The organism is Enemella evansiae (assembly GCF_004362375.1).
GTDB lineage: Bacteria > Actinomycetota > Actinomycetes > Propionibacteriales > Propionibacteriaceae > Enemella > Enemella evansiae.
On record NZ_SNXA01000009.1, the window covers coordinates 228,622 to 687,710 of the forward strand.

Consider the following 459,089-nt stretch of genomic DNA (forward strand, 5'->3'; position numbering starts at 1 on the left):
ACCGCCGCACCGGTGACCTGGGCCGAGAACCCGACCGCGGAGGAGGACCGATGAGGATCAGCGTCGACCCCGACCGGTGCGTCGGCGGTGGCCAGTGCGTGATCACCGCCGACGACCTGTTCGACCAGGACGACGACGGCATCGTGGTGCTGTTGGACGCCGAACCGGGTGACGACCGGCTCGCCGAAGCCCGCACCGCGGCCCGACTCTGCCCCTCCGGCGCGATCGAGATCGAGGAGTGAGCGCACCGGTCCTGATCGTCGGTGCCGGGCTGGCGGGCTGGACGGTGGCCACGACGCTCCGCGAGGAGGGGTACGCCGGGGAGCTGGTCGTGCTGGGTGACGAGCCGCACCCGCCCTACGACCGGCCGCCACTCAGCAAGGGCGCGCTGCGGCGTACCACCGCACTCGACGCGCTCACCCTGCCGGGCGCGGACCGGGCGGCGGAGCTGGGGATCGACCTGCGGCTCACCCACCGGGCGATCGCCTGCGATCCGGCCACCCGCACGATCACGCTGGCCGACGGCACCGCCCTGGCCTACGGCGAGCTGGTGATCGCCACCGGGGTCCGGCCGCGTACCCTGCCCGGCGCGCTCACCGTGCGCCACCGGGACGATCTGGCGGCCCTCTGGGCGCTCCCACCGGACGCCGCCATCGCGATCGTCGGCGCCGGATTCCTGGGCAGCGAACTCGCCGCGACCCTGCGGGAGCTCGGCCATCCGGTCACCCTGGTCACCGGCTCCGGGTCACCGCTGGCCGACCACCTCGGGCCCGAGATCGCCACCGTGCTGGCCCGCTGGCACACCGCACACGGGGTCGTACTGCGGCACGGACGGGTCACCTCGGTGACCGAGCTGGCCGCCGACACCGTGCTCGCCTGCCTGGGCAGCGAACCGAACACCGAATGGCTCACCGGCAGCGGGCTGCCGCTGGCCGACGGGGTGCTCACCGATGCCGACGGGCGCGCCGGCGCCCACGAGTGGGCGGTCGGTGACGTGGCCCGCGAACCCACCGGGCGGATCGAGCACCGGATGGCGGCCAGCACCGCGGGGGTACGCCTCGGCGTACGGCTGGCGGCGCTGCTGGCGGACCGGGAACCACCCGCCCCGCTGGCCGCGGTCCCCTATCACTGGACCGATCACTATGGCGCAACCGTGCAGGCCTACGGCGAGGTGGCCGGTGACCTGGACCGGCAGGTGGTCGCCGGGTCGGTGGATGAGGACCGGGTCGCGGTGCTCTGCGGCCGCGACGGGATCGTGGTCGGTGCCGTCGGTATCGGGCTGCCCAGAGCGCTGGTCCGTGCCGCGAAGCTGATCCGGGACGATGCCGGTCACGATCCGGAGGCCTTCGCGGCCTCGCTCAGAACTGCTGCGGCGGCGGGGCCTGCTCGGCCCCGGTAGCGGGTCCGGCAGCGGGCCCGAGCTGGGCGTCGATGGCGCCCACCCGGCCCTGCTCGTCGAAGGCGACCCGCACGTTGCCCTCCGGAAAACCGATGTTCAGCGCGGCGAAACCGGGCTCCCAGCCGTAGGGCAGGTTGCGCGCCTGGGCGTAACCCTGCACGGCGCGGCGATGATCGGTGATCCAGCCGTCGGCCTGCAGCGCGGTGGTCAGGATCCGCGGGAAGGTGATCCCGGACGGCGCGGGCGGGGTGAATCCGGCGGCGTCCACCAGCATCACCACCCGGGTGGTCCCGGTGGTCATCACCTGCGCGGTCGGGATCCCGATGATCCGGCAGGACACCGCGGCCATCCGGGTCGCCCAACCGGTCAGCGCCTCCTCCCCACCCTGGTCGGCGATCGGCAGCTCACCGGTGGTCAGCTCGGGGATCCCGCGGGCGGCGCCGAAGTCGCGGACCCGGGTGCTCATCTGCGCGACCGGTGATTCGGCGAAGGCTGGATTGGCCCAGGCCCACAGCGCCGACCGCGGCGACTCCGCGATCGAGCCGAGCAGGTGCACCCGAGCCACCACCTCGTCGCGCTTGTGCAGCTTCGGCTGATAGGTGATCTGCTGCTTCGCCAGATCGACCCCGGTCTGCCCGACCCCACCACCGGTCTGCTGCTCGAGCCAGTCCAGGAACGCCTGGTGATCCTCGACGTAGACAAGGATCGAGTCGTCCATCACATCGGCGAAGGTGAGATCAGCCATGCGGTGGAGTCTAGGGGTGGGAGTCCTCTCGACACGGCCGCAGGCGGCCTACTCGAGGACCGACACGGCCGCAGGCGGCCTACTCGAGGACCGTCACGCCTCAGTCGCCGACGGCTTCCCGGCCGCGGCGGACGATCTTCGGATCCGGCGTACCGATGACCGCCTCGTTCTTGTCCGGATAGTCGAACTGGGAGAGATAGGCGCGCATCGCCTCGATCCGGGCACGTTTCTTGTCGTTGGACTTGATGGTGGTCCAGGGCGCCCAGTCGGTGTCGGTGCGCAGGAACATCTGCTCCTTCGCCTCGGTGTAGGCGTCCCACTTGTCCAGCGACTCGAGGTCCATCGGCGACAGCTTCCAGCGGCGTACCGGGTCGATCTGGCGGATCGCGAACCGGGTCCGCTGCTCGGCCTGGGTGACCGAGAACCAGAACTTCGTCAGGTGGATGCCGGAGTCGACGATCATCTTCTCCAGCGCCGGCGCCTGCTCCATGAACCGCTCGTACTCCTCATGGGTGCAGAACCCCATCACCCGCTCCACCCCGGCGCGGTTGTACCAGGAGCGGTCGAACAGCACCAGCTCCCCGAAGGTCGGGAAGTGGTTGATGTAGCGCTGGAAATACCACTGCCCGTGCTCGCGGTCGTTGGGCTTGTTCAGTGCGACGACCCGGGCGCCGCGCGGGTTGAGGTGCTGGGTGAAGCGCTTGATCGTGCCGCCCTTGCCGGCCGCATCGCGGCCCTCGAAGACGATGATGTGGCGCAGGTCGTTGTCCTCCGACCAGTACTGCACCTTGAGCAGTTCGATCTGCAGCTGATATTTCAGCTCGTCGTATTCGTCGCGTTCCATCCGCTCGGTGTACGGATAGTCCTCTTCCCAGGTCTCGACGGCGTTGCCGCCCGGGTCGATCAGGTCGGGGTCCTCGTCCTTGCCGTTCTTCACGGTGTACCCCTCGGCGCGCAGCCGATCGATGTACTCCCGCAGGTTCTGCATCATGAGGGCAGCCTAACCAGCGACGCCCAGCCGCCCGTGAGACCCTCGCCCCGTGAGCATTGAGCTGTTGGAGCTGGCGACCCGTCTCGCCACCCGGGCCGCGGATCAGGCGTACCGCTGGCGCGAGGAGGGTGTCGAGGTCGCCGACCTGAAATCGAGCCCGACCGATGTGGTGACCGCCGCGGACCGCGCCACCGAGGCGTACCTGCGCGAGGAACTGGCCCGGCTGCGGCCCGCCGACGCGTTCTTCGGTGAGGAGGCCGGTTCCTCCGGCGGCGGTTCCGGGTTGACCTGGGTGGTCGATCCGATCGACGGCACCGTCAACTATCTCTATCGGCTGCCGGCCTGGGCGGTGTCGGTGGCGGTCGTCGAGGGCGAGGTGGGCAGCGGGCGTACGCTCGCCGGTTGCGTCGCTGCCCCCGCACTGTCCGAGGTGTACGCCGCAGCGGCCGGCGAGGGCGCCACCCGCAACGGGCAGCGGCTGGAGCTGACCGCGAAGACGGAGCTGACCACCGCCCTGATCGGTACCGGTTTCGGCTACGACGCCGCCCGCCGGACCCGGCAGGCCGAACTGGTGGCCCGGCTGATCGGCCGGGTCCGCGACATCCGCCGGATCGGCGCCGCGAGCCTGGATCTGTGCGCGGTCGCCGCGGGTCGGCTGGACGGCTACTACGAGGCCGGGCTGCATGCCTGGGACCATGCCGCGGGTGCACTGGTGGTCCGCGAGGCCGGTGGGCTGGTCGGCGGCGGGCCGGTCACCGACCGGGAGAGCGAGCGGTTGCTGGTGGCCGCCAATGCGGGGTTGTACCGGCCGCTCGGCGAGGCACTCACCGCGGCGGGGCTCCGGGTCGACTGACATCCGACCCCGGCCACCAGGACCCGATTGACGGGTTTGGCCACCGGCTCCTCGGGTAGTAGTCGGCTGTGAGCAGGAATCCGGCGGCCCGCTTGTTCCTCGACGACGGCCCAGACATCGTCCTCGCCGAGGAGGACCGGCTGCGTGCCCTGGTATCGGTGCTGCCGCCCGGGGTCCGCGCCCTGCCGGGTCGGCAGCTGGCCGACCGGCTGGACCTGCTCGGCCACACCGCCGAACGGGCCCGCGCCGCGCTGGATGCCGAACTGGAGATCACCAACGAGGCCCTGGCCGGGCTGCCCGAGCAGACCGGGCGCCGGCACACCTGGGCGCTCGACCCGTTCGGGGGCCTGGGCACCACCGCGGACCAGTGGGACGCCGAGCGCTGGCTGCAGGTCTTCGGGTCGGCGCACTCGGCGCCGCTGCGGCGCCGGCTGCTGGGGATGGTTGACCAGTGCCCGCTGCTGTTGCTGCTGCGCGCCTGTCTGCTGGCCCGCCCCGACACCCGGCTGCGGTTGATCGGCGCCCCCGACCGCTCCCCCGACCCGCCGCCGGTCCGGCAGGTGATGGTCGTCGGCACCGCCCGGGACGCGCTGCTGCTGCGGACCCGGATGGCCGCCGAACACGCCCATCTCAGCGATCTGATCCGGGTGGTACCGGTGGGGTCGCAGCAGGACGAGGACGATCGTGACGGCGTACTCGCCCTGCTCGACGAACTGGGCGTCGGGTCAGCTGGCGCGCAGCTGGTCGGTGTCGACCAGGACGGCACGGAGCCGGTCGATGAGCCGCGCGAGTAGCCGCGACACCTGCACCTGGCTGACGCCGAGTTCCTGACCGATCGCGGACTGGCTGCGCTCCTCGACGAAGCGCATCCGGAACAGCGCCGCGTCGCGGTCGGTGAGCCCGGCCAGCGCGACCTGCAGCGACTCCCGGTCCAGGACCCGGGCGAAGTCGTCGCCCCCGGCGGCGATCTGCACCAGATCGTCGGGTCCGGTCTGGGCGGCGGCGTACGCCCGGCGGCTCAGCCCGGCGGCGCGGACCCGGTCCGCGGACACCGAGAGGGCCTCGGCGACCTCGTCGTCGGTGGCGTTGCGGCCGAGCCGCTGGCCCAGCGCGGTACGGGTCTGGCTGACCTCGCTCTGCAGCTCCTGGAGCGCACGCGGCGGACGGACCAGCCATTCGTGATCCCGGAAGTGCCGCTTGATCTCGCCCTTGATGGTGGGGACGGCGTACGCCACGAACCCGGCGGCCGAGCCCAGTCGGTAGCCCTGGACGGCCTTCACCAGGCCGAGTCGAGCGACCTGCAGCAGGTCGTCGGAGTCGGCGCCCCGGCCGCGGTAGCTGCGGGCGATGGATTCCGCCAGCGGCAGCCCGGCGACGATGGCCGCTTCCTGCGGGGACGGAGCGCCGCCCAGCACCTCGTCCCCCGGCTCAGCGCAGAGCAGGGTCTCGATGGTGTCGTTGAGCGGGTTGCGAAGACCGGTGCCGAATCGATGCGGTGCCATGATCATGCCCTTCACACTTGCCCACCCGTATCGGGTGTTTCCGAAGCGCAGCACCGCTGTTTGACCACGCCCTATGGCAGTAAGGGTTTCATCCTGGGGGGCCGGGCACAAGACCAGAACTCTGAGGGCTCACCCTGAGCTACCCCTGAGCACGAGTCGGTCGCCGATCGTCACCGATCCAGCACGGCGGCGGAGTGCTCCTGGGCACTCGCCAGGCCGGCGGCCACCACACGCAGCTTGACGTTCAGCTGGTTGGAGGTGGAGCGGAGCATCGCGAACGCACGCTCCTCGGTGAGCCCGTGGCGCTCCATCAGGATGCCCTTGGCCTGCCCGATCACATCGCGGGAGGAGAGGGCCTCGCGGAGCCGTTCGGCGGTGATCCGAGCCTGGGTGAGCCGGACGGCCATCCCGGCGATGGCGGCGATCAGCACCGCCTGGTCGCGATCGCGGGCCTCGAACGCGAAGGACTCGCGGGAGTAGAGGTTGAGTGCCCCGGGCGGGCTGTCAGCCTTGGCGGGGTCGGGATGGGCGCTGAGACCGGCCGCGAGGATCGCGCCGACACCGAGTTGGGCGGCGCGGGGACCGAAGACCGGCCAGTGATCGCTGACGGCCAGATCGGCCGAACCGGAGGTGGGGGCGGAGGTGGCGGCGACCTCGATGCACGGCCCCTGCTGGGTGCTGTACTGCACCCGGTCGACCGCATGCACCCAGTCGTCCGAGGCGACCATGGTGAACGGCTTCATGTCCTCGCCGAAGATGGTGATGCTGGCGCCCTCGACGCGGTCCAGCAACCGGACGGCATAGTCCACCACCCGGTTCAACACCTCGTCCAGACTGGGTTGGCCGGCGGTCAGTTCGTCGATGAGGGACCCCACCGAGGTGTCAATGGCCAGGCCAACTTCAGAATCGAGCATCGGTTCTCCCCGTCTCAACTGCAGACCGCGCACCATGCGCTGACCCCGGGTGTCGAATTTACCGCACCGGGCGTGGAAGAGCCCGCGGGCTTGTGTCGCCGGTGGACCGGTCCGGCACCCGCGGGCCCGGTGGCTCGTGTGGATTCGCCACGGAGTCCTCCCTTTCGGGGTGTGGACGCCTCAGCGGCGAGCCACCTCACAAGTCCTTTGATCATTCATCGGTAGGACCACCTCCTTTCCTGCGTGTGCTCAACGGTAGGTCGGCCACCGGCGATGGGCAAGGAGTTTTGCCATCTGGTCAGCGGTGGGCGGGGGTCCGGGGGCGCGTCGTCCGGTTCGGCCCGGTCCGCCCGGGTGGCAGACTCGCAACTGTCGGAACGAACCCCCTGGAGGTGTTGATGCGGGCGCTGGAGATCCACACCCCGAACGGCTGGCTGCGCGGCATCGCCGATGGTGAGGTCGCGCACTGGCGGGGCATCCCGTTCGCCGCGCCGCCGGTCGAGGAGTTGCGCTGGCGGGCACCGCAACCGGTGCAGCCGTGGTCCGGTTTCCGGGAGGCCGATTCGTTCGGACCGATCTGCTCGCAGCCGCGCTCCGGCGGCCTGGGCAGCGCCGCGATGCGCCGGATGCCGCAGTCGGAGGACTGCCTGACGCTCAATGTGACCGCCCCGGCCGACCCGGAATCGGACGCGCTGCCGGTGATGGTCTTCATCCACGGCGGCGCCTATGTCAACGGCGCCGGCTCCGACCCGGCCTACGACGGTTCGACGCTGGTCCGCCGGGGCCAGGTCGTCTATGTCTCGATCAACTACCGGTTGGGTGCGCTGGGCTGGATGCATTTCGACGAGTACGCGACCGCGGACCGGCCGATCGACTCCAATCTCGGCCTGCGCGACCAGCTCGCGGCGCTGGCCTGGGTGCAGCAGCAGATCGCCCTGTTCGGTGGGGATCCGGATCGGGTGACGGTGTTCGGTGAATCCGCCGGGGCCATCTCGATCACCACCATGCTGGCCAGCCCGGCGGCCCGGGGACTGTTCTCCGGCGCCATCGCCCAGAGTTCGGCTCCCCGGGTGGTGCCGCCGTTGGAACAGGCGCACCGCTGGACGCGGGAGTACCTCGGTTATCTGGTGGCGAACCCCGACGACGGGGACGAGGTGCGCGGCATGCTGGCCGAGGTGACCAGCACCGAGCTGAGCCTGGCGCTGTCCCGGTTGTCCGCGGCCGGGTTGCGCGACGAACCGGCAGCGATCCCGGTCGTGCCGGTCGTCGACGGTGAGCTGGTGCCGCGGTTGCCGGTGGCCGCGATCGCTGCCGGGGAAGGACTTCCGGTGCCGTTGGTGATCGGCACCTGTGACCGGGAGGGGACGTTGTTCTCGCACTTCTCCCCCACCCACGCGAGCCTGAAGCCGACCTGGAAGCAGATGGTCACCAAGGCGCATTCGTTCGTCGATCCGGTGGCCGATGTGGAACACGGTGACGGCGATGAGACCCCGCCGGCGACCCAGCTGCGGGAGATCTATCCGGGTTATCCGAAGCGCGGCGCGCTCGCCGACCTGGCCGGCGACGGGGCCTTCTGGTATCCGTCGGTGGAGGTGATGGCGGCGCACAGCCGGTACGCCCCGACCTTCGCCTACCGTTACGACTATGCACCCCGATTGATGAACATGATGGGCGTGAACGCCACCCACGGCGGGGAATTGCTGCCGGTGTTCGGAATCTACGACTCCGACATCGGCCGGTTCATGACCGCCCTCGGTGGCCGGGGGCATTACGAGTCGCTGTCGGCGACCATGCAGGATCAGTGGCTGTCCTTCGCGCACCGGCACCGCCCGCTGGCGGACTGGCCGGCCTATGACATCGACCACCGGCTGACGATGATCTTCGACCGGGAGTCCCGGGTCGAGTCCGATCCCCGCGCCGACCGCCGCCGCGCCTGGCAGGCCGTCACCGCCACCTCCTCCTCCCTCATCGAGTAACCCCACCCCGCTCATCGAGTAGCAATCCCGGCGCAGCGGAGCCGGGCCCCCCACGTTCATCGAGTAGCAGTCCCGGCGCAGCGGAGCGGAGCCGGGCCCCCCACGTTCATCGAGTAGCAGTCCCGGCGCAGCGAAGCGGAGCCGGGATTGCGTGTCGAGATGAACGCACACCACACCCACGCTGGCTGAGCGAGCGAGGAACGAGCGAGACGAAGCCACCCCCTCTGGCCGAGCCCGCCCGTCCCCACTCTGCGGCTCAACTCTCACTCCGCGGCTTGCATGCGGTACGCGGAGTGAGAGTTAGGCCGCGGAGTGGGACTCGGGCCGCGAAGTCGGAGCGAGCCACGATCAGCCCGGTCACCGAGCAGCCGACCCCGGCAGACGACAAGGATCATCGAGCGCACCCCACGCTCATCGAGTAGCAATCCCGGCGCAGCGGAGCGGAGCCGGGATTGCGTGTCGAGATGAACCCTTCTGCTCAGCGCAACCCGACCCGCTCGTCCAACTCCTCGGGCTCCAGAGCCGCGAGTTCATCCAACAGCGCGATCTTGAAAGTCCCCGGCCCCCGGGACCGTTCGGCGGCGTCCTCGGCCGCGATCGTCAACCAGGAAAGGGCCGCCAGCGTCGCGGGCCAGGGTTCGGCCACCGCGAGACAGGCCGCCATCAGCCCGCCGAGGGCGCACCCGGTCCCGGTGACCCGGGCCAGCCACGGGTGACCCCGGTCGAGGGTGCCGCTGCGGTGACCGTCGGTGACCAGATCCCTGGCGCCGGTGACCGCCACCACCGACCGGTGCCGTCCCGCCAGCAGCGCGGCGGCCCGTTCGGCGGCGGTCACCGGATCGGTCGCATCGGGTCCGGAGCCACCGGCACCGGACCCCGCCAGCGCGAGCACCTCCGAGGCATTGCCCTTGATGATTCCCGGTCCGAGCCGGACCAGCTCCCGGGCCAGCGGGGTGCGCACCGGGGCGAGCCCGATGGCGACCGGGTCGAGCACCCAGGGCGTACCGCGGTCGGCCGCAACCTCTGCCGTGGCGGGGATTCCGACCGCACCGTCGACGCTGAGCGTGCCCAGGTTGACCAGTAGGGCGTCGGCCACCGTGACCAGGGTCGGCGCCTCGTCGATCGTCTCGGTCATCATCGGCCGCGCCCCCGCGGCGAGCAGGGCGTCGGCGACGAAGTTCATCGTCACCGCCGCGGTGAGGCAGTGCACCAGTGGCCGCTGGCGGCGTACCTCGGCGACCACCGCACCCAACTCAGCCATCGGCGAGCTCCTGCCGGCCGACCGCGGGGCCGAGGGCGCCGCAGCCGGCGACCAGCAGCCCGCCCAGCACGAGCAGCGCGATGGGGCCGCCCTGGCGGCCGAGCAGCGATTCCAGGGCGGGCAGATAGAACGGGTAGAGGGCCGGGATCACGATGGACAGACTGTACGCGGTGCCGTAACCGGTGGAGCGGACATCGGCCGGGAAGCCCTCGCTCAGGTAGGCACCGATCGGCCCGTAGGCGGTCACCGTGATCACCTGGAGCAGGACCGCACCGGCAGCGATGGCCGCGAGCTGGCCGCCGGACAGGGTCCAGACCCAGACGAACGGCGCGACCACCGCGGCAAGGATTCCCCACAGCACAAAGAATCTCCGGCGGCCCAGGCTGGTTGACCACTGGCCGGCCAGGGCCATCACGATCGCCTGGCCGACCGCCGCGAACCCCATGATGGTGGCCGCCGTGGTGGCGCCCACTCCGGTCGCGGGACCCAGCCGGCCGGCGAGCACGATCACCGTCATCTGGGTCAGGAACCAGAGTCCGGTCATCAGCGCGAAGAGTCGCCAGAAGTCCTTGGCGTGCGGGCCGAACATCACCTGGCGCAGCCGACCCCGAGCTGCCTGCCCGGGCGTGCCGCGGCCGGTCCCGGTCACATCGTGGACCCGCCGGTAGTAGACGAGCATCGCCACCGAGCCCAGCGCCCCGGCGACGAAGGCCAGCCGCCAACCCCAGTTGGCGTACGCCTGCGGTCCGAGTCCGACCAGCAGGCCGGCGGTGGCGAAGGCGATGCTGGCCTGCGCCCACGGCGCCATCGACATGATCAACCCGGAGACCAGCCCGCGACGCCGGGGGCGGGACCACTCCATCGCCAGCGGGATCGCGGCGCTGTACTCACCGGCGATGAACACCCCGCCGAGGAAGCGCAGCGCGATGATCCCGGTCACCGCGAAGCCGCCGATCGCTTCGTGGGTGGGAATCGCGGCGATGCCGAGCGCGCAGAGTGCGGTTCCGGCGATCGCGATCCTGGTGGTCCGGGTACGCCCCAGCCGGTCCGCGATCGGGCCGAACACCAGGCTGCCGATCGGGCGGCCGAGCAGCAGCGCCATCACCACCAGCGCACCGGTGGCGGCCGCCGCCTGCGGTCCGGCGATGCGCGGCAGGGCGGGCGCCAGGGCGACCAGCGGCAGAAAGATGTGCAGCTGGTCGACGTAGTTCCCGGCGATCCCGCCCCGCAGCGCCGCCCGGCCGGCGGGCGGCAGGGCCCTGGGTGAGTCCTGCAGCGCCGCGGTCACCGGTCTGCCTGGCTGCTGGCCACCTCCGGCTCGAGGTAGACGCGTTTGCCGAGTTCGATGAACTGCCGGGACTTCTCCGCCATCCCGGTGGCGAGCTGGTCGCCGTAGGTGTCGCGGATGTCCTGGCTGATCCGCATCGAGCAGAACTTCGGCCCGCACATCGAGCAGAAGTGGGCGGTCTTGGCGGGTTCGGCCGGCAGGGTTTCGTCGTGGTAGGCCATCGCGGTCTCCGGGTCGAGCGCAAGCGCGAACTGGTCGTGCCAGCGGAACTCGAACCGGGCCTTGGACATCGCGTCGTCCCGGTCCCGCGCGCCGGGGTGACCCTTGGCGATGTCGGCGGCATGGGCGGCGATCTTGTAGGTGATCACACCGGTCTTCACATCGTCGCGGTTGGGCAGGCCGAGGTGCTCCTTCGGCGTGACGTAGCAGAGCATCGCGGTGCCGTGCTGGGCGATCACCGCGGCACCGATGGCCGAGGTGATGTGGTCATACCCGGGTGCAATGTCGGTGACCAGCGGGCCGAGGGTGTAGAACGGCGCACCGTGGCACCAGTCCTGCTGGAGGCGTACGTTCTCCGGCACCAGGTCGAGCGGCACGTGGCCCGGGCCCTCGACCATCACCTGGACGTCGTGGGCCCAGGCCCGTTCGGTGAGTTCGGCGAGGGTGCGCAGCTCGGCGAGCTGGGCCTCGTCGTTGGCGTCGGCGGTGGAGCCGGGCCGCAGGCCATCGCCGAGGGAGAAGGCGACGTCGTAGCGGGCGAAGATCTCGCAGAGTTCGTCGAAATGCTCGTAGAGGAAGGATTCCCGGTGATGCGCCAGGCACCAGCCGGCCATGATCGACCCGCCGCGGGAGACGATTCCGGTGACCCGCCGGGCGGTGAGTGGGACGTAGCGCAGCAGCACGCCGGCGTGGATCGTCATGTAGTCCACCCCCTGCTCGGCCTGTTCGATCACGGTGTCCCGGAAGACTTCCCAGCTGAGCTGGTCGGCCTCCCCGTTGACCTTCTCCAGGGCCTGATAGATCGGCACGGTGCCGATGGGCACCGGGGAGTTGCGCAGGATCCACTCGCGGGTGGTGTGGATGTCGTCACCGGTGGACAGGTCCATCACGGTGTCGGCGCCCCAGCGGGTGGCCCAGCTCAGTTTCTCGACCTCCTCGGCGATCGAGGAGGTGACCGCGGAGTTGCCGATGTTGGCGTTGATCTTGGTGAGGAAGGCTTTTCCGATGATCATCGGTTCGGACTCGGGGTGGTTGATGTTGGCCGGGATGATGGCCCGGCCGGCGGCGACCTCGCTGCGGACCAGCTCGACGTCGACGTTCTCGCGGAGCGCGATGAAGCGCATCTCCGGGGTGATCGTGCCCTGGCGGGCGTAGTGCATCTGGGTGACGGTGCGGCCTTCGGTGGCGCGCAGCGGGTCGCGCTGCTCGCCCTGCCAGGCCTGGGATGCCTCACCGCGGCGGACGGCGCTGCGACCGTCGTCGGCGAGATTGCGGGCGCGACCGGTGTACGCCTCCACGTCGCCCCGCGCGGTGATCCACTCGGCCCGGCGTGCTGGCAGGCCCCGGGTCGGGTCGCTGCCGGGACCGGCGGTGCGATAGACGTGCACATCGGGATTCGCTGTGCCGTCAGGGGAATCCGCGAGCGAGATGGCAGTGACCGGGACGTTCAGGTCGCCCTCGTCGAGGTGGTGCAGGTGGTGCTGTGGATGGACCTCAGTCATGAGATGCCTCACTTCCTTCGCCGGAATGACCCGGACAGGTTCGAACGGTCCGGGCGGCGTCAGCCCGATCTCAGCCCCTTGCCAGAGGCCCCCGCGTGGGTTTCCACCCACCCTACACACCCCCGAATCCCCACGTTCATCGAGTAGCACCGCCGGCGCAGCGAAGCGGAGCCGGCGGTGCGTGTCGAGATGAACCTCCCCTCACCACTTCGCGCCGAACCGAACCACCTACCCTTGATCCATGGACCGACCCGTCGCCCTCACCATCGCCGGCAGCGATCCCAGTGGTGGCGCCGGCATCCAGGCCGATCTGAAGACGTTCCACCAGCTGGGCGCCTACGGCACCGCGGTGATCACCGCACTGACCGCGCAGAACACCCAGGGCGTGACCGGGGTGCATGTGGTGCCGGCCGCGTTCGTCGCCGAGCAGCTGGAGACACTGCTGGCCGATGTCGGTATCGATGCGGTGAAGCTGGGGATGCTCGCGACGGCCGAGATCGCCGAGACGGTGGGCCGGTTCCTGGCCGCCGAACCGCTGGCCTCGGCGTACTCGGTGCTGGACCCGGTGATGGTCGCCACCAGCGGTGACCGGCTGGTCGATGAGGACGCCACCGACGCGATCCGCGGGCTGGTCCCGCTGGCGTCGGTGATCACGCCGAACGTCCCGGAGGCGGCCGTGCTGCTCGGCGCCGACCCGGTGACCGATGTGGCCGGAATGCGCTCCCAGGCAGAGAAACTACGGGCCGAGCTGGGCGCCCAGCGGGTACTACTCAAGGGCGGTCACCTCGGTGGCGCGGAGTCGGTCGATGTCTGGGCCGACGAAGACGGGGTACGCGAGTTCGCCGACGAGCGCGTGGACACGAAGAACACCCACGGCACCGGCTGTACGCTCTCCTCCGCCTTGGCCGCACTCCGCCCCCAGCTCTCCGACTGGCCGGGCACGGCGCGGATCACGAAGTTCTGGCTCACCAGCGCTCTGACGAACGGCGACCGGCTCGAGATCGGCCATGGTCACGGCCCGGTCGATCATTTCACCGAGTTGAACGACACCCGCGGTACGCAGCCCTAACGCCGCCAGACCAGCCGGCCACCCTGGAAGTCCTGCCAGCAACCGGAGGCGTCGCAGAACTCATCGCTGGTCGGGTAGCCGAGGCGACCGTTCTCCCAGCCCTGATCGGCCCACCACTGGCGCAGCAGACCCCGCACGAAATGGGCGCCCGAACCCGGGGACCAGTAGATGGCGCCATTCTGGAAGGACTGGAAACAACCGCCGTCCCGGAGCCCGCAATACTCACTGTGCAAGGGATAGCCGAGCCATCCGGCCTCCCAGCGTTCGGCGCCCCAGCGGTCGAAGATCGCACCGCGGGACCAGGCGGTGCCGGTCGCTGGTGACCAGTAGTAGGTGGCCCCCTGGAACCGGTTCGCACAACCGCCGTCGCGCAACCCGCAGAACTCATCGGAGGTGGGATAACCGAGGTGCCCGTCGACACCGCCCTCGCGTACCCACGACTGCTCGATCAGACCGCGCACCGTGCGGGTTCCGGTCCCGGACGACCAGTAGATGGCTCCGTTCTGGAAGCGCTGTCGACAACCGCCCGCACGCAACCCGCACTCCTTCTCGGCGGTCGGATAGCGCAGCAGACCGGTCTCCCAACCCTGTCGGGCATAGTGGTCAAGGGTGAGCCCGGTGACCGAGTGGGCACCGGAGCCACCGCTCCAGTAGACCAACCCACCTTGGAATCGACTCAGGCAACCGGAGTCGCGCAGACCACAGAACTCGTCGTCGATCGGGTAACCGAGTTGTCCACCCTCGGCACCCAGGGTGCGCCACCGGGTGGCGATCGACCCCTTCACCAGGCGGGCTCCGGTGGTCGCCGATCGATACAGCTCACCGCGTTGTCGGAGCTGGGCGCAACCACCGTCCCGGAGCCCGCATCGGGCATCCTGGGTGGGCGTACCGGCAACATCGGCGCGGGCGCTGAACTCGGTCGGTTCGCAACCGGCCATTGCACTGAGGTGGGCCGCGACGGACTCGCCCAGTCGGCGCGCCTCCTGCTGGGTGAGATGGACACCGTCGGTGCTCATGCCCGGCTTGAAGGACCCATCCCCGGCGTCCATGTGCTCGGCGGCCGAGATGACCTGCACCCCACGATTCGCCGCCCAGGAACGGATCAGGGAGTTGAAGGGCGCGATCAGGTCGGGTGCGGGGTCGGTGGGTGGAAGCAGTGAGATCAAAACGCGCTGCGCCGGTACACCCGAGGTCGCGACGATCCGGTCCAGGTCTGCTGGAACGTTGCTGAATGGCTCTCGGCGCAGCACATTGTTGGTGCCGGCCAGGATCACCAGATAGCTGCCGCTCTGCACCCGGAGGTCGGAGACCCCCGCCAGGTCGCTGGTCCGCCACCCACTGTGCGCGTACCCACCGGTCAGCTGCAGGGCGGGATCCTGGTCGGTCCAGTACGCCCAGGAGCCGGGGCCCGGGAGGGTCTGGTCGAAATAGGTGCCCGAGCCGTAGGTCGGTGAACCCATCTCGGTGAACGAGGCACCGACGGCCGCGAAATCGACGGAGCAGGCGGCCCGTGCCGTTGCCGCCGACCTCGGCGTCACCGTCACGGTGGGTGTTGCCGTCCCAGGGGTGGTACGCGTGGGTGTGGCAGTCCGCGTGGGTGTCGCGGTCGCCGTCCGGGGCGCGGTAGCAGTCCGGGACGCGGTAGCAGTCCGGGACGCGGTAGCAGTCCGGGACGCGGTAGCAGTCCGGGTCGGGGTGGGCGACGGTGTCACCGCGTGCGCCGGTTGCACTCCCAGCCAGGCGGCGATCAGCAATCCGACCATTACGACGCGCCAGACCATGGCGTACCTGCTCTCCAGGGGTGGAAACCGAGGGCGTCCCCTCCCCCGGCGCTCACATCATGACCCTGCTCGGCTGACCCTGCCAAGACTGCTGCCGAAACCGACCGCCCGGTTAGGCGGCGCGGGGTATTGCCCGGTACGTCAATGGACTCAGCCAACAGGTCTCGGTGACGGCGCCGCGCAGGACGTAGATACCCATCGGCTCCCTGCTGAAGTGAAAGACCCGGTGCATCTCGAACCGATCGCTCTCATGCTCGCTGAACCTCACCTCATTGCGGGTGACACACATCGGCCATGCTGCACCTCGACGAGTGGTTTTGACCTCGATAAAGCGCTCGCGCTCATCGAGGTCGAAGGAGCGAATGTCATAGCCTGCGCCATCCCCCCGTTCTACCGAGACATGTTCGACAACCTCGGCAAGATCCGGCCTGCCTGCATCCCGCAAGTGCTGCCGTTCTCTGTTTAGTACCGCAAGCTCTCCGGCAAGGCCGAGTGCCCGGTTCTCAGCCTCGAGCCGTGGAAAATCGATGGGCATCGGTTCGAACTGAAACTGGGTCACTTCTGGCAGTTCGGGAGCCTCAGGCGGCGCTACTTCATGCCAGGCGAAGTCGGTCCGCGGTGCGGCCCGTCTGGTGACGTTGTCCTCCATCAGCGACAACAGGTTCGAATCGCCGGCTACCTGCGAGCGCACCTCCTCAATCAGGGCGCTCTGGATCCCTCTCGCGGGTTTGTAACCTTCGATCCAGGGAACTCCGAGCAGCTGCATGACGAATGAAATGTTCTGCATCTTCCATTCGACGGCCTTGGCACCCCGCCCCGTTAGCGCAGCGACTTCAGCATGCACCGGCGCCTTCTGGAACTCCTGCCCCACCAACTCCTGTCGCAGCATCGTCAGATATGCAGCGACGGTGATCTCGTTCTGCTCAGGGCTCCAGGGTGGCGGCACGGGCAAAATCTACCGCGTACGCATGGGGCTAGGCACTGCCTTCTCCCAACCACTTCTCCGTGGCATCCCGCCCCCGCTGGATCAGTTCGTACTGGCGCTCGGGGCTGATCGAGAAGTCGGTGGGGCGGACCGAGCCGGCGTCGACGAAGATGGTGCGGGCAATGGTGTCGGGGTCGTCGATGTGGCGGGCGTCGGCGCCGGTCATCGCGGTGTCGACGACGGCGATCCCGATGTCCAGCGCATTGTTCACCGGTTCCACCGGGCGATCGCCCTCGCGGGCCGACAGGCGTACGCCGATCGTCGGCCAGCGTGACTGGGCCCGGTCGGGCTGGTCGAAGATGGTGATCGGATAGTTCGACAGGATGCCGCCGTCCACCAGGCTCGCGGTGCCATCGGGCGTACGCAGCCGCACCGGTTGGAAGACGAACGGGATCGCCGCCGATGCGCGGACCGCCTGCGCCACCGACAACTCGTCCGGATCCAACCCGTAACTCGCCGCATCCCAGGGGAACAGCGTCATCCGCCGCCGGGACAGATCGCTGGTCACCACCACCAACCGATACTCCCGCTCCGGCGGCAGCGCCGACCCCGGATCGACCCGCCGCAGATCCCCGAAGACCCGCACACCGAGATCGCCGAGCACCCCGCCCAGCCAGTCGGCCAGGTAGTCCCCGCGGTACAACCCACCCCGGACCAGCAGCGATGCCACATCACCGACCGTGTGGAACGGCCCCAGCGCCCGCCCGAGCGGCCCGGAATCCCGCAACCGCTGGAAATCCATCGTGGCGGCCACCTCGCGTACCCGGTCCGGAGACTCCCCGGCCCGCTGCAGCGCCGCCACCAACGCGGCCGAGATCGCGCCGGCCGAGGTGCCGGCGCACCGCTCGAACCGGTACCCGCGTGCGGCCAGCACCTCGAGCACCCCGCCGAACGCGATGCCCTTGACGCCACCGCCCTCCATCACCAGATCGGCGGGTCGCGTTGCGGGGGTCTCATCGGGGGCCATCGCCATGCCCACAATCTAGCCAGCGGTAATCTCCCGCCATGAAGCTGTCGTTGCCGCTGACGCAGATCACTGCCTCGAACACCGCCTTCGTGATCCCGGACGAGGCGGTCGACGCGCTGGCCGGGGGCAGACGACCACCGGTCCGGGCGACGATCGCCGGCCAGCAACTCGCCCTGCGGATCGCGCCGATGGGCGGCCGCAATCTGCTCGGGCTGACCAAGGCCAACAAGGCCATGCTCGGTGTCGAGGCCGGCCAGACCTACCAGATCGAACTCACCCTGGACACCAGCGAGCGCACCGTCGAGGTCCCCGACGACTTGGCGGCCGCCCTGGCCGAACGGCCCGCGGCCCGCGCCGCCTGGGACCAGCTCAGCTTCACCCGCCGCAAGGAGGCCGCCGCATCCCTCACCGGGGCGAAGAAACCGGAGACCCGCAGTCGCCGCCTCACCACCCTTCTCGAGTCTCTCGACCAGTCATGACCGACCCCGAGCTCTGCTTCCTGCCCGCCACCCGGCTCGCCGCCGCCATCGCCGACGGTGAGATTTCCTCCCGGGAGGCCACCGAGGCCTTCCTGACCCAGATCGAACACGTCAATCCGCGGGTGAACGCCGTCATCACTCTGGTCGCCGAGCAGGCGCTCGACGCCGCTGCCCGCGCCGACGACCACGCCGCCAACAACGACGACCTGCCGGTGCTGCACGGCGTACCGATGCTGCACAAGGACGTCCACGACACCGCCGGCATCCGCACCACCCAGGGGTCACCGATCTTCGCCGATCACGTCCCGGCCACCGACGACCTGGTGATCGAACGACTGCACGCCGCCGGCGTGATCACCCTCGGCAAGACCAATGTGCCCGAGTTCGCCGCCGGTTCTCACACCTTCAACCCGGTCTTCGGGCGCACCGACAATCCCTATGACACAAGCAGATCCGCCGGCGGCAGCTCCGGTGGCCAGACGGTCGCCCTGGCCACCGGGATGACCCCGCTGGGTGATGGCACCGACCTCGGCGGTTCGCTGCGCAATCCCGCTGCCTTCTGCAACGTGGTGGGCCTGCGGCCCAGCCCGGGTCGGGTGCCGCAGGCCCCGGACGGCTTCGGCCAGTACACACTGACCACCAGTGGCCCGCTGGCGCGCAGTGTCGATGACGTGGCCCTGCTGCTGTCCGCGATGGCCGGCCCCGACCTGCGCGCACCCGCCTCCCTGTCCGATCCGGGCAGCCGGTTCCGCAGCGTTCCCGAGATCGATCCCAGGCAGCTCCGCGTCGCGGTCTCCGCGGATTTCGGTGGCCGGTTCGGGGTCGATCCGCAGATCGTCGGCGCGGTCCGGCAAGCGGCGGAAACCCTTGCCTCATTGGGCGTACGCGTCGACGAGACACTGCCTGACCTGCGCGATGCCGACGAGGTCTTCCGCACCCGGCGGGCCTGGCAGTTCGCCAGCAACCTCGGCCGCGTCGTGGATCGGCACCCGGATCGGGTGAAGAAGTCGGTGCACGACAACGTGGCCGCGGGGCGGACCCTCACCGTCACCGACCTGACCCGGGCGATGGTCCGCGGGGAACGCCTCTACCAGCGGATGCGGGAGTTCTTCACCGGCTACGACGCCCTGCTCGTGCCGACCACCCAGGTGCTGCCCTTCGACGCCGAGCTCGAATACCCCACCGAGATCGCCGGGAAGCCGATGGCGAACTATCTCGAATGGATGCGGTCCTGCAGCGACATCACCGCGACCGGGATGCCGGCACTCAGCCTGCCCGGTGGCTTCAGCACCGAGGGCTGGCCGATCGGTGTCCAACTCGTCGCCGGCCCGCGGGCCGACCTGCGGTTGCTCTCGGTCGCCAAGGTGCTCGAACAGGCGACCCGGTACGCCGACCGGCGGCCCGGCGTACTCGACGACCCGGCCGGCTGAGCGTCAGACCTGCGCCAGCGCGATCACCTCGGCACCGGGCAACCGGGCCAGATCGCTGCCCTGGATGGCGATCTTGGACCCGCGCACCCCGCCGCCGATCACCACCCAGCCGGCGTCGGCGACCCGCTGATCGACCAGCACCGGCCAGTCACCGGGCAGACCGATCGGGGTGATCCCGCCGTATTCCATGCCGGTCAGGCTGGTCGCGGTTTCCATGCTGGCGAAGGAGATCTTGCGGACCTCGAGGTGCTTGCGCACCGTCTTGTTCACATCGGCGCGGTCGGTGGCGAGCACCATGCAGGCGGCCATCCGAGTCGCCTCCCCACGGCGGCCCTCCACCACGACGCAGTTCGCCGACTCCGCCAGCTCCACCCCATAGGCCTCGCAGAAGGCCGCGGTATCGGCCAGCTCGGGATCCACCGGCGCCACCAGACACTCCACGCCCAACCCCTCCAGGGCCAGCGCGGTCGGCGGCGCCACCAGCTCCGGTCGGTCCAGTGCCGGCTGCCAGTCCAGATTCCCGGGTGCATCGCTCATGCCGCCCAATGTAGCCACCCGTCGAACAGGCGGTTGCGGGCATGCGAGCCGGGCGTACGATGCTGCGAGTGCCCCCGTCCTCACGTGTACGCCTCCGCGGACTGCTGGCGGACACCCGGCCGCTGAGCAACGACCACTTCCGTCGGCTCTGGATCGCCAACATCATCACCGTGATCGGCGCCCAGCTGACCGTGGTCGCGGTACCGGCGCAGATCTACCAGATCACCCAGGACTCCGCCTATGTCGGGCTGACCGGGATCTTCGGCCTGGTCCCGCTGATCGTCTTCGGCCTCTGGGGTGGTGCGCTCGCCGACGCCTTCGACCGGCGCAAGCTGCTGCTCGTCTCCACCGTCGGCCTGATCGGCACCAGCATCGGCTTCTGGGCACTGTCGGCCTTCGGCATCCAGAACGTCTGGCTGATCCTGGTCGTCTTCGCGCTGCAGCAGGCATTCTTCGGGCTCAACCAACCGGTCCGCGGGGCCGTGCTGCCGCGTCTGCTGCCCGGTGAACTGCTACCGGCGGCGAACTCGTTGAACATGACCGTGACCATGTTCGGCGCCATCGCCGGGCCGCTGATCGGTGGCATGCTGATCCCGCTGCTCGGGTACGCCTGGCTCTATCTGATCGACTCGATCACCCTGCTCGCCACCCTGGGTGCGGTGCTGAAGCTGCCCCCGCTGCCCTCCGAGCACGGCATCGGCGCCCCCGGGCTCCGCTCGGTGATCGACGGCTTCCGCTATCTGGGCACCCAACCGGTGCTGCTGATGAGCTTCCTGGTCGACATCATCGCGATGGTCTTCGGGATGCCGCGGGCGCTCTTCCCCGAGATCGCGCACACCACCTTCGGCGGCCCGGTCGGTGGCGGGTTGGCCTTCGCGCTGCTGTTCGCCGGCATCCCCGCCGGTGCGGTGCTCGGCGGGGTGCTGTCGGGCTGGGTGTCCCGGGTGGAACGCCAGGGGCTGGCGGTGCTGATCGCGATCTGCGTCTGGGGTGCGGCGATGGTCGGCTTCGGGCTGGCCACCTGGCCGGCCGGTGGGCAGGCGCTGCCGTGGCTGGTGGTCGCCTTCGCGATGCTGGTGATCGGCGGCGCGGCCGACATGTCCTCGGCGGCATTCCGGATGACCATGCTGCAGCAGGCGGCCAGCGACGCGGTACGCGGCCGCTTGCAGGGTGTGTTCACCGTCGTGGTCGCGGGCGGCCCGCGGATCGCCGACGTGCTGCACGGCGCGGTCTCCTCCCGGATCGGCCCGGTCGCCACCACTGCCGGCGGTGGCGGTCTGGTGATCCTCGGCACCCTGATCGCGGCCGTCGCGATCCCGGTGTTCGTGCGCTACCGGGTTCCGCGCGTCGGCTGAGGTGGACCCGATCCGGTACCGTCGGGGCCAGCAGGACCGCAGGCAGATGTGAGATCGGAGCGGATGATGACGGACCCGGCCAGCAGCACCGACGGATCCGAGTCGCAGCTCGACGCGGAGTATCTGCCGTCGTTGACCGTGCCGAACGCCGATCGCTATTTCCAGCAGTGGCAGCTCAACTCGCGTTCGGCGCGCAGCAACTACCCGCATCGCGAGGAGGCGTACGGCAGCCGGCCCAACGAGACGATGGACGTCTTCGAGCCGAATCGGCCGCGGGCGACCGTGCTGTTCATCCACGGCGGTTACTGGAAAGGCTTCTACAAAGAGGACTTCTCCTATCTGGCGCCCGAATTGCTGGCGAACAAGTGCCGGGTGGTGATCCCGAGCTACGACCTGGCGCCCGAGGTCACGCTGACCGAGATCGTCGACCAGGTGCGCCGCTGCGCCTCGATGGTGGCCGAGCAGTGGTCCGATCGACTGGTGGTCTCCGGGCACTCCGCCGGCGGGCAGCTCGCCGCGATGCTGCACAGCACCGACTGGGAGCAGCTTCCCGGCCTCACCGCACCGAAGATCACCGCCACCATTGGTCTTTCCGGCCTCTACGACCTGGAGCCGCTGCGCTACACCTCCCTGCAGCAGACGCTGAACATCACCGATGCCGAGGTGGCCGAGCTCTCCGCGGTACGCCGGCACCCGACCACCCCGGCGCCGTTCCTGGCCGCGGTCGGTCAGCTGGAGACCGAGGCCTTCCACGAGCAGAGCCGGGAGCTCTCCGAGTGCTGGGGCGCCCAGGTCACCGGCCCCCGCTCGATGCCCGGGCACAACCACTTCACCGTCTGCGACGAGCTCCCCCGTCTGGTCGCCGAGTTGATCAATTAGGCGGCGGCTGAGCCGACGCGAAGGCGGGTGGGTTCAATCAGCCGGCGTTCACCCGTTGCCTGGGTTGCCAGCGGACGTGGGTGGGCAGCTCACCGGTATCGCGCTCCTGGATCAGCGCGAGCCGCGGGCGTACCGCATCGGTCCGCGCGCTCGGTGGCTTCCGGCGCCCGGCCCGGTACTGGTTCGGCCACTCCGCACCCGGGCCCACATACTCCTGTTCGGCAGCCGCATGCAGGGTCCACTGCGGGTCGTAGAGATGGGTACGCCCCAGCGCGCACAGGTCGGCGCGGCCGGCCAGCAGGATCGAGTTGACGTCGTCGTAGGACGAGATCGCACCCACCGCGATCGTGCTCACCCCCGCCGGTGCGGTCACCTCGTTGCGGATCCGGTCGGCGAACGGGGTCTGGAAGGAGCGTCCGTACGCCGGCTGCTCCTGTTTGCCGATCTGCCCCGACGAGACGTCGATCCCGTCGGCGCCGTGGGCGACGAAGGCCGCCGCGATCGCCACCGCGTCATCGACCTCGTTGCCGCCGCCGATCCAGTCGACCGCCGAGATCCGCACCGTCAGCGGCTTCTCCGCCGGCCAGGCCTCACGTACCGCATCGAACACCTCGAGCGGGTAGCGCAACCGGTTCTCCAGCGAACCACCGTATTCGTCGGTCCGTTGGTTCGAGATCGGCGACAGGAACGACGACAGCAGATAGCCGTGCGCGCAGTGCAGCTCCAGCAGATCGAACCCGGCCTCGGCCGCGCGCCGGGTGGCTGCCACGAACTCCTCCCGGATCGCGTCCATCTCGGCCCGGGTGATCTCGCGGGGAACCTGGTTGTTCGGCCCGTAGGGCAGCGCGGACGGCCCGACGACCTCCCAGTTCCCCTCGGGCAGCGGGTCGTCGATGCCCTCCCACATCAGCTTCGTCGATCCCTTGCGGCCGGAGTGGCCGAGCTGGGCACCGACCTTGGCTTTGCTGTGTCCGTGGCAGAAATCGACGATCCGGCGCCACGCGTCGGTCTGCTCGTCGGTGTAGAGGCCACCACAGCCCGGGGTGATCCGGCCCTCGGGGGAGACGCAGATCATCTCGGTCATCACCAGCCCGGCACCGCCCATCGCCTTGCCGCCCAGATGCACCAGATGGAAGTCCCCCGGCACCCCGTCCACCGCCGAGTACATGTCCATCGGGGAGACGATCACCCGGTTCACCAGCTCCAACTGACCGATCCGGTGCGGCTGGAACATCGCCGGCACCACCTGGTCGGCGCCGACCTGCCGGGCGAACGCCTCGTCCACCCGCCGGGCGAACTCGGGGTCGCGCACCTTGAGGTTGTCATAGGTGATCCGCCGCGATCGGGTGAGCAGGTTGAAGCAGAACGGGATCACGTCCTGGTGGGTGTACTGGCCCAGGTCCTCGAACCATTCCAGCGATGCCTGCGCGGCCCGCTGGGTGGACTCCACCACCGGCCGGCGTTCTTCCTCGTACGCCTTCAGCGCGGTCTCGATGGTGGGGTTCTCATACAGACAGGCGGCCAGCGCCAGCGAGTCCTCCATCGCCAGCTTGGTTCCCGAGCCGATGGAGAAGTGGGCGGTGTGCGCGGCGTCACCGAGCAGTACCACATTGTCTTTGACCCAGTTCTCGTTGCGGACGGTGCGGAAGGTGATCCAGCGGGAGTTGTTGGAGAGCACCTGATGGCCCTCGAGCTCCTCGGCGAAGATCTCGGCGATCTTGGCGATCGACTCCTCGTCCGACTCTCCGGGCGCGAATTCCTTGTCCTCGTTGACATCGAAGCCGGCGCGCCGCCAGACGTCCTCATGCATCTCCAGCAGGAAGGTGGACCCCTCGTCGGAGTAGGGGTAGCCGTGGATCTGCATGACCCCCCACGGGGTCTCCTTGATGTAGAACTTGAACGCCTCGAAGACCAGGTCGGTGCCCAACCACATGTATTTGCACTTGCGCCAGTCCTCGGTGGGGCCGAAGGTCTCGGCGTACCGGGGCCGGATGCTGGAGTTCACACCGTCGCAGGCCACCACCAGATCGTGGGTCGCGCTCAACTCGTCGACATCGGGGGCCATCGTCTCGTAGTGCACGGTGACCCCCAGGTCGGCGCACCGCTGCTGCAGCATCTGCAACAGTTCCTTGCGGCTCATCGCGGCGAAGCCCTGACCGCCGACGGTGGTCAGCTCGCCCTTGTAGTGGATGTCGATGTCGGTCCAGCGCGCGAACCGATCCGCCATCATCTTCGCGATCTCGGTGTCGGCGTTGCCGATCCCGCCCAGGGTCTCGTCGGAGAACACCACGCCGAAACCGAAGGTGTCGTCGGCCCGATTCCGTTCCCAGACGGTGATCTCGTGGTCGGCGCTGAGCTGCTTCATCAGCGCTGCGAAGTAGAGGCCGCCGGGGCCGCCACCGATGATTGCGATCTTCATGGTCTCACCTCTCCTGAGGGACTGCTGCGGGTTGCGCGGTCTCGGCAGCGAGCTGCTCACGCAGCCGGAAATGCTGCAGTTTGCCGCTGGGGTTGCGCGGCAGTGCCGCGACGAAGCGGATGTCGCGCGGGTACTTGTAGGGCGCGATCTTCTGCTTCACGAAGTCCTGGATCTCCTTGCGCTTCGCGTCGTCGCCGACGATCCCGTCCCGGAGCACCACGAAGGCGCAGACCACCGAACCGCGATCGGGGTCGGGCCGCCCGACGACCGCGGTCTCGGCGACATCGGGATGCTGGTCGACGGCCATCTCGACCTCCGGCGCGCCGATGTTGTAGCCGGAGGAGATGATCATGTTGTCGGAGCGGGCCGAATACCAGAAGTAGCCGTCCTCATCCATGGTGAAGGTGTCACCGGTGAGGTTCCAGCCGTCCTGGACATAGTCCAATTGCCTGTCGTCGTTGAGATAGCGGCAGCCGATCGGGCCGCGGACCGCGAGCCGGCCGAGCGTACCGGGCGGTGCGTCGTTGCCGTCGGCGTCAACGATCTTCGCGCTGAATCCGGGGACCGGTCGCCCGGTGGCACCGGGGCGGATGTCGTCATCGGCGGCGGAGATGAAGATGTGCAGCATCTCGGTCGCACCGATGCCGTCGATCAGCCGCAGCCCCGTCCGCCGTTGCACCTCGTGCCAGACGTCCTCGGGCAGGTGCTCCCCCGCCGACACCGCCCGGCGTACGCTGGCCAGCTGGGATTCCTTGTTCTCCTTGAGAATCTGCCGGTACGCCGTGGGTGCGGTGAACAGGCAGGTGACGCCGTGCTGGGCCACCAGGTCGGCGAGCTGGGCCGGGGTGGCCTTCTCGATCAGCAACGACGCGGCGCCGACCCGGAGCGGGAAGACCACCAGGGCACCCAGACCGAAGGTGAACGCGAACGGCGCGGTGCAGGCGAACAGATCGTCCTCGGTCGGCTTGAGCACGTGCTTGGCGAAGGTGTCGGCGTTGGCGAGGATGTCGCGGTGGAAGTGCATGGTGATCTTCGGGACGCCGGTGGACCCGGAGGTCGGGCCGAGCAGGGCCACGTCGTCGCTGGCGGTCTCCACATTGGTGAACTCGCCCGACTTGGCCTCGGCCAGGCGCACCAGGTCGTCATCCCGGTCACCGCCGAAGGTGACCAACCGCAGGTCGTAGTGGGAGGCGACGACCGCCTCGCGCAGGTCGTCGACGAAGCGGTGGTCGGAGATCGCCACCACCGGCCGGGTGACCCGGATCAGCGGCTCGATCTCGTTGGCCCGCAGGGCGAACATGGTGGTCACCACCACCCCGCCGGCCTTCAGCACGCCGAGCCAGCAGGCGACGGTCCAGGGATTGTTCGGGGAGCGCAGCAGCACCCGGTTGCCGGGGACCACGCCGAAGTCCTCGGTGAGCACCTGGGCGATCTGGTTGGCGCGGTGCTGCAACTCGCCGTAGGTCCAGCGCTCCCCCTCGGGGGTGAGCAGCGCGAGCCGATCCGGTCCGTGCTCGGCGACGGCGCGATCGATGAGCTCGCCGGCGGCGTTCAACCGCGGCGGATAGTTCAACTCCGGCAGGGTGAACTCCAGGTCGGGCCACCGCTCGTCCGCGGGCAGGTTGTCCCGGGCGAAGGTGTCCACGTGGGCCGATGGGTTGAGCTCCATTGCTGTTCCTCTCCGACGATTCCGTCGCGGTCGGTCGATCAGGGTCGGCGGACCATGGCTTCCTGGGCGACGGTGGCGATCAGTTCTCCTGCCGGGGTGAAGAATCGGCCCGTGCCGAGGCCGCGCTCGTGGCCGTACCAGCCGGACTCCTGGGCGTACAGCAACCAGCCGTCGACGCGCGCCGGCCGGTGGAACCACATCGCGTGGTCCAGTGAGGCGGTGAGCGGTTTGCCCTCCCCCTCCCAGGGCCAGCCCAGGGCGCGCAGCGTGGGTTCGATGATCGTGTAGTCGCAGACGTAGGCGAGCGCCGCGGCGTGCAGTTCCGGGTCATCGGGCAGCGGCGCGAACGACTTCACCCAGACGGCCTGGTGCGGCACCTGGTCGCCCTCGATGGTGAAGTAGACCGGGCCGGGCACGTGCCGCATGTCGAAGCTGCGGCCCTCCGCCCAGTAGCGGGAGGCCTCGTCGTCACGGCCCTCGAGGTATTCGGCCGAGGACGGCAGCGACTCGGGATCGGGCATCGACTCCGGCATCGGTGGCTGGATCGGTTCGCCGAGTTCGGGGGCGGCGTGGAAGGAGGCCAGGCAGACGTAGACGACCTTGCCGTTCTGCAGCGCGCGGACCTGGCGGGTGGCGTACCCCCGCCCGTCGCGCAGCACCTCGACCTCGTAACGCACCTCCGCGCCGATGTCGACCGGGCGCATGAAGTAGGAGTGCATCGAGTGCATCGTCTTGTCCGGGCAGGAGAGCATCGCGGCGCGGGCGGCCTGGGCCACCATGTCGCCGCCGTACGCCTTCGGCCACGGGCAGTACTGGGTGCGGGCGAGCCAGGCACGATCGAACAGCTCCGGGGGGACCTCGGTCAGCTCCAGAGCGGCGAGCAGCGTGTCGGACGTCGGCATGTGATCCAGAGTATTGCGATAGAGTGACGTTCGTCAAGCATCTGTCATATGGGTGGGTGCGGTACGACAGGAGCGTGCGATGACCGTCCTCGACGAGCTCACCGGGGCCCGGCACACCATGACGCGCCGGCTGGCCTGGCACGAGACCGATGCCGCCGGACACAACCACTTCGCCGCGGCGATGCGCTGGCTCGAGGAGGGTGAGCACGCACTCTGGCGCTCCCTCGGACAGGCGGCCATGGTCGGCGCGGTCCCGCGGGTCCACGTCGAGGCCGACTATCTCGGCCGGATCTTCTTCGACGACGAACTCGAGGTGACCACCGGGGTGATCCGCGTCGGCCGCACCTCGGCGAGCTTCGGGACGGTGGTGCGCCGGGACGGCCAGGTCGTCGTCGAGACCCGCCACGTGGTGGCGTACGCCCCGGACCCGCGCGGCGGCGCGCAGCCCTGGCCCGACGACGTACGCGCCCTGCTCGAGACCCCGCCCGCCACCCCGGACGCCGGCTGAGCGAGCGAGGAACGAGCGCTCGCTCAGCCGGCGTGCTCCAGGGCCTTGTCCCGCTGCGCGGCCAACCGGGCGGCGGCGTCCGGCTGGCCGAGCAGCGACTCGGCCGCGGCGAGCAACTCGGCGAAGTGCTGTTCACCGCGCTCCCAGGTCTCCCCGTACCCCTTCAGCACCCGGGCGCAGCAGAGCACCTCGCAGGCCAGGTCGTAGTCGGTACGGGAGATGCGGACCGCCAGATCGAGCCAGGCGTCGATCTCGGCCTGTTCGTGCACGAAGCGCAGCGACCGCGGCCGGATCGGCCGGAGCCGGGCCAGGGTGGAGAGTGTGGTGAAACCGAGCACCGAGGTGGTGTTCACCACGATTCCCTTGTGGGCGAAGAAATCGACCACCTTGGCGAACGCCTCGTTCTCACGCAGGCTGGCACCGAGCCGGACGGGCAGGGTGTCGGTGATCTCCTCCAGCTGCGGATGGAGGTATTCGCGGACCGCGATCGGCTGGTCGTCGGCGGCCCGGGCCTCGTCACGGATCCCGGCGATCCGGGCCGGACGGACCTTCTGCCACGCCACCTGGATGGTGTCCTGGTAGCACATCCACAGCGCGACCCAGCGAGCCGCCTCGGTGGTCAACCGGGCCGCGCCGTCCGGGTCGGTCTCGTAACCCTCCAGCCGGGCGACCCGGTCCAGGTAGCGGTCGGCGTAGGCGGAGTCCTGATAGAGCGCCACCCGGGTGACACCGCGGAGCAGCATCAGCCGCGCCGGTTCGGGGAAGGCCCGGCCGATCCGCTCGGCCTGGGTGCGCAGCTCGTCACCGACCAACCGGGTCGGGTCGGTGGCCGCGATCCCGCGCAGTTCGACATCGCGTTCGGCCTGCTTCTCGGCCGCCGACTTCGGCCGGCTGCCGAGGGTCAGGAACACCTTCTGGGATGAGGATTCCTGCGGTTGCTCGGCGGCCCGCACCTCCGCCTCGGCCAGCTCGAAACCGGCCGCGAACGCCCGCAGCGAGGCGTCGACCCCCTTGCCGGTGTCGCGGATGGTCTGCTCGAACTGCTCGCGGGTGAACTCCAGCGCACCCGAGCCGGCCAGTGCGCCGAACAGCGAGGCGCTGATCACGCTGCGGGCCTCGGTGGCGAGGGTGTTGAAGTCGGCCGAGATGAGCCGCTTGGCAGCACGCCGGGCACCGGCCAGCAGCTCGTCGGAATCCACCCGGGCATCGGCCGGACCGGACTTCTCCGCGATCGAATAGACCCGGTTGGTGGAGGCGATCAGCGTGGTCCGGTCGGGGGTGACGAAGCCGCGCTGCACCGCCCGCCCGGCCTCCATCAGCTCGGAAGCGATCACCACGTCCACCTCACCCGGGGTGGGCATCGTGGACAGGATCGGTTCGGCGCGGGCGCGCTCATCGACCTCGGTGCGCGAAGCGCGCGGGGGGTCCAGGGGGTCGTCCCCCTGGCTTCTGATCATCGGATAGAGCTCGATGTAGTAGACGGTGGCCCCGGTGCGTTGGGCGACCCCGGCGACCGAGGTGTTCTGGGTCGTCCACCCGGCGGCGCGGGCGGTGTCGGCCACCCAGTTGGACAGCACCCCGCCGCCCTCACCGCCCATCGCCAGGATCGCGATCGTGATCGGGCGCCGACCGGCGCTCCAGCTGCTCACGCGACACCATCCTCGGCGGTCAGCAGCGGCGACTCGATCCGGGCGGCCCGATCCTCGATCCCCTTGCCCAGCAGGGAACGCCAGCGGTGGCGTACGGTGTCGAGGGCGTGGTCCAGCCGGCTCGGGTTCTGCACCACATCGGTGCGATAGAACGACGGGCACAGCGAGGCGGCGTGCGCGTTCGCTCCGCACACCCCGCAGCCGACGCAGGAGTCGGTGACCGTCGCGACCGGGTCGAGACGCATCGGATCGGGATTGTCGGTGATGGTCAGCGAGGGGCAGCCGGAGATCCGGATGCAGGCATGGTCACCGGTGCAGGTCTCGGCGTCCACCCCGAAGCGTTCCCGGACGACCCGTTTGCCGTCCCGCAACGCCTGTTGTCGTTGCGGCTTCTCCCGGCGCTGCTTGTTGAGTTGGCATTCGCTCTGCGCGACGACGACCTTGGGTCCCTTGTCGGTGGTGGTGAGCGCGTCGACGAAGACGTCGCGCAGTTCGGCGACCTTGAAGGTGTTGCTGACCGTCTTCGCCCACTTCACACCGACCCCGCGGACGGCGCGTTCGATCGAGTGCTGGGTGGAGCGGATCGGGTTCTCCGCCTTCGAGGACAGGATGTCCTGGCCACCGGTGGCGGCGGCGTACGCGTTGTCGACGACGACCAGCATCTGATCGGACCTGTTGAACACCGCATTGCCGACACCGCTGGTCAGGCCGTTGTGCCAGAAACCGCCGTCGCCCATGATCGCGACGGTCCGTCGCCCGGTGTCACTGGAGTCCAGGGCGGCCCCGCCGGCGGAGCCGAGCCCGTACCCCATCGTGGTGGCGCCGAGATGGAAGGGTGCGCCGGAGCCGAAGAGGTGACAGCCGATATCGGCGGAGACGTGGTGCTTGCCGGTCTGCTGCTCGGCCAGGGTGAGGGCGGAGAAGATCGGCCGCTCCGGGCAGCCGGTGCACAGACCCGGTGGCCGCGGCTGCACGACCTCGGCGGAAACCCTGCTGCTGAAGGGACTTTCCGGATCATCGGCGTCCCGGAGCAGGGCCGGACGGGCGGAGATCAGCTCGGGTGCGTACCGATCCAGGAACGCCGCTACACCACGGGTCACCACGGTCGGTGAGTATTCACCGGCCTTCACCAGCAGGTCCTTGCCGTGCAGTGCGGTGTCCACACCGGCGCGGCGCAGCACGGCGTTCAGGTTCTGCTCGATGTAGTCGGGTTGCCCCTCCTCGACCAGCAGCACCGCCTTCTTGTTCTCGCAGAAGCGCAGCACTTCGGAATCGATGACGGGATAGGTCACGTTCATCACATACAGCGGGACCTCGGTGTCACCGAACGCGTCGGAGCAGCCGAGCAGTTCCAAGGAGCGATTGAGGGTGTTGTAGAGCCCGCCCTGCACGATGATCCCGACCTCGGCCGCGTCCTCGGCGAAGAACTCGTTCAACCCCTTCTCGGTGATGTAGCGCACCGCCGCGGGCCAGCGCTGGTCCACCTTCTCGATCTCGTGGGCGAAGCTCATCGGCGGCAGCACGATCCGCGAGGGATCGGTCTTGGGCGCCGCTGCCGCCTCCTTGACGGTCATGATCGGGCGGCGATTGTCCTTGGCCGCAAAGGATCCGGTGAGGTGGCAGGAGCGCAGCCGCAGCTCCAGCATCACCGGGGTGTTGGACACCTCGGAGAGTTCGAAGCCGGCCTCCACCGCATCGACGATCGCGGAGATGTTCGGGCGCGGGTCGAGCAGCCACATCTGGGACTTCATCGCGAACGCATGGCTGCGTTCCTGCATGATCGACGAGCCCTCGCCGTAGTCCTCGCCGACGATGATCAGCGCGCCGCCCATCACCCCGCCGCTGGCCAGGTTGGCCAGGGCGTCCGAAGCGACATTCGTGCCGACGGTGGATTTGAAGGTGATCGCCCCGCGCAGCGGATAGTGCACCGAGGCGGCCAGCATCGCGGCCGCGGTGGCCTCGGAGGCGGAGTTCTCGAAATAGACGTCCAACTCGCCGAGGATCTCCCGGGCGTCGCCGAGGACGTCCATCAGGTGTGAGATCGGCGCACCCTGGTAACCACCGACGTAGGCGACCCCGGACTGCAGCAACGCCTTGGTCACCGCCAGGATGCCCTCACCGTGGAAGTCGTCACCGGCCCCCTTGCGCAGGTGCTCGACCTCGGTCGCGAATGATCGTTCAGCCATGACCCCTCCGGAGATATCGCGTGCCCAGGACGTACGTCATCGAAGCAATGTAACCGAGCGGGGTGGGTACCGATAGACCCGAACCAGCCCTCGAACCCCGTCATTTGCCGGCAGTACCCAATCTGGACAACGAAAGCCGAACCTCGGAGCCGCGGTGGCAGCCTCACCACCCATCGGCAAAAATGTCGCCATGAGCGAGGACGGCACCACCACCACGGCCCGGACGGCCGAGCCCGAGGCTCGAACACCCCGTCAGCTGACCCGCTATCTGTCCACCGAGGCAGGCAGCGCGGGCATCCTGCTGGCGACCACGCTGGTGGCGCTGATCTGGGCGAACTCGCCGTGGGGTGCGAGCTACGGCGGGCTGTGGCACACCGAGGGGACGGTGGCGCTCGGTCCGCTGGAACTCAAGATGAGCCTGCAGCACTGGGTCAACGACGGCCTGATGGTGCTGTTCTTCCTGGTCCTCGGCCTGGAGGTACGCCGGGAACTCTCGATGGGAGAGCTCACCGACCGGCGGCGGATCGCCGTGCCGCTGGTCGCCGCCGGCATGGGCATCCTCGTCCCGGCGCTGATCTTCCTGGCCCTCAATCCGAGCGGTGAGGCCGCCCGCGGCTGGGGTGCGGTGATCGGCACCGATACCGCGTTCATGCTGGGTGCGGTCGCGCTCGCCGGCCCGCGCTGCCCGGCCCAGTTGCGGATCTTTCTGCTCACCCTGACGGTCTTCGACGACATCGCCGCGGTGTCGGTGATCGGCATCGCGTACGCCGAGAAGATCGACTTCATCGCGGTGGCGGTGATGATCGCCTGCCTGGCCGCCTTCGTCCTGATGGGCCGGGCCGGGGTCTGGCGCACCTGGCCCTACGGGGTGACGGTCTTCGTGCTCTGGCTGGCGACCCTGCTGTCCGGCCTGCACCCTTCGGTCGCCGGAATGCTGGCCGGATTGATGATCCCCGCGCACGAACCGACCCGCAGCGATGTGGACGATGCCACCAGCCTGTTCCGGGCGTTCCGGCAGTCTCCGCTGCCGGACTCGGGTCAGCAGGCCCAGCGTGGCCTGCAGCGCGTGGTGTCGGTCAACGAGCGCTGGCAGGTCGCCCTGCACCCGTGGACCAGTTACTTCATCGTGCCGCTGTTCGCGCTGGCCAACGCCGGGGTGGCACTCGGCGGGGGCGTACTCACCGCCGCACTCACCTCGACCCTCACCTGGGGCGTGGTGCTCGGCCTGGTGATCGGCAAGTTCCTGGGCATCGGGCTCGGCACCTTCGCCGCGACGAAGTTCAAGCTGGGTGACCTGCCCGAGGGGGTCGGCTTCGGACAGGTGCTCGGCGGCGCCGCGATGTCCGGCATCGGCTTCACCATGTCCCTGTTGATCATCGGGCTCGCCTTCGACGACCCGAGGTTGCAGGCGGAGGCGACGGTCGGCGTACTGCTGGCTGCGGTGCTCGCGGCGATCGTCGGCTTCTCGACCTTCCAGATCGCGGCGCGGGTGTTCGGCCAGACCGAAGCGAGCCTGCCCTACATCCTCTCCGAGCCCGTGGACGTCGGCCGCGACCACTTCCGCGGCAATCCCGACGCCGAGCTGACCCTGGTCGAATACGGTGATTTCGAGTGCCCGTTCTGCGGGGACGCGACCGGCATGCTGGAGGACCTCACCGAGCGACTGGGTGTCCGGGGCCGCTACATCTTCCGGCACCTGCCGCTGACCGACGTGCACCCGCACGCCTTCGACGCGGCCATCGCGGCCGAGGCGGCCTCCCGCCAGGGTGCGTTCTGGCCGATGCACAACAAGCTGTTCGGCCATCAGGACCACCTGGAGCGCGAGGATCTGCTGCGCTACGCCGACGAGCTCGGCCTCGACGTGGACCGGTTCACCGCCGACCTGGACGACCCGGCGCTCGCCGACCGGGTCCGCGCGGACATGGCCAGCGCCCACGACAGCGGTGCCCGCGGTACGCCGACCTTCTTCGTCGGCGAGCGTCGACACCAGGGCCCCTACGATGCCGGCCGGTTGGAGAACGAGCTGGTCGCCCGGTTCGGCCGCCCGGAGTACCGCACCGGCGAGATCACCACCGACGACCAGCTGTGGGCCATCGACGAGTCCGACCCGGAGCGGCTCAACGAACCGTGAGAGTCAGCGCGCGGAGCCGGAGCCGATCACCGCGACGCCCTTGATCTCGATCAGGGCCTCGGGCTGCCAGAGCCGGGTGATGCCGATACCGGCCATCGCCGGGTATTCCGAGCCGGCCATCTCGCGCCAGAGCCGGCCGATCTCGCGGCCGTTGGCCAGATAGTCGTCCACGTCGGTGAGGTAGATGGTCACATCGACCAGGTCGTTCGGCTCACCGCCGGCCTCGCGCAGGGTGGTCAGCACATTGCCGAAGGCCTGCTTGAACTGCTCGACGATGCCCCCGGCGACGATGTTCATGTCGGCATCCAGGGCGGTCTGGCCGGCCAGATAGACGGTGTCACCGACCTTGGTGCCGTGCGCGAAACCCGAGGGCCTGGGCAGGCTCGCCGGGTTGACGGTTTCCTTGCTGGGCACGTTCGACACGGGTTCTCCTCACCTGGTCGGCACCCCTGTTCAGGGGTGGACGATCGTGATAATATGACTGTTGCATGACGATCGCAACACATCCGCTACATCGGGAGGTTCCATGCCCGCCATCACGCCGCACGCCGATGACCTGAATTCCCTTCCCCCGTTGGCTTCCCGCTACGTCGACGTGGAGTCGCTGCCGTGGCAGCCGACCGCCTCGGAGGGCATCACCATGAAGGTGCTGCTGTCCGAGCCGGAGACCGGCCTGCTCACCGCACTGTTCAAGTGGGAACCGGGGGCGGTGCTCTACAAGCACGAGCACGTGGAGATCGAGCAGACCTATGTGCTCGAGGGCAGCATCGTCGACGCCGAGGGCGAGGCCACGGTCGGGAACTTCACCTGGCGCCCCAAGGGCAACCAGCACAAGGCCCACTCCCCCAACGGCGCCCTGGTGCTGAGCTGCTTCCTCAAGCCGAACAAATTCCTCGAAGGCCCCTCGGCCGGCAAGGAACTGCTGCCCGAGGAGTGAGCGCGGCGCCTCAGGCCGCGTCGGGGACGAGTACGCCGCGGGCGTGCCGTTCGGCGAGCGGGGCCAGGGTGTCATTCAGCTCGGCGAACAGATCGGCGGCCGCCTGCCCGGGCCACGGCTCGGGCAGGTAGGCCAGCGGCAGCCCCGGATCCAGATAGGGCAACCGGCGCCACTGGGTGATCAGCGGCAGATAGTCGCGGAAGGCCTCCCGGGCCAGCTCGCCGCCGGCCCCGGAACGCCCGCGCCAGCGCCGCCGGACCGGTTCCCAGCGCTGCAGGAATTCCTCGTACAGCAGGGAAAGCGCGGGCAGGTCCCACCACTTCGCGACCTTGTCGGCGAGGTCGACCGGGCCGAGCGCGGCACCGGAGAAGAAGTCGACGTAGCTCGCCAGCTGCTCCCGTTCCAGCTCGGCCAGCGTGGACTCGAACAACCATCCCGGTGCGATCCACAGCCCCGGGGTCACCGAGCCGAAGCCCCGCTTGGTGAACATCGTCCGGATGCGGTGCCGCAGATGGCGTTGCGCCTCCGGCACGGTGAACGCGGCCAGCATCCACGGCTCGTCGACCCTCGCCCGGCGGGGATCGAAGATCCGTCGGTCGCCCTCGGCGAAGACCTCCTGCAGGGCTGGTACCAGGGCGTACCCGGCCTGGCCGCCCGGCCGGGTACTGGTCAGCACCCCGCGCTTCTTCAACCGGGACACCGACGAGCGCACCGCGGCGGACTCCGCGCCCAGATCCCCGAGCAGCTGGATGAGCCCGGAGACCGCGATGCTGCCCCCGTTGCTGCGGCCGTAGAGCCCGAAGATGCTGACGATCAGCTGCTGGTGGCGGGGCAGTCCCTCCAACCGGTCACCGTCCTGCTGCACGCTCATCGGCGCAGACTATCGCCCCAGCCGCCGGCGGAGCCGCTGCAGCCGCGGTGCGTCCCCGGCGAGCAACTGCTGGGCAGCCAGATGGCCCGAACCGCCGCCCAGACCGGGCCCCGGGTGGGTGCTGGCGCCGATGTGCCACAGCCCCGGAACGACCGTGCGGTGCCGGCCGGTCGCGGGCCCGGGCCGCCAGAGCAGGTTCTGGTGCAGCTCCGCCGAGCCGCTGTAGGGGTCGCCGTGCTGGGCGTTCGGGTTCCACCAGGTCAGATCGGGCGGGGCCAGCGCGTGCACCTCCCGGACGCTGTCGCGCACCCCTGGGGCGTACTCCTCGAGCTGGCGAAGCACCCGGTCCAGGAAACCCGCGCAGAGCTCGGGGGCCCAGCCACCGGTGGTGTCCAGCTCCCCGGCCGCATCACCGCTGGGGGCGTACGGGACCTCCTGGAGCTGCAGCCACAACTGCCCGCGACCGGTGGGGACCCGGGTCTCATCGAGCAGGAACTGCTGGCCGACGACCACCGTGGGCCGGCGCGGCAGCAGCCCCGCGCTCGCCTCGGCGCAGGCGATCCCGGTCGATGCCGAACCCGAGGAGAGGTGCACCAGCGGTACGCCGGCGAGTTCGCCGGCCTGCCACTGCAGCGGCCGGTCCAGCGAGAGGTGCACCTGCATGGCGCCGCGGCCGTAGCGGTAGGCCTGCGCCTCGGCACGCTGCCTCGGCGGTGCATCGGGCAGCAGCTCCTGCCAGAGCGCCTGCGGGGTCACCGAGCACAACACCGCCCGCTCCGCCCGCAGCCGCTGCCCATCGTCGGCGACCACCCCCACGGTGCGCCCGTCCTCGACGATCAACCGTTCCACCCGGTTACCGGTCAGCACCGTCACGCCACGTTCGGCGAGCAGCCTCTCGAAGGCCGCCACGAACTCCCCCGCACCCCCGGTGACCACCGGCAGTCCGGCGCCGTGCATGGTGGCGGCGAACAACGGCACCATCAACCCACCGCTGGCGGCATCCGGGTTCAGCCCACCGTGCAGCAGCCAGGGCACCCAGAGCTGGTCCACCTCACCGCCGGTGAACATGCGCGCACACCAGGCCCGGCCCGACATCGCGGTGTCCCGGGCCCAACCCTCGACCCGGGCGAGGCCGCCGCGGCGCAGCAGCCGCCAGAGCGGGCCCGCGGCGGCGGGGGAACGCAGCTCGGTGCCCAGCAGCTCACCGATCACGTCGAGATCGGCGCCGAGCCGCTCCAGTGCCTTCAGGTACGCCGACCGGTCCGCCTCGGCGGCGAAGCCGGCCGCGGTCTGCTCCGGGTCGCGGTGGGCGACGACCACCGAGTCCGGACCGACCGAGGCCGTCAACGGACCGTCGGTGTTGCGATAGCTGAGCCCGTGCCGGGCCAGGTCCGCACCCAGTTCGGCATAGGCGCCGCCGGTGTGGAAGAGCGGATGCCAGCTGGAGAAGGTGTCGTGGATGAAGCCCGGCTCGGTCAGCTCGGCGGAGGCGATGAAACCGCCGATCCGCTCGTGCTCGTCGATCAGGCAGACCCGCCAGCCGGCACCGGCCAGTTCCGCGGCGGCCACCATGCCGTTGATGCCGGCACCGACGACGATCGCGTCGTGGTCCGCAGCCCGGGTCCGCTCCTGCTGGATCTGGCCGTTCTGGGTCATTGCCTCCCCGCTCCGGCGGTCTGGCGCGTCGCTGCCGCCTGGTCACCGGGCCGGTCCGATGCACCGGCCGGTTCCAGTTTCGCACCGGCACGGCGTGCGTGGCGAGCGATCAGGCGCTGCGGGATGTCGCGGTAGTCGCTGGCTGCCGGCGGTCGCAGCCACTGCCCGACCCGGACCGCAGGGGTGACGTCGAGACCGATGTCGGAGAGGATCTCGTCCACGTTGTGCATCGAGAACGGGATGATGTTGGTGCCACGGGCGTGATGACCCTCGGTGCGTTCGGCCATCCAGCGCAACCGCTCGGTGACCAGCCGGCGCCGCTCGGCCACCGGCGGCAGCTCCAGTTCACCCATCAGGTGGGCGCCGATCCAGATCGCCGCGGCCTCGGCCGAGAGCGGGGAGAAGAACGAGGAGTTGTAACCACAGAAGGCGATTCCGGGCACCTCGTGCGGCAGGATCTGGCGGTAGAGCTCGAAGTTGCCCCGGTCGTCGGTGATCCGCTGCTGCAGTTCCCGGGACAGGAACGGCACCTCCTGGCGGAAGCCGGTGGCGCAGACGATCACCTCGGCGGGCACGGTCTCACCGGTGCTCAGGGTCGCGGCGGGCATCCCGTCGTCGACGGTCAGTGCGGTGATGGTGGCGTCCCGCACCACTCGCAGGTCACCGGATTCGACTTTCTCATAGAAACCCTCGGTGACCAGGGAGACGGTCGAGCGGGCGATCCGTTCGAAGGAGCCCTCGGGGACCAACCCGAGTCGGCGCAGCTTGAGCTGTCTGGTGGCGACCTGTTGGACGCTGCCGAGCATCGAGGTGGTGACCGGTTTTCCCCTGCCGTGCATGAATTTCTCGATCCCGCGCAGGTGCTGGTACTCGAACAGCGCCTCACCGAGCCGGGTGAGCATCAGGTGCTTGAAGTTGAGGACGCCCATCAGCATCCGGGGCATCTTCCACAGCAACTGCCGGGCGACCACGGTGGTGGTCGCCGCACCCTCCGACAGCGAGACCGCGACATCGCAGGCCGATTTGCCGTAGCCGACGACGACCAGGTCACGGCCGCGCACCTCGTCGACCGACTGCACCTCGCTGGGTGCGCAGATCCGCCCGCCCGCGGCCTCGAATTCGGTACGCCCCGGCCAGTCGGGGATGGCGGGGGTGGAGAAGATCCCGTTGGCGACCACCACGAAGTCGAAGTCCTCGCTGGTCTCTGCGCCGTCGTGGCGGGTGGTGATTCGCCAGCGGGTGTCACCGGGTTGGCGCTGGCTCGACCCGGGTTCGGATTCCTCGACCGAGACCACCTCGGTGGCGAGCCGCAGGTGCGGTCGCAGACCGAACAGGGTGGCGTACCCCTCGAGATAGGCCTGCACCTGGGCGCCGCTGGGCCATTCGGGATACGAGTCCGGCATCGGCAGGTCGGAGAGGTAGTAGGTGTCCTTGTTGTTCTGTGTGCACAGGCCGGGATAGCGGCGGGTGCGGCTCCACACGCCACCGACGTCCGGGCACTTCTCGAAGACGGTGACCTGGTGGCCGAAGTCGCGCAGGTGTTTGGCGGCGGCCAGGCCGGCGAATCCGGCTCCGATGATGGCGATCAACATGTCGTCCTCGTCTCGGTGATCATTCGCTGAGTTGCGGAATCGCGGGGACGGCCTGTTCCGGTCCCATCGCGGAATAGCCACCGTCGGCGGCCCAGTCGGCCCCGGTGACCACGGAGGCGGAATCGCTGACCAGGAAGGAAACGACGCGACCGACCTCGATCGGGTCACCGACCCGGCCGGTGAGGTGGAAGGGGGCGGCCACCCGGTCGGTCCTGGCCCGATCGCCACCGGAGAGGGTGTCCATCACCTTCGACCAGGTCCACCCGGGGCTGACCGAGTTGACCCGGATCCCGTCACCGGCCAGGTCCATCGCCATCGAGCGGGTGACCTGCACCAGCGTCGCCTTGGTGGCCGGATAGACCCAGCGGCCGGTCTGGGCGACCGAGGAGGAGATCGAGGTGAAGTTGACCACCGCGCCGTGGCCGCTGGCGGCGAGCTTCTCCCGCGCGGCGCGGACCAGCTGCACCGCCGAGACGACATTCACATCCAGTGCGCTCAACCAGTCCTGGCGGCTGGTGTCCGCACCGTCGTCGAGGTAGCTGCAGGCCAGGTTGACCACGATGTCGATCCGGTCCTGGTCGGCGACCAGATCGGCCAGCGCGGCGTCGTCGGTGATGTCGACCCGGGCGAATCCGACACCCAGTTCCTCGACCAGCGGCCGGGCCCCCTCGGCGTCGATGTCGACCACGACGACCTCGGCACCGTCGGCGTGCAGGGCGCGGACCACGCCCTGCCCGACCAGGGTCGCACCCCCGGTCACGAGTGCGGTCCGCCCGGCCAGCGGCTTCTCGGTTGCCTGCTCGGTGGCTGTCTCCATGGCATCGGAACGCTAGGTCGGCCCCGGTGCGGGTGCTATCCGAATTGCGACCGGCACACCGAATCAATGCCGGGATCATGTCGACAGTCTTCATAACGACACAGATCCCGCCTAAGGTGTGAGCCACCGCACAACGAACGTGGTCGGGTGAGGAGGGCGAGATGCGCGAAGCCGTGCTGGAACGCCGCACCCTGCACACCACCGCCGTGGAACGCGCGCGTGAGGAGATCGGTGAGGTCTTCTGCCCGCACCGGTTGCAACCCGGACCCGACGGGGTGGATGTCCGGTTCAGCGCCCATCGCAGCGGCGGGGTCGCGGTCGTCGGACTGGACTATGGGCATCGGGTGCGGATCACCCCGGGCCGGCTCGAGGACTTCTATCTGGTGATGGTGCCACTGGCCGGCCGTGCGCTGATCGACCACGGCACCGACCATTTCGTGTCCACCCCGGCCAATGCGGCGATCCTCTCGCCGACCGAGGCGGTCGACATGCACTGGGGTGAGCACAATCCGCAATTGCTGTGCTGGTTGGACCGCGAGGCGGTCGAGCAGGAGCTCGCCCTGCTCGCCGATGACGAGCCGGCCGGGCCGTTGCGATTCCAGGCCCAGCTGCCGGTCGAGGATCCGGCGGTGCGCTCCTGGCTCGGTTCGGTGCGCCGGCTCTGGCAGCAGTTGAGCGACCCGACCGCGCAGCGCCCGCGGCGCTGGGAGCGTACCGTGCTGACGACGCTGCTGCTGACCCAGCCGCACAACCATTCCGAGCTGATCCGCACCCGGAGCGGCAATGCCGCGACCGTGCATCGGGCCACGGCCTGGATGGAGGCCCGGATCGCCGAGACGATCGACCTGCCGCAGGTCGCCGCCGGTATCGGGGTCGGTGTACGCCAACTGCAGAAGGCATTCCGCGCCGAACTCGACGAGTCACCGGCCGCCTGGTTGAAGCGGCGTCGGCTGGACCTGGCCCGGCAGCGACTGGAGCTGGCCGCGCCCGGTTCGACCACGGTGACCGCGGTGGCCGGAGAGCTGGCCATCAACCACCTCGGCCGGTTCTCCACCGAGTATCGCGAGGCCTTCGGCGAGTCACCGTCGGCGACGCTGAACCGGCACGTCGTCTGACCCGATCCCAACCAACGAAGGAAAATCGATGAAGATCCTGCAGCAACTGTCCGAGGCCATCGGCAGCGGCCAGATCGAGGTGATCGACCTGACCTCACCGCTGAACGCCGAGACCCCGATCCTGCAGCTGCCGCCGGAGTTCGGTCAGACCTGGCCCTTCCAGCTGGAACTGATCAGCGACTGCGACGAACAGGGGCCGGGCTGGTACTGGAACAACTTCCGCACCGGTGAGCACACCGGCACCCACTTCGATGCGCCGAACCATTGGGTGACCGGGCGGGACAAGGAGGACATCGCCTCGGTCGCCCCGGACAAGCTGCTCCGTCCGGCGGCGGTCATCGACGTCACCGACGAGGTGGCCCAGGACGTCGACTTCATGCTGACCGTCGAACACGTCAAGGCGTGGGAGGCGGAGAACGGGCCGCTGCCCGAGGGCGGTTGGCTGATCGTGCGCACCGGTTGGGCGCCGCGCACCTATGACCAGGACGAGGCGCTCGGCAACAGCGAGACCGGTCCGCATTCACCGGGGATGACACCGGAGTGTGCACAGTGGTTGGCCGAGGAGACCCCGATCCAGGGCATCGGCGTGGAGACCGTCGGCACCGACGGCGGCATCGCGCACTCCTTCGAGCCGGCGTTCCCCTGCCACTCGTTCATGCTCGGCGCCGGGAAATACGGGATCACCCAGCTGAAGAACGTGGACAAGCTGCCGACCACCGGCGCGATGATCGTGGCCACCCCGCTGCCGATCGTCAACGGTTCCGGCTCCCCGGCCCGGGTGCTCGCCCTCGTCGAACGCGCGACCAGCTGACCTTGACCGCCGGGCCGGGGTCAGCCCTTCCGGTTCCAGAACTGGTGGATCAGGCCGGTCGGGCTCGCGACGGTCTCCAGGTCGAACCTGTCCTGCACACCACCGAGGCCGTCCCACAGCGAGGTTCCCTCGCCGAGCACGATCGGCACCGTCACCAGGTGCAGGAAGTCGACCAGGTCATCGGCCAGGAACTGCCGGATGGTGCTCGGCCCGCCACCGAGCCGGACGTCCAGCCCGTTCGCCGCATCCTGTGCCCGGGCAAGGATCTCGGCCGGTGCCCCCTCGACGAAGTGGAAGCTGGTGCCGTTGTCGAAGTGCATCGGCTCCCGCGGGTGATGGGTCAGCACGAACACCGGGGTGCCGAACGGCGGCTCCTCATCCCACCAGCCGCGCCAGCCGTCATCGGGCCAGGGCCCGCTCTGCGGTCCGAACTTGCGCCGGCCCATGATCTCGGCACCGATGCCCTGGCCCCACAGCGCGGTCAGCGCGCGGTCGAGGGTGATCGGGGCGTCCGCCTTGTCGACGCCATGGATCATCCGGCCGTCGAACCGGGAGAACAGCTGGCCGGCCTGCCCGATCGGTTCGTCACGGGTGACATGGGTGCCGGCGGCATAACCGTCGAGGGATACCTGCAGATTGTGTACGCGGGTGCGGGACATGGCACCGACGCTAGTCACCCCGGCGGCCGCAGACTTCTCCCATCTTGCGGTCCCCGACCCGGGTGGCTTCGTCTCGCTCGTTCCTCGCTCGCTCAGCCAGCGTGGGGGCCGATCAGCGTCGAGATCCGGGCGACCTCGGCGCGGATGGCGTCGCGCCCGGGGCGCAGGTATTTCCGCGGGTCGCTCAGCCGGGGGTTGTCACCGAGCACCACCCGCGCCTGCTCGGTGAGCAGCTGGTTCAGCATCGTGCCGATGTTCACCTTGCGGATGCCGTGCCGGACCGCGCTGACCAGGCCGTCGTCGGGCACCCCGGAGGATCCGTGCAGCACCAGCGGTACACCGGCACTGGCGGCCAGTCCCGCGATCAGCTCGTCGTCCAGGGCGGCGGTCCGCTCGGCCATCGCATGGGAGGACCCGACCGCGACGGCCAGCGCATCGACGCCGGTGTCGGTGACGAAGCGGGCCGCATCATCCGGATCGGTGCGCACGTTCGGGGCGTGCACGCCGTCCTTGCCACCCACCTCACCGAGCTCGGCCTCCACCCAGCAACCGGCATCGTGACAGCGTTCGACCACCCGGGCGGTGGCGGACACATTGTCGGCGTAGTCGAGCGCCGAACCGTCGAACATCACCGAGTCGACACCCAGCTCGAGCCCCTCGGCGATCAGCTCCTCGTCGTCGATGTGGTCCAGATGCACCACCACCGGCGTCGGGCTCGCCTCGACCAGCGCCTGGCAGGCGCGGACGATCGGCGCCAGCGAACCGTGGTAGCGGATGGCGTTCTGGGACAGCTGCAGCACCACCGGGATCCCGGTATCGGCCGCGGCACCGGCGATCGCCTCGGCATGTTCGAGCAGGATCACGTTGTAGGCGCCGACCGCGCCGTTCCCGATCCCCGCCAACACCTCGCTCATCGTCGTCGTCACTGCATCGTCCCTTCTGCAACGGGCAATTCGTCGATCCGGACCAGCGGCAGCCAGCGCTCCCGGGCCGCCAGGTCCAGCTCCCCGGCGACCGGGGAGAGCACCGCCGCGGCGGAGGTGGCGACCACATCGGCCAGCAGCACCGGCCAGTCCGGTACGCCGCCAGCGGTCACCTCCGCCAGGCCGAGCGCCAGGGCGGCCGCGGCCGCATCCCCTGCCCCGGTGGCGTTTCCGGCGATCTGCTCCGGCGGCCGGGCGAGCCAGGCACCCTGCGGGGTGCGCAGCAGCAGGCCCGCCGCACCGAGGGTGACCAGACAGGCCGGGGCCCCTCCGGCGAGCAGGTCCCCGGCCGCATCGGCCAGCGCCGCCGGCTCGGCACCCAGCGGTCCGCGCAGCTGCTCCAGCTCCTCCCGGTTGGGCTTGAGCACCGCACCCGAGCCGACCGCCGCACCCAACGCCTCCCCGGATGTGTCGACCACACAGGGAATCCCGGCCTCCCGGCAGCGCGCCGCGATCCGGGCCGGCAGCTCGGCCGGGACACCGGGGGCCAGGCTGCCGGACACCACCACCGCACCGACCCCCTCGGCCAGCGCGGCCGCCGCCTCTTCCAGGACCTGATCGGCGACCTCCTCCGGCGCGGTGACCCGGCTGCCCGGTTCGAGCAGGATGGTCGTCTCTCCCTGGTCGGGTACCACGGCGATGGTGCGCCGGATCCCCGCCAGCGCCGTCACGGCCCGGGCCCGCAGCCCGAGGTCGGTGAGCCCGTCGGTCAGTTCGTCGCTCCCCGGGCCACCGACCAGCACCAGCGCCTGGGCCGTCGCACCGAGCGCCTGGGCGACGGTGGCCACGTTGACGCCCTTGCCGCCGGCCCGGCCGGTCACTTCGGCGACCCGGACCGAGCCGCCGGCAACCAGTTCCGGCACCCGGTAGGTGAGGTCGAGGGCGGGATTGAGGGTGACGGTGAGCAGCTCCATCGTGTTCTCCGGGTCAGCCGCGGGCGGCGCGCGCGGCCAGTCGGGCGGCGTAGTGGGCGGCGCCCTCGTCGGGAGGGTACGCCGGCGTACGCAGGTCGTAGGCGATCGGACTGGCGGCCAGGGCCGCCGCGAATTCGTCGAAAATCCTTGTCGCGTTGAACATCCCACCGGAATAGGACACCGGCACCTGCTCGCCGGCCGGCCAGTCGAGCCGCTCGGCGATCGCATCGGCGAGCCGGGCGAGTTCCTGGGCCGCCGCCTGCAGGATCTGGGCGGCGACCGGGTCACCGGCCTCGGCCGCGGCGACGACCGTGACGCTCAGTGCGGCGATCCGGGCCCGCTCCTCGCCCCACTGGTTCAGCACCACGTCGACCACATCGAAGTCGTCGTCGATGCCCAGCTCGGCGGCGAGTCGTTCGTGCAGCGGCCCGCGCGGCAACCGGCCGTCGCTCATCCGGGTGAACGCGTTCAACCCCTGCCGCGCGACCCAGTAGCCGGATCCCTCATCGCCGAGCAGCTCACCCCAGCCACCGGCCCGGGCGTCCTGGCCGGCGTACTGGCCGTAGGAGATCGAACCGGTGCCGGAGACCACGTGGACACCGTCGGCGCCGCCCAGCGAACCCGCCCAGCCACAGACCACATCGTTGCCACAGGCGTACCGGTCATGGCCGAGCACCCGTCCCGGAATCGCTTCCAGCACGGCGATCGCGTCGCGCACCTCACCGAGCGCGGGGATGCCGACGAAGGCGTGGGCGATGTCACCGGGTTCGATCCCGGCCACCGAACAGACCTCGCCGATGCCCAGCCGCAGCGCCGGTTCCACGACGTGCATGCCGCGGGTCAGGTAATGGATGCTCTCACCGCGGAAGTGGGCGATCGGAACTCCGTCGGAGATCAGGCAGTAGGCGGTCTTGGTGCCGCCGCCGTCGACGCCGAGATAGACCTCGCCCGCGCTCGAACCCGCAGCAACCATCAGCGCGCCTCGGGCAGATCGTGGATCCGGACACCCTGCACGACCCGGTTCACTTCCCCACTGGGGAAGGGATTGTCGGGGGTCTTCCCACCGGCCAGCGAGGCGCCGAGGGCGAATGCCTGGGCGTTGATCAACGCGGCCAGCGCCCACACCGCATCCGGCTGCGCCTCGGCGCCCGGGAGCTGCCAGCGCTGCGCACCGGCGAACGCGTCGTCGGCCAGCGGCTGCGCGGACACCACGACGACCCGGTCGGCGCCCAGCCGGGCGATCAGCTCGGTGGCGATGTCCTCGTCGTAGGGACGGGTCACCGGATCCGACGACAGCTGCACCACCGCGACCGACCGGTCGGTGAGCATCGCCTTCGGCCCGTGCCGGAACCCCATCGAGGAGTCCGCCACCGCCATCAGGTCACCGGCGGTCAGCTCCAGACACTTGAGCGCGGTCTCCCGGGAGAGCCCCTTGAGCGATCCCGAACCGAGCGCGACCAACCGGTCCGGTTCCCGGCTCAGCAGCGCCTCGGCATTGGCGTACGCCCCAGCGAGCACGTCCTCGGCGGTGCGGGCGAGCCCGTCGACGTCGACCGGTACGCCGAAGGCCAGCAGGGTCGCCAGCGCCATCGAGGTGAACGAGGAGGTCATCGCGAAACCGCGGTCGTTGGTCTCCGGCGGCAGCAGCAGCACCCGGTCGTTCGGCCGGGCCCCCAGCTCGCGGGCCAGCTGACCCTCGGCATTGCAGGTCACCACCAGGTGCCGCACCTCGGGCAGCAGGGCATCGGCGAGCCGGACCGCGGCCACCGACTCCGGGCTGTCACCGCTGCGGGCGAAGGAGACCAGCACCGTCGGCCGCGGGTCGTCGCCGAACAGGGCCGGGGTGGCCACCAGATCGGTACTGTGCAGCACCTCGACCGGGCGGCCCAGCCGGCGGGCCAGTTCGGGGGCGATCACCTCGCCGGCGAAGGCCGAGGAGCCCGCACCGGTGAGGATCAGCCGGTGGGCCGGATCGGCGGCGGCCGCCAGGATCGGGCCAAGTTCCCCGGCGGTACCGGTGACGATCTCCGCCACCCGTCGCCACAGGGTGGGCTGTTGGGCGATCTCGGCTCCGGTGGCGGTGGATGCGACGGCGGTGGGATCGATTGCTGTGGATGACCTCTCGGCGGCCACTGTGCCTCCTGGACCAGGTTGGGAACGGCCACGCCGCAGCATAGCGGCGTACCTCCGCGGCTCGATCACGGACCGACACCGGCGTGGGTTTGTCAGTGGTGGGGGCCTGCGGCCACCCTAGGCACATGGTGCGGCAGGGGTTCTTCGGCGGGGTGCGTCGGCGGTTGCGTGATGCGGTCGTGCCACCGCCTCCGGCACAGCCCGCTCCGCCGGAGGAGAACGAGATCGCCGAGGAGACCCGGCAGGCGCTGCGGGTGCTCGACCTGGCGACCGATGTCTCGGATCTGTTGCTCAGCTCCGGCGCCTCGGCCAACGACGTCACCACCACCGCCCTGCGGATCACCCGGGCCTACGGGTTGCGCGGGGTGAACTGCGATGTCACCTACACCTCGATCACGCTGTCCTGGCAGCCCCGCAACCGTGAGCCGATGTCGACGCTGCGCGTGGTGCGCGCCCGGACCACCGACTTCACCCGGGTGCAGCGGGTGATGGAACTGGTCGAGCAGATCGAGGCCGGTGAGCTCACCGCTGCCGAGGCGAACGGCCAGTTCCGCCGGTTGAACCATGCCCCGCACCCCTATCGGCGGTGGGTGGTGGTGGTCTCCAACGGCGGGGTCTCGATCGGTCTGGGGTTGCTCTGGGGTGCGCAGCCGATCGTCATGCTGGTGACCTTCCTGGCCACCTGCCTGATCGACATCGCCCTGCAATTCCTGGCCCGGCGGCGGGTGCCCGCGTTCTTCCAGCAGGTGGTCGGCGCGGCGGTCGCGACCAGTGCCACGCTGCTGCTGCAGTGGGCCCAGGCGATGGGACTGCCGGGGCTGCGGGAGACCCAACCGACGCTGACGGTGACCGCCGGCATCGTGTTGCTGCTGGCCGGTATGTCGGTGGTCGGTGCCGCCCAGGACAGTCTGGACAGTTTCTATGTCACCGCCTCGGCCCGCGCCTTCGAGGTGGTGGTGCTGACCCTGGGCATCGTCACCGGGCTGCTGGTGATGCTCCGGCTCGGCACCTGGCTGGGTGTCTCGGTGCTGCTCACCCCGGCGGCCCCGCAGCTGGTCGCGGGCCCGGTGCAGCTGGTGATCGGTTCGCTGATCATCTCCGCCTCCTTCGCGGTCGCCTGCCACGCCAGCCTGCGCGCGGTCTGGGTCGCCTCGCTGCTCGGGGTGGCCACCCTGCTCGCCTATCTGGCCGCAGGCGGGCTCGGCTTCGGCGAGATCGGTTCCTGCGCGGTCGCCGCGGTGCTGTCGGCGGTGATCGCCCGGACGCTCGCGCCGCGGCTCGGCGTACCGGCACTGGCGCTGATCACCGCCGCGATCGTGCCGCTGATGCCCGGCTCGATGGTCTATCGCGGCGTCCTGCTGCTGACCAGCAACCAGGCCGCGGTGGACACCGTGACCGGGATGGTGACGCTGATGACCGCCGCGGGTGTCGGTCTGGCGCTGGCCGCCGGCTCCAGCCTCGGTACCTATCTGACCCGGCCGATGACCCGCCAGTTCTGGCGTGGTGGGAAGCGCCGGTTCCGCCGACATGGGAAGATCGCGCGGTGACGATCACCGCGGCAGCAGACGGCTCGGCCCTCGGCAATCCCGGACCGGCCGGGTGGGCCTGGTACGTCGACGACGACTGCTGGGCGGCGGGTGGTTGGCCGCACGGCACCAACAACATGGGCGAGCTGATGGCGGTGCTGGATCTGCTGCAGCAGACCGCGCACGTCACCGAGGATCTCCGGGTGCTGTGCGACAGCCAGTACGCGATCAACGTGATCTCGAAGTGGACCCCGGGTTGGAAGCGGCGCGGGTGGCGCAAGGGTGACGGCAAACCGGTGCAGAACGTCGAGCTGGTGAAGGCCCTCGATCAGGCGATGCAGGGGCGCCGGGTGGTGTTCGAGTGGGTCAAGGGGCACGCCGGGCATGAGCTGAACGAGGCCGCCGATGCGCGCGCCCGGGCGGCCGCGGTGGCGTACCAGCAGGGAAAGGAACCGGCGACCGGGCCCGGGTACGCCGGTGGCTCGTCCGCGCATCCGCAGGTGCGCCCGAACCAGACCGAGGAGATTCCGACCCTGTTCGAGCTGCCGGAGCTGGACGAGGACCTCGCCGCCGAGGAGCGGGTGGTGGAGCTGGAACGCTCGCTGCTCACCGACGCGGTCCGCGCCGACCCGAGCCGGGTGGCGGCGCTGCTGCACCCCGACTGGTGCGAGATCGGTGCCTCGGGCCGCATCTGGCGGCGGGCCGAGCTGCTCAGCTCGATCGGCCCGCTCGCCGAACCCACCGACCTCGAACTGGTCGAGGCCCAGCGCCCGGCCACCGATCAGGTGCTGCTGCTCTGGCGGGCGGTCAGCGACGCCCGGAGCACGCTGCGCAGTTCGGTGTGGGTGCGCTCCGACAACGACTGGGTGCAGCGCTTCCAGCAGGGCACCCCCGAGGCCTGAGGCCCCGGGGGGCGTACGCCTCAGCCGGGTTCGGCCTCGGTCACCGGGGTGACCGGATCGACCGCCTTGGCCGGTACCGGCGTACGGCTCGCCGCCGCCTCGGAATCCCTGACCCAGAACGAAACCAGCACGCCGAGAGCGGCCAGCACCGCACCGACCAGGAACACGTCGTGGTACGCCGCGAACGCGGCCTGGACGCGGGCCGCCTCGGTCACCGGCCCGGTCAGCGAACCGAGATGCGTGGCCAGCCGGACGGTGAGCGTGGTGGCCAGCACCGCGACCCCGACGCCGGCCGCGACCTGGCGGGTGGTGGAGAACAGTGCGGTCGCGCGTGCGGTGTCCTTGCCGGAGATGGTGGAGAACGCGGCCGCCTGCACCGGCACCATGATGAACGCACCGGCCAGACCCATCACGAACATCGCCGCGCGGATCAGCCAGAGGCTGGATTCCGGACCGACGAAGGACAACAGCACCTGGCTGAGGGTGATCGCGGCGAACCCGCCGATCATCATCCTGCGCGGGCCGACCCGTTGGAAGACGCGGTTGGTGAAGGGCAGCATCACCAGCATGCCGAAGGCCTGGAACATGGTCAGCAGACCGGATTCGGTGGCCGACAGCCCGATCGTGGTCTGCACCATCATCGGCACCACGAACAGCGCGCCCATGGTCGCACCGGCGGCGGGCAGCATGATCAGGTTGCCGATCCGGAACATCCGGTTGCGGAGCAGCTTCAGGTCGATCAGCGGCGCCTTGACCCGGCGTTCGATGATCACGAAGGCGGTGGCCAGCAGCACCCCGGTGGCGACCAGCGCGAGTGCGGGCACGTCGCTCCAGCCCTCCCGGGCGCCGCGTTCCATGCCGACGAGCAGGGTCGCCAGGCCGGCACCACCGGTGAGGAAACCGGCCACGTCGAGCCGATCGCGGGCCACCTTCTCCCCCGCCTTGAGCGCGAGGATGCTGAAGATCAGGCCGAGTACGCCGACCGGCACCTTGAGCAGGAAGACCCAGCGCCAGGAGATGTTGTCGGCGAGCCAGCCACCCAGCACCGGGCCGAGGGCGGGTGCCAGGGTGGTCGGGATGGCCAGGATGGCCGAGGCCCGGGCCCGTTCGTGCGGCGGGAACGCGCGGAACAGCATCGCGGTACCGACCGGGGTGAGCAGACCGCCACCGACGCCCTGGGTGATCCGGGCCATCAGCAACTCGGGGACCGAGTTGGCGAGCCCGGCCCACAGCGAGGCGGCGGTGTAGATGGCGAGCGCGAGCACGAAGGTGTTCTTGTCGCCGAACCGGTCGGCCACCCAGCCGGAGGCCGGGATGAACACCGCCAGGCTGATCAGATAGCTGGTGACCAGCCACTGCAGGGTGGCGGTGTCGGCACCGAAGTGCTCACCGAGGATCGGCAGGGCGGTGTTCAGCACCGTCATGTCGAGGATCTCGAGGAAGAGGCCGGTGACGAAGGCCACCGCCACCAGCCACTTGTAGGGAATCGAACCGAACATCTCAGGCGTACCTCTGCCGAACTCGGGTGGGGCGATCAGGCGGTGATCAGTTGGAGGCTGAGCACCAGGCCGGAGAACACCAGCAGCACCAGGGCGCCGGCGGAGTTCTTGACACTGTCCTTGGCGCGCAGGTGGAAGATGATCGCGCCGATCATCATCAGCACCAGGCCGATGGCGGCCAGGATGCCGAGCGGCTGCAGGAAGAGCCCGACGATGACGCCGATCGCGCCGAGCACCTCGAGGATGCCGATCGTCCGCTGCAGCCCGGGGCTCACACCGAGGCCTTCCAGGGTGCCGGTGACCGGCTGGCTGCGGCGCAGTTTGCCGACACCTGCCCCGAGGAAGCCGAGCGTCAGCAGGGCGGTGAGAATGATGGTCGTGATGGTCACGAGGGATACCTCCAGATCGGGTGGCAGGAATACCACGACGAGCCCAACAGTTCACTCAATGAAGTTATTCCTTCACTGAACCAAGTAATCTGAGATGGTGGAGAGGAAGGGGAGGCATGAACGCCAGAGCCGGTGCCACATCCCGCACGAGGGAGGACCGCGCCCGGATGGACGCCCTGGACGCCCTGCTGCGGGCCAGCATCGAGTTGCGCCGCCACATCGAGCAGGTGGCCCGCGACTTCGAGATCAGCGCCCCGCAGGCCCGGCTGCTGCTGATCCTCGAGGAGCCGATGCGGATGCAGCACGCCGCCGAGGCGACCGCCTGTGAACCCTCCCACCTCACCGCGCTCGCCGATCAGCTGCAGCGGGCCGGGTTGATCACCCGCGAACCGGACCCCGACGACCGGCGCGCCCGCCGGCTGTCGTTGACCACCCGCGGCCGCGCGGTACGGACCGCGCTCGCCCCGGCGATGCTCGACGGCGCCCCCGTGATCGGTTCGCTGGATGCCCGCGAGTGCGAGGAGCTGCGCACCCTCATCGACACCCGACTGGTTCGAGCACCAGACCCCCGCAGCGTGAAACCGCCCTCAGATGCGTGAAACCCCCACTGCAGCAGGGGTTTCATGCAGGCAAGGGGGGTTTCACCGATGGCTTCGACTCGCTCCTTCGCCGCTCGCTCAACCAACGTGGGGCCGGGTCAGATCGCGCAGGAGTCGTCGGTGCAGACGGCGCCGTCGGCATCCCCGATGACCTGGATCGGGTGTTCGGCGGCCCAGGCCTGATCGAGTGCGGAGGCGAAGGTCGCCACCGGCTGCGCACCGGAGAGGGCGTACCGATCCGCGATCAGGAAGAACGGCACTCCGCTCACCCCGATCGAGCGGGCCCGCTGCTGGTCGGCACGGACGGCGTCGGCGTAGTCGTCGCCGGCGAGCACCTCGCGCACCCGGGTCTCGTCGAGGCCGACCCGGCGGGCGACGGCGACCAGCGCGTCCGGGTCGCCGGCGCGCAGACCCTCGGCGAAGTAGCCCTGCATCAGCGCGCGCAGCAGCTCCATCCCCTTGCCGGATTCGGCGGCCAGGTGCACCAACCGGTGCGCGTCGAAGGTGTTGGTGATCTGGGCGTCACTGGTGTCGTACGCCAGGCCGGCGGCCTTGGCGCGCTCGGCGATCCCGCGCTGCATCGCCGCCACCTGGGCGGGGCTGGTGCCGAACTTCTCGGCCAGCGCCTCGACCATCGGGCGGTGTTCGCCGACCGGGGCGGTGGGGTCGAGTTCGAAGCTGCGGGCCACGATCTCGACCTGGTCGCGGTGCGCGAAGGACTCCAGCGCCAGTTCGAGGTTCTGCTCACCGAGATAGCAGAACGGGCAGGCCACATCGGACCAGACCTCGATCGTCAAGGTGTCGTTGTTCGTACGGATCGGTTCAGTCATGCCACCAAAACTATTTCACTGGACCAACTATTCCGTCGCCGACGCCAGGCCCCCAACCGTCCCGAACCAAGGTTTGGCTCATCAAACATTCAGTTGTCCGTAGACACACCCGCACCGCGCGCGAAAGCCTGTTGCGCGAAGGGGAGTAGTTCCGCTCGGGCGTCGGTCCGGGTGAGTTGCGTCGACACAATGGCGGCCGCGGATGGCTGCCCGGCGTAGCACCTCCGGTGAGGCGAGCGAGACCTTCGGCCGATGTTGTCGTGGCCGAGGACCCCCATCCGAGGCCATGGCAGCTGCTGAGAAAGGCAAGTCATGCCAGCGGCTCTCGTCCGACGCATTCTGCTCTGTCTGGTGATCGCAGCCCCCGCGATCGCCATGCGCGTGACCGGGATCGAGTTCACCCCGGTCGCCGACCTGTTCATCTTCGGAGCGGCGGTGGTGGCCGCCGCCTTCCTGCTCGCCTGGGCCGCCGAGGCGGCGCAGAAGGACATCTCCGGCACCCTGGCGATCGCCCTGCTCGCGCTGATCGCGGTGCTGCCCGAGTACGCGGTCGACCTCTACTACGCCTTCCGCGCCGGCTCCGATCCGGCGTACACGCACTTCGCCGCCGCGAACATGACCGGTTCGAACCGGCTGCTGCTCGGCTTCGGCTGGCCGCTGGTGGTGATCGTCGCCCTGGTGGTGGCGCGCCGCCGCCAGTCCGCCGACGCCGGTGGCGCGGGGCTGAACCGGTTCCTCAGACTCCCCGGCGAGGCGCGCCTCGACATCGGGTTCCTGGCCGTGCTGTCGGTGATCGCGTTCGCGATTCCGCTGCTGGGCAGCATTCCGCTGTGGTTCGGTCTCGTGCTGATCGCCATGTTCGCGCTGTATCTGTGGCGCGCCAGCCGGGTGCACGAGGACGAGGAGGAGGAGTTCGTCGGCGCCGCGGCGCTGATCGCGGGAATGCCGACGCGGCCCCGGCGGATCACCGTGGTGGCACTGTTCCTGGTCTCCGCGGCGATCATCCTCACCTCCGCCGAACCGTTCGCCGAGGCACTGGTCGCCTCCGGCACCTCGCTCGGCATCGACAGCTACTTCCTGGTGCAGTGGCTGGCACCGCTGGCCTCCGAGGCGCCGGAGTTCATCATCGCGGTGATGTTCGCCCTCCGCGGCCACGGGGCCGCGGCGATCGGCACCCTGATCGCCTCCAAGGTGAACCAGTGGAGCCTGCTGGTCGGTTCGCTGCCGGTGGCGTACTGGATCGGTGGCGGCACCACCGCGCTGCCCCTGGACGGGCGGCAGGTCGAGGAGTTCGTGCTGACCGCGACCCAGACGGTGCTGGGTGTGGCGATCATCATCGCGCTGCGGTTCCGGCTCTGGTCGGCGATCGGGCTGGCGGTGCTGTTCGCGGTGCAGTTCTTCGTCACCGATACCGGTGGCCGGTACGTGTTGAGCGCGATCCAGACGGTGTTCGCCCTCGGCTTCCTGATCGCCCATCGGCGCGACATCCTGGCGACCCTGGCCGCACCGTTCAAGAAGGCGCAGGCGGTGGCCGACGCCCCGGAACGCGAATCGGTCACCGCCGGTGCGGGGAATCGCTCCTAGAATGACCGGGATGCCTCATCCTGCGGTCACCCGGGTGGTCGAGGACTATGTCACGCTCATCTGGAAGGCCCATGAGTGGCCCGGCGGCACGCCGACCACCTCGGATCTGGCGGCCCAACTCGGCGTGACGCCCTCGACCGTTTCGGCGAACCTGAAGAAGCTCGCCCGGGATGGTTTCCTGGACTACGAGCCGTACGGTTCGATCAGCCTGACCGAGCCGGGTCGCGCGATCGCGGTCGAGATCGTACGCCGGCATCGGATCCTGGAGACCTATCTGGTCCGCGAGCTCGGGGTGCCCTGGGACCAGGTCCACGACGAGGCCGACCGGCTCGAGCACGCGGTCTCCGATCTGGTGCTGGACCGGATGGACGACGTGCTCGGCCATCCCAGCCACGACCCGCACGGTGACCCGATCCCGGACCGCGACGGCAATCTCACGGTCACCGCGGACCAGGCGCTCAGCCAGACCGCACCCGGCGATCGGGTGCGGGTGATCCGGGTCTCCGACCGGTCCCCGGAGGTGCTCCGGCACCTGGAGGGACTGCACGTCACCGTCGGGACCGGGTTGCAGGTCGAGGAGGTCAACGAGGCCGCCGACGCCATCCGGGTCACCGTCGGCGACGACGCGATCCACCTCAGCTGGTCCACCGCCAACGCCATCCGGGTCGCACCGGAGGGCTGAGGCTCATCCGGCCGCCGAGCCGGTCTTCGGCTCCGGAGCGACCGGTGCCACCGCGTCCTCCGCCGCCTCCTGCTCGTCGATGGCCTCGAGGTCGATCCTGTCCCGACCCCGCGGCGAGCCGAGGAGCAGCGCCAGCAGGCAGAGCACCAGCAGCCCGCTCCAGGCACCCGCCAGGGCACCGACGCCGCCGGCGGCGATCACCGCGGTCGCGATGGCCGGGGAGAACCCGGCACCGAGGGTGGAACCGCCCTGATAGGTGAGCGAGGCACCGGTGAACCGGACCTTTGTCGGGAACAGTTCGGAGAGGTAGCCGGCCAGCGGCCCGAAGGTCATCGACTGGAAGATCTGGGCGACCACCAGGGCGATCGCGAAGTTGCGTACCGACCCGGATTCCACCAGGACCAGCGCCGGGTAGGTGAACAGCGCCATCCCGATCATGCCGATCGCCATGATCAGTTTGCGGCCGTAGCGGTCGGACAGGGCCGCGGCGGTGAAGGTCACGATCAGCACGATGACCGCGGAGCCGGCCTTGATGTTCAGCACCTGGGTCTGGTTCGCTCCGCTCTGCACGGCCCGGGAGACCGCCCAGACGGTCATGATGCCGCCGACGGTGAACTGCGCGGAGGCCACCAGGATGCCGACGACGACCATCTTCGGGTGCTTCAGCAGCACCTCCGCGATCGGGATGCGGCGCTCCTCCACCTTCTTGGTGGCGGCGACGAAGATCGGGCTCTCCGCGACCGAGGAGCGGACCCACAGGCCGATGATCACCAGCGCCAGGCTGAGCAGGAACGGGATCCGCCACCCCCAGGCGAGGAACTGCTGCTGCGGCAGCAGCGTGAAGGCCGAGGTGACCAGCGTCGCGAGCAGTACGCCTGCGGGACCGCCGGAGCTGGCGAAGGTCGCGGCCAGACCGCGGCGCCCACCCGGCGCGTGTTCGAGCGCGAGGGTCGCCGCCCCGCCCCATTCACCACCGACAGCGATGCCCTGGACGACCCGCAGGGTGACCAGCAGGATCGGGGCCAGGGCACCGATCTGCGCCGATCCGGGCAGCAGACCGAGGGCGACGGTGGCAGCACCCATCAGCAGCATCGACAGCACCAGCATCTTCTTGCGCCCGATGCGATCGCCGAAGTGGCCGAAGATGACCCCGCCGAGCGGCCGGGCGACATATCCGGTGGCCAGTGCCATGAACGAGGCGAAGGTGCCGACCACCGGATCCATGCCGGCGAAGAAGACCTTGTTGAAGACCAGCGCCGCAGCGATGGAGAAGAGTGCGAAGTCATAGAACTCGATCGCACTGCCGAGGAAGGCCGAAGCCAGGATGCGCCGCATCTGCGGGGTGTTGAGTGTTGCCGGTGTCTGCGCCGTTGTAGACATCGGGCGTCCTTTCTGCGGTGAACGGCCCGGTCGGGCCGTCCGGTGGAATGGAACTTCAGTGCCGATCGATGGGGATGATCTGCAGGTCGTCCGGGACCAGCACGGTCCGGCCGAAGGTCGACTTGGCGGCCAGCCAGACGCTGGGATCCGCGTCGCCGGGGGCGATGTGGTGCAGAGCGAGGGCGCCGACCTCGGCACGTGCCGCGATCTCACCCGCCGCCGCGGGGGTGGTGTGGGCGTTCCGGTGGTGCCGCATGATGGCGTCGACGCCTTCGGGCCTGCGGCGGCCGTAGATGGCGGCGATCGTGTCCAGGTCGATGGCCTCGTGCAGCAGCAGATCCGCACCGCGGGCGAGCCGGACGAGGTTGTCGCTGGGCGCGGTGTCGCCGGAGACGACGACCGATCCCTCCTCGGTGTCGATCCGGTACGCGAACGCCGGTGCGATCGGGGCGTGCTTCACCAGGGTGGCGGTGATCTGCACCCGATCGTCGCTGTGCACCAGGAAGGGTTCGAAATCCGCCGGGTGCGGGTTCTCGTTCGGGTGGAACCCGGTCCCGGCCGGCAGCTCGATGTCCACGCCCCGGAAGACGTCCTTCGGGTTCGGCTTCAGCGAGTCGCGGATCCGGTCGGTGTAATCGGTGCCGAAGGCATGGATCAGCAGGTCGACCATCTCGGCGGTACCCGGTGTCGGGTGCTGCGGGTTCGGCAGCTCGGGGGCGCTGGTGGCGCCGGCCGAGATCGGCGGCAGGGCACCGCGGTCGCCGGGTCCGTAGATCGGCAGCGGGTTGTCCGGGTAGCGCTCCATCGCCGTCTGCCCGAACATCATCACCCCGGGCAGGTCGACGACATGATCGGAATGCAGATGGGTGAGCAGCACCCCGCGCAGCGATTCGAAGCCGAGGCCGGCTCGGTGCAGCTGACCGGCCGCGCCGTAACCGGCGTCGATGAGGTAGGTCGCGTCGCCGACGACGATCGCCGTCGCGATTCCGCTGCGGGGCCGCGGGCCCCAGTAGCGGGGACCGCCGGCGGTGCCGAGGGTGATCACCGAGAGCGGGTGCCGAGCTGTCACATCTGCCTCCTTGCAGGGTCAGCGTCCGTACTGCGCCGATGCGAAACATTGTGCGAAGCCGGAAAACCCTTTGAAAACCACCGAAAACAGGGCAGTTACCTATGATCAGCAGATGAATGAGCCGACCCTGCGCCAGCTGCGCTTCCTGGTGGCCGTTGCCGACCACGGGTCCTTGCAGGCCGCCGCCCGGGCCCTGCACATGTCACCGACCGGCCTCTCACTCGGTCTCGACGAACTGGAGCACGTCATCGGCGTACCCCTCACCGTGCGTCGCCGTGCCAAGGGTGCCGCGCTCACGCCGGCGGGTCGCGCGGTGGTGGCGCAGGCCCGGGAGATCCACACCGCGGTGACCGAGTTGAGCACGATCGCGAACCAGCTGCACGGCAAGCTCGTCGGCTCCGTCGGTGTCGGCTGCTTCCCTTCACTCTCTCCCACCCTGATCCCCGAACTGCTGGAGCGGTTGGAGCAGACCTACCCCGAACTGCAGGTCGAGGTGCTGGAGTCCCCGGCCGACGAACTCCAGGCGCGATTGCGGGAGGGCGATCTCGAGCTGGCCTGCATGTTCGAGAGCCAGGTCGATTCCGATCTGGAGTTCATCCGATTGATGCCGACAAAGTCTCGGGTGCAGATCTCCCCGCGCCACCGATTCGGTCGGCGCCGCGGGCTGCGCCTGGCGGAACTGGTCGAGGAGCGACTCGTCCTGCTGGACATCGGACCCCACGCCGAAGCCACCCTCGCGCTCTTCGGCGACCGCGGCCTGACGCCGCGGATCCTTGCCAGTACGGCAAATATCGAGACCGTACGCTCACTCGTGGCGCGCGGCATGGGGTACACCATCACGATGGCCCGGGTGATGCGGCACGACAGCATCGAGGGGTGGCCGCTGGTCTACATCCCGCTCACCGATCCCTTGCCGGAGAACTCGGTCGTGGTGGCCCATCGCCCCGATGTCAGCCTCACCGCGCGTGCCGAAGCCGTCTTCGCCAGTCTCCGCTCGATCGGGATCTCCACCGGTCAGATCCAGAACAACCCGAACCGGTGATCCCCTTGAACCGCGCGCCCTGCCCGCGTATATTCCATCTGGAATATCCAGCTTGGAGGACTCGTGCAGCTCAACCCGCTCGCCATCGCCGCGCTGGCGATCTTCGCCGAGCAGCCGCGGCACCCCTACGACGTGTACGCGACCATGCGGGCACGGCGTGAGGAACAGACCGTCAAGCTGAGCGCCGGCACGCTCTACCACACGATCAACCGGCTCGCCGAGGCCGGCCTGCTGGCCGAACTGGGCACCGAGAGCGCGGGCAACCGGCCGGAGCGGACCGTCTACCGGATCACCGCCGAGGGCCGGCACCGGCTCGACGAACGGATCCGCGAACTGCTGCGCGAACCGGTGCAGGAATACCCCCAGTTCCCGGTCGCGGTCGGTGAGATGCACAACCTGCCGGCCGACGAGGCGGCCATGATGCTGCAGGAGCGCACGGTCGCCCTGGACAGCCGGCTGGAGACCTTGGACCTGGTCGCCGGGCTCCTCGACGAGCGCGCCCTGCCGCGTCGCTTCTGGCTCGACCTCGACCTGATCCGGCACTCGACCGGCGCCGAACGTGACTGGTGCGCCCGCACCGCGGCGGCCATCGCGGCCGGCGAGATCGACTGGACCACCCTGCCCACCCGAACCGCTGCGAAGGACGACGCATGACCACCCAGGCCACCCAGGAGAGGGAATCCGCGCAGGCCTGGCCCGCGCTGTGGTCCCTGCTCTTCGGCTTCTTCATGATCCTGGTCGACCAGACGATCGTCTCGATCGCCACCCCGGCACTGATGCAGGGGCTGCAGGCCGATGTCGGCATGGTCGTCTGGGTGACCAGCGCCTATCTGCTGGCCTTCGCGGTGCCCCTGCTGATCACCGGCCGGCTCGGTGACCGCTTCGGCCCCAAGAACCTCTATCTGATCGGGCTGACCGTCTTCACGCTCGCCTCGGCCGCCTGCGGATTCGCCCCGAACATCGAGGTGCTGATCGTCGCCCGGGTGGTGCAGGGCCTGGGCGCGGCGATGATGACCCCGCAGACGATGGCCTTCATCACCCGGCTCTTCCCGGCGCACCGCCGCGGCGCGGCGATGGGCATCTGGGGCGCCACCGCCGGCGTCGCGACCCTGATCGGCCCGCTGCTCGGCGGCGTACTCGTCGACGGCCTGGGCTGGCGCTGGATCTTCTTCGTCAACCTGCCGGTCGGCCTGATCGGCTTCTGGATGGTGCTGCGCAACGCTCCGGCCCTGGAGAAGCATCAGCACCGCTTCGACCTGGTCGGGGTGGTGCTCAGCGCCGTCGGCATGTTCTGCCTGGTCTTCGGCATCGAGGAGGGCTCGAACTACGACTGGGGCACGATCGCCGGCCCGATCTCGGTCTGGGGGCTGATCATCACCGGTGTCGTGGTGATGGCTCTGTTCGTGCTGTGGCAGGCGAAACAGCGCGGCGAGCCGCTCGTCCCGCTCGATCTGTTCAAGGATCGCAACTTCTCCGCGGCCAACCTGGGAATCGCCTCGATGGGCGCCATGGTGACCTCGATGGTGTTCCCGATGATGCTGTACACACAGAACATCCGCGGCCTCACCCCGACGCTGGCCGCCCTGCTCACGCTGCCGATGGCGGTGGCCTCCGGGGCCTTGGCGCCGCTCGCCGGCAAGCTGATCGACCGGCACGACCCGAAGTGGTACGCCGTCGCGGGCTTCGTGCTGATGGGCGCCGGCCTGGTGATCCAGGCGCTGGTCATCCGACCGGGCTGGTCGGTGCTCTGGCTGCTGCTGCCCGCCTTCCTGATCGGTGTCGCGAATGCCGGCATCTGGGGGCCGCTGTCGGTCTCGGCCACCCGCAACCTGCCCCCGCATCGCGCGGGCGCGGGGGCCGGGGTCTACAACACCACCCGCCAGCTCGGCGCCGTCCTCGGTTCGGCCGGCATCGCGACGGCGATGCAGTCCCGGATCGCGGCGGAGATGGCCGCCGGTGGGCCGCCGGATCCGACCGCCGCCGCCAACTCCTTCACCCTGGCGATGGGGCAGGCCACCCTGCTGCCGGCCGCGATCGCGCTGATCGGGCTGATCGCGGTGCTGATGTTGGAACCGCCGCGCCCGCGCGGCACCATGGAGCGGTGACCACCGATCTGCTGGAGGCCCCCGGCGACCAGGAACGCAGGGCCGGCCTCCGGCGGATGCGGTTCGTGGCGACCTCGCTGCTCGTGTTCGCCGCGATCGTCTATCTGCTCACCCTCGGCCGGCCGGCGGAGAGCGTGCTCGGCTTCGTGAACACCGCCGCCGAGGCGGGCATGGTCGGTGCGCTCGCCGACTGGTTCGCCGTCACCGCCCTGTTCCGGCACCCGCTGGGCATCCCGATCCCGCACACGGCCCTGGTCAAGCGGCGCAAGAACGAACTCGGCCGCAGCCTGCAGCAGTTCGTCACCGCACACTTCCTCACCGCCGACGTGTTCCGCGAGCAGCTCGCCTCGGCCGAGATCGGCACCAAGGTCGCCGACTGGCTCGCCGATGACCGCAACCGGCAACGCGTGCTGACCGAGGCGACCAGCCTGGGCGAGGTGGTGCTGCGCCGCATCCCCGACGACGACATCCGTTCCCTGGTGGACGATGTGGCCCTGCCGCGGTTGCGCACCGAGGAGCTGTCCCCGATCGCCGGCGCCTTCCTGGAGGGCATCGTCGCCGACGATGCGCACCGCGGGCTGGTCGACCTGGCATTCGGCGAGATCCACTCCTGGTTGCTCCGCCATCCGGAGAAATTCACTGCTGTGGTTGGGGAACGCGCACCCAGCTGGAGCCCCGGTTGGGTCGATCGCCGGGTCGTCGACTGGGGTTACAAGCAGGCCCTGGAGTGGGTGCGCAATGTCCGCGACACCCGCGACCATCCGGCCCGGATCGCCATCGACGACATGCTCGCGACGCTGGCCGACGACCTGCAGCACGATGCCTCGGTGCGCCGCCGCGGTGAGGCGCTGAAGGAACGCCTGCTGTCCCATCCCGGGATCGGCAGCACCGCCGTCTCGTTGTGGCAGTCGGTCCGCGATTCGCTGCTGGAGGCGATGGCCGATCGGGAGTCCACACTGTGGCGGCGCGGTGACGGCTGGCTCGCCGAACTGGGGCACAACCTGGCCACCGACACGGCGTTGCGGGAACGACTCGAGGCCCGGCTCGCCGACATCACCGGCTTCCTGGTCGAGCGCTACGGTGCCGACGTCGCCCAGGTCATCTCGCACACCGTCGAACGCTGGGACGCCGACCAGGCCAGCCGGCGGATCGAGCTGTTCGTCGGCCGGGACCTGCAGTTCATCCGGATCAACGGCACCGTCGTCGGTGCGCTGGCCGGTCTGGCGATCCACACCGTCTCGGTGCTGATCGCTCCGCTGCTCTGACCGCGCGGCTCAGGCGTCGGTGTCGGGGAGCTCGGCGCCCTGCCGATCGGCCCACTCCAGCAGCGGTTCCAGACCGTAGGCCACCTCGTCGATCCCGGCGGTCAGGTCGCCCAGCTCGGCGTACCGGGCCGGGACGCTCGCCAGCGTGAAGTCCCGCGGGTCCACCTCGTCGACCTCGTCCCACCGGATCGGGGTCGAGACCGTACCGGCCGGCACCCCGCGCACGGAGTACGCCGCAGCGATCGTGTGGTCGCGGGCGTTCTGGTTGTAGTCGACGAAGACCACATCATCGGGCCGGTCCCTCCGCCACCAGGCGGTGGTCACCTCGCTCGGCGCCCGGCGTTCCACCTCGTGCGCGAACGCGAGCGCGGCCCGGCGGACGTCCTGCCAACCCCAGTCGGGACGGATCCGGACGTAGACGTGCAGACCCTTGCCGCCGGAGGTCTTCGGGTAACCGGTGATGCCGAGCTCGTCGAGCACCTCCTGCACGACATGCGCGACCCGCTGCACCCGTTCGAAGGGACAGTTCGGCATCGGGTCCAGGTCGATCCGCCACTCATCGGGCTGCTCCACGTGGCCGCGCCGGGAGTTCCAGGGATGGAATTCGACGGTGGACATCTGCACCGCCCAGATCACCTGGGCCAGCTCGGTGACGCACAGCTCGTCGGCGGTCAGTCCGTAGCGGGGGAAGAACAGCTCGACGGTGTCCACCCAGTCCGGGGCACCGGCGGGCAACCGCTTCTGGTGCACCTTCTTGCCGGCCAGCCCCTTCGGGAAGCGGTGCAGCATCGTGGGCCGCTCCCGCAGCGCCCGGACGATCCCGTCCCCCACCGACAGGTAGTAGTTGGCGACGTCCAGCTTCGTCCACCCCTGCTCGGGGAAGTAGACCCGATCGGGGCTGCTGAGGCGCACCGTGCGCGGACCCACCTCGAGCTCGACCGCCTCGGACTTCGTCGCCATGGAGGCAGCCTACGGGAGATGGGCCCGGCGGGCTTCGACTCGCTCGTTCCTCGCTCGCTCAGCCGGCGTCGGGTTCCATCATCTGCCGCAGTGGGACCGTGTCACCGTCGTCGTCCTGTTTGCCGGAATCCCTGTTCCGGTGGGAGATCCGCTCCCGGAACTTCTCCACCAGGTGGTAGAGCACCGGTACCAGCACCAGGGTGAGCAGCGTCGAGGACACCAGGCCGCCGATCACCACGATGGCCAGCGACTTGGAGATGAACACCCCGCCGCCGGTGATCCCGATCGCCATCGGCACCAACGCCATGATGGTGGCCAGTGCGGTCATGATGATCGGCCGCAGCCGCAACCGGGCGCCGTGGATCACCGCATCGTCGATGTCGGCACCCTCGTTGCGGTAGTGGTTCACCAGGTCGATCAGCACGATCGCGTTGGTGACCACGATGCCGATCAGCATCAGCAACCCGATCATCGACGGGATCCCGAGGGCGGTTCCGGTGGCCAGCAGCAGGCCGATCGCACCGGTCGCGGCGAACGGCACCGACACCAGCAGGATCAGCGGCTGCAGCAGGGAGCGGAAGGTCGCCACCATCACCATGTAGACGATCGCGATCGCCACCAGCATGGCGATTCCGAGCTGTTGGAAGGCGTCCTGCTGTTCGGTGGAGACGCCGGCGATCTGGGCCTGGGTGCCGGTGGGCAGCTGCAACCGGTCCAACCCGGCCTGCAGATCGCGGGTCGCGGTGGACAGATCGCCGGAGGTGTTCGCCGCGGTGATCGTCACCGTCCGCTCCCCATCGGCTCGCTTGATCGCCGCGGACACCGGCACCTCGACCACATCGGCGACCTCGGTGAGCCGCCGCGGTTCACCCTTGATGTTCTTGGCCAGTTCGGATTTCTGCTTCATCTCCTCGGCCTGCTGCTGCGACTCCGCGGCCTCGGTGCGCGAGTCGTTCAGCTTGGTCTGCTGTTCGTCCAGCGCATCGAGCTGGTCGTTCAGCTTGCTCGCCTGCTCCCGCAGCTGCTTGACCTGTTCGTCGCGCTGCGCGCGGGCCTGGGCCAGTGCCTGCTGCTGGGCGGCCGCCGCGGCCTGCTGCTGGGCGGCGGCCTGCTGCTGCGGGCTGAGCCCCGCGCCCGCCCCGGGTACGCCTCCGCTCCCGGCGGCACCCGCCCCGGCCCCAGCACCCGCACCGGCACCCGCACCGGCTGCGGCCGCTCCGGCACCCGCGGTCAGCGGGGCGCTCTGCAACTGGGCGATCTGGTTGTTCAGCTCGTCGCGGCTGTCGCGCAGTTCCCGGCGCTGCTTGTCCAGCTGCTCCTGCTGGTCGTCGAGCTGCTGCATCGCCTTGTCCTGCTGCTTCTGCGTCTGCGCGTCCTGCTCCGCGGTCAGCTCGTCACTGATCCGCTTGCGGGCATCGGCGGTCTGCTGCTGGGTGACCGGCAGCTGCAGCTGTTCCAACTCCTGCTTGTTCCGCAGCGGGGGCCCCGAGCGCAGCACCAGGTCCTGGCTGCGGCCGTCGATGGTGACCTGGGTGAGCGTCTGACCCTGGACCGCCTGCAGCACCGCCTGGCCGATGGTGCCCTGGTTCATCCCGTACCGACCGGCGTCACCGGGGCGTACGTTCACCTGCAGCACGCTCTGCCGTTCCGCCAGGTCGGAGCGCACGTCGGCGGTGCCCGGCTGGACCGACATCATCGCGACGACCTGATCGCTGGCCTGCTGCAGGGCGGCCTCGTCGCGACCGGTGATGGTCACCTCGAGGTTGTTGGCGCCGACCGATTCCCCCTGGCTGAGTGTGACCTTGCCCAGCTCGGGCCGGTTCTCCACCGCGGCCCGGATCCGGGCCGCCGCACCGGGGTCCTTGGGCTCCGGTTTCAGGGTGATGCTGTAGGAGGCGGTGTTGGTCTGCGCACCGCCACCGGTGAACGCCGCCGCCAGCCCGCCACCGCCCACGGTGGTCTGATAGGACTGCACGGCCGGGTCGGCGGCCAGGATGGCCTCGACCTTGCGGGCGCTCGCATCGGTCTCGGCCAGCGCGGTGCCGACCGGCAGCTCCTGGTTCAGGTTCAGCGTCGTCTGCTCGGACTCGCCGAGGAAGTCGGTCTTCAACCGGGTGGCGCCGATCATGGTGCCGGCGAACAGCACCACCGCGATCACCAGGGTGATCAGCGGCCGGCGCAGCGTCCAGCGCAGGACCGGGAGATATCCCTTCTGCAGGGGCGTTTCCCGGGTCTCGTGGGAGGCCAGCGACTGACCGTTCGCCTCCTCGGCGAGCTTCGCGGCCTGCTTCTTCGACGGCTTCATGAACCAGTAGGACAGCACCGGCACGATCGTCAGCGCGACCACCAGCGAGGCCAGCAGGGCGACCGACACGGTCACCGCGAACGGGCGGAACAGCTCACCGACCTGGCCGGAGACCAGCGCGATCGGCAGGAACACCGCGACCGTGGTGATGGTCGACGCGGTGACCGCGCCGGCCACCTCGCGTACCGCGCCGACGATCAGCCCGGTCCCCCACGGTTCGCCCAATCCCTGATGGCGCTTGATGTTCTCGATCACCACGATCGAGTCATCGACGACCCGGCCGACCGCGACGGTCAGCGCGGAGAGGGTGAGCAGGTTGAGCGTGTAGCCGCCGACGGACAGCCCGATCATCGCGATCAGCAGCGACAGCGGGATCGAGATCGCGGTGATGATCGTCGAGCGGACCGAGAGCAGGAAGACCAGGATCACCAGCACCGCCATCAGCAGGCCCAGCCCGCCCTCGGTGCTCAGGTCGTGGATCGACTGCTCCACATACGGCGCCTGGTCGAAGACCGTGGTGAAGCTGGTGTCGTCACCGAGTTCCCGGCTCAACGAGGGCAGCAGATCCTTGACCTCGTTGGAGACGGTGACGGTGTTGGCCTCGGGGGTCTTGGTGATCGACAGGCTGAGCGAGGGCCGGCCGTTGACCCGGGAGATGCTGGTCGCCTCCTTGGGGCCGACGGTGACGTCGGCGACCTGCCCCAGCGACACCGACCCGTCGGTGCCCTGCAGCTGGATGTTGCGCACATCCTCGACCGAGCCGAGGCTGCGGCCCACCTGGATCGACACATTGCGGCCGTCCTGGACCACCTGGCCACCGGGGATCGCGGCCTGGTACGCGGTGATCAGCTGGCTGAGCTGGGACATGTCGATCGAGTAGCGGTCCAGGTCGGCGGGCCGGGTGGTGATGGTGACGACCTGCTCCTGCTGGCCGGTCACCTGCACATCGCGTACGCCCGGCAGGGCGCGCAGCCGCGGCGCGGCCACGTTCTCCAACTGGTCGCCCAGCTGGAGGGGATCCTTGCTCGAGGAGACCGCCAGCAGCGCGACCGGAAGATCGTCCAGGCTGCCGACGCTGACGGTGGGCTTCACATCGACGGGCAGCTTGCCGGCGGCCCCGTCCACCGCGGTCCGGACCTTGCCCTCCATCTGGGTCAGGTCGTCGTTGTAGTCCCACTCCACCTGCACCTGGGAGGTGTTCGCCGAGGAGGTCGAGTTGACCTTGGTGACACCGCTGACCGCGCGCACCGCGTCCTCGATCGGTTTGGTGACATCACGCTCGACCGTCTGCGAGGGCGCCCCCGGATAGACCGCGACCACGGTCGCACCGGGCAGCTTGAGCGATGGGTACAACTCCTGCTTCAGCGAGGTGGTGGCGTACAGGCCGAAGCCGACGATCACCAGACTGATCAGGATCACCACGGCCCGGTTGGCCAGGCTGAGGCGGGTGGCTCGGACCACGGGGACTCCTCGGGTGCAGCTGGGACGGCCACCCGCTCACCTACCGGGCGGCCGGTAGAAGACATTAGGCCTTGCCACCACCCCCGGCCAATCCGGCGGATCCCCGAACCGACCCGGGGTCGTCTCCGCCTAGAGGCGGAGCAGCTCGTTGACCACCTGCAACAGTTCGTCCACCACTTCGTCCTCGCCGGCGTCCGGGGCGACCTCACCGGCCGAGAGCGCGACCCCGGCGGCGGCCAGGGCGCAGCGGGCGCGCAGCAGATCGGCATTGGAGGGCTCCGGCCCGGCCAGCCAGCGCTGCACCCGGTTGCCGGTCTCGACCAGCTCACCGGCCCGTTCGGCCAGGGCGTTCAGCACGCTGGGATCGGTGGCCACCAGCGACCCGATCTCGCGGTGGCGTACCAACCCCTGGAGATAGCGCCGCATCAACCGCTCCACCCCGGCCCGATCGCGGGTGAGGCCCGCCAACTGGGCCGCGACATCGCGGAACTCGACGACCACCGGATCCAGGATCGCCTCCAGCAGCGCCAGCTTCGAGGGGAAGTGGTAGTAGAGCGATGCCTTGGTGATGCCGACCTCCTCGGCGATCTCCCGCAGGCTGGTCTGCTCGAATCCCTGGCGCCGCATCAACCGGATCGCCGCGTCGATGATCGCGGCCTTGGTGTCCGAGCTCGGCGATGGCATGGGGGCATTCTGGCGAGTCCGCCCGCCGGCGCCAAACCCGGGCCGGGTCGGCGCGCCCACCGGAGGAGATGAACCACTTCTCACAAACAGGTCACGACTACGGGAACGACACGGACGACTCCGGCCGTCCATGCCTACACTGTGCTCGCCCGCCGGAGGGGATCCGGCGGACAATTTGTGGGAGGAACAGCCCAGTGACTGACCTGGTCGCCCGGACACCCTTCGCGGACACCCGCGCGAGCGATCTGCGATTCTCCGCCGGTAAGGCGCTTCGGCGCGGTCGGCGCGCCCTGCCGACCGCCCTGGCCGAATGCCCCGGACCCAGCGCCGGCGGCGCGAGCTGCACCCTGCGGATCCTCGGCGCCTCCCATCAGGTGGTGCTGGATCTCGGCGACTGCCGCTGGGTGGAGACGCTCTCCTGCGGCACCGACGGGGAGCCGGTGAACTTTCCCAACGGCAGCGTGCAGCTGATCGGCGACTGGGCGTACGCCTGCCGGATGGAGCTCGATCTGGCTCCCGATGCCGCCGCGATGGCGGCGGTGTCCGCCGGCCTGGACGAGTTGCAGCACACGGTACGCCTGGGCGTGCGCTTCGCCGGCGACCCGCACGCCCGCACCGTGATCGGCGCCTCGGTGCGCCGCGACGGTGCCACCGAGGTGCTCACCTGGGAGACCTGGCACCTCTATCCGCAGCACGGCGAGATCGTGCACACTGTGTCCACCGCACAGGTGCTGACCAACTGGGAGGGAGCGGCATGTCCGACGCACTGAAACGGCGTGGGCTGCTCGCCCTGATCGGTGGCGCGGCACTGCTGCCACTGGTCGGCTGCAGCAGCAACGCCCGCTGCCGGGAGCAGTACATCGCGCAGTACCGATCGACCCATGCCGGCGCCTCGCCCTCCGAGGCCGAGATCGCCAGCGCGTGCGCCACCTCCCGGTCGCGCTCGGGCACCAGCGGTGGCTACTACGGCACCGGCTACCGCGGCTCCCGCCGCGGCGGTAGCAGCAGCAGTTCCGGCGGCAAGTGAACGGCCGGTTCGTGGCCACCGAGATGATGGAGTGACATGCCTGAGATTGCACAGATCGGCTTCGACATCCTCGCCAGCCTCGCCTATGGCGTGGTCAGCCTGATCCTGATGGTGCTGGGTGTCTGGCTGGTCGACCTGCTCACCCCCGGCAAGCTGGTCGACCTGATCTGGCGCGAGCGCAAGGTGGCGCCGGTGATCCACGTGGCCTCGGCGATCCTCGCGGTGGCGCTGATCATCCGGCAGGCGATCCTCTCCTCGGCCGACCAGCTGGTACCCGGGCTGATCTCGACCGCCGTCTACGGCGTGATCGGGCTGATCCTGATGGCGATCGCGTTCTTCGTGATCGATGCGATCACCCCCGGCAAGCTCGGTGAACTGTTGACCTCCGAAGGCATGCACCCCGCGGTCTGGGTGACCGCGGCCTCGCAGATCTCGGTCGGCCTGATCATGGCCGCCGCCATCTCGTGACCCGGGCCGGGGACCAGCTGACCGAAACCGGGCCCCGCGCACTGCCCCGCCGGGCCGGGGCGCTGGTCTTCGGCGCCGTCTTCCTCTGCGCCAGCTGCGGCATGGTCTATGAGCTGGCGCTGATCGCGATCGGCTCCTATCTGCTCGGCAACGCCGTGGTGCAGGCCTCGATCGTGCTCTCGGTGATGGTCTTCGCGATGGGCATCGGCGCGCTGCTGTCCAAGCGGCTCGTCGGGCGCGCGGCGGCCGGGTTCGCGGTGATCGAACTGGCCCTCGGCCTGCTCGGCGGGATGAGCGTGGTGCTGCTCTACACCAGCTTCGCCTGGTTGCAGGCGTACACCTTGGCCCTGGTCATCCTGGCCCTGCTGATCGGCGGCCTGATCGGCGCGGAGATCCCGCTGCTGATGAACCTGCTGCAACAGATCCGACAGCGCCGCGCCTCCGACGAGGTCGCCGACATGTTCGCCGCGGACTATGTGGGCGGGCTGGTCGGCGGGCTGGTGTTCCCCTTCCTGCTGCTGCCCACCCTCGGGCTGTTGAAGGGCACCCTGGTCACCGGTGCGGTGAACGCGGTGGTCGGTTCGGTGGTGGTGCTCTGGCTGTTCCGCGACACCATCGCCCGCCGGGTACGCCGAATGCTCACCGCGGGACTGGCGCTGGTGCTCGCCCTGCTCGCCGCCACCTGGGTGTTCAGCGACGAGATCGAGGTGACCAGTCGCCAGCAGCTCTACAGCGCGCCGATCATCCACGCCGAACGCACGCCCTACCAGGAGATCGTGCTCACCCGCCTCGAACCGCGCGATGACACCCGCCTCTTCCTGAACGGCAACCTGCAGCTGTCCTCCACCGATGAGTACCGCTACCACGAGGCGCTGGTGCATCCGGTGATGGCGCCGGATGCGAACGGAGCCACCCCGAAGCGGGTGCTGGTGCTCGGCGGCGGGGACGGGATGGCGGTCCGGGAACTGCTCAAGTATCCGGTCGAACAGATCACCCTGGTCGACCTCGATCCGGCGATGACCCGGTTGGCACGCACCAATCCCCGGTTGCGCGAGCTGAACCGTGGCTCCCTCGACGACCCCCGGGTGCGGATCGTCAACGACGACGCCTTTTCCTATCTGCGCAGCAATGCCGGGGCCTCCGGCGCCCGGGTGCAGTTCGACGCGATCGTCCAGGATCTGCCCGATCCGAGCAACGAGGCGCTCGCGAAGCTCTATTCGGTCGAGATGTTCGGGATGGCGCGCAATGCCCTGGCCCCGCAGGGGCGGATGGTGGTGCAGTCCACCTCGCCCTACTTCGCCCGGGACGCCTATTGGTGCATCGGCGCGACCCTGCGGGAGGCCGGGTTCGCCACCAGCGGCTACCACGTCGACGTGCCCAGCTTCGGCGACTGGGGGTTCTTCCTGGTCTCCCGGCCCGGGGAGGCCGGCGCCGCTGCCGGCGGACAGGCCGATCCGCAGGCACCCGGTGGGCCGCCGGTGGCGATGTCGCCGACGCTGACCGATCTGCGGTTCCTCACCCCCGAGGTGCTGGCCGGCGCCCGGGCGTTCCCGCGGGACGCCGGTTATCGGCCGGTCAAGGTGTCGACCCTGCTGGAGCCGGCGGTGATGGAGTACCACCGCAAGGGCTGGCGTACGTATTGAGCGGAGGCGTTTGGTTCCCCGTGGGTGATGGGTATCCACACATACGGTCGGGGCGCCGCTGGGGCGTACCTCGGGGGGCGCTGTGGCGTACCTGTGAGCCCGCACCACCCGCTTTTGTCGACATATGCAAGGATCGGCGCAAACCGATCGAGGAGGAGAGATGGGACTGTTCGACCTGATCCGTGGCGGGCGTAAGAACGACGCCGCGACCACCCGCTCGGCCCTGGACGAGGCCCGGGACCCCCAGGCCGACTCCGATGGTGCGGTGAACCGGCTGATCCAGAAGATTCTCGCCACCGGGCTCGACGGCGCCGGCCCGTACGCCTCTGCGGTCAAGGTCGCCGAGAAGGCCCGTTCGTCCAGCAAGGACACCGACAAGGCGATCTCGAAGATCATCTCCCAGCACACCCGCACCGGTGCGGCCGGCGGCTTCGTCACCAGCCTGGGCGGCTTCATCACCCTGCCGGTGGCGCTGCCGGTGAACGTGTTCGAGTTCTATGTGCAGGCGACTCGGATGGTCGGCGCGATCGCCACGCTGCGCGGTTACGACGTCAGCCAGCCCGACATCCGCACCGCGGTGCTGCTGACCCTGGTGGGCCAGGATTCGCAGAAGGTGCTGAAGGACGCCGGCGTACCGGTCGGCGCGCTCGGTGGCCGGGTGACCGCCCTGGCGCTGCGCGGGCTGCCGCGCTCGGCGCTGATGGTGATCAACAAGGCGATCGGGTTCCGGGTGCTGCGTTCGGTCGGCACCAAGTCGCTGTCCCGGCTCGGCCGGATGGTGCCCGTCGCCGGCGGTGTGCTCGGTGGCGCCCTGGACGGTTGGCTGATGAAGCGGATCGGCAAGGCGGCCCAGAAGGAGTTCCCGACCCTGCGCGGCTGATTCGGGAATAGTCCCCGCGGGGGCGGGGTTGGCCGAAGCATGGATACCACGCGCATCGTGCTCGCCGCCCGCCCCCATGGGGAACCCACTCGGGACGATTTCCGCACCGAAACGGTCACCCTGCCCGACCCGCAGGCCGGCGAGGCCTTGCTGCAGACGGTCTTCCTGTCCCTGGATCCCTACATGCGTGGCCGGATGAACGACGCGAAGTCCTACGCCGCCCCGGTGGAGCTCGGCCAGACGATGGTCGGGGCCACGGTCTCCCGGGTGCTCGAGGCCCCCGGTGGCGAGTTCGCTCCCGGTGACCTGGTGCTCGGTTACGGCGGTTGGCAGACCCATTCGGTCGAGCCCGTCGCCGGGTTGCGGAAGCTCGATCCGGAGCTGGCGCCGCCGTCGACCGCACTGGGTGTGCTCGGGATGCCCGGGCTGACCGCGTACACCGGCCTGCTCACCATCGGCCAGCCCAAGCCGGGTGAGACCGTCGTCGTGGCGGCCGCGACCGGACCGGTCGGTGCGACCGTCGGCCAGATCGCGAAGCTCAAGGGTGCGCGGGTGGTCGGCATCGCCGGCGGGCCGGAGAAGGTTGCGTACCTGGAAGAACTCGGTTTCGATGCCGCGATCGACCACCGTGCCCCCGACTTCGTCGAGCAGCTGACCGCGGCCACCCCCGACGGCATCGACGTCTATTTCGAGAACGTCGGCGGTGCGGTCTGGGATGCGGTGATCCCGCGGCTGAACACCTACGCCCGGGTACCGGTGTGCGGCCAGGTGGCGACCTACAACGACACCGAGCTGCCCGACGGGCCGGACCGGGTCGGTTGGCTGATGCGCCAGATCCTGCAGCGCAGCCTGACCGTCCGCGGCTTCATCCAGACCGAGTTCGCCGACCAGACCCCGCAGTTCCTGCAGGACATGGGTGCGTGGGTACGCGACGGCGAGGTGCGCTACCGCGAGCATGTCGTCGAGGGCCTCGACAACGCCTTCGATGCCTTCCTGGGCATGCTTTCCGGCCGGAACTTCGGCAAGACCGTGGTGCAGGTCTCCGAGTTGTAGCCCAAGTAGGCGAAGGGCTCGCTCGGGCGTTGCCGGCCGTTCACCCGCGCTGCCATCCCGATTCGTCGGGTTCGTTTTGAGTTGCTCCCACACACGAGCGACTCAAGGAGCAGTAGTGACCACGAACCGCACCCGCGCCCTCTACCTGGCGGCGTCCCTGACCCTGGTCCTGGCGACCGCTGCCTGTGGGCAGTCCGCGGCCGAGCCCGCCGCCGGGCCGGACGGGAGCAAGGACACCATCGTGCTGGCCGCGGTGCCGTCGGAGCAGTCGCAGAGCCTGCAGAGCCAGTACGACAACATCATCAAGCTGCTGGAGCAGGAGACCGGCAAGAAGGTCGAGTTCCAGAACGCCACCGACTATGCCGCGGTGATCGAAGGGCAGCGGGCCGGCAAGATCGACCTGGCGGGTTACGGTCCGTTCTCCTACAAGATCGCCAAGGACGGCGGCGTACCCGTCGAGCCGATCGGCACCCCGGTCAAGACCAAGGACACTCCGCCCGGGTACTACTCGATGGGCTGGGCGCCGGGCAACTCGCCGGTGAGCTCGCTGAACGACTTCCGCGGCAAGAAGGTCTGCTTCGTCGACAAGGCCTCCACCTCCGGTTATCTCTATCCGACCGCGGGCCTGATGGCGGCCGGGATCGACCCGGAGAAGGACATCACCCCGGTGATGGCCGGTGGTCACGACGCCTCGCTGCTGGCGATCAGATCCGGTCAGTGCGATGTCGGTTTCGCCTACGACACGATGATCGACCAGGTGGTCTCCAAGGGCCAGCTGCAGCAGGGCGATGTCAAGCAGGTCTGGAAATCCGAGCAGATCGCCGGTTCGCCGCTGGCGATGAACACCCAGACCCTGGACGCCGACACCCAGGCCAAGATCCGGACCGCGATCACCACCAAGGCGAACGCGCCGGCGCTGATCGAGGCGGGCATCTGCACCCCCGAGAAGTGCGACCTGCCGGACAAGGTCAAGTACGGCTATGTCGCGATCGACGACTCGGCCTACGAGGGTGTCCGCAAGGTGTGCGAGGTGACGAAGTCCGAAGCCTGCAGCCAGGCCTGAGGTGCAACGATGACCGAAGCCACCGTCACGCTTTCCCATGTCACCAAGCGATTCAGCCCGACTGTCACCGGTCTGGACGACGTCACCGTCTCCTTCGCCGGCAATCGGGTCACGGCACTGCTGGGGCTCTCCGGCTCGGGCAAGTCGACGCTGCTGCGGCACGTCAACGGCCTGCACCGTCCCAGTAGTGGGGAGGTGACGGTGCTCGGTACCCGGGTGGACACCGCGGGCAAGGCCGAGTTGCGCCGGCTGCGGCGCCAGATCGGTTTCATCTTCCAGCATTTCAATCTGGTCGGGCCGATGTCGGTGCTGGAGAACGTCTGCACCGGCCGGCTCGGCCACCTGCGCGGGCCGCGGCTCTCCCTGTTGAGCTACCCGAAACAGGTGCGCCGGGACGCGCTGGAGCAGCTCGATCGGGTCGGGCTGGCCGACCGGGCGTACCAGCGCGCCGACACGCTGTCGGGTGGTCAGCAGCAGCGGGTGGCGATCGCGCGGGCGCTGATCCAGCGGCCGAAGATCCTGCTGGCCGATGAGCCGGTGGCCTCGCTGGATCCGGTGTCGGCGCAGCAGGTGATGGAGCTGATCGGACGGATCAGCCGGGAGGAGCAGCTCACCGTGCTCTGCAGCCTGCACCAGGTGCAGCTGGCGATGGCCTTCTCCGACCAGATCGTCGGGTTGCGGCAGGGCCAGGTGGTGCTGGATCGGGAGACCGCCGACATCGACCGCGGTGAGGCGTTCGAGATCTATTCGAGCGTGGCCGGTGAGGACGAGGATCCGGTTCCCGACTCCTCGACGACCGGGCCGAGCGCGGTCGTCGGTACGCCGGAAGCCGTCGTCGGCCGATGACGACGATCAAGATCGACCGGCCGCAATCCTCGGCCGGCTTGGAAATGCCGCGCCGTCCTGCCCCGAGCGTACGCGGTGTCGCGGCGGCGGTGATCATGCTCGGGCTGCTCGCTGCGGCGATCTGGTCGACGATCGAGCTGCGGATCAATGTGGCCTCGTTCATCGACTCCGCCGACAACGCCGGACGGTTCATCCGACGGATGGTGCCACTGGACTTTCCACCCGCCGGGGAGCTGCTCGGGCTGATCGGTCAGACCCTGTCGATCGTGCTGCTGGCGACACTGCTCGGGGTGGTGCTGTCGATTCCGGTGGCACTGCTGGCGGCGTGGAACACCACGACCGGGAACGGGGTCCGGGTGGTCAGTCGCGGGGTGATCGTGCTCGCCCGGGCGATCCCCGATCTGATCCTGGCGATCTTCTTCATGCGCGTCTTCGGTCTGGGTGCGCTGCCCGGGGTGATCGCGATGGGGCTGCATTCGGTCGGCATGATCGGCAAGTTGTACGCCGACGCGATCGAATCGCTGGACAACGGGCCGCAGGAGGCGATCCGGGCTGCCGGGGGTGGCCGGTTGCAGCAGATCACCGCGGGGATCCTGGTGCCGCTCACCCCGCAGATCATCGCCACCGCGCTGCACCGCTTCGACATCAACCTGCGCACCTCGGTGCTGCTCGGTTACGTCGGGGTGGGTGGCATCGGCCTGGCGATGGCGGATTCGCTGCGCTCGTTGAACTATCGGCGCGGGATGGCGTTGGCGTTCGCGGTGCTGGTGCTGTGCATCGCGGTGGAATTGCTGTCCGGGGCGTTGCGCACCGCGATCCTGGCGCAGACCGGCAGCAGCGGTGGCCGGACCAGCTGGAGTGACCGATTGACCCGACGCATCGCCGGCGTCGGTGATCGTGGCTCGGTTGCGGCGGCTGGGGCGAGGGAGCGGTTGAGCCCGCCCTGGGACGGAGCGCGCCAGGGGCGGTTCGGTGGCATCGCGGTGTTCGGGATGCTGATCGTCGCGGCGTTCATCGGCTCCGGGATCAGGCCCACCGATCTGGTGGCCGGGATCGGGAAAGTCATTCCCACGATGGGATTCTTCCTGCCGCCGGGTGGCTGGGACATCATCGACGACATCGCCGCCCAGATGCTGACGACGATCCAGATCGGGCTGGCGGCGACGCTGCTCGGTGCGATCCTGGCGATCCCGGTCGGGATCCTGGCGGCCCGCAATGTGGTCGGCAATCGGGTGGTGGCGACCTGCCTGCGGGTGTTCATCGTGATCGTGCGCGGCATTCCCGAGCTGATCGTGGCGATCATCTTCGTCGTCATCTCCGGACTGGGTGGGGTGGCCGGCACGATGGCCCTGGCGATCGGCGCGGTCGGCCTGCTCGGCAAACTGGTCGCGGATTCACTGGAGGAGACCGATACCGCCGTGCAGGATGCCCTGCGCGCCTCCGGAGCGACCCGGTTGCAGGTCTTCTTCGGTGCCACCCTGCGGCAGGCGCTGCCGGCCTTCGTCGCCCATCTGATGTACCTGCTGGACGTCAACATCCGCTCCGCCACCCTGCTCGGCATCGTCGGCGCCGGCGGTATCGGCTTCCTGCTGCTGAACGCGGCCCGGGTGCTCGAATTCCCCGTGGTGACAACGATCCTGCTCTTCATCCTGGCAACCGTCCTGATCGTCGAAGCGCTCGCCGTCTTCGTCCGAAAAGCCGTCCGCTGATCCATACGCGCCGGCTGAGCGACCGAGGAACGAGGAAGTCGAAGCCAAGCCCCCCACGTTCATCGAACAGGTCGCGCAGCGAGGACTCCCCACGTTCATCGAACAGGTCGCGCAGCGAGGACTCCCCACGTTCATCGAGTAGGTCGCGCAGCGACCGTGTCGAGATGAACCCGTACGCCGGTTGAGCGACCGAGGAACGAGGGAGTCGAAACCAAGCCCCCACGTTCATCGAGTAGTCGGCCATGCGCAGCGAAGCGGAGCAATGGCCGACGTGTCGAGATGAATCCAGAAACTTTCCTCAAACCCCTTGATTTATTCGAACAACCTGACTAATATTGGATGTAGCAGATGAGAGGAGGTGACCAAAGATGACCACCAACAAGCGAGCCGAAGTCTTCGCAGCGATCCGCGCCGAAAGCGACACCATCGCCCAGGCCGAAGCCCGCCGCCTCGTTGCGATCGCCGCCGCCTGCGACACCTACTCCGGATTGAACACCCACACCGACGAACTCACCGCCCGCGTGCTGCACGGTGAACAGCTCGTGTTCCCCGGCGCGGACGGTACGCCGGGGATCACCGAGTTCTTCCACCTCGAGTTGGCGATGTCACTGGGCTGTTCACCCGAGACCGCGCAGGTCTGGACCGCTGATGTGCTCAACCTCCGCCATCGGCATCCGATCCTGTGGCAGGCCACCCTGGACTGTGACATCCCCGTCTGGGCCGCCCGGGACGTCTCCCGCGCCGCCTTGCAGCTGTCCTTCACCCAGGCCCGCGAGTTCGACTCCCTCTGGTCCCTCCGGCTGGTGCCCCTCACCCCGAAACGCGCGGTCGCGACGACCGAGGCCCAGGTCGCGCTGATGCTCAACGATGACAAGGAAGCCGAACGCCAGGCCGCCAAGAAGCACCGTCGCGTGGAGTTCACCCCGAACAGGACCATCGCGGGCATCACCGACCTCTACGCCAACCTCGACGCCGGTGACGCCGCCCACCTGAACGGCACCCTGGACCGCCTCGCCGACGTCCTCAAAGCCGGCGGTGCCGACGGGTCCAGGGACGAGCTCCGTGCCGAAGCCCTCGGCCACCTCGCGCATCCCGACCGGGTCCGACAGTTGCTCCAGCCGTCGTTGCTCGACGGTGCGATCGTCACCCCGCAAGGGCATGTGGTCAACAACAACGGCGAAGTCGTCACAACGACAAGCGAGAGGTGCCGGCACGGTGCCGAACTGATCCTGCACATGACCTCCCGCGACCTCGCGAATGGTCGCGGTGGCGAAGGCGATGCGCTCGGACCGGTCACCCTGCAGCACTTGAAGGAGCTGCTGGAACGCTGCGGTGGCACCGTGAAGGTGCGGCCGGTCATCGACCTGGCCGCGCCGGTGATGGTCAACACCTACCGCCCCAGCGACGAGTTGGCGCAGCGGGTGAAGCTGCGCGACCGGTATGTGATGTTCCCCCGATCGAATCGCAGTGCGTTCGGCCGCGGGATCGACCTCGATCACACGATTCCCGCACCGGAGGGGTCCACCAGTTCGGACAACCTCGGCCCGTTGAACCGGGCCTCACATCGGGCACGAACCCACGCCGGATTCCAGGTCGAGCAACCCTCACCCGGGGTGTTCCACTGGAAAACACCGGCCGGGCAGGAAGCCTGGGTCAGCCGCCACGGGACCTGGGGGCATCCACCGCCCGATCATCTGATCAACGACCCGGCCGCGTCCCTGTCCCGAACCGAAAGGCTTCTCTGGGAGACCCTGTGCAACGGGCGAACCCAACTGGAGAAGGAACAGGCCGAAGCCGAACAAGCCGCCGATGAAGCTCGCGAACGCGAGCGACTCCGCCGCGCGCGCAAAGCACAACGCCTCCGCGACCTACGCCAGGCTGCCCGCGCACGCGCCGAGGCCGCGAAGCCGAACAAGCCTCGTCGGAAGAAGGCGGAGCAGAGCAAGGCCGCGCGGAAGATGGCCGAGCAACCGGCCTCGCCGGAACTGCAGCCTGCCCTGATCCCCAGCCAGGGAAGCGAATCCGCCGACCCCGCGCCCTTCTGAACCGGTCGGGCGCGCAGTCAACACCCACGTTGGTTGAGCGAGGAGCGCAGCGACGAGTCGAAACCATCGTCACCCTGAGGCCGTGGCTTCGACTCGCTCGTACCTCGCTCGCTCAGCCGACGTGAAGGGGCCTCGTACCTCGCTCGCTCAGCCGACGTGTTCGTGGAACCTCAGGTACCGAGTTCGTCGAGGACGCGGCGGGCGAGACCGAAGCTGAGGGTCATGCCGACACCGCTGGTCACCGAGACCACCGAGGTCCGCGGATCGAGGTGTCGGACCAACAGATCGGACTGCGGGCTGGAGGCGTACACGCCCTGCCAGCGTTGCCGGACCCGCAGCCGGTCGACGCCGAGCACCATCGCGATCTCCGCCAGCAGCCGATCGCTGATTCCCTCGTCCAGGAAGGGATCCTGGCTCACCGCGTACCGGTGCGAGTCGCCGACCAGCAGCGATCCATCGGGCCGTGGCGCGAACATCACATTCGCCACCATCTCCACCAGCCCGGGCGCCTGGCCCGTGACCTCCGCGCGGACCGCCTCGGCAGCCGGCATCGCCGCCAGCCCGCCATAACGCAGCATCGATGTCGCGGTCAGCACCGCCGCATGTGTGGACAACCCCAGTGGCGGCTCGACCAGCGCCATCTGCAGCGCACAGCGCTGCAGCTCGACCTGGTCGGCGACCTCCGGCCACAACAGGTCCACGTCGTGCCCCACGCAGACGATCACCCGCTCCGCCCGCAGCTCCCCACGCGTGGTCCGCACCATCCCGTCCGCAGCCCCCAGGCACGCGGTCCGCCAGTCGATCGGCACCCCCGTTCCGGCCAGCCAGTCCGCCAACCGGGCCACGGTGGTCCGCGGATCGACCCGCAGGTCCTGGGTCAGCGCGACCGCCCCGACCAATCCGGGCAGCTCCCGCTCCCCACCGGTCAGCAACCCCGCCGCCGCACCGGCACTCAGCAACCGGCCGCGGTCCGGCCGCGCAGCGACGAACTCCTCCAGCACCGCGAGCTGCGCGGCGCTGCGGGCCACCACCAGTCCCCCGTCGGTACGCACCGGCAACCCCGACTCCGCGGCCGTCGCCAACCAGCCCTCCCGGGAGGCCCGCACCAGCTCGTCATGCTCATCGGGCTGCGCGCTCAGACAGCAGTGCCCGAAGTTGCGGATCGAGGCACCCACCGCCCGCTCGTCCCGATCGATCACCCGCACCGACAAGCCCCGCCGCCGGGCCTCGATGGCATGGGCCAGACCGACGATGCCGGCCCCGACCACGATCAGATCAGCACTGCTCTGCACACTCACCCGGCCATCCTGCCCGGGCACCGATCCCCGACAAGGGGTGCGCGACGACTTGTAGCACCATTCACCGCCCGTTAACCCAGCTGTCGACAACTGCTGGTGGCGATCCGCCTAGCATGCGGCCCGGAGGTCCCCATGCAGCAGCACAACACCCGTCCGGCGCTGATCGCTTTCGACATCGCCGGCACCACCGTCGACGAACACGGCATCGTCTACGCCACGCTGCGCGAGGTCACCCTCGCCGCCGGCGCACGCTACGACGACGACACCTTCGCGCGCTGGACCGGCCGGGAGAAACGGGCCGCGATCGCCGGACTGCTCGGCGCCGACACCGACGAGGCCACCATCGACCGGGTGCACCGCGAGTTCACCACCGAGCTCACCCGTCGGTACGCCGAGCAGCCACCCGTACCCTGCCCCGGGATCGAGGCGGCCTTCGACGAACTCCGCGACCTCGGCGTACGCCTGGCGCTGACGACCGGTTTCGACCGGCCGACCACCGACCAGCTGCTCGGTGCGCTGGGTTGGACCGACGGCCGATTGGCTGCGGTGGTCTGCGCCACCGAGGTCGCCCAGGGACGCCCCGCCCCCGACCTGATCCAGGCGGTGATGCGGCAGCTGCAGATCACCGATCCGGACCAGGTGTGGGCGGTCGGTGACACCGCCGCCGATCTGGGTGCCGCGGCGGCCGCCGGAGTCGCCGGAGTCGGCGTACTCACCGGAGCCGGAACCCGGGAGATCCTCACCGCACAACCACATCTGGCGATCCTGGACACCGCGGCCCAGATCACCGAACTCGTCGCCGCCGCACCGGAATCGTGAGCGATCCACGCAGCCGGCAGGTGGCGGCCGAACTGGCCGAGGAGATCCGGACCCTGCCCAAGGGCACCCGGGTCCCCAGCGAACACCAGCTGATGGCCCGCTTCGGGGTGTCCCGATCCACCGCGCGCAGCGCCCTGCAGCAGCTCGAACACCCGTATCTGGTTCGCCGTTCCCAGGGCGCCGGCACCTTCGTGCACCGTCGCCTCGACTACGTGATCTCCCGCAACCGGCGCCCCTCACTGCACCACCAGCTCGACGAATCCGGTTCGCGGGCGCGCACCTTCGTGCTCTCGGTCCGCCGCGAGCAGCCACCGCCCGAGGTCCGCGAACTGCTCGGCGGCACCGGCCCACTGACCCGGCTGGAACGGCTCGCCTATCTCGACGACGAGGTCGTCACCTTCCTGCAGGAGTGGTTCGCCGACGATGTCGTGCCGCACCTCGAGGTCGGCATGAATGTGATCGACTCGGTCGAGGAACTGCTGCGTGGGTTGCGTTTCTCCCCGGTACGCAGCTGGTGCCGGGTCACCGTGGACGTGCCCCCGGACCGGGTCTGCGACCGGTTGGAACTCGATCACGGCTCGCACGCCTGGAGCGTTGACTCGTTGAACCTCGACCAGGAGACCGGGCGGCCGCTGTTCGTCAGCTGCAATTGGACCCGGATCGACCTGATCCGCTTCGTCTGCGAGTTGTGACCCGCCGGTCCTTCCTGATCGGCCGCACCAACCCAGGACCGGCTTCACGTTGTCGTAACCCGGTGTTTGCCGCCCGGCCCGGCGATCGCCACGGCCCCGCAGCAGGCTGACTGCCGTGACCGAGACCCACACCCGCGAGGAGCTGGCCGAACAGCTCAGCCTCGCCGATCCGAGCACGCTCGTCGAGATCGCCGAACTCTGCCTCGACGCACACGACCTGCAGGTGGTCCGCGGCCCCGAGGTGGGCACCGTCGCCACCCAGGTCCGCGAACCGATCGCCGGGACCCGCTTCCTGCTCGCCGACGTCCTCGCCAGCTCCGCCGAGGTCCGCCTGGCCGGCACCCCCGGTTGGGCGATGCGGATGGGCGCCGACCCCGAGGCCGCCCTCGCGCAGGCCATCTGCGACGCCGAACTGCAGCGCGACGGGGCGTACGCCGATCGGCTGCGGCGGCTCTGCGCCGACGTCGCCACCACCACCCGGATGGAGCGCGCCGCCGAATGGGAGCGATTGTGCGGCACCATCGTCGAGTTCGAGGAGATCCCGTGACCACCGCCACCCACACCGTGCTGCTGGACGAAACCGAACGACAGCAGGTTTTCCGGGCCTGCCTGGGCGCCCTGTCCCGCCCCGGCACCTGGCATCCGCTGCAGGTCACCCGGCACCCCGCCGCCCGCCTCCCGCTGCTCGCCCTCACCGATCTGATGACCCCGATCGCCGCCCTCGGCGACCGCCCCGACACCACCCGGGCCATCGAGGAGATCGCCGGGCTCACCCGCGCACCGATCGCAACCATCGGTGACGCCCGCTGGCTGCTGGCCGACCCCGACCCGGCACCCGGCCTGCTCGCCGAGCTGCGTCAGGGCACCGATCAGGAACCCCAGCTCGGCGCCATGCTGGTGCTGCCGCTGCCGGTCTCCAGCGCCACCGGCTGGGCCTATCGGTTGAGCGGCCCCGGCATCAAGGACCAGCGCCCCAGCGAACTGTCCCTCAGCCCCGGCCTGGTCCAGGCGCGGGCCGAGCTGCTCACCGACTATCCGCGCGGTTTCGACCTGCTCTGCGTCACCGAGGACCATCGCGTACTCGGCCTACCGCGGACCACTGTGATCACCGAGGAGACCCGATGACCTACGCCGGCACGAATCGCGGCGGCACCACCGCCATCCTGACCGCCGAGTCGCTGGTCCGCGAGGATGCCGAACGGCTGGCCACCGACCTCGACCCGGTCGGGGTCGCCCAGGTGCAGCGCCACTTTCCCGAGGCCCTCGATCGGTTGATGGGTGAGGCCGCGCTCTGGGACCGCGAGCTGGCCGCGATCGCCTTCCTGCAGGCCCGTGGCGACCTCCCGGAGGCGGTCCACCTGCTCCGCGCGCACCGCTCGACCCTGCCCCGGTTGGCGGTCAGCGAACCGGTCGATCCCGACGAGATCCAGCTGCTGCGGCGGATCGTGCCGGCCCATCGCAGCCCCGACGGGCCGCAACTGCTCGGCCGCACCGTCGACTACACCGCCCGGTTGCTGCGCGCCCCCGGCGCCGCCGACCCGCTGCCACCGACCGCCGACCTGCTGGACGCCGAACCGGCCGAGGACGGCACGCACCCCGACCGGCCGCCGCAGCGCTACAGCCGCTGGCTCGCCGACCGCGATCTGCTCACCGCACGCGGTGACGACGGTGACCCCGAACCGTTCGACCTGGCGCTGCAGAACATCACCCTGCCGGCGCCACGATCGGCGCTGCTCTCGGCGATGGCGATGGCCGAGACCGGCGGGCTGATCGCCCAGTGGTATCGCAACATTCTCGGACCCGACGGGTACGCCGACGAGTCGGTCACCCTCGGCGACGTGCGGCATGGGCGGCTCCCGGTGCGGGTCACCCACCCGCACACCGGCAACCCGGTGGCCATCGGGACGATCGACACCAGCGAGTGCGAGGCGATCGCCCACCTCGACGAACGCGGTGAGGACCCCTCGCGGTTCGATGTCGGCTTCGGCATGGCGCTGGGGCACAACGAACGCAAGGCGATCTCGATGTCCATCATGGACCTGGCCGCGCACCGCTACGCCGACTCCCCCGAGGGGCGGCCGCTGCAGCAGCTGATCCTGATGACCACCGATGGCCTTGCCAGCAACGGATTCCTGGAGCATCTCAAGCTCCCCCACTACGTCACCTTCCGCTCCATGGTCGACCGCGCGGTCGCGGCCGGTCAGGAGGATTCCCCACGCCAGCAGGAGTGCGACCATGACCACTGAGCTGAGACCAGGCAGCAGCATCGAGGAGCTGACCTCCCGGCTGCGGCCCACCGACGACCGGCCGACCGTGCTCGACGAACAGGGCAAGCGGGAGGTGCGCCGGGCCTGCCTGTCCGCGGTCTGCATCCCCGGTCACCAGATCCCCTTCGGCTCCCGGGAGATGCCGGTCGCCCGCGGCTGGGGCTCCGGCGGCCTCCAGGTCACCCTGGCGATCGGTTCGGCCACCGATACCGTCAAGGTGATCGACCAGGGTGATGAGGAGGGTGTCAACGCGGTCAACCTGCGCCGGCTGATCCGCGGCACCCTCGGCTGCGGTGCCACCGGTGACACCCGCGATGCCAGCATCATCCAGTCCCGGCACCGGATCCCCGAGGACCGGCTGCGCGCCGACCAGATCGTGGTGCTGCAGGTCCCGGTCTCCGAACCGTTGCGGCCCATCGAACGCAGCGTCGCCGAGTGCCGCCGGATGCACGGCGAGGCGGACTATTCGCGGATGTGGGTGGCGATGTATGAGGACCTGGTCACCGGCGGGGTCGTCAACGCCGCGGCCGGTTATCCGGTGATGGTGCACCACCGGCACCTGATGGCACCCAGCCCGATCCCGCGCTGGGACGTGCCGCGGCTCAACGACTCCGACCACCTCACCCTGCTCTCCCACGGCCGCGACAAGCGGCTCTATGCCGTGCCCCCGCACACCCACGTCGAACCACTCAGTTTCGACGACGTCCCGTTCGAGGTGGAGTACACCGAGGGCGCGGCCTGTGCGCTGTGCGGCTCGGACGACACCTACCTGGTGCAGACCCGCGGCGGTGACTGGCTGTGCTCCGATGTGGAGTGGTGCGCCCGGGTGCGCAGCGCTGACGTCGACCCCGCCGACCACCGCCGGATCGCCCCACTGGACTGGTTGCCCGACCCGCGCCGGCGAGTCCGCGCCACCGCGGAAACCCTGCGTGGCAAGGAGGATCTCGGCACCGCCGAGGTGCGCAGCCGCACCGCACCCGGTGCGGAGTGGTCACTCAAGGTCGAGGATCTGGGCAAGACCTATCCGGCTGGCCGGGGCTCGACCGCGGTGCGCGCGGTCGACTCGGTGAGCTTCGATGTCGCCCCCGGTGAGGCACTCGGCATCATCGGCGAATCCGGTTCCGGCAAGTCGACGGTGATGCGCTGCATCATCGGCGAGGAGACCACGACCGAGGGCCGGGTGCTGCTCGCCGACGTCGATGACGGGCGGACCAATGTGCTCACCCTCGACGCGCCGGAGCGCCGCGCGCTGCGCATCGGCACCCTGGCCGTGGTGCACCAGGATCCGTCCGCGGGGTTGAACCTGCGGATCAGTGCCGGTGGCAACATCGCCGACCGGTTGACCGCCGCCGGCTGGCGCTCCTATCACGACATCCGCCGGCGGGCGGCCGCGCTGCTCGACCGGGTCGAGGTGCCGCTGTCCCGGATGGACGATGTGGTCGGCCAGTTCTCCGGCGGCATGCGGCAGCGGGTGCAGATCGCCAAGGCGCTGGCCGGGGACCCGCAGGTGCTGCTGCTGGACGAACCGACCACCGGCCTGGACGCCTCGGTGGCCGCCGGGGTGCTCGACCTGCTGCGCGAACTGCTCGCCGAGCGGGAGATCGCGGTCGCGGTGGTCAGTCACGACTTCGCGGTGATCTCCGCCCTCACCGACCGGGCCCTGGTGATGCGCGAGGGCCGGGTCGTCGAGCAGGGCCTCACCGATCAGCTGTTCGCCGACCCGCACCACCCCTACACCCAGCGGCTCGTCGCGGCCGCCGGAGCCTGAGGAGAATCCCCGTGAGCGAAGCGAACTCGAGGATGCACAGTAGCGAAGCGATTCTGAGCGTCACCGATCTGGTGAAGACCTTCACCCTGCACGCCGTCGGTGGTCGGCAGGTGACCAGCCTGGCCGGGGTGTCGTTGACCGTCGGCACCGGGGAGCATGTCGCGGTGGCCGGTGCCTCCGGGGCCGGCAAGTCCAGCCTGCTGCGCTGCCTCTATCGCAGCTATCTGCCCGATTCCGGCACCGTGGTGCTGCACACCCCGAGCGGTGCCGTCGAGCTGACCGCACTGCCGGACCGTCAGCTGGCCCGGATCCGCGGCCGCGAACTGGGTTATGTGTCGCAGTTCCTGCAGGCCCCGCCGCGGGTCGGTCCACTGGAACTGGTGATCCGCGCCGCCCGTCGCCGCGGCCTGCCGCAGGCCGAGGCGTACCAGACCGCCGGTGAGGCACTGAACCGGCTCGGCATCGACAAACCCTTGTGGGACGTGGATTGCAGCGTCCTGTCCGGTGGCGAGCGGCAGCGGGTCAACCTGGCCGCCGGCACCGTCAGCCCGCCGCGGTTGCTGCTGCTCGACGAGCCGGTGTCGGCCCTCGACCCGCACAACCGGGAGAAGGCGCTGCTGCTGATCGAGGACCTGCGCGCCCAGGACGTGTCGGTGCTCGCGGTCTATCACGACATGAAGATCATCCGCCGGCTGGCGAGCCGGTTGCTGGTGGTGGAGAACGGCCGGATCGTCGCCGACGGAACCCCGGAATCGGTGCTGGCACAGCAACACAGCGCGCTCGCCGATCACCTCACCGATCCGCTGGAACACGAGTTGGAGGCCGCCCGATGAGTCAGCTGACCGATACCGCGACCCGCACCGACGGCTGGCCGATCGGCAGCGCGCCGACCGACTATGTGCTGTCCGGGGTGCGGGCGGTGCTGCCCGACCGGGTGCTGCCGAGTGCGTCGGTGGTGGTGCGCGAGGGCCGGATCGCCGAGATCACCGACCGGATGCTGCCGGGCGACCTGGACGGCCGGGGCCGGTTGCTGCTGCCCGGGTTGATCGATGTGCACTCCGATGCGCTGGAGAAGGAGCGGGCACCGCGGCCCTCGGCGGTGCTGCCCTGGGACTTCGTGCTCGGCAGCTTCGAGGACAGGCTGGCCGCCGCCGGGGTGCTGACGATGTTCCACGGCGCCGGTTTCCAGCACAAGCAGGCCCGCGGCGTGATCCGGGAACCGGAGGCGGCGCTGGCGTTGTGCCGTTCGGTGAGCGGGCACCCCGGCCACGGAGTCCGGCACCGGATCCTGCACCGGTTGGACGTGCTCAGCGAACCGGGCGCGGCCACCCTGCGGACCTGGCTGGCCGAGCGTACCGACGACGGGGTGCCGCCGCTGGTCTCCCACGAGGACCACACGCCCGGTCAGGGCCAATACGTGGACCCCGAGCACCTCGTCACCTACATCGTCGGCGCCGACGGCAAGACCCCCGAGGAGGCCCGCGCCCAGGTGGAGTCGCTGCGGCTGGAGGCGGCCGAGAAGGAACCGGTACGCCGGGCGAACCTCGCCTGGCTGGGCGAACTGGCCCGCAGCGGTGCGATCCGGCTGATGGGTCATGATCCGGACTCGCCGGAGGCGGTCGCCGAGCTCGTCGAGCTCGGTGCCGCGGTGGCCGAGTTCCCGACCACCCGGGCCGCCGCCGAGGCCGCCCGGGCGGCCGGGTTGCTGATCGTCGCGGGCGCGCCGAACGTGCTGCGCGGCGGGTCCCACAACGGCAACGTCTCCGCCGGTGAGCTGGCGCGGGCCGGGCTGCTGGATGCGCTGGCCTCGGACTATCTGCCGACCGCGCTGCTCGGCTCGGTGTCGGTGCTCGCCCCCGAGCTGGGGCTGCCCGCCGCCGTCGGGTTCGTGACCTCGGGTCCGGCCCGGGTCGCCGGGCTGCCGGACACCGGCACCCTGACCGTCGGCGAGCGCGCCGATCTGCTGCTGGTCAGCGACGATCGGGATCCGTGGCTGCGGGTGGCGGCGGCGCTGCCCGCTCCCCCGCGCGCACCGGAACGGTGATCGTGTTGCCCTCGCTGGGGCGGGGGCAGGTGGCGTGGTCGGTGAAGGCGAACCACATGTTGATGGTGCGGTTGAAGTCCAGCACGACGTGGCCGTCGGCGTCCGGTTCGGCGAACTTGAGCTGCCGCCAGGCCGGGGTCTCGGCATCGTTGGTCGGGTCGTGGAACTCGATGCTCGGCCCGGCCTTGATGGTGGTCACCACCAGTCGCTGCGGCGCACCTCCGGCGGTGAACTCGAGCTCGCCGAGGGCCGGCAGCTGCTGGCGCAGGTCGGGGCGGTGGGTGCCGACATCGGCGATCCGGCCGGGCGGATATGCGGTGAACCGGGCCGGGATCACCCACACCGGGTCGTAGTCGTAGACCGGGATGCCGCGGAAGGACTCCCGCTCCGGTGAGCTCTGGGCGCGTACCCGGATCGCCAGCCGACCGCCGCGACGCAACAGCTCGATCTCCCGGTCGCCGTGCCGCAGCCAGGGGATCCGGCCGGTCTCGGCGACCGTGACGGCGCTGCGCCCGGCCAGCGGTTCACCGTCGGCGACCAGCTGATCGCCGGGATCGGCGTCGCAGAACGCCTGCTCACCGTCGGTGGACCAGCGCCCGGGCAGCCCGGGCAGTTCGGTGGGGGTCTCCGGCAACCAGTGGAAGCTCTGCAGGGTCAACCAGCCATAGGGCCGGCGCAGTTCGTCCTCGCGGGCGCGGCGGAAGTCGAGCCAATCCTGTTTCGCCTGCTGGTTCTGCGCGGCATCCATGCCCCACAGGCTAACGCCGGTATCGGGGCCGGTTCAGCAGATCTCGGGGATGATCCAGTCCCGGACCAGGTCGGCCAGCCGCTGCTGGTTCTCCGGCCGGGTGAACTCGTGCCCCTCCCCGGGGAAGACCACCGATTCGGTACGCCGGCCGAGGGCGGCCAGCGCGGCGACGACCTGCCGCGATTCGTTGACCGGCACATTGGTGTCGGCCGAACCGTGCAGGGTGAGCAGCGGCACCTCGATCGCCGCCACCCGGTGCAGCGGCGACAGCTCGGCGAGCAGCTCGGCATCGTGGACCGGGTGACCATATTTGGAGTACGCCGCCAGCCCGATCCAGGGCTCGGTGTCGCGATAGAAGGTCTGCAGATCGCTCATCCCGCAGATCGCCACCCCGGCGCGGAACAGCCCCGGGTGGAAGGCCAGCGCCGCATTGGTCAGATAGCCGCCGTAGGAGCGGCCGGTGATCGCGATCCGCTCCGGGTCGGCGAGACCGGCGCCGACCAGGTGGCCGACCACGTCGACCACGTCGGCGATCGCCCGGTGCCGCAGCGGCCCCTCGTCGGCGTGCACGAAGGCGCGGCCGAAGCCGCCGCTGCCGCGGACGTTCGGCGCGAAGACCGCGATCCCGGCGGCGAGCAGGGTCGGGAAGACATAGCTGTACTCGGGCCGTGACTGCCCCTCCGGTCCGCCGTGGAACCAGAGCGCGACCGGTCCGGGGGCGGACCAGCCCTCGGGCGGGGCGTACCACCAGCCGTTCAGCTCCAGCCCGTCGCTGGCCGGGAACCGCCGCCACTGCGGCAGCACCGGGTCGCCGCGCGGCTCGGGCGGTTCCTCGACCGGGATCCAGGGCCCGGGATCGCGCGGGTCGATCAGGCTGACCGTACGCCGCTGCTCCGGTCCCTGCGCGGTCACCGCCAGCAATGATCCCTCGGCGGAGAGGCTGGCCTCGGAGGCGACCTCGGCGGGCAGCGTGAGCGGCGGCAGCAGCCTGTCGGTGCGCAGGTCGAACAGTTGCAGCACCGAATGACCGCCGTCGACGTTCCAGAGCAGGGTGGCGAACCGGCCGTCGGCGCTCACCGCGAACTCGTCCAGGTCGCAGCCGGCGCGTTCGGCGAGCACCTCGACGGCGAGGTCGTCGGTGCTCGGCGCGGTCGGGATGGTCAGCCGCAGCAGCCGGGAGCGGTCGGCGCCGTGGTCGCTGCGGACCAGCAACCGCAGCGGTTCCCCGGCCTCCGCGGGCAGCGCGCTGGGCCGACGATCGGTGAGCACCTGGGCCTGTTCGGTGCTCGAACCCGGGTCGCCGCCGAGCAGTTCACGTTCCCGGCCCTCGTGCAGCAGGATCAGCCCGCGATGGCTGCGCGGCCCGGTGCGGATCAGGTGGGCGCCACCCCAGGAGTCGAACAGCCGGCCCTCGCGGCGGCGGTCGACGATCTCCACCTCGCGGGTCACCGGGTCGACCAGCCGCGCCTCACCGAGATCGTCGGCACCCTCCACGGCGAGCGCGATCCGCTGGCCGTCCCAGCCGATCAGCAACGCGTTGGCGCGGGGGTCGGTGAGCCCGTCGTCGATCCGCCAGGACTGCGGATCCTCGGGGTCGGTGGTGACCACCCAGACCTGGTGCCGGTTGCTGCCGTGCGGCTCGATCTCCAGGGCCAGCCACTTGCCGTCCGGGGAGTGCCGCAGCGCGGAGACGGGGCCCTCGACCGGCAGCCGGACGAACCGGGAACCGGAGAACCGCAGCCCGCCGCGCAGCCAGCGCTGCACCGCACGCGGGTAGCCGTCGACCTCGACCAGGTGCGCGAAGGCACTGCCGTCCGGGGCGACCGAGGCGGCGAAGGTGGGCCGGCCGGTCGCGTTCGAAGTCGATTCCGTCACGTACCCGCACGATACCCACGCCGCCGAAGTCAGCCGGCCGCCCGGCGGGCCAGGTCGGCCAGCTCGGCCGAGGCGGGATCGCCGATCCGGGCGGCGACGGCCGCGCAGTCGGTGGCGACCGCTGCCGGCGTACGCCGCGACGCCCAGCCGGTGCCGCGCAGCGATTCGGCCAGTTCGGCGACCGCGATGCTCTGCTGCAACCCGGGGGACGCCTGCGCGGGGCTCTGGGCGAGCTGGAGCGCGTTGAGCTCGGCGCTGCGTTCGATCGGTGCGCGGGTGTCGGGGTGCTGATAACGGATGGTGGCGGTGGCGAGCGGGCGGACCGGTACGCCACCGGGCCGCAGCGTCACCTCATAGAGCGCGGTCACGCTGTGGCCGGCGCCGACCTCACCGCCGTCGACGCTGTCGTCGCGGAAGTCCTCGTCGGCGACGTCGCGGTTCTCATAGCCCAGCAGCCGATAGGACTCGACCTGGTCGGGATCGAAGCTGACCTGCGCCTTGGCATCGCGGGCGGTGACCACCAGGGTGCTGGCGAGCCGCTGCACGAAGATCCGCCGGGCCTCGATCTCGTCGTCGACATAGGCGTGGAAGCCGTTGCCGCGGTCGGCGAGCTGTTCCATCAGCGTGTCGTTGTAGGAGTCCAGGCCGAAGCCGACGGTGACCAGGTCGATGCGTTGCTGGGCGGCCTTCCCGATGGTCTGCAGGATCGCTTCCGGGCCGGTGTTGCCGACATTGGCGACGCCGTCGCTGAGCAGCACGACGCGATTCAGCGCCCCCTCGCGGCGCTGCGCGAGCGCCTGCTCATAACCCAGGGCGAGGCCGGCCTCGACATTGGTGGAACCCTCGGTGCGCAGGTCGTCGATGACGCCGCGGATGCGATCGGCCCGGGCGGCGCGGGTCGGGCCCAGCACGACGCGGGTGTTGTCGGAGTAGACGACGATGCCGACCGTGTCGTCGGGGCGCAGCGCGCCGACGAGCTGGTTCAGCGAAGACTTGACCAGGCCCAGCCGTTCGGGTGCCGCCATCGAACCGGAGACGTCGATGACGAAGGTCAGGTTGGCCGGTGGCCGGGTCCGCGGGTCCTGTTCGGCGGCCTGTACGCCGACCCGCAGCACCCGGGTGCGGGGGGACTCGAACGCGGGCACCCCGGTGCCGTCGATCTGCACCGCGAGCCCGTCGGCGGGGCGGCGATAACCCTGCTCGAAGGAGTTCACGAACTCCTCGGTGCGCACCTGGGACCGGTCCGGGCGGCGGTCGTTGCTCAGCTGGGCGCGGGCCCGGGTCCAGGAGCCGGTGTCCACGTCCAGGGCGAAGGTGGATCGGTTGTCGCTGCGGGGATCGACGCTGGGGTTGGAGCTTGGCGGGCCGGTCGGTGGCGCCGTCGGAGGGGGCCGGTCACCGCGATCCGGCGGCTCAACCTGTTGGGTGCGCGGCGCCCGCGCCGGCGCATCGGCCGGCCTCGCGTTCGGCGGCGCGGCCACCCCGATGCTGGGACTGGCGGTCTGTCCGCTGCAGCCGGCGAGCAGGGTGAGGGACAGTGCAGCGATGGGGGCGAGCGCGAAGCGGGCGAGCGGTGGTACGGGCATGGGATCCTCCTCGGTTCCCTGCCCAGCACGGGTTCGGGGTACGGATCAGTTCCGGTGGGATCGTCACGGTTGGATCACGAGTTCATCTCGACACGGTCGCTGCGCGACCTACTCGATGAACGTCGACAGGAAATGCCGTTGCCACGGGGTTTCGACGGCCCGGGGATGGTAGTGGGCCCGCACATGCGCGACGGCCTGGTCGCGGGTGAACCCGTCCAGCATGGCGAGCGCGGCCAGCACGGTGCCGGTGCGGCCGACCCCGCCGCCGCAACAGATCTCGACCCGCTCGCGCGCGCTGCGGGCGTACATCATGGCGATCAGCACGTGCGCGTTCCGCGGCCGCAACGGCAGACCGAAGTCGGGCCACCGGAGCCACTCGTATCGGCCGCTGAGGCGGCGTGGCCGGAATGTCAACAGGTACAGGGAGAAGTCGGCCGGCTCGGCGGGCCGGTTGCGCAGCGAACGACCGCGTACCCGGCGCCCCGAGGGAAGCTCGAGCACACCCGGCCCCAGCTCCCAGACGCTCACCCGGTCAGGCTACCCGCGCCCCCTGCACCCGGTTCGCGCGGCGACGACGCCACTCGCGGACGGCGATCAGGATGGCCACCAGCAGGCCGACGCTCGCACCGAGGATCAGCCACCACATCCACGGTTCCAGGGTGAAACCGGGAGCGGCCTGGGCGGCCCGGTCGGCGGCGGTCGGGGTGTCGGGCACCCGCTCGGCGCGGACCAGCAACCGGTGGGTGTTGATGGCATAGGGCGTGCAGGTGAACAGCGTCACGTAATCCTTGCCAGGAACGGCTTTCAGGTCTCCGATCTCGGTGGGCAGCACCACCTTGATCTGATCCACCCTGTAGGCGAGCGTCTCACCCATCACGTCGATGTAGATGAGGTCGCCCTGCTTCACCGAGGTCAGGTGGTCGAACAGGGTCGCGTTCGACATCCCGGTGTGGCTGGTCAGCACCGAGTGGGTGCCCGCGCCGCCGACCGGCAGCGAGGTGCCGTAGAGATGCCCCGCACCCTTGGCGATCACCTCATCGCTGGTGCCGTGGTAGATCGGCAGGTCGATCCCGGCCGAGGGCACCCGCACCCGGGCCATCATCTCGAATCGGGCGAGCTGGCTCTGGTAGTCGCGGTAGGCACCGGATTCCGGATTGGATGCCCGCTCCAGATAGGGATCCAGGATGGGTACGCCGGCCAGGGTCGAGTTGTAGGCCCGGGCCCGTTCCAGTTCGGCGATCCGGTCGGCATCGGAGAGTTTGTCGACCTGCTGGTTGTACTGCTGGGCGAACTGGCGCTGCTTGATGTTGTTGAACTGGGTGGCGGCCACCGGATAGAGCAGCACCATCACCCCGGCGATGACCAGTAGGATCGGGATCAGCCGATGCAACTTCCGGCGGGATTCGACGGCCCGCCGGGGACCCGAGGAGGTGCGGACCTGGGTGTCGCTCATCGGGAATTCTCCTTGTTCCGCAGGCGATGGGCCCGCCGGATGTCGGTGATCAGCCAGCCGAACAGCATCAGCGCGGCGACGGTGAGTGCGCCGCCGGAGATCCAGAGCCGGGGCCGCATCCAGTCCTGGACCGGCGGCAGGCCGAGCATCGACGCGGCGGTCCGGGTGGTGGCGGTGGCCTGCACGGTCTCGGTGTCGACCGGTGCGGGATCGGTGACCCGGACTGCGCGGACCAGCATCCGTTCCCGGTGCCCGCCCGGCGGGGTGTAACAGGTGACCAGGGTGACCAGGTCCTGACCCGGTACCCGGCCGACGGCCTCCAGCTCGGTCGGCTCGACGACCCGGATCTGGTCGACCTGATAGGTGAGGGTGGTGCCGGCGACCTCGATGGTGAACCGCTCCCCCGGTTGCAGTTCCGGCAACCGGTCGAAGAAGGTCTGGCTGCGCATGCCGCTGTGCGCGGCGAGCACCGCATGGGTGTCGGGGCCGCCGACCGGCAGCGAGGAGCCATACATGTGGCCCACCCCGGCGGCCAGCGACACCTCGTCGGCATCGTGCCGGATCGGCATGTCCACAGCGATCGCGGGGATCCGCAACCGGCCCATGGCCGGGCCGGGCAGGGTGTCGAGGTAGGTGCGGTGCGCGGTGTCCGCACCGACCGTGGCGCCCCAGGGATCGGTCAGGGCGCGGGGTGAGAGGGCGGCGTTGTACGCCCGGGCGGCGGTCAGGTCGGCGGAGAGCTGCTCGGCCGGCAGTGACCGCACCGATTCGGCGTAGGTTGTGGCGGCCTGCTGGGTGGCGCGGTCATTGGCGACCGCCTCGGCGACCGGTTGGCCGACGCTGAACGCGCCGGCCAGCAGCAGTCCGAGGACGACACAGCGGCGCAGCAGTTCCGCCAGCCGGCTGAATGCTTTCTGCATCGTTTCCTCGGATCGCTGTGTCAGTGGGGATTGTGGAGGGTGGACGGGCGGGGGCCTCGGGGCTGCCCCGCCCGCCCACGTCTGGGTCAGGCCTGCTGACGACGCTTGCGCGAGGTCATGGCGTAGTAGGCCAGGCCACCACCGATCAGCAGCAGTCCGCCGACGCTCAGCGCCGCGATGCCGTTGCCACCGGTGAGCGGCAGCTGGTTGCCCAGGTTGGCCTTCTGGTTGGCGACCCGCTGGATCGCCACGGCCGGGGTGGTGTCGGTGGCGGTGTTCGACATGATGGTCACGTAGACCGCCTCGGAGGACAGGTTGTAGCCGGCCGGGGCCTTGGTCTCGACCAGGCAGTAGCTCTGGTACTTGGTCGGGTCGGTGACCGCGGTGTTGTTGTAGAAGTCCGAGGTCTGCAGGCCGGTGAAGGTGGCCTTGCCGTCGCTGCCGACGGTGGCGGTGTTGATCGGGGTGCCGGACACATCGCCGGCGGTGCAGACGCCGTCACCGGGGGTCGGGTCGGCGAAGACCTGGAAGACCGCGCCGGCCATGGCGGCGGTGGCGTTGCTGTCGGCCGGGTCGTACTTGTTCACCTCGATGTTGCCGTACTTCGACTCCACCGGGTTGGTCGGGATGCCGGGGTTTCCGGGGTTCGCGTCGACCCACGGCTTGTTCGGGATCACGGTGGCGACGTTGGTGATCTCACCGCTGCCACCCTGCTCGTTGACGGTGCCGTCGATGGTGGTGACGACGGTCGCGGCCGGGTTGGCCGAGTTCGCGGCGGCCAGCTTGTTCAGACCGGTCGAGGTGAAGGTCACCTTGACCAGGGTGGTGCCGGAGGTGGCGACGGTGTAGTCGGTGCCCTCGGTCAGGGTGACCAGGGCCGCGGTACCGGTGTCACCGTCGGGATCGATGGCGACGGTGGTGCCGACGTAGCCGATCCGCGGATCGAGCTGGTCGTTGATCACGTAGGTGCCCATCTGCGCGCCGGACATGCCGTCGGTGATGGTCGAGGTGATCGTGTACTTGACGCCATGGTTGCCGGCGTTGTTGCCCTCGGCGGTGGTGGTGCCCTGGTCGGTCACCTCCTTGCGGGAGCTGTCGCTCTGGTTCTTCGGGTAGACGTTGACGTCGTACATCCAGCGGCTGGTGTCGTCCGGGTTGGTCATCGGCAGGGTGACGAAGAACGCCGCGGCCGGGGAGATGGTGCCCTTGTCGATGGTGCTGCCGTTGCTGGTCACGGTGCCCGAGGTGCTCAGGTTCTCGTTGACCAGGTAGAGGCCGACACCGTCGGGCTTGGTGAAGGTCGCGGTGCCGGTGGCGTCGGTGGTCACCGTCGCGGACTTCGCGATGTAGTAGGTGGTGCCGTTGACGGTGAAGGAGCCGACGGCGATCTCGGCCGGGGTCGGCACGTGGCCGTTGATGGCCGCGGCGGCGGTCCAGCCGGTGTTGGTGGTCAGGTCGATCGGCTGGGTGTGGGCGGCGTCGGTGAAGACCTGGTAGACGTCGAAGTTGACCCCGGCCAGCGGCGGCAGGGTGACGTTCTGCTGGGTGCCGTTGCTCGCGGCACCGGTGGCGGCACCGAGGTACTTGTGGATCGACAGCTGCACGGTCGCGTCCGGGTTGATCAGCGCCTTGTTGGCGGTGTTCTCCTGGCTCACGCCGCCGACGGCGTACGGGTTACCGGGATCGGCCAGGGCCATGGGGGCCGACAGGCCGAAGGTGGTCACCGCGACAGCGGAGAGGACGGCCGCTGCCAAGCGAGTCTGGTGGTTCATTGTTTTCCTTCTTGTGATGGTTAGGAGGACTTGCGGTGACCCGAAAGCCTGAGGTGGCCCAGGGGCCGGAAGTAATACGCCAGGGCAAGGCCGAGCAGGGCCATGCCGGTCAACAGGTACGGCCAGCTGCCGTTGCCGCCCGCCTTGGGCAGCGGGGCGGGTGTGACGTCGTTGACCACCACGGTCAGCGGGTCGCCCGTCTTGAGCGTGACCGTGCTGCTGGTGGGAGCCAGCAGGGTCACGCCGTTCGCGGTGAGCCGGAAGTGGATCGGCTGCGCGAGCAGCGAGAATCCGTCCGGTGCCCTGGTTTCGACGAGCCAGTACTCGCCGAGGATCAAGGAGGATGAGTCGAACAGCGCCCCATTGGCGGTGTTCGGGGTGATGCCGTTCTGGACCGCGGTGGCCCCGGGGGCGCTCGGATCGCTGGTGTACAACGAGAACTGGGCGCCGGTCAGCGGGCAGGTGGGCTGGTCGGTGTCGCAGTTCAGGCCCTGCTTGACCACACGCATCACCTGGGTGGGTGGCACGATCGGTGCGCAGGCGTCGTTGTTGTCGGCGCCATCGGAATCGGCGGCCATCGTGACCCGGTTGAAGATGCCGCCACCGGGCGTACCGGGCCCCGCGGTGTTGCAGGCCTTCGCCTGCTCCCACTGGGTCGCGGTCGGCTTGCCACTGGCGGTCACCACGACCGTGTAGACCGTCGTGGCACCGGGTGCCAGCGTGCTGGTCGCGGCCGGGATGGTGAAGCTGCCATCGGCGGCCGGGGTCACCGCGGTGCCGTTCAGGGTGATGCCGGTGCGGGTGAAGCCGGTGAAGACGGTGGCGGTATCGGTGATGGCCGGGTGGGCGTACACGACGGTGCCGGTGTTGGTGACGGTGACCCTGTAGGTGACCGTGGTCGAGAAGGTGCCGGTCGCGGCATCGTGGGCCGCGGTCTGCGTCGGGCCGGTGGTGCCGGGAGCCGAACCGTCGACGGCCTTCTGGACCGCGAACCGCGGGGGTGCGACACAGGCGGAATTGTTGCTGGTATCGGTTTCCTGGCCACTGGGCAGCGCGACCGAGTTGTACAGCCCGGTGTTCGGGGCGGTGCAGATCGCGGCCGCCGGCGCCCCCTTGGGCAGGTAGCGGACGGTCACGGTGTAGGTGTCGGTGGCACCGGCGGCCAGCGGCGTGCTGGTGATCGCACCGACGGTGAAGGTGTGGGGCGCGGCGGTGAAGGTGGTCGTCGGCCCGGTGGTGGTGCCCTTCGACCAGGTGGCCGTCTGCGGGACCAGGTTCGGGTCGAACTGCAGGGTGTCGGTGATCGGGCCGTAGCTGCCCGAGCCCTGGCCGGTGTTCTTCACCGTCACGGTGTAGGTGACGGTGTAGCCGCCGTCGGCGGCCGGACCGGTCAGCGTGCCCGGCGCCTTGGCCAGGTCGATGCTGGGCTGCAGCGCGGTGACGTGGGCGGTGTCGGTGCCGGTGACCTTGCTCGCGGTCACGTTGCCGATGCCGGTCGCGGTGCCGACATTGTCAACGCTGGCGGAGATCGCGGTCGGTGCCGACCAGTAGATCCAGGTCTCACCCGGATCCAGCAGGCCGTTGCTGTTGCTGTCACCGGACTTGTATCCACCGGGCGCGGCGATCCCGGAGATCGCACCGAGCTTGTCGTCGGTGAGCCCGATGGTCTTCAGCGGTTCGGTGTAACCGGTCGGCAGCGAGACGGCGTACACGTAGACGACCTGGTCACCCCGGTTCACCGAGAGGCTGTCGACGCCGTTGCCGGTGTCGGTGGCGCGCCGGACGGTCTTCGCGACCTGGATCGCCGGGACCGGGTTGGCGCAGGCGTTGTTGCCGTTGTCGACCTTGGTGGGGTCCTCCTCGGGCAGGCCGACCTGGTTGAACAGGCCGGTGCCGGGGGTGTTCGGGGTGCAGAGGACGAGCCTGTCGGTGCTCGTCGGATTCTGCTTGTAGACAACGGTGACCGTGTAGGTGTGGGTGGCGCCGGCGGCGATCGGCTTGCCGGCAGCGGTACCGATCGGATAGCTGCCGTCGGCGTCGGCGGACACCGTGGTCGGTGCGGTGTTGGCCGGGCCGCCGGACCAGGTCACCGTCTGGATGCTGGTGCCGGGGCTGAACTGCGGCGCATCGACCAGTTGGGTGTAGCTGCCGGCGGTGGTGCCGGAGTTGGTGACCTTGATGGAGTACGCGATGGTGTGGTTGCCGGCCGCGTCCGGTCCGGTGGCGACCGGGGTGTTCGCGGTCTTGGTGACGTCGATGATCGCATTGCTCGGGCAGGTCTCGACCGAACCGGTGTTGTTGCCGGCGACCGGATCGAGCTCGTTGCCGGTGATGGTGGCGGTGTTCGTCACGCAGGTGGTGTTGTTCGGCACCGTGGCGGTGATCGGGATGACGTAGGAGGCACCCTTGGCCAGCACCCCGGTCAGGCAGGTCACCGTCTGGCCGCTGATCGTGCAGGCGCCGGTGTAGTCCGAGCCGACCTTGAGGTTGGTGTAACCGGCCGGCACGGTGTCCTTGACCACGCCGCCGGAGCTGGTGCCCGGGCCGAGGTTGGTGATCGTCAGATTCCAGGTGATGGTGCCGCCGGGCTTCGGGCTGCTCGGGGTGGCGGTCTTGGTGACCTTGAGGTCGGCCTGCACGTCGGTGCCACAGCTCGCACCGTCATTGTTGTAGGAGCCCGGGCCGGAGATCTTGTAGACCAGCGAGAAGGTCGGGCTGCTCGAGGCAGGGTTGGTCACCTGGATCTGGTAGACCCCGGAGCCGCTGTTGTCGGAGAAGCCGAGGTTGCCGTTGCCGTAGGTCCAGGCCGCACCGTAGATGCGACCGCCGGGGATCTGACCATTCAGCGTCGACATGCTGAACCTGGTCACTGTGCCGGTGGCGAGGTCGTAACGCAGCATCGTCGGTGCCGTGGTGGCGGTCCCCGAGTTGGCCTCAAGGCCCCAGAGGTAGCCACCCATGACGGTGTAGTCGTTCACCCGGAAATCGGGGTTGCTGGTGACCACGGTGGCGGTGGGGGCACCGGTCAGGTTGATCCGGTAGATGGTGGCGGTGCCACCCGCTGCGTTGGAGACGTAGTAGACGCCATTGGCGATCACACCCGAGGTCACCCCGCCGCCGCCGAAGTCCTGGTTGAAGGTGGAGGCGGTGCTGGTGATCGGACCGAGGTCCTCGACCTGGCCGTTGGCGTCGACCCGGATCAGCCGCGCGCCGCCCAGCCAGGTGCTGTCACCGCCCTTGGCGGGCACCCCGGTCACGGCGTACAGGTAGCCGTCGGCCGGGTTGTAGGCGAGCGCGTTGTACTGCGCCTTCGGCGTGGTTGCGGTGCCGACGGTGATGAACTGCGCCCCGGTCGGATCCTGGTACTGGTTGTACAGGGTCGTCGGCTGCCCCTCGACATTGGAGGAGTTGAACGCGGTCGGGGTGGTGCAGTCGAACCGGGGGTGGTAGCTGGAGTTGTTCACCCGGACCGTCTCGGTCAGCGACGCCTGGGTGTAGGTGCGCCCGAAGAACAGCGTCAAGTAGTAGAAGCTGAAGTTCACCGTCGAGGTGGTGGTCACCGACACCGTGGTGGTGCAGGTGAAGGTCGCGGTGCCGCCGGCGCGGATGGTGGCCGAGGTCGGGCTGATCGCCGAGCAGCGGTCATCACGGATCGAGTCGTAGTAGTAGGTCCGCGAACCGCTGTTGTTCTGGACCGTATAGGTGTAGGTCACCGACCCGGGTCCGGACAGCGTGGTCGGGCTCGGGGTGTAGGTGAAGGTCAGATCGCCCTTGGTGATCTGCGATGCCTGCGCGGTGCCCACCGGGCCGGGCCCGATCCCCAGACCGACCAGGGCCAGCGCCAGCACCACGGCAGCAACGATGGCGCGCGACCAGCGGCCGGCGCCGCCAGTGCGCACTCGACGTGCACGACCGATTTCTGACACAGCTCCCCGATTCCCCGTAGATCCCCGATGTCCCCGAATGGTGCGATCCCCCGTGGATCGCGGGCATCGGGGTGTTTCACCGGCCGATGCCTGTTCGATGGTGCGGGTGATGAAACCGATCGGTCAAAAGGTTGTCGGGCCGGGTTGGCGGCACCGGATTCCACCCATGGGTGAGGCGCTGGAGAACGTGGGTGATCCCGCGCAGACGCCGGTCCGGCGGGCTTCTGGGCGCACGGTCGGGTGCTGGATGGGGCCATCGAGCGGGCCGTGGGGGGCGCGGATCACCCGCGGACTTCACCCGTCATTCCACCCATCTCACCCCTCGGTACGCCCCCGCCGACGGGTCGGCGTACCCGGGTCTCAGCCGTCGATCAGGCCGCGTACCCGGCCGACCTGGATGGCGCTGTCGCGACTGTGCACACCCAGGCGCCGATAGAGCTCCTTCGCGGTGGAGCGGACCGTCTCGACGCTGACGAACAGCTCCTTCGCGATCGCGGGCATCGTGCCGCCGTGCGCCAACGCGCGCAGCACCTCGAGCTGGCGCGGGGTGAGTTGCGCCTCCTGGCGGCCCGGGTCCGGGGTTCGCGGTGCCGCCCCCAGACCGGGCAGACCGGCGGCATCGGGGCCCAGCCGGTCGACGATCAGCGTCCGGGCCGGGTCGGGCAGCAGGGCCACCACGGCCAGGCTGTTGGCCCAGTCCTCCCGGTCAAGCAACCCACCGACCTCGCAGGCGACATCGTCCCGCGCCGCCAGGGCGGCCAGTCGGACCCCGGTGGCCGCCATCCGCCAACGCAACGAGATGACCTCGAGCTGCAGCACCTGCTCGGTCAACCGGAGCGCGCCCTGGTACTGGCCTTTCGCCACCTCGATGCTGGCCCGCACGGTCACCTCGAGCGGCCGGGGGATGCTGCCGTTGGCGAGCCGGCTCTCGGCCAACCCGACCCGGCCCGCCTGCGCGTCGAGCAGCGCGAGCACGGTCATTCCCGGCCACCATTCCCATTCCGGGCGCTGACCCCAGCTCGCCCGGCTCAGCATCGTCCGCAGCCAGTCGGCGGCGATCCCCTGGCCACTCAGCAGCGCCAGGCGCAGCGCCTCGGCCTGCAGCTGCTGCGGGGCCAGTGGGGTGTCCAGATCGACGGTGGCGGTCCCGGGATCGGCGACCAGCGCGGCCGCATTGTCGGAGCTGTAGCGCTGGGCCAGCTCGGCCAGCACCTCGTGGGTCGGTTCCCCCGGGATCGCGACCTGGCGGTACTGCTCCAACTGGGTACGCGCCTGGAGCGGCGCGCCGCCGACGGCGGCGATCAGCGCCCCGCGGACCAGCGTGCCGGGCCACAGGGTGCTGTACTGCCAGACGGCCGGACCGAGCACGAACCCCATCCGGGACGCCGTGCGGTGACATTCCTGGGCGACATCGGGGGCGCCGGTCTGCAGGGCGGCCTCACTGACCCCGAGCAGCACCCCGGCCACCAGGGCCAGGTCGTCGCGGCGGGTGGCCGCGTCCGCGTCGGCCAGTTGGTCGGCCTCGGACGCCAGCGCGGCGGTGACCTCGGTGAGCAGCTGTGCGGCGCGTTGCCGGTCCGAGGGCCAGCCGTTCGCGACCATGCCGGCGAACCAGCGCTGCAACCGACCGACCGCCGAATCGGGCTCGATCACCTCGTTGGCGAACAGGAACGCGAACTCCTGCCAGAGCTGCGGGGTGTCCTGCGGCGCGGCCGCCGGCGACAGGTCGCCACCGATGAACCGGCGTGCAGCCTCCAGGTGCCGCAGACCGCGGGGCACATGATCCGGCCAGCGCGCGGCGTACTCCTCACAGTCGAATCGGCTCAGGTGGATCAGCAGGTGCACGGTCCGCCCCAGCACCCGATCCAGCTCCCGCCAGCCCCGCAGCCCGGTCAGAATCCGCATCCGGTCCGGTCCGGTGATCCCGGGCTGGGTCTCGGCGAGGGTGAGGAAACGCCCCCTGGTCTCGGCGGCCCGCTCCGGATCGCGGGCGCGCAGCAACTGCAGCAGCGCGGCGGCCAGGCCCTCGGGCAGGAACGGTTCGACGCTCACCCCGGAGACGAAGACGCTCGCCGCGCGGGCCACCTCGACCTCCCACGCCTCGACGGCTCGCTCCTGCCAGGCGCCGGTCAGCAGCCGGATGGTCTCGCCGCTGGCCCGCGGTGCCCAGACCTGCGCCTCCAGCAGCGGATCGGCGAAGACCAGGTCGTAGATGCGTTCGGCCCAGTCCCGGCAGACCGGTTCGAGAACCTCGGGGCCGGCTCCGGGCAGTCCGGGTTCGGCCAGCAGTTGCGGTACGCCTCCGGTGAGCAGTTGCAGCCGGCGAGCGAGCACCGGGTCGCCCGCGGCGGCCGGTTGCAGCAGCGGCACCTCGGACTCCAGCACGCTGAGATCGCGATGGTCGATGACCAGGTCGAACCAGGACAGGTCCGGACCGCCCAGCTCGTCGCATTCGGCGACCGCGACCAGATGACTGGCCGGGAAATCGGGGGACAACCCATCCCAGTGGGCACCCAGGCTGAGTGCCTCGACCGGCGCCAGGGCGCCCAGGTCGACGAACATGGTGCGGCCACCGACGTTCGCGGCGCGGGCCCGGGCGGTCCCCCGCTCCGCCTCGACGATCCAGTCCTCACCGACCAGCGCGGACAGCGCCGCCCGGACGGTGGCCGCCGGCTGGTACTCCCGCGGCGCCCAGACGAAGATCCGGTCATGACCGGCCATCCGGGCGGCCAACCGCGGCGCCAGCGCCTCGGCGACCGTGCCGTGGGCATCGTCGGCGGCCTGGCCACCGCTCGCCACCACCTCGACCATTCGTTCTGTTCCCATCCGGGCACCATCTCCCCGATTCCCCGCGCGGGGTCCCCCTCTGCCTGTCTTCTCAGCTCAGGGACCGATCCGACCCCTTGGCTGACCAGAAGTCTAGAGAACCACCCCGCCTTGCTCCGGGGCGGATAGCAGATTAGGCTTTATGGAAATCTTCTTTCACGATCCGGAAATGCTCCCCTGGGGCAGATGGAGGAATCCCATGACCGACCGCGTCACGATCGGCCGCCTGTCCATCGATCCCGAATTGCACGAGTTCGTCCGCACCGAGGCGCTGCCGGGCAGCGAGGTGGACGAGGCAGCGTTCTGGGCGGGCGCCGAACGGCTGCTCGCCGAACTGGGCCCGCGCCGGGCCGAGCTACTGGCGACCCGGGACCGGTTGCAGCAGACCATCGACGCCTGGCACGGCGAGCATCCCGGTGCGATCGACCAGGCGGCCTACGAGGAGTTCCTCACCGAGATCGGTTATCTGGTGCCGGAGCCGGACGAGGTGCGGGTGACCACCCGCGATGTCGACCCGGAGATCTCCGCGGTGCCCGGGCCGCAGCTGGTGGTGCCGGTGCTGAACGCCCGGTTCGCCACCAACGCGGCCAATGCCCGCTGGGGTTCGCTCTATGACGCGCTCTACGGCACCGACGCGATCGATGAGGCCGACGGCAAGGAGAAGGGTGGCGACTACAACCCGGTCCGCGGCCGGGCCGTGGTCGCCTGGGCGCGCGACTTCCTGGACTCCATCGCCCCGCTCGCGGGTGCCAGCCATGCCGACGCGCAGGCGTACCGGATCGTCGACGGCCACCTGGAGGTGCAGACCGAGTCCGGCCCGGTGCGGCTGGCCGACCCGGCCCAGCTCGCCGGCTGGCGGGGTGCGCCGGAGGCCCCCGAAGGCATTCTGCTGGTGCACAACGGCTTGCACGCCGAGATCCAGATCGACGCCGACGACTCGATCGGCGCCGCCGACCAGGCGGGGGTCAAGGATGTGCTGCTGGAGTCGGCGGTCACCTGCATCATGGACCTGGAGGACTCGATCGCCGCGGTCGATGCCGCCGACAAGGTGCAGGCCTGGCGCAACTGGCTGCAACTGATGCAGGGCACGCTGGCCGAGGAGGTCAGCAAGGGCGGGCGCACCTTCCGTCGCGAGCTGAACCCCGATCGCGACTACTCCAGCGCCACCGGTGAGCTCACCAAGAAGGGCCGCGCGCTGCTGTTCGTCCGGCATGTCGGCCATCTGATGGATTCCGAGGCGGTGCTGCTGGACGGAGAACCCGTCTCGGAAGGATTCCTGGACGCCCTGATCGCCGGCCTGGGCAGCGTGCACGATCTGCGCGGGCCGAACGCCGGCGGCAACTCCCGGACCGGGTCGGTCTATGTGGTGAAGCCCAAGATGCACGGCCCCGAGGAGGTCCAGCTCACCGTCGACCTGTTCGCTGCGGTCGAGGAGATCCTCGGACTGGAGCCGAACACCTTCAAGGTCGGCATCATGGACGAGGAGCGCCGCACCTCGGCGAACCTGAAGGCCTGCATCGCCGCCGCCAGGGACCGGGTCGCGTTCATCAACACCGGCTTCCTGGACCGCACCGGCGATGAGATGCACACCTCGATGCAGGCCGGCCCGATGGTGCGCAAGGCCGCGATGAAGGGCACCGACTGGATCAGCGCCTACGAGGATTCCAATGTCGACGTCGGCCTGGCCTGCGGGCTCAAGGGGCACGCCCAGATCGGCAAGGGGATGTGGGCGGCGCCGGACAACATGGCGGAGATGCTGGAGCAGAAGATCGGCCATCCGAAGGCCGGCGCCACCTGTGCCTGGGTGCCGTCGCCGACCGCGGCCACCCTGCACGCCACCCACTACCACCAGGTGGATGTGCTGGCCCGCCAGGACGAGCTCGCCGCCGGCGGGCCGCGGACCGAGCGCAGCGCGCTGCTCACCGTTCCGGTCGGTGAGGCGGCCGAGTGGTCGGAGCAGGATCGCCGCGACGAGGTCGACAACAACGTCCAGGGGATCCTCGGTTACGTGGTCCGCTGGGTCGATTCGGGCGTCGGCTGTTCCAAGGTGCCCGACATCACCGGAACCAACCTGATGGAGGACCGGGCGACCTGCCGGATCAGCTCCCAGCACGTGGCGAACTGGCTGCACCACGGTGTGGTCGACAAGGAACTGGTCGAGGACAGCTTCCGCCGGATGGCGGTCAAGGTGGACGAGCAGAACTCCGGCGATCCCACGTACCAGCCGATGGCCCCGGCCTTCGACGGTGAGGCCTTCCGGGCGGCGCAGGACCTGGTGTACGCCGGGTTGGAGCAGCCTTCCGGTTACACCGAGCCGATCCTGCACCGGCGCCGGGCCGCCAAGAAGGCCGAGGACGCCGGGAGGAGCTGATGACCGAGGGCGTGCAGTCGGTATCGCGCGCATTCGGCCTGCTGGAAGCGATTGCCGATGCCGGCGGTGAACTGACGCTGACCGAGTTGGCCGAGGCCAGCGGGTTGCCGATGCCGACGATCCATCGGTTGCTGCAGACGCTGGTGGCCGGCGGTTACGTCCGTCAGCAGGCATCCCGGCGTTATGCGCTCGGTGCCCGGCTGATCCGGCTGGGCCGGCAGGCCGACCGTCAGGTCGGAGTGCTGGCCCAGCCGGAGCTGCGGCGGTTGGTGGTCGAGCTGGGTGAGACCGCGAATCTTGCCGTGCTGGAAGGGGATACCGCGGTCTATCTGGCGCAGAGCCCGTCGGCGCACTCGATGCGGATGTTCACCGAGGTGGGCCGTCGGGTCGCGGTGCACAACACCGGGGTCGGCAAGGCGATGCTCGCCGGACTCGACGATGCCGCGGTGCTCTCGCTGCTGCATCGCACCGGGATGGAACAGCGCACCCCGCGCAGCCACGCCACCCCGGAGGCGCTGCTCGCCGACCTGGCCGAGATCCGGGCACGCGGCTATGCGATCGACGACGAGGAGCAGGAGCTCGGCGTCCGCTGCTATGCGATGGCGGTCCCGGATGCGGAGCTGCCGGTGGCCCTGTCGGTCTCCGGACCGGTCAGCCGGGTGGACGAGGCCTTCGCCGCCCGCGCTATCCCCGCCCTGCGCGAGGCGACGACCCGGGTCTCCGCCGAACTCGCGGCCTCCAACGGCGGGTGATCGCTCGCTCAGTCAATGGGTGAGCAGGGACCAGACCTCGGCGCGCACCTCGGGGAGGTCGACGGGTTCACCGGCCAGGGTCTGCAGGGCCTCGACGACCGGCCAGCCGATCAGCGCGCCGTAGCGGGCGGAATAGATGGCCAGGTCGGTGATCCGGTAGGCGTCGTCGCGGTCGAAGAACAGATAGCCGAGCAGCTGGTACACATCGGCCAGGCTGAGCCGGTCGCTGCGTACCCCGGTCTTCGGGTCGCGTACGCCGAGCCGGGTCTTGATGTCGATCAGGACGCCACCGGCGATCAGATCGGCGTCGGCGGCGCAGAACTCCGATCCGGTGAAGGTGGGTCCCAGCCGGTACGGCGGCCGCAACCGGGGCAGCAACTCGCGTTCGGCCAATCCCTGCAGGGCAACGAGTTGCTCGATCGCGTCGGCACCGGCCAGACCGAGCAACTCGGGGGTCCGGAACCGATCCGCCCGCAGCAATCCGTCCAGCGCCGAACCGCGACGGAGCCCGGCCCGGTAGACCTCGGTGGTCAGCGCCAGCGCCCAGCACGCCCGGCCGAGTGCGGCCGCATCCCCGTTGACCGCGGCCCGTTGCGCGGCCTTCACCACGCCGACGATCTGCTCCAGTTCCCTGGCGTGGTTGGCGAAGCCGATCCAGCTGATCTCGGCTCGATCCTGCGGGTCGAGCAGGAACCGTAGCGCCAGATCCAGCGCCGCCCCCACCTGGCCCGGATCGGCGCTGCCGCCCGCCACCCGCAACTCCCCCGACCGCGCCCGGAAGTCGGTCTGCAGGGCGCGGACGTGCGGGAACCGGCGGTCCAGGAACTCCCGCAGCGGTGACCGCTTGTCACCGAGGGCGGCGGTCAGATTGCTGTAGCGGTAGGCCATTGCGGGCCGCTCAGTCGTCGCCGCCGGCGTCCTGCTGGGCGAACCGCTTCTCGATCGCGGCGATCAGCTTCGGCCGCAGCTCGGTCGGGCTGATCACCTCATCGACCGACCCGACCTCGACGGCCCGGTGGATCGAGTGGATGCCGTCGAACTCGGTCGCCAACTCACCGATCTTCTCCGCCCGCAGCTGCGGCCGCAGCTCGGCGAGCTCCAGCATCAGCGCACCGCGTTCGGTGTCATCGGCGGCCGCGATCCGTTGCTCCAAAGAGGTTGCGCGCTCATCCGCCGCCGCCCGCCGGTCCACCTCGGAGGAGAAGACGACCGCCGCGGCGGGCGCACCGCCGAGCACCGAGGCGTACGAGCCCTCGACCGCCAGCACCGTCAGCTCGGGGTTCAACCGCTTGCTGAACACCACGAACGCACCGCCGTGGTATCGGCTGATCACACAGAACACGATCGGGCCGTCGAAGTTCACCACCGCCCGGCCGATCTCGGCACCGTACTCCAGCTGAAGATTCCGCATCGACTCCGGCGATCCGTCGAACCCGGACAGGTTGGCCAGGATCACCAGCGGCCGGTTGCCGGAGGCGGCGTTGATCGCCCGGGCCACCTTCTTCGACGAACGCGGGAACAGGGTGCCCGCGGTCCAGGTGTCCGGGCCGTCGGTCGCCAGATATCCGTGCCGGGCAACGGGTTTCGACTCGATCCCGACCAGGCACACCGGATAGCCGCCGAGTCTGGTGTCGGCGACCACGGCGGTATCGGCATCGGCCATCTTCGCCCAGCGCTCCAGCATCGAGGCGTCCGCGTCGGCGACGGCCCGCATCACGGTGCGGATGTCGAAGGGCTTCTTGCGATCGGGGTTCCTGTCGACGGAGAAGATCTCCCCCACCGTCGCGAATTCACCCTCGTGCGGGAAGTCCGAGATGTCCCGATCCACCGGGTCACTGGTCTCGGTGCGCCGCGGCCGCTCCTCACCGGGCAGCACATAGCTGTGCTCGTAGTGGCTCATCAGGATGCCGAAGGCGGTCACCAGATCCGGCGCCCAGTACTGCGCCTGACCGTTGGGGCCCATCACCCGGTCGTATCCGCCGATGCCGTAGTTGTCCTCGGCCGAGACGCCGCCGGAGAAGTCCAACGACTGCTTGCCGGTGAGCACCATCGCCGAATCCGGGGTCATCACCAGGATTCCCTTGGTGTGCATCAACATCGTGGCTTCGGCGTTCCAATAGGGCTGGGCGCCGACGTTGATCCCGGCGACGACGACATTGATCTCACCGCCGTCCTGGGTGAACTCCACGATCCGCTTCAGCGCGGCCGCCACCCAGTCCATGTTCTCGGTGCCGGAGTCCATCGACACCCGGGCTCCCGCGGACAGCGCGAACCACTCGACCGGGACGCCGAGCTCCTCGGCCAGGTCGATCCCGGCGATCACCAGCCGGCACTCCGCCTCGGACAGCGCACCGAGGGAACGGGTCGGGTCACCGCTGAGCACCACCCGGGTGATGCCCTCCGGATAGATCTCGGTCGGGGTGGTCACCACCGCGGCGATGATGCCGGCCGGGTTGCTGCCCTCGGGCCGCTCCACCGGCACGAAGGCGCCATCGTCGTCGAAGTCGTATTCCACCACCGTGCCGCCGCGACCGGCGAGCAGGGGTTTCAGGTCATAGGGGTACGCCAGCCCGCGGCGGCGGGCCCGCATCGCCCGGGCCGCCGATTTGTCCAATGGCTGCAGGGGTTCCCGCGGTGGGGCGGTGACATCGGCGATCGTGCCGCGGCCGGGCGTGTTGTGGAACCGGATCGCGATCGGGCGCACCTTGCCGTTCGGGCCGGGGATCCGGCCCATGGTGAGCACCTCCTCGATCCCGGCGCCCTCGCTGAGCGGGGTGATCTTGGACTGCAGCGCGGTGAGGTGTTCCGGGTCGGCGTCCACGACCGGCCAGACGGTGACCCAGACGTGGTTCACATCCATCCGCGAACCCGCGCGGCCGCGGGCGGTCCGGACCCGGCGGATCGCCTCCAGCCCGTGCTCCACCGCCCGCTCGGCGTGCGGCAGGGCGACGGTGCGGCCCTCCTCGTCGCGGACCGCGGAGACCTGGCGCACCTGCGCCATCGCGATCAGTCGCCGGTCGGCGGGGTTGCTGCGCGCCACCGCCTCGTAGAGCAGCACGTCATCCGGCGCCTCCAGCCTGGTGACGTCGAACTCCGCGAGCCGCCACAGGTTCAGCCGGCGGCCCACCATCGGGTGGATGCCGTGCACCAGCTCGTCCTCGACCATGGTGAACTGCTCGGCCGCCGGGTCGGGACGCATGGTGAAGTAGTCCACCGGGCCGCCGTCGGTCGGGCAGATCGCGATGCTGACCCGGCGGGCGCGGCGGGTGAAGTCCTGCGATTCCAACCAGGACAGCAATCGCTGCCGCAGCTCGGGCACCTCGCCGACCTCACCCGGCCAGCGCAGATAGATCTCGACCACGTTCTGCTGGTCGTCGGCGAGCTGCTCGGCGACGGCCCGGGACAGCGGCGAATCGGCGACCAGTTCGGCCTCCTCGCCGATGGTGGAGATCACCCGGGTGTCACCGTGCCCGTCGGCGGTGTAGGAGGCGTAGACGACCGGTCGGCCGGCGACGTCGGTGACGGTCAGCCCGCGCAGGTCGTATTCCAGGTAGTGCCGCTGGATCAGCACCTCCAGCATCGGCTCGATGCTCGGCAGCCCATCGGCCATCCGGTCCCGCAGGAAGCCGACCAGTTGCTCCGGGATCGCTGCCAGGGCAGCGATCCGGGTGTCCCGGTCGGCGGCGTCCGGGTCGCTGAGTGCGTCCAGTTCGGCGGCGACCCCGTCGAGCACCTCGCGGCGTTCGGCGTCCACGGCCGGCTGGTCGAACCAGCGGAACCGGATCGAGCGGGCCAGGTCACCGATGATCGGCTGGCGGCGCTGGGTGGCCCGGACGGTACGCTCCAGCAGCGCGCGGGCGCGGACGGCCCGCTCGCCGGTGGGCGGGGTGTCCCCGGCCCAGCACTGCAGCAGCCCGACGATCACATCGACGTCCCAGTTCCGCTGCTGGGCAAGGAGAATCCGGAAAACCGCCTGCTCCAACTCCGGGGTGCGATCCAGTGCGGTGATGCCGTAGTGCGCCAGCACCCGCAGCAGCCGGTCGGCGAACACCTCGGGCAGTGCGCTGCGCTCCACGTCCAGGGTGCGCAGATAGTCGTGGAAGTGCTCGCGGGAGCTGTGCACCCGCAGTTCGGTCTGCAGTTCCTCACCGGCCGGGTGGTTGCGCAGCAGCTCGGCGATGTCGGCGAAGATGCCGATCAGCTCGCCCTCCTCGGCCTGCACGTCGATTCCGGCGGCGACCAGCTCGGGGCGCAGCGCGCGGTATTCGGCGATCAGCTCCTCGCGGCCGGTGACGTCGTGGCCGAGCAGCAGGGCACGCAGTTCGGCGAGCACGGCCCGGCCCCGCTCAACCGGGGTCGCCTCCCCCGCCGCCTCCGGCAGATCCAGCGGCACGGCCTCGGTCTCGGTCTGCTCCTCGTCCTCCCCCAGCGGTTCGAGCCGGGCCAGCGGCGTACCCGACTCGACCTGGGTGCCGGCGCGGACCAGCAGTTCCCGCACCCGCGAGGCCGTCGGCGCCGGCAGCACGGTCTCCATCTTCATCGACTCGAGCACCAGCACCGGGGCGCCGGCGGCGACCTCCTGGCCGACCTCGACAGGGGTGGCGACGACCAGGGCCGGGGCCGGGGAGCGCAGCACGCCGCCCTCGTCGCGGCTGATCCGGTGCGCGACGCCGTCCACCTCGACCAGGGTGGTCGGGCCCTGGCTGGCGGTGACCAGCCGATAGCGGCGGCCGTCGACGGTGATCCGGCCGTGCACCTCGTCGAGCCGGGTGAGCGCGGCCTCGACGGTGCGCGGCGGCTGGCCGGGGGCGGTGATCGTCACCCGGTGCCGGTCGGGGCCGATCTGCTGGACCGCGGTGGCGTAGGTGGTGCCGCCGAGCTTGAGTTCGATCTCCTGGCTGGTCTCGTGCCGCAGCTGCGGCCGGCCGCCGCTGGCGGTGGCCAGGAAGTGGGCGATCTCGGCGCGCTGGGCCTCCTCGGCGGCCAGCACGGCGGCGGCGACCAGCGCCACCCCGGTGTGCCGGTGCGCGGACAGCCCGCCGGCGGCGCGGACCCGGTCGATCCACCCGGTGTCGGCCCACTCCGGTTCGCCCCGGACCACCTCACCGGCGTCCAGCAGTTCGAGCAGGAAACTCTTGTTGGTGGCGCCGCCGTCGATCACCACGGTGGTCTCCTGCAGCGCCCGGCGCAACCGGGCCAGCGCCTCGGAGCGGGTGGCGCCGTGGGCGATCACCTTGGCGATCATCGAGTCGAAATCGGCGGGAATGGTGTCCCCCTCGGCGACACCGGTGTCGACGCGGATGCCCGGACCGGAGCCGAACTCCAGCCGCCGGATCCGCCCGGGCGCGGGCGCGAAGTCGCGGTCCGGGTCCTCGGCGTTCAACCGGGCCTCGACAGCGTGGCCGTGCTCGACGGGCCGCTCACCGGTCAGCGGCGTACCGCCGGCGACCTGGAGCTGCAGCCCGACCAGATCCAGCCCGGTCACCGACTCGGTGATCGGGTGCTCGACCTGCAGCCGGGTGTTCACCTCCAGGAAGGCGAACTGCTTGCTCTGCGGGTGATAGAGGAACTCGACGGTGCCCGCGCCGGCGTACCCGACGGCGATCGCCAGCCGCTCGGCGGCGGCCTTCAACTCGTCGGTCTGCTCCGCATCCAGCAGCGGCGAGGCGGATTCCTCGATCACCTTCTGGTTGCGGCGCTGCACCGAGCAGTCGCGGACGCCGACGGCCCAGGCCGTGCCCTGACCGTCGGCGATCACCTGCACCTCGACGTGCCGGGCGCCGGTGACCAGCGACTCGAGGAAGACCACCCCGCTGCCGAAGGCCCGCTCGGCCTCGTCGCGGGTGCGCTGGTAGGCGTCGGTCAGCTCGGCGGGCGAGGTGACCTTGCGGATGCCGCGGCCACCGCCGCCGGCGCTGGCCTTGAGCATCAGCGGGTAGCCGATCTCCTCGGCCGCGGCGAGCGCGTCGTCGAGGGTGTCCAGGCCGCCGCGGCTCCACGGCGCGACCGGTACGCCGACCTCCTCGGCGATCAGCTTGGAGCCGATCTTGTCGCCGAGCCGGCGCATCGCCTCGCCGCTGGGGCCGAGGAAGGTGATGCCGAGCCGGGCGCAGAGGTCGGCGAAGGCCGGGTCCTCGGCGACGAAGCCCCAGCCGACCCAGACCGCGTCGGCCTCGGTCTCGACCAGGGCGCGCTCCAGCACCGCGAGGTCCAGATAGGGCCGTGCGGAGGCCGGACCCAGGGCGTACGCCTCATCGGCCTCGCGGACGAAGGCCGAGCCGGCGTCGACGTCGGTGTGCAGGGCGATGGTGCGGACGGGCTCATTGCCTTCGCACTGCTCCCCGCTGAGACAGCGCCGCGCGTTCAGGTCGCGGACCGCGTGGATGAGGCGCATCGCCGCCTCACCGCGGTTGACGATGGCGAGCCGGGTGATCGGAGCGGTGTCGGAGGACGAAGGCACACCGCGACTCTGCCAGACCCGGGCCCGCGTACGGGGACCCCAACACCCACAGATGTCGCGCCCGAGATTAGGTGGAATCCCACAACTCGGCTCCTGGGCTGGGTGAGCCCTACGCTCATCGATATGGCAGCCGAACTCGTCGACCGCTCCGGCACCCGCTATCCGCTCACCGATCCGCGCTGGCGCGGCGCCGACGGCGGGCCGCTGGCGCTGACCCCGCTGCCGGGGATCACCGCAGACCAGGTGGATCGGAACGAGCGGTCGCTGTGGCGCTATGCGGCGGCGCTGCCGGAGCCGTTCCCGGCCGGGACGCGGGTCAGTCTGGGTGAGGGGCTGACGCCGCTGGCGCCGCTGGACTGGGACGGCGTGCCGCTGCTGGCCAAGCTGGAGTGGTGCAATCCGACCGGCAGTTTCAAGGACCGCGGGGTGTCGGTGATGGTGTCCCAGCTGCGCCGGCTGGGGGCGCGGCGGGTGCTGGAGGACAGCTCCGGCAACGGTGGTTCGTCGGTGGCGGCGTACGCGGCGGCGGCCGGGATCGCGGCGAAGATCATCGTGCCGGCGGCCACCTCGGCGGCCAAGATCCTGATGAGTCGGGCATTCGGTGCCGAGATCGAACCGGTGCCCGGTACCCGCGACGAGGTGGGGGCCGAGGCCGTTCGGCAATCGGCGGAGATTCCGTATGCATCCCACAATTGGCACCCCTACTTTCTCCAGGGTGTGAAGACCCTCGGGTACGAGCTGTGGGAGCAGCTCGGCTGGGACGCACCGGACAACGTGGTGGTGGTCGCCGGGGCCGGTAGTCAGCTGATCGGGCTGGATCTGGCCTTCACCGAGCTGCTGGCCGCCGGCGCGATTGGACACCGGCCGCGGTTGTTCGTCGGTCAGCCGGCCGACTGGGCGACGATCGTGGAGGCGGTGAACGGGGTCGAGCGGGATCCGGGGCTGGTGCGGGAGCCGACCGCCGCCGAGGGCGCGTCGATCGCGAACCCGGTCCGGTTGCCGGAGGCGGTCGAGGCGGTACGCCGCAGCGGCGGCGGGGCGTACGCGGTCGGTGAGACCGAGTTGGCCGGGGCGGTGCGGAAGATCTGTGCCCGGGGGTTGTACGCCGAGCCGACCAGTGCGGTCGCGGTCGCCGCCCTCGACCACTTCATCGGCACCGGCGACATCCGGGCCGGGGAGCGGACCGTGCTGGTGCTGTCGGGCAGCGGGCTGAAATCGGCCGAGCGGATGGCGGGGGTGTTCGGCTAACCCCGGCGGACCACGGCGGGGGTGATCCCGAATCGGGCCTTGAACACCCGGGTCAGATGAGCCTGATCGCGGAAGCCGCGGGCGGCGGCAATCGCCATGATGCTGCGGCCGGCGAGCTGCGGGTCACCCAGGTCCGCGCGGACGGCGTCCAGGCGCAGGTTGCGGATGGTCTCGGCCAGGGTCCACTCCTGATCCTGGAAGAGCCGGTGCAGGGTGCGGACCGACATGCCGTGGTGGGCGGCGAGGGCGGCCACACCGAGGTCGGGGTCGCCGAGGCGCTGCCGGATGTGGCCCAGCACGGCGGCCCGCAGCGCATCGTCGGGGGCGAGGGGTGCCTCGTGTTCGAGGGCCAGTCCGGTGAGCAGGTTGACCGTCGCCCGGCCGAGCAGCACCGCCGCGTCGGCGCGGACCGGACCGTCGACGACGGCGGTGTCGAGCAGCTGGGTGAGAACCGCGGCCGGGCCCTGCTCGGTGAACCGGTGCGCCAGCACCGCAGCCAGGGTGCGGGCTGGGAGCGCGAGCAGATCCCGGGGAACCGTCATCACGGTGCAGCTCCAGCGATCCTCGGCGCGCAGCTGGTAGGGGCGGGCGGTGTCATAGAGGACCAGCTGACCGGGGCCGATCCGGAGCTCGCCCTCCCGCTCGCGGTGCAGCACGAGTTCCCCGGAGCGGACCGCACACACCTTGACCGGGGTCGTGTCGGCGCCGCGGATCGCGCGCGCCGTGCGGCGCAACACCTGGGGCGTACCGGCCATTCGGAACGCGGCGACCTCACCGAGCGCCGCCTGCCGGACGCGGCCCGCACCGGGGCCGACCGCCAGCCCGAAAGCGCCGGCCATCTGCTCGGCCCACGGGGAGTCGACGTCGGCGGTCATCGGCCTCCTCGCCTCGTGCTGGGGCTGGCACGATTCGACCAGAACCCGGGCACCCGGGGTCAACGCTGCACCGGGTGATGCGGTCAGGCTAGCGCGGAGAGCCGAGCCCGCGTCCAGACCGGAGGTATCCCATGACCATCAGCTACCAGACCCTGTTCATCGGTGGCGAGTGGATCGCGCCGAGCAGTTCGGAGGTGATCGCGCCGATCAATCCGAGCACCGAGGAGGTCGCCGGAACGGTGCCGGCGGGGCAATCGGCCGACATCGACGCCGCGGTCGATGCCGCGCGGCGGGCCTTCGACGATCCGTTCGGCTGGTCGGCATGGGAACCGGAGCGGCGGGCGGAGCTGATGGAACGGCTCGCCGGGGAGCTCGATGCCCGCGCGGATGGGTTCGTGGAGCGGGTCAGTTCGCAGAACGGGATGCCGGTGGCGGTGGCCCGTCAGCTCGAGGTCGGCTATCCGAGTGCGGTGCTGCGCTATTACGCCGGGCTGGCCGCCAAGGGCGGGTTCGACGAGGTCCGGCCGGGCTTCTTCGGCGGCGAGATCGAGGTACGCCGCCGCCCGCTCGGGGTGGTCGCCGCGGTCGTGCCGTGGAATTTCCCGCAGGCGCTGACGATGTTCAAGTTGGCACCGGCGCTGGCGGCGGGTTGCACGCTGGTGATCAAGCCCTCCCCGGAGACGGTGCTGGACGCGTTCCTGCTGGCCGAGGCGGTGGAGGCGGCGGGGTTGCCGGCCGGGGTGGTCAACGTGGTGCCCGCCGGACGGGAGGTGGGGGCGTACCTGGTCGCCCATCCGGGGGTGGACAAGGTCGCGTTCACCGGTTCGACGGCGGCGGGCCGGGCGATCGCGGAGACCTGCGGTCGGCTGCTGCGGCCGGTCACCCTTGAGCTGGGCGGCAAGTCGGCGGCGATCGTGCTGGAGGATGCCGAGTTGGATCTGGCGCAGATCGGCGAGGGGTTGTTCACCTCGACACTGTTGAACAATGGGCAGACCTGTTTTCTCGGGACCCGGGTGCTGGCGCCGCGGAGCCGGTACGGGGAGGTGGTGGACGCGTTCAGTGCCTTTGCCACGAGCCTGCAGGTCGGGCCGGCCTCGGCGCCGGAGACCCAGATCGGGCCGATGGCGACCGCCGCGCAGCGGGATCGGGTGGAGGCCTACATCGCCAAGGGCCGCTCGGAGCACGGCCAGATCACCGCTGGCGGGAAGCGGCCGGAGTTGGATCGCGGCTTCTTCGTCGAACCGACGGTCTTCGCCGGGTTGAGCAATTCCTCGACGCTGGCCCGGGAGGAGATCTTCGGGCCAGTACTGACGGTGATCGCCTACGACGGTGTGGATGATGCGGTGCGGATCGCGAACGACTCCGACTTCGGCCTGGGCGGCACGATCTGGACCGCCGATCCCGAGCGCGGCGCGGAGGTCGCGCGCCGGGTGCGAACCGGCACGATCGGGGTGAACCGCTACCTCCCGGATCCGGCGGCGCCGTTCGGTGGGGTGAAGAACAGCGGCATCGGCCGGGAACTGGGTCCGGAGGGGCTGGCGGCGTACCAGCAGTTGCAGAGCGTGTATCTCTGAGGCTCGGCCGCGTCATTCATCCGGGCGGAGCAGGGTCAACCCCGGCGCGTCTACGAAGATGCCGTCGCCCGAGGCCAGCGGGATCTCATAGGCGATGGCCGTCGCGGCGATCCAGCAATCTCCCATATGGATCTTCTCGGCCAACTGGCGACCCTGCCTCCTGCACAGTGCCCGCAGCCGCGCCCAGGCCTCGGTCACGTCGTCATTGACCGGGGCAAGTGCAACTGCCGCGAGACTGGCATCCAGCTGAGCGAGCTTCTTCTGCCCCCAGTCCTTGACGAGTGCGCCGAACTGCACCTCTGCCTTCGTCTGCACGCTGATCGCAACCGCTCTGCCGGTGATCATTCGCCTCAGCGAGGCGTCTTCCGGTCGTGCATTACGCGGGGTCATGATCACCCGACTGAAGACATCGGTGTCGACCAGGACGAGGTCGTCACGCATGGATGCTCGCCAAGAAGTCGTCGAGTTCTTCCGGACTGAGATCTATCGGCTCAGGTTCGCGGATAGCGGCCTGCTGCACGGACTGCTCGAGATCGGGATCGACGCGCCCTAGCACTCCGGGCACGTCAGATGCCGACACGATGACCCCGACCATCCTGGGCGTGCTCTCCCGATCCACAAACCGCCCCTGAGCGGTGACTCGTGATCCCACCAGTTTGGCGGCGGCCGCTGCGTCGACCACGTCACGTAGTTCGACCGTGTTGTGGGCCACATCGCGAATCCGGAATCTGGCCGTGTGCAGGTCGACCATCTCCAGGACGCCATGGACCGTCCTTTCCGTCCCCCCTGGTTCCTCGGGTGGGGACCAGATATCTCGGTTGAGGTCGGCAGTCCGGATCTTGATCGTCGGATGCCCATCGCCCGCGATCTCAGCGTCGACCGCGTTCCTCTTCAACTCACGAACGAAGACAGACATCTGGCTGGCAACCGACTCAGACACCGTTGGCGAGCGTTCGTTCTGGGACAGATCCCGCGCGAGCTGCCAGAAATTCTGATCGGCCGTCTGACTGATCGAGTCCTCGACGTCAAGCGCGGCATCGTCGCCGATCTCAAAAGTGATTGTGGTGCTGCCGGGCTTCAACCCGAACCGGACCGAACTGAGTTGCTCGAGAACCGAATCGGTGCGGCCCAGACCCTGCCTGTCTGCTGCGGCTCTGGTGACACGATAGATGAGGTCGCGGAACGCCTCGATCAGCGCGACCCCTTCGAGAGCGCTGAGCTCACCGTCCGGGGCCGTATGCCCCTTGAGCCGCAACTGCACTTGCCGAGTCATCAGACCTCCCGGTACTTCGTAGCTCGATGACGCAATAAGACTAGAAAAGCACGCCGACAACGCGCACCAGGAGCTCATCGCGATTGGGTCACAATCAGTCGCGGCGCATCCGGTGCATCGGGCGGTGGTACCAGACCGGTCCGCAGGAGAACTCCCCCGCCTCGACCTCGAAGCCGTTGCGGCGATAGAAGGCCTCGGCGCGCGGGTTGCCGATCAGCACCCACAGATGTGCGGATTGCCGGTCCGGGAGGGCCAGGTCGAGCATGGTCTGGGCGAGGCCGGCGCCGTGGGCCTCGGGGCGCAGGTAGAGGTGGTTGAGCTGCCGGAAGTTGCCCGGTGGCAGCGCGATGCCGAGACCGAGCTCCCACTGCTGCGGGACATAGGTGACCACCCCGGTGCCGACGATCCGGTCGCCGTGCAGGGCGAGCCAGGTGCGACGCTCGGGCTGGTGGCCGGTCGCTTCGGCGCGCTGCTCGGCGGCGAAGCCGGCCTCGCGTTCGGCGGTGAGCTCGGGCACCTCGGCGAGCCGCTCGGTAGCGAACGACGGCGGCATCAGGTCGCGGTAGGTCTCGGCCACCATCTCCGCGTCCGCCCGCGCGTACGCCGCGGCGTCGGCGGGCAGGGCCCGGCGTACCACGAACTCGAAGTGGGTGTGCTCGTCCATCGAGTCCTCTCGCATCGGATCGTGAGGGGTGCCTGAGGACAATAGCGCCGGGCGGCCTCATACCGGCACCAGTTCGCGGAAACGGGCATGGCGGCGTGGCCTGCGGTCCGGGTCGTACAGTGCCGGTGGGATGATCGTCGGAATCCCTGTCATTATTCGGATCGCCCAGCGGTGTGGCTGGTCGGCGTCCCATGGTCCGTCGCGCGCGGGTTCGACCATCCGGTGATGATGCGGGCAGAGCAGGACCAGGTTGTCGAGGCGGGTGTGGCCGCCGAAATACCACGGTTTCACGTGGTGGGCCTCGCAGTCGTCGGGCGGTCGATCGCAGCCCGGAAAGACGCAACCGCGGTCGCGCGCGACCAGCGCTGCCCGGATCGGCTGCGTCACCAGCCGTTCACTACGGCCCACATCGAGCGGCATCCCGTTGCCGTTGAGGGTGATCGGGATGATCTCGGCGTCGCAGGCGAGCCGGCGTACTTCCGTCGCGGAGAGCCGCTCGCCGGAGTCGAGGTCGGTCGCGCCGAGGCCGGTACGCAGCTTCTCCAGCGACACCAGGACACTGATCCGTGGCCGGTCGCCGGCGCGTTGCGGGGCGCGACCGCTCGCCAGCGCACGACGGACCAGCACCAGCAGCGCGTCCGCGCGGGCCTGGGCGCGGGTCATCGGCACCTGCTGGTGCTTCGGCTGCTCGGCGCTGCGGGCCCAGATGGATTGGGTGTACGCCTCCAGGACGGCCTTGAGCTCCGCCCCGTCGGCGAGCGGGAGCTTGCCGGCGATGATCATCGAGCCCACGCCGTCGGGGGTGAGGGTGAGTCGTCGGTTCTGCTGGGCGAGCTTCTCCTCCGCCTCGAGGCGGCCGGCCTCGCGCTCGTCGGCGCCGTCGGGGTCGATGGTCTGCCACAGGTAAGTGGACAGTCGGCGGAGCGCCGTCGGGTCGTGACTGTCGGCGAACCCGACCATCAACCGCTCCGCCCGATCGCGCTCCGTCGCGGCCAGGTCGTCGGGCAGGTCGCTCAGTCCGTAGAGAATTCCGCGCAGTTGCTCGTCGGAGACTCGACCCTGCCGGACCGCTTCGGCGACTCGGGGAGCGCGATCGAGCTCGAGCGCCTCACGTACCAGCTCGCGGGCCCGCCGGCCGGTGTGCCGATGTTCACTGGTGAGGTACACCGCGGTTGAGCACAGGTGCTCCTGCTCGGCCGCCTGCTGGTGTTCCACCTGCGCGATGACCTTGGCCCGCAGGGCATGCGCGAGGGACACCAACGCGTCGCAGTTGTCCAACAGGGCAAGGGAATCCTTCGGGTCGAGGAGCTCAATCCGATCGGCACCGGGCAGGATCGACTCGACCATCTCAATGGTGATCGTGGTCGGCTTCGCTGCCGTGCTCGTGCTCATGAATCCAGTCAAACAGGTGCCACTGACAGTCACCCTCGCGTACCCTGCTGACGTGGCTCAACAGACCTTCGACCTCTATCAGCGCGTCAGCCAGTGGCCGGCGGGCAAGCGCATCTTCTCGGTGCTCTTCGCGTTCAAGGCGCCCTATTTCGCGACGGTGATGCCGCAGGTGCGCGAGGTGCGGGAGAACTACGCCGAGCTCACCATCCGAAACCGCTGGCGCGTACACAATCACATCGGCACGCTGCACGCGATCGCCGCCTGCAATGGGCTCGAGGCGGCGATGGGGCTGCTCGCCGAGGCGACCTGCCCGGCCGAGCTGCGCTGGCTGCCGCGCGGGCTGACCGTCAGCTACCTGCAGAAGGCGACCACCGACCTGACCTGCATCGCCGAGACCGATCCCGAGCAGTGGGCGAACACGCCCGGTGACGTCGAGGTGCGGGTCAAGGCGGTACGCACCGATGGCGTGGTCGCGGTCGAGGGCATCATCCCGGTTTACGTGTCTGCAAAGAAGAAGCGGACGGCGAGCGTCGGCTGAGCAGCCAGGTTCATCTCGACACGCTCGCTGCGCGAGCTGCTCGATGACCGTTGGATCTCACCAGTCGTGCATCGTGCCGTCGGCGAGACGGTTGAACGGCAGGTACGCCCGCTCGTAGGGGAACCGCTCGGCCGCCTCCACATCGAGTTCGACACCCAACCCGGGTTGCTCCCCCGGATGCAGCAGCCCGTCCCGCCAGCTGAACGACTGTTGGAACACCTCGTCGGTCCGCTCGCCGTGCTTCATGTACTCCTGGATGCCGAAGTTGTGGATGGCCAGCCCGAGATGCAACGCCGCCGCCATCCCCACCGGGGAGATGTCGGTGGGGCCGTGCATACCGGACTTCACCTGGTACATCGCCGCATAGTCGAGGGTCTTCTTCAGCGGGGTGATCCCGCCCATGTGGGTCACCGCGCCGCGCACGTAGTCGATCAGCTGGTCCCGGATCAGATCCTTGAAATCCCATGCCGTATTGAAAACCTCGCCGATCGCCAGCGGCGTGGTGGTGTGCTGTCGGACCAGCTTCAGCGCCTCCTGATTCTCCGCCGGCGTGCAGTCCTCCAACCAGAACAGGTCATAGGACTCCAGCGCCTTGCCGAGCTGCGCCGCCTGTAGCGGCGTCATCCGGTGGTGCCCGTCGTGCAGGAGCGGGATCTCGGGCCCGAACTCGGCACGAACCGCCTCGAAGACCGTCGGCAGGTGCCGCAGGTACGCGCGGGTGTCCCAGTCCTCCTGCTTCGGCAGCGGCCCACGCTGCGCGGGCTCGTAGTCGTAGCGTTCACCCGAGGCACCACCGGGCGCCGCCTGCGCGGCGATGCCATAGATCGCCTTCAGTCCCGGTACGCCGGTCTGCACCCGGATCGCCCGGTATCCCTGCTCCAGATGGGATCGGATGCTGTCGAACAGCTCCGGCAGATCCCGGCCGGACGCGTGTCCGTAGGCCAACAGTCCGTCCCGGCTGGCACCGCCGAGCAGCTGGTAGACCGGAAGCCCGGCCGCCTTGCCCTTGATGTCCCACAGCGCCATGTCGACCGCGGCACTCGCGGCCATCGTGACCGGCCCGCGCCGCCAGTAGGCACTGCGATAGAGGAACTGCCAGGTGTCCTCGATGCGGTGCGCGTCAACCCCGATCAGCAGCGGGATGATGTGTTCGCGCAGGTAGGCCACCACACCGAGCTCCCGCCCGTTGAGGGTGGCATCACCGAGACCGGTGAGCCCGTCGTCGGTGGTCAGCTTGAGGGTGACGAAGTTGCGGTCCGGGCTGGTGACGATGACTTCGGCGGACTCGATCTTCATGGCAGTTTTCCCTTTCGGAGTTGGGTTGGCGCGGTACTGACGCGGACCCCGTCCTCAACCATCGGCACTGACTCCACCTCTGTGTGGTCGCGTCCAGAAGCGGCTGTCAACCTATCGGATGGGTTCCGCTGCCGATGTCTGCCAGGTCGCCATCATCATCGTCATCGTCGGGCAGCGTGCTGTCGTCGAACGAGGCACCGAGCGGTTCGAAGATGTCGAGGAGGCCTTCGTCGCGTTGCGCGGCCGCCGAGTACGCATCGGCATCGAAGTCCTCGACGTGGACGTCCAGGTCGTCGGAGTCCCGGCGCACGATGAGTCCCCCTGAACCGGGGCACCCATCGACAACAGAACCCCCGGTCAGGACTGTCTGACCGGGGGTTCAAAGTGTTGTGCGCGAGAGAGGATTTGAACCTCCACGTCCCTAAGGACACTGGCACCTGAAGCCAGCGCGTCTGCCGTTCCGCCACTCGCGCTCGATGGGCATCCGTGCCCACCAGCCGTGAAACTCTAGCACGGCGACCACCGATCCACACAAATGGATTCAGCCCCCGGCAGCGACCAGTGCCAGACCGGCCCAGCAGGCGGCCAGACCGAGCAGGATCGAGCCGACCGCGTACGCCCCGAAGGCCAGCCAGGCGCGCCGCTCCAGCTGGTGCACCAGCTCCGAGGAGAAGGTCGAGAACGTGGTCAGCGCCCCGCAGAAACCGGTACCCACCAGCGCGGTCCACCAGGGCGACAGCCCGGCCCCCAGCACCAACCCGAGCAGGAACGAACCGAGCACGTTGACCAGCAGCGTCCCCCACGGAATCTGCCGACGCGGCGGCAGCCAACGACCGGCCAGATAGCGCCCCACCGCACCCACTGCGCCACCGAGGGCCACCGCCAGCGCCATCGTCGCGGTCATCACCGCGGCCCCAGCAGCCGGCGGGTGAGCACGATTCCGAACCCCGTCGCGAGCAGGCCACCCACCAGACTCACCAGCAGGTACGCCCCAGCGCGCGCGACCGCCTGCGCGGCCACGAGCCCCGCCACATCGGTCATCATCGTCGAGAAGGTCGTCCAGCCACCGAGCACCCCGACCCCCAGGAACGGGTACAGCAACCGGTGCGCCGGGCGGCGATCCACCACCACGATCAGTATGCCGAGCAGCAGCGATCCGGTCAGGTTCACGATCAGCGTCGACCAGGGCCAGCCCGGACCGGAATGCGGCAGCGCCACCGCCAGTCCCCAGCGCGCCAGGCTGCCGAGCGCGCCACCGGCCGCCACCACGGCCAGTACCGGGATCCTGGAAGAACTCATCGGGCTCAGTGTCGCACCGGTGGCTTCGACTCGCTCGTACCTCGCTCGCCCAGGCGGCGTCATAGGGTTCATCACCCGGCGAACCTCAACCCTCGGTCAAGGGCCGACATGCCCGATTGGGGTTTGCCGAATAGTATCGATCCGGCAAACCAGCCAACTGCTTTGGCCTGCCCACCGACAGACTGGGGGGCGAACGGGCCGATGAACGAGCAGTCGGCCGGTCGGCACAAGCAGCACGAGAGGGGTAACCGTGGGGTTCCTGGACCGCTTCGAGAAGGGCATCGAGGGCGCCGTCAATGGCGTCTTCGCGCGCGCCTTCAAGGGCGATGTGCAGCCGGTCGAGATCGCGGCCAGGCTGCAGAAGGAGCTCGACTCCACCGCCAAGCTGCTCTCCCGGGACAAGAAGCTGGTGCCCAACGAGTTCGTCGTCGGGCTCTCCCAGCACGACTACGACCGACTCACCCCCTACGGCAAGGCGCTCTCCGGAGAGATCATCCCCGAGCTGCGCAGCCACGCCCAGAACATGGGCTACGTCTTCAACGGCCCGATCATGCTGCACTTCGAGCTGGTGCCCGAGCTGCCCACCGGTCGCTTCACCGTCAACTCCGACGCCGTCGCCGGCGTCCAGGACAACCAGGCCGTCTCCACCACCGCCGCGCACCGCGCCCAGCTCGTCCTCGAGGTGAACGGGATGCGGCACCCGCTGGTCCCGCCGGGCATCGTGATCGGCCGCGGCGCGGACGCCGACCTGCGCGTCAACGATCCCGGCATCTCCCGCCGGCACGCCGAGATCATCGTCAGCGGCGGCGGGGTCGACCTCAGCTACCGGATCGCCGATCTGGGCTCCACCAACGGGATCACCGTCGACGGCAAGAAGGTGCGCCAGGCCACCCTGCACTCCGGATCGCGGATCGAGATCGGCAACACCCGGATGCTCGTCCACGCCCCCGCGGGACGCTGATGTCAGCGATCGCCGTCACCCTGCTCAAGGTCCTCTTCCTCGCACTGCTGTGGGTCTTCATCATGTCCGCCGCCGGGGTGATCAAGACCGACCTCTTCGGGCGTACCGTGCCCGCCTCGGAGCTGCCCCGGGACCTGGAACGCCCCCGCCGGCGCCGGGCGAAGAAGGGCGCCCCGCGCCGGTTCGCGATCGTCTCCGGTGACCAGCAGGGCATCTCCGCCGACCTGACCGACGGTGTGGTGCAGATCGGCCGCTCCGCCGACTGCCAGATCATCCTCGACGACGACTACGTCTCCACCCGGCATGCCCGGTTGCAGGCCGACAATTCCGGCGGCTGGTTCATCGAGGACCTCGGCTCCACCAACGGCACCTACGTCAACAACCAGCGGATCACCGCCCCCACCACGATCACGCTGGCCGACACGGTCCGGATCGGGCGTACCCAACTGAAGTTGGAAACCTGATCCATGCCCCCGACCCATGACGACGATCGGACCCCCGACACCGACCTCTTCCTCCGGTACGTGGCGCACTCGGAGATCGGTCTGGTCCGCAAGAACAACCAGGACTCCGGGTACGCCTCACCCCACCTGCTGGTGGTCGCCGACGGGATGGGCGGCGCCGCCGCCGGTGACCTGGCCTCCGCGGCCGCGATCCAGCTGATCCGCCGCGCCGACCGGAACGCCCGCGGTGAGGAACCGGTGCGCGGCGAGGCGATGCTGGAACTGCTGGCCGGGGCGCTCAACCAGGCCAACGACAAGATCGCCGACCTGGTCGCCGACGACCACAGCCTGGACGGCATGGGCACCACCGTCACCGGGGCGATGTTCGACGGCGCCGAGCTCGGCCTGGTGCACATCGGCGACTCCCGCGCCTATCTGCTCCGTGACGGCGAACTGACGCGGCTCACCCACGACCACTCCTGGGTCCAGTCGCTGGTCGATGAGGGCAAGATCACCGAGGCCGAGGCGGCCTTCCACCCGCACCGCTCGCTGCTGCTCAAGGTCGTCAACGGCCAGCCCGCCGTGGAACCGGACACCGACCTGGTACCGGTCAACGAGGGCGACCGGCTGCTGCTCTGCTCCGACGGCCTGTGCGGCCTGGTCGAGGACGACGAACTGTCCCGGATCCTCACCCGGAACGAGGATCCCGATGCCGCCCTGCAGGCGCTGATCGACGCCGCGCACCGCGAGGGCGGGATCGACAACATCACCATCATCGTGGCCGACGTGGTCGGTGACTCCACCGCGGCGACCACCGGCGCCAAGATCCTCGGCGCCGCCACCGAACGTGAGGTGCCGATCGTCACCGCCCGTCCGGTCGACCTGGGCGATCGCACCCCGACCCGGCGTACCGACGCCGAGGGCAACACCATCCCCGACTCCCCCGCGCCGCAGTCCTCGCCACCGGATGAGGAGACCAGCCGGTACGCCCCCCGCGAGGCCCCGCGCGGCGGCCGCTGGCGGCTGCTGCTCGCCGGACTCGTCGTGCTGATCCTGCTCGCGGCGGGCGCGACCGCCGGCTGGGCCTGGTCGCGTACCCAGTATTTCGTCGGCCCCGCCGACGGGAAGGTCGCCATCAACCGCGGCCTCTCCCAGCAGGTGCTCGGGGTGTCGCTGTCGGAGGTCTACCGGATCGAGGACACCGCGCTCAGCGACCTGCCGCCGGTCTACCGGGACCGGGTCGAGCAGACCATCACCTCGACCTCGCTGCCGGATGCCGAGGCGACCGTCGCCGAACTGCAGGAGATGGCCCGCCAGTGCGTCGCCCAGCGCGAGGCCCGGCTCACACCCGAGCCGACACCCACCCCGGTACCGCCCGGCGCACCGGGCAATCCGCCCGGCGCACCCCCGACCGAGCCGGTGCCGCCGACCCCGACCGAGACCGAGCCGTCACCGACCCCGTCGCCGGCCACCCTCACCCCGACCCCGGCCGGAGGTGAGTGCTGATGAGCGCCGCCGTCGCCGACGCACCCGTCGCCGGGGAGGACCTGGTCGTCGTCTACCACAAGCGCCGCAACGTCGAACTGGTGATGACCCTGTTCGCCGCCGGGATGGGCATCGCGTCCTATCTGCTGGTCGAGATGAACCTGTTCAACACCCTGCCGACGAACTGGCCGGTGGTGGCCGGGATCTGGCTGGCGATCGCGGTCATCGCCCACCTGGCGATCCGCTTCCGGGTGCCCTACGCCGATCCGCTGATCCTGCCCTGCGTGATCCTGCTGAACGGGCTCGGGCTGGCGATGATCCACCGGATCGACAAGATCCCCGACCCGGTCCGCACCGATGCCACCAATCAGCTCGTCTGGACCGGGCTGGCCCTGGTGCTGTTCGTCACCGCACTGATCGTGGTCCGCGACCATCGGCCGCTGCAGGGCTACACCTACACCCTGTGCGCGGCCGGTCTGCTGCTGTTGCTGATGCCGCTGCTGCCCGGGATCGGCAAAGAGGTCTATGGCTCCCGGATCTGGATCGGCATCGGCCCGTTCTCCTTCCAGCCCTCCGAGGTCGCCAAGATCGTCCTCGCGGTCGGCTTCGCCTCCTATCTGGTGGAGAAGAAGGACGTGCTGGCCCTGGCCGGCGCCCGCTTCCTCGGCATCGACCTGCCCCGGCCGCGCGACCTCGGCCCGATCCTGCTGATGTGGCTGGCCTCGCTGGCGGTGCTGGTCTTCCAGAAGGACCTGGGCACCTCGCTGCTGTTCTTCGGGCTGTTCGTGATGATGCTCTACGTCGCCACCGAGCGCCCCAGCTGGGCGATCCTGGGTGTGCTGCTGTTCTCGGCGGGGGCGTACGCCGGTTATCTGCTGTTCGGCCACGTGCAGACCCGGGTCTCGGGCTGGCTCGACCCGTTCAGCGACTTCGACCGCAACAACCAGATCATCAACGCCCAGTTCGGGCTCGCCTGGGGTGGACTGGTCGGCCGCGGCTGGGGGCTGGGCCGCCCCGGCCTGACCACCTTCGCCAAGTCCGACTTCATCGCCGGGGCGATCGGCGAGGAGCTCGGGATGGCCGGGCTGATGGCGGTGATCATGGTGTACGCCCTGATCGTCGCCCGTGGTCTGCGGACCGCGCTGGCCGCCAAGGAGCCGTTCGGCAAGCTGCTCGCCGCGGGCCTGTCCTTCGTCTTCGCGCTGCAGGTCTTCGCGATCATCGGCGGCGTCACCCGGTTGCTGCCGCTGACCGGCCTGACCACGCCGTTCATGTCCCAGGGCGGCTCCTCGCTGGTCGCCAACTGGGTGCTCGCCGCCCTGCTGCTGATCATCTCCCACCAGGCCCGCAAGCCGATCGCCCAGGTGAGCGCGGACCCGCTCGCCGGGCAGGCGTACGGGGACGCCGAGACCACCCAGGTGATCCACGGGGCCCACCGCGTGGGGAGGAGGGGAGCATGAACCGACCGATCCGCCGCGTCGCCATCGTGGCCATGGTGATGTTCGGGCTGCTGCTCGCCAACGGCACCTTCACCATGGTGGTCCGGCAGGACTCGCTGAACGCGAACCCGCTGAACCGGCGTACCCGCGATGAGGAATTCGCCCAGGACCGCGGGCCGATCCTGGCCGCGCAGACCCAGATCGCGCAGACCGTGCCCAGCAAGGACCAGTTCCAGTTCCAGCGCACCTATCCCGACGGTGCCCTGTACGCGCCGATCACCGGTTACTACTCCTATGACCACGCCCGCTCCGGGCTGGAGTCGTCGATGAACCAGGAGCTCGCCGGGACCGCGGACTCCCAGCTGATCCGCCGGGTGGTGGACACCGTCACCGGCCAGAAGCCGACCGGTGCCTCGGTGGAGACCACCATCAACCCGAAGGCCCAGCAAGCGGCCGCGAAGGCGCTCGGCAACCGCAAGGGCGCCGTCGTCGCGCTCGACCCGCGGACCGGTGCGGTGCTGGCGATGGTGACCAGCCCGTCCTACGACCCGAACCGGATCGCCAGCCATGACCTGAGCGATGCCAACAAGGCCTACCAGGAGCTGGCGAACGACCCGAACAAGCCGATGGCGAACCGGGCCGCGCGGGAGATCTATCCGCCCGGATCGACCTTCAAGCTGGTCACCGCCGCGGCGGCACTGGAGAACGGCAGCAGGCCGGACACGATGGTCGCCTCCCCCGAGCGGCTGCGGCTGCCGCAGACCAACTACGACCTGACCAACGACTCCAACTGCGGCGGCGCCAACATCACCCTCGACCGGGCGCTGCAGGTGTCCTGCAACACCGCCTTCGCCAACGTCGGGCTGGAGCTGGGTGCGGACAAGCTGCGCGCCCAGGCGGAGAAGTTCGGTTTCGGCTCCCGTCCGCTGCCGGAGCTGAACGCGGTCGCCAGCCGCTACCCCGACAATCCGGACCTGCCGTCCACGGCGCTGACCGCGATCGGTCAGCACGACGTGGCCGCCACCCCGCTGCAGATGACCATGGTGACCGCGGCGATCGCGAACAACGGCGACCTCTACGAGCCGTACGTGGTCTCCACCGTCCGCGGCGCCAACCTCACCCCGATCGAGACCCGCAAGCCCAGACTGAGGGGCCGCACGATGAGCCAGGACAACGCGAAGGCACTTGCGCAGATGATGCAGAACGTCGTGAACGACGGCACCGGCAGCAACGCCCAGATCCGGGGCACCGAGGTCGGCGGCAAGACCGGTACCGCCCAGTCCGATCCGAAGCGCCCGCCGTACGCCTGGTTCACCAGCTACGCACTGGATGACAAGGGCCAGCCGGCGGTGGCGGTGACCGCCTTCGTCGAGGACGCCGACATCCAGCGCAGTGACATCGCCGGCGGCCGGGTCGCGGCACCGATCGCGAAGGCAGTGATGGAGGCGGTACTGTGACCAACGAACAGCAGCCCGGTGGGGATCCCACCCGGCCCCGGCGCGCCGCGGACGATCCCTATGCGCCGCCGCAGGATCCGTTCAGCCGCCCGCCGGAGGCCACCGAGGCGTACACCCCCGATCCGGACGCGACCAACCAGATCGACCCGGACGCGACCCGGGTGGCCGGTACGCCGGCCGAGCCGCCGCAGCCGCCGCCCCGGCTGCTCGGCGGGCGGTACGAACTCGGTGAGGTGATCGGCCGCGGTGGGATGGCCGAGGTACGCCGGGCCTACGACACCCGGCTGGGTCGGCCGGTCGCGGTCAAGGAGCTGCGCACCGATCTGGCCAGCGACCCGACCTTCCAGGCCCGGTTCCGCCGCGAGGCCCAGTCGGCCGCCGGGCTGAACCACCCGAACATCGTCGCGGTCTACGACACCGGCGAGGAGCACGACGACAAGACCGGGTTGGCGATCCCCTACATCGTGATGGAGCTGGTCGAGGGCCACACGCTGCGCGATGTGCTCCGCGACGGCCGCAAGATCCTGCCCGAGCGGGCACTGGAGCTGACCCAGGGTGTGCTCGATGCGCTGTCCTATTCGCACAAGGCCGGCATCATCCACCGCGACATCAAACCGGCCAATGTGATGCTCACCCCGACCGGCCAGGTCAAGGTGATGGATTTCGGCATCGCCCGCGCGGTCTCCGACACCTCGGCGACGATGACCCAGACCGCGGCGGTGATCGGTACCGCGCAGTATCTGTCGCCGGAGCAGGCCCGCGGGGAGACCGTCGACGCCCGCTCCGACATCTACTCCGCCGGCTGTCTGCTCTACGAGCTGCTCACCGGGCGGCCGCCGTTCGTCGGCGACTCGCCGGTCTCGGTGGCGTACCAGCATGTCCGCGAACTGCCGGTGCCGCCGTCCCAGCTCGACCCGATGATCTCCCCCGAGATCGGCGCGATCGTGCTGAAGTCGCTGGCCAAGGATCCCGCCGAGCGTTACCAGACCGCCCGCGAGATGCGCGACGACATCTCCCGGGTGCTCGCCGGTCAGGACGTGACCGCGATGCTGCCGGCCCCGGTCCCGGCGGCCACCGCCGGTTCGCCGGCGGAGCCGGAGGAGGAGCCGCTGGTCGATGAGGAGGAGCCGCAGAAGAAGCGTGCGCTGCCGATCGTGATCACGGTGCTGGCGCTGCTGCTGGTCGGTCTGCTGGGCGCCCTGGTCTGGTGGTTCAACCGGCCGCCGGCCCCGGTGCAGCCCGCACAGGTGAGCGTTCCTCGGGTGGCCGGCATGCAGGAGGCCGCCGCGGTGAACAGCATCCGGGACGCCCAGTTGGAACCCAAGGTCACCCAGGTGGCCGGTGCGGACGACCGCACGGTCGGTACCGTCACCCGGCAGTCCCCCGAGGGCGGCGGTCTGGCGACCGTCGGTTCCCCGGTCATCATCGAGGTGAACATCGGGCCGAAGAAGATCGCGATCCCGACCGGGCTGGTCGGCAAGGACGAGGACGTCGTCACCCAGGCGCTGAATCAGGCGGGCTTCACCAACGTGCGGAAGGTCGACGCCAGCAGCGAGCCGAGCGACGCCAAACCGGGTCAGATCCTCGAGGTCAGCCCCGGTGAGGGCCAGCAGGTGACCCCGGAGAGCGAGATCACCCTGACCCGGGCCACCGGCCAGTCCCAGGTTCCGGACTGGAGCGGCTGGAACCAGGCCTCGGTGGAGCGCGACGGCCGGGCCAAGGGGTTCACCAACATCCAGTTCGCGACCCGCGAGACGAACAGCGACAACGCGGTCGGCACCGTGCTGAGCACCGATCCGCGGGCCGGGTCGAAGGTGGACCGGAACGCCCGGATCACCGTCTACATCGGTCGGGCGGCTCCCAAGCCGCCGCCCCCGCCGACGACCACCTCGGAGCCGCCGACGCGGACCCCGACGCCGACCACCAGCAGCACGCCGACACCGGAGGCGTCCCCGACGCCGACCAGCTCGGCGACCCCCCAGTGAGGAGACGCCGATGAGCCGGATCCTGGTCGTCGACAACTATGACTCGTTCGTCTGGAACCTGGTGCACTACCTGGCCCAGCTCGGTGCCGAGGTCGAGGTCTGGCGCAACGACGACGAGCGCTTCGCGGAGCTGCTCGCCGACCGGCCCTCGCAACCGCTGGGCTTCGACGGGATCCTGCTCTCCCCCGGGCCGGGTACGCCGGAGGAGGCCGGGGTGTGCGTCGAGCTGGTCCGCCGGCTCGGGGAGCGTACGCCGATCTTCGGCGTCTGCCTGGGGCTCCAGTCGATCGCGGTCGCCTACGGCGGGACCGTGGGCCGGGCCCCGGAGCTGCTGCACGGCAAGGTGTCGAGCGTCTTCCACGACGACCTCGGCACGATGGCCGGCCTGCCGAACCCGTTCGATGCGACCCGCTACCACTCGCTGGCGATCTCCGAGCTGCCCGATGCCCTCGAGGTGACCGCACGCACCGAGTCCGGAGTGATCATGACCGTCCGGCATCGGCAGCATCCGGTGGAGGCCGTCCAGTTCCACCCCGAGTCGGTGCTCACCCAGGGCGGCCACCGGATGCTGGCGAACTGGCTCGCGGCCTGCGGTGATCCGGACGCCGTGGCGCGCTCGGCGGGGCTGCGCCCGCTGATGGTGGGCGGCTGAGCCCGCCGACCGCTCAGCCCGCGCGGCGGGCGTACTGCAGTTCGACGCGGCCCTCGAAACCGGGCAGCCGCAGCTCACTCTCGGTCCGCTGGTCGTAACCGAGGTGATAGACCTGCACGTACTGCTGGTAGACCTTCAGGTATTCGGAGTTGCTCAGCCCGGCGGCCAGCTTCTGCGGGTCGCCGATCGCCGAGATCACATAGGGCGGGGCGTAGGGGATGCCGTGCAGCACCACGGTGTTGCCGACGCACTTGATGCCGGTGGTGGAGATCACCCGCTGGCCCTGGATCGTCATCGCCTCCGCACCGGCGGCCCAGAGCTCGTTGACCACTGCCTGGATGTCCTGCTGGTGCACCACCAGCAGGTCCTGGTCCACCCCGGGGGCCTGCACCGAGGCCGGCGCGTCGGAGAGCGTCACCGTCACCCCGCGACCCCGCACCGGGGTCAACCCGAGCTCGTCACCGGCGGCCGCCAGCGCGGCGGTGTCACCGGGATTGCCGGCGTTCTGCGCCGACAACCGGTCGACCTCGGCGCGCAGTTCGGACACCCGGTGGGTGAGCTCGGTGTTGCGCGCCGACTCGCTGCGGACCAGCCCGGCGAGATCGGTGTTGCGGGCGGGCCGCAGATCGGTGCCGCGGGCATTGATGCTGCTCACCGCGATCATCAGACCGATCACCAGACAGGTGGCTGTGGTGACCAACGTGCGCCAGCGCACCGCACCTCCTGTTCGCGAATGTGGGAAACCAGACCTCGACCTACTACGCTAGCGTCCCGAACCCACGAGGAGGAGCCTTGCCCGAGTCGAAGGCCCGCAAGTCGGCCGCTGACAAGAAGAAGGCCCAGCGCCACGAGGACGAGGTGGAGACCCGCGCCAAGAAGGCCAAGGTCGCCGCCCCCGGTACCCGGCGCTGGGTGGCTCCGGCCTTCATCGCGGTCGGACTGATCGGGGTGATCTGGCTGGTGCTCTACTACATCGCCGGCCGCGATCTGCCGTTCATGAACAAGCTGGGCGACTGGAACATCCTGATCGGGATGGGCCTGATGGCGGTCTCGCTCGGCATCTCGATGCTCTGGAAATGAGCACGATGGAGCTGCGTACGCCGGCCGAGCTGGCCGAGATGCGGGCCGCCGGCCGGTTCGTCGCCGACACCCTGACCGAGCTGCGGTCCAGTGTCGAGGTCGGCACCAACCTGCTGGACATCGACGCCGAGGTGGGCCGCCGGATCACCGAGGCGGGGGCGACCAGCTGCTACGTCGACTACCACCCGTCGTTCGGGGCGAGCCCGTTCGGGCACTACATCTGCACCTCGGTGAACGACGCGGTGCTGCACGGCCTGCCGCACGACCACAAGCTCGCCGACGGCGACCTGCTCTCCCTCGACCTGGCGGTCGAGGTGAACGGCTGGGTGGCGGACTCGGCACTGTCCTTCGTGGTCGGTACGCCCGATGAGGAGCACGGCGCCGCCGACGAGCGGATGATCGAGACCACCCAGCGGGCGCTGGCCGCGGCCATCAACACCGCCCGGGTCGGCAACCACCTGGGTGACATCTCGGCGGCGATCGGCAAGGTGCTGAAGCGCTCCAGCTATCGGATCAACCTGGACTTCGGCGGCCACGGTGTGGGCCGCACGATGCACGGCGACCCGCATGTCCCGAACGACGGCCGGGCCCGCCGCGGCCCCCGGCTGGAGGCCGGCCTGGTGCTGGCCATCGAACCGTGGGTACTGGCCAGCACCGACCGGATCCGCACCGATGCCGACGGCTGGACGCTGCGCTCGGTCGACGGCTCCCGCGGCGCGCACAGCGAGCACACCGTGGCGATCACCGCCGACGGCCCGATCGTGCTCACCGCGCGCAGCGACGGGCTGGGCATCCCCGACAGCGCCCTGCTGCCCTGACTGACGCTCATCGAGTAGCCAGCCATGTCGGCGGATGAGTTGTCGTCATGGAATTGCTCCTGACCGAGCGAAGCCGTCGACCGGAATCGCACCCCCGATGCGCGATCCCGGCCGTCGACGTCACTGGGTGGCGCCCTGAAGGGCCTTGGTGAAGGCGGCGGTGTCCTTGCTGGTCCAGTTGCACCTCCGGCTTGCCGAGCACCGCGGCGAAGTCGAAGCTCAGTCGTTGATCCCGAACCCGCGACGTCCGGTCGCGTTGAGCTGGTCGAACCGGAACCGGTTGTCCCAGTCGGCCTCGTAGTGCTCGTCGGGGAAGTCGGGCGCGCTCAGCCCGGCCTTGAACGCGGCGAGCTGCGGTTCGGCGTACGCCTCGTTCTTGGCGCACCAGGGCGCGGCCGGGATGTACATCACGTTGCCCCAGCCCTGCTGGTCGGTGACGGCACCGACGGCGTGGATCATGTCGCAGTGCCACCAGACGGTGTCACCGGGGGCGACCGCCGGGATCGGCACGACGGCCTGCATCAGCAGCGGATGCCACTGCTCGTTGATCGGGAAGGTCCGGCTGACCCGCACCCCGCACATGTCGTCGGCGGGCACGTCGTCCAGCAGCGGACGCAGCAACAGGTAGGCCATCGCCCCCGGGATCGGCACGGTGTGCAGGACGCCCTGGTCGGGCTCCATCTCCGAGAGCGCGGTCCACCCCTGGAAGGTGCGGAAGACCGAGGTCATCGTGGTGCCCGGGTACTGGTTGCCCTCGGTGCGGTAGCTGGCGTCCCAGGGGTCGTAGGCCTCGACATCGCCGCGGTAGAGGGCATCGAAGGCCTGCTGGTAGGCACCGGTCATCCACAGGTCGAGGGTGCCGGCATCGATGTGGGTGCCCAGGCCGCTCGAGTCGGTACCCGGCGGGCGCCGGCGGATGCGGTCGGCGTACAGGGCATCGCGGGAGGGGTCGAACCAGGTGCGATCCTCGGATTCCCCGTGCCAGAAGGAATTCATGAACGACTGGGTGGCCGCCATCCGCGGGTGCTGGCGGGCCTCCATCTGCGCCGGGGACCAGTAGATCGGGTAGATCTCGGGCTTGGAATCGACGGTGTCGAAGAAGTCGTCACCGGGTCCGCGGTAGTTCTCGAAGAACTGGTTCGCATCGACGTAGTCGACGATGTCGCGGTCCCACTGCTCGGCCTGGGCGCGGTCGAAGGTGCCGCGCACCACCGCGCAGCCGCGGCGCTTGATCTTCTGGATCGTTTCCTCGGGCACGGTGCCGGCCTCGATGTCGGCGAAGTCCACCACGGGCCAGGGCTGCTCGCCCCGATCGAGTTCGGCGCGGATCTGCTCGACCTCGGTACGGATCTGGGCTTCGACCTTGGCGAAGACCTCCTCCGGGGTGGTGCCGGCGGCCGCCATCCGGGCGCGGATCGCGTCCTTGACCTCGCGGATCGCGGCGTGCACGTCGTCGGGGACCTGCTCCCAGCGGGGCAGGTCGGGCAGTGTCTTCGAAGCGGTCTGCTGGCTCATCGTGGCGGCTCCTTCGGCGCGTTCCAGTTCGGAAAGACTCCTTACGAAAGATGATGGTGGCATCTTGCGGAATCATTTGCAAGGGGTCTTTACGAAAAGCGTCGCGGGTCTAGGGTGGGCATCGTTGACGAGGGAGGGACAGATGGGGCCGAACGGCACCGTTGAGCACTCGGATCCGGCGCCGTCGCTGGACCTGGTGCGTGACACCACCGACCGGCAGGTGCTGTCCTGCTTCTTCACCGCGCCGGAGCCGACCCGCCCGGCCATCGCCCAGCAGACCGGGATCTCCAAGCCGACGGTGTCCTCCAGCATCCGCCGACTGGCCGCCCGCGGGCTGGTCACCGAGGCCGGGTTGGCCACCGGCGGCGTGGGCCGGGCCGGCCAGCGGTACCGGCTGGGTGGCAGGTTCGCCGCCCTGGCGCTGCACATCGGCCCGGGGGGCGCCCGGGCCGAACTGGTCGACATCCGGGGTGAGGCGCTGGGGTGCCACCGCGAGCCGGTGGGGGTCTTCGCGGTACGCCCGGGCGAGGTCGCCGACGCGGTCGGTCGGATCCTGACGGCGGTGCGTGCGGAGCAACCGGGGCCGCTGCCGGTCGCCTGCTCGTTCGCCGGGCCGGTCAACGCCGCCGGGGTGGCCATCGACATGCCGCTGTCCCCGTTCCTGGTCGGCAGCCTGGACCTGGCCGGCCTGCTCGGTTCGGCGGGCGGCCCGGCCCCGGTGATCGACAACGACGTGAACTGGGCTGCGCTCGCCCAGCTCGCCGCCGGTGGCGTGGACGCCCCGCATTCCTTCCTGCAGGTGTATCTGGGCGAGGGGCTCGGTGGTGCGGTGGTCGCCGGCGGCCGGGTGGTCACCGGGCACCGCGGCCTGGGTGGTGAGCTGGCCTACCTGCCGACCGTCGCCCCCGACGGCAGCTCGACCTCGCTGCTGGATGCGCTGCGGCAGTCGGGGCTGCTGGTCCGTGGCGCGACCACCGTCGAGGTGGACCGGGTACGCGAGGCGCTCCGCGAGGGTGGCGCGGTGAGCGAGCAGGTGCATCGGGCCGTCGCCGCGGCACTCAGCGGCGCGGTGGCCCTGCTGGACCCCGAGGAGATCGTGCTCGGCGGGCCCTGGGGGGATGAGTTGGACCACGACCGATTGCAGCGCGAGCTGGACCAGCTCACCCAGGAATCGGTACGCGTGCGATCCCCGCTGATCCCCGTCGACGGCCCCTTCGCCGGGGCACGTCAACGTGCCGTCCAACTCGCCCGCGACGCCCTCCTCGACCGCGTCGCCGCCCCCTCCTGAGCGCACCCGTCCATCGAGCAGCCAACCATGCGCAGCGAGCGTGTCGAGATGAACCCGTACGCCGGCTGAGCGAGCGCCAGTCGAGTCGAAGCCTGATGTGCTGGACCCGTCCCACCAGCGCTGCCTGCGAGGGTGAGCGTGCTCGATGAGCGTGGGTGCGTACCGGTTCAGCTCGGCACGCTCGCGGCGGCCGACGGTGGGCCGGGGAGCCGACCGCCCAACAACGCCGCGATCGCCGCCACCACGGCCAATCCGAGGAACAGGGGGCGTACCGGAAGCTCCGGACCGGCACCCGCGACGACACCGGTCACGGTGGCCCCGACGGCGGCGAAGGCCTGCACCGCCATGAACATCGCCGTGGTGCCCTGGGCCGCCTGCTCCGGCTGCAGGGTGCGATAGACGCTGGCGAAGGTCGGCGCGGCGACGCAGCCGAAGGCCAACCCGATCAGCGCGAACAGCAGCATCGCCGCCCACAGCGGCCAGGATGGTGCCACCAGCGCGAAGACCCCGAATCCCAGCGCGGTGCCGATCCCGCCGCCGACGACCAACCGGCGCGGACCCCAGCTGTCGCTGAGTCCGCCGGCCCGCGCCATCGACAGCAGCAGACCAACCCCGAGCGAGACCGTCAGCAGGCTGCGCGCCAGGCCGGTGATCCCGAACCGCTCCTCGACCACCAGGGGCAGCACGGTCAGCTGGGTGTACATCAGCACCCCGACCGTGCACATGGCCAGCAGTGCCGCACGGAACGGGCCGCTGCGCAGCAACCGCAGATCGAGCACCGGCGTACCCGACATCCGCAGCGCGTGCCCCACATACCCCGCCAGCAGTAGGCAACCAGCCAGCCCGAGCAGCAGCACCTGGCCGCCGGCGGCACCCGCACCCCAGCGGTTCAGCGCCAGCAGCAGGCCGACGAAACCGGGGGTGAGCAGCGCCATCCCGCGGAGATCGGGCGCCGCGCCGCCGGAACCACCCGCACCGGCGGCGGCCGGTACCCAGCGCAGCGCGGTCACCAGGATCACCAGGCCGATCGGCAGGTTCAGCAGGAAGATCCAGCGCCACCATCCCGCATCACCGAGCACGGTGCCGACCAGCGGGCCGACGATCGGCGCGATGTTGATGACCAGGGAGAACCGGCTCATCACCTTCCCCACCGCGTTGCGTGGCGCCAGGGCAGCGGCGACGGCCATCGCAGCCGGTTCGAGCAGGCCCCCACCGAGGCCCTGCACGACGCGCGCCGCGATCAGCACCGGCGCGGACCAGGCCAGACCGCTGAGCGCCGAGCCCGCGACGAAGGCCGCCAGACCGGTGAGGAAGACCGCCCGGCCGCCGAACCGGTCACTCGCCCAGCCGACCAGCGGCAGGCTGGTACCGGCAGCCATCAGGTACGCCGAGGTCACCCAGACCAGCAGCGACAACTCACCCCCGAAGGCGGCCGCCAGGGTCTGCAGCGAGGCCGTCACGGCGGTGCCGTCGAGGACCGCCAGGAAGGCGGCCAATCCGAGCACCGCGATCACACCGGGAACGGGCCCGGCCGTGTGCCGGGAATGCAGATCGGACGAGTTCTTTACTGTCATGGTCGCGGACTTTACTACACGGTTTAGTCAGATTCCATAGCGGTTCAGAACCGCCCCGTATGCTTCAACCATGAGCAGCACCTCGGCGGCAGACACCTCGGCCGGTTCGGCGACCCGGCGTGCCGCGGTGGACAAGCGGCGCAGCATCCTCGACGCGGCGGCGCCGGTCTTCGGTGAGTTCGGCTACCAGCGCGCCAGCGTCGATGCGATCGCCACCGCCGCCGGAGTGTCCAAACCGACCATCTACAGCTACTTCGGCGGCAAGGAGCAGCTGTTCCGGGCCTCGGTGGCCGACTCGGCCCAGCACCTGAACGCCGAGTCCCTCGCCGTGGTCCAGGCGCTGGACGTCCGCCCGCAGCACTGGGAGACCAGCCTGCGGAAGGCGGCGTACCAGCTCTCGGTCTGCCAACGCAGCGATTGCGCGGCGGCCCTCGGGAGGCTGATCAATGCCGAGGCCACGCGCGATCCCGAGGTGTTCCGCAGCGTTCGCAGGGCCGGGTACCAGCCGATCGTCGACGCCCTGGCCGGCAAGCTGGCGATGCTCGGCAATGCCGGCCTGCTCGACCTGCCGGATCCGGTGCTGGCGGCGAAGCAGTTCTTCGCCCTGATCCACGCCGAGCTGCCGGACCTCACCGCCCTCGGCACCCAGCAGGCCTCGGATCGCGCGGTCCGCACCGCGGTCGAGGCCGGTGTCGCCACCTTCCTCAGGGCGTACGCCGCAGCCGGCGACTAGCGCTGCGCTCGGCCTAGCGGGCGGCGAGCAGGGCCTCGGCGGTCGGCACGTCGGTGATCAACCGGTTGAACAGCCCGGCCCGCGCGCAGGCGCGGATGCTGCGCACCTTGTTCTCCCCGGCGGCGATGGCGATGCAGGCGTCGATCCGCCGCAACTGCTCGGGACTGATCCGGATCATCCGGTCGCTGCCCTCGAACTCCACCGGCGCGCCCTCGTGGTCGACGAAGTTGAGGCAGACATCCCCCGCGGCACTGCGGATCGAGGCGGACCCCAGTGGCACGTGCGCCGAGATCGACCCGCGGGCCAGCGGCGCCGCACCGACCCCGACCAGGGCCACCCGGGCCCGGTCCCAGAGCGCGGTCGTCGCGCGGAAATCAGGGTCCTCCAGCAGGGTGCGGTAGAGCGCCGGTGACGGCACGGCCGGGGCGAACAGCAACCGCGGGATCGCACCGGTGCGCTGGGCGATGGCCCGGGTGATCTCGTTGGTCTGGAAGTGGGCCTCCGGTTCGCTCACCCCGCCGACGGTGGGCGCAAGCAGCACCCCGGGCAGCGGCGGCAGCGGGCCCTGACTGACTTCATAGGTCGTCTCCCCCGAGGCGACCAGCAGCACCTCACCCGGAGCCATGGCCAACTCCTCGAGCACGGCCGCGACCGCCGGCCGCAGATCGTGGCCGGCATGCCCCGCCCGGATCCGCGGCGCCAGGCGTACCCCCTGCAACCCCAGTGACTCCGCCAGCCGATCGGCCAGCTCCGAGGACTCGGTCACATTCGGCGGCACGACCTCGATACGGACCAGCCCGGCCCGCCGGGCCTCGGCGATCAGTCGGCTCACCGTCGGCCGGGAGACGTTCAGCCGAGCGGCGATCTGCGCCTGGGTCGCGTCCTCCAGGTAGTACATCCGGGCCGCCCGGTACGCCGCCTCGAGATTCAGCGCCGAGGCACGCCGCGGCGGTTCACCCCGGGAGATCTCGACACTCATGGTGCTGAGACTAGCGGTTCGCCACCCCACAGCACGGGAGTCATGCACATTTGTTCTTGTGAACGTTTGTTCTTGACATCTGTGCAGCCTCGTTCTACGGTCGATCCAAGCCAGAGACGACCAATGGAGGTTCTTCCGATGTCAGAGACGACTCAGCTGCCCGAAGAGATGACCGCGGTCGTGGTGCACGGCCCCGAGGACTACCGCCTCACCACCAAGCCGGTCCCGACCCCCGAGCAGGGCGACCTGCTGATCAAGGTGGAGGCCGTCGGCGTGTGCGCCAGCGACCTGAAGTGCTATCACGGCGCCGCCAAGTTCTGGGGCGATGAGAACCGCGACCGCTGGGTCACTCCCCCGGTCACCCCGGGCCACGAGATCGTCGGCACGATCGTCCGCGGCGACGACGAGGCCCTGGCCAAGCATGGCGTCGCGCTCGATGACCGCGTCGCGGTCGAGCAGATCGTGCCCTGCTGGGAATGCCGCTACTGCCTCAATGGCTCCTACTGGATGTGCGGCCCGCACGACATGTTCGGCTTCCGCCACCACGACGGGGGCATGGCCGAATACATGATCATCCCGCCGCAGGCGCTCGTGCACCGGGTGAGCAAGGACCTGCCGCCGCAACACGCGGCCTTCGCCGAACCGCTGTCCTGCGCGCTGCACGCGGTCGAGCGGGCCAACATCACCTTCGACGACGTCGTCGTGGTCGCCGGCGCCGGGCCGATCGGCCTGGGCGCGATCGCCGGCGTGCGGCAGAAGAACCCGATGAAGGTGATCGCGCTGGACATGCTCGACTCCAAGCTCGAACTGGCGAAGGCCTGTGGCGCCGACCTGACGATCAACATCGCCAACGAGGACGCGAACCAGATCATCCGCGACCTCACCGACGGCTACGGTGCCGATGTCTACATCGAGGCCACCGGCCATCCCTCGGCGGTCAGCCAGGGCATCAACCTGCTGCGCAAGCAGGGCACCTTCGTCGAATACTCGGTGTTCAAGGACGACGTGACCGTCGACTGGTCGATCATCTCCGACGACAAGGAACTCGACGTGCTCGGTGCGCACCTCGGCCCGCACTGCTGGCCGGCCGCGATCAAGCTGCTCGAGTCGGGCGAACTGCCGATGGAGCAGATCTGCACCGACCAGTTCGGCCTGGACAAGTTCCAGGAGGCGCTGGATCTGGTCGCCGATTCGGGCGGCGCCTCGGTGAAGGTGTCCCTGCTGCCCTGAGCGATTCCCTGCTCACACACCCAACCCGTCCATCTCGCCCGCCGAGGGCCTCGACCTGCAAAGGCGCAGCCATGAACTCCGAAACCGCCGCAACCTCAACCACCACAGCACATCCGGACGTCAAGCCCTACGGCTCACCCGATGAGACCCGCTGGGATCGGCTCGGCATCCCCGACGTGCTCAAGTGGGGCTTCATCGGCCTGCTGATCTTCATGACCGGCAACGGTGTCGAATCCAACTTCATCACCCCGCACATGGTCGCGGTGCTGGGCAGCCCCGAGGCCACCGTGTCGACGATCATCACCGGTTACAGCCTGGCCGTGCTGGTCGGCAGCTACCTCGGCGGCGCACTCTCCGATCTGTGGGGTCCGCGCCGGGTGATGCTGCTCGGATTCCTTGTCTGGGTGGTCTTCGAGGCACTCTTCCTGATCAGCCTGAGCATCGGCAGCGTGCCGCTCACCGCGATCACCTACACCCTGCGCGGTTTCGGCTATCCGCTGTTCGCGTTCGCCTTCCTGGTGTGGATCAACATCACCGCACCGGTGCAGCGCAACGGCACCGCCGTTGGCTGGTTCTATGTGATGTTCACCGGTGGCCTGCCGACCCTCGGCTCGCTGTTCGCGCTCGGCGTGATCCCCACCTTCGGTGGCGGCACCCGCGGTGAGACCGCGGCGATGATCGGCTCGATCGGCCTGGTCGTGATCGGCTATCTGGTCGCCCGCTTCGGTGTCCGCGCGACCAACGGCGTGGGCCGGATCGCGCCGCCGGAGGAGACCACCGGCCAGGTCCTCACCGCCGGCGTCCGGCTGACCGCCAGGCACCCCAAGATCCTGATGGGTTTCCTGGTCCGACTGATCAACACCGCCCCGCAGTACGGCATGTTCATCATCCTGCCGACCGTGATCGCGGTCGACCTGGGATGGGGGCAGTCACGCTGGTTGTCCATGACGGTGGCGGTGTACGCGACCAACATTCTGGTGAACGCCGTCTTCGGTGCGGTCGGCGACCGCTGGGGCTGGCGGCGTACCGTCCGGTGGTTCGGCGTCTTCGGCTCGGCCTGCGGCCTGCTGCTGTGGTGGTACGTCCCGCACTGGGTGCCCGCCGGATCGACCTGGGGCTTCCTGGTCTCCGTCGTCGCCGGCTGCGTCTTCGGCTGCCTGCTGGCCGGCTTCGTGCCGATGGGCGCGATCATGCCGGCGCTGACCCCGGAGCACAAGGGTGCCGCGATGGCCATGTACACCACCGCTGCCGGCGGCGCCGCCTTCCTCGGCGCCGGGGTGGTCGCCCTGGTGCTGAACCTCGGCAATGCCATGGGGTGGAGCAGGTTCGCGACCAACAGCGCGGTCGTCTGGGCCTTCGTCGCCCTCTACGCCGCCGCGTTCGTCATGGTCGGTTTCCTCAAGGTGCCGCAGGACGAGAAGGGCGCCCGCCAGCACTGACCGGCGAGCCCGCGATCCCAACCACAGAAGGACAGTTTCGATGACCACGATCTTCAACGACCCGGCCGAGTTCGCCGAGGACCAGCTGGCCGGCTTCCTCGACCTGTACGCCGACCGCGTGCGTGGGGTGCCCGGTGGCGTGGTCTCGCTGCGCTCCGGCGATCCCCAGGTCGCGGTGGTGATCGGCGGCGGCTCCGGCCACTATCCCGCCTTCTGCGGCACCGTCGGGCCCGGGTTCGCGACCGGTGCCGTGGTGGGCAACATCTTCACCTCCCCCTCGGCGGCCCAGGCCTATTCGGTCGCCAAGGCAGCGGATCAGGGCCGGGGTGTGATCTTCAGCTTCGGCAACTATGCCGGGGACACCATGAACTTCGGCATCGCCGCGGAACGGCTGCGGGCCGAGGGGATCGATGCCCGGATCGTGATCGTCACCGACGATGTCGCCTCCGCGGACGAGGCCGAGAAGCGGCGCGGCATCGCCGGTGACTTCAGCGTCTTCAAGGTGATGGGGGCCGCGGCCGCGGCCGGCAAGGACATCGACGAGGTGGAACGCCTCGGCCGCAAGGCCAACGACGCCACCCGCAGCTTCGGTGTCGCCTTCTCCGGCTGCACGATGCCGGGTGCCGACGAGCCGCTGTTCACCGTGGCGGAAGGAAAGGTCGGGCTCGGGCTCGGCATCCACGGCGAGCCGGGGATCCGCGACGAACCGTTGATGAGCGCCGACGAGCTCGCGGAACTCTTCGTGGACAAGGTTCTGGCCAATCGCCCCGACGACCCCGCGGGTGACACCGTCGCACCGATCCTGAACGGACTGGGCACCACCAAATACGAGGAGTTGTTCCTGCTCTGGGGCCGGATCGCCGCCCTGCTTGCGGAAAAGGGGATCACCGTCGTCCAGCCCGAGGTCGGCGAACTGGTCACCAGTCTCGACATGGGCGGCTGCTCACTGACCCTGATGTGGCTGGACGACGAACTCGACGAGGCCTGGCGCGCCGACGCGTACACCCCCGCCTATCGCAAGCTGGGCGTCGGAATCGCCGATCTCCGCCCACCGAGCCAGGGGGAGCTCGCCGAGGAGGCGGCCGAACAGCAGGCACCCGAGGCCACCGAGGCCGCTCGCGCGGCGGCCGGCACCGCCCGCACCGCCCTGCAGACGATGCAGCAGGTGCTGCACGATGCGGAGTCGGAGCTGGGCCGGATCGACGCGGTCGCCGGCGACGGCGATCACGGCCGCGGGATGGTCAAGGGCATCGATGCCGCGGTCAAGGCCGCCGACGCGGTGTCGGACGGGGCCGGGGTCGCCTGGACGCTGCGCCGCGCGGGCCAGGCCTGGGCCGAGTATGCCGGTGGCACCTCCGGGGTGTTGTGGGGTGCGGCGCTGGAGGCGTTCGGTACCAGCCTGACCGATGATGCCGAGGCGTACTCCGATGCCGACGTGGTGGCCGCCACCCGGGCGTTCGCGGACGCCATCAGCCAGCTCGGCGGCGCCAAGCTCGGTGACAAGACCCTCCTCGATGCGCTGCTGCCCTTCGTCGACACCCTGCAGGAGAAGCAGAACGAGGGCCTCGCCGTGGCCTGGCCGGCGGCTGCCCGGGTCGCCGACGAACAGGCGAAGACCACCGCGGAGCTGCGCCCGCAGGTCGGGCGGGCCCGACCACTGGCCGAGAAGAGCGTCGGTACGCCCGATGCGGGCGCCACCTCGATGGCGCTGCTGCTGGTCGCCCTCGGTGACCAGCTGAACGACACCTCCCACCGAAAGGAGCAACGATGACCAACCGACTGCGTATTGCGATCGGCGGCGATGACGCCGGATATGACTACAAGACAAGGATCAAGGCCGATCTGGAGAACGACGACCGGGTCGCCGAGGTGATCGATGTCGGGGTGAGCGAGGACGAGGACACCGCGTACCCCCATGTCGCCGCCGACGCCGCCCGACTGGTCAAGGAAGGGAAGGCCGACCGCGCACTGCTGGTCTGCGGCACCGGATTGGGGGTGGCGATCAGCGCCAACAAGATCCCCGGGATCCGCGCAGTGACCGCCCACGACTCGTTCTCGGTGGAGCGGTCGGTGCTCTCCAACGACGCCCAGGTGCTGTGCCTGGGGCAGCGGGTGATCGGGTTGGAGTTGGCCCGCCGGCTGGCCAGCGAATGGCTCGGCTACACCTTCGATCCGCAGAGCTCCTCGGCACCCAAGGTCGAGGCGATCAGTGGCCTCGAGACCGACGACACCCGAGAGGACCGAGGATGAGCGAGTCGAACCAGATCGATCTGTCCTTCGCACTGACCGACAAGATCGTGCTGGTGACCGGTGCCGGATCCGGGATCGGCGCCGCGATCGCCACCGCGGTCGCCTCCCGGGGGGCCACCGTGGCCGCGGTCGACCTGGACGAGAACAGGGCGACCGCGACCGCCGACGCCCTCGGTGGCGAGTCGGCCGCCTGGGCCGCCGACGTCTCCGACCCGGTCGCGGTGGAGCGCACGGTGGCCGCGATCCTCGAGCGGTACGGGCGGATCGATGTGCTGATCAACTCGGCCGGGGTGGCCGTGCTGGCACCGGCCGAGGAGCTGAGCCTCGACCAGTGGGACATCACGATGCGGGTGAACCTGACCGGCTCGTTCCTGATGAGCCAGGCCGTCGGCCGGTCGATGATCGAGCACGGCACCGGTGGGCGGATCATCGGCCTGGCCTCCCAGGCCGCCACGGTCGCCCTACCCGAGCATGTGGCGTACTGCGCCTCCAAGGCCGGGTTGCTGGGGATGACCCGCACCCTGGCGCTGGAGTGGGGCAAGCACCAGATCACGGTGAACACGATCTCGCCGACGGTGGTGCTCACCGAGTTGGGCCGCAAGGCCTGGGACAACCCGAAGGGCGAGGCACACAAGAAGGAGATCCCGGCCGGCCGGTTCGCCGAACCCGACGAGATCGCCGCCGCGGCGATCTTCCTCGCCTCCGACGCCAGCGCGATGATTAACGGCACCGACCTGGTCGTCGACGGCGGTTTCACGATCCGCTGACCAGCAGCTACCTCCAGTGGGTGGCAGAATCGCCGCGTGATCGACAAGAACGTCATCGCCGCCCACGACGCCTGGCGGGCGGAGCGACTGGCGCAGGTGACGGGAGCCGTGGGCAACCTCGCGCTCGTGGACTACCAGCCGGTGGGCACCGAACCGGAGGCCGTCCACCGGATGCCTGCGCGGGTACGTCGAGAACCGGGGGAACCGGGCGTACGCGTGACGTCGACCGGCCCCGGGCTTCGGATCCGTACCGCACAGGGCGAGCGGCCGGTCGAGGATGAGACCCTGTTGCCCTTCCTGCAGCCCGACGGGCTGCCGCTGCTCTCGGCGGGGGCGATGACCGCCGACGCCTTCAGCCTCGACGGCAGCGATGTCGAGTTGCGGCTCTACGACGCGCAGGCGCCGGCGTTCACCGACTTCGACGGCATCGAAGCCGCACCCTACGACCCGGCATGGGCCCTCCCGGCGACCTTCGAGGCGCACCCCGAGCCGCAACGGGTGCCCTGGGCTTTCACCCGGGCAAGCGATTCGGGGCACACGAAGGCCGTCCCCGGCACCCTGCACACGACGATCGGCGGCACCGAACACGCCCTCACCGTCTTCGCCGACGGATCCGCGCTCGTGCTGGTCTTCGCGGACTCAACCACCGGGGACGAGAGTTATGCGCCCGGACGCTTCCTGCGCGTCGACCCGGTCGCTTCCGGCGGAACCATCACCCTCGACTTCAACCGCGCGATCGTGCCGCCCTGCGGCTTCAGCGACTTCTACTCGTGCCCGATCCCCCCGGCCGAGAACCGCCTGGCCGTGCCGGTACGGGCGGGTGAGCTGCGGGCCCGCTGGCACAACCGGAGCTGACCAACGGGCCAGGCCCCTGTGCAATCTGCACAACAGCTGCCGGATTCAAGAAGGAATGCACATCGCGTCCGCGGAGGCGTACCCCTAGCTTGGGCCCATCCGCGTCACGCATTCCAAAGGAGCCGTCATGGCCCACTCCGCTCACGTCGACGACTACGCGCTCGGCCGCGTACCGACCACTGCGCGCAAACACTGGTTCGGTATCGCGGTCCAGCGATTCGGCCAGATCTCGGCACTCTCGCAATTCCTGCTCGGCGCCACGCTCGGTTACGCGATGACCTTCACCGACGCCTTCCTGGCGATCCTCGTCGGTTCGATCATCCTCGAGGTGGTGATGTGCTTCGTCGGCTTCATCGGCCGCAACGAGGGCCTCAACACCGCACTGATGGCCCGCTGGACGGGATTCGGTGAGGTCGGTGCCTCGCTGGTCGGCCTGGCGATCGGGATCAGTCTGATCGGCTGGTTCGGCATCCAGTCCGGCATCTCGGCCGAATCCCTGAACGCGCTGATGCCCGGGGTGCTGCCGGTGTGGGCGTGGAGCGTCCTGTTCGGCCTCGCTGTGACCGCCGTCGTCGCCTTCGGGTTCGGCGGCATGCAGTGGCTGGCGAACATCACCGTGCCGCTCTTCCTGGTCCTCGTCGGCTGGTCGGTGACCCGCGAGCTGAGCCGCCACGACATCGGCGCCCTGCTCCGCAGCGAACCCGCCGGCGACCCGATGACGATCTTCCAGGGCGCGGGCCTGGTCGCCGGCGGCGTCATCGTCGGCGCGATCATCACCGGCGACATGACCCGCTTCAATCGCACGAACGCCGATGTGGTGAAGCAGACGGTGGTGGGGGTCAGCCTCGGCGAGTTCGTCATCGGTCTCGCCGGTGTCCTGCTCGCCCACGCGGCCCGCAGCGGCGACATCGTCGCCATCGTGACCTCCTCGGTCGGCCTGGTCGGCCTCATCATCGTGATCACCGGCACCCTCAAGATCAACGACTGGAACCTCTATTCCTCCTCGCTCGGCCTGGTGAACTTCGTCTCCACCACCTTCGGCAAGCAGCTGCACCGCGCCTCGACGACGGTCGTGCTCGGCATCGTCGGCACCGTGCTCGCCAGCGTGGGCATCCTGCAGCAGTTCACCGGTTTCCTCACCCTGCTCTCGGTCGCGTTCCCGCCGATCGCGGGGATCATGGTCGCCGAATACTTCATCGTCAAACGGTTCCGCCCCGAGCTCGACGCCACCCGCGAGCGCGGGCTGCTGCCCGCGACGGCACCGCGGATCGTGCCGGCGACGATCGCGATCTGGCTGATCTCCTCGGCGGTCGGCTTCTTCGTCACCTGGGGCATCCCGTCGGTGCTGAGCCTGCTGCTGTCGATGGTGCTCTACATCATTGCGGGCCGGCTCGGGCTGGTCCGCGGCGTCGGTGTCGCGAAGACCCCGGAGAGCGCCACGGCCCAGCAGGCGGACACCGCACACTCGGCCTGACCGGCCCCATCCCCCATCAACGACACGCGAGAGAGAAACGACATGCACATCGGCATCGACGTCGGCGGCACCAACACCGACGCCGTACTCATGGACGGCAGCACCAGCCTGGCGGGCGTCAAGCACTCGACCACCCCCGATGTCACCAGCGGCATCGTGCAGGCGATCGAGGATCTGCGCGCCCAGCACGCCTTCGACGGCGCGGACATCGAGGCGGTGATGATCGGCACCACCCACTTCATCAACGCACTCGTGCAGGCCAAGCGGCTCGCACCGACCGCCGCCCTGCGTCTCGGGCTGCCGGCGACCAGGGCGCTGCCGCCGCTCGTCGACTGGCCCGAGGTGCTCGTCGAGGCGCTCGAGGCACGCTGGTATCTGGCGCATGGCGGTTACGAGTTCGACGGCCGGCCCATCTCCCCGCTCGACCCCGAGGAACTGCGCGCCCACGCCCGCGACATGGGTGAACACGGCATCCGGTCGGTGGCGATCTCGAGCGTCTTCAGCCCGGTCAACCATGATCTGGAGCTGCAGGCCGCGGCCATCGTGAAGGAGGAGCTCGGGCCCGAGGTGGCGATCTCGCTGAGTCACGAGATCGGCCGGATCGGCCTGCTGGAGCGCGAGAACGCGACCATCATCAACGCCGCCCTGCGCGAGCTCGCCGGGGAGATCGTCGACGGTCTGACCGCCGCCGTGCGCGCCCATGGGATCGATGCCCCGATCTTCCTGAGCCAGAACGACGGCACGTTGATGGATGAGGATTTCGTACGCCGCTATCCGGTCGCGACGTTCGCCTCCGGTCCGACGAACTCGATGCGCGGGGCGGCCGTCACCAGCGGCCTGGAGACCTGCGCCGTCGTCGACGTCGGCGGGACGACGGCCGACATCGGCCTGCTCATCGGCGGTTTTCCCCGCGAGACCGCCAACGAGGTCAAGGTGGCGGGCATCCGCACGAACTTCCGGATGCCCGATGTGCTCTCGCTCGGCATCGGCGGCGGTTCGATCGTCGACACCGAGACCGGTGAGGTCGGCCCCGAATCGGTCGGCTACCGGCTCACCTCCGAGGCACTGGTGTTCGGCGGCTCGACGCTCACCGCGACCGACATCGCCGTCGCGGCCGGGCGCGCGCAGGTCGGCGACCCGGCCAAGGTGGCCCACCTGGATCCCGAGCTCATCCAGCGCGTACTCACCCGCATCGCCGAACGCATCGCCGAGGCCGTCGACCGGATGCGTACCTCACCCGACCCCATCCCGGTCGTGGCGGTCGGCGGCGGTTCGATCCTGCTGCCCGACTCGCTGCCGATCTTCGGCGCGGTGGCCCGACCCGAGAACTATGCGGTGGCGAATGCGATCGGTGCGTCGATCGCCCAGGTGGGTGGCGAGATCGACAAGGTGGTGAGCATCGATCCCGCCGGTCGCGACGAGACGATCGCCGCACTCAAACAGGAGGCGGTCGAGAAGGCGGTCGCCGCGGGAGCCCGCCCCGATTCGGTGGCGATCATCGACTTCGACGAGGTCCCGATCCCTTACCTGCCTGGAAACGCGACGCGGGTACGCGCGAAGGCCGTCGGCGATCTGGAGATGGGTGCCCGATGACCTGGACCATCGATCCCCAGGCCATTCCGGCGCTCGCGCGCGGCGCCGCCGTGCTCGGCACCGGCGGCGGTGGTGACCCCTACATCGGCGCGCTGCTGGCGACCCGGGCACTCACCGAGCACGGTGCGGTCACCGTCGTTTCGGTCGACGAGGTGCCCGACGACGCACTCGTGCTGATGGTCGCGATGATGGGGGCGCCGACCGTGATGGTGGAGAAGCTGCCGAACCTCGAATCGGTGATGGATCCGGTGCGCGCGCTCGGCACCTATCTCGGCCGGCCGATCAGTCACATCGCCTGCGCGGAGGTCGGCGGCGTCAACTCGATGATCCCGATCGCGGCCGCCGCCACCCTCGGCCTCCCGCTGCTCGACGCCGACGGCATGGGTCGGGCCTTCCCGGAGCTGCAGATGGTGCTGCCGACGCTCTCGGGCATCACCGCGTCCCCGTTCGCATTCGCCGATGAGAAAGGAAATGTCGGCGTCCTGCAGACGATCGACAACACCTGGACCGAACGCATCGCCCGCGTCGCAGCGGTCGAGATGGGGTGCTCGTTGATGATCGCCGGCTTCGCGATGGCGGGGGCGCAGGCGCGCGAGTCGCTTGTCCGCGACAGCCTCACCCTGTGTGCGGGCGTCGGGGACAGCATCCAGGCCGCGCGGGACGCCAAGCGGGATCCGGTGCGCAGCGCGGCCGACCTGCTCGGCGGCCGCGAACTCTGCCAGGGCAAGGTCATCGACCTGCAGCGCGCGACGACCTCCGGCTTCGCCCGCGGCACCGCACGCATCGACGGGACCGCCGGAACGCTCACCCTGCAGTTCCAGAACGAGCATCTGATCGCCGAACTCGACGGCCGCGTACTCGCCACCACACCCGATCTCATCATGGTGCTCGAACACGAGTCCGGGGAGCCGATCACCACCGAGGGGTTGCGCTACGGGCAACGGGTACGCGTCATCGCCGCACCGGCCGACCCACGCTGGCACTCGGCCGCGGCGCTCGCCATGGTCGGCCCCGGCTACTTCGGTTACGACACCCCCGCCGTCCGCTTCGACGGCTCGATCTCGGAGGGCACCGCATGAGCTGGGAACTGACCGTTGCCGACCTGCCGGACCTGGCGCGCGGAGCGACGCTGCTGGGCACCGGAGGCGGCGGTGACCCCTACATCGGGTCGAAGCTCGTCGAACGGGTGCTCGGCGGGGGCGCCATCACCGTCCTCGATCCCGACGACCTCGACGACGACGCATTCGTCATCCCGACCGCCCAGATGGGTGCGCCGACCGTCATGGTGGAGAAGATCCCGGCGGGCACCGAACCCACCCTCGCCCTGCGTACCCTCGAGGCGCACCTCGACCGCACCGCGGATGCGACGATGCCGATCGAATGCGGCGGTATCAACTCGATGATCCCGTTCGTGGTCGCCGCCGAGACCGGGCTGCCGGTCGTCGACGCCGACGGCATGGGCCGGGCCTTCCCCGAACTGTCGATGGAGACCTTCGCCGTCTATGGCGTGCACGGTTCCCCGCTCGCGCTCGCGGGTGAGCGCGGCGAGCAGGTCATCATCGACACCGGCGATGACGACCGGCAGATGGAATGGCTCGCCCGCGCGGTGACGATCCGCCTCGGCGGCGTCGGGCACATCGCCGAATATGCGATGTCGGGTGCCGACGTGAAACGCACGGCCGTGCCGCGGACGATCTCGATGGCGCTCGCCCTCGGCCGCTCGATCCGGCTCGCCCGCGAGGCGAAGCGGTCACCGTTCGAGGCGATCGCCGAGACCCTCGCGCCCACGCTGTATTCCCACGTGCGGGAACTGTTCGTGGGCAAGGTCGTCGATGTCGAGCGGCGCACCACCGAGGGCTTCGCCCGCGGCCGCGCGCGCATCGCACCGCTCGACGGTGGCACCTCGTTGGAGATCGCGTTCCAGAACGAGAATCTCACCGCCCACCGCGGCGCGGAGCTGCTCGCGATCGTGCCGGACCTGATCTGCGTCGTCGACCACGAATCGGCCGAGCCGATCACCACCGAGGGCCTGCGCTATGGCCAACGAGTACGCGTGCTCGGCATCTCGACACCGGAGTTGATGCGCACCCCGGAGGCGCTCGCGATGTTCGGACCGGCGGCCTTCGGCCTCACCGAGACCTTCCGACCGGTCGAGGGCTGAGCGCGTCTCGCGGCACCGCCGCGGCAGCCCGCCTAGGCTGGCCCGGTGCGGCGCATCGACCTGGCGGATCTGGAGACGCTCGCCCTCGGCTGCGCGCTGCTCGGTTCGGCCGGTGGCGGCACGACGACCCATCTCGAGCTGATGGCGGGCCAGGCGGACTGGCCGGTGACGCTGCTGGAGGTCGACGATCTCGACCCGGCGACTCGGTGCCTCGCGCCGGCCTTCGCGGGTTCGACGATGATCCTGGGTGAGCGGCTGCCGGGTGCGGCACCGTTCGCGCGGGTGGTCGCCGCGGTCGAGCAATGGGTGGGTGCGCCGGTGCCGGCGGTGTGCGCGCTGGAGGTCGGCGGCCTCAACGGGCTCACCCCCGTCGTCGCCGCACAGGGTCGGGCGATCGTCGATGCCGACTGCATGGGTCGCGCGATGCCGGGTTTCGACCAGGTGACGCTGCTCGTGGATCGCCTGCCCGGTCTGGTGATCGCCACGGGGATCGGTGACGGGGTGGCGATCGTGGCGAGCGAGCGCCCCGAGGATGCCGAACGGATCACCCGCGCCGCGCTCGAACAGGCGGGTGGGACGGGCGTCGTCGTGCTCGGCGGCTTCACCGTCGGCGCGCTGCGCGACCACGCGGTGACCGGCAGCATCAGCACCGCCCTCGAACTGGGACGGGTGTTCCGCGATGCCCTCACCGAGCCGCTCGAAACGCTCGCCGGACGCCTCGGCGGCCGGCTGCTCGCGGCCGGCCGGATCCTCGCCTCCCAACCGGATACCGCCGGTGGCCGGGTGCAGTCCTTCGAGATCGAGGGCACCAGCGGCGCGGTGCACCGACTCATCACCCGCTCCGAGGCGATCGCGTTCGTGACCGACGGCGAGCTCCGGAGCGCGGCACCCGACATCATCGTCGTGCTCGACGCGCGGTCCCGCGCGATCCTCGAGGTGCCGAGCCTCGCGGTCGGCCAGCATGTCGCGGTGCTGGAACTCCCGGGACCGCCGTGGTGGCGGACGAGCACCGAACGGCTGCGTCACGTCGTGCCCTCCACCTATGGGCTGGCCGAACTGGACCCCGCCGGATGACCGCGCTCGACCTGGCCGCGCTCCGGGCGCACCTCGCCAACGGCGGCGTACGCCATGTCGCCGGTCCGAGGGACACCGAGTTCGCCGCCGCGCGTCTGGCACACACCGATGCCGACCTCGACACGCAGTCCGGGGACGACCTGGCGATCATCGCGACCGCGGCCCCGGTCGAGCCGTGGGGCGTCGATGCGTTGCTGCGCCGGGTCCGCGAGCGCGGGTACGCCGGGTTGGCGATGCCGGGTGCGGCCGGTGTCAGCCCGGGCGCGACGCGGCTCGCGGACCGCCTGGACCTGACCCTGCTCGAGGTCGAACGACCCTACGAACTGGCGGAGGCCTGCTGGCAGCTCACCCTGGCACGGGACGCGCTCACCCTGGAGATCGTCCGCCGGCTGGCGGTCGCATTCCGTTACCAGGCACGGGATCTGCCCGATCTGCTGACCCAGCTGGCCGCCAGCGTCGGACAGGGCATCGCACTCGTCGACGCCGACGGCGTGCTCGTCGAGGCGGGCGGGCAGCTCGGCGAATCCCACCGCGCGATCGGCTGGGATTCCTGGATCGATCTCGCCCACGACGGTGACACCGCGATCGCGAGCGTACGCGTCGACAGCCTGTCCCGGCCCGGGCTGCGGCTCGCGATCTTCGGCGACGGGATCAGCAGACCCCAGCTGCTGGCGCTCTCGGTGGCCGCCGAGGTGGCGATGCCGGCCGTCGCCGCGCGGATCCTGGTCGATGAGGTCGCGGCGGTGAGTGACGCATCGGTCTCCTCCGATCTGCTGCGCGACTTCCTCGACCTGCGCGGGGTGCCCGATCCGGAGGTGGAACGGCGGATGCTCGAGCGCGGCTGGCGCACCGACGGGCACCACCTGGGGTTCCGCCTGCTCGGCCGCAGCCGGGTGGACACCCGCGAGCTGCTGCGGCTCGTCTCGACCGAGCTCGCCCGCCTGGGTGTCGAATCGCATGCGACCACCCTCGGCCGCGGGGTGACCGGCTGGCTGCGGTTCCCGACCTCCCCGGATGCCGCGACCCTCGAACGTCGCATCGGTGCGTTGCGGGGTGTGCTCGAGTCCGCGCGGCGCGCGTTCAATGTCGCGATGGGGGTCGGTTCGCTGCAACCCGGCGGTCAGGGCCTGGGACTCACCCTCGGCGAGGCGACCGACGCGGCCCGGATCGCGGTGGACCGCTCCTCGACGGGTTGGTTCGTGCGGGTCGACGGTCTCGGTCTCGAGCAGCTGCTGCTCGCCCGGACCGACGACGACACCTTCATGCCGGCGGCCGAATCGCTGCTCGAACCGCTCCGCGGGGACGGCGATGTGCTGCTCAGCACCCTCGCCGCCTATCTGGATCAGGAATCCAGCATCGCCGCGACGGCCGAGGCGCTCGGTGTGCACCGCAACACCGTGACCAGCCGGGTGCAGCGCATCCAGGGCACCCTCGGGGTCGACCTGCACGATCCGGGGGTACGCCTCGCGCTCCATCTCGCGTGTCGGGCCGTGTTGCGCTGATCTGGTTCGACACGCCAGTTCGCCCCCGGCTTACCGAGTGGTCGAACCCCAGAATGCACCCCGCGTGGTCGAGCACCGACGAGCGGATGCGGGTTTGCGGGCCGCGCCGACAATTGCGGGGCCGATTCTGGGGTTTGACCATTCGGTAACCCGCGGGGTGGCTTCGACTCGCTCGTACCTCGCTCGCTCAGCCGACGTTCCGGGATGGCTTCGACTCGCTCGTACCTCGCTCGCTCAGCCGACGGGGGTTCATCTCGACACGCGCCCGCGGCGCCGCTTCGCTCTGCCGCGGGCGCTACTCGGTGAACGTCAGGCCTGGGGTTTGAGGAGTGGGAAGAGGATCGTCTCGCGGATGCCGACGCCGGTGAAGAGCATCACCAGCCGGTCCACACCAAGACCCATGCCACCCATCGGCGGGGCGCCGAATTCCAGTGCAGCAAGGAAATCCTCGTCCAGCTGCATCGCCTCGGGGTCACCTGCGGCGGCGGCCAGCGACTGGGCGGTGAGCACCTCGCGCTGCACCACCGGATCGATCAGCTCGGAGAAGCCGGTACCGCGCTCCATTCCGCCGATGATCAGATCCCAGGCCTCCACCAGCCGCGGCTCGTCGGTCTTCGGCCGGGCCAGCGGCTGCGCGATCGCCGGATAGTCGTGCACGAACGTCGGCTGCTGCAGGTCCGGTTCGACCAGCTCGCCGAACAGTTCCATCACCAGCTTGCCCTCCGACCAGGCCTCGTCGACCTCGACCTCGTGGGCGGCCGCGATCTCCCGCAGCCGCTGTGCCGGGGTGTCCAGGGTGATCTCCTCACCGAGCTTCTCGCTCAACCCGGCATGCACCCCGAGCCAGCGCCACTCCCCGCCCAGGTCGATCTCCCGCTCCCCGACCCGGACCACCCGCGAACCGAGCGCGTCGGCGACGTCCAGGATGATCCGCTTCGTCAGTTCGGCGATCGTGTACTGGTCCCCCCAGGACTGGTACGCCTCCAGCATGGTGAACTCCGGCGCATGCGAGGAATCCACACCCTCGTTACGAAAGATGCGGCCCATCTCATAGACCCGGTCCGCCCCGCCGACCATCGCCCGCTTCAGATACAGCTCCAGCGCGATCCGCAGCGTCATGTCGATGTCGAAGGCATTGAGGTGGGTGCCGAAGGGCCGCGCGGCGGCACCACCGTGCACCAGCTGCAGCACCGGCGTCTCGATCTCCAGATAACCGTCCGCATCGAGCGTACGCCGGATCGAGCGGGTGATCAGCGCCCGCGTACGCACCATCTCCCGCGCCTCGTCCCGGGCGACCAGGTCGGCGTACCGCTCCCGGACCCGGGCCTCCTCGCTCATCTCCTTGTGCAGCGTGGGCAGCGGTCGCAGCGCCTTGGCGGCGAGCTGCCAGCTGGTCGCCATCACCGAGAGCTCACCGCGGCGGGAGCTGATCACCCGACCGGTCACCGCGACGAAGTCACCGAGGTCGACATCGGCCTTCCAGTCGGCCAGTCGCTGCTCGCCGACCTCGGCCAGCGACAGCATCACCTGCAACCGCTCACCGTTGTCGGTGGCGGTGAACCCGTCCTGCAGGCTGGCGAAGCAGAGCTTGCCGGTGTTGCGGATGAACACCACCCGGCCGGAGACGGTGACCACGTCCTGGGTCTCCTCGCCGGCGGTCAGCCCACCCCACTGCTCGCGGACCGCGCGCAGGGTGTGGGTACGCCCGATGCTGACCGGATAGACCTGCTGACCCGAGGACAGCAGCCGTTCCCGCTTGTCACGGCGGATCCTGAGCTGTTCGGGGAGGTCGTCGGCGGGGGTCTTGCTGGCGGCTTCGTCACTCACCCGGACAGCGTAGCGATCCTCTAGTCGCTGACCCGGAGCGCAGACTAGGGTGGCGCGCATGAGCTACGGTCAGAATCCCTACGGTCAGAATCCTTACGGCCAGCCCCAGCAGCCCTACGGTCAGCGGCCGTACGGGGGCCAGCAGCCGAATCCCTATGGACAGCCGGGTCAGGGCGGTCAGCCGCAGAATCCCTATGGCCAGCCGCAGAACCCCTATGGTCAGCCCGGTCAGGGCGGCCAGCCGGGTCAGGGCGGTCAGCAGGGTCAGGGCCAGAACCCCTACGGCCAGCCCGGTCAGGGCCAGCAGAACCCGTACGGTCAGCCCGGTGGGCAGCCCGGCCAGGGCCAGAACCCCTACGGCCAGCCCGGCCAGGGCGGCCAGCAGAATCCCTATGGCCAGCCCGGTCAGGGGCAGAGCCCCTATGGCCAGCGGACGGGGCAGCCGACGACCGGTCAGCCCGGCCAGGCGCAGTCCGGCCAGTCGGCGACCGAGCAGTCCGGCACGGGCACCGGGGACAGCTGGCGCTCCCCGGGTACCAGCGGTGACGAGTCGACCGGGTCGGTCGGGGTGACGATCGTCGAGCACGCGGTCCGCGTACACACCCTGCTCGATGATCCCGAACAGTTCGTCGGCCGTTCCCTCGGTGAGGTGATCGGGGTGGCGGTCCGGCCGCGGGGTGCCGATGTGGCCGCGCTGACCAAGGCGCGCCAGCAGGCCGTCTCCCGGATGGCGGAGATGGCCGAGGCCGCCGATGCGGACGCGGTGATCGGGCTGCGCTTCGATTCCAACTCCGAGGAGATCGTCGCCTACGGCACCGCGGTCACCCTGGAGGAGGACGACGCGCTGCTGATCGAGGAGGAGGCCTTCGTCGCCACCGGCACGCTGGCCGAGGACGACGCGGACGAGGATTCCTATGACAGCGGCGAGAGCGGCGGTTACGGATCGGGTTCCCGGTACGCCTCCGCGGGCGAGTCCGGTGAGAGTGCGCTGTCCGGCACCGGCAGCGCCGGGACCGGTACCGCCGGGGCGGGCGCTGCGGCCGACGACGACGCCGATGACGACATGACCCGGCTCAGCACCTCCTCCCCCTACTCCGGCACCACCGGCCAGGGTGCGGGTCAGGGCGCGGCCGGCCAGGGCACCGGTGAGCAGCACAGCCCCTACGGCGGCAGCGGCAGCAGCAGCTATGGCCAGCAGGGCTCGGGCCAGTCCGGCCAGGGTTGGTCCCCGGCCGGCCAGGGGCAGCAGCAGGGTCAGGGCCAGCAGTCCGGTCAGCAGGGCAACCCCTACGGCGGCGGCTCCTACGGCCAGAGCCAGCAGGGTCAGGGCCAGTCCGGCCAGCAGGGCCAGTCCGGTCAGGGTCAGCAGGGATCCGGTCAGCAGGGCCAGGGCCAGGGCTGGCCGTTCTCCGGCAACAACTGATCCACCGCGCACCGCGCACCACATCGCGATCCAGCGAATCCTGGGTGCATCCCGCCAGCCCTCCAGGGCAAGGGGGATGCACTCGAGGTTCGCTGGATCGCTGTGTGTGGGTCAGCCGCGGCTGCGCGCCTCGTCCAGATAGGCGTACGCCGTCACCCGCGAGATCCCGAGCCGCGCGGCGATCGCCTCGATGGACTTGCGCATCTGCGTCGCCCCCTGACGCTCCAGGGTCTGCAGCACCCCGATCCTGTCGTCGCGGGTCAACTGGCCGACCGGCTTGCCGGTGTCGTGGATGGCGCGGGTGATCATCGCATCCATCACCGAGACCAGATCTCCGCCGAAGTATTCATCGGGCGCCGCCGGCGGCGTATCGACCCGGGGCAGCAGCGCATCGAGGAGCCCGCGCGCCTGCTGGATCCCGCTGAGGTCCACATTGATGCAGAGTGCCGCGATGATCCGCCCCGCCGGATTGCGGAAATAGATCGACGAGCAGCGCAGCTCCCGGCCGTCGCTGGTGAAGCCGCGGTAGCCGAACGCGTCATGGTCCGCATCCGGATCCTTCTGCACCTCCAGGCCGATGCTGGTCGACGGCCCACCGACCTCGCGGCCGGTGACATGCCCGTTCTCGATCGCCATGATCGTGTGCCCCAGGTCGAGCTCGGGCCCGCCCTCGAGGTTGTGCAGCACCGCCTCGCAGCTCGGCCCGCCGGCGGTGGCGATCGCCTTGAGCACGGGCGCGAACGTGGTCAGCACCGCGTCCGCATCGGCGAAGACGCGTGCCTCCGGGCTGATGGGGGGCTCCGCGCGGGCAACGGCAGCGACATTCGGGCCTGGCATGCCCCGATCCTAGAACCAGACAAACAGTTCAGTCCATAGACGTTCTGTTCAGCGAGTGCTACCGTTTCGTCCGCGACGAACCAAAGGGGGCTCGAATGACCACGGCCGACACAGTGGAGCCGCTGACGAAGAAGCAGCGGAAGATGATCGCGGGCGGTGCCATCGGCACGCTGATGGAGTACTACGACTACTACCTCTACGGCCTCGCCTCGGCGGCGGTCTTCCCGACCGTCTACTTCGCCAGCGACAGCCTGGCGGTGGCGCAGCTGGCCTCGTTCGCGACCTTCGCGGTGGGCTTCTTCCTGCGCCCGGTCGGTGGCATCGTCTGGGGAATCGTCGGCGACCGGGTGGGCCGCAAGGCGGTGCTGATGATCACCGTCGTCGGGATGGGCCTGGCCACCGCCGGGATCGGCCTGATCCCACCGGCGGCGTCCATCGGGATCACCGCACCGATCCTGCTGCTGATCTGCCGGATGTTCCAGGGCTTCTTCGTCGGTGGCGAGATGGGTGGCGCCGCGACCATGGTCATCGAACACGCACCGCCACGCCGGCACGGCTTCTATGGCGCCTTCCTGATCAGCGGCGCGGGGATCGCCAACGTCGGCTCCGCCGGCCTGATGGCCGCCCTCGGCGCCGGGAGCACCAACTGGTTCATGACCTGGGGTTGGCGGATCCCCTTCCTGCTCGGCCTGGTGCTGGCGATCATCGCGATCATCCTGCGTGCCCACCTGGAGGAGTCCGACGACTTCAAGCAGGTGCAGGCCGCCCAGCAGCGGACCGGCAAGCGTCTCAACCCGTTGGTCGAGGTGTTCCGGCACCCGAAGAACGCCATCCTCGGTGTCCTGATCGGCCTGCCCCAGTCGATCGCCGGCTACATCGTGCTTACCTACGCGATCTCCTACCTGGTCAGCAAGGGCGTACCCGCCCAGTACGGCATCCTCGGCACGCTGATCGTCGGCGCCCTGCAGATCTTCGTCGCCCCCGCCTGGGGCCTGGTCTCCGACCGCGTCGGGCGGCGCAAGGTCTACATCTTCGGCTGCATCGCCTTCGCCGTGCTGGTCTATCCGGCCTTCATGCTCTATTCGACCGGGAACATGTGGCTGGTCTTCGCCGGCATGATCATCGGATTCGTGATCCCCGGGGTGGCGATGCAGGCCACCCTGCAGACGATGCTGGTGGAGATGTTCGACCCGGAGGCCCGGACCACCGGGGTGAACCTCGGCTACCAGCTCTCCAACACCATCGGCGGTGGCCTGGCACCGTTCATCGCCGTCGCCCTGGTCTCCGCGGCCGGGGGTCAGTTCTGGCCGGTCGTGGTCTATTCGGCGGTGATCTGCGCGATCGGTGCGATCGCCACCGCGGCCGCGAACTTCAGCCAGAACGGCCAGCGACTGCATGCCCTGCGCGGTACCGAGACCGCAGGTGATGGAGTGGGGACAGGACTGACCGCACAAGGAGGACCCCGACAGTGACCAGCACCAACGCAGCCCCCCGGATCGAGGCCGAGCTCCGATTCGGCCCGCAGGACAAGGGCATCCCGGAAGGGGCGATCGGCCTCACCACCCAGGAATTCCTGGCGACCTCGCCCGAGCTGAAGGATTTCTGGACACCACTGGTGGTCCTCGACGACGCCGCGATGACCCACAACATCGACACCATGGCGCGCTGGGTGGCCGAGCGTGGCCTGGAGCTGATGCCGCACGGCAAGACGACGATGGCGCCGACCCTGTGGCAGCGGCAGCTGGACACCGGCAGCACCGGGATCACGCTGGCCACGATGGGCCAGGTCCGGACCGGCCGCAGCTTCGGCCTGACCTCGATCATGCTCGCCAACAGCGCGGTCGACGAACGCTCGCTGCGCTGGCTGGCGGCCGAACTCGCCGACCCGGAGTTCCGCTTCGTCTGCTGGGTCGACGGCCTGCAGAACGTCGAGGCGATGGAGCGGGTGTTGAGCGGTATCGACCTGCCGCGGCCGGTCGACGTCTGCGTCGAGCTGGGCGTACCCGGCCGGCGCGCGGGTGCCCGCACCCTGGCCGACGGGGTCGCGATCGCCGAACGGATCGCGGCGTCCACCGTGCTCCGGTTGGCCGGGGTGTCCGGCTACGAGGGCGTGGTCGGTTCGCACCGCGACCCGCAGACCCTGGCCGCGGCGCGGGATTTCCTGGAGCGGCAGATCGAACTGCATCAGGCCATCTCGCATCTCTACGACGAGGGCGAGGTGATCGTCACCGCGGGCGGCAGTGGCCTGTTCGACGTGGTGGCGGAGGTGTACGCCGCAGCGGGCGCCGGGCAGAGCGCGACCCGGTTCGTGCTGCGCTCCGGGGCGTACATCGTCCACGACGACGGCATCTACGAGGGGATGTCCCCCTTCGGCGCCGCGGCCGATGCCGGGGGGCCGCGATTCCAGGTCGCCATGCACGGTATCGGCCGGGTCACCTCGGCGACCGAACCGGGCCTGGTGCTGCTCGACGGCGGCAAGCGTGATTTCCCTTATGACGCAGGGCTTCCGGTCCCCCGCGGCCAGGCGGCAGACCTCGGTGAACCGTGGCGGCCGGTCGGCGGCAGCATCACCGAGGTCAACGACCAGCACGCCTATCTGAGCACCGGCGTGCCGGTCGGCTCGGTGGTGGCGCTCGGGCTCTCCCACCCCTGCACCACCTTCGACAAGTGGCGGGTGCTGCCGGTGGTCGACTCCTGGGAGTCCGGCCGGGTCGTCGACCTGGTCCGGACCTGGTTCTGATGGTGGCGACCGGTGCCGGCCGGATCGTGCTGCGCGGCGGTTCGATCCCGGCCGGCGGGGACACCCAGCCGGCCGCGGTCGCCGTCGAGGGCGAGCGGATCACCGCCGTCGGCGCCGTCGAGGCCCTCCCCGACGACCGGGTGATCGACGCCGCGGGGCGGTTGCTGCTGCCCGGATTCGTCGATGCCCATTCCCATGCCGACGGGATGCTCGGCGATCCGCAGGTGCAGCAGGCGCTGCTGCGCCAGGGGATCACCACGATCATCGCCGGCCAGGACGGGGTGTCCTATGCACCCGGCCCGGGCAGCTATGCCGAGGAATACTTCGCGGCGATCAACGGACCCGATCCGGCCTACCGGGGTGGCGGGGTGGCCGGTTACCTCGATTCGATCGACGGTGCCGGCCCGATCAACGCGGCCTATCTGATCCCGGCCGGCACGATCCGTCACGAGGTCTGCGGCCGGGGCGCCGGGCCGGCGGCTCCGGAGCAGACCGCCGCCATGGTGGCGCTGGCGTCCCAGGGAATGGCCGAGGGGGCCGTCGGGTTGTCCACCGGACTGGACTATGTGCCCGGGATCTTCCAGCAGGCTTCGGAGATCGCGGCGCTCTGCGCACCGGTGGCGACCGCCGGCGGGGTCTATGTGACCCACATGCGCGGCGGATACGAGGCGAACACCGCCGCCGGGATCGGCGAGATCGCCGAGATCGCGAACCTGACCGCGGCGGCCACCGGAGCCGAGCTGCCGGTGCACGTCTCCCACTTCCACGCCGATGCATCGATCGTGCTCGCCCAGCTCGATGCGTTGGCAGCTGCCGGGATCGATACCAGTTTCGATGCCTATCCCTATGTCCGCGGCTGCAGCCTGTTGGCGATGCCGTTGCTGCCGCCGGAGTTGTCGGTGCTGCCGCTGGCGGAGGTGTTGGACGGCCTGACCGATCCGGTACGCCGACCCGAGCTCCGCGCGGCCTGCCTGGCCAGGGTGACCACCAGCGCCAGCCTCGGCCCGGACTGGGCCCGGATGATCACCGTGGCACACGTCGCCCCCACGGTCGCCGGGGGGCCGGATTTCTCATGGGCACACGGTTTGACGCTGCAGGAGGCAGCGACCCGGGCCGGTGCGGCACCGATCGATTTCGCCCTCGACCTGCTCGCCGCGGCCCGGTTGCAGGCGAACGCGGTGATGGCGGTACCGCACGAGCGGGGTGCCGCCGAGCTCGCCCAGATCTTCGGCCGGCCGGAGATGATGGGCGGCTCGGACGGCATCTTCATCGGCGCCCATCCGCACCCGCGGGCCCGCGGCAGTTTCGCGCGCTATCTGCGCGAATATGTGCGGGAGTGCAAGGCCTGGACCTGGGCCGATGCCGTGGCCCACCTGGCCACCGGGCCGGCGCAGCGGTTCCGGCTCGGTGAGCGGGGTGTGATCCGCCCGGGTGCGGTCGCCGACCTGATCCTGGTCGACCCCGGGACCGTCGCCGACACCGCGACCTATGACCGGCCGCTGGGCCTGGCCGTCGGTATCGATGACGTGCTGGTCGCCGGCGTACCGGTGCTGGCCGACGGTGAACTCACCGGCGCACGTCCCGGCCGCGGACTGCGGCGCAGCCCATGACTCGCCGCGGACTGCGGCGCAGCCCATGACGCGCCGCGGACTGCGGCGTACTCCCCCAGATTCCCCAGATTCCCCACAAGGAAAGGAAACCCCATGACCAAGGTTGGCATCCACACCGCCGACGCACCGCAGCCGGCCGGGCCCTACAGCCAGGGCGTGATCGCGAACGGATTCGTCTACACCGCCGGTTTCGGCCCGCAGGACCCGGCCACCGGGCAGGTGCCCGACAGCGTCGCCGACCAGACCCGGCAGGTGCTGCGCAATGTCGCCACCGTGCTCGCCCAGCACGAGCTCACCCTCGATGACTGCGTGAAGACGACCGTGCATCTGGCCGATCTGGCCGACTTCGCCGAGTTCAACGACGCCTATCGGGAGTTCTTCACCGAGCCCTTCCCGGTGCGCACCACGGTCGGCTCGCAGCTGAACAACATCCTCGTCGAGATCGACGTGGTGGCAGCGATTCCGCAGGACTGACCCGGCACCCGGCCGGATCCCTCGACACGCAGGATCGATTCGGCGCTACGCCCGCACCTCGGCGCGATCACCCGACCACAGGGTGTGGAACATGCCCTCGTCGTCGGTGCGGGCGTAGGTGTGCGCGCCGAAGAAGTCGCGCTGCAACTGGGTCAGCGCGGCCGGCAGCCGCGGCGAGCGGAGCGCGTCGTAGTAGGCCAGCGAGGTCGAGAACGCCGGCACCGGGACGCCGGAGGCGACCGCCGCCGAGACCACGGTGCGCCAGCCCGCCTGGGCCCGGCCCAGGGCGTCGGCGAACACCGGGGCCTCGAGCAGGGTGATCAGGTCGGGGTTCTCGGCGTACGCGGCGGTGATCGTGTCCAGGAAGCGGGCCCGGATGATGCAGCCGGCCCGCCAGATCCGGGCGATCTCACCGGGCTGGATCTCCCAGCCGTAGTGGAGGGCACCGGCGGCGATCAGGTCGAAACCCTGGGCGTAGGCGATGATCTTGGCGGCATAGAGGGCGTCGCGGATCTGGTCGATGAACGCCTGCGGATCCTCGATGTCGATCGGTTGATCCGGCCCGGGCAGCGCTCGGCCGATCCGGCGGCGGTCCGGGTCCGAGGACAGCGAGCGGGCGAAGACGGCCTCGGCGATCCCGGAGACCGGTACGCCCAGACCGAGCGCGATCTGCACCGTCCAGCTGCCGGTGCCCTTGGCGCCGGCGGCGTCCAACACCTTGTCCAGCAGGGGTTCGCCGCCGCCGCGCGGGTCGGCCTGGCGCAGCACATCGGCGGTGATCTCGATCAGATAGGAGTTCAGCTCGCCGGCGTTCCACTCGTTGAAGATGTCGGCGATCTCGCTGGTGGTCTTGCCGAGCACCCGGCGGAGCAGGTCGTAGGCCTCGCCGATCAGCTGCATGTCGGCGTACTCGATGCCGTTGTGCACCATCTTGACGAAGTGGCCGGCGCCGTCGGTGCCGACGTGGGTGACACAGGGGCTGCCGTCCTCGGCGCGGGCCGCGATGCTCTCCAGGATCGGGCCGAGGGTGGTGTACGCCTCGGCGCTGCCGCCGGGCATCAGCGAGGGCCCGTTCAAGGCCCCCTCCTCGCCGCCGGAGATGCCGCAGCCGACGAAGTTGATGCCCTGCTCGCGCAGCGCGCGTTCCCGGCGGATGGTGTCGCGGAAGTCGGCATTGCCGCCGTCGACGATGATGTCACCGGGTTCGAAGACCCCGGCCAGCTCGTCGATCACCGCATCGGTCGGGGCACCGGCCTTGACCATGATGATCGCGGTCCGCGGCCTGGCGAGCGCGTCGGCGAAGTCGGCGACGGTCTCGGTGGGGATGAAGCCCGCGTCGGGATGCGCCTTGGCGAGCTCCTCGGTCTTGGCCGTGGTGCGGTTGTGGATCGCCACCGTGTTGCCCTCGCGGGAGGCGAGATTGCGGGCCAGGTTCGACCCCATCACCGCCATGCCGGTGACCCCGATGTTGGCGCGGCCGGTGTTGCTGCCGGCCTTCGTCGCCGTGCCGTCGCTGGGGTTGCTGGAATCAGTCATCGCCGTCCCTTTCCGGGCGTTCGTTGCGCGTGCTCGGTCGAATCTACGCGCCCGGTCCGGGTGCGGCTCAAGACCCGTCTCGGAAGACGTTGCGGATCCGGATCCGCCCCTGCTCACCTGCTATGGCCGCGAACCGGACGACGCCCAGATCCGGCACGATCGCGTCGGCCTCCAACTCCTCGGCCGGGGTGGTGGTGACCACCGCCAGCCGGGCGCAGCCGGCGGCCGCGGCGGCGGCCAGGCCTTTCGGTGCGTCCTCGACGACCAGGCAGTCGGCGGGATCCTGGCCGAGCCGTTCGGCGGCGACCAGGAACGGGTCGGGTGCGGGTTTGCCGCGGGTCACGTCATCGACGGTGACCAGCACCTCGGGCACCTCGATGCCGGCCGCGGCGAGCCGGGCCAGCGCCAGCGACCGGTTCGCGGAGGTGGCGATGGCGGCGCGGTCGGGGGGCAGGGCCGCGAGTGCGTCCGCCGCCCCGGGCAGCGCGATGACATCGGCCACGTCGGCGATCTCGAGCTCGTCGATCCGAGCGATCGCCGCGTCCGCGCGGTCGGCCGGGAGCAGCGAGCGGATCACGTCCCCCGACGGTACGCCGTGGAAGCCCTGCAGCTGTTCGGCGGTGATGTCGTGCTCGATCGCCCAGGTGGTCCAGGTGCGCACGATGGCTGGGGTGGAATCGACCAGGGTGCCGTCCATGTCGAAGATGACCGCGGCGAAGTCCCGGTCGAAGAGGTCGGGGCTGGGATCGTTGCTCTGCACAACCCCGATTCTGGACGCCCGGCCAAGCGTCGTCACCGCGGGGTCGGTGGCCGCGCGACCCCGACAACATTGAGGGCTGTGACGAATCTGGCGGCTGTGACTGTTGATGCTACGTTTATCCACGGCCTGTTGGGGTACCGGAGGGAACAATGAGCGACGATCCCAAGCGGACGAGCGGCGATGCGGAGGAGACCGTGACACCGGTCGGCCGACGCAGCTGGGGACCCGACGAGGACTCCACCGACGACGATCGCCCGGAGCGCCCCGCGCATCGGGCGGCCCGCGCGGCCGATGACGAGTCCGAGCAGGCAGCTACCGACCAGACCAAGGACTCCGTGACCCAGACCAGTGCCGACCAGCAGGGCACCGACGAGCCCGGAGCCGGGCAGGATCCGAAGCCCTCGACCGATCCGGACCGGCCCGCGGCAAAGGACGTGACCGACACGTCCGGTGACAAACCCACCGACGAGCCCACCGAACGGGCCGCCGACAAGCCTGCCGATCGGGGCACCGAGCGGGCCGCCGACAAGCCGGCCGATCGGGCCACCGACAAGCCGGCCGAGAAGCCTGGCGCCGAGAAGCCTGGCGCGAAGGCCGCCGACGAGCGCCCGACGGCACCCCGGCCGAGCGGGCAGCAGTCCGCCCCGGCCCCGAAACCGACCCGCCCGCAGTCCGCACCGGCGCCGCGCCCCCAGTCCCAGGCCCCGCAGGGGCGTACACCGGACCAGCCGCGCACCGAGACCGAACGGCCGAGGTCGCAGCCGGGCCAGCCCGGGCAGTCGGGTGAGCGCTATTCGGCCGGTGAACTGATCGCCCAGCTCACCCCGGCCAGCCCGCCGAAGGCGCGGACCGGCTGGCGGGCCCGCTTCGGGCTCGCACCGACCCAGCGCGAGCTGGACGAGAACCGCGACACCGAGGTCGCCAAGACCGTCTTCACCCGGCCGGTGACGATCATGGTCGCCAACCCCAAGGGCGGCGCCGGCAAGACCCCGACCGCGCTGCTGCTCGCCGCGGCCTTCGGCCTCGCCCGCGGTGGCGGTGTGGTCGCCTGGGACAACAACGAACTGCGCGGCACGATGCCCGACCGGTCCGCGTCCCCGCACCGCCGCAACGTCCGCGACCTGCTCGAATCGATGGAGCGGCTGCAGCGCAGCGACGCCCAGTTCACCGATCTGGCGCACTTCCTGAACCACCAGGCCAGCGGCACCTTCTACACCCTCGGCTCGGCGCAGACCTCCGAGCGGGTGATCAGCGACCAGGACTTCCGCGAGGTGCACGACGTCTTCGCCCGGTTCTTCCAGGTCATCGTCACCGACACCGGCAACAACGAGGCAGCACCGAACTGGGTCGCCGCGGCCGAGGTCGCCGACTGCCTGGTGGTGCCGACGAAGTGGCGCTCGGACAGCCTGATCCCGGCCGCCCGGATGCTGGAGACCCTGCAGGACGCGCATCCCGAGCTGCTGAAGCGGACCGTCATCGCGGCCACCAACGGGCCCGCCGACACCCAGACCAAGGTGAAGGCCAACGGCGCCTCCTGGTTCGGCTCCTCGCACCCGATCGTGGAGATCCCCACCGATCCGCACCTCGCCGAGGGCGGGGTCATCGACTACGCCCAGCTGAAGCCGGCCACCCGGCGGGCGGCCCTGCAGCTCGCCGCCGAGGTCGCGCGACGGCTCTCGGCCAGCGACCGCGACTGACCCGCCTGCCCCGCTCCTCGGCGGGGACCTCGCTCCACCTCATCTCGACCAGTACGCCGGTGTTCCGCTTCGCTGCGGCCCGGCGTACCGATCGATGAGCGTGAACATATTGTGAAGTGAGTACTCACTCACTACTGTGGGCGGGGTGAGTCCGAGAGCCCCCGCCCTGCCCGCGGCCGAGCGTCGCCGGGTCCTGGTCGAAGCGACCCTGCCGCTGCTGCGCGAGCGCGGCGCCCGGGTCAGCACCGCCGAGATCGCCCGCGCCGCCGGTGTCGCCGAGGGCACCATCTTCCGCGTCTTCGCCAACAAGGACGAGCTGCTGGCCGCCTCGATCGAATACGCGATGGACCCCGAACCGATGCTGGCCGAGCTCGCCGCGATCGACACCGCCCGCCCCCTGGCCGAACGGCTGGAAGCGGTCGTCGCGATCTGGCAGCGGCGGGTCCGCGACATCAGCGTGCTGATGATGGCGATGTACGCCTCGGGCGACGGCTCCCCGGTCCAACCGCGGCACCGCAGCCACGCCGAACACAAGGCCCACAACGACCAGTTGGTCGCCGCCATCGCCGCCGTCATCGGTGACGACGCCGACCAGCTCACCCTGGACGCCACGGCGGCGGCCTCGCTGCTGCGCTCCCTCGCCTTCGCCACCTCCCACCCGATGATCTCCGACGAGGCGATCACCGACCCGCACACGATCGTGCAGATCATGCTGCACGGCATCCTCACCCAGGAGCGCTCGTGCTGATCCGACTGTCCCGCCGCTTTCTCAAGCCCTACAAGGGATTGCTCTGCGCGGTGGTGGTGCTGCAACTGGTCGGCACCATCGCCTCGCTGTTCCTGCCCACCCTGAACGCCTCGATCATCGACGACGGCGTGGTCACCGGCGACATCGGCCACATCTGGCGGATGGGCCTGATCATGCTGGGGGTCAGCCTGATCCAGGTCGTCTGCGCGATCACCGCGACCCGCTTCGGTGCGATGACCGCGATGAGCTTCGGCCGCGATGTCCGTGCCGCCCTGTTCGGCCGCGTACTCTCCTTCTCCACCAGGGAGATGAACCAGTTCGGCGCACCGACACTGATCACCCGCAACACCAACGACGTGCAGCAGGTGCAGATGCTGATCGTGATGACCGCGACGGTCGTCGTCGCGGCGCCGATCACGATGGTCGGCGGGGTGGTGATGGCACTGCGCGAGGATCCCGGGCTGACCCTGCTGATGGCGGTCGCGGTGCCGGTGCTGGCCGCGGTGATGGTGCTGCTGGTCAGCCGGATGTCGCCGCTGTTCCGCAGCATGCAGACCAAGATCGACACCCTGAACCGGGTGCTGCGCGAGCAGATCACCGGCATCCGCGTGGTCCGCGCTTTCACCCGCGAATCCCAGGAGACAAGGCGATTCGAGGAGGCGAACGCCGATCTGACCCGGACCGCGACCAGTGTCGGCCGGCTGATGGCACTGATGTTCCCGGTGGTCACCTTCGTGCTGAACGCCTCCTCGGTCGCGGTGATCTGGTTCGGCGCCCAGCGGATCGCCACCGGTGACCTGCAGGTCGGCCAGCTGACCGCCTTCCTCACCTATCTGGTGCAGATCCTGATGTCGGTGATGATGGCCTCGTTCATGCTGTTCATGGCCCCGCGCGCCTCGGTATCGGCCGAGCGGATCAACGAGGTGCTGGACACCGCGAGCTCGGTCGTGCCCCCGGTCAACGGTGTACGCCCCACCGAGACCCGGGGTGTCGTCGAGTTCGACGACGTCAGCTTTTCCTATCCTGGCGCGGATCGCTCGGTGCTGCACCACATCCGCCTGCTCGCCGAGCCGGGGCAGACCACCGCCATCATCGGCTCCACCGGCGCCGGCAAGTCCACGCTGGTCAACCTGGTACCACGGCTGTTCGACGCCACCGAGGGCGAGGTCCGGGTCGACGGGGTGGACGTCCGCGACCTCGACCCGGAGGAACTGTGGCGCCGGATCGGCCTGGTCCCGCAGAAACCCTTCCTGTTCTCGGGAACCGTCGCCAGCAACCTGCGCTACGGCAACCCCGACGCCACCGATGAGGAGCTCTGGGAGGCACTGCGGATCGCCCAGGCCGAGGACTTCGTGTCCGCCATGGACGGCGGTCTGGCCGCCGAGATCAGCCAAGGCGGCGGCAACGTGTCCGGCGGCCAGCGACAGCGGCTCTCGATCGCCCGCGCGCTGGTCAAGAAGCCGGAGATCTATCTCTTCGACGACTGCTTCTCCGCGCTCGATGTGGCCACCGACGCCCGGCTTCGGGCCGCGCTGCGGCCGTTCACCCGCAACGCCTCGGTGCTGCTGGTCGCCCAGCGGGTCTCCACCATCGCCGATGCCGACCAGATCATCGTGCTGGAGGACGGTTCGATCGTCGGCCGCGGCCGACACGAGGAGCTGCTGCAGACCTGCCCGACCTATGCCGAGATCGTCGATTCCCAGCTGAGCGCCGAGGAGGCCGCATGAGCAGCACCGGGCAGAGCGCCAAGGCGCCCGAGCGCCCGAAACACCGGCCGACCGGACCGCAACTGGGCGGGCCGGGTGCTCCCCGGGCGGCGGAGAAGGCGATCAACTTCGGCCCCTCGCTGCGCCGGCTGATGGGCCGGCTGCGACCCGAGCGCGCGCTGGTGCTCGGCGTGCTGCTGCTGGCCGCGATCGGGGTCGGGATGAACGTCGTCGGCCCGCGGATCCTGGGCATGGCGACCGATGTCATCTTCACCGGCATCCTCGGCACCATGATGGCGACGATGGCACCCGGGTCGACCAAGGCGCAGATCGTCGCCGGCCTGCGGTCCCGCGGTGACGACACCACCGCCGATCTGCTGCAGAACTCGGCCGCCGTGCCCGGGGTGGGCATCGACTTCAACCGGCTCGGCTGGATCGTCATCTTCGCCCTGGCGCTCTATGTCATCTCCGCGTTCCTGCTGTGGCTGCAGGCCTACCTGCTGAACGGGGTGGTGCAGCGCACCGTGCAGCGGATGCGCAGCGACGTGGCCGGCAAACTGAACCGGCTGCCGCTGCGCTACTTCGACAACCAGCCCCGCGGCGAACTGCTGTCCCGGGTCACCAACGACATCGACAACGTCTCCCAGTCGATGCAGCAGACCCTGTCCCAGTTGGTGAACTCGCTGCTCACCCTGGTCGGCGTACTGCTGATGATGCTGCTCGTCTCACCGCTGTTGACGCTGGTCGCGCTGATCACCATCCCGGTCTCGATGATGCTGACCGTGGCGATCGGCAAGCGCTCGCAGAAGCTGTTCGCGCAGACCTGGAAGTCGACCGGTGAACTGAATGCGCACATCGAGGAGGCCTACACCGGGCACGCACTGGTGAAGGTGTTCGGCCGGCAGCAGGAGGTCGAGCAGGTCTTCGCGGAGCGGAACAATCAGCTCTACAAGGCATCCTTCGGATCACAGTTCGTCTCCGGCATCATCATGCCGACGATGATGTTCATCGGAAACCTCAACTACGTGGTGATCGCGGTGATCGGCGGGCTGCGGGTGGCCAGTGGCGGGATGACACTGGGCGAGGTGCAGGCGTTCATCCAGTACTCCCGTCAGTTCACCCAGCCGCTCACCCAGGTCGCCTCGATGGCGAACCTGCTGCAGTCCGGGGTGGCCTCGGCGGAGCGGGTGTTCGAGGTGCTCGACGAGGCCGAGGAGGTGCCCGAGGGCGGCTCCGAGCTCGCCCCGGTCCGGGGTCACGTCCGGTTCGAGGAGGTCGACTTCTCCTATCGCGCGGATCGGCCGCTGATCGCCGAGCTGTCACTGGATGTGCCGCCGGGTTCGACGGTGGCGATCGTCGGGCCGACCGGTGCCGGCAAGACCACCCTGGTCAACCTGGTGATGCGGTTCTACGAACTGGACGGTGGCCGGATCCTGCTGGACGGGGTGGACATCGCCACCCTGCCGCGACAGGCGCTGCGCTCCCAGATCGGGATGGTGCTGCAGGACACCTGGCTGTTCGGCGGCACGATCCGGGACAACATCGCCTACGGCCGCCCGGATGCGACCGACGAGGAGATCCTGGCCGCGGCGAAGGCGACCTACGTCGACCGGTTCGTGCACTCGTTGCCGGAGGGTTATGACACGGTGATCGACGAGGAGGGGTCGGGGGTGTCGGCCGGTGAGAAGCAGTTGATCACCATCGCCCGCGCCTTCCTGGCCGACCCGGCGCTGCTGATCCTGGACGAGGCGACCAGCTCGGTCGACACCCGCACCGAGGCCCTGGTGCAGCAGGCGATGGCCGCGCTGCGCAGCAACCGGACCAGCTTCGTGATCGCGCACCGGCTCTCCACCATCCGCGACGCGGACACCATCCTGGTGATGGAGAACGGTTCGATCGTCGAGCAGGGTACGCATGCCGAGCTGCTGGCCGCCGAGGGCGCGTACGCCCGGCTCTACCAGGCCCAGTTCGAGGCCCCGATCGAGGACGAGGAGCTCGCCAGCTGAGGCGTACGCCCGGTGGGCCGTCCTTTCGTGAAACCCCCTTACCTGGTGTGAAACCCCTGCTGCAGTGGGGGTTTCACGCCCGGACAGGGGGTTTCACGAGTTGTCATCGATCGGCCGAATCGGTGGACAACCTTTTTGGCCATCCACAACCTGCCCCAGAGCCTTTCCGCTGTGGGGCGCCTCTGCTGGGCTGGTGCGATGGAGATCGTCACCACCGCCGAGTTGCTGAAGAGCGGGATCGACCACCCCGGCATCAGGAAGCTGGTGACCTCGGGTGATCTGCAGCGGGTACGCCGCGGCGTCTACCTGCGCGGGCCGGATCAGCAGCTCGTCGCCGAGGAGCAGCATCGCGCCCTGATCCGGGCGGTGCTCTGTGATCGGCCCGATGCGGTGTTGAGTCATGTCTCGGCTGCGGTCGTCCACGGTCTACCCGTGCCGTTGCGCAGCCTCGGCCGGGTCCACCTGATCCGCCGCGCCAAGCATCCCGGCGGCAAGCGCTTCAACCACAGCTACCTGCACCGGGTGGTGCAGGAGATCCCCACCTGCGTCATCGCCGGGCTGGTGGTCACCGATCTGGCCACGACCGTCCTCGATCTGATCCGGGTTCTCGATCCCGCTGATGCGGTGGCGGTCGCCGATCGCGCGCTCGCCAAGAAGCTGCAGCGCCAGGTGCTGCTCGACCGGGTCGCCGCCGAGGCCGGGCGCCGCGGAAACGCTCAGGCACGCCAGGTGTTGCGATTCGCCGATCCGCTGGCGGAGAGCCCGGGCGAATCGTGGGCCCGCTGGGCGTTCCATCGAGCGGGGTTGCCGGCCCCGAGGTTGCAGGTCGAATTCTTCGACGACGCCGGGAACTTCGTGGCCCGCCCGGACTTCGACTGGCCCGATCTCGGCGTCTCGGCCGAGTTCGACGGTGAGGTCAAGTACGGACGGCTGCTCGGACCGGGACAGGATGTGGCCTCGGTGATCCGCGCGGAGAAGGACCGGGAGGAGCGGTTCCGGCGGGCGAGCGGCCGGTGGCTGGTCCGGGTGGTCAATCGGGAGCTGGCCGATGTGGCGGCGCTGCGGCGTACCGTGCTCGACGCGGCGGGATATGCGGGCCGAACCGCCGGCTGAGACACCCCACGGCCTTGCCGCGAAACCCCCTCTCCGGGCGTGAAACCCCCACTGCAGTGGGGGTTTCGGCGCAGTAAGGGGGGTTTCAAGGAGAGGCGCTCACCGCGCGGACGTCAGTTGGCGGAGAGTTCCTTGGCCAGGGCGGTCCGGTCGGCGGCGGGCATCCGGCGTACCAGCTCCACATAGACCGCCCGGCGCTCGTCGGCGGGGCCGGTGACGAGTTCGAGGATCTCGTCGGCGATCAGGGCGCCGCGGCTGGTCATCGGCTGGTACAGCCACTGCCGCCCGTCCCGCTCGCGCTGCACGATCTCCTTCTTCGCGAGCCGGTCCAGCACCGTCATCACGGTGGTGTAGGCCAGGTCACGGTCGGCGGCCAGCACCGTGTGCGCCTGCCGCACCGACATCGGCTCCGGGGCATGCCAGAGCACCTCCATCACCTTGGCCTCCAGCTCACCGAGCAACGTCATGGACCCCTCGATTCGTGAATATTGCGCTGGTCACATTAGCCCGCTTCGATTCCTGATCCTACGACGTCTCGTAGTAAGTTGCATGGCATGAGCACCGAGACACTCGCGCGGTGGCAGTTCGGGATCACCACCGTCTACCACTTCCTGTTCGTGCCGATCACGCTCGCCATGTCCTTTCTGGTGGCGATCTTCCAGACCATGTGGGTACGCACCGGCAACAACGCCTACCTCCGGCTGACCAAGTTCTACGGCAAGCTCTTCCTGATCAACTTCGCGATGGGTGTGGTCACCGGCATCGTGCAGGAGTTCCAGTTCGGGATGAACTGGTCGGACTACTCCCGCTTCGTCGGTGACATCTTCGGCGTCCCGTTGGCGCTGGAGGCGCTGCTGGCGTTCTTCCTGGAGTCCACCTTCCTGGGTCTGTGGATCTTCGGCTGGGACCGGTTGCCGAAGAAGATCCACCTGGCCACCATCTGGATCGCGGCAATCGGCACCAACATCTCGGCGATCTTCATCCTGGCCGCCAACTCCTGGATGCAGAACCCGGTCGGCTGGCGCTTCAACGAGCTCACCAACCGGGCCGAGCTGACCGACTTCGGTGCGGTGCTGCTGAACCCGGTGCTGCTGGTCACCCTGCCGCACCAGCTCGCCGCCGCCTGGATGGTCTCCGGCGCCCTGGTCGCCGCGATCGGCGGCTGGCACCTCTACCGGCTCGGGCGCGGCGACGGCAACCACGAGCAGCGCGAGGAGAAGACCCACCGCACCGCCGTTCGGATCGGCGCCGTCGCGATGCTGATCGGCAGCCTCGGCGTACTGATCTCCGGCGACCTGCAGGGCAAGGTGATGACCGAGGTGCAGCCGATGAAGATGGCCGCCGCCGAGGCGCTCTACGAGACCGAGCAACCGGCCGATTTCTCGCTGCTCACCATCGGCACCCTGGACGGGCAGCGCGAGGTGTGGTCGATCAAGATCCCGCGCCTGCTGTCGTTCCTGGCGCACTCCAACTTCACCGGTGAGGTGCAGGGCATCAACCCGCTGAACCGGCAGTACCAGGCCGAGTTCCAGCCCCAGCTGCAACAGGTCTACGGTCCCGAGATCGCCAACCGGATGACCACCTACAACCCGAACATCCCGCTCACCTACTGGACCTTCCGGATCATGATGGGCCTGGGCTTCCTGGCGATGGGTATCGGGGTGTTGACGCTCTGGCTGACCCGCGGGAATCGCCTGCCACGCAGCAAGATCTGGTTCGCGATGATGGTCACGTTCCCGCTGGCGCCGCTGTTCGCGAACTCGTTCGGCTGGATCTTCACCGAGACCGGCCGCCAGCCCTGGGTGGTGTTCGGCGTGATGCCGACCGCCGCCGGTGTCTCCCCCGGTGTCACCCCCGGGATGGTGCTGTTCTCGATGATCACCTTCACCCTCGTCTATGGCGTGCTGGCGGTGATCGAGGTGGGCCTGTTCCTGAAGTACATCCGGATGGGGCTGCCCGAGGTCGAAGAGCCCAAGGTCCTCGAGGACGAGGACTCCCCGATGTCGTTCGCGTACTGAGTTTCTGAGTGAGGAATCGACAATGACACTCGCACTGCTCTGGTTCATCCTGATCGCCATCCTCTGGATCGGATTCTTCGTGCTCGAAGGCTTCGACTTCGGGGTCGGCATGCTGGTCGGCATCCTCGGCAAGAAGGACAAGGACCGCCGGGTGATGATCAACACCATCGGCCCGCTCTGGGACGGCAACGAGGTCTGGTTGATCACCGCCGGCGGGGCCATGTTCGCGGCCTTCCCGGAGTGGTACGCCACCTTGTTCAGCGGGCTCTATCTGCCGCTGTTCCTGATCCTGATCGCGCTGATCTTCCGCGGCGTCGCCTTCGAATACCGGCACAAGCGCGAGAGCGCCGCCTGGCAGCGCGGCTGGGACCGCTGCATCATCTTCGGCTCCTTCGTGCCCGCCCTGGTCTTCGGCATCGGCTTCGCCAACTTCGTCCGCGGGCTGCCGATCGTGCACGACGTCGCCGGACGGCGCTGGGTGATGGAGGGCACCGTCGGCAACTTCTTCGGCCTGTTCATGCCGTACGCCCTGCTCGGCGGGGTGCTGTTCGTCACCTTGTTCCTGTTCCACGGCGCGATCTTCATCTCGCTCAAGACCAAGGGCGAGATCCGCTTCGCCGCCCGGAAGTTCGCCGACCGGATCGGCCTGGTCGCGATCGCACTGCTGGCGATCTTCAGCGTCTGGACCGCTGCGGCGTACGGCAACGGCGTGGTGAGCTGGATCGCTGCGGTGGTGGCGATCCTGGCCGCCACGGCCGGGTACCTGCTGATCAAGCGGGGCCGGGAGGGCTGGGCGTTCACCGGGACCGTGCTGGCGATCATCGCCATGATGGTGCTGATCTTCAGCTGCATGTTCCCGAACGTGGTCCCGGCGCTGGATCCGGTGAACGACATGTCCATCCAGGATGCGGCCTCGACCGGCTACACGCTGCGGATCATGACGATCGCCTCCGCGGTGTTCCTGCCGATCGTGCTCGGTTACCAGGCGTGGACCTTCTGGGTGTTCCGCAAGCGGATCAGCACCCAGAACCTGCCGGTGGTCGAGTCCGCGGAACAGCAGCCGACCGGCTGAGCCGGCCGCCTGCGCGCGAGCGACTACGCTGCCCCCGATGGCCGGACCGATCGATCCACGACTGCTCACCCGGGCCCGGGCCACCCGCGGCTTCCTGATCGCCTCGGTGGTGGTCGGGTCCGCGACGGCCCTGCTCGTGGTGGCCCAGGCCTGGCTGCTGTCGCGGATCGTGGCGCGGGTCTTCGACGCCGGTGCGCAGCCGTCGGCGGCCGAGGCGGCCCGGTTGCCGTTCGGCGGGCTGGCCGCCGCCCTCGGCATGCTGGCGCTGGTGATCGCCGGGCGCGCGGTGCTGGCCTGGTTCGGTTCCTGGCTGGCGCACCGCTCGGCGGCGGCGGTGAAATCCCAGCTGCGGGCCGACATCATCGATGCCCGGCTGGCCGCCCCCGGGGCGACCCGGGTGCCGACCGGGCAACTGGTCGCGCTGCTCGGCCAGGGCCTGGACGCCCTGGACGGCTACTACGCGCGCTATCTGCCACAGCTGGTGCTGGCGCTGACCGTGCCGCTGATCGTCGGCGTGACGATCCTCACCGCCGACCTGACCTCGACGATCGTGGTCGCGCTGACACTGCCGCTGATCCCGCTGTTCATGGTGCTGATCGGGCTCGCCACCAAGGTCAAGCTGGATCGCAGCTGGCGTACCCAGACCCGGTTGGCGAACCACTTCGCCGACCTGGTCGCCGGGCTGCCGACGCTGCAGGTGTTCGGCCGGGCGAAGGCGCAGGAGAAGGGCCTGGTGCTGACCGAGCAGAAGCACCGCAGCGAGACCATGTCGACGCTGCGGGTGTCCTTCCTGTCCTCCTTCGCCCTGGAGCTGCTGGCGACCTATTCGGTGGCCCTGGTCGCGGTACCGATCGGGCTGCGGCTGGTCGAGGGCAATATCGACCTGACCACCGGGCTGTTCGTGCTGATCCTGGTGCCGGAGTGCTATCTGCCGGTCCGCCAGGTCGGGGTGCACTACCACGACTCGATCGACGGGATCACCGCCGCCGACGAGGCGTTCGCGATCATCGAGGGCGCCGACGCGGTCCGCGGCCGGGAGCGCGGCGCGGCCCCGGATCCGGCCGCCGTCGAGGTGCAACTGGCCGGGATCGGCGTACGCCACCCAGGTGCCGAGACCGACGCGCTGACCGACTTCTCGTTGGCGGTACGCCCCGGTGAGGTCGTCGCCCTGTCCGGGCCCTCGGGGTCGGGCAAGTCGACCGCGCTGGCCGTGCTGATGGGCTTCCTCACCCCGACCACCGGCCGGGTACTGGTCGGTGACACCGATCTGGCCACCATCGACCCGGCCGCCTGGCGGGCCCGGTTGGCCTATGTCGCCCAGCAGCCCGGGGTGATCAACGCATCGCTGGCCGAGAACGTCCGGCTGGGCGATCCGGCGGCCGACGATGCGGCGGTGGCCGAGGCGCTGCGGCGGGCCGGGGCCGGTGAGCTGGATCCGGCGCGCGCGGTCGGTGACGACGGGGTGGAACTGTCCGCCGGTGAGCTGCGCCGGGTCGCGGTGGCCCGGGCGCTGCTCCGGCTGGATGCCGGGGCCGGACTGCTGGTGCTCGACGAACCGACCGCCGGCCTGGATGCCGCGGCCGAGCAGGCGGTGATCGAGGCGGTACGCCGCAGCGGCGCCTCGGCGCTGGTGGTCAGCCACCGCGATGCGGTGCTCGCCGCCGCCGATCGGGTGGTCCGGTTGACCACGGCACAGCCCGATGAGGTGCGCCGATGAGCACCCTCGCCCTGTTCCGCGGGTTGGCGGCCGAGGTGCCCCGGGCCCGGTTGCGGTTCGCCGCCGCGCTGCTGCTGTCCTTCCTCACCTCGCTGGCCGCGGTGACGCTGATGGGTGCCTCCGGCTGGATGATCTCCCGGGCCGCCGAGCATCCGCCGGTGCTCTATCTGCAGGTGGCGATCGTCATCGTGCGGGCCTGCGGGCTCTTCCGGGCGGTCTTCCGGTACGCCGAGCGGCTGGTCTCGCACGAGCTGGCGCTGCAGCTGCAGAGCGCGCTGCGGATCCGCACCTACGCCACGCTGGCGAGCACCACCCTGCTCGGCCGGCGCCGCGGTGACCTGCTGATCCGGGTGGTCTCCGATGTCGCCGCGATCATGGATCTGGTGGTCCGGGTGGCGGTGCCGTTCGCCTCCGCCGGATTGCTGGTGGTGGCGGCCAGCGTGGCGATGTCGGTGCTCTCCCCGGTGGCCGGGGTGGCGCTGCTGATCTCAGCGGTGCTGGCCGGCTGGCTGGTACCGATCGCGGCGGCCGGTGCCTCGGCGCGCGCGGACCGGGAAACCGTCGGGCTGCGGGCGGAGCTGGCCGTGCTGACCCGGGAGGTGAACCGGGCGGCGTACGATCTGGCCGCCTATGGTGACACCGGCCGCCGGGATGCACTGCTCGCCGTCGATGCCCGGCTGCGGGCCGCCGAGTCGCGGGCCGCGGTGGTCCGCGGGGCCGCTGCCGGCGCCCAGGTGCTGGCCGCCGGGGCGGCGGTGCTGGTCGCGGTCTGGGTCGGCGTACCGGCGGTGGCCGACGGGTCGCTGGCCCGGGTGAACCTGGCGGTGCTGGTGCTGGTGCCGCTGGCGCTGCACGAGGTCCTCGTCCCGCTCACCCAGTCGGCGCAGACGCTGACCCGGGCCCGGGCCGCGCTGGACCGGGTCCGCGAGCTGCTCACCGCTCCCCCGGTCGGCCGCGGGGACCGCGCCGATGAGACCCCGGCCGCCGAACCGGTGCTGGAACTGGACCGGGCCGCGGTGGGCTGGCCGGGTGCCGGTGCGGTGCTCGATGACGTGTCGCTGGTGGTACGCCCCGGTGAGCGGGTCGCGCTGACCGGTGCGAGCGGGATCGGCAAGACGACGGTGGCGACCACGCTGATGGGGATGATCCCGCCGCTCGCTGGGGCGATGACGGTTCGCGGCACCATCGGCTATCTCGCGCAGGACGCGCACATCTTCAACACCTCGGTGGCCGAGAACGTCCGGATCGGCGATCGGGACGCCGACGACGAGCGGGTCGGTGTGGCGCTGCGCGCCGCGGGGCTGGAGCTGCCGTTGCGGCGGATCGTCGGCGAGGAGGGTTCGATGCTGTCCGGCGGCGAGGCCCGCCGGCTGGCGCTGGCCCGGGTGCTCGTCGGGGACAGTCAGTGCTGGATCCTCGACGAGCCCACCGAGCACCTGGACACCGACACCGCGGCCCGGTTGCTGGACGATCTCTGGGCGCTGTCGGCGGACCGCGCGGTGCTGGTGATCACCCACGACCCCCGCGTCGCCGCCGCCTGCGACCGGATCGTGCACCTCGGCTGACCCGACCCGCTCATCGAGTAGGCAGCCATGCGCAGCGCAGCGGAGCAATGGCTGCCGTGTCGAGATGAAGCGCCCCGTCAGACCACACCCTCGACCCCTCGCTTACCAGTTGGTCGAACCCCAGAATTCGCCCCCAGTGTTCGAGCACCGACGAGCGGATGCGGGTCTGCGGCCCGCGTCAAGAAACGCGGGATGGATTCTGGGGTTTGACCAGTCGGTAGAACCCTCGCGCTCATCGAGTAGGCAGCCATGCGCAGCGAAGCGGAGCAATGGCTGTCGTGTCGAGATGAAGTGCCCGCTCAGGTACCGCAGAAGGTCACATGCGGGCCCGCGTCGGCCGGGGCGGGCCGGGAGAGATCGTCCAGACCCGGGCGGGCGGCGTACGGCTCGCGCAGCGCGTCGACGAGCCGCTGATAGGGCGCGAGGTCGCCGGCGGTCGCGGCCGCGAGCGCCTCCTCGACGACGTGGTTCCGGGCGATGTAGGCCGGGTTGATCCGGTCCATCGCCGCGGCCACCTCACCCGGTTCGCCGACGAGCAGCGCCTCGCGGCGGGTGGCCCACGGCGCGAGGACGGCCGGGTCGGGGAACAGCTCGGCGGCGGTACCCGCCGACAGGGCCCGGAAGAAACCGGTGAGGTCGACCCGGTGCTGCTGGAGCAGCGCGAGCCCGTCGGTCACCAGGTCCTCATCCGGCGCGGGCAGGCCGAGCTTGCGGGAGAACCCGGCGACGAGCGCCTCCTGATAGCTCCCGGCGAACCCGACGACGATCTCGGTGGCGGCCTCGACCGCGGCCTCCCGATCGTCGGCGATGAGCGGCAGCAGCGTTTCGGCGAGCCGGGCCAGGTTCCACTGCGCGATCGCGGGCTGGTTGCCGTAGGCGTACCGGCCGCCGGCGTCGATCGAGCTGAACACGGTCGCCGGATCATAGCCATCCAGGAATGCGCACGGGCCGTAGTCGATGGTCTCCCCCGAGATCGTCATGTTGTCGGTGTTCATCACACCGTGGATGAACCCGACCTGCATCCACTGCGCGATCAGCTCCGCCTGGACCCGGCTCACCTGGCGCAACAGCGTGAGCCCGGGTGTGGTGTCCGCCGGGTCGGCGGCATCCGGGAAGTGACGCTGCAGCGCGTACGCCGTCAGCCGTTCCAGCAGCGTCGCGTCCGAGGGAGTCTCCGGGTGGGCGGTGAGCTGGGCCGCCAGCTGGAAGGTGCCGACCCGCAGATGGCTCGCGGCGACCCGCGCCAGCACCGCACCCGGCTGCCGGACGCCGTCCCGCGGGACCCGCTCACCGGTGGTGCAGACCACCAGGGCGCGGGAGGTCGGAATGCCGAGGGCGTGCATCGCCACCCCCATCAGGTGTTCCCGCAGCATCGGCCCGAGGACCGCCTTGCCGTCGCCACCGCGGGCGAAGGGGGTCCGCCCGGATCCCTTCAGGTGCAGGTCTTTCCGGCGGCCGGCGGTGTCGACGATCTCACCGAGCAGCAGCGCCCGGCCATCACCGAGCAGCGGCGAGTAGCCGCCGAACTGGTGCCCGGCGTACGCCTGCGCAACGGTCGGCACGTTCTCGGGCACGTCACCGACGAGCAGTCGCGTGCCCTCCGGTGTCCGCAGGGCGGCCGGGTCGACGCCGAGCTCGGCGGCCAGGGATTCGTCGATCACCACCGGGCACGGCTCGGGGAAGCTCGCGGCACGGCGGGCCACGGACAGTTCGGGCACCGCTGCGGCGTACCCCTGGGTGAGGGTGAACGGGCCGGCGGCGACACCGGTCGCCGGCGGAGCGAGATGGACCTCGGCCATGACGTGCTCCTTCGTGTGGGCGTCATTCGAGCCTAGGTCACCGGTGGTACCGGTGATCGCCGACACCAACTGATGTAATGGTTTTTGACCATCTATCCATTAACCTCCCACTAACCTCCCACACTGAGTCCATGACGGAATGGACCTGGCTGGGCGACCACCCCGCGGTCGATCTGGCGAACACGATCCGGATCGTCGACGGTCAGCGGGTCGAGCTCATCGGCACGGTCGACGCCTTCGCCGAGTGGGCGGACCTCGAACCCGCGGCACTGCCCCCGGCCCGGCCGAGGACCGAGGCCGAACTCACCCGCGTACACCGCCTGCGAGACAGCGCGGTCCGGTTGCTGGATGCGGCCGTGACCGGGCGTGAACTGCCCGCCGCCGACGTCCGCGCGGTGAACGATGCGGTGCGCGCCTCCGCCACGACCCGGCTGATCGGCGGACGGGTGGGTGCCACCGAGACCGAAGCCCGCGACGGTACCGGGTTGGACGGGTTGCTCGGCGTACTCGCCGCCACCGTCGTCGACCTGCTCGGTCGGGACCACTTGGCCAACCTCGCGGTCTGCCATGCTGACGGGTGCGGCCAGTTCTTCCACCGGGCCCGACCGAACCAGCGCTGGTGCAGCCCCGGATGCGGGAACCGGGCGCGGGTCGACCGGCACCGGCACCGCCGACGCGCGACCCCCACGCCGTGACCGAGCTGGCCGCGATCAACTGGCCCGGCTTCTTCGCCGTCCTGGTGCTGGCCTACCTGACGCCGGGGCCCGAGTTCCTGATCGTGCTGCGCTCGGCGACCCGGGGCTGGCGGGCGGGCCTGGCCGCGGGAGCAGGTGCCCAGACCGGGCTCACCGTGCACATGCTGATCGCCACACTCGGCCTCTCCCTGCTGCTCACCCGCTATCCGAGCGCGCTGCTCACCATCCAATTGGCGGGATCGCTCTATCTCGGGTACCTGGGCTGGCGTCTGCTGCGCAGCGCCGGCACCGAGGCCGGACCCCGCCCGTCGACCGCCACCGCATTCCGCCAGGGCCTGGCCACCGACCTGCTGAACCCCAAGGTGGTCGTCTTCTTCGCCGCCGTGCTCCCGCAGTTCGTCAACCTGTCCGCGGGCCGGGTCCGCGAACAGATGCTGTTGCTCGGCGTCGTGGACGTGCTGTTCGGGTTCCTCGCCTGGCTGCTGGTGACGGCCGTCGGCGTACGCCTGAACACCTGGCTCGCCGACCCGGCGCACCGCCGCCATTGGGATCGGGTCGGCGGGGCGCTGCTGCTCGCGGTGGCGATCACGCTCGCCGTCTCCGGAATGTTCCGGTGGTGACCGATTCGCGGGCCGTGTGAGGCTGGCCACACACCCCCGGGACCGTGCCCGGGCCCGAAAGAAGGACTTCGATGAGGGCAACCACGTTCCTGCGCCGCACAGCAGCCGGAGCCGCGATCGTCGCGCTCGGCACACTGGCCGGCTTCACCCCCGCACTCGCCGCGACCACCAACGACTACGTCGCCCTCGGTGACTCCTATTCCGCCGGTGACGGTGGCGGCAACTACATCATCGACGGCACCACCTGCTTCCGCTCACCCAACTCCTTCGCCGGTCAACTGGCCGCGGAGAAGGGGTTCAACCTGGACCTGCAGGCCTGTTCCGGTGCGATCACCTCCGACATGCCCAAGCAGTACCCGTCACTGTCGGCCGAGACCGACTTCGTGACGCTGACCATCGGCGGCAACGACATCGGCTTCGCACCGGTGGTCACCGAATGCGCGAAACCGTCCTGGTGGGGAGATTGCAGCAAGGCGGTGAACGAGGCCGTCGCCAAGACCAACAATGTGCTGCCCAGCAAGCTCGCCGACGTGTACGCCCAGGTGAAGACGAGGGCGCCGAAGGCGAAGATCGTGGTCGCCGGCTATCCGCGGTTGTTCAACGGCCAGGACTGCTCCTGGGCCACCTTCTTCTCCGCCGACGAGATGCGCCGGATGAACGATGCGGCCGATCTGTTGAACAGTCGGATCCAGCAGCAGGCGGCGAGTTCCGGGTTGACCTTCGTCGATGTCCGCCAGCAGTTCACCGGGCACGCCGTCTGCGACGCCCAGCCCTATCTGCACAACCTGTCGCTGAACGTGGTCGAGTCGTTCCATCCGAACAAGGCCGGCTATGCGGCGTACGCCGACGCGATCGGTCCGAAGCTCGGCACCCCGCGCACCTCGCTCGCCTCCGCGGCGTACGCCGGCGGGCAGGCCGTGATGACCGACAGCCGCAGCGGGAAGAGCGTGCGCGCCAACCTCGGCGGCCGGACCGCCGCCGACCCGTCCCGCAGCCGGACCAGCAATCCGGATCTGCGCTCGGCGGAGGCCCGTGCCGCGGCCCGGAAGGCCGGGATCAGTGACCGCGAGCTGAATGAGCTGGCCGCCGGCCAGGAAAAGGCGCTGCGCGGCCAGCAGGTCAGCCAGGCCGAGGCCCAGGCGCTGCGCCGCGCCAAGGGCTGACCCCGCCGCGATCCATCGAATCCTGCGTGCATCCCCCTCCCCCTGCAGGGCTGGGGAATTGCACTGTGGGTTCGATGGATCGCGGGCGGGGGGCTGGTGGCAGACTGGTGGCATGCTGGTCGCCTTCTCCGTCGCCCCCTCCGGTTCCGAATCCGTGCACGAGGCGGTCGCCGCCGCCGTCCGCGTGGTCCGCGAATCCGGCCTGCCCAATCAGACCGACTCGATGTTCACCACCATCGAGGGCGAGTGGGACGAGTGCATGGACGTGGTGAAACGCGCCACCGAGGCGGTGCAGCGCTACGGCAACCGGGTCTCGCTGGTGCTCAAGGCCGACATCCGGCCCGGCCACACCGGTGAGCTCACCGGCAAGATCGAGCGACTCGACCAGGCGCTCCAGCAGTCCGCGGACTGAGCCGCGCTCAGTGCTCGACCTCGGCCAGGTCCGCCTGCGCCGAGACCCCACGGAGCATGATGCCCGCGAAGATCGCCACCGCGAAGAGGATCACCGCGGCGATACCACCGGTCCAGGCAAGGGCGCTGGTGAACGAATCGACCGCGGCGCTCGCCAGCGCCGCACCGATCTCACCCGGCAGCTGCTGGGCGTACACCAGTGCCGCCGCCAGGGTCTCCTTCGCCCCCTCGAGCACCGTCGCGGGCAGCCCCGCGGGCGCGGCCTCCGCGAGACCCCGGCGATAGAAGCCGAGCAGCACCGACCCGAGGATCGCGGTGCCGAACGCGGTGCCTAGTTCGTACGCCGTCTCGCTGATCGCGGCGGCCTGACCCGCCTGTTCCGGGCGTACCGAACTCATGATCAGGTCGTTGGTGAGCGTCATCCCCACCCCGGCACCCAGGCCGACGAGGCAGAGGGTGATGGCGATCATCCACGGCGGGGTGTCCGGGGTGAGCCGGAGCAGCATCGCGAAACCGCCGGCGGTGATCAGGACGCCGAGGGCGACGATCAGGGCGGTCGGGAATCGCTTCACCAGCGCCGCGGCGATGAACCCGGCGCAGGCGGAGACGGCGGCCTGCGGCAGCATCCAGAGCGCCGAGGAGATGACGCTGAGGCCGAGGACGAGCTGCAGGAACTGGGTGAGGGCGAACATCGCACCGACCAGGGAGAACACCGAGAGCAGGTCGGTGATCACCGCACCGGTGAAGGCCCGCACGCGGAAGAGCCGGACATTGATCACCGGCACCGGCATCCGCAGCTGGCGGATCACGAACAGCACGAGCAGCACGAGGCCGGCGAAGAAGGTGAGGAACGCGACCCCGGGGCCCTTGCCCTCGGCGAAGGTCTTCACGCCATAGACGAAGGAGATCATCCCGGCGAGCGAGAACAGGATGCTGGGCAGGTCTATCCGGCCCGGGTTCGGGTTCCGGCTCTCGGGAACCAGGAACGGCGCCAGCGCGAGCAGCAGCACCATCACCGGGATGTTCATCAGGAAAGCCGCGTGCCAGCTGAACACCTCGATGATCCAGCCGCCCACGATGGGGCCGGCGGCGGCGCCGAGCGCACCCATCGCGGACCAGACGGCCATCGCGGTACGCCGCTGGTCACGGTCGGCGAACATGTTGCGGATCAGCGAGAGCGTGCCGGGCATGATCATCGCACCGGAGATGCCGAGCAGGGCGCGGGCGGCGATCAGCATCCAGGGTGCGGTCGAGAGGGCACCCAGCACCGAGGCGATCGCGAAGAAGACCGCGCCGATGAGCAACACCCGGCGCCGCCCGAACCGGTCCCCCAGTGAGGACATGGTGATCAGCAGGCCGGCCAGCATCAGCGCATAGATGTCGAGCATCCACAGCTGCTGGGTGCCGCTGGGCTTCAGCTCCGCGGTGATGTCGGCCAGCGCGAAGATCAGCACCATGCCGTCGATCGCGATGAGCAGCATCGGCAGCACCAGGACCGCCAGTCCCACCCAGGTGCGGGTCGTCGCCCGCTGCGGGGTCTCCGTCGTCAGTTCCATCGGTTCCGTCTCTCGGTCGGGGGTTACTTCACCATTTAGTGTACTACACCAAATGGTATAGTAATGACCGTCGAGGAGGAGGACCGATGGCACGACCGAGCGCACGACCCAAGCTGATCGATGCGGCCCTGACGGTGGTGGCGGAGCGGGGCGTCACCGCCCTCACTCTCGACGCGGTGGCCGAACAGGCCGGAGTGACCAAGCGCGGCCTCATCTACCACTTCCCCAGCAAGCACGCCCTGCTGGTCGGCATCCACACCGAACTGGCCGCGCGGATGGAGCGCCGACTCCTCGACGCCACCGGGCGGGAGCCGGAGACCGCGAGCCTGGTGGATCGTACGCGCGGCTATGTGCGCGCGGCGGTGGATGCTCCGACCACCGTCGAGCTGCGGTTGATCATGGAGGCCGCGAACGAGCCGGACTGGCTGGCACCCTGGGAGCGGGTCTACCGGCGCTGGTTCCCCGAGGAGGAGCAGTCGGTCGACGAACTCGATGCGGTGGCGCTGCGCTGTCTGGTCGCGCGGATGGCCGCCGACGGCTCCTGGGGATACGAGAGCATGCTGAGCACCCCGATGACCCCGCAGGCCCGCGAGCGACTCACCGAGAGCATCCTCGACACCCTCGGCGACGCCTGATCGACCCGTTTCAGCCCTCGTTGTCGGCGTGTCACTGCACCGCGATCTGCGCTCCACCGAGGCAAGCAGCTCGTCCCCGGCCGACACGGGGGCCGCGAAATGCAGTACGCCCGGGCCGAGGCCCGGGCGTACTGTGCGTGAACGCTGGCTGAGCGAGGGCGGATCGAGCGGGTCGAAACCACCTCGGCCCAGGATCAGAGCGGCTGGTAGACCACCGTCATCACACCCTGGCTGACGTTGCCGATGGCCGAGAAGGCGGCCTTCGACAGGTCCAGGCAACGGCCGGCGATGTAGGGGCCGCGGTCGTTGATCCGGACGGTGACGGTCTTGCCGTTGGAGGGGTTGGTGACCTTGACCATGGTGCCGAAGGGCAGCGTCTTGTGTGCCGCGGTCAGCGCGTTGGTGTTGAACACCTCGCCGTTGGCGGTCATCTGACCCTCGTCGTACATGGAGGCCTGGCAGGTGGAGCCGACGGCCGGGCTGCCACCGGTGGAACCGGAACCCGAACCCGAGCCGGAGCCGGCGTTGGTGCCCGCGGACTTCGACGGCGGGCTGGAGGGGCGCGACGAGCTGGTCGTGGGGGCCTTGCTCGGGCTCTTCGACGGGGTGGTGCTCTTCGGGGTCGGGGTGGCGGTGCTGCCGGTACCGACCAGCACGACCTCATCGACCGGCTGCTTGTCGACGCGGCTGGAGGTCATCTTGTTCTCGATGCTCTTGCCGTTCTCGAAGCGCTCGGTCCAGACCTCGATGGTCTTGCCCGGTACGCCCTTGGTGTCGACCTTCTCGGTGCCCTTGGGCAGCGAGGAGCTCTCCTTGCGGACGGTCTTGAAGGGGATCTCGATCTCGCGGGTGGTCTCCTTGGTGTCGACCTTGTTCACCGCGACGGTGAGCCCCTCGGTGATCGGGGTGTCGACGCCGGGATCGAGCCGGTCGGTCGGCGCGTATTCGATCTGCGCCTCGGCGAGCGCCTGGCCGACGGTCTCGGCCGGGGTGATCACGGTGCGCGATTCACCGGCGACGACCACGGTGATCTGCTTGGCGGTCTCGATGTTGAGATCCAGACCCTCGCGGCCGATCGCGGCGCTGCGGGAGGTGGAGAGCTTGGACTCGTCGCGGATCGACATCTCCGCGAGCGCCTGCTCCACGGTGGTGGCAGTGGTCCACATGGAGGACTTCTCGCCGTCGACCGAGAGGTTGAGCTGGCGGCCGTAGCGGACGCTGATCTGCTGGCCGTCGGCGAGCTTCTCACCGAGGGCCGGTGCGACCTGGTCACGCTCACCGACCTGGATGTTCTGGGCCTGGAGGGCTTCACCGACGGTTCCGGACCAGGTGCGGACCTTCATCGGCACCCCGTCCTGGGACACCTCCACATCCTTGGCCATCGCCTGGCTGACGCCGAAGACGCCACCCGAAGCCACCAGGACACCACCGGCGACCGCCAGGGGGATTACCTTGCGCAACTCGACTCCCGTGAGAACTCTGCTGTTTGGTGCCGAGGCGCACAAGCACGTATCACCCCGACTCATTCGTCACGGAATGGTAACTGCTCCGAGCCGTTTCCCAAAAATCTGCTGAGAAAACCCACAGTTGGGGGCTCCCCGCCCGAACATGTCAGGGGTTATGCACGGTCAACAAGGCCGCGGACTGTGCGATCTGCCCCAAGAGCTGACCGGCTCAGCGGGCGTACGCCTTGAACCGGCGCAGCCGGAGGCTGTTGCTGACCACGAAGACCGAGCTGAGTGCCATCGCGGCCCCGGCGATCATCGGGTTCAGGAAACCGAGCGCGGCGAGCGGCAGTGCGGCCACGTTGTAGGCGAAGGCCCAGAACAGGTTCGCCTTGATGGTGCCCAGGGTCGCCCGGGAGAGGCGGATCGCGTCGCCGGCGAGCAACAGGTCGCCGTGCACCAGGGTGAGGTCGGCGGCCTCGATGGCGGCGTCGGTTCCGGTACCCATCGCGATGCCGAGGTCGGCGGTGGCGAGCGCGGCGGCGTCGTTCACGCCGTCGCCGACCATCGCGACCCGGCGGCCCTCGGCCTGCAGGGCCCGGACGGTGTCGACCTTGTCGGTGGGCAGCACCTCGGCGATCACCTCGTCGATGCCGACCTCGGCGGCGACCTGTTCGGCGGCGGTGGCGGAGTCGCCGGTGAGCAACACCGGGCGCAGGCCCAGCGCGCGCAACCGGCGGATCGCCTCGGCCGAGCTCGGGCGTACGGTGTCGGCCACCTCGATGACGCCGATCGGGTCGTCGTCGGCGATCACCACCACGGCGGTACGCCCGGCGGCGCGGCCCTCGTCGAAGGCGGCGCGCAGCTCGGCCGGGAGCTCGCCGTCGACCAGGGCCGGTCGGCCAACCTTGATCCGGCGGCCCTCGACGGTCGCCTCGGCACCCAGGCCGGGTCGGTTGATGAAGTCGGTCACACCCACCGTCGGCTGAGTGAGCGCCAACCCCTCCGTCGGCTGAGCGAGCGCCAGCGAGTCGAAGCCACCCACGATGGCCCGCGCGATGGGGTGCTCGGAGTTGTCCTCGACGGCGGCGGCCAACCGCAGCACCTCGGCCTCGTCGACACCGGCGACCGGGCGTACGCCGGCCACCGACATCGCGCCGGTGGTGACGGTGCCGGTCTTGTCCAGCACCACGGTGTCGACCCGGCGGGTGTCCTCGAGGACCTCGGGGCCCTTGATCACGATGCCGAGCTGGGCGCCCCGGCCGGTACCGACGAGCAGGGCGGTGGGGGTGGCCAGACCGAGCGCACAGGGGCAGGCGATGATCAGCACCGCGACCGCCGCGGTGAAGGCGAAGGCGGCACCGGCGCCGAGCAGCAGCCAGGTCACCAGGGTGATCAGCGACAGGGCGATCACGATCGGCACGAAGATGCCGGAGATCCGGTCGGCGAGGCGCTGCACCTGGGCCTTGCCGGTCTGGGCGGCCTCGACCATCCGGGCGATCTGGGCGAGCTGGGTGTCCTGGCCGACACGGGTGGCGCGGACCACGATCCGGCCCTCGGCGTTCACGGTCGCTCCGATCACCTCATCGCCGGGGCCGACCTCGACCGGTACCGATTCACCGGTGACCAGCGAGTTGTCGATGCTGCTGCGCCCGGAGGCGACGACACCGTCGGTGGCGACCTTCTCCCCCGGGCGGACGACGAACTCGTCGCCGACCGCGAGCTGATCGACCGGGACCCGGTGCTCGGTGCCTTCGCGGAGCACCGACACCTCGTTGGCGCCCAGGGTCAGCAGCGCGCGGACCGCTTCGCCGGCGCGGCGCTTTGCGCGGGCCTCGAAGTAGCGACCGGCCAGGATGAAGGTGGTGATGGCGGTGGCGGCCTCGAGATAGATGTTTCCGAGTCCGTCCCCCTGCTCCAACCGGAAGCTGAACGGGTGGGTCATGCCGGGATGGCCGGCGGTGCCGAAGAAGAGCGCATAGACGCTCCAGGCGTACGCCGCCAGGGTGCCCATCGAGATCAGGGTGTCCATGGTGGCGGTGCCGTGGCGCAGGTTGACCCAGGCGGCGCGGTGGAAACCGCTGGCGCCCCAGAGCACGACCGGGGTGGCCAGGCCGAGGCTGAGCCATTGCCAGCCGTTGAACTGCAGCGGCGGCAACATCGCGAGCAGGATCACCGGCACCGAGAGGACCGCGCTGACGATCAGCTTCTCGCGCAGTGCGGCGGTGGGGTCGTCCGCGTCCGAGCCGGTGGGGGTCGTCGAGGGGACGCTGGCACGGTAGCCGGCCCCCTCGACGACCTTGATCAGCTCGTCGATTCCATGATCACCAACGTTGTTGATCTTGGCTTTCTCGGTGGCGTAGTTGACCGTGGCGCTGACCCCGTCGACCTTGTTGAGCTTCTTCTCGATCCGGGTCGCACAGGACGCACAGGTCATCCCGTCGATCTCCAGTTCGACGCTCTGCGGTCGCTGGTCCAGCGCCGTCATGATCAACTCCTCGTGCTGCTGTTCTTCGGGGTACGCCTCAGGCCTGCGCGACCTGGTAGTCACCGGCCTCATCGACCGCTTCGGCGAGCTGGGACAGGTCCAGCGGCTGCTCGGAGGTGACGGTCATCCGGCCGCCCTCGAGCTCGACGGACACGTCGGTCACCCCGGCCAGGGCGGAGACCTCTTCGGTGACGGCCTGGACGCAGTGCCCGCAGGTCATGCCGGTGACGGTGTAGTTCGCGGTGGTCATGGTTCTCCTCTGATTGATCGTTGGGGGATTGATCTTGGTTCGGTCAGCTGCGGACGAGCCGGGCGATGGCCGCGGTGGCCTCGTCGATCTTCTCCTGGCCGTCGCCGCCGTCGGCGATGGCGTGCGCGACACAATGGTGCAGGTGCTCATCGAGCAGTCCGAGCGCCACGGACTCCAGCGCCCGAGTCGCGGCCGAGACCTGGGTGAGGACGTCGATGCAGTACTTGTCCTCATCGACCATCCGCTGCAGGCCCCGGATCTGCCCCTCGATGCGACGCAGCCGCTTGAGGTGCGCCTCCTTGTTGGCCGTGTAGCCATGGGTCGGCTGGGCCTGGTCGACCGCGGTCTCGTTCTCCATGGCCATAACCATACCCCCCTATGGTATCTGTCGCAAGACCTGGTCAGTTGATCACGGGCTGGGCCGGAGGAGTGTCCATGATCGTCAAGTTATGCACAGGTCGGCCCCAATCCCACACGCCTCAGGGCGCTGTCAAGCCCGCTCGGCGTGTCCCGAAGTCCCCAAAAATCGGTTCAAGATTTTCTTTCATCCACCGCCATTCTCGGGCGTTTCTGCTTGTCAGAGCGATGTTACTGGTGAGACTCCAGACTTACCCACAGGTCCATCCCCAGACCGTGCACAACTCCGCGCGGGGTTCACACAGGCTGTCCACATGCCCTGTGGATAACTTGGTTTCGGTCGGGCCCTCGGAGGGCGTACGGTGTCGGGGTCCGGTCCGCAGAACGGGACCACCAGGGGCTCCCGATGACACGCGCGGGAGCGTACGCGAACGAGTGTCAGTGGTCCCGGTTAGCGTCGAGAACATGCATCAGATCTGCCCGTGGGAGGTTGTGTGAGCACCGAGGTCTCCGACGACCTGGAGAGTGATTTCCGACCCGGACCCGGACCCGGACCCAGTGATCGCGCCCAGCGTGCCGAGCGGGCCGCCGGTGGCATCGACCGGACCCCGCCCCAGGACAATGAGGCCGAGCAGTCGGTGCTGGGCGCGATGCTGATGAGCAAGGATGCGATCGCCGATGTGCTCGAGGTGCTCAAGGGTGTCGACTTCTATGCGCCCAAGCACGAGTTCATCTTCGATGCGATCCTCGACCTCTACGGCCGCGGTGAGCCGGCCGATGCGGTGACGGTGGCCAACGAGCTGAGCCGCACCGGGCAGCTGCAGCGGGTCGGCGGCCACCCCTACCTCTATGACCTGCTCGCCTCGGTGACGATCGCCGCGAACGCCGGCTATTACGCCCAGATCGTGCGCGACAAGGCGATCCTGCGGCGGCTGGTGGAGGCCTCGGTGAAGATCGCCCAGCTGGGGTACGCCGGCGAGGGCGATGTCGCCGAGATCGTGGACCGCGCCCAGGCGACGGTCTATTCGGTCAACGACGGCAAGTCCAGCGAGGACTACCAGCCGCTCGCCGACATCATGGAGGCCACCCTCGACGAGATCGAGGCGATCGGCTCCCGCTCCGGCGACATGGCCGGCGTGCCGACCGGTTTCGTCGAATTGGACGAATTGACCAATGGATTGCACGGCGGACAAATGGTCATCCTGGCCGCCAGGCCTGCCGTCGGGAAATCAACTTTGGGCCTTGATTTCGCCCGCGCCTGCTCGATCAAACACGGCCTTTGCTCGGCAATTTTCTCCTTGGAAATGAGCAAGGTCGAAATCGTGATGCGCCTCCTTTCGGCCGAGGCGCAGATCCCGTTGAACCACATCCGCAAGGGCACGATGAACGAGGACGACTGGCAGCGGCTGGCCAGCAAGATGGCGGCGATCTCGGAGGCGCCGCTGTTCATCGACGACTCGCCCAACCTGACGATGATGGAGATCCGCGCGAAGGCCCGCCGGCTCAAGCAGCGGCACCAGCTCAAGCTGATCGTGATCGACTACCTCCAGCTGATGAGCTCCGGCAAGCGCGTCGAATCCCGCCAGCTCGAGGTCTCAGAATTCTCCCGCCAGATCAAATTGCTGGCGAAAGAATTGGAAGTTCCGGTCGTCGCGATGTCGCAGCTCAACCGTGGCCCGGAGCAGCGGACCGATAAGAAGCCGATGGTCTCCGACCTCCGCGAATCGGGATCGCTGGAGCAGGATGCCGATATCGTCATCCTGCTTCATCGCGAAGATATCTACGACAAGGAGTCCGCGAGACTGGGCGAAGCCGACTTCATCGTCGCCAAGAACCGTAACGGCCCCACCCGGACCATCGTGACGGCCTTCCAGGGCCACTACTCACGGTTCATCGACATGCAGCACTGACGGCCGGGGCACGCGTGTCCGGATGCGCGCGTGAATCACGTCGCGCCCGGGCAAGAAGCCCGGTGCCGGCGCCTATCCGATAGGAAGGAACCATGACCGACACCGCACCGACCGCTGCTCCGACCAACAAGCTCGGCGTCCACGCCCTCGTCTGGGTCGGCGATACCTCTCCCGAGAGCGTCGAGACCGCCGTCAAGCAGACGGCTGCCGCGGGCTACGACATCCTGGAGTTCTCGCTGCACGACTCGGTGAACCTGGATCAGCGGGCGACCCGTGAGCTCCTCGAGGCGAACGGGCTCGGCACGGTGTGCTCCCGCGGCCTGGCCAAGGACGCCGATGTCTCGAGCGAGGACCCCGCGGTGGTGGCCCGCGGTCAGCAGTTGCTCCAGGATTCGCTGGAGGTGACCGCCGGCATCGGCGGCACCATCCTCACCGGCGCGCTCTACAGCGCGTTCGGGAAGGCACCCGGCCCGCTCAGCAAGGCCGGCCGGGACAACGTCGTCGGTGTCCTCAAAGAGTTCGCCGCCGAGGCCGCCAAGGTGGGTGTCACCCTCGGCCTGGAGGTCTGCAACCGCTACGAGACCAATGTGGTGAACACCGCCCAGGACGCGCTGCGGCTGGCCGACGACATCGGTTCCGACAACGTGATGATCCACCTGGACAGCTACCACATGAACATCGAGGAGAAGGACTTCGCCTCCCCGATCATCGAGGTCGGCGACCGGCTCGGCTACGTCCACATCGGCGAGAACGATCGCGGCTACCTCGGCTCCGGCCACCTCGACCTCCCCGCACTGTTCGAGGCCCTCGCCACGATCGACTACCGCGGCGCGGTCACCTTCGAATCCTTCTCCTCCGCCGTGCTCTCCCCCGGCCTGTCCAACGATCTGGCGATCTGGCGGAACCTGTGGGACGACGGCTTCGACCTGGCCACCCACGCCCGCGAGTTCATGGCGGCAGGGCTCGCCGCACCGACAACCGGGCGCTGACGACTCCGCTCAGATTTCTTGTGGATAACCCCGTTCCGGCCCGGACACGGGTGCCCCGGGCGAACCAGACTCGAGGCATGACTTTCGAACAGCTCAAGGAAAACTGGAACACCCGACCGATCACCGACAGCAACCTCGCCGACGTCGTCGACCTCTTCCTCGCCCTCCGCGACCGGCACCGCAACAGCCTGCTGCTGCTGATCACCGACGACGCCGGCCGCCCCATTCCGACACCGATCATGCTCAACGAGGTCGACTGGCACATCGACCCGACGCAGGACCGGAACTTCATCGAGTTCCTGACCATGATCGCCGACCACGGCAGCGGCGTACTCGTCGGGATCGGCCACCCGCAACCGGGTGTCACCCTCGACGACCTGCGCTGGCGCGCCGCCCTGGCGAAGATCCTGCCGCGGATCGGGTTGCACCCACTCGGCTTCTTCACCGGCGACATGGACACGGTGGTGCCGATCCCCGACAGCGCGGACCTGGCCGCCTGAGGCGTACGCCGATCGGGCGCCTCCCGCGCAGGCAGAGACGCACGCCTAAAATGGCGGCCATGAATCTCACCGATCTTCCGCTGCGCGCGACCACCGGCGCCTTCATCCTCAACTCCGGGCTGACCAAGCTGCAGGGCGACGAGGCGACCGCTCAAGGGATCCACGGGATGGCCTCCACCGCCTACCCGGCGTTCAAGGACATGGACCCCAAGCAGTTCCTCAAGCTGCTCGGCGCCGGCGAGACCGCGCTCGGCGCGCTGCTGCTGGCCCCGCCGGTCTCCGGCACGGTTGCCGGGCTCGGCCTGCTCGGCTTCGGCGCCGGTCTGATGGGGCTCTACTTCAAGGTCCCGGGAATGCGGCAGGAGGACGGCATCCGCCCGACCCAGCAGGGCACCGCGATCGCCAAGGACTCCTGGCTCGTCGGCGCCGGGGCCACCCTCGTCCTGCAGAGCCTGGCCACCAAGCGGCGCAAGGCCCGCAAGGAGCGCAAGCTCATCAAGTGACCCGACCGGGGAACGCCGCCAGGTACGCCTCGGCGTTCCCGCTCACCCGGGTGGCGGTGCACAGCACCAGCCGAGCCGGTTCGAGGTCGCGGATCGGGATCGCCGCGACCTCGGATCGGCGATACAGCTCACCGTTGCCCTGCGCGATGATCGCGATGCCCAGCCCCGCATTGACCGCCTCGAAGGTCTCATCGGCGTTCTCGGCCTCCGCCGCGATCCGGGCCGCCACACTCCGCCGATCCGCCGCCAACCAGTAGTCCCGCACCACCCCGGCCGTGGCCGGCAGCGCGATCACCGGGTCGTCGGCGATCTCGGCGAAGTCGACGGCCGCCCGACCGGCCAGCCGATGGTTGGCCCCGACGATCACCGACCGCGGTTCCTCCCGGAGCACCCGCAGCGCGGTCACCCCGTCGGGCACCGGCTCCCACAGCAGCCCCAGATCCGTCGCACCGTCGACCAGGCCGGCGGTCGGGTCGGTCCAGGGCACCAACCGGACCGAGATCTGCCAACGCCCCGGATCCAATACCTCGGTCAGTTCGGCGACCACACCCCGACCGACCGCGGTCTGCAAGCCGATCCGCAACACCCCGGGCGCGGCTGCGGCCTGCGCCGCCCGGAGCCCGTCGGACCAGTCGGCGAGCAGGATCCGGGCCCGCGCGATCAATACCTCCCCGGCCGGTGTCAGCGAGACGCCGCCGGGTCGGCGTACGAAGATCTCGAAACCGACCTGCCGCTCCAGTGCCCGCACCTGCTTGGACACCGTCGGTTGCGCGATGTAGAGCCGGTGCGCCGCGGCCGTCACGTTCAGTTCGTCTGCCACCGCGACCGCGTACCGCAGATCACGCAGGTGAATGTCCATAGCCAAAGGCTATGCCGACGACTCTTGGACAGCCCGGGTCGAGCGCACCGAGCCTTGGACCATGACATCTGCGAACCGCACTCTCGGCGACCTCAGCACCTCAGCCATCGGCTACGGCGCGATGGTCCTCTCCCCCGGCATGTACGGCCCGATCGATGACGAGTCCGCCGCCCTCGCGCTGGCCGCCGCCGTCGACGCCGGCTGCACCCTGATCGACACCAGCGACGGTTACGGCACCGGCGGCCACAACGAACAGCTCGTCGGCCGAGCGGTCCACGACCTCGGCGACCGGGTCCAGGTGGCCACCAAGTTCGGCTTCCTGCTGCAACCCGGTGCCGAACCGCACACCTTCCCGGTGCGCTACGAGTTCGGCCAGCTTGCCGTGAACACCGACCCACGCCACGTCCGGGCGTACGCCGAGGCCAGCCTGCGGCGTCTCGGGCGGGACGTCATCGATCTCTACTATCCGCACTTCCCCGATCCGCAGATTCCCTATGCCGACACGATCGGTGCGGTCGCCGACCTGATCGACGCCGGCCTGGTCCGGCACCTCGGTGTCTCCAACGTGACCGCCGCCCAGCTCCGGGAGGCGCACGCGATCCATCCGGTCGCCGCCGTGCAGACCCAGTGGTCGATGTGGGCACCGATCGATCCCGAGCTGTACGCCGCAGCGCGCGAGCTGGGCGTCGGGGTGACGGCCTGGTCCCCGGTCGGCGGCGGTTTCCTCACCGGGCAACTGCCCGAGCTGGCGGCCGACGACTTCCGCAGGGCGATCCCGCGGTTCAGCGCCGAGAATCTGGCGACCAACCGCGACCGGTATGCCCCGATCCGCGAGCTCGCCGCCGGGCTGGGTATCACCCCGGGGCAACTCGCCCTGGCCTGGCTCCTCGATCAGTACCCGCATGTCGTCCCGATGCCGGGCAGCCGGACTCCGGCGCACATCCGCGAAAATGCTGCTGCAGCACAGATCGCGCTGGATGCGGAGACCCGCTCCGCGCTGACCGCGGCGCTTGCCGAGATCCGACCGGCAGGCGAGGTGAGCGTGCTCTGAGCGGGCAGTACCTGTCGGTCACCCGCCATCACTCGTGGACCAGCTGGGCCACCCGTTCGATGTCGATCAGCACCTCGGGGTCGTAATCGGCCTTCGCCCCGGGCAGATAGCGCACGGCGCGAAGTCCTCCCTGGTAACGGAATGCGCCGTGCACGCGATGGAGCTCCCAGTCGACCGGACCACCGCGATCGACACCGACACTGATCCCGGTGAACGGCGCCAGTCCGCACAGCTGCCGGACCACCGGCACCTCGACCGAGCGGCCACCGGCGGACAGGGTGACCGACCAGCAGACCCCCGGCAGCGCCTCGAATCGCAGCCGGACGTCCTCGACACCGGCCGGATCGAGCGGTAGCGCGACCCGATGCATCGTGCCGTATTCGTTGTAGCTGAAGCAGATCTCGTCGTCGCGGACGAACAGCACGTAACCGCCGCCCTGATCACCGTGGGAGACCAGCACCCCGCTGTCACCGGGGCGTACCGTGGCATCGATCTCGATGTCGAAGGACCGGAACTTGGTCAGTTTGCTGGATCGGAACCGCTCCAGGGTCGGGGTGAACGCCAACAGCTCGACGGGCCGCTCCAGCAATTCCTCGGTGGAGGGGCGCTGCCGGCTCAACGATCCGTCGTCGTTGATCGGGAACACCGTGTTGTACCAGGCGGTGCGGGTCCACTGCTCGGCCAGCTGCCGGGTCAGCTCCGGCAGGCTTTCGGCCAGATCGCGGGTCTCGGTCGGGTCGCTGGCCACGTCGTAGAGCTGCCAGCGACCGTCCGCCCAGTCCGGACTGCTGCCCAGCAGTGCACTGACCACCTTCCAGCCGTCCCGGACGAAGGCCCGCCGACCCTGATACTCGGTGTACTGGGCGACGTGCCGGGTGTCCTCCTCGGCGTCCTGCAGCACGGGTACGAAGGAGGCTCCGTCCCGCTCCGGTGCGGGCCGCCCGTGCCGCTGCTGCAAGGGGCTCACCCCGGCCAGCTCCAGCACCGTCTCGCCGATGTCGGTGACATAGGTGAACTGGTCCCGGACGCCGGGATCTCCTTCCTGCCTTGGCATTCCGGCCGGCCAGGAGACGATCATCGGGACCCGGATCCCGCCGGCGTGGGCGAAGAACTTGTAGAGCCGGAACGGCGTGTTCGAGGCGTACGCCCAGCCGCGCGGATAGTGGACGGTGGTCTGCGGCCCGCCGATCAGCTCCGGGTCGCGCGGCTGGTGCTGCTGCCACCAGTCGGGTAATTGCGCGCTCTGCGCGAAGTGGCCGAAATAGCTGCTGGTGCCGACCGGCCCACCCTCACCGGTGGCGCCGTTGTCGGAGGTGAAGACGATGATGGTGTTGTCGAGCTCACCCAGGTCCTCGAGCACCCCGAGCAGGCGGGCCAGGTTCTGGTCGACGTTGTCGACCGCTGCCGCGTACACCTCCATGTAGCGGGCGAAGAGCTCCCGATCCTCCTCGCTCAGCTCGTCCCAGGCGGGCACCTCCGCCCCGGGCTCGGTGTTGCGGGGTGCGTTCACCGTGCCCTCCGGGAACAACCCGTCCGCCAGCTGGCGGCGGAACCGTTCGTCGCGGACCCGATCCCAGCCGAGGTCGTAGCGGCCGCGGTATTTCGCGATGTCCGCGGGCTTGGCCTGCAGCGGACCGTGCACCGCCTGGTGCGCGAAATAGAGCAGGAAGGGCTTGTCGGGATCGTTGCCGCGCAGCCCCTTGATCATGTCGATCGCGTTGTCGGTCAGATCATCGGTGAGGTAGTAGCCCTCGGGATACTCATCGATGACCAGCGCCTGGTTGTCGCGGACCAACCGGTGCGGGTGATGCAGCGAGGTGCAGCCGTCCAGGCAGCCGTAGTACTGGTCGAAGCCGCGCTGCAGCGGCCACGAGCTGCGATCGGCGGCGTCGTGCTGGTTGGCCTCCTTGGTGAGGTGCCACTTCCCGACCATGTAGGTCGCATAACCCGCCGCCCGGAAGCTCTCGGCCAGCGTCGGTACGTCGTCGGCGAGTTCCAGGGTGGCGCCCGGAAAGCCCGGATCGGAGTGCGCGACGGAGGCGAAGCCGGCGCGGTGCGGGTTGATGCTGGTCAGCAACGCGGCGCGGGCCGGTGAGCAGACCGGCGGCGTCTGGTAGTTGGTGAAGCGGTAGCCGCGCTCGGCCAGGCCGGCCAGCGCCGGGGTGGCGATCTCCCCGCCGAAGGGGGCGATGTCGCTGAACCCCATATCGTCCATCAGCATCACCACCACGTTCGGTGCACCCTGCCGGGCGCGTACCGGGGCCGGCCAGGCCGGGGTGGATCGGGAGGCGAACTCGTCGACCACCCCGGCGAAACCCTCGTAACCGCGATGGGCGTGGCCGTTGGCGTGCACCCGCGGTGCGGTGGGTGTGGTGTCCCCGTCGTGCGGCATAGGTCAGATCCTCCTCAGATCCTTGTCCCGTCCCTCGCGGCTGAGCAGGACGGCCAGACCGGAGATCAGCAGGGTGGCCATCCAGGCGATGCCCAGGACCAGAATGTTGCCACCGGTCAGCAGCAGGACACCGGTCGCGGCCATCGGGGTGAGACCGCCGGCGATGGCGCCCGCGCCCTGATAGGCGACCGAGGCGCCGGTGTAGCGCAGCCTGGTCGGGAAGAGTTCGGCGACGTACGCCCCGAACGGGCCGATGATCAGGCCCTGGCAGAGCTGGCCGAGGATCACCGCGGCACCGTAGCCGAGGACGGTTCCGGTGCTGGTCAACCAGACGATCGGCAGCGCCGAGAGCACGGCCGCACCGACGCCGGCGAGCAGCACCGGGCGGCGGCCGAACCGGTCGCTCAGTCGGGCACCGAGGATGATGGTCAGCAGGGCACCCACGGCGCCGATCGCCTTGGCGTTCAGCACCCCGGTCTGATTGGCGCCGTTCTGGACCGCGAAGGAGACCGCCCAGACCGTCACCATGCCCGAGAGGGTGAAGATGCTCATCGCGGCCAGGAAGCCGAGCAGCAGGGCGCGCGGGCTGTGCACGAACAGTTCGACGACCGGGGTCTTGCGCTCCTCGACCTTCGCCTCGAGTTCCTGGAACAGCGGGGATTCGGAGACCTTCAACCGGATCACCAGGCCGACCGCGATCAGCAGTGCGCTGAGCAGGAACGGGATCCGCCAGCCCCAGGCCAGGAACTGCGCGCGGGGCAGCAGGGTCATCGCGCTGAACAGCAGGGTGGCGCTGAGTACGCCGACCGGGCCGCCCATGTTGGCGAAGCTGGCCGCGAAGCCCCGTTTGCGGTCGGGGGCGTGCTCGAGCGCCATCAGCACCGCACCGCCCCATTCACCGCCCAGCGCCAGCCCCTGGACGATCCGCAGCACGACCAGCAGGATCGGGGCCAGCATGCCGATCTGCGCCGATCCCGGCAGCAGACCGATCGCTACGGTGCCGACGCCCATCATCAGCATCGAGATGACCAGCACCGTCTTGCGGCCCACCAGGTCACCGAAGTGGCCGAAGATGACGCCGCCCAGGGGCCGGGCGAAGTAGCCGACCGCCAGGGTTCCGAAGGATGCGAAGGTGGCGACCCCGGGGCTGCTGCCGGCGAAGAAGAGCGGACCGAAGACCAGAGCGGCCGCCATGGCGTACAGCAGGAAGTCGTAGTACTCGATCGCACTGCCCATGAAGCTGGACGCGAGGATCCGGCGCATCTCCGCAGGACTGGCCGTTCTCGGCTGCGCGGATGTCTCGGCGACGGGAACGTCGGCGTTGTTGGTCATGCCCCACCTCTTTGTGATCGACCGGTTTCGACACGACTAGAGTGCGAGGCGAACAGAGTTGTGTAAAACACAAGTAATGTAGATCAGATTTCGGGAAATCAGCTATGGATGTCACGCTCCGACACCTGCAGTACCTGCTGGCGGTCGCCGACCAGGGCAGCGTCAAGGCCGCGGCGCAGGCGTGCCACGTCTCACCGAGCAGTGTTTCGCTCGCCCTGGACGACCTGGAGCGATCAATCTGTCGGTCTGGTTGCTGCCCCGCCTGCTCGATCGGTTCAGCCGGGACTATCCGCAGGTCCAGGTCCGGTTGAGCGAGGGCAGCCCGCACGCCATCCAGGAGCAGTTGGTCGACGGCGCCCTGGACGCGGCCTTCATCCAGCGCAGCCAGACCTGGCGCGAATTCGACACCACACCGATCGTGCCGCTGCACGTCTACGCCGTCCTCTGGCAGGGGCATCCGCTCTCCGTGCGCGACACGGTGAGCCTGGTCGACCTGAAGGACGAACCCGCGATCCTGATCGGTTACGAGCCGGCGATGAGCAACGCCCGTGCCATGTTCCGGGCGGCCGGTGTCGAACCGTGGATCCGCTGGACCGGTGAGAATGTGGAAATGGTGCGTTCCCTGGTCGCCCGCCGTCTCGGCTATTCGCTGATGGTCGGTCGGCCGCTCGGCGGCAGCAGCTATGAGGGTCTCCCGCTCATCCACCGTCGGCTGAAGGAGTCGGCCACCGACAACTTCGTTGACATCGCCACCCCACGCAACCTGACCCGGACCAAGGTGACCGAAGCCCTGATTTCTGTGTGTCAGCAGGAATTCTCACCACTGGCGCCGCCCACGGAGTACAGCGACCGACAGGCCTGAGGCGGATCGGTTCCGCGCTGCGTCTTGCCTTCGAGCGCGCTTCAATCTTTAGCGTCTGGTGTCATGACACAGACACAGCAGACCGAACAGACCCCGCACCGCACCTGGCTGATCACCGGCGCGACCTCCGGGATCGGCCGGGCTCTCGCCGAGGCCGCACTGGATGCCGGGGAGAATGTCGTCGGCACCGCCCGGCGGATCGAGCGGTTCACCGGCTGGACCGAGCCGCATGGGGACCGATTCCTGCCGGTCGCCCACGACGTCCGCGACACCGATGCGGCCGCCGCGGTCGTCGCACAGGGAATCGAGCGGTTCGGCGGAATCGACGTGCTGGTGAACAATGCGGGTGTCGGGCAGGTCGGCGCCGCCGAGGAGGTGAGCGACGACCAGTTGCGGGACATGCTCGCCCAACACCTGTTCGGCCCGGCAGCGCTGGTCCGGGCGGTGCTGCCGGCGATGCGGGCCACCGGTCGCGGTGCGATCGTGCAGGTGAGCAGCCAGGGCGGCCGGATGTCGTTCCCGGGCGCGGGATCCTATTCGGCCGGCAAGTTCGCCCTGGAGGGCTGGTCGGAGGCACTGGCCGGTGAGGTACGCGGTTTCGGGATCCGGGTGCTGATCGTCGAACCGAGTCGGTTCCGGACCGGCTTCAACGATGACGATGTGCTGCTCAATGCCACCGAGAGCGAGGCCTATGACCAGGTGCTCGGCGCTGTGCGCACGGAGTTGCGGTCCGTCGCGGGCAGCCAGGAGGGCGATCCGGTGCGAGGGGCCGGGATCATCCGGGAGGTGCTGGCACTGCCCGAGACGCCGTTGCGGCTGCCGCTCGGCGCGGAGGCGGTGCGCAATCTCGCTGAGGCGTACCGGCAGGGAATCGCGGAGCTGGATCGCACGGCGGCGTTCGCCGAGGCCGCCGACTTCCCCGATGCACCGCCCTCACAGCGGGCGTTCCGCTGACTAGAGTGCAGGCATGTCCACCGACGCCCTGATCACCCGGTTGCTGGACGATGCGGAGCAGACGCCGTCGTCCTCGACGATCGACGCGCTGCACACCCTGCTGGACGATTCCACCCTGGAGGCGTCGGCGGCACCGAAGAGTGTCGCCGACGCCGCCCGGACGGTCGGACTGTCCACCTCGACGCTGCGCTACTACGAGAATCAGGGGCTGGTACGCCCGCAGCGCAACCTCTCCGGTTATCGCGAGTACACCCCGAAAGACCTGCGCCGGTTGATCTTCCTGACCCGGATGCGACTGTCCGGGATGAGCATGAGCGACCTGAAGAGCTACATCGAACTGGTCGACCAGGGCCCGGCCACGATCCCCGACCGTCGCCGACTGATGCTTGACCATCGCGCCAGAATCGTCCGCCAGCAACGAGAACTCGCGCTCGCACTGGAGGCAACCGACTACAAGATCACCACCTACGGCGGCCATCCCGAGGGGTGAGTCCCTCACGCCGGGTGGTCGCCCGCCCGGCTGCTCCGGATCAGGAGGGCGCCGATCGTGCACCCGACGGCGCTGACCACCAGTGCCATCGCGGCCTGACTGAACGCGGCGGCCGGATCGGCCGGAGTGCGGGCGATCAGCACCGCACAGATCGCGCCGCCGAGCGAGCCGCCGACGCGTTGCAGGATGTTGACCTGGGTGATCGCATCCGGCAGTCGGTTCGCCGGAACTGCCTGGTAGGCGGCGATTCCGGCGGGCATGGCCACCAGGTTGACCGCCGCCCCGAAGCCGACCAGCAGCACCTGCACCAACCACAACGGTGCCGTCACCGGCAACCAGATCAACGGCAGGGTCGTGGCCAGGGCGAGCAGTGCGCCGACCAACGCCACTGGCGCCGGCCCGCTGCGATCCACCCAGCGGCCGGTGAGCGGAGCGGTGATCGAGGTCGCGGCGGCCACCCCGATCAGGCTGATACCGGCCTGGAACGGGCTCTGGCCCCGGCCCAGTTGGAAATAGAGGGCGAACAGCACTCCGCTGCCGAAGATCAGCACCCCGGAGAAGAAGGCGGTGATCGCACCGGCACGGAAGGCGCCGAGGCGATACAGACCGACATCGAACAGCGGCTGGGCGGAGCGCAGGCTGACCAGCACGAATCCAGCCAGAGCGAGGATCGCGAGTGCGGCGACCCCCAGCACGCCGGCATCCAGGTGGCCGGTGTCACCCCACCGGGTGGTCGCATAGACCAGCGCCGGCAGACCGACCGCGATCAGGACCAGGCCGGTACGGTGCAGCGGCTGGGTGTTGCTGGACTCGCCGCGCGGGATCAGTCGCCGGCCGAGCAGCAACCCGGTGGCCCCGATCGGCAGGTTGATCACGAACAGCCAGGGCCAGGGGGCGTACCGCAGGATCACTCCGCCGAGCAGGGATCCGATTGCCGGGGCCGCGCTGACCGCGATCCCGAGCGTACCCATCGCACGCCCCAGTCGTGCCGGCCCGACTGCCTGGCCGAGCACGGTCTGCCCGGTGGGGATGAGGATTCCGCCCGACAGGCCCTGCAGCACCCGGGCCACGATGAGCAGTTCCACGCTCGGGGCGAGCGCGCAGCCGAGCGACGCGATCGTGAACGCCGCCAGCGCGAGCAGCCACAGACGGCCGCTGCCGAGACGCCGGGACAACCAACCGGCCGCCGGCAGCGACACCGCGAGCGCGAGCAGATAGCCGCTGGCGACCCACTGGGTGAGTGACAGCGGGGCACCCAGGGATCGGCTCATGGTGTCCAACCCGACGTTGACGATGGCGGCATCCAGACCGCTGGCGAAGGCCCCGAGAACGATCACCCAGCACAACCGCCAGGTCCGCGCGTCGATCGGCTCCAGCTCGGCACGGGCGCCCGACGCGGTTCTCGCGCTCACACCGAGGCCCGCGATCGCAACCCGCGCAGGGCATTCGCCCAGTCGACGATCTCGTCGAGCATGCGCTCCAGCACCGCGCCGTGGTGTCCACCCGGTGCCAGCTCGCCGACCTCGAGCATGTCGGGCAGCTCGAAGTCGCTGAACAGATTCAGTGCGACCTGACTGCGCACGGTGGCTACCTTGACCTCCGCCAGCGACAGCCGGAGCTGCTCGACCGCGCGTACGCCGCCGGTCAAGCCATAGCTGACAAAACCGGCGGCGCGGTCGTTCCACTCCGCGAACAGATAGTCGATCGCGTTCTTCAGCGAGGCCGGCATCGCATGGTTGTACTCCGGGGTGACGAAGACGAATCCGTCACAGCGACCGACCTGCTCGGCCCAGCGCAGGGTGTGCGGTCGGGTGTATTGCCCGATGGCCGCCGGCACGGGTTCGTCGAGCAGCGGCAGCTCGAAGTCGGCAATGTCCAGAAGTTCGATGCTCGCCCGGCCGTCGAGGTACTGCTCGGCGCAATGCCGCACCCAGTCGGCGACCAGCCGGGACCGGCGGCCGGGCCTGGTGGAACCGACGACGATCGCGATCCGGGGAAGTTCAGTGGGTTCGGTGTCGATACTCATGCAGACTAAAGTACAACGTTCATTGCACTATGTACAATGGGTGTTGCAGTTTGGTCGAGGGAGGCTTCCGATGCGTGAGGACAAGCAGCAGGCGTTGCTGCGCGGCGCCCTGCGGGTCTTCGCCCGGGACGGATACACCCGAGCGAGCATTCAGACGCTGGCGGCCGAGGCCGGGGTGTCCACGCGCACGATCTACAACCAGTACGGCAACAAAGAGGCCCTGTTCCGCGCCGTCATCCTGGACAGCGCCCGACAGGTCGCGGAGCGGGAGAGCGCACTGGCGGATCGCCTGCTGGGCCGGATCACCGACCTGCGCGCGGATCTGATCGAGTTCGGCATCGCCTGGGCCACCCCGGATCCCGCATCGGCGGACCACTTCGCGATGGTGCGGCAGGTCCGCGCCGAGCAGGACCACATCGACCCCGAGGTGTTGGCGGCCTGGCAGCAGGCGGGCCCGGAACGGGTCGCCGGGGTGGTCGCCGGGCATCTCGCCGCGATGGCCGAGCGTGGACTGCTCCGGATCGACGATCCGGACCTCGCCGCGGTGCACCTGATCCAACTCACCGCGAACACCGTGCAGAGCATGCCGGCCGCCGCCGACCCCGAGCGCATCGTCACCGCCGGTGTCGATGCGTTCCTGCACGGATACGGCCGGTCAGCCGACTGACGGGGTGATCGCGCCGGCGGCTACCGAAGCGCCTCCTCCGGAATCACTTGCGCAGCGTTCCCCCGCGGCATCCCGCCAGACAGCGTCAGCGGCTCAATCGCTCCCGCAGGATCACCGCACCGGGTCCGCTGAGCTGATCGAGATACTGTGGCCGCCCGGCCAGGGTCATCATCAGCGCACGGGCCGGTCCGGTGACCTCCGGCCCCTCACCGGAGGCGAACGGGGCGTCGGTCGCCCGCAGCCCGAGACCACGGCTGGTACGTCGACTGGGCACCGTGAAATCCCTGCTCACATAGAAATCCAGCACAGCGGTGCCCGCGTCCGTGGACGGCGGCGCGTCGATGCCCAGCGGCCGGCGGATGTCCTCCCCGTGCACGAGGACCTCACCGAGGTAGGCCGCCAGGTCCTTGCTCGGGGCGATCCGCAGCTCGATCGACTCGCGGAATCGGGCGTACGTCCCGGCAGGGGTGTCACCGAGCTGCTCCCGCAAGCGCCGCGCGTTGTGCACCGCCGGCCGGAATCCGGACCCGACGATGCTGCGGATCCAGCGCCACTGACCGACGCGGGCGGCGGCGGTGAGATGGGCGAGCACCTGCTCGGTGTCCCATTCCCCGCACAGCGATCGCGTACGCCACTGCTGGCCCGTCACATCGGCCAGATCGTCGGCCAGCTGCCTGCGGGCGGCCCGGATCAGCTCCCAGTACTGGTCGGTGGTGGTGATCGGCACTGTTCGGCCCTCCGCTCGTTCTGGTCTCCCACCGAGTCTGGGAGATCGGGCGAGTGCTGCGCTTCTCCGTTCTTGCGCCTCGATCAGCGGGAGGTGGCGAAGGAGGCGTACCCGGTTCCCGAACCGCGCGGTACCACCTCATCGAGCGCCTCCAGGTCGGCGGCGCTCGGCTCCCACTCGATCGCCTCGACGTTGGCGGCGATCTGCTCGGGGCGGCTGATCCCGGAGATCACCGACCCCACCGCCGGCTGGGCCGCGAGGCCGCCCAGAGCCACGCTGAGCAAGGAGATCCCGCGCTCATCGGCGTACGCCTGCAGGGCCTCGACCTTATCGAAGTCGGCGCCCTGCAGCCGCGCTGCCTGGCTGTCGCCGGAGAGCCGGCTGCCCTCCGGGGCCTTCTCGCCCCGGCGGTACTTCCCGGTCAGCAATCCGTACGCCAGCGGGAAATACGGCAGGATGCCGATGCCCATCGCCCTACACGCCGGCACCAGCTCGGCCTCCGCGGACCGGTTGTAGAGCGAGTATTCGTTCTGCGCCGAGATGAACCGCTGCAGACCATTGGAGCGCGCGATCCAGTCGGCGTCCACGATCTCCCAGGCGGTGCGGTTCGAGGAACCGATGTGCAGCACCTTGCCCTCGGTGACCAGATCGTCGAGCACCTCGAGGGTCTCCTCCAGCGGCGTACCCCGATCCGGGGTGTGGAACTGGATCAGGTCGATGAAGTCGGTATCCAACCTGCGCAGGGATTCCTCGACCGCGACGCGGACATAGCGCCGGGATCCGCGGGCGCCGAAGTCGGGGCCGTTGGCGCCACCCATGTCCATGCCGAACTTGGTGGCGATCACGAATCGGTTCCGCCGCCCACGCAACGCCTGGCCGAGCAATCGCTCACTCTCGCCGCGGGAATAGGAGTCGGCGGTGTCGAAGAAGGTCACCCCGTGCTCCTCGGCGGCGTCGACGATCCGCACCACCTCCTCGGCCGAGGTCCGGGCGCCGAAGGAGTTGCACCCCACGCCCAGCGCGGAGACGACGAGCCCACTGTCACCAAGCCTGCGATAGTCCATGGTCCCGACGATAGCGCCGGCCGGTTCGGCGAACCGCACCCCTTGACAACGTACAACCACTTGGTTGTATGTTTGCGTCATGGCCAGCGTGGAGCAGGAGGACCGTATCGATGCGATCTTCCACGCGTTGGCCGATCGCACCCGGCGCGACATCCTGCGTCGGGTGCTGGCGGACGACCAATCGGTCACCAGCCTGGCAGCCAACTACGACATGAGTTTCGCGGCGGTCCAGAAGCATGTGGCGGTCCTCGAGAGGGCAGGGCTGATCACCAAACAACGCAGCGGACGGCAACAGCTGGCCAGCGGCCAGGTGACCGCGGTGCGTTCGGTGTTCGGCCTGCTCACCGAGCTCGAGGGGCACTGGCGGGGCCGCATCGACCGCATCGATCAACTACTGGGAGAGGAACCCTGACATGCCTGTCACCGACATCACCAAGAACACCGACGACAACAGCATCACCATCACCGCGGAGTTCGAGGCTCCCCTCGAGCGGGTCTGGCAGCTGTACGCCGACCCGCGCCAGCTGGAGCGGGTCTGGGGGCCGCCCACACATCCGGCCACCTTCGTCGAGCACGAGCTGCGCCCCGGGTCGCGGACCACCTACTACATGACCGGGCCGGAGGGGGAGAAGTACGCCGGTTACTGGCGGATCACCGAGGTGGACGAGCCGAACAGCTTCACCTTCGCCGATGGGTTCGCCGATCCGGAGGACTTCTCACCGAACACCGACCTGCCCGAGTCGCAGAACGTCTACCGCTTCGAATCCACCGCCGACGGCACCCGGGTGACCTTCCTCTCCAGCTACGCCACCAAGGAAGCGCTCGAGCAGGTGCTCGCGATGGGCATGGAGGAAGGCGCCACCCAGGCGATCAACCAGATCGACGCTTTCCTCGCCCAGTAAGGACTTCTGACGGTCAGGGAACCGGTTCCGGGGCGGGTGCGAGCCAGTCGTGGATGAGCGGCACGACGCTCGCCCCCTCACCGGTCGCCGAGGCGACCCGCTTCATCGACCCGGAGCGCACGTCGCCGACGCAGAAGATGCCCGGCACGCTGGTGGTGAGCACCGCCGGCGGCACACCGTCGATCCAGTCCGCCTGGGGCAGGTCGCGGCCGGTGACGACGAACCCGTGGTCGTCGCGGGCGACCTCGGGCGGCAGCCAGTTGCACTGCACCACCGCACCGAGCAGCAGGAACAACCCGCGCACCTCCTTGCGGCTCTGCTCACCGGTCCGGGTGTCCTCCAGCGTCACCCAGGACAACCGCTCGTCCTCATCGGCACCGCCATCGACCACGATCGCGTTGCCCACAACGGAAATCCGGGGATTGAACTCGATCTCTGAGATCAGATACTGCGACATCGTCTCCGACAGGTCGGCCCGGCGGACCACGATCGTCACCGAGCGGGCGAAGCGGGCCAGATGGACCGCGGCCTGACCGGCGGAGTTTCCGCCGCCGACCACGATCACGTCGACGTCCTCCATGTCCCGGGCGGCGGTCATCGCGGCGCCATAGTTGACGCCGTTGCCGACCAGCTCCTCGATCGATTCCACCCCGAGTCGGCGATAGCTCACCCCGGCCGCGACGACCACGGACCGGGCGGACACGTCACCACCCTCGGTGTGCACCACATGCGGACCGCCATTCGCGCTGATGGTGACCCCGGTCGCCGGCCACCCGGTGAAGAACCTGGTACCGAAGCGGATGGCCTGGTTGCGGGCCCGTTGGGCGAGCCGCATCCCGCTGATGCCACGGGGAAAGCCGAGATAGTTGCGGATCATCGAGGAGGTGCCGGCCTGCCCGCCGATCGCCTCCGCCTCCAGCGTCACCGTGCTCAGCCCCTCGCTGGAGGCGTACACCGACGCCGCCAGACCCGCCGGTCCGGCGCCGACGATGCAGACGTCGACACAGTGGGTCAGCTCGATCTCATCGGGTCGCCCGTAGAGCTGGATGGCCAGGTCGTGGACCGAGCGCGGTGCGCAGATCTGATCGTCGGCGAACACCTGCACCAGCGGGTACGCCTCGGGGTCGAGTCCCCACTGGGGAGCGTTGCCGCGGATCCGCTCCCCCGCCACGCTCTCGGGTGCGACCACACCGTTCGGGATGCCGATCCGGTCGAGGTAGTCGCGCAGCGCCAGGGTCAACCGATCCTGCCGCGGTGTGACGATCTCCACGGTCGCCACCTCCGGCGCGGCGACGGTCGAGCCCCAGTCCGACAACAGCTCCACGACCGCGCCGTGGTATTCCTCATCCCGCGGACCGCGCGGGGTGAGCAGGAAGGCGTCGTACTTGCCCTTGGCCAGCCCGTGCCGCAGCGGCTCGGCGTCGCTGCGGAAGTTCTGCCAGCGCGCGGTGACGATGCGGCGCGCCGTGGGCACCAGATGACGCAGCTTCGCGATGGCCTGATAGACGCTCTCCGCGGCGTTCGGGTCGACCACCCGCGAGTCGGCGACGAAGAGCGCGACCTGCCCGCCGTCGGCGAGGATCCGCTGCACGGCCTCGACGGCCTCGGGCAGTCCCGGTACGCCGACGACCTCGTATTCGCGGGCATAGCGGTCGAACTGGGACAGCAACTCGTCGAGGCCGACCCCGGCGACGATCACGATGCTCGGCATGCTGCGGTTCATGAACCGATGTTAGGCCCTCGACGACGCCTGACCGAGTGCTCATCGAGCAGCTCGGCATGCGGAGCGAAGCGAAGCAATGCCGAACTCACCCACGCTCATCGAGTAGCTCGGCATGCGGAGCGAAGCGGAGCAATGCCGAGCGTGTCGAGATGAATCGCCTCACAACCCGACCTGTTGCCGGTACGCCTCGGCCCAGTCCTCGGGGCGCAGGTCGCGTGGGAGCACCAGGCCCCGCCGACTTGTCCGGCGGCGGGCAATCCTGGTGGCCGTCGGGACCGGCACTCCGTTGCGTACCAGGATGTCCTGGATCCCTCGGCCCCGGCTCCCGAAGACCCGCGCGACCCAGGACTGGTACCGGCCGCGCTGCCGGATCGGGAGCAGCGGGTCGGTGCGCCGGTCGATGACGAGCAGGCCCGCATCGACCGAGGGGCGCGGCCGGAAGACGGCCGCCGGCACCCGGCGGTCCAGGCGGAAGTCGAACCAGGGCCACCACTGGGCGGTGAGCTGGGTGGCACCGCCGACACCGGCACGCTTGCGGGCGACCTCCCACTGGGTGAGCAGCACGGCCGCCTGCCAGCCGGGTGTGGAGAGCAGATGGCGCAGGATCGGGGTGGTCAGGTGGAACGGGATGTTCGAGACGACGACCGAGCCGGCGGGCGGGGCGTGCCGCAGGATGTCCCCTTCGCCGATGCAGACGTGCGGGCCGGTACGCCGGTCCAGCGCGCGAGCCCGCCGGCCATCGACCTCGATACCCTGCAGCGGTCGGCCAAGTGCGGCCAGCGGGAGGGTGAGCGCACCGTCCCCGGTACCCCATTCGACGATGTCACCGGGTCGTTGCCGGACCAGTTCGACGACGCGGGTGATGGTCGCGGGATCGGTGAGGAAGTTCTGACCGAGTTCATGGCGGCCGGTTCTGGGCATGGAAAAGCTCCTGTCCTGGAAGGGATTGGAGCCGGGCAGCACGAAGCGCCGCCCGGCAGGGATGCCGGATGGCGGCGCGGATGCGGTGAGGTTCAGCTGATCCGCGCCGTCAGCGGCGGCGGATCCGAACGACCGTCGTGCAGTTCATGTGGGTCAGGTTAGAGCACCCTCGCCTCGCTCGCACCCGCTTTTCCCCACGCTCATCGAGTGTCGAGACGAACTAGACACGCAAGCACACACTTGCCTATCATCGCACCGTGACCGACGTGTACGCCGCGATCGCGGATCCCAATCGGCGCCTGCTCCTGGACGAGCTGGCCCGGCGGGACGCACAGCCGTTGTTCGAGCTGTGCGCGCGACTGACGACCGTGCACGGGGTTCCCCTGTCCAGGCAGGCGGTTTCGCAGCATCTCGCGGTGCTGGAGGAGGCCGGCCTGGTCACCACCCGACGCGAGGGGCGGACGAAGCTGCACAGCTTCAACCCCGACCCCCTGCGCGAGATCACCGACCGATGGCCCCGGACCAGACAGCAACCAGCAGAGGAATGACATGCCCCGTATCACCGTGACCAGCGTCTTCGTCGACGACCAGGACAAGGCACTCGCCTTCTACACCAACAAGCTCGGATTCCAACCCAAGAACAACATTCCGCTGGGTGAGTTCAGCTGGCTGACCGTGGTCTCCCCCGAGCAGCCGGACGGCACCGAGCTGCTCCTCGAACCCGATCAGCACCCGGCCGCCAAGGCGTACAAGCAGGCGCTGGTCGCCGACGGCATTCCCGCCGCCCAGTTCGAGGTGGACGACGTCCGCGCCGAGTTCGAGCGGCTCCGCGATCTCGGCGTACGCTTCACCACCGAGCCCACCGAGATGGGCGATGTCACCGTCGCGGTCCTCGATGACACCTGCGGCAACCTCCTCCAACTGGCCCAGTTGAACTGAGCCCCACGCTGGTTGAGCGAGCAAGGAACGAGCGAGACGAAACCACCGGGGGAGTCACTCCAGGATGACCAGCTGCCCGGTGGCACGGGTCATCGCCACATATCGGTCGACCGCGCCCTGCGCACCGTCGCCGAAGTCACCGGGACGGATGAGCACGACCAGGTCGAACTCCAGACCCTTCGCCGTCGCCGGGGTGAGTGACCGCACCCGGTCCGCACCCGGATGGCTGGGATCGCCGATCACGCAGGCGATTCCGTCATCGTGGGCGGCCAGCCAGTCGGCGAGGATGCGATCCCGATCGGCCACCGCGCCGTGCACCACCGGCAATCCGTTGTCGCGGATGGATGTGGGCACATTCGCATCCGGCACGGCCGCCCGGATCACCGGCTCGGCCTCGGCCATCACCGCCTCGGGCGTGCGGTAGTTGACCGTCAGCGAATCGACGGTGATCTGGTCGAGGCCGATCCGGGTGAGCCGTTCGACCCAGCTCTCGCTGAAACCGTGCCGTGCCTGCGCCCGATCCCCGACGATGGTCAGACTGCGCGAGGGGCATCGGGCGAGCACCAGCTGCCACTGCGCATCGGTCAGCTCCTGGGCCTCGTCGACGACGACGTGGGCGAAGGGCCCAGCGAGCCGATCCGGTGCGTCCTCGGCGACCACCTCGTCGTCATCCAGGGCGCCCCGCAGGTCCTGGCCCCGCAGCATCGACATCACCTGCATCTCGGTCGGGTCGCTGGCGATCAGGTGCTGGATCACCTCATCCATCTCGGCCCGTGCGGCTGCCTGCGCCGCCTCCCGCCGGCGCAATCGGGCGGCGGCCCGCGGGTCACCGAGCCGGCGACGGGCGGCATCGAGCAGGGGCAGGTCGGCATCGGTCCAGGCGTACGCCTCGGCGCGCTGCAATCCGGCGATCTGGTCGGCCGACAACCACGGAGCGCAGCGCCGCAGATAGGCCGGTACCGACCACAGGTCGGCGATCAGGTCGGTGGGCTCCAACAACGGCCAGGCGGTCCGTACCATCTCGGCCAACTCCTCGTCGGCGCGCAGCAGCGCCGGCAACCGCGCCGCATCGACCTCCGCCTCCGCCAACTCGTCCGCCAGCTGGTCCGCCGCGAGCTCGCCGAGTGCGGACCACAGCTGCGCCCGGGCCTCATTGTGCGGGGTGCCCGGTTCCACCGCGGCGAACACATCCACCCAGTCCCGGCGACTGATCGAGACAGCGCCGATCGGCGTCTCCACCTCGATCGGTTCACCGGGTGGCTCCTCGTACAGCGCGACGGCCGGTTCGACCGCGTCCACCATCCGCGCCTCGGACTTCCACCGCGCGACCTCCGGATCCTGCTCCGGCACCGCCGCGCCCCCTTCGGGGACCAGTTCGCGCAGCGTGCAGGTCAGCACTCCCTCCTCACCCAGACTCGGCAGGACGTCGGAAACGTAGTCCAGATAGGGAATCGAGGGGCCGATGAACAGCACGCCACCGCGGCGGTGGCCGAGCCGCGGGTCGCTGTAGAGCAGGAAGGCGGTGCGATGCAGGGCGACCACGGTCTTGCCGGTACCGGGTCCGCCGTCGACCACCAGCGCCCCGCGCGAGCTCGCTCGGATGATCGCGTCCTGGTCGGACTGGATGGTCGCCAGCACGTCCCGCATCCGCTCCGAACGGGGCCCGGAAAGGCTTGCCACGAAGGCGGACTGGTCATCCAGGGCGGCATCGGTGCGCAACCCCTCCGCGGTGAACACCTCGTCCCAGAAGTCGGCGATCCGGCCCCCGGACCAGCGGTACCGACGGCGGCTGAGCAGACCCATCGGATCGGCGTGCGTCGCGGCGAAGAACGGCTCCGCGGCCGGCGTACGCCAGTCGACGAGCAACACAGCCCCGTCACGGTCGCGCATCCCGAGCCGACCGACGTAGGTCACCGTGCTGTCGGCGGCGGTCATCCGGCCCAGGCAGAGGTCCAGGCCGTAACGCTGCAGCAACCGCAGCTGGGCGGTCAGCCGGTGCACCTCCTGGTCCCGCTCCAGGGCCTGCGTGCCGCCGCGGGCCGGTGCGGCACGGGCGACCTGGAGGCGATCGGTCAGTGCGTCGGTCAGCGTGCCGAGGGTGGATCCGAGGGCGGCGAAGTGCAGCTCGTCGGTGGCTGTCAGTTCCGGATCCGCCTTGTGGGCAAGGCGTTCCGGCAGATCGAAGACATGGGTGGGGGCAGCGGTCACAAGTAGGCTCCTGGTCGGTGAGGCATCGATTGTGCGCCCTCACCAGGGCCTTGCGGCAAGACCCCTGCTCCGCTATACCTTGGAAATGCGAGGACTGCGAGACTTGACCGCATGATCATCGCCCGCTCCCTGATCCTCTTCGCCCTGGCCGCGCTGGCCGAGATCGGCGGCGCCTGGCTGGTCTGGCAGGGCATCCGCGAACACAGGGGTTGGATCTGGATCGGTTCCGGGGTGCTGGTGCTCGGCGTCTACGGATTCATCGCCACCCTGCAGCCCGATGCCCACTTCGGCCGCATCCTGGCCGCCTACGGCGGGGTGTTCGTGATCGGTTCGCTGCTGTGGGGGATGGCGATGGACGGCTTCCGCCCGGACCGGTTCGACATCATCGGCGCCCTGTTCTGCCTGGCCGGGGTCGGGGTGATCATGTACGCGCCGAGAGGGTGATCCCTCGACTCGTCGCTGCGCTCCTCTCTCGGGGAAACGGGGCTGATCCCTCGACTCGTCGCTGCGTTCCTCGCTCGGGAACTGGGTGAGGGGTCAGCTGGCCGCCGAGTCCGGACGGTCCTGGGCGAGCAGCGTCTGCAGGGTGCCCTCGTAGTGCTCGGCCAGGGCACGGCTGGCCGCCTTCGCGTCCCGGGCCAGCACCGCTTCCAGGATCCGCCGGTGTTCACCCGGCACGTCGCGCTCCTGGTCCTGGACCCCGGCCCAGCGGCGATAGAGCTCGGCGCTGTCCCGCAGCTCGTCGGTGATCTCCATCAACCGCGGGCTGCCGCAGCCGGCCAGCACCGCTCGGTGGAAGGCGGCGTGCGCGGTCTCCCACTCATCGGAGACCCGCACCGGCTCACCCGAACGCATCGGCGTACGTTCCAGGCGGTGATGGGCGGCCACCAGGGCGGACTCCCAGTCGACGCTGCCCCTGGCGACCGCCAGGCGTACCGCCACCGATTCGATCTCGATCCGGGTCGCGGTCAGGTCGCGCAGGTCCTCATCGGACAGGGCCGCCACGGTGAACCCGATCCGCGGCTCGCTGGTGACCAGCCGCTGCTCACAGAGCCGGGTCAGGGCCTCCCGCAGCACCCCGACGCTGGCGGCGTACCGTTCTGCCAGGGGCGCGAACTTGAGCCGGCTCCCGGGCGGGTGGACTCCGGCCAGGATGTCGGCGCGCAATCGGTCGTGCACCTCTTCGGTGCTGGCTCGGGCGCGGACCCGCTCGGTACTCGTCACAACTGGAGAGTCTAAATCAAATCGGTCCCAGAATCAGCAGATCCCGGAAACTTTCGAAAATATCTTGTATCTGCGAATAGGATCTGATGTACTCGAGAAGTGTCCGGTCGGTGTCGACCGGAATCGGCACAGAGGGAGAGATGTCACGATGAAAATTGCCAACCTCAACGGCCGCGCCGTCCTGGTCGCCCCGGACGGGACCGCCACCGATGTGCAGAAGGCCAGCGACGGCCGATTCGGCCCGTCGGCGGCGGATCTCTATCCGGTGTGGGCGGAGTTCAGCGACTGGGCGGCCACCGCCCAGGTCGGCGACGGTGAGCAGGTGCAGCCCGAGCAGCTCGGTGCGCCCTCGCCCGCACCCACCCAGATCGTCGCCTTCGGCATCAACTACGCCGAGCACGCCACCGAGTCGGGTTTCGACTCACCCGTCGCGCTGCCGCCGGTCTTCCCGAAGTTCGTCTCCAGCCTGAGCGGCCCGGTCACCACCGTCGCCCTTCCCGAGGGTGGGCAGACCGACTGGGAGGTCGAGCTGGTCGCGGTGATCGGCCGCGGCACCGAGGGCCGCACGATCAGCGAGGACGAGGCCTGGGATCACGTCGCCGGGGTCACCGTCGGTCAGGACATCTCCGATCGCGCGAGCCAGTTCTCCACTCCCGCCCCGCAGTTCGGGATGGGCAAGTCCTTCCCCGGCTTCGCGCCGACCGGCCCCTGGCTGGTGACCGTCGACGAGCTGCCCAACCGCGACGATCTCGAACTGCAGTGCACACTGGACGGCCAGACGATGCAGAAGGGCCGGACCAGCAATCTCATCTATTCCGTTCCGCAGCTGATCGCCGGCCTGTCCGGTGTGATCACTCTCTATCCGGGTGATCTGGTCTTCACCGGTACGCCGGAGGGCGTCGGTCTGGGTCGGGATCCGCAGGTGTTCATCCAGCCCGGCCAGGAGCTCGTGACCAGCATCGAAGGCATCGGCGAGTTGCGGCAGAAGTTCGTGGCCTCGGGTGAGGGTGGCGCCAAGCCGGTGCGCACCCTGAAGAAGGAGGGATCATGAGTCTGCACGGCCTCAGCCACATCGTGATGGGCGTGCCGAATGTCGAGGAGACGGCCGCCTACTACGAGGAGTTCGGGCTCGGTCGCGGTGAGCAGAATCGCTTCTCCACCAGAGATGGTGGCGAGCAGCTGCACATCGTCTCCGAACCGCGCCGGCGGCTGGTCGAACTCGGCGTACGCGCCGATGACCCCGACGACCTGGACCGGATCGCGGTCGCGCTGACCAAGCTCGGTTTCGAGCACGAGCGGCCCGATCCCGAGACGCTGACCTCGACCGATCCGGTCACCAACATCCGCGCGAAGATCAAGGTGGCCGAGCGGATCTCCCAGCAGAGCGAGCCGACCCCCTACAACGGGCCGGGTCGGATCGAGCGATACGGCCGCGCGCCGGGCATCGTGCGCGAGGATCGGGTACGCCCCCGCAAGCTCGGGCACGTGGTCTCGGGCACCGTCGATCTGCAGGCCACGACCCGGTTCCTGGTCGACGGTCTCGGTTTCCAGGTCTCCGACTACATCGGCGACAAGGGCGCGTTCCTGCGCTGCAGCAACGACCACCACAACTTCCTGGCGCTCGCCGCCCCGGTCAGCTATCTGCATCATTCGAGCTGGCAGGTGGACGACATCGACGATGTCGGCCGGGGGGCCACCGCGATGCTGGAGGGCAACCCGGAGCGGCACATCTGGGGGCTGGGTCGGCACTATGCCGGGTCCAACTTCTTCTGGTATCTCAAGGATCCCGCCGGGAACTTCTCCGAGTACTACTCCGATCTCGACGTGATCCCCGAGGACGAGATCTGGGACCCGCAGGTGATGGAGGGGGCCCAGGGGCTCTACAGCTGGGGTCAGCCGCCGCCCCCGTCCTTCCTGGCACCGGAGGATCTGGCCGCCCTGATGGTGGGTGCGCACAGCCCCCGGTGACCGAACTGACGGCGTCCACCCAGGGGTTCCTCCACCCCTGGGTGGATCTTCGTTCCGAGGCGACCGACCGGGGCCGGAAAACGGCCGATCCGCGGTGCGCGCCCGCCTAGCGTTCTGCTCATGAACGCAACCACCAGCACCCGATTCGGGTTCCTCGACGCCCTCCGCGGCTTCGCGATCGCCGGCATCCTGCTGGTGAACATCCCCGACATGACGCGGCTCGGCGTGGACGCCCCGCCCGCTCCCGTCGGTGACTACAGCACCACCCAGCAGCTGCTGCACTTCCTGGTCAGCACCCGCTTCGTGCCGATCTTCATGCTGCTCTTCGGCGTCAGCCTGGTGCTGGTCCGCGATGGGGCCCGGCGTCGCGGGGTGAAGGCCTGGCCGGTGCTGGTCCGCCGCCTGGTCGCCCTCTTCGGCTTCGGGTTGCTGCACTCGTTCCTCTATCCCGGTGAGGTGCTGCGCGAGTACGCCGCCGTCGGCCTGCTCGTGCTGCCGGTGGTGCTGCTGGCACCGGGGTGGGTGCTGCTCGGCCTGGGCGCGGTCGGCACCATCGGGGCGTACGCGGTCACCGGCGGTGGGATCCTCACCATCCCCGGGGTGCTGCTGCTCGGTGCGGGTGCCGCGACCGTCGGCGTACCGGCCCGACTGGAGCGTGCCGACCGCTGGGTGGCGATCGCCGCCGCGACGCTGGCCGTGGTCGCGATCCCGGCGCTGGCCTGGCAGCGGGCGAACCCCGGTGATCCGCGATTCAGCAACGCCGGCGGGATTGCCGGTGGCGTGCTGGCCCTGCTCTACATCGCGCTGCTCTCGCTGGCCTGGCGTACGCCGCTGCGGGCCCTGTTGCGCGCCGCCTTCGACCCGCTGGGCCGGATGGCGTTCACCAACTACGTCACCGCCTCCTGCCTGGCGGTACCGGCCGGGCTGCTGCTCGGCTTCGCCCAGACCCGCGACCTGGCATCGGCACTCTGGCTGGCGCTCGGCATCCTGGTGCTGCAGAACCTCGGATCGCGGCTCTGGCTGCACTGGTTCGCCTACGGGCCGCTGGAGTGGCTGTGGCGCTGCCTGACCTGGTGGCGGATGGTGCCGCTGCGCCGCTCGACTCAGGAACCGTCCGGCCCGGCGGACTCGGCGTACCGCTCCGCCAGTCCGCGCAGGTACGCCTCACCGGCCGGCTCGGCCGGGTCGTAGGCGCCGCGGCCGGACTTGGCGCCCAGCTCACCGGCGGCGACCCGCTGCTGCAGCCAGGTCGGCACGGTGTCGGTGCCCAGGTCGGGCCAGAGCCGCCCGCAGACCGCGGCCCAGACATCCAGCCCACCGAGGTCGCTGATCCGGAACGGCCCGGCCAGCGACCAGCGCACCCCGATCGACGCGGTGACGATCTCATCGATCCCCGCCACGTCGAGAACCCCCTCTTCGACCAGGTGGATCGCCTCGCGGAGCAGCGCCGCCTGCAACCGGTTCGCGACGAATCCGGGGACGTCGCGGCGCAGGCGGACCACTGTCCTGCCGGCTCCGGTGAGCAGGTCCTGGACCGCATCGAGAACGCCGGGATCGCTGTGCTCACTGGGAACCAGCTCGATCAGCGGTACCACGGTGGCCGGATAGAAGAAGTGCGCGACGACCAGCCGGGCCGGGTCGGCGGCATGCGGTGCCAGCTCGCTCGGGCCGAAGGTGGACGAGTTCGATGCGATGATCGCCGCCGGGGCGAGCCGGCCCAGTTCACCGAGCAGGTCGGCCTTGACCTGCAGATCCTCGCTGACCGCCTCGACGACCAGTCCGGCGCCGAGCACGGCCTCCGCAAGGATCTCGGCGGGCCGCAGTGTGGAGATCGCCAGCCGTTCGGTGACCTGGTCGGCGACCCCGGGCCGCGCGTCGACCAGGCGTACCTGATTGCCGGCCCGGGCCAGCACCTCGGCGATGCCGGCGCCCATCTGGCCGGCGCCGACGACGGCGATCGGGTCGAGGCGGTGCTCGGTGTCGGGCTGATCGGGCATGAGATCCTCCTCGTCGGTTCGGTCCATCATTCCGCATACTGTGCTCCATGACCTACGACGACGAGCTGGCCGACCGGATCCGCGCGGTGCTGAGCACCGAGTCCGGGGTGAGCGAGAAGCGGATGTTCGGCGGGCTGGCGTTTCTCGTCGATGGACACATGGCCGCGGCGGCGAATCGCGCCGGGCAGCTGATGGTGCGCGTCGATCCGGCGACCTCGGCGGAGCTGACCGAGCAGGACGGTGTCGCGCTGATGGTGATGCGGGGCCGGGCGATGCCGGGCTGGTTGGACATCGAGCAACAGGTGGTCGACTCCGAGGCCGAGCTGCACCGCTGGGTGGGCCTCGGGGTGGCGTACTGCCGCTCCCTCCCACCGAAGTGACCGCACGTTCATCGAGTAGCTCGGCATGCGCAGCGAAGCGGAGCAATGCCGAGCGTGTCGAGATGAACGCCGTACACCGGCTGAGCGAGGAGGAACCACGAGACGGAGCCAAGCCCCGGCACGCAGCAGAAGAACAGCTAGCTCAGCATCCCCCGCACCCGCAGCTCGTCGGCGTCGGTGAGACCGGCGGGCCGATCGGCGGGATCGCGGCCGTTCTCGTACGCCAGGGCCGCGGCCAGGGTCGCGGCGAGCGGGCGAGGTTTCAGACCGTCGGCGATGGCTCGATCGCTGTCCAGGGTGGAGAAGCCGCGCAGGGCCGGGTCGTCGACCCAGAGCGGGAACGAGGCCGGCCCCATCCAGGCCCGCAGCCCGAGCTCGCCGAGCCGATCGGGCGGTACGCGCAACCGGGGTAGCGTGCTGCCCGCGACCTCGGCTGCGGTGTCGAGCAGCTCGGCCAGGGTGATGGTGGGGCCGGTGGCGTTGCGGATGCCGCTGATCCGGTGTTCGGCACAGTGCACCAGCCAGGCTGCGAGGTCACGGACGTCGATCAGGGCACAGGGGGCTTGCGGATCGTCGGGCACGGCGACGTCGGGACCACTCGGGTGTGCGAACCGCCACGGCCAGTAACCGGATCGCGCGGACCAGTCCCCCGGACCGCCGATCAGCCCAGCCCGCACGATGATCGCGGAATCCGTTGCCAGATAGGCATTCTCGCAGGCAACCTTGGCTTCACCGTACTGCTCCATCGATGCCATGGTGTCCTCGGTGAGCGGTGGCCGCAGTGGAGCGTCCTCGGGCTGGTCGAGCCGTCCGAGCTCGGCGTACACATTGGCCGAGGAGACGAATACCCAGTGCCGGGTGGTCAGCTCGGTCACCGCGCGGCGGGCCTGGCCGGGTTGCCTGGTGACGTCGATGACGGCGTCCCAGACCTGATCCCGTACGCCGGCGAGACCGTCCGGCTCCTCCCGGTCGGCGCGCACGAACCGGCTCCCCCGTGGGGGTTCGGTCGAACCGCGGGCGAGACAGGTCACCGCATGCCCGCGCGCAAGCGCCTCTTCGGCGATCATCCGCCCGAGAAAGGCGGTGCCACCCAGTACGAGAATGTCCATGTGTGCAGCGCATCACGCGCCCCTCGCAACCACAACCCCCGTTCGCTGTCAGCAGCAGCGGGGCTCCGCCCCCGTCAACCCCCGAAACGCGAACAGCGACCGTGCCTCCCCACGTTCATCGAGTAGGTCGCGCAGCGACCGTGTCGAGATGAACCCACCCCCGAAAAAGTTGTCCACAGATTTCCAGATTCCTTTCCCAAACGGGGAATCCGGACCAGCACTGTCAGACCCCTCGTGTTGGATCGGGGGTATGGACAGCAGCGCACCATGGACGATCGGCTCCTCACCGACGAACAACGCCTCCACCTGGGCGAGTTGAACGAACAGATCACCGCCCGCCTGCACGCCCACACCACCCGCACCCTCACCGGCATCGACCAGGCTGATGCGTCGAAACACGTGCATGGGGTGTGCACCACGACCTGGATGCGGGAACGCCACGGCTACTCCGGACCGGAGGCCTCCGGGGTGCTGCGGGAAGCGATCCGGATCGTCAACGCACCCGTGGTGTGGGAAGGGCTCGCGCAGGCCCGGGTGTCGCCACGTCAGACGACCGCGATCCTCACCGCCCTGAAACACCTTCCACCGGAGTTGCCGGCTTCCCAGGCGACTGCGGCGCAGCAGACGATGGTGGATCAGGCGCAGCGGTTCGGTCCATCCGAGCTGCGGGCCCTCGGTGACCGGCTGGTCGAGGTGGTCGACCCCGACCACGCCGACACACTGCTCGAACGGCGGTTGGAGCAGCAGGAAGCCGCCGCGCGCCGCAACCGAGAACTGCACCTCTACGGCGATGGGATGGGTTCCACCATCATCAAGGGCCGGATTCCGGCCGTCGAGGGGGAGAAGCTCCTCGCCCTGCTGGATGCGGTGCTGGAGAAGAACACCACCGACGATCCGCCGCCGTGTGGGTCGTTGTGTCCCGGACCCTCGTGTGGGTTGTGCGGGGGTCGTCCGTCGCGGGCGATGCGCCGCGCCGACGCGCTCATGGAACTCGTCCAGACCTACGCCGATGCCAACCGCGCACCCGCCCGCGGCACCGATCGAGCCCGGGTCAACGTGACCGTCGATTTTGACACCCTGCGCCGCGGGATCGGGTGCATCGACACCCCGGCCGGACCCATGTCGGCGCAGCACCTCCGGTTGCTGGCCTGCGATGCGGAGATCATTCCGATGGTGCTCGATGGTTTCGGTGTTCCGCTGGATGTGGGGCGGACCCACCGGTTCTTCGAAGGCGCGATCCGTGCGGCGCTGGTGGCTCGGGATCGGGGCTGCGTCTTCCCCGGCTGTGACCAGCCGGCCCGCCGATGCGCCGCGCACCACATCAGACCGTGGTGGTGCGGCGGCCCGACCAGCCTGGACAACGGCGTCCTGCTCTGCCCGCACCACCACGCGCTGGTGGAACCGTCGAGAACCCAACTGCACAACGGCAACCGCTGGGAGGTACGGATCAACCCCGACGACCGACTGCCGGAGTTCGTGCCACCACAAGGATTGGACCGCAACCGGAGACCAAGACGGCATCTGCGCCACCGCATCCGACAACGGCCCCTCGGCGACAACGATCACTGACCGGTTCATCTCGATGATTCTCTGCCCCTTTCCCTGGTCGGTGCCTGCATCGAGTTCGGGCGCTGGACCCGCCCCCTCAGCGCGGCCTGCGAAATTTGCGGCTCGATCGCGGAATCGACCGATCTGGGCACCGATTGGAAATCGAGCCGCAGATTTCGGCGGCGGAGCGGGCGAAAGACCGGGAGTTCATCTCGACACGGTCGCTGCGCGACCTACTCGATGAACGTGAAGAGACACGGTCGCTGCGCGACCTACTCGATGAACGTCACTTCGACTGCGGGAGCTTCTTCTTTCCGGGAGGGCGTTTCGCCGAGGGCGGGGGGACGACGGGGCCGATGTCTCCGTCGGGGGCGGTGTCCAGGTCGACCATCACCGGGGCGTGGTCGCTCGGCGCCTTTCCCTTGCGTGCTTGGCGATCCACCCAGGCAGCCTGCACCCGGTCGGCGACCGCCGGGCTGGCCAGCACCAGGTCGATCCGCATGCCGAGGTCCTGATGGAACATGCCGGCACGATAGTCCCAGTAGGAGAAGAACCGCTGGTCCGGCCAGCGGCGCCGGACCACGTCGATCAGGCCGGCGTCCTCGATCGCCTGCAACGCGGCCCGCTCCGGGGCGGTGACGTGGGTGTGCCCGGCGTACGCCTCGGGATCGAAGACGTCGGCATCGGCGGGCGCGATGTTCACATCACCGCAGACACACTGCGACGCCGGCCCGGCGGCCACGAAATCCCGCAGCTTCGCCAGCCAGTCCAGCTTGTAGCGATAGTGCTCGGAGTCCACCTCACGACCATTGGGCACATAGACCGAGGTGACGCGCACCCCGTCGCAGACCGCGGTGATCGCCCGTGCCTCGGGCTCGGGAAACCCCGGCATACCAGGAAATCCGACCTCGACCTCATCGAGCCCGACCCGGGACAGCAGGGCGACACCGTTCCACTGCGCCTGGCCCGCTGCGGCGTACTCGTAACCGCGCTCGCGCAACGGTTCGTCGAGCAGTTCGGCGAACCGCTCCTCGCTCACCTTGGTCTCCTGCAGGCAGACCACATCGGGTGCGCGTTCGTCGAGCCAGGGCAGCAGCCGCGGGATGCGTTGCTTGACCGAGTTGACGTTCCAGGTGGCGATCCGCACGAGCCCCAGCCTAGTTCCGACCGGTCGGCGCGCTGCCGGTCGGGGCGTCGGCCTCCGGCTCCCCGGTCACCTGACCGCGGCTCTGCCAGAACTCCAGGTGCCCCGGTACGCCGACCTCGGAGGCGACGAAGACCGGATCCTTGCCCTGCTTGAGCTGCCGGCTGTAATCGCTGAGCGTCCGCAGCCCCAACCCGGACAGCAGCAGGATCGCGATCAGGTTGACCAGGGCCATCACACCCATGATCTGGTCGGCGGTGCTCCAGACCAGCTGCGCCGACAGCAGCGAGCCGACCAGGATGGCGGCCACCGCGATCACCCGATAGCTGGCGAGGACCGTCCGGCTCTCGCCGAACATGAAGCCCACATTGGATTCGCCGTAGTAGTAGTTGCCGAGGATCGAGCTGAACGCCAGCAGGAAGATGATCACCGTCAACAGCACCCCGGCCCACGAGCCGAGCCCGCTGACCATCGCCTCCTGGGTGAGGGTGATGCCCTTCGGTGCATTGGTCACATCCGGGCGGGAGCTGAGGATGATGAAGGCGGTGATGCTGCAGACCACCAGGGTGTCGAAATAGACGCCGAGGCTCTGCACGAAGCCCTGCTTGGCCGGATGGGTGACCGCCGCCGAGGCACCGGCGTTCGGCGCCGAGCCGAGACCGGCCTCATTGGAGAACATGCCGCGCTGCACGCCGATCAGGATCACCGTGCCGATCGCGCCACCAGTGGCGGCGTTCGGGGTGAACGCGTCGGCGAAGATGCTGCCGATCATCGTGGGCACGTTCTGGATGTTGATGACCACGATCACCAGGCCGACGATCAGATAGAGGATCGCCATGATCGGGACGATCTTGTCGGCCACGTTGGCGATCCGGCGCATGCCGCCGAAGACGACCGCGGCGGTCAGCACCGCGAGCACGATGCCGACGGTCAGGTTGGCGGAGCTGCCGGTCCAACCGGTGGTGTTGGTGATCGCGTCGGTGATCGTGTTGGCCTGCAGCGAGGAGAACGCCAGCGGGAAGCAGAGCACCAGCACGATCGCGAACAGGATGCCCATCCAGCGCCGGCCCAACCCGTACTGCATGTAGTAGGCCGGTCCGCCACGGAACGACCCGTCGGGGTCGACCCGCTTGTAGATCTGCGCCAGCGTCGACTCGATGAACGCCGAAGAGGCACCGATGACCGCCATCAGCCACATCCAGAAGACCGCACCGGGCCCGCCGGTGGCGATCGCGGTGCCGACGCCGGCGATGTTGCCGACACCCACCCGGGAGGCGGCGGAGACGCAGAACGCCTGGAACGAGGAGATCGGCTTCGCCTCGCTCGGGGTGTTCGGCACCGGGTCGCGCAGGGTGCGCAGCATCGCCGGGAACATCCGGATCTGCACGACCTGGGTCCGGATCGTGAAGTAGAGCCCGGTGATCACCACCACCGGCAGCAACAACCACGTCCAGAAGGCCCCGCCGACGGTCTCGATCAACTGCTGCGCTGCATCCATGCGGGCACCCTAACCGGACTCCGACAGAATGCACACATCCTCCTGCGGCTCGCGCCCGCGCACCCAATCCCCGCCCTTCATCGCAGTCGTCGAAATCCCCGCGCCAACTCAGTACCAACGACTGACCAACGCGAGGATTTCTCCTTGATGCTCTTCCAGAGCGGGGGTGCGCTTACCGACGCTCGCCGCTGTTCCTCCTGCGGCTCGCGCCCGCGCACCCAATCCCCGCTCTTCATCGCAGTCGTCGAAATCCCCGCGCCAACTCAGTACCAACGACTGACCAACGCGAGGATTTCTCCTTGATGCTCTTCCAGAGCGGGGGTGCGCTTACCGACGCTCGCCGCTGCTACCCGACCTCATGACCGGCCAGGTGCCGATCGTCACCGGTCAGCACCGCGAGCACCCGGCGTACGCCGGCGGCCTCCTCGGGCCGGTTCTGGCGTTCCAGCGCGCGGGCCAGCAGCAGCTGGGCGTACTCGTTGGTCGGATCCTGCTCGAGCAACGTGCGCAGCTCCGCCTCGGCCTTGCCCAGGGCGGCCCGGTGATAGTGGCAACGGGCCACGTACTCGCGCACATTGCGGTTCTCCGGTTCCGCCTCGAGCAGGTCGGCGAACAACTGCCCGGCGCTGCGGTAGTCGCGCTCCTCGAAGGCCGCCACAGCGGTCTCGTACAGGTACAGGTTGTCCATCTCTCGCTCCTCTCGATCAGCGGGACATCGGCTCAACGCTGTCCGCGGGGATTTATTCCCCTCACTCCCGGGGGGTATGCGACTGCTGACCGGATTCGCCCTCACCGGCGGTCTTGTGGGCCTTTTCGGCCTTCTTCTTCTTGAACGGCAGCAGGTGCATGATCAGCACCACGACCGCGCCGACGATCAGCCCGGCGACCGCGGAGAAGAAGGTGTTCACCAGCCAGCCCAGGAAACCGCCCACCCCGGGCACGTGCTCCGCCGGCGCCTCGAGGGCGAGCACCAGGTCATAGGGCGCCTTCCAGCCCAGGTCACCGACGCCGACCAGCAGGATGTGCCCACCGACCCAGAGCATCGCCACGATCCCGACGGTGGACAGCACGCTGAGCACCTTCGGCATCGCCGCGACCAGACCCCGGCCGAGGCGCTGCGCGCTCTCGGAGTCCCGCTCGGTCATCTTCAGGCCGATGTCGTCCATCTTCACGATCAGCGCCACCGCGCCGTAGACCACCGCGGTCATCAGGATGCCGACCACGATCAGCACCACCGCACGCTGCAGCAGCGGCTGGCTGGCGACCGAGTTGAGGGTGATCACCATGATCTCGGCGGACAGGATGAAGTCGGTGGTGATGGCCCCGCGGACCATCTTGTCCTCGAACTCCTTGCCCTGTTCGGTGGCGGGCTGGTTCTCCTCGGCGGCGTGGTGACCGCTGACCAGTTCCCAGATCTTCTCCGCGCCCTCGTAACACAGATAGGTGCCGCCGATCATCAGGATCGGGGTGAGCAGCCAGGGCAGGAAGGCACTGAGCAGCAGTGCCACCGGCAGGATGATGATCAGCTTGTTGCGCAGCGAACCGAGCGCGATCCGCCAGATGATCGGCAGCTCGCGGGCCGGGCTGAAGCCCCGGACGTAGCGCGGGGTGACGGCGGCGTCATCGACCACCACACCGGCGGCCTTGCCGGCCGCGGCGCTGGTCAGTTTGGCGATTGCGGCCACGTCGTCGAGCAGGGCGGCGAGTCCACCAGCCATCGGTCCTCCAGTCTCTGCGGGCTGTCTCCCGGGTACGCCGGTGCGGCGACCCGGCAAATCCTAGCGGGACGATGGGGCGTACGCCTCAGATCGGTGGCTTCGCGTCGGCTCAGAAGGGCGGGTTCGCCAGCGCGGCCTCGGCCTGCACCGGGTCGTAACCGCAGGCGGACTTCAGGTCGTCGCTGGAGGCGACCGGGGTGCTGCTCGGCATACCGGGGGCGTTGCCGACCGGCAGGGTACGCCGGACGCTCGGGGTGGCGGGGGCCGGGGCCTGCCCGGCGGTCGGGGCCGAGGGAGCAGCACCGGTCGGCGCCGGCTGCCCGGCCCCGGGGGCCGCGGGGGCCGACGGGGCCGCCGGTTCGGACTGCTTGATGGCGAGGTCGACCCGGGCCCGCATCAGCGCGAAATCGGGGTTGGTGGAGTAGAAGCCGTCCACACCGTGCTTGAAGGTGACCGAGCGCACCGGGGCGGTCTTCACCTTGTTGGACAGCTCGACGATGGCCGGCAGCACCTCCTGCGGGATGTCGGTCTGCACCATGTCCTTGGAGGCGGCGGCGATCGCCTCGTACCGGGCCAGCATGTTGGCCGGATTGGCCTGCTCGATGATCGCCAGCACCGTGCAGCGCTGCCGGTCCATCCGCTGGAAGTCGTCGGCACCGTAGCGGCCGCGGGCGAACCAGAGGGTCTCGGTGCCGTCCAGCTTCTGGTTCGGACCGGGTCGCAGCCACTTCGATGGCTTGATGCCGGCGTCGGTGTCGCCACCCATCGCGACCCAGGTGTTGATGTTCACCGTGATCCCGCCGAGGGCGTCGGCGAGCGCCTTGAACCCGGAGATCTCGACCAGCAGGTAGTAGTCGATCGGCAACCCGGTGGCCTCCCCGACCGACAGCTTCAACGCATCGGCGCTCAGGTTGTCGGTGGGGCCGAGCACGTCGGCCGGCACCTGCTGCGGCAGGTTGTCCCACATCGAGTTGACGAAGTACTCCTGGTCGGAGGAGTCGCCGCCATAGAAGCCGTTCGGGTAGTACTGCTTCAGCGGCGAGTCGGCCGGGAAGGGCATCCGGGCGGTGTTGCGCGGGATGCCGATCAGGGTGGTGGCACCGGTCCGGGTGTCGATGCTGGCGACCATCAGGCTGTCGGTACGCACCCCGGTGCGGTCCTTGCCGGCATCGCCGCCGAGGATCAGGATGTTCACCCGCGGCTTGTTCTTCCACGGATCGGCGTTGTCCAGCCGGGGCGCGGTCTGCGACTTGATCTGGTCGCTGCCGCGGAACACCCCGCCGACCAGGTTGGCCTGGTCCCAGGCGTAGACGGCGGCGACGGCAAGCGGTGCGGTGACCGAGAAGCAGAGTACGCCGACCAGCCCGGCTCCCAGGCCGCGGCGCAGCCGGTCCCAGCCGGCCGGGCGGAGCAGCAGATGGGTGAGCACCACGATCCCGGACCAGATCAGCCCGATGACCGGCAGGATCACCGTCAGCACCCGCAGCAGCACGGGATTGACCGCGACCCGGAGCAGCTGGGAGCGGTCCAGCAGGCCGACCAGCAGCAGGCCGAGCAGGGCCGCGAACCAGACCGCCAGGATGCCCAGGCCGAGCCGGCGCCGGCCGGCCTTCCAGAGCCCGAGCCCGGGCAGATAGGTGCCGATCGCGGTCCACAGCGCGGGGCCGCCGAAACCGGGCCAGGCAGGTCGCCGCGGTCGGCCACCGGCCACTCGACGTGCGCCACCCAGTCCATCAGTCACGGTCCACCACCCTAGGCGGCGGATCGGGTCGTGCGGTCGGTCGGACACCAGGCTTGGCCCCTGGTCTGACCCCTGGGCGTACGCCGGGGACCACGGTCTGGTGCGCGGCCGACACCCTCGGCCGGTCTCAGTCCCCGCGCGGCACCCATTCGACCGCCGGCGGCAGCGGGCTGCCGGTGCCGGCCATCGCGTCCAGCAGATCGATCAGGGCGGCGGCCGCCGGTGCCGGGACCCGGTCCCGAAGTTGCAGCAGCTGGATCCCCCGGTACGCCTTGGGTGCGGTCAGCGGCCGGTGCCGGAGCCCGGCGAAGGCCATCATCGGCAGCACCAGCCCCGGTACCACCGAGACGCCCATCCCGGCGGCGACCAACCCGGCGACGGCACCGACGTTGCGGGCCTCGGCCTGCTCACCGAGGTCGAGCTGCTGGTCGCCCAGGATCCGGTCCACATGCCGCCGGATGCTGCTGGCGGTGGTGAACCGGACGAAATCCTCACCGGCCAACTCGGCCCATGCCAGCTCGCCGTCCGCTGCGGCGTACCGATGATCCGCGGGGAAGACGCAGCAGAACCGATCCCTGGCGATCCGGCGGACCCGGAACGATTCGCCCGTCGGCGGGGCCACCGAGAACGCCAGATCGACCTCGGCCCGCCGGATCAGCTCCTCCACCTCGGCGGCCAGCCCGTCCTGGACGAGCAGCTCCACACCGGGGCGTTCGGCGCGGAACCGGGCGATCGCCGGGGGCAGCAGCCCGGCCGCGATCGAGGGCAGGGCGGCCAGCGCCACCCGGCCGGAGCTGCCCGCCAGCAAACCGTCGAGCTGCCGCATCGCCCGCTCGTGGCCACTCACGCACTCCCGCGCGATCGCCAGCACCTGTTCGCCGGTCGCGGTGACCACCACCGAGCGGGTGGTCCGTTCGAACACCGGCCGGCCGAGCCGGCGCTCCACCTCCGCGACCGTGCGGCTCAACGAGGACTGGGCGATCCGGAGCCGCTCGGCGGCCGCGGTGAACCCGCCGGCGTCGGCGACCGCGACCAGGGCACGCAGCTGCCGCAGATCCAGATCAATGCTCACGGTGCATGAATCTATCGCCAATCAATGTTGGACAGGCAGAGGTCTGACCGCTCAAGGTGGGGGCACCACCGGTGCTGCCCGTGCCGACCCAGCGAAGGAGCTGCGCATGTTGACGCTGATGGGCTTCCTGGCCATTGCGGTGATCCTGGTCCTGCTGCTCACCAACCGGGTCGCGGCCGTGGTCGCGCTGGCCGGGGTACCGGTGGTGGCCGCGCTGATCGCCGGCTTCGGCTTCACCGACATCGGCAAGTACGCCGCCGCCGGGATCAAGAGCGTCGCGCCGACCGCGGCGATGTTCATCTTCGCGATCGTCTTCTTCGGCGTCCTCCGCGATGCCGGGATGTTCGACCCGATCATCAAGCGGCTGGTGGGGGTGGCCGGCAATGCACCGGTGAAGGTGTGCTTCGCCACCACGCTGCTGGCGATCTGCGTCCATCTCGACGGCGCCGGCGCCACCACCTTCCTGATCGCGATCCCGGCGATGCTGCCGGTCTTCGACAAGCTGCGGATGAGCCGGTTGGCGCTGACCACCTGTGTGGGCCTCGGGGCCGGGGTGATGAACCTGCTGCCCTGGGGCGGCCCGACCGCGCGCGCCGCCACGACGGTCAAGGTGCCCGCCAACGAACTCTGGATCCCGCTGATCCCCGCCCAGATCGCCGGCATCATCGCCGCACTGGTGTTCGCGGTGCTGATCGGCCGCCGCGAACAGCGTCGGATCGCCCGGCTCGATCCGGTGGCCGAGACCGTCGGCGCGGCGGCCGTCGGGGGTGACGCGGGTGGCGCGGGTGGCGCGGGTGGTGCCAGCCGGGTCGGTGGCACACCGGAGGGAGCGGTGGACGACAACTCCGGGGGCGGCGGCTCCGCCGGCGGCTCCGGGGGCGCCGGAGAGGTGCTCAGCGAAGAGGACCGGGCGCTGCGCCGACCGAAGCTGTTCTGGTTCAACGTGATCCTCACCGTGGTGGTGATCGGCGCGATGATCGCCACCGTCTCCACCCCGGAGCTGATCTTCCTCTGCGGCGTGGTGATCGCGCTGCTGGTGAACTTCCCCGGTCTGAAGCAGCAGACGAAACGGATCGAGGCGCACTCGCACGGGGCGATGCTGATGGCCACCACCCTGCTCGCCGCCGGGGTCTTCCTCGGCATCCTGGAGGGGACCAGGATGATCGACGCGATGGCGCAGTCGGTGGCCTCGCTGATCCCGCAGGCCGCCGGGCCGGCGCTGCCGCTGATCGTCGGCATCCTCGGGGTCCCGCTGAGCCTGCTCTTCGGCCCCGATCCCTACTACTTCGGCGTCCTGCCGGTGCTCGCCGGGGTGGGTCAGCAACTCGGTGTCAGCCCGGTCGACCTGGCGCAGGCTTCCCTGCTGGGGCAGGAAACCGTCGGCTTCCCGATCAGCCCGCTGACCGGTTCGTTCTATCTGCTGGTGGGGTTGGCCGGGGTCGACATCGGCCGGCACATCAGAAGCCTGATCGGCTGGGCCTGGGCGGCCAGCCTGATCATGCTCGCGGTGGCCATGCTGACCGGGGCGGTGCCGCTGTGGGCGAACTGACTGCCGATCCGGGGCCACGCACGATCCGACTGGGCGCCGGAGCCGGGTTCGCCGGGGACCGGATCGATCCGGCGGTGCAGATCGCCCGCGACGGTGAGCTGGACTACCTGATCTTCGAGTGCCTGGGCGAACGCACCGTGGCCCTCGGCCAGGCCCGCCGGCTGGCCGATCCCAGCAGCGGCCACGACCCGATGCTGGCCGAGCGGATGCGGGCTGTGCTGCCGCACTGCGTCGGCCGGACCCGGATCATCACCAACTCGGGCGCCGCGAATCCGCGGGCGGCCGGGGAGCTGGTACGCCGGGTGGCCGACGAGCTCGGACTGGGCGAGGTGCGGGTCGCCGTGATCGAGGGAGACGATGTGCTGGCTGCGGTACGCCGGCTCGATCCACCCACCTGGGAGGACGGCCGGCGCCTCGGTGAGATCGACGAACCGGTGATCTCGGCGAACGCCTATCTCGGCTGCGCGCCGATCGTCGAGGCACTGGCCACCGGTGCCGACGTGGTGATCACCGGCCGCTGCTCGGATCCGGCGCTCTATCTGGCGCCGCTGGTGCACGAATTCGGCTGGTCGACCGAGGACTGGCAGCGGCTCGGCCGCGGCACCCTGGTCGGGCACCTGCTGGAGTGCGCCGGCCAGCTCACCGGTGGCTACTTCGCCGATCCGGTGACCAAGCCCGTACCGGGGCTGGCCCGGCTCGGTTTTCCCTTCGCCGATGTGGATTCCGACGGCAACGCGATCTTCGGGAAACCGGCCGGCAGCGGTGGCCGGCTGGACGCGCAGACCTGTGCCGAGCAGCTGCTCTATGAGGTCGACGACCCGGCGAACTACCTGACCCCCGACGTGGTCGCGGACTTCTCCGCGGTCCGGTTCACCGAGCTCGGCCCGGACCGGGTGCGCGCCGAGGGGGCCAGCGGGAAGCCCCGGCCACCGACGCTCAAGGTCACCGTCGGTTTCCGCAGCGGCTGGCAGGGCGAGGGGCAGTTGAGCTATGCCGGTCCGCGCGCCCTGGAGCGGGCCCGATTGGCCGCCGAGGTCACGATCGAGCGGTTGCAGGAACTGCACGGATTCGCCGCGGAGGAGCTCTTCGTCGAGCTGATCGGTGCCGGTGCCGCGCTCCGACTGCGACCCGAGATGGCATCGTACCGGGGTGCTGAGGACCCGATCGAGGTCCGGCTCCGGGTCGTCGGCCGTGCGGCGACCGCCGAACGGGCCCGGTTGGTGGGTCAGGAGGTCGAGGGCCTCTACACCAACGGGCCGGCCGGTGGCGGCGGATCCCGGCAGTCCCATCACGAGGTGATCGCGATCCGCTCGGTTTCCCTGCCCAGCAACGAGATCCGGGCCTCGGTGCAGCTCGACCGACCGCACCTCGCCGAGCCTCAGGGGGCGTACCGATGATTCTGGACGAACTGGCGACCGCACGGACCGGGGACAAGGGTGACACCCTGATCCTGGCGGTTTTCCCACGAAACAAGGAAAACTTCGATCAGCTGGTCGCCGAGGTGACCGAGCAGCGAATGGCCGAACACTTCGGCGACACCGTCACCGGCCCGGTGCAGCGGACCGTGCTGCCGCAGTTGCCCGGGATGGTGTTCCGGCTGCCCGGGGTGCTGGGTGGGGGCGTCACCGGCGCCCCCACCCTCGATGGCCACGGAAAATGCCTGAGCAGCTACGCGTTGCTGCTGCCGCTCGGGATCACCCCGCCGGAGTGACGTTGACCTGCATCAACCCGTCGTTGGGATCACCGATGGCGGCGAATGCGCCCGCGGACAGGTCGATGCAGCGGCCGCTGATGTAGGGGCCGCGGTCGTTGATCCGCACGGTCACCGACTTGCCGTTCTGCGGATTGGTGACGGTGGCGGTCGAGTTCAGCGGCAGGGTCAGGCTGGCGGCGGTGAGACCCTGCGGATCGAACTGCTCACCGGTGGCGGTGAGCTGACCCTCGTCATACATCGAGGCGGTGCAGGTGGTGCCACCGGTGCTCGCCGTCCCGGTGCTCGCCGTCCCGGTGCTGGTGGTACCGGCGCTGCTGGCCCCGGCGCTGGCCCCGCTGCTCACCCGCGAGACCGTGCGATTGCCGCTGGCATTGGAATCGCTCGACCCGCTGCCCGTCGAACCGGCGTGGCTGCGGCTGTGCTTCGTGTGGTGATGGGAGCTGCGCTGCTGGCTGCCGTCGTCGGAGGATGCGCTCCGGCTGGCGACGGTGCGCTGCTGCGAACCGGAACTCGAACTCGAGCCACCGGTGCGCTCACAGGCGAAGGCCGCGGTCGAGAGAGATGCGACCAGGACCCCGCCCAGGGCGCCGGCGCCGAGCAGGCGGCGGGCGATCTTCGTGGAAGTGGACATGGTTCTCCTTGGTTCACCGCCGTAGCGGGTTGCCGCGGTGACAACGTCCGGGAACGTACGCCTCCCTGAGAGCAACTGCAACGTTTGCTGAGAGATTCACAGAAACTGTGAATGGGAGCGAGTTTGTCAGCAGTTATCGCCCGTGCCCGCGCAGTGGACCGGCCATAGTCGCTGACAAACTCGCAACCGGGGGGTCAGGCCGTGATCCGCAGCGCGCGGCGCAGGGCGTCCATCATCTTGCCGCGGAAGACCTGCATGGATTCGGCCTCGGGGCGGAACACGTCGGCGGCGTGGTACATGCCGGGTTCGATGTCGAGCTGACAGGGCACCCCCGCCTCGCGGAGCCGGGCGGCGTACGCCTCGTCCTCGGGCAGGAACAGGTCGAGGTCGCCGACCCCGATCCAGGCCGGCGGCAGCCCGCTCAGGTCCTCCCGCCGCGCGGGGGCGGCATACGGGCGGTCCTCCCCCTCGTCGAGCGGATGGCCGAGGTAGGCCTGCCAGGCGACCCGGTTGGAGGTCTGGGTCCAGCCGAACCGGCCCCGGTTGCCGTGGTCGCGGATCTGCGTGGTGCGGTCGTCGAGCATCGGATAGACCAGCGCCTGGAAGCAGACCGGATGGCCCGCGTCGTGGGTCCGCTGGACCAGCGCGGCGGCCAGCCCGCCGCCGGCGCTGGCCCCCGCGACGGCGATCCGCTCCGGGTCGACCCCGAGCTCGGCGGCGTTCTCCTGCAGCCAGCGCAGCGCGGCGAAGCAGTCGTCGAGATCGGCCGGGAACGGGTGCCGGGGCGCCAGCCGGTAGTCCACGCTGACCACCGGCAGCCGCAGTTCGCGGGAGAGCCAGGCGCACAGCTCGTGGTCGATCGCGGCGCTGCCCATCACATGGCCACCGCCGTGGATCCACAGCACCGCGGCCCCGGTCTCGGCGGCCTGCGGCCAGGCCCGGTAGATCAGCACGTCGGCGCCGAAGGCCTCCGGGGAGGTGACCCGCCGCCGGGTCACCTCGACCCCCTCGGGATCGGGCACCCGGATCGGGATCCGTTGCAGCGCCTCGGCGACCAGCGGGTGCGGCAGGTCCAACGGCAGATAGAGCTGCGGCGCCCGCAGCTCGCGGGGCACCTCCTCGACCTGGCGGCGCCGGTTCACCAACCAGGCGGCGGCACCGGCGGCGGCCCAGCGGCCGGCTCGGGAGAGTTTCATGACACCTTCCTCGGGTTGGGATCATTCACCCCGGGATCGCCGGGCAGCAGCGCCGGCTCATCGGGGGCGGACAGCGTGAGCCGCGCCCGCTCGATGAAATCCGCCCGCTCCAGGTCGTCCTCGATCGCCTGCATCCGCCGCTGCAGCACCGATTCGGTGTCATCGCGGGACATGTCGACCGCGGCGACCAGATAGACCCGCGAGGGGCCGACGTATTCGAGCCACAGGTAGGTCACCCGGTCGATATCGGGCATCCCCAGCAGCGACTCGAGGGCCTTGTTCTGCAGCACCGGATCGACCGATTCGCCGACCAGGAACTGCCCGTTGCGGACGATCAGGATGAGCGCCACCACGCCGAGCAGGATGCCGACCAGGATGGAGCCGAGCGCATCGAAGACGGCATTTCCGGTGAGCTGGTGCAGCCCGATGCCGGCACCGGCGATGAGCAGGCCGATCAGCGCGGCCAGGTCCTCGAAGAAGACCGCCCGCAGGGTGGTCTCGGAGGTGCGCAGCACATACCGCATCGGCCGCAGCCCGGCGGCCCGCGCGGAGCTCCTGGTCTGGCGTACCGCCTGGCTGAACGAGATCCCTTCCAGCACGAAGGAGATCGCCAGCACGATGTAGGCCCACTTGTAGTCCACCGCCTCCTGCTCGGTCGCGGTGAGTTGGGAGATGCCGTGGGTGATCGACAGGATCGAACCGGCGGTGAACAGCCCGAAGGCGGCGATCATCGCCCAGACGTACGCCTCCCGGCCGTAGCCGAGCGGATGGGAGCGATCGCGGGGGCGTACCGAACGTCGCTCGGCGATCAGCAGCAGCACCTCGTTGCCGGTGTCGGCCCAGGAGTGCGCGGCCTCGGCGACCATCGACGCCGAGGCGGTGATCAGTGCGACGACCGTCTTCGCGGTGGCGATCAGCGCATTGGCGGCCAGCGCGATCAACACCGTCAGCAGTCCCTCGGGTTTCTTGCCGGAGGTGGTGGGTGTCGACTCGGCCGGGCGACTCGTCATGGGCCGACCCTATCGGGCGGTCCGGGCCGGGTTTCGGCGATCGTGCGGTATTCGCGCAGCGTCCAGGTGCTGGCCGGCAGCTCCAGTCTGGTGCAGCAGAGCAGCTCCGGGTCGAGCTCCAGGGTGCCCACCGCGCCGGGCGGTTCGCCGGCGAGCAGGGGGCGCGCGGTGCGCAGCACCAGTTGGGCGGGGCCGTGCATCCCCTCGATCATCTGCACCGGGCGGAACCGGTCCCCCGGCCGGCCCCAGACCGGCAACCGGTCCGGCCACAGCATGCCGACCAGCGGATGCACCCAACCCGGCGGATGGTCGTGCTCGACCGGGCGGGCGCCGGCCGCGGACAGCACCTGCCAGCAGTGGATGCCGGTCTCGTCGGCGACGTGCTCCATCGAATGGCTGCGGACCACCCAGCGTCCCGGCGCGACCGACACCTCGGCCAGATCGTCATGGGCGGCGACCAGCCCCGCGGCCCGGCGCCGCCCGGCACGCTCGCTCACCCTCTGCAGCAGCTGATCGAGGGCGTCGGCGTCCATGCACCGATGGTGCCCGGGTTTCGGTGCGGGGGCCAGACCTTCGGCCGATTCCGCCGGTCGGTGAACGGCTCAGTCCAGCAACAGGTCGAGTACGCCGCGGAGGGCGCCGCGGCGGCCGACACCGGTGGAGGCCAGGCCGCCGGTGCTCTCCGGCTGCGCGGGACGGGCCGGTCGCCGGTCGCTGGCGCCGACCGGGTTGGCGGGTCGGTCGGTGCTCGGTCCGACATTCGGGTCGCCGGCCGCCTCGTTGCCGTCGGCGGCGATCGGCAGCTCGTTCGGGTTCACCCGATGACCGGGCTCGGGGATCGGCACCTCGACCGGCGGCTGCTGCCGCCGCGGGGTACGGGTCGGCGCCGGGGTCCGGGGTGCGCTGGTCGTGGGCGCGGTGGTCGGTGCCGTCGTGGGCGCGACCGTCGGCTCGAGCGTGGGATCGACGGTCGGGGTCGCCGTGGGGCTGGCGGTGGGCCGCGGGGTCGCGGTCTGCTCGGGTGTCGCCGTCCGCGTCGGGGTCGCGGTCCTCGTCGGTGTCGCGGTCCGGGTGGGTTTGCCGGTCGGGGTCTTCGTCGCGGTCGGTGTGGGCTTACCGGACGGGGTCCTGGTCGGCGAACCGGTCGCCGTCGGGGACTTCGTCGGCGTCGGCTTGCGGGTGGGGGTCTTCGTCGGTTTCTTCGTCGGCGTCGGGGTGACCACCGGCGTACCCTTCAACCTCTTCGCCACATCCGCACGCAACTGCGTCAGCTTCGAGTGGAACAGCTCACCGGGGCAGCGGGTGGCCGATTCCTTGTCGTCCTTGTGTCCGATGATCCGGTTGGTGGGGATGCCGTAGGCCCAGCAGAGGTAGGCGAGCAGGCTGACCAGCGCATCCCACTGCTTCTTCGGCGGCAACCATTCGGTGTACATGCCCTCGTTCTCGATGCCGATCCCGCGCCGGTTCATCCCCGGGGCATGGATCCCGCGGACGAACTTCTTGCGGGTGCTGAGCGCCGCCAGGGTGCCCTGCCGGGCCTCCATGATGTAACCGCCGCGGCTGATCGTGAACTGCTGCCCGGAATCGCCCCAGCCCTGGTTCATGTGTTGCCGCTGGATGCTGCGCGCCAGCGCGAAGGCCTGCTGCTGCGAGAAATCCGAGGTGTTGGCGCTCGCGGTGTGGTGCACCACCAGATAGGTCGGCTTGTAGTTCAGCGTCTCGATGGTCTGGTCCGGCTTCACCGCACCCCAGGCCGAGGCGGGATGGATCTTCGGCTTGCTGGGCGCCGCCAGGGCGGGCAGGGTGGCCGCGCCCAGGCCGAGGCCGACGACACCGAGTCCGGCGGCGCCGCCGAGGATGGTACGCCGGGAGAGTCCGGTGGGCTGGGCGGTCTCGGTCATCGGGGAGCTCCTCGTCGGGTGAACTCCCCCGACGGTAGGCAGCCACCGGCCCGGCGGTCACGCCGCGAACGGCGGATCTTTCCTTCTTGTCAGGCCCGGAAGACCTTGCCCGGGTTGAGGATGCCGAGCGGGTCGAAGGCGGCCTTCACCCGGCGATGCAGTTCCAGCGACAGCTGCCCGACCTCACGCTCCAGCAGATCGAGCTTGAGCGTGCCGACACCGTGCTCGCCGGTGATGGTGCCGCCGAGGTCGAGGCTGAGCTCCATGATCGCGTCGAAGAGTTCCTGGGCGCGGCGGGTCTGCTCGGCATCGGCCGGGTCGAAACACACGGTGGGATGGAAGTTCCCGTCGCCGGCATGTCCGACGACCCCGACCATCAGCGAATACTTCTCGGCCAGTGCGCGGGTGCCGTGCACCAGTTCGACCAGTTTGTCGCGCGGTACGCAGACGTCGTCGATCATCGTGGTGCCGAAGCGCTCGAAGGCGGTCAGCACCTGCCGGCGGGCGGCGAGCAGCGCCTCCCCCTCGGCGGGGTCCTCGGCGACCATCACATCGCCACCGGCCGCGGCGAAGCATTCCTCGAGCTGCGCGATCTGGCGTACCGCATGGTCACCGCCGATATCGGACTGGGCCAGCAGCACCGCCTGCACGTCGTCGTCGAAGCCCATGTTGAAGGCCTCGTTGACCGCGTCGATGCTGGCCCGGTCCATGAACTCCAGCAGCGAGGGCTGGACGCCGCAGGCGACGACGGCCGAGACCGCGGCGGCGGCCTCCTCGCAGGAGCCGTAGGTGGCGACGACGGTGAGCGGCTGCTCGGTCTTCGGCCGCAGCATCAAGGTGGCCTCGGTGATCACACCGAGGGTGCCCTCGGAGCCGACGATCAGCTTGGTCAGGTCGTAACCGGCAACGCCCTTGACGGTACGCCGACCGGTGCGCAGCACCTGCCCGTCGGCGAGCACCAGTTCCAGGCCGAGCACATAGTCGGTGGTGACGCCGTATTTCACGCAGCACAGGCCGCCGGAGTTGGTGGACAGGTTGCCGCCGATCGAGCAGAACTCCCAGCTGGAGGGGTCCGGCGGATAGTAGAGCCCGTGTTCGCCGACGGCCCGGGACAGGTCGGCGTTGAAGATGCCGGGCTGGGTGACCACGAGCCGGTTGGCCGGGTCGATCTCGACGATCTGGTTCATCCGCTCGACGTTCAGCAGGATGCAGCCGTCGCTCGCGGTCGCCGCGCCGGAGAGGCCGCTGCGGGCGCCCTGGGGGACGACCGGGATCCGGTGTCTCGTCGCGGTCCGCATCACGTGCTGCACCTGCTCGCGGTCCCGGGCGCGGACCAGCGCGATCGGGCGGCCCGGCTCGGCGAACATCGCCCGGTCGATGCTGTAGCTGGCCAGCACGTCGGGGTCGGTGCTCAGCACTCCCTCGGGCAGGCCGGTGGCGAGGTCGGCGAGTGCGGCCTCGGTGGCGGTGTCCCGGTCGACAGCGGTGTCAGACATGGTGAAAGCCTACGCGCCGGTCCGGCGTCGCCGAGACGGTGGTTCACCGGGTGACGAGGACCTTGAACCGCTCCAGCACCACCGGCATGTCGGCGCTGAAACCCCGGTCGTGGCCGGCGTGCTGGGTGAAGAACTGCTGGTGCACCTCGCGCCAACCCGCCAGCGACCGGTCGCCCTCGCCCTCGGCGTACGCATGATCGGAATCCACCTGGTCGAACGGGACCACACTGACCTCGGTGGTCCGGATCAGGGCGCGGGGATGGCCGGCGCCGTCGAGGATGATCGAGAGGTCACCGGGGGTCGGCAGCGCCTCCCCCTCGACCTTGTAGTCCCATTCGGCGCTCGCGGTGGCGGTCTTGGTGCCGTCGAGGACCAGTTGCAGCAGCCGGTCGGCCTGGTCCGGATCGGCGCCGAAGGACCAGGCGGGCGGCGGCATCGACTCCGAGGTGGTGGGGCCGGTGAGGGCGTGGGCCGGATTCAGCCCGGCACGTACCCGCGCATCGGCCCAGAATGCCTCGATCTCCTGCTGGTCCATACCGGTGAGCGTACCCGCGTCGCGCGGCCCCGTCGCCGCCCGGAGCCGCGATCCATCGAACCCTGGGTGCATCCGTCGCGTGCTGCAGCACTCCATGGATGGCGCGATGGTTCGATGGATCGCGGATGCCGCAAGATCGGACAAGCGCGGGCGGTGCGGGGAGGTCTAGCGTGAGGCCCACCGGTCGGGTGACCGGTCGCTTGACTCGAGGAGAGAGCATGGCCAGCAATACCCGCACCGGTGCCCCGATCTGGATCGACCTGTCCACCCCGGACACCGAGGGCGCGAAGAAGTTCTACAGCGAACTGTTCGGCTGGGAGTTCACCGACACCGGTGAAGACTTCGGTCACTATCAGATGATCACCAAGGACGGGTTGCCCGTCGGCGGGGCGATGAGTTCGGAGATGGGCGACGGGTCCGCGCCGACGGCCTGGGGTGTCTATCTGCGCAGCGAGGACAATGCCGCCACCGTGCAGGCGGTGAAGGACAACGGCGGGCAGGTGCTGTTCGACGCGATGCCGGTCGGTGAGCTGGGGTCGATGGCCATCTACACCGACCCGAGCGGTGCCGCGATCGGCTCCTGGGAGGTCAAGGAGTTCGCCGGCTTCGAGACCCCGCAGACGCAGGGTACGCCGGTCTGGTTCGAGCTGATGAGCACCGACTACGATGCCGTTGCGCCCTTCTACGAAAGGGTTTTCGGCTGGACGCTCAGCCCGATGGATCCCGACGACACCAGCTTCCGTTATTCGACCTTCGGCGAGGGCCCGGAGGCGGCCGCCGGCCTGTGCGATGCGAAGAACTTCATCGGTGATTCGCCGTCGTTCTGGCGGATCTATCTGGCCGTCGACGACACCGACGCGGCGGTGGCGAAGATCACCGAGCTGGGCGGCAAGCTGCTCGACGGTCCGGAGGATTCGCCGTTCGGACGGTTCGCCACCGTGGCCGACCCGCAGGGGGCGATGTTCCAGATCAACGCCACCGCGAAGGGCGACGCACCGGCCTGATGGCGTCCGGGATCAGGGCGCGCCGATGAGGCGTACGCCGTTGTCCCAGCAGACCTGACGCAGCCACCCGCTGCCCAGCTCGAGGCGTTCCAGCGCCTCGAGCTGGTGCAGATAGGGGTAGGGGATGTTCGGGAAGTCGGTGCCCAGCACCACCCGGTCCCCGTGGTCGGCGAGCCTGGGCAGCAGCTCGGTCGGGAAGGGCATCAGCCGTTCGGTGAAGTCGGTGAACACCATCGTGGTGTCCAGCCAGACATTCTCGTGTTTTTCCACCAGGGCGAGGAAATCGGCGTACTCGGGCATTCCGGCGTGCGCGATCACCAGCGGAAGCCGGGGGTGCCGGCGGAGCAGCTCGGCGATCGGCTCCGGGCCGGTGTGCCGGCCGCGATTCGGGCCGTTGCCGCAGTGGATGACCGTCGGCGTACTCGAGTCGGCGAGTTGCCCCCATACCTTCTCCAGCAACCGATCCAGCGGATCGTAACCGCCGACCTGGACGTGGGCCTTGAAGATCACCGCACCGTCGGCCAGCGCCTTGGCCACGTAGCCGGCGGCGGACTCCTCGGGATAGAAGGTGGCACTGTGCGCGCAGTCGGGGGTACGCCGGGCGAAGTCGGTGGCCCAGTCGTTCAACCACTCGGCCATCCCCGGTCGGTGCGGATAGAGCAGAGAGGTGAAGCGGCGGACACCCAAGGAGCGCAGGATTTCCAGCCGTTGGCCCTCGTCGTGGCGGTAGCTGATCGGCCAGCGCAGCGGGCCGTGTTCGGGGTGCTCGGTGAGCTGGTCGAAGAAGGCCCACACCTTGGTCAGCACCCGTTCGGGCATGAAATGGGTGTGCACGTCGACCACCCCGGGCAGGCCGTGGCGGGTGCAGAACTCCTGGACCCGGGCTGCCTCGTCGGCCGGTGGTCGTTGCGTCGAGAGGGGTGTCATATGGGGGTGAGCCTATTACCGTGGGGACATGTTCCGCGGCAGGACCTCAGTGACCCAGGGCGCGCACGAAGACCTCGTGCTGTTCGGCCTGGTGGTGCTGATGACGCTGGTGCTGCCCGGGCTGGTCGCGGTGTCGCTGGGGTTCTGGGCGTACGCCACCCCCGCGCAGGCGGTGGTCGGGGTGGCGATGGTGGTCCCGCTGTTACTGCGTACCCGACACCCGATGGTGATGCTGGCGCTGGTCACCGCGGCCGGGATCGCGCACCTGTTCGTCACCGACCGGCCGCTGCCCTCGCTGGTGGTGGTCCCGATCGTCGCCTACTCGGTCGCGCGGCTGGTCCGGTCCCGCTGGTCCCGGGTGGCGGTAGCGATCGGTGCGCTGGCCTCGATCGCCGGCCCGATCACCTGGTACGAGCCGGATCGCGGCTGGAACCCGGAGATCGCCACGCTCACGGTGCTGGGCTGCGGGCTGATGGTGCTGACGCCCTACATCATCGGCCGCCGGCGGCTGGAGACCGCGATCGAGGACAAGAACCGGGCCCGCGCCGCACAGGAGGCCGCCGAGACGATCCTGGCGGAACGGGAGCGGAACCGGCAGTTGCAGGAAACTCTTGTCCGCCAGCAGATCGCCAGCGAATTGCACGACATCGTGACCCATTCGGTGTCGCAGATGGTCGTGCAGGCCGAGGGTGGTCGCGCCGCCTCCCGGAAGCGTCCCGAGCTGGCCGCCCAGGCACTCGATGAGATCTCCGAGACCGGGCGCGAGGCGCTCACCGAGATCCGCCGGGTGGTCACCCTGCTGCGGGATGAGCGTACGCCGCACCAGTGACTTCGTCTGGTGACTGCGTTCCTCGCTCAGTCGACGGCGGGCGCCGCCCGGTCCGGAATCCCCACGGGGACAGGGATTCCGATCCGGACGGCGCGTTCGGGGGTCACCTGTTCTTCTTGCCGCCGTTGGAGTTCGGTGCACCGTTCGACGGACGGCCCCACGGGCCGGTGATGGCCAGCGTGTAACCGGGGCCGCTCTGGATGTTGCAGAACAGCGTGGTGCCGGCCTTGTTGAACACCGGGCCGCAGAACTCGGAATCGTTGACCTGGTTGAGCGCCAGCGGATAGGCCTTGCCCTGCTCGGTGATGCCGACCAGATGCTGCTTGCCGTCGCCGTCCTCGGCCAGGATCAGGCCACCGTAGGGGGAGACGGTGATGTTGTCCGGGCCGTCGAAGTTGGTGCCCTCCTCGTCCGGGTTCGGATTCACCCCGAAGATGGTGGTCAGGGTGATCCGCTGCTTGCTCGGGTCGTAGTGCCAGACCTGGCCGTCGTGCTCGGCGACCGAACCGTCGGAGGTGCGGGCGAAGCTGGCGACGAAGTAGGCACCGCCGTCACCCCACCACTGGCCCTCGAGCTTGCGGGAGCGGGTGATCTGGTCCTCGGTGAACTGCTTGCGGACGCTGAGGGTGCGGGCGTCGCGGTCGGGGACCTTGACCCATTCGACGCGGTACCTGGTGTTCACCTCGGTGGCCTGGGCCAGGTCGCGGACGTGGTTGCCGGCCTCGTCGAAGCACTTCATCGCCTCCAGCGCACCGACCTCGACGGCGCCGTCCTTGGCGAGCTTGTGCAGCGAGTGCAGACCACCGGTGAAACCGGCCGGCGGGGTCCAGCGGTAGTAGAGACCGTTGGGGTTGCCGGCGTCCTCGGTGAGGTAGATGTGGAACGTCTCGGGATCCACCGCGACCGCCTCGTGGGCGTACCGGCCGAGGAACTTCAGCGGGATCGGCGCCATGCCCACGTTGGCCTGCTGGCTGGCCGGGTCGACCTCGAAGACGTAGCCGTGATCCTTGGTCAGCGCACCACCGGCGCGGGCCTCGGTCTCCTCACAGGTCAGCCAGGTGTTCCACGGGGACACCCCGCCGGCACAGTTGTTGATGGTGCCGGCCAGCGAGGTGTAGTGCTCCCGCACGTTGTTCTGGGCGTCGATCAGGAAGGTGCTGGTGCCGCCGCGGGCGCCGGTGTCATAGACGACGCCGCTGTCCTGATGCGGAACGGCGTACTTCTCGGAGCCGCCGATCTCGTGGTTGGAGATCAGCGTGCTGGCGCCGTTGCCGGCGTCGAAGACACCCATCGCGTCCGGATCGGAGGGCTGCACCATGCCGCCGCTGGCCTTGCCGGACTCGGCGATCACCGTGTAGCTGAACCCCTTGGGCAGCGCGAGAATGGCGCCCGGGGTGTACTGCAGGGGCCCGTAACCGAGCGCGGGCTTGGTGGCGGCAGCGGCCTCACGGACGAACGGCGCCAGGCTGCCGGCGCCGCTGATGGCGAAGCCGAGCACGGCGGCGGAGCCGCCGAGGAAGCCACGGCGAGTGACGGAGTCGGTCATGGGGAGTCCCTTCATCGAGTGCAGACCCACCCATCCAACTCACCGCCCGGTACGCCCACCCGGCCAGCAGGTGACCGATCGGTGAACGTCCGCTGAGGTTCCTCTCATGCCGGAACCCCGGACGCGATCCATCGACTCGTCAGTGCATACCCCTTTCCCTCTAGCAATCCACTGATGCACCGAGGATTCGATGGATGGGACGCGGCCGGCCGAGGGGCGGGGTGATGGCGCGCCGCGCGCGAGCCGACATCACGGGAGGCGAGCGTCCAGCGGCGCGCCCCCGCGATGCAGGCCCACCAAGGAGAAATCCCCGCGTGGCTCACGCCACCATCCGCCGACCCACCGCGCGGATTTCGACGACTGGGCCGAAGAGCGGGGTGATGGCGCGCCGCGCGCGAGCCGACATCAAAGGGGCGTGACGTCGACGTTGATCAGGCCCTGCCGCGGGTCGCCGATGGCGGAGAAGGAGGCGGTGGACAGGTCGATGCAGCGGCCGGCGACGTAGGGGCCGCGGTCGTTGATCCGGACGTCGACGCTGCGCCCGTTGGCCAGGTTGGTCACCCGGACCCAGGTGTTGAACGGCAGCGTCTTGTGGGCCGCGGTCATCGCGTTCGGGTTGAAGTATTCACCGGAGGCGGTCAGCTGACCCTCGCTGTAGAGCGAGGCCACGCACTTCTCGCCGTTCAGCACCGGGGCGCCGTTGTCGACCGAACCGGTGGCCGGGTTGTAGACCAGCTTGTCGCCCTGGAAGTTCTGGGTGATCGTGCCACCGGTGCCGAACTCCGAGGAGGTCGGGTAACCGAGCCGGCCGGCCTCCCAGCCCTGAGCGGCGTACCCGGCGAGGATCGCGCCACGCACCGGATGCGAACCCGACGGCGGCGACCAGTAGATCATTCCGCCCTGCAGTCGCTGGGCGCAGCCGCCGTCGCGCAGTCCGCAGAACTCACCTTCGGTCGGGTAGCCGAGCGGGCCGGTCTCGAAACCGGCGCCGGCGTACGCCTGGCTGATGGCTCCCCACATCGGGGCCGGGCCGGAGGCGGGCCACCAATACATCAACCCGCCCTGGTAACGCTGCGCACAACCACCGTCGCGCAACCCGCAGAACTCACCCTCGATCGGGTAACCGAGCTTGCCGGTCTCGAAACCGACCCGGGCGTATCCCTGGCCGATCGAACCCCAGACCGGGCGGGGGCCGGAAGCCGGCGACCAATACATCAGTCCGCCCTGGTAACGCTGCGCGCAACCACCGTCGCGCAGCCCGCAGAACTCACCCTCGATCGGGTAACCGAGCTTGCTGTTCTCCCAGGCCACTCCGGCATAACCCTCGCGGATCGAGCCCCAGACCGGGTTGGCACCGGAGGCGCCGGACCAGTAGAAGAGGCCGCCCTGGTAGGTCTGCACGCAACCGCCGTCGCGCAGGTCGCAGCGCTCGTCGGAGATCGGGTAGCCGAGCCGGCCGCGCTCCCAGGCGTAGTTGCCCCAGGCCTGGGCGATCGATCCGCGCACACTCCAGGGACCGCTGGCCGGGGACCAGTAGATGGTGCCGCCGGTGAAGCGGTGGAAGCAGCCGCCGTCGCGCAGCCCGCAGACCTCGGGGGCGACCGGGGCGCCGAGCCAGCTGTTGTAGCCGCCCATCGCGGTCCACTTCTGCCCGATGATGCTGCCCTCCTTGGGCAGGTTCGGGTCGGTGGTCGGCGCCGCGGCGGCCCGCTGGGCGACCGGTGCCGGCGTCGGGGAGGCGGTCGGCCCGGGGGTCGGCGTGGCGGCCGGGGTCGGGCTGGGTGCCGCCGTCGGCGCGGGGACGACCTGCTGGGTGCCGGTACGCGCGGTGGGCGCGGTGGCGGTCGGGGCGCTCGGGGTGGCGGTGGGCGACGCGGTCGCGGACGGGGTCGCCGTCGGTGTGGGGGTGGGTGTCGGGGCGGCCCACGCGGGGGCGACCTGCAGTCCGAGCACGGCCACCAGGCCGACGACAGCGGCGCCGAGCCGCGCGAATCCGGTCACAGTTCCTCCAAGAGATCCCCGGGACAATCCGGCCGATTATGACATTCTGAGAGCACTCTGAGGAAATCTGAGGAAAAACTCACACCGGCCTCGCGCGCCGGGTTTGCCGTCAGCGCACCAGGGTGCCGACCGTGCGCAGCAGCGGATCGCGCAGCGGCCCACCGCCCAGGCTGAGCCGGCGCATCGCGGCGGCCAGCCGCCGGATCCGCTGCGTCGGCCGCCGGCGTACCCGGTCGTAGCGGGCGAGCGCCTCGGCGGGCGGTGCAGACCCGAGCGCCTCCGCCAGCACCGCGGCATCCACCAGCGATTCGCAGGCGCCGCGGCCGAGATTGGGCGACATGGCGTGCGCCGCGTCGCCGATCAGCACCGTCCGACCGTGGACGAAGCTGGGCAGGGACGGCGCCTCGACGATCCGGTTGACCAGCGTCTGCCCCGGCGTGGCGGCGCCCAGCACCGCGCGGACCGGCGCCGGGAAGTCGGCGAAGGCGGCGCGCGCCCGGTCCAGCGCCTCCGCCGGCCCGGCCCGGAACTCGGGCAGGGTGGCGAACCAGTTGGTGAGCCCGTCGGGATGCGGGGTGCTGCCGAAATGCGCACCCCGGCCCCAGTACTCCCCCGGCTCCACCGGGAACGGAACCAGGCCGCGCAGCGCGACGATGCCGGTCGAGGTGGCGCCGCGGCCGAAGATCCGTTCCCGGGTGATGCTGTACGCCCCATCGGCCCCGATCACCAGCTCGGCCTCGCTCGTGCCGGGGTCGGCGACCCGGGTGCCGACCCGCTCGACGTGTGGCCCGACCGCCTGATCGAGCCAGTCGAGGAGCTGCACCCGGGTGACCAGCCACACCTCGGGCACCCGGGTGGAGTGCACCAGCCGCCGACCGGCGGCATTCCAGATGCTGCCCGCGGTGGGGCGTACGCCGGCGGCGCGGACCCGCTCGGCGAGACCGAGCGCCGCCAGCGAGGGCATCGCGAAGGGCCAGATGCCGAAACAGGTGCCGACCTCGCGGGCGCCCCGGCCGGCGTCGAGCACCCGGATCCGGAAGCGATGCGGGTCGAGCCGGGCGGCCAGCGCGAGCCCCGCGACACCGCCGCCGATGATGTCGATGGTCGTGACCATGGGCGCACATTACTACAGATGTAGTGCCCTAGGCTCGGGGCCATGTCCGATCGTCGTCACCAGATCGCCGAGGCCGCGCTGCGGGTGGTCGCCGGCGGCGGACTGCGTGCGCTCACCCATCGGGCGGTGGATGCCGAGGCGGGCGTCCCGGTGGGCAGCGCGTCCAACTGTTTCCGCACCAGGGCGGCCCTGGTCACCGCCGTCGCCGACCGGCTGGCCGAGCTGGACCGCGCCGAGGCCGATCGGTTGACCGCAGCTCCGCCGCAGACCCTCGAACAGGTGGCGGAGCTGATCGCCTCCTTCGCCCGTTGGCAGACCAGCGGTGCCGCCGCCGAGGCGACCCGGGTCCGGTTGGAACTGGCGACGCACCTGGATCTGAGCCGGCAGCACCAGCGGCTGCTGGACGATTTCACCGCGGTGCTCGCCGGTGTCGGGGTCGCCGATCCGCTGGCGGCCGCCCGCCGGGCCGCGGACTATCTGGATGGGGTGGTGCTGCACGCGGTGACCATTCCCGACCGCACCGTCGACCAGGCCGAGGTGCGCGCTGCGGTGTACGCCCTGTTGAGCATGTGAGCGCGCGATGAGCCCGCGCTTCGACTTGGACCGGATCGGTTCCGGCCTGCCGGTGGCGGCCGCCCTGCCGAGGCTGCGGGACTCCCTGGCCGAGCACCGGGTCGCGGTGGTCCAGGCGCCACCCGGTACCGGCAAGACCACCCTGGTGCCGCCGGCGCTGGCCGAGCTCGGGACCGGGGGTCGGGTGGTCGTCACCCAACCGCGGCGGGTGGCGGCCCGGGCAGCGGCGCGGCGGCTGGCGTCGCTGGCAGGGGTACGCCTGGGCGAGGAGGTCGGCTTCACCGTCCGCGGCGAGCGCCGCCGCTCGGCGCGAACCCGGGTCGAGTTCTGCACCACCGGGGTGCTGCTGCGCCGGTTGCTCACCGATCCCGAACTGCCCGGCATCGACGCGGTGGTGCTGGACGAGGTGCACGAGCGGCAACTCGAATCCGATCTGGCGCTGGGCATGCTGCGGGAGCTCCTGGAACTGCGGGAGGACCTGTCGGTGGTCGCGATGTCGGCCACCCTGGCGGCCGATCGGTTCGCCGCAATCCTCGGCAGCGTTGAGAATCCGGCACCGGTGGTGTCGGTTCCCGACGTGCTGTTCCCGCTCGAGGTCGGCTGGCGACCGGCGCCGGCCGGGGTGCGCACGCTGGACGCCCGCGGCGTCACCCGGGAGTTCTGCGGCCACGTCGCCGACACCGCGGCGGCGGCCCTCGCTGAGCACCAGGGCGATGTGCTCGTGTTCGTCCCGGGAGCCTGGGAGGTGGATCAGGTCTGCGCCGCACTGCGCGGCCGGCTGGGTCCGGCGATCCCGGTGCTGCCGCTGCATGGCCGGCTGTCGGCGCGGGAGCAGGACGCCGCACTCACCCCGGGTGCACACCGGCGGGTGGTGGTCGCCACCGCGGTCGCGGAGACCTCGTTGACCGTGCCCGGGGTGCGGATCGTCGTCGATTCCGGGTTGTCGCGGCAGCCGCGTCACGACGCCACCCGGGAGCTGACCGGGCTGGTGACCGTCTCGGTGTCCCGGGCGACGGCGATCCAGCGAGCGGGCCGGGCGGCGCGGCTCGGCCCCGGTCTGGTGCTGCGCTGCTGGCCGGAGGATGCCTGGGCGCGGGCCGCGGAGTCCGATCGGCCGGAGATCGCGACCGCCGACCTCACCGGTGCGATGCTGGATCTGGCCTGTTGGGGTACGCCGCGGGGTGCGGGTCTGGCGTTGCCGGATCCGCCGCCGGAGGTGGCCGCCGATCGCGCCGAGGAGACCCTGCGTGGACTGGGTGCGATCGACGACGCCGGTGCCGCGACCGATCTCGGCCGGCGGTTGGTGCGGTTGCCGGTGGACCCGCGGTTGGGCCGGGCACTGCTGGACGGCGCACCGCGGCTCGGCGTGCGGCGCTGCGCCGAGGTGGTGGCGATGCTGGCCGCCGACGACGGCGGCCGGGAGACCGATCTGACCGCGCGCTGGCGGGCGCTGCGTCGCGGCACGGCACCGGGGGCGAAGGCGTGGGCCGATCAGGCGCAGCGACTGGCCGAGCTGGCGCCGACGGGCGATGGCCGGGATTCCCAGCAGGAAAGGGTTTCCGAGGATCAGGCGGTGGGCTGGGTGGTGGCGCTGGCCTTCCCGCAGCGACTGGCCCGCGCCCGCGGGGGCGCTGGGGCGTACCTGCTGGCCTCGGGGACCGGCGCCGAGCTGCCGAAGGGTTCCCCGCTGCGGGGGCAGCCCTGGCTGGCGGTCGCCGAGCTGGGGCGTACCGAGACCGGCGCGGTGATCCGTGCCGCCGTACCGGTCGATGAACCGCTCGCGCTGGCGGCCGGCGCCGAGCTGCGGCGGGAGGCCGATGAGGTGAGCTGGGCAGAGGGCCGACTGGCCGGGCGCCGGGTACGCCGACTCGGGGCCATCGAGCTGTCCGCGACACCGGTCCGCCCGGATCCGGCCCGGGGCCGCGCTGCCGTCGCCGAAGCCCTGCGCCGCAAGGGATTGTCGCTGTTGCCGTGGCCCACCGCGGCGGTGACGTTGCGGAACCGGTTGGCCCTGCTGCACCGGGTGTTCGGCGACTGGCCGGCGATGGACGACGCGGCGCTGCTGGAGCGACTCGCGGACTGGCTCGGGCCGGAGCTGGATGCACTGGCCGCAGGCGGCCGGTTGTCGGCGGTGGACACGGCCGGTGCGCTGCGGCGCCTGCTCGACTGGCGGCAGGCCGCGGAACTGGACCGGTTGGCGCCGACCACCATCGAGGTGCCGTCCGGGTCACGGATCCGGCTCGGCTATCCCGACCACGACGAGCCGGAGCCGACGGTGCGGGTCGCGGTGAAACTGCAGGAGACCTTCGGCCTCGCCGAGACCCCGCGGATCGCCGACGGCCGGATACCGCTGGTGTTCGAGCTGCTCTCCCCCGCCGGCCGCCCGCTCGCGATCACCGCGGACCTGGCGAACTTCTGGAACGAGGTCTATCCGCAGGTCCGTGCCGAGAACCGCGGCCGCTACAGCAAGCACCCGTGGCCGGAGGACCCGTGGACCGCCCCACCCCGCCGCGGTACGACCCGTTCGGGACGATGACCACGCTCATCGAAGCAGATCAGCAGCAACACCCTGTGGTTCGGCGGCATCGGGGTACTGGGCTTCAACCTCGGCGCACTCTCCGCGGCAGACCCGACCCTCGTCGGCAGCTATCTGCGCCGTGCACTCGCCCTGGTCGCTTCCGGTGAGGCCACGGTGCACATCGCTGAGCAGCTCCCGATCCAGGATGCGCCGCGTGTGCTGGCCGCACTGCGCGCCGGTACCACGGTCGGGAAGGCGGTGCTCATCCACCAGCTGCCGTGAGTGGGCACCGCAGCGGCAGCGGTCCAGGCCACGGCGTCGAGGTGCCCGCCGGGACGATCCCCGCCGGAGAAGAACCGGAGCGCGCCGCCCTACGAGCGGCCCGAGAGAAGACCGGACTCGAGACTCGCGGTGGCCTGCGGAATCTGCGGCTCGATCGCGGAATCGGCCGATCTGGGCCCCGATCGGGAATCGAGCCGCAGATTTCGGTGCGCTGCTCGCGGGTCGCGGCATCATCTCGAGACGCTCTGCATTGCTCCGCTGCGCTCCGCATGCCGAGTTACTCGATGAGCGTCCGGACTGTTTTGACCGGATTCCCTATTCCAGCAGGGATTCCAGCTCGTCGGCGGTGAGCCGGGGTGCGGCCTCGTCGCCGCTGCCGAGCAGGCCGGCGGCGAGTTCGGTCTTGCGCGCGCCGAGGGCGACGACCTTCTCCTCGATGGTGTCGGCGGAGACCAGCCGATAGACCAGCACCGATCGTCGCTGCCCGATCCGGTGCGCGCGGTCGATCGCCTGCTGCTCGGCGGCGGGATTCCACCACGGGTCGAGCACGAACACGTAATCGGCCTCGGTGAGTGTCAGCCCGACCCCGCCGGCCTTCAGGCTGATCAGGAACACCGGTTGGTCGCCGTCGCGGAACTCCTGCACCACCCGCTGCCGGTCCCGGGTGGTGCCGTCGAGATAGCAGCAGGCGATCCCTGCCTCGGTGAGCGCCTCCCGGACCCGGGCGAGATAGCTGGTGAACTGGCTGAACACCAGCGCCCGATGCCCCTCACCGGCCAGCTCGGTGACCAGCTCGACCAGGGTCTCGGTCTTCGCCGAGTGCGGCGTCCGCCTCCCGCCCGCCTCGTCCGCGGTGGCACCGATTCCCTCGTCGATCGCGAGCTGCCGCAACCGGGTCAGCCCGGCCAGGATCTCGATCCGGTTGGCGTCCGGATCGGCGAGCAGGCCCAGCATCCGTTGCCGTTCCCGGGCGAGCTGCCGGTCATAGCGGCGCCGATGCCCGGGCGCCAGCGGCACCGACAGCACCTGGACGTGCTTCTCCGGCAGGTCGGCGGCGACCAGTTCCTTGGTCCGACGCAGCAGCAGCGGCCGGATCCGGTTCCGCAACCGTTCCATCAGCTCGGGCTGCCGCCCGGACTCGATCGGTCGGCGTACCTCGGCGTTGAAATCCTCCAGCTTCGGATAGAGCCCGGGCGCGACCAGCGCCAGCTGTGCCCACAGGTCGACCAGCGAGTTCTCCACCGGCGTACCGGTGACCGCCATCGTCACCTCCCGCCGCAGCCGGCGCACCGCCTGATGGGTGCGGGCGCGCGGGTTCTTCACCGCCTGGGCCTCGTCGAGCACCAGCACCGACCAGTCGTGGGCGGCGTACGCCTGGTCGTCGAGTCGCAGCAGGGTGTAGGAGGTGACGACCAGATCGGCCTCGGCGGTCAGCGCGGCCAGCTCGGCGCCGCTGGCCTTCAGCGTCCGATCGATCACCACCACCCGCAGGCCGGGGGTGAAGCGGGCGGCCTCACCGGCCCAGGTGCCGAGCACCGATGTGGGCGCGACGACCAGGGCGGGTGGCTCGTCGGTGCGCTGCTGGCGGCGCTGCAGCAACGCGGCCAGGGTCTGCAGGGTCTTGCCGAGGCCCATGTCGTCGGCGAGCAGGCCACCGAGCCCGGCGCTCCACAGCCGGTGCAGCCACTGGTAGCCGACCAGCTGATAGGGCCGCAGCTCGGCCAGCAACCCCACCGGTGGCGGCACCTCCGCGGAATCGGCGGTGACGAGTGCGCCGACGGTACGCCGCCAGCGCTCGGCCTGTTCGACGATCACCCCGACATCGGCCAGCTCCCGCCACAACGCCACATCGTCGCGGCTGATCCGCAGCTCGTCGCGCCGATCGGTGAGCAGGTTGGCCTCCTCCAGCAGCTCGGCGAGCCGCGCCAGTTCGGGGCTGTCCAGGCGGACGAACCGGCCCGAGGGGCTGACCAGCAGTTCCTGGTGGGCGCGGAGCGCGCGGATCACCTCGACCAGCGGCACCCGCTCACCATCCAGCAGCAACCGGCCGCCGAGGTCGAACCAGTCCCGCTCGTCGCTGTCGGTGACCTGCCACTCGACGCGGGCCTCGGTGGCCTCGGCATAGTCCAGCACCTCACCGGTGTGCAGCAGTTCGACCCGCTCGTCGGCGGTCAACCGCGGTTCCACCGTCGAGCGGAAGAGTGCGGCCCGGGCGGCGTCCAGGCGGGCGGATCCGGAGCCGAGCAGCTCGGCCAGCTCCGGCAGCTCGGCGACCAGCGCCGCCCGCAGCTCCTGCTCGACCACCGGGGAGCGGCGCGGGCCACCGCGCTCGACGAGCAGGCCGACCTCGCGCTCGCCGGTGGCGTCGGCGTACACCCAACTCCAGGCCAGCTCGATCCCGCCGGTGCCGAACCCGCGGATGGTGCCGCGCAGCCGCAGCGTCTCCCCCTCGGGCAGTGCGGCCACCTGGTCCGCGCCGGTGACCGGGGCGCGTTCGCGGAGCCGGGGCAGATAGTCGGCGACGAAGTCGCTCACCTCCTCGGGCGGGATCCGCACCTGCGCCAGTTGGGTCAGCGGACGTAGCCCCGGGTCGGGGTCACACGGTCGCAGCACCAGCTCCGCACCGGTGTCGACCAGCGCGGCGGTCGGCGGATTTCCCAACAGCTGAACCGATTCCAGCGGTGTCCCATCGAGCGCCTGGACGCCGAGCACCACCTGGTCATCGTCGTCGCGGGCCAGCCGGGCGCCGAGCGGCAGCTCGGCGAAATCCACGCCCACCCCGCGGCTCTCCCCACCGCCCTGCAGATGCTGTGCATGGGGCACGAACTCGCAGCCGGCGTCGCGGACCTGACCCAGCAGCCGCCAGGCCCCGGGCCCCAGATCGCCGAAGTCCAACACCCCGCCACTGTGGTAATAGGGCCGGTGCAGATGGGCGAGTTCGCGCAGCGCCCGCAGCTGATCAGGACGGTACTGCTGGTCCGCACCCGGTGCATTCACCGTCGACCACTGCAGGTTCTTCGCCCAGCGATCGCCCTTCTTCACCCGGCGGGTGGGCAGGAACTGCACCGCCCAGTCCCGACCGTAACGCAGCGCCGAGACCTGCAGCGCGAGCGGACCCTGCCCGGGTTCACCACGGGACTCGGCCGGGATCGCCAGCAACTGGTCGAGCTGCCGTCGCCACCGGGGGCTGCTCGGCCGGGCGCGGAGCCAGAGCAGCACGGTCAGCACGTGCTTGCAGTCGAAACCCATCGGGCAGCTGCAGTTGCCGCGGAACACATCCGGGGTGCCGACCGGGGTGAGCAGCACGTCGTAACGCCGGGTCCCGGTGACCTCGGCGAGCACCACCGACGCCTGGCTGGGCACCTGCACCGAGCGGACCCGGCCACCGTTCAGATAGGCGCGGGCGCGGTTCAGCGTCAACTCACCGAACCGGCGCAGCAGCTCCGCGTCGGTGGGCGCGTCCCACCAGCCGCGGGCCGGTATCGGCGCATGGCCGAGCGCCTGCTGATCCCACTCCACGCCTCGAATCTAGGCGCCCGCACCGACAGGCACGAGCCGTCGGGGAGGGTTGTCCACAGGTTTCTAGGACTGATCGCCGTCCGGGCGGCCCTCGGTGGCGCGCTCGTGCAACCGTTCCCGCACCTGGTCGGGGGTGTACGCCCGGCGGGCGCGCTCGTCGCGGGCGACCAGGACGCCACCAGCGGCGACCGAGACCAGCCCGGCGATGCCGAGGAACTTCCACACCGGCGCGATCCGCCGCTTCACCCGATCCCTGGATGCCGCCTTCATGGTCACTCAGGGTAGTGGCCCGGTCTCCGGCACACTGGGTCGCATGCCGCTCAGCCTGACCGAAGCCCTGGAGGCCAGTCGCACCGGTGACCTGTGGATCTTCCGCGGCACCAGCCGCGCCGATCGCGCGATCCGGGCGGTGACGAATGCCCCGGTCAACCACGTCGGAATGGCTGTGGTGCTTGAGGATCTGCCCCCGCTGATGTGGCATGCCGAGCTGGGCCGGTCACTGCCCGATGTCTGGACCGGCGGTCATCATCCGGGGGTGCAGCTGCACGATCTGGGTGATGCGGTGCACCGCTGGCGGGATCGCTACCACCAACGGGCGTGGCTGCGGCAGCTGAGTCCGGAGGTCGGCCGCGAGGCCGAGGATTCCTTGCTGCGCACGATTGCCCGGCTCGACGGGGTCAGCTTCCCCTCCACCGGCCGCCTGGCCTGGCGCTGGCTGTCCGGCCGGTTCGCCGACTGGCGGCTGCCCGGTGGCGGCGCGCCGACACCGACCGCCGCGTTCTGCGCCGAGGTGGTCGCGGTGACCTATCAGGAGATGGGCATCCTGCCGACCGACCGGCCGTCCAACTGGTACGACCCCGGCAGCTTCTGGAGCGGTGACGTGCTGGAACTCAATCCCGGCTGGCGGCTCGGCGAGGAGATCGCCGTCGACTGATCCCGCTTGCCGTCGGCGCCAGGGGGTCACGCCGGGACGCGTCCTGCAACCCGGCGACCACCCGGTGCACCTGCGGGGCGTCCTCGACCGCCTTGCGCACCCGCAGGGTGAGCTGCCGGGTCGGGGTCGGATTGACCAGGTCGCGGGCGACCACCCCGGGAACCAGGTCGAGGGTGCACAACCGGGGCACGATCGTCACCCCGACGCCGGCCCGGACGAAGGCGATGGCCGGCAGATGGTCGTCGGCGCGGACGGCGTACTCGGCGACGAAACCGGCCGCCGCGCAGGCCTGGTCGACGCGCAGTTGGCAGCTCGACTCCGCGCTGTCGGAGGCGATCCAGGTCTCCCCGCGCAGGGCGGAGAGTTCGACCTGGTCCTGCTCGGCCAGCGGATGACCCACCGGGAGGATCACCTGATAGGGCTCCTCCATCAGGTCGTGATCCCGGAATCCCAACCGGGCTGGGAATTCCGGATTCTTCACGAAGACCTCGATGTCCATCCGGTCGCTCTCGCTGCCTTCGGGAACCTCCCGCACGAAGAGCCCCAGCCGCAGCCCGGGGAAGTCGCGGACCACCTCGGCGATGATGCCGGGCATCCACGCCATCCCCACCGAGGAGATGTAGGCGACCGACAGTGATCCGGTACGCCCCACGCGCAGGTCCGCGACCCGGGACTCGACCTCGTCGAGGCTGCCCAGCACGCCCCCGGCGGCCTCGGCCAGCTCCAGGCCCGCCGCGGTCGGTTCGACCCCGCGGCCGACCCGTTCCAGCAGTGTCAGCCCGGTCTCGCGCTGCAGGGTGGTCACCTGCTGGCTGACCGCCGACGGGGTGTAACCCAGATTGGTCGCGGCGGCCTGGATGGAGCCTGCGGCGACGACCGCGCGGAACACCCGGAGCCGGTTCACATCGATCATGGGATCAGTACAGCATCCCTTAAGTGTGGTTCACAAGAGTTCGCTTGTGCTGATGTGTTGCGAGACCGATGATGGAACTGCCGGCACCACCAGACAGTTCCATCGATCCCTTCCAGCACAGGAGAAATCGCCATGACCGCACAACTGATCGGCCTGGGCGTGCTGGCACTGACCATCGGCCTGGTCGTCGCCGCCCTCGAACTCAACCAGCGCCTGCCCCGGCCGCCCGCGGCGCACCGCGGTGACGCCGACACCCGCCGCCTGCTCACCGACCTGGGCCACGCCCGCGACCGCGAGTGGCAGCGCCGGCCAGATCCCTTTCCGGCCCAGCGGCGGCACCGCGACGAACTCGCCCAGCTCGAGCTGCAGTCGCTTCATCAGTGAGCCTCACTGCGATCCATCGAACCTGACGTGCATCCCTCCAACCCTGTAGCAGTGGGGAATTGCACCCAGGGTTCGATGGATCGCAGCCGGGCGCCTAGTAGAGGTACGCGTCGGCGCGGACGCTCTTGCGAGTGCCGTAACCGCCCGGGGTCGCCCAGTTGTACTCCTCCACGCTGGCGGTGCCGTCCGGGTTCACCGCGGTGACGATGGCGGTGTGACCGTAGCCGGAACTGGTGCTGGAGGCCGCCCACCAGGCGATGGCGCCGACCTTCGGCGTACTGCTCACCGTGCGGCCCCGCTCGACCCAGCCCTGACGCCAGCCGCGGGCGTTGCCGTCGCCGCTGCGCGGGGCGATCTCGCTCCACACCATGCCGCGCTTCCAGGCGGCGAAGTCGGTGCAGTTGCGGTAGGCGAAGCCCCGCTCGGAGTAGACCGAACCGTTCTTGCACCACAGGCTGCCACAGGCATAGGCGTTGGCATCGGGATAGCTGCCCGGTACCAGCGGGATGCCGCCCCCGGTGCCACCGCCGGCGCCGGGCTGGGTGACCTGACCGGTGGCCTGGTCGAAGACCAGCTCACCACCCTGGAACTTCTGGGTGATCTTGCCGCCGCTGGGTGCGGATTCGGCACTGGTCGGATAGCCGAGCGTGCCGGTCTCCCAGCCGAGTTCCCCATATTTGTTGAAGATCGCGCCGCGTACCGGGTTCGGTCCCGAGCCCGGCGACCAGTAGATGATGCCGCGCTCGTAGCGCTGCGCGCAGCCGCCGTTCTTCAACCCGCAGAACTCGAACTCGATCGGGTAGCCGAGCGGGCCCTTCTCCCAGCCCTGGCCCTCGAAGGCGGTGCGGATCGCACCCCAGACCGGGTAGGTGCCGGTGCCCGGGCTGAAGTACTCGTAACCGGACTCGAAGCGCTGGCCGCAGCCGTTGCCGACCAGCCCGCAGAACTCACCCGAGGTCGGGTAGCCGAGCTTGCTCTTCTCATAACCCACGGCGGCGTAGTTGCCGAGGATCGCACCCCAGATCGGCTGGGCGCCGCCGGCCGGGGAGTAGTAGACCATGCCGCCGGCGAAGCGCTGGGCGCAGCCGCCGTCGCGCAGCCCGCAGAACTCACCCTCGGTCGGGTAGCCGAGCTTGCTGCGCTCGAAGCCGACCGAGCCGTACGCCCCCTGGATCGCCCCGCGGACCGGCTGCGCGCCGGTCGCGGCGGTGTAGTACATCATCCCGTTGGCGAACCGCTGGCCGACACCGCCGGAGACCAGGCCGCCGAACTCGGGGCTGCTCGGGTAACCCATCGCACCGGTCTCGTAACCCATCGCGGCGTACCGGTCCAGGATCGAACCGCGGACCGGATTGGGGCCGGTGGCCGCCGACCAGAGGATCAGGCCGTCGGTGAAACGCTGGCCACAGCCGCCGTCGCGCAGGCCGCAGAACTCGTCCGAGGTCGGATAGCCGAGCGGACCGGCCTCGAACTTCTGCGGGGCGTACGCCTCCAGCATGCCGCCCCAGACGGTGTGCGCGCCGGTGCCCGGGGACCACAGCACCAGGCCACCGGTGAAGCGCTGGCCACAACCGCCGTCGCGCAGCCCGCAGAACTCACCCGAGGTCGGGTATCCCAGCCGGCCCTTCTCGTAACCGCCGGCGGCGTACTTGTCCAGGATCGAGCCGCGCACGTGGTAGGCGCCGACGCCCGGAGCGTAGTAGGCCAAGCCGCCGGTGAAGCGCTGCACGCAACCGCCGTCACGCAGGCTGCAGTCCTCGTTCGAGGTCGGGTAGCCCAGCGGGCCCCGCTCGTAGCCCTGGCGCGCATAGTCGGTGCCGATGGCGCCCTTCACGGTGAAGGTGCCCGACTTCGAGCTGTAGACCAGGCCGCCGGTGAAGGACTGCACACAGCCGCCGTCGCGCAGGCTGCAGTCCTCGGGTGCGGTCGGGTAGCCGAGGACACCGGACTCCCAGCCCTGGCCGGCGTAGTGGTTCAGGATCGAGCCCCAGACGTTCACCGCGGGGGTGCGGGGGCTCCAGTAGATGTTGCCGCCGGTGTAGCGCTGCACGCAGCCGTTGTCGCGCAGGCCGCAGATCTCATCGGAGCGGGGGTAGCCCAGCGCACCGGTCTCCCAGCCCAGCTTGCCCCAGCGCTCGGCGATGGAGCCGCGGACCGACCAGGCGCCGCTGGGCATCGACCAGTAGATCGAGCCGCCGGTGAAGACCTGGTAGCAGCCGCCGTCACGCAGGCCGCAGATCTCGGCGGTCAGCGGGCCGCCGAGGAAGCTGTTCATCCCGCCCAGGCTGTTCCACTTGTCGCCGATGGCTCCGCCGACGGTGGGCGCCGGGCCGGCCGCGCGCGGGTCCGCCGGGCCCTCGGCGAGCTGCGGGCCGGCGAGCTGGGGGGTGGCGCCCGGCGTGGCGGTCGGACTCGGGGTCGGGGGTACGCCCGGGGCGGCGGTCGCCGTCGGCTGGGCGGTCGCCTGGCCCGGGGTGGCGCTCGGGGTCGGGGTCGGCGTCGCGCAGGGGTCGGTGACCGAGGTGGGTGACGCGGCGGGGGTGCCGGGTGTCGCACCGGGGGTGGCGCTGGCCGTCGCCGTCGGGTCGGCCGTGGGAGTCGGCGTCGGTGCGCACTGCGGGGTCGCGGTCGCGGTCGCCCGCGCGGAAGCGACCGGCGCGGGTGCCGATTCGGCAGTGGGCTCAGGGGTGGCCTCGGGGGTCGCGCTCGGCGTGGGCGAGGTCGGTGCCGCATCGGCACCCGGCCCCCCGCCGACCAGCATCGCGGCCAGCACACTCAGCACGGCCAACAGCCGCAGCACGACTCTCATGGGGGTTCCTCAGGTTCTATCGACAGGTCGATCGCCATTCTTGAGTACCACTCGTCACACGTGAAACCTGAACCACACAAGGAAATGCGGGCACCATGCGCCTCAGCGGAAGATCACACGCCTGTCATTTCAGGGTTCACCCTTACGGGGCGCGGGCCAGCGCCGGCTGAGAGAGTCTTAACCAGTCGGTGAAAAAGCATTGACCCCGGGTCGAGAGTTTCGACCCGGGGTCACGCTTCGGTGCGGTTGATCAGTTGCTGGCCTGCGTCGCGCTCTCGCGCTCGGCGGTCTCCAGCCGCTCGGCCGCCTCGTCGGCCTGGCCGCCGGGATTGTCCCCGGCATCGTCGGCGTTGTACGCCTGCTCGATCCGCTCACCGATGCTGGCGTCGACGTTCTTCCAGTAGTCGAAGGCGCGCTTCAGCACCTCACCGGAGACACCACCCTTGAGATGGCCGACCACGGTCTTCACGAACCGGTCGCGCTGGGCGTCGTCGAAGACCTCGCGGACCAGCGTGCCGGCCTGGGAGAAGTCGTCGTCCTCGGCCGAGCGCACGGTCTGCGCCCGGCGTACCAGGTCACCGTCGACCTTGAACGACTCGTCGGAGACCCCGGTCTGATCGGAGAACGGGGTGCCCTGGGTGTTCGGCGCGTACATCGCCGCGTCCCCGGAGTGGTCGTAGGCCATCGGGCCGTCGTAGGCGTAGGTGTGACCCTGGGTGCGCGGCTTGTTGACCGGCAGCTGCAAGTAGTTGGCGCCGATCCGGTGCCGGTGGGTGTCGGCATAGGAGAACACCCGGCCGAGCAGCATCCGGTCCGGGGAGAAACCGATGCCCGGTACCAGCGCGGACGGCTCGAAGGCCGCCTGCTCGATCTGGGCGAAGAAGTTCTCCGGGTTCTTGTTCAGCGTCATCTTCCCCACGTCGATCAGCGGGTAATCCTTGTGGGACACGGTTTTGGTGACATCGAAGATGTTGACCCGGTAGGTGAAGCCCTCCTCGAACGGGATCACCTGCACCCGCAGCGTCCAGCTCGGGAAGTCCCCCTCCTCGATGGCGGTGTAGAGGTCACGGCGATGCGCGTCGGCGTCCTCTCCGGCGACCTGGAGCGCCTCCTCGCCGGTCAGCCCCTCGACGCCCTGGTCGGAGTGGAAGTGGTACTTGACCCAGAACTTCTCCCCGGCGGCGTTGATCCACATGTAGGTGTGCGAGCCGTAGCCGTTCATGTAGCGGTAGGAACGCGGGATGCCGCGATCACCCATCAGGTAGGTGACCTGGTGCGCCGACTCGGGGTTCAGGGTCCAGAAGTCCCACTGCATCTGGTTGTCGCGCAGACCGTTGCCACCGCGGCGCTTCTGGGAGCGGATGAAGTGCGGGAACTTCATCGTGTCGCGGATGAAGAAGATCGGGGTGTTGTTGCCGACCAGGTCGTAGTTGCCCTCGTCGGTGTAGAACTTCAGCGCGAAGCCGCGCGGGTCACGCCAGGTGTCCGGTGAGCCCATTTCTCCTGCCACGGTGGAGAATCGGGCCAGCATGTCGGTCTTCGCACCCGGCTGGAAGAGCGCCGCCTTGGTGTATTGCGAGACGTCACCGGTCACCTCGAAGGTGCCGAAGGCACCCGAACCCTTGGCGTGCACCACGCGCTCGGGCACTCGCTCGCGGTCGAAATGGGCCATCTGCTCGACGAAGTGGGTGTCGTGCAGCATGATCGGGCCGTCGGGGCCCGCGGTCAGGCTGTGCAGGTCGGATGCCGCACCGCTCCCGGTGCCGGCCAGGCTGCCGGAGGTGTTGGCATCAGCAGGGAACTGCTCCTCGGTCATGGTGGTTCTCCTTCCCTCGATATACCACGAAGTTTCCCAGAGCCCCGACCGCGGGCCGCAGCCGGGGTCGGGGCTCCGGAAACCCCCCGATCTCCGTTCCCTTACCCAGTTGGCGCCGCGCGATCCTCCGGCATCAGCGCACGGGTGGAGCCACCCAGGGACGGCAACCGGGCCACTCCGGTCACGCCCCTCCGCGTCTCGACGGCTGACGAAAAGGGCTTCACCTGGCGAGCGATCGGGCGGACACTGGAAGGGTGAACTGGTGGCTCGGGCTGCTCGGGGTGGTCCTGGTGTTCACCGGCTGGTGCCTTCGCAGGATGCGTACGCCGCAGCCGGCCGCTGCCGCGTCCCCGGACCCGGACCCGGACCTGCCACTGGATCCCGCCCTGGACGAGTTGTCCTCGGCGGCGGTGGTGGCGCTGCTGGAACCGGTGATCCGGCGGGCGGCGCCGCTGCGCGGGATCCGCCGGGCGCCGGCGACCGGCGCCACCCGGTTGCAGTTCGCCGACGGCACCGTGGTGCTGGTCCGCAGCCAGGGTGGCCAGCTGGCCATCCTGGCGATCCGGCTGCAGCACGAGTCGATCGTGCTGGTCGGCTGCCACCCGATGGGCTGCGGCGCCGAACTCGAGTTCAGCACCGGCCGGGGCCCGGTCAAGGCGCTCGCCGTCGGCCTCGATCAGGCCGACTGAGCGCCGGCCTTGCGAGCGCCATGCCGTCGTCGAGTCGGCTGATCCGGGCTTCGCGAGACACCAGAAACTGTGGTGAGACCCCTACTGCAACTGGGGTCCCGCGACAGTTACTGGTGTCTCGCCGCCCGTTACGCCACGGGATCCTCGCTGGGCGGGGGTCTGAGCCCGGTTGGGAGGGCTTCGTCTCGCTCGTACCCCGCTTGCTCAACCGGCGTCGGTCAGCGGACCTCGAAGCCGGCGGGCACCTCGGCCTCCGGGTCCTCGGTGGTCTCGACCGAGTCCACCGTCGCCGGCTCGGGACCCCGATGGGCCCAGTCGACCAGCCGCTGGACGGCATCGGCCGGCCCGGCGACCAGGGCCTCGACCGACCCGTCGGAGCGGTTCGCGACCCAGCCACGGACACCCAGCCGGCGCGCCTGGTCCAGCGTGGACTGCCGGAAGAACACCCCCTGCACCTGCCCACGGATGCGTACCCGCAACGTCACCTCAGCCATCCCACCAGTGTGGACCCCGCTCAGTAGTCGGTGACGTCGAGGGCCTGCTTCGCCTTCTCCCGGCCCAGTGCGATCATCTCGCTCGCCCGATGGAAATCCAGGGTGCCGGCGGCATCGGCGGCGATGGTGATCTGCACATCCGGCGGATTCGCCGCCATCCGGTAGCGGGTGATCATCGCCTGCATCGCATCCAGCGACTGCACGATCACATCGGTGGTCTTCAGCCCCCGCGGCAGTGCCCCGAAGACCAGGTCCGGGTCCACCTCGGCGACCGCCTGCGCGGTCTGCGCGGCCTTGTCGACGACCTCCTCGGCGGCGGTCGGCAAGGCGGCCTGGTCACCGCGCTCGGCACCCCGGGCCCGCAGCCAGTCCATGTCGAGATGGCCGAAGCCGCGGCGGATCCGCTCGAACCAGGGCGCACCGGGCTCGGGCTGGCTGGACTCGCGTACCGGCGGCCCGTGGGTCGCACCGGGCAACCCCGCCAGGTTCACCGCGACGGTGAAATCGGCGACCGAACCGAAGGTCGCATCGATCGGCACCGGGTTGACCAGGCCGCCGTCGACCAGCGTCCGGCCATTGATGACGACCGGGGTGATGAAGCTCGGAATCGCAATGGAGGCACGGATCGCGGCATCCAGCGGGCCGCGCTGGAACCAGACCTCGCGGCGGCTGTCCAGGTCGGTGGCGACCGCGGTGAACGGGATCGGCAACTGCTCGATCCGGGCCCCGTCGAGGATCTGGCTGACCCGGGCGATCACCCGCTCGGCCTTGATCACCCCGGGCCCGGTCAGGGCCGGGTCGAGGAGCCGCCAGACATCCCGCTGGGTCAATCCCGTCGCCCACTCGGTGAACGGCTCCAACCGGCCGGCCGCCTGCAATCCGCCGACGAGCGCCCCCATCGACGTGCCGGCGACCGATACCACTTCATGCCCGCGCTCGTGGAGTTCGGCGATCACACCGATATGCGCGTATCCGCGCGCCCCTCCCGAGCCCAGGGCCAACGCAACCCGCATACCTCAATACACCTCCGTCGCCGATCGTACGCGGCCACGGTTCAGGCGCGGGCGGAGATGACGCCGCCGACAAAGTCGATGACCAACCAGGCGCTGCCCGGGGTGATCAACTGGTTCAAACAGCAGGGATATGCGTTCGGAGTGATCGACTGAGCGCCGCCCGCGACCGGCGTACGCCGAGTTTGTCGGCGACCGCGGCACCGATGGTACGCAGCCGCGAGCGCCCGACCTCCTTGTTGGGCAGGGAAAGCCGGAAGATCGTCGCCCACACCTGGCCGAGCTGACGGTGGAACGGGCCGGTCACGTATTCCAGCCCGTGCCGTTCCAGGATCGCCCGGACCTTCGGCGCCACCTCGGCCAGCCGGTTGCTCGGCAGGTCGGGGAACAGGTGGTGCTCGATCTGGTGGGACAGGTTGCCGCTGAGGATGTGCAGCAACCGGCCACCGGAGATGTTCGCCGAGCCGAGCATCTGGCGCACGTACCAACGACCCCGGGTCTCGCCGACCAGATCCTCCTCGGTGAAGGTCTGCACGTTGTCGGGGAAGTGGCCGCAGATGATGATCGAGTTGCTCCACACGTTACGGACCACATTGGCGACCACGTTGGCGGTCAGCGTGTGCAGGAAGCTCGGGCCCGACAGCAGCGGATGGACCAGGTAGTCGCGGGTGACCTGGCGGCGCAGCTTGGCGAGCACCTCGCGGGCATTGCGGCGGAACTCCTCGCGATCCACCTCACCCTTCAGGTAGGGGCCGAGTCGCATGTCATAGGCCGCGATGCCGTATTCGAAGAACATCGCGTTGAGGATCGCAAGCAGCGGCTGGGGCAACGAGGCCAGCGTCCAGGGCTGCTTCTCATCGACCCGGATGATCCCGTAGCCGAGATCCTCGTCGCGGCCGAGCACATTGGTCCAGGTGTGATGGGTGTCGTTGTGCGAGCGCTGCCACTGCCGGACCGGGCTGATCGCATCCCAGTCCCAGGTGGTCGAGTGGATCTTGTCATCGCGCATCCAGTCCCACTGCCCGTGCAGCACGTTGTGCCCGATCTCCATGTTCTCCAGGATCTTCGCGACCGAGAGCGCGGCGGTGCCGACCAGCCAGGCCGGCGGCAGGATCGAGAACAGCAGCACCACCCGGCCGGTGAGTTCCAGGCTGCGCTGGACCCGGATGACCCGCCTGATGTACGCCGCGTCCGCGGCTCCCAGGTCGGCCTGCACCTCGGCTCGAATGGCGTCCAGCTCGGCACCGATCTGGTCGATGGTCGCTTCGTCAAGCGCAGAAGAACCCTTGGCTTCCTCGAGCGCGGAAGATTTCGTCTCGAGCGTCTGGGTCATCGCATCTCCTCGGTCAGTGGTCGAGTTCGCAGTCGCCGGCGGCAGCCGAGACGCAGGTCTGGACGTGGATCGGGTCCTCGTCCGCAGTGGTCAGTGTCCCGGTACGCAGATCGCGGACCGAGCCCCGGCGCAGCGTCACCAGGCAGCCGCGGCAGATGCCCATCCGACAGCCCGAGGGCAGCGGGATCCCGGCCGCCTCGCCGGCATCGAGCAGCGGTTGGGCGCCCGTGGCGTCGACGGTCCGCCCGGAGGCGGTGAAGGACACCGTGCCGCCGGCGCCGACGGCGGCGAAGGGCGCCGGCCGGAACCGTTCGGTGTGCAGGCGCTCGCTCAGGTCGTGCTCGCTCCAGTGCGCCTCGCAGGCGTCCAGCAGGCCGATCGGGCCGCAGGCCAACACCCGGCGGTCGCGCCAGTCCGGCACCAGGGCGTCCAGCTCGGCGAGCTGGAGCATCGGTTCGGTCGCGGTGTGCCGGCGCACCAGCCGCAACCGGCCAGCTGCGGCGTACCCCTCGAGCTCGGTCCGGGCGATCACCTCGGCCGGCCGCGGCGCGCTGTGCACCAGCACCACGTCGGTGAGTTCGTCGAGGTGGTTGCGGAGCATGCCGAGGATCGGGGTGATGCCGGATCCTGCGGTCAGGAACAGCACCCGCTCGGGCAGCGGGTCGGCCAGGGTGAACTCTCCGGTGGCCTGGCTGAGCCGCACCAGCTCCCCCACCCGGGCGTGCCGGACCAGATGGTTGCTGACCGCACCGTCGGGGATCGCCTTGACCGTGATGGTCAGGGTGGGTGCACCGACCGGCGAGGTGATCGAGTACGCCCGGTGTTGCCGGACGCCGTCGACATCGACGCCGAGGCGCACGTACTGCCCCGGCCGGTGCCCCAGCCAATCCCGCCCCGGCTGGATCTCCAGCGTGCCGGCATCGGGGGTTTCGGCCCGGATCGCGAGGATCCGGCCGCGCAGCTCGGCCCCCGGGCGCAGCGGATCGATCAGATCCCAGAAGTCCCCGGGCGCCAGCGGCGTGGCGAGCGATTCCGCAAGCCAACGCAGCCCACCGACCAGTCGGCGGCGGCGTACGCTCTGTTGGAGGCTCACATACGCAACCGTAAGCTACGGAACCGTAAGTTTCAAAAGGTGGTCTCGTGTCCCGTCTCACATTTTGTCGACTTCCCTAGGATTTCTGCGTGGGCAACTTCCTGGGGCCGCTCATCAACTGGCTGGTCGGCCTGATGCAGACCATCGGTGCGCCCGGGGCCGGGATCGCGGTCGCGGTGGAGAACATCTTTCCGCCGGTGCCCAGCGAGGTCATCCTGCCGCTGGCCGGATTGACCGCCAGCCGGGGCCATTTCAGCCTCACCTCGGCGATCGCCTGGACCACCGCCGGATCGGTGGTCGGCGCCTGGGCGCTCTATCTGCTGGGGGTGAAGCTGGGCGTCCAGCGACTGCGGGTGTTCGCCGACCGGATGCCGCTGATGAAGGTCTCCGACATCGATCGCACCGTCGCCTGGTTCAACCGGCACGGCCGCTCCGCGGTCTTCTTCGGCCGGTTGCTGCCGCTGTTCCGCAGCATGATCTCGATCCCGGCCGGGGTGGAGCGGATGCCGTGGTGGCAGTTCACCTTCTACACCCTGCTCGGGTCGGGGATCTGGAACACCGTGCTGATCCTGGCCGGTTGGCAGCTCGGCGCGAACTGGCAGCTGGTCGAGCGCTGGACCGGGGTGCTGCAGAACATCGTGATCGCCGCGGTCGCCATCGCCCTGATCCTCTTCATCGTCCGCCGGGTCCGCGCGCGCCGTTCCGCGCGCCACGCGACCGAGGACTCCTCCGAACCGGCGACTAGGCTGAACGAGTGAGCCCTACCGATCTGCATCCAGCCCCCGCGCGGCGCTCGCCGACCGTGCGCAGTGCCCGCGCCATCAGCCTGGTCGCCGGCATCATCGTGGTGGCCTCGCCGGTGCTCGGCTGGCTCGGTCACACCGACTATGCCCGGACCTTCTACGGCATCCTGATCGGCACCTTCGTCGGGTTGATGGTCGGCGTCTTCGGCCCCGGCGCCGCGACCTCGCTGACCGGGCTGATCGGCGCCTCGATCCGGCCGCTGCTGGTGCTCGTCGCGCTGGCCCTGCTCGCCTGGGCGGTGATCGGGGTGATCGGCGGTCAGGACGTCCTCAACAAGACGATCAGCCTGGTCGCGGCCTCGATCATGGTGGCGGCCTGGGTGCCGATCACCCGGCTGTCGGGGCGCTGACTCCCAACCCCCGCTGGAATTCCAGGATCCGCCGGACGGCCTCGGCGACCGCCGCCGCACCGGCCGCCAGCGAGATCCGGACCGCCTGGTCACCGTGTGCGGTGTCGAAGTCCAGACCGGGGGTGATCGCCACCCGCTGCTGGTCCAGCAGCGCCTCGCACCACGCGCGGGAGTCGGGGTGGGGGCCGAGCACCGGGGTGATCGTGGCATAGAAATAGAAGGCCCCGTCGGCCGGGGCGACGTCCACCCAACCGAGCTCGTCGAGATGGTCGAGCACCACCTGCCGGGCGGCGGCGTAGTCGGCGACCTGCGCGACCCCCTCGGCGTACGCCTGCTCGGTGAACGCCTCCACCGAGGCGTACTGCGCCGGTACCGGCGGACACAGTGACAGGTTGCCGGTGAGCGCCTCGAAGGCGCCGACCAGATCATCGGGCACCAGCGCCCAGCCGAGCCGCCAACCGGTCATCCCCCAGTACTTCGAGAACGAGGAGACCACGATCGCGTTGCGGTCGTGGCTCCAGGCGCAGTCACCGACCGAGGCGCCGTAGGTGACGCCGTGGTAGATCTCGTCGCTGATCAGCCGCACCCCGCGCTCCCGGCACCAGTCGGCCAGTTCGGCGAGCTGCCCCGCGGCGAGCATGGTGCCGGTCGGGTTGGCGGGCGAGGCGACCACCAGCCCGGCGAGTGGTGCCTCGGCGTACGCCCGGTCGAGCAGGTCGATGGTGGGCTGGAAGCGTTCGGCGGGACCGCAGTCGAGTTCGACGACCTCGAGACCGAGGCTGGTCAGGATGTTCTGGTACGCCGGATAGCCCGGCCGGGCGAGCGCGACCCGGTCGCCGGCGTCGAAGGCGGCCAGGAAGCTGGTCAGGAAGGCGCCCGAGGACCCTGTGGTGATCGCGATGTTGCGGATCGGGACCTCCAGCCCGTACCAGCGGCGGTAGTGCCGGGCCAGTCCCTGGCGCAGCTCGATCAACCCGGTGGCGTTCGAGTAGCCCAGCGCGGTGCCGTCGGTGACCACCTCGGCGGCGCGCCGACGCACCCCCTGGGGTGCACCCGCCGACGGTTCCCCGGCGCACAGCGAGATCACCTCGATCCCGGCGGCGCGCAGCTCGAAGACCTTGTGCAACACCGTCATCACCTCGAACGGCGGCACGGCCGCGGAACGTGCGGAGGGGTGCAGGTGCCCCGGTTGGTGGTGGCTCGGCTGCTCGGTCATGGCGCGGATGTTACGCCCGGGCGTCCAACTCCCTGACCAGCCGGGCGGTCGCGGTGTTGCGATAGGACATGTCGGCCAGTTCGGCGACCTCGGCCCAGTCCGGTGTCACGGTGCGCAAGTTGATGCCCAGCCAACCGCCCGGGCCGTAGTAGGCCGGTACGAAGAACCGTTCGTCACCGAGCAGCGCCTCGCGCTCCTCGCGATCGGGGAGGAACAGCATGGAGTCGGCGTACTCCTCGGAGCCGTGATCGCCCTTGACGACACCGCCGAAGACCGCGAACACCTTCCTGGTGAAGAAGTTCGGGTGCCCGTGCGAGATCTTCTCCGCGGCCTCGGGCAGCGCCAGGCAGATCTCCCGGACCCGCGCCAGGTGCGGGTCGTCCTCGGCGAATCGCAGCGGGTGGGCCATGCGGTGATCCTGCCATGCCCGCGTACGATCGAGGGATGCGCAGCCAGGCAGGGCACTGATGGGCCGGGTCACGGTACGCCGCCCGGTCACCCGGATCACTCTCGGCGAGGGCACGTCCCGGCGCAGCGACTCGCTGACCGCCGAGGAACCGCTGGAGATCCGACTCGACGGGACGCCGCTGGCGGTGACGATGCGCACCCCCGGCAACGACATCGAGCTGGCGCACGGATTCCTCGCCACCGAAGGGATCATCGCCGGCCCCGACGACGTGCTCACCGCGCGCTACTGCGCCGGGGCGGTGGAGGAGCTCGACGAGCTGCTGGTCGACGGCGCCGCGGGCGATGGTCTGCGGGTGCTCGACCAGCCGACCACCCGGAATACCTACAACGTGCTGGAGCTGAAGCTCGCGCCACACGTCCCGCCGCCGGCGGTCGACCCGACCCGCAACTTCTACACCACCTCCTCCTGCGGGGTGTGCGGCAAGGCCAGCATCGACGCGATCACCCAGCAGTTGCGCTGGGACGTGGCGAGCGATCCGGTACGCCTGGACCCGGCGATCATCGCCGAGCTGCCGGACCGGTTGCGGGAGCACCAGCGCACCTTCTCCCGGACCGGCGGGCTGCACGCGGCCGGGTTGTTCTCCGCCGCCGGTGAGCTGCTGCACAGCGCCGAGGACGTGGGTCGGCACAACGCGGTGGACAAGGTGATCGGCTGGGCGCTGCTGAACGGCCGGCTGCCGGCGACCGGTTCGGTGCTGGTCGTCTCGGGCCGGGCCTCCTTCGAACTGACCCAGAAGGCCCTGATGGCGGGCATCCCGGCACTCGTCGCGGTCTCGGCGCCCTCCTCGCTGGCGGTCGAGTGCGCCGAGGAGGCCGGCATGACGCTGTTCGGCTTCGTCCGGCCACCCCGGCTCAACGTCTACACGCGCGCCGATCGCGTCGTCACCGCCAGCGATTGAAACGGTCGCATACAATTGGACCCAGTTTGTCGACACCCCGCGACGGCGATGCTCCGGGGATCTGTCTGGAGGAAGTCTTTCGTGCGGACGCGTGTTCCGATCGCTCTGGCGGTCACCACGGCCACCCTGCTGACCGCCTGCGGCGGTGGTTCGGACGACGCCTCCGGCAGTCAGAGCCCGCCCGCCGCGACCGTCGAGGACGCCGCCGCAGCCGTCGCCCAGGGCCTGTCCACCGGCAGCCTGCAGAACGTGCCGCTGCGCAGCGGCGACCCCAACGCCGACCTGCCGGTGCTGCTGCGGGGGATGAACGGGCTGCTGCCCAAGGTCACCGTGCAGGACATCCGGCGGGCCGGCAACACCGCCACCGTCGACTTCGACTACAGCTGGCCGCTCTCGGCCGACTGGGCCTATGAGTCCAAGGCCACCCTGGTCGATGACAAGGGGACCTGGCAGCTGATCTGGGAACCCTCGGTGCTGCACCCGAAGCTCACCACCGGCAACCGGTTGGAGCGCAACCGCACCACCACCGAGCGCGGCACCATCACCGGCCGCGGCGCGACCGTGCTGGTGCAGAGCACCCCGCTGCAGATGCTCGGACTGAACAAGGCGGCCGTGCCCAACACCGGCGACCAGCAGTCCTCGGCCCGCACCATCGCCGACCAGCTCAACCTGGACCCGGCGGCGTACCAGCAGAAGGTCGCCGCCGCCGGTCCGAACGCCTTCGTCGACGCCGCCCCGGTCCGCACCGAGGAGATCCCCGCCAACTACAGCCGGACCAAGGGTGCCGAGTCGCGCACCGTGAACCTGCCGGCCGCCAAGTCCGCCGGGTATGCCAAGGCGCTGCTCGGCACCGTCGGCTATGCGACCGAGCAGGAGGTCGCGAACTCCGGCGGCACCATCTATCCAGGTGACGTCGTCGGCCAGAGCGGGCTGCAGAAGACCTTCGATCAGCAGCTGCGCGGCCGGGGTGGCAACAAGGTCTATCTCGTCCCCCGGGACGCCGCCCCCGGCACGGCACAGTCCGGGTCGGACAACCTGGTCGCCGATTTCCCCGACGCGCCCGGGCAGACCCTGCAGACCACGATCGACGACGACGTCCAGACCCGCGTCGAGGACGCGGTGTCGAAGGCGAAACAACCGGTCTCGATCGCGGTGGTGCGGCTCGGCAGCGGTCCCGGTGGCGGCGCGGTGCTGGCCGCCGGTGACTCCCCGCCGGCCCGCGCCAAGGACGACTCGACCACCGGCAGGCTCGCCCCCGGGCTGGGCGCCTCCCCGGTCGCCGCGCTCGCGCTGATCCGCTCCGGGGTGAAGCTGAGCGACAAGGTGACGTGCGAGCGCAGCGTCAATGTCGGCGGCCGGACCATCGAGAACCCCAAGGGGTTCAGCTACAACGGCAACTCGATGACGCTGGAGCAGGCACTGGCCCGCGGCTGCCGGACGGCAGTGGCGCAGGCCGCGTCGAAGCTGCGGCCGAGTGAGCTGGAGGGTGCGGCGAAATCCCTCGGGCTGGCCCGGCAGGCCGATCTGGGCACGCCGGTGAACCTGGGTGGTTTCCCCGCACCCAGCGGTGATCTGGCCGCTGCCGAGGCGCTGATCGGCCAGGGCGGCGAGGGTGCGGTGCAGGCCTCCCCGCTGGCGCTGGCCGTGATGGCCGCCTCGGTGCAGGCCGGCCGCACGGTGAACCCGTCGGTGGTGCCCGACCGGACGGCCGGCGCGGACGGCGTACCCCCGCTCACCGACGGTGAGGCGAAGTCCCTGCAGGCCATGATGAAGCAGTCCACCGGCTCCTACGGTCAGCTCAAGGAGGCCGTCACCGGTGAGGCGGACGGCCGCCAGATCCTGGTCGGCTACTCCGACGCCTTCGCGGTCGCGATCGTGGTCTCCGACGCCGACCAGTCCAGCGCCCCGAGCCTGTCCACCCTCGCCCGGCAGGTCACCTCCAGTTCGTCCAGCTCCACGAGCTCCTCCCGCTCCTCCGGCTCGGGCTCGTCGAGCTCGGGATCCTCGGGGTCGAGTGGCTCGCGGAGCAGCCGCTGATGCTGCGCTCGGTACGCCGACCGCTCGCGCTCGCCGGCGCGGCCGCGCTGCTGTCGGGCTGTGCGGCGAAGCTCTCCACCCCGCCGGTGCCGAAGCCACCGGACCCGGCGCCGCAGGTGCAGGCGCTGATCGACGGCCTGCAGCGCACCGACCTCAGCCAGGTGCCCGCCGACCAGGACGCCGCCGGTCAGCTGAGCGAGATCGTCCGCGGCATGGACGGCGTCAAGCCGATGGTGACGGTCACCGGGACGAAGACCGATGGTGACGTCGCCACGGTCGACCTGGACTACAGCTGGCCGTTCGCCGGCCAGCCGTGGACCTATCGCTCCACCGCGACGCTGAACTACCGCGACGGCCAGTGGGTGCTCGACTGGACCCCGCAGCTGGTCCATCCCCAGCTCGGGCTCGACACCCGGCTGGTGCACACCAACACCCCGGCCACCCGCGGTCGGATCACCGGCAAGGACTCCGCGGTGATCGCCGAGGACAAGCCGGTGCTGCGGGTCGGCATCGACAAGTCCCGGGTCGATGCGGCCCGGGTCGAGGATTCGGCCCGCCGGCTGGCCCAGGCGCTGCAGATCAATCCCGACAACTATCTGAGCAAGGTCCGCGCCGGCGGCCCGGCCCAGTTCGTCGAGGCGATCACGCTGCGCCCGGAGGCGGCGCAGAACGACAGCTGGCGGCAGATCCCCGGTGCGATCGGCGTACCGTCGAACCAGACGCTGGTCACCGACAAGGAGTTCGCGCCCGAGCTGATCGGCACCACCGGACCGGCGACACCGGAGGTCGCCGCCGCGTCGAGCTACACCCTCTTCCCCGGTGATGAGACCGGGATCTCCGGGCTGCAGAAACGCGACGATGCCCAGCTGCGCGGCAGGCCCGGGACGAAGGTGTCGCTGGTGCCGCGGACGACGCCGACCCCGGCGCCGACCGCGACGGCCACGCCCGGTACGAGCGCGTCGGCGGCCACCCCGAGCCCGGCGCCGATGAAGCCGGTCACGCTCTTCGAGGCACCGGCCCAGACCGGTGGTGATGTCGCGCTGAGTCTGGATCTCGCGGCCCAGCGGAAGGCCGAGCAGGTGCTCTCCCGGGCGTCCGGATCTGCTTCCCTGGTGGCGATCCAGCCGTCCACCGGCAAGATCGTGGCGGCCGCCAACGCGGCGGGGAACGGTGGCAATCCGGATGCGACCTTCGGCCGGTACGCCCCGGGTTCGACCTTCAAGGTGGTCACCACGCTCGCGCTGTTGCGCAGCGGGATGACCCCCGACTCCCCGGTGAACTGCACCGACACGGTGACCGTCGACGGCCGGACCTTCAAGAACTACAGCGATTTCCCGGCATCGAAGGTAGGCCGGTTGAGCCTGGCCGATGCGGTCGCGTACTCCTGCAACACCGCGTTGATCGCGGAGAGCCAGCGGATCAGCCCGCAGGCGCTGCGGGAGGCGGCGGCCAGCCTCGGGCTGGGCACCGACTACGACGCCGGCTTCTCCTCCTTCTTCGGCTCGGTACCCGATCCGGCCAATGTCGTCGGCAAGGCCGAGTCGCTGATCGGCCAGGGCACCGTGGAGGCGTCACCGATGGCGATGGCCGCGGTCGCCGCCTCGGTGCAGGCCGGGCGTACCGTGATCCCGACCCTGGTCGCGGGGAACCCGCCGCCGCAGCCGAGCCGGCCGCTGACCGCCGACGAGGCGTCCGCGCTGCAGCGGGTGATGCGACTGGTGGTCTCCCAGGGCACCGCGAGCTTCCTCTCCGGCACCGCCGACGGCGCCAAGACCGGTACCGCCGAATACGGCACCGCGACCCCGCCGCGCACCCACGCCTGGATGATCGCCTACCGCGGCGATCTCGCCGTCGCCGTCTGGGTCAACGACGGGGAATCCGGTTCGAAGACCGCCGGCCCGCTGATCCAGGCCTTCCTCCGCTGACGTTCATCGAGTAGCCGACCATGCGCAGCGAAGCGGAGCAATGGTCGGCGTGTCGAGATGAACCAGATCTTCTCGACACGGTCGCTGCGCGACCTGCTCGAAGACCGTGCGAACCCGCTGGGTCGCTGCGCGACCTACTCGAAGACCGTGCGAACCCGCTGGGTCGCTGCACGACCTGCTCGACGGCCGGGTGAACCTGTTGGATGGCTGAAGAACGGACCGTACCCGCTGTCCGGCGACCCCACCGCGTACCAGCATGGTTGCCATGCCCCAACTGTCCGAAGCCCAGGCGGTCACCCGACTGCTCGACCGGTACGCCTTCTCGGCCACCCCGGCCGAGCGGGAGCGTGCCCAGCAGGCCGGTTTCCGGCAGACGCTGACCACGCTGCTCACACCGAGCGGTGATGATCCCGGCGCCGCGGCCACCCCGCCGCCGACGCTGCAGCCGACACCGAAGCGGGACCGGAACGACCAGGACAGCAAGCTCGCCTACGCCAAGGTCCAGCAGACCAACCGCACCGCGCTGATCCGTTGGTGGCTGGCCCGGATGGTCGCCGCCGAGCACCAGGGGGTGGAGAAGCTGACCTGGTTCTGGCACGGGCACTTCGCGACCAGCTTCGCCAAGGTCCGCCCGGTCGCGCTGATGCTGCCGCAGAACGAGACCTTCCGCCGCAACGCGCTCGGCGATTTTCCCACCCTGGCGAAGGAAATGCTGACCGACCCGGCGATGATCGACTGGCTGGACGGGGAGAAGTCGACCCTCAAGGCACCGAATGAGAACCTGGCCCGCGAGTTCATGGAACTGTTCACCCTCGGTGTCGGCCAGTACAGCGAACAGGATGTCCGGGAGGCCGCACGCGCGTTGACCGGTTGGGTGATCACCGGTGAGCGCGCCGTGCTGCAGCCGAAGCGGCAGGATCGGAAACCGAAGACGATCCTCGGTCGGACCGGAAACTTCGACGCGGCCGGGTTCGCCGACGTGGTCCTGCAGAAACCGGCATGGACGACCTTCGTCCCGCAACGGCTCTGGTTCCGGCTGGTCGGCGACCACCCGATCCCCGACGACGTGCTCGCCGGCCTCCCGCGGACTTTCGGCAGCGGATCGGTGGCCTCGGTGCTGACCGCGGTGGCGAGCGGACCGGCCTTCCGGGACGACCGCCATGCGCTGGTGAAGTCCCCGGTGGAGTGGCTCGTCGGTCTGCTGCGGGTGCTCGGCGTCCGGCCCCAGGACTGGTCCGATGACGACCTGGCCAGGGTGCAGCGCGCCCTGCGGGCCATGGGCCAGGTGCCGTTCACCCCGCCGAGTGTCGGCGGCTGGCCCTCGGACCAGCTCTGGTTGAACACCGGGACGGCGGTGGCACGGGCCACCCTGGCCGATCTGGTGGCCGCCCGGGCGGGTTTCGTGAAAGAGGCAGCGAAGACCAGCGCTGATGCCCGGATCTCGTTGCTGGCAACGACTTTCGGCGTCACCTGGACCGAGCGGACCAGGGCCGCACTGCAACAGGCCGACAGACCCCAGGCGATGCTGGTGACGGCCGCCTGCTCTCCCGAGGTGGTGGTGTCCCGATGACTTTCTCCCGACGCAAGTTCCTCACCTGGTCAGGGGTTGCGGCCGGTGCCGGCGCCCTGGCCGCCGGCGGCGGTTACGCCTGGACCCATCCCGACGTGCTGCGTCAGGCGGCCATCGACTCACCGCTGGATCCGCGGTCCGGGGTGCTGGTGCTGGTGACCCTCTATGGCGGGAACGACGGGTTGAACACCGTCATCCCGGCCGCCGACAGGGCCTACCAGGATGCCCGCCCGGACCTGGCGTACCAGCCGGGTGAGGTCCTCGACCTGGGCGACGGGCTCGGCCTCAACCCGGCGATGACGGGCCTGAAATCCTTGTGGGACAGCAAGGAGCTGGCGATCGTGCGCGGGGTCGGCTATCCGCAGCCGGACCGCAGCCACTTCCGTTCGATGGCGATCTGGCAGACCGCGGACCCGCGTACGCCCCAGCCGAGCGGTTGGCTCGGTCGCTGGCTCGATGCCACCGGTGACCCGCTGCAGGCGGTCTCGGTCGAGCCGGTGCTGCCACCGGTGCTGGTCGGCTCCCGGACCGCGGCGGCCTCCTGCCCACCGAAGGGATTGCAACTGGGCAAAGGGCCGACGGCGAATCCGCTGGCGATGCTCGGCCGACCCGATCCGGCGGACTGTCCGCTGCAGGCCGCCGCGGCACGATCGCTGAGCGAGGTGGCACGGATCGGCGTCGCGCTGGATCCCTCGGTGGCCCGAGCGCGCGAGGAGGCCCAGGCGCCGCAGGGGCAGGGGTCGGGCACCGGGACCGGTGGGCAACAGGCCCTGGAGCAGCAGCTCGACCTGGTCGCGGCGATGATCGAGCTCGGCGTACCGTCGCGGGTCTATTCGGTCTCGCTCGGTGGCTTCGACACCCATGCCGGCGAAAAGGCCAGCCTGGAAGGGCTTCTCGGGCATCTGTCGGACTGCCTGTCCCGCTTCCAACAGCGGCTGAACGGTACCGAGCGGGGCAAGCAGGTGGTGACGATGGTGCATTCGGAGTTCGGCCGGCGGGTTCGGGCGAACGGTTCGGACGGGACCGACCACGGAACGGCGGGTCCGATGTTCCTGATGGGCCGCGGGGTGCGGCCGGGTTTCCACGGCGATCAGCCCAGCCTCACCGATCTCGACAACGGCGACCTCAAGTCGAACCTCGATTTCCGGCAGGTGTACGCCAATCTGCTGACCCGGGTGCTGGATGCCGATCCGGCGCGTTTCCTTGCTGGCTTCAACAAGGAGCTTCCCGTCATCTCCTGATCACTGGGGTTCATCTCGACACGCTCGCTGCGCGAGCTACTCGATGAACGAGAGGGCGTCACTGCGCGAACTGGTCGGTGAGCGGGAGGGTGAGCACGAAGCGGGCGCCGCGGCCGGGTTCGGCGGGAGCGCAGATCACCTCACCGCCGTGCGCCCGGGCGTACCCGCGGGCGATGTTCAGCCCCAGCCCCGATCCGGCGCCGACCTCCTCACCGCGCAGCCGGACCATCCGGTGGAAGATCCGCTCGCGCTGGTGATCGGGTACGCCGCGCCCGGAGTCGGTGACGGTGAGCACGGCGGTGTCCCCGTCCTGCGCCAGGCCCAGCTCGATCCACCCACCCGGGCCGCCCACTGCGGCGTACCGGATCGCGTTGTCGACCAGATTCCGCAGCGCGCCCGCCACCCGGTCGGCGTCGCCGATGATCGCCAGGTCGGCCAACCCGACCCGGTGCACGGTCACCGCCGGTCCCGCCAGCTCGACCCGTTCCGCCTCCGCACCAACCAGCGCACCCAGCGATACCGGCCCCCGGTTGAGATCCAGCCCGGCATCGATCCGTGCCAGGTCGAGCAGCGAGGACACCATCGCCCCCGCCCGCTGCGCCTCGCGGGCCAGCAGCAGCTCCAACTGCTGTCGCTCCGCCGGCGACGACTCGGTGAGCAGCGCCTCGCTGGCCGCCTGGATCCCGGCCAGCGGGGTACGCAGCTCGTGGGCGGCGTCGGCCAGGAAGGACTGCATCCGCTCCGCCGACCCCTGGGCGACCTGCTCGGCCTCCCGGGCCCGCAGCTCGGCACCCTCCAGCTCGTCGAGCATCTGGTCGACAGCGGTCGCGGTGGCACCGATCTCGGTCCGCGGGTTGGTCGGCCGCAGCCGGACCCCGCGCTCCCCGCCCGCGATCCGGCGGGCCGAGCCGGCCATCCGTTTCAGCGGCCGGAGCGCGAACCAGGTCGCCAGCCAGGTGAGCAGACCGCCGAGCAGCAGCACCACCGCGGCGGCGATCCAGAGCGCCCGCTGCACCGCCGCCGACGAGGCGTTCGTCGCCGCCAGGTCGGCGGTCACGGTGAGGGTCGCCCCCTCATACGCCGCCCGGCCGCCCTGCAGCGTCGCCGTGCGGGCCCGTCCGGGCCGCTCGGGTTCCGGGCCGGACTGGTAGCGCTGCCCGCCACGCAGCACCAGTTCCACCTGCAGCTCCCGGCCCGACACCCGATCCGCCAACCCCTGGGGGCCGATCGGGGTGCGGGCCAGCTGCTGGGCCAGCCCGATCCGCTGGTTCACCAGCGTGGTCACATCCCGGCGCGCCTGGGCGGTGTAGATCTGGCCCACTGTGGTCACCAGCACCACCAGGGTGACCGCGAGCACCGCCAGCATGGCCAGCAGCACCCGGGTCCGCAGGCTGGCGGCCGGCAGGGGTGCCTCGGTACGGGGTGGTTCGGTCACGACTCCCCCAGCCGATAGCCCTCGCCGCGCACGGTGTGCACCACCCGCGGGCCGTACCGCTCCAGCTTCCTGCGCAGCGTCGACACGTGCACCTCCACCACATTGGCGTCGTATCCGTGATAGCCCCAGATGCTGGTCAGCAGCTGTGACTTGGGCACCACCCGGCCGACCTGGCGGGCGAGCAGTGCCAGGATCCTGCGTTCGGTCGCGGTGAGCTCGACCGGTACGCCGCCGCAGCTGACCCGGGTGGCCTCGTCGGCGATCGTCAGCTCGCCGATCGTGACGCTGGCGCCGATCGCCCCGGTACGCCGCAGGATCGCGTGACAGCGGGCGATCGCCTCGACCATCGCGAACGGCTTCACCAGATAGTCATCCGCACCCTCGGCCAGCCCGCGGACCCGGTCGGCCATCGTGTCCCGGGCGGTCAGCATCAGCACGCCGGCCCTGCTGTGCGCCCGGATCACCGGCAGCAGATCGAACCCGTCCCGGCCGCCGGGGAGCATCACATCGAGCACCACCAGTTCCGGCGCGAAGTCCGCCAACCTCGCCTCCACCCCGTCCCCCGAGGCCAGCTCACCGACCTCGAAACCCTGCCCGCGCAGCGCCGAGCGCAGGGCGAGGCGGATGGCGTCGTTGTCCTCGACGACGAGGATGCGGCTGGCTCCCATGTGTCCATGGTGCCGTTCGGCCGGGGTCTGCTCGGTAGGCTCGGCCGGTGCAATTCACCACTCTGCTGGCGGCGCTGCCGCTGCTGGTCGCCGTGCTCGCGCTGGCGCTGCGGATGAAGGCACTGACGGCGGCCCTGCTCTCCCTCACCGCCGCCGTCCTGCTGGGGTTGACGCTCTTCCGGGCGCCGGCCGCCGGCTGGTCCGCGGGCCTGCTCGGACTGGCGCCGACGATCGCCGAGGTGCTCGCGGTGCTGTTCGGCGGGGTGCTGCTGAATCGGGTGCTGGACCGGGTCGGCGCGCAGGCGACGATCGCCGCCTGGGTGGAGCGCAGCGGCGCCGGACAGCGGGAGCGGGCGGCGTTGCTGCTGGTCTTCGGGCTCACCCCGTTCGCCGAATCGGTGACCGGTTACGGGCTCGGTGCGATGGTCGCGGTCCCGTTGCTGCGGCATCTCGGTTTCGACCGGACGCGTTCGCTGATCCTGGCCCTGTTCGGGCTGTTCCTGACCACCTGGGGTGCGCTCGCACCCGGTGCGCTGGTCGCCTCCGCGCTCGGCGGGGTGGGTGAGATCGAGCTCGGGGTGCGCAGCGCCCAGCTCGCCTGGCTGCCGATTCTGCTGACCGGGTTGGCCACCCAGGCGCTCTGCTACCGCCGACAGGCGCTGCGGGTGACGCCGCTGCTCGACGTGCTGCTCATCGGCGCGGTGCTGTGGGGCGTACTGGTGGCGACGAACTGGCTGCTCGGTCCGCCGCTGGCCGGGGTGCTCGGTGCGCTGGCGGCGACCGCGGTGGCGCTGCTGCGGTTCCGGCTGGCCGGTGCCCGGGTCGGTCTGGATCGCGAGACCGCGGCAGCCCTGCTGCCCTATCTGGTGCTGGTCGTCGGGTTGCTGGTCAGCGGTATCGCGCTGCGGGTGACCGGGACCGGCGGGGCCTGGCAGCTGCTCGGGCTGGGGTCGCTGTGGCTGGTGGTGGCGAGCGCGGTGGCGCTGCGCCAGCACCACAGTTCGGCGGCACTCGTCCGATCCGATCTGGTCGCCTCGGTACGCCGCTGGTGGCCGGTCGGCAGCGCTACCGCCGGCTTCCTGCTGCTCGGCGCGGTGCTCACGCTGACCGGGATGAGCGCGGCGGTGGCGACCGGGTTGGCCCAGCTCGGCCGGGGTTATCTGTTCCTGGCGCCGTTCGTCGGCGGCCTGGGCGGCCTGGTCAGCGGCACGGTGGTCGGTGCGAATGCGATGTTCGTGGCCAGCCAGGCGCAGGCCGCGCACGCCATCGGCGTACCCGCTCTGGAACTCGTCGCCATCCAGAACCTCTCCTCCGGCGTACTCACCATGGCCGCCCCGACCCGGGTCGCCCTGGCACTGGTGCCGGCGGCCGACGGGGCCGGTGCGAAGGACTCCGCGGACCCGCCGCCGGACCTCGGTCACGCGCACCGCTGGCTGCTCGGGCTCTGCCTGATCACGCTGCTCGGGCTCGGCGGATTGGCCCTCACCGTCGGCTTCTGACGGACAAGTGACCCATTCGTGACCTGAGACTCCTCTCATTGCGCTGGCCCACTGTCTGCCGCGGGTCATAGGTTGCTGTGATCCCGGTCACAAGCCGGGCCATCCCATCAAAGACGACGAGGAGACACCCCGTGCGCATCCGCCGCCGATCAACCGCGCTCGCCGCAGCGCTGACAGCCACCGCACTCGCCGGATCGGGGCTCGCCGCAGCTCCGGCCTCCGCCGCACCCAATCCGAACTCGGGCGAGAAGATGGCGAGGGCCGTCTCCACCGACACCGCGATGCAGCACCTGAACCAGTTCCAGGCGATCGCCGACGCCAACGGTGGCAACCGCGCCGCCGGCACCCCCGGCTACGAGGCCTCCGCCCAGTATGTGGAGAAGACCCTCGCCGCCGCCGGGTACACCACCACCCGGCAATACTTCGACTTCATCTTCGAGCAGGTGAACGCCACCTCGCTGGACGAGGTCTCGCCGACCGCCCGCTCGGTGGAGCACACCCCGATGAGCTACTCGCCGTCCACCGGACCGGCCGGGGTGACCGCCGAACTGGTGGCCCCCGCGGTCGCCACCGGCTGCGACGCGAGCGAGTGGGGCGGCGTGGACGCGACCGGCAAGATCGCCCTGATCAGCCGGGGCACCTGCTCCTTCGGCCAGAAGTCGGCCGCGGCGAAGGCCGCCGGCGCCTCGGCCGCGATCATCTACAACAACACCGACGGCGCCCTGAACGGCACCCTCGGCGCCCCCGGTGACAACTACGTCCCGACCACCGGTGTCACCCAGGCCGAGGGCCAGACGCTGGTCGCCAAGATGGCCAGCGGCCCGGTGGTGATGAAGTTCGTGCTCGACAAGGTCGTCGAGGAGCGCCAGACCTTCAACATCTTCGCCGAGACGAAGACCGGCCGCACCGACAACGTCGTGGTGCTCGGCGCCCACCTGGACGGCGCCTATGAGGGCCCCGGGATGAGCGACAACGCCTCCGGTGCCGCCACGCAGCTGGAGACCGCGGTGCAGCTGGGCCGGGCGAACAAGGTCAACAACAAGGTGCGGTTCGCCTGGTGGGGTGCCGAGGAGCTGGGCCTGCTCGGTGCGACCTACTACGTCAACGATCTGGTCGAGAACAACCCGGCCGAGTTGCAGAACATCGCCGGCTACCTGAACTACGACATGGTCGGTTCGCCGAACTACATCATCGGTGTCTACGACGCCAACCAGTCGACCTACGAGGCCCCGGTTCCGGTGCCCGAGGGTTCGGCGGCGCTGGAGAAGATCTTCACCGACCGCTTCGATGCGATCCAGCAGCCGTGGGTGGACACCGAGTTCTCCGGTCGCTCCGACTACCAGCCGTTCATCGAGAACGGCATCCCCTCCTCCGGTCTGTTCACCGGTGCCGATGGCACCAAGACCGCTGAGGAAGTCGAGATGTTCGGTGGCACCGAGGGCATCCTCTACGACCCGAACTACCACACCGCTCAAGACGACATCAACAACATCAGCCGGGAGGCGATCGACATCAACCTCAAGGCGATGGCCTACGCCGCCGGGACCCTGGCGTACGACACCTCGATGGTGAACGGCAAGGCCAGCAACGGCAAGTCGGGCAAGCCGAAGAAGGTCCGCCCGGGCACCCCGATGGGCAAGGCCGCTTCCTGATCGTCTGGGTCCCCGGCGCTTCGGGGTGCCGGGGGCCCGGACTTTTTCCGGCGCGCCGTCCATTTTCAGCGCGGCCAACTACTTCAACTTTTGATTGTCTGCTAAAAATAATGTCGGTCGGACCCGCTCTCCCCCCGAGGAGCGGGTCCGATCCCGTTTCCGCGTCGAGTGACATCCGGGGTTGAGGAGTACGCCATGGCCGAGGGCGAGCCCGATCAGATCCCCGAGGACGGGCTGACCACCCGGCAGCGCCGCAACCGGCCACTGCTGGCCGTCAACACCGGTGAGGGCAAGGGCAAGTCGACCGCCGCCTTCGGATTGGCGCTGCGCGGCTGGCACCAGGGCTGGTCGATCGCGGTGTTCCAGTTCGTCAAGAACGGCAAGTGGCGGATCGGTGAGGAGGCCGCGCTGCGTGCCCTGGGCGGGGTGCACGAGCAGACCGGTGCGGGCGGGCCGGTGGACTGGCAGATCATGGGCGCCGGCTGGTCGTGGAGCCGCAAACAGGGCACCGAGGACGATCACGCGGCCCAGGCGGCCGAGGGCTGGGCGGAGGTGAAGCGCCGGTTCGCCGCGCAGCGCCACGGCCTCTACGTGCTGGACGAGTTCACCTATCCGATCACCTGGGGCTGGCTGGACATCGACGACGTCTGTTCCACGCTGGCCGACCGACCGGGATTTCAACATGTGGTGATCACCGGGCGGGGTGCCCATCCGCGGCTGGTCGAGCAGGCCGATCTGGTCACCGAGATGACCAAGGTCAAGCACCCCTTCGACGCCGGCCAGAAGGGTCAGCGTGGCATCGAGTGGTGAGGATCCGCTGCGCTGGCACGGTGACGACGAACTGGGTGCCGGGCCAGCCGGTGCGCTGATCGATCTGGCGGTGAACGTCCGCCGGCCCGCACCACCGGCCTGGTTGGCGGAGGTGCTGGCGGGGACCATCGGCGAACTGGGCGCCTACCCCGACGCCGGACCGGCCCGCCGCGCGCTGGCCGCGCGGCACCAGGTGGCGGTGGAGCAGGTGCTCCCGACCGCCGGCGGCGCGGAGGCCTTCACCCTGGTGGCCCGTGGCGCGGGGGTACGCCGGGCCGCGGTGGTGCATCCGCAGTTCACGGAGCCGGAAGCCGCGCTGCGGGCCGCCGGGGTGCCGGTCGAGCGGGTGCTGCTGCCCGGGCCGGACTTCGCGCTCGACGCGGACCTGGTGCCCGCGGACGCCGACCTGGTGGTGGTGGGAAACCCCACCAATCCGACCGGGGTGCTGCATCGGGCCGCGACGCTGCGCGCCCTGGCCCGGCCGGGCCGGGTGCTGCTGGTCGACGAGGCCTTCATGGACGCGGTCCCCACGCTGGTTGAGCGAGCGAGGAACGAGCGAGTCGAAACCACCCCCACCGAACCCGAATCCCTGATCGCCCCGGTGATGCCCGGCGTACTGGTGGCGCGCTCGCTGACCAAGACCTGGGGGTTGGCCGGGATCCGGGCCGGGTACGCGGTCGGCGACCCCACGCTGATCGACCGGCTGGCGGCGCAGCAGCCGCACTGGTCGGTGTCCACTCCGGCCCTGGCCGCGATGGTGGCGACGAGCAGCCCCGAGGCGCTGGCCGAGGCCGGACGCGAGGTGGCGTCGATCGCCGAGCAGCGGGCGCACCTGGTGACCCGGCTGCGGGAAGCCGGGCTCGAGATCGTCGGCGGGCGGAGCGCACCGTTCGTGCTGGCCCGGGGGCCGGTGGGGCTGCGGGAGCGGCTGCGGGCGGAGGGGTTCGCGGTCCGGCGCTGTGACACCTTCCCCGGTCTGGACGAGCGGTACCTCCGGCTGGCGGTCCGCGAACCGGCGGTCAGCGATGCGCTCGCGGCCGCGCTGGGCCGGGCCCTGGGGCACTAGGCTGCGAGGGGACCAGTCAGGCAGCGGAGGGAGCCGTCGATGGCCATCACGCCACCGGATGAGGCGGCCCGCCAGCGGGCGCGGGAGCGCAGCGACACCCTGGCCAAGCCGGTCGGTGCGCTCGGCCGGTTGGAGGAGCTCGGCGCCTGGCTCGCCGCCTGCCAGGGGGTGTGCCCGCCGCGACCGCCGGAGCGGGTCCGCGCGGTGATCCTGGCCGGTGATCACGGGGTGGCCGCGCGCGGGGTGTCGGCCTATCCGAGCGAGGTGACCGCGCTGATGGTGCGGGCCTTCGTCGCCGGCCGGGCCGCGATGAACGTGCTCGCCCGCCAGCACGGCGCCACGGTCCGGGTGCTGGACATCGCGGTGGACGCAGATTTGTCCGACCTCGGCGATGCCGTCACCCGGTTCAAGCTGCGCCGCTCCTGCGGATCGATCGACCGGGTCGATGCGATCACCCGCACCGAGGCCGAGCAGGCGGTCCGGGTCGGTCGGCAGATCGCCACCGAGGAGGTGGCCGCCGGCACCGATCTGTTGATCCTCGGCGACATGGGCATCGGCAACACCACCCCGGCCGCCGCGCTGATCGCGGCCGGTCTCGGGTTGACCGCGGAGCAGGTGGCCGGGATCGGGACCGGGCTCGACGAGGCCGGCCGGGCCCACAAGGCCGCGGTGATCGAGACGGCGCTGCGGCGGGTGGGTGAGCGCGCCGCCGATCCGCTGGAACGCCTTGCCGGATTGGGATCGGCGGATCTGGCGGTCGGCGCCGGCTTCTTGGCCGGCGCGGCCGAAGCCGGGGTACCGGTCTTGCTGGACGGGGTGATCGCGGTCGCCGAGGCGGTGCTCGCCGAGGATCTCGCACCGGGTGCGATGGCCTGGTTCGCGGCGGGACACCGCTCCACCGAGCCGGCCCAGGCGTACGCGCTGGACAAGCTCGGGCTGACACCGCTGCTCGATCTGGGGATGCGGCTCGGCGAGGGGTCGGGGGCGATGGCCGCGGTGCCGCTGCTGCGGTCCGCGGCGCTGCTGCTGGCTGAGATGGCGCTGCTCGGCGAACTGGGCGAGGGGTCCTGATGGCGGCCTTCGGCGACGGGTGGCGATGGGCGGTGGGTACGCTCACCGTGCTGCCGAGCGGGCGGTTCGAGACCGGTCCGGCCGCGGCCCGGGTGATGGTGGCCGTCGCGCCGCTGGCGGTGCTGCCGCTGGCGCTGGTCGCCGCGATCATCACCCAGGCAGGGAATCTGTGGGGATCCCCCGATCTGCTCACCGGGTTGCTGGTGATCGGCTGGCTGGCGCTGGCGACCCGGGCGATGCACGTCGACGGGTTGGCCGATGTGGCCGACGGATTCGGCGCCGGCTGGTCACCGGAGCGGGCCCGGGAGGTGCTGAAGCGCGGTGACATCGGCCCGATGGGGATCATCGCGCTGATCGTGCTGCTCGGCCTGCAGGTGGTCGCGATCGGCGCCCTGGCCGAGCAGCCGCACGGTTGGGCACTCGTCGGCGGGTCGGTGCTGCTGTCCCGTTGGGCGATCGCGATCTGTTGTCGGGCAGGGATTCCGGCGATGCCCGGGTCACAGTTGGGCCGGGCGCTGGCCGGTCAGGTACCGGGCTGGCTCGCCTGGTCCTGTGCGGCGGCGACGGTCGCCGGGGCGACGCTGCTGGCCTGGTGGGCCGGGCTGTCGCCCTGGCGCGGGGCGCAGGTGGGGTTGACAGCGGTGCTGGTGGCGAACTGGCTGGTGACCCGTGCCCGGCGGGTCTTCGGCGGCATCAACGGTGACGTGATGGGCGCGGCGATCGAGGTGTCGCTGACCACGCTGCTGATCGGTTGGGCGCTGTGAGGGTGCTGATCACCGGCGGCATCCGGTCCGGGAAGTCGCGGATGGCCGAGGAAACCCTGTCCGGGCAGGACAATGTGGTCTATCTGGCGCCCGGGCCGAAGGCGGATCCGGTCACCGACCCCGAGTGGGCGGAGCGGATCGCGCACCATCAGGAGCAGCGGCCGGCGCACTGGCGGACCATCGAGACCACCGAGGTCGCCGCGGCGCTGCCCACGCTGGACGGCCCGGTGCTGCTGGACTGCCTCGGCACCTGGCTGGCCGCCCAGTTGGGCGAGACCGGCGCCTGGGATTCCCTGTCCGGTTGGGAATCCGCGATCGCCGAGCGGATCGAGGCGTTGGCCGCCGCGTGGCGGGCGTACCCGCACCAGGCCGTCGCGGTGACCAACGAGGTCGGCTGGGGGCTGGTCTCCGACCACCGTTCCGGTCGCGTCTTCACCGACTGGCTGGGGCGTACCAATCAGGCGATCGGTGCGGCCAGCGACGAGGTCTGGCTGGTCGTCGCCGGCCGTACGCTGAAACTGACCTAGCCCTGCGAGTCGGCCGGCGACTGGAACGTGCAGACGCAGGCCTCGTTGCCCTCGGCATCGGCCAGCACCCACCAGGCGGGGGCGTACTGGTCGGTGACCAGTCGGCCGCCGGCATCCAGCACCGCCTGGACGCGCTGCTCGGCCTGATCGGCGGGCACGTCGACGTCGATGTGGATCCGGTTGCGCTGGTCGCGGCGCTCGTCGGTCGGCTGGAACCAGATCGAGGGACCGGACTTGTTCGGGTCGACGAGTTCGTCGTCGTCGACCTGGTCATAGCCGTAGACCGCCTGCCAGAACGGCAGGATCGCCGCGATGTCCTGGGCGTCGATCGCGATCTGGGTCTCGCTCAGCCCCGCCAGGTCGATCTGCCCGTCGGACACCTTGACCACCGGGACGATCGCCGCGGCCAGGTCGACATCGCGGCCGGAGATGCCGCCGACATCGTGCGAGCTGAGCGCCAGATGCACCTTGTTGTAGCGGATGTCGATCTCGGGATGGTGGTTCATCTCCTCGGCGAGCTCGCCCACCCGGTTCACGAACTCCAGCGACCGCCGAAAATCGGAGAACTTCGCCACCAGGTGCATCCGGCCGTGCACCAGTCGCCACTTCGGCATCGCCTCGACGGCCTGCTCGGCGGTGAGCTTCTCTTTCGGCCCGTATGGATTGGACATACCTCCACCGTAGGACCAGCAGCCCCTCACCGCCACCGGCCCCGCGGCGCCATCGCGCCCTACACTGACGCCGTGCCCCTCCCCGCGCTGCTGCTCGGCTGGCTCGCCGACGAGGCCCTCGGTGACCCGCGGCGCGGGCACCCGGTCGCCGGTTTCGGCCGCCTGGCGCGGCGGCTGGAGCGGCGCTGCTGGCGGGACACCCGGGCCGCCGGGGTGGCGTACGAAATCCTTCTGGTCGGCGGCACGATCGGCGCCGCGGTGTGGCTGGACCGGGTGACCCGGGCCACCGCGCTGCGGCTCCCGGTGCGGATCGCCGCGACCTGGCTGGTACTGGGCGGGCGCAGCCTGCGCCGGGAGGCGGCCGCCGTCGACGAACTGCTCGCCGCCGACGACCTGCCCGCGGCCCGGGAGCGGATCCGCAGCCTGGTCGGCCGCGACCCGAGCGCCCTCGGGCCCGACGAACTGGCCCGGGCCGCCATCGAATCGGTGGCCGAGAACACCGGGGACGCGGTCGTCGCTCCGCTGTTCTGGGGTGCGGTGGCCGGGCTGCCGGGCCTGCTCGGCTACCGCGCGATCAACACCCTGGACGCCATGGTCGGGCACCGATCGGACCGCTACCGCAGATTCGGCTGGGCGGCGGCCCGGGTCGACGACCTGGCGAACTGGCTGCCGGCGCGCTGCTGCGCCGAGCTGGCCGTGCTGCTGGCGCCGGTGGTCGGCGGGTCACCGGCCCGGGCGCTGCGCACCATCCGCCGGGACGCCCACCAGCACCCGAGCCCGAACGCCGGCCCGATCGAGGCGGCGTTCGCCGGTGTGTTGGGCGTCCGCCTGGGCGGGCGGAACAGCTATGCCGGCCAGGTCGAGGACCGCGGCCAGCTCGGCGACGGCCCGCCTCCGCGGCGTACCGACATCGCTCGGGCGAACCGGTTGGCGTTCGCGGTGGCCGCCGCTGCCGCGCTGCTGGCCGGGGCCACTAGGCTGAAATGAATGAGTAGTGATCCGATCCGAGTCGATTTCGTCTGCTGGGGCAACATCTGCCGCTCCCCGATGGCCGAGCGCGTCGCCGAGGCGTACGCCGAACGCGAGGGCATCACCGATGTCGAGTTCAGCAGTTCCGGGGTGAGCTCGGAGGAACTGGGCAATCCGATGGACCCGCGGGCCGCTCAGTGGCTGCGAGAGAACGGCTACCGGGCCGATGACCACACCGCCCACCAGGTGACCCGTGAAGAGATCGACGGCGCCGATCTGGTGGTGGCGATGGAGGATCTGCACGTCGATCGGATGCGGCGCCTGCGACCCGAGCATCCGGAGAAGCTGCGGTTGCTGACCGACTTCGACCCGGACGCCGAGCCCGGTTCCGGCGTACCCGATCCCTGGTATGGCGACGCGGACGGCTTCGGCGACACGCTCGCCAGCATCGAGGCGGCGATGCCGGGAGTCTTCGCAGAGATCGCGCGAATCCGGGCAGAATAGGCGCCATGCACATCCTCGTGGTTGACGACGATCAGGCCGTCCGAGATTCCCTGGCCCGTTCCCTGCAATACAGCGGCTACGAGGTGACAACCGCCAGCGACGGGGTGGAGGCCCTGGCCCGTCTCTCCGCGTCCCGCCCGGATGCGGTGATCATGGATGTGATGATGCCGCGGCTCGACGGCCTGGAGACCACCCGGATGCTGCGCTCCACCGGCAACGATGTGCCGATCCTGGTGCTCACCGCCCGCGACGCGGTCGGCGACCGGGTCGACGGGCTGGACGCCGGCGGCGACGACTACATGGCCAAGCCGTTCTCGCTGGAGGAACTGCTGGCCCGCTTGCGGGCCCTGGTCCGCCGCTCCGGTGGCGGCGGGGAGCCGGGTGAGTCGGAGGCCAACGAGACGCTGGTGTTCACCGACCTCAGCCTCAATCCGCAGACCCGCGAGGTCTCCCGCGCCGGTCGGCACATCAGCCTGACCCGGACCGAGTTCGCGCTGCTGCAGACCTTCATGGAGAATCCGCGCCGGGTGCTGGAACGCGGCTGGCTGCTGAACGAGGTGTGGGGATTCGACTTCCCGACCACCGCGAACTCGCTCGAGGTCTACATCGGCTATCTGCGCCGCAAGACCGAGGCCGAGGGTGAGCAGCGGCTGATCCACACCGTCCGCGGCGTGGGCTACGTGCTTCGAGAATCGGCGCCGTGATCAGACGGCTCCGCCGGTGGCTGCGCACTCCGTCACTGCAACGCCGGGTGGGCACGCTCACCGCGGTCGCGGTGTTCCTGGGTGTCGCACTCACCGGTATGGCCGGCTACATCACTGCCCGGGTCTCGCTCTACGACCAACTCGACCGGGAACTCACCTCGATGGCGCAGGTGACCGCCGAGTCCATCGCCGGCAGCGACCTGCAGACGCTGGGCGGGATGGATGCCGAGTCGCTGCGCTCGCTGAATGTGACGCTGGTGCTGCTGAAATCCGATGGCACCACGATCCGGGTCCCCGGTGAGCGGGTCAGCCTCGAGCTCGACTCGACCGAACTGGCGCTGGCCCGGTTGCAGCAGGGTTCCTCGACCCGGACCGGCACCACGACCGACGGCATGGTGTATCGGATCGCGGCGGTGCCGTTGCCGCAGGCCGGCGGCCGGTACGCGCTGGTGCTCGGCCGGCCGCTCGGGCCGACGCTGGCGATCCTGGACAGCCTGCGGATCGTGCTGATCGTGGTGGGTTCGATCGGGGTGCTGCTGGCGACCCTGGTCGGTTCGCTGGTCGCGCGGAGTTCGGTACGCCCGGTGGGCCAGTTGTCGGCGGCGGTCGCGCGGGTCACCCAGACCGATGTGCTGGATCCGATCGCGGTGCACGGCAACGACGAGCTGTCCGAGCTGACCCGGCAGTTCAACACGATGCTCTATTCGCTGGCATCGTCCAGGGCGCGGCAGAACCGGTTGATCGCCGATGCCGGGCATGAGTTGCGGACGCCGTTGACCTCGCTGCGGACCAATATCGAGCTGCTGGTCGCCGACGAGAAGAACCACATGCTGCCCGAGGGCGCGCGTCGGGAGATCCTCTCCGACATCGCCGCCCAGCTGGCCGAGTTCACCTCGCTGATCGGTGACCTGGTGCAGCTCTCCCGCGGTGACCAGGTGCGGCCGGCCCGCGAACCGGTGGATCTGCGCGATGTGGTCAATGCGGCCCTGCAGCGGGTACGCCGCCGCGGTCCGGGGTTGTATTTCGATGTCGAGTTGAACCCGCTCTATCTGATCGGCGAGCCGGACACCCTGGAGCGCGCGATCACCAACCTGCTGGACAATGCGGTGAAATTCTCTCCACCCGGTGGCACCATCCACGTGCTGCTGGAAGGCGACCAGCTGCGGATCTCCGACCAGGGCCCCGGTATCGCCGATGAGGACCTGCCGCACATCTTCGACCGCTTCTATCGCTCCGACCGTGCCCGGAACACCCCGGGCACGGGTCTGGGTCTGTCGATCGTGGCGCAGACCGTTGCCCGGCACGGCGGCTGGGTGCGGGCCTCCCGCTCCGCCGAGGGCGGTGCCGAGTTCACCGTCCGGCTCCCCGGGCGTACCACCCGGGAAGAACTGCTCGCCGACGCCGATCTGGTGAGCTGACGTTCATCGAGTAGCTGGCCCGGCGCAGCGCAGCGGAGCCGGGCCAGTGTGTCGAAGCCAACGTTCATCGAGTAGCTGGCCCGGCGCAGCGCAGCGGAGCCGGGGCAGCGTGTCGAGATGAACGCACTCCTCCCTTGGCCGCCTTCCTACCCTTGGTGCATGAGGGCGGATCGGAACCGGCAGACGGTACGCCGCAGCGCGGCCGGACTGGCCGTGGCCGCGGTGATCGCCACCTCTGCCTGCACCGCAAGCGATTCCGGCCAACCGGTACCGAGCCCGGCGGTCGGTACGACGGCGTCCCCGGCGCCCAGTGTGACGCCAACGCCGAGCCCTGCACCGACGCCGACACCCAGCGCGATACCGTCACCGGTGCCGGCGGTCTTCGAGACCGAGCGTGCGATCGCCGATGTCCGGACCCTGGCTGGCGACATCGGGCCGCGGCTGGCCACCGGCCCGGAGTTCGACCGGGCCGCGGGTCTGGTCGCGGAACGCTTCGCGGGGTTGGGATTCCGGGTGGCGCGACAGGAGTTCGAGGTACCGGCCGGGGACTCCTGGGGTACGCCGGTGGCGGCGGGGAGCTCGGCGAACGTGATCGCCGAACCGTTCGGCTTCGACCCGGCCCGTCCCTATCGGATCGTCGGCGCACACCTGGACACGATCGCGGTGGCACCGGGCGCGGAGGACAACGCCTCCGGAGTGGCGGTCATGCTCGAGCTGGCCCGAATGGCTGCCCAGGAACAGAATCAGCAGGTCCGCTTCATCGCCTTCGGCGCCGAGGAACCCCGCGCGCAAGGGGATGCGAACCATCACTACGGGTCCCGGTTCTATGTCGACGAGCTGGCCCGACAGCCCGGTGAGCTGGCCGGGATGATCTCCCTGGACCGGGTCGGCGTCCGCTCCGATCGGGTGCCGATCAGCAACGGTGGACCGCGGGGATTGCCGGTACGCAACGATCTCCGTGCTGCCGCGGATCGGGTGGGGGTACCGGTGCAGCCCACCGACAACAACCGCGCCAGCGACCACTGGTCCTTCGAGAAGGCCGGGCTGCCGGCCGCGCGGATCGGCAGCGTTCCCTACGCCGGTTACCATTCCCGCCGCGACACCCCCGACGTCATCGACCCCCGCCAACTCGAACGCGTCGGCCAGCTCGCCTGGGCATGGCTGAGCTCCCCCACCGGTTGACATCCATCGAGCAGGTCGCCCAGCGACCGCTACCCACGTTCATCGAGTAGGTCGCGCAGCGACCGTGTCGAGATGAACCAGTACGCCCCTTGCGCCGGTTGAGCGAGGAGCGCAGCGACGAGTCGAAACCAAGCCCCCACGTTCATCGAGTAGGTCGCGCAGCGACCGTGTCGAGATGAAGCGGCACGCCCCTGCGCCGGCTGAGCGACCGAGGAAGGAGGGAGTCGAAGCCAAGCCCCCACGTCCATCGAGTAGTCGGCCATGCGCAGCGAAGCGGAGCAATGGCCGACGTGTCGAGATGAATCCAGAAACTTTCCTCAAACCCCTTGAGTTATTCGAACACCATGACTATTGTTTGACCTAGCAGATGAGAGGAGGTGACCAAAGATGACCACCAACCCACGAGCCGAAGTCTTCGCAGCGATCCGCGCCGAAAGCGACACCATCGCCCAGACCGAAGCCCGCCGCCTGGTCGCGATCGCCGCCGCCTGCGACACCTACTCCGGACTGAACACCCACACCGACGAGTTGACCGCCCACGTCCTGCACGGTGAACAACTCGTGTTCCCCGGTGCGGACGGTACGCCCGGCATCACCGAGTTCTTCCACCTCGAGTTGGCCATGTCGCTGGGCTGCTCACCGGAGACCGCGCAGGTGTGGACCGCCGACGTGTTGAATCTGCGCCATCGGCATCCGATCCTGTGGCAGGCCACCTTGGACTGCGACATCCCCGTCTGGGTCGCCCGGGACGTCTCCCGGGCCGCGTTGCAGCTGTCCTTCACCCAGGCCCGCGAGTTCGACTCCCTCTGGTCACTCCGGCTGATCAACCTCACGCCCAAGCGCGCGGTAGCGACGACCGAGGCCCAGGTCGCGTTGATCCTCAACGAGGACAAGGAAGCCGAACGCCAGGCCGCCAAGAAACAGCGTCGTGTGGAGTTCACCCCCAGCCGGACCATCGCTGGCATCACCGACCTCTACGCCAACCTCGACGCCGGTGACGCCGCCCAGTTGAACGGCACCTTGGATCGGCTGGCGGATGTGCTCAAGGCCGGTGGCTCCACCGCCAGTCGTGATGAGCTGCGTGCCGAAGCCCTGGGGCACCTCGCGCATCCCGATCGGGCCCGGCAACTCCTGCAACCCTCCCTGTTCGACGGCGCCACCGTCACCCCCACCGGCGAGGTGATCAACCGCGATGGCGAGATCGTCACGCCCACCGGCGAGCGGTGCCGGCACGGTGCGGAGTTGATCCTGCACGTCCACCAGAAGGACCTCGCCAACCGCCGCGGCGGTGAAGGCGAAGCGCTCGGACCGGTCACCCTGCAACACCTGAAGGAGCTGCTCGCCCGGTGCACCGGGACCGTGAAGGTGCGGCCGGTAATCGACCTGGCCGCGCCGGTGATGGTCAACACCTACCGACCCAGCGACGAACTCGCGCAGCGGGTGAAGCTGCGGGACCGGTATGTGATGTTCCCCCGATCGAATCGCAGTGCGTTCGGCCGCGGGATCGATCTGGACCACACGATCCCCGCCCCGGAGGGGCCGACCAGTTCGGGCAACCTGGGGCCGTTGAACCGGTCAGCCCACCGCGCCAGAACCCACGCCGGATTCACCCTCGAGCAACCCTCACCCGGGGTGTTCCACTGGAAAACCCCGGCCGGGCAGGAGGCCTGGGTCAACCGCCACGGGACCTGGGACCATCCACCACCCGATCACCTGATCAACGATCCCGCCGCCTCGCTCTCCCGGACCGAACAACTCCTCCGCGACACCCTCGGCAACGGGCGAACCCAGTTGGAGAAGGAACGGGCCGAAGCCGAACAAGCAGCCGACGAAGCCCGCGAACGCGAGCGACTCCGCCGCGCCCGCAAGAAGCAACGCCTCCGCGACCTACGCCAAGCTGCCCGCGACCAGGCCGAACAGCGATCCGCATCGGAGCAGTACGCGAAGCAGGCGGAGCGACCGAAGAAACCGGCTCCGCCGGAGTCCCAACCTGCCCTGATTCCCAACCAGGACTAGGCTTCCGCACGCTCATCGAGCAGCGCGGCATGCGCAGCGAAGCGGCGCAATGCCGAGCGTGTCGAGATGAGCAACCACGCCTCGCACCTCTCGACACGGTCGCTGCGCGACCTACTCGAGGAACGTGAAAGGGACGCTCGCTGCGCGAGCTACTCGAGGAACGTGGCGTCACTGTGTCGGACGGGCGTACGGACCAGTGCTGGTACCGGTGATGTCGCCGAGAATGTCTTCCCGGGCAGTGTTTCCGGCGAGCCGCGGGGCGAAGTCATCTCCGATCTCGTAGGCGACCGGGTCGACCGCCACCACCCGACCGTCCCAGATCGTCAGCTCCACGAACACACCCTGACGTACCTGCGCCGACTGATTCATGTCGAAGACGAAATTGCCCAGCGAGTTCACCACGGTGACATCACCGACCCGGTCCCAGCCCTGCACCCAGTGCGGATGGCTGCCGATCACCGCATCGGCCCCGGCATCGACGAACGCCTGCGCGGTATCGCGCTGGGACGCCTCCGGCCGATGGGTGTACTGCGTACCCCAGTGCGGCATCACGATCACCACATCCGCCTGCTGCGACACCTCCTCGATCACCCGGGTGGTGGCCTCCCGCTGGGCGAGGTTGAGCGGCCCGGTCCGCGGCGGCATCGACAACCGGTTCACCCCCGGTGAGTTCTCCCCGGCGGCCACACCCTCGATGGATTCCGTGCCCACAAAGGCGATCCGCTGTCCGTTCACCTCCAGGATCCGCGGCGCCCGCGCCTCGGCAACATTCCGGCCGGCGCCGAACCGCGCGATGCCGGCTTCATCGAACAGGTCGAAGGTCTGCAGCAGCGCCCGCTCCCCGAAATCACCGACATGGTTGTTGGCCAGGCTGACCGCATCGAAGCCGGCGGACCGCAGCCCCGGCAGTGCCACCTCGGGATCGGCGCTGAAGGAATCCCCACCCTGGAAGGGCGGGCCGTCGTCGGACAGCGACGCCTCGAAGGTGCCGACCGTCAGATCGGCGGCCGCCAACCGGTCGGCCAGGGGCCGGAACACCGCGGCCGGATCGTTGCCGCGGGCGAGCCGCTGACCCACCCGGCGACCGAGCATCACATCGCCGACGATCGTCACCCGCGCCACGGATTCGGGCGGGCGCCCCGCGGTGCGCAGCGGATATGCCACCGGGTCGGCGAGCGGGTGGCGGCCACCGACGGTCAGCACCCGCACGCTCGGATCGACCGCATCGGCCGGTACCACCGCAAGCACATCGGGGCGCTGCCGGACACGCTCCAGGGCCGCACCGGGATCGGCGTACGACTCCGCGCCGGGCACCAGCGGCAGTGAGGTGACCACCGTCAGCGGGCCGGCCGGCAGTCCCAGATCCGCCCAGTCGTCGGCGCCCTGGTCGAGCACGGCGCGGGCGGCCTGCTCGCTCACCTCCAGCATCGGATTGCTCGCATGCACCACCAGCGCAAGCGGCGTCTGCGGCTCGGGACTGGGTTCGGGGGTCGGTTCCGGAGCGGGCGCGGCGGCGCTCGGGGTGGGCGGAACGGGAGCCGGAGCGGGCTGCGGCGCCGCCGGGGCGCAGCCGGCCAGCAGCAGCCCGACCAGCGCGGCACTCACCCCGCCGATGCCGCGACGAGCCCGATCCGCCCGATGCTTCATGCAGTGAATTTATGCGCGGCCACCAACATGGGTCGGCAGCGACCGGCGCGGCCCATGCCGTTCCGGGCGAGGCCCAACCAGCTCGATGAGCTGCTGCACCCGGTACCGGTGCCCGCGATAGGGCTCCAGCACCTCCTCGGCGGCGTCGTTGTCGAGCACCTCCCCGGTCAGCGCCAGGGTGATCATCCCCGGCACGTGATAGTCACCGGTGCTCCACGCGTCCGGGTCGCCGTGGGCGCGCTGTCGGACCTCCGCCGAGGTCCAGGCGCCGATCCCCGGCAGCGAGCAGAGCGCGGCGTGCGCGTCGGCGCTCGGGCGGGTGAGCGTACGCTCCAGGGCCGCGGCTCGGCGGACCGCTCCAACCGCCGCGCGGCTGCGTTTCTGCTCCACCCCGGCCCGCAGCCACTCCCAACTCGGGACCCGCGCCCATTGCTCGGCGGTCGGCGGGCAGACCATCCCGTACGCCCCAGCGCCCACCTGCTGCGCGGGCCCGGGGGCCGGGGTACCGAAGCGCCGCACCAGCAGCCGCTGCGCTCGGAACGCCTCGGCACCGGTCACCTTCTGCTCGATCACCGCCGGGACCATGGCCTCCACGACCAGCCCGGTACGCCCCACCCGCAGCCCGGGATGGCGTCGCCGGGCCTCGACCAGCAACGAATGCGCGACGTGAAAGCCGGCCGGATCGTCCCCGTCGCCGAGCAATTCGGGGAGCTGCTCGAGCGCCCACACCGCCCCCGCACCCCAGGCGTACCCCCGCACCCGGTCGGTGCAGCGGATCGCCAGCAGCGCCGGGCCCTCGGGCGTACTGCTGGCCCGCCACCAGCAACCGTCGACGAAGCGGTGCGTCGGATCACCGGACCCGCGCCGCAGCCGACCCAGATACGGCGCCAACGGCCGCGCGGGCAGACTGCGGGTCAACTCGGGCACGGGGTCAGCGTAGTTCCGGGACCTGACCGGCAGACATAGGCTGAGCGAAGGCGACGGCGCGGGGCGTACCCACCGGTTGCGGCGAGAGGGGTCGGCCGTGTTCGAGTTCACCGTCGGCGAGGGTGTCACCTGGCGGATCGAGCCCATGGGCGATCACACATCGCGGATCAGTGCCCGGGTGTGGGCCACGTTTCCCGCCGGACTGCTGGGGCGGGCGGTCGAGTGGATCTTCGTGCACCTGCTCAACGGGATCGAGCGGGATCGCGAGCATGCGCGGGTGGAACTTCGCCACCTGAAGCGGATCATCGAACCCCGCTGAGTTGACCCGATCACCGAATCTATGCGTTTCGCATATACTTCTGCCCATGACTGTCGACCTCGAACAGGCCATCAACGAATGGCACGAGAGCGTGAACGCCGGTGACCTGAAGCGGTCCGCGCGGGCGGTGGGCGACCCGGTCGTGGTGTTCGGCCCCAAGGGCGCCGGCCCGATCACGCCCGAACAGTTCGCTGACTGGGTGCAGCGCTCCGGCATCCGGTTGACCCCGCGCTCCTGGCATCCGATCAGCGAAAAGCTGGTGGTGGTGGAGCAGGACGCGAGCTGGCCCGAGAACGCCAAGCCCACCCGGGTGGCAACTCTGTTCCGCGCCAAGGACGGCCGGGTCACCGCCGCGCTGCGGCTGCCCGACCTCCGCCAGGCGCTCGAGCTGGCGTACCTCGTCCGCGAACTCGCCGCCACCGAATGACCGCCCGCAACCAGCAGCCGGAACCGGGCCCGGGCGAGTTGCTGTTCACCTTCGTCCGGCACTGGTCCCGCCGCGCCGCGGCCGGTGACCCGCGGGCCGCCGACCAGGGCCGGTTGGTCCAGGTCACCGAGGCCGTGCACGCGCTCACCGGACGCGGCGATCCCGCCACCGTGAATGCCGTCGCCGATGACCTCGGCATTGATCAGAGCGGCGCGTCCCGGTTGCTCCGCAACGCCGCCGATGCCGGTTACCTCACCCTGGCCAGCACACCGGCCGACGGCCGGCAACGAAAGGCCACCCTCACCACGACCGGCCGGGTCATGCTGCGCAACGCACACCGCTGGCAGGAGCAGGTATTCGACGAACTGACCACCGGCTGGAGCCAGCGCCGGCGCGATGAGTTCCGGCGGGCGATGGCCGATCTGATCACCGCGGATCGACGCCGCGGCTGACCCCCTCAGCCGAGCAGCTTCTTCACCATCGGTACGACCTCATCCCCGTACCGCTGGATGGATTCGAGCTGGTACTCGTGCCGCACCGGCTGGTCGAACTTCAGGTCGAAGCGATCCACGCGCAGCGTCCGCACCGTGTCGGCGATCTTCTGGGCAACGGTGTTCGGGGAGCCGACGTAGAGCGAGCCGTTCTCGATCTCGTCCTCGAAATCGCCGGGTTCCGGCGGTGGCCAGCCGCGCTCGCGGCCCATCCGCTCGCGCATCGCGAACCAGCCGTCGCGGACCAGGTCCCGGGCCCGTTGGTCGCTCTCGGCGACCAGGCCCGGCGAATGCACCGCGAGCCTGGCGCGGGGTACGCCGAGCTGGTCCTGGGCGCGTTCGAACAGGTCGACGTAGGGCGCGAAGCGCCCGGGCGGGCCGCCGATGATCGCCAGGAAGAGCCCGAACCCGTACCGCGCGGTGCGGACCACCGACTCGGGGCTGCCGCCGACCCCGACCCAGGCCGGGATGCCGTTCTCGGTGGTCGGGAAAACCCGCTGGTCGGTGAGCGGCGCGCGGGTGTTGCCGCGCCAGCTGACCGGTTCCTCGGTGAGCAGCGCGGCCAGCAGTTCGAGTTTCTCCTCGAAGAGCTCCTCGTAGTCGTTGAGGTCGTAGCCGAACAGCGGGAAGGATTCGATGAACGAGCCCCGGCCGGCGACGATCTCGGCGCGCCCGTTGGAGACCGCGTCCAGGGTCGCGAACCGCTCGAACACGCGGACCGGGTCGTCGGAGCTGAGCACCGTGACGGTCGAGCCGAGCCGGATGTGTTCGGTCTGCCCGGCGATCGCGGCGAGCACCATCTCCGGGCTGGAGACCGCGAAGTCCGGCCGGTGGTGCTCCCCGATGCCGAAGAAGTCCAACCCGGCCCGATCGGCGACCACCGCATCGGCAACCAGGTCCCGGATCACCTGTGGGTGTGGCAGAAACTCGCCCTGCTCGTCACGGGTCAATCCGCCGAAGGTGTCCAGGCCGAACTCGATATCCATGCCGGGAAGCGTACGCGTCAGTGGGCGGGTCAGGCGCTCGGCGGGCGCAGCCGCAGGCCCTGCATGCCGCCGTCGACGGCGAGCGCGACGCCGATGGTGGAGCCGCTGGAGGGCGAGGCGAGATAGCAGATCGCCCCGGCCACCTCCTCCGGTTCGACCAGTCGCAGGTGCGGCTGGCGCAGGTTGAGCTGGCGCAGCTCCTCGTCCGGATCGGCCGCTTTCGCAAGCAGGTTGGAGATCCACGGCGTGTGCGCGGTACCCGGGCAGACGGCGTTCACCCGGATGCCCTCCCGGGCATGGTCGGCGGCCATCGCCAGCGTCATCGAATAGATCGCGCCCTTGGAGGCGGAATAGAGCACCCGCTCGGGCAGTCCTGCGGTGGCGGCGATCGAGGCGACATTGACGATCGCGGCATGCTCGGACTCGCGCAGCGCGGGCAGCGCGGCAGCGGCCACCCGGGCCATGCCGCGGACGTTGATGTTGAGCACCCGCTGCCATTCGGCGTCGTCGTTGGCGGCGACGTCACCCTGGGCGCCGATGCCGGCGTTGTTGACCACGACGTCCAACCCGCCGAGCTGCCCGACCGCCTCACCGACGGCGCGGTTGACGTCGTCGGTGTCACCGACGTCGCAGCGGATCTGGATCGCGCCCTCGGGCGCACCGTCGGGGTCGAGGTCGAGCACCGCGACCCGCGCACCGCGGCGCATCAGCTCGCTGGCGGTGGCGCCGCCGATGCCCTGGGCGCCGCCGGTGACCAGCGCCCGGATTCCGTCGAACTCGCTCATCGTGGGTTCCCTCCGCTGGAGTCTTGGACGCGGACAGTTAACGGCAGCGGGATGACCGGGTCAACCACGCGTGCGGCAGCGGTCACGGCGTACGCCCGGACAGCGGCCACGAGTTGGCCTGGCAGCCGAGCAACCCCTTGGTCTGCTGCATCATCACCGGCGCCACCGCGCCGCGACGGGGGCACTGGGCGTGCGAATGGCCGAGGAAGTGGCCCACCTCGTGGTTCACCAGATACTTGCGGTAACCGGCGACGTCACCGTGGTAGTCGGGCACCGCCTCGACCCAGCGGACCGCGTTCAGATTGACCGAGTTGCCCTGCTGGCAGGACACCTCGCCGAGGGTCCGCAGCGGCAGGCAGCGGGCATCGGTGGTGCCGGGGGTGAGCACCTTCACGGTCAGCTCGGCCGCCTCGGTACCGACGAAGTCGAACTGCGCCTCCCCGCGGGCGGTCCAGCTGCGGCCGTCCTGCAGCACGTCCGCGGCCTCCCGGGCCACCGCCTCGGGATCAAGCGGCAGGTCACGCTCCACCTGGACCCGGACCTTGACCGTCCGACCCTGCTGCCCGGGCGGGGCCGGCCGCGCGAACGCGGCGGTGCGCAGCTCACCGGAACCGCGGGCCGGCACCTGCACCTCCGGCCGCGGCGCGGGCGCAGCGGGTGCGGGAGCGGGCGCGGGGGCAGGGCCGGGTGCGCCGGAGGCCGGGGGCGCCGGGGCAGCCGGGGCGTCCGAACCCTCGGCCTCGGGGGCCGCCTGCGGCGTACTCGAACCGGTCGGCGCGGTGTTGAAGGCGCCACCCCAGACCAGCAGCCAGAGGGTGATCCCGGTCGCGATGACCCCCGCCAGCAGCGGCTTCCAGCGCTGTCTGGGCGGCGGTGGCGGCGGCCTTCGACGGCCTCGCTTTGCGACCCGGGGGGTATCTTGCGCAGAATCAGGTGTACGCATGCCCACCGCCGGAGCCGACCACCGAACCACGCATCGATGAACAAGACTAGGTCATAAACGTGTCCCACATTCACAGCAGCACGCCCGCGTCGCGATCCCCGGAGGACCTGGCGCGGCGGCGTCGCGCCCTCCGGTTGATGATCATCGCGCTGATCCCGATCGCGGTCTGGACCCTCGGCGCGCTGATCGTGATGTGGCCGACCAACGTCCAGCAGAGCATCACCCCCGGCATCTCCACCTACTCGGTCCCGGGGGCGACCATCGAGACCGGCCGGATCACCGAGATCGCCGAGATCAACTGCGAGGGGCAGACCGGGTCGGCGGCGAACGCCCCGAACCAGACCTGTGGCCGGGCGAAGGTCGAGCTGACCAGCGGCCCGGAACAGGGTCAGACGATCGACGAGGTCACCATGAAGGCCTCCGACTACAGCTCCGGGGTGAAGGTCGGCCAGTCGGTCCGGCTCTGGCGGATCCCGGCCGAGGGCGTACCGCCGCAGTACCAGTTCAACGGCTTCGAGCGGAGTACGCCGATGCTGGTCTTCACCGCCCTGTTCGCGCTGGCGGTGATCGCGGTCGCCCGGCTGCGGGGCCTGCTGGCCCTGGTCGGTCTGGCCTTCGCCGCGTTCATCATGGTGAAGTTCATGTTCCCCGCCCTGGTCGCCGGCTCGAACCCGACACTGGTCGGACTGGTCGGCGGATCGGCGATCATGTTCGTGGTGCTCTACACCGCACACGGGTTCAGTGCCCGGACCACCACCGCCCTGCTGGGCACGCTTTTCGGCCTGTTCGCCGCCGCCGGATTGGGCTGGATAGCCACCACCTGGGCGCACTTCACCGGTGTGACCAGCGAGGACGACTTCATCCTGTCGGCGTCCGCGCCGAACCTGAAACTCACCTCGGTGGTGATCTGCGGCATCATCATCGCCGGACTCGGCGTCCTCAACGACGTCACCATCACCCAGGCCTCCGCGGTCTGGGAGCTGGCCGAAACCGATCCCGACGGCACCCGGCTGTTCCGCCGCGCGATGCGGATCGGGCGCGACCACATCGCCTCCACCGTCTACACGATCGCCTTCGCCACCGCCGGCGCCACCCTCGGCACCCTGCTGCTGCTGAGCATCTTCCAGCGGCCGCTCTACGAGGTGATCCAGGACGAGCAGTTCGCCCAGGAGATCATCCGCACCCTGGTCGGCTCCATCGCCCTGGTCCTGGCGGTGCCCCTGACCACCGCCATCGGGGTGGCCGTGGTGAGCGCCTCGAAGAAGTCCCGTGGTGAGATCTCGCTCGCCACCGACGGGCCGACCGCCGGCCCCGGTGACGAACTGATCGACCGGGACCGCTACTCCAGCTGAACCGGGGTGGTTAGGGGTTCCCGGGGCAGCGGCGTTACCCTCCGCATATGTCCACTGATGCCCCCTACGCCGACCTCATCGATGACGCCGTGGCGCTGGCCCAGCAGTGGTCCGCGGCCACGGTCGCGGGCCAGACGCGTGCCGAGAAACGGACCTCCGGTCAGCTCGCGTCGCTGCTGAAGGATCGGCGCGGTCTGGACCTGGCGGTGCGCTTCGTGGACCGCGTCGCCCGGCCCGATGATCTGCGGGTGGCGGCCAACGAGCTGCGCCGGATCGGGCGCGGTGCGACCTTCCTGTCACCGGTCGACCGGGGGCTGCTGCGGGCCGGGGCGTACGCCGCCCCGCTGGCTCCCGCACTGGTCGTCCCGCTGACCCGGACCCGGTTGCGGCAGCTGGTCGGGCATCTGGTCGTGGACGCCACCGATCCGGGGCTGGGCAAGCATCTGGCCCGCGCTCGCGCCGAGGGTTTCCGGCTGAACATCAACCTGCTCGGCGAGGCGGTGCTCGGTGAGCAGGAGGCGGAGTCGCGGGCCCGGCGCACCGCCGAGCTGCTGGCCCGCGACGACATCGACTACGTCTCGATCAAGGTGTCCTCGCTGATCAGCCAGATCTCCACCTGGGACGACGAGGGTTCGGTCGAGCGCTGCGTCGAGCGGCTGCGGCCGATCTACCGCATCGCGCTGGGGAGCTCACCGCACTCGTTCGTCAACCTCGACATGGAGGAGTACCGGGACCTGGCGCTGACCACCGAGGTGTTCAAGACGCTGCTGTCGGAGCCGGAGTTCATGGGCCTGGAAGCGGGCATCGTGCTGCAGGCCTATCTGCCGGATTCCCTGCCGGTGCTGGAAGATCTGATCGAGTTCGCCCGGCAGCGGGTGGCCGCGGGGGGTGCCGGGATCAAGGTACGCCTGGTCAAGGGTGCGAACCTGGCGATGGAGCAGGTGGAGGCCCGGCTGCACGGCTGGAACCAGGCACCGTACCCGGACAAGGCCGAGGTGGACGCCAACTATCTGCGCTGCGTGGAGCGGGTGCTGCGGCCCGAACTCGCCGGCACGATCCGCGTCGGGGTGGCCTCGCACAATCTCTACGACGTCGCCGCCGCCCATCTGCTGGCCGAGTCCCGCGGGGTCACCGATGCGATAGATGTCGAGATGTTGCAGGGCATGGCGCCCAGCCAGGCCCGGGCGGTCCGCGACACCGTCGGCACCGTGATCCTCTACACCCCGGTGGTCGCGCCGCAGGACTTCGATGTCGCGGTGTCCTATCTGGTCCGCCGGCTGGAGGAGAACGCGGCCCCGCAGAACTTCCTGCACTCCTTCTTCTCCGCCGACGGGTTGCGCCCCGGTGACAACCAGGAGCAGCGTTTCCGCGAGTCGGTGGCCGCGATCGGCGAGGGCACTGTCGGCCCGCGCCGGTACGCCGGGGCGGCGCGGATCGGCGACCACTTCGACAACACTCCCGATTCCGATCCGGCACTGCCGGAGGTCCGCGCCTGGGCCGAGGAGCACGTCGAGGACCCCGAGCAGACCGAGACCGAGCGGGAGCGCCGGCTGGCGACGCTGCCCGGTGCCGCGCTGCGCGAACAGGGCCTGCTGTCCAGCACCGAACAGGTCGATGCCGCGATCGCCACCGCCGTCGGCGCGGCGGCCGGTTGGGCGGCGCGGCCGGCCGCCGAACGGGCCGAGGTGCTGCGGCAGGCCGCCCGGGCGCTGGAGGCGGCCCGCGGCGACCTGGTCGAGGTGATGGCCGACGAGGCCGGCAAGACCATCGGCGAATCCGATCCGGAGGTGTCCGAGGCTGTCGATTTCGCCCGCTGGTACGCCGATCGCGCGCTCGAACTGGAACACGGCCCGGCCACCGACGGCGCCCGCTTCGTCGCGGATCGGGTCGTGCTGGTCACCCCGCCGTGGAACTTCCCGGTCGCGATCCCGATCGGCGGGGTGCTCGCCGGCTTGGCCGCCGGCGCGGCGGTGCTGATCAAGCCAGCGCCGCAGACCCCGCGCTGCGTCGCGGTCGCCGTCGAGGCGCTGCACCGCGCCGGCGTACCGACCGAGCTGCTCCAGTTCGTGGAGACCGACGAGGGCGAGGTCGGCAAGGCCCTGATCGCGCACACCGATGTGGACACGGTCGTGCTCACCGGCGCCACCGAGACCGCGAAACTCTTTGCCGGTTGGCGTTCCGGGCGTCCGCACGGGGCCCGGGTGCTCGCCGAGACCTCCGGCAAGAACTCCCTGGTGGTCACCCCGTCGGCCGATCCCGATCTCGCGGTCGCCGACCTGGTCCGCTCCGCCTTCGGGCACGCCGGGCAGAAGTGCTCGGCCGCCTCACTCGGCATCCTGGTCGGTTCGGTCGCCGATTCGCCGCGGTTCCGGCGGCAGCTGATCGACGCGGTCGGTTCGCTGCGGGTCGGCTGGCCCGAGGACCTCGGCGCGACGATGGGCCCGGTGATAGAAGCACCACAGGGAAAGCTGCGTGATGCACTGACCCAGTTGCAGCCCGGGGAGCGCTGGCTGGTCGAGCCGAAGCAGCTCGATGACAGCGGCCGGCTCTGGTCGCCCGGGTTGAAGGAATGGGTCGAGCCCGGGTCTTCGTTCCACACCACCGAGGTCTTCGGCCCGGTGCTCGGGCTGATGCGCGCCAAGGATCTGGACGAGGCGATCGAGCTGCAGAACGGCACCGACTACGGCCTGACCGGCGGCCTGCACTCCCTCGACCCGGCCGAGATCGGCCACTGGCAGGACGAGGTGGAGGTCGGGAACCTCTATGTGAACCGGCACATCACCGGGGCGATCGTGCGCCGGCAACCCTTCGGTGGTTGGAAGGCCAGCACCGTCGGACCGGGCGCCAAGGCCGGCGGCCCCAACTACGTCGCCCAGCTCGGCCACTGGCTGCCCGACGGGCTGCCGAGCTTCACCGCCCCGGTCGGTGCCGAGGCGCGGGCCGTGCTGGACGCCGCCCGGGAGCTGACCGACGCCGACCAGCAGTGGCTCACCGCCGCCGCCGGCAGCGATGCCGCGGCGTACGCCACCGAACTGGGGGTGGAGCAGGACCCGAGCAACCTGGTGGTGGAGGCCAACGTGTTGCGTTACCGGCCGGTGCCGGTGCTGATCCGCGCCCAGTCCGATGCCCGTCCGGTGGAGGTGCTGCGGCTGCTCGCCGGTGCGGCCTGCGTCGGCGCCGAGGTCGAGGTGTCGGCGGATCCGGTCGTGGCGGATTCCCTGTCCTCGTTCGGGATCCCGGTACGCCGGGAGCCGTCGGCCGAGCTGGTGGAGCGGCTGCGGCGTACCCCCGAACGCGTCCGGGTGGTCGGTGACCCGGCCGACCTGGCCGAGCTGCACCCGGAGGTCGCGACCACCCTGCTCACCGGCCCGGTGCTCGCCACCGGCCGCCGCGAACTGCTGACCTTCCTGCGGGAGCAGGCGATCAGCCGGACCCGGCACCGGTACGGGCATGTGGACGCCTCCCTCGATCCGTTACCGGCCCGCGCCTAGCGTGGTCTTCAGAACACCCAACCCGAGGGGAGCATTCATGTCTCGTATCGCGCTGATCGGCGGCCACGGCAAGGTCGCACTGCTCGCCGCGCCGCTGCTGACCGCTGCCGGCCACCAGGTCGATGCCATCATCCGCAACCCCGAGCACGCCGACGAGGTCGCCGCCACCGGTGCGAACCCGGTGGTCGCCGACATCGAACAGGCCGGTACCGACCAGCTCACCGAACTGCTCCGCGCCCACGACCAGGTGGTCTGGTCCGCCGGGGCCGGTGGCGGCAACCCGGCGCGCACCGAGGCGGTCGACCGGGATGCGGCCATCCGCTCGATGGATGCCGCGGTCGCGGCCGGCGTACCGCGCTATGTGATGGTCTCCTATTTCGGTGCGGCCACCGACCACGGCATCGCGGAGGACAACCCGTTCTTCACCTACGCCGAGGCGAAGGCGAAGGCCGACGAGCACCTGCGCGGTACCGACCTGGCCTGGACCCTGGTGATGCCGAGCGGCCTGACCGACGACCCCGGTACCGGTCGGATCGACGCGCAGGCCAGCGAGGCCGGCAAGGTCCCGCGCGCCGATGTGGCCGCGGTGATCGCCGCGGTCTGCGACGCCGAGCAGCAGCAGGTCGCCGGCCGGGAACTGCGCTTCAACACCGGTGACACCCCGATCGCCGAGGTCATCGACGCCGGCTGATCCGCCTGCCCCCACCGACCCGCGAGAACCCCTGCTGAGGCAGGGGTTCTCTGCCGTTCCGGGCCATACCGCCTACCCCGAGGAGAGGGATCCTATTCATGAATCTGCATCTCAGATCCACAGACTTCTTGACTTGTTCAAGTTCGACGATGAGACTCGTCCCATGACAGCTACGTCAGACCTTCCGCAACAGCTCCGGGCTGCGGGTCTGCACGTGACCCGACCGCGGGTGGCCGTGCTGGCCGCGGTGGCCCGGAATCCGCACGCCGATACCGGCAGCATCCTCACCGCGACGCGGGAGGAACTGCCGACGGTCTCCCACCAGACCGTCTACGACTGCCTCGGTGCGCTCACCGGGGCCGGACTGCTTCGCCGCATCCAACCCGCCGGTTCGGTCGCTCGTTACGAGACCCGGACCGGGGACAACCATCACCATCTGGTCTGCGCCGGCTGCGGTGCGGTCGAGGACGTCGACTGCGCCGTCGGCCACACCCCCTGCCTGACCGCCGAGGACGACCACGGCTTCCGGATCCACCAGGCCGAGGTCACCTACTGGGGCCACTGCCCCGCCTGCCAGTCGGCCGAGCCGGGCTGACCGGTAACTGAACGAGAGAAGGAAACATGTCCGTAGATCACGAATCCGAACTCGCCGAAGTCAATGACGACAACCAGCCCCAGTGCCCGGTCCTGCACGGTCAACCCACGCAGGGGGACACGAATCAGGAATGGTGGCCGAATCGTCTGAATCTGCGGATCCTCGCCAAGAACCCGCCCGCCACCAACCCGCTCGGCGAGGACTTCGACTACGCGAGGGCGTTCGAGGCCCTCGACCTGGCCGAGGTGAAGTCCGACCTCGAGCAGCTGCTCACCACCTCCCAGGACTGGTGGCCGGCGGACTTCGGCCACTACGGCCCGCTGATGATCCGGATGGCCTGGCATGCGGCCGGCACCTATCGGGTGCAGGACGGCCGCGGTGGCGCCGGTACTGGCCAGCAGCGTTTCGCGCCGCTGAACAGCTGGCCCGACAACGTGCTGCTGGACCGGGCCCGGCGACTGCTCTGGCCGGTGAAGAAGAAGTACGGCCAGTCGCTGTCCTGGGGTGACCTGATGGTGCTCGCCGGCAATGTGGCGCTGGAGTCGATGGGCTTCAAGACCTTCGGCTTCGCCGGTGGCCGGGTGGATGCCTGGGAGCCGGACGACGACGTCTACTGGGGCCCGGAGCAGACCTGGCTCGGCGACGAGCGCTACACCGGGGAACGCGACCTGGAGAACCCGCTCGCCGCGGTCCAGATGGGCCTGATCTATGTGAATCCCGAGGGCCCCAACGGCGACCCGGATCCGCTGAAGGCCGCGGTCGACATCCGCGAGACCTTCAAGCGGATGGCGATGAACGATGAGGAGACGGTCGCGCTGATCGCCGGCGGGCACACCTTCGGCAAGACCCACGGTGCCGCCGATCCGGAGAAGTATGTCGGCAACGAGCCGGAGGCCGCTCCGATCGATCAGAACGGCATCGGCTGGAAGAACACCTACGGCACCGGCAAGGGCAATGACGCGATCGGCAGCGGCCTCGAGGTGATCTGGACCGACGCGCCGACCCAGTGGGGCAACCGGTTCTTCGAGATCCTGTTCGGCAACGAGTGGGAGCTGACCAGGAGCCCCGCCGGCGGTCAGCAGTGGCAGCCCAAGGACGGGGCCGCGAAGGACACCGTGCCGGACCCGCACGGCACCGAGCGGAACCGGACGCCGAACATGCTCACCACCGACCTGTCGCTGCGGATGGATCCGGACTACGAGAAGATCTCGCGGCGGTTCCTGGAGAACCCCGACGAGTTCGCCGACGCATTCGCCCGTGCCTGGTTCAAGCTGACCCACCGTGACATGGGCCCGGTCAGCCGCTACATCGGCCCGGAGGTGCCGAGCGAAACGCTGCTCTGGCAGGACCCGATCCCGAGCGGGCAGAGCCAGCTCAGCGACGCCGAGGTGTCCGAGCTGAAGTCGAAGATCGCCGACTCCGGTCTCAGCGTCGCCGAACTGGTCTCGACCGCATTCGCCGCCGCGGGCAGCTACCGCAGCAGCGACAAGCGCGGTGGCGCCAATGGTGCCCGGTTGCGGTTGGCGCCGCAGAAGGACTGGGCGGTCAACGATCCGCAGCAGCTGCAGAAGGTGCTGCCGGTGCTGGAGAAGATCGCGGCGGACTCGGGCAAGGCGTCGGTCGCCGATGTGATCGTGCTGGCCGGCAATGTCGGTGTCGAACAGGCGGCCAGGGCGGCCGGCGTCGAGGTCGAGGTGCCGTTCACCCCCGGCCGTGGCGACGCCTCCCAGGAGGAGACCGACATCGAGTCGATGGACTACCTGGAGCCCACCGTCGACGGCTTCCGCAACCACGACGACGGCAAGGGCGTGCTGCCCGGTGAGTACGCCCTGGTGAACCGGGCGAACCTGCTCGGCCTCAGCGCACCCGAGATGACCGTGCTGGTCGGCGGCCTGCGGGTGCTCGGCGCCAACACCGGTGGGTCGAAGGTCGGTGTGCTCACCGACCGCGAGGGCGTGCTGAGCAACGACTTCTTCGTCAACCTGCTCGATCTGAACACCCACTGGACCGCCGCCAACGGTTCCAGTGATCTGTTCGACGGCAGCAATGGCGACAAGAAGTGGCAGGGCAGCCGGGCCGACCTGGTGTTCGCCTCGAACTCCGAGTTGCGCACCGTCGCCGAGGTGTACGCCGCCGACGACGCCAAGGAGAAGTTCGTGCACGACTTTGTCGCCGCCTGGGCGAAGCTGATGGACGCCGACCGCTTCGACGTCAAGAAGTAGCCGCTCGACCACCTCACTACGCTCATCGAGTAGGCCGTCATGCGGAGCGAAGCGGAGCAATGGCGGCCGTGTCGAGATGAAGGGGTCCAGCTGGACGGGTTCATCTCGACACGGTCGCTGCGCGACCTACTCGATGAACGTGGTCAACCGGTCGCTGCGCGACCTACTCGATGAACGTGGCGTCGAGGAGGCCCTGGCGGGCCAGCTCGGCCCAGAGTTCGTCGGGGACAGCGACCTGGTCCAGGGCGATGTCGTCGCGCACCTGCTGGGCATTCGACATCCCCAGGCAGACGTTGACCACCGTCGGATTCCGTTTCACATAGGCGATCGCGGCGGCCGGCAGCGGTACGCCGAATTCGGCGGTGACCGCCGCGAGGCGTTGCGCCCGCTCCAGCTGCGGCCCGGGCACCGGGCCGTACTCGTATCGGGCGTCGGCGCCCGGGTCGTCGGTGGCCAGCAGCCCGGAGTTGAACACACCGACCGCGATCACCCCGACATCGTTGCGGGCGCAGGCCGCCAGCAAGCCCACCGATTCCTGTTCCAGCAGGGTGTAGCGGCCGGCCAGCATCACCACATCGGGATCACACTGATCGACGAAACGCTTCGCCATCTCCGGATCCTTGGTGCCCACCCCCCAGGCGCGGATCACGCCCTGCTCCTTCAGCTCCCGCAGCGCCGGGACGGCGCCGTCGCGGGCCTCGGCGAACCGGTCGTCGGGTTCGTCGGGGTCGTGGATCAGGGCGATGTCGATCCGGTCGATTCCCAACCTGGTCAGGGATTCGGCCAGGCTGCGGCGGACACCGTCGGCGGTGTAGTCGCGTTCGCGGGTGAGCTCGTCGGGGACCAGGAAGCCGTTCTCCTCATCGCTGCCGACCGGGTTCGGGTTGTCGACCAGCAGCCGCCCGACCTTGGTGGACAGCAGATACTCCTCCCGCGGCCGGGCGGCGAGGGCGCGCCCGAGCCGCCGTTCGGCCAGCCCCAGGCCGTAGTGCGGGGCGGTGTCGAAATAGCGCAGCCCCTCCGCCCAGGCGGTCTCGACGACCGCCTCGGCGTCGGCATCGCTGACCGGGTGGCCCAGGTTGCCGAACTGGGCGGTACCGACCCCAAGACGCTGCCACTGCGGAAAATCGATCATGCTGCCCTCCGATAGATCGTCATCGCGTTCTGCTCACCGACCCGGTGCCGGTCCTCGGCATCCACCTGGCTGAGCGCCCAGGCGCACCAGTCCTCGGCGGTCCGGCTCACCGGCCGATCGCTGCCGATCAGGCACCGCCCGGCACCGAACATCGCCAGCGCGTGCGCGACGACCGGCCCGCGCATCCGCCGGAGCTGATCCTCATCGGCGGCCTCGGCCGGGAGCCCGGAGAGTTTGCAGTGCACCTGGGGAAGTTCGGCCAGCGCCCCGAGATCGGCCCGCCAACGCTCCAGACCCGCCGGGTCGCCGAGCGGCGGCTTCCCGAGGTGGTCCAGCACCACGGTCAGCTCCGGGACCTGCGCCAGCAGCACCCGCAGCTGCGGCAGCTCACCGGCGCGGACGCAGGCATCGAAGGGCAACCCATGATCAGCCACCACCCGCAGACCAAGCAGCAGATCGGGGTCGTCGAACCGGCCGGAATCCTGCAGCAGCAGGCGTACCCCGACCAGCGAGGCGAGCCCCCGCAGCCGCCGCAGCTCGGTATCGGTGCGGGCCCCGTCGAGGTCCAGGCTCGCTACGATGCCATGCACCCGCGGATCGGCCGCGACCCGATCCAGCCACTGCGCCTCGTCCCAGGCGTCGGCGGCATCGGCCTCGACCAGCACATAGCTGCGGTCCGCCTCATCGGGCAGCCCGGTGACCGCCGGCAACTCCGCTGTCGCCAGCCAGGGGTGGTCCCGCAGTCCGGTGTCCCAGACGTGCAGGTGGGTGTCGACGATCCGACTCACGGCACCCCGACGGTGAGCATCAGGCAGGCGTAGGGGCGTACCTCACCGGAGACGATCACCAGCGACACGTCCTCACCGCGCGCAGCGGCATAGAAGTCGAAGCGTTCCAGGCTGTCCCACTCGACCGCGTCCCCACCGTGGTGGGTGTGCCCCTCGAGCAGCTCCTGGAACTCGGCGACCGGCTCGGAGACGCCGCCGTCGGCATCGCGCATGTAGGTGGCCTTCTCGATCTGCAGCGACTGGCCGACCAGCTCCAGGATGGTGGCCGCGGGAACGGTGCCCGGGGTCAGGTTCAGCTCGACCCGGTCGGCCGCCGGGTTCACGTGCGTGACGCTGGGATAGAGGGCATCGACGATGACGATCTCGCTGCCGTGCCCGCAGCGGGCGAGCGCCTCGAGCAGGGTGGGATGGATGATCGGACCACGCAACATGTCACACCTCCGCAGTCCGGGCCCGCGCCCAGTAGCTGCCATCGGGATAGCTGAACTCGGCCAGTGTCTCAGCCTTCAGTTCCGCCGAGTAGCCGGGTGCGCTCGGCAGGGTGTACGCCCCAGCGCGCACCACGCACGGATCGACGAAGTGCTCGTGCAGATGATCGACGAATTCGGCGACCCGGCCCTCGCTGGTACCGGCCACGATCAGCTGGTCGATCATCACCAGATGGTTCACCAGCTCGCACAGGCCGACCCCGCCGGCGTGCGGGCAGACCGGTACGCCGCGGCGGGCCGCCATCACCAGCACCGGCAGGATCTCGTTGACGCTGGCCAGCCGGCAGGAGTCGATCTGGCAGAAGTCGATCGCCTCGGCCTGCAGCAACTGCTTGAACAGCACCCGGTTCATCCCGTGCTCACCGGTGGCGACGCCGATCCCGGTCGGTGCCAGCCGCTCCCGGATGCTGCGGTGACCGAGCACATCGTCGGGGCTGGTCGGCTCCTCGATCCAGAGCAGATCGAAGCCGGCAAGGGATCGCACCCAGTCGACGGCCTGGTCGACCTCCCACACCTGGTTCGCGTCGATCATCAGCGAGACGTCCGGCCCGATCGTCTCCCGGGCGATCCGCAGGCGCCGCTCGTCCTCGGCGCGGTCCGCACCGACCTTCAGCTTGACGTGCCGGTAACCCTCGTCGACCGCCTCCCGGCAGAGCCGCGCCAGCTTCTCGTCGCTGTAGCCGAGCCAGCCGGGTGAGGTGGTGTAACAGGGGTAACCGGATTCGCGCAGCGCGGCGAGCCGTTCCTCGCGGCCCTGCTGTGCGGTGCGGAAGAACTCCAGCGCCTGGTCGGCGGTCAGCTCGTCGGACAGATAGCTCAGGTCCATCGCGTCGACGAGTTCCTCGGGGGAGAGTTCGCTGACCAGTTGCCACAGCGGTACGCCGGCCGCGCGGGCGGCCAGGTCCCAGACCGCGTTCAGCACCGCGGCGACGGCGAGCTGCACCACCCCCTTCTCCGGGCCCAGCCAGCGCAGCTGCGCGTCACCCTGGAGTTCCCGATAGACCACGCCCGGTCGGGCGTACACCTCGCTGGCCTCCCGGCCGACCAGCCGCTCGGCGTACTCCTTGATCGCCATCAGGCAGATGTCGTTGCCGCGCCCGGTGGTGAAGGTGAAACCGCAGCCATAGAGCGCGGGGTCGTCGGTGACCAGCCGCAGGTATGCCGCGGAATAGTCGGCGTCCTTGTTCATCGCATCGGATCCGTCTTTCTCCACCGAGGTGGGAAATCGGACGTCGGACAGCTCGATCCCGGTGATGCGAGGCACAACTTCTCCTATCTGGTCAGAAACCCTGCCAGTCCGGCTTGTCCTGCGCGGTCTGGACGTAGTACGAGGCCAGCTGCAACCGGGAGGCCGCGGCATGGTCGACGAAGACGGTGACATGCGGATGGAACTGCAGCACCGAACCCGGCCACATCGCGGTGACCGGACCCTCGACGACATGGTGCACCGCCTCGGCCTTGGCCTTGCCGTTGGCCAGCAGCACGATGTGCTTGGCATCCATGATCGTGCCGACGCCCTGGGTCAGGCAGTGCCGGGGGACCGCGTCCACATCGTCGTCGAAGAAGCGGGCGTTGTCGGCGCGGGTCTGCGGGGTGAGGGTCTTGATCCGGGTCCGGGAAGCGAGCGAGGAACCGGGTTCGTTGAAGGCGATGTGCCCATCGGTGCCGATCCCGAGGATCTGCAGGTCGACCCCGCCGGCGGCGCGGATCTGGTCCTCGTACGCCGCACAGGCGGCCACCACGTCGCTCGCCATGCCGTCCGGGCCGTGCACCCGATCGGCCGGAAGATCAACCCGGGCGGAGAAATCGCGGTCGATGACGTTGCGGTAGCGCTGCGGATGATCGGCCGGCAGGCCGACGTATTCATCCAGCATGAACGCCTGACCGCCGGCCATCGTCAGCTTACCCGTCTCGACCCGGCGGCCCAGTTCGGCGTAGACCTCGACCGGGCTGGATCCGGTGGCGACACCGAGCACCGCCGCCGGCTCGTCCCGGTAGAGCGCGCTGATGGCATCCGCCGCCAGTCGTGCCGACTCCTGTGCCGAGTCGCTGACGATGACCTCCATGAACACCCCTTCGTTGCGTCTCGACCCGACCCTATCGGGTGCCCACTTCCCCCCGATCCTCGAGTAGCTCGCGCAGCGAGCGTGTCCCCCACGATCCTCGAGCAGCTCGCGCAGCGAGCGTGTCGAGAGGATCCCCTCAACCGGTGATCGTCAGCGGCGTACCGCCGGCAGTGAGTTTCCAACTCTGTTTGAAGAAGCTGGGCGGGTCGATGGTCTTGTTCGCAGTCACCCAGTCGATCAGCAGTTGCCGGATCTCCTGCTGCCGGTTGTCCACCACCGGGGCGGTGGTCACCCCGGGGAAGCTGCCGCCGCCGGACTGGCGGTAGTTGTTGATCGCGACCACGAACTGCTGCGCGTCGGCGACCGGGGACCCGGCGTAGGCCAGGTTCCTGATCCGCGAACCCACCGGTGCGGCGATGTCGATGTCGTAGGTGAGCTCGGCGTCCAGGCCGCCCATGATGTCGTAGTTGTAGTCCGGCGTACCGTTCGGCGCGGTCGGGGTGGTCGCGTTGGTGACCGCATCCGCCGGATAGGTCCCCGGACCGGGTACCTGCTTGAAGTATTCGGCCGACTTCTCCAGGTAGGCCTTCACCTGGGCACCGGTGAACGCGATGCCGAGCAGCGTGTTGTCGTAGATGTAGAGCCCGGCCACATCGCGTACCGTCACCTCACCGGCCGGAATCGCGGCGTTCTTGTTGAACGGCGCGGCGATCGACAGCACCGGGGTGTCGGCGTACTGGGTGCCGACCAGGGCCGCCTTCACCGACTGGGCCTGGACCAGGTTGATGAAGTCCATCGCGGCGGTGTCCTCATAGCGTGAGGTGGCCGCGCTCATCGCCTGGGTGCAGGTGCCGATCACCCCGTTGACGTAGTCGAGGACCTGCTGGTGCTGGCTGCGCAGCGCGGCGGCCACCTGCGGGTCCTCGGGCGCGGTGTTGGAGTTCAGCAGGGTCGCGGTCGCGGTGTCGACCCGCCACTGGCCGCGATCCTTGACCAGGTTGAGATCCATCACGGTGACCCGCATGCCCCAGTAGCTCGGCTCGGACAACAGCACCTGCCGACCGGTGGCCTTGTTCGTGACATAGCGCTGCGGGATCTCCTTGTGCGCATGGCCGACCAGGATCGCGTCGATGTCGGGCACCTGTTCGGCGATCAGGCTGGCGGCGTTCTCCGGATAGGGCAGCGCGTCGCCGTAGGAAGATGAGGTGTCGGCGCCCGAGTGGGCCGAGACGAGCACCACGTCGGCGCCCTCGGCCTTCATCTTCGGTACGTACTTCTTCGCCTGCTCGACGAGTCCGGGGAAGCGGATCTTCCCCTCCACGACGGCCTTGTCCCAGATCGCGACCCCGGGGGTGACCAGACCGAGGATGCCGACGGTGACCGGTTTGGCGCCGGGCACGTTGATCCGCTTCAGCACATAGGGCGGGAAGACGGGTTCGCCGGTGCTCCAGTCGACGGCATTGGCACCGAGCAGCGGATGCGTGAGCTGGCGCTCGAAGGTGCGCAGGATGTCCAGGCCGTAGTTGAACTCGTGGTTGCCGAGCGCGGCCGCGTCGTAGCCGACGGCGTTCATCGCCGCGGCCATCGGATGGATGGGCCCGTTGGTGATCGGGTCGATCTTGGCGTAGTAGTAGGCCAGCGGGGTGCCCTGGATGGTGTCACCGGCATCGAGGGTGATGCAGGTGTCCGCGCCGCGTTCGGCGCGCATCGCCTTGATCAGGGTGGCCGCCTTGGCGGTGCCGATGTCGTTGTGCGCGGCGTCGTCGTATTCGGCGTTCTTGAAGTAGTCCCAGTTGTAGACGTTGCCGTGCAGGTCGGTGGTGCCGAGCACGGTCAGCCGCAGCGCGTTCCCCCGGCCGGGGCCGGGCCGGCCGGGCTGGGCGGCGTACGCCGGGGCATCGCCGAGCGCGAGGCCGGCGCCGCCGACGACCGCGGCGGTGAGGATGCCACGCCGGCTGATGGTGTTGCTCGACTGGGTTTCGCTCATGCGGGAGACGTTATCGTCACCCGCCGGGCCGCTTCGGTGAGGTGTCGGTGACGGTCGGGGGACGAGTGGATGAACTGCGGCCGGTGATCAGCAGCAGGACCACGGTGATCACCTGCAATCCGGCGACCACTGCTATCAGGGCGGGGATCGAGCGTTCATAGAGCAGACCGGCCAGACCGCCGCCGAGCACGGCCGCGGCACCCTGGACGGCGGCGAAGACACCGTACGCCGTGGCGCGGCGGCCGCGCGGGGTCAGGTCGGCGACGACGGCCTTGATGGTGGAGTCCTGGACACCGTTGGCCGCGCCCCAGCAGGCGATCCCGAGCAGCACCGCCCAGACCGAGCGGGTGAACGCGAAGACCGGTACCAGCAGGACCAGCAGCGGCAGCGCGTAGAGCACCCGGCCGCCGACCCGGTCGTACCCCAGCCCGGTCACCAGGGCGGCCAGCGCGGCGACCAGCTGACCCCCGGCGTACGCCAGCGGGATCGCGGCCAGCGGCAGCAACCCGGTGCTGCTGAGGTGGAAGCCGATCATCCCGAAGGTGACCAGGCCGGCGGTGGCGGAGGCGGCGGCCAGGGCGAAGAGCCAGAACCGCCGGCCGAGATTGCTGCCGATGGTGTCCTGCCACCAGCTGCCGTGCGGCTGGTCGTCGCGGACGGGTTGGGGTGTCCGGGATCGCAACCAGAGCAGCAATCCCATCGCGATCGCACCGGGGATGACCAGGGCGGCGAGCGCCGGGGTGAGGGTGCCGGTGGCCGCCAACAGGGCGGCGACCAGCAGCGGTCCGGCGAAGGCGCCGATCTGGTCGAGGGCCTTGTGCACGCCGAATCCGCGGCCGCTGCCGACCCGGGTGGCGGCCTCGGCGAGCAGGGCGCTCTTGGCGGGGCTGCGGACGGCCTTGCCCGCGCGTTCGGCGAGGATCAGCAGGATCGCGAGCAGCAGGCCGGCGGCGCCGATGAGTGGGGTGATCGCGAGCAGCGGTACGCAGATGGCGGTCAGCCCGTAACCGAGCAGGGTGAGCGCCCAGTAGCGGCCGGTGCGATCGGCGAGCGGCCCGGAGACGACCCGCAGCACCAGGGCCATCGCCTCACCGGCGCCGGTGACCAGACCGGTGATCGCTGCGCTGGCGCCGAGGGTGGCGAGCAGCGGACCATAGATCGACCGACCGCCCTCGTAGACCATGTCCGCGGCCAGGCTGACCAGTCCGAAGCCGACGACACCGCGCCAGGCGGATCGGCGGCCCGCGGGTTGCACCTGGTCTGCGCTCACCCGGCGCAGCCTAACGGGCGGCCCCGTTCGCCTTCGGTAGCGTGCCGCGAATGGAACCCCAGGACCCCGGAACGACCGCTGCCCGCGCCTACGACCAGCTCGCCGACGACTATGCCCGGTTGCTGCCGGACACCCGCGCCGAGCAGCCGCTGGAGCTGGCGATGATCGGTGCGTTCACCAGCGTGGTGCCGGAGCCGCAGCGGGTGCTGGACGCCGGTTGCGGTACCGGCCGGATGATCGCCGAGCTGAGTGCCCGCGGTTCCCAGGTCACCGGTTGTGACATCTCGCCGGGGATGGTGGAGCACGCCCGCCGGGTGCATCCGGAGTTGACCATCGAGGTGGCCCCGCTGGCCGACCTGCCGTTCGGCGATGCGGCGTTCGACGGGGTGCTGCTCTGGTATTCGATGATCCACACCCCGCTGTCGCAATGGGGGCCGGCCGTCACCGAGGTGCTGCGGGTGCTCACACCCGGTGGTGCGCTGCTGATCGGCTTCCAGGAGGGTGAGGGCGAGAAGGACCTGTCGGCGTTCTATCGCGACCTCGGTCATCAGGTCACACTGAGCCGCTGGCGGCACACCCTGGACGAGGTCGCCGCGGCCTGGCCCGGTACGACGGAGTTGGCCCGCCTGCGCCGCGCCCCCGTCGGCAACGAACCCGACCCGCAGGCATTTCTCCTGCTGCGCAGAGATTCCTGACGTTCATCGAGTAGCCAGCCATGCGCAGCGAAGCACCTCCACACACGTTCATCGAGTAGCCAGCCATGCGCAGCGAAGCGGAGCAATGGCTGGCGTGTCGAGATGAACGCGGCATCATCTCGACTCGCTCGTACCTCGCTCGCTCAACCGGCGTACCGGTCAATCTCAGCTTCGCTGCGCGAGCTACTCGATGACCGTGGCGGCCACCACCCGGTTCTGCGCGCCGAGCAGGCGTACCGCCAGGGCGCCGAAGACGACCGCCAGGCCGACCTGGATGAAGGCCACCGCGCCGAACGCGCGCGACTCACCGAGCACCGGACCCAGCTGGGCGTACAGGCCGCCGAAGACCGCCACCCCGAGCCCGAGGGCCGCCTGCTGGGCGGTCGCGATCAGGCCACCGGTGAGTCCCGCCACCCGGTCCGGTACCGCCTGCATCACCGCACCGACCAGCGGCGCGAACATCCACGACTGCGCGAATCCGAGCACCACCCCGATCAGCTGGAACCACCACACCCAACCGGACACCTGCGCCCAGGAGACCAGCCCGACCGCGATCAGCGAGAGCCCCTGCAGCACCGCACCGATCACCATCGTGCGGCCGCCGAAGCGGGCGATCATCCGGGTCGAGGTGATCGACCCGGTGACGAAGGCGAGCGCGAACAGCCCGGTCGCCAGGCCCGACCCGAACGCGTTCAGCCCGAGCGATCCCTGGGTGAACAGGGCGAAGTCATACATGAAGGCACCGAAGCCGGAGAAGAAGACCAGGGCCATCGTCATCCCGATCCACACCGGTGGCAGGGCCAGCACCGCGGCCGGCAGCACCGCGGGCCGGTCGGTCCGCGCGGCCCACCGCTGATGCAGGATCAGCGCGATCAGCAACACCACGGCGAGCCCGAGCAGACCCAGATCCCACACCGCCCAACCGGCCGTCGGGCCGAGCGAGAGCGCCACCACCAGCACCAGCAGCGCGGCGGCGAGCAGCATCGAACCGACCGGATCGATGCGGGCCGGGTGCGCGGAGCGGGTGTCGGGCAGCTTCGCTCCCCCGAGGTACGCCGCAGCGGCCACCACCGCACCGGTGAGCAGCGCACCCCGCCATCCGAAACCGGCCGGGAGTGCGACGATCACCGCGCCGCCGACCAGCTGCCCGGCCACCGTCCCGACCCCGCTGGCCGCCGAGAAGACCGCGACCGCGAGCGCCCGGTCGGCACCGGTCAGCATCGCCTGGATGGTGGCCAGGATCTGCGGCATCATCACCGCGCTCGCCAACCCCTGCGCCGCCCGCGCGACCAGCAGCAGGCCGATCCCGGGCGCCACCGCCGCGGCCACGGTCGCCAGCACCACCCCGGCCAGCCCGATCCGGAACAGCCTGCGCCGCCCCAGCCGGTCACCGAGATGACCGGCGGTGACCAGCCCGGCGGCGAAGGCGGCGGTGAAGGCGCCGACCACCAGGGAGAGCCCGGCCGGCCCGGTACCCAGGCTGTGCCGGATGTCGGGCACCGAGATGTTGGCCAGCGACAGCTGGAAGGTGGCCAGGAACGCTGCGGCGTACAACGGCCAGACCGAGAGGACGCGAGACATGACACCCACTCTCACCCCGATCACCGGAGCCAGGAAGACGGTCCCCATGCTGGTACCGGCACCACCAGCCTGAGGCCTTCCAGCCGGGTGGTGATCGGCGGAGAATGGGCGCATGGATGACGGCCGGACCGACGATCAGCGCAGCACCGAGCTCGGGCGGTTCCTGCGCAGCCGCCGCGACCGGCTCACCCCGGCCGAGGTCGATCTCCCGGGCGGCCCGCGGCGCCGGGTGCCGGGGTTGCGCCGCGAGGAGGTCGCGGTGCTCGCCAATGTCGGCACCACCTGGTACACGTGGCTGGAACAGGGTCGCGATGTGCACGCCTCGGAACAGGTGCTCGGTTCGCTGGCCGATGCGTTGCTGCTCAATGCCGACGAGCGGGCCCACCTCTTCCAGCTCGGCGGCTACCCCGATCGGGCGCTCACCCCGGGGCTCAACGAGGTCGACGAGCGGGTGCACACCCTGATCGACAACCTGTGGCCCACACCCGTGGTCGTCACCGACAACCTGACCTATGCGGTGGCCTGGAACCAGACCTGGCGCTTCATGATCGATGACACCGATCGGTTGCCCCGGGAGTCGTTGAACTGCACCCTGCTGACGTTCACCCAACCGGGTTGGCGCGAGGGCTATCGGGAGTTCGAGCGGCACCGGGCGGTCTCGGTGGCCAAGCTGCGCGCCTCCTATTCCGAGACGATGAACGATCCGCGCTGGCCGGCGCTGCTGGACCGGTTGCACGGCTGCGACGGCTTCACCGAGCTGTGGGAATCCGGTGATGTGCTGCGCGAGGCCACCGGCACCAAGACGATCCGCTCCGTCCACGTCGGCGAGGTCACCTATCGCGCGCTCAGCCTGGTGGTGCAGGAGCATCGTCGGCTCAAACTCACCGTCTTCCAACCGGCCGATGACGATGCCCGCCGCAAACTCGGCGAACTCGGATCGCTGATCACCACCGGCCGGCTGGGCGGAGGTCTGCGGGTGGTGAGCTGAGGGGTACGCCGCCGCTCAGATCTCCTCGATGGTCGGTTCGATCCGCATCGAGACCGCCAGCGAATTCGCGATGAAGCATTCGGAGTGGGCGATCTCCACCAGCCTCGGCACCCGGCTCGCGTCGCCGCGCACGGTGATCCGGGGCCGCAGCACGATCTCGGTGATCCGGGTCGGGCGCACGTCGTCCGGCATGATCGCGACGGCCTCGTCGGCGTACGCCACCACGTCGATCCGAGCGCGTGCGGCGACGGCCAGGAAGGACAGCAGCTGGCAGGAGGTCGCGGCCGCCAGCAGCAGTTGCTCCGGGTTGAGCTGGGCCGGATCGCCGCGGAAGGCCGGATCCGCGCTGATCGTCAGCTCCGGCGCACCGGACGGGGTGACGGTGTGGCTGCGGTCGTAGCCGTCGTAGCCGACGCCGGTCGATCCGCTCCAGCTCAGCGTGGTGGCGTACTCGTGGGTGGTCACGACCGCAATTCTGGCCTCACCAACCGACCTCGGCGCAACCCTTGTGATCCTCCGGCTCCACCTGCAGCGTGGCGTGGGTGATGCCGTGCTTCTCCTCGAGCAGCTGACGGGCCTCGTCGAGGACCGAGTGGACCTGCTGCTCGTCGTCGGCGACCAGGTGCACGGTGGCGACGTTCATCCCCGAGGTCAGCGTCCACAGGTGCAGGTCGTGCACATCGCGTACGCCCGGGAGGGCGGCCAGGTCGGCGCGCACCTGGGTCGGGTCCATCCCGGCCGGCACGTGCTGGCCGAGCACGGCGAACACCTCACGGCCCAGGATCACCGCACGGACGGCGACGAAGATGCCGATGGCGGCGGCCACGATGGTGTCCCAGTAGGCGTTACCGGTCCACATCATCAGGGCACCGGCGACGAGGACGCCGACCGAGCCGGCGGCATCGGCGAGCACCTCGAGATAGGCACCCTTGACGTTCAGGCTCTCCGAGGCGCCGTCGCGGAGCACGAACAGCACGATCACGTTGATCAGCAGGCCGATCGCGCCGACGACCATCATCGGCCAGGTCGCGATCTCGACGGGCTTGCCGATCCGGTCGATGGCCTCGATCATCACGAACACCGCGACACCCATCATCACCGCGGCGGCGAAGAGGGCGGCGAAGACCTCGATGCGGTAGCGCCCGTAGGTGCGCTTGCCCGATTCATCCGGCTTGCTCGCGATGTGGGTGGCCAGCAGCGCGGCGCCGAGGGTGGAGACGTCGGCGGCCATGTGGCCGGCGTCCGAGAGCAGCGCCAGCGAACCGGTCCACAGACCAGCGACCAGTTCGACCACGAAGAAGGTCGCGATCAGGATGAACGAGAAGGTGAGTCGACGGCGCTGCCGGGCACCGGCGTGCCCGGGTGCGATCGCCGGGCCGTGGCTGTGTCCAGATCCCATCAGTTGTCTCCTTCAATCGGGCCGTGGTGGCTGTGGTCCAGGTGATCGGCCTCGTCGCTGTGCGCGAGGGCGATCTCGATCAGGTTGCGGACGTGGGCGTCCTCGAGTCGATAGAAGACGTGCCGGCCGGAACGCCGGGCCGCGACGATGCCGTGCGCGCGGAGCAGCCGGAGCGCGTGCGAGACCGCGGACTCGCTCTGCCCGTTCGCCTCGGCGAGACCGCCGACGCACTGCTCGCCGTCCAGCAGCGAGATCAGCAGCCGCAGTCGGTTCGGGTCGCCGAGCAGCGCGAACGCGTCGGCCGCCCGGGTGAGCGTCGCCGCATCCGGGCGCGGCACAGTGGCCGACGCGACATCTGAATGACTCGTCATATGTGCAGATTAACCGAGGACGTGCCCGGACGGCAATCGCGGCGGCGTACCGTCCCTCTAGGCTGACCGGGTGGCAGCAGAGGAGGAGAACCGCGCACCGACCCGGCCCGATCCCGCGACCCATCGCCGGGAGGTGCTCGCGCTGGCGATCCCGACCTTCGCCACCCTGGTCTCGGAGCCGCTGCTGCTGATGGGGGATGCGGCGATCATCGGGCATCTGGGCACCATCGAACTGGCCGGCCTGGGCATCGCGGGGAACATCATCACCGTGATCGCCGGGCTCTGCGTCTTCCTGGCCTACGGCACGACGGCAACGGTGGCGCGGCGGCTCGGGGCGGGCGATCGGCGCGGGGCGCTGGCCGGTGGCGTCGACGGGATCGTGCTCGCCGGACTGATCGGGGTGCTGGTCACCGTCTTCCTGCAGCTGGCACAGGGGCAGCTGATCGCGCTCTACCAGCCGAGCGCCGAGGTGGCCGCGCAGGCGAACGCCTATCTGCGAGTGGCCTCGCTCGGCTTCCCCTTCCTGCTGGTGATGCTGGCCGCCACCGGGGTGCTGCGCGGACTGCAGGACACCCGTACCCCGCTGAAGGTCGCGATCACCCTCAACCTGGCCAACATCGTGCTGAACCTGGTGCTGGTGCACGGAATCGGTCTCGGCATCGCGGGCGCGGCGATCGGCACGGTCTGCGCGCAGGTGCTGGCGGCCGGAATCCTTTCCTATGTGGTGATCCGCGGCGCCCGCCGGGAGGGTACGCCGCTGCGGTTCCGTCCGCTCGGGGTGCTGGCGGCCGCCCGCAACGGCGGCTGGCTGGTGCTGCGCACCCTCGCCCTGCAGGTCTCGATCACCGCGACGACCGTGGTGGCGACCCACACCGGGGCGGTCGGCCTGGCCTCCCACCAGGTGGTCAACTCCATCTGGACCTTCCTCGCCTTCGCCCTCGATGCGGTGGCCATCGCGGCCCAAGCGGTGATCGGCAAGCACCTGGGCGCCGGCGATGCCGCGACCACCCGGCACCTCACCGCGATGATGGTGCGCTGGGGTGTGGTCGGCGGAATCGTCGCCGGGGCGGTGATCGCGGCGGTGTCCTGGCTGCTGCCGCTGGTGTTCACCCCCGACCCCGAGGTGCGGTCACTGGTCACCCGGGTGCTGCTGGTGGTGGCCCTGCTGCAGCCGATCGCCGGGGTGGTCTTCGTGCTGGACGGGGTGCTGATCGGTGCCGGCGATGCGCGATACCTGGCGATCGGCGGACTGCTGGTGGCGGCGGCCTATGTGCCCGTCGCCCTGCTGGTGGATCGGCTCGGGGCCGGCCTGGTCTGGCTCTGGGCGGCATACGGCATCTCGATGCTCGGCCGGCTGATCGTGCTCGGCGTCCGCGCCCGCGGCGAGAAGTGGATGCGGCTCGGGGTCTGAACCATCCGGGGAGAATGACCATGGAATATTCGCCCTTATAAGTGAATAGTGCAGCCCGAGGGCCAAATATTCCATGGTCATTCTTTGTATCGGCGCACCAGCGCGCGCACCACCCAGCACAGCAGCACCAGCGCCACGAACAGGCCGAAGCAGAAGATCGGCAGGCCCAAGGCGTACCCGGGGCCCTCACACATCGAGCAGTCGCGCCTGATCTGCAGCACGATCTGCATGTAGACCGGGTAACCGATCGCCCAGGCGAGCACCAGCAGCCCTAGATAGGGCAGGCAGGACTCCGTGGTGCTCGGCGGCTGTTCCCGCATTCCGAACCGGTCTGGCAGGGACTCGTCCTCGGTGGCTTCGTCTCGCTCGTTCCTCGCTCGCTCAGCCATCCTGGGGATCCGGTTCCAGGCTGACCTCGGGGGCTGGGTCGTCGTCGAAGACACGGGTGAGATCCCAACTGGCGAAGGGGTTCTCGCAGACCGGGCCGGTGGCGATCGACAACCGGCCGGCCAAGGGGTCGAGGATCAGCGCGTAACAGGTGATCACCTGATCGGCCTCGGCGACGACGGGATCCTGGTGCCGGCAGACGCTGTCGGGGACGGAGAAGTGGTCCCGCAGCGCAGCGGCGATCGCGGCCGCATCGACCCCGCGGGCGGCCAGGGCATCCGCCAGCCGGTGCCGGACCCGGGTCGGGCGGAGCAGGGTGAGCGCGGCCCGGCCGGCGCGCAGATCGGTGAACGGCACCGGCGGTTCGAAGTGGTTCGCGTGCGCGACCAGCCCGTCCTCGCCCGGGTACTGCACCCCGTGATAGCCCGGCGCCAGTTCCAGATTGATCGCCTCCGCACCGTGCTCGTCGGCGGCGCCGAGCATCAGATTGCCCGAGGAGATCCGCCTGGCCTGCAGCAGCGTCTGCAGCGCCCGGCTGAACCGGGGCGCGTGCAGCACCGAACGCAGCAGGAAGTGATACGGCACCCCGTCCCACCCGCGGTCCCGGTCCGACACCAGCAGGTTGGCGCAGACCGCGAGCCCGGTCGAACTGACCCCCGACTTGGCCAGCATCCCCGGTTCGGTCAGGGTGAGCGCGGCATGCCCACGATCGTCGCGGCTGGCCAGCAGGAAGGAGGTCCGCTGCTGCCGGGGATGCCAGTCCCAGTTCTGCGCGACCAGCAACCGGCCGGCGGCGGTGTGCGATCCCAGCACCGCCAGCGAGGTGCAGCCCTCCTCCTGAAACTCCTTCGACTCACGGGAATCCTCACCACCGTAGAGAAGTTCGGTCCGGGCGTTCAGCGCGAAGATCAGTTCCGGGTCCACCCCGGCACCGTGCGCCAGGCCGCGCAGCATCCGCTCGGTGATCGGGTCGAAGCCGGCGCAGATCTCGCCGAACCGGGCCCCGGCTTGGCGCACCTCGTCCTCGGCCAACCCGGCCAGATCGCGGAACTGCCCCAGATAGTGGTGCAGCGAATCGGCGACCAACTCGGCGGTCTGGTCACCGAGCCGCTCCCCCATCTGCTCCGGTGTTCCCTGCACCACGACCAGCGGCGGACCGGCGGACTGCACGGCCGGACTCATCGACCCTCCAGATCCAATCGCCGGCCCCCGTCGCTGAGTCCGGCGAAACCGCCGGTCTCCGCCTCGATCACCGCGGCCACCGCCAGCAACCGCTGGTCGGTGAACCGGGGCCCGACCAACTGGATCGCCAGCGGTCGGTTCCGCTCATCGACCCCGGCCGGCACCGTCATCGCCGGCTGCCCGGTCAGATTGAACGGATAGGTGTAGGGCGCCCAGTCCAGCCAGGATTCCATTCCCGACCCGGCCGGGATATCGGTGTCCACCTCGAAGGCCGGCGTCGTGGTGACCGGGGTGAGCAGCACGTCCCAGTCCCGGTGCAGGGCGGCCAACCGGCCGGCGAGCAGGGTTCGGGAAGCCATCGCATCGGCGTACTGGATCGCGGTGTGCCCGGCCGCCCGGTCCGCGAAATAGCGCATCGTCTCATCGAAGAGCTCGCGCCGCTCCGGCCCGGCGTGGTCGATCACCGCCGCGCAACCCGTTTCCCACAACAGATCCAGGGTCTCCCGGGCGCCGGCGACATCGACCGACACCGGCTCCACCCGGGCGCCGCGGGCCGCCAACCGGTCCGCGGTCTGCTGCACCGCCGCCCGCAGTTCGGGGGCGGCGGGATAGGGCCCCCAGTCGATGTCGACGGCGACCCGGAGCCCGTCGAGGGAACCGTCACCGGACGGCACCTGGAAACCGGGTCCCGGCCAGCTCATCCCGTCCCGGTCGTCGGGCTGGGCGATCGCGTCCAGCAGGATCGCCAGGTCGCCGACGGTACGCGCCAGCGGGCCCTGGTGGGAGAGCGAGCCGAAGGCGCTGCCGGGCAGCATCGCGACCCGCCCGTAGGTGGGCTTGATCCCTGCCAGGCCACAGAATCCGGCCGGCATCCGGATCGATCCGGCCCCGTCGGAGCCGATCGACCAGGGCGTCATCCCGGCCGCCACCCCGGCCGCCGCGCCACTGCTCGACCCACCAGGGGTGAGCGAACGGTCCCACGGGTTGCGGGTGGTGCCCCACAGCGGCGAATCACCGACACCCTTGCAGCCCCAGTCCGGCATCGTGGTCGCGCCGACGATCACCGCACCGGCCTCCAGCAACCGGTCGACCACCGGGCCGTTCACCCTCCCCGGGGTGTCCGGGGTGCCGCGCGATCCGGCGCGGGCGATCCGGCCGGCGACCGGGACGTTGTCCTTGACGGTGATCGGTACGCCATCCAGCGGTCCCCGGGCACTGCCCCCGCGCCAGCGCTGTTCGGCCTGCCGGGCCTGCTCGCGGGCGGTGTCGGTGTCCATCCGGCTCATCGCATTGAGCACCGGTTGCAGGTCCTCGGTGCGGGCCAGCGTCCGCTCCAGCTCCTCGACCGGGGACAGCTCCCCTGCGGCGTACGCCCGGTGGAGTTCCTGTGCGCTGCGGAAGTCTTCGCTCACTTGTCCTCCTGCTTCAACCCTGAAGCCGTCAGTTCCCCACTCCGCCTATCCTGAGCCGAACCCAGGTGCCGAGCTCATGGGAAGGATCGTCTTGCCCCGTCACGCTACGCCGTTCCATCTCACGCTCGCCCTGGACCCCCGGGACGGTCGGCAGGCCAGCCAGCTCGCGGCCGCCCTGGTGCGGGCGATCGCCGACGGGCAGCTGCACGACGGTGACCCGCTGCCGTCGACCAGGTCGCTGGCCCGGCACCTCGGCCTGGCCCGCTCGGCCGTCGTGGCGGCGTACGAGGAGTTGAGCGCGGCCGGATTCCTGGTCGCCACCGCGGGGTCGGCGACCCGGGTCGGGCCCGGCGCCCGATCGGCGTCGCTGGCCGGGGCGTACACCCATCCGACCGAGGCGGAACCACAGTCGGCCGGGGCGGAGGGGACCGCGCATCCGATCCGGCTCGATCTGCGCCCGGGTCATCCCGATCCCGGGCTGATCGACGACCGCGACTGGGCCCGCGCCTGGCGCCGCGCCGCCGCCGCACCGCTGCAACCGCCGGCCGACGCGGTGACGGCGTTGCGCCCGGGATTCGGCCACAGCTTCCACGAACCGTTGCGCCGTGCGCTGGCCGAGCACCTGCGCCGCAATCGTGCGGTGGTCTGCGACGCCGCCGACGTCTTCCTCTTCCCCGGCGTGAATGCCGCGCTGCGGGCGCTGGTCGGGCTGGTCGGGGAACCGGACCGGGCGATCGCCTTCGAGGAGCCGGGTTATTCGACCGGCCGGCGGGCGCTGGAGAGCAGCGGCGCCCGGGTGCGGCCAGTACCGGTGGATGCCGAGGGGCTGCGGGTCGATGACCTGGGTGACGAGTGGGGTTGCTATGTCACCCCGGCCCACCAGTACCCGCTGGGCAGCCGGATGTCGGTGGCCCGGCGGGCCGCGCTGCTCGACTGGGCGACCGCGCACGATGCGCTGATCCTGGAGGACGACTACGACGGCGAGTTCCGCTACGACGTGGCGCCGATGCCCTCGCTGCACAGCATGAACGCCGGTGCCGAGCGGGTGATCTATCTCGGCACGGCCTCCAAGATGCTGGCCCGGGAACTTCGGGTGGCCTGGGTGGTGCTGCCCCGCCGGTTGCGGGAGCCGATGCAGGATTTCCTTGCCAGGACAGGGGATTCGGTCAACCCGGTGGCGGCCGCGGCGCTGGCCGAGTTCGTCGATTCGGGGGCCCTGGTACGCCAACTGGCGCGCGCCCAGCGTGGGTACGCGGCCCGTCGGTCCCGGTTCACCGAGGCCTGCCGGGATCTGCTGCCCGGACTGGTGCTGCAGGGCATCGAGGCCGGCCTGCATGTGGTGCTGCGGTTGCCCGCCGGGATCGACGACCGCGCGCTCCGTGATCGGTTGCTGGTCGACGGCCTGGCCTGTCAGGCGCTCAGCGACTACTGGCTCGGTGACCCGGGGGCGGGCGAATCGAGATCGGGCGGGCTGGTGTGCGGGTACGCCCGGTTGCCGGAGACCCGGGCCCGGGAGGCCGCCGCCCTGATCGCGGCGGCCCTGGCCCGGATTCAGGCCGAACCGGGCGCACCGCCGGCATAGCTGCGCACCGAGGGTGAGACCGGCAGCCCGGTCGCCCGGGGTGCGGAGACCGGTTCGCCGTAACCCCATTCGATCGGCAGCACCCCGGTCCACAGCCGCGGATCGACCTGCTCGCCGGGTTCCGGGTCACCGGGCGGGGCAGCGCGGACCTTGACCGTCCAGCTGCCGTCGGTGATCGGCAGGGTCAGGCACTGGGTGGCGGCGAGCTGTTTGCGGGTGTGCTCGGGCACCTCGGCGGCCCGGCCCGGCATCAGCTGCTCCGACAGCGTCGTCAGTGCCTCGGCGGCCTCCGCGCCGGTGATGGTGCGCAGCGCGCCGTGCACGACCGCGGAGCGATAGTTGGCGCTGGAGTCGAACAGCGTGTGGCCATAGACCCAGCCGTCGAGCAGGCTGACGCAGAGCGCTGCGGGGGCGCCCTCGGCGACCAGCCGGAGCGCCCCGGCACCGGTGGATCCGTGCATCACGATCCGATCGCCGTCGCGGCCATAGAACATCGGCACCACCAGCGGTCGGCCGTCGAGCACCGTGCTCAGGGAGCCGAAGTGGTGGCCGGCGTCGAGCACCGCATCGAGCTGGGCGCGTTCGGTCCGGGCCCGTTCGGGGTGACGGTTGATGCGATCTGGTCGTCGGCTCATGGTTACGAATCGTGCGCCATTCCGGACAACCGGACAAGGCCACTATCGCTCAGTTCCGCAGTCCAGTTTCCTGCTCCTGGCGGGCCGCGTCGAGCAGTTCCTCGCGGTCGACCAGTTTCACCGTGGGCGCCCCGTGCTCATCGCCGAGGGCCTGCTCGGCCTCCTCGATCCGGTGCCACTGTGACCAGTCGACGGTGGTGATGCCACGGTCGCCGAAGAGTTCGGCGATGTCGGGGCGTTCCCCGCCCACCCCGGGCGTACGCCCCAGCGCGTCGGCCAGGGTGTCAACGGTCTCGGCCGCATCACCCTTGTTGGTGCCGATCACCCCGGTCGGCCCGCGCTTGATCCACCCGGTGACGAACTCGCGGCCCACCTCGGCCGGGGCCGCGACCGCGCCGGCCTCGTTCGGGACCAGGCAGGCGATCTCATCGAAGGGCAGCCCACCGATCGGTTCCCCGCGGTAGCCGATGGCCCGGATCGCCGCCTGGGCAGGGATCTCACCCTCCACGGTGACCCCCTCGGGGGTGCGGGTGACGACCCGGACCGCGGAGACCCGGTGCTCCCCCTCGATCCGTTCCGGGGTGGTCCAGAAGTGCACGTGCAGGGTCCGGGACGGCTGCTCCCCCGCCGCATCCGACTCGGCCTGCCGGGCCAGCGCCTCGCGGAACAGCTTCAGGTTGACCCCGGCCTCCTTGGACAGGTCGTCGCGTTCGGCGAATTCGGCCGGGTCGACATGGAGCAGTACCCGCAGGTCCGGCAGGGTGAGGAGTTCGGCCAGCTCGACGCGGGAGAACTTCACATGCGCCGGACCACGGCGGATCAGCAGGTGCACCTCGTCCAGCGGTGCGGAGGCGATCTCGGCGACCACCTCGCGCGGCATATCGGTGTGCTCGAGGATCTTCCTGTCCTGCAAGGAGATGCGGGCGACGTCGAGGGCTACGTTGCCCGCACCGATGATCACGATCGAGCGATTGCCCGACAGGTCGGCGGGCTGTCCGACATCGGGATGGCCCGAATACCAGGCCACGAAGTCGGCGGCACCCACGCTGCCGGTGAGCTGCTCACCGGGGATCCCCAGCTCACGGTCGTACCGCGCCCCGGTGGCGTACACGATCGCGTCGTAGTGCTCGAGCAACTCCTGGCGGGTGATGGTGCTGCCGACCCGCACATTGCCGAAGAACCGCACCCGCGGATCGTCGAAGGCGCGGGCCAGGGCGCGGGCGACACTCTTGGTCTTGGCATGGTCCGGGGCGACGCCGTAGCGCAGCAACCCATAGGGGGCGGGCAACGATTCGAAGACGTCGACCGCGGTCACCTCATCGCGTTTGAGCAGAGCCTGCACCGCATAGATCCCGCTCGGCCCGGATCCGACGACGGCCACCCGCCAGCCGCGGTCCGAGGCCGCTCGATCGTTCGACCCGGGACTTTCCGAATCCACCATTGATTCCGACTCCTGCCCTCGCTCAGCTCATCTCGACACGCTGGATGAGCGTGGGGCGTACGCGCCCGCTTCGCTGCCCCCATTCACACCGAACAGGTCGATGGTTGTCAACGGTTGGCGCGGCAGCATGGGATATCTCCCGAAGCCGAGCAACGGAAGGTATACATATGATCATGGAGACCCCTCGTTCGCTGGACTGGATCGTGAAGCTGGTGTCGCAGGACACCACCAGCCGCAATCCCAACCAGCCCGTCATCGACCTGATCGCCGATGAGGCCCGCCGGCTCGGCCTGGCGCCGAAGATCTGCCCGAGCCCGCAGCAGGGCAAGTCGAATCTGCTGGTGACGGTGCCCGCGGCCGATGGTTCGACCGCCGGCGGGGTGGTGCTCTCCGGGCACTCCGACGTGGTGCCGGTCGATGACCAGGACTGGAGCTCCGACCCATTCGCCCCCGAAGTCCGCGACGGCCGGCTCTATGGCCGCGGCACCTGCGACATGAAGGGCTTCATCGGAGTCGCGGTGTCCGCACTGCCAGAGATGGTGGAAGCCGAGCTGAGCGAACCGATCCACCTGGCCGTCTCCTACGACGAGGAGGTCGGCTGCATCGGCGGCGACCAGATCGTCAAGGACATCGCCGAGCTCGGGCTCACCCCGCGGGCCTGCATCGTCGGCGAACCGACCAGCATGCAGGTGATCCGCGGGCACAAGTCGATCAACCTGGGCCGGGTCACCTTCCGCGGCAAGGCGGCGCACTCCTCGCTCACCCCCGAGGGCGTCAACGCCATCGAGTACGCAGCGAAGTTCGTCGTCTTCCTGCGCGGGATCGCCGACCAGTGGCGCAGCGAGGGCCCCTTCGACGAGGCGTACCCGGTGCCGCACAGCACGCTGTCGACCAACATCATCCACGGCGGCATCGCCGGCAACACCGTGCCGGACCGATGCGTGGTCGAGTTCGAGTTCCGCGGACTGGCCGAGCTCGACCCGGCGGCCACGATGCAGCGGATCGAGGCGTACGCCCGGGAGCTGGAGCAGCAGATGAGGGGCGAGAACGAGATCGCCGGCGTCGACTTCGAGGTGCCCGCGATGGTACCCGGCCTGGAGACCCCGGCCGAGGCGGAGGCGATCTCGTTGGGCGCCGCACTCGGCGGCGTACGCTCCGACGGCAAGGTCACCTACGGCACCGAGGCCGGCCAGTTCTCCGGCGCCGGCATCGAGACGGTGGTCTGCGGCCCCGGGGACATCGCCCAGGCACACACCGCCGACGAATACGTGGACCTGGCGCAGCTGCAGGCCTGCGAGGAGTTCATCCATCGCCTGATTTCCCATCTCAGCAAGGAAACTTCATGACCGACACCGTTGTTCAGCACGACCAGGTACGCGCCCGGAAGGCTGTTGTCGCCGCCTCGCTGGGCAATGCGCTGGAGTGGTACGACATCGTCCTCTTCGGCTTCATGGCGAGCACCATCGCCACCGTCTTCTATCCAGGTGGAAGTTTCGCCGCCCAGATGATGACCTGGGCCACCTTCGCGATCACCTTCGTGGTCCGCCCGCTGGGGGCGGTGCTGATCGGCAGTTACGCCGACACGCACGGCCGCAAGGCGGCCCTCAGCCTGACCATCGGGTTGATGACACTCGGTGTCTTCATCATCGTCGTCACCCCGGGGTACGCCACGATCGGGATCGCCGCGCCGATCATCCTGGCCATCGCTCGGATCATCCAGGGCATCAGCGCGGGTGGCGAGTTCGGCAGCGCGACCGCCTTCCTGACCGAGAATGCCCAACGGGGCAAGGCCTATTACGCCTCCTGGCAGGTCGCCACCCAGGGTGTGTCGATGTTCATGGCGGCCGGTATCTCGTGGCTGCTGTCCTCGCTGCTGAGCCCGGCGGCCCTGACCTCCTGGGGCTGGCGGATCGCCTTCGCGATCGGGCTGCTGATCGGCCCGGTCGGCTGGTATGTGCGCACCAAGATGTCCGACACCCCGGAGTTCGAGGCCGCGGAGAAGGACCATGCACCGCTGAAGCTGCTGCTCGGCCAGTACGGCGGACGGTTGCTGACGGCGTTCCTGGTGATCGCGATGGCGACCATCTCGGTCTACCTGATCACCTATCTGCCGACCTTCGCCAAGGGTCTCGGACTCCCTGCCTGGGCAGCATTCCCGGGCGCCGTGGTCGCCGGGGTGATCACCTTCATCGGTTCACCGATCGTCGGCCGGCTCGCGGATCGGGTCGGGATGACCACGATCATGATCCCGGCCGCGATCGCCGGTGTGCTGGCGGGGTGGCCGCTGTTCCTGCTGCTGCAGGCGAATCCGACGATCCTGATGCTGACGCTGTGCGAGGTGATCGTCGGGATCTTCATGTGCCTCTACTTCGCGCCGATGCCGGCACTGCTCTCCGAGCTGTTCCCGGTGCAGGTCCGGTCCTCGGGGATGACCATCTCCTACAGCCTGGGTGTGGCGATCTTCGGCGGTTTCGCCCCGCTGATCCTCACCGCCCTGGTGAAGGCCACCGGCGTGAACACCGTGCCGGGGCTCTACTACGCCGCCTGCTGCGCGCTGGCACTGGTCGGCGTACTGATGGCCCGCAAGCGGTACGCCATGCGCTGACCCTCCCCCTGCTGCGATCCATCGAATCCTGAGTGCATCCCCCTCTCCCTCCAGGGTCAGGGGGATGCACTTCTGGTTCGATGGATCGCGGTTGGGTCAGCTGGTGCCGAGTTCCGCGTACGCGTGGCGGACCTGATGCACGGCGCCTTCCACGCCGACCCCGAGGCCACGCATCGCCTCGACGAACTGCCGGGCCAGCTGGGTCGCCTGTCCCGGGCCGTCGTTGGGCGGCTGGACGATGGTGCCGTTGCGGCCCGCGGTCCGGACGAAGCCGCTGGCCTCCAGTTCCCGATAGGTACGCGCCACCGTGTTCGGCGCCAGACCCAGGTCGCTGGCCAGTCGGCGTACCGGCGGCAACCGGGTGCCGGGCGGCAGCTCCCCGCTACCCATCTGGGCCACCAGCTGACTGCGCAGCTGCTCATAGGGCGGGACCTGGCTGGTGGGATCGATCCTCAGCACGGGCCGGCCTGCCCGGCGAAGTCCCGGTCCCGCCACAGTCCGAGCGACGGATTGGCGGAGCGGCCCCGCAGGTAGGGCACCAGCAGGATTGCCCAGCACACCAGGCCCAGGACGAAGGCCCCGATTCCCAACCAGAGCGTGAGATCCATCGCCTGGGCACGCACGGCGCCGTCGAGGAGCAGCGACGCACCGGCGAGCAGCGAGATGAACGGGGCAAGCATGCCGGCGGCGATCCCGGTGCCGGTGAGCCCGGCCAGTGCGGTGCTGCGGGTGGCATCGTCCCAGGCCAGTTCGAGATCGGTGTGCGCCCACTGTGGCCGCTCGATCAGCGCCCGGCGGGCCGGGATCAGCAGTGCCCAGCCGATGGCGAGCAGCACCGTCGACCCGGTGGCGATCGTCATGGCCGTTGCGGTGTCGGTGGCGCCGAGGGAGGTCGCGACCGACCAGAGCAGCCAGGCGCCGGCGAGCCCCAGCACCATCGCCACCGGCGCGAGCCAGAAAGCCCGGCTGGCGCCACGGGTCTCGTAGTCCGCGATCGTCGTCGCCGAGGATCGGGCCACCCGCGGGGCATCGGGCACCAGCGGGCTGCGTTCCCGGGCCGTGGCCACCAGGCCACCCAGGCTGGCGCCGAACAGCAGCGCGACCATGATCGTCGCCCCGGAGGCGCCGTCGGTCCCGGTGAGCCCGCGGAGCAGCAGCGCCAGCACGACCCCCACCACCGCACCGAGGGCACCACACCAGACGGCGGCCTTCTCGGTGCGGGTGATCCGCTCCACCACCGGGCCGCGCAACTGGGCCGGCAACGGCAACCGCATCTTGCGGACGTACTTCGCGAGCTGCTTCTCGTTGGGCTTGCTGGTACCGCCGTTGGTGATCGGCGCCATGCTGAACAGCACGCCCATCGCCAGCGGAATCCAGATCGCGATCTCCATCGTTCCTCCTCAGTTCGTATCAACACAATAGACTGTACTGATACAAACTGGGGAATGCAACCGGCCCGGGCCCGGGAACGACAGCACCCCGCGATCTCGGGTTCGCGGGGTGCTCGCCGTCCCGGGGTGAGCCCGGGCCTGGGGGTGGGGTGGGTTGGCTCAGTTGTAGGTCAGCCCGTAGTAGCTCAGGGCATCGGTGACCGGCTGGAAGTAGGACGACTTGCCCGACAGGTAGCCACCGTTGAAGGTGCAGGTCTGCGAGGCCGGACCGCCGGAGGTCATGCCTACGGCGTACCCGCCGGAGACGTAGGCGCCGCCGGAATCACCCGGTGCGGTGCAGACGGTGCTGCGGCCCAGTCCGGACACCTGGGCGACGGTCCGCCCGGAGTTGTCGGAGTAGGTGACCGAGTTGTTGTAGCTGCTGACCTGACCGCAGGTGATGCCCGAGGTGGCACCCGACTTGCACATGTCGGTACCGACCGGCGCCTTCCACGGGCCCTTGTCGGCCTGGCTGACGGTCCGGCCGTAGCCGTTGACCTGGGTGGTCATCTGGTCCTCGGCGTCGATGTAGACCGCGCCGATGTCACGGTCCGCCACTCCGTCGTAGGAGCCGAAGGCGGTGCCGGCCGGGGTGCCGATCTTGGTGCCGCCGACCGAGAAGGTGCTCTGACCCTCGACACAGTGACCGGCCCAGATCATCACCCGGGTGCCGCTGCTGGTGCGCGCCGGGAAGCCGGCGGAGCAGTAGCCGCCGCTGGCCATGGTGACCTTGTCGCCGCCCTTGACCGCGATCTGGACGCGGTTGGCCTCACCCTGGCGGACCTCGACGGCGTCGCCGAACTGGGCCAGCGCCTGGCGGGTCTGATCCGGGGTGGTGGAGGTGACGATCAGCTTGTCGGAGGCCAGATCCGGGCTGACCGAGGCCACCCGGTCGCCGACCACGGCGGTCACCTGGGCAACCATGTCATTGAGCTTGGCCTCGCCGCGCTGCGGGCTGCGCACCTGCAGACCCTTGGCCTCGGCGGCCTTGGCGGCGGCCGAGTTCGGGGCGGCCTGGACGACCAGCTTCCCTTGCTCGGTGAAGAATGCGCCGTCATAGCTGTTGTTCGACGCCACCTCGGCGTAGGCATTGTTCTGCTGGGCCTTGCGGTCCAGGTAGCTGCGCTGCTGTTCGACGGTGCGGTTGGCCGAGCGCGCCATCACCTGGATCTGTTCCTGGCTGAACTCGCTCTGCACGACGCGGGCCTCGGCCTTGGCCGAGACGCGGGTGTTCTGCGGCGACAGGGTCGGCGGAGTGGTGGGCGCCGAGATCGCCGGAAGCTGCGTGCTGGCGAGGATCGCGCCACCGAGCACGGCACTTGCTGCAAGACGGAGTGTGGGTTTCACGTTATCTCCAACAGTTCGGGGGTTGTGGGGGGTGGATCGCTGCAACGAGTGCCTCATTGTTCGCAGGCTGTGTCACGGGCCACAACAGCGGAGATTCGATCCCGTACCAAAGTAGGTCTTTCGTCCCACTTAGGTCTCGGCGCGGAACTACTCGGAAACCGAGAAGTTGCGACTCGCAGACCGAGCGAGGACGGGCGGGAAACCCTTTACCGACAGCGAAACGGCCGGCCCCCATCGGGGACCGGCCGTTTCTTGGCGTACGCCTGGGCGATCAGCTGGCGGCGGTGATCTCCACCGGCAGGTGCGCGGTGACCGCATCGTGCAGCTTGACGCCGACGGTGTGCGAACCGACGGTCTTGATCGGCTTGGCGATCTCCACCGAGCGCTTGTCGACCGACGGGCCGCCGGCCTTCTTGATCGCGGTGGCGATCGAGGCGGCGGTGACCGCACCGAACAGCTTGCCGTTGTCGCCGGCGTTCACCGGCAGCTCGACGGACAGGCCTTCGATCTGCTCGCGCAGCTCCTTGGCGTGGTCGAGGTTGCGCACCTCACGGGCGTCACGCGCCCGCTTGATGCCCTCGATCTGCTTCTCCGCGCCGCGGGTCCACCGAATGGCGAAACCCCGCGGGAGCAGGAAATTGCGGCCGTAGCCGTCCTTCACCTCGACGATGTCGCCGGCGATGCCGAGGTTGTCCACGGCAGCAGTCAGGATGAGCTTCATGCTGGTGTCCTTTCTCAGCGAGCCGTCGAGGCGTAGGGCAGCAGGGCGACCTCACGCGCGTTCTTGATCGCGGTGGCGACGCGGCGCTGGTCCTGGACGGACAGCCCGGTCACCCGGCGGGCGCGGATCTTGCCCCGCTCCGAGATGAACTTGCGGAGGGTGTTGATGTCCTTGTAGTCGACGTTGTCGATACGGGTCGACTTGACCGGGACAGCCTTCTTGGGCTTCATCGGCTTTCGCGATGCGGCCATTGTGGTGCTCCTTCGTGACTATGAGCCCGGCGTGATGCCGGAATGTGCCTTGGTTGATTGAACTTGCGGGGCGTACGCCTCAGAACGGCGGTTCTTCGCTCTGCTGCGTGGCCCACGGGTCCGATCCCTGGGAACGGTTGTTGCCGCCACCGGAGTTGCCCCACGGGTCACCGCCGCCGGAGTTGCCTCCCTGCTGCTGGCCCCCGCCGTAGCCACCCTGGCCGCCCTGGCCGCCACCGGAGTTGCCCCCGCCGTAGCCGCCCTGGCCGCCACCGCCGCCGTAACCGCCCTGGCCACCGCCGCCGCCACCGGAGGTCTTGGCGACCTTGGCGGTGGCGTACCGCAGCGCGGGGCCGACCTCGTCGACGTCGATCTCGAAGACCGTGCGGCGCTCACCCTCGCGGGTCTCGTAGGAGCGCGACTTGAGCCGGCCCTGGACGATCACGCGCATGCCCTTGGCCAGCGACTCGGCGACGTTCTCCGCCGCCTGCCGCCACACCGAGCAGTTGATGAACATGGCTTCGCCGTCACGCCACTCGTTGGTCTGCCGGTCGAAGTTACGCGGCGTGGAGGCCACCGTGAAGTTGGCCACCGCGGCCCCGGACGGGGTGAAGCGCAGCTCGGGATCGCCGGTGAGGTTTCCGACGAGAGTGATGATGGTTTCGCCTGCCATTGGTTATCTCCGGATCGGGATCGGAATGAGTGGTCGATGCCTAGCCTGCCAGTCGGATCTGACGGCCGACAGGGCACTGTCCACAGGTGATCAGTGCAGCTCCGGGCGCAGGACCTTGGTCCGCATGATCTGCTCGTTGATGCTGAACTGGCGGTCCAGCTCCTTGACGTCCTCGGGCTTGGCGGTCAGATCGACCACCGCGTAGATGCCCTCGGGCTTCTTCTGGATCTCGTAGGCGAGACGACGCTTGCCCCACAGATCGAAGTTGTCGACGGTGCCGCCGCCCTTGGTGATGATCTGCAGGTACTTCTCCAGCATCGGAGTGACCTGACGCTCGTCCACATCGGGGTTGACGATGATCATGACTTCGTACTTACGCATACGCGAACTCCACCTCCTCTGGTCTCAACGGCCGCGGGTCGGTCCCGTGGCAGGAGGGCGCTATGCCGGCCGGCGCCCGGTCCGCGGGCGCTGGCACAAGTGCGCAGTCTATCCGAGGGGTCCGCGCGGAAGGTAATTGCGCGACCGGCTCGACCGCGGACTACTTCTTCCGTTCCCGGATCTGGGTGTAGAGCTCCTCGACCTGGGCCGCGTAGCGCTGCTCGACGGCGCGGCGGCGCACCTTCAGGGTCGGGGTGAGCAGACCGTCGGCCATCGTCAACTCCTCGGTGATCACCGCGACCGCGCGGATCTTCTCCTGGTGCGGGAGACCGTCGGAGACCGCATCGGCGCGCCGCTTCAGCTCGGCGCGCAACTCGGGGTGGGCGACGAGTTCGTCATCGGAGGCCGCCGAGACACCGGCCGCGGCGGCCCAGTCGCGGGCCTCCTCCAGCGAGGGCCGCAGCAGCGCCACCACGCACGGCCGGCCGTCGCCGAGCAGTACCGCGTGCTCGACCAGGGGGTCCGCCGCCAGCTCGCCCTCGATCGGTCCGGGGGCGATGTTCTTGCCGCCCTCGGTGACCAAGAGGTCCTTCTTGCGGTCGGTGATCGTCAGGAATCCGTCATCGTCCACCCCGCCGATGTCGCCGGTGTGCAGCCAACCGTCGATCAGCGTCTCGGCGGTCGCATCGGGCCGATTCCAGTAACCGTTCATCACATTCGGCCCGCGGTAGCAGACCTCACCGTCCTCGGCGATCCGCACCTCACCACCGGCGACCACCCGGCCCACGGTGCCGAAGCGGAACGCCTGCGGGGAGTTGAACGAGATCAGCGGCGCGGCCTCGGTCAGGCCATAGCCCTGACAGATCAGCAGCCCGGCGGCGTGGAAGAACTCCTCGATCTCGGCCCGCAGCGGCGCCCCGCCACTGGCCAGCACCCGCTTCTGCCCGCCGAGCGCGGTGCGGATGCCGGAGAGCACCAGCTTGTCGGCGAGCCGCAGCTCGGCCCGCAACCGCGGGGTCAGCTCGCCGGCGGCCTGCGCCCGGGCACCGACCTTGATCGCCCAGTCGAAGACCCGCCGCTTCGCCGGCGAGGAGGCGCGCTGGCGCGCGATGGCGTACACCCGCTCATAGAGCCGGGGCACCGACACCAGCAGGCTCGGCTTCGCCAGCGGCAGCATCTCGGCCACCTTGGTGGCGTCGGCGAGATAGGTGTTCAGCGCACCGCTGCGCAGCACGACGAAGGTCCAGGCGCGCTCCAACGCGTGCGCCAGCGGCAGGAAGCACAGGCTCTGGTCGGTGGGGGTGATCTCGAAGAGCTCGCGGACCGCCTCGATCTCGAAGCAGAACGCCTCGTGGGTGAGCATCACCCCGCGCGGGTCGCCGGTCGTCCCGGAGGTGTAGATGATCGTCGCCAGATCGGATCCGGTGACCGCCGCCATCCGGTTCTCCAGCGCGGGATCCTTGACCGGCTGCTGGGCGATCAGTTCGCGCCAGGCGACGTAACCCTCGGTGCGCTCCTCGGCCCCGGCGACCTCCTCGAAACCGATCACGGTCCGCAGCGCGGGCAGTTCGGCGCGCACCTCGGCGACCTTGTCCAGCTCGGCGGCACCGCCGACGAAGGCGACGCTCACCCCGGCGTCACCGAGCACGTGTCGGGCCTGGCGCGCGGTCGAGGTCTGATAGACCGGCACCACGACACCGCCGATCAGCAGCGTCGCCAGGTCCGCGACGGTCCATTCGGGCCGGTTGGTGGCGAAGATCGCGACCCGGTCACCGTGTTGTACGCCGAGCCGCAGCAGGGCCTCGGCGACGGTCGCGACCCGGGCGCCGAGCTCGGCGTAACTGGTCTGCTCCCAGTCGTCCCCGCGGCGTACCCGCAGCGCCGGGCGTGCGGGATGGGCCGCCACCGAGTCGGTCAGCAACTGGCCGAGATGGGCGAGGTTCATGGGTCCCCTTTCCCGCGCATCGTCATCGATTCATCGATCTGGGCAACGCTATCGACTTCCGGCGGACTGCCCAACTCCGGATTCGCTGGCGAAGTCGCGGCGCAGCCCCTCCCCATCGGCCCGGCTGAGCAGCACCGTGGCCAGGTTGCGACGACCCGGCGGATGCAGCCGTACCGTGCAGGCGTCACCGCTGCGGGCCTGGTCGAGGGTCTCGATGGTGGCCGCGAGCACCTGTGCCTGCAGCGCGTCGGAACAGTCCCAGGCACGGCGATCGTCGACCAGGCTCACCCGGACACCGCGGGCGCGGGCCGCGCGGACCGCGGCGACGACCTCGGCGGTGGCCAGGTTGCGGCCGCGGATCGCGTCGCGGAGCTGGGCCTCGGTGAGCCGGGCCGCGACCCGGTCCTCGTCGGTGAGCTCCGCACCGCTGGCGATCCGGTCCAGGATCGTGCCGGTGGCGGCGACCAGATCGGCCTGGTACGCCTCCCGCGCCTGGGCCCGGGATGCCAGGTCGAGCACCCGTTCGGCGACCCGGGCCTCGTTCTGCTGGGCCCGGTCGGCGACCGCCAGCGCGCGGCGCATCAGTACGCCGTAGCAGATGCCCAGGAAGACCGGCCCGAACAGCGCCACCAACTGGAGGCTCTGTGCCGCCGGTACTCCGCTGAACAGGGCCCAGTGCACCCCGACCAGCAGCGAGAACAACTGTCCCAGCCAGACCGGGCGGATGGCGCCCGACATCGCCAGCCCGCCCATCGCCATCGCGGAGGCGGCCGGCGGCCACAGCGCGGCCGGATCCTTCAGCGACCCGGTGATCTGCCAGAACACCACCGCATGGAGTACGCCCCAGCCCAGCGCGAGCGCGAGCCAGGCGCTGCCCGGACGGTCCGGCCGGCTGAGCGTCAATCCCACCAGCGGACCGGCGAAGCAGGCCGCGACGATCACCACGAACGGGTTGGCATAGCTGCCCCAGTAGCCGAGGGTGATCAGCATCGCGAACAGGCCCATCGCCAGCGACCACCACCCGATCGGTACCGCGTTGAGCGGCGCCAGCGGGCCGATCACCGATTTCGGTACCAGCGAGGCCGTCATCCGGTGGGTCATGTCGCGGTCCATTCGACGAGCACGGTGGTGCCGCTGCCTGGTCGGGAGCTGATCGTCGCGCGGGCACCGGGGATGGTGTTCACCCGCCGCAGGATGCTGTGCCGCACGCCGAGGCGTACGCTCTCCCGCTCCGGATCGAACCCGGGGCCGTCATCGACGACGCGGACCCGCAGCCGCTCGGCACCGAGGGTCAACTCGACCCGGCCGAGGCCACCGGCGTGCCGGGTGACGTTGCGCACTGCCTCGTCGACGGCGGCCTCCAGTTCGGCTCCGACGCGGCGGCGGACGACGCCTTCGGGGACGCCGTCGCTGGACACCTCGAGTCCCGCTTCTGCTGCCTGGGCAGCGATCCGTTCGCCCAGCAGGGCCAGCGGTTCGGCGTCGTCGGTGACCGCGAAACCGTCCTCCAGGCCCCGGCGTACCGAGGCTGCCTGGACCGCGAGCTTGCGGGCCGGTACGCCCTCAGCGGCCGCGGACAGCAGCGAGAGCACGTTGTCGTGGGTGAGCCGGTCCAACCGATCGGTCTCATCGGTGCGGGCCTGCAGGGCACCGGCGCGGGCCCGGCGACGCAGCGAGGACTCCAGCTGGGCGCTGGCGGCGCGCATCGTGCGCAGCCCCGCAATCATCACCAGCATGAAGAATCCGGCGTACACCAGCGAGAACATCCCGCTGACCAGCACCTCCTCGGGCCGCTGGGCGCCGAGCGTCCAGCGCACCACCTCCACCGAGATCGAGCAGACCACCAGGGTGCCCACCGCCCCGGCGACCGGAATCGCCAGCAGGGCACACAATCCGGGCAGCAGCATGAACTGGCCGAGCCAGAACCGCTGGATCGCGTTGTCGGAATCCATCCCGACCAGCGGCCAGAGCAGCACCGCGACCGGATAGCCGATCGCAGCCGCCAGACAGGCAACCTTGAACCAGCGGACCCGGTCGAGCAGTGCCAGCACCAGCAGCAGGATTCCCGGCAGCCAGGCGATCGCACCGACGAGCAGATGGGCCAGGTCACCAGTGGGGCCGAGCAGCAGGTTGGTCAGCAGGCCCTCGACGACATAGAAGCCGTAGGCCATCCCGAGCACCAGGCCCAGCCCCCGGAGCTGACCGGGGCGCAACCCGCGGGTGGCGATCATCGACTACTCGTTGCCCAGCCGCGGCGGCGGCAGCACTCCGTCCTCCACCGCCCGCTTGTAGAGGTCGACCTTGGTGAGCGCCTCCCGGCCCTGCTGGGCGTACTTGGCCCGGATCCGCAGCAGGTAGTCGTTCACGGTGGTCACCGAGAGCCCGGTCAGTCGGGCGACCCGCTTGGCGGATTCCCCGCAGGCGAAGAGTTCCAGCACCTCGCGCTGCCGTTCGGAGAGACCCACGGAGTCGATCACCGGGTCGGCGTCCACCGCGGCCGCCCATTCGGTGGTCAACGAACCGGCGTCGTCCTCGCTGAGGCAGCTGCGGATCGCCTGCATCAGCTCGGCCGGTGAGTGCGACTTGCGGGCGATGCCGCGCACCCCGCCGCGGGCGGCGGAGCGGATCAGATAGGCGTTCTCCCCCGACGTGTACGCCAGGGTGGCGATCCCGTGCTCGGCCAGCTCGGCGACGTTGTCCTCCGGCAGGGAGTTGTCGGCCAGGCTGAGGTCGAGCATCACCAGGTCCAGGTCGGTGCCCTGGGCGAGCAGCTCGGCCACGGTCTCGGCGTTGGCCACCAGACGGAGGTCGTCGGTGTCCTCGAGCAGGGTCGCGATCCCCATCGAGGTGGCGAAGTGATCGTCGACCAGCCCGATCCTGCGCGGTTGCATGCTTGCTTCCTGTGGCGCCATAGGCCCCCCTTATTGCCCTCAGAACTGATGTCTTTGCCAGGCGTACCCCGAAATCCTAGAGTCTTTTGTGTCATGTCGACACCGAGGGTGTGGCCACGCCCTTGGACGGGGTGTTCGACGGACAACCGCCCGGCTCTCCGGGCAACACCTTGGTGAATCCCGGGGGTGCTCGTTGGGGGACGGGCCAGCCGGGCTCGGGCCTCGGCACTCGTGCCGGGGCCCATGCCATTTCCCGGACCCCACGCTCATCGAGTAGCAGCCCATGCGGAGCCTGCGGAGCAATGGGCTGCGTGTCGAGATGAGATGAGCCGGCCCAGACCTGGGCGCGTCGGCGCCGGTCCGGCTAGTCTGCGCTGGTGGTCACCGGTGAACTGAAGAGCAAGATCGATCGCGTGTGGGATGCATTCTGGTCCGGCGGCATTTCGAATCCGCTGGAAGTGATCGAACAGATCACCTATCTGCTGTTCCTGCGGCGACTCGACGAGCTGGAAACGAAGGCGGAGTCGGCGGCCAGGATCCTTGGTGAGCCGCTGCGCGACCCGCGCTTCCTCCCTGATCAACAGCAGTTGCGCTGGAGCCGGTTCAAGCAGCTCGATCCGGCGACGATGTACACGGTGGTCAGGGATCAGGTGTTCCCCTTCCTGCAGACCATCGGGCAACGGACCAATGGCGAGGACTCCACCTACTCCGATCACATGCGGGATGCCCGGTTCACCATCCCGACCCCGGCACTGCTCAGCAAGGTCGTCGACATGGTCTCCGGGATCCCCCTCGACAAGCGGGACACCAACGGTGACCTGTACGAGTACCTGCTGTCGAAGCTGTCCACCTCCGGGGTGAATGGCCAGTTCCGGACGCCGCGGCACATCATCGAACTGATGGTGGCGATGATGGCCCCGAAGCCAGACGACGAGATCTGCGATCCGGCCTGCGGCACCGCCGGCTTCCTGGTCGCCGCATCGGAGCATGTACGCGAGACACATCCGGCTGCGCTCAACGACGACCGGCAGCGCAAACACTTCCACGAGTCGATGTTCCACGGATATGACTTCGATTCGACCATGCTTCGGATCGGCAGCATGAACATGCTGCTGCACGGGATCGACTCGCCCGACATCCGCTATCGGGACTCGCTGTCCGAGGGCGCGTCCGGTGACGCGGAGAAGTACACCCTGGTGCTGGCGAACCCGCCATTCGCCGGGTCCCTGGACTACGAGACGGTGGCGACGGACCTGCTCCGCGAGGTCAAGACCAAGAAGACCGAGCTGCTGTTCCTCGCGCTGTTCCTGAAGCTGTTGAAGACCGGTGGTCGGGCGGCTGTGATCGTGCCGGACGGGGTGCTGTTCGGCTCGACCAAAGCGCACAAGGAGCTGCGGCGGAGGCTGGTCGAGGATCAGAAGCTCGATGCGGTGGTGAAGCTGCCATCGGGGGTCTTCAAGCCGTACGCCGGGGTCTCGACGGCGATTCTGTTCTTCACCAAGACCGAGTCGGGTGGTACGGATTCGGTCTGGTTCTACGACGTACGGGCCGACGGCTTCTCGCTCGATGACAAGCGAAACCCGGTGGAGGCGAATGACCTGCCGGATGTGTTGAAGCGCTGGGCCGAACGGGATGGGTCGGAACGGGAGCGAGCCCGGACCGAGCAGAGCTTCTGCGTCCCGAAGGCCGACATCGCCGAGCAGGGTTACGATCTGTCGCTCAACCGCTACAAGGAGATCGAATACGAGGAGGAAGAGCACAAGCCCCCGCTCGAGATCATCGCCGAGATCGAGGAACTGGAGGGTGAGATCTCCCAGGGCCTTGCCGAGCTGAAGGCGATGCTGTCGTGAGGATGTTTCTTGGCGACGTCCTGTCAGAGTTCCGTGAAAAGCCCGCACCGGATGCCGAACCACCTGTCCTGACCCTGACTGAACGCAATGGGTTCGTACGGCAGGACGAGCGCTTCAAGAAGAGGCTTGCCAAAGAGGACACGAGCGAGTACAAGTTAGTCCGAAGCAACGACATTGCCTTCAATCCGTATCTGCTCTGGGCAGGAGCAATCGCGCAAAATACCATCGTCGAGAGCGGTGTGATCAGCCCGCTCTACCCGACGTTCCGGGTGAATCCTGGATTTGATGCGAGGTACGTCGGGCGCCTACTCCATACCGAGCAGCTGATAGGGGCCTATGACGGAATTGCATTTGGCTCAGTCCCACGCCGTCGCCGTTCCTCAGTTCGCGATTTTCTCAGCCTTCCGATCCCTGATCAACCCTCACTCGACGAACAGCGCCGCATCGCCGCCATCCTCGACAAGGCCGACGATCTCCGCGCCAAGCAGCAAGAAGAGACTTCCCGCCTTGACAGTCTTACCCAGTCGATCTTCACGGACATATTCGGAGATTGTGAACCCAATGAGGCCGCAGGGGACTTCTTGGAGGTACAGGGAGGGCTCCAAGTGACCTCGAAACGCAACACGTTGCCGGTTGAAGTTTCCTATCTCCGCGTGGCCAATAGCTTTCGCGCCCGTCTAGATCTCGGCGAGGTGAAAACCCTGCGAGCCACGGAAACCGAGATTGCACGCACGCGCCTCGAACCCGGTGATCTACTCTTCGTCGAAGGGCACGGCAACCCGCTCGAAGTCGGACGAGTCTCCATGTGGGAGGGACAGTTGGCCACCTGCGTTCACCAGAATCACCTCATCCGCGGCCGAGTGAAGGCCGGCCTTCTGCCCGAGTTCGCAATGGCGTGGTTCAACTCTCGCGCTGGTGCCGGGTACTTTCAGCGGGCAGGGCGCACGACCTCGGGCCTGAACACGATAAGCGCGTCTACCGTGAAATCCGCACCGCTACCCGTTCCACCCATTGATCGTCAGCGTCAATTTGTCGATGCCGTCGCGCACATCAGGGACCAGTTCAAGCGTTGTAACCAGCGCGCGAACGAGCTCGACATGCTTTTCACGTCTATCCAAGCTCGGGCGTTCCGAGGCGAACTCTGATGACCTCTATTCCCACCTGGGACCAGTTCATGGCTCCTTGTCTGCGCGTCCTGTTGGACGGGCAGACCAAACGAGCTCGCGATATCAATCTGGCTGCCGCCGACGAGCTGGGTGTGACAGAGGCACAACGGCAGGAGCTGATTCCTTCGGGCCAGGCCCGGTACCTCAATCGGGCTCTGTGGGCACTGTCCTACCTCTATCGAGCTGGCGCGGTCGACCGGCCCAACCGCGGGTACTACTCGATTACAGAGGTCGGCAGAGGCCTGCTTGCGTCACACCCGGGTGGCTTCACCGAGCGTGACCTGCGAGATCTCGAGGGGTACGTGCCACCAAATGTCGCTAGTACCAGCGCGAGCACTCTGACGAGTCCGGATTCCGAGTCTCTGGCGTCAGCTCTGTCACCTCAGGAGCAGATCGAGGACGGAGTCACGAAACTCCACGCGGATGTGGCCGCCGAGCTGCTGACTCGGCTACATAAGAGTCCGCCGGAGTTCTTCGAGCAGGCCGTGGTGGATCTCATCGTGGCGATGGGTTACGGCGGTACTGGCGGTGCGGCACGCCGCACGCAGCTCACTAACGACGGCGGCATCGATGGAGTTGTGGATCAGGACGCTCTTGGGCTGAGCCGGGTCTACATCCAGGCGAAACGATATTCGCCAGACGTCAGTATCAATCGCCCGGACATTCAGGCCTTCGTCGGCGCACTTCACGGACAACAGGCGAACCAGGGCGTCTTCATCACCACCGCGCGATTCTCCAGTGGCGCTCAGGCGTTCGCGGACGCCGTGCAGTCGCGCGTCGTCCTCATCGACGGCGCCCGCTTGGCGGAACTGATGATTCGCTACGGAGTCGGCGTCCAGGTCAAGCGCACCATTCGTCTGGTCGAGATCGATGAAGACTTCTTCGAACAAGCTCTCTGACCAATCCGCTCTATCGATCACCAACGGCCCCGGTGTCGCTCTAGAGTGACCACCAGCAGCTGGCCAACCCCGCCGGCGCGGCAGCACCTGGAGGTCCAGTGAGCAACTTCCCCTTCCTCAAGGCATCGTGGCCGGAGATCCATGCGGATTGCGTCCGGGCCGAGTCCTACCTGGTCTCCGATCCCCGCGCGGCTTGCATCTACAGCCGGCGTGCGATCGAGGTGCTCGTTGGTCACCTCTACGACCTGCTGGCCATCCGGACGCCTTACAAGGACGATCTATCCGCGCGCATCAACAACGCAGCCTTCAAGACCGAGACCGGCAACGCCATCAATATGAAGCTCAATCTGCTGCGCAAGCTCGGCAACGTCGCGGTGCACCAGACCCAGCCGGTCCAGAAGTCGACTTCGGTCCAGGCACTTCGCGACCTGCACCATGTGATGATCTGGGCCGCACTGCGCTACAGCATCACCCCAGACGCCGTCCCTACCCAGAGCGTTTTCGATGAGAAGCTGGCGGCCCGCGCCGCACCGCTCAGCAGGGCCGAGGTCGTCCGGTTGGCGCAGAAGTTCAAAGAGCGCGATGAGGCGTACGCCAAGGAACTTGCCGAGAAGGACGAGCTGCTTGCCCAGCACGAGCGGGAGATCGCCGAACTCCGGGAACAGGTCCAAGCCGCACAGGCTGCCAGCACGATTCGGGACAACCGGGACTACAACGAAGCCGAGACCCGCGACGAGTTCATCGACATCCTGCTGCACGAGGCCGGTTGGCCGCTCGATCAACCCCGTGACCGCGAGTACGAGGTCGACGGCATGCCGAACAACCGGGGCACGGGTTACGTCGACTACGTGCTCTGGGGCGCCGACGGGTTGCCCCTGGCCGTGGTGGAGGCCAAGCGAACCAGCCGGAGCGCCCACGACGGCCAGCAGCAGGCTAAGCTCTATGCCGACTCCCTGGAGGTCAGATTCGGACGCCGACCGGTCATCTTCTACACCAATGGTTATGAACACTGGATCTGGGACGACGCAGCGGGCTACCCACCCCGGGACGTCCAGGGCTTCTACACCCGCGACGAGTTGGAGCTGATGATCCAACGGCGTACCACCCGCGCCCAGCTCGAGACGACACCGATCGACCCCGCCATCGTAGAGCGCTACTACCAGCTGCGCGCCATCAAGGCGGTCGACAACACCTTCGACGAGAAGCAGCGCGACGCCCTGCTGGTGATGGCGACCGGATCGGGCAAGACCCGCACCGTCATTGCACTGGTCGACCAGCTGATGAAGGCCAACTGGGTCAAGCGTGTGCTCTTCCTCGCCGATCGCACCGCCCTGGTCAACCAGGCCGCCAACGCTTTCAAGGCGCATCTGCCGAACGCCACGACGATCAACCTGGTCACCGAGAAGTCCACCGACGGGCGGGTTTTCGTCTCCACCTACCCGACGATGCTCAACCTGGTCAACGAGGTCGCCGAAGGCCGCCGCAGCTTCGGTCCCGGCTTCTTCGACCTGATCGTCATCGACGAGGCGCATCGCTCCGTGTACGCCAAGTACGGCGCGATCTTCGACTATTTCGACGCGATGCTGGTCGGCCTGACAGCCACGCCCAAGGACGAGGTCGATCACAACACCTATCGCCTCTTCCACCTGGAGGACGGCGTACCCACCGATGCGTACGGTCTCGATGAGGCGGTCGACGACGGCTATCTGGTGCCACCCAAGGGCATCGCGATCGAGGGCAAGTTCCTCCGCCGAGGCATCCGGTACGCCGACCTCAGCGACCAGGAGAAGGACGACTGGGATGCACTCGACTGGGGTGACGACGGCCCGCCCGCCGAGGTCGATGCCGAGGACGTCAACCGCTTCCTCTTCAACGAGGACACCGTGGACAAGGTTCTCGCCCAACTGATGAGCAACGGCCACAAGGTGGCCGGCGGTGATCGGCTCGGCAAGACAATCATCTTCGCCAAGAGCCAGACCCATGCCGAGTTCATCCAGAAGCGATTCGACCTCGCCTGGCCGGAGTATGCGGGTCACTTCGCCCGGGTGATCACCCACGGCACCCCGTACGCCCAGAGCCTCATCGACGACTTCTCCCAACCCGAGAAGGCACCCCACATCGCGATCAGCGTCGACATGCTGGACACCGGGATCGACGTCCCGGAGGTGGTCAACCTGGTCTTCTTCAAACTGGTCCGTTCCAAGTCGAAGTTCTGGCAGATGATCGGTCGCGGCACCCGGCTCCGTCCCGATCTCTTCGGACCCGGGGAGGACAAGAAGGACTTCCTCGTCTTCGACTTCTGCGGCAACCTCGAGTTCTTCAGCCAGGACCTCCCTGCCGTCGAGGGCTCGGTCCAGAAGTCGTTGACCCAGCGCCTGTTCGAGGATCGGCTCGGGCTGATCCGCGCCCTCGACCGGGCCGGTGAGGCGCCGGACCTGCGCCGTTCGGCCGCCGCCCAGTTGCACGAGTTCGTCGCCGGTATGACCCTCGACAACGTCCTGGTACGTCCGCATCGCGCGGCCGTGGAACGCTTCACCGACGCCGAGGCCTGGCAGCAACTCAGCGCCGAGGACGCCGAGCAGGCCCAAGAACTGGCCGGGTTGCCATCGTCGGCCAGAGACACCGACGAGCAGGCCAAGCGGTTCGACCTGCTGGTGCTGCGTCGTCAGCTCTCTCAGCTCGAGAACGACCCGGTCACCGCCGAGCGCGCCCGGGAACAGATCCAACTGATCGCCGAGTCTCTACTCGGCAAGACCGCGATCCCCAGTGTCGCCGAGCAGGCGCCGTTGATCGAACAGGTCGCCGGTGACGAATGGTGGGTGGACGTCACGCTTCCGATGTTGGAGTTGATCCGCCTTCGGCTGCGCGGTTTGGTCCGCCTCATCGAGCGCACCAGTCGCAACCCCGTCTACACCGACTTCGAGGACACCTTCCTCGAGGGCGTCGAGGTCAGCCTCCCCGGGACCACCACCGGTACGAATCCGGAACGATTCCGGGCCAAGGCCACCGCCTTCCTCAGGGCGAACGAGGATCATGTGGCGATCCAGCGGCTCCGCCGGGGCATGCAACTCACCGGCACCGACATCAACTCCCTCGAGGCGATCCTGGAAGACGCAGGTGCCGCGCGCACCGACATCGCCTGGGCCGCCGAACAGCAGGGCGGCCTCGGGCGCTTCCTACGCACGCTGATCGGATTGGACCGGACCGCGGCCCAGGAGGCCTTCGCCGAGTTCCTGCAGACCGGTGACTACACCGTCGACCAGGTCCGATTCGTCACCATGATCATCAACGAACTCACTGCAAACGGGGTGATGGAACCTCGCCGGCTCTTCGAATCCCCCTATACCGATGATGGCGAGGTGTTCACCGAGAACCAGCTGATCAGCATCGCCGAGAAGCTGCGGCACCTGAACGCCACGGCGACGCCGGTGACCACGGAGACTGCCTGAGGGACTGCTGCGTACCTCTCGACACGGCCGCGGGCGGCCTACTCGAGGTACGTGGCTAGGACTGGGAGTCGATGTCCGGGCGGACCGAGATGGTCATCGCAATGGGCTTGGCGACCTCGGCGAAGAAGTCGTTGCCCTTGTCATCGACGACGATGAAGGCCGGGAAGTCCTCCACCTCGATCTTCCAGATCGCCTCCATCCCGAGCTCCTCGTATTCGACCACATCCACCTTCTTGATGCAGTCCTGGGCGAGCCGGGCCGCCGGGCCACCGATCGAGCCGAGATAGAAGCCGCCGTGGGCGTTGCAGGCATCGGTGACCTGCTTGGACCGGTTGCCCTTGGCGAGCATCACCTTCGATCCGCCGGCGGCCTGGAACTGGTCGACGTAGGAGTCCATCCGGCCGGCGGTGGTCGGCCCGAAGGACCCCGAGGCCATCCCCTCCGGGGTCTTCGCCGGGCCGGCGTAGTAGACCGGGTGGTCTTTGAGATAGCCCGGCATCTCCTCACCGGCGTCGAGACGTTCCTTGATCTTGGCGTGCGCGATGTCGCGGGCCACGATCAGCGTGCCGGTCAGCGAGAGCCGGGTCTTCACCGGGTGGGAGGACAGTTCGCTCAGGATGTCGGCCATCGGGCGGTTCAGGTCGATCTTCACCGCGGCGCCCTTGCCGGTGCCGGAGACCCCGTGGCTGTCCTCCTCGAGGTCCGCATCGACGGTGTCCGGCAGGTACTTGGCCGGCTCGAACTCGAGCTGCTCGATGAACACACCCTCGGGGGTGATCTTGCCCAGGCACTGCCGGTCGGCGGAGCAGGAGACCGCGATCGCGACCGGCACCGAGGCGCCGTGCCGCGGCAGGCGTACCACCCGCACGTCGTGGCAGAAGTACTTGCCGCCGAACTGGGCACCGATGCCGAGGTTGCGGGTCAGTTCGAGCACCCGTTCCTCCATCTCCAGGTCCCGGAAGCCGCGCGCGGTGCGGGCATCGCCGGTGGTGGGCAGGGTGTCCAGATACTTCGCGGAGGCGTACTTGGCGGTCTTCAGCGCGAACTCCGCCGAGGTGCCGCCGACCACGATCGCCAGGTGGTAGGGCGGGCAGGCGGCGGTGCCGAGGGAGCGGATCTTCTCCTCCAGGAAGGTCATGATCCGCTCGGGGTTCAGGATCGCCTTGGTCTCCTGGTAGAGGTAGGACTTGTTGGCCGAGCCGCCGCCCTTGGCCATGAACAGGAACTTGTACGCCTGCTCGTGACCGGGCGCGGTGTCGGCGTACAACTCGATCTGCGCCGGCAGGTTGGAGCCGGTGTTCTTCTCCTCGAAGAAGGTGATCGGGGCGTTCTGCGAATAGCGCAGATTCAGTTTCGTGTAGGCGTTGTAGACCCCGCGGGCCAACGGCTCCTCATCGACCCCGGCGGAGAGCACGTGCTGGCCGCGCTTGCCCATGATGATCGCGGTGCCGGTGTCCTGGCACATCGGGAGGACGCCACCGGCAGCGATGTTGGCGTTCTTGAGCAGATCGAGGGCCACGAACTTGTCGTTGTTGGAGGCCTCCGGGTCGTCCATGATCTTCGCCAGCTGCCCGAGATGGACGGGCCGCAGATAGTGCGCGATGTCGTGCATCGCGGTCTCGGCGAGCAGCGTCAGCGCCTCGGGCGCGACCTTGAGGAACTGCATCCCATCCGGGCCGGTCGCGGTGCTCACGCCCTCGTCGGTGAGCTTGCGCCAGGGGGTCTGATCCTCCCCGATCGGCAGCATGTCCTCGTAGGCGAACTCGCTCACTCCACTCCTCCTCGCAGCGGCCCCGAATGGGCATATCAGGGACCTCGATGGGGCGCACTGTATACCTGTCGCAAACCCATGGTCTTGTTCGCTGGGGTGTGATTCCCTGCGGTATGAGTACTACCCACTCCGACAGCAGAGTTTCCGAAACCACCCGACGATTCATCACCACTGCCGAGCGATCGGCGGCCAAGAACTACAACCCGCTGCCGGTTGTGCTGAGCAGAGCCGAGGGGGCCTGGGCGACCGATGTCGACGGCCGACGCTACTTCGACGCACTGGCCGGCTATTCCGCGATGAACTTCGGCCATGCGAATCCGCGCCTGGTGGCGCGGGCCACCGAGCAGCTGCAGCGGCTCACCCTGACCGCCCGGGCGTTCCACAACGACCAGTTCAACGGCTTCGCCGAGGCGCTCACCCGGCTCACCGGCAAGGACAAGATGTTGCCGATGAACTCCGGTGCCGAGGCGGTCGAGACCGCCATCAAGCTGAGCCGGCGCTGGGCGTACCAGGTGAAGGGCGTGCCGGCCGACGAGGCCGTGATCATCACCATGCGCGGCAACTTCCACGGCCGGACCACCACCATCGTCAGCTATTCCGACGATCCGGAGGCGCGGATCGGTTATGGACCGTTCACCCCCGGCTTCCGCAATGTCCCCTACGGTGATGCGGCCGCGCTGGCGGAGGCACTGGCGGAGGAAGGGGCGAACGTCGCTGCGGTGCTGATGGAGCCGATCCAGGGCGAGGCCGGAGTGATCATCCCGCCGGAGGGTTTCCTGCGGGAGGTACGCGAGCTCACCAGCAGACACGGGGTGCTGATGGTGGCCGACGAGGTGCAGTCCGGGCTGGCCCGGACCGGGACGACCTTCGCGGTCGAGCACGAGCAGGTGGTGCCGGATGTCTACATCATGGGCAAGGCGCTCGGCGGCGGGCTCTATCCGGTGTCGGCGATCGCGGCGGATGCCGAGATCATGGATGTCTTCACCCCCGGTACGCACGGGTCGACCTTCGGCGGCAATCCGCTGGCGAGCGCGATCGCCACCGAGGTGGTGTCGATGTTGGAGGAGGGCACCTACCAGGAGAACGCCCGGCGGATGGGTGCGCGGATGGAGGCCGGCCTGAAATCCCTTGTGAGCAACGGAATCATCGGGGTACGCATCCGCGGCGCCTGGGCGGGTGTGGATGTCGATCCGGCACTGATGACCGGCCGCCAGGCCTGTGAAGCGATGCTCGAGCGTGGGGTGCTGGTGAAGGACACCCACGGGTCGACGATCCGGCTGTCCCCGCCGCTGGTGGCCAGCGACGAGGACATCGATTTCATGCTGGAAGCCTTGGAATCCTCATTGCGGCAGTGAACGGTCCTCGAGTAGGTCGCGCAGCGACCGTGTCGAGAGGACTCAGGCGGCCCGGCCGGTACGCGCACCGTACCTGCCGGGTCGCCCCCACCCCGTTCATCGAGTAGCTCGCGCAGCGAGCGTGCTTCTCCACGTTCATCGAGTAGCTCGCGCAGCGAGCGTGTCGAGATGAACCCCTCAGGCGCCGTCACCACCCCGGCCGGATTCTCAACGCTGGTGTCGATCGCGGCAGATCAGCGCGGCGGGGCGGCGGTGGAGGACCGCACGATGAGTTCTGCCGGCATCCGCACATGCTCGTACGGGGCCCCGTCCAGCATCGCGAGCAGCAGGCGTACGGCCTCGGCACCCATCGCCGCGAGCGGTTGGCGCACGGTCGTGAGCTGCGGCACGTGCGCCGCGGCCTCCGGCACGTCATCGAAGCCCGCGACCGACAGCTCGTCGGGGACCCGCAGGCCCCGCTCGCGCGCGACGCGGATCATCTCGATCGCGGAGAGATCATTCGCGGCGAACACCGCGGTTGGCGGTGCGGCCAGGTCGAGCAGGGCGTGCGCACCGGCGGTCGTGCTCGCGGTGCGGTAATTGCCGTCGACGACGAGTGCGGGATCCACCGGGATGCCCGCCCGCTCCAGCGCGCGCCGGTAACCGCGCTCGCGCTGGCGTGCGGAGTCCAGGTCGGTGCGGCCGCGCAGGTGCGCGATCCGGCGGTGGCCCAGTGAGATGAGGTGCTCGGTCACCGCGAAGGCGCCCTCGGCGTTGTGCACGCTCACGGTCGCGGGGCCGTCGGAGCCGGTGGACGCGGACGGGTCGATCGCGACCAGTGGCACGCTCGCGTCGGTCGGCATCGTCGTCGGAGTGACCAGGATGGCACCGTCGATGAGCGTTCCACCGAGCCGGGACAGCGAACGGCGCTCCCAGCCGAGATGCTCCCCGGCGGAGACGCTGCCGGCATAGGCGAGCACATCGAACCGCGTTCCCTGCAGTGCCGAGGAGACACCCTGCAGCAGCTGCACGGCGAACGGTTCGAACTCGGCCACCAGCACACCGATCACGTCGGTCCGGCGTCGCCGCATGGATGTCGCCACCAGCGAACTCTCATAACCCAGGCGCGCGACGATCTCCCGCACGTGCTCCAGCGTCGTGGGGGCGACCCCGTCCCGGCCATTGATGGCCTTGGAGACGGTCGCCACGGAGACACCGGCAGCCTGCGCGACGTCGTGGATCGTGATGCGGCGGCTCATTCCTCCAATCTAGCGATAGAAAACGTTATCGATAACGATTGACAGCCGCGTCGTGGCGGTGTCACAGTGGGCGGACGGTAATTCGCTGTAGTCGGCAACAAATAGCCGCTCGGTGCTGGACTCAATGACGAGGGGAACACAGCATGAAGATCCGCAAAGCCCTGGCCGCCGCCGTTGGCCTGACATTCCTGGGAACGATCGCGCTCGCCGGCTGTTCCGGCGGCTCCGAGGGAGGTGACGGCGGCAAGCAGGAGCTGACCGTGTGGCAGAACTCGAGCACCGGAGCCGGCAGGCAGTTCTGGACCGATGCGGCCGCGGCATTCCAGGCGGCCAACCCCGATGTCACGGTCACGGTCACCTCGATCCAGAACGAGGACATGGACGGCAAGCTGCAGACCGCGGTCAACTCGGGTGACATGCCCGATGTCTTCATGGCGCGCGGCGGCAGCAAGCTCGCCGATGTCGTGGCCGCGGGCCAGGTCAAGGATCTGAGCGGCAAGATCGACCCGGCCATCGAAAGTGCGATCGGCGAGGCCGCCCTCAGCGCTTTCACGGTGGACGGCAAGGTCTACGGCGTACCCACCGCGGTGCTGCCCGGCGGCATCTTCTACAGCAAGGACCTGTTCGCCAAGGCGGGCATCACCGAGCCCCCGAAGACGATGGCCGATCTCGAGGCCGCCGTCGGCAAGCTCAAGGCCACCGGCGTCGCACCCATCGCCCTCGGTGCGAAGGACGCCTGGCCGGCCGCGCACTGGTACTACTTCTTCGCGGTCCGCGCCTGCGGCAAGGACGTCATCACCAACCTGGCGACCACCAAGGACTTCAAGAACCCCTGCTGGATGACCGCGGCGAACAACCTGCAGAAGTTCGCCCAGGTCCAGCCTTTCAACGAGGGCTTCCTGACCACCTCGGCCCAGCAGGGTGCGAACTCCTCGGCCGGTCTGCTCGCGAACCACAAGGCGTCGATGGAGCTGATGGGCGGCTGGGAGCCGGGCGTGGTCGCCAACCTGACACCGGATCAGAAGCCGCTGGCGGATCTGGACTGGTTCCCGTTCCCCGAGGTCGCCGGCGGCCAGGGCGAGCCCGGCGCGATGATGGGTGGACTGGACGGCTACTCCTGCTCCAAGGAGTCACCGTCGTCCTGCGAGAAGTTCCTCAACTTCGTCGCGTCGAAGCAGTGGCAGGAGAAGTACGCCCAGGCGTTCCAGACCATCCCGGCCAACCAGGACGCCAAGGGCGCGGTCGACAACCCCTCGTTGAAGCCCCTCATGGAGGCCTACGGTGAGGCGCCCTATGTCGCACTCTGGCTCGACACCGCCCTGGGGCAGAACGTCGGCAACGCGCTGAACACCGGCGTGGTCGAGATGCTGGCCGGGCGGGGCACCCCGGAGAGTCTGGTCCAGAAGATGACCACCGCTGCGGCACGGGGCTGAGCAAGAGCATGACTGGCACCCAGGTGATGACCGGGGCCGCGCCGGAGAGCGACCGTCGCGCCGGGACCGGGCCCGCCCCGGCCCCGGTGCGACGAGCCCGCGCCGACTGGCGCAAGCGCGGTGAGATCGCACTGCTCTCCGGACCCGCCCTGCTGATGTTCGTCGGATTCGTGATCCTGCCCGTGGCGATGGCATCGGTCTACGGCTTCTTCAGATGGAACGGGTTCGGCCTGCCGACCCAGTTCGTCGGCCTCGACAACTACGTCAACATGTGGCAGGACGACACGTTCCGCGCCGCGGTCACGCACAACTTCGCGATCGTCGTGCTCTCGTTGGTCCTGCAGGGCCCGATCGCGATCGGTTTCGCCCTGCTGCTGAATCAGAAGTTCCGCGGGCAGTCACTGGTCCGCATGTTGATCTTCGTGCCCTACGTGGTCTCCGAGGTCATCGTCGGCACGGGCTGGAACCTCATGATGCAGGACGCGGGCGCGGTCAACTCGCTGCTCGGCAAGCTCGGACTCGGCTTCCTCCAGCAGTCCTGGCTCGCGGACCCGAAGCTCGCGCTGTGGACGCTGATGATCATCATCACCTGGAAGTACATCGGCTTCGCGGTCATCCTCATGCTCGCCGGGATGCAGTCCATCCCCGAAGAACTCCACGAGGCCGCGGCGATCGACGGTGCCGGGTTCTGGCAGACCCAGCGCAACATCACCCTGCCGCTGCTGGGCCCGACGATCCGCATCTGGGCCTTCCTGTCGATCATCGGTTCCCTGCAGCTCTTCGACCTGGTCAACATCATCTGGGGCCAGTACATCGCCGCCACGGCCGGCACCTCGACGATGGCGACCTACATGTATCAGAACGGGCATCTCGCCGGCAGCTACGGCTTCGGCAACGCGGTCGCCGTGATGCTCTTCCTGATCTCGCTCGTCGTCGGTCTGATCTATCAGCGATTCGTGCTGCGGCGCGACACCGATGGCGCACTGACCGGTGACAAGGGGAAGGGCCGCCGATGACCAACGACACTCTCGCCACCACGGCGCCCGGGCGGCCGCGTGATCGCCGGGCCACCGTCCGCGGCTCGAACAAGGCCCCCTGGGGGAGCCCCGGGTTGTACCTGATCGCGATCGTGCTCGTGACGATCTGCATCACGCCGGTGCTCTACATCATCATCGGCGGCTTCCGCACCAACTCGCAGATCACCCAGGATCCGTCCGGTTTCCCGGCGCCCTGGCAGGTCACCAACTACTCCGACGTGCTGGCCGGCTCCGAGTTCTGGACCGCCCTGGTCAACTCGACCATCGTGGGGATCGGCACGACCGCCGGCGCCGTGGTGCTCGGCGTGATGGCGGCGTATGTGCTCGCCCGGTACGAGTTCGCGGCCAAACCGGTGATGTACGCGGTGTTCGCCGCGGGGCTGATGTTCCCGGTCACCGTCGCGATCACCCCGTTGTACCTGCTGATCCGCAACCTCGGCCTGGTGAACAGCCTGGCCGGGATCATCGTGCCGCAGATCACGTTCGCCCTGCCCGCCACGATCATCATCCTGGTGCCGTTCCTGAAGGCGATCCCCAAGGAGCTGGAGGAGGCGGCGGCCGTCGACGGCGCCTCCCGCCTCGGCTTCTTCTGGCGGATGGTGATCCCGCTGAGCCTGCCGGGGGTCGTCACCGTCGGCATCCTCGCCTTCGTCGGCTCGTGGAACGGCTACATGCTGCCGCTGTTCATCCTCAACGACCCGAGCCTGTTCACCCTGCCCCTGGGTGTGCAGAACTTCTCCTCGCAGTACTCGGTCGACACCGCCCGCGTGCTCGCGTACACCTCGCTGTCGATGCTGCCCGCGCTCCTCTTCTTCGGCCTCTTCGAACGCCGCATCGTTGGCGGCCTGACCGGCGCGGTGAAAGGTTGAGCATGACCTCGGACACGACCATGAAGCCCGCCGCCACGGAGGACATCCCGGCCTTCCCGATCGCCTCGGAGCGGGTCGGCGAGCTGCTGGCACGGATGACGCTCGAGGAGAAGGCCGCCCAACTCGTGGGGTACTGGCTCGATCAGGGCGGTGAGGTGGTGGCGCCCCTGCAGGACGAGATGGCGGCCGCCGGTCGCCAGGACACGCTCACCGAGGTGACCCGCGACGGCATCGGCCACTACACCCGCGTCTACGGCACCCGACCCGTCGAACCCGCGGAGCGCGCGGCCTGGCTCTGGGCGGAGCAGCGTCGGCTGAAGCGCGAGACGCGCCTCGGCATCCCCGCACTCGTGCACGAGGAGTGCCTGACGGGGCTGGCGGCGTGGCAGGCCGCGACGTTCCCGACGCCACTGGCCTGGGGCGCCTCCTTCGACCCCGAGCTGGTCGCCGAGATGGGGGCGCTCATCGGGGAGTCGATGCGGACCCTCGGCATCCACCAGGGTCTCGCCCCCGTGCTCGACGTCGTCCGCGATCCCCGGTGGGGACGGGTCGACGAATGCATCGGCGAGGACCCCTACCTGGTGGGAACCGTGGGTACCGCCTACGTCCAGGGCCTGCAGTCCACCGGCCTGCATGCAACGCTCAAGCACTTCCTCGGCTACTCGGGCTCGCGCGCGGGCCGCAACCACGCCCCCGTGTCCGCGGGGCCGCGCGAGGTCGCCGACGTCTTCCTGCCACCGTTCGAGATGGCGATCCGGGACGGCGGCGTACGCAGCGTCATGAACAGCTACGCCGAGATCGACGGCGTACCGGTCGCCTCCGACCCGGCGCTGCTCACCGACCTGCTCCGGGAACGACTCGGGTTCGACGGTGTCGTGGTGGCCGACTACTTCGCGATCGCGTTCCTGGAGGTGATGCACGCGGTCGCGGCCGACCGGGGTGCGGCAGCCGAGCTCGCACTGCGGGCCGGGATCGACGTGGAGCTGCCCTCCGGTGACGCATACCTCGAACCGCTGATCGAGCGGGTCCGGACCGGCACCCTCGACGAGGCGTACCTGGACCGCGCCGTGATCCGCGTACTCACCCAGAAGGAGCAGTTGGGGCTTCTGGACCCGGACGCCTTCGAGGACGATGCCCCCACCGCCGTCGATCTCGATACCCCGCGGCACCGATCCGTCGCGCGCCAGCTGGCGGTGGAATCGCTGGTGCTGCTGTCGAACGATGGCGTCCTGCCGCTGCCGGCGACCGCACGGCGGATCGCGCTCCTCGGCCCCAACGCCGACCGCTCGGATGCGTTGCAGGGTTGCTATTCGTTCGCCAACCACGTGCTCGCGCACCACCCCGATCACGAGCTCGGCATCGAGATCCCCACCGTCCGCGAGGCACTCGCCGCCGCCGTCCCGGAGGCGCAGATCGTGCACGTGCGCGGGGCCGCGGTCGAGGGCACCGATCGCTCCGGCCTGGCCGAGGCCGAGCAGGCCGCCGCGGACGCCGATGTCGCGATCGTCGTGGTCGGCGACCAGGCCGGTCTCTTCGGGCGCGGCACGGTCGGCGAGGGCAACGATGTGGAATCGCTCGACCTTCCCGGTGTGCAGCGCGAGCTCGTCGAGCGCGTGGTCAGCACGGGTACGCCGGTGGTCATGGTCGTCCTCTCCGGCCGGCCCTACGCGATCGACTGGGCGCTCGACGACGGGGCAGCCCGCCCCGGGGCGGTGCTGCAGGCCTTCTTCCCGGGTGAGGAGGGCGGCCCGGCGATCGCGGACGTGCTCACCGGTGCGATCTCCCCCTCGGGGCGCCTGCCACTCGGCCTGCCGCGGTCCTCGGGCGCGCAGCCCTACAGCTATCTGCACCCCATCCTGGGCGGACCCTCCGAGGTCACCTCGACCGATCCGACACCGCTGCGGCCGTTCGGCTTCGGACTGTCATACACCCGCTTCGCCCACGAGGGCTTCGCGGTCTCGGCCGAGGCGCCCACGGACGGGGTCTTCACCGCGAGCGTCACCGTCGCCAACACCGGCCCCCGACGCGGCGCCGAGGTCGTGCAGCTCTACGGGCGGGACATGGCGGCGAGCGTCACCCGCCCGGTGGCGCAGCTGCTCGGCTACGCCCGCGTCGAACTCGATCCCGGTGAGCGGCGCACCCTCCGCTTCGAGGTGCCCGCCGCCCGGTTCGCCTTCAGTGACCGCCGCCTGAGGCGGGTCGTCGAACCGGGTGAGGTACGCGTGTGGACGGCCGCCCACGCCGAGGCGTCGGCCGCGGCGGCGCTCCCGGTCCGGCTCACCGGCGGTGTGCACGAGGTCGGTCCGGCCGACGCGCGACGGGTCACGGTGTCGAGCGCATGATCGAGGCCAGCAATCCGATCCTGCCCGGCTGCCATCCGGACCCGTCGATCTGCCGGGCGGGTGAGTGGTACTACCTCGTCAGCTCCACCTTCGAGTACCTTCCGGGCCTGCCGGTGCTGCGCTCCCGCGACCTGGTGCGGTGGGAGACGATCGGGCACGTGATCGACCGCCCCGGGATGCTCGATTTCGACGGCATCAAGTCCTCGGGCGGGCTCTATGCACCGACGATCCGGCACGGGCTCGGGCAGTTCTGGGTCGCCTGCACGCTCGTCGACGACGAGGACCCCACCCGAGGCGGCAACTTCCTGGTCACCGCGAGCGATCCGGCGGGGCCGTGGAGCGATCCGGTGATGCTCGATGTCGAGGGCATCGATCCGTCGATCGCGTTCGACGACGAGGGCCGGGTGTGGCTGCACGGCACCCGCCTCGCCGCGGAGCCGGAGTGGCACGACCAGACCGAGGTCTGGGTCCGCGAATACTCACCGGCCCGGCGCGCCCTCGTCGGCGACGAGCAGGTGATCTGGCGCGGCGCCGTACACGGCGCGGTATGGGCCGAGGGACCGCACCTGTATCAGCTCGACGGGCGCTGGTTGCTGATCGCCGCCGAGGGCGGGACGGAGTTCCACCACGCGGTCAGCGTGGCGTACGCCGACCAGATCACCGGGCCGTATGTCGGCAATCGGGCGAATCCGGTGTTCACCCATCGGCAGCTGGGGCGTACCAGCCGCGTGATCGGCGCGGGCCATGCCGACCTCGTGCAGGCGCCGGACGGCTCCTGGCTCGCGGTGATGCTGGCCATGCGCGCGGCCGACGGCCGACACTATCCGCTCGGGCGGGAGACCTTCCTCTGCCCGGTGGTGTGGGAGGACGGCTGGCCGGTGTTCGCCCCGAGTGAGGGGCGGTTGCCGGATGCGGTCCCGGTCCCGTGGGCGGTCGAGGACGCACCGCCGGGGTCCTGGCAACCGGATGACCGCATCACCGGCGTCGTCGGGCCGGCGGACCCGCGATGGACCGCGCTGCGCGCGCTGCCCGCCGAGGTCGCGGTCGTCGAGGGCGACGCCTGGCACCTTCCCGTGCGTACGGCATCGCTGCACGAGGCGTCGACCCCCGCGTTCCTGGGACTGCGCCAGCAGCATGCCGACGTCGACGTGCGCTGCACGCTGGACGTGCGCGAACTCGCCATGCAGGAGAGCGCGGGCCTGGTGCTGCGGCAGTCCGAACGGGACCACGTCGCCGTCATCGTCACCCGCGCACCCGACGGGCTGCGCCTCTGGGCCGAGCACTGCCGCCGCGGAGAGCAGCAGCGACGCGATCTCGGCGCGCTGCCCGAGGCTGACGAGGTGGAGCTGGCCCTACGCGGACGCGGCTACGACTACACCCTGCGGTGCGGGGAGGTCGAGGTGATCACCGCGGACGGGCGGGACCTGGACGCGTCCTCCACCGGAGGCTTCCTCGGTCTGTGGATCGGTGCGTACGCCACGAGCGACGGCAATGAGCCGCGCGGTGACGTGCGCATCACCCGATTCACCTACGCGCCTGCACAGGCCGGCGGCGATCGCTAGTCTGAGGTCCCCACCGCGTGCCGGAAGCGAGAGACGCATGAGCCAACGCGCCACAACCGTCGAAGGGGTGCGGCGCACGAATCTCGCCGAGGTACTGCGCCTGGTGCACCATTCGGGCCCCCGCTCACGGGCGGTCATCACCGGGGAGACCGGGCTGAACCGCTCCACCGTGTCGGATCTCGTCGGTCGACTGGTCGCGGCGGGGCTCGTCGAGGAGCACGAGCCCGATCCGACGCGTCGCGTCGGGCGCCCCTCGCCGGTGGTCGCGCCCAGTTCCGATGTGGTCGCGATCGGCGTCAACCCCGAGATCGACGCCGTCGAGATCGGTGCGGTCTCGCTGGGCGGTGCGGTGCGGGAGCGGGTACGCATTCCCGTCGACGGACCGGATGTCGCGGACGTCGTCGACATCGTGGTACGCGTGGTGGCGGGTTGGCGCGACGACGAGCTGCGCGGGAGCCACGTGGAAGGCGTCGGCCTGGCGGTGCCCGGCCTGGTGCGCGCCTCGGACGGCCTCGTGCGGTTGGCCCCACATCTCGAGTGGCGTGATGCCGACATCGCCGGACCCCTCGGCGCGCGGCTGGGACTCGAGGTCGTCGTGGGCAACGACGCCTCGCTCGGTGCCCGCGCCGAGCGGTTGTTCGGCGCCGCCCGGGAGCACCAGGACGTGGTGTACCTCAACGGTGGCGCCAGCGGCATCGGTGGCGGCCTCATCCTGCACGGCACCCTCATCGGCGGTGTCGGTGGATATGCCGGCGAGTGGGGGCAGACCTCGGCGAGCGTGTCCGACGCCGCGGATCGGCGCGCCGACGGTGGCGTGCTGGAGGACGAGGTGAACCGCGCGCGGCTCGTGCACGCGGTGGGACTCACCGCACCCGACGACGAACAGTTGCGCGCCGCGCTCACCGCTCCTCCGTCGGGGCGGGTGGTGGCCGAGGTCGCGCGGCAGCGGCGAATCCTCACCGCCACCCTCGGCAATGCCGTGAACGTGTTGAACCCGTCGATGATCGTGCTGGGCGGTTTCCTCGGGATCCTGCGGGATCTGGATCCGGAGGCCTTCGACGAGGAGGTGCGCCGGCGCGCGCTCGCCGCATCCGCCGAGGGGTTGGAGATCTCCACCGCCGCGCTCGGTGCGGACCGGTTGCTGATCGGCGCCGCCGACGCCGCCTTCGAACGGTTGCTGGCGGACCCGCTGGGGTGACGCGCCGACGGTGGACGAACCGTCCCGTCGGTCAGCCGGCCCGACCGGTCCGCGCGAGCACGCGTGCCTGCCGGGTCGCCCCCTCGGGCGCGGTCAGCGGACCGCTGAAGACTCCGGGGGCGTACGCATGCTCCCCGAACCCGTCGATCGAGGCGTTCAACCGGTCCAGCTCGGCGTCGGTGAACGGCTCCTGCACCCCCTGGGAGGCGGCCAGATCCCAGCGGTGCACGATCAGGTCGAAGCCATAGAAGCTGCCCAGCGAGGCGCCGATCGTGGTCTCACCGAAGGCACCGGTGTAGCGGCGCTCGGCCACGGTGTCATCGGCCAGCAACGCCCGGACCGCGGTCTCGTGGGCCACCCACCGGGCGGCCGGATCCTCAATGCTGGTGTCGATCGCGGCCAGTTCGATGCCCTGGCCGCTGAGGAAGTCGCGCTCGGTGGTGATGACGTGATCCAACACGTCGGCGGCCGTCCAGCCCGCACACGGGCTGGCCGCCGTCCAGTCGGCGACCCGGTCGACGACGGCGGTGAACGGGTCGGCGACGGCGATCCAGCCCTGCTGGGCGGTCTGGGTTCCGGTCATGAGGGTGCCTCTTTCTGGTCGGTGTCGATCCCGAGGCTAGGGAGACGTGGTGGTGCGGGTCTTGATAATTTCCGACAGGTGCAGGGAAACGTGCCGCGGCGCTCCGATGACATCGAGCGCGCCCATCTGCGCGATCCGCGCGACCAGCGGTTCACCATCCATCGCTATCCGCCGGGCCCGGAGCTTTCGGGGCTGATCCGGCGCTACTGGATCCCGGTCTGGCAGGTGCCCGCCGCCGAGCGTTCGGAGCAGAAGGTGCTGCAGTATCCGATCTGCCTGGCGATCACCACCCCGGCATACTCCCGCTTCGCCGGCCCGAACCGAGGCCTGTCGATCACCGTGCTGGAAGGGAATTCCTGGGGTTTCGGGGTGATGTTCACTCCCGCGGCGGGGGCACTGCTGCTCGGCGGATCGGTGGCGAGGCTGACCGACGCGTTCATCGACCTGGACTCGGTCGAGGCGTTCGCCGGGGTGACCGAACGGCTGCTCGCGCTGATGGCACCCGATCCGCACGACGCGGTGGCCCATGCCGCGGGGCGGTCGGTGATCGAGGACCGGCTGCGCGGGCTGCTGCCGTTGGACGAGGAATCGGCACTGGTGAACGCGATCGTCGAGCGGGTGGAATCCGACGAGTCCGTGCGGAGCGTCGGCGAACTGGGCGAGGCGTTCGGGCTCGGGGAGCGTACGCTGCAGCGCCTGCTCGGCCGGCGGATCGGGCTGAGCCCGCTGTGGCTGATCCGACGACACCGGCTGCACGAGGCCGCCGATCGGCTCGGCCAGGGCATCGGTTCGCTGGCCGAGGTCGCCACCGAGCTCGGGTACGCCGACCAGGCCCACTTCTCCCGGGACTTCAAGACCGCCACCGGCTGGACCCCCGGTGAGTTCGCCCGCCTCCGCCACGGTTGAGGATCCACCGTCCAATGAGTTACCGGATGGTCGAACCCCATTCTTCTACCCCAGTGCCTGAGTAGTGACGAGCGGATGCGGGTCTGCGGGCCGCGCTCGAGCACGAGGGACGGATTCTGGGGTTTGACCGCGCGGTAACCACGCTGCCCGGCGCGGGGAATATCGTTGAACCTTCAATCGTTCGGGTAGGCGTACGCTCATCTCCAAGGAGGACACCATGCCCGCTGTTACCGCCGACACGATGACCCTGCCGCGCCTGCAGCCCGCCCGGCCCGACGAGCGCGAGCGCCGCGTGGTGTCCCTGACCAGGGGCCCGAGCGGTTACGAGGGCGAGGGGTTCCCGGTTCGCCGCGCGTTCGCCGGCGCCAGCCCCAAGCTGCTCGACCCGTTCGTGCACATGGACCAGATGGGCGAGGTGGAGTACGCCCCGGGTGAGCCGCGCGGCACCGACTGGCACCCGCACCGCGGCTTCGAGACCGTCACCTACATGATCGACGGCCGATTCCAGCACCAGGACAGCCACGGCGGCGGCGGGATGATCGAGAACGGCGCCACCCAGTGGATGACCGCCGGTTCCGGTGTCCTGCACATCGAGACCCCGCCGGCCGCGCTGGTCGACTCCGGTGGCACCTTCCACGGCATCCAGCTCTGGGTGAACCTGCCGAAGAGCGACAAGTTCCTCAACCCGCGCTACCAGAACCTGACCGGTGATCAGGTCGGCCTGCTCGCCTCCGCCGATGCCGGTGCGCTGGTCCGGATCATCGCCGGGGAGATCGAGGGCCACCAGGGCCCCGGTTCGACGCACACGCCGATCACGATGGCGCACGCCACCATCCAGCCCGGTGCGCGGCTGTCGCTGCCCTGGCGCAAGGACTTCAACGCACTCGCCTATGTGCTGTCCGGGCGCGGAACGGTCGGCTCCGACGAGCGACCGATCTCCGAGGGCAACCTGGTCGCGCTGGCCGACGGTGACCGGATCTCCTTCGCTGCTTCGGAATCCCAGGATTCCAAGGCGCCGGCACTGGAGCTGATCCTGCTCGGTGGGCAGCCGATCAACGAGCCGGTGGTGCAGTACGGGCCGTTCGTGATGAACTCCCGCGAGGAGATCATCTCAGCGATCGAGGACTTCCAGACCGGCCGCTTCGGCCAGATCCCGGCGGACGCCCTGCGGCCCTACCACGGTCAGCACCGCTGACCCCCAACGCTCATCGAGTAGGTCGCGCAGCGACCGTGTCGAGATGAGCTGACTGGCCCTCAGCGGCGTACCCGCTCGGCCAGGAACTCGTTGATCAGCTCGGCGGCACGATCCGCGCCACCTTCGGTGCGCATCGTGCCGCCGAGGGCGACCGCCGCCCGAGTCAGCGCGGGATCGGTCACCGCTCGCTGCACCGCATCACGGAGTGCGACGGCGGGGACCGGGCGGTGCGCCAGGCTCTGCCGCAATACGGTCGCGGCCCCCTGATCGGCGAATGCCTTGCCGATAAGGAATTGCTCGACCTGCTGCGGGATCACCACCAGCGGTACGCCGGCGGCGATGCCCTCGAGCGCGCTGTTCATGCCGCCGTGGGTGACGAAGGCGGCACTGCGCGCGAGCACGGCCCGCTGCGGCACCCGGGTGCGCCAGCAGAAACTCGACGGCGCCCCCGCGACCGCGGCTGGCGGGGTGTCCCGGCCGGTGGCGATCACGACGCGGATCGGAAGGTCCCCGAGCCCATCGACGCAGGTGGCGAAGAAGTCGTCCCCGGCAGCGTGCAGGGTGCCGAGCGAGACGAGCACCACCGGCTGGTCGGTGTCGAGGAAGGCGGCCAGTTCCGGGTCGAGGTCGTCGGTGCTGCCCGGGTCGGCGGTCGGCCCGACGAACATGCAACTGTCATCGAGCCGGTCGTCGGAACCCTGCAGCGTGCGGGGCACCGGGAAGATCGTGAGGTCACCGCGCAGCGGGAGCATCGGAGTGGCGGGCACCAGGTCGGCGCCGAAGGTGCGCACGAGCGTACGCCGGGCGCGGATCGCGGCCGGCAGATTGCGCAGCGTCGGCCCGGTCTCGGCGAGCGCCTCGCGCACGCTGAGCGCCTTCACCGCACCGCTGCCGATCAGGATCGTGGTCATGAACGACACCGTCGGGAGACCCGCCAGTGCGGCCCCGATCCGCCCCCAGAGGGCATTCGAGTCATGCAGCACGGCCGCGGCGCCGCAGGACCGGGCCTGCTCCGCGACGAATGGTGCGAACTCAGCTGTCGCGGTGAGGATCTTCACGATCACCGCGACACTGCCACCGGACCGGGTCGCCGCGGCGATGTCCGCCGAGCCGAGAACACCGGCTGGATAGCCCACGAACTCGGCGCCGGTCGCGCGCAGGGCGTCGGCGAACTCCTCGGTGCCGGCGGCCACCACCGGGGTGCCGGAGCGAACCAGCCGGGTGAGCACCGGCAGCAACGGATTGACGTGCCCGGCGGCGGGCATCGTGGCGACGAACAGCGGTGCGGACACCCTCAGAGCGTACGCTCGGCCACCGGCGTCAGCGCAGATCGAGTTGCCGAGCCAGGACCGGGCCCATCCGGTCACCGAGGTCGTGCCCGACCCCAGGCGGGAACTCGTGATCCACGCGGATGCCGGCCGCGGCGTACCAGCGCTCACCGGCTTCGGCGGTGGTCACCGAGTTGAGCCGGCCGGCCGTATTGGTGTCGTCGGCGCCGACATAGAAGAACATCCGGAAATCGTTGCGCAGTTGGGGATTCAGCTCGGCGGTCTGGTCCGACGGCGGCCCACCACCGGAGAACAGCACCGCTCCCCCACCGCCGATCAGTTCCGATCGGGCCGGGATCAGCTGGCGGGTGAGGAAGTGTGCACCGCCGGAGTAGCCGACCAGCCAGATCCGGTTGCTCTCGGTGTCGTAGCGGTGCTGCAGGTCGGTGAGCAGTTCGGCGGTCCACGCCGCGTTGGCGGCGCCGTTGCGGTACCAGGTGTTGGTGCCGGTGTCGGGGGTACGCAGCAGCGCGGTCACCAGGTTGCGGCGGCGGGCCTGTTCGATGATTCCGCCTGCCCCGCCCAGGGCGGCCGACCGGGCCGGATCGGGCTCCCAGGCCCCGTCGCCGTGGAAGAACAGCAGCAGGCCGGCGGGGCGGCGTACATTCCTGGCGAAGACCAGATAGTCGGAGGCCAGCCCGGCGGAATCGGTGAAGCGGCGAGGTTTCCGGTCGTCACCGCCCGCATCGTCGGTCGGGTTGGAGCAGGCGGTGAGCAGCGCGAGGAGCCCCACCCCCAACACCGCTCGCCTGTGCACCGTTGCAGCCTAGACGGCGCGGCCTCGGGAGGTGGGAGGATCGGCCCATGGCACCGTTCAGCGCCGCGCACAGCATCCGGATCGACGTCCCGCCCGGGCGCGTGCATCCGCTGATCGACAACCTGTTTCGCTGGCCCGAGTGGTCACCGTGGGATCACGCGGATCCGGGTCTGGAGCGGCAGTTCTCCGGGGCCGAGTTCGGGATCGGGGCGGAGTACGCCTGGCAGGGGGATCGGCGCGGGGGCGCCGGGAATCTGTCGATCACCGAGAGCACGCCGTTCTGGATCACCATCGACATCCATCTGGACCGGCCCTGGCGCTCGCACAGCCGGATGCGGTTCATCGTGCTGCCCGGCAACGACCAGACCACCACCGAACTCGTCTGGACGATGACCCAGGAGACCACCGGGTTGAGCTTCCTCTCCGCCCTGTCGCTGAACATGGAGGCCGTCATCGGCACGCTGTTCAAGGAATCGCTCGGTCGGATCAAGGAGATCGCGGAGAACCCCCGGTCCGCGAGCTGACAGACCGCTAGGCTCCCAGCAGGGGGGCGTACCTCGGCCCCCTTGGCAGCCAGGAGGCCAGATGAGCGTCGATCCCGGTACCGATCTGCGACAGTGGGTCACCGACCATCTCCAGGACGCCGACGAGTCCGCCGCCGCACTGGTGCGGGCGGCCTTCGACGGACCGGACGCGATCCGTCAGGCGCTCAGCGGAGATTCGCCGACACCGAGCGACCCACCTGCGCGGGACGACCTCGCGGCGGTCTGGCTGAAGCGGTTGACCGTGGAGGGTTTCCGCGGGGTGGGTGGGGCCGTCCATCTGACGCTCGACCCGATTCCGGGTCTCACCGTGATCAGTGGCCGCAACGGGTCCGGGAAGTCGTCGCTGGCCGAAGCTCTTGAGGTCGCGCTCACCGGGAAGACCCACCGCTGGGGCGACCATCGGCTGAACACCCAGTTCGACCCCGAGTGGCGCAATCTCCACACCGACGCGGAACCCGCCATCTCGTTGACTCTGACCGAGGACGCCGGCGAGGACTTCTCGATCGATGTCGCCTGGGCCGAGAACGAGACCGACAAGTCCCGATCGACCAGCACCGTGCTCCGTGCGGGTCAGATGGGTGACTTGACGCAGTTGGGCTGGGAGAACGCGCTGACGGTGTTCCGGCCGCTGCTCTCCTACGAGGAACTCGGCCAGTCATTGCTGCAGGCGAACCAGCGAGCCACCGCGAGCGCCTTCGAACGGGGACTCGGGTTGCAGCAGCTCACCGCCGCCAGCGAGGCGCTGCGCGGGGTCAGCAAGGAGGTCAAGGGTGCCGCCGGGTTGGAGAAGGAACGCCGCGACGCCCTGCGCACGTGTCTCGAACAGTCCGAGGACGAGCGTGCGGTACCGCTGTTGGCGGCCCTGCCAAAACGGTCGACCCCGAACATCGACATGGGCCCGTTCGCGGCCGCGGCCGTGGTGCGCGACGGTCCGGGTGGGACCGCGGTGCTGGATCGGATCGCCGAGATGAGCGTTCCGAATGGGGACCAGGTACGCCTGGCCGCGGCCCGGCTGCGGCAGGCGGCCGAGGGCTCACGGGCCGTGCATTCGGCCGACGATGAGCTCGACCAGCGTCGCCGGGGCCTGCTCGAACTGGCCATGGAACTCCACGATCCCCAGGGCGTCGAGGAGTGCCCGGTGTGCCGGGTCGGCACGCTCGATGCCGACTGGCGCGCGCAGACCGCAGCGGTGCTGCAGCAGACCTCGGAGCAGCAGCGTGCGGTTGCCACGGCGGACCAGGAACTGGCCGCCGCCTGGGCCGGGTTGCGCCGGCTGGTCGGTAGTACGCCGCCGGAGTTGACCCAGGATTCGGTGCCGCTGAGCAATCAGGCCGCCGCCGCAGCGGCCTGGTCGTCGTGGGCAGTGCTGCCGAACGATCCGGCCCGGGCGGCGGACCATGCGGAGCAGGGGCTGGTCGAGGTGGCCCGGTCGACCGGGGCCTGGCAGACCGAGGCGCTGGCCGAGGCCGAGCGACGCCGCGACGAGTGGCAACCGGTCGCAGAAGCACTCATCGCGTGGGTGTCGGCATTCCGCGATTACCGCACGGAATATGAACGAGGCAAGCGATTGGCGGCCGCTGAGGGCCTGATGAAGCAGGTCATGGCCGCTGCCCGAGAGCACCAGATCGGGCCGATCAGACAGCGTGCGCAGGAGATGTGGAAGATGCTGCGGCACGAGAGCAACGTCGACCTGGGTGACCTCAAACTGAGCGCGCAGAAGCTGGAGATTCCGGCCGAGGTCGACGGGGTGCAGGCTGGTGCCCTGCGGGTGATGAGCCAGGGTGAGCTGCATGCGCTGGCGTTGGCGCTCTTCCTGCCCCGGGTGGCGACCGATGCGAGCCCGTTCCGGTTCGTGGTGCTGGACGACCCGGTGCAGGCGATGGACCCGGCGAAGGTCGAGGGACTGCTGGATGTGCTGCTGTCGTTGGCCAGGACCCGCCAGGTGGTGGTGTTCTCCCACGACGACCGGCTGGCCGCCGCCGCGCGCCGAAGGATGTTGAGCAGTGCCGCGACCATCAAACTGATCCAGGTCGAGCGGGGTGCGCGATCCCGCGTCACGGTTCGCGGTGCGGAGGACCCCGCGCGGGTGTACGTCGCCGAAGCGGGCGCGTTGCTGAAGGATCGCCGGCTGCCGGACAGGTTGAAGGAGCGGGTGGCCGGCGGGCTGTTCCGGATGGCGATCGAAGCCGCCGCACGTGATCGATGGTTCATCCTGGGCAGGAAGGTCGGGCTCGGTCGCACCGAGGTGGAGCAGCGCTGGGATGCGCGGCGGACGACCGCGGACCGGGTCGCGCTTGCGCTCGGGCTGGACGACTGTTTCGCCTGGTACGACACCGGCCCCCACCGCCGACGGGCGATCACCGCGGCCAACAGGGGGCAACACGAGGCGCTGGCGGCCTCCCGGTTGGAGGATCTGCGCCGGGATGTCGAGTCGACCGTCGATGATCTGCGAGCCCGCGATGCGTGACCATCAGGCTCTGCTGACCGCGGCCGGGCAGCTGGTTGACGGTGGTGGTCCGCGGCACATGCACATGGCCTGCTGGCTGGGCCGCCAGGCATTCGAGGTGCTGTTGTCGGATTTCGCGGACGAGGTCGCACCAGGCCTGCAATGCAGTACGCGCAGCCGACTGGCGGTGGTGATCGTCGGTTTCGAGGGCACCGAGCTGCCGCAACGCGCCGTCTCAGCGTGGGCGAATCTCTCGCACGCGAGCCATCTGGCGGCGTACGAACTCGCCCCGACCCAGGCCGAGGTACGCGGCTGGCTGGACGACGTGCACCTCCTCGCCGACATGCACGTCCGCCTGGGGCTCAGTGACAATCAGCTGCCGGGAAGCTGAGCGTCACACTCCGAGTTCGCGCGTTCGTCGACAGCGTGTTCAAGCGCAGCGACGAAGCCGTCGAGGATCTCCTGCAGCAGGCGAGCCTTGCGCAACGCGTTGGCGACGTCGCGGTCGTGGTACACGTCGAAGTCGAGCGTGGCCGACCGACGGCAGTCGGCGATGGTCAACTGGGCGCAGACATCGGGGCGCTCACCCCGATTGCCGGGCTCCAACTCCACTTCGGCGACCACGTAGGCATTGGCGTGATGTCCACGACGGTTGAGAAAACGACGACGATAGAAAAGGCTGCGCGCCATTTCGTATCTCCAATCCGGAACTACTCCCGCCCGGATGGGCGGGATGGGAGTCTCCCCCTCGTCGTCTTCATGGCAGCAGCGTAGACCGGCCGGGACCGGTCAGCCACCGGTTTATGGACCAACGGGTTGATGGCGGAACGGCCGCGGGTCACCGAAAGGTCAAACCCCAGAATCGGCCTCTCGTTCGGCGCCGTGGACCGCAGACCCGCATGCGCTCGTCCCCGCTCGACCACTGGCGCTGGATTCTGGGGTTCGACCACTCGTTCGGGTGCCTCATCTCGACACGCTCGCTGCGCGAGCTACTCGATGAGCGTGGGGGACACGCTCGCTGCGCGAGCTACTCGATGAGCGGGGGGACACGCTCGCTGCGCGAGCTACTCGATGAGCGTGGGGATCCACCTGGTGGGCGTGGAGTCAGTCGACGAGTCCGCGTTCGTACGCCCAGCCGGCGGCTTCGGTGCGCGAGGAGAGGCCCAGTTTGGCCAGGATGTTCGACACGTGCACCGAGGCGGTCTTGGTGGAAACCACCAACTCCTTGCCGATCTCGCCGTTGCTCAACCCGCGGGCGACCAGCTTCAACACCTCCAGCTCGCGCGGGGTGAGGCCGCCGGGGCGTTCGGCACCGGCGGACCGGCCCCGCTCGGCGAGCGCCTCGAACCGCGGTACCCAGCGCAGCGCCCCACTCTCGCGCGCCAACCGCAGGCCCTCGGCGGCCGTCTCCGACACCCCGCTCGAGCGACCCCGGAGCTGGGCCGCGGCCAGCCCCTCCAGCAGCCGCAATCGCAACCAGAGCGGGGTACGCGGCGGATCGACCCGTAACGCATCCTGCCAGTTCTGCACACTCGGATCACCCAGCGCGCGCCAGGCCGATGACCAGACCGAGCTCATCGCCACGGTCGGCAAGCCGGCCGCCCACGACTCCAACTCCTCATCCCCGAGGCCGGCCTCCACGCCGACCAGGATCAACCGCCAGGAGTGGGTCGCGTACTCGTTGCGCATGCTGGCCCGCGTCGAGCGGATCAGGGCCGCGGCGCGATCGGGTTCGTCGCGATCCAGCCAGTACCAGGATTCCCAGAATGCGAGTTCACCAAGGAATTGCGGTTGCGCGACATCGGGGTCGAGCAGCCCGCGCAGTTCGGTGAGCCGCTCCTCAGCGAGATCGAGATCCCCGGCCAGCCAGGCCAGCTCGAGCTGCAGGGTGAGCAACTGGGTGTAGTGCGCGAACGGCGGATCGAGCGACATCGCCCGTGCGATCCGGCGACGTGCCTCGTCCAGTTCTCCCAATGAGAGCAGCGGATCTGCCAGATTCCCGGCCAGCATCGAACCGGCCGATCGTTCCAGCCCGAGACCGCGGGCCATCTGCACTCCGGCCCTGGCCACCTCCACCGATTGCTGGTACTCACCCATCTGATTCAGCAGATGCGAGAAGTTGGTGAAGTGCCGCAACTGGTTGCGCTGCGGGTTCATCGAGAGATCCGCGGTGGTCGGCAGCAGATCGGTGAACAGCGCCACCGCCTCGGTCTCCTCGCCCATCGCGCCGAGGCAGCTCGCCTGGGTGTTCAGCAGCCGATCCACGGTCACCCGGTCATCCACCGCGAGTGCCACCTCGATGCCGGCCCGGCAGAACTCCAGCCCCCGCGCGCGATCGTCGCGCAGCATCAGGATGTTCGCCACCGAGTCCAGCGCCCGGGCGCGTTGCACCGTCGGCGGATCCTCCGGGGTGAGCGCCAACGCCTCTTCGGCGATCGCCAGCGAACCGGCCCCGCCACTGAACTCCAGCGCCCGCGCCTGGGTCAACAGGCGATCCGCCCGCACCAGCGGATCCACATCGGCCGGTGTCGCCTCCAGACAGGCCGTGGCGAGCTTGAGTCCCTTCGCCGCATCGCTGAACCAGGACGCGGCGGCGGCCGCATTGGCCAGCAGCACGTCCCGGCCACCGGCAACCGCCTCCGGCTCGCTCACCCGATCCCACAGCTCGAGCGCGGTCTCCAACAGTCCCAGTCGGTCCAGATGCGCCTCACCGAGTGCGTCGGCGCGCTCCAGGCAGGCCCGGAATGCTTCATCGACGCGACCGGCGGCGAGCAGGTGCCGGGACAGATCGTGGCCCGGGAAACGCCACGTGTCGGCCCCGATCACATCCGCGTACCGACCATGCCAGCGTCCCGCCTCCCCCGGCAGCAGCTCCTCGGTGAGCACCTCGCACAGCAGGGCGTGCCGGAAGGCGTACCCGTCCTCGTCGCTCACCAGGACACCGGCGTCGAGGGCCTCGCGAAGCCTTGTGGACAAGGAATCCGGCTCACCCAGCACCTCGGCCAGCAGGTCCTCGTCGAAACGTACGCCCGCCACCGCGGCGACCCGCAGCAACCGCTGGGTCGCTTCGCTCAACCCGTGCACCCGGACCAGCAGCGCCTCGCGGAGGGTGTTCGGCAGCTTCCCGTGCCGACCGGCCACCCGCGCCATCTCCTCGGCGAAGTAGGGCACCCCCTCACTGCGCTCGACGATCCGCGCCACCATCGCCGGTGTGGCGTCCCGGGCGACACCTGTCACCAGCTCGGCGGCCGCGCCCGAATCCAGCACCCCCAGCGGGATCCGGCGTACGCCCGGTCGGCGCTGCAGCTCGGCGAGGGTGGCCCGTAACGGATGCCGGCCGGTGAGTTCGTCGCTGCGGTAGGTGGCCAGCATCAGGATCGCCGGGCTGTCGGCCAGCGTGGTGGCCAGGAACTGCAGCAGGCTGGCGGTGGACGGATCGGCCCAGTGCAGGTCCTCGATCACCACCACCAGCGGGGTTGCCGCCGCGGCCCGCTCCAGCACCGTGGCCACCGCCTCGAACTGCTGCATGGCATCGACCGCGCCGGCACCGCCGAGACCCAGCGAGGGCACCAGCCCGGCCAGCGCATCCCGACCGCCACCGGCCCACTCGATCACCCGGTCGGCACCGTGCACCGCGACCAGCCCACGCAGCACCTGACTGACCGCGGCGTACGGCATTGCCTCCGAGCCGAACATCAGGCACTGTCCGGTGACCACGGTCGCGTCGCTCAATCCCTCGGTGAACGCGCGGACCAGGGTCGTCTTGCCGATCCCGGCCTCACCGCCGAGCAGCACCAGGTGGCCGTGACCGGCGCGGGCCTCGGCCCAGAGCTCCGCCAGGGCGGCCAACTCCTCGGTACGCCCGACGACGCGGTCTCGCAGCACGGCAGCCATGTTGCCACGGCGTGGCACGTCGAAGCTGCCACGGCGTGGCACGTCCAAGCTGCCACGCCGCGGGACTGCCCTGCTCAGCGCGCCCCCGCCGGGCGATGGGCCGGCCGGCGGCCCGGGGGACGCTCCCCGTGGCCGCCGACCAGATCGTGGACGAGCCGCCGCAGCCATCCGGGACCGGTCAGCTGTCGCGCCAGCCGATCGTTGGAAGCCTCGGCCAGCAACTCGTTCTCTCGTTGATGGAACATCTGCATCTGGTAGTAGTCGCTGTTGCTCATGACTCAACACTCGTGCTGAGGCCCCGGTCCGCACATGGGGCGACTGCCCGATCTTCATCGGGTACGCCTACCTCAGATCGGCGCTGAGGCAGGCCTGAGGCACCCTCAGTGGCTGTATCGGGGCACCGCGGCGCCCCGGGTACCGCGCAGGAAGCCGAAGTCGCAGCCCTCGTCGGCCTGCAGCACCTCGCGTACATAGAGACCCTGATAGCCACCACTCATCGCCGGCTCGTGTGCCGGCAGCACCGCCATCCGGGCCGCCAATTCCTCGTCGCTGACGTGCAGGTGCAGCACCCCGGCATCGGCATCCAGCTCGATCTCGTCCCCGTCGCGGACCGCTGCCAGCGGGCCACCCGCGGCGGCCTCCGGGGCGACGTGCAGCACGACCGTGCCGTACGCCGTGCCGCTCATCCGGGCGTCGGAGACCCGGACCATGTCGGTGATCCCGCGGGCCAGGATCTTCGGTGGCAGGCCCATGTTGCCCAGCTCCGGCATCCCCGGATAACCCTTCGGACCGCAGTTCTGCAGCACCATCACGCAGTTCTCGTCGATGTCCAGATCCTCATCACCGATCCGGGCCAGATAGTCGTCGTAGTCGCTGAACACCACCGCCCGGCCGCGGTGCTTCATCAGCTCCGGGGTCGCCGCGGAGGGCTTCAGCACCGCACCCTTGGGCGCCAGGTTGCCGCGCAGGATCCGCAGGCTGCCATCGGCGACCAGGGCGTCCTCCAGCGCCCGGATGCAGGTCTCGTCATAAACCTCGGCGTGCTCGGTGTTCTGCCGCATCGTGCGCCCGTTGACGGTCAGCGCGTCCGGGTTCGGCAGCAGCCCCTGCTCATCGAGCCGCCGGATCACCGCGGGCAGCCCGCCGGCATAGTAGAAGTCCTCCATCAGCAACCTGCCGGACGGCTGCAGGTCGACGATCGTCGGCGTACCGTGCCCGACCTGGGTCCAGTCCTCCAGCTCCAGCGGTACGCCCAACCGGCCGGCGATCGCCTTCAGATGGATGACCGCATTGGTGGACCCGCCGATCGCCGCACAGACCCGGATCGCGTTCTCCAACGCCTCGCGGGTGAGCACCTTCGACAGCCGCAGATCCTCGTGCACCATCTCCACGATCCGGGAACCGGACAGGTGCGCCAGCACATAGCGGCGGGCATCCACCGCGGGGATCGCGGCATTGTGCGGCAGCGCGACACCGAGCGCCTCGGCCATGCAGGCCATCGTCGAGGCGGTGCCCATCGTGTTGCAGGTGCCGGCCGAGCGGGACTGGCTGGACTCGGCGGAGAGGAACTCCTCCATCGAGATCTTGCCGGCCTTCACGTCCTCGCTCCACTGCCAGACCATGGTGCCGGAGCCGATCGTCTCCCCGCGGTGCCGGCCGTTCAGCATCGGGCCGCCTGAGACCACGATGCTCGGCAGGTCCACCGATCCGGCGCCCATCAGCAGCGCCGGGGTCGTCTTGTCACACCCGGTGAGCAGCACCACCGCGTCCACCGGATTCCCGCGCAGCGCCTCCTCGACATCCATCGAGGCGAGGTTGCGGGTGAGCATCGCGGTGGGGCGAAGATTCGATTCTCCGTTGGAGAAGACGGGGAACTCGACCGGGAATCCACCCGCTTCCAGCACACCGCGGCGGACATGTTCGGCGAGCTTGCGGAAGTGCGCATTGCACGGGGTGAGCTCGGAGAAGGTGTTGCAGATGCCGATCACCGGTCGGCCATCGAACTCGTGCTCGGGAATGCCCTGGTTCTTCATCCAGCTCCGGTACATGAAGCCGTGCTTGTCGCGTCCACCGAACCATCCCTGTGAGCGCAGCTGGCGCTCGTCATTGTGCTCAGCCATGCACCCAACCCTCGCGTACGCTGACCGCCATGACCAGCCCTTCCGAACTGCGAGCCGGCAACGAGGATCGGGAACGCGCGATCGCGGCCCTGCAGGAGGCGTACGCCGAGGGCCGGTTGAGCGCCGAGGAGCTGCGCGAACGCGCCGCAGCCGCCCTGCAGGCGGTCACCTTCGGCGACCTGGACGCCGTGCTGGCCGATCTGCCGACGGGGACCGGGCCCGCGATGCCGCAGCAGCTGCGGCCCGGATCGTCGATGGAGAACCCGTTGATCCTGGATGCCGGCTGGTCCAGTGAGAAGCGCAGCGGTGACTGGCAGATCCCGCAGTTCCTGATGCTGCGCGGGAGTGCCGGATCGGTGAAGTTGAACTGCCTGGCCGCCCGCACCGACCATCAGGTGATCCACGTCTGGGTGGACGGCGGGATGGGCACGGTGAAGATCGTGCTGCCCGACGGCTGGGCCGCCGACACCTCCGGGGTCACCAGGTCGATGGGCACGATCCGCAACAAGACCGACGGTACGCCGGCACCCGGCCGTCCGATCCTGGTCGTCAACGGTTCGGCCGGGATGGGCACCCTGGTGGTGCGGTACGCGAACTCGTGGGAGCGCAAGGCGGCGGCCAAGGAACTGCGCTGATGGCGGACTTCCTGATCCGTGCGCGCAGTCCGCTGCCGCCGGTGCAGGCCCTGGCCGCGTTGTTCGATCTGGATGCGCACACCGCGGTGATCCCGCTGACCACGGTCGAGCACGACGGCCGCGGCCTGCGCACCGGTGCCGGGTTCACCGCCCGGACGGCGATCGGCCCGGTCGGGTTCGATGACGTGATGCGGGTGCTGGAGTGGACGCCGCCGGCCGATGGGCGCAGCGGGCGGGTGCTGATCGGCAAGGGTGGGTGGCTGCTCGGCGGCCGGATCGAGGTGCTGATCCGGCCCGCGGGGACGGGGTCGGTGATCGAGTGGCGGCAGGAGTTGTCGGTTCGCGGGATGCCGCGCCGGCTCGACCCGGTGGTCGCCCGGGTGGGCGCTGCGGCGTACGGCATGGCGATCCGGCAGCTGCTCGCCCGCGGGGGTCGGCGTACCATCGCGGCGTGAGTACGCCGTCGCAGCCGAAGCCCAGCAAGTGGACCGAGATGGTCACCGCCGACCCCGAGCATTCGCACCGGTACGCCCAGCGGTTCCGGCAGCTCGCCGAGCAGGGGCAGGACATCTATGGCGAGGCCCGGTTGGTCGATGCGCTGCTGCCGCGTGGTTCGCGAGTGCTGGATGCCGGCAGCGGTGCCGGGCGCACCGGTGGCTATCTGGCCCGGGCCGGGCACACGGTGGTCGGGGTGGATCAGGATCCGGTGCTGATCGAGGCCGCCCAGGCCGACTACCCGGAGGCGACCTGGCTGGTCGGTGACCTGGCCGAGCTGGACCTGCCGGCCCGCGGGATCGCCGAGGGGTTCGACGCGATCGTCTGCGCCGGCAACGTGATGACCTTCCTGCATCCCGAGACCCGGGTCCCGGTGCTGCGCAACTTCGCCGACCATCTGAGGGCCGACGGGCGCGCGGTGATCGGCTTCGGCCGAGACCGCGGCTATGACTTCCAGGGCTATCTGACCGATCTGGCGCATGCCGGGTTGGACGTCCAGGTGGGGGTGTCCACCTGGGACCTGCGGCCCTTCGAGCCAGACTCCGATTTCCTGGTGACCATCCTCGGCAAGGACGCGGGATGAGCTCGCGGGTCCGCCCGGAAATCCAAGCCAGCAAGAAGAAGCGCTGGCTGACCGCACTGCCGGTGGCCGGCCTGGCGGGGTTGGCCGGGCTGGCGATCCAGGATCTGTTGCAGCGCGAACACGCACTGCGGCACAACTTCCCGCTGCTCGCCCGTGCCCGGTACGCGCTGGAGTCGATCGGTCCCGAGCTGCGGCAGTACATCGTCAGCGCCAACGATCAGGAGCGGCCGTTCAGCCGGGACCAGCGGCGCTGGGTGTACGCCTCGGCGAAGGCGGAGAACAACTACTTCGGGTTCGGCACCGACAACGATGTGGAGCAGCTGAACTTCCCGGTGATCAAGCAGCGCACGTTCACCGAGATCGCCCCGAATCCCAACCTAGACGACCTTTCCGCGCCCCTGCCGGGTGCAAAGGTGCTCGGCGGGCCGCGCGGCAGACGGCATGCGTTCCGCCCCGAATCGGTGGTCAACGTCTCCGCGATGAGCTTCGGTTCGCTGAGCCCGCAGGCGATCCAGGCACTGAATCGCGGTGTGAAGTTGGCGGGTTGCTGGCACAACACCGGTGAGGGTGGGTTGTCGGATCATCACCGCCAGGGCGGTGATCTGATGCTGCAGGTCGGTACCGGCTATTTCGGCTGCCGGGACGCCGAGGGCCGTTTCGATCTGGACCGGTTGTGCCAGGTGGTGGAGTCCGCGCCGGTGCGCGCGATCGAGTTCAAACTCAGCCAGGGTGCGAAACCCGGGCTCGGTGGGCATCTGCCCGGGGCCAAGGTGAACGCCGAGATCGCGCGCATCCGAGGCGTACCCGAGGGTCAGGATGTGGAGAGCCCGTCGCGGCACACGGCGTTCCGCAGCGTCGACGAGATGCTCGACGTGGTGGAGCGGGTCGCCGAACGGACCGGATTGCCGGTGGGCATCAAATCCGCGGTCGGCGATCTGGTGTTCTGGGATCACCTGGTCGAGCAGATGGCCGATGGGCAGCGCGGGGTCGACTTCGTCACCATCGACGGCGGCGAGGGTGGTACCGGAGCGGCGCCGCTGGTGTTCGCAGACAACGTCTCCTTCCCGTTCCGGATCGGCTTCGCGCAGGTCTATCGACGCTTCGCCGAGGCCGGCATCACCGACCGGTTGACCTTCATCGGCTCCGGCAAGCTCGGCCTGCCCGACAATGCCGTGGTCGCGTTCGCGATGGGGGTGGACCTGGTCAACGTGGCCCGGGAGGCGATGCTGTCGATCGGCTGCATCCAGGCCCAGCTCTGCCATACCGACCGCTGCCCGACCGGGGTCGCCACCCAGGACCGCTGGCTCGCCTCCGGGTTGGATCCCGAGCTCAAGTCGGTGCGGTTGGCGAACTATGTACGCACCCTGCGGCGCGATCTGCTGAAGCTGGCCGAGGCCACCGGGGTACCGCATCCGGGCCTGATCTCCCCCGACGATGTCGCCCTCGCCGACGGCAACCGCAGCCAGCAACCCCTGGCCGAGATCTGCGGTTACCGACCCGGCTGGGGCGTACCCGGCCCCGCGATCTCCCAGGAGATCACCACCCTGATGTGCACCCCTTCCGCCGGTTGAGCGAGGGCCCCAGCACGCCGGTTGAGCGAGCGAGGAACGAGCGAGTCGAAGCCAAGTGCCGCACGCCGGTTGAGCGAGGAGCGCAGCGCGTCCCCCGCACGCCGGTTGAGCGAGGAGCGCAGCGACGAGTCGAAACCAAGTGCCAGTTATCCACAGCCCCCACCCGATCGCCATGCATGTGGATGTCACAGTCGCCAGGCTGATCGGATGGCCTGGGTCTACATCCTCCGCTGCGCGGATCAGTCGCTCTACGTCGGCAGCACCCGCGATCTTGAGGCACGGGTCGCGCAGCATGCCCGTGGGCTGGGTGGCGAGTACACCAGTCGCCGACTGCCTGTGACTCTCGTCTGGGCACAGGAGTATGACCGCATTGACGAAGCCTGGGCGATGGAGCGACGCCTGCACGGCTGGAGTCGCGCCAAGCGGGAGGCGTTGATCGCCGGCGAGATCGAGCTCCTGCGGGGATACTCCGTTCGCAACCGGAAGGAACGGAGGTCAGCGGTCGACGACTGAGCTGGGTCGGATCGGCGCCCCCTTGGTTTCGACTCGTCGCTGCGCTCCTCGCTCAACCGGCGGGGGGGTGGACACTGCGCTCCCCACACGCTGGTTGAGCGAGCGAGGAACGAGCGAGACGAAACCACCCCTTGGTTTCGACTCGTCGCTGCGCTCCTCGCTCAACCGGCGGGGGGTGGGCAGTGCTCGTCGCTCAACCGGCGGGGGGGTGGGCAGTGCTCCTCGCTCAACCGGCGGGGGTGGGCACTGCCCACCCCACAACGTAGGGGAAGTTTCCACCCCCTCTGAGGTGTCGGTCGGGACCCGGTTCTCCCTAACGTCGGGGACACGAACCGAAACCCCTGGGGGAGATCATGAACCGCAAACTGGCAGCGATCGTCGCAGCCACCGTTGTGACCGTCGGTGGGCTGGGTGCCTTCGTCGGCCAGTCGGTGGCCGCGCCGCAGAGTGCGTACCCGAAGCCCGTACGCGACTACGTCACGCACCCCAAAGGATTCAACGATTCCGCAGACGTGAAGGCCAGCGGCGGCAAGATCAGTTGCCCCGGCATCAAGACCGCGAAGGCCAGCTACGGCGGCAAGTCGGCCAGCGTGCGCAGCGAGCTGGCCCCTCTGGTGAGCGAGCTGATGCGGATCAGCGAGGAGAAGTACAACTACGACATCAAGGTCATCTACGGCTACAACTGCCGCATGGTCCGCGGTTCGTCGTCGACCCCCTCCAATCACGCGTACGCCCGCGCGGTGGACATCAACCCCGAGCAGAACCCGTACCAGTCGAAGTTCAAGTCGGACATGCCGCCGGAGATGGTCGCGACCTGGATGAAGTACGGCTTCTACTGGGGCGGGCACTACAAGAACACCAAGGACGCCATGCACTTCGAGTACATCGGCGACAAGGCGAAGATCGACGAATACACCGCGGCGGCCAAGAAGGACGGCCGGAAGTCCGAGCCGACCAAGTCGCCGACGAAGAAGCCGACCGCGACCAAGTCGCCGACGAAGAAGCCCACGGTGACCAAGAGCCCCACGAAGCCGGCCAGCCCGAAGCCGACCGCGACCAAGACCAAGACCCCGGCGACCCCGAAGCCGACGCAGGTCCCGTGCCTGGTCCCGCTGGATGGCAACAAGAAAGAGATGAAGCCGGGCCCCTCCTGCCCCCCGCCCCCCACCTGCCTGACCGCCCGGCCGCAGAAGCCCGGCCAGGTCGATCCGCAGATCGCCCGGCTCTGCAACACCCCGAAGCCGACCAAGTCCGCTACCGCGACCCCGAAGCCGACCAAGCCCGCGACTCCGACGGGCAAGCCGACCAAGACACCGAAGGCGACGCCGACCACCGATCCGGTCCCGCCGACCACCGACCCGGTCCCCCCGACCACCGATCCCGTCCCGCCCACCGATCCGGCCCCGCCGGTCGATGAGCCGCCGGTCGATCCGGCCCCGGTCGGTGACGGCTCCGATCCGGCCCCGGTCGGAGACGGCTCGGACGTGGCCCCGGTCGATGACGGGTCCGATGTGGCCCCGGCCGATGTCAAGGACTCCAAGGACACCGGTGTGAAGGAGTCGGTGGGCGGCCTGGCCAGCACCGGAGTCTAGAACCAGCCCACCAGGCGTACCCAGAAATCGGCCCCCGTTCCTCGGAGCGGGGGCCGATTCATGCCCCGGCGGGGTGTGAAATGTGAGTCGGCCGCCGGTGCCGTGGCAGACTGGCGAATCGATCAGCCCCGGCAGTCCAAGGAGTGATGAGTTGAGCGCGGAACCGCAGCCAGGCGAGCCGTCGCCCGACGACGGCAACCCCGGCCACGGCAGACTCGACCCCGCCCTCGGCAGCGACGACGAGTTCGTCCCCAACAGTGACCTGCCCAAGGTGCCCACCGGTTCGAAGACCGACCTGGCCCCCGGGGTCTACAACCACTACGGCCCGCACCACAACGGGCTGCCGCCGCTGAAGAAGTACCTCACCGAACTCTGGCAGCGCCGCGAGTTCGCCTTCGAGCTGTCCCGCTCCAACATGCGCGCCACCAGCTCAGACACCTTCTTCGGCCAGATCTGGCTGGTACTGAACCCGCTGCTGATGGCCGGGGTCTACTTCCTGCTGGTCGCGATCCTGTCGAACCGAGTGGCCTCCGACCCGGTCTACTTCCCCTTCCTCACGACCAGCCTGTTCGCCTTCACCTTGGTCACGACCTGTGCGAATGCCGGCTCGACATCGGTCACGACGGCCGGAAAACTGCTGTTGAACACCGCCTTCCCGCGGCTACTGATCCCGCTCGGTGCGGTGCACACGGCGTTCTTCCGGTTCCTGCCGACACTCCCGGTCTCGCTCGTGATCTACCTGTTCTGGTGGCGGGCCATCGAATGGAGCCCGAAGCAGTTGCTTGCCAGCTATTTCCTGCTCATGATGCTGCTGTTCGGCGCAGGATTGGCTGCAATCTTCGCCACCATGCAGGTCTACTTCCGCGACACCAACAACTTCCTGCCGTTCTTCATCCGGATCTGGACCTACCTGTCACCGATTCTCTGGTCGCCGATCCACTTGGCGGACAAACCCGAGTGGCTGCAGACCGCCGCTCAGCTCAACCCGGCGTACTCGATGCTGAGTGGCTATTCCTCGCTACTCATCGAAGGTGATTTTCCGCGGCTCTCCTACTGGCTGATCGCCACCGCCTGGGGGGTGGGAACACTGATCGTCGGGTCGCTGTTCTTCATGTCGAGGGAGCGTGAGTTCGCTGTCCGGATCTACTGAACGCGCCCCGCGGCGTACCCGCGACGGCTTCACCCTGGAACCCGACCGCAAGGATCTCGCGGTCCGGGTGCAGGACCTGCGCATCACCTACAAGACCACCTTCGAGAAGCGCCCGACACTGAAGCAGGCAGTGGTCCGCTTCGGCCGCGGTACCCGGCAGGTGCACACCGTCGAGGCCCTCAAGGGGATCAGCTTCGATGTGAAACTGGGCACCACGGTCGGCGTGATCGGTGCCAACGGTGCGGGCAAATCGACCCTGCTCCGCGCCCTGGCCGGCATCCTGCCGCCGACCTCCGGGCACATCGAGACCTGGGGCAAGGCGTCCACGATGCTGGCCCTCGGTGTCGGCTTCAACAACGCCCTCACCGGCCGGGAGAACATCATCCTCGGCGGGTTGGCGGCCGGCTTGTCGAAGAAGGCGGTACGCGAGCGCGCGGAGCAGGTCGCCGAGTGGGCCGAGGCCGGTACCGACCCGTTCATCGACCGACCGATGCGCACCTACTCCTCCGGCCAGAACGCCCGCGTCGGCTTCTCGGTCGGCGTACACATGGATCCCGACATCCTGATGGTCGACGAGGCCCTGTCCACCGGTGACGCCGGCTTCCGGGAGCGGGCGGCGGCCAAGCTGGAGGAACTGCGCGCCAAGTCGCGGGCGATGTTCTTCGTCAGCCACGGCCTGGCATCGGTACGCGAGCTGTGTGACGACTGCATCTGGCTGGACCACGGCAACCTGATGATGCGCGGTCACCCCGACCAGGTCACCGAGGCGTACCTGAAGTTCCTGCACGTGAAGAACTCCGAGCAGAACTCCGAAGAGGTCTGAACGCCCCGCCTTCGACAGGCCTCCGGTGGGTAGGGCAGGGTGGAACGCATGGGATTCCGCGACGCCATTCGTGATGCGATGGGCAGCAAGGTGCGCGCCACCCCGGCGAGCCAGGGCGGCCTGGATCTGGACGACCTCGGCTTCGACCAGGTGAACGACAACGACTGGATCCGGTTGCAGCTGCGCGCGACCGAGGCCGGTGACCCGGACCAGCACAACCCCGGGCTGCCCGCCGGACGGTTGGTCCGGATGAACGTCACCGGCCGCTCGGAACCGATCGCGCTCTGCTGGCTCAGTGACCGGTCGGATCAGTTCAGCGAGGAGTGGTACGCCGTCGCGGACCGTTTCCCGAACGCCGGGATCTGGCCGGTCCTGGTGGAGGGCGCGTCAGCGGTCGAGCCCGGCTGGCTGGCCGGTGGCGTGGGCGCCCCGCAGGCGGTCGCCGACGATGCCGAGGCGCTGCTCGCCCGCACCTATTCCGCCGCCGAGGAGCTGGAGGGCCTGGAGCCCTGGCGCAGCCGCTGGCTCGGTCTGGCGGCCGGTGAGCCCGCGAAGGACCAGCTGGTCGGGGTACGCCCGGTGGCCGGCGAACGATCGCTGCTGTTGACCCCGGTGACCCGGCCGGCCGATGTGCCCGCGGCGCTCGGCTGGACCGGTGCCGAGGGCTACGAATACACCGGTGGCGACGTCAGCGCCGTGCTGCGCAGCTGGGAGGACCGCTTCGGCGCGGTCCTGGTCGGGCTGGGCCCCGACCGACTGCGGCTCTCGGTGGAGCGACCCCCGCGCTTTCCCGAACAGGCCCGGCAGCTGGCCGGTGAGCACTACGGGCTGGCGCCCGATGTGATCGATCAGGATCCCGAGGCATACGCCGAGCTGCTCTTCTCCCGCCGCGAGTGGGACTTCTGGTGGAACTGACCGGGCCCCGGGCAACCTGGTTGAACGCGAAAGTCCAGAATGTGACGCGCGTGTGCTGGCGCGCCGCGCTGACCCGCATCCGCTCGTCCGCTCCGATGCACGCGTGACACATTCTGGACTTTGACCGATGGTCAGGCGGGGCGCGCGCTGAGCCGCGCCCGGCGGAGCTGGAAGCGCACGGTCTGCCCCGGGCGCGCCTGCCCGAGCAGATCGGTGGCATGGTCGTCGATGACGGCGATCACCGGGTACCCGCCGGTGGTCGGGTGATCCGGGCCGAACGCGATCGGCTGGCCGGACGCCGGCACCTGCACCGAGCCGCGGACCATGCCCTCACTGGGCAACTCACCGTCGCGGGCGCGCTCCAGGACCGGGCCGCTGAGGCGTACCCCCACGCGGTTCGCGTCGCCGGAGACCTCCCAGGCCGCACGGGCCAGGGTGTCGATCGCGGCCGGGGTGAACCAGTCATCCCGCGGGCCGAGGACCGCCGGGAGCAGGATCTCGCCGCCGCCGGAACCGGGGATGGCGTCGACCGGGTGAGGCGGGTTCGCCCCGGGTTCGCCGATGGCGATGGTGTCACCGGCGGCGAGCGGAGCCGGACCGAGACCGGTGGTCGGGTCGCTGGCCAGCGAACCGAGGACCTCCGGGGCCTGGACGCCGCCGCGGACACCCAGATAGCAGCGCACCCCGTGCTCGGGACGGCCGATCTCGAGGACCTGACCCGCGGTCAACCGCACCGGTTCACCCCAGGCGGCCGGGCGGCCGTCGATCCGGATCGGCGCGTTGGCGCCGGTGACCGCGATCAGCAGGTCGCGTTCGGCGCGCAGGGTGGCGCCGCCGAGCAGGATCTCCAGACCGGCCCGGGATTCCGCATTGCCGAGCAGGCGGTTCGCCAACCGGAGCGCACCGCGGTCCATCGCTCCAGAGGCGGTGACCCCGAGCCGGGCGTTACCGGGCCGGCCGAGGTCCTCGACGAGCAATTGAGGACCGGGGTGTTCGACCGTCAGGCCGGCTTCCTCGGGGACGTGGCTTCGACTCGCTGGCGCGGACCCCTTCGACTCGCTCGTTCCTCGCTCGCTCAGGGAACGGTCGTCGTCCTGCTGGAAGCGGACGCGGGCGCCCGGGACGAGCAGGGCGGGTGGGTCGCGGTCGACGTCCCAGAGCACCGCATCGGTGCTGCCGATCAGCTGCCAGCCACCCGGGGAGGCCTGCGGATAGACCGCGGAGAACTCGCCGGCCAGCGCCACCGAACCCGGTGGTACCCGGGTCCGCGGTGAGTCCCGCCGCGGGACCTCCAGGTCACCGGATTCCCCTGTCAGGTAACCGAATCCGGGCATGAAGCCACCGAACTCCACGGTCCAGACCTGCCCGCTGTGCCGCTCGATCACCTCATCGACCGAGGTGCCCAGGTGCTCGGCGACGATCTGCAGATCCGGGCCGTCGTAGCGCACCGGGATCGTCACCTCGGGCACCTCGGCCTCGGCGACGTCGACCCCCGCCAGATCCGCTTCGGCCAACCAGGCCGCGACCCGGGCCAGCGCGGCCTCATCGGTACACCGCACCAGCACCGTGCGGGCTCCGGGCACGTGTTCGATCACCCCGGTCAGGCGTCCGTCGGCCGCCGCGATCTCCAGCGCGGCGGCCAACCGGCGGCGTTCGTCGGCGTCGGCCAGCTCGACCAGCAGCGCCCGGTCGCCGCTGGGGCGTACCTGCAGGGTCATCAGAAGGGCCGGATCTCGATACCCGCCCCGGTGAGCGCGTTCCGGACCCGCTCGGCCATCGCCACCGCACCGGGGGAGTCCCCGTGCACACACAAAGAATCGGCCTCGATGCGGATCACCGACCCGTCGATCGCGGTCAGCTCCCCGGTGGTCACCAGCTGCACCATCCGTTCGGCGACCTGCCGCGGGTCGTGCAGTACCGCGCCCTCGGTGCGCCGGCTGACCAGGGTGCCGTCGGCGTTGTAGGCGCGATCGCAGAACGCCTCGCGGACCGTGCGTACGCCGGCCGCCGCGGCCTTGTCGAGCACCACCGAGCCGGGCAGGCCGAGCAGCGCGAGCGGCTCGTCGCGCCCGGCGTTGAAGTCGGCGACCGCGCGGACCACGGCATCGGACTGCTGCTCGTGCTGGACGATGGTGTTGTAGAGGGCGCCGTGCGGCTTCACATAGGTGACGCTGCCGCCGGCCGTCCGGGCGACGCCGTCGATCGCGGCGAGCTGATAGAGCACGTCGGCGTACAGCTGCTCGCCCGGTACGTCGATGAACGACCGCCCGAAGCCGGCCAGATCCCGATAGGCGACATGCGCCCCGATCTGTACGCCGCGGGCCACCGCCTCGCGGCAGGTCGCCCACAGCACCGAGGGATCACCGGCGTGGAAACCGCAGGCGACGTTCGCCGAACTGACCACCTTCAGCAGCGCGGCGTCATCGCCCATCCGCCACATCCCGAAGGACTCGCCCAGGTCCGAGTTCAGATCGATGGTCGCTGCCATGATCGGCAGCCTTGTTCAACCCTCCGGGTCAGTCAAGCAGCTGTCCGCAGCATGAGTCCGCCCACAGCAGCAGTGCTGCGCACTCGGCGGTCGACGGAGTCATGCTGATCCCATGAGCGAAGAGATGAAGACCCTGCCGCTGAGTCGGCGTACCGCGAAAGACCTGCTGGGCAGACGGATCCTGATGCTCGACTCGGCCCTCGACGACGAGATCGGCAGCCAGCTGTGTGCGCAACTGATGCTCCTGTCGGCCGAGGACCCGGTGACCGACATCGGGCTGTGGATCAACTCCCCCGGTGGCTCGGTACCGGCAATGCTGGCGATCGCCGATACCATGCGGCTGATCCCCAATGAGGTCATCACCGTGAATCTGGGGATGGCCTACAGCGCCGGCCAGTTCCTGCTGTGCTGCGGAACGCGGGGGAAGCGGTTCATCCTGCCGCATGCGAAAGTGCTGCTCCATCAGGGTTCCGCGGGCATCGGCGGGTACGCCCCGGACATCGAACTGCAGGCCGACGATCTGCGGCAGAACCGGGACACGATCATCGGCATCATCGCCGAGCAGACCGGACAGACCGCCGAACGGGTTTTCGAGGATTCGCTGCGGGACCGCATGTTCAGCGCGCAGGAGGCGATCGACTACGGTTTCGTGGATCAGGTGGTCGGCGCGGTCGACCAGCTCCGCCCGACACCCCAGACCGCGGCCGGGTTCGGCGGCCCGCGATGAGCAGCTACACCATTCCCAACGTGATCAGCCGTACGCCGCAGGGCGAGCGGGTGATGGACATCTACAGCCGCCTGCTGGATGAGCGGATCATCTTCCTCGGTACCGAGATCGACGACGGGGTGGCGAACGCGCTGATCGCCCAGATCCTGCACCTGGATTCGGAGAACTCCGAGGCGCCGATCAACCTCTACATCAACTCACCGGGTGGCTCGGTGATGGCGACCTTCGCCCTCTACGACACCATCCGCTTCTGCCGGGCACCGGTCGCGACCACCTGTGTCGGCCAGGCGCTCTCCTCGACCGCGCTGCTGCTGGCCGCCGGCGCACCCGGCCGGCGGTCGGTGCTCCCCCATGCGCGGGTGTTGCTGCACCAACCGGCCGGCCAGGGTCGCGGCACCATCCCCGATCTGATCCTGGCGGCCGAGGAGATTCTGCGTACTCGCACCGAGATCGAGGAGGCGCTGAGCCGACACACCGGCCAGGACCTGGAAACCCTCCGCCGCGACACCGACCGCGATCGGATTCTGCGGGCGCAGGAGATCGTCGACTACGGCATCGCCGATGCGATCATCGACTCGCGGGAGCTGCCACGCTCCTAGGCGGCCAGCGCGACCGGGCCGCGGAACCGACCGGGCGTCCTGGCGTACGCCGAGCGCACGGGCAGGGAGCGGACCGAGGCGACCGAACGTTGGCTCAGTTCGCGGCCCACCTCGTGGGTGAGTTCGAGCAGGGAAAGGTCGAGCGCGCCGGCGACGGCGGCGAGCAGCTCGCTGGAGGCGTCCTTGCGGCCACGCTCCAGTTCGGAGAGGTACTGGGTGGAGACACCTGCGCGGCCGGCTGTCTCGACCAGCCGTTCGCCGCGTTCGTGCCGGTGCCGACGCAGTACCCGGCCGGTCACCTCGCGGAGGAGTGGTTCGGGTTCGGTGGCTTCGACTCGCTGCGCGCGCTCAGCCGGCGTGATCTCGCCCATGGACCGATGCTAGGGCGAGCCCGGGCAGGCGGACCGGTGCTTCTGCTCAGAGCAGAACACCCACCCACCGACTAGCCTGACGGAGTGAATTTCCTGCGCGGCCTGCGACGCCTGTGGCGCCATCCGCTGTTCCGCAAGCTGGTCGCGGTGCGGATCGCCACCCAGGCCTCGGACGGCACGCTGCAGATCGGGATGGCGGCGTACGTGCTGTTCTCCCCGCAGGAACAACCCGACGCCGCCTCGATCGCGCTGGTGCTGGCGATCACGTTGCTGCCGTTCTCGATCGTCGGCCCGTTCGTCTCGCTCACCCTGGATCGCTGGCATCGACGGCAGGTGGCGGTGGTCACCGACGCGATCCGGGTCGGCATCGCGATCATGCTCGGGTTGCTGGTGCTCAACCCCGGGCTGCGCGAGCACTGGACGATGTGGCTGTTCTACGCCGGCGTACTGGTTGCGATGAGCCTGAACCGCTATCTGCTCGCGGGGCTGTCTGCGGCGCTGCCGCACACCGTGGACGAGGACGAATATCTGCTCGCCAGCTCGGTGATGCCGACGATCGGGCCGGCCGGTGTGATGATCGGCGCCGGGGTCGCCTTCGGGATCCGCTTCGGCACCGGTTCGTTCCTGCAGAGCTATCAGGCCGATGCGCTGGTGTTCGCGACCGCGGCCGCCGGATTCGCGATCACCGTGCTGCTCGCCCTGCGCATCCCGAAGGCCGCGCTCGGCCCGGATCTGACCACGATGGAATCGCGCACCACCAGGACCTCGGAGGTGCTCAAGGGACTGGTGCACGCCGTCGGTCACCTGCGGGAGCGCAAACCGGCCGGGATCGGCCTGATCACCATCGGCGTGCAGCGGATCCTCTACGGGATGACCCAGGTCGCGACGATCCTGATGTTCCGCAACTGGTTCCATCGGGTCGACCAGGTGGACGCCGCGATGGCCGACATCGGCCTGTGGGCGGGCGCGACCGGTGCCGGGTTCATCGCCTCGGCCGCCGTGGTACCGCCGCTGGCCCGTCGGGTCGGCGTACGCCGCAGCATCGTCGTGGTGCTGATCGCGGCCGGGGTGCTGCAGATCGTGCCCGGTTCGATCTTCTCGCTGTGGCCGCTGGTGATCGCCGGGTTCGGGCTCGGCGTCTGCTCGCAGTCGCTGAAGATCTGTGTGGACACGCTGGTGCAGGCGCATGTGGACGACGATTTCAAGGGCCGGGTGTTCACCCTCTACGACATGATCTTCAACGCCTGCTTCGTGATCGCGGCCTGCCTGGCGGCGCTGCTGCTGCCCGCCGACGGGCACACGCTGATCGGCTTCGTGACCCTCGGCGTACTGCTCGCGCTGACCGGGGTGCTGTTCTGGTTCGGCACCCGGCGGATCGGTTCGGCGACCTTCGATCGCGGTACCGAGTTCGAGCAGGCGACGGCGGACGGAACCCCGATCCGACCCTGAGCGTCGGGGATGGGCGTACGCAATCCGCGTCCCTCCCGAAAGGTTCCGACGATGTCCCTCCACCTGGTTTCCTCGCAGCCGACTCGGCCGGCCGGCCTCCTGATCACCGATGCCGATTCCGGGCTCACCTGCCATTTCGACGGTCGTCGCGGCGGCGTCCTGTTCTTCGAGGTGCGCGGATGTTGCCGGTACGCCGAGGACGACTTTCTCGGTGCGGCGCTGCTGCAGCTGGCCGTGGCCGATGCCCCGATTCAGTGGCTGGTACCGCACCAGGCCTGCGCCGCCCGGGTCGCCGCGGTGCTCGATGCACACGGTATCGATCGGATCAGCGTCAGCGGTCCGCTGGCCGCCTGAGCTGACCCCCCCCGAGACGTTTCACTGGCCCCGTGGGCGCCGCCAAAGTACCGCTGAAGGGCTTCATCAAGAAGTACGTCGATGATCTGCTGCGGGTCACCGAAGATCGTGCAGCTCGGTACGCGGACAATGTGGCCGCACGCAATGGGGGGTCAACCGCAGCCTCGGCTCCGGGTGGCAGAACAACATGGGTGAGATGGATGTGTTGGAGCGCCAGCTTCGAGAAGATCTGGCCGCCGGTAGGATCAGACCAGGTGACCGGATGAACGTGCGACTCACCCCTCAGCTTTGACTGGCCCGGCGGAGAACGAGGAGATCGTGGAACCCTTCCTGGAATTCTTGATCGACAAGCAGGGGCCGGTCCTCCGCGGGCCGGACGCGAGCCCAGCCAAGATCGAGGCCTGGCGCGGCAAGATGCCCGAACTGATCCTCACCTGGTGGCAGGAGGTCGGCTTCGCCGGGTTCGCGGAAGGTCTTATCTGGCTCACAGACCCCGACGAATGGACCGATATCGCCGCAGATTTCATCCCCATCTGTCAGGTCCTTTCACCCGCACTCGAGCCGGTCGCCCACAACGGCCCCTACTACCCGTGGTTGCGCACCGCCTTCGGCGAGATGTTCTGCTGGTCCCCCGTTCATGGAGCGGCCATCCGGATCGACCCCATCACCCGATTGATCAGCGGCCGGGACTACGCGCGCGATGTAGCTGACGGACAACCCGACAACGGACTCGAGGCCATCATCGTGTCCGACCGGAGCCGTTTCGACACCATTGACGAGCACGAGAAGCCGCTCTTCCGGCGGTTGCTGAAGCGACTCGGCCCGGTTGCATCGGACACCATGTACGCCCTCACCCCCGCCGCCGCCGGCGGTCCGGTGATCGAGAGCAACTTCAGCATCGAGCCCGCCGAAGCCCAGCTCGCGGTCCTCGCCAGCCTCTGAACACAAGCAATCGTGGAACCGTTCCTGGAGGAGTTTCTCGTCGAGATGGGGCCGGTGATCCCGTCAGCTCCGGCAACGCCCGAGAAGATCGAGGCTTGGCGCGGCACGATGCCTGAGCTGATCCTCACCTGGTGGGAGGAAGTGGGCTTCGCCGGCTTCGCCGACGGTCTACTCTGGCTCACCGACCCCGATGACTGGACGGACCTTGCGGCCGACTTCATTCCCATCTCCCAGGTGATCCCGTCGAGCCTCGAATCGGTCGCTCAAGACGGCCCGTACTTCCCGTGGCTCCGCACCGCATTCGGCGAGATGTATTGCTGGTCGCCCACCCATGGCGCAGCACTGAACATCAGTCCTGTCTTTCGCCAGGTCGGTGGATATGACTACACCCGCGACATCGCCGATGGCCTGCCCGACACCGGCCTGGAGGAAGTGCTCCTCGCCGATCGCGACGAGTTCGACATGAGGGCCGAGGACGGCAAACCCCTCTTCCGGCGGTTGCTGAAACGGCTCGGCCCGGTCGCGTCCGACACCATGTACGCCCTGACCCCCGCCGCCGTCGTCGGCGGACCGGTGATCGAGCAGAACTTCAGCATCGAGCCCGCCGAAGCCCAGCTCGCGGTGCTGGCCAGCCTCTAGTTCAGATCGAGCCAGGAGTCGTCGCTGTTGCGGCGCTGCTGCTCCGGGGTCTGCGGACGCTGCTGGTCGGCCCCCTGCTGCGGTTGCTGGGCCTGCTGCTCTGCGGCGCGCCGACGCTCGTTCTCCTGGTGCTCGCTGGGCGCGTACCCGGGCGGGGAAGCCTCGGGACGGCGTACGCCGGAGTCCGCGGGCTCGGCCTGCGGCCGGCTGCCCTCCCCGGGGTCGACCTGCTGCTCCATCTGCGGCCAGTTGCCGGGGCCCGGTTGCTCCGCCGCGGCCCGTGCGATGGACTGCGGGGTGGCGCCCGGCTCCCCCTCGGCCAGCGGTACCGCGATGACGGCGGTGCCATAGGCGCAGACCTCGGTGAAGCCCTGGGCGATCGACCCGGTGTCGAAGCGCATCGCCAGGACCGCGTTGCCGCCGCGCTTGACGCACTCGCCCCACATTCGGTTCATCACCTCGTTGCGGCTGTCGTAGACGATCCGGGTGTACTCGGGCACCTCACCGCCGCCGAGGGAGCGGAAACTGGCGGTGATGTTCGACCCGAAGTTGGCGCTCCGCACGGTCATCCCCATCACCTCACCGAGTACCGCCTCGATCCGATAGCCGGGAATCCCGTTGCTGGTCACGATGATCATGCGCACAGTATGGCGGGCCGGCGGACCAGCCAACCCGCGACCGGCAAGTTCCGGCAAGGCTCTCAAGGGCTTCGTCAACCCATGTCGACGACGACGGCGTGGTGCAGGTCGCACCCGGGGACACCCGCCCCTACCTCAGGCCGGGCAGCCGCCCGAGCATGCGGGACAGCACGGTCCGTCAGGTCTGGGACGACGCCCAGGACTCCCAGGGCCGGGTATTCGATCCCAACACCGGCGAGCGGATCGATTGGACGCCGGGCACCTCCCGCCGCGATGTCTGGGATATGGGCCACACCCCGGGCAATGAGTACCGGAACAGCTGGGACGACTACGTCAACGGACGACCGCCGTACGACGGAGCCAACGGAACCGACCCGGCCAAGGTGTTCCGCGATCACTACAATGATCCCGAGATCTACCAGCCCGAGTTGCCGAGCGCCAATAGGAGCCGCAGGTATGAAGCCGACTGAGCTGTTCCAGGCCGTGCGTGACGGTCGCCTGAGCGAGGTCGAGGATGAGGTGCGCGAGCAACTGGATCTGACGCTGGAGGACGGTTCCACCCTGCTCGAGGCGGCCGCCCTGATCCTGGGGGACCCACAGCTTCGCTACCAGTCCGTGCAGCGCCTGATCGAGCTGGGCATCGACGTACCCGTTGCCAGCCGTGGGCGTTCCGGGGTGCTCAACGTCCTGATCGGGGCGAAGAAGCAGGAACTAGACGGCCTGCTGACGACGACCCGGATCCTCCTGGACAAAGGAGCCGATGCCGGATTCGTCAGCCAACAGGAACGGACGCCGTCGATGGAACTGGTCAACTCGAAGTTCGATGAGTCCGAGCTGGCTCCCCTCTATCCCGACTGGTTCGCCCGCGACGACCTGAACCTCGGTCATCGCAACAAGGCCGGGGTTGACGCGCAGACGCTCGCCGAGCGGCGCGAACGCCCGGAATTCCTCTCGGCGGCACAGGACTGGGTTGCCGCACACCCTGGTTAGGAGCATCGGCTATGGCTACTGAGTTCATCAAGGGTGCGGGCGCGGCCATCGCGTCCAAGCTGGTGCTTTCGCAGCAGAGCCCCCTCAAGTGGGCCGTCCGGGAGAACCCGATCGAACCGCCGGACACCGGCTGGCGCTTCTTCGCGCTGGACGACACCGACGAGACGCTCAACGACCCCGCCAATATGCAGGGTCGTTCCCACTCTGCGGCTCAACTCCCACTCCGCGGACGCATGCAAGCCGCGGAGTAAGAGTTAGGCCGCGAAGTCGAGATGTTCGCAGAGTTGCTCAGCGGAACGCGCTCGGGTCCAGGAACTCGTCGGTGTTGTTGTCCAGGAACCGGATCGGAGTACCCGGCCCCTCCTGGATGATCTGGAGGTCGCTCCCGACCGGCAGGTTGTAGATCCCGATCACCGCCGGCTCGATCTCGCACACCGCGTTGTAGTCGACCACCGGCTCATCTCGACACTCAATCCCGGCTTCGCTTCGCTGCGCCGGGATTGCTACTCGATGGCCGTGCGGTCGGACCACCACTGCTTGAGGAGTTCGGTGGCCCGCTCCTCGCCGAGGGGGCCGTGTTCCATCCGCTGTTCGAGCAGGAACTGGTAGGCCTTGCCGACCTCGGGGCCGGGCTTGAGATCCAACAGCGTCATGATCTGGTCGCCGTTCAGGTCGGGGCGGATCGATTCCAGCTCCTCCTGTTCGGCGAGTTCGCCGATCCGCCGCTCCAGATCGTCGTACGCCCGGCGCAGCCGGTTGGCCTTGCGCAGGTTGCGGGTGGTGCAGTCGGCCCGGGTCAGGATGTGCAGCCGTTCCAGCTGATCCCCCGCATCGCGCACATAGCGGCGGACCGCCGAATCGGTCCAGCCCTTCTCCTCATCGAACAGCCCGTCACCGTACCCGTGGAACCGCAGGTGCAGCTCGACCAGCTTCGCCGCCGCCTTGATCTGCTCGCTGGAGAAGCGCAGCGCCTGCATCCGCTTGCGGGCCAGCTTGGAGCCGACCACGTCATGGTGGTGGAAGGTGACCTTCCCGCCGTCGGTGAACTTCCGCGTCGCCGGCTTGCCGATGTCGTGCAGCAGCGCCGCCAGCCGGCCGACCAGATCGGGCTCATGCCCGCGGGCCCGCTCCAGATCGATCGACTGCTGCAACACCGTCAGCGAGTGCTCGTAGACATCCTTGTGCCGGTGGTGCTCATCGACCTCCAGCCGCAACCCGGGCAGCTCCGGCAGCACGTACGCCGCCAGCCCGGACTCGACCAGCAGGTTCAGCCCGGCCCGCGGCTGGTCGGTGAGCAGCAGCTTGGTCAGCTCATCGCGGACCCGCTCGGCCGAGACGATCTGGATCCGCTCGTTCATCGCCAGCATCGCCGCCAGCACATCGGGATCGGGCACGAAATAGCTGCCGTCGGGCCGCTGCAACTGGGACAGGAACCGGACCGCCCGCATCATCCGCAGCGGGTCGTCGGAGAACGACTGCTCCGCGGTCGCCGGTGTCCGCAGCACCCCCGAGGCCAGATCGGCCAACCCGCGGTAGGGATCGACGAACTGCCGTCCGGGCAGCGCGATCGCCATCGCATTGACGGTGAAGTCCCGGCGTACCAGGTCGCCGTCGATGGTGTCGCCGAAGACCACCTCGGGCTTCCGCGAATCGGCGCTGTAGCTGTCCGCGCGGAAGGTGGTGATCTCGATCAACCAGGGCTCGTGGTCCGACCCCGCCGGCATTCTGGCCCCGATGGTGCCGAATTCCTTGCCGATGTCCCAGACCGCCGCACCCTTCACCCCGCGGGTGAACTCGCGCAGCAGCTTCTCGATCTCGGCCGGCCGGGCGGAGGTGGTGAAGTCCAGGTCGTTGCCGAGCCGACCCATCAGCGCATCGCGGACCGAGCCACCGACCAGATACAGCTCGTGTCCGGCCGCGGTGAACAGCTCGCCGAGGCGATCCGCCACGGGGGCGATCCGCAGCAGCTCGGCGAGCGCATTGCTCTGGGCGGCGGTCAGCGCCCCGGCGGGGCCGGTGGCGGGCGATTCGTTGTCAGGCACGGGCTGACATTCTAGGCCAGGTACGCCCCAGCGCGCCCGCGTCAACTCCCGGAGACATGGTTTCTCCCCTCTACCATGAACGGGTGAGCAGACCCGTGCGCCCCGACACCGACCCGCGCCGGGTGGGCTCGATCGGTGTGCGGATGCTGCTGGTACTGCTGCTGGCGCTCGCCGGCCTGATCCTGCCCGGTCCGGGACAGGCGTACGCCCTGGAGGACGAGCAGCCCGTCGGCATCACGATCACCGGGATGGACCCGGCCCTGCCGGACCGCAACGCCACCATCACCCTGACCGGTACCGCCACCAACAATGCCTCCGAACCGCTGAGCGGGGTGCAGGCGATCTTCTGGCGGGACCAGTCGCCGATCACCGACAACGACGGTTTCACCTCCGCGCTGAACTCCGCGGCCACCCAGCCCTGGGGGTCCCGGGTGTTCGACAAGCCCGGTGCCTTCGTCGATCTGACCAGCCAGCAGCGGCCGACGATCGCACCCGGGGAGACGGTCCCGTTCAGCGTCCAGGCGAAGGTGGCCGACCTGGAACTGCCGCGGACCGCCGGGGACTATCTGATCGGTGTGCACGTGCTCGGCCGCGTGGGCCGCAAGGGCAATGCCACCATCGGCCGGGCCCGGTTGTTCGTCCCGCTGCCGCGGACGGGCAGCAACGACACCCCGCCCACCCCGGTGCAGACCGTCACCGCGGTGGTGCTGTCCAGTCGGCCGAGCAAGGTCGGCCCCGGGCTGTTCACCGACGACCACCTGGCCGAGGAGCTCTCCGCCAACGGCCGGCTGACCCTGCTGCTGCGGGCCGCGAACCGACAGAACGTGTCCTATCTGATCGACCCGGCGCTGCTCGACGAACTCAACGCGATGACCGCCCCCGAGGGTTACCAGGTCCAGCAGCCCGACGGCCGCACGGTACCGGGACAGGGCAGCCAGCTGGCCCGTCGCTGGCTCGATGAGTACGCCCGGTTGAACACCCTGAACGGCTATCGGCTGCCGTTCGGTACGCCCGATCTGTCGGCGCTGGCGCACCAGCAGCTCGGCAACGTGGTGCAGCGCAGCGTGGCCGCCGGCGACCGGATCGGTCAGGTGAGGGACCTCCCGCTGATCGCCTGGGGTTCGAACGGTCAGGTCGCCCCGGACAGCATCGCGACCTGGGAGCAGACGAAGGCGATCGCGATCCTGGCCGCCGATGCGGTGACCAGTCAGGCGCTGCTCCGCCCGCTGGGCAGCACCCAGCTGATCAGCTACAACCCGCGGCTGTTCGACGGCGGGCCGGGCCCGGACCCGCGGACCACCCCGATCCATCTGCGTCAGCGGTTGCTGGCGGAGAGCTACCTCGACTCGCTGACCGGCCGCAGCACACCGGTGGTCCGGGTGATCACCACCGCCGATCAGGCCACCGCCGATCTGGCCGCCGACGCACCCTGGGTGCAGCGGCAGCCGCTCGGGTCGCTGCTCTCCGGCCGGCCGGCCGAGTGGTCCAACCAGCTCGACTATCCGGCCGCCGCGGCCGAGGCGGAGTTGAACTCCCGGCAGGCCGCGCGGATCCGTGAACTGGGCGCCTCCTATGCGGCGTACGCGGATCTGGTCGTTGACCCGGAACCGGTCAACCAGCTCGCCGACGAGTCGGTGGCGCGCTCCGCGAGCAGCTGGTGGCGGCGCGATCCGGCCGGATTCGACGCCTTCCTGGAACCGCAGACCGCGCAGGCCAAGGCGCTGGTCAGCGGCGGGACGGTCACCCTGGCGGTGCAGCGGTCGGTGATCATGTCGGGGCAGAGCGGGTCCTTCCCGGTCACCCTCACCAACTCGCTGAATGCGCCGGTCCGCGTCACCATCGACTGGGATTCCGACCAGCCGCAGCGCCTGGACATCCCGCCGCAGCAGAACATCGTGATCGAGGCCAATGGCTCGGTGACGGTCAACGTGCAGCCCAAGGCGACCGCCAACGGCCCGGTCCGGGTGAGTGCCCAGCTGACCACCCCGAACGGCACCCCACTGGGTCGGCGTACCTCACTGATGGTGAACGCCACCAACTTCGGCTTCGTCGGTTGGATCATCGTGGTCGCCTCCGGCATCGTGCTGCTCGGGGCGACGACGCTGCGGATCCGGCAGGTACGCCGGGAGCGGGCGGCGGATCAGCAGGAGTCGCGGCCGGGACCGGAGGCGGCCGGCACGGGTGATGAGCACCCGACGCCGCCGGTGGTGCAGATCGATCCGCTGCCCGAGCAGACCCCCGATGAGAACCATCCCGACGAGACCGACCAGAAGGCCACTCGGTGAACCAGACCGCACAGAACGAACGCGCCTCGACCAGCCGGCTGCTGTCCGCCGGTGCGCTGATGGCCGGCGGCACGATGGTGTCGCGGGTGCTCGGTTTCGTCCGGGTCGCGCTGCTGGCGTACGTGCTCGGCAACGGCACCCGGCAAGCGGACGCGTACGCCGTCGCCACCACGGTGCCGAATGCGCTCTACATCCTGTTCGCCGGTGGCGCGCTGAACACCGTGCTCGTGCCGCAGCTGGTCCGGGCGGTGAAGAACGACCCCGACAAGGGCGAGGCGTACACCAACCGGATCATGACCGCCTTCCTGCTGATCATCGGCGTGGTCGCGGTGCTGCTGACGATCGCCACCCCGGCGGTCACCTGGCTCTATTCGGACAGTCAATGGCACCAACCGGAGCTGGCCGACCACTACCGCGCGATGGTGCTGCTGGCCTACTTCTGCCTGCCGGAGATCTTCTTCTATGGCGTGTTCTATCTGCTCGGGCAGGTGCTGAACGCCCGGGACAAGTTCGGCCCGATGATGTGGGCGCCGATCGCCAACAACATCGTCCAGCTCGGCGTGCTCGGGGTCTACCTGGCGCTGTGGGGCCAATCCGACGGCGCCGATCCCTTCAGCGGGCCGCAGATCTGGCTGCTCGGCGGCGGGCACCTGATCGGCATCATCTTCCAGACCGCGGTGATGGTCTGGGCGATGCGCAAGATCGACTACCGCTACCGGCCCCGGTTCGACCTCAAGGGCACCGGGCTCGGGCACACCTTCCAGCTGGCCAAGTGGACGCTCGGTTTCGTGCTGGTCAACCAGCTCGCCCTGGTGGTGGTGACCAAGCTGGCCACCTCGGCGACCGCCCAGGGCGCCGGTGCCGGCCTGCTGGTCTACAACAACGCCTACCTGATCTTCGTGCTGCCGCACTCGCTGATCACGATCTCGCTGGCCACCGCGATGCTGCCCTCCGCCTCCCGGTTGGCCGCCAACGGCGACCTGGCCGGGGTGGGCCGGGAGACGCTGCGCACGATCAATCTGACCACCACCCTGCTGCTGCCGGCGGCCGCCGCGTTCATCGCGCTGGCGGGGCCGCTGACCGGACTGATGTTCGGGCAGGGCCAGGGTGCCCAGGACGCCGGTTACGTCGCCTGGACGCTGATCGCGTTCGCCGTCGGACTGGTGCCGTTCACGGTGCAGTACATCTGCCTGCGCGCCTTCTATGCGCTCGAGGACACCCGCGCGACCTTCGTCCAGCAGTGCCTGATCGCCGGGTTGAACATCGGCTTCGCGCTGCTGCTGGTGGTTCCGGTGCACCGCCCGGAGTGGGTGGCGCCGGCGCTCGCGCTGTCCTATTCGCTGGCGTACCTGATCGGCGTCGGCGTCAGCTATCAACGCCTGATGAAACGCCTGCCCGGGCTGTCCCCGGCGCCGGTGCTGCGGCATCTGCTGCGGGTCGGGCTGGCGGTCGCACCGGCCGCGGTGGCCGCGTGGTTCATCACCCAGCGAATCACCGGTGGGATCGGCATGCAGGTGCTCGGCCTGTTGGTCGCCGGCCTGGTCGCGGTCGGGCTCTTCCTCGGCCTGGCGAAGTTGCTGAAGATCGGAGAGGTCACCTCGATGGTGTCGATGGTGCTGCGTCGCGGGCGTACGCCGCAGCCGGCCACCCCCGCCGCCGAGGACCCGAACACCACCCCCGCCGAGGTCGGCGCCGAGACCCCCGAGGACGACGCCACCGCCATCCGCGAGCTGGCCGATCCGGATGCCACCCGCATCCGCTCCCTGGGCGAGGATTCCCCCCGTTCCCTGAGCGAGGAGCGCACCGAGTCCCCACCTTCCCTGAGCGAGGAGCGCAGCGAGTCCCCAGGTTCCCTGAGCGAGGAGCGCAGCGACGAGTCGAAGGGTGGCTTCGACTCGTACCTCGCTCAGCCAACCGATGACGAACCGACCGAACCGGTGGAGAACACCGCGGAGGATGTGCACCCGATCCAGGTGCGTTCCGGGATGGAGCTCGGCGGCCGCTACCGGCTCGAGGAGGTGCTGGTCCGGCGGGCGAACACCCAGACCTGGAAGGCCTTCGACGAGGTGCTGTCCCGGCCGGTGCTGATCCACCTGCTGCCGCCCGGTGGCGACAACGACGACCTGATGAACGCCGCCCGGAAGGCCGCGGTGGCGACCGACTCGCGGTTCCTGCGGGTGCTCGACGCCGCCCCCGACCCGGCCCCCGGCACGACCCAGCAGGACGACGACGGCACCCGGCTCGGCCCCTACATCGTCTGCGAGTACGCCGCCGGGCAGTCGCTGCAGACCCTGCTCGCCGCCGGCCCGCTGAGCGCACTCGAGGCGGCCTGGCTGGTCCGCGAGGTCGCCGATGCGCTGTCCGGGATGCACGTCCAGGGCCTGTTCCACCAGCGGATCTCCCCGGACACGGTGATCATCACCGCCACCGGCAACATCAAGATCGTCGGCTTCCTGCTGGAGGCCGAGATGGTACCCAGCCATCACGAGATCGCCGCCGGGGAGGACCCCGAGACCGTCGATGTGATGGATCTGGGCCGACTGCTCTACTGCACCCTGGTCTCCCGCTGGCCGGGTGGGCACGCCTATGGGATGCCGGAGGCGCCGATGGACGCCGAACGCCGGATCCTCACCCCGCGCCAGGTCCGGGCCGGTGTCTCCCCGGCGCTCGACCGGATCTGCGACCAGATCCTCTCGGAGTCCCCGCGGCACCGCGAGGTGGCACTGCGTACCGCCAACGAGGTCGTCGTCGCGCTGACCCGGGTGCTCGGCACCGCCGATGCCGCGCACGATCTGGAGCGCCGGATGCGCTATCCGGTGCCGGTCGTCCAGGTCGACGGGGAGGAGCCCCCGCTGGCCTCGCTGGCCGCGCTGTCGCCGGGCTCGGCATTCGCGGAGCAGGACACCGCGGCGATCCGGACCAGCGATCCGGACGCGCCCACCGGGGCGTACCAGCCGATCAGCACCCAGCGGATCGCCGCGGTACCGGCCACCCCGCGCACCCCCGACGACGCTGAACAGACCGTGGTCCGGGGCGTACCCGCGCACGGCGCCTCGCCGGCACCGACCCGCCGCAGGGAGAACCGGGCCTGGCTGGGCTGGTTGATCGGGCTGGTGCTGCTGGTGCTGGTCGGCAGCCTGATCGCGGTCGCGCTGCGGCAGAATCCGGCCGCCGGTCCGGGCGCGGCGCCGAGCCCGGTGCCGACGCCCACCCAGTGGCAGATCGTCCGGGCCGCCGACTTCGACCCGCAGGGCGACGACCGGACCGAGAACCCCGGCCAGGTGCCGCAGGCCTATGACAACAACCCGGACACCGCCTGGCGCACGGTCAACTACCGCGAGGCCGAGATGAGCGACAAGGACGGTCTCGGCATCGTCTTCGACCTCGGCGAGGTACGCCCGATCGCGCGGGCCGAGCTGCAGCTGGTCGGCGCACCGACCGCGGTCGAGCTGCGGATCCCGGCGGCCAACCCGGAGACGGTGACCGCCGCACCGATGAACTCCGCGGCCCAGTGGCGTTCCCTGGCCCAGACCCGGGCCACCACACCGCAGGTCACGCTGGCACCGGCGCAACCCGTCCGGTCCCGATTCGTGCTGGTCTATCTGACCGAACTGCCCGCCGACGGCAGCACCTACCGGGGTGGGATCGCGGAGGCACGCTTCGTCGGTTGAGGTGCAACAGCCCTCGGCGTGGCGTAACCTACGTCCGTTGCCGCCCGCCACTTGATCCAGTTCGATGAAGGACGCCCGCCCGTGACCGATGAGCGCACCGACCCGGAGCTGTTGCGCGCGCACGTGGATGGTGACCCGGACGCGTTCTCGATCCTGGTGGCCCGTCACCGGGATCGCCTCTGGGCGGTGGCGCTGCGCACCATGCGCAATCCGGAGGAGGCCGCCGACGCGCTGCAGGAGGCGTACATCTCCGCATTCCGGCGGGCGCACACCTTCCGTGGCGATGCGAAGGTGACCACCTGGCTGCATCGGGTGGTGGTGAACGCCTGTCTGGACCGGATCCGGCACAACAAGGTACGCCGGGCCGAGCCGCTGCCCGAGGATCCCGATCGGTCCGCCGAGCTCAGCGTCGCCGACGAGTCGGACCAGCTCGAGGTCAAGGAGCGCCGCGCCGACGTGGCGGCCGCGCTGAACCAGATCAACGCCGACCAGCGGGCCGCGCTGGTGCTGGTCGACATGGAGGGCTATTCGGTCGAGGAGGCCGCGCAGATCCTCGGCTGTGCCGTCGGCACGATCAAATCCCGGTGTTCCCGGGGCCGTGCCAAACTGGTACCACTGCTCGTCCACCTCCGCGAGAGCACCACCTCGACAAGTCGGTGAGCGAGGGAACCGAGCCCGTGCCGGGCGTCGTCCAAGCCCCGTCGCCGGACCTGTCGACAGCCATGACTACGTGAGGAGCGCAGTGAACGACGAACCGACCGCCGCCCCTCGAGCCGCCACCGGGCACGTCTCGATCGAGGAGTTGTCCGATGCGGCCGAGCAGTTGCTCACCGCCGAGGATGCCGCCCGGGTGACCGACCATGTGCAGGCCTGCGCGCAGTGCGGTGAACTCGCCCGCGCGCTCGCCGATGCCTGCGACGCGCTGCGGTCCGAACCGGCGCCGCCGATGCCGGATGCCGTCTTCGACCGGTTGTCCGCGGTGGTCCGCGCCGAGTCCGAACGACGCAGCAGCGGTACCGCGCGGGCCGAGGAGGAGGCCGAGCGCGCCGCCCGCGCGAAGCGGACCGTCGGCACCTTCGGCGACCATCCCGATTTCGACCGCACCTGGGAGCCCGACCGGTCCCGGAGCGAGTCCCGGAACTGAGCTCGACGCCGTGCTGGCCCCAGGTGGCAGACTGGAGCCAGCACAGCGTCGACCCCTGGGGGATCAATGAGTTCGCCACGGCCCCCTTCGGCCACCTCGGACCGCACCGTCTGGTGGGGATTCGGGGTGCTCACCGTCGTCCTGATCGCCAGCCTGGTGGGCTTCACGCTGCTGCCCGCAACGCCTGCGCCGGCGGGCGCCGGCGCCGGTCAGCAGGCCGGCCGCGCGGGTGGCGGGGCCTCCCCGGACGCGTCGCCTTCCCCGACGCCGAGCCCCACCCCGACCCCGCCGACGCTCACTGATCCGACCGACTCGCCGTTGTACCGGCTCGAGCTCAACGTGGTCGCCTGCCCGGGGTTCACCGAACGCACCGACCGGGTACCGGCCGGTGAGCTGCGTGGCTATCTGCAGACGGTGCTGGACTGCCTGGTGGCCAGCAACCGGGAGGCCCTGGAGCGGGCCGGGTTGCCGACCGTCGCCCCGACGCTGGCCGAGGAGGGTGAGATGGCGTCCTCCCCGTGCGGCGCCGCGGAGGAGCAGCAGAACTGGGCTGCGGCGTACTGCGGCGGGAACCAGGTGATCTACTACCACGCTGACTGGCAGGAGCAGCACGGGCCCTATGTGGGTGTGATCGCGCACGAGTACGCGCACCATCTGCAACTGGTCACCGGTCTGCTGGAGATCAACCACGAACAGCGCCAGGCGACCCAGGGGCAGCCGAACGGCAAGATCAAGGAGAACGAGCTGACTCGGCGCAACGAGCTGCAGGCCCAGTGCGTCGCCGGGGCCCTGCTGAACGGAGACTGGAGCCCGCTGCGCAGCAGGGTCGGCTATCAGGAGTTCATCGACGGAACCAGGTCGATGGATCCCCAGGGAGCCAGTACCCACGGCACCGGCCGGGCCAACAACCGGTGGATCGCCGCCGGCGGGACCAGTACCGGGCCGATGTACTACAAGGCCTGCAACACCTATTCCGCCCCCGCCGACCAGGTGGAGTGAGGCTCAGAGCCGTTCCGCGACAACGGTGTTCACGCACTCGCCGAGCTGCTCGATGCGGGTGGTGACGACGTCACCGTCGGCGAGGAACACCGGTGGCTTGCGGCCCGCGCCCACGCCGCCGGGCGTACCGGTCGCGATCACATCGCCGGGATGCAGGGTGACGAAGGTCGACACGTAGCGGACCAGGTCGATCGGGTCGAAGACCAGATCGCCGGTGCTGTCGTCCTGGCGGACGTCGTCGTTGACCGAACAGCTGATCCGCAGTTCCGGGCGTACGCCGCCGGGCAGCTCCTCGGGGGTGACCAGCCAGGGGCCGAGCGGGGTGCTGTGCTCGAAGTTCTTGCCCTGGTCCCACATCGGCGTACGCCGCTGCCAGTCGCGCATCGAGACATCGTTGAGGATCGAGAAACCGGCGATCGCGGCGGTCGCCTGCTGCTCGTCGGCGCGGCGTACGCTGCGGCCGATCACGATGGCCAGTTCGGCCTCCCAGTCCACCTCGGCGGATTCCGGGGGCAGCGTGATCTCGTCCCGGGCGCCGATCAGGGTCTCGGTCCACTTGGCGAAGATCGTCGGGTGCTCGGGCAGCTCCCGGCCCATCTCGGTGATGTGGTTGGCGTAGTTGAGGCCGACGCAGACGACCTTGCCCGGCCGGGTGACCAGGGGCGCGTAGTCGAAGTCGGCCAGATCGACCCGCGGCCCGTCACCGGCGGCCCGCTCCACCCAGTCGGGATCGGCGAGCAGCTCACCGATATCGGCCACCCCGAGGTCGACCCCGTGTTCGTCGTCGATCACCCGGACCACGGTGGTCAGGTTCACGGTGCGGATGGTGGCGAGCTTCATCAGCTGAGTCCTCTCGGCGGTGGTCGAGGGCGACGATACCCACCTCAGCCGGGGCGGGTCACCGGGTCACCCCGCGTGGGCGGCGATCACCGCGGCCGCGATCGCGGTCCGTTCCGGGATGGTGGCCACCACGGCGTGCTCGTGCAGGGCGTGCGCACCGGCACCGGTCGCGCCGAGACCGTCCAGCACCGGCAGGCCGAGGGCGCTGGCGAAGTTGCCGTCGGAGGCACCACCGACCGAGATCTCGTCGAGCCCCAGGCCGAGCTGGGTGGCGATCTCCTTTGCCTGGTTGAAGATCCGCGCGTTGGCCTCGGTACGCTCCATCACCGGCCGGTTCCAGCCGCCACCGACCTCGATTCTCGCGTCGGGGTGATGGGTGGCCAGGCTGTCGAAGGCCTGCTGGATCCGCTGCTGTTCGGCCATCGTGGCGACCCGGACGTCGATGGTGGCCTCGGCGCGACCGGCGGTGACGTTGTTGCGGGTGCCGCCGCGGATCACCCCGACGTTGACGGTGGTACCCGCGGCCAGGTCGGTGAGGCCGTGCAGCTGCAGGATCAGCCGGGCCAGTTCGTCGATCGCGCTGACCCCCTTGGTCGGGTCGAGCCCGGCATGGGCCTCGACACCGGTCACGGCCAGGGTGAAGATGCCGACCCCCTTGCGGGCGGTCTTCAGCCTGCCGTCGGCGGCGGCCTCGAAGACCAGTACGGCGGCGGCGTCGCGAGCGGCGTCCTCGATCACCGGGCGGGAGTTGTAGCTGCCGGTCTCCTCGTCGGTGTTGATGACCAGCCGCAGGGTGGGCAGCGGGCTGTCGAGCTGCCGCAGCGCGCGCACCGCCCAGATCGCCTGCACGACACCGACCTTCATGTCGAAGCAGCCGGGGCCGCGCAGTACGCCGTCGGTGACCGCGGCGGGCCGTTCGGCGACCGTACCGGTGGGAAAGACGGTGTCGACGTGGCAGAGCATCGTGACCGGTTGCGACCCGGAGCCGGCCAGCTCGAGCACCACGGCCGCACCGGCGGTCTCGCTGGCCGGGTGCTCGGTGACCACCTCGAAGCCGGGGACGCGGCGGCGTACCCAGTCGACGATCTGCGGCAATCCCTGTTCCAGCAGGCCAAGATCGTCGCTCGGGGTCTCCAGGTCGACCAGCCAGCTGGCGTCGGCCACCAGTTCGTCGGTGTGGTCGCGGAGCCAGTCCAGCAGCTCGTCGGGGGTGGTCATCGGGCGGTCGCCTCCAGTCGGTCGATACGGTCGCTCACGTCGGCTGAGCGAGCGAGGAACGAGTCTCCTGCTACGTCGGCTGAGCGAGCGAGGAACGAGTCTCCTGCTACGTCGGCTGAGCGAGCGAGGAACGAGCGAGTCGAAGCCACGTCGTCCCGACACCCTCACGCTAGCGGCCCCGGCGTCAGGCCACGAGGAACCAGAAAACCGCCTCCCTGGATCCGGGAGGCGGTTCGTGGTCGGTGCGCCTAACTGGACTTGAACCAGTGACCTCTGCCTTATCAGGGCAGCGCTCTAACCGTCTGAGCTATAGGCGCGGGCGGCGCATCAGCACCGAGGATGAAGGCTACTACACCCGGCGCTGACGCCTCAAATCAATACCGCTCAGTCTTCGGCGAGGGTGACCTCCAGGCCGCCGATCATCGCCGAGGCCAGGTTGTAGAGGAAGGCACCGAGGGTGGCCAGCGCGGTGAAGATCACCACATCGATCACCGCGATCAGCGCCGCGGTGCCCATCACCTTGTTGGTGTTGATGTAGTCCTGGATCCGGAACGGGGTGGTGTCACCCGGGGTCTGGATCACATCGCCGACCATCTTGTTGATCTCGTCGAACAGGCCCGACGAGCCGATCACGGCCCAGACGGTGCCGGTGGCGACCCAGAGCACGATGCCGGCCGCGACCGAGAACAGGAACGCCGTCTTCATCACCGACCACGGGTCGACCTGGGAGAGCCGCAACCGGGCCTTGCGAGTACGCCGGGCGGCGCCCAGCGTGCTGCGGGTCGCGGGGCGGCGGCTCAGCTCGGCGGCCGAACCCTCGGGCTCGTGGGTGTCCTCACCGGACCGCGCCGCCGGCGGCGGCACGGCAGCGGCCGCGGCACCGGTGTCGCTGCTCGGCTCGGTGAAGCTCGGGCGCCCGCTGCCGGCCTGGCCGGCGTTCGGGTCACCGGTCCGGCTGACCTGCTGACCGGCCGTGGTCTGGTCGCCGCGATCACGGCCGCGGAGCTTGGCCGCCAGGGCGCCCGCCCCGGCACCGACCGCTGCCGCGCCGCCGGCCAACCGGGCACCGGCACCCTTGGACTCGGTGGTGGTGGGCTGCTGCTGCGTACCAGCCTGCTCGGCACCCGCGGCACCGGCACCCGCGGCACCCGCACCCGCCGGCGAATCCTGCCCGGGGCGGAAGAGCTGCCGGCCGGGGGTCGGGTTCTGCGCGGTCGGCTGGTCCGCCTCGTTCCGCGGCGCCGGCTGTTGCTGCGGCTGCTGGGCGCGCTGCGCGGGCTGGGCCGGGGACTGCGGCGCGGCGGGCGCCTGCTGCGGCGTACCCGACTGCTGCCGGGCCCGCGCCGGGCCCGCACCGTCACCGGAGCCGTTCGGGCTCGCGGCACCGGAGGACTGGCCCGCCTGACCGCCGCGAATCCGGCCCATCACGCGATCTGCGCGACTGGCGGCGTCACCGCCCGGTTGGCCACCCTGACCGTAGAAGTCCTGCTGACCGCGAACAACGGTCTGCTCGGCATCCGACTGGCCACCCTGACGGGTGCGGCCGGTGCCCTGCGGATCACTCACGGTTGTCCTCCTCCGCCTCGGCGGCGTCCTCGTTCACATCGTCATCCGGCGACCCATCATGCCCGCCGGACTCAACCGCGGTCGATTCGTCCACCTCGACCACGACCTCCTCGGCCGGACCGTCACCAGCGGCAGCCTCCTCGGCCGCCTCCGCCTCGGCCGCGACCTGTTCCTCCGGGTTGAGGGCGATCAGCGAGACCGCGTCATTGCCCTTCACCCCGACGAACTTGACTCCCATCGTGTCACGTCCCTTGACCGGAACCTCGGCGACACTGCTGCGGGTGATCTGTCCGGACTGCTTGATCGCGATGATCTCGTCGCTCTCCTGCACCACCAGACCGCCGACCAGCTCGCCGCGGCCCTCGTTCAGCCGCATCGCCTTGATACCCAGGCCACCGCGGCCCTGCTGGCGATATTCGCTGACCTTGGTGCGCTTGGCGTAGCCACCGTCGGTGACGGTGAACACGTAGCGGTCGTCCTCGGGCAGGTCCGCATCGATGACGGCCATCGACAGCAGCTTGTCGTCGTCGCGGAACTTCATCCCGGTGACACCGGAGGTCGCCCGGCCCATCGGCCGCAGCTGCGCGTCATCGGCGGCGAACCGGATCGACTGGCCGTTGCGCGAGATCAGCAGCACATCGTCCTCGGGGCTGACCAGCCCGGCGCCGATCAGCTCGTCGTCCTCGTCGCGGAAGTTGATCGCGATCACGCCGGCCTGGCGCGGTGAGTCGTACGCCGGCAGTGCGGTCTTCTTGACCAGCCCGTTGCGGGTGGCCAGCAGCAGATATTCCGCATCCTCGTACCCGCGGATCGCCAGCACCTGCGCGATCTTCTCCTCGGGCAGGAAGCTGAGCAACCCGGCCACGTGCGAACCGCGGGAGTCCCGGCCGCCCTCGGGCAACTGCCACACCTTGGCCCGGTAGACCCGGCCCATGTTGGTGAAGAACAGGATCCAGTGGTGGTTGGTGGTGGTGAACAGGTGCGCCACCTCGTCGTCGGCGCGCAGGCTGGCGCCGCGTACGCCGCGGCCGCCGCGCTTCTGCACCCGGTAGAGGTCGGTGCGGGTGCGCTTGGCGTACCCGCCCTGGGTGATGGTGACGACCACGTCCTCGTCGGGGATGAAGTCCTCATCGGACAGGTCGCCGTCGGCGGAGATGATCCGGGTACGCCGGTCGTCGCCGTACTTGTCGACGACCTCGGCGAGCTCGCTGCCGATGATCTCGCGCTGTCGGTCCTCCGAGGCCAGGATCGCCTTCAGCTCGGCGATCCGCTTCTCGATCTCGGCCAGGGTGTCGATGATCTTCTGCCGCTCGAGGGCAGCCAGCCGGCGCAGCTGCATGTCCAGGATCGCGGTGGCCTGGACGTCGTCGATGTCCAGCAGTTCCTTCAGACCCTCGCGCGCCTCCTCGGTGGACGGCGAGCGGCGGATCAGCGCGATGACCTCGTCGAGCGCGTCCAGCGCCTTCACCAGGCCGCGGTAGATGTGGGCCTGTTCCTCGGCCTTGTTCAACCGGTACTGGGTACGTCGGCGGATCACGTCGAGCTGGTGGGCGATCCAGAAGGAGATGAACTGGTCCAGCCGCAGGGTGCGCGGCACGTCGTCGACGAGCGCCAGCATGTTGCAGCCGAAGGTGTCCTGCAGCGCGGTGTGCTTGTAGAGGTTGTTCATCACCACGCGCGGCTGGGCGTCGCGCTTGAGCACGATGACCAGCCGCTGACCGGTCCGCGCGGAGGAGTCGTCGCGGATGTCGGAGATCCCTTGGAGCCGGCCGGAGTTGACCAGTTCGGCGATCTTCAGCGCCAGGTTGTCCGGGTTGCACATGTGCGGCAGCTCGGTGACGACCAGCAGCTGGCGGCCGTTCTTGTCCTCCTCGATGTCGATCACCGCGCGCATGGTGACCGACCCGCGGCCGGTGCGGCAGGCGTCCTCGATGCCCTTGCGGCCGACGATCAGCGCACCGTTGGGGAAGTCGGGGCCCTTGACCCGCTCGATCGCGGCCTCGAGGAGCTCCTCGGCGGGCGCGTCGGGGTGCTGCAGGCTCCACTGCACGGCCTCGGCGACCTCACGCAGGTTGTGGGTGGGGATGTTGGTGGCCATCCCGACCGCGATCCCGGTGGAGCCGTTGACCAGCAGGTTCGGGAACCGGCTGGGGAGCACGACCGGTTCCTGCTCGCGGTTGTCGTAGTTGGGCTTGAAGTCGACGGTGTCCTCGTCGATGTCGCGGACCATCTCCATGGCCAGCGGCGCCATCTTGCACTCAGTGTACCGCATCGCGGCGGCCTTGTCGTTGCCGGGCGAACCGAAGTTGCCCTGCGAGGAGACCAGCGGGGCGCGCATCACCCAGGGCTGCGCCAGGCGTACCAGGGTGTCGTAGATCGCCGAGTCACCGTGCGGGTGGTAGAGGCCCATCACCTCGCCGACGATCCGGGAGCACTTGTTCCAGCCGCGATCCGGGCGGTAACCGCCGTCGTACATGGCGTAGAGCACGCGGCGGTGTACCGGCTTGAGACCGTCCTTGACGTCCGGCAACGCGCGGCCGACGATCACGCTCATCGCGTAGTCGAGGTAGGACCGTTGGATCTCGACCTGCAGGTCGATCGGTTCGGTGGTGCCCTTCTCGGGCGGGGTGATCTCGTCGACCACCGAATCGCTCTCGTTGGTCGGCTCGTCCGGGGTGTCTGTCATCGAGCATCCTCACTGATCGGGCCCGGCGGGACCCGCCATTGAAATGGGTACGCCGCAGCGGCGGGAGGAGCCTCCCGGCGGGCACACCCATATCGCGACTTGGCCATCTCGGCGATTCTATCCGGTCAGAACCAGTTGGTACGCCTCATCGCGGCGTGTGGGCCCATCGACTGGAAAGATTCAGACCGGAGGTGGAGATGAGGGGTCTCGGCAGACGGTTCGCAGGCCGACGCGGCGACCCGGATCGCCGGGCGGCTCGGCTCGAGCTGGCCCCGCGATCCATCGAGGCCTGGGTGCATCCATCGAGCGCTGCAGCACGCGATGGGTGCACTGTGGGCTCGATGGATGGGCAGGTAGTGGATCGCCGAGGTACCGGTCGGTCCCGCGGACTGACTCAGCGGGAATCGGAGCCGACGTGCACGGCGAACAGGGTGAGGATGGCTCCGGCGATGAGCGAGAGCGACGCCGCTGTAGCGATGGTGACTCTGGCCTCACCGAAGATGCCCCATCTGGGCGACTCGAGCAGCACGAACTGGAGCCAGGTGAATCCGACTCCGAGACCGAGCACGACGGCACCGATCTGGGCCAGTTTCGCCGACCGTTCGGATCGCTCACCGGCGAACCACAACAGGGCGGCCACGACGGCTACGACGGTCGCGCCCCAGACGGCCGGCAGCACACCGAAGGTGATCCAATGGCCCTCGGGAGCCTTGTCGGTGAACAATCTGACGATCAGCGACAGCAGCGACAGCGATTCGTCACCGAGGTCCCCGTCCTCGTCGGTCATGAAGGGCAGGAACAGTCCGGCGATCAGGGCGACCAGCGCCGTCACCTGGACCATGCCGAACTGGCGACGCTCCAGTCTCTCCACCCGGTGGACCAGGCCCCAGTGCTCGCGCCGGATGTCACGCACCGTCGGGTGCGTGGGCCCGAACTCCTCTGGTGCGGAACCGTCCTTCATGTGAATCAGGGTAGGTACCGACCGGCTCACCGGGCTCCGCCCGCGGACTGAACCCAACTGCGATCCAGCGAACCGTACGTGCATCCCGCCAGCCCTATAGGGCAAGCGGTATCACCAAAAGATTCGCTGGATCGCGAACGCGCGGAAACTCAGCTCCTGGCGATGATCGGGTTGCTGACCGTACCGACGGATTCGACCTCGACGGTCACCTCGTCACCGGGGTGCAGGAAGACCGGGGGCTTGCGGCCGGCGCCGATGCCACCGGGCGTACCGGTGGCGATGACATCACCGGGCAGCAGAGTGATCGTGTCGGTGATGTAGGCGATGATCCTGCTCACCGAGTGGATCAGGTCGCGGGTGTTGCCCTTCTGCATCACCTCGCCGTTGACGCGGGTGGTCACCTCGAGCTCGCCGGGATTCGGGACGTCGTCGGCGGTCACCACCGGAGAGATCGGGCCACTCAGGTCGGCATTCTTGCCCACCGTGAACTGCGGGGTCTCCAACTGCTTGGTCCGCGCGGACAGGTCGTTGAACGCCGCATAACCCAAGACGTGATCGTCGGCGTTCTGCTCATCGGCCTGCCAGACCTCGTCCCCGATCACCGCGGCGAGCTCCACCTCCCAGTCCAGACCGGGTTCGTTCGGCGGCACCGGCACGCCGACCCCATCGACGGTCAGCGACTGCTGCCAGCGGCCGAAGATCATCGGCACCTTCGGCTCGTCCAGACCGGCGAGGTCCTTCGACTCGTCGGCATGACTGCGGTAATTGATGCCCACACAGAAGATCCGGGCGGTCTCGGGCACGGCCGGAGTCAGCTCGAGGCCGGCGAGCGGGCGTACCTCACCCCCGGATCCGGTGAGCGCCGCCTTCGGGTCCCGATAGAAGTCCGCGGCACTCCCCAGGTCGCGTACCCCATCGCCCTCGATGGCGCCGATGTGGCGTACCCCGTCCTGCACGAATCCGGTCAGTTTCATGATTTCCTTCTCTGGTTGGCTTCTTGGCGTCACACGCGGTTGATCAGGGTTGACCGTAGTGCGGCCCGGTCGGGAACTCCTCGACGACGGCACCCTCGGGGATCGCGTCATTGGCCAGATCACTGCCGTAGGGCCGAGACATCTCGTAGGCGATCTCGCGGACGATCTGGCCGTCCTTCATCTCGAACAGATGCACCAGCCGCATGCTGAGTCGGTCGCCGGGTTTGAACGGCAGGTTGGGCATCTGGTCCCCGACGACGGTCATGTCGATCACCTGGTCGTCGAACACGTAGTCCTCGGTGGCGAAGCGGCGCAGCGTCGTCGCCTTGTTGAAATGCACCGTGCTGTAGATCCCCATGTACGCCTCGCGCACCTTGGCCGGGTCGGTGAGATGCTGGCCGCGGTTCGGCCCCTCCCAGCTGATCTCGGGTCCGTAGAGCGCGATCGCCTTGTCCACGGTCTCCGGCGCCTCGTTGTGGAAGTGCGCCTCCACGACCTTGAGGTTGTGGGCGATCAACTCATCGCGGGTCATCGTGGACGTGTCGATCGGTCCCGGCAGGACCTCATCCTCGTTGATGGTCATCGTTCTCCTCCCTTGGAATGGCCCCACGGCGTCATCCTCCTGCTGACAGTTCCTGGCAACAGATCTCTCATGTGCCGAGGGATTGCCTTCGACGCTAGGCCTGTCCGAGAAATCTGTCAACAGTTTCTCTCGACACCGATTCCGGTAGGCGCGGTAGGCTGCCCAAGCAGATCGGTACCCCTTCGGACCGTGCCCGACCGGGCACCCAGTGAAAGGCCTGGCAGACGTGACCATCGAAGCGAAGGCGTCGCCGACGATGTCGGTCGATGAGATCTTCGTCCAGCTCCGGAACGAGATCCTGCACGGACAGCTCGAGGCGGGTGCGGTGATCAGCCAGGTGAAGCTGGCCGAACGGCTCGGTGTGAACCGGACGCCGCTGCGGGAGGCGTTGCGGATGCTGCAACGTGAACACCTGGTCACCGCCGAGCTCAACCGCCGCGTTCGGATCGCCGGGCTCGACTCCACCGACCTGGTCGACCTCTACGCGCTGCGGATCACCGAGGAGGCGCTCGGCATCCGGCTCAGCGTCCCGAAGTTCACCACGGCCGATATCGCGGAGCTGCGGGATCTGCTCGCTTCGATGGATGAGTACGCCGACCCGGAGACCGTCGATGTCTGGGAGACCTATCACCGGCGCTTCCACCGCCTGCTGATCAGTCACGCCGGGGAGCGGATCACCGGGGCCGCCTACGATCTGGCCGACTACTGCGAGCGGTACCGGCGCGCCCTGCTGGTCAGCCGGCCGATCTCCTTCGACATCGGCCGCGCGGATCATCATGCGATCACCGACGCCTGCGCGGACCGCGACGCGGATCAGGCCGTGCACGCTCTTTCCCAGCACCTCGCGCGCACCGCGCTGAGCCTGCTCTCGATGACCGATCCGGCCTTCGACCCGCGACCGGTACGCGAGGCATTGGCGCTGGTTACCCGCGCGTGACCCGGCCGCGGTGAGTCGTCAGCGTTTGGTGCCCACCGCGAAGTAGGTCAGCTTCGCAACGATCGTGTCGGTGACCGTGTCCAGCGCCACCGTTCCGCCCGCGCCGGTGGCCGCCGCCGCCATGCGGGTCCGTGACGCGGGGTTGTGACCTCCCGAAGGCCAAGGCTGAGAAGTCTGGCCTGTGCCTGAGATTTGCAAAATGATGTTCCATGACCCCCGCCGATGTGGTTGGGTCCGTATTAGAGAGTTCCCATGAACCACACCTGCATTGAGGAGATTGTGATGAAGAAGGCCTTCGCCGCCGCTGCCCTGGGCATCGGGATGGTTTCCGCTGCCGCGCTCGCCGGCGCCCCCGCTCACGCCGCACCGAGCGGCAAGGTCACCGCCAGCTACGGTTGCCAGTCGGCCACCTTCACCAACAACAGCGGCAGGACTGCCACGGTGACCTATGGCTACGCGGGGTCGGAGAGCAACAAGTCGGTGACGCTGTCGCCCGGGGCCTCGAAGTCGGTGAAGGCGACCTCGGGAGAGAGCAAGAGCTTCGGCTGGATGGCCAAGACGGCGAATGGCACCGAGGTGGGGCTCGAGGACTATCCCGGGGTGAACCTGTTGAAGTACTGCTCCGGCACCGGTTCCAGCAAGCCGTCCACCGGGGGGCTGGCCAAGACCGGCGTCTGAGGGGCGATCTGTTCATCTCGACACGTCGTCCCGGCGTCGCTCCGCGGTGCCGGGACGGCTACTCGATGAACGTCAAGTCGGCGGGCGGAGGACGTCGAGGTCGACGCCGCCGTTGATCCCGTCGACGCGGGCCCAGAACTGCACCTGCCAGATCCGCCATTCCCCACTGGGGCGGAGAAAGAAGCTGGTCGTCCACTCGGGCCGGCCGGCGACCGGTGCGATCTGGTAGACCGAGGTGAAGCTGTTCCGCGCGTACACCACGAGCGGCCGACCCCAGGCCGCCTCGACGGCGGTGACGAAGGCTGTCAGCTCGGTGTCCACCCATTGCTGCGAGGGCCGGTCGGTGCAGCTGCCGATCAGTTCCAGGTCGATCGCCGGCGCGAGCGCGGCGGGGTCGGGCGGCGCGGTACGCAGGAAGTTCGCGGCCTGTTCGGCGCCGGGTGCGCACACCGTGAAGAAGTGGTACGCCCCAGCGGGCACCCCGGCGCGGCGGGCCTCGGCCCAGTTCCGGGCGAAGAACGGGTCGACCCAGCCCCGACCCTCGGTGGACTTGATCATCGCCGCACCGATCCCGTCCGCGCGTACCCGTTGCCAGTCGATTTCCCTTTGGTGGTTGGAAACGTCGACCGCGAGCAGCTCACCGGGTTGCAGCGCGGGCCGGTACGCCGGGACCGCGAGGTAGCGCACCGCCAGTCCGATCAGAGCCAGTGCGAGCACCGCGATCCCCGCCGCCCGCAGGCGGCGTACGATCACGGTGCTCGTCATCGGCTCAGATGTCGAGGAAGCGGACGTCTTTGGCGTTGCGCTGGATGAAGTGCCGGCGCGATTCGACGTCTTCGCCCATCAGGATGGAGAACATCTCATCGGCGCGGGCGGCGTCCTCGAGGGTGACCTGCAGCAGGATCCGCTGCTCGGGATCCATGGTGGTCTCCCACAGGTCGTCGGGGTTCATCTCGCCCAGACCCTTGTAACGCTGGATCGGGTTGACGTTGGGCAGCTTCTTGCCCTCGGCCAGGCCCTTCTCCCGCAGCGCATCCCGCTCGGCATCGGTGTAGGCGAGTTCGTGCGGGGCATTGGTCCACCGCAACCGGAACAGCGGCGGCTGGGCCAGATAGACGTAGCCGTGGTCGACCAGCGGCTTCATGAACCGGAACAGCAGCGTCAGCAGCAGGGTCCGGATGTGGGCGCCGTCGACGTCGGCATCGGCCATCAGCACGATCTTGTGATAGCGCAGTTTGGCGATGTCGAAGTCCTCGTGCACACCGGTGCCGAGGGCGTTGATGATCGCCTCGACCTCCTTGTTCTGCAGGATCTTGTCGATACGCGCCTTCTCGACGTTCAGGATCTTGCCGCGGATCGGCAGGATCGCCTGGATCCGCGGATCCCGACCGCCCTTGGCCGAGCCACCCGCCGAGTCACCCTCGACGATGAAGACCTCGCACTCCTCGGGGTTGGTCGACTGGCAGTCGGCGAGCTTGCCGGGCAGACCGCCACCACCGAGCAGACCCTTGCGGTTGCGGGCCAGGTCGCGGGCCTTGCGGGCCGCCTGCCGCGCGGTCGCCGCGTCCTGCGCCTTGCGGACGATCAGCTTGCCCTCGGTCGGGTTCTCCTCGAACCAGTCGGAGAGCTTGTCGTTGACGACCTTCTGCACGAAGGAACGCGCCTCGGTGTTGCCGAGCTTGGTCTTGGTCTGACCCTCGAACTGCGGTTCGGCGAGCTTGACCGAGATGATCGCGGTCAGCCCCTCGCGGATGTCCTCGCCCTTGACCCGGTCGTCGGCCTTCTTCATCAGGCCCCAGGTCTCACCCCACTTGTTGACGGTGTTGGTGAGCGCGCCGCGGAAGCCCTCCTCGTGCGTACCGCCCTCATGGGTGTTGATGGTGTTGGCGAAGGTGTGCACCGATTCGGTGTACGCGGTGGTCCACTGCATCGCCAGCTCGACGCTGAGGCCCTCGTCGGCGTTCTCGGCCTCGACATCGATGACGGTGGGGTTGATCGTCTCCTTGCCCTTGGTGAGGTAGCGGACGTAGTCGATCAGGCCCTCGTCGTAGCGGTAGTCGGCGGTGTTCGGGTGGCCGTCCTCATCGACGTGGTCCGGCCGCTCGTCGGTGATCCGGATGGTCAGGCCCTTGTTCAGGAAGGCCATCTCGCGGAACCGGGTGGACAGCGTCTCGAAGGAGTAGTCGGTGGTCTCGAAGATGTCGCTGGAGGCGTAGAAGATGACCTTGGTGCCGGTCTCGTCGGTCTCCTCGCCGCGCTCGAGTTCCCCGGTCGGTACGCCCAGGTGGAAGCCCTGCGTCCAGACGTAGCCGTCGCGGCTGACCTCGACGGTGAGCCGGTCGGAGAGGGCGTTGACGACCGAGGCGCCGACGCCGTGCAGGCCGCCGGAGACCTTGTAGCCGCCGTCGCCGAACTTTCCGCCGGCGTGCAGCTCGGTGTAGACCAGCGTCACAGCGGGGATGCCGGTCTGCGGGTGGATCTTGACCGGGATGCCGCGGCCGTTGTCACTGACCGAGATGCCGCCCTCGGGCAGCACCTTGATGTCGATGGTGTCGCAGTAGCCGGCCAGCGCCTCGTCGACGGAGTTGTCGACGATCTCGTAGACCAGGTGGTGCAGGCCGCGCTCACCGGTCGAGCCGATGTACATGCCCGGGCGCTTGCGGACCGCCTCCAGACCCTCCAGCACGGTGATCGCGGAGGAGTCGTAGACCCCGGCGTCGACGAGATGCTTCTTCTGTGCCTCGGCCTTCTCCTCGACCGTGGCGGACTGCTCGGCGGTGATGCCCGCAGCGGCGTTCGGCACCGGCACATCCGCGGTCTCGTCGGGACGCTCGTCAGGGGCGTCAGTCATGGGTCTCCTATCTCCCTACAGCATGGCAAGTCTACCCGCAGAAACCACCGATTCGCGGAGATCTGTGGGCCGTTTGGACACCGGTTTGCGATCACACGCCCGCTGATGCCGTTGAGACGGGTTCGACACCCGTCCCCGGTCCCCACCACGCGGTACGCCTGGTCGTCACGTCTGAGCGGGGGCTCCGGCCGAGTCTGGACGAGCCGACCGTCTTGGTTCACCCCAAGTATCCGGGGCTTCGCCGAGTGGTCCGGCCGGGCCTTCGTTCGCCGCCGCCATCGCGGGGCCGGCCGACCAGGTGGCTGCTGCCCATCTATCTGGTGGCGGTTCAAGGCCATCAGTGGCGAAGACCGCGGCCACTTTGTCCGGGATACCGGGCCAGGCTCCAATTTCCCCCGGACCGGTTCACCAGACGTCAGCCGTTGACCACGAATCCCTTCAATCGATTGGGTATGGAACTGGGGTCTATATTGATCGGGCGACCGTCCTGTCTATAGATCATGACTTCCTCGGGCACTCCGTCGTCTGTCACCGACAAAAGTATAGAAATTGTCTCGCCATCAGTATCCTCGGCTTCCGCCTCGACTGGTATCCCCTTTTGGATCTGTGGAATCGGCACAGGATTCTCTGGAAAAATAAGGAAGCTGAGGCTGTCGGACCAGCTTGGAGAAACATGAAACGACTCCAGTTGTCCCAAAAGGCATGTCGACCCATCGAAGTCTTCATGCGCGAGTCGCTCAAGTAGCTTTCGTTGCCAGGACTGCGGCCTGCTACGGCTTGGGGAAATAGTAGGTTCCGACATGGATAGTGCTCCCATTCTTGATAGGCATTGCTCTATACTCTACGATTCTTCCCCCGACGGTACTCCGACCCCACAGGGATCCGGCTGGAGCATGGGTGGAGTTTGCGAGCCGTATGCCTTGTTAATATCGGCCCAAGAGGTCGGTGTTAATCCGTAACCATTCCTGCTGTACCGATCATAGAATCGGCCTGGATGGAGGTAAGCTATTAGCTTGGTCGCAGCCTTTGTTTTTGGGGCTTTGGCAATAGGTTTCGAGTATGCAGCACGCGAGTTTCTGAACCTTCGATCAGCCTCCTGGTAACGGTACCCCTTGATTCCATAGCCTTGCTTGTAACTGACACCACCGGCCCGCCAGGAGGGTGTTCTGTAAGCGGCATTGTTTGCGCGCATTTGTGATTGTGTATGGCTGTAACCCTTCTTCTTGCTGCCGTTGAATACCTGGAGGTATCTGGTGTACATCTGCCCGTCCATGTCGTCGGGGCGGAGTCCGGTCGGGTCGGGTTGATCGGTGGGGTTGTTTGTTGCCGTAGCCGTATGCGTTCCACTGGGTCGAGCTGCTGCTTGCATCCAGGATCGGGTCGGGTTGGAGGAACCGGCCGGTGGCGGGGTCGTAGTCGCGCGCGCCGATGCGGATCATACCGAGTGCGGGGTCGTTCAGGCCCTGCACGAAGCCACAATCGGAGGCAAACCGGGTCGCCATATCACGGGGTGCGCCGTAGGGGGTGGTGCGCTGAGTGGTGACCGCCCCGTTGGTGTTTTGGACCTGCCAGGCAGCGGTGTTGTTGAGGTCGGGCCAGAGCGTGTAGACATCGAAGTCGTTGCTGCTGGTGCGCATGGCCACGGTCTGACCGGCGAACTGGACGTAGCGTGCGGAGGCTGATTCTGCGGCCGAGCTGGTCGTAGGTGTAGGCGAGGGTTTCACCCTTGGCGTTGGTCGAGGTGAGCATTTGCCCGGCCACGTCGTAGCTGCGGCTGGAACGGCCGGTGTCCGGGTCATCCCCGCTGGTTTTTGGCCCTGCAGGTTGTAGTTGTAGGTCCAGGTGTTGTCGGCGTGGTCGGTCGTACCTCCTTTGCTCAGCCAACGGGTGGCAGGCTCGATTCATCTCGAACACGCTCATCTCGACACGCTCGCTGCGCGAGCTACTCGATGAGCGGAGGGATGTGGCTCCGCTCCGACGGGGTTGCTGCTCGATGAACGGATGGCGTGGTTTCGACTCGGTCGTACGTCCCTCGCTCAGCCAACGGGTGGCAGGCTCGATTCATCTCGACACGCTCATCTCGACACGCTCGCTGCGCGAGCTACTCGATGAGCGGAGGGATGTGGCTCCGCTGCGCCGGGGTTGCTACTCGATGAGCGGGGGCATGACTTCGAGTCGGTCGTACCTCCCTCGCTCAGCCAACGGGTGGGCCGGGCGCGATAGGGTCGGACCGTGGTTTCGAGGACTCCGGAGTATCTGGCTCAGAACGTGTTGCGGCCGGTGGCGCGGGCGGCGATCTTTCTCACCGTGACGGTGCCGGAGGGCCGAGAGGCCGATGTCCGCGACGCCCTTACCGATGTGCCCTCGCTGATCCGGGCGGTCGCCTTCCGGGTGCCGGAGGGTCAGCTGAGCTGCGTCACAGGGATCGGCGCGGAGTTCTGGCAGCGGGCGTACCCCGACCTCGAACCGCCCGCCGACCTGCACCCGTTCATCCCGCTGGACGGCGGCAAACATCAGGCCCCGCGTACCCCCGGTGACCTGCTCTTCCACATCCGCTCGATGCAGGTGGACATGTGCTTCGAGCTGGCCCGCCAGCTCCAGCTCCGCTTCGGCGATTCCATCGAGATCGTCGACGAGGTGCACGGCTTCCGCTACTGGGACGACCGCGACCTGCTCGGCTTCGTCGACGGCACCGAGAACCCCGACGCCCCACTGGCCCAGGTCGAGGCGACGCTGATCGGTGATGACGACCCGGTCTGGACCGGCGGCAGCTTCGTCATCGTGCAGAAATACCTGCACGACCTGACCACCTGGGACGCGATCTCGGTCGAGGAACAGGAACGGGTGATCGGGCGGACCAAGCTCGCCGACATCGAACTGCCCGACGACGTCAAACCCAGCAACTCCCACGTCGCGCTCAACCAGGTCAACGACGCCGACGGCAAGCAGTTGCAGATCGTCCGCGACAACCTGCCCTTCGGCCGCCTCGACGGGGAGGAATTCGGCACCTACTTCATCGGATACGCCGCCGACCCCGGCGTCACCGAGGAGATGCTGCGGAACATGTTCCTGGGCAAGCCGGCCGGCAACTACGACCGGATCCTCGACTTCTCCACCGCCGTCACCGGGTGCCTGTTCTTCGTGCCCCCGGCCGGTTTCCTGGAGGAACCGGAGGCGTACGCCAGCACCGAGGCCAGCGACGAAACCCCCACCGAGCACCAACCCGCCACCGATGGTTCACTCAACATCGGTGGTCTGTGAAGGAGTCACGAATGAACAACCTGCACCGCGAACTCGCCCCGATCTCCGAGGCCGCCTGGGCCGACCTCGAGCAGGAGGCCCGGCGCACCTTCAAGCGCTGGATCGCCGGCCGCCGCGTCGTCGATGTCAGCGGCCCCGCCGGTCCCGAACTCGCCGCGGTCGGCAACGGCCGGCTGACCGAGCTGAGCAACACCGACGGGGTCCGTACCCGGCTCCGCGAGACCCAGTCGCTGGTCGAGCTGCGGGTGCCCTTCGAGGTCTCCCGCGCGGAGGTGGACGGTGTCGAGCGCGGCTCCCAGGACGCCGACTGGCAGCCGGTCAAGGACGCGGTCCGCAAGCTGGCGCTCGCCGAGGACGACGCGATCTTCAACGGTGCCACCGAGGCCGGCATCACCGGCATCGTGCCGAGCAGCTCGAACAAGAAGCTCAAGGTGCCCAGCGAGGTCCGCGACCTGCCGGACGTCGTCGCCAAGGCGCTCTCGGAGCTGCGGCTGGCCGGGGTCGACGGGCCCTACACGCTGCTGCTGTCGGCGGAGAACTACACCGCGGTCAGCGAGATCACCGACCACGGCTATCCGATCCGCGAGCACATCAACCGGCTCCTCGACGGTGAGGTGATCTGGGCGCCCGCGGTCGAGGGGGCGCTGCTGCTCAGCACCCGCGGCGGTGACTACGAGCTGTTCCTCGGCCAGGACGTCTCGATCGGCTACCTGTCCCACGACGCGGAGACCGTGCAGCTCTACTTCCAGGAATCGCTGACCTTCGTCGCCTACACCAGCGAGGCCAGCGTCGCCATCGCCGGCTGAGCGCAATCAGACCGAGATGAGTACGCCGCTGGGGCCGCGACCCGGTTCGCTGCCGCCGATCCACCTCGATCCAGAACCACTGGATCGGGGCTGGCGGCCGCCGCGACGCGGCGACCAGCGGTGGTCGGCGAGCCAGAAACTCCTCGTCGTGGTGGCGGTCCTGCTGCTGGCCTTCGGAGTCATCCTGACCGCCGGCGGGTTCGCGAAACGCGGCGACCGGGCCAAAACGTACGCCGCCGGGCAGGTCGTCGATGTCGGCCCGTTCACGCTCACCCTGGAGCGGGTCGAGATCACCCTCCAGCCCAAGGCGCAGTACAACGATGCGGACTTCGACAAGTTCGCGGTGGTGGCTTTCGGCACCGCCACCAGCAAGTTGAAGAAGCCGACGGCGGTGGTTCTCGACCCGGCACTGGTGATGCTGGAGAACGGCCGCCAGTTCAAGGCCCGGATGCAGTTCGGCGACGAGGCGCAGCCGCCGAGCACGCTGGCACCGGGCCTGACCGGCGTACCGGTGCGGATCACCGCCGAGATCCCGGCGACCTGGCGACCGACCGGCCTGCTGCAGGTCGGGGTCTGGCAGCAGAAATACGGCCGGCAATCAGAAGAGATGGCCGACTCCCGCAAGAACTGGGGCAAGACCCAGACCGCGCTGCTGTTCTGGTGCCCGGTCACCCGGATGCCGGACAGGACGAACTAACCGACCGGCGGCTCAGCGCGGCGGGGTGAGCGCGTTGTGCCGGGTCCGCCAGTCCCGCTGGCTGGTGTCGTAGATCCCGATCAGCCGGTCGACCTGACTGCGGGGAATCTCGAAGGCGAGTTCGCCCCGCGTCGGCTCGCCGACCGGGAAATCCGAACAGTAGGCCCGCAACTCCCGGCCATAGACCTTGCTGCTGTTCTCGTAACTGCGCCCGTCGGCACCGGCGAGATTGAACAGGCAGAGCTCGTCATCGACCGCACGGGTCACCTCGAAGGTGACCGCGACGAAGGTCATCCCCTCATCGGCGGTGATCGGTTCCCCGCCGTAGTCGGCCGAGCGCGCGAGCACCGGGCTCTGCACCATCGACAGCACCCGGAAGCTGGACCCCTTCGAGGTGAGCCCCGGTTCACCGGGCGGGCGCTGCACCACCCGCAGGTTGAGATGGGTGTAGGACCAGTACGCCCAGCCACCGACGTAGGTGGCCGAGAGCATCAGCACGCACCACAGCGCCAGCCAGGGCCGCGGATCGAACCGTCGGCGATGCAGCGGGCGCGCGGGAACCCGGGTGCTCATCAGATCCCCCTGGCGGTCGCCCGCGGAATCGGCAGGATGGTGCTCCGCGGCACCCCGAGCAGGGCGTCGGCCCGTTGCGGATCGACGTCGAGGTCGATGACGGCCCGCTGCCGGTAGCGGTAGGTGAGCTCCTCGTGCCACAGCCGCAGCTGCACCGGCTGCCTGCCCGCGGCGGCGCGGAAGCGCTGCGGGTCCACCTCGGCATAGGCCGGCCCGGTGCTCTCGGTCCCCGGATCGGTGGTCGGCAGGTTGCGCAGTCCGGTCGTCAGCCCGGCATAGCTGAGTTCGCCCTGCAGACCGAGCGGGCGTTCGTTGCCGCTCGCCTCGACGCGCAGTTGGAACACCAGATAGATCCCGGTGGCGCGGTCGATCTCGTTCCCGGTCGGCGGATCCAACTGGTACGCCGATTGCAGCCGGTCCACGCTCACCTGCACGCCGTCGATGGTCGCGGTCTCGCCGAGGCGTACCCGGGTGTCGTCGAAGACCTCCGGCGCCGATGAGCCGATCCGCCGCTCGATCACCCCGTCCACCGCTCCGGTGACCAGCAGCACCAGGACCGCGACCAGGGCGGCCAGCCAGGTGGCCCGGTCACGCCGCTTCATCGGGTCACCTCCGGCGCGGTCTTCCCGGCCTCGGCCTCGGTGGCCTCCGCGTCGGCGGCGGCCTCGGCGCGGGCGCGGAAGCGGGCCAGGCAGGCGGCGAAGGTGACCGCGAGCAGGCAGATCCGCAGGGGCTGGAACGGCACCTCGCGGGCCAGGTCGACGAGCGGGCCCCACGTGTACCAGAACTCCGAGCGGTGCCCGCCGATCAGCCATTGGATGGCGTACGCCCAGGCGTCCTCCAGGCGGGTGATGGCCAGGTGCAGCAGCACGAACGCGACCAGGAAGAGTACGCCGGAGCGCAGCACCAGTCGCAGCGATTGCAGTGTGGGCACGTATTTGTCGTCGATGTCGCCGAGGAACAGTTCCTGGAATTCCAACCAGGCGCGGCGGCCGACACCGGAGGATCTGACCGCCTGGTGCCGGCGCTGGCGTTCGGCGAGCTTCTCCACCGCGCGGGTCGGCGGTTCGCCCTTGCGCCACAGTTCGGCCACCGACAGCACGTGCGAGCCGTAGACCAGGGCCGCGACCGCGAGCCAGGCGATCGGCTGGGAGATCACGTTCAGCAGGAACGGGAAAAGGTTGTCCTGCAAGAAATTCCCGACGACCAGGATGATCGCGGGCAGGTTGATCTTGATCTGCGCGAGCACCGCCGACAACCCGTCCACCCAGCCGTCGACCCAGGCAGAGAGCACCCGGTCACCGAGCCAGTTCTTGACGAAGTTCAACAGGTTGCCGCCGGCCAGGATCAGGCTGAGCATGAAGAACGCCTCGACGAAGGCGGCGGCCAGCCCGAGCACCCGGCGGTCGGTGAACTCGTGCAGCAGGTCCAGGCCGCGGCGGACCACGTAGGCGCCCGCGACGATCCCGATCACCATCAGGACGCCGTCGCGGCTGCGGGGCGCGAACTGGGTCATGATCGTGGCATCGGAGAGGAATCCGGTCTGCTGCAGGGAGGCGACGACGAGTTCACGCGCCCGCTCCTGGACATAGCCGAAGGCGGCGTAGATGCCGAGGAACGGCAGCAGCGTCAACGCGAGCAACCGGGGTACCGATTCGTCGCGGTCGTCGTTCGGGGCACTCTCCGGCAGCACCTGGCGTACGCCCAGCTCCGCGCCGACCAACCGGAGCTGCAGCACGATCGCGGTGAGCAGCGAGACGAAGCCGGCGGAGAACACGACCAGCGCCGCCCAGGCCGACTTCTCCACCAGCGAGGCGGCGATCCGCAGGCTGGCACCGTAGCCGAGCCAGCCGAGCAGCTGCAGGGTCACCAACTTGGGGAACAGACGGATGAAGACCCGCCAGGTGTCCCCCGCAAGCTGGGTGAGATAGCCCCAGAGCTCTCGCAGTGCGCCGATCATTGGGCAGCATCCTAGGGCCCGACCAGCATCCCAGGGTCTGCCCCGGTGGTGGAAGACGTTGCTAGCGTGCGTGCTCCGAAGCTTTTCCAATGCTGGAAAGGAACACCCCCATGGCCGACAAGCCCGCAGTCGTACTCGTCCACGGATTCTGGGGAGGCGCCGCGCACTGGGCCGGTGTCATCACCGAACTGAACAAGCGCGGCTACACCGATCTGCATGCCGTGGAGAACCCGCTCACCTCGCTGGCCGACGACGCCGAACGGACCCGCAAGATGATCGCCCAGATCGAGGGCCCGGTGCTGCTCGTCGGCCACTCCTACGGCGGCGCGGTGATCACCGAGGCCGGCAACCAGCCCAACGTGATCGGACTGGTCTATGTCGCGGCGTTCGCACCGGATGCCGGGGAGAGCCCGGGTGCGATCAGCCAGGAACACCCGCCGGCCGCGATCGAGAACCTCGAACCCGACTCGGACGGCTATCTGTGGGTGAAGCAGGACAAGTTCGGTGAGAGCTTCTGCCAGGACCTGCCGACCGATCAGCAGCTGGTGATGGCGGTCACCCAGAAGGCGCCACTCGCCTCCACCTTCGGCGACAACGTCACCGAGCCGGCCTGGAAGTCCAAGCCGGTCTGGTATCAGGTGTCCACCTCCGACCGGATGATCGACCCGGACAACGAGCGCCGGATGGCCGCACGGATGAACCCGCAGAAGACGATCGAGCTGGATGCCAGCCACGCCTCGCTCGCCTCCCAGCCCGGCGCCATCGCCGACCTCATCGACGAGGCCGCCGCCGGTACGGCCAGCTGACGTTCATCGAGTAGCCGCCATGCGGAGCAAGGGAGCAACTCCCCGCCACGTTCATCGAGTAGCCACCATGCGGAGCCTGCGGAGCAATGGTGGCGTGTCGAGATGAACCGGCTCATCTCGACACGCTCGCTGCGCGAGCTACTCGATGAGCGTGGGGGGTTCGCTGCGCGAGCTACTCGATGAGCGTGGGGGTGCTCGCTGCGCGAGCTACTCGATGAGCGTGGGCTCAGCCGTAGGTGTCGCGGGGGCCGCGGCCGCGGACCGAGCGGCGGCCGTGCTTCCAGCTCGGGGCGTCGGGGCCGAGGACGTGCACCCGCCGTACCGTGCCCTGGCCGAGTTCGTCATTCAACCGGGCGACGAGCTGGGGTGCGAAGAGCCGCAGCTGGGTGGCCCAGGTGGTCGACTCGGCGCGGATGGTGAGCACCTCGTCGTCGTACTTCTCCGGGCGCGAATGTTCGGCATTCACCGTGCCGACCAGCGCCGGCCAGTTCGCCAGCAGCAGATGCACGTTCACCTGGGTGTCCCAGCCCTGTTGACGCATCAGCCCCTTCAGCGCCGGGCCGAGCAGCTGCGGATCGCGGTCGTCGGGGTGTGCGCCGGAGGACTGGACGCCTTCGGGGCGCTTCTTCCGCTTGCCGGGCCGGCGGCGTACCCCCTTGCTCGCGGCACCCACCTGCGCCGCGATCTGGCGGGCCAGATCCATCCCGGTCGGGTCGTGCGGCTCCGCGGCGGCGGCCAGCTCGGAGGCGGGTTCCTCGGGACGCTCGCTCGGGGAGTTCGGGGATTCAGTCATCGGCGCGCACCTCCCCGCCGCCGACCAGGAATCGCTGCCCGGCAAGCATTTCCGGGACATCGGCACCGACCGCGGCGGTGACCAGCAGCTGTTCGGCCTGCACCACCCCGGCCGCCAGCCGTTGCCGGCGGGTGGAGTCCAGCTCGGCGAAGACGTCGTCGAGCACCAGGACCGGTTCGATGCCGTCGGCGCGGAGCAGCTCGAAGGCGCCGATCTTCAACGCGAGTGCGAAAGACCAGGATTCGCCGTGGGAGGCGTACCCCTTGGCCGGCAGCTCACCCAGAGTGAGGGTCAGGTCGTCGCGGTGCGGGCCGGCCAGGGTGACGCCTCGCTGCAGTTCGTCGCCGCGGCGATTGAGCAGTTCGGCCTGCAGCGCGTCGCCGAGGGTCTGGCGGGTCCAGTCCTCACCGATCTCGATCGCCGACTTGTACGCCGCAGCGGCGACGTTGTTGGTGGGGGCGATCTCGGCGTACGCCCGGGCGGTGTGCGGCAGCAGATCCCGCAGGGTGTCCAACCGGGCCTCCAGCAGCTCCGCCCCGGCGCGAACCAGCTGGGCGTCCCAGACCTCCAGGGTGGACGCCGCGTAGGGGTCATCGCGGTTCGCCGACCGCCCCCGCCCGGCCAGCGATTTGAGCAGACTGTTGCGCTGCTTGAGGATCTTGTCGTAGTCGCCGCGTACCCCAGCCATCCGCGGCCAGCGGTTCACCACCAGCGCGTCCAAGAAGTGCCGCCGTTCGGCCGGATCGCCCTTGACGATCGCCAGGTCTTCGGGGGAGAAGACCACGGTGCGCAGCATCCCGACGATCTCGCGCGCCCGGGGCAGCGGGGAACGGTTCAACCGGGCCCGGTTCGCCTTGCCCGGCGTGATCTCCAGCTCCAACAGGATTCGCCGGTCATCGGCCAGACCCGCGCGTACCCCCGCCCGCACGATCGCCCGCTCGCAACCGGCCCGGACCAGCGGGATCTCCGAGGACACCCGGTGGCTGGACATCGTGGACAGGTATTCGACGGCCTCGACCAGGTTGGTCTTGCCCTGCCCGTTGGCGCCGACGAAGGTGGTCACGCCGCTGGCGAGCGGTACGTCGACCGCGGGATAGGAGCGGTAGTCGGCCAGCGTCAGGTGGTCGACGTACACCGCTATGCGCCCCCTTCGTCGTCCTGTTCGCTGCCGCGCGGCGGTTCGGCCAGGCCGAGTTCGAAGGCCCGGATCACTGCTTTCAGCCGGGACTTGCAGTTCAGTTTGTCCATGATCGTGGAGACGTGCGCCTTCACCGTCGACTCGGACAGCCCGAGTGAGCCGGCGATCTCGGCGTTGCTGGCGGCCCGACAGAGTTCGCGGAGCACGGCGCGCTCCCGGCCGGTGAGCCCATGCGGTCCAACCTCGCCGCCCTGCCACTCGTCCTGCGGCAGATAGCGCTCGGCGAGCCGGGTGGCGGGGCGGGCGGAGATCACGTGGCCGCCGGAGTTCGCGACCTGGATCGCCTCGACGATCGCCTCGGGTGCGGAATCCTTGAGCATGAAGCCGTTGGCGCCGGCGGCCAGCGCGGCCAGCATCAGCTTGTCCTCGTCGAAGGTGGTGAGGACCAGGATCTTCACCCGGCTTCCGGTACGCCGCAGCTCCCGGGTCACCTCGATCCCGTCCATCTCGGGCATCCGGACATCCATCAGCACGACGTCGACGCCGTGGCCGGCGAGCAGGTCGAGGGCCTGCCGGCCGTTGCGGCAGGTACCGACCAGTCGCATCCCGTTGCTGCGGGTGACGTAACCGGAGAGTGCGTTGCGGACCAGGGAGTCGTCGTCGACGACGACCACCCGGATGGTGTCAGCCGACACCGGCGGCGCTCCGCAGCGGCACGGTCAGCTGGGTGATCCAGTGATCGCCGACCCGATGGGCGGTCAGCTCGCCGCCACTCTGGCCGGCGAGTTCGCGCAGGCCGACCAGGCCAAGGCCCTGGTGCGGTGCTCCGTTGACCCTGGCACCGTTGGCTTTCGCCGCGGGCGCGTTCACCAGCAGCACCTCCAGCTCGTCCGGGCCGGCGTCGACCATGATCTGCGCGGGCTGGGTCGGATCACCGTGTTTGCTGATGTTGGACGCTCCTTCGTTGATCACCCGCGCGGCGAGCTGGCGTACCTCCGGTGGCATCGACGCCACCTCGCCCTCCACACCGCACTCGACACGGAACCCGAAGGCGGCCAGTTTGTCCACCTGAGCCTGGACGACCGCCGGCAACGAGTCCCCGATGGAGGGTAGCGGGGTGGACTCACTGTCGTCACGGAGCAGCGACAACATGGTGCGCAGCTGGCTGGTCGCGTCCCGCCCGGTACGCGCGATGTAGTCCAGGTCCTGCAGCGTCTTCTCGTCCTGATTGCCGCGCAGCCGGGCCTCCTCGGCCTTCATCACCATCGTGGTGGTGGCGTACGCCAGGGTGTCGTGCAGCTCGCGGGCGATCGCGAGCCGCTGCTCGGTCGCCGCCTCGATCGCCTCCTGTCGCTGCTTCTCCTGGCGCTGACGAAGCCGGAAGACGACCTCGCCCGCGATGAGCGGCAGCGAGACGAAGACGACCAAGAAGTTGACGTTGGGAAGCAGCGATCCCGGACGGGCGTTCTGCATTGCGACCGCAACGGATGCGGCGAAGTACCAGAGCCCATAGACGGTCGCGAGCAACCGTCTGCCGAGTGCCGCACAGGTCGCGATGGCGATCGGCATGGCGAGCATGCCCAGCCCGATCACCTGAGTCTCCGTGAACGCCAACAGGGTCAGGCAGACGCCGAGCAGTACCCCTGAGATCGCCGGCCACAGAAAGACGGTGCCGCCCAGCAGACAGCAAGCGATGAGCAGTGCCATGGCCGGGGGATCGTAGAAATTGCCGGTCGGCACCGCGATGACCAACAGGATGATCGCGACCACACCAGCAATCAGCAGGGACCGCTTCCTGGGCACGGCGGTCCACTCAGGCTTTGCCCGAAGAACCGCCGCCCGGAGAGTCACAGTGCAAGTCTACGGCCAGCCTGCACCGTTCGCTGAGTCAGTTGCAGAAGGGGCGGAAGCCTGCGTAGTAGTCGCAGAACCCACCGTCCACGGCCATCACGGTCAGGCCGGAGGCGGAACCCTTGGCCGGCTGTGCGGTGGCCATCGGGAGCGCGAACGAGACGGAGGCGATGGCAGCGGTCAGAACGGCGAGTGCACGCATCTTCATGGGGGACCCCTTGTTATGAGATGATTAGGTGGACTCCTCTATGGAGCAATCCGAGATTATGGTCCTTTAGTACGGGCGGACCACCGACGAAAGTACGGAGCACCCCCTACTTTCGTACTGTTCTTGCGCGCTCTCTTCCCACCCATCGAACCCACCCAGCACACTTTTCGTCAGGGGTTGAGTTCGGACAGGGTCCCCGAAAATCTGTCCGGGCCACTCGACTCAGAACTATCGAGCACCACCCCCAATTTGATCGGAGCCCCGTTCCCCGGCGGGGCTCCGATTCATTTCCCCGGCCAACTGCTGGACGCGGTTCGCCCCCGGCTCGGCCCGGCGGCAGGATCGGGGAAGTGACCACAGCCACCGCCGAGCAGCATCCGTCCCGGATCGTTGTCGTCATCTCGGTGCTCGGCGCGATCGGTTGCGGCGCCCTGGTGGCCGTCCAGTCCCGGATCAACGGCGACCTGGCGGTCCGCAGTGCCGATCAACTCTTCGCCGCGGTGATGTCCTTCGCGGTCGGGCTGGTGCTGGTCGCCACGATCACGCTCTGCCGGCGCAGCGGACGGGCCGGGCTGCGGACCGCCTGGCAGCGATTCCGCGCCGGCACCCCGCCGCGCTGGCTGTACTTCGGCGGCCTGTTCGGTGGGGTGACCGTGCTCTCCCAGACCGTCACCGTCGGCGTCCTGGGCGTGGCCCTGTTCACCGTCGCGGTGGTCGCCGGGCAGGTACTCAGCGGGCTGGTCGTCGACCGGACCGGTTTCGCCGGCGTACTCCGCAAGCCACTCACCCCGACCCGACTGCTCGGAGCCGGGCTGGCGATCTCCGCCGCTCTGCTGGCCGCGGTACCCCAGTTCGGCTCCGGGGCGCCGGTCCTGCTGCTCGCGCTGCCCTTCCTGGCCGGATGCCTGAACAGCTTCCAGTTCGCCATGAACGGCCGGGTGCGACTGGTCACCGACTCCGCCCCCACCGCGACCACGATCAACTTCACCATTGGGCTGGTCGCGCTGCTGGTGGCCTTCGGGGTACGCCTGCTGGCGACCGGTTGCGTGCCGACGCCGCCCACCCAGTGGTGGCTCTACCTCGGCGGCGCGATCGGGGTGCTGGTGATCGGCGCCAACACCGTGCTGGTCCGCCACATCGGCGTACTCCTGCTGTTGATGGCCACGATCGCCGGCCAGGTGGTCGCCTCGCTGATCATCGACGCGCTGTTCTTCCACCACGCCCCACCGCCGAGCACCCTGATCGGCGCCGCCATCACCATGATCGGCGTCCTCGTCGCCGCCGCCCCCAAACGCCGCGTCGCCATCGACTGAACGCTCCTCGAGTAGGCGGCCATGCGCAGCGAAGCGGAGCAATGGCCGCCGTGTCGAGAGGAGCCGGCTGGCGGGCCCGGCTCATCTCGACACACTCGGCATCGCTCCGCTCCGCTCCGCATGCCGAGTTACTCGATGAGCGTGAGAAACCGTTGACATTCTCAATCGTTGATGATTCGCTGTGATTCAGATCGCACAGGGAGGTGCCGTCGTGATCACACCGAGCATCAGCCAATGGCCGGCCCGCCAGGCCGGCCGCAATCCGGCAGCCACCGCAACCGTGTTCGGCGGGCAGCGGCGCAGCTACGCCGAGTTCGACACCGACATCGCGCGCGCTGCCGCGGCCCTGCGGGCCCGCGGGATCGGCCCCGGCGACCGGGTAGCCCTGTTCAGCGCCAACCACACCGCCCACCTCGACCTCTTCTTCGCCTGCGGACGGCTCGGCGCCATCCTCGTACCGCTGAACGCCCGGCTCAGCGAGAACGAGGTCGCCCACTGCCTGACCGACTCCGGGAGCACCCTGCTGGTCGCTTCCGCGGCCCTCGCCGGCACCGGGTGGGCGGCCGCCGGGAGCATCCCGACCGTCGAGCTCGACGACTGGGTGGCCGAATCCGCCGCCACCACCCCGGAGACCGGCGAACCCGTCGGGACCGGCGACGACCCGTGCATGATCATGTACACCTCCGGCACCACCGGCCGGCCCAAGGGCGCCGTGCTGACCCACGCCAGCGTCACCTTCGCGACCCTGAACGCCGCTCTCGATCTCGACCTCACCGAACGCGAGATCTCGCTGGCCACCGCACCGCTCTACCACACCGCGGCGTTCTTCATGGGTGCGACGCCGACGCTGCTCCGCGGTGGCACCGTGATCATCCAGGACGGCTTCGAACCGGGCCGGGTGCTGGCGCAGATCGAGGCCGACCGGATCAGCTACGGCTTCGGCGTACCGGTGATGCTCGACATGCTGTCCAGACACCCGGACTGGGACCGGACCGATCTGACCAGCCTGCGGGTCTTCACCGTCGGCGGGGCACCGGTCCGGCTCGACACCCTGCACACCTGGCTCGCCCGCGATGTCGCGGTCTGCCAGGGCTACGGGCTCACCGAGTCCGGACCCGGAGCGCTGGTGCTGACCCCGGAACAGGCCAAGGACAAGGTCGGTTCCGCCGGTCTGCCGCACCTGTTCACCGAGGTCCGGATCGCCGGGCTCGACGACGCACCGGTCACCCCCGGAGAGCGCGGCGAGATCCAGGTCCGCGGCCCGAATGTGATGGCCGGTTACTGGAACAACCCCGGGGCCACCGCCGCGGCCTTCGCCCCGGACGGCTGGTTGCGTACCGGCGATGTCGGGGTCGCCGATGACGACGGCTTCATCACCGTGGTCGACCGACTCAAGGACATGTTCATCTCCGGCGGGGAGAACGTCTATCCCGCCGAGGTGGAAGCCGCGATCATCGAGCTGCCCGGCGTCCTCGAGGCCGCCGTCCTCGGCGTACCCGACGAACGCTGGGGTGAGACCGGGCTGGCGCTGATCCGGCTCGCCGACGGGGCCGAACTCACCGCGGAGGCCCTGGCCGACCAACTGGCCGGCCGGCTGGCCCGCTACAAGATCCCGCGACGACTGCAGATCGTCGACTCCATCCCGCGGAACCCCACCGGGAAAATCCTCAAATCCCGCATCCGCACCACCTTGGAGGTCGACCAATGAGCACCCCGACCCCCGCCGGCGAACAACTCGAACCGGCCGCCGAGAGCAGCCCGTCCCAGGTCCGCAAGGTCGTCATCTCCAGCTATCTGGGCAGCACGATCGAGTTCTACGATTTCCTGCTGTACGCCACCGCGGCTTCGTTGGTCTTCGGTCCGGTGTTCTTCGGCAACCTCGACCCCTGGGCCGCCACCATCGCCTCCCTCGGCACCTTCGCGGCGGGTTATGTGGCCCGCCCGATCGGCGGACTGATCCTCGGCCACTTCGGCGATCGGATCGGCCGCAAACGGCTGCTGCTGCTGTCGATGATGGTGATGGGGCTCGCCTCCTTCGCGATCGGGCTGATCCCGCCGCCGTCGATGATCGGCTCCTGGGCGGCGGTCATCCTGGTCACCATGCGCGTCCTGCAGGGCATCGCGATCGGCGGTGAATGGGGTGGCGCGGTGCTGATGGCACTCGAACACACCGGCGGCCGGAACCGCGGTCTGGCCGCGGCCTTCACCAACGCCGGTGCCCCCACCGGTGCGGTGCTGGGCACCCTGGCGATGACCGCGGCATCCACCCTGCCCGACGAGCAGTTCCTGAGCTGGGGCTGGCGGATCCCGTTCCTGGCCTCGGCGCTGCTGCTCCTGCTCGGGTTGTTCGTGCGGCTGCAGGTGACCGAGAGCCCGCTCTTCGCCAAGGCGGTACAGGCCGGCCAGCTCGCCGAACAGCCGGTACCGCTGTTCCAGGTGTTGCGCCGGCCGATGACGGTGATCAAGGTCGCGCTGGCCTGCATGGCCGCCTTCGGTATCCAGACCATGTTCGCCACCTTCGCGGTCGGCTACGCCGTGGGCACCGGACTGTCCCGGCCGCAGGCACTCACCGCCTTCGCGATCAGCCAAGCACTCGCCGTGCCGGCGGTGTTGGCCAGCGGCGCCCTCTCCGACCGGCTCGGTCGGCGCACGGTGATGATCGGCTCCCTGGCCGTGTTCCTGGTGCTGTGCTATCCGATCCTGAACCTGCTCGGCAGTGGCTCCTTCGGTCAGGTCGCGCTCGCCTTCTTCCTCGGCATCGTCGTCTGTCAGAGCACCATGTACGGGCCGATGGCGGCGTTCATCGCCGAGCAGTTCGGCACCGGGTCGCGTTATACCGGCGCCTCCCTGGGCTATCAGTTGGCCACGCTGATCGGCGCCGGCTTCACCCCGGTGATCGTCGCCTCGCTGGCCGCTGTCGGCAGGGGTTCGACGATCTGGGTCGGGGTGTTCCTGATCGGGCTGGCGCTGGTCAGCGCGCTCTTCGTCGCCCTCATCCCGGAGAGCCGCAAACACGACCTGGAGACGGTATGACCGGCTCAGCCGCCCCGCACCGTCCCGCCGTCGGTGAGCACCAGATGGCGCAGCAGCGCGACCAGTCGCTTCCCCTCGGTGCTGCGCAGCTCGGCGAGCGGTACCGCGTGAGCCTGATCGACCAGGAGCCGGGCCCGCTCCCGCACCTCGCGGCCCTCGGCCGTCGGGACCAGCAGCCGGTTCCGGCGATCCGCGGCATCCTGGGTACGCCGCAGCCAGCCGGCGCCCTCCAGGTCGTCCACGATCGGCACGATCTGCGAGGGATCCAGGTCGAGCACGGTGGACACCCGCCGCTGGGTCACCCCATCGCCCTCGTCGCAGACCAGCGCCAGCACCGAGTAGGGACGGATCCGCAGGTCCAGTTCGGCCAGCGCGGCGTTGGCGCTGCGGTTCAACTGGATCGCCAGCCGGGCGATCAGGAAACCGGGCTCGTCGAACAGGGCTGCCTCGGTCATCCATCGGTCCCTTCGCCGTTCCTGCATCGTCTCGTCCCGCCCACCGGTCGCGGCGGAGCCACCAGCAAGTCAATCATTGAACTGATCAACAACCGAGAAGGAGCACGCGCATGACCACCTCCACCCCACTGCTCACCGACAAGGTCGCCGTCGTCACCGGCGCCGGCCAGGGCCTCGGCCGGGCGTACGCCCTGGAACTCGCCCGGCAGGGCGCGGCGGTGGTGGTGAACGATATCGACGCACAGGCCGCCCAGGCGGTCGTCGATGAGATCACCGACGCCGATGGCCGGGCGGTCGCCGCGGTCGCACCGGTCGGCCCGACCAGCACCGCCGATGCCCTGGTGGCGGCCGCCGTCGACAACTTCGGCCGGCTCGATGTGATGGTCACCAATGCCGGGCTGTTGCGCGACAAGGTGCTGTGGAAGATGAGCGACGACGACTTCGACCAGGTGATCGAGGTGCATCTGCGCGGTACCTTCACCTGCGCCCGCGCCGCCGCGATCCGGATGCGGGAACAGGGCGAGGGCGGGCGGATCATCTGCGTCGCCTCCCCCGCCGGGCAGCGCGGCAACTTCGGCCAGACCAACTATTCCGGTGCCAAAGCCGGCATCGCCGGCATGGTACGAACCTGGGCGATGGAGCTCGCCAAGGCGGGCATCACGGTGAACGCGGTGGCGCCGGTGGCGGCGACGGCGATGACCGAGACCATCCCCTTCCTCGCCGACCACGTCCGCGCGCTCGCCGAGGGCGTACCGCTGCCCGACCAGTTGCGACACGATCTGGGCTTCGGTACGCCGGAGGACGCGGCCGGCCTGATTTCCTTCCTGGCCAGCGATTCCGCGGCCGGGGTCACCGGTCAGGTGATCGCGATCGGTGGGGATCGGGTCGCGCTCTGGTCCCATCCGCAGCTGACCGAGAAGGCGTATCACTCCGGCGGCTTCAGCGCCGAGGACCTGATCGAGATCTGGCCCGGCACCTTCGCCGAGCATCAGGAGTCGGTCGGTGAGGATCTGCCGGAGGTCGCACCCCGATGAGCTATGCACCCGAACTCGATCTCGCGAACCTCAAGGCGATCGATATCCACACCCACGTGGAGATCGACAGCACCGGGCACCGGTCGGTCGACGACGAGCTGATGGACGCCTCCGCGGCGTACTTCAAGGCGACCGACACCCGAACCCCGACGATCGAGCAGATCGCCGACTACTACCGGCAGCGGTCGATGGCCGCGGTGGTGTTCACCGTCGATGCGACGACCGCGCTCGGCCGGCCGCCGAACTCGGTCACCGAGTTGGCCGAGCGGGCCGCGGACCATCCGGACGTGCTGATCCCCTTCGGCTCGGTCGATCCGTGGGCACCGGATGCGGTGGAACGCGTCGGACTGCTCGTCGAGCAGTACGGAGTGCGCGGATTCAAGTTCCATCCCGGCGTCCAGGCTTTCCGGCCCAACGAGGAACGGTTCGCGCCGATCTATGCAGCGATCGCCGCGGCCGGCGTACCGGCGCTCTTCCACACCGGGCAGACCGGGATCGGGGCCGGGCTGCCGGGCGGCCGCGGCATCAAGCTGCACTACAGCGATCCGCTGCTGCTCGATGACGTGGCCGCCGACTTCCCCGACCTGACGCTGATCATGGCGCACCCGGCAGTGCCCTGGGTGGACGTGCAGATCTCGATCGCCACCCACAAACCGAATGCGTTCATCGACCTGTCCGGCTGGTCACCGAAATACTTCCCGCCGCAGCTGGTCCGGGCCGCCAACTCACTGCTGCAGGACAAGGTGCTGTTCGGCACCGACTTCCCGCTGATCAGCCCGGACCGCTGGCTCGCCGACGCCGAACGCCTGGACTTCAAACCCGAGGTGCTGCCCAAGCTCCTCAAGGACAACGCGCTGCGGGTGCTCGGCCTGCGGCAGGAGGGATGACCATGACCACCGAGGTTGCCGATGTGACCGAACTGGAGGCGCTCGCCGGCTCCGACCTGGGCACCACCGACTGGCTGAGTGTCGATCAGCAGCGGATCCAGCTGTTCGCCGACGCCACCGACGATCAGCAGTGGATCCACACCGATCCGGAGCGGGCCACGAAGGAGAGCCCGTTCGGCGGGCCGATCGCCCACGGCTATCTGACGCTGTCACTGCTGATCCCGCTGTGGAGCAGCCTGTTGGTGGTACGCAGCCAGAAGCAGGCGGTCAACTACGGGCTGAACAAGGTCCGCTTCGTCTCCCCGGTACCGGCCGGTGCCCGGATCCGGTTGCGCGGTGTGCTGAACGAGGTGACCCGGTTGCCGAACAACGGCGCCCAGATGACGGTGGCCGCCACCATCGAGCTCGAGGGCTCCGACCGCCCCGCCTGCGTCGCCGAGGCCATCTTCCGGGTGTACGAGTAACCCGCCCGCTGGTTGAGCGAGGGAGGTACGAGCGAGTCGAAGCCACCCCGCTCACGTCGGTTGAGCGAGCGAGGTACGAGCGAGTCGAAACCACGGCCTCTGGGTGACGATGGTTTCGACTCGTCGCTGCGCTCCTTGCTCAACCAACGTGGAGGGGACCGCTGCGCTCCTCGCTCAACCAACGGCGGGGGAGGTTCATCTCGAGACGCCAGAAGGCGTCACGAGACCCCAGTTGCAGTAGGGGTCTCGTGACCGTCCTTGGTGTCTGGCGGCACTTTCTGGTGTCTCGTGCGGGATGGTTTCGACTCGTCGCTGCGCTCCTCGCTCAACCAACGTGGGAAGAGCTGCGCTCCTCGCTCAACCAACGTGGGAAGCGCTGCGCTCCTCGCTCAACCAACGTGGGGAGGGGCTCATCTCGACACGCTCGCTGCGCGAGCTGCTCGATGAGGGTGGGGGTCAGTGGCGGGCGAGTTCGCCGTCGACGGTGCGCAGCAGGTTCAGCGGGTTGCCGTCGCGGAGGGCTTCGGGGAGCAGGGCCTGCGGGACATCCTGGTAGCAGACCGGACGCTGGAAGCGGCGGGCGGCGGTGATCCCCACGCTGGTGTGGATCGAGCCGACGGTGGCCGGGAACGGGCCGCCGTGCTGCATCGCCCAGCTCACCGCGACACCGGTCGGCCAGGCGTTCCAGATCACCCGGCCGGCCCGCTCGGACAGCAGCGGCAGCAGCTTGCCCGCCAGCTCGGTGTCGGCTTCGCTGCCCTGCACCGTGCAGGTCAGCTGGCCCCCGAACTCGGCCGCCAGCTTCAACAGCTCCTGCTCATCGGCGTACTCGACGATGATCGACAGCGGGCCGAAGCACTCGGTCATCAGCTCCTCGCGCTGGCCGAGGAACTCGGGCACGGTGGTGGCGAGCAGCGTCGGGCTGGCCTGCTCGTCGGTCTCGGTACCGGCGGTCAGCACCTGCACGGCGCCGTTCTCGCGGCGGCTGGCCGCGCCCTCGGCGTACCCGCTGTAGACGCGGTCGTTGAGCATCTGGGCCGACCCGACCTCCGCGGTCGCCTGCGCGAGCTTCTCGGACAGGCCGTGCCCGGCGGGCAGCAGCAGGATGCCGGGGCTGGTGCAGAACTGGCCGACGCCCAGGCTCATCGAGCCGACGTAGCCACTGATCAGCTCATCGGGGCGATCGGCCAGCGCGCCCGGCAGCACGAAGGCCGGGTTGGTGCTGCCCAGCTCGCCATAGAACGGGATCGGGTCGGGCCGGGTGGCGGCGATCCGGTGCAGCGCGGTCCCGGCGCCCTCCGACCCGGTGAAGCCACCCGCCCTGATCCGGCGATCCTTGAGCGCGTCCGTGCCGACCTCGACGCCCTCGATGAGTTGCAGGATCCCGGCCGGGGCGCCGGCCGCCTGCATCGCCGCGGCCGCGACCTGGGCGGTACGCCGGGAGGTCTCGGGATGGCCGGGGTGCGCCTTGGCGACCACCGGGCAGCCGGCGGCCAGCGCGGAGGCGGTGTCCCCGCCGCAGACGCTGAACGCGAACGGGAAGTTGGAGGCGCCGAAGACCAGCACCGGGCCGAGGCCGACCAGTTCGCGGCGCAGATCCGGTCGCGGCGGGGTCTGCTCGGGGTCGGCGGAGTCCAGGATGTATTCCGACAGCCAACCGCTCTCCAGCGCGTCGGCGAACATCCGCAGCTGGCCGGAGGTACGCCCGACCTCGCCGGTCAGCCGTGCCTCGGGCAGGTGGCTCTCCTTGATCGCCAGCGGCACCAGTTCTTCGCGGTGCGCATCCAGGGCGTCGGCCGCGGCGCGCAGCCAGCCGGCCCGGGTCGCCGGGGCGGCCGCCGACAGGACGGGCGCGGCCTCGGTGGCGGCGTCGAGGATCTGGTCGAGTTCGGTGCTGGTGGTGTCGGTCATCGCATCTCCTCTGGTGGTTCGGTTTCTGTGGCTTCTGGTGTGGCTTTCGATGTGGCTTCGACTCGCTCGTTCCTCGCTCGCTCAGCCACCGTGAGGGGGCCGCTCAGCCGACGGGAGGGCGTTCGCCCCGGCACAGGGCGCTGAACGGCTCGCGGCCGAGGGCGACGGTATTGGTCAGGCTGCCGAGTCCGGCGATCTCGATGGTGATCACATCGCCCTCCTGCAGCGCGAAATCCAGTTCCGGCACGATCCCGGTGCCGGTGGACAATGCCACCCCGTCGGGGAACTCACACCCCCGGAACAGCCACTCCAGCAGGTCGGCCGGTCGGCGGGCGAGCTGGGTGGTGCTGGTCTCACCGCTGAACACGACGTTACCCGCCCGCTCGATCCGCATTCCGATGGCCAGGTTCGTCGGTTCCCCGACCCCGGTGAGCAGGGTGATCCGCGGCGCCAGCGCCATCGCCCCGGCGTACACCTTGGCCTGCGGGATGTAGACCGGATTCTCCCCCTCGATCGAGCGCGAGCTCATGTCGTTGCCGATCCCCAGGCCGACCAGTTCACCGGCCGCGTTGGCATAGAGCACCAGTTCGGGTTCGGGCACGTCGTGGCCGGAGTCGGCGCGGATCCCGACCGGCTCACCGTCGGTGACCACCCGCCAGGCGGGTGCCTTGCCGAACAGCTCGGGCCGCTCGGCGGCGTACACCTTGTCATAGACCGACGCCTCGGTGGACTCCTCCATCCGCGCCCCCATCGAGCGGGCATAGGTGACACCGGCGCACCACACCTCACCGCGGCCGTCCAACGGCGGCAGCAACCGGGTCACCGTGAGCTCATCGCCCGGATTCTCCACCAGTGAAAGGATCCGTGACAGGGGCAGCGCGAGCAGCTCGGCCATCGAATCGACCGGCAGAGCGTGTACGCCGTCAGCGGTCGCGACGCCGATGCGTACGCCGCCCGGGGTCTCGGCCCGGACCAGGCTGGTTGGGTCGGTCATGGGAATTCCTTGTCTGGGTTGGGGAATGTGGCTTCGACTCGCTCGTTCCTCGCTCGCTCAGCCAACGGTGGAGAGGATCACATGCTGGTGCCGAGCAGGCCGCGGGTGACCTGGAAGCCGAGATTGCCGGTCCGCAGCACGGCGGCGCGGCCGCGGCCGGAAGCGGCGTCGGCGATCAGTCCGAGCGCACCGGCGGCCTGCGCCGTGGCGTCACCGGTGAGGACCCCGTCCAGGTCGCCGAAGCAGACCTCCTCGGTGGCCGGGTCGGCGGTCACCTGCAGCACCGGTACCAGCCGCTCACCGGTCAGCGTGCCACCGGTGACGTGCACCAGCAGCTGCTGCACCCCGGTCGCAGCCAGCCCGGAGGCGGTTTCGGTCCAGTCGTGGGTCGGGTTCCGCATCACCTGCCAGCCCGGTTCGGTCGGCTGTTGGCCGTGCGCCAGCGTCGGCTCGACCGGATCGGTGCTGCCGAACGCAACCCGGCGGAACTCGGGATCGGCCAGCAGGGCGCTCGTCGCCGGCAGCACCACCGTGCCCCCGGCGGCGACGATCCAGCCGCCGAGGATCGCCAGCGCCTGCACGGTCGCCGGCCGCATCGCACCACGGGCGTCCAGACCGAGCGACAAGGCGCCCAGCTCGGCCGGTTCGCGGTCGGGGGAGTCGACCGCGGCGGCCGCCTCGGTGAACCAGTCCTCCGCCTTGCCGGTGACCTGGCCGATGCCGCCGTCGAGCTGGATGCTGGCCCAGCCGAACCGCGTCGGATCCAGACCGCGGGCCAACACGGCGTTGCGGAACCAGTCGTTGTGGGTCTTCTCACAGCCGTGCTCGACGAGCAGTGCGAGCAGCACGTTCGGGTGCAGCAGGTGCCCGAGCATGATCCGCTCGTAGGTGTCCACCACCGCCCCGCCGGAGACCCCGCAGCCCTCGGTGTGCGGCAGCGCGCAGGCCCGGTCGATGACCGGCCCGGCCCAGCGTTCGGCCTGTTCGGAGAGCCCGAGCCCGACCTGGCCGGAGCACAGGCTGGTCGGCAGCACCAGGCCGATCCGTTCGGTGGCCCAGCGGCCGTCGATCCGGTGGAGGCGCAGCTCGACCGCCGGCGCCGGGGGCAGCGCGGCGACTGCCTCCGGGGTGACCGGCAGCGGTTCCCCGGGCAGCGGACGGTCGGCGAGCTCGGCGGGCAGATCCTCGGTACGCCGGGCGATCCGGCCGTCGACCGAGATCGAGACGCCCGCGACCGGGCCGGTCTGGCGCCAGTTCCGCCAGATCGAGACCTGGCTCTGTCCGGTGCGCTCCCCCGCGCTCGGGGTGCCGGAGGCGATGGCCAGGGTCTGCGCTAACACCTCGGCGGTCAGCTCGGCCATCGGTTCGCCATCGAGATAGCGGCCGGCGTTGACGTCCATCTCGTTGTTCATCAGCTCGAAGCGGCCGGTGGTGGTGACGTATTTCATCGTTGGGACGAAGGGAAAGTTGGTGATCGAACCATTGCCGGTGGTGAAGTGGATCATCGTGCAACCGCAGCCGATCTGCCCGGCCACCGACTCCAGGTCGTTGCCCGGGGAGTCCATGAACACGTAACCGCCGTGTCGGATCGGCCGGCCGTAGTCGACGACCTCGTCCAGGCGTACCTGCCGGGCCAGCTTGCGCGCGGCACCGACCGATTTCAGCACGATGTTGTAGAGACCGCGGTAGACGTTGCCGCCGGACGGATTGCCCTCGGCGGTGTGCCCGTGCCAGGAAACCCTTTCCTTGAAGGTGTTCACGCGATCCACGAAAGCCCGCGCCACCTCCGCGGAGCGGACGTTCTTCAGCACATAGGGTTCGGCGCCGATCAGCTCGTCGGTCTCGGCGATCACCGCGGTACCACCGTGCCGGATCAGCTCCGCGGACACATTGCCGAGCAGGGGGTTGGCGCTCAGCCCGGAGAAGGCGTCCGAACCGCCGCACTGCAACGCGAGCGACAACGCGGCCGCGGGCTGCGGCGTACGCTCGGCGCGGACCTTTTCCAACCACGGTTCGACGATCGCCTGCGCACGATCCAGGTCGGCGGCGAAGGATCCGCTGCGGGTGAAGGTCTCCACGATGCCGGTCGGTGCCGGATAGTCGCCTGCGCGCAGGTGTTCCAGCACCTCGGCGCTGGTCAGCGCGGCGCCCTCGGTGTCGACCAGCAGGATCGCGGCCACGTTGGGGTGGCCGACCGAGCCGGCCAGCACCGACAGCACGAACTCGGCGTTGTTGGGGCGGGTGTCCTCCCCGGCCTCGGTGTGCGCGAGCGCGACCACACCGTCGAAGCCCTCGGCTTCCCGACCGGCGAATCGCTTGGCCAAAGCGGTCGCGAAACTGGCGCCGCGGGAGGTCACCCCGCAGATGACGATGTGGTTGCGGGTGCCGACGCGGCCGTCGCCGCGGTCGTAACCCGGGAAGGTCGCCGGCTGCTCCACCGGTGGCACCTGCTCCCCGACGACCAGCGCGGATTCGTCGAACTGGTAGGGATCCAGCGGCACGTTGGCCGCCGACGCCACCTCCGGGAGCCCCTCGACGCCCCGGTCCTTCAACAGGGCGAGGGACTGGTCGGTGCAGACGTAGTCACCGGGGGACAGGTCGCGTACCGCGGTCGCGAAGGGGGTGAGCCAGGAGGTCAGCGGGCCACCGGCCGGGATCGGCGCGATCACTAAGCGGTGCCCCTCCATCACCAGGTGCGGCAGGGTGATGGGCTTCGACTCGCTCGTACCTCGCTCGCTCAGCCGGCGTACCTCACCAGGAATCGCGATCTGTGTACCGGCCGGGATGTCCGCCACCGCGACCGCACAGTTGTCACCGGGCTCGGGAACGACGGCGAGACTGTCCAACGGTTCGGCCATCTCAGTTCTCCTTGCCCCAGCGCAACAGGAAGATGTCGCGCCGCTGTGCCAACTCCACCAATTTGCGCCTGGTGTCGGGGTGCACGGTGCCGCCGGGGTGGCGCATCGTGTCGTGGGCGATCACGCCGGCCTCGACGAGCAGCACCTTGACCGCGGCCTGGGCGACCTGGCGGTTCTCGTAGTGGATCAGCGGCAGCAGTCGCTCCCAGGTGTGTTCGGCCAGATCCCGTTCCCCCGCATGGAAATCGGCGATCAGGCCGTGCAGCTCGTGCGGCAGGGTGGCCGAGGACATGCAGCCCACCGCTCCGGCCTCCAGGTCGGGGATCAGGGTGATCGCCTCCTCCCCGTCGAACAGACCGGGCAGGTCGGGCGCCAGCTCGCCGAGCGTGCGCAGGGTGGCGGCGGCGCGGGCGGTCTCCACCTTCACCGCCTGCACACCGGGTACCTCGCGGGCGATCCGGGCGAGCAGTTCCGGTGCCAGCAGGGTCGGGCTCATCGGCGCGTCCTGGACCATGATCGGGACGTCGATGGCCGCTGCGACCCGGGCGAACCAGTCGACCACGTCATCGGCACCGACCCGCATGCTGGCACCCACGAACGGCGGCATCAGCATCACCATGTCGGCGCCCAGGTCCTGGGCGCGGCGGGAGCGTTCGGCGGCGATCCGGCTGCTGAAGTGGCTGGTGGTGACACAGGCCGGTACCCGGCCGTCGAGGTGCGTCATCGCGGTCTCGAGCACCTGGTCGCGCTCGGCGTCGGAGAGGGCGTACTGCTCGGAATAGTTCGCGAGCAGGCAGACCATGTCGGAGTCGGCGTCCACCAGATAGTCGAGCACCCGGCGCAGCCCGGGCAGGTCGAGCGCCTCGTCGGCGTCGAAGATGGTCGGTACGACCGGGATCACCCCGGCGGCGGGAACGGTCATCGGGCGGGCTCCTCGGCTCGGATCTGCGCGGCACGGACAGTAGCCTGATTCGAAATTTCGAACTACGTTTGGGATATCGAATGAAAGGATCGCCCGGTGGTCGAACCAGTGTCAAGGACCCGGCTCACGCCGGCGGTGTTGCGCAGCCTGGACATCCTCGAGCTCTTCCTCGATCACCACGACGGGCTGACCGGGGCCGAGGTGGCCCGGCTCACCGGGCATCCGCGGGCGTCGGTGCACGAGTTGTTGGCGACCCTGGTGGCCCGGGGCTATCTGAGCCGGGCCGGGCAGACCTATCGGCTCGGCGTGTGCACCCTGCAGCTCGGCAACGCCTATCGGGAATCGATCCGGCTGCCCGAACTGGCCCGCCGGGTGGCCACCGAACTCGTCGCCGAGTGCGGTGAGACGATCAACGTCGGCGTGCTCAGCGGCCGCGACGTGGTCTATCTGGTGAAGGTCGATTCACCGCACCCGGTGCGCATGGTCTCCAGCCCGGGCGGACGGGTGGCGGCGGCCGGTACCAGCGTGGGCAAGATGCTGCTGGCCTCGGTGGAACCCGCCGAGCTCGACGTCCTGCTGGCCGCCGGCTGGCCCGCGCTCACCGAACGCACCATCACCGATCCGCAGCTGCTGCGGGCCCAGCTCACCGCGGCCCGCCGGGACGGGATCGCCCACGAGTCCGGGGAGTCCACCCCCGAGGTGAGCTGCGCCGCCGCCCCGGTCCGCGACGATTCGGGCCGGGTGGTCGCGGCGATCAGCGTCGCGGTCCCCGACTCGCGCTGGGAGCAGCGGCCAACGGATCACTGGGATGGGGTGGTACGCCGCGGTGCGGAGTCACTGTCGCGGCTGCTCGGGTACGTCGAGCCCGCGGCCGGCTGATGTCGACAGGCGATGTTGACGGGCGTGGACAGAGTTCAGATCGGACCGGTCAGGCGGTGCCGCCCGCGACCGGCGGCTGCGGCGGCTGACCGGGTGCGGCGACCTCCTGCACGGCGTGCCCGCCGAACTGGTTGCGCATCGCGGCGACCATCTTCATCGCCGGCGAATCCTCCTGCTGGGACACGAAACGCGCATAGAGGGCGTCGGTGATGGTCGGCAGCGGTACGCCGAGTTCGATCCCGGCCTCGACGGTCCAACGACCCTCACCGGAGTCCGCGGCGTACCCGCGGATCTTGTCCAGGTGCTCGTCGGAATCCAGTGCCGCGACCGCGAGATCCAGCAGCCAGGACTTGATCACCGAACCCTCGCGCCAGGAGTTGAAGGTCTCCCGCACCGAGGTGACGTGACCGGCCGCCTCGAGCAGCTCCCAGCCCTCGGCGTACGCCTGCATGATCGCGTACTCGATGCCGTTGTGCACCATCTTGGCGAAGTGCCCGGCGCCATGATCCCCGGCGTGCACGAAGCCGTAATCGCCGGCCGGCTTGAGGGAATCGAAGATCGGCTGGACCTTGGCGACCACCTCGTCCTTGCCGCCGACCATCAGCGCATAGCCGTTCTTGATGCCCCAGACGCCGCCGGAGACACCGCAGTCGAGGTAGTCGATGCCCTGCTTGGCGAGCTTCTCGGCCCGCGGGCCGTCGTGGGTCCACTTGGAGTTGCCGCCGTCGATGATCACATCGCCGTCACCGAGCACCCCGGCCAACTCATCGATGACCTGATCGACGACCTTGTCGGGCACCATCACCCAGACGACCTTGGGCTGATCGTCGAGCTTGCTGGCCAGCTCCGCCAGATCCTTGACATCGGAGAGCTCGGGGTTGGTGTCGTAACCGACGATCGTGTGCCCGGCCTGGCGCAGGCGGTCGCGCATGTTGCCGCCCATCTTGCCGAGTCCGATGAGTCCCATCTGCATGCTGAAGCTCCTTAGGTGTGTACGCCGGGTCCACCCTAGCGAGGCGCCGATTTCGGTGGACGCCGGTGGCGGGTGAGAATGGGTGGACACCGACCCCCACCGGCCGAGACCCGGGCGGCCAAGGCGACACCTCGTTGACGCGCGTTCGTCACCTCGACCGCCTAGCCTGCGCCAGAGCCCGATGGTGGTCGGAGTCGAAGGCGTGTGAGGGAAGTTGCTGGCAGTGTTTCGGAGTTCTGATGTTGACCGGGTGGCGGGGATGTTCCGCTACCTCGCGGCCCTGGAACGCCTCCGGCTGACCCCGGTGCGCACCACCCGGGCATACGCCGACACCGCGGACGGCCGGGTCGTGGCGCTGCCCGGACTGCGGGACACCGACGATCCCACCACCCCGCTGCTGGTCGCCGGCCGTGGCGATGCCGCGCACGAGACCCTCTTCGCGAGCGCGCTGGAGCACGCCGCCCGGCCCGAGGAGCTCGAGCTGGTGCTGGCGCTCGGGCTGGTACGCCGCAGCGGCCCGCCCGCGGTCGCGCGGCATGCCGTGACGATTCCCGCCCGGCTGGTGACCGATGCCGACAGCGGGCGGGTGTCGCTGTTCACCGACGGTGACCCGGTGCCCGAACTGCGCAGCTTCCTCGATCCGCGGGACTGGCCCGATGCGGGCACCGACTGGGAACAGCGGGTGCGGACGAGCCGCGGTGGCTGGGCCCAGCTGGTTCCGCTGCTCGCCGACCTCGACGCCGAGCCGGAACCCACGCTGGTGCTGCGCCGCCGTGGCCAGCAGGGGATCGCCACCGTGCTGGAGCAGATCGCCGAGCGGATCGTCCGCGACGACCGGGTACCCGACGGGCTGGGGCCGCTGCTCGACCCGGATCGGGTGCCGCCGCCGGTCGGGACCCGGCAACGATCCCCGGGTGAGGGCGCGTTCGTCGAGGTGGCCGGGGATCCGTTCGGGCCGCTGCCGCTGAACGCGGCCCAGCGCCGGGTGCTGCAACGGGTCGACAACCAGGCCCAGGTGGTGGTCCAGGGACCGCCCGGTACCGGCAAGACGCACACCATCGGCGCCCTGGTCAGTCACCTGCTCGCCCAGGGTCAGCGGGTGCTGGTCACCGCGCCCACCGACCGGGCCCTGACCCAGCTCCGGGCCCAGTTGCCGGCACCGCTGCGGGCGCTGGCGGTGAGCGTGCTGGGCACCGCCGAGGCCGAACTCGACGAACTCACCGAGGCGGTCCGGCGGCTCGCCGACGAGGCCGCCCACGACGATCCGGACGCCCGGACGGCCCGGATCCGGCAGCTGCACGGCGACCTGGACCGGCTCGGTGCCGAGCGCGCGACCTGTCTCGATGCCCTGGTCGCCGCCCGCGCCGCCGAGACCGTCGAGGTCCCCGAATCGGGTCGCCCTGGCACCCTGGCCGAGGTGGTCGGCTGGCACCGCGAGCACCTGGACCGGTACGGCTGGGTGCGCGAGTTCTTCGACCCGCAGCGCTCCTGGTCCCCGGTCGGCGGTGCGGACCTGCTCGGTCATCGGCGCGCCGCGCGGGGGGCCGCCGCGCAGGCCGAACAGGCCGACGGGGAACTGCAGCGTCGGCACCAGGCGGCCCGCCGCCGGGCCGAACGCCATCAGAACCCGGGCCTGCAGCGCTGGCTCCCCGGGTTGCGCGCGATGTCGCCGGTGCAGCGCCGGGATTTCGCGGCCACCCTCACCGACCTGCGCAGCCGGATCGCGCAGTTGCGGCAGGCACGCTCCCCGTGGACCACAGCCGCGATCGCCTCGGTGCTCGACGGTGCGACGTCCTGGCGGGCTCGCGCCGCAACGGTCAAGGAGGTGGTGGCCGCGGCCGACCGCCAGGCGGAAGCTCTGGGGCGTACCACTCAGGTCAGGGTGGACGGCCCGACCGACGGCCTGCTGGAGCTGGTCACCGGCGCCCGGGACTACGCCGGTGACCACAGGATCCGGCTCGGCGCCGACGGCCGGATCCGGACCGGGATGTTCACCGGCCGGACCCTGCGCACGGTCGCCCCGGAGCTGGAACGGGTCCGCCTCGACGGCCGGGTGCCGACCACCCCGGCCCAGCTCGACCAGGTGATCGCCTATCTCGAGCTGGAGCGGTTGCTCACGCTGGCCGATGACCAGTGGGAGGAGCAGGCACCGACGACGGCGGACTGGCGGACTCGGTTGGATCACCACCGCCTGGAACGGGACCGGCTGGTCGAGCTGGTCCGGATCGCCGACGAGCTCGGCGGGATCGACGACTTCGCGGCCTCTCGCGGCTGGCCGAAACCGGACTGGACCGAGTTCCGCAGTGGCCAGGAACTGCTCGATGCGATCGCCGCCATCCCCGATCTGGACCATGAGCAGGCGATCGCCCGGGAACTGGCCCGCAGCCAGCAGGAGACCGACCGCGGCCGGGACCGGCTCGCCGGTGAGGTGATCGACTGGAACCCGCGTCTGGCGGCCGCGCTCGGCGCTGCCGACGAATCGCAGGATGCTGTGTGGGAACAGCGATTGCGGGAGTTCGACTCGGCCTGGGCGTGGGCGCGTACCGATCACTGGTTGCGGCATCGCGGCGGCGCCGACAGCGAGGGTGTCCGCGAACGGCTGGACACCCTGGATGCGGCGATCATCGGATGCGTCGCGGAGCTGGCGGCGGAGCGGGCCTGGCAGCACGCGGTGGAACGACTCACCCCCGCCGCCCGCGCGGCGCTGACGGCGTACGCCCAGCAGGTCCGGTTGCTGGGCCGCGGTACCGGCAAGCACGCCGCCCGGATGCGCCGCGAGATCCGGGAGCTGCTGGCCACCGCACGCGGCGCGGTGCCGGCCTGGATCATGCCGCTCTACCGGGTGGCCGAGCAGGCCGAGGTCACCGAGAACGCCTACGACGTGGTGATCGTCGACGAGGCGTCCCAGGCCGGCCTCGACGCGGTCTTCCTGCAGTACCTGGCGCCGCGCGTGGTGGTGGTCGGCGACGACAAGCAGGTCTCCCCGGCCGGGGTGGGCCAGGACCGGGACCAGCTCCGCGCGCTGGCCGCCGAACACCTCGGCGAGGATCCGCTGGCGAAGCTGTGGACCAACCCGATGCGCTCGCTGTTCGACGAGGCGACACTGCGCTTCGGCAGCCGCCAGGTGCTCACCGAGCACCGGCGCAGCGTCCCGGAGATCATCGAGTTCTCCAACCAGATCGCGTACGCCGCGGAGGGCATCCGGCTGCAACCGGTACGCCAGTTCGGGCCGCTGCCGCCGTTCCGGACGGTCGCGGTGGCTGATGCCAGCCTGAGCCGGGGCAATGTGAACGCGGCCGAGGTCGATGCGGTCGTCGCCGAGGTGTGCCGGCTGATCGCCGACCCGGGCTATGCCGGCATGAGCATCGGTGTGGTCAGCCTGCTCGGCCAGGAGCAGTCCCGCGCGATCGCCACCCGGTTGCAGCACGAGCTGCCGGCCGAGGTGTGGAGCGAACGCCGGTTGCAGGTCGGCGAGCCGCCGGCCTTCCAGGGCAGCGAGCGGGACGTGATGGTGGTCTCGATGGTCGCCGCGCCCTCGGAGCGACTGGTCGCCCAGACCCGCGAGGTGGCGGTGCAGCGGTACAACGTGGCCATCTCCCGGGCCCGCGACCAGGTGGTGCTGGTGCACTCCGTCGGGCTCGACGACCTGACCAACCCCGAGGATCTGCGCCGGCAGTTGCTGGAGCACGCGCTCGAGGTCGAGGCCCGGGCCGGGGCCGGATCGGGCGCGCCGGTGGCCGGGGAGCTGACCGCGGCGGTCGGCGATGCGGTGCTCGTCCCGCCGTTCACCTCGCTGCTGCAGCAGCGGGTGGCCGATGCGGTGCTGGAACAGGGGTACCGGGTCACCGCCGGGGAGGTGGTGCAGCGCCAGCAGCTCGATCTGGTGGTGCACGGCACCCGCGGGCGGATCGCGGTGGACTGCGAGTCGGTCCAGTGGCCGGGCGCCGCGGCGTACCGGGCCGAGCTCGCGGGTCGCCGGGATCTGGAGCGCGGCGGGTGGCGGTTCGTGCGGATCGCCGAGTCGGCGTGGGCCGCGGATCCGGCGGCGGCGCTGCAGCCGTTGTGGGAGGCCCTCGGGATCGCCGGGATCGAACCGGTGACCCAGCCGGCGCCGGCGGCCTCGCGGGCGGCCGGGCTGGAGGAGTACCGGGTGTTCACCGGGCCGGTGTCGGTGAGTGACGATCTGTCGGTGGTGCTGCGCGAGCTGGTTGCGGTCGAGGGCCCGGTGGTCGGGCAGCGGTTGGCTGAGGCGTACGCCGGGGCGGCCGGGCTGCGGCGGGTCGATTCGGTGCTGGTGGGCCGGCTGGGCGAGGCGCTGGCCGCGATGGTGTCGGCGGGGGTGCTGGTCGCCGACGATCCGCGCGGCAGCGACGACTGGCGGGAGCGGGTGTACCGGTTGCCGTCCCAGCCCGAGGCCCGGGCCAGGCGACTCGGGCCGCGGCGGCTGGCGCTGATCCCGCTCTCGGAGGCGGCGCTGCTGCTCGATCTGGTGACCGCCCGGCGCCCGGCCGCGGCCGAGGAGGAGCGGTTCCTGGCGGTGCTGGAGCACTGGGGCCTGCCCCGGCGGCTCAGCGAAAGTGCCCGGGAGTACCTGCGGACCGCCGACCGGCTGGGCTGACTCGAGGAGCGTGGGTTCTCCCCAGAGTTGTCCACAGCCTGGGGAAAGTTACAAGGGTGTGGTTTGTCGGGGTGGGGAGTCGACTTGGCTACCGTGTGCGGCGTGCCTGAGATTCCTGTCATCCGAACGGTCGCCGAGCTGCGGGCGGTGACCGGGCCGGTCCGCCGGTCCGCCGGCCGGATCGGCCTGGTGGCGACGATGGGCGCCCTGCACGAGGGGCATCTGAGCCTGATCCGGGCGGCCGCGGCCGAGTGCGAGCAGGTGGTCGTGACGATCTTCGTGAATCCGGCGCAGTTCAACGACCCCGGTGACCTGGACGCCTATCCGCGGACCGAGGACGAGGACGTCCGGCTGGCGACCGAGGCCGGGGCGACGGTCATCTTCGCGCCGGGACCGGAGGAGGTCTATCCCCCGGGGTTCGTCACCGCGGTCCGGGTCGGCGGGGTCAGCGAACCGTGGGAGGGCGCGGCCCGCGGGGCCAGTCATTTCGACGGTGTGGCACTGGTGGTGGCGAAGCTGTTCGGGATGGTCACCCCGGATCTGGCCTGGTTCGGCCAGAAGGACGCACAGCAGGTCGCGGTGGTCCGCCGCCTGGTGGCGGACCTGAACATCCCGACCGCGATCCGGGTCGCGCCGACGGTCCGGGAAGCGGACGGTTTGGCGATGTCGAGTCGCAATGTCCGGCTCGATGCCGCCGACCGCGAGGCCGCACTCTCCCTGTCCCGGGGGCTGCGGCTGGTCGCCGATCGGGCGGCCGCCGGGGACACCGATGCGCCGGCGCTGGCACGGGCCGGGCGCGCGGTGGTCGAGCAGGCCGGCGCCGAGGTCGAGTACTTCGCGATCGTCGATCCGGGGACCTTCGCCGAGCTGGATGACGTCGGTGACCGGAACGCCCTGGCGATCGTGGCCGCCCGCGTCGGCCAGGTTCGCCTGATCGACAACTGGGAACTCCCCCGTCACACCTGACTCTTGGTCAAAGACTTCTCCCCAGAGTTATCCACAGCCTGGGGAAAGCTACAAGCGTGTAGTTTGCTCCGGATCTCCGGTCCCTGGGGTCCCTCCGAAACGATGCGTTTCTGCATACACCCCGTAGGCAGACCCGGACCGCCCGCACCGGGTTCAATGAGGGTTGACCATCGCCGCCGCGAACGGTGTCCCCAGCGGACCGAGGCGGACGCCGGCGGTGAGCCGCTGCCAGGTGAAACCAGCCGGGTCGGCCTGCATCGGGCCAGGAGCGAGCGCGACGAGAACCTCAGCGGCCATCGGCTGGTAGTCGCCGCGGAAGTGCACCGAGCTCTTCACCGCCACGATCGCCTGATCCTCGGGGTCGAGGCCGGCCGCACGGATCTGGTTGCGATCCATGATCTGCGCCTTGTGCGCGTTCACCACGACCCGGACGTTGCCATGGCGAAGCAGGCAACTCGGACCGACGGACAACCGGTTGCCGTGCATCATCGGCCCGTCGAAGACCAGTTCTCCGGAGTTGAGCGCCTCCACCTCGAACTCGGTTTCCATCGGCTCGTCCCCCGGTACGCCGGAGCCGGCGAACCGCGCGGTGACGGTCGCACCGACACCGGCTTCGGTCGCGGCGCGAGCCACCTCCGGGTACCAGAGCGCGGCCAGCACGGTTCCCTCGACATCGGCGGCCAGCAGTTCCCGGAGCAACCCGAGACTGGTCGCATCACCGCCGGCGCCCGGGTTGTCCTGGGTGTCGGCGATCACCACCGGACGGCTGCCCTCCGCCACCAGTTCACCGGCGCGGGCCACGGCCCGGTCGGCGGGCAGCGCCTGCAGCACGAATTCCGCCTCGGCGGCAGCGACCCGGCCGGCCAACTCCGCCACCACCCGGCGTACCGCTTCTTCGTCCGGTCCATAACCGAAGACGCACGGCCGGCAGTCTGGAAAGTCGGCGGCGGGGAACCCGGCGGCGAAGGTGAGCACCACCCCCTCCGATTCCAACTCCTCGAGCTCGGCGTACAACCCGCGAGCCGGTTCCAGCAGGGTGCTGCCCGAGTTGATCGGAATGAGGAAGTCCAGCTGCTCCGCCGCGGCGTGCAATCGCCCGCCACCGAGCAGTACCCGCAGTTGTGCGGTGCTGCGCACCCCGGTCTCGGCCATGTCCACATGGGGATAGGTGCGATAGGCGACCATCGCATCGGCGGAGGTCAGCATCAGCTCGGTCACGTTGGCGTGCAGGTCGAGGCTGACCGCGATCGGCACATCCGGACCGACGACGTCGCGGACCCGGCGCAACAGTTCACCGTCACCATCGTCGAAGTCCTCGGTGACCATCGCGCCGTGCAGATCCAGATAGACCGCATCCGGCTGTTCGGTCCGACAGGCTTCCACGATCAACTCGGACACCCGTTCGAAGGCATCGCGGGTGACCGGAGCCGAAGGTGAGGCGGCGCACCAGATCACCGGAACCAGCTCCCACTCCGGGTCAGCCGAGGTGAGGAAACCACCCATCGGGATGTTCACCTCGGCCAGTTCGACGATCTCCACGCCGCGGTGCATCCGCGGAAACCCTTCCCCGTTGACGAAATTCTCCCAACCGGCCGGCGTTCTGGCGAAGGTGTTGGTCTCGTGCAGGAAGCCAGCCACCAGGACGCGCGTCATGTGCTGACCCGCTCCCGCTGCAACACCGTCGAGGGTCTGATCAACAGCAGGGCAATGATGGAAACGACCAGCAGCACGACCATCGCGATCAGACCACCCTGGGTGCTGCCGGTCGCCTGCTTCACCAACCCGATCAGATAGGGCGCGACGAAACCGCCGAGGATGCCGATGGTGTTGATGAAGGCGATCCCACCGGCGGCCGCCGTGCCACCGAAGTGTTCACCGGGCATCGCCCAGAACACCGTGTAGGCACCCCAGACCGCACAGATCGCCACGCACAGCGCCGGGAACGAGACGGCGAAGTTCTTCGCGGAGAAGGCGGCCACCAGCAGGGCAACGGCCGCGACCACGGTCGGTACGATCGCGTGCCAACGCCGCTCCGCGTGGGCATCGGAGCGCCGCGACAACCAGATCATCACCACGATCGTGAACACGTAGGGCACCGCACTGAGCAACCCGACGGTGAAATTGTCGGAAACCCCGTTCTCCTTGAGAATCGTCGGCAGCCAGAAGGTGGCGGCATAGATCCCGCACATGATCCCGAAGTACGCCGCCGCCATGATGTGCACCTGCGGTTGCTTCAGCGCGGTAGCGAAACTGTGCGTCGCCTCGTCCTTGCCCTCACCGACCGCACGGCGCACCACCTGCTTCTCCCGATCGGACAACCAGTCGGCCTGCTCGGGACGATCTGACATCACCTTCCAGAAGATGATGCCCATCACCACGCAGGGCAGGCCCTCGATGAGGAACATCCACTGCCAGCCGGCCAGGCCCCAGACGCCATCGAAGGTGCGGATGATCAGCGCGGACCCGCTGGAGCCGATGATCGACCCGATGGGCCCGGCCAGCATGTAGATACCCATCGCCCGGGCCATCCGCCGGACCGGGTACCAGTAGGTGAGGTAAAGAATGATGCCCGGTGCGAAACCGGCCTCGAAGATGCCGAGGAGGATCCGCAACACATAGAAGGTGGTGAGGTTGTTCACGAACATCATCGCCGCCGAGGTCAGACCCCACAGCACCATGATCCGGGTGATCGTGCGCCGCGCTCCGATCCGGTGCATCAGCAGATTGCTGGGGATCTCGAAACAGGCGTACGCGATGAAGAACAACCCCGCCCCCAGCCCGAAGGCCGCCTCGGTGATCGCCGGAATGTCCGCCTGCATGTGCAATTTGGCGAAACCGATGTTCACCCGATCCAGGTAGGCAAAGGTGTAGCAGAGCAGCAGAAACGGCAGCAGCCGCGCGTCGATGCGCCGCAGTACGGCCCGCTCCTCGCTGCGGTCTCCGGTCGTATCGCTGGTGCTCATTCCGGCCCCCTGGTCGATGAGTTCCGTCGAACCTAGAAGGCGGTGCACGCGATGGCGCCATAGGATGGAGGAGCGTCCCAAATCGGGGTTGCATGACGGAAGCGCCAGTGGTTTCGGAGGTCAGTGACGGATGCGCGGCAACCAGGTGGATGCCACGGATCTGGAGATCGTCGACGCCCTGCAGCACAATCCGCGCGCCAGCTGGGCCGCCGTCGCCCGGGCACTCGGACTGGCCGAGGTGACCGTGGCACGGCGCTGGCGCCTGCTCGAGCAGCAACGCCTGGTCTGGGTCAGCGCCGCACTGCATCCGGAGGTCTCCCTGGGGGCCTTCCTCGAGGTGAGTTGCGAACCGCGAGCGGTGGAACGGATCGCCGCGGCGCTCGCCGAACATCCGGACATGATCACTGTGGGGCGTACCACCGGGGACTTCCAGATCTTCGCGATCCTGCTCGCCGGCGACCTGGCTTCGCTGTTGCAGCGGATCGGGACCGGTCTGCCCGAGCTGGGTGAGGCGGTGCGGGTCCGGCAGAGCCTGTTCCGCCGACTGCACGGAGGGGTGCACTGGCGACAAGGCATCATTCCCGCAGCAGCCGCCGAACAGCTCACCCCCCGGTTGCCGGAGCTGGTGAGCAGCCCGCCGCCGATCTCGGCGGAGGACCGGGCACTGTTCCGCACACTGAACACCGATGGCCGGCTCACCGCCGCCGAGGTCGCCGAACGGATCGGCTCAAGCCGACCGGCGATCACCCGCAGGTTGACCCAGCTGGAGGGGTCCAGGCAGTTGTTGTTCCGCTGCGACGTCGCCCGGCCGCTTTTCGATCTGCCGTTGGGCATGCTGCTGTGGTTACGGGCGCCCGACCGGTTGGCCAGCGAGATCGCCGCAGCCCTCGGCGCCTGGACCGAGACCCGGTTGTGCGCGGTCACCATCGGTTCCAGCAACATCGTGCTGATCGTCGGGCTGCATGACCTGGCCGATGCCGAACAACGGTTGATCCGGATCGCCCAGGATCATCCGCAGGTCGAGGTGGTGGATCGCCGACTGATCACGCGGATGATGAAGGTCTACGGTCGAATCCTCGACGAGCAGGGCCGGGGCGCTCGCGCGGTACCGGTCGATCCGTGGCGACCGGACGCTCCTTCTGCGGCGCGGTGAACCTCGGCAGGGCGACGCCCCGGTGGGGATCAGACGCTGGGACATGCAGTAGTTGGATTCGACCGCACGGTAATCCCAGTCCCACTGGGTTTGATCATGGAAGTTTGGGACTACTGCATGTCCCAGTGCACGCTCAGGAGCAGTCGTCGCAGATGCCGGTGGCCGGGAGTTCGACGAAGCAGGTCGGGCAGACCGGGCGGCGACGCTCCTCGATCGGCGTGGGGCGGGCGGCCTTCGCGGGTCGCGGCGTCCCGGAGGAGGCGCGGGTACCGGTGGTTGCCTTCGCCCGGGTGGTCCGCCGGCGGGCGGGCGCGTCGGGGTTCGGGAGCTTCGCCCCGTAGGCCTTGTGCGCCTCCAGCCGGGCGGCCGAGACGACCGATGAGGGCGCCTGGCCGGGCGGGTCGACGAACTCGGTGAGCCGCGGTTCCCCGGATTCCTGGCAGCGGGTGGCGACCTCCGACAGCACATCGGGCAGCCAGCTCGCGGGCGGCAGGTCGGTGCGGATGCCACTGCGCCGCTGCACCTCATGGGCCACATCGGTGAAGGCGATCGAGCGGCCGTAGCGCGGGGCGATCTCCTCCAGGATGTCGTGCGCGTTCAGCGCCCATTCCCGGGTGGCCTCCCCCGCTGTCACCGGTGTTCGATCAAGTTCCCGCCAGATGCCCGCCACGACTCCAAGCCTAGTCCGCGACACCAGCCCCGACGAACTCGCCGACGCAGCCCCCGTCGGTCGATGGCGTACGGTGGCGCGGTGCCCGCTGACCTGCCGGATCTCGGTCTGCTGTTCGACCTGGCGATGGCCGACGCACGCTCCGGGGCGCTGATCCGCAGCGCCCTGCGCGGGGTCGACCTGACCGCGAGCGAATATGCGGTGACCAGCGTGCTGGCCGACTCCGACGGGCTCACCCCGAGCACGGTCGCCGCCCGGATCGGGCTGCCACGCTCCACCATGACCACCCTGATCGCCGGCCTGGAACGCCGCGGGCTGCTCGCCCGCAGCAGCGCCGCCGATCGCCGCTCGGCCCATCTCTGGCTGACCCCCGCCGGCCGCGTCGTGCACGACCAGGCGGTGGCCGCGGTGATCGCACGCTGGTGGCCGGTACGGGATCGGCTGGATCTCGCCGAGACCCGCCGGCTGGTACGCCGATTCGTCACCGAGGTCGATCGGGAGCTCGAGGCCGAACCCCCGACCGACTGACCGACCGACTGACGGACTGACCAACCGACCGGGCAGGGCGTACCGATGAATCTCTTTACAAACCCCTGGGAGTCCAGTTCACTGTGACTGGTACGAGATCGAACCATCTCGGGGGGCCAGTGATGATGAAGCGCACCAGGAGACTGCTGCCGATCGGGGCGCTGTCGTTGCTGCTGGCCACCGCCGCGGTACCGGCGTACGCCGATCCATTGCCGCCGGCGGGCACCGAATTGGTCGTCAGCAGCCAGCCCGGCACCCTCCCCGAGGGCATCGAGGTGGCTCCGAACGGCCGGGTCTACGTCACCGGCTCGGGGGACGGGGACGTATATGTGAGCGATCCGAGCCGCCCGGGGCAGCTCGTCTTGCTCGCCGATGGAGCCACCCAGGGCCGCACCGCCGCGCTCGGCATCGAGCGCGATCAGCGGGGGCGGCTCTGGGTGGCCGCCGTCGACCACGTCGATCTGTTGGATCGATCAGGTCGGCTGCTGCAACGGATCGACCTGCCCGATGGCGGCGCCGACAGTTATCTCAACGACCTCACCGTGACCCGGGACGCGGTCTATGTGACCGACTCGAACACCGCGGTCGTCTGGCGGATTCCCCTTACCGGTAACGAGATCGGGACGATGGAGCGGTGGCTCGATCTGACCACGGTCTTCCCCTACCCGGTCTACTACTTCTATCTGAACGGGATCGTCGCCTCCCCCGACGGGCAGCGCCTGCTGGTCGCCAGCCAGGGCCTCGGGGTGCTGTTCCGGATCGACGTCGCCACCCGGGGGGCCACGATCGTGGACAGCGGTGACTCGTCCTTCGGCGCCGACGGCATGGTGCTGCAGGGTGACACCGTCTACGGCGTGCTGAACTACGAGGCGCCCGAGGGCAAGCAGGGTGTCTATCGCGGCGTACTGTCCGCTGACTGGACCACGATGACGGTCACCCCGGTGGACACCACCGGTTTCGACAGCCCGACGACGCTGGCGCTGCACCGCGGCCGGTTCTATGTGGTGAACAGTCAGCTCGACCGCGCCCCCGGTACGCCGCCCTACACGGTCTCGGTGCGCTGACGCTGCGGCGTTGGAGCCGTCTCGTCGCTGCACTCCGCGTCCAAGCGCCCTCATCGGTGGGTTAGCGTGCGGCAATGGCCACCGATTCGACGACGAACGCCGGCAGCACGACGGCGCCCGGAATGAACACCCCGCAGATGCGGCGGATCCTGTTCTCCAGCTTCATGGGTTCGACCATCGAGATGTACGACTTCTTGTTGTACGCGCTGGCGACCAGCCTGGTCTTCAACAAGGTCTTCTTCGCCAACATGAGCGACGGGCTCGCGGCGGTGGCCGGATTCGCCACCTTCGCGGTCGGTTATCTGGCCCGCCCGATCGGTGGCTGGCTGTTCGGGCAGTTCGGCGACACCCTGGGCCGCAAGAAGATGCTGGTGATCACCATGCTGATGATGGGACTCGCATCGATGGCCATCGGTCTGCTGCCGGACCAGCGCACCATCGGTGTCGCGGCCCCGCTGCTTCTGCTGCTGCTGCGGGTGATCCAGGGCATCGGCCTCGGTGGTGAGATCGGCGGGGCGGTGCTGGTCGCGGTCGAACACGCCCCCGGACACCGCCGCGGTTTCGCCGCCTCCTTCGCGAACCTGGGTGGCCCGGCCGGTTCCTTCCTCGCCGCCTTCGTGCTCGGGTTGTTCAGCAAAATCCTGTCCCCACAGGATTTCCTGGCCTGGGGCTGGCGGATCCCGTTCCTGTTCTCGGTGGTGCTGCTCGCGATCGGCATGATGATTCGCCTGCAGGTCGCCGAAACCCCGCTGTTCACCGAGCTGCAGCAACGCACCGAGGCCCGGCGTACCCCCGCCGCGGATGTCTTCACCAAGCACTGGAAGGCGCTGGTGATCGGTGTGCTGGCAGGAATCGCGGGCTTCGCCACCCAGGGCTTCATGTCGGTCTGGGCGGTGCAGCGCGCCACCACGCTGAAGGTGCCGCAGGCCGCGATCCTGGACATCAAGGCCTGGGCGCCGCTGGGCATGTTCGTGGTGATGGCATTCACCGCCTGGCTCTCCGACCATGTGGGGCGTCGGGCGGTGATGCTGACCACCTGCGTGATCGGCGCGGTGCTCTGCTTCCCGTTGCTGAACGCCTTGGACACCGGAACCATCTGGGGGACCGCGCTGGCGATCATCGCCGGCCAGGCGATCATGCAGGGTGCCCTCTTCGGCCCCTACACCGCCTTCTTGTCCGAGCTGTTCCCGACCGAGGTCCGCTACACCGGCACCTCGCTGGCCTACCAGACCGCCTCAACCCTCGGCGCCGGCTTCACCCCGCTGATCGCGGCCGAGTTGATGCGTCGTTACGACGCGATGCTGCCGATCCAGCTCGCCTACCTGGCGGCCTTCGCGATCACCGCGGTCGCGGTGCTGATCGCCCGCGAGGGACGCAAGGTCGACCTGCGCAATCCTCACGTCGGCTGAGCGAGGGAGGTACGACCGAGTCGAAGCCACGTGGCTGAGTACTTGGCTTCGACTCGCTGGCGCTCGCTCAACCGGCGTACCACCGGGGAGCGCGGGAATGCTCAGCTGGGCAGGCGCATCAGCATGATCACATGCCGGTAGTCGGTGATCGGCTCACCGTCGAGCTCCGGCAGACCGGTGATCAGACAGGGCTTGCCCGGCGCGGTGAAGGAGAAGTGGGCATAGGGGGCGTCGAGCGCGCCGAGGGCGTCGAGCAGGTACGCCGGGTTGAAGCCGGCCGCCGAGATCGGCTGCTCGCCGCCGCTGTGATTGGTCACGGTGGCGGTGATCGCCTCGGAGGCCTGCGCCTGGTCGCCGGTCGCGGCCTCCAGCACCACCGAGTCGGAGTCGATCATCATCCGCAGCGAGGTGTTCCGCTCCGCGACCAGCGCGACGCGCTTGGCCGCGGCGATCAGCTCGGCGGTCTCGGCGCGGACCGACAGCGCGGGCTGGATGTTCATCAGGTGGCGTACCTTCGGGAACTCGCCGTCCAGCAGCCGGGTGGTGGTCTCGCGTACCCCGCCCGGGCCGGTGCCCTCGAAACCGATCAGCCCGTCGCCGGCGCTGCTGGCGGCCAGCGACATCGTCACCGACTCGCCGGCGGTCATCGACTTGGCGGTCTCCGAGAGCACCTTCGCCGGCACCAAGGCGTTGCCGTTGGCCTGCGGGGAGGCCGGGTTCCAGGTCAGCTCCTTGAGCGCCATCCGATACCGGTCGGTGGCCAGCAGGCTCATCGTGTCGCCGTCGATCTCGACGCGGACACCGGTGAACACCGGCAGCAACTCGTCGCGACCGGCGGCCACCACGACCTGGGAGACCGCTTCGGCGAAATCGCCCGAGGGCACGGTGCCGGCCGATTCCGGCATCGTCGGCAGTGCCGGGTATTCGGCGACCGGCAGGGTCTGCAGGGTGAACCGGGCGGATCCGCAGACCAGTTCCATCCTGGACTCGTCGGCGGTGATGTCGACCGGCTTGTTCGGCAGCGAGCGGCAGATGTCGGCGAGCAACCGGCCGGAGACCAGTGCCTCGCCGTCGTCGGCGACCTGGGCCTTCACGTTGATCTGCGCGGAGGTCTCGTAGTCGAAGCTGGACAGCACCACCTGGTCATCGCTGGCGCGGACCAGCAGCCCGGCCAGGATCGGCACACTGGGGCGGGTCGGCAGGCTGCGGGCAGCCCATGCCACGGCTTCGGCCAGTACGTCGCGCTCCAGGCGGATCTTCACTATCGCTCCTCGCAGGGGTGCTTCCCGCGTGTCAATCCGGCACGCGGGGTGTTGATCATATCGAGCCGGCCGGAGACGGTCCACGAGCCCGACCGGAGCTGGATTGGGGGTGGCTTCGTCTCGCTCGTTCCTCGCTCGCTCAGCCAGCGTGTGCGGGTACGCCTCAGGGGCGCCAGACGATGATCCGGTCGTCGCCGGAGCGCGGGCTGCCGCGGAAGGTGTTCGAGGTGACCACGAACAGACCGCCGTCACCGGTCGGTTCGACGGTGCGGATCCGGCCCAGGTTGGTCAGCAGCTTCTCGGGTTCACCGCCGGCGAGCGGGATCCGCCAGACGCCCTGGCCGCGCAGCGCGGCCATGTAGAGCGAGCCGTTCAGATAGGCCAGCCCCGAGGGGGAGGCCTCGTCGGTGCTCCACACCCGCAACGGATTGGTGTACGCCGGGTCGTTGCCCATCCCCTCGACCCGCGGCCAGCCGTAGTTCTTGCCGGGTTCGATCTTGTTCAGCTCGTCCCAGGTGTTCTGGCCGAACTCCGAGGCGTACATGGTGCCCTGCTCGTCCCAGGCCATGCCCTGCACGTTGCGGTGTCCGAGCGTCCAGACCCGGGTGCCGAAGGGGTTGCCGGGAGCGGGGTTGCCGTCCCGGTCGACGCGCAGGATCTTGCCGCCGAGCGAGTCCGGGTTCTGGGAGTTGGCGGTGCGGTTGCCGTCACCGGTGGCGATGTAGAGATACCCGTCGGGGCCGAAGGCGAGCCGGCCGCCGTTGTGGATCGAGGCCGCCGGCATCCCGTCGACGATCACCCGCTCCACGGTGAACCGGTTGCCGGTCAGCCGCAGCCGGGCCACCCGGTTGTCGTTGGCGGCGCGATAGTGCACGAAGACCACCTGCGGATCCTGCGGGTCCACCGCGATCCCGTGCAGACCACCCTCGCCACTCGGCTGCACCCCGGGCACCTGGCCGAGCGAGGAGCTCTCGCCGAGCGAGACCCGGGAGATCCGGGCCTGGTCGCGCAGGGTCACCAGCACCGATCCGTCGGGCAGCCGGGCCAGTCCCCAGGGCACGTCGAGATCGGTCTCGAAGTCCCCGACCGGCAGCGGCGGCGCGGTCGGGGTCGGGGTCGGCGAGGGTGCTGCGGTGCTGGTCGTCGGAGCGGGGCTCGGTGTCGGCGAGGGGCTCTCGGTGGGACCTGCGGGCCCGGTGGTGCTGGCCGGCGGTGCCGGACTCGGCGCCGTCCCCGGTGAGGGCGCGCTGCACCCGGCCAACAGCAGCGCGGCGGCGGTACCGGCGATCAGATGCGTGGGGGAAACGGCCATACGTCATTGTCCCGTGCCGACCCAACCGCTGGTACGCCCGGGCACTTTTGTTAGGTTAGCCTCGCCTTATCGCCATCCGGGGAATATCTGAGAGGACAGGATGCTCATTCCAGCACCGGACCGCCCCCAGCCCAACACCCTCCCGCTCGACCAGTTGCTCGATGGACCCGGTTCGGTCGGCTACGAGCGCGCGATGTGCGGCGTGGTCGCGACCGTGGCGGATCGATTCGCGCACTGCAACGGCCCCTGCTCCGGGATCACCCACACCGAGCTCGGCGCGCAGCTCGCCGCCGTCGATCTGGATCGCCCGCTCGGTGACACCGCCAGCGCGGTCCGGGAACTGGAGACGCTCTATCTCCGCGACGCCGTCTATTTCCACCACCCGCGCTATCTGGCGCACCTCAACTGCCCGGTGCTGGTCCCGGCGGTCGCCGCCGACGCCATCGCCAGTGCGGTCAACTCCTCCCTGGACACCTGGGACCAGAGCGTCGGCGGCACCCTGATCGAACAGCGGTTGATCGCCTGGAGCTGTGACCGGGTCGGTTTCGACTCCGGTTCGGCCGACGGCATCTTCACCAGCGGCGGTACCCAGTCGAACCTGCACGCGCTGTACCTGGCCCGCGAGCAGGCGCTCACCGCCAGCGACCGCCCGCGGACCGAGACCCTGCCGCTGCTGCGCATCCTCACCTCCACCGACAGCCACTTCAGCGTCACCACCGCCGCCCGGTTGCTCGGCCTGCATCCCGATGCGGTGCTCCCCGTGCGGACCGATGAGCGGCGGCGGATGGATCCGGCCGCGCTGCGGCAGGCGCTCGGCCAGCTCGGCGAACAGGGGTTGGTGCCGATGGCCGTCGTCGCCACGGCCGGTACCACCGACTTCGGGGTGATCGACCCGCTCCCCGCGGTGGCCCAGGTCGTCGAGGCGCAGCCCGATCCGCTCTGGCTGCATGTGGACGCGGCCTACGGCGGCGGGCTGCTGGTCTCACCGACCCGTCGCGGACTGCTCGACGGGCTGGAGCGGGCGCACTCGGTGACCGTGGACTTCCACAAGTCGTTCTTCCAGCCGGTCTGTGCGAGCGTGGTGCTGGTCCGCCGGCGGCACTGGATGGATCCGGGCCGGCACCACGCTGACTATCTCAATCCGATCGCCATGACCCGGGCCGGCATTCCCAACCAGGTCGACAAGAGCCCGCAGACCACCCGTCGCTTCGATGCGCTGAAACTGTGGGTGACGCTGCGGGTGCTCGGCGCCGATGGGGTCGGTGCCCTGTTCGACCGGGTGATCGACCTGGCCACCGAGGCGTACGCCCGGATCGCGGCCGATGACCGGTTCGAGGTCGTCGCACCCTCCGACCTGAGCACGGTGGTCTTCCGCTGGGTGCCCGGAACCGGCGCCGAACCCGATCCCGAGCTGGTGGCCGCCGCGAATCTCGCCGCCCGCCGGGAACTGGCCCGCAACGGCGAGGCGATGATCGCGAGCACCACCGTCGACGGACACACGTTCTTGAAGTTCACCCTGCTCAACCCGCGTACCTCGGCCGCCGACATCGCCGCGGTGCTCGAGTTGATCGCCGACCACGCCGCCACCGTCCACTCCGCCGCGCGTCCCTCGTTGGCGTCCTGACCCGGAAGCAGAACTCCATGATTCACGACTTCATCGGGATCGGCCTGGGACCGTTCAACCTGGGCCTGGCCTGTCTCACCGAACCACTCGAGGACCTGAGCGGTGTCTTCCTGGAACGCAGCCCCGGTTTCGACTGGCACCCGGGGATGATGCTGCCCGGGACGACCCTGCAGACCCCGTTCCTGGCCGACCTGGTCACCCTCGCCGACCCGACCTCGCGCTTCAGCTTCCTGAACTTCCTGAAACAGCGGGACCGTCTCTATCCCTTCTACATCAGGGAATCCTTCTTCCCGCTGCGCCGCGAATACAACGAGTACTGCCGTTGGGCCGCCGATCAGCTGGCCTCGATCCGCTTCGGCCACGAGGTGCTGCGCACCAGCTGGGAGGAGGCCGAGCAGGCCTATCGGGTCGAATCCCGGCGGACCGATACCGGTGAGCTGGTGGAACACCACGCCCGGCACCTGGTGCTCGGCACCGGCAGCCAACCCCACCTGCCGGATGCCGCGCGTGGGCTGGACAGCCCTGCGGTGCACAACTCGGCCTACCTGCAGCATCGTGAATCCCTGCTGGAGAAGCGCAGCATCACGATCGTCGGCAGCGGACAGAGCGCGGCGGAGATCTTCGCGGATCTGCTGGCGGAGAAGGAGAACCACCGCTACCAGCTGAACTGGGTGACCCGCTCGCCGCGGTTCTTCCCACTCGAATACACCAAGCTGACCCTGGAGATGACCTCCCCCGACTACATCGACTACTTCAGCGACCTCACCGAGGACCAGCGCTACCGGTTGATGGCCGAGCAGCACTGCCTGTCCAAGGGCATCAACGCCGAGTTGATCAACGACATCTTCGACGAGCTCTACGCCCAACGGCTGGGCCCACCGGCCGGCCCGGCGCCGCTGCTGCTCACCAGCACCGCGCTCACCGAGGTCGGCTACGACCCCGGCACCGGTGTGCACCAGCTCGGGCTGCACCAGCAGGAACAGGACCGCCGGTTCTGCCTGGCCACCGAGGGCCTGGTCTTCGCCACCGGGTACCGGCATCGGCTGCCGGAGTTCCTGGCACCGCTCGGCGACCGGTTGCGCTTCGACGACCACGGCCGGTACGCGATAGCCCGCAACTATTCGATCGATGACAGCGGCCGCCGGGTCTTCGTGCAGAGCGCCGGGGAGCACCTGCACAGCGTCACCTCACCCGATCTCGGGATGGGGGCGTACCGCAACTCGGTGATCATCCGGGAACTGACCGGGCGCGAGCCCTACCGGGTGGAGGAATCCATCGCCCACCAGCAGTTCGGCGTACCGAGGGAGCTGGCGCGATGACCGATCTGCGCACCATCCACCGCGACGGCAACGG

The 459,089-nt window shown here is 69.6% G+C and carries 407 protein-coding genes, 2 tRNA genes, 1 pseudogene and 1 riboswitch (2 of these 411 only partly in view); of the genes and pseudogenes, 217 read left to right on the top strand and 193 right to left on the bottom strand.

From position 1 onward, the window contains the following. The 3 genes in view from C8D81_RS09210 to C8D81_RS09220 are tightly spaced (each overlapping or abutting the next) and all read left to right on the top strand, a layout consistent with a single transcriptional unit that may run on beyond the window. Positions 1–54: the end of a cytochrome P450 gene (locus C8D81_RS09210; RefSeq protein ID WP_094405960.1), read on the top strand. The gene continues 1,152 nt to the left of window position 1, outside the view; only the last 54 of its 1,206 coding nucleotides appear in the window; the start codon falls outside the window, past its left edge; it ends in the stop codon at positions 52–54. Next, complete coding sequence (locus C8D81_RS09215) at positions 51–242, top strand: ferredoxin (protein ID WP_094355116.1); 192 nt, start codon at positions 51–53, stop codon at positions 240–242. The genes C8D81_RS09210 and C8D81_RS09215 overlap by 4 nt, the downstream gene beginning before the upstream one ends. After that, positions 239–1,399: an NAD(P)/FAD-dependent oxidoreductase gene (locus C8D81_RS09220; RefSeq protein ID WP_133625965.1), complete on the top strand. Its 1,161-nt coding sequence runs from the start codon at positions 239–241 to the stop codon at positions 1,397–1,399. The genes C8D81_RS09215 and C8D81_RS09220 overlap by 4 nt, the downstream gene beginning before the upstream one ends. On the opposite strand, the gene C8D81_RS09225 is transcribed toward C8D81_RS09220, so the two are convergent. Further along, on the bottom strand, positions 1,359–2,144 hold the full coding sequence (locus C8D81_RS09225; RefSeq protein ID WP_133625966.1) for a DUF6882 domain-containing protein: 786 nt from the start codon (positions 2,142–2,144) through the stop codon (positions 1,359–1,361). The two genes, C8D81_RS09220 and C8D81_RS09225, sit on opposite strands and share 41 nt — an antisense overlap. Before the next feature lie 100 nt (positions 2,145–2,244). After that, positions 2,245–3,135: a polyphosphate kinase 2 gene (ppk2, locus tag C8D81_RS09230; protein WP_094355119.1), complete on the bottom strand. Its 891-nt coding sequence runs from the start codon at positions 3,133–3,135 to the stop codon at positions 2,245–2,247. 49 nt (positions 3,136–3,184) lie between these two features. Here ppk2 and C8D81_RS09235 point away from each other — a divergent pair, with 49 nt between their 5' ends. Beyond that, a complete protein-coding gene (locus tag C8D81_RS09235; RefSeq protein ID WP_133625967.1) occupies positions 3,185–3,988 on the top strand; it encodes an inositol monophosphatase family protein in 804 nt (267 codons plus the stop codon). Positions 3,989–4,056: 68 nt separating this feature from the next. Next, positions 4,057–4,782: a hypothetical protein gene (locus C8D81_RS09240; protein WP_133625968.1), complete on the top strand. Its 726-nt coding sequence runs from the start codon at positions 4,057–4,059 to the stop codon at positions 4,780–4,782. Here the strand turns inward: C8D81_RS09240 and C8D81_RS09245 are convergent. Beyond that, positions 4,714–5,490, bottom strand: coding sequence for a sigma-70 family RNA polymerase sigma factor (locus C8D81_RS09245; RefSeq protein ID WP_166646746.1), 777 nt, complete (start codon positions 5,488–5,490; stop codon positions 4,714–4,716). The genes C8D81_RS09240 and C8D81_RS09245 overlap by 69 nt on opposite strands. 170 nt (positions 5,491–5,660) lie before the next feature. Next, the gene (locus C8D81_RS09250; protein WP_133625969.1) at positions 5,661–6,404 is read right to left on the bottom strand and encodes a GAF and ANTAR domain-containing protein; all 744 of its coding nucleotides are present in this window, start codon (positions 6,402–6,404) and stop codon (positions 5,661–5,663) included. A 398-nt stretch (positions 6,405–6,802) separates the two neighbouring features. Between C8D81_RS09250 and C8D81_RS09255 the strand changes: the two genes are divergently transcribed. After that, a complete protein-coding gene (locus tag C8D81_RS09255; protein WP_094355304.1) occupies positions 6,803–8,380 on the top strand; it encodes a carboxylesterase/lipase family protein in 1,578 nt (525 codons plus the stop codon). Between the two features lie 478 nt (positions 8,381–8,858). Here the strand turns inward: C8D81_RS09255 and thiM are convergent, their stop codons facing one another. The 3 genes from thiM to thiC all read right to left on the bottom strand — a co-directional run bounded on the left by thiM (position 8,859) and on the right by thiC (position 12,650). Then, entirely contained in the window at positions 8,859–9,641 is a 783-nt protein-coding gene (gene thiM / locus C8D81_RS09260; protein WP_098476890.1) for a hydroxyethylthiazole kinase, read from the bottom strand. Beyond that, positions 9,634–10,929 carry an MFS transporter gene (locus tag C8D81_RS09265; protein WP_229237948.1) on the bottom strand — a complete coding sequence of 432 codons (1,296 nt, stop codon included), beginning with the start codon at positions 10,927–10,929 and terminating at the stop codon, positions 9,634–9,636. Before C8D81_RS09265 ends, thiM begins: the two co-directional genes overlap by 8 nt. Next, positions 10,926–12,650: a phosphomethylpyrimidine synthase ThiC gene (gene thiC, locus C8D81_RS09270; protein ID WP_098476889.1), complete on the bottom strand. Its 1,725-nt coding sequence runs from the start codon at positions 12,648–12,650 to the stop codon at positions 10,926–10,928. The genes C8D81_RS09265 and thiC overlap by 4 nt, the downstream gene beginning before the upstream one ends. Then, positions 12,646–12,755, bottom strand: a riboswitch (TPP riboswitch). Its footprint overlaps the gene before it by 5 nt. 136 nt (positions 12,756–12,891) lie before the next feature. Here thiC and thiD point away from each other — a divergent pair. After that, on the top strand, positions 12,892–13,719 hold the full coding sequence (gene thiD, locus C8D81_RS09275; protein WP_098476888.1) for a bifunctional hydroxymethylpyrimidine kinase/phosphomethylpyrimidine kinase: 828 nt from the start codon (positions 12,892–12,894) through the stop codon (positions 13,717–13,719). Here thiD and C8D81_RS09280 read toward each other — a convergent pair. The 3 genes from C8D81_RS09280 to C8D81_RS09290 all read right to left on the bottom strand — a co-directional run bounded on the left by C8D81_RS09280 (position 13,716) and on the right by C8D81_RS09290 (position 17,458). After that, a complete protein-coding gene (locus tag C8D81_RS09280) occupies positions 13,716–15,257 on the bottom strand; it encodes a GDSL-type esterase/lipase family protein (protein WP_133625970.1) in 1,542 nt (513 codons plus the stop codon). The genes thiD and C8D81_RS09280 overlap by 4 nt on opposite strands. Positions 15,258–15,612: 355 nt before the next feature. Next, complete coding sequence (locus tag C8D81_RS09285) at positions 15,613–16,446, bottom strand: DUF3883 domain-containing protein (protein ID WP_133625971.1); 834 nt, start codon at positions 16,444–16,446, stop codon at positions 15,613–15,615. Between the two features lie 28 nt (positions 16,447–16,474). Next, positions 16,475–17,458, bottom strand: coding sequence for a patatin-like phospholipase family protein (locus tag C8D81_RS09290; protein ID WP_094403220.1), 984 nt, complete (start codon positions 17,456–17,458; stop codon positions 16,475–16,477). A 32-nt stretch (positions 17,459–17,490) separates the two neighbouring features. Between C8D81_RS09290 and C8D81_RS09295 the strand changes: the two genes are divergently transcribed. Both C8D81_RS09295 and C8D81_RS09300 read left to right on the top strand, forming a co-directional pair. Next, on the top strand, positions 17,491–17,931 hold the full coding sequence (locus tag C8D81_RS09295; protein WP_098476885.1) for a YdeI/OmpD-associated family protein: 441 nt from the start codon (positions 17,491–17,493) through the stop codon (positions 17,929–17,931). Next, positions 17,928–19,361, top strand: a complete 1,434-nt coding sequence (locus tag C8D81_RS09300) for an amidase (RefSeq protein WP_098476884.1) — start codon at positions 17,928–17,930, stop codon at positions 19,359–19,361. Before C8D81_RS09295 ends, C8D81_RS09300 begins: the two co-directional genes overlap by 4 nt. 3 nt (positions 19,362–19,364) lie before the next feature. On the opposite strand, the gene C8D81_RS09305 is transcribed toward C8D81_RS09300, so the two are convergent. Next, positions 19,365–19,898, bottom strand: a complete 534-nt coding sequence (locus tag C8D81_RS09305; protein WP_094405949.1) for a YbaK/EbsC family protein — start codon at positions 19,896–19,898, stop codon at positions 19,365–19,367. Between the two features lie 68 nt (positions 19,899–19,966). On the opposite strand from C8D81_RS09305, the gene C8D81_RS09310 reads away from it, so the two are divergent. Together C8D81_RS09310 and C8D81_RS09315 are read left to right on the top strand one after the other, a co-directional pair. Next, complete coding sequence (locus tag C8D81_RS09310) at positions 19,967–21,253, top strand: MFS transporter (protein ID WP_229237949.1); 1,287 nt, start codon at positions 19,967–19,969, stop codon at positions 21,251–21,253. A 66-nt stretch (positions 21,254–21,319) separates the two neighbouring features. Further along, positions 21,320–22,132: an alpha/beta hydrolase gene (locus tag C8D81_RS09315; RefSeq protein WP_208109202.1), complete on the top strand. Its 813-nt coding sequence runs from the start codon at positions 21,320–21,322 to the stop codon at positions 22,130–22,132. Positions 22,133–22,169: 37 nt separating this feature from the next. Here C8D81_RS09315 and C8D81_RS09320 read toward each other — a convergent pair whose 3' ends face one another. Genes C8D81_RS09320 through C8D81_RS09330 form a run of 3 tightly spaced genes read right to left on the bottom strand, consistent with a single transcriptional unit; the run spans position 22,170 to position 27,122 of the window. Further along, positions 22,170–24,551 (bottom strand): bifunctional salicylyl-CoA 5-hydroxylase/oxidoreductase, encoded by a 2,382-nt coding sequence (locus tag C8D81_RS09320; RefSeq protein WP_133625974.1) that lies wholly within the window; start codon positions 24,549–24,551, stop codon positions 22,170–22,172. Positions 24,552–24,555: 4 nt separating this feature from the next. Then, positions 24,556–26,220: an AMP-binding protein gene (locus tag C8D81_RS09325; protein ID WP_133625975.1), complete on the bottom strand. Its 1,665-nt coding sequence runs from the start codon at positions 26,218–26,220 to the stop codon at positions 24,556–24,558. Between the two features lie 38 nt (positions 26,221–26,258). Beyond that, positions 26,259–27,122, bottom strand: a complete 864-nt coding sequence (locus C8D81_RS09330; protein ID WP_133625976.1) for an acyl-CoA thioesterase — start codon at positions 27,120–27,122, stop codon at positions 26,259–26,261. A gap of 79 nt (positions 27,123–27,201) precedes the next feature. Between C8D81_RS09330 and C8D81_RS09335 the strand changes: the two genes are divergently transcribed. Further along, the gene (locus C8D81_RS09335; RefSeq protein ID WP_133625977.1) at positions 27,202–27,630 is read left to right on the top strand and encodes an acyl-CoA thioesterase; all 429 of its coding nucleotides are present in this window, start codon (positions 27,202–27,204) and stop codon (positions 27,628–27,630) included. A gap of 23 nt (positions 27,631–27,653) precedes the next feature. Here C8D81_RS09335 and C8D81_RS09340 read toward each other — a convergent pair whose 3' ends face one another. Together C8D81_RS09340 and C8D81_RS09345 are read right to left on the bottom strand one after the other, a co-directional pair. Then, positions 27,654–29,279, bottom strand: coding sequence for an indolepyruvate oxidoreductase subunit beta family protein (locus C8D81_RS09340; RefSeq protein WP_094405942.1), 1,626 nt, complete (start codon positions 29,277–29,279; stop codon positions 27,654–27,656). Beyond that, positions 29,276–31,465, bottom strand: a complete 2,190-nt coding sequence (locus C8D81_RS09345) for a thiamine pyrophosphate-dependent enzyme (protein ID WP_133625978.1) — start codon at positions 31,463–31,465, stop codon at positions 29,276–29,278. Before C8D81_RS09345 ends, C8D81_RS09340 begins: the two co-directional genes overlap by 4 nt. A gap of 190 nt (positions 31,466–31,655) precedes the next feature. Here C8D81_RS09345 and nhaA point away from each other — a divergent pair, with 190 nt between their 5' ends. After that, a complete protein-coding gene (gene nhaA, locus C8D81_RS21550) occupies positions 31,656–33,596 on the top strand; it encodes a Na+/H+ antiporter NhaA (RefSeq protein WP_133625979.1) in 1,941 nt (646 codons plus the stop codon). Positions 33,597–33,599: 3 nt separating this feature from the next. On the opposite strand, the gene C8D81_RS09355 is transcribed toward nhaA, so the two are convergent. Next, entirely contained in the window at positions 33,600–34,019 is a 420-nt protein-coding gene (locus tag C8D81_RS09355) for a RidA family protein (protein WP_229117970.1), read from the bottom strand. 103 nt (positions 34,020–34,122) lie between these two features. On the opposite strand from C8D81_RS09355, the gene C8D81_RS09360 reads away from it, so the two are divergent. After that, positions 34,123–34,533 carry a cupin domain-containing protein gene (locus C8D81_RS09360; protein WP_094355147.1) on the top strand — a complete coding sequence of 137 codons (411 nt, stop codon included), beginning with the start codon at positions 34,123–34,125 and terminating at the stop codon, positions 34,531–34,533. A 10-nt stretch (positions 34,534–34,543) separates the two neighbouring features. On the opposite strand, the gene C8D81_RS09365 is transcribed toward C8D81_RS09360, so the two are convergent. Genes C8D81_RS09365 through C8D81_RS09380 form a run of 4 tightly spaced genes read right to left on the bottom strand, consistent with a single transcriptional unit; the run spans position 34,544 to position 39,469 of the window. Continuing rightward, positions 34,544–35,404, bottom strand: coding sequence for a PaaX family transcriptional regulator (locus tag C8D81_RS09365; protein WP_094355148.1), 861 nt, complete (start codon positions 35,402–35,404; stop codon positions 34,544–34,546). A 9-nt stretch (positions 35,405–35,413) separates the two neighbouring features. After that, positions 35,414–37,060, bottom strand: a complete 1,647-nt coding sequence (locus tag C8D81_RS09370; RefSeq protein ID WP_133625980.1) for a phytoene desaturase family protein — start codon at positions 37,058–37,060, stop codon at positions 35,414–35,416. Next, positions 37,057–38,652, bottom strand: coding sequence for a flavin-containing monooxygenase (locus C8D81_RS09375; RefSeq protein WP_133625981.1), 1,596 nt, complete (start codon positions 38,650–38,652; stop codon positions 37,057–37,059). Before C8D81_RS09375 ends, C8D81_RS09370 begins: the two co-directional genes overlap by 4 nt. A gap of 19 nt (positions 38,653–38,671) precedes the next feature. Further along, complete coding sequence (locus C8D81_RS09380; protein WP_133625982.1) at positions 38,672–39,469, bottom strand: SDR family oxidoreductase; 798 nt, start codon at positions 39,467–39,469, stop codon at positions 38,672–38,674. Between the two features lie 161 nt (positions 39,470–39,630). On the opposite strand from C8D81_RS09380, the gene C8D81_RS09385 reads away from it, so the two are divergent. Next, complete coding sequence (locus tag C8D81_RS09385) at positions 39,631–40,584, top strand: AraC family transcriptional regulator (RefSeq protein WP_133625983.1); 954 nt, start codon at positions 39,631–39,633, stop codon at positions 40,582–40,584. 28 nt (positions 40,585–40,612) lie between these two features. Continuing rightward, positions 40,613–41,395, top strand: coding sequence for a cyclase family protein (locus C8D81_RS09390; protein WP_094355153.1), 783 nt, complete (start codon positions 40,613–40,615; stop codon positions 41,393–41,395). Positions 41,396–41,415: 20 nt separating this feature from the next. Here C8D81_RS09390 and C8D81_RS09395 read toward each other — a convergent pair whose 3' ends face one another. The 5 genes from C8D81_RS09395 to C8D81_RS09415 all read right to left on the bottom strand — a co-directional run bounded on the left by C8D81_RS09395 (position 41,416) and on the right by C8D81_RS09415 (position 46,084). Continuing rightward, on the bottom strand, positions 41,416–42,054 hold the full coding sequence (locus C8D81_RS09395) for a dihydrofolate reductase family protein (RefSeq protein WP_133625984.1): 639 nt from the start codon (positions 42,052–42,054) through the stop codon (positions 41,416–41,418). Positions 42,055–42,146: 92 nt separating this feature from the next. Then, a complete protein-coding gene (locus C8D81_RS09400) occupies positions 42,147–42,980 on the bottom strand; it encodes a class II fructose-bisphosphate aldolase (RefSeq protein WP_229237950.1) in 834 nt (277 codons plus the stop codon). Beyond that, positions 42,977–43,951, bottom strand: coding sequence for a 1-phosphofructokinase family hexose kinase (locus C8D81_RS09405; RefSeq protein ID WP_133625985.1), 975 nt, complete (start codon positions 43,949–43,951; stop codon positions 42,977–42,979). The genes C8D81_RS09400 and C8D81_RS09405 overlap by 4 nt, the downstream gene beginning before the upstream one ends. 13 nt (positions 43,952–43,964) lie before the next feature. After that, the gene (locus tag C8D81_RS09410; RefSeq protein WP_133625986.1) at positions 43,965–44,924 is read right to left on the bottom strand and encodes a BadF/BadG/BcrA/BcrD ATPase family protein; all 960 of its coding nucleotides are present in this window, start codon (positions 44,922–44,924) and stop codon (positions 43,965–43,967) included. Next, positions 44,924–46,084 (bottom strand): SIS domain-containing protein, encoded by a 1,161-nt coding sequence (locus tag C8D81_RS09415; RefSeq protein WP_208109203.1) that lies wholly within the window; start codon positions 46,082–46,084, stop codon positions 44,924–44,926. Before C8D81_RS09415 ends, C8D81_RS09410 begins: the two co-directional genes overlap by 1 nt. A 125-nt stretch (positions 46,085–46,209) precedes the next feature. On the opposite strand from C8D81_RS09415, the gene C8D81_RS09420 reads away from it, so the two are divergent. Next, positions 46,210–47,631 (top strand): threonine/serine exporter family protein, encoded by a 1,422-nt coding sequence (locus C8D81_RS09420; RefSeq protein WP_094355158.1) that lies wholly within the window; start codon positions 46,210–46,212, stop codon positions 47,629–47,631. After that, complete coding sequence (locus tag C8D81_RS09425; protein ID WP_094355159.1) at positions 47,628–48,512, top strand: ribonuclease HI family protein; 885 nt, start codon at positions 47,628–47,630, stop codon at positions 48,510–48,512. Before C8D81_RS09420 ends, C8D81_RS09425 begins: the two co-directional genes overlap by 4 nt. Before the next feature lie 20 nt (positions 48,513–48,532). Here the strand turns inward: C8D81_RS09425 and C8D81_RS09430 are convergent, their stop codons facing one another. Both C8D81_RS09430 and C8D81_RS09435 read right to left on the bottom strand, forming a co-directional pair. Then, positions 48,533–50,011, bottom strand: coding sequence for an MDR family MFS transporter (locus tag C8D81_RS09430; protein WP_094355160.1), 1,479 nt, complete (start codon positions 50,009–50,011; stop codon positions 48,533–48,535). A gap of 35 nt (positions 50,012–50,046) precedes the next feature. Continuing rightward, positions 50,047–50,400: a DoxX family protein gene (locus tag C8D81_RS09435; RefSeq protein WP_166646748.1), complete on the bottom strand. Its 354-nt coding sequence runs from the start codon at positions 50,398–50,400 to the stop codon at positions 50,047–50,049. A 116-nt stretch (positions 50,401–50,516) separates the two neighbouring features. Between C8D81_RS09435 and C8D81_RS09440 the strand changes: the two genes are divergently transcribed. Then, entirely contained in the window at positions 50,517–50,999 is a 483-nt protein-coding gene (locus tag C8D81_RS09440; RefSeq protein WP_094355162.1) for a MarR family winged helix-turn-helix transcriptional regulator, read from the top strand. Between the two features lie 98 nt (positions 51,000–51,097). Here C8D81_RS09440 and C8D81_RS09445 read toward each other — a convergent pair whose 3' ends face one another. Beyond that, complete coding sequence (locus C8D81_RS09445) at positions 51,098–51,829, bottom strand: DsbA family oxidoreductase (RefSeq protein ID WP_208109204.1); 732 nt, start codon at positions 51,827–51,829, stop codon at positions 51,098–51,100. A 351-nt stretch (positions 51,830–52,180) separates the two neighbouring features. Here C8D81_RS09445 and C8D81_RS09450 point away from each other — a divergent pair, with 351 nt between their 5' ends. After that, the gene (locus C8D81_RS09450) at positions 52,181–53,413 is read left to right on the top strand and encodes a sodium:proton exchanger (RefSeq protein ID WP_229119798.1); all 1,233 of its coding nucleotides are present in this window, start codon (positions 52,181–52,183) and stop codon (positions 53,411–53,413) included. Between the two features lie 10 nt (positions 53,414–53,423). After that, on the top strand, positions 53,424–54,095 hold the full coding sequence (locus C8D81_RS09455; protein ID WP_166646749.1) for a metal-dependent transcriptional regulator: 672 nt from the start codon (positions 53,424–53,426) through the stop codon (positions 54,093–54,095). Positions 54,096–54,098: 3 nt separating this feature from the next. Here the strand turns inward: C8D81_RS09455 and C8D81_RS09460 are convergent, their stop codons facing one another. Both C8D81_RS09460 and C8D81_RS09465 read right to left on the bottom strand, forming a co-directional pair. Then, entirely contained in the window at positions 54,099–55,475 is a 1,377-nt protein-coding gene (locus C8D81_RS09460) for an MFS transporter (protein WP_094355165.1), read from the bottom strand. A gap of 55 nt (positions 55,476–55,530) precedes the next feature. Beyond that, entirely contained in the window at positions 55,531–56,544 is a 1,014-nt protein-coding gene (locus tag C8D81_RS09465; RefSeq protein ID WP_094355166.1) for an MBL fold metallo-hydrolase, read from the bottom strand. Positions 56,545–56,656: 112 nt separating this feature from the next. Between C8D81_RS09465 and C8D81_RS09470 the strand changes: the two genes are divergently transcribed. From C8D81_RS09470 to C8D81_RS09485, 4 genes are all read left to right on the top strand, one after another. Further along, the gene (locus C8D81_RS09470; RefSeq protein WP_094355167.1) at positions 56,657–57,586 is read left to right on the top strand and encodes a LysR family transcriptional regulator; all 930 of its coding nucleotides are present in this window, start codon (positions 56,657–56,659) and stop codon (positions 57,584–57,586) included. A 63-nt stretch (positions 57,587–57,649) separates the two neighbouring features. Next, on the top strand, positions 57,650–58,240 hold the full coding sequence (locus C8D81_RS09475; protein WP_133625988.1) for a PadR family transcriptional regulator: 591 nt from the start codon (positions 57,650–57,652) through the stop codon (positions 58,238–58,240). Next, positions 58,237–59,691, top strand: coding sequence for an MDR family MFS transporter (locus C8D81_RS09480; RefSeq protein ID WP_094355169.1), 1,455 nt, complete (start codon positions 58,237–58,239; stop codon positions 59,689–59,691). The genes C8D81_RS09475 and C8D81_RS09480 overlap by 4 nt, the downstream gene beginning before the upstream one ends. Beyond that, on the top strand, positions 59,688–60,956 hold the full coding sequence (locus C8D81_RS09485) for a DUF445 domain-containing protein (RefSeq protein ID WP_229119799.1): 1,269 nt from the start codon (positions 59,688–59,690) through the stop codon (positions 60,954–60,956). The genes C8D81_RS09480 and C8D81_RS09485 overlap by 4 nt, the downstream gene beginning before the upstream one ends. A 9-nt stretch (positions 60,957–60,965) precedes the next feature. On the opposite strand, the gene ligD is transcribed toward C8D81_RS09485, so the two are convergent. From ligD to C8D81_RS09510, 3 genes are all read right to left on the bottom strand, one after another. Then, entirely contained in the window at positions 60,966–61,916 is a 951-nt protein-coding gene (gene ligD, locus C8D81_RS09490; RefSeq protein WP_094355170.1) for a non-homologous end-joining DNA ligase, read from the bottom strand. A 58-nt stretch (positions 61,917–61,974) separates the two neighbouring features. Further along, a complete protein-coding gene (locus tag C8D81_RS21250) occupies positions 61,975–65,682 on the bottom strand; it encodes an efflux RND transporter permease subunit (protein ID WP_208109205.1) in 3,708 nt (1,235 codons plus the stop codon). A 129-nt stretch (positions 65,683–65,811) separates the two neighbouring features. Then, positions 65,812–66,366, bottom strand: a complete 555-nt coding sequence (locus tag C8D81_RS09510) for a TetR/AcrR family transcriptional regulator (RefSeq protein WP_094355171.1) — start codon at positions 66,364–66,366, stop codon at positions 65,812–65,814. A gap of 194 nt (positions 66,367–66,560) precedes the next feature. On the opposite strand from C8D81_RS09510, the gene C8D81_RS09515 reads away from it, so the two are divergent. From C8D81_RS09515 to C8D81_RS09560, 10 genes are all read left to right on the top strand, one after another. After that, on the top strand, positions 66,561–67,136 hold the full coding sequence (locus C8D81_RS09515; protein ID WP_166646750.1) for a DUF2617 family protein: 576 nt from the start codon (positions 66,561–66,563) through the stop codon (positions 67,134–67,136). After that, entirely contained in the window at positions 67,121–67,393 is a 273-nt protein-coding gene (locus C8D81_RS09520; RefSeq protein ID WP_094405929.1) for a hypothetical protein, read from the top strand. The genes C8D81_RS09515 and C8D81_RS09520 overlap by 16 nt, the downstream gene beginning before the upstream one ends. A gap of 36 nt (positions 67,394–67,429) precedes the next feature. Continuing rightward, the gene (locus tag C8D81_RS09525) at positions 67,430–67,861 is read left to right on the top strand and encodes a DUF350 domain-containing protein (protein WP_094355173.1); all 432 of its coding nucleotides are present in this window, start codon (positions 67,430–67,432) and stop codon (positions 67,859–67,861) included. Further along, the gene (locus C8D81_RS09530) at positions 67,858–69,504 is read left to right on the top strand and encodes a polyamine aminopropyltransferase (protein WP_229117959.1); all 1,647 of its coding nucleotides are present in this window, start codon (positions 67,858–67,860) and stop codon (positions 69,502–69,504) included. The genes C8D81_RS09525 and C8D81_RS09530 overlap by 4 nt, the downstream gene beginning before the upstream one ends. Before the next feature lie 160 nt (positions 69,505–69,664). Further along, positions 69,665–70,384, top strand: a complete 720-nt coding sequence (locus tag C8D81_RS09535) for an EcsC family protein (protein WP_094355174.1) — start codon at positions 69,665–69,667, stop codon at positions 70,382–70,384. A 39-nt stretch (positions 70,385–70,423) separates the two neighbouring features. Further along, positions 70,424–71,437 (top strand): NADP-dependent oxidoreductase, encoded by a 1,014-nt coding sequence (locus tag C8D81_RS09540; protein WP_094355175.1) that lies wholly within the window; start codon positions 70,424–70,426, stop codon positions 71,435–71,437. A gap of 115 nt (positions 71,438–71,552) precedes the next feature. Further along, a complete protein-coding gene (locus C8D81_RS09545; RefSeq protein ID WP_208109206.1) occupies positions 71,553–72,500 on the top strand; it encodes a phosphate/phosphite/phosphonate ABC transporter substrate-binding protein in 948 nt (315 codons plus the stop codon). Positions 72,501–72,509: 9 nt separating this feature from the next. Beyond that, positions 72,510–73,346: a phosphonate ABC transporter ATP-binding protein gene (gene phnC, locus C8D81_RS09550; RefSeq protein ID WP_094355177.1), complete on the top strand. Its 837-nt coding sequence runs from the start codon at positions 72,510–72,512 to the stop codon at positions 73,344–73,346. Continuing rightward, complete coding sequence (gene phnE, locus C8D81_RS09555; protein ID WP_094355178.1) at positions 73,343–75,055, top strand: phosphonate ABC transporter, permease protein PhnE; 1,713 nt, start codon at positions 73,343–73,345, stop codon at positions 75,053–75,055. Before phnC ends, phnE begins: the two co-directional genes overlap by 4 nt. 368 nt (positions 75,056–75,423) lie before the next feature. Then, positions 75,424–77,100: a hypothetical protein gene (locus C8D81_RS09560; protein WP_133625989.1), complete on the top strand. Its 1,677-nt coding sequence runs from the start codon at positions 75,424–75,426 to the stop codon at positions 77,098–77,100. 170 nt (positions 77,101–77,270) lie between these two features. Here the strand turns inward: C8D81_RS09560 and C8D81_RS09565 are convergent, their stop codons facing one another. Continuing rightward, the gene (locus C8D81_RS09565; protein WP_229117951.1) at positions 77,271–78,398 is read right to left on the bottom strand and encodes a TIGR03364 family FAD-dependent oxidoreductase; all 1,128 of its coding nucleotides are present in this window, start codon (positions 78,396–78,398) and stop codon (positions 77,271–77,273) included. Between the two features lie 132 nt (positions 78,399–78,530). Here C8D81_RS09565 and C8D81_RS09570 point away from each other — a divergent pair, with 132 nt between their 5' ends. From C8D81_RS09570 to C8D81_RS09605, 8 genes are all read left to right on the top strand, one after another. Continuing rightward, positions 78,531–79,217 (top strand): HAD family hydrolase, encoded by a 687-nt coding sequence (locus C8D81_RS09570; RefSeq protein ID WP_094405925.1) that lies wholly within the window; start codon positions 78,531–78,533, stop codon positions 79,215–79,217. Continuing rightward, positions 79,214–79,909, top strand: a complete 696-nt coding sequence (locus C8D81_RS09575; RefSeq protein ID WP_094405924.1) for a GntR family transcriptional regulator — start codon at positions 79,214–79,216, stop codon at positions 79,907–79,909. Before C8D81_RS09570 ends, C8D81_RS09575 begins: the two co-directional genes overlap by 4 nt. Positions 79,910–80,024: 115 nt before the next feature. After that, positions 80,025–80,456 (top strand): phosphonate C-P lyase system protein PhnG, encoded by a 432-nt coding sequence (locus C8D81_RS09580; protein WP_094403108.1) that lies wholly within the window; start codon positions 80,025–80,027, stop codon positions 80,454–80,456. After that, on the top strand, positions 80,453–81,034 hold the full coding sequence (locus C8D81_RS09585; RefSeq protein ID WP_166646751.1) for a phosphonate C-P lyase system protein PhnH: 582 nt from the start codon (positions 80,453–80,455) through the stop codon (positions 81,032–81,034). The genes C8D81_RS09580 and C8D81_RS09585 overlap by 4 nt, the downstream gene beginning before the upstream one ends. Beyond that, positions 81,031–82,155 carry a carbon-phosphorus lyase complex subunit PhnI gene (locus C8D81_RS09590; RefSeq protein ID WP_094403102.1) on the top strand — a complete coding sequence of 375 codons (1,125 nt, stop codon included), beginning with the start codon at positions 81,031–81,033 and terminating at the stop codon, positions 82,153–82,155. The genes C8D81_RS09585 and C8D81_RS09590 overlap by 4 nt, the downstream gene beginning before the upstream one ends. Next, on the top strand, positions 82,145–83,944 hold the full coding sequence (locus tag C8D81_RS09595; RefSeq protein ID WP_094355185.1) for an alpha-D-ribose 1-methylphosphonate 5-phosphate C-P-lyase PhnJ: 1,800 nt from the start codon (positions 82,145–82,147) through the stop codon (positions 83,942–83,944). The genes C8D81_RS09590 and C8D81_RS09595 overlap by 11 nt, the downstream gene beginning before the upstream one ends. 32 nt (positions 83,945–83,976) lie before the next feature. After that, positions 83,977–84,777 carry an ATP-binding cassette domain-containing protein gene (locus C8D81_RS09600; protein WP_094355186.1) on the top strand — a complete coding sequence of 267 codons (801 nt, stop codon included), beginning with the start codon at positions 83,977–83,979 and terminating at the stop codon, positions 84,775–84,777. Next, positions 84,774–85,988 (top strand): alpha-D-ribose 1-methylphosphonate 5-triphosphate diphosphatase, encoded by a 1,215-nt coding sequence (locus C8D81_RS09605; protein WP_094355187.1) that lies wholly within the window; start codon positions 84,774–84,776, stop codon positions 85,986–85,988. The genes C8D81_RS09600 and C8D81_RS09605 overlap by 4 nt, the downstream gene beginning before the upstream one ends. On the opposite strand, the gene C8D81_RS09610 is transcribed toward C8D81_RS09605, so the two are convergent. From C8D81_RS09610 to C8D81_RS09650, 9 genes are all read right to left on the bottom strand, one after another. After that, the gene (locus tag C8D81_RS09610) at positions 85,915–86,736 is read right to left on the bottom strand and encodes a DUF1684 domain-containing protein (RefSeq protein ID WP_094355188.1); all 822 of its coding nucleotides are present in this window, start codon (positions 86,734–86,736) and stop codon (positions 85,915–85,917) included. The two genes, C8D81_RS09605 and C8D81_RS09610, sit on opposite strands and share 74 nt — an antisense overlap. Positions 86,737–86,769: 33 nt before the next feature. Continuing rightward, a complete protein-coding gene (locus tag C8D81_RS09615; protein ID WP_094405922.1) occupies positions 86,770–88,611 on the bottom strand; it encodes an alpha/beta hydrolase family protein in 1,842 nt (613 codons plus the stop codon). A gap of 29 nt (positions 88,612–88,640) precedes the next feature. Further along, entirely contained in the window at positions 88,641–90,197 is a 1,557-nt protein-coding gene (locus C8D81_RS09620) for a vWA domain-containing protein (RefSeq protein ID WP_133625990.1), read from the bottom strand. 108 nt (positions 90,198–90,305) lie between these two features. Beyond that, positions 90,306–90,725 carry a protein-tyrosine phosphatase family protein gene (locus C8D81_RS09625; protein WP_094355191.1) on the bottom strand — a complete coding sequence of 140 codons (420 nt, stop codon included), beginning with the start codon at positions 90,723–90,725 and terminating at the stop codon, positions 90,306–90,308. Between the two features lie 4 nt (positions 90,726–90,729). After that, positions 90,730–91,650: a class C sortase gene (locus C8D81_RS09630; protein WP_094355192.1), complete on the bottom strand. Its 921-nt coding sequence runs from the start codon at positions 91,648–91,650 to the stop codon at positions 90,730–90,732. Further along, positions 91,647–92,570 carry a class C sortase gene (locus C8D81_RS09635; protein ID WP_094355193.1) on the bottom strand — a complete coding sequence of 308 codons (924 nt, stop codon included), beginning with the start codon at positions 92,568–92,570 and terminating at the stop codon, positions 91,647–91,649. Before C8D81_RS09635 ends, C8D81_RS09630 begins: the two co-directional genes overlap by 4 nt. 86 nt (positions 92,571–92,656) lie before the next feature. After that, a complete protein-coding gene (locus tag C8D81_RS09640; protein ID WP_094355194.1) occupies positions 92,657–94,342 on the bottom strand; it encodes a SpaH/EbpB family LPXTG-anchored major pilin in 1,686 nt (561 codons plus the stop codon). Positions 94,343–94,362: 20 nt separating this feature from the next. Continuing rightward, positions 94,363–98,193 carry a DUF6923 family protein gene (locus tag C8D81_RS09645; protein WP_094355195.1) on the bottom strand — a complete coding sequence of 1,277 codons (3,831 nt, stop codon included), beginning with the start codon at positions 98,191–98,193 and terminating at the stop codon, positions 94,363–94,365. A gap of 435 nt (positions 98,194–98,628) precedes the next feature. Next, positions 98,629–101,094: a helix-turn-helix transcriptional regulator gene (locus C8D81_RS09650; protein WP_133625991.1), complete on the bottom strand. Its 2,466-nt coding sequence runs from the start codon at positions 101,092–101,094 to the stop codon at positions 98,629–98,631. 199 nt (positions 101,095–101,293) lie between these two features. On the opposite strand from C8D81_RS09650, the gene C8D81_RS09655 reads away from it, so the two are divergent. Together C8D81_RS09655 and C8D81_RS09660 are read left to right on the top strand one after the other, a co-directional pair. Further along, a complete protein-coding gene (locus C8D81_RS09655; protein WP_094355197.1) occupies positions 101,294–103,465 on the top strand; it encodes a malate synthase G in 2,172 nt (723 codons plus the stop codon). Next, positions 103,465–104,217: an IclR family transcriptional regulator gene (locus tag C8D81_RS09660; protein ID WP_094355198.1), complete on the top strand. Its 753-nt coding sequence runs from the start codon at positions 103,465–103,467 to the stop codon at positions 104,215–104,217. The genes C8D81_RS09655 and C8D81_RS09660 overlap by 1 nt, the downstream gene beginning before the upstream one ends. Positions 104,218–104,229: 12 nt before the next feature. Here the strand turns inward: C8D81_RS09660 and C8D81_RS09665 are convergent, their stop codons facing one another. Then, a complete protein-coding gene (locus C8D81_RS09665; protein WP_094355199.1) occupies positions 104,230–105,105 on the bottom strand; it encodes a hypothetical protein in 876 nt (291 codons plus the stop codon). Positions 105,106–105,115: 10 nt separating this feature from the next. Then, complete coding sequence (locus C8D81_RS09670) at positions 105,116–110,677, bottom strand: ATP-binding protein (RefSeq protein WP_229237951.1); 5,562 nt, start codon at positions 110,675–110,677, stop codon at positions 105,116–105,118. A 123-nt stretch (positions 110,678–110,800) separates the two neighbouring features. On the opposite strand from C8D81_RS09670, the gene C8D81_RS09675 reads away from it, so the two are divergent. After that, positions 110,801–111,925, top strand: a complete 1,125-nt coding sequence (locus C8D81_RS09675) for a pyridoxal-phosphate dependent enzyme (RefSeq protein WP_094405916.1) — start codon at positions 110,801–110,803, stop codon at positions 111,923–111,925. On the opposite strand, the gene C8D81_RS09680 is transcribed toward C8D81_RS09675, so the two are convergent. Next, positions 111,922–112,800, bottom strand: a complete 879-nt coding sequence (locus tag C8D81_RS09680) for a helix-turn-helix domain-containing protein (protein WP_094405915.1) — start codon at positions 112,798–112,800, stop codon at positions 111,922–111,924. The genes C8D81_RS09675 and C8D81_RS09680 overlap by 4 nt on opposite strands. 131 nt (positions 112,801–112,931) lie before the next feature. On the opposite strand from C8D81_RS09680, the gene C8D81_RS09685 reads away from it, so the two are divergent. Beyond that, entirely contained in the window at positions 112,932–114,374 is a 1,443-nt protein-coding gene (locus tag C8D81_RS09685) for an aldehyde dehydrogenase (RefSeq protein ID WP_094429781.1), read from the top strand. Between the two features lie 12 nt (positions 114,375–114,386). Here the strand turns inward: C8D81_RS09685 and C8D81_RS09690 are convergent, their stop codons facing one another. The 4 genes from C8D81_RS09690 to C8D81_RS09705 all read right to left on the bottom strand — a co-directional run bounded on the left by C8D81_RS09690 (position 114,387) and on the right by C8D81_RS09705 (position 117,703). Then, entirely contained in the window at positions 114,387–114,815 is a 429-nt protein-coding gene (locus tag C8D81_RS09690; protein WP_094429782.1) for a PIN domain-containing protein, read from the bottom strand. Further along, positions 114,808–115,635 (bottom strand): hypothetical protein, encoded by an 828-nt coding sequence (locus C8D81_RS09695; RefSeq protein ID WP_144009069.1) that lies wholly within the window; start codon positions 115,633–115,635, stop codon positions 114,808–114,810. Before C8D81_RS09695 ends, C8D81_RS09690 begins: the two co-directional genes overlap by 8 nt. A gap of 106 nt (positions 115,636–115,741) precedes the next feature. Continuing rightward, a complete protein-coding gene (locus C8D81_RS09700) occupies positions 115,742–116,311 on the bottom strand; it encodes a GNAT family N-acetyltransferase (protein WP_166646752.1) in 570 nt (189 codons plus the stop codon). Positions 116,312–116,368: 57 nt separating this feature from the next. Continuing rightward, a complete protein-coding gene (locus tag C8D81_RS09705) occupies positions 116,369–117,703 on the bottom strand; it encodes an HNH endonuclease signature motif containing protein (protein ID WP_094429785.1) in 1,335 nt (444 codons plus the stop codon). Positions 117,704–117,755: 52 nt separating this feature from the next. On the opposite strand from C8D81_RS09705, the gene C8D81_RS09710 reads away from it, so the two are divergent. Next, positions 117,756–118,241 (top strand): hotdog fold domain-containing protein, encoded by a 486-nt coding sequence (locus C8D81_RS09710; RefSeq protein WP_094355205.1) that lies wholly within the window; start codon positions 117,756–117,758, stop codon positions 118,239–118,241. A 57-nt stretch (positions 118,242–118,298) separates the two neighbouring features. On the opposite strand, the gene manD is transcribed toward C8D81_RS09710, so the two are convergent. The 5 genes from manD to C8D81_RS09735 all read right to left on the bottom strand — a co-directional run bounded on the left by manD (position 118,299) and on the right by C8D81_RS09735 (position 120,836). Beyond that, positions 118,299–119,537: a D-mannonate dehydratase ManD gene (manD, locus tag C8D81_RS09715; RefSeq protein ID WP_094355206.1), complete on the bottom strand. Its 1,239-nt coding sequence runs from the start codon at positions 119,535–119,537 to the stop codon at positions 118,299–118,301. A gap of 106 nt (positions 119,538–119,643) precedes the next feature. Further along, positions 119,644–119,847, bottom strand: a complete 204-nt coding sequence (locus C8D81_RS09720) for a hypothetical protein (protein ID WP_094426970.1) — start codon at positions 119,845–119,847, stop codon at positions 119,644–119,646. 80 nt (positions 119,848–119,927) lie between these two features. After that, a tRNA-Leu gene (locus C8D81_RS09725) sits at positions 119,928–120,010 on the bottom strand. A gap of 68 nt (positions 120,011–120,078) precedes the next feature. Next, positions 120,079–120,441 (bottom strand): fluoride efflux transporter FluC, encoded by a 363-nt coding sequence (locus tag C8D81_RS09730; protein WP_229119458.1) that lies wholly within the window; start codon positions 120,439–120,441, stop codon positions 120,079–120,081. Then, the gene (locus C8D81_RS09735) at positions 120,441–120,836 is read right to left on the bottom strand and encodes a fluoride efflux transporter FluC (RefSeq protein ID WP_094355208.1); all 396 of its coding nucleotides are present in this window, start codon (positions 120,834–120,836) and stop codon (positions 120,441–120,443) included. Before C8D81_RS09735 ends, C8D81_RS09730 begins: the two co-directional genes overlap by 1 nt. Positions 120,837–121,086: 250 nt before the next feature. Here C8D81_RS09735 and C8D81_RS09740 point away from each other — a divergent pair, with 250 nt between their 5' ends. The 7 genes from C8D81_RS09740 to C8D81_RS09770 all read left to right on the top strand — a co-directional run bounded on the left by C8D81_RS09740 (position 121,087) and on the right by C8D81_RS09770 (position 129,258). Then, positions 121,087–121,797, top strand: coding sequence for an FhaA domain-containing protein (locus tag C8D81_RS09740; protein ID WP_094355209.1), 711 nt, complete (start codon positions 121,087–121,089; stop codon positions 121,795–121,797). Then, positions 121,797–122,261 (top strand): FHA domain-containing protein FhaB/FipA, encoded by a 465-nt coding sequence (locus C8D81_RS09745; protein ID WP_094355210.1) that lies wholly within the window; start codon positions 121,797–121,799, stop codon positions 122,259–122,261. The genes C8D81_RS09740 and C8D81_RS09745 overlap by 1 nt, the downstream gene beginning before the upstream one ends. Positions 122,262–122,264: 3 nt before the next feature. Next, positions 122,265–123,746, top strand: coding sequence for a PP2C family protein-serine/threonine phosphatase (locus tag C8D81_RS09750; protein WP_094355211.1), 1,482 nt, complete (start codon positions 122,265–122,267; stop codon positions 123,744–123,746). After that, entirely contained in the window at positions 123,746–125,185 is a 1,440-nt protein-coding gene (locus C8D81_RS09755; protein WP_094355317.1) for an FtsW/RodA/SpoVE family cell cycle protein, read from the top strand. Before C8D81_RS09750 ends, C8D81_RS09755 begins: the two co-directional genes overlap by 1 nt. Next, positions 125,182–126,621, top strand: coding sequence for a peptidoglycan D,D-transpeptidase FtsI family protein (locus tag C8D81_RS09760; protein WP_094355212.1), 1,440 nt, complete (start codon positions 125,182–125,184; stop codon positions 126,619–126,621). The genes C8D81_RS09755 and C8D81_RS09760 overlap by 4 nt, the downstream gene beginning before the upstream one ends. 203 nt (positions 126,622–126,824) lie before the next feature. Continuing rightward, entirely contained in the window at positions 126,825–128,606 is a 1,782-nt protein-coding gene (pknB, locus tag C8D81_RS09765; protein ID WP_133626090.1) for a Stk1 family PASTA domain-containing Ser/Thr kinase, read from the top strand. A gap of 10 nt (positions 128,607–128,616) precedes the next feature. Beyond that, the gene (locus tag C8D81_RS09770) at positions 128,617–129,258 is read left to right on the top strand and encodes an aminodeoxychorismate/anthranilate synthase component II (protein WP_094355213.1); all 642 of its coding nucleotides are present in this window, start codon (positions 128,617–128,619) and stop codon (positions 129,256–129,258) included. Positions 129,259–129,271: 13 nt separating this feature from the next. Here C8D81_RS09770 and C8D81_RS09775 read toward each other — a convergent pair whose 3' ends face one another. Beyond that, on the bottom strand, positions 129,272–129,973 hold the full coding sequence (locus tag C8D81_RS09775; protein WP_229117945.1) for a DUF881 domain-containing protein: 702 nt from the start codon (positions 129,971–129,973) through the stop codon (positions 129,272–129,274). A gap of 77 nt (positions 129,974–130,050) precedes the next feature. Between C8D81_RS09775 and C8D81_RS09780 the strand changes: the two genes are divergently transcribed. Then, positions 130,051–130,338, top strand: a complete 288-nt coding sequence (locus tag C8D81_RS09780; protein ID WP_094355214.1) for a cell division protein CrgA — start codon at positions 130,051–130,053, stop codon at positions 130,336–130,338. Next, positions 130,335–131,156, top strand: coding sequence for a type I methionyl aminopeptidase (gene map, locus C8D81_RS09785; RefSeq protein WP_229119455.1), 822 nt, complete (start codon positions 130,335–130,337; stop codon positions 131,154–131,156). The genes C8D81_RS09780 and map overlap by 4 nt, the downstream gene beginning before the upstream one ends. Before the next feature lie 219 nt (positions 131,157–131,375). Here map and C8D81_RS09790 read toward each other — a convergent pair whose 3' ends face one another. Beyond that, the gene (locus C8D81_RS09790) at positions 131,376–132,671 is read right to left on the bottom strand and encodes a DUF1479 domain-containing protein (protein ID WP_094355215.1); all 1,296 of its coding nucleotides are present in this window, start codon (positions 132,669–132,671) and stop codon (positions 131,376–131,378) included. Positions 132,672–132,813: 142 nt separating this feature from the next. Here C8D81_RS09790 and C8D81_RS09795 point away from each other — a divergent pair, with 142 nt between their 5' ends. After that, the gene (locus C8D81_RS09795; RefSeq protein WP_133625992.1) at positions 132,814–133,959 is read left to right on the top strand and encodes an ROK family protein; all 1,146 of its coding nucleotides are present in this window, start codon (positions 132,814–132,816) and stop codon (positions 133,957–133,959) included. A gap of 167 nt (positions 133,960–134,126) precedes the next feature. Here the strand turns inward: C8D81_RS09795 and C8D81_RS09800 are convergent, their stop codons facing one another. Continuing rightward, on the bottom strand, positions 134,127–135,533 hold the full coding sequence (locus C8D81_RS09800) for an MFS transporter (protein WP_133625993.1): 1,407 nt from the start codon (positions 135,531–135,533) through the stop codon (positions 134,127–134,129). Between the two features lie 70 nt (positions 135,534–135,603). Here C8D81_RS09800 and C8D81_RS09805 point away from each other — a divergent pair, with 70 nt between their 5' ends. Beyond that, positions 135,604–136,266 carry a TetR/AcrR family transcriptional regulator gene (locus tag C8D81_RS09805; RefSeq protein ID WP_094355218.1) on the top strand — a complete coding sequence of 221 codons (663 nt, stop codon included), beginning with the start codon at positions 135,604–135,606 and terminating at the stop codon, positions 136,264–136,266. Between the two features lie 13 nt (positions 136,267–136,279). Here C8D81_RS09805 and C8D81_RS09810 read toward each other — a convergent pair whose 3' ends face one another. Beyond that, positions 136,280–137,245, bottom strand: coding sequence for a sugar-binding transcriptional regulator (locus C8D81_RS09810; RefSeq protein ID WP_133625994.1), 966 nt, complete (start codon positions 137,243–137,245; stop codon positions 136,280–136,282). Positions 137,246–137,383: 138 nt separating this feature from the next. Between C8D81_RS09810 and C8D81_RS09815 the strand changes: the two genes are divergently transcribed. From C8D81_RS09815 to C8D81_RS09870, 12 genes are all read left to right on the top strand, one after another. Next, positions 137,384–138,475: a zinc-binding dehydrogenase gene (locus tag C8D81_RS09815; protein ID WP_094355220.1), complete on the top strand. Its 1,092-nt coding sequence runs from the start codon at positions 137,384–137,386 to the stop codon at positions 138,473–138,475. A gap of 71 nt (positions 138,476–138,546) precedes the next feature. Continuing rightward, positions 138,547–139,914, top strand: a complete 1,368-nt coding sequence (locus C8D81_RS09820) for an RbtT/DalT/CsbX family MFS transporter (RefSeq protein WP_094355221.1) — start codon at positions 138,547–138,549, stop codon at positions 139,912–139,914. A 40-nt stretch (positions 139,915–139,954) separates the two neighbouring features. Further along, positions 139,955–141,685, top strand: a complete 1,731-nt coding sequence (locus C8D81_RS09825; RefSeq protein WP_133625995.1) for a dihydroxyacetone kinase family protein — start codon at positions 139,955–139,957, stop codon at positions 141,683–141,685. Continuing rightward, positions 141,682–142,164 carry a ribose-5-phosphate isomerase gene (locus C8D81_RS09830; RefSeq protein WP_094355223.1) on the top strand — a complete coding sequence of 161 codons (483 nt, stop codon included), beginning with the start codon at positions 141,682–141,684 and terminating at the stop codon, positions 142,162–142,164. Before C8D81_RS09825 ends, C8D81_RS09830 begins: the two co-directional genes overlap by 4 nt. Then, complete coding sequence (locus C8D81_RS09835; protein ID WP_094355224.1) at positions 142,161–142,931, top strand: GolD/DthD family dehydrogenase; 771 nt, start codon at positions 142,161–142,163, stop codon at positions 142,929–142,931. Before C8D81_RS09830 ends, C8D81_RS09835 begins: the two co-directional genes overlap by 4 nt. 36 nt (positions 142,932–142,967) lie before the next feature. Then, positions 142,968–143,786 (top strand): DUF1684 domain-containing protein, encoded by an 819-nt coding sequence (locus tag C8D81_RS09840; protein WP_094355225.1) that lies wholly within the window; start codon positions 142,968–142,970, stop codon positions 143,784–143,786. 127 nt (positions 143,787–143,913) lie between these two features. Next, positions 143,914–145,260, top strand: a complete 1,347-nt coding sequence (locus tag C8D81_RS09845) for a purine-cytosine permease family protein (protein WP_094403019.1) — start codon at positions 143,914–143,916, stop codon at positions 145,258–145,260. A gap of 42 nt (positions 145,261–145,302) precedes the next feature. Then, positions 145,303–146,853 (top strand): hydantoinase/oxoprolinase N-terminal domain-containing protein, encoded by a 1,551-nt coding sequence (locus C8D81_RS09850; protein ID WP_094403016.1) that lies wholly within the window; start codon positions 145,303–145,305, stop codon positions 146,851–146,853. Then, entirely contained in the window at positions 146,850–147,932 is a 1,083-nt protein-coding gene (locus C8D81_RS09855; RefSeq protein ID WP_094403013.1) for a DUF917 domain-containing protein, read from the top strand. The genes C8D81_RS09850 and C8D81_RS09855 overlap by 4 nt, the downstream gene beginning before the upstream one ends. Then, the gene (locus C8D81_RS09860; RefSeq protein ID WP_094403011.1) at positions 147,929–149,014 is read left to right on the top strand and encodes a DUF917 domain-containing protein; all 1,086 of its coding nucleotides are present in this window, start codon (positions 147,929–147,931) and stop codon (positions 149,012–149,014) included. Before C8D81_RS09855 ends, C8D81_RS09860 begins: the two co-directional genes overlap by 4 nt. Before the next feature lie 45 nt (positions 149,015–149,059). Then, positions 149,060–150,088 (top strand): DUF917 domain-containing protein, encoded by a 1,029-nt coding sequence (locus C8D81_RS09865; protein WP_208109208.1) that lies wholly within the window; start codon positions 149,060–149,062, stop codon positions 150,086–150,088. Further along, positions 150,085–151,590 (top strand): helix-turn-helix domain-containing protein, encoded by a 1,506-nt coding sequence (locus tag C8D81_RS09870; RefSeq protein WP_133625996.1) that lies wholly within the window; start codon positions 150,085–150,087, stop codon positions 151,588–151,590. Before C8D81_RS09865 ends, C8D81_RS09870 begins: the two co-directional genes overlap by 4 nt. 309 nt (positions 151,591–151,899) lie before the next feature. Here the strand turns inward: C8D81_RS09870 and lysS are convergent, their stop codons facing one another. Next, positions 151,900–153,477, bottom strand: a complete 1,578-nt coding sequence (gene lysS / locus C8D81_RS09875; RefSeq protein WP_094355231.1) for a lysine--tRNA ligase — start codon at positions 153,475–153,477, stop codon at positions 151,900–151,902. On the opposite strand from lysS, the gene C8D81_RS09880 reads away from it, so the two are divergent. Continuing rightward, the gene (locus C8D81_RS09880) at positions 153,476–154,840 is read left to right on the top strand and encodes a heavy metal-binding domain-containing protein (protein WP_094405901.1); all 1,365 of its coding nucleotides are present in this window, start codon (positions 153,476–153,478) and stop codon (positions 154,838–154,840) included. The two genes, lysS and C8D81_RS09880, sit on opposite strands and share 2 nt — an antisense overlap. A gap of 111 nt (positions 154,841–154,951) precedes the next feature. On the opposite strand, the gene C8D81_RS09885 is transcribed toward C8D81_RS09880, so the two are convergent. After that, positions 154,952–155,677 carry a helix-turn-helix transcriptional regulator gene (locus tag C8D81_RS09885; protein ID WP_094355233.1) on the bottom strand — a complete coding sequence of 242 codons (726 nt, stop codon included), beginning with the start codon at positions 155,675–155,677 and terminating at the stop codon, positions 154,952–154,954. A gap of 95 nt (positions 155,678–155,772) precedes the next feature. Between C8D81_RS09885 and C8D81_RS09890 the strand changes: the two genes are divergently transcribed. The 4 genes from C8D81_RS09890 (at position 155,773) to C8D81_RS09905 (ending at position 160,501) form a co-directional block, all read left to right on the top strand. Next, a complete protein-coding gene (locus tag C8D81_RS09890) occupies positions 155,773–157,149 on the top strand; it encodes an MFS transporter (RefSeq protein ID WP_094355234.1) in 1,377 nt (458 codons plus the stop codon). Further along, on the top strand, positions 157,146–158,417 hold the full coding sequence (locus tag C8D81_RS09895; protein ID WP_166646753.1) for a type III PLP-dependent enzyme domain-containing protein: 1,272 nt from the start codon (positions 157,146–157,148) through the stop codon (positions 158,415–158,417). Before C8D81_RS09890 ends, C8D81_RS09895 begins: the two co-directional genes overlap by 4 nt. Positions 158,418–158,419: 2 nt before the next feature. Further along, the gene (locus C8D81_RS09900) at positions 158,420–160,027 is read left to right on the top strand and encodes an N-acyl-D-amino-acid deacylase family protein (protein ID WP_208109209.1); all 1,608 of its coding nucleotides are present in this window, start codon (positions 158,420–158,422) and stop codon (positions 160,025–160,027) included. Between the two features lie 93 nt (positions 160,028–160,120). Then, positions 160,121–160,501, top strand: a complete 381-nt coding sequence (locus tag C8D81_RS09905) for a RidA family protein (protein WP_094355236.1) — start codon at positions 160,121–160,123, stop codon at positions 160,499–160,501. A 45-nt stretch (positions 160,502–160,546) separates the two neighbouring features. Here the strand turns inward: C8D81_RS09905 and gndA are convergent, their stop codons facing one another. Both gndA and C8D81_RS09915 read right to left on the bottom strand, forming a co-directional pair. Next, entirely contained in the window at positions 160,547–162,037 is a 1,491-nt protein-coding gene (gene gndA / locus C8D81_RS09910) for an NADP-dependent phosphogluconate dehydrogenase (RefSeq protein ID WP_094355237.1), read from the bottom strand. Between the two features lie 67 nt (positions 162,038–162,104). Then, on the bottom strand, positions 162,105–162,797 hold the full coding sequence (locus tag C8D81_RS09915) for an HAD-IA family hydrolase (RefSeq protein WP_229117939.1): 693 nt from the start codon (positions 162,795–162,797) through the stop codon (positions 162,105–162,107). Between the two features lie 149 nt (positions 162,798–162,946). Between C8D81_RS09915 and C8D81_RS09920 the strand changes: the two genes are divergently transcribed. The 5 genes from C8D81_RS09920 to C8D81_RS09940 all read left to right on the top strand — a co-directional run bounded on the left by C8D81_RS09920 (position 162,947) and on the right by C8D81_RS09940 (position 170,067). Beyond that, positions 162,947–164,494 (top strand): hypothetical protein, encoded by a 1,548-nt coding sequence (locus C8D81_RS09920; protein ID WP_133625997.1) that lies wholly within the window; start codon positions 162,947–162,949, stop codon positions 164,492–164,494. A 145-nt stretch (positions 164,495–164,639) separates the two neighbouring features. Next, the gene (locus tag C8D81_RS09925; RefSeq protein ID WP_166646754.1) at positions 164,640–165,242 is read left to right on the top strand and encodes a TetR/AcrR family transcriptional regulator; all 603 of its coding nucleotides are present in this window, start codon (positions 164,640–164,642) and stop codon (positions 165,240–165,242) included. Then, positions 165,236–166,969, top strand: coding sequence for an ABC transporter ATP-binding protein (locus tag C8D81_RS09930; protein ID WP_133625999.1), 1,734 nt, complete (start codon positions 165,236–165,238; stop codon positions 166,967–166,969). The genes C8D81_RS09925 and C8D81_RS09930 overlap by 7 nt, the downstream gene beginning before the upstream one ends. Then, a complete protein-coding gene (locus tag C8D81_RS09935) occupies positions 166,966–168,954 on the top strand; it encodes an ABC transporter ATP-binding protein (protein WP_133626000.1) in 1,989 nt (662 codons plus the stop codon). Before C8D81_RS09930 ends, C8D81_RS09935 begins: the two co-directional genes overlap by 4 nt. Positions 168,955–169,152: 198 nt before the next feature. Continuing rightward, complete coding sequence (locus C8D81_RS09940) at positions 169,153–170,067, top strand: type IV toxin-antitoxin system AbiEi family antitoxin domain-containing protein (RefSeq protein ID WP_094405899.1); 915 nt, start codon at positions 169,153–169,155, stop codon at positions 170,065–170,067. A 113-nt stretch (positions 170,068–170,180) separates the two neighbouring features. On the opposite strand, the gene C8D81_RS09945 is transcribed toward C8D81_RS09940, so the two are convergent. Further along, positions 170,181–170,534: a BlaI/MecI/CopY family transcriptional regulator gene (locus C8D81_RS09945; RefSeq protein WP_094355242.1), complete on the bottom strand. Its 354-nt coding sequence runs from the start codon at positions 170,532–170,534 to the stop codon at positions 170,181–170,183. An 87-nt stretch (positions 170,535–170,621) separates the two neighbouring features. On the opposite strand from C8D81_RS09945, the gene C8D81_RS09950 reads away from it, so the two are divergent. From C8D81_RS09950 to cydC, 4 genes are read left to right on the top strand one after another with little or no spacing between them, the layout of a single operon-like run. Beyond that, positions 170,622–172,085: a cytochrome ubiquinol oxidase subunit I gene (locus tag C8D81_RS09950; RefSeq protein ID WP_133626001.1), complete on the top strand. Its 1,464-nt coding sequence runs from the start codon at positions 170,622–170,624 to the stop codon at positions 172,083–172,085. A gap of 22 nt (positions 172,086–172,107) precedes the next feature. Further along, a complete protein-coding gene (gene cydB / locus C8D81_RS09955) occupies positions 172,108–173,157 on the top strand; it encodes a cytochrome d ubiquinol oxidase subunit II (RefSeq protein WP_094355244.1) in 1,050 nt (349 codons plus the stop codon). A gap of 37 nt (positions 173,158–173,194) precedes the next feature. Further along, a complete protein-coding gene (cydD, locus tag C8D81_RS09960; protein WP_094405898.1) occupies positions 173,195–174,874 on the top strand; it encodes a thiol reductant ABC exporter subunit CydD in 1,680 nt (559 codons plus the stop codon). Next, positions 174,871–176,439, top strand: a complete 1,569-nt coding sequence (cydC, locus tag C8D81_RS09965) for a thiol reductant ABC exporter subunit CydC (protein WP_094405897.1) — start codon at positions 174,871–174,873, stop codon at positions 176,437–176,439. The genes cydD and cydC overlap by 4 nt, the downstream gene beginning before the upstream one ends. Positions 176,440–176,738: 299 nt before the next feature. Here cydC and C8D81_RS09970 read toward each other — a convergent pair whose 3' ends face one another. Next, positions 176,739–178,238 carry a protein adenylyltransferase SelO gene (locus tag C8D81_RS09970; protein WP_094429883.1) on the bottom strand — a complete coding sequence of 500 codons (1,500 nt, stop codon included), beginning with the start codon at positions 178,236–178,238 and terminating at the stop codon, positions 176,739–176,741. Between the two features lie 131 nt (positions 178,239–178,369). Between C8D81_RS09970 and C8D81_RS09975 the strand changes: the two genes are divergently transcribed. The 4 genes from C8D81_RS09975 to C8D81_RS09990 all read left to right on the top strand — a co-directional run bounded on the left by C8D81_RS09975 (position 178,370) and on the right by C8D81_RS09990 (position 181,128). Next, entirely contained in the window at positions 178,370–178,933 is a 564-nt protein-coding gene (locus C8D81_RS09975; RefSeq protein ID WP_166646755.1) for a CGNR zinc finger domain-containing protein, read from the top strand. Continuing rightward, positions 178,930–179,553: a LysE family translocator gene (locus C8D81_RS09980; protein WP_166646756.1), complete on the top strand. Its 624-nt coding sequence runs from the start codon at positions 178,930–178,932 to the stop codon at positions 179,551–179,553. The genes C8D81_RS09975 and C8D81_RS09980 overlap by 4 nt, the downstream gene beginning before the upstream one ends. 71 nt (positions 179,554–179,624) lie before the next feature. Further along, positions 179,625–180,716: an SGNH/GDSL hydrolase family protein gene (locus C8D81_RS09985; RefSeq protein ID WP_094429876.1), complete on the top strand. Its 1,092-nt coding sequence runs from the start codon at positions 179,625–179,627 to the stop codon at positions 180,714–180,716. Between the two features lie 112 nt (positions 180,717–180,828). After that, positions 180,829–181,128 (top strand): thiamine-binding protein, encoded by a 300-nt coding sequence (locus tag C8D81_RS09990; RefSeq protein ID WP_094429875.1) that lies wholly within the window; start codon positions 180,829–180,831, stop codon positions 181,126–181,128. A 7-nt stretch (positions 181,129–181,135) separates the two neighbouring features. On the opposite strand, the gene C8D81_RS09995 is transcribed toward C8D81_RS09990, so the two are convergent. After that, positions 181,136–182,683: an MFS transporter gene (locus C8D81_RS09995; protein ID WP_094429874.1), complete on the bottom strand. Its 1,548-nt coding sequence runs from the start codon at positions 182,681–182,683 to the stop codon at positions 181,136–181,138. Positions 182,684–182,769: 86 nt separating this feature from the next. Here C8D81_RS09995 and C8D81_RS10000 point away from each other — a divergent pair, with 86 nt between their 5' ends. Next, positions 182,770–183,318 (top strand): TetR/AcrR family transcriptional regulator, encoded by a 549-nt coding sequence (locus C8D81_RS10000; RefSeq protein ID WP_094405891.1) that lies wholly within the window; start codon positions 182,770–182,772, stop codon positions 183,316–183,318. Between the two features lie 194 nt (positions 183,319–183,512). Here the strand turns inward: C8D81_RS10000 and C8D81_RS10005 are convergent, their stop codons facing one another. The 4 genes from C8D81_RS10005 to C8D81_RS10020 all read right to left on the bottom strand — a co-directional run bounded on the left by C8D81_RS10005 (position 183,513) and on the right by C8D81_RS10020 (position 187,859). Next, positions 183,513–184,778: a septal ring lytic transglycosylase RlpA family protein gene (locus tag C8D81_RS10005; RefSeq protein ID WP_144009731.1), complete on the bottom strand. Its 1,266-nt coding sequence runs from the start codon at positions 184,776–184,778 to the stop codon at positions 183,513–183,515. A 214-nt stretch (positions 184,779–184,992) separates the two neighbouring features. After that, a complete protein-coding gene (locus C8D81_RS10010) occupies positions 184,993–187,251 on the bottom strand; it encodes a heavy metal translocating P-type ATPase (RefSeq protein WP_094405890.1) in 2,259 nt (752 codons plus the stop codon). A gap of 37 nt (positions 187,252–187,288) precedes the next feature. Beyond that, positions 187,289–187,501 (bottom strand): heavy-metal-associated domain-containing protein, encoded by a 213-nt coding sequence (locus C8D81_RS10015; RefSeq protein WP_094355254.1) that lies wholly within the window; start codon positions 187,499–187,501, stop codon positions 187,289–187,291. Positions 187,502–187,544: 43 nt separating this feature from the next. Next, positions 187,545–187,859 (bottom strand): metal-sensitive transcriptional regulator, encoded by a 315-nt coding sequence (locus tag C8D81_RS10020; protein ID WP_208109210.1) that lies wholly within the window; start codon positions 187,857–187,859, stop codon positions 187,545–187,547. Positions 187,860–188,454: 595 nt separating this feature from the next. Between C8D81_RS10020 and dnaB the strand changes: the two genes are divergently transcribed. From dnaB to C8D81_RS10040, 4 genes are all read left to right on the top strand, one after another. Then, positions 188,455–189,768: a replicative DNA helicase gene (dnaB, locus tag C8D81_RS10025; protein WP_229119460.1), complete on the top strand. Its 1,314-nt coding sequence runs from the start codon at positions 188,455–188,457 to the stop codon at positions 189,766–189,768. 92 nt (positions 189,769–189,860) lie between these two features. Beyond that, positions 189,861–190,757, top strand: a complete 897-nt coding sequence (locus tag C8D81_RS10030; protein WP_094405889.1) for a sugar phosphate isomerase/epimerase family protein — start codon at positions 189,861–189,863, stop codon at positions 190,755–190,757. 77 nt (positions 190,758–190,834) lie between these two features. Then, on the top strand, positions 190,835–191,257 hold the full coding sequence (locus C8D81_RS10035) for a hypothetical protein (RefSeq protein WP_094405888.1): 423 nt from the start codon (positions 190,835–190,837) through the stop codon (positions 191,255–191,257). A gap of 59 nt (positions 191,258–191,316) precedes the next feature. Continuing rightward, a complete protein-coding gene (locus tag C8D81_RS10040; protein WP_094405990.1) occupies positions 191,317–191,760 on the top strand; it encodes a hypothetical protein in 444 nt (147 codons plus the stop codon). Here C8D81_RS10040 and C8D81_RS10045 read toward each other — a convergent pair. Further along, on the bottom strand, positions 191,753–192,619 hold the full coding sequence (locus tag C8D81_RS10045; RefSeq protein ID WP_094405887.1) for a LysR family transcriptional regulator: 867 nt from the start codon (positions 192,617–192,619) through the stop codon (positions 191,753–191,755). The genes C8D81_RS10040 and C8D81_RS10045 overlap by 8 nt on opposite strands. Before the next feature lie 61 nt (positions 192,620–192,680). Between C8D81_RS10045 and C8D81_RS10050 the strand changes: the two genes are divergently transcribed. Then, positions 192,681–193,670, top strand: coding sequence for an aldo/keto reductase (locus tag C8D81_RS10050; RefSeq protein ID WP_094405886.1), 990 nt, complete (start codon positions 192,681–192,683; stop codon positions 193,668–193,670). Between the two features lie 28 nt (positions 193,671–193,698). Here the strand turns inward: C8D81_RS10050 and C8D81_RS10055 are convergent, their stop codons facing one another. Continuing rightward, positions 193,699–196,062, bottom strand: coding sequence for an arylsulfatase (locus C8D81_RS10055; protein WP_094405885.1), 2,364 nt, complete (start codon positions 196,060–196,062; stop codon positions 193,699–193,701). 3 nt (positions 196,063–196,065) lie between these two features. Beyond that, entirely contained in the window at positions 196,066–197,394 is a 1,329-nt protein-coding gene (locus C8D81_RS10060) for an MFS transporter (RefSeq protein WP_094405884.1), read from the bottom strand. 104 nt (positions 197,395–197,498) lie between these two features. Between C8D81_RS10060 and C8D81_RS21945 the strand changes: the two genes are divergently transcribed. The 4 genes from C8D81_RS21945 (at position 197,499) to C8D81_RS10080 (ending at position 199,700) form a co-directional block, all read left to right on the top strand. Beyond that, entirely contained in the window at positions 197,499–197,705 is a 207-nt protein-coding gene (locus C8D81_RS21945; RefSeq protein WP_094405883.1) for a helix-turn-helix domain-containing protein, read from the top strand. Beyond that, complete coding sequence (locus tag C8D81_RS10070; protein WP_166646757.1) at positions 197,645–198,256, top strand: LysR substrate-binding domain-containing protein; 612 nt, start codon at positions 197,645–197,647, stop codon at positions 198,254–198,256. Before C8D81_RS21945 ends, C8D81_RS10070 begins: the two co-directional genes overlap by 61 nt. Positions 198,257–198,319: 63 nt before the next feature. Beyond that, positions 198,320–199,210, top strand: a complete 891-nt coding sequence (locus C8D81_RS10075; RefSeq protein ID WP_094405881.1) for an SDR family NAD(P)-dependent oxidoreductase — start codon at positions 198,320–198,322, stop codon at positions 199,208–199,210. 13 nt (positions 199,211–199,223) lie between these two features. After that, on the top strand, positions 199,224–199,700 hold the full coding sequence (locus C8D81_RS10080) for a MerR family transcriptional regulator (RefSeq protein WP_094355265.1): 477 nt from the start codon (positions 199,224–199,226) through the stop codon (positions 199,698–199,700). A gap of 5 nt (positions 199,701–199,705) precedes the next feature. Here C8D81_RS10080 and C8D81_RS10085 read toward each other — a convergent pair whose 3' ends face one another. Continuing rightward, the gene (locus tag C8D81_RS10085) at positions 199,706–201,112 is read right to left on the bottom strand and encodes a DHA2 family efflux MFS transporter permease subunit (RefSeq protein WP_094405880.1); all 1,407 of its coding nucleotides are present in this window, start codon (positions 201,110–201,112) and stop codon (positions 199,706–199,708) included. Continuing rightward, the gene (locus C8D81_RS10090; RefSeq protein WP_094405879.1) at positions 201,109–201,726 is read right to left on the bottom strand and encodes an NADPH-dependent FMN reductase; all 618 of its coding nucleotides are present in this window, start codon (positions 201,724–201,726) and stop codon (positions 201,109–201,111) included. Before C8D81_RS10090 ends, C8D81_RS10085 begins: the two co-directional genes overlap by 4 nt. Positions 201,727–201,796: 70 nt before the next feature. Here C8D81_RS10090 and C8D81_RS10095 point away from each other — a divergent pair, with 70 nt between their 5' ends. Further along, entirely contained in the window at positions 201,797–202,393 is a 597-nt protein-coding gene (locus C8D81_RS10095) for a TetR/AcrR family transcriptional regulator (protein ID WP_094402931.1), read from the top strand. A gap of 85 nt (positions 202,394–202,478) precedes the next feature. Here the strand turns inward: C8D81_RS10095 and C8D81_RS10100 are convergent, their stop codons facing one another. Then, the gene (locus tag C8D81_RS10100) at positions 202,479–203,120 is read right to left on the bottom strand and encodes a maleylpyruvate isomerase family mycothiol-dependent enzyme (protein WP_094405878.1); all 642 of its coding nucleotides are present in this window, start codon (positions 203,118–203,120) and stop codon (positions 202,479–202,481) included. 83 nt (positions 203,121–203,203) lie between these two features. Beyond that, positions 203,204–204,184 (bottom strand): aldo/keto reductase, encoded by a 981-nt coding sequence (locus C8D81_RS10105; RefSeq protein ID WP_094405989.1) that lies wholly within the window; start codon positions 204,182–204,184, stop codon positions 203,204–203,206. Between the two features lie 79 nt (positions 204,185–204,263). Between C8D81_RS10105 and C8D81_RS10110 the strand changes: the two genes are divergently transcribed. Together C8D81_RS10110 and C8D81_RS10115 are read left to right on the top strand one after the other, a co-directional pair. Then, positions 204,264–204,596: an ArsR/SmtB family transcription factor gene (locus C8D81_RS10110; RefSeq protein WP_094355270.1), complete on the top strand. Its 333-nt coding sequence runs from the start codon at positions 204,264–204,266 to the stop codon at positions 204,594–204,596. A 1-nt stretch (position 204,597) separates the two neighbouring features. Next, the gene (locus tag C8D81_RS10115) at positions 204,598–205,086 is read left to right on the top strand and encodes an SRPBCC family protein (protein ID WP_094355271.1); all 489 of its coding nucleotides are present in this window, start codon (positions 204,598–204,600) and stop codon (positions 205,084–205,086) included. A 13-nt stretch (positions 205,087–205,099) separates the two neighbouring features. Here the strand turns inward: C8D81_RS10115 and C8D81_RS10120 are convergent, their stop codons facing one another. Both C8D81_RS10120 and erm read right to left on the bottom strand, forming a co-directional pair. Continuing rightward, positions 205,100–206,809: an FAD-dependent oxidoreductase gene (locus tag C8D81_RS10120; protein WP_094405877.1), complete on the bottom strand. Its 1,710-nt coding sequence runs from the start codon at positions 206,807–206,809 to the stop codon at positions 205,100–205,102. 159 nt (positions 206,810–206,968) lie between these two features. Then, positions 206,969–207,730, bottom strand: a complete 762-nt coding sequence (gene erm, locus C8D81_RS10125; protein WP_094405876.1) for a 23S ribosomal RNA methyltransferase Erm — start codon at positions 207,728–207,730, stop codon at positions 206,969–206,971. Positions 207,731–207,987: 257 nt separating this feature from the next. On the opposite strand from erm, the gene C8D81_RS10130 reads away from it, so the two are divergent. Together C8D81_RS10130 and C8D81_RS10135 are read left to right on the top strand one after the other, a co-directional pair. Further along, the gene (locus tag C8D81_RS10130; RefSeq protein WP_094405875.1) at positions 207,988–208,278 is read left to right on the top strand and encodes an ArsR/SmtB family transcription factor; all 291 of its coding nucleotides are present in this window, start codon (positions 207,988–207,990) and stop codon (positions 208,276–208,278) included. Position 208,279: 1 nt separating this feature from the next. Further along, positions 208,280–208,669, top strand: coding sequence for a VOC family protein (locus C8D81_RS10135; RefSeq protein ID WP_094405874.1), 390 nt, complete (start codon positions 208,280–208,282; stop codon positions 208,667–208,669). Positions 208,670–208,723: 54 nt separating this feature from the next. Here the strand turns inward: C8D81_RS10135 and helR are convergent, their stop codons facing one another. Further along, positions 208,724–210,877, bottom strand: coding sequence for an RNA polymerase recycling motor ATPase HelR (helR, locus tag C8D81_RS10140; protein ID WP_094405873.1), 2,154 nt, complete (start codon positions 210,875–210,877; stop codon positions 208,724–208,726). A 111-nt stretch (positions 210,878–210,988) separates the two neighbouring features. Here helR and C8D81_RS10145 point away from each other — a divergent pair, with 111 nt between their 5' ends. Further along, positions 210,989–211,321: a YnfA family protein gene (locus C8D81_RS10145; RefSeq protein ID WP_094405872.1), complete on the top strand. Its 333-nt coding sequence runs from the start codon at positions 210,989–210,991 to the stop codon at positions 211,319–211,321. 93 nt (positions 211,322–211,414) lie between these two features. On the opposite strand, the gene C8D81_RS10150 is transcribed toward C8D81_RS10145, so the two are convergent. After that, positions 211,415–212,101, bottom strand: coding sequence for a GntR family transcriptional regulator (locus C8D81_RS10150; RefSeq protein ID WP_208109211.1), 687 nt, complete (start codon positions 212,099–212,101; stop codon positions 211,415–211,417). Positions 212,102–212,249: 148 nt separating this feature from the next. Here C8D81_RS10150 and C8D81_RS10155 point away from each other — a divergent pair, with 148 nt between their 5' ends. The 3 genes from C8D81_RS10155 (at position 212,250) to C8D81_RS10165 (ending at position 215,260) form a co-directional block, all read left to right on the top strand. Continuing rightward, positions 212,250–213,152, top strand: a complete 903-nt coding sequence (locus C8D81_RS10155; RefSeq protein ID WP_094405871.1) for a fumarylacetoacetate hydrolase family protein — start codon at positions 212,250–212,252, stop codon at positions 213,150–213,152. Then, on the top strand, positions 213,149–214,069 hold the full coding sequence (locus C8D81_RS10160; RefSeq protein ID WP_094405870.1) for a VOC family protein: 921 nt from the start codon (positions 213,149–213,151) through the stop codon (positions 214,067–214,069). Before C8D81_RS10155 ends, C8D81_RS10160 begins: the two co-directional genes overlap by 4 nt. Before the next feature lie 120 nt (positions 214,070–214,189). Beyond that, positions 214,190–215,260 (top strand): DUF418 domain-containing protein, encoded by a 1,071-nt coding sequence (locus C8D81_RS10165; RefSeq protein WP_094405869.1) that lies wholly within the window; start codon positions 214,190–214,192, stop codon positions 215,258–215,260. Here the strand turns inward: C8D81_RS10165 and C8D81_RS10170 are convergent. Further along, complete coding sequence (locus tag C8D81_RS10170; RefSeq protein WP_166646758.1) at positions 215,173–216,066, bottom strand: 3-hydroxyacyl-CoA dehydrogenase family protein; 894 nt, start codon at positions 216,064–216,066, stop codon at positions 215,173–215,175. The genes C8D81_RS10165 and C8D81_RS10170 overlap by 88 nt on opposite strands. A 47-nt stretch (positions 216,067–216,113) precedes the next feature. On the opposite strand from C8D81_RS10170, the gene C8D81_RS10175 reads away from it, so the two are divergent. Then, on the top strand, positions 216,114–216,446 hold the full coding sequence (locus C8D81_RS10175; RefSeq protein ID WP_094405867.1) for a TfoX/Sxy family protein: 333 nt from the start codon (positions 216,114–216,116) through the stop codon (positions 216,444–216,446). 137 nt (positions 216,447–216,583) lie between these two features. On the opposite strand, the gene C8D81_RS10180 is transcribed toward C8D81_RS10175, so the two are convergent. Further along, positions 216,584–217,555, bottom strand: coding sequence for an NAD-dependent epimerase/dehydratase family protein (locus tag C8D81_RS10180; protein ID WP_133626002.1), 972 nt, complete (start codon positions 217,553–217,555; stop codon positions 216,584–216,586). A 267-nt stretch (positions 217,556–217,822) separates the two neighbouring features. Between C8D81_RS10180 and C8D81_RS10185 the strand changes: the two genes are divergently transcribed. Continuing rightward, positions 217,823–219,124, top strand: a complete 1,302-nt coding sequence (locus tag C8D81_RS10185) for an HNH endonuclease signature motif containing protein (protein ID WP_133626003.1) — start codon at positions 217,823–217,825, stop codon at positions 219,122–219,124. A 265-nt stretch (positions 219,125–219,389) separates the two neighbouring features. Here the strand turns inward: C8D81_RS10185 and C8D81_RS10190 are convergent, their stop codons facing one another. From C8D81_RS10190 to C8D81_RS10215, 6 genes are all read right to left on the bottom strand, one after another. Beyond that, positions 219,390–220,250 carry an exodeoxyribonuclease III gene (locus tag C8D81_RS10190; RefSeq protein WP_133626004.1) on the bottom strand — a complete coding sequence of 287 codons (861 nt, stop codon included), beginning with the start codon at positions 220,248–220,250 and terminating at the stop codon, positions 219,390–219,392. A gap of 10 nt (positions 220,251–220,260) precedes the next feature. Beyond that, on the bottom strand, positions 220,261–221,745 hold the full coding sequence (locus C8D81_RS10195; protein WP_094355286.1) for an alanine/glycine:cation symporter family protein: 1,485 nt from the start codon (positions 221,743–221,745) through the stop codon (positions 220,261–220,263). A 346-nt stretch (positions 221,746–222,091) separates the two neighbouring features. Then, positions 222,092–222,433, bottom strand: coding sequence for a tetratricopeptide repeat protein (locus tag C8D81_RS10200; protein WP_094355287.1), 342 nt, complete (start codon positions 222,431–222,433; stop codon positions 222,092–222,094). Positions 222,434–222,494: 61 nt separating this feature from the next. Beyond that, positions 222,495–223,463, bottom strand: coding sequence for a DUF808 domain-containing protein (locus C8D81_RS10205; protein WP_094402889.1), 969 nt, complete (start codon positions 223,461–223,463; stop codon positions 222,495–222,497). Positions 223,464–223,572: 109 nt separating this feature from the next. Then, positions 223,573–225,204, bottom strand: a complete 1,632-nt coding sequence (locus tag C8D81_RS10210; protein ID WP_133626005.1) for an LCP family protein — start codon at positions 225,202–225,204, stop codon at positions 223,573–223,575. Between the two features lie 127 nt (positions 225,205–225,331). Beyond that, positions 225,332–226,276, bottom strand: a complete 945-nt coding sequence (locus tag C8D81_RS10215; RefSeq protein ID WP_133626006.1) for a LysR family transcriptional regulator — start codon at positions 226,274–226,276, stop codon at positions 225,332–225,334. A 106-nt stretch (positions 226,277–226,382) separates the two neighbouring features. Between C8D81_RS10215 and C8D81_RS10220 the strand changes: the two genes are divergently transcribed. The 3 genes from C8D81_RS10220 to C8D81_RS10230 are packed head-to-tail and all read left to right on the top strand — an operon-like array spanning position 226,383 to position 229,536. Beyond that, positions 226,383–227,825, top strand: a complete 1,443-nt coding sequence (locus C8D81_RS10220; protein WP_133626007.1) for a CitMHS family transporter — start codon at positions 226,383–226,385, stop codon at positions 227,823–227,825. Beyond that, positions 227,813–229,222, top strand: coding sequence for an acyclic terpene utilization AtuA family protein (locus C8D81_RS10225; protein WP_208109212.1), 1,410 nt, complete (start codon positions 227,813–227,815; stop codon positions 229,220–229,222). Before C8D81_RS10220 ends, C8D81_RS10225 begins: the two co-directional genes overlap by 13 nt. After that, positions 229,219–229,536 (top strand): AtuA-related protein, encoded by a 318-nt coding sequence (locus tag C8D81_RS10230; RefSeq protein ID WP_094355292.1) that lies wholly within the window; start codon positions 229,219–229,221, stop codon positions 229,534–229,536. The genes C8D81_RS10225 and C8D81_RS10230 overlap by 4 nt, the downstream gene beginning before the upstream one ends. On the opposite strand, the gene C8D81_RS21950 is transcribed toward C8D81_RS10230, so the two are convergent. The 7 genes from C8D81_RS21950 to C8D81_RS10265 form a co-directional block, all read right to left on the bottom strand. Continuing rightward, entirely contained in the window at positions 229,520–230,170 is a 651-nt protein-coding gene (locus tag C8D81_RS21950; protein WP_133626008.1) for a septal ring lytic transglycosylase RlpA family protein, read from the bottom strand. The genes C8D81_RS10230 and C8D81_RS21950 overlap by 17 nt on opposite strands. Before the next feature lie 194 nt (positions 230,171–230,364). Further along, positions 230,365–231,366, bottom strand: a complete 1,002-nt coding sequence (locus tag C8D81_RS10240) for an alpha/beta hydrolase (RefSeq protein WP_094429865.1) — start codon at positions 231,364–231,366, stop codon at positions 230,365–230,367. Continuing rightward, the gene (locus tag C8D81_RS10245; protein ID WP_094355295.1) at positions 231,363–232,376 is read right to left on the bottom strand and encodes a cation diffusion facilitator family transporter; all 1,014 of its coding nucleotides are present in this window, start codon (positions 232,374–232,376) and stop codon (positions 231,363–231,365) included. Before C8D81_RS10245 ends, C8D81_RS10240 begins: the two co-directional genes overlap by 4 nt. Continuing rightward, positions 232,373–232,909 carry a hypothetical protein gene (locus tag C8D81_RS10250; protein ID WP_094355296.1) on the bottom strand — a complete coding sequence of 179 codons (537 nt, stop codon included), beginning with the start codon at positions 232,907–232,909 and terminating at the stop codon, positions 232,373–232,375. The genes C8D81_RS10245 and C8D81_RS10250 overlap by 4 nt, the downstream gene beginning before the upstream one ends. A 69-nt stretch (positions 232,910–232,978) precedes the next feature. Next, a complete protein-coding gene (locus tag C8D81_RS10255) occupies positions 232,979–234,277 on the bottom strand; it encodes a peptidoglycan recognition protein family protein (protein ID WP_133626009.1) in 1,299 nt (432 codons plus the stop codon). Between the two features lie 89 nt (positions 234,278–234,366). Next, positions 234,367–235,773 (bottom strand): FAD-binding oxidoreductase, encoded by a 1,407-nt coding sequence (locus tag C8D81_RS10260; RefSeq protein ID WP_133626010.1) that lies wholly within the window; start codon positions 235,771–235,773, stop codon positions 234,367–234,369. A gap of 43 nt (positions 235,774–235,816) precedes the next feature. Then, positions 235,817–236,308: an ASCH domain-containing protein gene (locus tag C8D81_RS10265; protein WP_094355328.1), complete on the bottom strand. Its 492-nt coding sequence runs from the start codon at positions 236,306–236,308 to the stop codon at positions 235,817–235,819. Positions 236,309–236,526: 218 nt separating this feature from the next. Between C8D81_RS10265 and C8D81_RS10270 the strand changes: the two genes are divergently transcribed. After that, positions 236,527–237,312, top strand: coding sequence for a VOC family protein (locus C8D81_RS10270; RefSeq protein ID WP_094427075.1), 786 nt, complete (start codon positions 236,527–236,529; stop codon positions 237,310–237,312). Positions 237,313–237,324: 12 nt separating this feature from the next. Here C8D81_RS10270 and C8D81_RS10275 read toward each other — a convergent pair whose 3' ends face one another. Further along, a complete protein-coding gene (locus tag C8D81_RS10275) occupies positions 237,325–238,239 on the bottom strand; it encodes an amidohydrolase family protein (protein WP_094429862.1) in 915 nt (304 codons plus the stop codon). A gap of 28 nt (positions 238,240–238,267) precedes the next feature. On the opposite strand from C8D81_RS10275, the gene C8D81_RS10280 reads away from it, so the two are divergent. Next, positions 238,268–239,068, top strand: a complete 801-nt coding sequence (locus tag C8D81_RS10280; protein ID WP_094429861.1) for a DUF7134 domain-containing protein — start codon at positions 238,268–238,270, stop codon at positions 239,066–239,068. A gap of 103 nt (positions 239,069–239,171) precedes the next feature. Here C8D81_RS10280 and C8D81_RS10285 read toward each other — a convergent pair whose 3' ends face one another. The 3 genes from C8D81_RS10285 to C8D81_RS10295 all read right to left on the bottom strand — a co-directional run bounded on the left by C8D81_RS10285 (position 239,172) and on the right by C8D81_RS10295 (position 243,729). Beyond that, positions 239,172–240,614, bottom strand: a complete 1,443-nt coding sequence (locus C8D81_RS10285) for an alkaline phosphatase PhoX (RefSeq protein WP_094355302.1) — start codon at positions 240,612–240,614, stop codon at positions 239,172–239,174. 405 nt (positions 240,615–241,019) lie between these two features. After that, positions 241,020–242,615: a septal ring lytic transglycosylase RlpA family protein gene (locus C8D81_RS10290; RefSeq protein ID WP_133626011.1), complete on the bottom strand. Its 1,596-nt coding sequence runs from the start codon at positions 242,613–242,615 to the stop codon at positions 241,020–241,022. Positions 242,616–242,724: 109 nt separating this feature from the next. Further along, complete coding sequence (locus C8D81_RS10295) at positions 242,725–243,729, bottom strand: FAD-dependent monooxygenase (RefSeq protein WP_133626012.1); 1,005 nt, start codon at positions 243,727–243,729, stop codon at positions 242,725–242,727. 42 nt (positions 243,730–243,771) lie between these two features. Between C8D81_RS10295 and C8D81_RS10300 the strand changes: the two genes are divergently transcribed. The 4 genes from C8D81_RS10300 to C8D81_RS21955 are packed head-to-tail and all read left to right on the top strand — an operon-like array spanning position 243,772 to position 247,452. Continuing rightward, positions 243,772–244,302 (top strand): TetR/AcrR family transcriptional regulator, encoded by a 531-nt coding sequence (locus C8D81_RS10300; RefSeq protein WP_133626013.1) that lies wholly within the window; start codon positions 243,772–243,774, stop codon positions 244,300–244,302. A gap of 7 nt (positions 244,303–244,309) precedes the next feature. Beyond that, the gene (hrpB, locus tag C8D81_RS10305; RefSeq protein WP_133626014.1) at positions 244,310–246,838 is read left to right on the top strand and encodes an ATP-dependent helicase HrpB; all 2,529 of its coding nucleotides are present in this window, start codon (positions 244,310–244,312) and stop codon (positions 246,836–246,838) included. Between the two features lie 57 nt (positions 246,839–246,895). Beyond that, positions 246,896–247,102, top strand: a complete 207-nt coding sequence (locus tag C8D81_RS21560; RefSeq protein ID WP_324614825.1) for a zinc-binding dehydrogenase — start codon at positions 246,896–246,898, stop codon at positions 247,100–247,102. Then, on the top strand, positions 247,099–247,452 hold the full coding sequence (locus tag C8D81_RS21955; RefSeq protein ID WP_407644071.1) for an NUDIX domain-containing protein: 354 nt from the start codon (positions 247,099–247,101) through the stop codon (positions 247,450–247,452). Before C8D81_RS21560 ends, C8D81_RS21955 begins: the two co-directional genes overlap by 4 nt. Here the strand turns inward: C8D81_RS21955 and C8D81_RS10315 are convergent. Further along, on the bottom strand, positions 247,418–250,621 hold the full coding sequence (locus C8D81_RS10315) for a DEAD/DEAH box helicase (RefSeq protein ID WP_133626015.1): 3,204 nt from the start codon (positions 250,619–250,621) through the stop codon (positions 247,418–247,420). The two genes, C8D81_RS21955 and C8D81_RS10315, sit on opposite strands and share 35 nt — an antisense overlap. Before the next feature lie 63 nt (positions 250,622–250,684). Continuing rightward, complete coding sequence (locus C8D81_RS10320; RefSeq protein WP_133626016.1) at positions 250,685–250,891, bottom strand: hypothetical protein; 207 nt, start codon at positions 250,889–250,891, stop codon at positions 250,685–250,687. Positions 250,892–250,934: 43 nt separating this feature from the next. Here C8D81_RS10320 and C8D81_RS10325 point away from each other — a divergent pair, with 43 nt between their 5' ends. Beyond that, on the top strand, positions 250,935–251,555 hold the full coding sequence (locus C8D81_RS10325) for a hypothetical protein (RefSeq protein ID WP_094401816.1): 621 nt from the start codon (positions 250,935–250,937) through the stop codon (positions 251,553–251,555). On the opposite strand, the gene C8D81_RS10330 is transcribed toward C8D81_RS10325, so the two are convergent. Further along, complete coding sequence (locus tag C8D81_RS10330; RefSeq protein ID WP_094360138.1) at positions 251,512–252,468, bottom strand: LysR family transcriptional regulator; 957 nt, start codon at positions 252,466–252,468, stop codon at positions 251,512–251,514. The two genes, C8D81_RS10325 and C8D81_RS10330, sit on opposite strands and share 44 nt — an antisense overlap. Before the next feature lie 132 nt (positions 252,469–252,600). Here C8D81_RS10330 and C8D81_RS10335 point away from each other — a divergent pair, with 132 nt between their 5' ends. Next, positions 252,601–252,852, top strand: coding sequence for a hypothetical protein (locus C8D81_RS10335; RefSeq protein WP_094360140.1), 252 nt, complete (start codon positions 252,601–252,603; stop codon positions 252,850–252,852). A 94-nt stretch (positions 252,853–252,946) separates the two neighbouring features. Here the strand turns inward: C8D81_RS10335 and C8D81_RS10340 are convergent, their stop codons facing one another. Together C8D81_RS10340 and C8D81_RS10345 are read right to left on the bottom strand one after the other, a co-directional pair. Then, positions 252,947–255,661, bottom strand: coding sequence for a CHAP domain-containing protein (locus C8D81_RS10340; RefSeq protein ID WP_133626017.1), 2,715 nt, complete (start codon positions 255,659–255,661; stop codon positions 252,947–252,949). Positions 255,662–255,911: 250 nt separating this feature from the next. Next, positions 255,912–257,477 carry a catalase gene (locus C8D81_RS10345; protein WP_094359030.1) on the bottom strand — a complete coding sequence of 522 codons (1,566 nt, stop codon included), beginning with the start codon at positions 257,475–257,477 and terminating at the stop codon, positions 255,912–255,914. Between the two features lie 254 nt (positions 257,478–257,731). On the opposite strand from C8D81_RS10345, the gene C8D81_RS10350 reads away from it, so the two are divergent. After that, a complete protein-coding gene (locus C8D81_RS10350; RefSeq protein ID WP_133626018.1) occupies positions 257,732–258,166 on the top strand; it encodes a hypothetical protein in 435 nt (144 codons plus the stop codon). Between the two features lie 218 nt (positions 258,167–258,384). On the opposite strand, the gene C8D81_RS10355 is transcribed toward C8D81_RS10350, so the two are convergent. The 4 genes from C8D81_RS10355 to C8D81_RS10370 form a co-directional block, all read right to left on the bottom strand. Further along, positions 258,385–258,660: an acylphosphatase gene (locus tag C8D81_RS10355; RefSeq protein ID WP_094359024.1), complete on the bottom strand. Its 276-nt coding sequence runs from the start codon at positions 258,658–258,660 to the stop codon at positions 258,385–258,387. A 20-nt stretch (positions 258,661–258,680) separates the two neighbouring features. Beyond that, positions 258,681–259,673 carry a patatin-like phospholipase family protein gene (locus C8D81_RS10360; protein ID WP_094359022.1) on the bottom strand — a complete coding sequence of 331 codons (993 nt, stop codon included), beginning with the start codon at positions 259,671–259,673 and terminating at the stop codon, positions 258,681–258,683. A 115-nt stretch (positions 259,674–259,788) separates the two neighbouring features. Continuing rightward, entirely contained in the window at positions 259,789–261,003 is a 1,215-nt protein-coding gene (locus tag C8D81_RS10365) for a fatty acid desaturase family protein (protein ID WP_133626019.1), read from the bottom strand. 13 nt (positions 261,004–261,016) lie between these two features. Continuing rightward, positions 261,017–262,096 (bottom strand): ferredoxin reductase, encoded by a 1,080-nt coding sequence (locus C8D81_RS10370; protein WP_208109213.1) that lies wholly within the window; start codon positions 262,094–262,096, stop codon positions 261,017–261,019. A gap of 89 nt (positions 262,097–262,185) precedes the next feature. Here C8D81_RS10370 and C8D81_RS10375 point away from each other — a divergent pair, with 89 nt between their 5' ends. Together C8D81_RS10375 and C8D81_RS10380 are read left to right on the top strand one after the other, a co-directional pair. Further along, positions 262,186–262,854: a DedA family protein gene (locus C8D81_RS10375; RefSeq protein WP_229119291.1), complete on the top strand. Its 669-nt coding sequence runs from the start codon at positions 262,186–262,188 to the stop codon at positions 262,852–262,854. Continuing rightward, the gene (locus tag C8D81_RS10380; RefSeq protein WP_133626020.1) at positions 262,851–263,249 is read left to right on the top strand and encodes a hypothetical protein; all 399 of its coding nucleotides are present in this window, start codon (positions 262,851–262,853) and stop codon (positions 263,247–263,249) included. The genes C8D81_RS10375 and C8D81_RS10380 overlap by 4 nt, the downstream gene beginning before the upstream one ends. Here the strand turns inward: C8D81_RS10380 and C8D81_RS10385 are convergent. Then, the gene (locus tag C8D81_RS10385; RefSeq protein ID WP_094427088.1) at positions 263,227–264,465 is read right to left on the bottom strand and encodes a pyridoxal phosphate-dependent aminotransferase; all 1,239 of its coding nucleotides are present in this window, start codon (positions 264,463–264,465) and stop codon (positions 263,227–263,229) included. The two genes, C8D81_RS10380 and C8D81_RS10385, sit on opposite strands and share 23 nt — an antisense overlap. 10 nt (positions 264,466–264,475) lie before the next feature. Then, complete coding sequence (locus C8D81_RS10390) at positions 264,476–264,874, bottom strand: MmcQ/YjbR family DNA-binding protein (RefSeq protein WP_133626021.1); 399 nt, start codon at positions 264,872–264,874, stop codon at positions 264,476–264,478. A 58-nt stretch (positions 264,875–264,932) separates the two neighbouring features. On the opposite strand from C8D81_RS10390, the gene fdhD reads away from it, so the two are divergent. From fdhD to C8D81_RS10415, 5 genes are all read left to right on the top strand, one after another. Further along, complete coding sequence (gene fdhD / locus C8D81_RS10395; protein ID WP_133626022.1) at positions 264,933–265,832, top strand: formate dehydrogenase accessory sulfurtransferase FdhD; 900 nt, start codon at positions 264,933–264,935, stop codon at positions 265,830–265,832. 81 nt (positions 265,833–265,913) lie between these two features. After that, positions 265,914–267,869 (top strand): penicillin-binding transpeptidase domain-containing protein, encoded by a 1,956-nt coding sequence (locus C8D81_RS10400; RefSeq protein WP_166646760.1) that lies wholly within the window; start codon positions 265,914–265,916, stop codon positions 267,867–267,869. Further along, positions 267,869–269,794, top strand: coding sequence for a penicillin-binding transpeptidase domain-containing protein (locus C8D81_RS10405; protein ID WP_094431008.1), 1,926 nt, complete (start codon positions 267,869–267,871; stop codon positions 269,792–269,794). Before C8D81_RS10400 ends, C8D81_RS10405 begins: the two co-directional genes overlap by 1 nt. A gap of 265 nt (positions 269,795–270,059) precedes the next feature. Further along, positions 270,060–271,364, top strand: coding sequence for a DUF1800 domain-containing protein (locus C8D81_RS10410; protein ID WP_094431010.1), 1,305 nt, complete (start codon positions 270,060–270,062; stop codon positions 271,362–271,364). After that, entirely contained in the window at positions 271,361–272,605 is a 1,245-nt protein-coding gene (locus C8D81_RS10415) for a DUF1501 domain-containing protein (RefSeq protein WP_094431012.1), read from the top strand. The genes C8D81_RS10410 and C8D81_RS10415 overlap by 4 nt, the downstream gene beginning before the upstream one ends. Positions 272,606–272,663: 58 nt before the next feature. On the opposite strand, the gene C8D81_RS10420 is transcribed toward C8D81_RS10415, so the two are convergent. Together C8D81_RS10420 and C8D81_RS10425 are read right to left on the bottom strand one after the other, a co-directional pair. After that, positions 272,664–274,040, bottom strand: coding sequence for a HAMP domain-containing sensor histidine kinase (locus tag C8D81_RS10420; RefSeq protein WP_094431014.1), 1,377 nt, complete (start codon positions 274,038–274,040; stop codon positions 272,664–272,666). After that, a complete protein-coding gene (locus C8D81_RS10425; RefSeq protein WP_094431016.1) occupies positions 274,037–274,708 on the bottom strand; it encodes a response regulator transcription factor in 672 nt (223 codons plus the stop codon). Before C8D81_RS10425 ends, C8D81_RS10420 begins: the two co-directional genes overlap by 4 nt. A 47-nt stretch (positions 274,709–274,755) precedes the next feature. Between C8D81_RS10425 and C8D81_RS10430 the strand changes: the two genes are divergently transcribed. The 7 genes from C8D81_RS10430 (at position 274,756) to C8D81_RS10460 (ending at position 282,097) form a co-directional block, all read left to right on the top strand. Further along, the gene (locus tag C8D81_RS10430) at positions 274,756–276,207 is read left to right on the top strand and encodes an L-lactate permease (protein ID WP_094431018.1); all 1,452 of its coding nucleotides are present in this window, start codon (positions 274,756–274,758) and stop codon (positions 276,205–276,207) included. Between the two features lie 131 nt (positions 276,208–276,338). Further along, positions 276,339–277,859 (top strand): M20/M25/M40 family metallo-hydrolase, encoded by a 1,521-nt coding sequence (locus C8D81_RS10435; RefSeq protein WP_094358996.1) that lies wholly within the window; start codon positions 276,339–276,341, stop codon positions 277,857–277,859. Positions 277,860–278,054: 195 nt separating this feature from the next. Then, on the top strand, positions 278,055–278,669 hold the full coding sequence (gene cobO, locus C8D81_RS10440; RefSeq protein ID WP_094431020.1) for a cob(I)yrinic acid a,c-diamide adenosyltransferase: 615 nt from the start codon (positions 278,055–278,057) through the stop codon (positions 278,667–278,669). Then, positions 278,653–279,735: an Rv2231c family pyridoxal phosphate-dependent protein CobC gene (gene cobC, locus C8D81_RS10445; protein WP_094431022.1), complete on the top strand. Its 1,083-nt coding sequence runs from the start codon at positions 278,653–278,655 to the stop codon at positions 279,733–279,735. Before cobO ends, cobC begins: the two co-directional genes overlap by 17 nt. 39 nt (positions 279,736–279,774) lie before the next feature. Beyond that, a complete protein-coding gene (gene cobT, locus C8D81_RS10450) occupies positions 279,775–280,806 on the top strand; it encodes a nicotinate-nucleotide--dimethylbenzimidazole phosphoribosyltransferase (RefSeq protein WP_094431024.1) in 1,032 nt (343 codons plus the stop codon). Continuing rightward, positions 280,806–281,570 (top strand): adenosylcobinamide-GDP ribazoletransferase, encoded by a 765-nt coding sequence (locus C8D81_RS10455; RefSeq protein ID WP_094431026.1) that lies wholly within the window; start codon positions 280,806–280,808, stop codon positions 281,568–281,570. The genes cobT and C8D81_RS10455 overlap by 1 nt, the downstream gene beginning before the upstream one ends. Then, positions 281,567–282,097: a bifunctional adenosylcobinamide kinase/adenosylcobinamide-phosphate guanylyltransferase gene (locus C8D81_RS10460; RefSeq protein ID WP_229119554.1), complete on the top strand. Its 531-nt coding sequence runs from the start codon at positions 281,567–281,569 to the stop codon at positions 282,095–282,097. The genes C8D81_RS10455 and C8D81_RS10460 overlap by 4 nt, the downstream gene beginning before the upstream one ends. On the opposite strand, the gene C8D81_RS10465 is transcribed toward C8D81_RS10460, so the two are convergent. Beyond that, positions 282,094–282,768 (bottom strand): 4a-hydroxytetrahydrobiopterin dehydratase, encoded by a 675-nt coding sequence (locus tag C8D81_RS10465; protein ID WP_094431030.1) that lies wholly within the window; start codon positions 282,766–282,768, stop codon positions 282,094–282,096. The genes C8D81_RS10460 and C8D81_RS10465 overlap by 4 nt on opposite strands. A 72-nt stretch (positions 282,769–282,840) precedes the next feature. Between C8D81_RS10465 and C8D81_RS10470 the strand changes: the two genes are divergently transcribed. The 6 genes from C8D81_RS10470 to C8D81_RS10495 all read left to right on the top strand — a co-directional run bounded on the left by C8D81_RS10470 (position 282,841) and on the right by C8D81_RS10495 (position 289,561). After that, a complete protein-coding gene (locus C8D81_RS10470) occupies positions 282,841–283,755 on the top strand; it encodes a cobalamin biosynthesis protein (RefSeq protein WP_094431032.1) in 915 nt (304 codons plus the stop codon). Further along, entirely contained in the window at positions 283,756–284,241 is a 486-nt protein-coding gene (locus C8D81_RS10475; protein WP_094431034.1) for a low molecular weight protein-tyrosine-phosphatase, read from the top strand. Between the two features lie 5 nt (positions 284,242–284,246). Then, positions 284,247–284,945, top strand: a complete 699-nt coding sequence (locus tag C8D81_RS10480; protein WP_094358980.1) for a response regulator transcription factor — start codon at positions 284,247–284,249, stop codon at positions 284,943–284,945. After that, positions 284,942–286,363: a sensor histidine kinase gene (locus C8D81_RS10485; RefSeq protein WP_229117931.1), complete on the top strand. Its 1,422-nt coding sequence runs from the start codon at positions 284,942–284,944 to the stop codon at positions 286,361–286,363. Before C8D81_RS10480 ends, C8D81_RS10485 begins: the two co-directional genes overlap by 4 nt. 159 nt (positions 286,364–286,522) lie before the next feature. Beyond that, positions 286,523–287,545: a M28 family metallopeptidase gene (locus C8D81_RS10490; RefSeq protein WP_094431036.1), complete on the top strand. Its 1,023-nt coding sequence runs from the start codon at positions 286,523–286,525 to the stop codon at positions 287,543–287,545. Between the two features lie 387 nt (positions 287,546–287,932). Beyond that, positions 287,933–289,561, top strand: a complete 1,629-nt coding sequence (locus C8D81_RS10495; RefSeq protein ID WP_094431038.1) for a hypothetical protein — start codon at positions 287,933–287,935, stop codon at positions 289,559–289,561. Between the two features lie 168 nt (positions 289,562–289,729). Here the strand turns inward: C8D81_RS10495 and C8D81_RS10500 are convergent, their stop codons facing one another. Beyond that, positions 289,730–291,208 carry a CapA family protein gene (locus tag C8D81_RS10500; RefSeq protein ID WP_094431040.1) on the bottom strand — a complete coding sequence of 493 codons (1,479 nt, stop codon included), beginning with the start codon at positions 291,206–291,208 and terminating at the stop codon, positions 289,730–289,732. 9 nt (positions 291,209–291,217) lie between these two features. After that, the gene (locus C8D81_RS10505; protein ID WP_208109214.1) at positions 291,218–292,135 is read right to left on the bottom strand and encodes a DNA-3-methyladenine glycosylase family protein; all 918 of its coding nucleotides are present in this window, start codon (positions 292,133–292,135) and stop codon (positions 291,218–291,220) included. 97 nt (positions 292,136–292,232) lie between these two features. Here C8D81_RS10505 and C8D81_RS10510 point away from each other — a divergent pair, with 97 nt between their 5' ends. Genes C8D81_RS10510 through C8D81_RS10520 form a run of 3 tightly spaced genes read left to right on the top strand, consistent with a single transcriptional unit; the run spans position 292,233 to position 293,333 of the window. Beyond that, on the top strand, positions 292,233–292,454 hold the full coding sequence (locus C8D81_RS10510; protein ID WP_094431042.1) for a hypothetical protein: 222 nt from the start codon (positions 292,233–292,235) through the stop codon (positions 292,452–292,454). Between the two features lie 46 nt (positions 292,455–292,500). Further along, positions 292,501–292,881, top strand: coding sequence for a hypothetical protein (locus C8D81_RS10515; protein ID WP_094402136.1), 381 nt, complete (start codon positions 292,501–292,503; stop codon positions 292,879–292,881). Next, complete coding sequence (locus C8D81_RS10520; RefSeq protein WP_094431044.1) at positions 292,878–293,333, top strand: MarR family winged helix-turn-helix transcriptional regulator; 456 nt, start codon at positions 292,878–292,880, stop codon at positions 293,331–293,333. The genes C8D81_RS10515 and C8D81_RS10520 overlap by 4 nt, the downstream gene beginning before the upstream one ends. A gap of 5 nt (positions 293,334–293,338) precedes the next feature. Here the strand turns inward: C8D81_RS10520 and C8D81_RS10525 are convergent, their stop codons facing one another. The 3 genes from C8D81_RS10525 to C8D81_RS10535 all read right to left on the bottom strand — a co-directional run bounded on the left by C8D81_RS10525 (position 293,339) and on the right by C8D81_RS10535 (position 296,086). After that, positions 293,339–294,358, bottom strand: coding sequence for an LLM class flavin-dependent oxidoreductase (locus C8D81_RS10525; protein ID WP_094431046.1), 1,020 nt, complete (start codon positions 294,356–294,358; stop codon positions 293,339–293,341). Between the two features lie 29 nt (positions 294,359–294,387). Continuing rightward, positions 294,388–295,143, bottom strand: a complete 756-nt coding sequence (locus C8D81_RS10530; RefSeq protein ID WP_094431048.1) for an SDR family NAD(P)-dependent oxidoreductase — start codon at positions 295,141–295,143, stop codon at positions 294,388–294,390. A gap of 82 nt (positions 295,144–295,225) precedes the next feature. Continuing rightward, complete coding sequence (locus C8D81_RS10535) at positions 295,226–296,086, bottom strand: DUF3152 domain-containing protein (protein WP_133626023.1); 861 nt, start codon at positions 296,084–296,086, stop codon at positions 295,226–295,228. A 59-nt stretch (positions 296,087–296,145) separates the two neighbouring features. Between C8D81_RS10535 and C8D81_RS10540 the strand changes: the two genes are divergently transcribed. The 5 genes from C8D81_RS10540 to katG all read left to right on the top strand — a co-directional run bounded on the left by C8D81_RS10540 (position 296,146) and on the right by katG (position 304,437). Continuing rightward, entirely contained in the window at positions 296,146–297,438 is a 1,293-nt protein-coding gene (locus tag C8D81_RS10540) for a YibE/F family protein (protein ID WP_094400605.1), read from the top strand. A 47-nt stretch (positions 297,439–297,485) separates the two neighbouring features. Continuing rightward, on the top strand, positions 297,486–300,929 hold the full coding sequence (locus tag C8D81_RS10545) for a bifunctional proline dehydrogenase/L-glutamate gamma-semialdehyde dehydrogenase (RefSeq protein WP_133626024.1): 3,444 nt from the start codon (positions 297,486–297,488) through the stop codon (positions 300,927–300,929). A 37-nt stretch (positions 300,930–300,966) separates the two neighbouring features. Next, entirely contained in the window at positions 300,967–301,620 is a 654-nt protein-coding gene (locus tag C8D81_RS10550) for an NAD(P)H-binding protein (protein ID WP_094400609.1), read from the top strand. Positions 301,621–301,783: 163 nt separating this feature from the next. Further along, the gene (locus C8D81_RS10555; protein ID WP_094400611.1) at positions 301,784–302,215 is read left to right on the top strand and encodes a Fur family transcriptional regulator; all 432 of its coding nucleotides are present in this window, start codon (positions 301,784–301,786) and stop codon (positions 302,213–302,215) included. A gap of 26 nt (positions 302,216–302,241) precedes the next feature. Continuing rightward, positions 302,242–304,437, top strand: a complete 2,196-nt coding sequence (gene katG / locus C8D81_RS10560) for a catalase/peroxidase HPI (protein ID WP_094459592.1) — start codon at positions 302,242–302,244, stop codon at positions 304,435–304,437. Positions 304,438–304,600: 163 nt separating this feature from the next. Here katG and C8D81_RS10565 read toward each other — a convergent pair whose 3' ends face one another. From C8D81_RS10565 to C8D81_RS10595, 7 genes are all read right to left on the bottom strand, one after another. Continuing rightward, the gene (locus tag C8D81_RS10565) at positions 304,601–305,572 is read right to left on the bottom strand and encodes an aldo/keto reductase (RefSeq protein ID WP_133626025.1); all 972 of its coding nucleotides are present in this window, start codon (positions 305,570–305,572) and stop codon (positions 304,601–304,603) included. Then, the gene (locus C8D81_RS10570) at positions 305,569–306,360 is read right to left on the bottom strand and encodes an amidohydrolase family protein (protein WP_166646761.1); all 792 of its coding nucleotides are present in this window, start codon (positions 306,358–306,360) and stop codon (positions 305,569–305,571) included. The genes C8D81_RS10565 and C8D81_RS10570 overlap by 4 nt, the downstream gene beginning before the upstream one ends. Continuing rightward, a complete protein-coding gene (locus tag C8D81_RS10575) occupies positions 306,357–306,791 on the bottom strand; it encodes an RbsD/FucU family protein (RefSeq protein WP_094357464.1) in 435 nt (144 codons plus the stop codon). Before C8D81_RS10575 ends, C8D81_RS10570 begins: the two co-directional genes overlap by 4 nt. A gap of 1 nt (position 306,792) precedes the next feature. After that, on the bottom strand, positions 306,793–308,112 hold the full coding sequence (locus C8D81_RS10580) for an enolase C-terminal domain-like protein (protein ID WP_094400614.1): 1,320 nt from the start codon (positions 308,110–308,112) through the stop codon (positions 306,793–306,795). 16 nt (positions 308,113–308,128) lie between these two features. Beyond that, positions 308,129–308,914 (bottom strand): glucosamine-6-phosphate deaminase, encoded by a 786-nt coding sequence (nagB, locus tag C8D81_RS10585; protein ID WP_133626027.1) that lies wholly within the window; start codon positions 308,912–308,914, stop codon positions 308,129–308,131. Between the two features lie 136 nt (positions 308,915–309,050). Then, complete coding sequence (locus tag C8D81_RS10590) at positions 309,051–310,901, bottom strand: bifunctional metallophosphatase/5'-nucleotidase (RefSeq protein WP_133626028.1); 1,851 nt, start codon at positions 310,899–310,901, stop codon at positions 309,051–309,053. A gap of 16 nt (positions 310,902–310,917) precedes the next feature. Further along, positions 310,918–312,171 (bottom strand): MFS transporter, encoded by a 1,254-nt coding sequence (locus C8D81_RS10595; RefSeq protein WP_229119967.1) that lies wholly within the window; start codon positions 312,169–312,171, stop codon positions 310,918–310,920. 50 nt (positions 312,172–312,221) lie between these two features. Between C8D81_RS10595 and C8D81_RS10600 the strand changes: the two genes are divergently transcribed. Continuing rightward, entirely contained in the window at positions 312,222–312,866 is a 645-nt protein-coding gene (locus C8D81_RS10600) for a class I SAM-dependent methyltransferase (RefSeq protein ID WP_133626029.1), read from the top strand. A gap of 183 nt (positions 312,867–313,049) precedes the next feature. Here C8D81_RS10600 and C8D81_RS10605 read toward each other — a convergent pair whose 3' ends face one another. Beyond that, a complete protein-coding gene (locus tag C8D81_RS10605) occupies positions 313,050–314,447 on the bottom strand; it encodes an MFS transporter (protein WP_166646762.1) in 1,398 nt (465 codons plus the stop codon). Between the two features lie 112 nt (positions 314,448–314,559). Between C8D81_RS10605 and C8D81_RS10610 the strand changes: the two genes are divergently transcribed. Next, the gene (locus C8D81_RS10610) at positions 314,560–315,435 is read left to right on the top strand and encodes a helix-turn-helix transcriptional regulator (protein WP_133626030.1); all 876 of its coding nucleotides are present in this window, start codon (positions 314,560–314,562) and stop codon (positions 315,433–315,435) included. A 15-nt stretch (positions 315,436–315,450) separates the two neighbouring features. On the opposite strand, the gene C8D81_RS10615 is transcribed toward C8D81_RS10610, so the two are convergent. Genes C8D81_RS10615 through C8D81_RS10625 form a run of 3 tightly spaced genes read right to left on the bottom strand, consistent with a single transcriptional unit; the run spans position 315,451 to position 317,205 of the window. Continuing rightward, positions 315,451–315,900: an OsmC family protein gene (locus tag C8D81_RS10615; RefSeq protein ID WP_094357478.1), complete on the bottom strand. Its 450-nt coding sequence runs from the start codon at positions 315,898–315,900 to the stop codon at positions 315,451–315,453. Positions 315,901–315,916: 16 nt separating this feature from the next. Next, positions 315,917–316,834 carry a cation diffusion facilitator family transporter gene (locus C8D81_RS10620; RefSeq protein WP_094357480.1) on the bottom strand — a complete coding sequence of 306 codons (918 nt, stop codon included), beginning with the start codon at positions 316,832–316,834 and terminating at the stop codon, positions 315,917–315,919. Continuing rightward, positions 316,834–317,205, bottom strand: a complete 372-nt coding sequence (locus C8D81_RS10625; RefSeq protein WP_094404886.1) for an ArsR/SmtB family transcription factor — start codon at positions 317,203–317,205, stop codon at positions 316,834–316,836. Before C8D81_RS10625 ends, C8D81_RS10620 begins: the two co-directional genes overlap by 1 nt. Before the next feature lie 70 nt (positions 317,206–317,275). Here C8D81_RS10625 and C8D81_RS10630 point away from each other — a divergent pair, with 70 nt between their 5' ends. Next, complete coding sequence (locus C8D81_RS10630; RefSeq protein ID WP_229119116.1) at positions 317,276–318,616, top strand: MATE family efflux transporter; 1,341 nt, start codon at positions 317,276–317,278, stop codon at positions 318,614–318,616. Positions 318,617–318,693: 77 nt separating this feature from the next. Here the strand turns inward: C8D81_RS10630 and C8D81_RS10635 are convergent, their stop codons facing one another. Genes C8D81_RS10635 through C8D81_RS10645 form a run of 3 tightly spaced genes read right to left on the bottom strand, consistent with a single transcriptional unit; the run spans position 318,694 to position 321,597 of the window. Then, positions 318,694–319,005: a hypothetical protein gene (locus C8D81_RS10635; protein ID WP_133626031.1), complete on the bottom strand. Its 312-nt coding sequence runs from the start codon at positions 319,003–319,005 to the stop codon at positions 318,694–318,696. Then, on the bottom strand, positions 318,998–320,185 hold the full coding sequence (locus C8D81_RS10640) for a C45 family autoproteolytic acyltransferase/hydolase (protein ID WP_133626032.1): 1,188 nt from the start codon (positions 320,183–320,185) through the stop codon (positions 318,998–319,000). The genes C8D81_RS10635 and C8D81_RS10640 overlap by 8 nt, the downstream gene beginning before the upstream one ends. After that, on the bottom strand, positions 320,182–321,597 hold the full coding sequence (locus tag C8D81_RS10645; RefSeq protein ID WP_133626033.1) for an amidase family protein: 1,416 nt from the start codon (positions 321,595–321,597) through the stop codon (positions 320,182–320,184). The genes C8D81_RS10640 and C8D81_RS10645 overlap by 4 nt, the downstream gene beginning before the upstream one ends. A 91-nt stretch (positions 321,598–321,688) precedes the next feature. On the opposite strand from C8D81_RS10645, the gene pdxR reads away from it, so the two are divergent. Beyond that, complete coding sequence (gene pdxR, locus C8D81_RS10650; RefSeq protein ID WP_094431072.1) at positions 321,689–323,179, top strand: MocR-like pyridoxine biosynthesis transcription factor PdxR; 1,491 nt, start codon at positions 321,689–321,691, stop codon at positions 323,177–323,179. On the opposite strand, the gene C8D81_RS10655 is transcribed toward pdxR, so the two are convergent. Both C8D81_RS10655 and C8D81_RS10660 read right to left on the bottom strand, forming a co-directional pair. Then, complete coding sequence (locus C8D81_RS10655) at positions 323,149–323,814, bottom strand: pyridoxamine 5'-phosphate oxidase family protein (protein ID WP_094400631.1); 666 nt, start codon at positions 323,812–323,814, stop codon at positions 323,149–323,151. The genes pdxR and C8D81_RS10655 overlap by 31 nt on opposite strands. Positions 323,815–323,863: 49 nt before the next feature. Continuing rightward, entirely contained in the window at positions 323,864–325,195 is a 1,332-nt protein-coding gene (locus tag C8D81_RS10660) for an FAD-dependent oxidoreductase (protein ID WP_166646763.1), read from the bottom strand. Positions 325,196–325,428: 233 nt separating this feature from the next. Between C8D81_RS10660 and argE the strand changes: the two genes are divergently transcribed. Continuing rightward, positions 325,429–326,601: an acetylornithine deacetylase gene (gene argE / locus C8D81_RS10665; protein WP_133626034.1), complete on the top strand. Its 1,173-nt coding sequence runs from the start codon at positions 325,429–325,431 to the stop codon at positions 326,599–326,601. After that, positions 326,598–327,860, top strand: a complete 1,263-nt coding sequence (locus tag C8D81_RS10670) for an MFS transporter (protein ID WP_133626035.1) — start codon at positions 326,598–326,600, stop codon at positions 327,858–327,860. Before argE ends, C8D81_RS10670 begins: the two co-directional genes overlap by 4 nt. A 96-nt stretch (positions 327,861–327,956) precedes the next feature. On the opposite strand, the gene C8D81_RS10675 is transcribed toward C8D81_RS10670, so the two are convergent. From C8D81_RS10675 to C8D81_RS10725, 11 genes are all read right to left on the bottom strand, one after another. Continuing rightward, on the bottom strand, positions 327,957–328,319 hold the full coding sequence (locus C8D81_RS10675; RefSeq protein WP_094357498.1) for a GntR family transcriptional regulator: 363 nt from the start codon (positions 328,317–328,319) through the stop codon (positions 327,957–327,959). Continuing rightward, positions 328,313–329,251, bottom strand: a complete 939-nt coding sequence (locus tag C8D81_RS10680) for a hypothetical protein (protein ID WP_094357500.1) — start codon at positions 329,249–329,251, stop codon at positions 328,313–328,315. The genes C8D81_RS10675 and C8D81_RS10680 overlap by 7 nt, the downstream gene beginning before the upstream one ends. Before the next feature lie 159 nt (positions 329,252–329,410). After that, positions 329,411–330,637: a S1 family peptidase gene (locus C8D81_RS10685; protein WP_133626036.1), complete on the bottom strand. Its 1,227-nt coding sequence runs from the start codon at positions 330,635–330,637 to the stop codon at positions 329,411–329,413. A 271-nt stretch (positions 330,638–330,908) separates the two neighbouring features. Then, positions 330,909–331,358, bottom strand: a complete 450-nt coding sequence (gene rplI / locus C8D81_RS10690) for a 50S ribosomal protein L9 (protein ID WP_094357504.1) — start codon at positions 331,356–331,358, stop codon at positions 330,909–330,911. A 14-nt stretch (positions 331,359–331,372) separates the two neighbouring features. Then, positions 331,373–331,609 (bottom strand): 30S ribosomal protein S18, encoded by a 237-nt coding sequence (gene rpsR / locus C8D81_RS10695; RefSeq protein ID WP_094357506.1) that lies wholly within the window; start codon positions 331,607–331,609, stop codon positions 331,373–331,375. Between the two features lie 79 nt (positions 331,610–331,688). Next, positions 331,689–332,282: a single-stranded DNA-binding protein gene (locus C8D81_RS10700; RefSeq protein ID WP_094357508.1), complete on the bottom strand. Its 594-nt coding sequence runs from the start codon at positions 332,280–332,282 to the stop codon at positions 331,689–331,691. Between the two features lie 90 nt (positions 332,283–332,372). Then, positions 332,373–332,663 (bottom strand): 30S ribosomal protein S6, encoded by a 291-nt coding sequence (rpsF, locus tag C8D81_RS10705; protein ID WP_094357510.1) that lies wholly within the window; start codon positions 332,661–332,663, stop codon positions 332,373–332,375. A gap of 160 nt (positions 332,664–332,823) precedes the next feature. Beyond that, positions 332,824–334,608, bottom strand: coding sequence for an AMP-dependent synthetase/ligase (locus C8D81_RS10710; RefSeq protein WP_094404875.1), 1,785 nt, complete (start codon positions 334,606–334,608; stop codon positions 332,824–332,826). Positions 334,609–334,656: 48 nt separating this feature from the next. Further along, positions 334,657–335,709, bottom strand: coding sequence for a hypothetical protein (locus C8D81_RS10715; protein WP_094404874.1), 1,053 nt, complete (start codon positions 335,707–335,709; stop codon positions 334,657–334,659). Beyond that, on the bottom strand, positions 335,706–336,839 hold the full coding sequence (locus tag C8D81_RS10720; RefSeq protein ID WP_094404873.1) for a sensor histidine kinase: 1,134 nt from the start codon (positions 336,837–336,839) through the stop codon (positions 335,706–335,708). The genes C8D81_RS10715 and C8D81_RS10720 overlap by 4 nt, the downstream gene beginning before the upstream one ends. Positions 336,840–336,842: 3 nt before the next feature. Beyond that, positions 336,843–337,499, bottom strand: coding sequence for a response regulator transcription factor (locus C8D81_RS10725; RefSeq protein ID WP_094357518.1), 657 nt, complete (start codon positions 337,497–337,499; stop codon positions 336,843–336,845). 377 nt (positions 337,500–337,876) lie between these two features. Between C8D81_RS10725 and C8D81_RS10730 the strand changes: the two genes are divergently transcribed. The 4 genes from C8D81_RS10730 (at position 337,877) to C8D81_RS10745 (ending at position 344,863) form a co-directional block, all read left to right on the top strand. Next, positions 337,877–339,349, top strand: coding sequence for a type I restriction-modification system subunit M (locus C8D81_RS10730; RefSeq protein ID WP_094404872.1), 1,473 nt, complete (start codon positions 337,877–337,879; stop codon positions 339,347–339,349). Further along, positions 339,346–340,494, top strand: a complete 1,149-nt coding sequence (locus C8D81_RS10735) for a restriction endonuclease subunit S (RefSeq protein WP_133626037.1) — start codon at positions 339,346–339,348, stop codon at positions 340,492–340,494. The genes C8D81_RS10730 and C8D81_RS10735 overlap by 4 nt, the downstream gene beginning before the upstream one ends. Further along, entirely contained in the window at positions 340,494–341,414 is a 921-nt protein-coding gene (locus C8D81_RS10740) for a restriction endonuclease (RefSeq protein WP_094404870.1), read from the top strand. The genes C8D81_RS10735 and C8D81_RS10740 overlap by 1 nt, the downstream gene beginning before the upstream one ends. A 98-nt stretch (positions 341,415–341,512) precedes the next feature. Beyond that, positions 341,513–344,863, top strand: coding sequence for a DEAD/DEAH box helicase family protein (locus C8D81_RS10745; RefSeq protein WP_094404869.1), 3,351 nt, complete (start codon positions 341,513–341,515; stop codon positions 344,861–344,863). Positions 344,864–344,918: 55 nt separating this feature from the next. Here C8D81_RS10745 and C8D81_RS10750 read toward each other — a convergent pair whose 3' ends face one another. After that, a complete protein-coding gene (locus C8D81_RS10750) occupies positions 344,919–346,634 on the bottom strand; it encodes a fumarate hydratase (RefSeq protein WP_133626038.1) in 1,716 nt (571 codons plus the stop codon). A 113-nt stretch (positions 346,635–346,747) separates the two neighbouring features. Between C8D81_RS10750 and rocD the strand changes: the two genes are divergently transcribed. Beyond that, the gene (rocD, locus tag C8D81_RS10755; protein WP_094404867.1) at positions 346,748–347,989 is read left to right on the top strand and encodes an ornithine--oxo-acid transaminase; all 1,242 of its coding nucleotides are present in this window, start codon (positions 346,748–346,750) and stop codon (positions 347,987–347,989) included. Positions 347,990–348,222: 233 nt separating this feature from the next. Here rocD and C8D81_RS10760 read toward each other — a convergent pair whose 3' ends face one another. Further along, positions 348,223–349,227 carry a LacI family DNA-binding transcriptional regulator gene (locus tag C8D81_RS10760; protein ID WP_094404866.1) on the bottom strand — a complete coding sequence of 335 codons (1,005 nt, stop codon included), beginning with the start codon at positions 349,225–349,227 and terminating at the stop codon, positions 348,223–348,225. Between the two features lie 143 nt (positions 349,228–349,370). On the opposite strand from C8D81_RS10760, the gene C8D81_RS10765 reads away from it, so the two are divergent. The 6 genes from C8D81_RS10765 (at position 349,371) to C8D81_RS10790 (ending at position 357,668) form a co-directional block, all read left to right on the top strand. Continuing rightward, positions 349,371–350,660: an extracellular solute-binding protein gene (locus C8D81_RS10765; protein ID WP_094404865.1), complete on the top strand. Its 1,290-nt coding sequence runs from the start codon at positions 349,371–349,373 to the stop codon at positions 350,658–350,660. 8 nt (positions 350,661–350,668) lie between these two features. Beyond that, entirely contained in the window at positions 350,669–351,676 is a 1,008-nt protein-coding gene (locus C8D81_RS10770) for a carbohydrate ABC transporter permease (protein ID WP_094404864.1), read from the top strand. Continuing rightward, the gene (locus tag C8D81_RS10775) at positions 351,673–352,566 is read left to right on the top strand and encodes a carbohydrate ABC transporter permease (RefSeq protein ID WP_094431195.1); all 894 of its coding nucleotides are present in this window, start codon (positions 351,673–351,675) and stop codon (positions 352,564–352,566) included. The genes C8D81_RS10770 and C8D81_RS10775 overlap by 4 nt, the downstream gene beginning before the upstream one ends. 2 nt (positions 352,567–352,568) lie before the next feature. Further along, on the top strand, positions 352,569–354,908 hold the full coding sequence (locus tag C8D81_RS10780; protein ID WP_229119564.1) for a beta-xylosidase/alpha-l-arabinosidase: 2,340 nt from the start codon (positions 352,569–352,571) through the stop codon (positions 354,906–354,908). Next, entirely contained in the window at positions 354,905–356,470 is a 1,566-nt protein-coding gene (locus C8D81_RS10785) for a glycoside hydrolase family 43 protein (RefSeq protein ID WP_094431196.1), read from the top strand. The genes C8D81_RS10780 and C8D81_RS10785 overlap by 4 nt, the downstream gene beginning before the upstream one ends. 67 nt (positions 356,471–356,537) lie before the next feature. Then, complete coding sequence (locus C8D81_RS10790) at positions 356,538–357,668, top strand: ROK family transcriptional regulator (RefSeq protein WP_208109215.1); 1,131 nt, start codon at positions 356,538–356,540, stop codon at positions 357,666–357,668. 31 nt (positions 357,669–357,699) lie between these two features. Here the strand turns inward: C8D81_RS10790 and C8D81_RS10795 are convergent, their stop codons facing one another. Continuing rightward, a complete protein-coding gene (locus C8D81_RS10795) occupies positions 357,700–358,251 on the bottom strand; it encodes a maleylpyruvate isomerase N-terminal domain-containing protein (RefSeq protein ID WP_133626040.1) in 552 nt (183 codons plus the stop codon). Positions 358,252–358,329: 78 nt separating this feature from the next. Here C8D81_RS10795 and C8D81_RS10800 point away from each other — a divergent pair, with 78 nt between their 5' ends. Together C8D81_RS10800 and C8D81_RS10805 are read left to right on the top strand one after the other, a co-directional pair. Beyond that, positions 358,330–359,157 carry a helix-turn-helix domain-containing protein gene (locus tag C8D81_RS10800; RefSeq protein WP_208109216.1) on the top strand — a complete coding sequence of 276 codons (828 nt, stop codon included), beginning with the start codon at positions 358,330–358,332 and terminating at the stop codon, positions 359,155–359,157. A gap of 217 nt (positions 359,158–359,374) precedes the next feature. Continuing rightward, positions 359,375–360,352 (top strand): pirin family protein, encoded by a 978-nt coding sequence (locus C8D81_RS10805; protein ID WP_094357538.1) that lies wholly within the window; start codon positions 359,375–359,377, stop codon positions 360,350–360,352. Between the two features lie 59 nt (positions 360,353–360,411). Here C8D81_RS10805 and C8D81_RS10810 read toward each other — a convergent pair whose 3' ends face one another. Together C8D81_RS10810 and C8D81_RS10815 are read right to left on the bottom strand one after the other, a co-directional pair. Next, on the bottom strand, positions 360,412–361,644 hold the full coding sequence (locus C8D81_RS10810; RefSeq protein ID WP_208109217.1) for a nucleotide disphospho-sugar-binding domain-containing protein: 1,233 nt from the start codon (positions 361,642–361,644) through the stop codon (positions 360,412–360,414). A 28-nt stretch (positions 361,645–361,672) separates the two neighbouring features. Continuing rightward, a complete protein-coding gene (locus tag C8D81_RS10815; protein WP_133626041.1) occupies positions 361,673–362,437 on the bottom strand; it encodes an alpha/beta hydrolase in 765 nt (254 codons plus the stop codon). Positions 362,438–362,484: 47 nt separating this feature from the next. Between C8D81_RS10815 and C8D81_RS10820 the strand changes: the two genes are divergently transcribed. The 3 genes from C8D81_RS10820 (at position 362,485) to C8D81_RS10830 (ending at position 365,819) form a co-directional block, all read left to right on the top strand. After that, on the top strand, positions 362,485–362,961 hold the full coding sequence (locus tag C8D81_RS10820) for an SRPBCC family protein (RefSeq protein WP_133626042.1): 477 nt from the start codon (positions 362,485–362,487) through the stop codon (positions 362,959–362,961). 61 nt (positions 362,962–363,022) lie between these two features. After that, positions 363,023–365,449, top strand: a complete 2,427-nt coding sequence (locus C8D81_RS10825; RefSeq protein WP_133626043.1) for an ATP-binding protein — start codon at positions 363,023–363,025, stop codon at positions 365,447–365,449. Continuing rightward, the gene (locus C8D81_RS10830; RefSeq protein ID WP_133626044.1) at positions 365,442–365,819 is read left to right on the top strand and encodes a hypothetical protein; all 378 of its coding nucleotides are present in this window, start codon (positions 365,442–365,444) and stop codon (positions 365,817–365,819) included. Before C8D81_RS10825 ends, C8D81_RS10830 begins: the two co-directional genes overlap by 8 nt. Here C8D81_RS10830 and C8D81_RS10835 read toward each other — a convergent pair. The 4 genes from C8D81_RS10835 to C8D81_RS10845 form a co-directional block, all read right to left on the bottom strand. Continuing rightward, on the bottom strand, positions 365,801–366,118 hold the full coding sequence (locus tag C8D81_RS10835; RefSeq protein WP_133626045.1) for a hypothetical protein: 318 nt from the start codon (positions 366,116–366,118) through the stop codon (positions 365,801–365,803). The two genes, C8D81_RS10830 and C8D81_RS10835, sit on opposite strands and share 19 nt — an antisense overlap. Before the next feature lie 414 nt (positions 366,119–366,532). Beyond that, positions 366,533–369,313, bottom strand: a complete 2,781-nt coding sequence (locus C8D81_RS21850; protein ID WP_166646764.1) for a helix-turn-helix transcriptional regulator — start codon at positions 369,311–369,313, stop codon at positions 366,533–366,535. An 83-nt stretch (positions 369,314–369,396) separates the two neighbouring features. Then, positions 369,397–369,597: a hypothetical protein gene (locus C8D81_RS20895; protein WP_094404855.1), complete on the bottom strand. Its 201-nt coding sequence runs from the start codon at positions 369,595–369,597 to the stop codon at positions 369,397–369,399. A 105-nt stretch (positions 369,598–369,702) separates the two neighbouring features. Next, positions 369,703–371,442 carry an IlvD/Edd family dehydratase gene (locus C8D81_RS10845; RefSeq protein ID WP_133626047.1) on the bottom strand — a complete coding sequence of 580 codons (1,740 nt, stop codon included), beginning with the start codon at positions 371,440–371,442 and terminating at the stop codon, positions 369,703–369,705. A gap of 29 nt (positions 371,443–371,471) precedes the next feature. Here C8D81_RS10845 and C8D81_RS10850 point away from each other — a divergent pair, with 29 nt between their 5' ends. From C8D81_RS10850 to C8D81_RS10890, 9 genes are all read left to right on the top strand, one after another. Next, on the top strand, positions 371,472–372,077 hold the full coding sequence (locus tag C8D81_RS10850; RefSeq protein ID WP_133626048.1) for a DUF1707 SHOCT-like domain-containing protein: 606 nt from the start codon (positions 371,472–371,474) through the stop codon (positions 372,075–372,077). Beyond that, the gene (locus tag C8D81_RS10855; RefSeq protein ID WP_133626049.1) at positions 372,077–372,532 is read left to right on the top strand and encodes a hypothetical protein; all 456 of its coding nucleotides are present in this window, start codon (positions 372,077–372,079) and stop codon (positions 372,530–372,532) included. The genes C8D81_RS10850 and C8D81_RS10855 overlap by 1 nt, the downstream gene beginning before the upstream one ends. Then, a complete protein-coding gene (locus C8D81_RS10860) occupies positions 372,529–373,155 on the top strand; it encodes a class I SAM-dependent methyltransferase (protein ID WP_229237953.1) in 627 nt (208 codons plus the stop codon). Before C8D81_RS10855 ends, C8D81_RS10860 begins: the two co-directional genes overlap by 4 nt. Further along, a complete protein-coding gene (locus C8D81_RS10865; RefSeq protein WP_133626050.1) occupies positions 373,152–374,726 on the top strand; it encodes an FMN-binding glutamate synthase family protein in 1,575 nt (524 codons plus the stop codon). The genes C8D81_RS10860 and C8D81_RS10865 overlap by 4 nt, the downstream gene beginning before the upstream one ends. A 207-nt stretch (positions 374,727–374,933) precedes the next feature. Next, entirely contained in the window at positions 374,934–375,239 is a 306-nt protein-coding gene (locus tag C8D81_RS10870; RefSeq protein ID WP_133626051.1) for a GIY-YIG nuclease family protein, read from the top strand. A 353-nt stretch (positions 375,240–375,592) separates the two neighbouring features. Continuing rightward, on the top strand, positions 375,593–376,831 hold the full coding sequence (locus C8D81_RS10875) for a M15 family metallopeptidase (protein ID WP_133626052.1): 1,239 nt from the start codon (positions 375,593–375,595) through the stop codon (positions 376,829–376,831). Between the two features lie 151 nt (positions 376,832–376,982). Further along, positions 376,983–377,981: an ABC transporter permease gene (locus tag C8D81_RS10880; protein WP_229117694.1), complete on the top strand. Its 999-nt coding sequence runs from the start codon at positions 376,983–376,985 to the stop codon at positions 377,979–377,981. After that, positions 377,956–378,804, top strand: a complete 849-nt coding sequence (locus C8D81_RS10885; RefSeq protein ID WP_229123262.1) for an ABC transporter ATP-binding protein — start codon at positions 377,956–377,958, stop codon at positions 378,802–378,804. Before C8D81_RS10880 ends, C8D81_RS10885 begins: the two co-directional genes overlap by 26 nt. Positions 378,805–378,852: 48 nt before the next feature. After that, positions 378,853–379,719 (top strand): DUF4253 domain-containing protein, encoded by an 867-nt coding sequence (locus C8D81_RS10890; RefSeq protein ID WP_094426558.1) that lies wholly within the window; start codon positions 378,853–378,855, stop codon positions 379,717–379,719. A gap of 131 nt (positions 379,720–379,850) precedes the next feature. Here C8D81_RS10890 and C8D81_RS21255 read toward each other — a convergent pair whose 3' ends face one another. From C8D81_RS21255 to C8D81_RS10900, 3 genes and pseudogenes are all read right to left on the bottom strand, one after another. Beyond that, entirely contained in the window at positions 379,851–380,723 is an 873-nt protein-coding gene (locus C8D81_RS21255) for a 5-oxoprolinase subunit C family protein (RefSeq protein ID WP_208109234.1), read from the bottom strand. An 81-nt stretch (positions 380,724–380,804) separates the two neighbouring features. Beyond that, positions 380,805–381,431 (bottom strand): annotated as a pseudogene (locus C8D81_RS21260) (5-oxoprolinase subunit B family protein); the annotation flags it as partial. A 5-nt stretch (positions 381,432–381,436) separates the two neighbouring features. Continuing rightward, the gene (locus tag C8D81_RS10900; RefSeq protein ID WP_133626054.1) at positions 381,437–382,207 is read right to left on the bottom strand and encodes a LamB/YcsF family protein; all 771 of its coding nucleotides are present in this window, start codon (positions 382,205–382,207) and stop codon (positions 381,437–381,439) included. A 112-nt stretch (positions 382,208–382,319) separates the two neighbouring features. Here C8D81_RS10900 and C8D81_RS10905 point away from each other — a divergent pair, with 112 nt between their 5' ends. Both C8D81_RS10905 and C8D81_RS10910 read left to right on the top strand, forming a co-directional pair. After that, positions 382,320–382,934: a ClpP family protease gene (locus tag C8D81_RS10905; RefSeq protein ID WP_133626055.1), complete on the top strand. Its 615-nt coding sequence runs from the start codon at positions 382,320–382,322 to the stop codon at positions 382,932–382,934. After that, complete coding sequence (locus C8D81_RS10910; protein ID WP_133626056.1) at positions 382,931–383,533, top strand: ClpP family protease; 603 nt, start codon at positions 382,931–382,933, stop codon at positions 383,531–383,533. The genes C8D81_RS10905 and C8D81_RS10910 overlap by 4 nt, the downstream gene beginning before the upstream one ends. Here C8D81_RS10910 and C8D81_RS10915 read toward each other — a convergent pair. Continuing rightward, positions 383,530–383,904: a helix-turn-helix domain-containing protein gene (locus tag C8D81_RS10915; protein WP_094357572.1), complete on the bottom strand. Its 375-nt coding sequence runs from the start codon at positions 383,902–383,904 to the stop codon at positions 383,530–383,532. The two genes, C8D81_RS10910 and C8D81_RS10915, sit on opposite strands and share 4 nt — an antisense overlap. Before the next feature lie 84 nt (positions 383,905–383,988). On the opposite strand from C8D81_RS10915, the gene C8D81_RS10920 reads away from it, so the two are divergent. The 4 genes from C8D81_RS10920 (at position 383,989) to C8D81_RS10935 (ending at position 387,288) form a co-directional block, all read left to right on the top strand. Then, entirely contained in the window at positions 383,989–385,353 is a 1,365-nt protein-coding gene (locus tag C8D81_RS10920) for an MFS transporter (protein ID WP_133626057.1), read from the top strand. 51 nt (positions 385,354–385,404) lie between these two features. Beyond that, positions 385,405–385,707, top strand: coding sequence for a hypothetical protein (locus C8D81_RS10925; protein ID WP_133626058.1), 303 nt, complete (start codon positions 385,405–385,407; stop codon positions 385,705–385,707). 318 nt (positions 385,708–386,025) lie between these two features. Beyond that, positions 386,026–386,649: a GAD-like domain-containing protein gene (locus C8D81_RS10930; RefSeq protein ID WP_166646765.1), complete on the top strand. Its 624-nt coding sequence runs from the start codon at positions 386,026–386,028 to the stop codon at positions 386,647–386,649. Positions 386,650–386,661: 12 nt separating this feature from the next. After that, positions 386,662–387,288, top strand: a complete 627-nt coding sequence (locus tag C8D81_RS10935) for a GAD-like domain-containing protein (protein WP_133626059.1) — start codon at positions 386,662–386,664, stop codon at positions 387,286–387,288. Here the strand turns inward: C8D81_RS10935 and C8D81_RS10940 are convergent. Then, complete coding sequence (locus C8D81_RS10940; protein ID WP_094426544.1) at positions 387,285–387,926, bottom strand: YbjQ family protein; 642 nt, start codon at positions 387,924–387,926, stop codon at positions 387,285–387,287. The two genes, C8D81_RS10935 and C8D81_RS10940, sit on opposite strands and share 4 nt — an antisense overlap. A 158-nt stretch (positions 387,927–388,084) precedes the next feature. Between C8D81_RS10940 and C8D81_RS10945 the strand changes: the two genes are divergently transcribed. The 3 genes from C8D81_RS10945 to C8D81_RS10955 are packed head-to-tail and all read left to right on the top strand — an operon-like array spanning position 388,085 to position 389,167. After that, a complete protein-coding gene (locus tag C8D81_RS10945) occupies positions 388,085–388,396 on the top strand; it encodes a GH-E family nuclease (protein WP_133626060.1) in 312 nt (103 codons plus the stop codon). Further along, positions 388,383–388,916 carry a hypothetical protein gene (locus C8D81_RS10950; protein ID WP_133626061.1) on the top strand — a complete coding sequence of 178 codons (534 nt, stop codon included), beginning with the start codon at positions 388,383–388,385 and terminating at the stop codon, positions 388,914–388,916. Before C8D81_RS10945 ends, C8D81_RS10950 begins: the two co-directional genes overlap by 14 nt. An 11-nt stretch (positions 388,917–388,927) precedes the next feature. Next, on the top strand, positions 388,928–389,167 hold the full coding sequence (locus C8D81_RS10955; RefSeq protein WP_133626062.1) for an immunity protein Imm33 domain-containing protein: 240 nt from the start codon (positions 388,928–388,930) through the stop codon (positions 389,165–389,167). 37 nt (positions 389,168–389,204) lie between these two features. Here the strand turns inward: C8D81_RS10955 and C8D81_RS20900 are convergent, their stop codons facing one another. After that, positions 389,205–389,369, bottom strand: a complete 165-nt coding sequence (locus tag C8D81_RS20900) for a hypothetical protein (protein ID WP_166646766.1) — start codon at positions 389,367–389,369, stop codon at positions 389,205–389,207. Positions 389,370–389,419: 50 nt separating this feature from the next. Further along, positions 389,420–390,916 carry a CCA tRNA nucleotidyltransferase gene (locus C8D81_RS10960; protein WP_267873151.1) on the bottom strand — a complete coding sequence of 499 codons (1,497 nt, stop codon included), beginning with the start codon at positions 390,914–390,916 and terminating at the stop codon, positions 389,420–389,422. Between the two features lie 125 nt (positions 390,917–391,041). Between C8D81_RS10960 and C8D81_RS10965 the strand changes: the two genes are divergently transcribed. The 5 genes from C8D81_RS10965 (at position 391,042) to C8D81_RS10985 (ending at position 399,057) form a co-directional block, all read left to right on the top strand. Then, positions 391,042–393,243, top strand: coding sequence for a DUF6049 family protein (locus C8D81_RS10965; protein ID WP_133626064.1), 2,202 nt, complete (start codon positions 391,042–391,044; stop codon positions 393,241–393,243). Further along, a complete protein-coding gene (gene murJ / locus C8D81_RS10970) occupies positions 393,240–396,914 on the top strand; it encodes a murein biosynthesis integral membrane protein MurJ (RefSeq protein ID WP_133626065.1) in 3,675 nt (1,224 codons plus the stop codon). The genes C8D81_RS10965 and murJ overlap by 4 nt, the downstream gene beginning before the upstream one ends. Before the next feature lie 81 nt (positions 396,915–396,995). Next, positions 396,996–397,574 carry an RNA polymerase sigma factor SigM gene (gene sigM / locus C8D81_RS10975; protein ID WP_208109218.1) on the top strand — a complete coding sequence of 193 codons (579 nt, stop codon included), beginning with the start codon at positions 396,996–396,998 and terminating at the stop codon, positions 397,572–397,574. A gap of 82 nt (positions 397,575–397,656) precedes the next feature. Beyond that, a complete protein-coding gene (locus C8D81_RS10980; protein ID WP_094357606.1) occupies positions 397,657–398,058 on the top strand; it encodes a hypothetical protein in 402 nt (133 codons plus the stop codon). A 66-nt stretch (positions 398,059–398,124) separates the two neighbouring features. After that, positions 398,125–399,057 (top strand): neutral zinc metallopeptidase, encoded by a 933-nt coding sequence (locus C8D81_RS10985; RefSeq protein ID WP_094426534.1) that lies wholly within the window; start codon positions 398,125–398,127, stop codon positions 399,055–399,057. 3 nt (positions 399,058–399,060) lie between these two features. On the opposite strand, the gene C8D81_RS10990 is transcribed toward C8D81_RS10985, so the two are convergent. From C8D81_RS10990 to C8D81_RS11030, 8 genes are all read right to left on the bottom strand, one after another. Then, a complete protein-coding gene (locus C8D81_RS10990; protein ID WP_133626066.1) occupies positions 399,061–399,897 on the bottom strand; it encodes a fumarylacetoacetate hydrolase family protein in 837 nt (278 codons plus the stop codon). 66 nt (positions 399,898–399,963) lie between these two features. Next, positions 399,964–401,115, bottom strand: a complete 1,152-nt coding sequence (locus C8D81_RS10995; protein ID WP_094431118.1) for a M20 family metallopeptidase — start codon at positions 401,113–401,115, stop codon at positions 399,964–399,966. A gap of 243 nt (positions 401,116–401,358) precedes the next feature. Next, positions 401,359–401,432 (bottom strand) — tRNA-Ile (locus C8D81_RS11000). A gap of 67 nt (positions 401,433–401,499) precedes the next feature. Beyond that, a complete protein-coding gene (locus C8D81_RS20905; protein WP_166646767.1) occupies positions 401,500–402,681 on the bottom strand; it encodes a DUF3566 domain-containing protein in 1,182 nt (393 codons plus the stop codon). After that, entirely contained in the window at positions 402,674–405,367 is a 2,694-nt protein-coding gene (gene gyrA, locus C8D81_RS11015) for a DNA gyrase subunit A (protein WP_133626068.1), read from the bottom strand. The genes C8D81_RS20905 and gyrA overlap by 8 nt, the downstream gene beginning before the upstream one ends. Before the next feature lie 394 nt (positions 405,368–405,761). Further along, a complete protein-coding gene (locus C8D81_RS11020; RefSeq protein WP_133626069.1) occupies positions 405,762–406,328 on the bottom strand; it encodes a hypothetical protein in 567 nt (188 codons plus the stop codon). A 149-nt stretch (positions 406,329–406,477) separates the two neighbouring features. Further along, positions 406,478–407,302, bottom strand: a complete 825-nt coding sequence (locus tag C8D81_RS11025) for a fumarylacetoacetate hydrolase family protein (protein WP_094431498.1) — start codon at positions 407,300–407,302, stop codon at positions 406,478–406,480. 43 nt (positions 407,303–407,345) lie between these two features. Further along, positions 407,346–407,885, bottom strand: a complete 540-nt coding sequence (locus C8D81_RS11030; RefSeq protein ID WP_094356979.1) for a nuclear transport factor 2 family protein — start codon at positions 407,883–407,885, stop codon at positions 407,346–407,348. 226 nt (positions 407,886–408,111) lie between these two features. On the opposite strand from C8D81_RS11030, the gene C8D81_RS11035 reads away from it, so the two are divergent. After that, positions 408,112–408,822, top strand: coding sequence for a GntR family transcriptional regulator (locus tag C8D81_RS11035; RefSeq protein ID WP_133626070.1), 711 nt, complete (start codon positions 408,112–408,114; stop codon positions 408,820–408,822). A gap of 282 nt (positions 408,823–409,104) precedes the next feature. Continuing rightward, complete coding sequence (locus tag C8D81_RS11040) at positions 409,105–409,500, top strand: hypothetical protein (protein ID WP_094399647.1); 396 nt, start codon at positions 409,105–409,107, stop codon at positions 409,498–409,500. Between the two features lie 72 nt (positions 409,501–409,572). On the opposite strand, the gene C8D81_RS11045 is transcribed toward C8D81_RS11040, so the two are convergent. From C8D81_RS11045 to C8D81_RS11055, 3 genes are all read right to left on the bottom strand, one after another. Continuing rightward, a complete protein-coding gene (locus C8D81_RS11045; protein ID WP_094431494.1) occupies positions 409,573–410,265 on the bottom strand; it encodes a GH25 family lysozyme in 693 nt (230 codons plus the stop codon). A gap of 4 nt (positions 410,266–410,269) precedes the next feature. Then, on the bottom strand, positions 410,270–412,351 hold the full coding sequence (gene gyrB, locus C8D81_RS11050) for a DNA topoisomerase (ATP-hydrolyzing) subunit B (protein WP_094431492.1): 2,082 nt from the start codon (positions 412,349–412,351) through the stop codon (positions 410,270–410,272). Between the two features lie 1,088 nt (positions 412,352–413,439). Next, the gene (locus tag C8D81_RS11055) at positions 413,440–413,988 is read right to left on the bottom strand and encodes an RHS repeat-associated core domain-containing protein (protein ID WP_094431490.1); all 549 of its coding nucleotides are present in this window, start codon (positions 413,986–413,988) and stop codon (positions 413,440–413,442) included. A gap of 595 nt (positions 413,989–414,583) precedes the next feature. Here C8D81_RS11055 and C8D81_RS11065 point away from each other — a divergent pair. Genes C8D81_RS11065 through C8D81_RS11075 form a run of 3 tightly spaced genes read left to right on the top strand, consistent with a single transcriptional unit; the run spans position 414,584 to position 417,115 of the window. After that, the gene (locus C8D81_RS11065; RefSeq protein WP_094431486.1) at positions 414,584–415,612 is read left to right on the top strand and encodes a Dyp-type peroxidase; all 1,029 of its coding nucleotides are present in this window, start codon (positions 414,584–414,586) and stop codon (positions 415,610–415,612) included. 11 nt (positions 415,613–415,623) lie between these two features. Then, complete coding sequence (locus C8D81_RS11070) at positions 415,624–416,418, top strand: family 1 encapsulin nanocompartment shell protein (RefSeq protein ID WP_094356972.1); 795 nt, start codon at positions 415,624–415,626, stop codon at positions 416,416–416,418. A gap of 16 nt (positions 416,419–416,434) precedes the next feature. Then, on the top strand, positions 416,435–417,115 hold the full coding sequence (locus C8D81_RS11075) for a hypothetical protein (RefSeq protein WP_094356971.1): 681 nt from the start codon (positions 416,435–416,437) through the stop codon (positions 417,113–417,115). Positions 417,116–417,127: 12 nt separating this feature from the next. Here the strand turns inward: C8D81_RS11075 and C8D81_RS11080 are convergent, their stop codons facing one another. Genes C8D81_RS11080 through C8D81_RS20910 form a run of 3 tightly spaced genes read right to left on the bottom strand, consistent with a single transcriptional unit; the run spans position 417,128 to position 419,648 of the window. After that, the gene (locus C8D81_RS11080; RefSeq protein WP_094431483.1) at positions 417,128–417,688 is read right to left on the bottom strand and encodes a hypothetical protein; all 561 of its coding nucleotides are present in this window, start codon (positions 417,686–417,688) and stop codon (positions 417,128–417,130) included. Next, the gene (locus C8D81_RS11085) at positions 417,688–418,290 is read right to left on the bottom strand and encodes a hypothetical protein (RefSeq protein WP_094431481.1); all 603 of its coding nucleotides are present in this window, start codon (positions 418,288–418,290) and stop codon (positions 417,688–417,690) included. Before C8D81_RS11085 ends, C8D81_RS11080 begins: the two co-directional genes overlap by 1 nt. Then, positions 418,287–419,648, bottom strand: coding sequence for a hypothetical protein (locus tag C8D81_RS20910; protein WP_094356968.1), 1,362 nt, complete (start codon positions 419,646–419,648; stop codon positions 418,287–418,289). The genes C8D81_RS11085 and C8D81_RS20910 overlap by 4 nt, the downstream gene beginning before the upstream one ends. Before the next feature lie 110 nt (positions 419,649–419,758). Here C8D81_RS20910 and C8D81_RS11095 point away from each other — a divergent pair, with 110 nt between their 5' ends. Continuing rightward, positions 419,759–420,454: an alpha/beta hydrolase gene (locus C8D81_RS11095; RefSeq protein ID WP_094431479.1), complete on the top strand. Its 696-nt coding sequence runs from the start codon at positions 419,759–419,761 to the stop codon at positions 420,452–420,454. A gap of 226 nt (positions 420,455–420,680) precedes the next feature. Here C8D81_RS11095 and C8D81_RS21855 read toward each other — a convergent pair whose 3' ends face one another. From C8D81_RS21855 to C8D81_RS20915, 5 genes are all read right to left on the bottom strand, one after another. Next, positions 420,681–421,247: a DUF721 domain-containing protein gene (locus tag C8D81_RS21855; RefSeq protein WP_094431477.1), complete on the bottom strand. Its 567-nt coding sequence runs from the start codon at positions 421,245–421,247 to the stop codon at positions 420,681–420,683. Continuing rightward, entirely contained in the window at positions 421,240–422,382 is a 1,143-nt protein-coding gene (gene recF, locus C8D81_RS11105) for a DNA replication/repair protein RecF (RefSeq protein WP_133626071.1), read from the bottom strand. The genes C8D81_RS21855 and recF overlap by 8 nt, the downstream gene beginning before the upstream one ends. Before the next feature lie 2 nt (positions 422,383–422,384). Beyond that, positions 422,385–423,080: a response regulator gene (locus C8D81_RS11110; RefSeq protein WP_133626072.1), complete on the bottom strand. Its 696-nt coding sequence runs from the start codon at positions 423,078–423,080 to the stop codon at positions 422,385–422,387. Then, entirely contained in the window at positions 423,070–424,188 is a 1,119-nt protein-coding gene (locus tag C8D81_RS11115) for a sensor histidine kinase (protein ID WP_133626073.1), read from the bottom strand. The genes C8D81_RS11110 and C8D81_RS11115 overlap by 11 nt, the downstream gene beginning before the upstream one ends. A gap of 85 nt (positions 424,189–424,273) precedes the next feature. Next, positions 424,274–424,444: a hypothetical protein gene (locus C8D81_RS20915; RefSeq protein WP_166646768.1), complete on the bottom strand. Its 171-nt coding sequence runs from the start codon at positions 424,442–424,444 to the stop codon at positions 424,274–424,276. Between the two features lie 350 nt (positions 424,445–424,794). Between C8D81_RS20915 and C8D81_RS11120 the strand changes: the two genes are divergently transcribed. From C8D81_RS11120 to C8D81_RS11130, 3 genes are all read left to right on the top strand, one after another. After that, a complete protein-coding gene (locus C8D81_RS11120) occupies positions 424,795–425,757 on the top strand; it encodes a DMT family transporter (protein ID WP_166646769.1) in 963 nt (320 codons plus the stop codon). A gap of 211 nt (positions 425,758–425,968) precedes the next feature. Continuing rightward, positions 425,969–427,465, top strand: a complete 1,497-nt coding sequence (locus C8D81_RS11125; protein WP_133626075.1) for an acyl-CoA synthetase — start codon at positions 425,969–425,971, stop codon at positions 427,463–427,465. Further along, positions 427,462–428,790, top strand: a complete 1,329-nt coding sequence (locus C8D81_RS11130; RefSeq protein ID WP_094399669.1) for an MFS transporter — start codon at positions 427,462–427,464, stop codon at positions 428,788–428,790. The genes C8D81_RS11125 and C8D81_RS11130 overlap by 4 nt, the downstream gene beginning before the upstream one ends. Before the next feature lie 5 nt (positions 428,791–428,795). On the opposite strand, the gene C8D81_RS11135 is transcribed toward C8D81_RS11130, so the two are convergent. Beyond that, positions 428,796–429,245: a MarR family winged helix-turn-helix transcriptional regulator gene (locus C8D81_RS11135; RefSeq protein ID WP_208109219.1), complete on the bottom strand. Its 450-nt coding sequence runs from the start codon at positions 429,243–429,245 to the stop codon at positions 428,796–428,798. A 110-nt stretch (positions 429,246–429,355) separates the two neighbouring features. Here C8D81_RS11135 and C8D81_RS11140 point away from each other — a divergent pair, with 110 nt between their 5' ends. Genes C8D81_RS11140 through C8D81_RS11150 form a run of 3 tightly spaced genes read left to right on the top strand, consistent with a single transcriptional unit; the run spans position 429,356 to position 431,630 of the window. Next, positions 429,356–430,279: an SDR family NAD(P)-dependent oxidoreductase gene (locus C8D81_RS11140; RefSeq protein WP_094399672.1), complete on the top strand. Its 924-nt coding sequence runs from the start codon at positions 429,356–429,358 to the stop codon at positions 430,277–430,279. Continuing rightward, positions 430,276–431,166 (top strand): amidohydrolase family protein, encoded by an 891-nt coding sequence (locus C8D81_RS11145; protein WP_094399674.1) that lies wholly within the window; start codon positions 430,276–430,278, stop codon positions 431,164–431,166. The genes C8D81_RS11140 and C8D81_RS11145 overlap by 4 nt, the downstream gene beginning before the upstream one ends. Positions 431,167–431,168: 2 nt before the next feature. Further along, positions 431,169–431,630 carry a MaoC family dehydratase gene (locus C8D81_RS11150; protein WP_324252407.1) on the top strand — a complete coding sequence of 154 codons (462 nt, stop codon included), beginning with the start codon at positions 431,169–431,171 and terminating at the stop codon, positions 431,628–431,630. 456 nt (positions 431,631–432,086) lie between these two features. Here C8D81_RS11150 and C8D81_RS11155 read toward each other — a convergent pair whose 3' ends face one another. From C8D81_RS11155 to C8D81_RS11170, 4 genes are all read right to left on the bottom strand, one after another. Then, the gene (locus C8D81_RS11155; RefSeq protein ID WP_094399678.1) at positions 432,087–433,541 is read right to left on the bottom strand and encodes an aldehyde dehydrogenase (NADP(+)); all 1,455 of its coding nucleotides are present in this window, start codon (positions 433,539–433,541) and stop codon (positions 432,087–432,089) included. Between the two features lie 103 nt (positions 433,542–433,644). Then, positions 433,645–434,535 (bottom strand): fumarylacetoacetate hydrolase family protein, encoded by an 891-nt coding sequence (locus C8D81_RS11160; RefSeq protein ID WP_094399680.1) that lies wholly within the window; start codon positions 434,533–434,535, stop codon positions 433,645–433,647. Positions 434,536–434,612: 77 nt separating this feature from the next. Further along, entirely contained in the window at positions 434,613–437,393 is a 2,781-nt protein-coding gene (locus tag C8D81_RS11165) for a UxaA family hydrolase (protein ID WP_094399682.1), read from the bottom strand. 1 nt (position 437,394) lies between these two features. Beyond that, entirely contained in the window at positions 437,395–438,315 is a 921-nt protein-coding gene (locus C8D81_RS11170) for a dihydrodipicolinate synthase family protein (protein ID WP_094399684.1), read from the bottom strand. A gap of 96 nt (positions 438,316–438,411) precedes the next feature. On the opposite strand from C8D81_RS11170, the gene C8D81_RS11175 reads away from it, so the two are divergent. Continuing rightward, positions 438,412–439,194 (top strand): IclR family transcriptional regulator, encoded by a 783-nt coding sequence (locus C8D81_RS11175; protein ID WP_208109220.1) that lies wholly within the window; start codon positions 438,412–438,414, stop codon positions 439,192–439,194. Between the two features lie 49 nt (positions 439,195–439,243). On the opposite strand, the gene gnd is transcribed toward C8D81_RS11175, so the two are convergent. Continuing rightward, positions 439,244–440,167 carry a phosphogluconate dehydrogenase (NAD(+)-dependent, decarboxylating) gene (gene gnd / locus C8D81_RS11180; RefSeq protein WP_094399686.1) on the bottom strand — a complete coding sequence of 308 codons (924 nt, stop codon included), beginning with the start codon at positions 440,165–440,167 and terminating at the stop codon, positions 439,244–439,246. Positions 440,168–440,426: 259 nt separating this feature from the next. Between gnd and C8D81_RS11185 the strand changes: the two genes are divergently transcribed. Together C8D81_RS11185 and panC are read left to right on the top strand one after the other, a co-directional pair. Next, entirely contained in the window at positions 440,427–444,785 is a 4,359-nt protein-coding gene (locus C8D81_RS11185) for an AAA domain-containing protein (RefSeq protein WP_133626076.1), read from the top strand. 102 nt (positions 444,786–444,887) lie between these two features. Next, positions 444,888–445,751, top strand: coding sequence for a pantoate--beta-alanine ligase (gene panC, locus C8D81_RS11190; RefSeq protein WP_208109221.1), 864 nt, complete (start codon positions 444,888–444,890; stop codon positions 445,749–445,751). Between the two features lie 153 nt (positions 445,752–445,904). Here panC and C8D81_RS11195 read toward each other — a convergent pair whose 3' ends face one another. Further along, positions 445,905–447,404 (bottom strand): M81 family metallopeptidase, encoded by a 1,500-nt coding sequence (locus C8D81_RS11195; protein WP_094431462.1) that lies wholly within the window; start codon positions 447,402–447,404, stop codon positions 445,905–445,907. Further along, positions 447,401–448,714: an MFS transporter gene (locus C8D81_RS11200; RefSeq protein WP_094399692.1), complete on the bottom strand. Its 1,314-nt coding sequence runs from the start codon at positions 448,712–448,714 to the stop codon at positions 447,401–447,403. Before C8D81_RS11200 ends, C8D81_RS11195 begins: the two co-directional genes overlap by 4 nt. A gap of 130 nt (positions 448,715–448,844) precedes the next feature. On the opposite strand from C8D81_RS11200, the gene C8D81_RS11205 reads away from it, so the two are divergent. Continuing rightward, positions 448,845–449,867, top strand: a complete 1,023-nt coding sequence (locus C8D81_RS11205; protein ID WP_094431460.1) for an Lrp/AsnC family transcriptional regulator — start codon at positions 448,845–448,847, stop codon at positions 449,865–449,867. Positions 449,868–450,000: 133 nt separating this feature from the next. On the opposite strand, the gene C8D81_RS11210 is transcribed toward C8D81_RS11205, so the two are convergent. Then, positions 450,001–450,537: a hypothetical protein gene (locus tag C8D81_RS11210; protein ID WP_133626077.1), complete on the bottom strand. Its 537-nt coding sequence runs from the start codon at positions 450,535–450,537 to the stop codon at positions 450,001–450,003. A gap of 81 nt (positions 450,538–450,618) precedes the next feature. On the opposite strand from C8D81_RS11210, the gene C8D81_RS11215 reads away from it, so the two are divergent. From C8D81_RS11215 to C8D81_RS11225, 3 genes are all read left to right on the top strand, one after another. Beyond that, a complete protein-coding gene (locus tag C8D81_RS11215; RefSeq protein WP_166646770.1) occupies positions 450,619–451,065 on the top strand; it encodes a MarR family winged helix-turn-helix transcriptional regulator in 447 nt (148 codons plus the stop codon). Positions 451,066–451,187: 122 nt separating this feature from the next. Next, on the top strand, positions 451,188–452,129 hold the full coding sequence (locus tag C8D81_RS11220) for an SMP-30/gluconolactonase/LRE family protein (protein ID WP_094356948.1): 942 nt from the start codon (positions 451,188–451,190) through the stop codon (positions 452,127–452,129). A gap of 74 nt (positions 452,130–452,203) precedes the next feature. Then, on the top strand, positions 452,204–453,538 hold the full coding sequence (locus C8D81_RS11225) for an MFS transporter (RefSeq protein WP_094431456.1): 1,335 nt from the start codon (positions 452,204–452,206) through the stop codon (positions 453,536–453,538). 101 nt (positions 453,539–453,639) lie between these two features. Here the strand turns inward: C8D81_RS11225 and dnaN are convergent, their stop codons facing one another. After that, positions 453,640–454,800 (bottom strand): DNA polymerase III subunit beta, encoded by a 1,161-nt coding sequence (gene dnaN / locus C8D81_RS11230; RefSeq protein ID WP_094356946.1) that lies wholly within the window; start codon positions 454,798–454,800, stop codon positions 453,640–453,642. Positions 454,801–454,963: 163 nt separating this feature from the next. Beyond that, on the bottom strand, positions 454,964–456,112 hold the full coding sequence (locus tag C8D81_RS11235) for a PQQ-dependent sugar dehydrogenase (RefSeq protein WP_094404259.1): 1,149 nt from the start codon (positions 456,110–456,112) through the stop codon (positions 454,964–454,966). A 100-nt stretch (positions 456,113–456,212) separates the two neighbouring features. On the opposite strand from C8D81_RS11235, the gene C8D81_RS11240 reads away from it, so the two are divergent. The 3 genes in view from C8D81_RS11240 to C8D81_RS11250 are tightly spaced (at most 17 nt apart) and all read left to right on the top strand, a layout consistent with a single transcriptional unit that may run on beyond the window. After that, complete coding sequence (locus tag C8D81_RS11240; RefSeq protein WP_166646771.1) at positions 456,213–457,736, top strand: pyridoxal phosphate-dependent decarboxylase family protein; 1,524 nt, start codon at positions 456,213–456,215, stop codon at positions 457,734–457,736. Positions 457,737–457,753: 17 nt separating this feature from the next. After that, complete coding sequence (locus C8D81_RS11245) at positions 457,754–459,055, top strand: lysine N(6)-hydroxylase/L-ornithine N(5)-oxygenase family protein (RefSeq protein WP_094404260.1); 1,302 nt, start codon at positions 457,754–457,756, stop codon at positions 459,053–459,055. After that, positions 459,052–459,089 carry the beginning of a GNAT family N-acetyltransferase gene (locus C8D81_RS11250; protein WP_094404261.1) on the top strand. The gene runs 2,413 nt beyond the window's last position, so the window shows 38 of its 2,451 coding nt (coding positions 1–38); its start codon is at positions 459,052–459,054; the stop codon falls past the right edge of the window. Before C8D81_RS11245 ends, C8D81_RS11250 begins: the two co-directional genes overlap by 4 nt.

Bases quoted from the DNA above. Each gene is read 5' to 3' on its own strand.
- C8D81_RS10265 (WP_094355328.1), bottom strand. From the start codon at position 236,308: ATGGACCAGCAGGAGATCGAGGCATTCTGGGCCGATGCGCGGGTACGT.
- C8D81_RS09460 (WP_094355165.1), bottom strand. From the start codon at position 55,475: ATGTCTACAACGGCGCAGACACCGGCAACACTCAACACCCCGCAGATG.
- C8D81_RS11020 (WP_133626069.1), bottom strand. From the start codon at position 406,328: ATGAAGGACGGTTCCGCACCAGAGGAGTTCGGGCCCACGCACCCGACG.
- C8D81_RS10680 (WP_094357500.1), bottom strand. From the start codon at position 329,251: ATGGAGATCGCGATCTGGATTCCGCTGGCGATGGGCGTGCTGTTCAGC.
- C8D81_RS09795 (WP_133625992.1), top strand. From the start codon at position 132,814: ATGGGGCCGAACGGCACCGTTGAGCACTCGGATCCGGCGCCGTCGCTG.
- C8D81_RS09855 (WP_094403013.1), top strand. From the start codon at position 146,850: ATGACCTGGACCATCGATCCCCAGGCCATTCCGGCGCTCGCGCGCGGC.
- C8D81_RS09610 (WP_094355188.1), bottom strand. From the start codon at position 86,736: ATGGATGCCGCGCAGAACCAGCAGGCGAAACAGGATTGGCTCGACTTC.
- C8D81_RS10820 (WP_133626042.1), top strand. From the start codon at position 362,485: ATGGCACCGTTCAGCGCCGCGCACAGCATCCGGATCGACGTCCCGCCC.
- C8D81_RS11135 (WP_208109219.1), bottom strand. From the start codon at position 429,245: ATGACCGAGGCAGCCCTGTTCGACGAGCCCGGTTTCCTGATCGCCCGG.
- C8D81_RS10010 (WP_094405890.1), bottom strand. From the start codon at position 187,251: ATGACGGCGCTGGACCAGCGACCGCAGAGCGTCGAACTGGAGATCGAC.
- C8D81_RS10905 (WP_133626055.1), top strand. From the start codon at position 382,320: ATGAGCGAAGAGATGAAGACCCTGCCGCTGAGTCGGCGTACCGCGAAA.
- C8D81_RS10335 (WP_094360140.1), top strand. From the start codon at position 252,601: ATGACCGCACAACTGATCGGCCTGGGCGTGCTGGCACTGACCATCGGC.
- C8D81_RS10135 (WP_094405874.1), top strand. From the start codon at position 208,280: ATGCCCCGTATCACCGTGACCAGCGTCTTCGTCGACGACCAGGACAAG.
- C8D81_RS11040 (WP_094399647.1), top strand. From the start codon at position 409,105: ATGAAGAAGGCCTTCGCCGCCGCTGCCCTGGGCATCGGGATGGTTTCC.
- C8D81_RS09330 (WP_133625976.1), bottom strand. From the start codon at position 27,122: ATGCCGACGTCCGACACGCTGCTCGCCGCTCTGGAGCTGACCGAGGTC.
- C8D81_RS10715 (WP_094404874.1), bottom strand. From the start codon at position 335,709: ATGACCCACCGGATGACGGCCTCGCTGGTACCGAAATCGGTGATCGGC.
- C8D81_RS10500 (WP_094431040.1), bottom strand. From the start codon at position 291,208: ATGAAGCATCGGGCGGATCGGGCTCGTCGCGGCATCGGCGGGGTGAGT.
- C8D81_RS10925 (WP_133626058.1), top strand. From the start codon at position 385,405: ATGTCCCTCCACCTGGTTTCCTCGCAGCCGACTCGGCCGGCCGGCCTC.
- C8D81_RS10320 (WP_133626016.1), bottom strand. From the start codon at position 250,891: ATGAAGGCGGCATCCAGGGATCGGGTGAAGCGGCGGATCGCGCCGGTG.
- C8D81_RS09685 (WP_094429781.1), top strand. From the start codon at position 112,932: ATGACCATCAGCTACCAGACCCTGTTCATCGGTGGCGAGTGGATCGCG.
- C8D81_RS11235 (WP_094404259.1), bottom strand. From the start codon at position 456,112: ATGGCCGTTTCCCCCACGCATCTGATCGCCGGTACCGCCGCCGCGCTG.
- C8D81_RS09755 (WP_094355317.1), top strand. From the start codon at position 123,746: ATGAGCGCCGCCGTCGCCGACGCACCCGTCGCCGGGGAGGACCTGGTC.
- thiM (WP_098476890.1), bottom strand. From the start codon at position 9,641: ATGGCTGAGTTGGGTGCGGTGGTCGCCGAGGTACGCCGCCAGCGGCCA.
- C8D81_RS11165 (WP_094399682.1), bottom strand. From the start codon at position 437,393: ATGGCCGAACCGTTGGACAGTCTCGCCGTCGTTCCCGAGCCCGGTGAC.
- C8D81_RS09805 (WP_094355218.1), top strand. From the start codon at position 135,604: ATGAGCAGCACCTCGGCGGCAGACACCTCGGCCGGTTCGGCGACCCGG.
- C8D81_RS09970 (WP_094429883.1), bottom strand. From the start codon at position 178,238: ATGGCCGAGGTCCATCTCGCTCCGCCGGCGACCGGTGTCGCCGCCGGC.
- C8D81_RS09410 (WP_133625986.1), bottom strand. From the start codon at position 44,924: ATGGTTGCTGCGGGTTCGAGCGCGGGCGAGGTCTATCTCGGCGTCGAC.
- thiC (WP_098476889.1), bottom strand. From the start codon at position 12,650: ATGACTGAGGTCCATCCACAGCACCACCTGCACCACCTCGACGAGGGC.
- C8D81_RS09790 (WP_094355215.1), bottom strand. From the start codon at position 132,671: ATGAGCCAGCAGACCGCTTCGAAGACACTGCCCGACCTGCCCCGCTGG.
- C8D81_RS09535 (WP_094355174.1), top strand. From the start codon at position 69,665: ATGGGACTGTTCGACCTGATCCGTGGCGGGCGTAAGAACGACGCCGCG.
- C8D81_RS10875 (WP_133626052.1), top strand. From the start codon at position 375,593: ATGAACCGCAAACTGGCAGCGATCGTCGCAGCCACCGTTGTGACCGTC.
- C8D81_RS11170 (WP_094399684.1), bottom strand. From the start codon at position 438,315: ATGACCGTTCCCGCCGCCGGGGTGATCCCGGTCGTACCGACCATCTTC.
- C8D81_RS09675 (WP_094405916.1), top strand. From the start codon at position 110,801: ATGGCAGCCGAACTCGTCGACCGCTCCGGCACCCGCTATCCGCTCACC.
- C8D81_RS09370 (WP_133625980.1), bottom strand. From the start codon at position 37,060: ATGACCCAGAACGGCCAGATCCAGCAGGAGCGGACCCGGGCTGCGGAC.
- C8D81_RS10700 (WP_094357508.1), bottom strand. From the start codon at position 332,282: ATGGCAGGCGAAACCATCATCACTCTCGTCGGAAACCTCACCGGCGAT.
- C8D81_RS21950 (WP_133626008.1), bottom strand. From the start codon at position 230,170: ATGTCCACTTCCACGAAGATCGCCCGCCGCCTGCTCGGCGCCGGCGCC.
- C8D81_RS10600 (WP_133626029.1), top strand. From the start codon at position 312,222: ATGGAACCCCAGGACCCCGGAACGACCGCTGCCCGCGCCTACGACCAG.
- C8D81_RS10635 (WP_133626031.1), bottom strand. From the start codon at position 319,005: ATGGCTGAGCGAGCGAGGAACGAGCGAGACGAAGCCACCGAGGACGAG.
- C8D81_RS10655 (WP_094400631.1), bottom strand. From the start codon at position 323,814: ATGAGCCGACGACCAGATCGCATCAACCGTCACCCCGAACGGGCCCGG.
- nhaA (WP_133625979.1), top strand. From the start codon at position 31,656: ATGAGCGAGGACGGCACCACCACCACGGCCCGGACGGCCGAGCCCGAG.
- C8D81_RS09395 (WP_133625984.1), bottom strand. From the start codon at position 42,054: ATGTCCCGCACCCGCGTACACAATCTGCAGGTATCCCTCGACGGTTAT.
- C8D81_RS09655 (WP_094355197.1), top strand. From the start codon at position 101,294: ATGACCGACCGCGTCACGATCGGCCGCCTGTCCATCGATCCCGAATTG.
- C8D81_RS10300 (WP_133626013.1), top strand. From the start codon at position 243,772: ATGTCCGATCGTCGTCACCAGATCGCCGAGGCCGCGCTGCGGGTGGTC.
- C8D81_RS10775 (WP_094431195.1), top strand. From the start codon at position 351,673: ATGACCAACGACACTCTCGCCACCACGGCGCCCGGGCGGCCGCGTGAT.
- C8D81_RS11200 (WP_094399692.1), bottom strand. From the start codon at position 448,714: ATGAGCACCAGCGATACGACCGGAGACCGCAGCGAGGAGCGGGCCGTA.
- C8D81_RS10295 (WP_133626012.1), bottom strand. From the start codon at position 243,729: ATGGTCACGACCATCGACATCATCGGCGGCGGTGTCGCGGGGCTCGCG.
- C8D81_RS09990 (WP_094429875.1), top strand. From the start codon at position 180,829: ATGCTGGTCGCCTTCTCCGTCGCCCCCTCCGGTTCCGAATCCGTGCAC.
- C8D81_RS10055 (WP_094405885.1), bottom strand. From the start codon at position 196,062: ATGCCGCACGACGGGGACACCACACCCACCGCACCGCGGGTGCACGCC.
- C8D81_RS10575 (WP_094357464.1), bottom strand. From the start codon at position 306,791: ATGTTGCGTGGTCCGATCATCCATCCCACCCTGCTCGAGGCGCTCGCC.
- C8D81_RS09325 (WP_133625975.1), bottom strand. From the start codon at position 26,220: ATGGAGCTCAACCCATCGGCCCACGTGGACACCTTCGCCCGGGACAAC.
- C8D81_RS10105 (WP_094405989.1), bottom strand. From the start codon at position 204,184: ATGGACTATCGCAGGCTTGGTGACAGTGGGCTCGTCGTCTCCGCGCTG.
- C8D81_RS10110 (WP_094355270.1), top strand. From the start codon at position 204,264: ATGGCCAGCGTGGAGCAGGAGGACCGTATCGATGCGATCTTCCACGCG.
- C8D81_RS20895 (WP_094404855.1), bottom strand. From the start codon at position 369,597: ATGAGCAACAGCGACTACTACCAGATGCAGATGTTCCATCAACGAGAG.
- C8D81_RS09745 (WP_094355210.1), top strand. From the start codon at position 121,797: ATGTCAGCGATCGCCGTCACCCTGCTCAAGGTCCTCTTCCTCGCACTG.
- C8D81_RS10115 (WP_094355271.1), top strand. From the start codon at position 204,598: ATGCCTGTCACCGACATCACCAAGAACACCGACGACAACAGCATCACC.
- C8D81_RS21945 (WP_094405883.1), top strand. From the start codon at position 197,499: ATGGATGTCACGCTCCGACACCTGCAGTACCTGCTGGCGGTCGCCGAC.
- C8D81_RS09290 (WP_094403220.1), bottom strand. From the start codon at position 17,458: ATGGCGATGGCCCCCGATGAGACCCCCGCAACGCGACCCGCCGATCTG.
- C8D81_RS09345 (WP_133625978.1), bottom strand. From the start codon at position 31,465: ATGGCTGAACGATCATTCGCGACCGAGGTCGAGCACCTGCGCAAGGGG.
- C8D81_RS09810 (WP_133625994.1), bottom strand. From the start codon at position 137,245: ATGAGTGTCGAGATCTCCCGGGGTGAACCGCCGCGGCGTGCCTCGGCG.
- C8D81_RS10520 (WP_094431044.1), top strand. From the start codon at position 292,878: ATGACCGCCCGCAACCAGCAGCCGGAACCGGGCCCGGGCGAGTTGCTG.
- C8D81_RS09665 (WP_094355199.1), bottom strand. From the start codon at position 105,105: ATGGCCTACCGCTACAGCAATCTGACCGCCGCCCTCGGTGACAAGCGG.
- C8D81_RS10530 (WP_094431048.1), bottom strand. From the start codon at position 295,143: ATGAGCGAGTTCGACGGAATCCGGGCGCTGGTCACCGGCGGCGCCCAG.
- C8D81_RS09590 (WP_094403102.1), top strand. From the start codon at position 81,031: ATGACCTACGCCGGCACGAATCGCGGCGGCACCACCGCCATCCTGACC.
- cydD (WP_094405898.1), top strand. From the start codon at position 173,195: ATGGCCGGACCGATCGATCCACGACTGCTCACCCGGGCCCGGGCCACC.
- C8D81_RS09360 (WP_094355147.1), top strand. From the start codon at position 34,123: ATGCCCGCCATCACGCCGCACGCCGATGACCTGAATTCCCTTCCCCCG.
- C8D81_RS10475 (WP_094431034.1), top strand. From the start codon at position 283,756: ATGAGTAGTGATCCGATCCGAGTCGATTTCGTCTGCTGGGGCAACATC.
- C8D81_RS10035 (WP_094405888.1), top strand. From the start codon at position 190,835: ATGACTTTCGAACAGCTCAAGGAAAACTGGAACACCCGACCGATCACC.
- C8D81_RS10345 (WP_094359030.1), bottom strand. From the start codon at position 257,477: ATGACCGAGGAGCAGTTCCCTGCTGATGCCAACACCTCCGGCAGCCTG.
- C8D81_RS09940 (WP_094405899.1), top strand. From the start codon at position 169,153: ATGGAGATCGTCACCACCGCCGAGTTGCTGAAGAGCGGGATCGACCAC.
- C8D81_RS10060 (WP_094405884.1), bottom strand. From the start codon at position 197,394: ATGACCAACAACGCCGACGTTCCCGTCGCCGAGACATCCGCGCAGCCG.
- C8D81_RS09730 (WP_229119458.1), bottom strand. From the start codon at position 120,441: ATGACCGCGACGATGGCGCTGGCGGTGGCCCTCGGTGGCGCAGTGGGT.
- C8D81_RS09480 (WP_094355169.1), top strand. From the start codon at position 58,237: ATGACCACCCAGGCCACCCAGGAGAGGGAATCCGCGCAGGCCTGGCCC.
- C8D81_RS09860 (WP_094403011.1), top strand. From the start codon at position 147,929: ATGAGCTGGGAACTGACCGTTGCCGACCTGCCGGACCTGGCGCGCGGA.
- C8D81_RS10515 (WP_094402136.1), top strand. From the start codon at position 292,501: ATGACTGTCGACCTCGAACAGGCCATCAACGAATGGCACGAGAGCGTG.
- C8D81_RS10640 (WP_133626032.1), bottom strand. From the start codon at position 320,185: ATGAGTCCGGCCGTGCAGTCCGCCGGTCCGCCGCTGGTCGTGGTGCAG.
- erm (WP_094405876.1), bottom strand. From the start codon at position 207,730: ATGCCCAGAACCGGCCGCCATGAACTCGGTCAGAACTTCCTCACCGAT.
- hrpB (WP_133626014.1), top strand. From the start codon at position 244,310: ATGAGCCCGCGCTTCGACTTGGACCGGATCGGTTCCGGCCTGCCGGTG.
- gyrB (WP_094431492.1), bottom strand. From the start codon at position 412,351: ATGACTGACGCCCCTGACGAGCGTCCCGACGAGACCGCGGATGTGCCG.
- C8D81_RS10855 (WP_133626049.1), top strand. From the start codon at position 372,077: ATGGCGGACTTCCTGATCCGTGCGCGCAGTCCGCTGCCGCCGGTGCAG.
- C8D81_RS10255 (WP_133626009.1), bottom strand. From the start codon at position 234,277: ATGACCGAGACCGCCCAGCCCACCGGACTCTCCCGGCGTACCATCCTC.
- C8D81_RS11045 (WP_094431494.1), bottom strand. From the start codon at position 410,265: ATGACGAGCACCGTGATCGTACGCCGCCTGCGGGCGGCGGGGATCGCG.
- C8D81_RS10280 (WP_094429861.1), top strand. From the start codon at position 238,268: ATGTTCCGCGGCAGGACCTCAGTGACCCAGGGCGCGCACGAAGACCTC.
- C8D81_RS10275 (WP_094429862.1), bottom strand. From the start codon at position 238,239: ATGACACCCCTCTCGACGCAACGACCACCGGCCGACGAGGCAGCCCGG.
- lysS (WP_094355231.1), bottom strand. From the start codon at position 153,477: ATGCGCGCCACCCTAGTCTGCGCTCCGGGTCAGCGACTAGAGGATCGC.
- C8D81_RS10835 (WP_133626045.1), bottom strand. From the start codon at position 366,118: ATGGCGCGCAGCCTTTTCTATCGTCGTCGTTTTCTCAACCGTCGTGGA.
- C8D81_RS10425 (WP_094431016.1), bottom strand. From the start codon at position 274,708: ATGGGAGCCAGCCGCATCCTCGTCGTCGAGGACAACGACGCCATCCGC.
- C8D81_RS09945 (WP_094355242.1), bottom strand. From the start codon at position 170,534: ATGACGTTGCTCGGTGAGCTGGAGGCCAAGGTGATGGAGGTGCTCTGG.
- C8D81_RS09445 (WP_208109204.1), bottom strand. From the start codon at position 51,829: ATGACTGAACCGATCCGTACGAACAACGACACCTTGACGATCGAGGTC.
- C8D81_RS09335 (WP_133625977.1), top strand. From the start codon at position 27,202: ATGACCGTCCTCGACGAGCTCACCGGGGCCCGGCACACCATGACGCGC.
- C8D81_RS09870 (WP_133625996.1), top strand. From the start codon at position 150,085: ATGACCGCGCTCGACCTGGCCGCGCTCCGGGCGCACCTCGCCAACGGC.
- C8D81_RS09455 (WP_166646749.1), top strand. From the start codon at position 53,424: ATGCCTCATCCTGCGGTCACCCGGGTGGTCGAGGACTATGTCACGCTC.
- C8D81_RS09315 (WP_208109202.1), top strand. From the start codon at position 21,320: ATGACGGACCCGGCCAGCAGCACCGACGGATCCGAGTCGCAGCTCGAC.
- C8D81_RS10205 (WP_094402889.1), bottom strand. From the start codon at position 223,463: ATGGCTGGTGGACTCGCCGCCCTGCTCGACGACGTGGCCGCAATCGCC.
- C8D81_RS11225 (WP_094431456.1), top strand. From the start codon at position 452,204: ATGGCCACCGATTCGACGACGAACGCCGGCAGCACGACGGCGCCCGGA.
- C8D81_RS09920 (WP_133625997.1), top strand. From the start codon at position 162,947: ATGAGCGACGATCCCAAGCGGACGAGCGGCGATGCGGAGGAGACCGTG.
- C8D81_RS09800 (WP_133625993.1), bottom strand. From the start codon at position 135,533: ATGACAGTAAAGAACTCGTCCGATCTGCATTCCCGGCACACGGCCGGG.
- argE (WP_133626034.1), top strand. From the start codon at position 325,429: ATGGAGACCCCTCGTTCGCTGGACTGGATCGTGAAGCTGGTGTCGCAG.
- C8D81_RS10175 (WP_094405867.1), top strand. From the start codon at position 216,114: ATGACCTACGACGACGAGCTGGCCGACCGGATCCGCGCGGTGCTGAGC.
- C8D81_RS10090 (WP_094405879.1), bottom strand. From the start codon at position 201,726: ATGAGTATCGACACCGAACCCACTGAACTTCCCCGGATCGCGATCGTC.
- C8D81_RS09640 (WP_094355194.1), bottom strand. From the start codon at position 94,342: ATGAACCACCAGACTCGCTTGGCAGCGGCCGTCCTCTCCGCTGTCGCG.
- C8D81_RS09440 (WP_094355162.1), top strand. From the start codon at position 50,517: ATGAACGCCAGAGCCGGTGCCACATCCCGCACGAGGGAGGACCGCGCC.
- C8D81_RS11155 (WP_094399678.1), bottom strand. From the start codon at position 433,541: ATGACCGACACCACCAGCACCGAACTCGACCAGATCCTCGACGCCGCC.
- C8D81_RS09880 (WP_094405901.1), top strand. From the start codon at position 153,476: ATGAGCTACGGTCAGAATCCCTACGGTCAGAATCCTTACGGCCAGCCC.
- C8D81_RS10625 (WP_094404886.1), bottom strand. From the start codon at position 317,205: ATGACGAGTCATTCAGATGTCGCGTCGGCCACTGTGCCGCGCCCGGAT.
- C8D81_RS10555 (WP_094400611.1), top strand. From the start codon at position 301,784: ATGACAGCTACGTCAGACCTTCCGCAACAGCTCCGGGCTGCGGGTCTG.
- C8D81_RS10670 (WP_133626035.1), top strand. From the start codon at position 326,598: ATGACCGACACCGTTGTTCAGCACGACCAGGTACGCGCCCGGAAGGCT.
- C8D81_RS10785 (WP_094431196.1), top strand. From the start codon at position 354,905: ATGATCGAGGCCAGCAATCCGATCCTGCCCGGCTGCCATCCGGACCCG.
- C8D81_RS10865 (WP_133626050.1), top strand. From the start codon at position 373,152: ATGAGCTCGCGGGTCCGCCCGGAAATCCAAGCCAGCAAGAAGAAGCGC.
- C8D81_RS09305 (WP_094405949.1), bottom strand. From the start codon at position 19,898: ATGAGCGATGCACCCGGGAATCTGGACTGGCAGCCGGCACTGGACCGA.
- C8D81_RS10120 (WP_094405877.1), bottom strand. From the start codon at position 206,809: ATGAACCGCAGCATGCCGAGCATCGTGATCGTCGCCGGGGTCGGCCTC.
- C8D81_RS11140 (WP_094399672.1), top strand. From the start codon at position 429,356: ATGACCACCTCCACCCCACTGCTCACCGACAAGGTCGCCGTCGTCACC.
- C8D81_RS11145 (WP_094399674.1), top strand. From the start codon at position 430,276: ATGAGCTATGCACCCGAACTCGATCTCGCGAACCTCAAGGCGATCGAT.
- C8D81_RS10990 (WP_133626066.1), bottom strand. From the start codon at position 399,897: ATGAAGCTCGCCACCATCCGCACCGTGAACCTGACCACCGTGGTCCGG.
- C8D81_RS20910 (WP_094356968.1), bottom strand. From the start codon at position 419,648: ATGATCGGCGCACTGCGAGAGCTCTGGGGCTATCTCACCCAGCTTGCG.
- rpsR (WP_094357506.1), bottom strand. From the start codon at position 331,609: ATGGCCGCATCGCGAAAGCCGATGAAGCCCAAGAAGGCTGTCCCGGTC.
- C8D81_RS10180 (WP_133626002.1), bottom strand. From the start codon at position 217,555: ATGGACATTCTCGTACTGGGTGGCACCGCCTTTCTCGGGCGGATGATC.
- C8D81_RS11095 (WP_094431479.1), top strand. From the start codon at position 419,759: ATGGCCGACAAGCCCGCAGTCGTACTCGTCCACGGATTCTGGGGAGGC.
- C8D81_RS10740 (WP_094404870.1), top strand. From the start codon at position 340,494: ATGACCTCTATTCCCACCTGGGACCAGTTCATGGCTCCTTGTCTGCGC.
- C8D81_RS09390 (WP_094355153.1), top strand. From the start codon at position 40,613: ATGAAGATCCTGCAGCAACTGTCCGAGGCCATCGGCAGCGGCCAGATC.
- C8D81_RS10945 (WP_133626060.1), top strand. From the start codon at position 388,085: ATGCGGGACAGCACGGTCCGTCAGGTCTGGGACGACGCCCAGGACTCC.
- C8D81_RS21855 (WP_094431477.1), bottom strand. From the start codon at position 421,247: ATGACTGAATCCCCGAACTCCCCGAGCGAGCGTCCCGAGGAACCCGCC.
- C8D81_RS09365 (WP_094355148.1), bottom strand. From the start codon at position 35,404: ATGAGCGTGCAGCAGGACGGTGACCGGTTGGAGGGACTGCCCCGCCAC.
- C8D81_RS10050 (WP_094405886.1), top strand. From the start codon at position 192,681: ATGACATCTGCGAACCGCACTCTCGGCGACCTCAGCACCTCAGCCATC.
- C8D81_RS10490 (WP_094431036.1), top strand. From the start codon at position 286,523: ATGAGGGCGGATCGGAACCGGCAGACGGTACGCCGCAGCGCGGCCGGA.
- fdhD (WP_133626022.1), top strand. From the start codon at position 264,933: ATGGGCCGGGTCACGGTACGCCGCCCGGTCACCCGGATCACTCTCGGC.
- C8D81_RS11130 (WP_094399669.1), top strand. From the start codon at position 427,462: ATGAGCACCCCGACCCCCGCCGGCGAACAACTCGAACCGGCCGCCGAG.
- C8D81_RS09760 (WP_094355212.1), top strand. From the start codon at position 125,182: ATGAACCGACCGATCCGCCGCGTCGCCATCGTGGCCATGGTGATGTTC.
- C8D81_RS10200 (WP_094355287.1), bottom strand. From the start codon at position 222,433: ATGGACAACCTGTACCTGTACGAGACCGCTGTGGCGGCCTTCGAGGAG.
- C8D81_RS10045 (WP_094405887.1), bottom strand. From the start codon at position 192,619: ATGGACATTCACCTGCGTGATCTGCGGTACGCGGTCGCGGTGGCAGAC.
- C8D81_RS09375 (WP_133625981.1), bottom strand. From the start codon at position 38,652: ATGTTGATCGCCATCATCGGAGCCGGATTCGCCGGCCTGGCCGCCGCC.
- C8D81_RS09950 (WP_133626001.1), top strand. From the start codon at position 170,622: ATGAGCACCGAGACACTCGCGCGGTGGCAGTTCGGGATCACCACCGTC.
- C8D81_RS10355 (WP_094359024.1), bottom strand. From the start codon at position 258,660: ATGGCTGAGGTGACGTTGCGGGTACGCATCCGTGGGCAGGTGCAGGGG.
- C8D81_RS11195 (WP_094431462.1), bottom strand. From the start codon at position 447,404: ATGACGCGCGTCCTGGTGGCTGGCTTCCTGCACGAGACCAACACCTTC.
- C8D81_RS10900 (WP_133626054.1), bottom strand. From the start codon at position 382,207: ATGGCAGCGACCATCGATCTGAACTCGGACCTGGGCGAGTCCTTCGGG.
- C8D81_RS11085 (WP_094431481.1), bottom strand. From the start codon at position 418,290: ATGAAGCGGCGTGACCGGGCCACCTGGCTGGCCGCCCTGGTCGCGGTC.
- C8D81_RS11220 (WP_094356948.1), top strand. From the start codon at position 451,188: ATGATGAAGCGCACCAGGAGACTGCTGCCGATCGGGGCGCTGTCGTTG.
- nagB (WP_133626027.1), bottom strand. From the start codon at position 308,914: ATGGAGGTCATCGTCAGCGACTCGGCACAGGAGTCGGCACGACTGGCG.
- C8D81_RS10145 (WP_094405872.1), top strand. From the start codon at position 210,989: ATGATCATCGCCCGCTCCCTGATCCTCTTCGCCCTGGCCGCGCTGGCC.
- C8D81_RS10095 (WP_094402931.1), top strand. From the start codon at position 201,797: ATGCGTGAGGACAAGCAGCAGGCGTTGCTGCGCGGCGCCCTGCGGGTC.
- C8D81_RS10160 (WP_094405870.1), top strand. From the start codon at position 213,149: ATGAGTCTGCACGGCCTCAGCCACATCGTGATGGGCGTGCCGAATGTC.
- C8D81_RS10525 (WP_094431046.1), bottom strand. From the start codon at position 294,358: ATGGATATCGAGTTCGGCCTGGACACCTTCGGCGGATTGACCCGTGAC.
- C8D81_RS09825 (WP_133625995.1), top strand. From the start codon at position 139,955: ATGACCACGATCTTCAACGACCCGGCCGAGTTCGCCGAGGACCAGCTG.
- C8D81_RS09620 (WP_133625990.1), bottom strand. From the start codon at position 90,197: ATGCCCGTACCACCGCTCGCCCGCTTCGCGCTCGCCCCCATCGCTGCA.
- C8D81_RS09845 (WP_094403019.1), top strand. From the start codon at position 143,914: ATGGCCCACTCCGCTCACGTCGACGACTACGCGCTCGGCCGCGTACCG.
- cobO (WP_094431020.1), top strand. From the start codon at position 278,055: ATGGCCGAGGGCGAGCCCGATCAGATCCCCGAGGACGGGCTGACCACC.
- C8D81_RS10075 (WP_094405881.1), top strand. From the start codon at position 198,320: ATGACACAGACACAGCAGACCGAACAGACCCCGCACCGCACCTGGCTG.
- C8D81_RS09770 (WP_094355213.1), top strand. From the start codon at position 128,617: ATGAGCCGGATCCTGGTCGTCGACAACTATGACTCGTTCGTCTGGAAC.
- C8D81_RS10985 (WP_094426534.1), top strand. From the start codon at position 398,125: ATGAGTTCGCCACGGCCCCCTTCGGCCACCTCGGACCGCACCGTCTGG.
- C8D81_RS10720 (WP_094404873.1), bottom strand. From the start codon at position 336,839: ATGATCGCCACCCGCGGGTTGCGCCCCGGTCAGCTCCGGGGGCTGGGC.
- C8D81_RS09705 (WP_094429785.1), bottom strand. From the start codon at position 117,703: ATGAGCACGAGCACGGCAGCGAAGCCGACCACGATCACCATTGAGATG.
- C8D81_RS09885 (WP_094355233.1), bottom strand. From the start codon at position 155,677: ATGCCAGGCCCGAATGTCGCTGCCGTTGCCCGCGCGGAGCCCCCCATC.
- C8D81_RS10015 (WP_094355254.1), bottom strand. From the start codon at position 187,501: ATGACCACCGCGAACTACACCGTCACCGGCATGACCTGCGGGCACTGC.
- C8D81_RS10915 (WP_094357572.1), bottom strand. From the start codon at position 383,904: ATGGGCGAGATCACGCCGGCTGAGCGCGCGCAGCGAGTCGAAGCCACC.
- C8D81_RS10260 (WP_133626010.1), bottom strand. From the start codon at position 235,773: ATGTCTGACACCGCTGTCGACCGGGACACCGCCACCGAGGCCGCACTC.
- C8D81_RS10000 (WP_094405891.1), top strand. From the start codon at position 182,770: ATGGCACGACCGAGCGCACGACCCAAGCTGATCGATGCGGCCCTGACG.
- C8D81_RS10870 (WP_133626051.1), top strand. From the start codon at position 374,934: ATGGCCTGGGTCTACATCCTCCGCTGCGCGGATCAGTCGCTCTACGTC.
- C8D81_RS10270 (WP_094427075.1), top strand. From the start codon at position 236,527: ATGGCCAGCAATACCCGCACCGGTGCCCCGATCTGGATCGACCTGTCC.
- C8D81_RS09255 (WP_094355304.1), top strand. From the start codon at position 6,803: ATGCGGGCGCTGGAGATCCACACCCCGAACGGCTGGCTGCGCGGCATC.
- C8D81_RS11025 (WP_094431498.1), bottom strand. From the start codon at position 407,302: ATGAAACTGACCGGATTCGTGCAGGACGGGGTACGCCACATCGGCGCC.
- C8D81_RS10825 (WP_133626043.1), top strand. From the start codon at position 363,023: ATGAGCGTCGATCCCGGTACCGATCTGCGACAGTGGGTCACCGACCAT.
- C8D81_RS09430 (WP_094355160.1), bottom strand. From the start codon at position 50,011: ATGTTCGGTTCGATTCCCTACAAGTGGCTGGTGGCGGTGGCCTTCGTC.
- C8D81_RS10850 (WP_133626048.1), top strand. From the start codon at position 371,472: ATGACCAGCCCTTCCGAACTGCGAGCCGGCAACGAGGATCGGGAACGC.
- C8D81_RS10565 (WP_133626025.1), bottom strand. From the start codon at position 305,572: ATGATCGATTTTCCGCAGTGGCAGCGTCTTGGGGTCGGTACCGCCCAG.
- C8D81_RS10465 (WP_094431030.1), bottom strand. From the start codon at position 282,768: ATGTCCAATCCATACGGGCCGAAAGAGAAGCTCACCGCCGAGCAGGCC.
- C8D81_RS09935 (WP_133626000.1), top strand. From the start codon at position 166,966: ATGAGCAGCACCGGGCAGAGCGCCAAGGCGCCCGAGCGCCCGAAACAC.
- C8D81_RS10845 (WP_133626047.1), bottom strand. From the start codon at position 371,442: ATGGCTGAGCACAATGACGAGCGCCAGCTGCGCTCACAGGGATGGTTC.
- C8D81_RS10940 (WP_094426544.1), bottom strand. From the start codon at position 387,926: ATGATCATCGTGACCAGCAACGGGATTCCCGGCTATCGGATCGAGGCG.
- C8D81_RS09570 (WP_094405925.1), top strand. From the start codon at position 78,531: ATGCAGCAGCACAACACCCGTCCGGCGCTGATCGCTTTCGACATCGCC.
- C8D81_RS09815 (WP_094355220.1), top strand. From the start codon at position 137,384: ATGTCAGAGACGACTCAGCTGCCCGAAGAGATGACCGCGGTCGTGGTG.
- C8D81_RS10610 (WP_133626030.1), top strand. From the start codon at position 314,560: ATGGATGACGGCCGGACCGACGATCAGCGCAGCACCGAGCTCGGGCGG.
- C8D81_RS10725 (WP_094357518.1), bottom strand. From the start codon at position 337,499: ATGCAACCGCGCAGGATCGGGCTGGTCGACGATCACTTCGCCACCTCG.
- C8D81_RS09700 (WP_166646752.1), bottom strand. From the start codon at position 116,311: ATGGACGAGCACACCCACTTCGAGTTCGTGGTACGCCGGGCCCTGCCC.
- C8D81_RS10165 (WP_094405869.1), top strand. From the start codon at position 214,190: ATGAACGCAACCACCAGCACCCGATTCGGGTTCCTCGACGCCCTCCGC.
- C8D81_RS09630 (WP_094355192.1), bottom strand. From the start codon at position 91,650: ATGAGCGACACCCAGGTCCGCACCTCCTCGGGTCCCCGGCGGGCCGTC.
- C8D81_RS10405 (WP_094431008.1), top strand. From the start codon at position 267,869: ATGCTGCGCTCGGTACGCCGACCGCTCGCGCTCGCCGGCGCGGCCGCG.
- C8D81_RS20915 (WP_166646768.1), bottom strand. From the start codon at position 424,444: ATGAAGATGCGTGCACTCGCCGTTCTGACCGCTGCCATCGCCTCCGTC.
- C8D81_RS11245 (WP_094404260.1), top strand. From the start codon at position 457,754: ATGATTCACGACTTCATCGGGATCGGCCTGGGACCGTTCAACCTGGGC.
- C8D81_RS09385 (WP_133625983.1), top strand. From the start codon at position 39,631: ATGCGCGAAGCCGTGCTGGAACGCCGCACCCTGCACACCACCGCCGTG.
- C8D81_RS09890 (WP_094355234.1), top strand. From the start codon at position 155,773: ATGACCACGGCCGACACAGTGGAGCCGCTGACGAAGAAGCAGCGGAAG.
- C8D81_RS10760 (WP_094404866.1), bottom strand. From the start codon at position 349,227: ATGAGCCGCCGCATCACGATCCACGACGTCGCGCAGGCTGCCGGTGTC.
- C8D81_RS09540 (WP_094355175.1), top strand. From the start codon at position 70,424: ATGGATACCACGCGCATCGTGCTCGCCGCCCGCCCCCATGGGGAACCC.
- C8D81_RS10390 (WP_133626021.1), bottom strand. From the start codon at position 264,874: ATGGCCCACCCGCTGCGATTCGCCGAGGACGACCCGCACCTGGCGCGG.
- thiD (WP_098476888.1), top strand. From the start codon at position 12,892: ATGGACCGACCCGTCGCCCTCACCATCGCCGGCAGCGATCCCAGTGGT.
- C8D81_RS10220 (WP_133626007.1), top strand. From the start codon at position 226,383: ATGTTGACGCTGATGGGCTTCCTGGCCATTGCGGTGATCCTGGTCCTG.
- C8D81_RS09830 (WP_094355223.1), top strand. From the start codon at position 141,682: ATGACCAACCGACTGCGTATTGCGATCGGCGGCGATGACGCCGGATAT.
- C8D81_RS10325 (WP_094401816.1), top strand. From the start codon at position 250,935: ATGCCGCTCAGCCTGACCGAAGCCCTGGAGGCCAGTCGCACCGGTGAC.
- C8D81_RS11240 (WP_166646771.1), top strand. From the start codon at position 456,213: ATGCTCATTCCAGCACCGGACCGCCCCCAGCCCAACACCCTCCCGCTC.
- phnC (WP_094355177.1), top strand. From the start codon at position 72,510: ATGACCGAAGCCACCGTCACGCTTTCCCATGTCACCAAGCGATTCAGC.
- C8D81_RS10340 (WP_133626017.1), bottom strand. From the start codon at position 255,661: ATGAGAGTCGTGCTGCGGCTGTTGGCCGTGCTGAGTGTGCTGGCCGCG.
- C8D81_RS10385 (WP_094427088.1), bottom strand. From the start codon at position 264,465: ATGACCGAGCAGCCGAGCCACCACCAACCGGGGCACCTGCACCCCTCC.
- C8D81_RS09680 (WP_094405915.1), bottom strand. From the start codon at position 112,800: ATGACCGCCGACGTCGACTCCCCGTGGGCCGAGCAGATGGCCGGCGCT.
- C8D81_RS11185 (WP_133626076.1), top strand. From the start codon at position 440,427: ATGTTCCGCTACCTCGCGGCCCTGGAACGCCTCCGGCTGACCCCGGTG.
- C8D81_RS10770 (WP_094404864.1), top strand. From the start codon at position 350,669: ATGACTGGCACCCAGGTGATGACCGGGGCCGCGCCGGAGAGCGACCGT.
- C8D81_RS10410 (WP_094431010.1), top strand. From the start codon at position 270,060: ATGCCCCAACTGTCCGAAGCCCAGGCGGTCACCCGACTGCTCGACCGG.
- C8D81_RS10955 (WP_133626062.1), top strand. From the start codon at position 388,928: ATGGCTACTGAGTTCATCAAGGGTGCGGGCGCGGCCATCGCGTCCAAG.
- C8D81_RS11150 (WP_324252407.1), top strand. From the start codon at position 431,169: ATGACCACCGAGGTTGCCGATGTGACCGAACTGGAGGCGCTCGCCGGC.
- cobT (WP_094431024.1), top strand. From the start codon at position 279,775: ATGGCCATCACGCCACCGGATGAGGCGGCCCGCCAGCGGGCGCGGGAG.
- C8D81_RS10605 (WP_166646762.1), bottom strand. From the start codon at position 314,447: ATGTCTCGCGTCCTCTCGGTCTGGCCGTTGTACGCCGCAGCGTTCCTG.
- C8D81_RS10890 (WP_094426558.1), top strand. From the start codon at position 378,853: ATGGGATTCCGCGACGCCATTCGTGATGCGATGGGCAGCAAGGTGCGC.
- C8D81_RS09560 (WP_133625989.1), top strand. From the start codon at position 75,424: ATGACCACCAACAAGCGAGCCGAAGTCTTCGCAGCGATCCGCGCCGAA.
- C8D81_RS10195 (WP_094355286.1), bottom strand. From the start codon at position 221,745: ATGGATGCAGCGCAGCAGTTGATCGAGACCGTCGGCGGGGCCTTCTGG.
- C8D81_RS09595 (WP_094355185.1), top strand. From the start codon at position 82,145: ATGACCACTGAGCTGAGACCAGGCAGCAGCATCGAGGAGCTGACCTCC.
- C8D81_RS09690 (WP_094429782.1), bottom strand. From the start codon at position 114,815: ATGCGTGACGACCTCGTCCTGGTCGACACCGATGTCTTCAGTCGGGTG.
- C8D81_RS10535 (WP_133626023.1), bottom strand. From the start codon at position 296,086: ATGCGTACACCTGATTCTGCGCAAGATACCCCCCGGGTCGCAAAGCGA.
- C8D81_RS10365 (WP_133626019.1), bottom strand. From the start codon at position 261,003: ATGACCCAGACGCTCGAGACGAAATCTTCCGCGCTCGAGGAAGCCAAG.
- C8D81_RS09405 (WP_133625985.1), bottom strand. From the start codon at position 43,951: ATGGAGCTGCTCACCGTCACCCTCAATCCCGCCCTCGACCTCACCTAC.
- C8D81_RS10285 (WP_094355302.1), bottom strand. From the start codon at position 240,614: ATGACCGACTCCGTCACTCGCCGTGGCTTCCTCGGCGGCTCCGCCGCC.
- ppk2 (WP_094355119.1), bottom strand. From the start codon at position 3,135: ATGATGCAGAACCTGCGGGAGTACATCGATCGGCTGCGCGCCGAGGGG.
- manD (WP_094355206.1), bottom strand. From the start codon at position 119,537: ATGAAGATCGAGTCCGCCGAAGTCATCGTCACCAGCCCGGACCGCAAC.
- C8D81_RS10795 (WP_133626040.1), bottom strand. From the start codon at position 358,251: ATGACCGGAACCCAGACCGCCCAGCAGGGCTGGATCGCCGTCGCCGAC.
- C8D81_RS11030 (WP_094356979.1), bottom strand. From the start codon at position 407,885: ATGACCATCAACGAGGATGAGGTCCTGCCGGGACCGATCGACACGTCC.
- C8D81_RS09300 (WP_098476884.1), top strand. From the start codon at position 17,928: ATGACCGACCCCGAGCTCTGCTTCCTGCCCGCCACCCGGCTCGCCGCC.
- C8D81_RS11055 (WP_094431490.1), bottom strand. From the start codon at position 413,988: ATGCGCACCAGCAGCAACGACTTCGATGTCTACACGCTCTGGCCCGAC.
- C8D81_RS10080 (WP_094355265.1), top strand. From the start codon at position 199,224: ATGTCCACCGACGCCCTGATCACCCGGTTGCTGGACGATGCGGAGCAG.
- rplI (WP_094357504.1), bottom strand. From the start codon at position 331,358: ATGAAGCTCATCCTGACTGCTGCCGTGGACAACCTCGGCATCGCCGGC.
- cydB (WP_094355244.1), top strand. From the start codon at position 172,108: ATGACACTCGCACTGCTCTGGTTCATCCTGATCGCCATCCTCTGGATC.
- C8D81_RS10240 (WP_094429865.1), bottom strand. From the start codon at position 231,366: ATGAAACTCTCCCGAGCCGGCCGCTGGGCCGCCGCCGGTGCCGCCGCC.
- C8D81_RS10185 (WP_133626003.1), top strand. From the start codon at position 217,823: ATGGACGATCGGCTCCTCACCGACGAACAACGCCTCCACCTGGGCGAG.
- C8D81_RS09650 (WP_133625991.1), bottom strand. From the start codon at position 101,094: ATGGGAACAGAACGAATGGTCGAGGTGGTGGCGAGCGGTGGCCAGGCC.
- C8D81_RS10780 (WP_229119564.1), top strand. From the start codon at position 352,569: ATGACCTCGGACACGACCATGAAGCCCGCCGCCACGGAGGACATCCCG.
- C8D81_RS09295 (WP_098476885.1), top strand. From the start codon at position 17,491: ATGAAGCTGTCGTTGCCGCTGACGCAGATCACTGCCTCGAACACCGCC.
- phnE (WP_094355178.1), top strand. From the start codon at position 73,343: ATGACGACGATCAAGATCGACCGGCCGCAATCCTCGGCCGGCTTGGAA.
- C8D81_RS09600 (WP_094355186.1), top strand. From the start codon at position 83,977: ATGCACAGTAGCGAAGCGATTCTGAGCGTCACCGATCTGGTGAAGACC.
- C8D81_RS10155 (WP_094405871.1), top strand. From the start codon at position 212,250: ATGAAAATTGCCAACCTCAACGGCCGCGCCGTCCTGGTCGCCCCGGAC.
- C8D81_RS09605 (WP_094355187.1), top strand. From the start codon at position 84,774: ATGAGTCAGCTGACCGATACCGCGACCCGCACCGACGGCTGGCCGATC.
- C8D81_RS10550 (WP_094400609.1), top strand. From the start codon at position 300,967: ATGTCTCGTATCGCGCTGATCGGCGGCCACGGCAAGGTCGCACTGCTC.
- C8D81_RS09320 (WP_133625974.1), bottom strand. From the start codon at position 24,551: ATGAAGATCGCAATCATCGGTGGCGGCCCCGGCGGCCTCTACTTCGCA.
- C8D81_RS09985 (WP_094429876.1), top strand. From the start codon at position 179,625: ATGAGGGCAACCACGTTCCTGCGCCGCACAGCAGCCGGAGCCGCGATC.
- C8D81_RS09510 (WP_094355171.1), bottom strand. From the start codon at position 66,366: ATGCCATCGCCGAGCTCGGACACCAAGGCCGCGATCATCGACGCGGCG.
- C8D81_RS10480 (WP_094358980.1), top strand. From the start codon at position 284,247: ATGCACATCCTCGTGGTTGACGACGATCAGGCCGTCCGAGATTCCCTG.
- gyrA (WP_133626068.1), bottom strand. From the start codon at position 405,367: ATGACAGACACCCCGGACGAGCCGACCAACGAGAGCGATTCGGTGGTC.
- C8D81_RS11070 (WP_094356972.1), top strand. From the start codon at position 415,624: ATGAACAACCTGCACCGCGAACTCGCCCCGATCTCCGAGGCCGCCTGG.
- C8D81_RS10545 (WP_133626024.1), top strand. From the start codon at position 297,486: ATGTCCACTGATGCCCCCTACGCCGACCTCATCGATGACGCCGTGGCG.
- C8D81_RS10245 (WP_094355295.1), bottom strand. From the start codon at position 232,376: ATGACGAGTCGCCCGGCCGAGTCGACACCCACCACCTCCGGCAAGAAA.
- rpsF (WP_094357510.1), bottom strand. From the start codon at position 332,663: ATGCGTAAGTACGAAGTCATGATCATCGTCAACCCCGATGTGGACGAG.
- C8D81_RS10830 (WP_133626044.1), top strand. From the start codon at position 365,442: ATGCGTGACCATCAGGCTCTGCTGACCGCGGCCGGGCAGCTGGTTGAC.
- C8D81_RS10995 (WP_094431118.1), bottom strand. From the start codon at position 401,115: ATGACCACCCCCGACGAGCTGCTGGACTGGCTCCGCGACCACACCGAC.
- C8D81_RS11075 (WP_094356971.1), top strand. From the start codon at position 416,435: ATGAGTACGCCGCTGGGGCCGCGACCCGGTTCGCTGCCGCCGATCCAC.
- C8D81_RS10805 (WP_094357538.1), top strand. From the start codon at position 359,375: ATGCCCGCTGTTACCGCCGACACGATGACCCTGCCGCGCCTGCAGCCC.
- C8D81_RS11205 (WP_094431460.1), top strand. From the start codon at position 448,845: ATGCGCGGCAACCAGGTGGATGCCACGGATCTGGAGATCGTCGACGCC.
- C8D81_RS09380 (WP_133625982.1), bottom strand. From the start codon at position 39,469: ATGGAGACAGCCACCGAGCAGGCAACCGAGAAGCCGCTGGCCGGGCGG.
- C8D81_RS09995 (WP_094429874.1), bottom strand. From the start codon at position 182,683: ATGGAACTGACGACGGAGACCCCGCAGCGGGCGACGACCCGCACCTGG.
- C8D81_RS10765 (WP_094404865.1), top strand. From the start codon at position 349,371: ATGAAGATCCGCAAAGCCCTGGCCGCCGCCGTTGGCCTGACATTCCTG.
- C8D81_RS09215 (WP_094355116.1), top strand. From the start codon at position 51: ATGAGGATCAGCGTCGACCCCGACCGGTGCGTCGGCGGTGGCCAGTGC.
- gnd (WP_094399686.1), bottom strand. From the start codon at position 440,167: ATGCAGATGGGACTCATCGGACTCGGCAAGATGGGCGGCAACATGCGC.
- C8D81_RS09470 (WP_094355167.1), top strand. From the start codon at position 56,657: ATGAATGAGCCGACCCTGCGCCAGCTGCGCTTCCTGGTGGCCGTTGCC.
- rocD (WP_094404867.1), top strand. From the start codon at position 346,748: ATGAGTACTACCCACTCCGACAGCAGAGTTTCCGAAACCACCCGACGA.
- C8D81_RS09660 (WP_094355198.1), top strand. From the start codon at position 103,465: ATGACCGAGGGCGTGCAGTCGGTATCGCGCGCATTCGGCCTGCTGGAA.
- C8D81_RS10030 (WP_094405889.1), top strand. From the start codon at position 189,861: ATGACCGACACCGCACCGACCGCTGCTCCGACCAACAAGCTCGGCGTC.
- C8D81_RS10495 (WP_094431038.1), top strand. From the start codon at position 287,933: ATGACCACCAACCCACGAGCCGAAGTCTTCGCAGCGATCCGCGCCGAA.
- C8D81_RS10040 (WP_094405990.1), top strand. From the start codon at position 191,317: ATGAATCTCACCGATCTTCCGCTGCGCGCGACCACCGGCGCCTTCATC.
- C8D81_RS10620 (WP_094357480.1), bottom strand. From the start codon at position 316,834: ATGGGATCTGGACACAGCCACGGCCCGGCGATCGCACCCGGGCACGCC.
- C8D81_RS09735 (WP_094355208.1), bottom strand. From the start codon at position 120,836: ATGAGTTCTTCCAGGATCCCGGTACTGGCCGTGGTGGCGGCCGGTGGC.
- C8D81_RS09225 (WP_133625966.1), bottom strand. From the start codon at position 2,144: ATGGCTGATCTCACCTTCGCCGATGTGATGGACGACTCGATCCTTGTC.
- C8D81_RS10950 (WP_133626061.1), top strand. From the start codon at position 388,383: ATGAAGCCGACTGAGCTGTTCCAGGCCGTGCGTGACGGTCGCCTGAGC.
- C8D81_RS10250 (WP_094355296.1), bottom strand. From the start codon at position 232,909: ATGGACGCCGACGCCCTCGATCAGCTGCTGCAGAGGGTGAGCGAGCGT.
- C8D81_RS09905 (WP_094355236.1), top strand. From the start codon at position 160,121: ATGACCAAGGTTGGCATCCACACCGCCGACGCACCGCAGCCGGCCGGG.
- gndA (WP_094355237.1), bottom strand. From the start codon at position 162,037: ATGACTGATTCCAGCAACCCCAGCGACGGCACGGCGACGAAGGCCGGC.
- map (WP_229119455.1), top strand. From the start codon at position 130,335: ATGAGCACGATGGAGCTGCGTACGCCGGCCGAGCTGGCCGAGATGCGG.
- C8D81_RS09635 (WP_094355193.1), bottom strand. From the start codon at position 92,570: ATGCAGAAAGCATTCAGCCGGCTGGCGGAACTGCTGCGCCGCTGTGTC.
- katG (WP_094459592.1), top strand. From the start codon at position 302,242: ATGTCCGTAGATCACGAATCCGAACTCGCCGAAGTCAATGACGACAAC.
- C8D81_RS09250 (WP_133625969.1), bottom strand. From the start codon at position 6,404: ATGCTCGATTCTGAAGTTGGCCTGGCCATTGACACCTCGGTGGGGTCC.
- C8D81_RS09975 (WP_166646755.1), top strand. From the start codon at position 178,370: ATGACGGAATGGACCTGGCTGGGCGACCACCCCGCGGTCGATCTGGCG.
- C8D81_RS10415 (WP_094431012.1), top strand. From the start codon at position 271,361: ATGACTTTCTCCCGACGCAAGTTCCTCACCTGGTCAGGGGTTGCGGCC.
- cydC (WP_094405897.1), top strand. From the start codon at position 174,871: ATGAGCACCCTCGCCCTGTTCCGCGGGTTGGCGGCCGAGGTGCCCCGG.
- C8D81_RS10710 (WP_094404875.1), bottom strand. From the start codon at position 334,608: ATGAACCTCGCCCATCTCGGCCAGTTGCTGACCGACTCGGTGGCGGCC.
- C8D81_RS10020 (WP_208109210.1), bottom strand. From the start codon at position 187,859: ATGGAGAACGAGACCGCGGTCGACCAGGCCCAGCCGACCCATGGCTAC.
- C8D81_RS09520 (WP_094405929.1), top strand. From the start codon at position 67,121: ATGTCCGACGCACTGAAACGGCGTGGGCTGCTCGCCCTGATCGGTGGC.
- ligD (WP_094355170.1), bottom strand. From the start codon at position 61,916: ATGGCGACGAAGTCCGAGGCGGTCGAGCTCGAGGTGGGTCCGCGCACG.
- C8D81_RS09820 (WP_094355221.1), top strand. From the start codon at position 138,547: ATGAACTCCGAAACCGCCGCAACCTCAACCACCACAGCACATCCGGAC.
- C8D81_RS10910 (WP_133626056.1), top strand. From the start codon at position 382,931: ATGAGCAGCTACACCATTCCCAACGTGATCAGCCGTACGCCGCAGGGC.
- C8D81_RS10360 (WP_094359022.1), bottom strand. From the start codon at position 259,673: ATGCGGGTTGCGTTGGCCCTGGGCTCGGGAGGGGCGCGCGGATACGCG.
- C8D81_RS09245 (WP_166646746.1), bottom strand. From the start codon at position 5,490: ATGGCACCGCATCGATTCGGCACCGGTCTTCGCAACCCGCTCAACGAC.
- C8D81_RS09420 (WP_094355158.1), top strand. From the start codon at position 46,210: ATGGTGCGGCAGGGGTTCTTCGGCGGGGTGCGTCGGCGGTTGCGTGAT.
- C8D81_RS09750 (WP_094355211.1), top strand. From the start codon at position 122,265: ATGCCCCCGACCCATGACGACGATCGGACCCCCGACACCGACCTCTTC.
- C8D81_RS11080 (WP_094431483.1), bottom strand. From the start codon at position 417,688: ATGAGCACCCGGGTTCCCGCGCGCCCGCTGCATCGCCGACGGTTCGAT.
- C8D81_RS11160 (WP_094399680.1), bottom strand. From the start codon at position 434,535: ATGACCGACCCAACCAGCCTGGTCCGGGCCGAGACCCCGGGCGGCGTA.
- C8D81_RS10330 (WP_094360138.1), bottom strand. From the start codon at position 252,468: ATGATCGATGTGAACCGGCTCCGGGTGTTCCGCGCGGTCGTCGCCGCA.
- C8D81_RS10455 (WP_094431026.1), top strand. From the start codon at position 280,806: ATGGCGGCCTTCGGCGACGGGTGGCGATGGGCGGTGGGTACGCTCACC.
- C8D81_RS09525 (WP_094355173.1), top strand. From the start codon at position 67,430: ATGCCTGAGATTGCACAGATCGGCTTCGACATCCTCGCCAGCCTCGCC.
- C8D81_RS09835 (WP_094355224.1), top strand. From the start codon at position 142,161: ATGAGCGAGTCGAACCAGATCGATCTGTCCTTCGCACTGACCGACAAG.
- C8D81_RS10170 (WP_166646758.1), bottom strand. From the start codon at position 216,066: ATGCCCGATCAGCCCGACACCGAGCACCGCCTCGACCCGATCGCCGTC.
- C8D81_RS10590 (WP_133626028.1), bottom strand. From the start codon at position 310,901: ATGAGCGAAACCCAGTCGAGCAACACCATCAGCCGGCGTGGCATCCTC.
- C8D81_RS09850 (WP_094403016.1), top strand. From the start codon at position 145,303: ATGCACATCGGCATCGACGTCGGCGGCACCAACACCGACGCCGTACTC.
- C8D81_RS10230 (WP_094355292.1), top strand. From the start codon at position 229,219: ATGATTCTGGACGAACTGGCGACCGCACGGACCGGGGACAAGGGTGAC.